Origin of the sequence: Brevundimonas alba (assembly GCF_011927945.1) — a bacterium.
In the GTDB taxonomy this organism is placed as follows: Bacteria; Pseudomonadota; Alphaproteobacteria; order Caulobacterales; family Caulobacteraceae; genus Brevundimonas; species Brevundimonas alba.
On the sequence record NZ_JAATJM010000002.1, the window covers coordinates 550,700 to 927,538 of the forward strand.

The following is a 376,839-nucleotide window of genomic DNA, read 5'->3' on the forward strand; positions in this document are numbered from 1 at the left end:
CCGGCTGGTCCGAGGAGCGCCGGCGCAACACCTTCCTGATCGCCTACACCATCGCCTTCCTGATCACGGTCGCCGCCATCTGGCTGGTGGCGGTGGCGCCGGGTTCGACGGGCGAGGGCGCGCGCGGCATGGCCAGTCAGGCCGTGCTGGTCATTCTGGCGGTCAACCTGTTGCTCATCGGCGCGCTGGCGCTCGTCGTCGGACGACGGGTGTTCTCGCTGTTCAGACGGCGCACCCATGCGGGTGCGAGGCTGCACCTGAGGTTCGTCACCCTTTTTTCGATGGTGGCGCTGGTGCCGGCCATCCTGATCGCCTTGGTGTTCGGGGTGCTCGTCAACCGTGGCGTGGACCAGTGGTTCAGCGACAACGTCAAGTCGGCCGTCGACAACGGAGCCCGGATTGGCGAGGCCTATCTGGCCGACGTCTCGGCCGAGATGGACGGAGACCTCGGGGTCATCGCCGAGCAACTGGGCGGCGTTCGCGGCCTGTTCGGAAACCAGATCCAGTTTTCGGACGCCCTGACACAGATCGCCGATCTGTTCGGCTATCCCGCCATCTATATCCTTGGACCCGACGGAGAAGTTCTGGCCAGCGGCGAGACGGCGGGAGCCCCGCCCTACGTCGCCCCGCCACGAGCGGTTCTCGAGGCCGCCGCGGAAGGCGGCGAACCGCCCCAGCAGGTCACCGAAAACCCGGACACCGTCCGCTCGCTGGCGGTGCTCCCGGCCTATGGCGACGCCTACCTCTATCTGGTTCGGCCGCTGCAACCGGGCCTGATCGCGCAGATGCGCAACGGAGAGGAATCGATCGTCGCCTATCGCGAAGCGCGTGAGAGCCGCGACCGGATTCAGGCCGCCTTCGCGCTCAGCTATATCGAGACGGCTCTGCTGGTGCTGGTCGGCGCCATCTGGCTGGGCATGTCGGCTGCCAGCGCCATTTCGGCGCCGATCGGACGGCTCGTCGAGGCGGCGGATCGCGTGGCGGGTGGCGATCTGACCGCACGCGTCGAAGACGAGGACGGTCCCGGCGAGATCAAGACCTTGACCGCGGCCTTCAACCGGATGACGGGGGATCTCGAGGCTCAGCAGGCGGCGCTCAGGGCGGCCAGCGAGGAGGCCACCGGTCGGTCGCGCTTCATCGAAACCGTGCTGTCCGGCGTGTCGGCGGGCGTGATCGGCGTCGACCGGCGCAGGCGGGTCTCGGCCATCAACGACAGCGCGGTCGAACTGCTCGGCCTGTCGGACGCCGAGATCATCGGCCGGCCGCTCGGCGAGGCGGCGCCGGAGCTCAGCGAACTCGCCGGACGCGCCGAGGCTCACATCGAGGAGGAGATCGACGTCAGCCGGGGCGGCGAGACGCGTCGCCTGCGGGTCCGGATCGAGGGCGGCGTCGGCGGCGAAATGGTGCTGACCTTCGACGACATCACCCGTCTCGTCACGGCCCAGCGCAACGCCGCCTGGCGCGATGTGGCCCGGCGCATCGCCCACGAGATCAAGAACCCGCTGACCCCGATCCAGCTCTCGGCGGAGCGTCTGCGCCGCCGCTACCGCAAACAGGTCGGCAACGACGTCGAGGTGTTCGACCGCTGCACCGAGACCATCATCCGCCAGGTCGGGGACATCGGCAGGATGGTCGATGAATTCTCGTCCTTCGCCCGCATGCCGGCGCCGCGCTTCACTGCCGAGAATCCGGCGGAACTGTTGCGCGAGGCGGTGTTCGCCCAGCGCGTGGCGGCGCCGGATATCGGCGTCGAGCTGATCGAACCCCTGCCGGCGGCCGTACTGCACGCCGACGGGCGGATGGTCGGTCAGGCGCTGACCAACATCCTGAAGAACGCCGGCGAGGCGGTTGCCGCCCGGCGGGCTATCGCCCCCAAGCCGGAGGACGGGCAGCGGCCCGGCGTCTCGGCCCGGCTTTCGGTCGAGGACGGCTTCGCCACCTTCGTCATCGAGGACGACGGCGTCGGCCTGCCGGCGAAGGACCGGGATCGCCTGACCGAGCCCTATGTGACGACCCGCGAGAAGGGCACCGGGCTGGGCCTCGCGATCGTCAAACGCATCTGCGAGGAACACGGCGGCGAGCTGAAGCTGGCCGACGCCGAACATCTGACCGGGGCCCGGGTGTGCCTGGTCTTCCCCCTGAAATCACCACAGCAAGCGGCCGCGGCCGGGGGCAAGGACGCCGCGGCGTCCAAAGCGCCCGCCGTCGCGGCGGACGGATAGCGAGGCGATATGCGATCCACGGGAGCCGATATTCTGGTCGTCGACGACGAGGCCGACATCCGCGAGCTGGTCTCAGGCCTGCTCGAGGACGAGGGCCATGCCGTTCGGGTGGCGTCCAACTCCGACGAGGCCCTGGCCGCGATCCGGGCGCGCAAGCCGTCGCTGGCGCTGCTGGACATCTGGATGCAGGGCGGGGGCCTGGACGGACTGGAGCTGCTGGACGTCATCAAGGAGCTGGATCCCGACCTGCCCGTGGTGATGATCTCAGGCCACGGCAATATCGAGACGGCGGTCACGGCGCTTCAGCGCGGCGCCTATGATTTTATCGAAAAGCCCTTCAAATCCGACCGGTTGGTCGTGGTTGTTCAACGGGCGCTGGAAACATCGTCGCTGAAGCGCGAGAACCGGCGCCTGCGGGCGCAGGTGGCGGCTCCGACCGGCTTCATTGGCCGCTCGGCGGCGGCGCAGACCCTGCGCAGCACCATCGCCAAGGTCGCGCCGGCGAACAGCCGGGTCCTGATCTCGGGTCCCCCGGGCAGCGGCAAGGAGCTGGTCGCACGTCAAATCCACGAGGCCAGCGCCCGTGCGCGCGGCGAGTTCGTGGCCATCGCGGCGGCGGGCATGACGCCCGAGCGGCTGGACCTCGAACTGTTCGGCGAGGAAGGCCAGGACGGCCGCCCGAGCAAGATCGGCGTGTTCGAACGGGCGCATAACGGCACCCTCTATCTGGACGACGTCGGCGACATGCCGCGCGAGAGCCAGAGCCGCATCCTCCGCGTGCTGGTCGAGCAGCGCTTCCGCCGGGTCGGCGGCGAACAGGACGTGCAGGTCGATGTGCGCGTGGTCACCTCGACCTCGCGCGACCTGAAGCAGGAGATCACCGAAGGACGGTTCCGCGAAGACCTGTTCCACCGGCTGAACGTGGTGCCGATCCGGGTGCCGCCGCTGTCGGAGCGGCGCGAGGACATCCAGGAACTGGTCGACTATTTCATCGAGACCCTGGCCGTATCGCAGGGCCTGCCCCGGCGGCGGCTGGGCGACGACGCCATCGCCGTGCTGCAGGTCCATCCCTGGCCCGGCAACGTCCGTCAGCTGAGGAACAACGTCGAGCGGCTGCTGATCCTCGCCACGGGGGATCCGAACGATCCCATCGGCGCCGACGCCCTGCCGCAGGAGGCGACCAGCGCCGGTTCCAGCGGCTCGCTGGGCGCCGAGCGGATCATCGCCCTGCCGCTGCGCGAAGCCCGCGAGGTGTTCGAGCGCGAATATCTGGCGGCGCAGATCATGCGCTTCGGCGGCAACATCTCGCGCACCGCGGCCTTTATCGGCATGGAGCGGTCGGCCCTGCACCGGAAGCTCAAGTCGCTGGGCGTATCGCCGGCGCGCGGCGTGATCGACGACGAAGAAGAGGGGATCGTCGAGGCATGAGCCGCGTCGCCTACGTCAACGGAACCTACCGCCCGCATGGCGAGGCCACGGTCCATGTCGAGGATCGCGGGTTCCAGTTCGCCGACGGGGTCTATGAGGTCTGGTCGGTGTTCGAGGGGCGGCTGGCGGACTTCGACGGCCACATGACGCGGCTTCACCGCAGCCTGAACGAGCTCCGCATCCCGATCCCGATGACCCGCGAGGCGCTGGAGCGGGTGCTGAAGGAGACGGTGCGCCGCAACCGCGTGCGCGAGGGGCTGGTCTACATCCAGGTGACGCGCGGCACGGCGCGGCGGGATCATCCGTTCCCGGCCGAGGGCACGCCGCCCAGCGTGATCGTGACGGCGCGCACCCTGCCGCTGTCGAAGGGCAATACGGCGGCCGCGAAGGGCGTGGCCGTCATCACCCACCCGGATATCCGCTGGGGCCGTTGCGACATCAAGACCGTCGGCCTGCTGCCCAATGTGCTGGCCAAGCAGGCGGCGAAGGAACGCGGCGCGGCCGAGGCCTGGATGGTGGACGAGATGGGTCTGATCACCGAGGGCTCCTCGACCAACGCCTGGATCGTGGACGAGGCCGGCAAGCTGCGCACGCGCGATCCGCAGTCGAACATCCTGCACGGCATCACCCGCGCGGCCGTGCTGAAGATGGCGGCCGAGGAGGGGCTGGAGATCGAGGAGCGGGCCTTTTCAGTCGACGAGGCCAAGCGGGCGCGCGAGGCCTTCTACACCTCGGCCAGCGGCTTCGTGATGCCGGCGGTGTCGATCGACGGCGCGAAGATCGGCGACGGCAGGCCGGGCCCGGTCGCGACCCGCCTGCGCGAACTGTATCTCGATCAGGCCCGACGCGACGCCATCTAGACGTTGCGGCCTCGCGGGCGGGGTGGCTAAGGTGACGGACCGGGCGCTCGATCCGGTCCCGACCGCTCCCACGGCCGGCGCAACAATCAAGAACAGGCTGAACCTGCCATGTCGCAAGACAAGTCCAAGAACCTTCAGGACACGTTCCTCAACAGCGTCCGCAAGACCAAGACGCCGCTGACCATCTTCCTCGTCAACGGCGTGAAGCTGCAGGGCATCGTGACCTGGTTCGACAACTTCTGTGTGCTGCTGCGCCGCGATGGCCAGTCGCAGCTGGTCTACAAACACGCCATCTCGACGATCATGCCCTCGGCTCCGGTGCAGCTGTACGAGCCGGACGCCGACGAGGACTGAGCCGCTTCAAAACCGGGCGCGGCTCACTATCTCTGCACGATCCGGTCGACATCGGATCGAATGGCGAGTCCGGCGGTTGATCCTCCGGACGCCCGTTCCCGAACACGAAAGCGAACTTCCCACACTTGGCCAGCCAACTGATCGACCACGCCGTCCCGCTGATCCGGGCCCTCGTCATCCACCCCGACGGCCGCAGCGAGAGCTCGCGGGCCGCCGAAGAACGTCTGGAGGAGGCGGTCGGCCTCGCCCGGGCGCTGGACCTCGACGTGCGCGGCGAGGAAATCGTGCGGGTGCGCAAGCCCACGCCCGCGACCCTGTTCGGCTCCGGCAAGGTCGATGAACTGGCCGCTCTGGTCCGCGCCGCCGAGGCCGAGGCCGTGGTGGTCGACGACGATCTGTCGCCGGTGCAGCAGCGCAATCTGGAGAAGGCCTGGGAGTGCAAGGTCATCGACCGCACCGGCCTGATCCTCGAAATCTTCGGCCGCCGGGCGCGCACCAAGGAGGGCCGGCTACAGGTCGAACTGGCGCGGCTCGACTATGAGCGCTCGCGGCTGGTCCGGACCTGGACCCACCTCGAACGCCAGCGCGGCGGCACCGGCTCGACCGGCGGCCCAGGCGAAACCCAGATCGAACTCGACCGGCGTCTGATCGCCGACCGGATCGTCAAGCTGAAGGCCGAGTTGGAGGAGGTGCGCCGCACCCGCGGCCTGCACCGCAAACAGCGCCAGAAGGTCCCGTTCCCGACGGTGGCGCTGGTCGGCTACACCAATGCCGGCAAGTCGACGCTGTTCAACCGGCTGACGGGCTCCGAGGTCTTCGCCAAGGACCTGCTGTTCGCCACGCTCGACACCACCCAGCGCACCATCCGCCTGCCGCAGGGCCGGCCGGCCATCGTGGCCGACACCGTCGGCTTCATCTCCGACCTGCCGCACGAACTGGTCGAGAGCTTCCGCGCCACCCTGGAGGAGGTCGGCGAGGCCGACCTGATCCTGCACGTTCGCGACATCGCCTCCGCCGACAGCGAGGCCCAGCGCAAGGACGTCGAGGCGGTGCTGGAGCAGATCGAGACGCCGGAGGGCAAGGTCCGCCGGGTGCTGGAGGTCTGGAACAAGATCGACCTGCTGGACGCCGAGGCGCGCGAGGCGGTGCTCGGTCAGGCCGAGCGGCTGCGGGACCAGGGCAAGGCCGTGGCGGTCTCCGCCTGGACCGGGGAGGGGATCGAGCCCCTGCGGGAGACCATCGCGGGACTGATCGACGACGACCCGGAGACGGAGCTGACGCTCGATCCGTCACAGGGCGAGGCGCTGGCCTGGCTCTACGAAAACGGGCGGGTCACCGGCCGCGAGACGGACGACGAGGGCCGGATGCATGTGGTGGTCCGGCTGCACCCCGCGGCGCTGGGTCGGTTCGAGCGGCAGTTTGGCGCGTAGTCGCGCCGTCTCCTCCCCGTCAAAGACGGGGAGGGGGACCATGCGAAGCATGGTGGAGGGGTCAGCCAGTGCGCCGCTCAAGGGCGACCGCATCAGCCAGAAGGTTCGACCGGAAGTCGGCTCTACGACGCTCTTTCGCTCGCCTTCGCCGCGTCCCACAGACCGTCCATCTCGGCCAGATCGCTCTGCTCCGGCCCCCGCCCGTCCTTCGCCAATTCCGCCTCGATAAACCCGAACCGCCGCACGAATTTCGCGTTCGCCCCACGCAGCGCATCCTCCGGCTCGACCCCCAGTTTGCGCGCAAGGTTGGCGACCACGAACAACAGGTCGCCCATCTCGTCCCGCGCCTTGTCGAGGTCCCCGGCGGCGATCTCGGCGCGGAGCTCGGCCACTTCCTCGTGCAGCTTGTCGAAAACCTCGTCGGTCGAGGGCCAGTCGAAGCCCACCCGGGCCGCCCGCTTGGTCAGCTTGGCGGCGCGGGCCAGCGCCGGAAGACCGACCGGCACGTCGTCGAGCACGCCGTGCTGCGCCTTGGACTTGCGCTCCTCCGCCTTGATGTCCTCCCAGCGCGCCTTCTGGGCGGCCCCGTCAGGCTTCGCCGCCTCGTCGCCGAAGACGTGCGGATGGCGGCGTTCCAGCTTGTCGGCGATGGCGTTGGCGACGTCGTCGAAGACGAACAGCCCCTGTTCCTCGGCCATGCGGGCGTGGAAAACGACCTGGAACAGCAGGTCGCCCAGTTCCGACCTGAGCTCGTCCATGTCGCCCCGCTCGATGGCGTCGGCGACTTCATAGGCCTCCTCCAGCGTATAGGGCGCGATGGTGGCGAAGGTCTGCTCCACGTCCCACGGACAGCCTCCGACGGGATCACGCAGCTTCGCCATGATGGCGTTGAGGCGGTCGATGGGCGTCACGCCGGTTCGGCCTCGGCAGGCACGGCGGCGGTCTCGGCGTCGCGCGCCTCCAGAGCGGCCCGGACCTCCTTCTGGCGAGCCTCGTCGATGGGGAAGCGGCGGATGATCATCGAACTGGCCATCAGCATCGCGATGGGCAGGATCACGAACAGTCCGCTGAGGGTGTTCAGCGCCATGGGCGTGTTCACCGCGCCGGTCGCCTGCTGGAACCCGACCCAGGCCAGCGGCAGAAGCACGACGGTCGACAGGGCGGTCCCCAGCTTGTTGGTGAGGGTCATCAGGGCGAACAGCATGGCCGATCGGTCCTCGCCGCTCTCCAGCCGCTCCTCGTCGCCGATGTCGGCCATCATGGCGCGGATCAGGATCTGGCCGGCGGGGAAGGGCAGGCCGACCAGCAGCATGCTGGCGACGGCCAGCGGGAACGAGCCGACCGGCGCGGCCCAGACGCCGAGATAGGCCGCCGCGTAGACCAGTCCGGCCACCGCCAGCGCCCGGTGCTTGCCCAGCCGCAGCGCCGCCCAGCTCCACAGCGGCGAGCCCACAAGACCGGCGGCGAAATAGGCGAAGATCAGGATGTTGGCCTGACCGCCGTCCATGCCCTTGACCGAGGTGAAGTAGAACAGGGCCAGGGCGCCGGTGATCCCGGGCGCGAGCCCGTACAGCAGATCGGTCAGCATCAGCCGCCGGATCGAGGCCAGTTTGAAGAAGGCGAAATAGTCCTTGAGGGTCGCGTGGCATTCCCCGACCACCCGCGGCTCCGGGACGAATTTCACCGCCGCCGCGATGGTCACAGGCAGCAGGACGATGATGAACAGGCCCATGGCGGCGACGCCTTCGGCCTCCGTCCCGCCCCTTGCGGCCACGATGACGGGCAGCAGCAGGACCAGCAGGATGCCGACGACATTGCCGAACTGCCACCAGCCATAGACGCGGCTGCGTTCGTTGTAGTTCGACGACAGCACGGCGGCCCAGGAGGTCTGGGCCAGAACGACGACCGAAAACGCGACGTAGATGCCGACCAGGCAGACGGCGAGCAGCGGCAGGCCCGCGCCCGGCGGCGGCATGAAGCAGAGCCAGGTCGCGATCATCAGCATCAGTCCGCCGCCCATGATCCACGGCTTGAAGCGGCCGATCCGGGTCCGGGTCTTGTCGATCCACATGCCGATGAAGGGATCGGCGCCGATGTCGAGGATCCGCGCGATGAAGAAGATGGCCGTGATCGAGGCGAGCGGAAGTTCGAGGCTGCGCGCGAAGAAGGTCGGCAGGTGAACGATCAGAGGCAGGCCCAGCGCCGCGAACGGCAGCGACGGCCCCGCGAAGGCGGCGAGCACCGCGTTGCTGCGGCGGGGCGCGGAAAGAGCGGGGGCGGCGTCGGTCATGCGGGCGTCCGGCGATCCGGCCGTGAGTCGACCGTGGCTTCACCATGCCGATTTTGCGGGCGGTGCGCGAGCCGCACGAGCCGCCATCCGCGCGTCAGGCGAAGGGCCTTGCCGATGACACACGGCTGGGGCCACCATCGGGCGATGTTCAGGCGCGCCGCCCTTACCCTGCTGGCCGTTCTGCCCTTGCTGCTCGCGGCGGGGGCGGGGCAGGCGCGCGCCCAGAACCGCTCCGGCGCGGCCGAGGTCTGCGACGTGGGCGCGACCGAATGGGGCGCCCCGGCGCTCGCCAACGCCATCTCCCACTATTCGCTGGAATGGACCCCCTTCGGTCCGACCGAATGGGGCTGGGAGACCTATCTGCCGCTGATCCAGAAGGAACTCGGCACCGACTGCGCGCCCGGATCGCCGGTGTTCGCCAAGGCGCTGGCCGAGTTCCAGTACGCCCATGCCCTGCCGCCGACGGGCTGGTTCGATCAGGCGACATTCCAGACCTTTCGTGGCGTCTGGCAGGAGCGGCGGCCCTTCATCATGGCTCGCGTGCGCGAGGAGCCATGCCCCGAGCCGCCGCCGCTGTACCAACTCGGCTATCTGGTCGAGTCGGAGGAGCACGCCGACCGCCTGACCCGGCTGCTGCGCCGTGACGTGCTGGAGGCCTATCGTCGGCTGGTGGCCGCGGCCCGCGCCGAAGTGCCGGAGGTGGCGGAAAATCCGGAGCTGCTGCAGATTTTCTCGGGCTTCCGCGATCCGGAGGCCGACGCCGCCCGCTGCGCCGCCCAGGGCAATTGCGACGGCCTGCGCCGCGCCGTCTGCTCGCCGCACCGCACGGGGACGGCTGTGGACCTGTACGTCGGTCAGGCGCCCGGCCTGGGCGTCGACAACACCTCGCCCGCCAGCCGGCTGCACATGACCCGGAGCGACACCTACCGCTGGCTGGTGCGCAACGCCGGACGCTTCGGCTTCGTGCCCTATGTCTATGAGCCGTGGCACTGGGAGTGGGTCAGCCCCACCGGCGGCTATGCGGCGGCCGCGGCGGCCCCGTGATCCGGCCGCTGACGCCCGGCGAGCGCGGCCTCGCGGAGGAGGCCTTCGGAGACGCCCTGCGCCTCGACGCCATCCGCTTCCTGCCCTCGCCCTGGCCGTTCGACCGCGCCTTCGTGCCGGGCCGCTGGTTCGGGCGCGAATGGATCGTCTGGCCGCGACGAACGCTGCCCTCCGACGTCGCCGATGCGCCGCTGCGGACACAGGCCGTCTTGGTCCACGAACTCACCCATGTCTGGCAGGCGCAGCAGGGTGTGAACCTGCTGACCGGCAAGCTCCGCGCCGGCGACAAGCCGGCCTCCTACGAATACCCGGTCGGCATGGACTGCGACTGGGGCGGGCTGAACATCGAGCAGCAGGCCATGGTGGTCGAACACCGCTTCCGGCTGCTGCACGGGGAGGCGGCGCCGGCCCCGGCGGACTTCTACGACCGCGTTTGTCCTCTGGGACCCAGGATCAAAACCTGACCGTCGCGACTTGACCGCCGGCCAGCGGACCCCATATCCGCTACACACGCTGTTGCTAATCGCAACCTCATCCAGCGGAGAGTCCCCGATGCCCAAGATCCTCGTCCTGTATCATTCGACCTACGGCCATATCGAAGCGATGGCCCGTGCTGTCGCCCAAGGCGTGCGGGAGGTCGAGGGCGCGACCGCCGACATCAAACGGGTTCCGGAGCTGGTGCCCGAGGAACTGGCGCGGCAGAGCGGCTACAAGCTGGATCAGGCGGCGCCGATCGCGGCCGTCGACGATCTGGCCGGCTATGACGCCATCATCGTCGGGGCAGGCACGCGCTACGGCACGGCCGCCTCCCAGATGCGAAACTTCCTCGACCAGACCGGCGGCCTGTGGGCGCGGGGCGCGCTGGTCGGCAAGGTCGGCTCGGCCTTCTCCTCGACCGCGACCCAGCACGGCGGGCAGGAGACGACCCTGATCGGCCTGATCCAGACCCTGCTGCATCACGGCATGGTCGTCGCCGGCCTGCCCTATGCCTGGGCCGGGCAGCAGCGAATGGACGAGATCACCGGCGGTTCGCCCTATGGCGCGACCACCATCACCGGCGGCGACGGCTCACGCATGCCCAGCGACAACGAACTGGAAGGCGCCCGCTGGCAGGGTCGCTACGTCGCCGAAACGGCGAAGAAGTTGTTCGGATGAACCGCCAGCCCGCCGTCTTCTTCGGCCATGGATCGCCCATGAACGCACTCGGCGGGCCGTACGCCGAAGCGTGGGGCGAACTCGGCCGCGCGCTCGGCAAGCCGAAGGGCGTGGTCATGGTCTCGGCCCACTGGGAAACCGAAGGGCTGGGTGTGACGGCGCAGCCGAAGCCTGAAACCATCCATGATTTCGGCAACTTCCCGGCGGAACTGCACGCGATGCAGTATCCTGCGCCGGGATCTCCAGATCTGGCCGCGCGGGTCTCGGCCCTGACCGGGGCGACCCCCACGCACCAGTGGGGACTGGATCATGGGACCTGGTCGGTGCTGGCGCATGTCTGGCCCGAAGCGGACGTGCCGATCGTTCAGCTGTCGCTCGACCGGCGGCTCGACGCGCACGATCATTTCGATCTGGCCCGCAAGCTGGCGGCCCTCCGCGACGAGGGTGTCGTGATCGCCGGCTCGGGCGACTTCGTGCACAATCTGCGCACCTGGAAGCGGGCGGGCGGTGAGCCCTACGCCTGGGCCAGCCAGTTCAACGAGGCGGTCAAGGCGGCGCTGGTGCGTGGCGACGACGCGGCGCTGATCGACTGGGTCGGTCTGGCCGAGGACGCGCAGATGAGCGTTCCCACCGACGAGCATTTCCTGCCGCTGCTGTACGTCGCCGCCCAGCGCCTGCCGGGTGACGACGTCAGCTTCTTCAACGACGTCATCGAGGGCGGTTCGATCTCGATGACGGGCGTCCGGATCGGCTAGACCCTCTTGCGGATCGCCGCGTCGACGCTCCACGGTCCCGGGCCGGCGGCGACGAAGTACAGGAAGACGAAGCAGTACAGGACGATGGTCTCACCCCCGTTCAGGAACGGGATCGGTCCCTGCACTCCATGCACCGCCCAATAGCCGACGGCGCAGAAGCCGGCGGCGAGGAAGGCGACGGGACGGGTGAACAGGCCAAGCAGGAAGAGCGTGCCGAGCACCAGCTCGATCGGACCTGAGAGGCCCGCCAGGCTCAGGCCGGGCGGCGGCAGGCCGTCCATTGCGGGGAAGCCCAGCACCTTGGCCGTGCCATGGCAGACGAACAGAAGGCCGGTGACGATGCGCAGAAGGCTGAGCAACTGCGGCTGGTAGGCGGAAAACCTGTCGAACATGGGTCCCTCCCTTTGTGGGAAGGCCAGTCTGAAACGGAGTCGGTTCCAGTTACAAGAATATGTCCGCCAGCGAACTCAGGCCGCCTTGTCCAGCTCCACCATCTGCTGGATGGCGACGTAGTCGGTCTTGCCCGTGCCGAGCACCGGCACTTCTCCGACCCGCATGATCTTCTTGGGCACGGCCAGTTCCGGGGCGCCGTGGCTGCGGGCCCATTCGGCCAGCCGGGACACGTCGGCGTCCTTGCGGTCCGTGACCAGAACCAGCTTCTCGCCCTTGCGGCTGTCGGGGATGGACACCACCGCGTGGCGGGCTTCGGGCCAGACCGCGCTGGCCAGCCCCTCGACCGCCGTCAGAGACACCATCTCGCCGCCGATCTTGGCGAAGCGCTTCACCCGCCCGAGAATGGACACATAGCCCTCGTCGTCGACATCGACGATGTCGCCCGTGTCATGCCAGCCATCGACCAAGGGCTCGATGGCGAGCGGATCGTCGGCGGACAGATAGCCCTCCATGACGTTCGGGCCGCGCAGATACAGGCGTCCGCCCTCGTCGATCCCGTCCACCCGGTCGAGCCGCCACTCCATGCCGGGCAGTATCTGGCCGACGGTGCCCGGCCGGTTGCGGTCGGGATGGTTCACCGCCACCACGGGCGCCGCCTCGGTGGCGCCGTAGCCCTCGAGCAGCTTCAGGCCGTGGAAGCGGGTGTTGAACAGATGGTGCGTCTCGTCCCGCACCCTCTCGGCCCCGGCTACCACGAACTCCAGCGTCGAGAAGTCGTCGGGCCCGGCGACCCGGGCGTACTGGTTCAGGAAGGTGTCGGTGGCGAACAGGATCGAGGCCTTCACCTGCGGCAGCAGTTCGACGATCTGTTTGGCGTGCAGCGGGGAGGGATACTGGAACGCCTTCATCCCCTGCAGCAGCGGCAGCAGCACGCCGCCGGTCAGGCCGAAACAGTGGAAGGTCGGCAGCGGGTTGAACATCACCCACTCGGGCTTCAGCTCGATGTGCTGGGCGACCTGGCGGCAATTGGCGACCAGGTTCCACTGGCTCAGCACCACGCCCTTGGGCGCGCCGAAGCTGCCGGATGTGAACAGCACCACGCCGGGCGCGGACGGCTCCGTCTTCGTCCGGAACCGCTTCGGCATCATGCCGGCCATCAGCCCATAGAGCTTGTCGGGCAGGCCGATCGTCTTGCGCACGTCGTCGAGCCAGACGACCTCGGCCACGCTCTCGATGTGACCGATCAGTTCCTCCAGCTTGGCCTGCTGGATGAAGCGTTTGGCGGTCAGGACCTTGCGCACGCCGGCGGCCAGAAGCGCCGCCTTCACATTGCGCTCGCCCGACGTGAAGTTGAGCATCACCGGAATGCGGCCGTGGGCGTGAAGGCCGTAGAAGGTCACCACCACGCCCATGCTGGACGGCAGCAGGACGCCCACGCGTTCCGACATTTCGGTCAGCCCGGCGATCTTGCGGCCCAGCACGAAGGCCGCGCGGATCAGGCCGGTGTAGGTGAGGGGCTTCCGGTCCTGGTCCTCCAGGATTTCCTTGTCGCCGTATTTGTCGCGGGCCGCGAGCAGGGCGTCGAAGATGGTTTCCTCAACGGCCTTGGGGTCCAGGGGTACGCGCAAAGACAGCCTCCGTGGCGCGTTGGCCGCGCCTTGTCCTGCCGGCAAACTAGAGCGCGGCGGTGACATTGAAAAGATACGTTACCTTGCGTGAGCTTCGGCGTCGCCTTGCCTTCGCCACCCGGAAGGACGACATAGCGGTTTCGCACCGCCCGGAGCCCGCGCCGCCTTGGTCACGCTGATCGACACCCTGACGAAGACCCCCGCGGAACTGCGTCACCCCGAAAAGCAGAACCGGCCCGAGTCCGTCGTGCTGAAGAAGCCCGACTGGCTGCGCGTCAAGGCGCCGGGGTCCGGCCAGTACAACGCCACCCGCGCGATCGTGAAGGAGAAGGGTCTCCACACGGTCTGCGAGGAGGCCGCCTGCCCGAACATCGGCGAGTGCTGGAGCCAGAAGCACGCCACCCTGATGATCATGGGCGACACCTGCACGCGGGCCTGCGCCTTCTGCAACGTCAAGACGGGCCTGCCCCAGCCGCTCGACCCGGAAGAGCCCGGCAAGGTCGGCCTGGCCGTGCAGCAGATGGGGCTGAACCACGTCGTCATCACCAGCGTCGACCGGGATGACGTCTCCGACGGCGGCGCCGCCCACTTCGCCGAGGTCGTCCGCCAGATCCGCCTGCAGGCGCCGGGCACCACCATCGAGATCCTGACGCCCGACTTCCTGCGCAAGGACGGCGCGGCCGAGGTGATGATCGACGCCACCCCGGACGTGTTCAACCACAACCTCGAAACCGTGCCGCGGCTGTATCTGAAGATCCGGCCGGGCGCCCGCTACTTCCACTCGCTGCGCCTGCTGCAGATGGTCAAGGAGCGCGACCCCAACCAGTTCACCAAGTCCGGCATCATGGTCGGCCTCGGCGAGACCAAGGAGGAGGTCATGCAGGTGATGGACGACATGCGGTCCGCCGGCGTCGACTTCATCACCATCGGCCAATACCTGCAGCCGACTCGCAAGCACGCAGCCATCGAGCGCTTCGTGACGCCGGAAGAGTTCAAGGCCTATGAGGCGATCGCCCGGGCCAAGGGCTTCCTGATGGTGTCCTCGTCGCCACTGACCCGCTCGTCGCACCACGCCGGCGAGGACTTCGCCCGCCTCCGGGCCGCGCGTCTGGCGCAGACCGGCCGCTGAGCCGCCCTTGGCCGTCCACCGCGTCACGAAAATCCTGCCCTACCAGCCCGACCAGCTCGCGGCGCTGGTCGCCGACGTGGGCGCCTACCCGGACTTCGTGCCCTGGGTGTCGTCCATGCGCGTCTGGGGCCTTCGCGAGGAAGCGCCGGGCGTGACGCTCGTCGACGCAGAGGCCGGGGTCGGCTTCTCCTTCCTCAAGGAGCGGTTCTCGACCTGGGTCCGGCACGATCGCAACGCACCCAAGGTCGAGGTCGGCCTGCTGCGCGGCCCCTTCCATCATCTGCGGAACCGCTGGGAGTTCTTCCCGGACCCGCAGGGCACACGGGTCGAGTTCATGATCGACTTCGCCTTCAAGTCGCGGCTGCTCGACATGATGCTTCAGGCCAATTTCGACCGGGCGGTCAGCAAGCTGATGGGGTGTTTCGAGGCCCGCGCGGCGCATCTGTACGGACCGAAAGCGTGAGCTTCGACTTCGACGCCGTCGTCGTCGGTGCCGGCGCGGTCGGCCTCGCCTGCGGGCGCGCGCTGGCGAAACGCGGCCTTTCGGTACTGGTGCTCGAGAAGGAGCCGCTCATCGGCCAGGGCGTGTCCTCGCGCAACAGCGAGGTCATCCACGGCGGCCTCTACTATCCGACCGGCTCGCTGAAGGCGCGGTTCTGCGTTCAGGGGCGCCGGCTGCTGTATGCCTTCCTCGACAGCCACAAGGTCGACTACCGCCGCTGCGGCAAACTGGTGGTCGCGACGGAGGAGGCCGAGGTCGCCCGCATCGAAACCATCTTCGAACTGGCCACCGCCAACGAGGTCGAAGGGCTGGAGCATCTGACCGGCGCCCAGGCGCGGGCGCTGGAGCCGGGACTGAACGCCCACGCCGCCATCCTGTCGCCCGAAAGCGGGGTGTTCGACAGCCACGGCTACATGCTGGCCCTGCAGGGCGAGATCGAGGACGCCGGCGGCTCGGTCGTCGTCTCCACGCCCTTCGAAGGCGCTGAGCCGCTGCCGGGCGGCGGGTTCAGCGTCACGGCGGGCGGGGAGGGCGGCGCGACCCTTACCACCCGGCTGCTGATCACCGCCCCGGGTCTCGGCGCCCAGGACGTCGCCGGTCGCATCGCCGGCTATCCGGCCGACCACATCCCGGCCGCGCATTTCGGCAAGGGCGTCTATTTCCGCCTGACCGGCAAGGCGCCGTTCGAGCGGCTTATCTATCCGCCGCCCATCCCGGGGGCGCTGGGCACCCACTATCGCAAGGACCTCGGCGGTCAGGCGGTGTTCGGCCCCGACCTCGTCTATGTCGATGGCGAGGACTATTCCGTCGACGCCGCCAAGGCAGTGGAGTTCGAGCGCTATATCCGCCGCTTCTGGCCGGACCTGCCGGACGGGGCGCTGACGCCGGACTACGCCGGCATCCGGCCCAAGCTGCACGGACCGGGCGAACCCCAGCCGGACTTCCAGCTCCGCGGCCGGGACGACCACGGCATCGACGGCCTCGTCGCCCTGTTCGGCATCGAGAGCCCCGGCCTGACCAGCTCGCTGGTCATCGGCGAGGCGGTGGCGGGGATCCTGCACCTTGACTGATATCGTCATCCGCGACGCGGCGGCGGCCGATATCCCGGCCCTCCATCGCCTGATCGAGAGCGCTTACCGCGGCGAGGCGTCCCGCGCCGGCTGGACGACGGAAGCCGACCTGCTGGACGGCCAGCGCACCGATCCCGAAGACCTCGCCGACATCCTCGCCGACCCGGCGCAGGCCCTGCTGACCGCGTGGCGGGACAACGAACTGGTGGGCTGCATCCTGATTGCCGACCGAGGCGCGGCGACCGGCTATTTCGGCATGCTGTCGGTCAGCCCGACGCTTCAGGCCGGCGGTCTGGGCCGAATGCTCGTGGAGGCCGGTCATGACGCGCTGCGCGAGCGATTCGGCGCGCTCCGGGTGCGCATCTCCGTCTTTCCGCAGCGGGAGACGCTGATGGCTTGGTACCAGAGGCTCGGCTACGGCCCGACCGGCGAGACCCTGCCGTTCCCCTACGGCAATCCACGGTTCGGTCTGCCGCTGCGGGACGACCTTCATTTCGTAGTCATGGAACGCGAACTGGCTTGACCGTGCCGTCCGCGAGCCGCACTCGCTGGGCATGGAGATCGTCACCGCCCGGCTGAAGCTCAGGACCGCCCGCGAGGGTGATATCGGCGCCATGCATGCCGTGCTGTCGGACCCTCGCGCCACCCGCTGGTGGTCGACGCCACCGCACGACAGCCTCGATCAGACGCGGGAGTGGCTCGCCGGCATGATCGCCAACGGAGCCGACAACCCCGACTTCGTCATCGAGCGCGACGGCGTCGTGATCGGCAAGGCGGGGTTCTGGCGGCTGCCCGAGGTCGGCTACATCCTGCATCCGGACCATTGGGGGCGGGGGCTGGCGGGCGAGGCGGTAGGCGCGGCGATCGATCATGTCTTCGCCACGCGCGACCTCGACGCCCTGACCGCCGACGTCGATCCGGACAACGCCGCATCGATTCGCCTGCTTGAGCGGCTCGGCTGGATCAGAACCGGGTTCGCGGAGCGCACATGGCATGTCGGCGGAGAGTGGAAGGACAGCCTGTACTATGGGCTTTCGCGGGCGGGCTGGACCGCGCGTCTGCAGACTTGAACTCCCCGGCGGGTTCAGGCATAAGCCCGCGCTCGCGTGGCGGCTCTTTCGAGGGCCGCCGCAGTTGTTTTCGCGCTTTCCACAGCGCCCGACCTTAAGAAGATTGAGACGGACATGGCCGTTCCGAAGCGCAAAGTATCGCCCTCGCGTCGCAACATGCGCCGCGCCCACGACGCCCTGGGCACGAACGCCTACACCGAGGACAAGGACACGGGCGAGCTGCGCCGCTCGCACCACATCGACCTCAAGACCGGCACCTATCGCGGCCGTCAGGTTCTGACGCCGAAGGAAGACTAGGTCTTTCGACCGGGTCCGGGCCCCAGGATCTCATTCCGGGCCCGACGAAGCATTTACGGCGCGCGAGTAGCCTCGCGCGCCGTTTTCGTGCCTTGTGTCCAGCTATCGCAACGCTGGAGACGTCCATGATCCGCCTTGTCGCCCTTTCCTCGGTCGCCGTCCTGTCGCTCGCCGCCTGCGGCGCGCCTCCGTCAGAGCCGGCCGACGCGCCGACGCCGCCGGCGACCGAAACGCCCTCCGGGCCCGCCACGCCCGCCCCCGGACCCGACCGGCTGACGGCCCAGGGCTTCGGTCCGCTGCGCATCGGCATGACACGGGCCGAGGTGGAGACCGCCCTCGGCGCCGACTCCAATCCTGAGGCGGTCGGCGGCCCGGATCCGGCGTCTTGCGACATGTTCCATCCCGCCCGCGCGCCCGACGGCCTGCTGGTCATGGTCGAGCAGGGCGTCCTCACCAGCATCTGGGTCAGCCGCAACACCGCCATCGAGACCGATCGCGGCTTGAGCATCGGCGATCCGGCCGCCGAGGTGAAACGCGTCTATGGCCCCGGGGCCGAGGTCACGCCGCACAAATACGTCGGGGCGCCCGCCGAATACGTCACCGTCTGGTCGACGACGGATCACCAGAGCGCGGCGGCGCGGGGTCTGAAGTACGAGATCGGCGAGGACGGCAAGGTCGGATCGATCGCCGGCGGCGGGCCCAGCATCGAATACGTCGAGGGCTGCGCCTAGGCGGGCTTACGTCCGCTTCTGACGGAGCGGCGGGGTAGACTGGCGTTATGACCCCGCCGCCCGTCCATCTTCGCCCCCTCCGCCAGCGGCCCGAATTGGCCGGAGTGGCCGAAGTGGCCGGTGTTTTTCGCGGCCACTCCGGCCATGAGCAGCGCCACGCCTTCCTTGCCCCCGCGGCCCTGGGCGGGCTAAACGCGGGCGACCCATCGCCCCGCACAAGAGCCGATCCATGACCGACATCGCTGACATCGCCGCCCGCCAGATCCTCGACAGCCGCGGCAATCCGACGGTTGAGGTCGACGTGATCCTGGACGACGGCAGCTTCGGCCGCGCCGCGGTGCCCTCGGGCGCCTCGACGGGCGCGCACGAAGCCGTCGAGCTGCGCGACGGCGACAAGGACCTGTGGGGCGGCAAGGGCGTCGGCAAAGCCGTTGACGCGGTCAACGGCGAGATCTTCGACGCCCTCAGCGGCATGGATGCCGAAGACCAGCGCCGCATCGACGAGGCCCTGATCGGCCTCGACGGCACGGCCAACAAGGGACGCCTGGGCGCCAACGCGATCCTCGGCGTCAGCCTGGCCTGCGCCAAGGCCAGCGCCATCTCGTCGGGACTGCCGCTGCACCGCTATCTCGGCGGCGTCTCGGCCCGCATCCTGCCCACCCCGATGATGAACATCATCAACGGCGGGGCCCATGCCGACAATCCGATCGACATCCAGGAGTTCATGATCCTGCCCACGGGCGCGGACAGCTTCTCGGAGGCCTTGCGCATGGGCGCCGAGATCTTCCACGCGCTGAAGAAGCAGCTGAAGGACGCCGGCCACAACACCAACGTCGGCGACGAGGGCGGCTTCGCCCCGAACCTGGCCTCGGCCGAGGAGGCGCTGAGCTTCATCACCCGGGCCGGTCAGGCGGCGGGCTATCTCGCGGGCGAGGACTTCCACCTCGGCCTCGACGTGGCGGCGACGGAATTCTTCAAGGACGGCAAATACGTCATGGCCGGGGAGGGCAAGACGCTCGAGGCCGACGCCATGGTCGGCTACCTCGCCGACCTGTGCGAACGCTTCCCGATCGTCTCCATCGAGGACGGCTGCGCCGAGGACGATTTCGACGGCTGGAAGCTGCTGACCGACCGTCTGGGCGACCGTATCCAGATCGTGGGCGACGACCTGTTCGTCACCAACCCGGCCCGTCTGGCCGCCGGCATCGGCGAGGGGCTGGCCAACTCGATCCTGATTAAGGTCAACCAGATCGGCACCTTGTCCGAAACTCTTGACGCGGTGGATATGGCGCATCGCGCCGGCTACACCGCCGTGATGAGCCACCGTTCTGGCGAGACCGAGGACTCGACCATCGCCGACCTCGCGGTCGCCACCAACTGCGGGCAGATCAAGACCGGCTCGCTCGCCCGTTCGGATCGCACGGCCAAATACAACCAGCTGCTCCGCATCGAGGAGATGCTGGGCGACCAGGGCGCCTACTACGGCGACGGCATGCTGCTGAAATAGGTTCAGCCGCCACGGCCAAGCTACGGTTCGTTAGGCATTTTCGGTCAGACTCTGTTGATCGTGAGTCCACGCTCAGAAGGAGCGTCCGTCAGTGCCCGAGCGGATGAAGCCGTATTTCCCGTCAGCCATGCTGCTGCTGCTGATCGCCTACCTCGGCGTTCAGGCCCTGACCGGCCAGCGCGGCCTGCTGAGCGGCGGCGAGCGCGACGCCATGCTGACCCGCCGCGAAGCCCAGCTGGCGGGCATTCTCGAACAGCGCCGCGATCTCGAAATCCGCGTCCGCTATCTGCGCACCGACAGCCTGTCGCGGGACCTGCTGGAAGAGCGGGCCCGGGCCGTGCTGGGTTTCGCAGACCCGCGCGACTATGTGGTGCGCGTCTCCGCGCCGCCTGCGGCTGAAGGCCCCACGCCGAGGGCGTGAACTTTCGTTACATCCCCGTGAGGCGGCTTTGCCTTTCGGGAACGAAGGCTGCTAAAGCCCCTTTCCGTAACGACAAGAGGCCTCGGAACCGCGGCCCAGCCGGGAGATGACGGATGGCGAAAGCCCCCGCCGCCAAAGCTGATTCCAGCAAGGCGACCAAACTGCCCAATACGCCGACGGCCTCGAAAGAGGACCTGCTGCGCTTCTACCGCGAAATGGTGCTGATCCGCCGCTTCGAGGAGCGCGCGGGCCAGCTGTACGGCATGGGTCTGATCGGCGGCTTCTGCCACCTCTACATCGGTCAGGAAGCCGTCGCCGTCGGCGTTCAGGAGAGCGTCCGTCAGGGTCACGACAAGATCATCACCGGCTACCGCGACCACGGCCACATGCTGTGCGCCGGCATGGACCCCAAAGAGGTCATGGCGGAGCTGACCGGCCGCATCGGCGGCTCGTCCAAGGGCAAGGGCGGCTCGATGCACATGTTCGACACCGCCACCGGCTTCTACGGCGGCCACGGCATCGTCGGGGCGCAGGTCGCGCTCGGCACCGGACTGGCCTTCGCGGGGCGCTACCGCGGCGATGACTCGGTCGCCTTCATCTATTTCGGCGACGGGGCGGCGAACCAGGGCCAGGTCTACGAGAGCTTCAACATGGCCCAACTGTGGAAGCTGCCGGCCATCTACATCATCGAGAACAACCAGTACGCCATGGGCACGAGCATCGAACGCTCGTCGTCCACGACCCAGCTCAGCGAGCGCGGCGCCAGTTTCGGCATCCCCGGCGAGCAGGTCGACGGCATGGACGTGCTGGCGGTCCGTGACGCCGTGGCCCGCGCCGTCAAGCGCGCCCGCGAAGGCGGCGGCCCCTTCATCCTCGAGATGAAGACCTACCGCTACCGCGGCCACTCCATGTCGGACCCCGCCAAATACCGCACCAAGGAAGAGGTCGACCAGGTCAAGACGACCCGCGATCCGATCGATCACATCAAGACCCTGCTGGCCGCCGCCAAGGCGACCGAGGACGAACTCAAGGCCATCGACAACGAGGTGAAAGCCATCGTCGCCGAGGCCGTCCAGTTCGCCCAGGAAAGCCCGGAGCCGGAGCCGTCCGAGCTCTACACCGACGTCTACGTGGAGGCCTGACTCGTGACCGACATTCTCATGCCGGCCCTGTCGCCCACGATGGAAGAGGGCACGCTGACCAAATGGCACATCAAGGCGGGCGACACCGTATCGGCCGGCCAGGTGATCGCCGAGATCGAGACCGACAAGGCCACGATGGAAGTCGAGGCCGTGGACGAGGGCGAGGTGCTTGAGATCCTCGTCGCCGAGGGCTCGGAGAACGTGAAGGTCAACACGCCGATCGCGCGTCTGGCCGGCGAGGACGGCGCGGCCGCACCGGCGCCGAAGGCCGATGCTCCCGCCGCCAGCCCCGTGGCGGACGCTCCGGCCGCCGACAAGTCGGGCGATCCCGAGAAGAAAGACGACACTCGCGCCGGCCCGAAGGTCGAGCTGCGCGATCCGGAAATCCCGGCCGACGCCAAACTGGTCAAGACGACCATCCGCGACGCCCTGCGCGACGCCATGGCCGAGGAGATGCGCCGGGACGAGGCTGTCTTCCTGATCGGCGAGGAAGTCGCCCAGTACCAAGGCGCCTACAAGGTCAGCCGCGAGCTGCTGCAGGAGTTCGGCGACAAGCGTGTCGTCGACACCCCGATCACCGAGCACGGCTTCGCCGGTCTTGGCGTCGGCGCGGCCATGGCCGGGCTGAAGCCGATCGTCGAGTTCATGACGTTCAACTTCGCCATGCAGGCCATCGACCACATCATCAACTCGGCGGCCAAGACCCTGTATATGTCTGGCGGCCAGATCCGCGCCGGCATCGTCTTCCGCGGTCCGAACGGCGCCGCAAGCCGCGTCGGCGCCCAGCACAGCCAGGACTATTCGGCCTGGTATGCGCAGGTGCCGGGCCTCAAGGTCATCGCGCCCTATGACGCCGCCGACGCCAAGGGCCTGCTGAAGTCGGCCATCCGCGACCCGAACCCCGTCGTCTTCCTCGAGCACGAGATGATGTACGGGCTGGAGTTCGACGTGCCGGAGGTCGAGGACTATCTGGTCCCTATCGGCAAGGCCAAGGTCCGCCGCGAGGGCACGGACGTCACCATCACGGCCCACAGCCGCATGGTCGGCTTCGCCCTGCAGGCCGCTGAACAGCTGGCCGGGGAGGGGATCTCCTGCGAGGTCGTCGACCTGCGCACCCTGCGTCCGCTCGACCACGAAACCATCGTCGAAAGCGTCAAGAAGACCAGCCGTCTGGTCTCGGCCGAGGAAGGCTGGGGTCCGATGGGCGTCGGCGCCGAAGTCGTGGCCCGGGTCATCGAGCACGCCTTCGACTACCTCGACGCTCCGCCGCTGCGGGTGCATCAGGAGGATGTGCCGCTCCCCTACGCCGCCAATCTCGAGGCGCTGTCGCTGCCGGGCGTCGACAAGATCGTCGCCGCGGTCAAGCAGGTGATGGCATGAGCGAGCCCGAACAGCACCAGCTGAAGACGCCGGACAGCGTCGCCGCCGATCCGGAAGCCATCGAGATCATGCGGATGTGGTGGTCGAAGCAGGAGCCGGTCATGTCGATCAAGCCGGCTTTCAACGATCCGGCCATGTTCGGCCGGATGCTCGCCTATGCCGCGACCCACATGGCCCATGGCTACAACGTGCGGCACGGCGTCGACGAGCGCATCGCCTACAACCAGATACTCGCCGGCCTCAGCGATGCGCTCAAGGCGCAGAACGTCCAGACGATCACCGAACCGACCGGGACAGGGGGCGCGCAATGACCGACATCCTGATGCCCGCCCTCTCGCCGACGATGGAAGAGGGCGTTCTGGCCAAGTGGCACGTCAAGGTTGGCGACACGGTCAAGGCGGGCGACGTCATCGCCGAGATCGAAACCGACAAGGCGACCATGGAGGTCGAGGCCGTCGACGAGGGCGAGATCACCGACATCCTCGTGGCCGAGGGCTCCGAGGGCGTGAAGGTCAACACGCCGATCGCGCGTCTGAAGGACGAGGGCGGCGCGGCCGCTCCGGCCCCCAAGGCTGAAGCGCCCAAGTCCGAGGCCGCCAAGCCCGCTCCGGCCGGGCACGAAAGCGGCCAGGCCGTCGCCACGCCCCAAGGCGTCAAGGCCGCCGAAGCGACCCTGCCGAAAACCGCGGCATCGGGCGAGCGCGTGTTCGCCTCACCGCTGGCCCGCCGTATCGCAGCCCAGAACGGCGTCGACCTCAAGGCGGTCAAGGGCACCGGTCCGCACGGCCGCATCGTCCGCCGCGACGTCGAAGGCGCGCCCAAGGGCTCCGCGGCTCCGGCTTCCGCCGGCGCATCGGCTCCCGCAACCGAAGCCCGCAAGGTCCTGTCGCTGGCGCAGATGGGCATCCCGGACGGCAGCTACGACCTCGTGCCGCTGGACGGCATGCGGAAGGCCATCGCGCGCCGCCTGACCGACAGCTTCCGCGACGTGCCGCACTTCCCGCTGACCATCGACTGCGAGATCGACGGCCTGCTGGCCTCGCGCGCCAAGGTCAACGCCATGCTGGAGAAGGACGGGATCAAGGTTTCGGTCAACGACTTCGTCATCAAGGCCAGCGCCATGGCCCTGAAGGCCGTGCCCGAGGCCAACGCCAGCTACTCGCCCGAGGGCATCGCCATGCATCACAACGCCGACGTGGCGATGGCGGTGGCGATCGACGGCGGCCTGATCACCCCGATCATCCGCAAGGCCGAGACCAAGTCGCTGTCGCAGATCGCGACCGAGTCCAAGGACCTCGCCAAACGGGCCCGTGACCGGAAGCTGAAGCCCGAGGAGTTCCAGGGCGGCACCTTCTCGGTCTCCAACCTCGGCATGTTCGGCATCAAGGCCTTCGCCTCGATCATCAACGAGCCGCAGGGCGCGATCATGAGCGTCGGGGCAGGGGAGCAGCGTCCGGTCGTGAAGAACGGCCAACTGGCTGTCGCGACCGTCATGACCGTCACCCTGACCTGCGATCACCGCGTGGTCGACGGCGCCATCGGCGCGAAATTCCTGCAGGTCTTCAAGGCGATGATCGAAGATCCTGTGACGATGCTGGCGTAGGGGCAGACCGTGGCTGAATTCGACCTCATCGTCATCGGTTCGGGCCCTGGCGGCTACGTCGCCGCCATCCGCGCCAGCCAGCTGGGCCTGAAGACGGCCATTGTCGAGCGCGAGAACCTGGGCGGCATCTGCCTGAACTGGGGCTGCATCCCCACCAAGGCGCTGCTCAAGTCCGGCGAGAAATACGAGAGCCTGTCGCACCTGAAGGATTACGGCCTGTCCGCGGACAAGGTCGGGTTCGACTTCGACGCCATCATCCAGCGTTCACGAGGCGTCGCCGCCACGATGAACAAGGGCGTCACCTTCCTGATGAAGAAGCACAAGATCGAGGTGATCGAGGGCACGGCGACGCTGGAGAAGGGCCCAAGTGGCGCCTCTGGCGCTCCCAAAACCGTCATCGCCCTGAAAGCCGGCGGGTCGCGCACGGTCGAGGCCAAGGCCGTCATGCTGGCGGTGGGCGCGCGCGCCAAGGCGATCCCCCAAATCGGGCTCGAGGCCGACGGCGACAGGATCTGGGCCTATCGCGAAGCCATGGCGCCGAAGAAGATGCCGGCCTCTATCGTGGTCATCGGCTCGGGCGCTATCGGAATTGAATTCGGAAGCTTCTACAGGGCCTTGGGCGCGGAAGTTACTGTGGTGGAAGCGGTCGACCGGATCATGCCGGTCGAGGACGAAGAGGTCTCCAAGACCGCCCAGAGGGCGTTCGAGAAGCGCGGCATGAAGTTCCGGACCGGGTGCAAGGTGACGAAGGTCTCCAGGGGCGGGAAGGGCGTGCAGGTCGCGATCGAGGCTGGCGGCAAGGCCGAGACGCTGGAAGCCGAGGTCTGCATCTCGGCGGTCGGCATCACCGCCAACACCGACGGCATCGGCCTTGAAGCGCTCGGCGTGAACATGGATCGCGGCCACATTACCATCGACGGCCACTGCCAGACCAATGTGAAGGGGCTGTACGCCATCGGCGACTGCGCCGGTGCGCCATGGCTGGCTCACAAGGCCTCGCACGAGGGCATCCACGCCGCGGAGTACATCGCCGGCTTCAAGACGCCGAACGTCAACTCGCCGATCGCCGGCTGCACCTACGCCCAGCCGCAGGTCGCCTCGGTCGGGATCACGGAGCAGGGCGCCCGCGAGGCGAAGCGCGAAGTGAAGATCGGCCGCTTCCCGTTCCGTGTGAACGGCAAGGCCGTGGCGGCCGGCGAGGTCGAGGGCTTCGTCAAGACCATCTTCGACGCGAAGACGGGGGCCCTGATCGGCGCCCACATGATCGGCGCCGAGGTCACGGAGATGATCCAGGGCTATGTCACCGCGATCGCCATGGAGGCGACGGAAGAGGACATCCACGGCATCGTCTATCCGCACCCGACCATGTCCGAGGCCATGCATGAGGCCGCGCTGGACGCCTATCAGCGGGTGCTGCACCTTTGACCGTAATGGTCCGGTACGCGGTCCGTCGGGACGAACTCTGGACCTGGTACTGGCTAGCCTGGAAGCGGACGCTGTGGCTCTACCATGTCGCGATCATCGCCATGGTCATGACGACCTTCGTGCTTATGGAGGTGGGCGGCGCGCCGGGCGTGGCAGTGGTGGCAGGCGGCTTCACCAGCGCGGCTCTGGTCGGCGCGATGATCATGTATCCGCAGCTGAGATACACGCCTCAGGAACGCACGCTAAGGTTCGACGAGGCGGGAATTTCCTATGAGCGCGGCAAGCAGTCTGGTCGCTTGTCCTGGAGCCGGATCCGCTCCGTAGCCCGGGCCGGTGATGGAATCACCGTGACCGGCCGCGGCCAGAGTGCATTCATCATTCCGGGACGAGCGTTCGAGAACACGGCTGTGCGCGATGAGGCGCTGTCGACCATCGCAGCACTTCAGCGAGGCGCGGACTAGCGCTTCTTACCGAGCTCGGCGGCAATGTCCTTGACCATGCGCCCAGCCTTGCGGTGCGCGGCGACGATCTGGTCGCGGGTCACGCCCCAGCGCTTCATCCAGTATTCGACGGCCTGACGCTCCGAGAGGTCGAGCCGGTCCTTGTCAATAAAGCCGCGCTTGTCCTTGAGGCCCGCCATAATCGCTCCTTGTCTGCGAGAGAGGGGTAGTCGCGGGAGGCACGGATGGCGAGCCCAAAAGGCCCATCCAGTTATCGCCTAAGATATATTATGCGAAATGCGATATACTATTCCGACCGGAGCTCCAGAGCCGTGTATGGCGACTGACCGCGTTCGATACGGATCAGATCGAGGACGCTGACGATCTGGCGCGACCGCCAGTGGCTCAGATAATAGGCCAGCGGACCAAAGGTGACCGCGACGCCGAACTGGATCGAGGTCTCCCAATTCTCGCGCACGAACGACAGCAGGCTGTCTCCGGCGACCTCGGCCAGAATGGCGATGATCGACACCGGGATGGTCAGGTACGCGATGATCACCGCGCGCAGCATCTGGTCCTGACGCCGCGCATTGAGGTTCGCCAAGGCGGAAACCGCGTCAAACGTGCGGTCGTCGACGCCGGCCAGAAGCTCGAAGGCCTGGCCTGTCGAACGATTACGACGGAAACCGCTGATGAAGTCGACGCCCATGTATCCCCATGCCCCGGGCGTATAGAAGCTGGACGGCAGCAGGCTCCACGTCGGAAAATAGGTCTTCAGCCGCGCCCAGAGCCCCCAGACGTCGGACTTGTCCTCTGCAGCCGCGCCGCCAGGCTCGACGTGTCCCATCGCGATCCCCCCATGGACTGCACTTCGGAATAGAACTGATCCACCAGCGCCGTCAGGGCCAGATGCGAGCCGTTCGACCGCGCCTCGTCAAGCACCAAACCCAGATCCTTGCGCATCCAGTCGACCGCAAATCCGAACTCGAACTGGCCCGCCGCCGCCGTCTTCCACCGATTGTCCATCTGCCACGACTGCGCTGCGCCCTTGGATACGGCGTCATAGACGGCGTCGGTATCAAGCCCGGCTGTCTGGGCGAAGTGAACGGCCTCGGCCAGACCTTGCACCACGCCGGCGATGGCGATCTGGTTGACCATCTTGGTGAGCTGGCCTGACCCGGCCGGGCCCATGTGCTTCACCGCCTTCGCGTAATGCATGAGGATCGGCTCGATCCGGACCAGGGCCGCAGCGTCACCGCCGGCCATGACGCTGAGCTGGCCATTCTCAGCGCCCGCCTGGCCGCCGGAAACCGGCGCGTCGATGAATGAGACGCCCTGCTGCGCCGCCAGTTCCGCCAACTCGCGGGCGACCTTGGCCGAGGTGGTGGTGTGGTCGACGATCACGGCCCCCTCCCCCAGCGCCGGCAGCGCCGCCGCGACTACTTCGCGTACGTTGTCATCGTTGCCGACGCAGAGGATGAACAGCTCCACGCCGGCGGCGGCGTCATGCACGGTCTCCGCGAACCGACCGCCCGTCGCGGCGGCCCAGGCCCGCGCCTTGTCCGGTGAGCGGTTGAAGCCGGCGACGTCATGGCCGTTCTGCACGAGGTGGCGTGCCATCGGCCCGCCCATGACGCCCAGCCCCGCGAAGCCGATCTTCATGGTCTGATCCTCACGTCTGCGGTTCGGCCGCGGTCCCGTAACGGCCGCGGTAGTAGGTCAGGGCATCGCCGGGGCGGGTTTCGAACTGCCGCACCTCGCCGACAATGGTCAGGTGATCGCCCATGACGATCCGCTCGTGCGCCGTGCAGTCCAGCCGCGTCAGGGCATTCTTGAGCCGCGGCGGCTCCGGACTGGTGCTGTCGAACTCGTCGGAGGACAGGCGGCAGACACCCCAGGCGAACCGGTCCGACATCTCGCGGTCCTCGACCGGCAGCACATGCACCGCGAACCGCTCGGCCCTGGCGAAGGCGTCGTGCCGCCAGGAAGCGCGATCAAGGCACCACAGGATCAACGGCGGGCGCAGCGAGACGGAGGTGAAGGAATTGACCGTGATCCCGAACGGGCCCTCGTCGGTGTGCGCCGTAACCACGCAAACGCCGGTCGCGAAGCCGCCGAGGGCGCGCCGGTAGGCGGTGGCGTCGAATTCGTCGGGGGAAGCCGGGGCGGTCACATCCAACGACTAGGCGAGCCCCCGGAAGCGGGCAAGGCAGGATTCTGTACCGCGACCTTCAAGGATAGGTCGCGCCTTCGCTCCGGCCGTGCCGCGTGCTCTCGTCATAGGCGTCGTTGGCCGGCTGGATCGAGGCGCCGATCTGGCGCTGCACCGCCTGCATGGAGGCGCAATCGGGCGCGGCGCGCATATAGGTGCGCATCTGCTCGGCCGCGGCGAGCGCGATCCGCACATGGTTGTGTTCGTGGCCGATCAGCGCCTTGTAGTAGCGGTCCCACTGTTCGCGCTCACGGCGGTCCAGCGCGTCGCGGGTGGTCAGTTCCGGCAGGGTGACGATCACCGTCATATCGACCTCGGCCGTCGCCGGATCGCAGCCGCCCGCCCCGCCTTTCCATTGTGTCTGGTAGCGCCAGTCGGTCCGGGCGTCGAAGGCTTCGCCCTGCGGCAGACGCGGGCGGCGGTCGTTGATCGAGTCCCGGATCGCCCGCGGGCTGCGCCCATCGACCGGATAGCCGACCAGCACCACGCCCGGGAGAGCCGCCAATTCGGGAGCCGCGGCGGCGAGAGATGGCGACGTGACCGGTGGCGGCGCCCCCTCCCCGCCCGCGGTCGCCAATGGCGCGGCCTGGGGGTCGGCGAGCATCAGTCCGGCGATCAGGAAAAGCATGGGCATCTCGGGCCTCCGGACGTGGTGAGCAAGTATCGCAAACGGGTTCTTAACGCGGACTGCCGACTGTGGCCCGAACACAAGTGCCCCGCGAGTCCCCCATGTCCATGAGCGATCGTCCGATCCTCATCAAGAAGGTCAAGAAGGTCATCGGCGGCGGCCACCATGGCGGCGCGTGGAAGGTGGCCTATGCGGACTTCGTGACGGCCATGATGGCCTTCTTCCTGCTCATGTGGCTGATCAACACGACGGACCCGGAACAGAAGCGCGGCATCGCCGAATATTTCGCCCCCGCCAGCGTCTCGGCCACCACCTCCGGCTCGGGCGGCATTCTCGGCGGCACCTCGCTGGGCGACGACGGGGCCAAGGCGTCGGGGTCCATGTCCGTCATCAGCCAGCTGGCGCCGGAGGCCCCCGCGGATGCGCCGCAGGACGTGGGCCAGAGCCAGAACCTCGCCGCCGCCAGCGAAGAGGCCCTGCGCGAGGAGATCGCCCGGCGCGAGGCCGCCGAGTTCGCGTCCGCCGCCGAATCGCTGCGGCAGGCCATGCAATCCATGCCGGAGCTGGCCGAGCTGTCGAAACAGCTGATCATCGACCAGACGCCGGAAGGCCTGCGCATCCAGCTGGTCGATCAGGAAGGCCGGTCGATGTTCGAGCAGAACTCGACCCGGCCGAACCCGCGCGCCCAGCTGCTCCTGCGGGCCATCTCGCGGGTCATCAACCGGCTGCCCAACCGCATCTCGATCACTGGCCACACCTCGGCCGCGCCGGGCTCGAACCGCGCGACCGGGCCGAACGACTGGACCCTCTCGGCCGAGCGGGCGAACGCCTCGCGGCTGGTGCTGCAGGGCGCCGGCGTCGATCCGGACCGCGTCTATCAGGTCTCCGGCAAGGCGGGTTCGGACCCCCTGTATCCGGACGATCCGACCCTGGCCGGCAACCGCCGGATCGCCATCGTGCTGCTGCGCGAGGCGCCGGTCCTGCCTACGGACACCAGCCTGTGACCGCCCGCCCGCCGCTCAGGCGTCGGGCGAAGGGGCTTGCGGCGCGGCTCTGTGCGGGGCCAAATCGGCGGATGCGGCAACGGGCGCCAAACTGTCGTCGGATTCGGGTGGGGAGCTGTCGCCCGTGACCCAGTTCGTCCCTACACGCCAGCTTCGCTTCTACATGACCTCGGTGGCCCCCTGCCCCTATCTGCCGGGCCAGACCGAGCGGAAGGTGTTCGCCAACCTGCCGTTCAGCGAGGGTGCGCACGTCAACGATGAGCTGACCCAGGCCGGCTTCCGCCGCAGCCAGAACATCGCCTACCGCCCGGCCTGCGAAGGCTGCGACGCCTGCGTCTCGGTGCGCCTGCCGGTGCCGGAGTTCCAGTTTTCACGATCCGAGCGCAAGGTTCTGAAGCGAAACGCCGATCTGACCCGCGATCTCGTTGAGGCCGAGGCGACGATGGAGCAGTTCGACCTGCTGCGCCGCTACCTCCACGGTCGCCATCCGGGCGGCGGCATGAGCACCATGGGCTGGCTCGACTACGTCGCCATGGTCGAGGATACGGCGGTGCGGACGCATCTGATCGAGTACCGGCTGCCCTCGCCCGACGGCGGGCCGGGCGATCTGGTCGGGGTGTGTCTGACGGACCTGCTCTCCGATGGCTTGTCGATGGTCTACAGCTTCTTCGATCCGGCGCTGGAGGCGCGGAGCCTCGGGCGGTTCGCCATTCTCGATCATGTCAGGCAGGCCGCTACGGTTGGGCTGCCCTTCGTCTATCTCGGCTACTGGGTCCGGGGCTCGAAGAAGATGGACTACAAGGCCGGTTTCCGGCCGCTGGAACAGCTGACCCGGCTGGGCTGGGAACGGCTGGACTAGCCGGCGGCGGGCACCGAGGTGTCCCACGTGGCCGTCGTCACGCCTGACCAAGGCCCGGGATCACGCCCGCCGCCGAACTTCACCAGGGCGTCGATGCGCTTCTGGATCGGCGGATGGCTGGCGAACAGGCCTTCCAGACCGACGCCGTCCGGCTGGTTGTCGAGGAACAGCTGCTGCAGTTCATCGGGGCCCTTCACGCCGGAGCGTCCCTCGACCTTGCGCAGGGCCGAGATCATGGCATCCGGGTTCTTGGTCAGCTCGACGGAGCCGGCGTCGGCCACGAACTCGCGGCTGCGCGACAGCATCATGCGGATGACGATGGCCAGCACGAAGCCGATGACGGCGAAGGCGATGCCGATCAGGACCAGCGGCATGGCGTTCTTGTTGTCCCGCCGCCCGCCGCCCCGCGAATAGATCAGGCCGCGGAAAACCAGTTCGGCGATGACGCTGATGATGCCGGCGAAGATGGAGGCGATCACCATCGTCCGCACGTCCTTGTTGATCACGTGCGTCAGTTCGTGCGCCATCACCGCCTCGACCTCGTCGCGGCTCAGGGTGTTCACCAGTCCGCGGGTAAGGGTGATGCTGTACTGGCCCTCGTGCAGGCCGGTGGCGAAGGCGTTCAGGCTGTCGTTGTCAATGATCCGCAGCGTCGGCGTGCGCAGGCCGCGCGAGATCGCGAGGTTTTCGAGCAGATTGTAGAGCTCCGGTTCCGTCCGGCGTTCGACCTTGCGGGCGCCGGTCAGCATGTCGACCATGGTCTGGCTGCCGAAATAGGCGATGGCGAACCAGATGCCGGCGATGATGAAGGCCATCGGGACCGTCCAGCCGAGCCAGGACGCCGCCAGAGCCATGTCTTGCCCCAGCCCCTTGCCCGAGTTGGGCAGGAAGCCGAAGCCCATCATGATCAGCTGGACCCCGTACAGGATGCCGATCAGCAGGATGGGGAAGGTCACCAGCAGGATGACCGACCGGGTATTATTGGCCCAGATGTGGGTCTGGAGCCCGACGGCGCCCATCAAACCAGTCCCTTATGCCGAGAAGTTCACCGTCGGCGGCGCCGCGTTCAGAGCGGCGCGGTCGGCCTCGCCGAGGTCGAAGAACGGCTTGTCCGAACCGAAGCCGACCATGCCGGCGAACAGGACGGTCGGGAACTGACGGCGAACGGCGTTGAACTCGCCGACGGCGCTGTTGAAGAAGCGGCGGGCGGCGGCCAGCTTGTTCTCGATGTCCGACAGCTCGGCCGAGAGCTGCTGGAAATTGGTGTTGGCCTTGAGGTCGGGATAGGCCTCGGACAGGGCGAACAGCCGGCCCAGCGCGCCGGTCAGCATGTTCTCGGCCTGGACCTTGTCATTGACCGAGGTGGCGCCGGCGGCGGCCGCGCGGGCCTGGATTACGGCGTCGAGCGTGCCGCGCTCGTGGGAGGCGTAGCCCTTCACCGTCTCGACGAGGTTGGGGATCAGGTCCTGGCGCTGCTTCAGCTGGACATCGATGTCCGCGAACGACTGGTCCGCCCGCTGGTCCAGCGCCACCAGCTTGTTGTAGCCGCCGACGACGACGAACAGCACCACGGCGACGATGACGCCGATGACGATCAGGGTGACGAGCATGTCGATCTCCAATCCCGGCCGGGCTCCGGCCACGCTTGAATATGGGGTTTGCGCGAGGCGACGGATAGTGAAATCGGCGTCACCCGGCGATCAGCGGAACTTCCTCAACCCGCGCGGGCCCTGCCGCCCGGCCCCGGCGCGTTTGCCGAGCCAGTCCTTCCAGTCGGGCCAGTTGCGCCGGCGCCCGCCGCCGTCCGCCCACTCCGGCCCGGACTCAGCGCTGAACACCGCGACGTCGGCGAGCCCGCCCTGTTTGTAGGACTGCAACTTGACGCCCTTGCCGCGGCCCATCTCGGGCAGTTCGGCGAGCGGGAAGATCAGCGCCTTGATGTTGTCGCCGACCGTCGCGACGTGGTCGCCGGTGACGCGCAGGGCCGCCAGCATCTCGCCGTTCAGCACCTGCTTGCCGCCGCGCTTCTGGGCCAGCAGTTCATCCTCGGGCGCCACGAAGCCGTAGCCCGCCTTCGAGGCCACCAGGAGCTTGCCGCCCGGCTGGTGGGCCAGCAGGTTGACGATGTCGGCCTTCTCGTCGAGGTCGATCATCAGCCGCAGCGGCTCGCCGTGGCCCCGGCCCGAGGCCAGCCTGTCCGCGCCGACAGTGAATATCCGCCCGTCCGAGGCCGCGACCAGCAGCTTGTCGGTCGTATAGGCCGGCACGAGGAAGGCGAGGCTGTCGCCCTCCTTGAACTTCAGCTCCGACGGGTCCTCGACCTTGCCCTTGGCGGCGCGGATCCAGCCGCGCTCGGACAGAATGACCGTAATCGCCTCGCGCGGGATGAAGGCCTCGATCGAGGCGATGGCGGAACTGTCGACCGCCTCGGCGATGGTGGTGCGGCGGGGCGACACCAGCGCCTTGCGGGTCGCCTCGAGGTCCTTGCCGATCTGCTTCCACTGCTTGGCGGGCGACGACGACAGCGACTGCAGCGCCGCAAGTTCGTCGGCCAGCGCTTTGTATTCGTTCTCGATCGCCATTTCCTCGATCCGCGCCAGCTGGCGCAGCCGGGTGTCGAGGATGTAGTCGGCCTGCATCTCCGTCAGGCCGAAGCGGGCGATCAGGACGGCCTTGGGCTGTTCCTCCTCGCGGACGATGCGGATGACCTCGTCGAGGTTGAGGAAGACGATCCTCAGGCCTTCCAGCAGGTGCAGCCGCTTCTCGACCCGCTCGATCCGCCATTGGGCGCGGCGGACCAGAACCTCCCGACGGTGATCGAGGAAGGCCTGCAGACAGGCCTTCAGCCCCATGACCCGCGGCGTGCCGGTGGCGTCCAGCACATTCATGTTGACCGGGAATCGGACCTCGAGGTCGGAGAGCTTGAACAGGCTCTCCATCAGCATCTCGGGCTCGATGGTGCGCGACTTGGGCTCCAGCACCAGCCGGATGTCCTCGGCCGACTCGTCGCGGACGTCGGCCAGCAAGGGGGCCTTCTTGTTCTCGATCAGGTCGGCGAGGTCGGCGATCAGCTTCGACTTCTGCACCTGATACGGCATCTCGGTGACGACGATGCGCCACACGCCGCGGCCGAGGTCCTCGGTCTCCCAGCGCGCGCGCAGGCGAACGCCGCCGCGGCCCGTCTCATAGGCGTCGAGGATCGAGGCATGGCCCTCGACCGCGACGCCGCCGGTCGGGAAGTCCGGGCCCGGGACGATCTGGGCCAGTTCCTCGGTCGTCGCCTCGGGCCGCTCGAGCAGCAGGTGACAGGCGTCGATCAGTTCGCCGACGTTGTGCGGCGGGATCGAGGTCGCCATGCCGACAGCGATGCCGGAAGAGCCGTTGGCCAAGAGGTTGGGGAAGCCCGCCGGCAGGACGACCGGCTCCTCGTCCTGATCGTCGTAGGTGGGGCGGAAGTCGACGGCGTGCTGGTCGATGCCGTCCATCAGCAGGACGGCGGCCGGCGTCAGCTTGCACTCGGTGTAGCGCATGGCCGCGGCGCTATCGCCGTCGATGTTGCCGAAATTGCCCTGTCCGTCGACCAGCGGGTACCGCTGCGAAAAGTCCTGCGCCAGACGCACCAGGGCGTCGTAGATAGAAGCGTCGCCGTGCGGGTGATAGCCGCCCATGACCTCGCCGACGACCTTGGCGCATTTCCGCGCCGCCGCCTGCGGGTTCAGCTTCATCTGGTGCATGGCGTACATGATGCGCCGGTGCACGGGCTTGAAGCCGTCGCGCACGTCCGGGAGGGCCCGGTTGGTGATGGTCGACAGCGCATAGGCGAGGTAGCGGCGCGAGAGCGCGTCGCTCATGGCCTCATCGACGATGCGGCCGCCTTCCGGCGTCGGGGTGTGAACGGTCATGCGACTTCGAATCGGAGTTCAGAAGCAGGAAGTCTAGCGGCTGGGGTCGAAGTGGCCGTCAAATTCGTCGGCCAGATCGGCCACATCGGCCAGGTCGGGCTCCTCGTCCACAGCTTCGTCGTCGCCGGACGGCGTCGCCGCCATCCGCGCCCGGATGCGGTCGGCTGGAGTGAAGGGGTCGCGGCCGACGTCGTGGCGGTCGCCGACCTGCCCCGCCAGACGGGCCACGCGCAGCCAGGCGGCGGCCTCCGCCGGGCCGCCCACAGCGGCGGTTTCCGCCGCCCTGCGGAAGGCGAAATCGCCGAGAGCGGCGGCGCTGGGCACGAACAGAAGCTCGTACATGTCCTCGCCATTGTGGTTTTCGATAAAGTTTCGCTCGGGCCCATCGCCAAGGTCGGCCCGCAGCCGGTCGCGGAGACGGTCGCAGAGCGCGGGGACGTCTTCCCGTATCCAGTTTTCGGTGAGCGCGCGGCGGCGCACTGTGCGGACGGCCAGACCATAGCGCTCGGCGACGGCGGCGGCGGATGTTCCCGCGACATAGTCCCGGCGCGCGGCCTCCCAGGTCTCGGCGGAGCGGCGGGTGTGGGGCGGAGGGATGTGGGGCTGTGTCATTCCCCCATTGTCCGGCCGTTTCCAGCTGTGCTCGGAATAAAGTTATTTCAGCAGGTCATCCGTCTGACTTCGCACGATATTTTCTCATAAGCCTGGCTTACATTTCGCGGATTGTAAGCACAGCGTCACAGCCGCCCCGCCTCGCCGAGCTTGTCGATCATCCACACCCGCGCCGACGGAATCGGTCGGTTCTGCGGGTGGAAGACGAACTGTTCGAGGAAGTGGCCGGTCAGGGTCAGGCCTGAACCGACGTCGCCTTCGCCAAGGCCGGCCTGCGCGCCCAGCATGAAGGCCGGCAGGTTCAGCAGCTTGTCGGCATAGGGCCGGCCGGCCTCGCGGCTGACCGCCCGGCCTGTGCGCGGGCTGACCCAGATCAGGTCGTCCATGGTCCCGGTGACGGCGCAGCGCGACAGGTCGAGGCCAAAGCCGAGATCCTCCAGCAGCCCCGCCTCGAAGCGCACGAAGATGGCGGGCCAGACCTCCGGCAGGGCGAAGGCGGACATCAGCGCCTCGAAGGCCAGGAAGGCGCCGGGATGCGGCTCCCGCTCGGGCAGGGCGCCCTGCGCCACTGAGGCGGCGGCGGCCAGACCGGTCAGGGCCAGCGGATCGTCGAACAGGGCGCTGGGCCCCTCCCCCACCGGCTCCAGCCGCGCCGAGCCGAGATGCTCGGAGGTGCGGGCGCGGTAGTCCGCCACCACACGCGCGCCCGGCTGCAGGAAGGGCTTCATCTTGCGCGACGCCCCGCCCGCGACATAGGCGGCGCGACGGCCATGCCCCTCGGTCAGCAGTTCAACCACCACGCCGGTGTCGCCGTGCGCCCGGGCCGAGAGCACGAAGGCGTCGTCGGTGAAATCCATGGTTCTCGTTAGCCTGCGCGCGGAGTGTTGGCCATACGTTCCGCCATCGTGCGGCGCGAACGTCCGCTCCCGCCTTGCGCCGCTTGCAACCTGCAAGGTAGCGTCGCGCAAGTTTCGCTTTTCTGCGCCGGGGGGCGTGCATGGACAAATTCACCAGCCGACGCCGCGCGACCTGGCAGTCGAAGGCGCCGCTGTGGCCCTTCCTCCTCGCGGCCCTCCTCATCGCCGCCGCCGGCGGCGTGCTGATCAGCCTCTACGCCAGCGGCGTGATCCTGGGCGACGGCACGTCCGGCGGCCGGGCGCTGGTCTGGGTCAAGACCCTGTCCAACATCGCCATCCCGGCGCTGGTGATCGGCGCGGCCGTCGGCGGCCTGCTGAACAGCGTCTTCCTGTCGCCCGCCGGGCGGCACGGCGCCCTGAAGTGGAGCGGCCTGCTGATGGCCGTCGCGGCGCTCGGTGCGGCGCCGCTGAGCGTGGCCAAGGGGATGGAGGCTGACCGGATCGGCTATGAGATGCGGCTCAAACAGGCCGTGGCCCAAGCGCGGATCGACGCGCGGAAGTCGGAGACCGACTTCTACCGCCGGCTCTATCTGCTGGCCCGGCATCAGGGCTTCGGCATCGAGACGCTGCGGTCCGCGGACGGAATCAAACACGCCCGCGAGACCATCGAGAGCAACAGGCAGTTGCTCGCAGCCGCCCGCCGCGACTACGCCGCCGGTCAGGCGAAGGCCCGCGCCGCCCTGGCCGGAGCCGTCGTCGACCGGGCGGACCGTGAAGCGGTGCTCAAGCGGTTCGATGCGGCGAAGGTCAGGCGCGACGCCCTGATGGACAAGGTCTGGGCCGCGCACGAGCGCCTCATCGTCCTCGACGATGAGGAGGTGAACCTGCTGTACGCCAATCGGGGGCATTGGCGGCCGAACGCCTGGGGCGGCGGCAGCGTCGACAATCCGCGAATGCTCGACCAGCTGCGCCGCATCGGCCGCGACCGGCAGGCCGCGCGGACCGAACACGACGAAGTCTACCGGGAGGTCGCCACGCTCGACGCCGAAACGAACGAGGACATCGACCGCGCCATCGAGATTGCGATCCGCGGCTGAAGGCCGCCTTCAGTCGCCGCGGATGGCCTGCACGACCGCGTCGGACTTCTCGTTCGGCACGGCGAAGCTGAGCACGTATTGCTCGATCTTCCAGCCGTCGTCGGTCAGGCGCAGCACGCCCGAGCCGCGCGTCTGGCCGTAGCCGGCGTTGGCCAGCTCCTCGTCGAACCATGCGATGCAACGGCACTCGATCGGCGCGACGGTGATCACCCGGGCGCTGGGCGTATAGGTCCAGCCGCGGCCGCGGGCGAAGAAGGGCTCGGCGAAGGCGCGGAACTCCGCCAGCGACCATCGCTCGGTCGCATCGGTGCCGATGAAGCGGGCGTCAGGGGTGAACAGGCCGAAGTAGGCGGTGGCGTCCGCCGCGGTGGAGGCCGCGTTCAGCTGGTCCAGCACGGCCGCTATGGCCGCCTCTTCCGGCGCAGGCGCGGGCGACTGGGTCAGGAGGATCAGGGCGGCGAGGGAGGCGATCATGACCGCACCCTATCCCGGCGCGCGCCGCCGCCAAAGAGGCGGACTTATTCGCCGGTTTCCTGCGGCGGGAAGACGCCCGGCTTCAGCACCTTGGCGACGGCCAGCAGGTTCCGCGCGGCGTTGCGGGCGAGGCGGTCGGAATAGTCGTGCGCCTTCTCGGTGTCGACGTAGTTGGGTCCCGGCCCCGGGCCGAGGTGCCAGTAGGTCCAGCTCTGGCCGGGCACGGTGAAGCCGACGTCGATCAGGGCCTGGCAGACCGAGGCGACGATATGGTGGGCGCCGTCCTCGTTGCCGGTCACCACCACGCCTGCGACCCGGTTCATGGCCACGCCGCGTCCCTCGTCGTCCGTCTCGGACAGCATGGCGTCCATCCGCTCCAGCGCCCGCATGCAGACGCTGGAATGCTGGCCCAGCCAGGTCGGGGTCGCCACGACGAGGATATCGGCAGCGAGGATCTTGTCGTGCACGGCGGGCCAGTCGTCGCCCTCCCCCTGATCGGTCTTCACTCCGGGCTTGATGTTCAGATCGACCAGCCGGACCAGTTCGGTCTGGGCCCCGCCCTTCTCCAGTTCCGCCATCAGCACCCGGGCCAGCGCCTCGGTGCTCGATGTCTCCGGCGAGGGCTTCAGGGTGCAGTTGAGGATCAGGGCTTTCATGGAGGCTCTTTCGCTGTGTCGCGGACCAAACACATCCGCGTAGCCGCCCGTTCCGCGCTTTTATTTAACCGGACGGTTGACAACGGTTTTGACTGGGAGCATTTAACCTGTCAGTTAGATACGAAGCACGCCCATGGAAACCGATCCCCTCAGCGCCAAGTTCGCGGCCCTCGCCGATCCGACCCGCCGGGCCATTCTGGCGCGGCTGTGCGAGGGCGAGGCCAGCGTCAACGACCTGGCCGAGCCGTTCGACATGAGCCTCCCGGCCGTGTCGAAGCATCTCAAGGTGCTGGAGAAGGCGGGTCTGATCAGCCGCGGACGCGAGGCCCAGTGGCGCCCCGCCCGGCTCGAACCCATGGCCCTGAAAGGCGTCGCCGACTGGCTGGAGCACTACCGCCGGTTCTGGGACGCCAGCTTCGATCGCCTCGACGCCTACCTCAAGAAGATTCAAAAAGGAGATCCCAATGGCACAGGACACTGACAACAACCCCTGCGACACCGACGGTGTCGCGCACCAGCACGCCCTCGTCCTTCGCCGCGTCCTCGACGCCACGCCGGAGCAGATCTGGAAGGCTTGGATGACGCCGGAACTGCTGCAGCAGTGGTTCGCGCCCAAGCCCTGGAGCATCTCCGACGTGCAGGTCGATCCCCGGCCCGGCGGCGTGTTCAACTTCATCATGTCGGGTCCGGACGGCGAGCGCTTCCCGAGCAACGGCGTGTTCCTGGCGGTCGAGCCGGCGAAGCGCTGGATCACGACCGACGCCTTCACCCCGAACTGGGAACCGGCGGGCCAGCCCTTCATGGTGGCCACAGTCGAGCTGACCCCGACCGCCGACGGCAAGACCGAATACGTCGCGACGGCGCGGCACTGGAACGCCGAGACGATGAAGCAGCACGAGGCCATGGGCTTCCATGAGGGCTGGGGCACCTGCGCCGACCAGCTGGCCGAACTGCTGAAGAAGCCGAACTGACCCTCCCCGGCCTCGACCGGACCCGCTGAAGAGCCCGCGCCATGAGCCTCGTCGAACCCGTCGCGACCCGTCCCACCCTGCAGATGCAGCGCCATTTCGATGCGCCGCGGGCGCTGGTGTGGCGGGCCTGGACCAACCCCGAGGTCATGGTGCTGTGGCTGGGTCCGGTCGAATGGCCGGCGGTCAGCGCCAGCCAAGACCTGCGGGTCGGCGGAGAGTGGCGCGCCTGTCTGCGCTCGCCGGACACCGGTCAGGATCTGTGGCAGGGCGGCGTCTATCGCGAGATCGTGCCGCAGGAGCGGCTGGTCTTCACCTTCAAATGGGACGAGTCGCACGAGGACGGCCCGCCGGCCGACACCCTGGTCACCGTCCAGTTCGCCGACGCGCCCGACGGCGGCACCCTGATGGATTTCACCCACGAGGGCCTGAAGTCCGAACAGAGCCTGACCGGCCACAAACACGGCTGGACCAGCACCTTCGAGCGGCTGGAAGCCTTCCTCGCCGCCGGCGGCGCGGATCAGTAAGGGCGCGTCCGGCGCCTCGCGTTCGATTTCAATCGGCTCAAGGAGCAACGACCATGAAGATCGTGACCAGCCTCAGCTTCCCCGGAAACTGCCGGGAAGCGTTCGAATTCTATGCCGGCGTGCTCGGCGGCGAGATCACCGCCGCCTATCCCTACGGCGAGGGCCCGCCGGAGATGCCGGTCCCGCCGCAGATCAAAGACTGGCTGATGCACTGCTGGCTGCAGGTCGGCGATCAGGCCCTGATGGGGTCCGACATGCACCCCGACTACACCTCCGACATGAACAAGCCGAAGGACGGCTTCGATGTCACCCTGCATTTCGACAGCGTCGACAAAGCGCGGCGGATCTACGACGCGCTGGCGGAGGGCGGGTCCGCGGGCATGCCCTTCGGCGAGACCTTCTGGTCGCCCGGCTTCGGCATGCTGAAGGACCGGTTCGGCGTCCCGTGGATGATCAACGTCATGCCGTCCGCCGACTGGAGGCCGGGCGCGTGAAGGCCTCCCCCATGGTCTGGACCGGACGGGTGCTGAGCGGGCTGTTCGTCGTCTTCATGCTCGCGGCCTCCATCGCCCCGAAATTCCTGATGGCCGACATGGTCGCCGAGCAGAACATGACCCCGCTCGGCTGGCCGTCGAAATACCTGCTGCTCATCGCGGCGATCGAGCTGGCTTGCGTCGTTCTCTACGTCATCCCGCGCACCAGCCTGCTTGGAGCGGTGCTGATGACGGGGCTGCTGGGCGGGGCCATCGCCACCAATCTACGGGTGGAGAACCCGCTGTTCAGCCACACCCTGTTCGGCGTCTACCTCGGCCTGTTCATGTGGGGCGGCCTCTGGCTGCGGGATCACTCGCTCCGAGCCGTCTTCCCGATCCGCAGGAGCTCCGCCGCTCCGGTTTCCGGATCCTGAGGTCCGTCATGCGAAAGATCAGAACCGCCACCTTCGTCTCGCTGGACGGCGTCATGCAGGCGCCCGGCGGGCCCACCGAGGATCCGCGCGGCGGCTTCCGTCACGGCGGCTGGGTCTTCCCCTTCTTCGACGAGGCGCTCGGCGGGCTGATGGACCGGGCCATGGGGGATGACTACGACCTGCTGCTGGGCCGCTGCACCTATGAGATCTTCTCCGCCTTCTGGCCCCACCAGGACGATGAGATCGGGCGCAAGTTCAACGCCGTGAACAAATATGTCGCCGCCGGCCCCGACACGCCGCTCGACTGGGCGCATAGCCATCGGTTGGAGGGCGATCTCGCGGAGGCGGTGCGCGCTCTGAAGGCGACCGAAGGCCGCGATCTGCTGATCCAGGGATCGGGCGAGGTGATCCATACCCTGCTCGCGAACGATCTGATCGACCAGCTGACCGTCCTGACCTTCCCCATCGTACTGGGGCACGGGAAGCGGCTGTTCGACGACGGGTCGCGGCCGCACGCCTGGACGCTGGTCGAAGGCCAGACCACGCCCGCCGGCGTGGTCGTCGGGACCTATCTCCGCGCCGGCGAGGTGAAGACCGGATCCTTCGCCGACGACGAACCTAGCGCGGTCGAACTGGCCCGCCGCGAGCGCTGGGCGGACAAGGCCTAGCGCGCCATCGCGGTCGGGAACGGCCGCCCCAGCGCCTCGGCCATGCCCTGCTGCGACAGCAGGAAGACCGCATCGCGCTGGTGGTAGTTGTTCGACAGCACGATCACCGTCACGTCCTCGTCCGGCTGGTGGGTGATCAGGTTGCGGAAACCCGACCAGCTGCCGGTGTGATAGATCTGGCGATCCTCGAAGGCCGGAGTCACCCGGCGGCCAAGGCTGTTGACGAACAGGCCGTAGCCCCAGTCCCGCCGCGGACGGCCGCGCTCGGGCGGCGTGTCCGCGGGCGCGTGGTCGGCGATCATCTGGGTATAGCTCTCCGGGCTCAGCAGCTTGCCGCCGTGCAGGGCCCGCTCCCAGACCAGCAGGTCGTCCAGGGTGGAATACAGGGCGCCGGCCCCGAATATGATGCTGACGTTGTGGTCCGGCTGCGGCGTCGGCCCGCCGGCGAGGTTGGCGTAGCCCATGACGACGCCGGACGCGTCGTCCTCGAAGCCCGTGTCGGCCATGCCCAACGGCGCGAAGAAGGCGTCGCGCAGATAGTCCTGCAGCGGCAGGCCGCTGGCCTTCTGGACGATGTAGCCGAGCAGATTGTAGCCGGCGTTGTCGTAGCGGACCTTCGTGCCGGGCGCGAACTGCAGGCCATACTTCGCTGAGTCCGCGGTCAATTCTTCCGGGGTCGCCGGAGTCACCCGCCGCAAGCCCCAGCCCGGCCGCGCCATCAGATCGGGAATGCCCGAGGTGTGCGAAAGCAGGTGATGCAGCCGCACCGGCGCCCAGGCGGCGGGGCACGGATCGATCCACCGGCAGACCGGATCGTCGACGGACAGCACGCCGTCGTCCTGCAGCCGCAATATGGCCGCCGCGGTGAACTGTTTGCTGACCGACGCCAGCCGGAACCGGCTGTCCAGCTCGAGCGGCTTGCCGAGGCTGCGGTCGGCGTAGCCATAGACCTGCCGGAAAAGGATCTGGTCTCCTCGGGCCACCAAGACCCCGCCGGTGAAGGCGCCGGAGCCGCCCCAGCGGTCGAGCTGTTCGGTCAGCGCCGGCAGATCCTGAACTACGACCAGCGGCGGCCGTGGCGGCGGCGGCTCGGCGGCGGCGGCTTCCGGAAGGGGCCGGACCGTAAACCAGGCCACCAGCCCGGCGACGAGGATGAACAGGGCCGCCAGGAACGCGATCGCCAGGCGGGGGTGCCCGCCGGAGTGTCTCGGAACGTGGAACACAGGCCTAGACGTCGTAATCCAGCCCGAACTGGGCGTAGAGGGCGCGGCTGTCCTGCCATTTCGGGTCGACCTTGACCGTCAGGAACAGGTGCACCGGCCGGTCGAGCAGCTCGATCAGCTCCTCGCGCGACTTCTGGCCGATCCATTTCAGGGTCTGGCCGCCCTTGCCCAGCACGATGGGCCGTTGGCTTTCGCGCTCGACATAGATGGTCTGTTCGATTCGGGCCGAGCCGTCAGCCTTGTCCTCAAACGAGGTGGTCTCGACCGCTGCCGAATAGGGCAGTTCTTCGTGGACGCGCAGATAGACCTTCTCGCGCGTGATCTCGGCGGCCAGCACGCGCATCGGCACGTCGGCGGACTGGTCTTCCGGATAGAGCCACGGCCCTTCGGGCATCGAGCGGGCGAGGCGCTGTTTCAGGTCGTCAACGCCGTCGCCGCTGAGGGCCGAGATCATGTAGACCTCGGAATAGACGCCGGTTTCGAACATCGCGTGCGACAGGGCCAGCAGGGTGTCGCGGCGCATGCCGTCGATCTTGTTCAGCGCCAGGATAACCTGTTTCCCGGCCGCCTTGAGCGCCGCGATGATGGTCTCGGTGTCCTCGGCGGAGCGGCGGTCGGCGGCCTGCCCTTCCTTGCCTTCGGCGGCGATGTGCGAGGCCGCGTCGATCAGGTGCACGACGACATCCGCATCGTCGGCGCCGCCCCAGGCCGAGGCGACCATGGCCCGGTCCAGCCGGCGGCGTGGCGTGAATATCCCCGGCGTGTCGACCAGCACGATCTGGGCGTCGCCTTCCATGGCGATGCCGCGCACGGGGAAGCGGGTGGTCTGGACCTTCTGGGTGACGATCGAGACCTTGGTCCCGGTCAGGCGATTGACCAGCGTGGACTTGCCCGCATTGGGCGCGCCGATGATGGCGGCGAAGCCGGCTCGCTGGTTTTGGGGTTCGGTCAAATCACGCCTTCACGCTGCAGCAGGCCGATGGCGGCCGCCTTCTCCGCGTCCTGACGCGAACGGCCCTGTGCGGTCAAGGGCGGATATCCGGCTACGCTGGCCTCGACAGTGAATGTGGGGGCGTGATCCGATCCCGTGCGCTCGACGATGCGATAGGCCGGAAGCGGCTTCCCCTGCCCGAGGGCCCACTCCTGAAGCGCCGATTTCGGATTGGTCAGCGACTTGCGCGGCGGGGCCGCCAGTTCGTCGGCCCAGATGCGCTCGAACACGCTTCGGGCCGCGTCCATGCCGCCGTCCAGCCACAGGGCGGCGAGGATGGCCTCCATCGCGTCGCCCAAGGCCCCCTCGCGGCGGCGGCCGCCCTGTTTGGCCTCGCCGGGCGACAGCCGCATGGCGTCGCCCACGCCGAGGGCCTCGGCCACGCGGGCGCAGGTGGTCTTGTCAACGAGGGCATGCAGGCGGGACGACATCTCGCCCTCGTCGGCCTGCGGCAGATCCCGCATCAGCCGGTCGGCGACCAGAAGTCCCAGCACCCGGTCGCCGAGGAACTCCATCCGCTGATTGTCGAGGAATGGCCGGCCGCGGGCGTCGCGGTCGGCGCCCTCCCCCACGCTGGCGTGCGTCAGGGCCTGATCCAGCAGCGACGGGTCGCGGAAGTCATGGCCGAGCTTGCGCGCCAGCGCCGCGACCGCCTCGGCCCGCCGATCGCCCATCAGTGAAGGACGTTGAAGAACCGGCTCGGACGCACCTTCGAGAACCAGCTCACCGGGTTCCACAGCGAGGCGCCGGGCGACCATGAGAACAGGATGATCTGGGCCTTGCCGATCAGGTTCTCGGCCGGGACCAGACCGACGCCGGTCGACTCGTCGAAACGGCTGTCGACCGAGTTGTCGCGGTTGTCGCCCATCATGAAATAGTGGCCTTCGGGGACCATGAACTCCGGGGTGTCGTCGGCCTGATTGCCGGGTCCGAAGTCCTGCACGGTGAAGGTCTTGCCTTCCGGCAGGGTCTCGCGCGCCTTGATGACGGGCATGCCGTACATGTTGGTCACATCCTCGCCGCTGATCACCGCGTCGGGCACCGGCTGACCGTTGATGTGCAGGACGTTGTTGATCATCTGCACGCGGTCGCCGGGCAGGCCGATCAGGCGCTTGATGTAGTCCGTCTTGTCGTCACGCGGCAGCTTGAACACCACGATGTCGCCGCGCTTCGGCGCCTGGGCGAAGATGCGGCCCTCGAACAGCGGCGGGCTGAACGGGATGGCGTGCTTCGAATAGCCGTAGCTCCACTTCGAAACGACGATGTAGTCGCCCTCGTAGAGGTTGGGCTCCATCGAGGCCGACGGAATGGTGAAGGGCTGGAACAGCAGGACCCGCAGCACGAAGGCGATCAGCAGGGCGAAGAAGATGGTCTTGATGATCTCGAAGGTTTCGTTGCCGCCGCCGGACTTGCCCTTGCGGCGTCCGCCCTTCTTGCCCCGGGCGTAGACGGGCGTGTGGTCGACGTCCTCGAACGGCGCATCGCCCGAGTCGCTCCAGACCGGCGGCCTGGTCGAGGCCGCAGCAGCCGCGCCCGCGGCGCCGGCGGCCACCGTCGCCTCGGCGGGAGTCACGTGGTGGTCGTGGACGTGATCGTCGTGACCATGGCCGGCATGCTCGGCGGCGTGGGCGTCGGCGACGGGATGGGCGTCGTGCGCATGCCCGTCGTGGCCGTGATCGTCTGCGGTGGCGTGATCGTCGTGGCCGTGGGGCTCGGCATGGACAGGCTCGTGCGCCTCATGACCGTGAGCCTCGTGGCCATGGTGGTCGTGGCCATGGTTGTCGTGGCTGGGCGCGGGCGCTGCCGGAGCGGCATCGGGATGGGCCTCGGGGCCATGGCCGGCGTCGTGGCCATGCTCGTCGTGCGGCTTGTTCTCGTCGCTCATCTGAACCCAGTCCCCCAGCCGCTGTCCGCGGTCTTTCAGCGGCAAAAGCGGTATAACGTGATTAAGCCATCGGCAAGGCTTCGATCACCACGAAGGCGAGTGCATAGGGGTGCTCGTCGCTCAGCGTCAGGTGTATCCGGGCTTCGTGACCGGGCGGTGTCAGCCGCGCCAGATGTTCGGCGGCGTGGCCGGTCAGCTTCATCGTCGGCTGGCCCGAAGGCAGGTTCGCCACCCCCATGTCGCGCCAGTAGACATCCGCCCGCATGCCGGTGCCCAGAGCCTTGGCGCAGGCCTCCTTGGCCGCGAACCGCTTGGCGTAGCTCCAGGCCGGCTCCGGCTTGCGGTCCGACCGCGCCCGTTCCAGCTCGGTGAAGCAGCGCATCTTGAACCGGTCGCCGAACCGGTCGAGCGAGTCCTGGATGCGCCGGATGTCCGACAGGTCCGCGCCGACGCCGATGATCATGCCGCCGCGTCCATGGCCGCCCGCATCCGGTGGATGGCGGCCGTCAGGCCAACGAACACGGCCTCGCCGATCAGGAAATGGCCGATGTTGAGCTCCCGCACCTCCGGGATGGCCAGCATGTCGGCGGCTGTGTCGTAGTCCAGCCCGTGCCCGGCGTGCACCTCCAGCCCCAGATCGACCGCCCGAGTCGCGGCGGCCTGAAGCCGGGCGAACTCCACCGCCCGCTGGTCGCCCGACAGGTGGCAGTAGCGGCCGGTGTGGAACTCCACGACCTGCGCGCCCACCGCATGGGCCGCCTCGACCTGCTCCGGCGCCGGCTCGATGAACAGCGACACGCGGATGCCGGCGGCGGCGAGCGCCTTCACGACGGGCGTGATGCGCGCCTCGTGGCCGGCCACGGCCAGCCCGCCCTCGGTGGTGACCTCCTCCCGCCGCTCCGGCACCAGACAGGCCGCGTGCGGCCGGTGGCGCAGGGCGATGGTCAGCATCTCGTCGGTAACCGCCATTTCGAGGTTCAGCGGCCGCCCGGCGACGGCGCACAGTTCGCTCAGCGCCTCGATATCGGTGTCGGTGATGTGCCGCCGGTCCTCGCGCAGGTGGGCGGTGATGCCGTCCGCTCCCGCCGCCAGCGCCTCGCGCGCCGCCCGCACCGGATCGGGATGAACCCCGCCCCGCGCGTTCCGGACCGTCGCCACATGATCGATGTTGACCCCCAGACGCACGGGCGAGACCATCGGCCCCTCTCCTATTTCGCCAGCCGCCGGCTGCCCGGGTCCTCGACCGGCAGGGCGGCCAGTTCGGACGGCAGGGCGTCGGCGGGATATGCGGGCACGTCCAGCGTCGCCAGCGCCACCAGCGGCACGCCGACGTCGGCCCGTCCCCCCGACCGGTCGACGATGCAGGCCGCGGCCAGGACGTCGCCGCCCGCCGCCTTGATCGCCGCGATGCATTCGCGCGAGCTCAGCCCCGTGGTGACGATGTCCTCGACCATGACCACCTTCTGGCCCGGCTCGACATGGAAGCCGCGGCGCAGTTTGAACTCGCCGCCCTCGCGCTCGACGTACATCGACGGCACGCCCAGCCAGCGCGCGGTCTCATAGCCCGGGATGATGCCCCCGACTGCCGGGGAGATGGCCACGTCGACCGGGCCCACGGTCGCGACGATCTTCTCCGCCAGCGCCTTGCAAAGCCGGGCGCAGCGCGCCGCGTCCATGAACACCAGGTTCTTCTGCAGGAACACCGGGCTGTGCAGGCCAGACGACAGCACGAAATGCCCCTCGCGCAGGGCCCCGGCGTCGCGGAATTCGTTGAGAACGTCTTCGGAGGTCATGGCTGTTGTCATAGCGGGCGCCAGCGTAGCCGCAAGACCTAGCCCCGCGCCCGCTCGACGGTATCGACCGAGGGATTGGTGCGCAGGGCCGCCATGATCGCCGTGGCGTGCTTGGCGTCCTCGACCTCCATGTCGATGTCGACGTCGAAGAAGTCCTGCTGGCGATGACTCATGACCAGGTTCAGGATATTCCCGCCGGCCTCGCCGATGATCGTCGCGACCTGTCCCAGCACGCCGGGCGCGTTCTTGATGGTGGCGCGGATGCGGGCCGAGGCGACGGCCCCCTGCTCCGCCTGCGGCGTCCATTGCAGGTCCGACCAGACGCTGTCGTCGTCGGCGAACTCCTCCAGACGCTGGCAGTCGATGGTGTGCACCGTCAGCCCCGACTCGGGCTCGAGAATGCCGACGATGCGGTCGCCCGGCACCGGCGAGCAGCAGTGGCCGAAATGAACGCTGACGCCCGGCGTCAGCCCGCCGCCGCGCACGAACAGCCGGCCCTGATCGTCGCCGATCCGCTTGCGGTCCGGTCCCGCCTTGAGCCGGCCCTTCAGCGCCGGGAACAGGATCTCGCCGATCTTCGCCGCCGACAGCCGGCCCCGACCGAGCGCCTCATACAGGTCCTCGTCATGGGCGAAGCCCAGTTGCTCCAGCGCGGGACGCAGGGTGACGTCGCCGACCGCCTTGCCGGCCCGCGTCAGGGTCTGCTCCAGCGTCGCCCGGCCCAGCTTCTGGAATTCGCCGCGCTCCGACGTCCGGATGTGGCGACGTATGGCCGAGCGGGCCCGGCCGGTCACCGTCAGCGAGCGCCAGTCGACCGGGATTTCCCGCTTGGTGCCGCGGATGATCTCGACCACGTCGCCGTTCTGCAGCTGGGTCCGCATCGGCTTGAGCTCGCCGTTGATCTTGGCCCCCACGGCCGTGTCCCCGACCTCGGTATGGACGGCGTAGGCGAAGTCCAGCGGCATGCCCCCGCGCGGCAGGGTGATGAGCGCCCCCTTGGGCGTGAACACGAACACCTGATCCAGATACATTTCGAGCTTGGCGTGCTCGACCCAGTCCTCGCCGCCCTCGCCGTGCTCGATCACCTGGACGAGGTGGCGAAGGTTCTGCAGCGGGTCGCGCCCGCCGTCCTTCTCCATGGCCTCCTTGTCGAAGCCATAGGACTGGTTCTTGTAGGCCCAGTGCGCCGCCACGCCGTCTTCGGCGACACGGTCCATGGCGTCGGTGCGGATCTGCATCTCGATGCGCAGGCCCGACGGCCCGACCACGGTGGTGTGCAGCGAGCGATAGTTGTTCGACTTGGGCGTTGAGATGAAGTCCTTGAACCGCTCCGGCACCATCGGCCAGGCGCGGTGGATCACGCCGAGCGCGCGGTAGCAGTCGTCCTCGGCCTCGACGATGACCCGGAAGCCGTAGATGTCCGACAGCGACGAGAAACCGACCGACTTGCGCTGCAGCTTGCGCCAGATCGAATAAGGGGTCTTCTGCCGGCCGAAGACACGGGCGTGGACCCCCGCCTCCTCCAGCACCCGCTCGACCTCGCGTGAAACGCCGTCGATGGCGCGGCCATGCTCCAGCTTCAGCGCCTCCAGCCGCCGCTCGATGGCGGTGCGCGCCGTCGGGTTCAGATGCTCGAAGGCCAGCTCTTCCAGCTCGGACGCGATGGAGTGGATGCCGATCGACCGGCCCAGCGGCGCGTAGACCTCCAGCGTCTCGCGGCTGATGCGTTCGCGCTTCTCCGGCTTCACATGCTTCAGCGTCCGCATGTTGTGCAGACGGTCCGCCAGCTTCACGAGCAGGACGCGCACATCCTTCGAAATGGCGAGGATGAATTTGCGCAGGTTCTCGGCCTGCCGCGTGTGCTCGGCCTGAAGCTCCAGCCGCGACAGCTTGGTCACGCCTTCCACGAGGTCGGCGATCTCCTCGCCGAATCGCTGGGCGATATCGTCGCGCGTCGCCGAGGTATCCTCGACCACGTCGTGCAGCAGGGCGGTGACGATGGTCGCCGTATCCAGCCGGTAGTCGGTCAGAATGCCGGCGACCTGGATCGGATGGGCGAAATAGGGATCGCCCGAGGCCCGCAGCTGCGAGCCGTGCATCTTCATCGCATAGACGTAGGCGCGGTTCAGCAGCGCCTCGTCGGCGGTCGGATCATAGGCGCGGACCGCCTCGACGAGTTCGAATTGCCGCAGCACCCGGGCCTTTGGCTCGGGAGTTTCGACCGGAGGACGATCGCCCTCCGGTTCATTGAGATTGGCAGCTTTCAGAGGCGGCGCGGGCGGCGAGGTCCGCGCCGGCAGGATGGTGATACCGTTGGCGGGTTCGGCCGTCAGTACCGCTCCTCCTGCCCGCCGTCGCGGTCGCTTTGCAGCGCGCGGATCAGCTCGGCTTCAGCCATGTTCATGTGCTGCGGCTCGGCCAGCAGGGCCACGACCTCGGCCTCGTCCTCGGCTTCGGTGCGCTCGTCGACGCGCTGCAGGGTGACGATGATGTTTTCCTGCAGCTCGTCCGGGCTGACGGTGTCTTCAGCCAGTTCGCGCAGGGCCACGACCGGGTTCTTGTCGTTGTCGCGGTCGATCGTCAGCGCGGCGCCGTTGGCGATGGAGCGGGCGCGGTGACCGGCCAGCAGAACCAGACCGAAACGGTTCGGCACCTTCTCGATGCAGTCTTCGACAGTGACGCGGGCCATGAATTTCCTCGAGCGCGGGGGAGAACCGCACAAAATATAGGGTTGAGCGTCATTGTGCAACGCCGCATGGGCCGGAATGAGGCGATGACGGCCTCGACAGACCGCAACAGACGCGCCGCAGTAGCGGTCAGGTGGTCTGCGCGGCTGCCGGAGCCTCCGAAACCGGCGCGGCCGGTGCGACCGGTCCCGCCGGCGGCGCGGTCATCATCAGCACCGCGATGCCGATGCCGACCACCGGTGAGATATAGGCCCAGTAGCGCGTCGGAATGAAGAACAGCGAGCCCGCCGACTTGCGGACCACGATCCGTTGCTGCGTCGCCTCGTCGATGAAGGCCCGACCCTCGCCCTTCTCGATCTGACGGGCCAGCAGGAAGGAGCCCAGCCCCGCCAGCAGGCCAGCGACGACGAAGGCCACGGCCGCGGCGATGTCGGGATCAGTCGAGACAAGCCCTCCGACAGGTATGCCGATCAGGTAACCGACCACATAAAAAACGGCGACGAGAAAGCCCCAGCCGGACCAGACGATCATCGGATATCCCCCAAGCGTCACTGTGACGCCGCAACCAGAGATACCCGCCTTCTCGCCAATGACAACCCACCGAACCTGACAGCCGAAAGGTCTGCGGCGCTACCTCTCGGGATGTGCGTCCCGGCCGACCGTCGCTGCCTCGGCCAGAACCCCCGCTGCGCTCCCGTCGAGCGGATGGCTCCATGCCGCCGCGATCTCCGCCAGCGGCCCCATGACGAACCTCCGCTGAGCCGCCCTCGGGTGCGGCAGGATCAGGCCATCCAGATCGCCGCTCATCCGGCCATACGCGATCAGGTCAAGATCGAGTGTGCGAGGCGCGTTCGGCGCACCCCGCCGCCGTCCGAATGCCTCCTCGATCCGCCCGAGCGCCGCCATCAGATCGTGCGGATCATGAGCGGTGCGCACGATCACCACGCCATTCAAGAATGGCGGATCGTCCGGATCGGGCCAAGCCGCCGAACGCCACCACGACGACCGCATGACGACGTCGATCCCCTCGGAGCGGAATCGGGCGAGGGCCGCCTCCAGCGCTTCTCGGCAATCGCGCCACGCCCCCTTGTCATTGCATCCGAGCGCGACGATGACGGCGTCGTCCAGATCAACGGGCCCGTCCATTTCGACGGAGACCGGGACGTCCATATTCTCGGAACCGATTTCCATGACGCCTTATCCGACCGAGCGCATCGCCCTGTTCATCGACGGGGCCAATCTCTATTCCGCCGCCAAGGCGCTGAACGCCGACCTCGATTTCCGCAAGCTGGTCGAGATGTACCGGGCCCAGGCGGTGCTGGTTCGGGCGTATTATTACACGGCGGTGATCGAGGGCGAAGAGTTCTCGCCGATCAAGCCTCTGGTCGACTGGCTCGACTACAACGGCTTCACCGTGGTGACCAAGCCGGTCAAGCGCTTCACCGACGCCCAGGGCCATTCGCGAACCAAGGGCAATATGGACATCGAGATCGCCGTCGACATGCTGGAACTGACGCCGCGGGTCGATAACATGGTCCTGTTCAGCGGCGACGGAGACTTCCGCCGGCTGGTGCAGGCGGTGCAGGCCAAGGGCGTCCGGGTCACGGTCGTCTCCACCATGAAGAGCCAGCCGCCCTACATCGCCGACGAGCTCAGGCGTCAGGCCGACGCCTTCGTCGAGCTGAACGATTTGCTGCCCGAGATCGGCAGGCCCCGAACGCCGGGCGCGACGCCGTCGGCGCGGGTGTTCGACCAGTGAGCCTGTTTCCGCCCGAGGCGCCCCGCGACTGCCCCCTCTGCCCCCGGCTGGTCGAATACCGGCTGGAGAACGCGCGCCAGAATCCCGGCTGGTGGAACGGCCCGGCGCCGTCGTTCGGCGATCCGAACGCGCGCCTGCTGGTCGCCGGCCTCGCGCCCGGCCGCACCGGCGCCAATCGGACCGGCCGCCCCTTCACCGGCGATCACGCAGGCTGGTTGCTGTACGAGACCCTGCAGAAGGCGGGCTTCGCGCGCGGCCGCTACGACCCGAACGGCGATGACGATCTGGAACTGGTCGATTGCATGATCACCAATGCGGTGCGCTGCGCCCCGCCGGGCAACAAGCCCCTGCCGGTCGAGGAGGCGACCTGCCGTCCCTTCCTGCAGGCCCGGCTCGCCGCCCTGCCCCGGCTCAAGGTCATCGTCACCCTCGGCGACGTATCGCGGCGGAATGTGCTGAAAACCCTCGGCAAGCCGGCCAGCGCCATGCCGGCGGGCCATGGGGCACAGGCGCAGGTCGGTCCCTATCTGCTGCTGAACAGCTACCACTGCTCCCGGCTGAACACGAACACCGGGCGGCTGACGGCGCAGATGTTCGAGGATATCTTCCGACGCGCCCGCGAGCTCATGGAGGCCTGATCGAACGGCCGCCTCCGCAAGCGTGAGTGTGGTTCCCGCGCAACGCGAATCAGTCGTCGTCGGAAGACACTCCCAAACCCAGGAACGGCGTCGCCGGGACCGCGTTCAGCCAGCGGGACTGGGAGATTGTCATGCAAAGCGTGCGGCGCGGGGCGTTCACCCCGGAAGAACGTAGGGCGGCTGTCTGGGCCCTGTTGATCGCGTCCCTGATCGCGGTCATGGCCCTGGCGATCCAGCAATGGACCCGGCCCTCGCTGGGACCGTGGGGCATGGATCAGGCGGCGGCCTCGATCCCCGGCGTGCTCGACGCCCAGCCGGTCTCGACCAGCCTCTAGCCCCGTTCCTTCATCAGCCGCGCCTTGTCGCGCTGCCAGTCGCGCTGGGCCGTGGCCTCGCGCTTGTCGTGAAGCTTCTTGCCCTTGGCGAGCGCGATCTCGAGCTTCGCCTTGCCGGCTTCGTTCAGATACAGCTTCACCGGGATGATGGTCTGTCCGTCGCGCTGAACGGCGCCGATCATCTTGTCGATCTGCTTGCGGTGCAGCAGCAGCTTCCGCGGCCGGCGCGGTTCGTGGTTGAAGCGGTTGGCCTGTTTGTAGGGCGGGATGTCGGCGTTGATCAGCACGATCTCGCGCCCCTCGACCGCCGCATAGCTCTCGGCGATGTTGGCCCGGCCGTCGCGCAGCGCCTTGATCTCGGTGCCCAGCAGCTGGATCCCGGCCTCGGTGTAGTCCTCGAGGAAATAGTCGAACTTCGCCCGGCGGTTCTCGGCGATCAGCTTGGTCTTGGGTTTCTCGGCGGCCATTCCCGCCCTCCTACACGCTCGTTCGGCCCTCGCGAAGGCGCCGATGGCCCATGCGGCCTTTTCTAAAGTCCGGCGTCGGCCATGGCCCGGTCGATGGCCGGTTTGACCCCGTCGCCCGTCGGGGCCAGCGGCAGCCGCACCTCCTCGGTGCACAGGCCCAGCCGCGCCAGGGCGTATTTCGTCGGCGAGGGCGAGTTGTCGAGGAACAGACCCTTGTGCAGGCCGATCAGCCGGTCCTGCCACTGCCGGGCCGTGGCGTAGTCTCCCGCCGCCGCCGCCTCGTGCAGAGCCACCATGGCCTCCGGCGCCACGTTGGAGGTCACCGAGATGACCCCCACGCCGCCATGGGCGTGGTAGCCGAGGTAGCTTGGGTCGTCGCCCGAAATCAGGTCGAACTGCTGGTCGAGGATATGGGCACGCATCCAGCTGACCCGGGCCAGATCGCCGGTCGCATCCTTGATGCCGACGATGTTCGGGTGCGAGGCCAACCGCGCCACCGTCTCATTGGCCAGATCCACGCCCGTCCTGCCCGGCACGTTGTAAAGCAGCACCGGCAGCTGCACCGCCTCGGCGATTGCCTCGAAATGCGCCGCCATCCCCGCCTGCGAGGGCCGGTTGTAATAGGGGGTCACCACCAGCGCCCCGTCGGCGCCCACCGTCTTGGCGAATCGCACCAGCTCGATCGACTTGTCCGTGGCCGACGACCCCGCCCCGGCGATCACCCGCGTCCGCCCGGCAGCCACCTCGACACACAGCTCGACGACCCGCTTGTGCTCGTCCAGATGCAGCGAAGCGCTCTCGCCCGTGGTCCCCATCGGCACGACGCCATGAACCCCGGCCGCGATCTGGCGTTCCAGCAGCGTCCTGAAGGCGGGTTCGTCCACCTTTCCGTCACGAAGTGGTGTGATCAGGGCGGTGATCACGCCCTTGAACAAAGGGGCGGTCATTGAAACGATGGTCCTGCGTGGGAATGGGCGATGCGCCCTGAGACGAAGCGTGGGAGCGTAGGTTGCCGGCGACGCCGCCGCAACCGTCATGGAATGGGGATCGGACACGGTATGATCGCAACCAGTCTCGCGGCCGCTCTGGCTCTTCTCGCCCCCGCGCCCGAATCGCTGGTCCCGCAGGAGACGCCATACGCCGCCGTCGCGCCGCAAGGCACGCAGGCGCGGCTGCTCAACGATCAGGACACCGCCCTCTTCCGTCAGGGTCTGGCCCAGGCCCGCGCCCGCGACGTCGTCGGGGCGCGTTCGACCGCGGCGCAGATCGGCGATCCGGCCGCCCGCAAGCTGGTCGAATGGGCGCTGCTCGACACCTCCGCCGGCCAGATGCCGTTCAGCGATCTGGCCGGCGCCCAGACCGCTTTCGCCGGCTGGCCCCGCGCCGAAGGCCGTCGCGCCGCCGCCGAGCGCGCCCTCGACCTCGCCTACGCCGGCCCGGACGCCGCGCTCGCCCTGTTCGCCCAGACGCCGCCGACCACGGTTCAGGGCGCCATCGCCCTCGCCGACGCTCTGGATCAGCGCGGTCGCCGCGACGAGGCGCAGCGGCTGATCGTCGAATGGTGGCGCACCCGCTCGTTCGACGAGCCGGTCCAGACGCGCATCCTGACCCGCTGGGGCGGCTGGCTGACCCAGGCCGACCACGAGGCGCGCCTCAACATGTTGCTCCTGGGCCCGCACGGCCCCGCGACCCGCGCCATAGCCAACATGGTCTCGCCCGAGCGCCGCGCGGTGGCGGAGGCGGCGATGGCGCTGCGCACCGCCTACAGCCCGGATGCGGTCGTCGCCGGTCTCAGCTCGTCGCAGGCCATGGACCCGGCCGTGGTGCTGGAGCGTGTGCGCATCCTGCGCTCGCAGAGCCGCCAGTCGGAAGGCTTCGCCCTCCTCCGCGCCCTTCCCGCCGCGCCGTCTCACACCGAGGGCCAGAACACCCTGTGGAGCGAGCGCCGGAACTACTTCCTCGACGCCCTGCAGGTGCGCAACTGGCAGGCCGCCTACGACGCCATGGCCGGGCACGGCTTCCCCTCGGGCGAACGCAAGGTCGACGCAGAGTTCTTCGCCGGCTGGGTCGCCCTGACCAAGCTGAACGACCCCGCCCGCGCCGCGACCCATTTCGAGACCCTGCGCCAGGCCTCCTCGACCCCGATCACCCAGGGACGCGCCCTCTACTGGCTCGGGCGCGCGGCGGAGGCGCAGGGCAACACGCCGGCGGCGGTGGAATTCTATCGCGGCGGCGCCCGCCACATCCAGACCTTCTACGGCCAGCTCGCGGCCGAGAAGGCCGGCATGAACACCCTCACCCTGCCCGGCGATCCGGATCCCACGCCCGGCGAACGGTCGGCCTTCGAGGCCAATGAGGTGGTCCGCGCCCTCCGCATCCTCGGCGAGACGGGCGAGACCAGCCTGTTCCGGGTCTTCGCCTACCAGCTGGACGACGACGTGCCCGGTGCGCCCGAGCTGGCCCAGTTGATGGACCTGTCGCGCGCCTATGGCGAAGGCTTCACCGCCATGATGGTCGGCCGCGCGGCCAGCCAGCGTGGCTTCCTGATGCCCGAGCGCCAGTACCCGATCCGCATCCCGCCGCAGGTCGCCGGCGCCGCGCCGCTCGAGTTCACCCTCGCCATCACCCGGCAGGAATCCAGCTTCGACCCGCGCGCGCGCTCCGGCGCCGACGCGCGCGGCATGATGCAGTTCATCCCGGCGACCGGCTCGTCCGTCGCGCGCCAACTGGGCATGCCGTTCTCGGCCGATCGGCTGTGGGATCCCGACTACAACATGACGCTGGGCAGCTTCCATCTCGGCGATCTGATGAACCGCTTCGGCGGCTCGATGCTGCTGACGACGGTCGCCTACAATGCGGGCCCCGCCCGTCCGCCGCAGTGGACCGCCCGGTGCGGCGACCCGCGGGGCGCCACGGTCGACCCCGTCGACTTCATCGAATGCGCACCCTTCACCGAGACCCGCAACTACATGATGCGGGTCATGGAGAATATGCAGGTCTACAAGGCGCGGCTGAACGGCGGTTCGGCGCCTCTGACCCTGTCCAGCGACCTCCGTCGCGGCGCACCGGCGGGACCGCAGCCCTATGCGCCGGGCGGCTCGGTCGTCGATCCGTCGGGCGGAGAGTGACGGCGACCGGCTGACAGCAGCGGTCCGTCCGGTCCGTCGATCCACTGTGCCGAGAGGCCGAAGACGCGCTGCAGGATCTCGGGCGTCAGGGCCTGAGGCGGCGCGGCATCCGCCGCGACCCGGCCATGCTCCATCACCAAGACCCGATGGGCGAACCTCGCGGCCAAGGGCAGGTCGTGCAGGCTGGCCAGCACCGCCTGCCCCGCGTCGGCCCGCGCTCTCAATCGCTCCAGCACCATCAACTGGGCGTCCGGATCCAGCCCGGCGATGGGCTCATCCACGAGCAACGCCTGTGCGTTCGTTGCGAAGGCCCGTGCGAGCAGCACCCGCGCGCGCTCGCCGCCGGACATCTCGGCAACGCCGCGGTCCGCGAGGTGCGCCGCTTCGATCTCGGCCAAGGCCTTGAGCGCCCTCTCATGGGCGGCCTCGACAGCAAGGAAGGGTGCGCCAAGGGCCGCGACCTCGATCGCCGGCAGGTTCCAGGCGATGCGGCGCTCCTGCGGCAGGTAGGCGACCCGTTCCGCCCTCTCACGAGGCGACAGGGTGCGGATGTCGTCCCCCTTCAGGCGGACGATCCCACCGGTGACCGGCAGCAGACCGGCGAAGGCCCGGATGAGGCTCGACTTGCCCGCGCCGTTGGGCCCGACAACAGCGACGAACTCGCCGGTCTCGACCAGCACATCCGTGGCATCGAGAACGAGCCGTCCCCCCAGCCTCGACTCGGCGTCCCACATGGTCAGAAACGGCGTCACAGCCGCCACTCCCGCGCCGCGCGCCAGGCGATCAGGGCGAACAGGGGCGCGCCGACGAGTGCGGTGAAGACGCCCAGCTTGAGCTCCTGATCGGTCGGCGTCATTCGCGCCAGCAGGTCGGCGAGCACGAGCATCAGTCCGCCCGCGAGCGCCGACGGCAGCAGAAGCCGCCCGGGATCGCCGCGTACCGCCGTCCTGACGAGATGCGGAGCCGCCAGACCGACGAAGCCGATCACGCCCGCCACAGCCACTGCGGCGCCGGTCGCCAGCGCCGCCGCCAGCAGGGCCATCAGCCGGAGCCGAGCCATGGGAAGGCCGGAGGTCCGCGCCGTCTCCTCGCCGAGGCTCAGCATCCGCAGACCGGGCGCGGCGAACGCGGAGAGCGCGGCCGACGCCAACACCGCGGGAGAGACCCAGGCGACGTCGATCCAGCTGCGGTTCTCGACCGACCCCAGCAGCCAGCCCATCACCTCGGCTGTGGCGATGGGGGACGGCGAAAGGTTGAAGATCAGGGCCGTCGCCGCGCCGGCGAAACTCGACACCGCCACCCCGAACAGGATCAGCGCCTCGGGCGACCGGACCCGCGCCGAGAACAGCACCAGCAGTCCGCCCGCGAGCCCCGCTCCAGCCAGCGCCGCCACCTCGACCGCGCCGGGCAAGGCCGCCCAGCCGAGAACAATGGCGAGAGCCGCGCCGAGCGCCGCCAGGGCCGAGACGCCCAGCACGCCGGGATCGGCCAACGGGTTCCTCAGCAAGCCCTGCATGACCGCGCCGGACAGGCCGAGCGCGGCTCCGACCATCAAGGCCGTGACCGCCCGGGGCGCGCGGACCGCCCACAGCACCTCGGCGGGCCCCGACGAAGGATCGGTGAACGCCTGCGCCAACTGGCCTGCGTCGAAGGCGCTCTCGCCAAACAGCACCGCGAGCGCCGTCGCCGCCGCAATGGCGAGCGCGAGGATGAGGATCAGCCGGCCCGCGGCGCCGCTCACCGTGTCTCTCCGAGCATCGCCGCCGCGTCCGCCGCGAACCATGCGGGACAGGTCAGACTGGCGGCGGGAAGACTGGCGGCGACATGGTTTTTCGCCGCCGCGCGCACGACCGGGTGACGTCCCGGCCCGCGCCAGTCACCGCGGATCTGATCGAAGAAGCCGAGAACGAACCGCGCGGGTGGAAACAGGGCGATGCGCTCGACGCTGACGGGGGCGAAGCCGGGTTTCGAAGCCGCGTTGGTGAAGCCCGCCGCGCGCAGGATGGCGTCCATCAGGGTGCCTCTCCCAGAGGTGAAGCCACCCGCCGTCAGATAAAGGGCGGATCGGCGCGGAACGGCTGCCGCCGGGGCCGCCTGATGCAGGCGGCGGTCCATACGAGCGAGCAGGGCCTCGCCGCGCGCGGCTCCGCCGACGGCCTCCGCCACGGACCTGACGTTTGCGCGCACGCCCTCGAACTCCGTGGCGTCGGCGATGGTGACGACCCGCGCGCCGGAGCGCTCCAGCCGCGCCAGCAGACGGGCGTCCCCGCCCCAATACCGAACGACGACATCGGGCTGGAATGCAATGGCGGCTTCGAGGGTGGGGCGGACGCGATGCCGACCCTTCGCTGCCTCGCGCATCCATGAATCGGGATCATCCGCCCGCGGAGACAGCGCGAGCTCGGCGTCCGGCGCCAAGGCCAGCGCATACTGGTCGCCGCACTGGTCAAGCGACATCACCCGGAGGGTACGGCTCTCGGTCGCGGCCGCCGGGAGGGTGGTCGTCAGTGCCAGGACAGCGCCGCATGCGACCAGCCCGCCGATAGACGCTCTCACGGCTTGAGAAGACCGGCGAACAGCCCGTCCAGAAGGGTTTCGACGAGCACGTCAGGCGCGACCCAGTCGAAATAGGGCTTGGTGATCATCAGCGACACGACGCCGTGCGCGCCCGCCCAGAGCGCCTGCGCGGTCGGCGCGGCCTCACCCCTGAGCCGCCCCGTCGCGGCGACGGCCTCGACCACCTGCTCGAACGAGCGGAACAGCTCGTGCCCGAGCTCCCGCGCCGCCGACTGGGCGCCCTCCCGCAGCTCGACCGGTCTGGTCATATAGGCAAGGCGATAGGCGTTCGGATTTGCGAAGCCGAAGGCGATATAGGCCCTCAACATTCGACGCAGCCGGACCTCCGGCTCTGCGGGTTCCGCAAGGATGGCCTGATTGGCGTCCATCAGCGCCGCGAAGGCCTGACGGCAGATCTCGTGCAGGATTTCGCCCTTCTCGGCGAAATGCATGTAGAGCGCCGTCGAGGACAGGCCGACCTCGTCGGCGATCTTGCGGATCGTGGCGCCTTCGTAGCCGTGCTCGACGAAGATACGCTCGGCCGCGGCCAGTATCTCGGCGCGACGGGCATGCCCCTCGCCCTTGGGCTTGCGTTGCGAACGCGGGTTCACGGCGGCGGTGACGGTCACGTTTGGCGAGACTCCGAACTCGTAGCCTCTGAATAGCGACAATCCCTGCCCCGCGCCAACCGCTTGCCGCCCGTGAACCGGCGCGTTAACCGTTGCCGATGGGACGGGCGGAGATCAGCGATCTGCGAGATCGCAGGCGCGACGCTGTGCGCTATGGGCCGTCATTGGCGACCAGCGCGGCCTGGCGTGGGCTGGCCGGCTTTCAGTGGCTCCTACTGGCCCTACTCCTCGGCGGTGGATTGGCCCTGCTCTGGTTTCGTCCGTCGGGGGCCGCTCCGGTCGCTGCCGCCGTCGCGGCAATCGCCTTCCTGGCGATATCCGCATGGCGCGTTCTGCTGGTGATCGTCAGCACCCGAAGCCGGGATCCCGTCCCTTCCGAGACGTCCGTTCTGCCCCGGTATTCGATCCTCGTCGCGCTGCACGACGAAACGGAGGTGATGAGCCAGCTCGTCGAGCGGCTCGCCCGGATCGACTATCCGCCCGATCGTCTTCAGGGACTGCTGGTCCTGGAGGCGCACGACCATGCGACGATTGCGGCCGCGCTCGCCGCGCCCCGGCCTGACTGGCTGGAAGTGTTCGTGGCTCCGTCGGGAACGCCGTGCACCAAGCCGCGGGCGCTGAACTGCGCCCTCTCGCACGTCACGGGCGACTTGGTGACGGTCTACGATGCCGAAGACGAGCCCCATCCGCTGCAGCTGCGCGAGGCTGCCGCCCGGTTCGCAGGTGACGCCGGAGGGCGGCTGGCCTGCCTGCAGGCGCCGCTGCGCATTCGCCGGGGCCGCAGGGGAGCGGACGCCTCGCCCTTCGTCGACCGGCAGTTCGCAGCCGAATACGCCAGCCTGTTCGAGACCATCCTGCCCGGCATGGCTCGACTCGGTCTGCCATTTCCGCTGGGCGGCACCAGCAACCACTTCCGGGTCGATGTCCTGCGCGCGGTCGGGGGCTGGGACGCCTTCAACGTCACCGAGGACGCCGACCTCGGCTTTCGCCTCTGGGCCGAGGGCTGGCGGCTCGGCGTCATCGGACTGCCGACGTGGGAGACGCCACCGGGCGGTCTGGCGGACTGGCTCCCGCAGAGGTGCCGCTGGCTCAAGGGCTATATGCAGACCTGGGGCGTGCATACGCGGCGGCCGTGGCGGCTGGGCGCGCGCGGTGCGTTCGCGCTGGTGATGACGGTCGGCGCCTGCCTCGGATCGGCGGCGCTGAACGGCCCTTCGCTCGCGTGGGTCGCGGCGGGTGTGCTGGTCGCGGTCATGGCCGGTCTGCCACCCGAGACGCCGTTGCTGGCCATGAGCGTGCTGGTTCTCGGCGCGGCGTCGGCCTGGCTGTCTTGCGCCATCGGGGCGCGGCGGGCCGGCGTACCCTATGGGCCGATCGACATGATCGGGGCGCCTGCCTACTGGGCCCTGCAAAGTCTTGCCGCCTTCCATGCCGGATGGCGGCTGGTGCACGAGCCCTTCGCCTGGGACAAGACGCGGCACCGGCGGGACGCTGCGACAGCGGAAGCGCCAGTCTACGCCGCGCTGGACGAGACGGCGCCGAACCGCCTATCAGCGGGCCATGCCGCCGCGCCTCAACCCGTCGCCTGAAACGCTCGTCACCCGCGCATGGGCGGACTACGCCCTGCTGGACAGCGGCGACGGGCGCAAGCTGGAACGATATGGGCCCTACACGGTGGTCCGGCCCGAGCCGCAGTGCTTCTGGTCGCCCCGGGATCCGGCGGCCTTCGATGCGGCCGACGCGGTCTTCGACCCGACCGACGAGGACGAGAGCGGGCGCTGGCGTTTCGCGGGCAAGCCGGTCGATACCTTCCCGCTGGCATGGCGCGACGTGCGGTTCACCAGCCGGTTCACGCCGTTCCGGCACCTGGCCTTCTTCCCCGAGCAGGCGGCGAACTGGGACTGGCTGGACGGACGCATCCGGCGGCTGCGCAAACCGAAGATTCTGAACCTGTTCGGCTACACCGGCGTGGCCAGCCTCGCCTGTGCGGCAGCGGGGGCCGAGGTGACGCACGTCGACGCCTCGAAGAAGTCCGTGGCCTGGGCGCGCGAGAATGCGGAGCTGTCGGGCATGGCGGACAAGCCGGTGCGCTGGATCGTCGAGGACGCGCGCAAATATGCGGCGCGGGAGGTCCGGCGCGGGTCGAAATACGACGGCATCATCCTCGATCCGCCGAAATATGGGCGGGGGCCGACGGGCGAGGTCTGGCGGCTGTTCGAGGACCTGCCCGGGCTGCTGAAGGACTGCGCGGCCCTGCTGTCGGACGACGCTTCGTTCCTGCTGCTCAACGCTTATGCGGCGCGGATATCGGGGCTGTCGCTGGCGCATCTGATGGCCGAGGCGACGCAGGACCGCAGCGGCGTCATCGATTGGGGCGAACTGGCGCTGGCCGAGGACGGGACGGACGGTCGGGCGATCGGGCTCAGCTTCTTCGCGCGGTGGAGCGCCTGATGGCCGACCGGCTGATCACCTCGCTGACCAATGAGACGGTCAAGGCCGTGCGGGCGCTGCACATGCGCAAGGAGCGCGAGGCGACGGGGCGCTTCCTCGCCGAGGGCCTGAAATTCATCGGCGAGGCGCTGGATCAGGGGCGGACGCCGAAACTGCTGCTGGTCGGCGAGGACGCCCGGCCGCATCCGCTGCTGGAACGGGCGCGGGCGGAGACGAAGGCTGCGGGCGGCGAGGTCGTGGCGGTGACCCACGCCATTCTCGAGAAGATCAGCCGGCGGGAGAATCCGCAGACCGTGCTGGGCGTGTTCGAGCAGGTCTATACGCCGCTGTCGGCCATCGAGCCGGGGGCGGCGCCGTGCTGGGTGGCGCTGGAACAGGCGCGGGACCCGGGCAATCTCGGGACGATCATCCGGACGGCGGACGCGGCAGGCTGCGGCGGGGTGATCCTGATCGGGGACTGCGTCGATCCCTATTCAGTCGAGGCGGTTCGGGCGACCATGGGCTCGGTGTTCGCGGTAGCCATCGCCAGGGCGACGGCGGCGGAGTTCCTGGCTTGGCGGCAGAGCTGGCCGGGCAGCGTCATCGGCACCAGGCTGGACGCCTCGGTGGACTACCGCGGAGCGGCGATCCAGCGGCCGGCCCTGATCCTGATGGGCAATGAGCAGGCGGGGCTGACGGACGCCCTCGCCGCGGCTTGCGACGTCAACGTGAAGATCCCGATGCGCGGCCGCGCCGACAGCCTGAACCTGGCCATCGCCACGGGCATCATGGTCTATGCGGTGACCGACGAGGGCTAGGGCCGGCGCGCATGACAGGGGTTTCACTTGCCGGATGGCGTGGGCCCCGCCAGCCTCGCCGTTTCCAACACGGTGGGTCATCCATGCGAACCCTGCTCGCCCTCATCCTCGTTCTGCTGACGCCCGGCGTGGTCGCCGCGCAGCAGGCGGAGCCGGGGCCGGAGGCGTACCGGGCGGACGCCCTGTCGATCGAGGCGCTGGTGAACAGCCAGTACGCATACCTTGATCGTTTCCCCGGCGGCGTGATGCCGATGAGCGCACAGATGCGGCGGGAGGCGGAGGCGGTGAGCGACCGGGCCTCGCTGCTGCGCTACGCCGAGCACGCGGTCACGGCCCTGGCCGACCATCATGCGATCACCGGCGCCTCGTTCGGCGACAGCTGGGGTCTCGTGCCCAGCTACAGCGATCTTTGGATCGAGACGGAGGCAGACCGCTGGCGGATCACGGCGGTGCGGGACAGGTCCCCTGCGGCGGAGGCCGGAGTCGCGGCGGGCGACGAGCTGGTTGCCGTGGGTGGGGTGTCGACGGCGGAGGCGGTAGCGGCCTTCTGGGCGGAGCTGGGACTGACGCCGGAGGGAGACCGGGCCGGCTACGGCGCGCGTGTGCTCGCCGCGGGGCGGAGGGACCGGCCGCGCGACCTGGCGATCCGGGGCGGCGACGGCGTCGAGCGGCGGCTGACGCTGCCCAACCTTTACGGCGGGGGCTGGGGTGACAGGCCGCCCGTGACTGTATCGGAGCAGGACGGCACGCTGGTGATCCGGATCAACGACTCGCTGGGCGACAGCGAGACCGTGGCGGCCTTCGACGCGGCGATGGCCGGGGCGAAGCCGGACCAGCTGGTCGTCATCGATCTGAGGGATACGGCCAGCGGCGGGAACACGGTGGTGGCGCGGGCGATCATGGGGTGGTTCGTCGACGAGGCCCGGCCCTACCAGATCCACAACCTGCCCTCGGAGGAGCGGGAGACGGGAGTGCCGCGCCAGTGGATCGAGCAGGTCCTGCCGCGACCGGGCAAGCGTCACAGGGGGCCTGTCATGGCCAAGGTGGGCCGCTGGACCGGCAGCATGGGCGAAGGCCTGGCCGTGGGGCTCGACGCGGTCGGCGTGCTGGTTGTGGGCGAACCCATGGCCGGGCTGCTGGGCGCGGTCTACGACCATCCGCTGGCCAACTCAGGGCTGGTGCTGAAGCTGCCGACGGAGCGGCTATACGCCGTCGACGGGACGCCGCGGGAGGCCTTCCGGCCCCGTCAGTGATCAGAAGCTGGCGCCGTCGACGCGCTGGGCGGTCCAGCTGAAGGGCTCGATGTCGGTCAGGGTGCGGACGTTGACGGCCACCATCTCCGAGCCGTCGGGAGCGACGCCGCGGGCGAAGGTCTGGACGCCGCAGGTCTCGCAGAAGCGGTGCCGTATCTTGTGGTTATTGAACAGGTATTCCGTCTGCGGCCCCTCGGCCGAGAGGCGGAAGGCGTCGGGCTGGACGAAGCCGAGGACGAAGCCCTTGCGGTAGCAGTGCGAGCAGTTGCACTCGATCAGGCCGTCGAGGCTCATGTCGACGTCATAGGCCACGGCGCCGCAGTGGCAGGAGCCCTGGTGCGTGTTCACGTCGGTCATCATGCATCCTCCAGCAGGACCACCCCGGGGGCGGATTTGAGCGCGCCGCGCAGGGCGCCGTCGAGGCGGTAGCGGCCGGGCAGTTTCAGCTCGACCTCCCGGCGGCCGTCGAGCGAGGCGACCAACGACACCTCCCCGCCCTTGCCGTTCGCCTTGGCCCGGTCGAGGCGCGCCCTGAGGGCCTCGGCGTCGGCCGCGCGGGCCGAGACGTGGATCCGCAAGCCCAAGGCGCCGTCGTCGATCAGCGCATCCAGCTTGCTGGCGTCGTCGCCGAAGAAGCGGACCTCGCCATCGGCCGACTTGGCGCGGACGCGGACCATGACCGAGGCGCCGACCTCCAGCGTCTCGCGGCATTTGCGCAGCTGTTCGGGCGGGAACAGGCATTCGAACTCGCCCGTCGGATCGGAGAAGGTGACGAAGGCGAATTTCTCGCCCGTTTTCGCGCTGGCCCGCTCCTGACGGCGGCGGACGACGCCGGCCATGAGGAAGGCCTCGTGGCCGCTCTCGGCGAGGGCTGTGGCCTCGGCGACGAAGGTGACGCGCTTGCGCTTGAGGGCGGGCGCCATGTCCTCCAGCGGGTGGCCGGACAGGTAGAAGCCGACGGCGGCCAGCTCCTGATCCAGCTTCTCGGGCCCGACCCAGGGTTCGACCGGACGCAGGCGCGGACGACCGGCGCTGACCTGATCGCCGCCGAACAGGCTGACTTGCGACGAGGCGCGCTCGGCGGCGACGCTCTGGCAATAGGCCATCAGGGTGTCGGCCTGCTCGACCAGCTGGCGGCGGTTGGTGTGGAAACTGTCGAAGGCGCCGGCGCGGGCGAGGTTTTCGAGGGCGCGCTTGTTGACGAATTTCGGATCGACCCGTTCGAGGAAGTCGAAGATGTCGGTGAAGCGGCCGCCGGTCTCGCGCACCTCGACGAGGTGTTTCATCGCCTCGAGGCCGACGTTGCGGATGGCGCCGAGGGCGTAGAGGACGGCGCCGACGCCATCGTCATACGCCACGTCAAAGTCGGCCGAGGAGCGGTTCACGTCCGGCGCCTTCACCGGCACCTCAAAACGGCGGCAATCCTGATAGAAGACAGCCAGTTTGTCGGTGTTGCTGAGATCGAGACTCATGGACGCGGCCATGAATTCGACCGGGTGGGTCGCCTTCAACCAGCCGGTCTGGAAGGAGATCAGCGCGTAGGCGGCGGCGTGCGACTTGTTGAATCCGTAGCCGGCGAATTTGGCGACCAGATCGAAGATGCCGCCGGACTGCTCCTCCGGCACGTCCTTCTCGGAGGCGCCCTTGATGAAGCGCGCCCGCTGGAAGTCCATCTCCTCCTTCTTCTTCTTGCCCATGGCGCGGCGCAGAAGGTCGGCTTCACCGAGCGAATAGCCCGCCAGGATCTGGGCGATCTTCATCACCTGCTCCTGGTAGATGATGACGCCGTAGGTCTCGGTCAGGACCTCTTTGAGCGAGGGGTGGAGGTAGTCGACTTCCTGCCGGCCGAACTTGCGGTCGATGTAGGTGTCGATCATCTCCATCGGCCCCGGCCGATAGAGGGAGATCAGGGCGGTGATCTCCTCGATCGAGCCGCAGCGCATCTTGCGCAGTGTGTCGCGCATGCCCTGCGATTCCAGCTGGAACACGCCGACGGTCTGGCCCGAGGCCATCAGTTCGTAGGTCTTCGGGTCGTCGAGCGGCAGGCCGTTCCAGTCGGGCCCGGCCCCGCGGCGCTCCAGATACTGGCGGGCGCGGTCGAGCACGGTCAGGGTCTTGAGGCCGAGGAAGTCGAACTTCACCAGACCGGCGGCCTCGACCCATTTCATGTTGAACTGGCTGGCCGGGATGGTCGAACGCGGGTCTTGATACAGGGGCGCGAGCTCGACCAGCGGGCGATCGCCGATGACGATGCCGGCGGCGTGGGTCGAGGCGTTGCGGTAGAGCCCTTCCAGCTCCAGCGCCGTCTCCAGCAGGGCGCGGACGTTGGCGTCGCTGTCGCGCGCCTCCTTGAGTCGCGGCTCGAGCTCGATGGCCTGCGCCAGCGTCACCGGATTGGCGGGGTTGGCCGGGACCATCTTGGCGAGGCGGTCGACCTGGCCGAGGGGCATTTGCAGCACCCGGCCGACGTCGCGCAGCACGGCGCGGGCCTGAAGGGTGCCGAAGGTGATGATCTGGGCGACCCGGTCCTTGCCGTAGTGCGCCTGAACGTAGTCGATCACCTCTTCCCGCCGCTCCTGGCAGAAGTCGATGTCGAAGTCGGGCATGGAGACCCGTTCGGGGTTCAGGAAGCGCTCGAACAGCAGGCCGAAACGCAGCGGATCGAGGTCGGTGATGGTCAGGGCCCAGGCGACCAGAGAGCCGGCGCCGGAACCGCGTCCCGGGCCCACTGGGATGCCGTGGTTCTTGGCCCATTTGATGAAGTCCGACACGATCAGGAAATAGCCGGGGAAGCCCATCTGCTGGATGATGCCGACCTCCCATTCGAGGCGGCTCCAGTAGTCCTGTTCGGGGGCGGCGGGCGTGACCTGTTTCAGCCGTTCCTTCAGCCCCTCGCGGGCCTGATGCATCAGTTCGTCGGGCTCGGAGCGGCCCGCGCCGGTGTCGAAGCGCGGCAGGATGGGCGCGCGGGTCGGGGCCATGAAGGCGCAGCGGCGGGCTATGTCGAGGGTGGCGTCGCAGGCCTCCGGAAGGTCGGCGAACAGCTCCCGCATGGCGGCGGCGGGCTTGAACCAGTGCTGGCCGGTGATGCGGCGGCGGTCTTCCTGACCGGTGAAGGCGCCGTCGGCGATGCACAGGAGGGCGTCGTGGCTCTTGGCCTGGGCGGCCTTCGCATAGTGGACGTCGTTGGTGGCGACGAGCGGCGCGTCGTGGGCATAGGCCCATTCGACGAGGCCCCGCTCGGCCTGCTGTTCGGAGGCGAGGCCATGGCGCTGGAGCTCGACGTAGAAGCGGTCGCCGAAGGCCTGCTGCATGGCGGCCAGGGCGCCGGCGGCCTCGGCGGGCTTGCCCTGCACCAGTAGCGGATCGACGGGTCCGTCGGGCCCGCCGGACAGCAGGATCAGGCCTTCGGAGCGCTCCACCACCATGGACCAGGGCACGCTGGGCTCGTCCATGGCGCCGGCGTCGAGGAAGGCGGACGACGACAGGGCCGACAGGTTGAGCCAGCCGGCCTCGTTCTGGACCAGCAGGACGACGGTCGGGACCTTGGCCCAGCGCTCGGCGATCTTGCCGCCGATGCTGGTCACCGGCAGGGCGCAGGCGAGCAGCGGCTGGACCCCTGCCCCCTTGGCGGCCTCGCTGAACTCCAGCGCCCCGAACAGATTGGCCCGGTCGGCCACGCCCACGGCCGGCATGCCCGCATCGGCCGCCAGCGTCGGAACCTTGCCCGCCTTGATCGCCCCCTCGAGCAGCGAATAGGCCGAGCGGACCCGGAGGTGGACGAAGCCCTGACTGTTCAGCGTATCGGTCAAACCGGGTCCTGTTCTGCGGTCGGCGCCGGGGGGAGACCTGCCGGCGGGGCGTTCGCCCGTTCTGAACCGAGTCTCACATCATGGGCGCCCGGGACACCGGAAAGCGGATCGAGCCGCGCCGCGCCGGGGGACCGTCTGTGGATAGCCGCCGCCCCTTCCGGTCCTGCCGCGAACAATAAGACCCGGGTAAAATCGGAAATTAGGGTCCGAAGGGTCCGAAGAGTCCGAAAAGACCGCTCAGTCCGTTCCGTCCGTAGAGACCGCTAAACGGCCTAGCTCTTTGATTGCGTTGGCCGGACATAACCGAATGCAGAACCCCTCAGACCGCGGAGGTCAGCAGCGCCGCCTGCCACACCACCCAGACGAAACCGCCGCACGACGCCAGCGACAGCATATCCCGAGCCCAACGCGCCATGATTTCCTCCCGGTGAAACGTGTTCCCCTAATGTTCTACGTTCTCGTTGCGTTCCAGTCAAGCCCGGCCTATCAGCTCCTCGCAACCCAACACATGATCAAGCGGCGTGTCTCACCCTTGTTGGCGACGAATGTCGTCGGCGTGACATAAGAACAGCCAAGGTCGTATGGGTGGAGGGATCGCAGATGCCACTGGTGCTCATAACGCTCCTGGAGCCGTCAGACGTTCATGAGGTAGAGCCTCTGACAGAGGGGTTCATGATCCGTGCTCGCCCCGGGAAGGCCCGACCTTTCAGCGAGATTGTCAGGCGGCTGCACGAACTGGACAACGACTGCGCCGTATTTGCTCAGGCGGACGGCAAGGGCGGCTATGAGGCCGCGCACGTCATCCCGTTCGATTGACCAAAGGCCGGTTGCGGGACTCCCGCGTTTGCGAAACTCCACGCCCGAGGTCCGTCATTGGCCGGCAGCCCAGCCTACTTCAGCGCTATGTCAGGTCGCGGACTGACCGCGGCCGCGCTTTGCTGTTTGATCAGGCGTTTCGAACATCCATCCGGGCGAACTATGGACGATCTCTACCAAGACCCGATCGACGTCGTTGTGACCGACGGGGCCGTCGTCCTGTTCGGGCCGGGCTCTCTCAGCGGAGCTTTCACCCCGGATGCAGCCGAACAGACGGCCAGGGCGTTGCTGGAGGCGGCGGAACAGGCTCGCGCCGCCCGACACTGACGCGCCATGCCGCTGTATCGTTTCGTATGCAGCCGTGACCCAAAGGGTCGCGTGCCCCCCATCATGGACCTGTCAAACGCCGGAGCCGCGCGCGACCAGGCGGTGATCTATCTCGGCGAGATTCTCAAAGACGAGGACGGCCGGTTCTGGGATGAGCCCGACCTGTGCATCACCGTTCAGGATGCAACCGGACTCACTCTGTTCATTCTCGACGTGACCGGGCGGAGCGCTCCGGTTGTTTCGGGCGCTGGCCCACTGTCCTAGGCGCCGGCGCCAACCCTCGACGCCCCTTCCTTGCGCTGAGATCCCGGCGCACCGTAATGCCAGGATTGTGCGCAGGTTATGGGAGGGGTGTGCTATCGGTGCGGATGGAAGATCACTCAATCCCGTGCGCCGTCGTCGCCTATGAAGGCAGCGTCGTCATTCGCGGGCCCGGCGCGATGTCGGGCGCCTTTACCCCTGACGCCGCCGAAACCAGCGCCCATCTGATCCTTGAGGCCGCCGCCAAGGCGCGGGCGTGGCTCGCCAGCAGGCTCTAGCGGGGCGGCCAGACTGATCGCGGCGATCGACCGCGTCATCGACAAGACTGATCCAGGTTAAGTTCAACAGGGCCGGAACGGCCTGCGGGCCAGGTCGTTTGGCCGCCATGCCGACTTTCATTTTTGAAACCGACGCGGGGACGAAGGGGCCTCGCAGCGCCTCCGTGGTGTTGCCCGACCTGCGGGCGGCGCAGATCGCGGCCGTGAAGTATCTGGGCGAGTTGCTGTCGGACGACGGGGACGAGTTCTGGAAGGAGGAGATGGTCACCATGACCGTCAGCGACAACCGGGGCCTGTGCCTGTTCCGACTGGACCTGTCCGCGGTGCGATCGTCGAGCTTCCCGAAGTCGGCGGTGGCGACCCGGGCCGGAGTCTGACGCGAGACTGTGACCCGCCGGGGCCCATGCGGTGCTAGAGTGGGTCGACGCCGCCAGTGACCGCCTTTCGGCGGCCGGCGTCGCGGGATGACGGACATGGCCAAGGGTCAAGCACGCAGCAACAAGGAAATCCGCAAACCGAAGGCGGACAAGGCCAAGCCGGCGGTGACGGTGGGTAGCTCGCCGTTCACGCAGGCTCCGGCGAAGAAGTAGCGTCTGCTCCCTTCTCCCCTTGAGGGAGAAGGTGGGCGGCGGAGCCGTCCGGATGAGGGGGATGGTTCAGCCAGGCTGGGCGGAAGCCGGTCCGGAGCCGCTTTACCCCTCATCCGGCCCTCCGGGCCACCTTCTCCCCCAAGGGGAGAAGGAAGCGTGGTCCTCCCCGTTCAGTAGGCGTGGCTTTCGGCCGGGCGTTCTTCGAGGTGGCCGTCCTTGAGGGCGAAGACGCGGTCCATGTGGCCGGCCAGCTCCATGTTGTGGGTGGCGATCAGGGCGGCGACTCCGGTGTCCTTGACGAGCCTGTGAAGGGCCTCGAACACGGTCTGGCTGGTGGCGGGGTCCAGGTTGCCGGTGGGCTCGTCGGCCAGCAGCAGGCGCGGGCGGTTGGCCAGGGCGCGGGCGACGGCGACGCGCTGCTGTTCTCCGCCCGACATCTGGGCCGGCTGGTGAGTCAGGCGCTCGCCGAGGCCCAGGGCGGTCAGCACTTCCTCGGCGCGGGCGCGGGCGTCCGCCTGACCGGCGCCGGCGATGCGCAGCGGCAGGGCGACGTTGTCGCGGGCGTCGAACTCGGCCAGCAGGTGGTGGAACTGGTAGACGAAGCCGATGCGCTGGAGCCGCAGATGGGTGCGGGCGCGCTCGGGCAGGTCGCCGACCGGCTCGCCGTCGATGAGGATTTCACCCGAGGTCGGGTGTTCCAGCAGACCGGCGGCGTGCAACAGGGACGACTTGCCGGAGCCGGAGGGGCCGATCAGGCCGACCACCTCGCCGGGCATGACGTCGAGATCGACGCCCTTGAGCACGGTCAGGCCGCCGGTGGCGGTGTCGTAGGTGCGGGTGACGTTGCGCACCGAAAGGACCGGCGTGCCGGCGATGATCCGGCCGGCGCCGCGAGGGGCCTTACTCATAGCGGAGGGCCTCCACGGGGTCCATTTTGGCGGCGCGCCACGACGGCAGCAGACTGGCCACGCACGACATGAAGACGGACCAGACGGTGACCCAGATGACGTCGGCCGGATCGACCTGGGCCGGGATGGCGTCGAGCATATAGACCTCGGCGTCGAACAGTTTCACGCCGAACAGGCCCTCGAGGAAATGCTGGATGTCGGCGATGTTCAGACAGAACAGCAGACCGAGGACCAAGCCGGTGAAGGTGCCTGCGATGCCGATGGCCGCACCGGCGATGAAGAAGATGCGCAGCATGGACGACTGGCTGGCTCCGACGGTGCGCAGGATGGCGATGTCGCGGGTCTTGTTCTTCACCAGCATGACGATGCCGGAGATGATGTTCAGGGCGGCGATGGCGACGACGAGGCCGAGGATGATGCTCATGGCCACGCGCTCGACCTTCAGGGCGCCCCAGAAGGCGGCCATGCGGTCGCGCCAGTCGTTGACGAAGGCGCCCGGGCCCGCGGCGCGCATGACGGGGGTGCGCAGCAGCTCCACCCGGTCTGGCTCGGCGACCTTGAGCTCGATGGCGTCCCAAGCGCCCTCGCGGCCGAAGAACAGCTGGGCCTGCTCCAGCGGCATGAAGATGAAGAGCTGGTCGAAATCGGTGGTGCCGGAGGTGAAGACGCCGCCGATGCGATAGGTCTTCTCCAGCCCGCCGAGATTGCCGAAGGCGCTCGTCGCCCCGGTGGGGGAATAGAGGGTCAGGGCGTCGCCGACGCGCAGGCCCATGATGTCGGCCAGCGCCTTGCCGATCAGGATGTTCTCGCCGCCGTACTGGCCCTGGCCGAAGGTGCGCTTCGCCTCGTCGGACAGGCTGGCGTAGACGTAGGTGGTGGCGGCGAGGTCTTCCGGACGGACCCCGCGCACGGCGGCCGGGTTGGTCTGGCCCCCGCCGCGGACGAGGCTGTAGCTGGTCATGACCGGCACGGCGCTGTCGACGCCGGGAATGGCGCGGATGCGCTGCAGGGCTTGGTCGCGTTCGGGGGTGTCGAGCAGCTGGCCCTGGACGAACATGTGGCCGTTGAAGGACAGCATGCGGTCGAGCAGGGTCGAGCGGAAGCCGGCCATGATGCTCATGACCGTGATCAGGGCCATGACCGCCAGGGCGATGGCGACGTAGGAGATGATGGCGATCAGGGCGATGCCGCCCTCGCGCCGCCGGGCCCGCAGATAGCGGAGGGCGAGGCCGAACTCCCAGGCGGAGAAGGGGCCGGCCGGTTTGGCCGGCTTCACGGAGGGGGCGGTCGCATCTGTCATGCGGTCAGCCTCGCCACGGCGTCGGCGAGCGGCACGGAGACCTTCTCGCCGGTGGCGCGGCGCTTGAGCTCGACCACGCCGTCGGCGAGGCCCTTGGGTCCGATGGTCAGCTGCCACGGAATGCCGATCAGATCGGCGGTGGCGAACTTGCCGCCGGGGCGCTCGTCGGTGTCGTCGTAGAGGACGTCCTTGCCGGCGACCTCGAGCTGCGCGACGGCGTCTTCGCAGGCGGCGGCGCAGGCCTCGTCATTGGCGCGCAGGTTGATGACGACCACGTCGAAGGGGGCGACGGCGTCGGGCCAGATGATGCCGCCCTCATCGTGGCTGGCCTCGATGATGGCGCCCAGCAGGCGGGAAACGCCGACGCCGTAGGAACCCATGTGGACTTCGGTGTCCTTGCCGTCCGGCCCCGCGACCTTCGCCTTCATCGGAGCGGAGTATTTGGTGCCGAAATAGAAGATGTGGCCGACCTCGATGCCGCGGGCCGACAGGCGGTCGCCCTCGGCCGTTTCGCTCTCGAAGCGGGCGGCGTCGTGCATCTCTTCGGTGGCGGCGTAGAGGGAGGTGCGCTCGTCGACGATGGCCTGCAGGTCGTCCCAGTTCACGTCGGCGCCCGGTGCGGGCATCTCGACCAGCTTGCGGTCGCAGAAGACTTCGCTCTCGCCGGTGTCGGCCAGGACGATGAACTCGTGGGACAGGTCGCCGCCGATCGGGCCGGTGTCAGCGCGCATCGGCACGGCCTTCAGACCCATGCGGGCGAAGGTGTTGAGATAGGCGACGAACATGCGGTTGTAGGCGCGGCGGGCCGAGGCCTCGTCGATGTCGAAGCTGTAGGCGTCCTTCATCAGGAACTCGCGGCCGCGCATGACGCCGAAGCGCGGGCGGCGCTCGTCGCGGAACTTCCACTGGATGTGGAAGAGGTTGAGCGGCAGGGATTTGTAGCTCTTCACGAAGCCGCGGAAGATGTCGGTGATCATCTCCTCATTGGTGGGCCCGTAGAGGAGCTCGCGCTCGTGCCGGTCCGTGATGCGCAGCATTTCGGGACCGTAGGCGTCGTAGCGGCCGGACTCGCGCCACAGGTCGGCGAGCTGGAGGGTCGGCATCAGCAGTTCAACAGCCCCTGCCCGCTCCTGCTCCTCGCGCACGATCTGCTCGATCTTCTTGAGCACCCGCAGGCCCAGCGGCAGCCAGGCGTAGATGCCGGCGGCCTCCTGCTTGATCAGGCCGGCGCGCAGCATCAGCTGGTGCGACACGATCTGGGCGTCGGAGGGCGCTTCCTTGAGCGTGGGGAGGAAATAGCGCGACAGGCGCATAGGTCAGAATCCGGCGTGGGAGGCGTGGGACACGAGCTTTAGCCGGGACGGCGGGGCGAAAGCTAGGCGGTCGGCGTCAAACGCGCGGAATGCCTCAGGGATGCGGCAGGCCGACGCCGTATCTCGCCGCCAGATACCGCGCGATGGCGTGGTCCTGCAGGAAGCGGCGGCCGGTGGCCTCGCTGGTCTGCGCGTCGGGCCAGTCGAAGGTCTCGTCCAGCACGAGGATGGGGCAGGACTGGTGGGCCTCGCCGACCAGATCGATCACCGGCGGACGCGGGCGGGGGTGGTCCAGGCGGGTGATGTCCAGCTGGTCGTGCAGGGCCGGATAGAAGGCCAGAACGCCCTCGATGAAGGCGCCCGCGGGGCAGAACCACGGGCCGCCCTGATCGTCATGCCAGTCGGGATTGAGCAGGAAGAGGCGGTCGGTCACGGCGTGCGCCCCTAGGCCGGCGGCGCGAGGTTCGGCAGGGGCATCCAGCCGATGAAGACCAGCACCATGACCACGAACCAGACGATCAGCGAGACCCAGGTGGTGGTGATGAATTTGCGCTTCAGCTGGGGATTGCCGGGGGCGCCCCACTGGGCTCCGTCGGTCGGACGCTCCTGGGCGCCCTGCGACATGCCCAGCGGCAGGATGCCGAACAGGACCGTCCACCAGCAGACGATGTAGACGGCGATCATGGTGATCGGGCCGACGGGCATGCTCATCAGTGCGCCTCGCCTTTCGGGGTTTCCATCAGTTCGACGAGGACGCCGCCCATGTCCTTCGGATGGACGAAGATGATGGGCGTGCCGTGGGCGCCGATGCGGGGCTCGCCCGTGCCGAGGATGGTCGCGCCTTTCGCCCGCAGCGCGTCGCGGGCGGCGAGGATGTCATCAACCTCGAAACAGACGTGGTGCTGGCCGCCCCTGGGGTTTTTCGCAAGGAAGCCGTGGATGGGCGAATCGTCGCCGAGCGGTTCGATCAGTTCGACCTGGCTGTTGGGAAGGTCGACGAAGCAGACGCGGACGCCCTGCGCCGGCAGGTCGAAGGGCGTGTGGGCCTTCGTGGCGCCGAGGAGGTCGCGGTACATCGCCACGCTGGCCTCGATGGAGGGGGTGGCGACGCCGACGTGGTTCAGTCTTCCGATCATGCGCAGGACTTAGCCGGTCCCGGGGCGCGGGAGAAGGCCGGCGTCAGCGCTCGACGGCGCCGAATGGTCGCGGATCCTGAGGGCCAGTCTCGAGCGTCCGGCCGTCGACGGTCCAGCGCAGCAGGCAGAGGCGAAGCCCGGTCGCCGCGGGGGGCAGCCGCGCCTGCAGGTGCAGGTCGATGCCGGACGGGACCCACGACGCCCGGGCGATGGCCGGGGCGCCGACCGGCCGGCCTTCATCATCGAGAAGCCGGACAAGGACGGTGACGTCGACCAGAACCCGGCCTGAGTGGTTGGTCACCGCGCCGGACCAGGTGCGGCCGCCGAGCGCTTCCCGCGTCACCACGCTGCGGGTGAGGCGGAGGCCGGCCGGGTCGGCGACGCCCCGCGCATGCCGTCTGTCCGGACCGCTCGCGATACGCGCCGCATTCGCCATTGCCTTGCCCTCCGCCATGAGTGAGGCTCGCACCCTGCCCGGCGCGCTCATGAGCGGCATGAGCAACTCCTGAGGTCTTGCTGAAAAATGGCGCCCGGCAGTTTTCGCTTCGAAGACTTCTCCCTCGATGTTCGCGACCGTCAGCTGAAGCGAGCCGACGCGCCTGTCGAGCTGAACGCGCGGTATCTGGACGCCCTGGCTCTGCTGGTGCGCGAGAACGGGCGGCTGGTGTCCAAGGACCGGTTTCTGGAGGAGGTCTGGCGCGGGGTGCCGGTGACGGACGAGGCGCTGACCCAGTGCGTGAAGACGCTGCGGCGGCAGCTGGGCGACGACGCAGGCCGGCCGCGGTTCATCGAGACAGTGCCCAAGCACGGCTATCGCTTCATCGCCCCCGTGGAATGGGTCGGAGATGAAGTCGCGCCGGTCGCGCAAGCCCCCGCGGTGGCGGAGGCGCCCGGCCGCTATTCGTGGGCGCAGTTCGGACTGCTGGGCGGCGCAGGCATGATCGGCGGCGGGCTGGCGGGCGTGTTCATCGGCCTGTTCTACGGCTTCGGCGCGGCGCCGGAACCGCTGCAGACGGGCGTCGGGGCGACGTCGGTGCTGATGGTGCTGGTGTGCCTGAGCGTGGTGCTGGGCCTGATCGCGGGGGCCGGGGTCGGCTTCGGCGTCGCCGCCGCCGGGTTCGCCCCGGATCGCCGCTGGCTGTGGAGCATCGCCGGGGGCGCGGCCGGAGGGCTGCTGACGGGGGCGTTCGGCAAGCTGATCGGGCTGGACGCCTTCAACCTGCTGTTCGGCCATTCGCCCGGAGCGATCACGGGGGCGGCCGAGGGGGCGCTGATCGGCGGGGCGATGGGTCTGGGAGCCTGGCTGTCGGGTCTGATCCCCGGCCGGCGGCTGGTGCCGAGCTTCGCCGCGGGCGGGCTTGCGGTGGGTCTGGCGGCGGCGGTGGTCCCGCTGGCGGGCGGACGGCTGATGGGCGGCAGCCTCGACCTGCTGGCCCGGCAGTTTCCGGAGTCGCAACTGAGCCTCGCCCAGATCGGCGCGGTGTTCGGCGAGACTGGCTTCGGACCGATCAGTCAGACGGTCACGGGCGGCTTCGAGGGCCTGATGTTCGGCGGCTGGGTGGTCGCGGCCATGATGCTGGCGCGACGGCTGGGCGGACTGTCCGCCGGCAAAACCGAAGCCTAGAGCCAGGCGCCTGTCGTCATCATCACCGCGAACAGGGCGGCGATCAGGGCGAAGCCGAGATTGACGAGGCAAAGGCCGGCGACGGGCAAGCGGATGCGGCTCGCGCGCACCACGGCGAAGACGCTCAGCGCCAGGGTCAGGCCGAGCATCAGCAGGCCCCAGATGTCGGCGTGGAAGCCCGTTTGGGGTCCCGTCTCACGCGCATGCCAGCCCGCCCAGACCGTCAGAACGATCCATGGCAAGGGCGTCAACAGAACCGGCCAGACCGCTCGCAGCTCTGGCTTGCGAACGGCGATCCAGCCGCCGAGCGCCAGAAGGATGACGGCCAGCAGGGCGAGACCGATCCACGCCTCCGTGACCTGCCCCAGGATCATGAGGGGGGCGGTCACGGCGGTGTGGAGGCGGTCCAGTCTACAGTCCCCCGCGGTTCATCGGCTCCGCTCCTAGTAGGGGAAAGGATCTGTCGGGCGGGGTTGGGTCGGCGTCGGCATCCGCGGCAGGGGCTCGTCGCTGTTCGCGGCCTGAAGCAGGAAGGCGGCCATGATCACGGCGGCCTGACGCAGGTCTTCCGCCCGCATGTGGTCGTAGCTGTCGATCGAGGTGTGGTGCAGGCGCGCGCCGTAGTCGAGCGGGTCCTGGATGAACTGGAACCCGGGAACGCCGACGGTCTGCATATAGACGTGGTCGGTGCTGCCCGAGGTTCGCATCGAGACGGTCGTGGCGCCCATGGCGTGGAAGGGTTCCAGCCACTCTTGGAAGATCGGCGCAGCGGCGACGTTGCCCTCGGCGTTGATGCCGCGAATCTTGCCGGAGCCGTTGTCGAGGTTGAAGTAGGCGACCAGATCGCCGTAGCCATCACGCGGCTGGATCGGCCAGCGCTGACGCCAGGTGCGGTTGTTCGGCAGGGCGTCCAGCTGGGCGTCGCCGAGCGCCGCGCGGGTCGCCACGTATTTGTCGACGTAGGCCAGCGAGCCCCACAGCCCCTGCTCTTCCCCGCTCCAGAGGGCGAAGCGGATGGTGCGTTTCGGACGCACGCCCATGGCCTTGAGGATGCGGGCGGCTTCCATGACCACGGCGCTGCCGGCGGCGTTGTCCACGGCGCCGTCTGACGCCGCCCAGCTGTCGAGGTGGGCGCCGGCCATGACGTATTCGCCCGACCGGTCCGTGCCCGGGATGTCGGCGAGGATGTTGTAGGCGTTGACGTCCTCCTCGTGGAACCGGACCTCGCTCATCAACTCGAGCGTCGGCTTCGCGTCCTCGGTCAGAGCGAGGCGGGCGAGGCGGCGGTAGTCCTCGGCGGCCAGTTCCATGCCGGGCGTGCGGCGCTGGTCGTCCATGCGGTAGCCCGAGCCATTGCCGTGCAGCAGCCCGCCGTCACGCGCCGACATGCGGACCCAGGCGACCGCGCCCTCTTCCTGCAGGAAGGCGTCCATCTGCCGGGCGAATTCGAGCTCTCGCAGGGGGTTGGTCGAGGGCGCGGCGTGGTTGGGCATATTGTAGGTGTCGAGGTCGCGCAGGTCCTCTTCCGTCAGGCGGCGGAACGGGGCCTCGGTCGGCTCCGAGCCGGCAGTCGGGCGGGTAACCAGAACGACCTTGCCCGAAAGCTTGCCGCGCCATTTGGCGAAGTCGGCGGCGGTCGTCATCGGGGCCACCACGACCTCGCCGCTGACAACGCCGTTGGTGCCGGGCGTCCAGGCGATGGGAATGGCGCGCAGATCGAGGGTGCGCGGCGCCGTCATGCGGGCGCTGGAGCGGACGACCGACCAGCCGCGGCCGAACTCGAACGGGTCGGCGCGGACGTTGGACAGGCCCCAGTCGCGGAAGCGCTGCGCCGTCCAGGCTTCGGCCTGGCGCATCTGGGGCGAGTTGGTCATCCGCCCGCCGATCCGGTCCGTCAGATACGCCGCGGTGTCCATCACCTCGCTGTGGTTGAAGCCCTGATCGATGATTCGGTTGATGGCGACACGGTCCACCTCCTGGGCGGAGACGGCGACAGCCGGCAAGGCGAAGGCGATGGCGGTAGCGGACAACAAGGCGGCCAGACGCATGGAAGCTCCCCTGAATCGATGAAGGCCGCGATATGACGCGAGGAATCCGGCGAGCGCAAAGGAAGAAATGTCCCGCTGAGCCTCGCGAACGCCGATTTCAGTCCCCGGCGGCGTCCATGTCCACGGCCTCGGCGACGAGGCGGCGCCAGACAGGGTCCGTGTCGTCGACCAGATCGACGTCTTCGAGCAGGGCCACGGCGCCGCCGCCGTCGGGCAGGATGAGGCCGAGCACCTCCATCTCCTCGCCGTCGGGACCGAGATGGGTCTCGGCCTGAACGGCCACGGCGGCCTGTTCGCCATCCGCCTCCCACCAGATCACGGGCTGCGGCAGTTCCATTTGGATGACGCGGGGGTCGTCGGTCTCCGCAAGGGCGAAGACGGCCCGCTTGGCCTGAACGTCATCCAGCGTCGCGACCGCGCCGGTGAAGGCCTTGAGCCGCGACCAGTCATCGACGTCGTAGCCGCCGCCGTCCTCGTCGGGCGCGTCTTCGGTCGGGGTCATGACAGGCTCCTGATCGGCAGATGATCCGCATACGAGAAAGGGGCCGGCGACCCAAGCCGCCGGCCCCTCGATTGTCTCGTCCCGCGAGGGAGAGCGGTGTTACTGACCGCCCGTCATCTGGGCGACTTCGGTGGCGAAGTCCGGACCCTCGACCTTCTCGACGCCTTCGCCGAGGGCGAGGCGGACGAAGCCGGCGAGGTGCAGACCGGGCGCGCCCAGTTCCTTGCCCGTGTCGGCGACCAGCTGTTCGATGGTCACGTCCGGGTTCATGACGAAGGGCTGCTTGGTCAGCACGACATCCTTCTGGAATTTGGCGATCTGACCCGAGACGATCTTCTCGATCATGTTGTCCGGGCGGCCCTCTTCCTTGGCCTTCTCGGTCAGGACCTGACGTTCCTTCTCGATGGCGGCCGGGTCCAGATCGTCGGTGTTCAGCGACAGCGGAGCGGTCGCCGCGACGTGCATGGCGATCTTGCGGCCCAGTTCGCGCAGGGCGGCCTTGTCGCCGCCGCCGTGCAGGGCGACGAGCACGCCGATGCGGCCGACGCCCGGCGACACCGCGTTGTGGACGTAGGAGGCGACGACGCCTTCATCGACCGACAGGCGGGCGGCGCGGCGCAGCTGCATGTTCTCGCCGACGGTGGCGATCAGCTGGGTCACTTCGTCCTGGACCGTCTTGCCGGCTTCCAGTTCGGCGCCGTGCAGCGCCTCGACCGAGGCGTGCTCGAGGCCCAGCTGGGCGAACGACTTGGCGGCGTTCTGGAACAGTTCGTTGCGGGCGACGAAGTCGGTCTCGGCGTTGAACTCGATGGCGGCGCCGACTTCACCGGCTCCGACTTCCTTCGAGGCGACGGCCACGAGGCCTTCGGCGGCGACGCGGTCGGCCTTCTTGGCGGCCTTGGACAGGCCCTTGGCGCGCAGCCAGTCGATGGCCGCGTTGATGTCGCCGTCGGTTTCCTGGAGCGCCTTCTTGCAGTCCATCATGCCGACGCCGGACTTGGCGCGCAGTTCCATCACGAGGGCGGCGGTGATCTCGGCCATGGGTAGTCTCCTAGAGTATGCGTATGCGGGAACGGCCGGGCTCCGCTGAGCCCGGCCGCATATTCAGTTCGCCGTCGAGAGGCGGAGGTCGATCAGACCTGGGCCGGCTCGGATTCGACGGCGTCGTTGGCTTCCGAAGTCGCTTCCTGGGCGGCTTCGTCGGCGACGGCCGGCTCGGACGCGGCGATCATCTCGTCGGCGACGGCTTCCGTGCCGGCCGGGGCGGCGTCTTCAGCCTTGGCCTTGGGGGCCTTGGCTTCGCGCAGCATCGGCTCGTCCGGGTTGACCGCGGCGCCGAGGTCCACGCCCGACGAAGCGGCGCCGGCCGCCAGACCGTCGAGGACGGCGTCGGCGATCAGGTCGCAGTAGGTCTGGATGGCGCGGGCGGCGTCGTCGTTGCCCGGGATCGGATAGGTGATGCCGTCCGGATCCGAGTTGGTGTCGAGGATGGCGATGATCGGGATGTTCAGCTTGCGGGCCTCAAGGATGGCGATGGCCTCCTTGTTGGTGTCGATCACGAACATGATGTCGGGGATGCCGCCCATGTCCTTGATGCCGCCGAGCGACAGCTCGAGCTTGTCCTTCTCGCGCTGCAGGTTGAGCAGCTCTTTCTTGACGCGGCCCTCGCCGCCCGACTCCAGCAGGCCTTCCAGCTCGCGCAGGCGGGCGATCGAGCCCGAGACGGTGCGCCAGTTGGTCAGGGTGCCGCCGAGCCAGCGGTTGTTCATATAGTACTGGGCGCAGCGCTGGGCGGCCTCGGCGACCGGATCGGCGGCCTGGCGCTTGGTGCCGACGAACAGGACGCGACCGCCCTTGGCGGCGACTTCGCGAACGGCGACCAGAGCCTGGTGCAGCAGCGGGATCGACTGCGACAGATCGATGATGTGGATGTTCGAGCGCGATCCGAAGATGTAGCGCTCCATTTTCGGGTTCCAGCGGTGCGTCTGGTGACCGAAGTGCGCGCCGGCTTCGAGCAGCGAACGCATGGAGAATTCAGGCAGAGCCATGAGGGGTAGTTCCTTTATCCGATAGACGTTGCGCGGGCGATTAAAGGACCAGCCGGTCCCTCGGAACGGAGCGAACAGGGATGTCTCCCCTGACCGCGCCTCGTCCGCGTGCGAAGTGCGGGCGGTCTCTAGGCGGGATGGGGGGAAAAGGCAAGCGGCGCGGCTGGCTCTCTCGCCACCGTCGCATAACAGCGCTATTGTGAAGCTCGGGAGGGACTTCACATGAGCATCCGCAACTGGGCCGTGGCCGGGGGCGTCATCGTCCTTGCCGCCGCGGCGGGGGTCGCGACCTCGCAACAACAGGCGCCGTCGCCGACGGCCGCCACACAGGTCAACCTGCCGCGGAGCCGGGTCGACAATGCGGCTCTGGCGCAGGCGCGGCAGGATCCGCTTGGGGCGCGGCTTCGCGGGGTGCTGGCCCAGAACAAGGGCTCGGGCTTCATGCAGCAGGTGAACGCCTCGGCCGTGCCGGTGCTGGCGCCGGCCGATCTGGCGCTGCTGGATACGGCCGAGTTCGACGACGGCGACCGCTTCTACATGCTGACGGTAAAGCGCGGGGAGCAGATCATCGAGATCTACGGCACGACCAAGGCCTTCCAGTCGCCGCTGGCCGCACCGGCCGCCGCCCCGGCCGCCGGCGTCGCGCCGCAGACCGCGCCGGTGAATCGCGCCGCGCCGCTCAACCGGGCGGCCGTCGCCAAGGGGCCGCGCATCGCCGCGGCCCGGATCCCGGACACGGCGGCGAGAGCCGCGGCCCAGGCCCGGACCGAGGGGCTCACCAACGTCAGGACGGAGCGCACGGAATACGGCGTCGACGTCACCTTCAGCCGGTTCGGCGCGGCCTATAACGTCAGCTTCCTGTGCGAGGGAGCTCCTAACTGCAGCGAGGCGGACGCCGTGGCGTTCGCGGCCGGGCTGCAGCTGATCGGTGGAGGCGGATCGTGAGGCGGCTCGCGCTCGCGGCCCTGCTGCTGCTGACCGCCTGCTCGCCGAGCGGATGCGGTCAGGAGCCGGGGTCGCCCCAGACGGCCGATACGAATCCGGAGGCCGAGCCCCTGCCCGGCGATCCCGATCCGACGCCCGCCGAACCGGAGACGCCGCCGGCGCCCGAGCCAGTCAGCTGGCCGCACGAGCCGGGCGGCGGCCTCTATCCCGGCTCCGGCACGGGCGCGACGGACGCCACGCTCTGGGCCGCGGGCATCCGCTTCCCGATGGAGGCGGGCCCCGCCTACGCCAACTCGCAGGTCTACGGCTATGGCGGCTTCGCGGCGCCCGGCCCGGGCAGCCAATGCGACGTGCGAAACTACTCGTATCCGTGGCGCGACAATTTCTGCGAGACGCGCTCCTGGACCAACGGCATGTGCCCCGCGGGCAAGGGCCACCAGGGACAGGACATCCGCCCCGCCACCTGCGAGAAGAAGGTCCACTGGGTGGTGGCGGCCGAGAACGGGCGGATCACGTCCATCGGCAGCTACACTGTCACCCTGCTGGGGGACTCGGGCCGCATCTACCGATATCTGCACATGGATATGGCGGGTGTGAACGCCCTGTTCCCCAACGCCGCCTCACGCAACGTCACGCGCGGCCAGCATCTGGGCAAGGTGTCAGCGGACTTCGGCGGCAACGCCACGACCACCCACCTGCATTTCGAGATCAAGGCGCCGGTGACGAGCGGCGGCGGCGCGACGGTGATGTTCGTGCCGACCTATTCCAGCCTCATCGACAGCTATGGCCGGATGCTGAACGGAGCCGCCTAGGTTCCGCGCGGCTTGGCGCGGGTGGTCGGTTCGGCCCGTGTCGGGTCCTCGGGCCATGGATGGCGCGGATAGCGGCCGCGCATCTCGGCGCGCACGGCGACCCAGCTGCCGGCCCAGAAGCCGGGCAGGTCCTTCGTCACCTGCACCGGACGTCGCGCAGGTGACAGAAGGGCCAGCGTCAGGGGCGCGCGGCCGCCGCCGACGGTCGGGTGGCTCGTGACGCCGAACAACTCCTGCACCCGGATATCGACGCGGGGACCGCCCTCGGCGGCGTAGTCGATAGCGGCGGACCCGAGGGGCGTTTCGAGCCGGGCGGGGGCGAGGTCGTCGAGCGCACGCTGGCGGTCCCATGGGATCAGGGCGCGGAGTCCCTGTTCCAGCGCGGCGTCAGGGATGGCCTCCAACGACTGGACGCTGTCGAGCAGCGGCCAGAGCCAGAGTTCGCGTTCGGCAGCGAGGCCCTCTTCCGAAACATCGGGCCAGCCGTCGTCGAGCGTGCGGAGAAAGGCGAGCCGGGCGCGGAGGGACGTGGCGCGTTCGCCCCAGCGCAGCGCCTTGAGACCGTCGCGCTCGACCTCGGCCTTGAGAGCGGCCGTGATCTGCGACCGGTCGGGCGCGCCGGCGATCTTCTCGTCGACGACGATCGCGCCGATCCGGCGGAGACGTTTCAGCACCATCCGCCCTGAGGGCTCGCGGACCAGCCGGTCTTCGGTCTCGAGCCGATTCTCGAGGGCGGTGGGATCGACGGGGGCGGCCAGCCGGATGCGGTCACGGGCGTCTCCGCCACCCAGTTCAGCCACGGCCAGCCAAGGTTCGCGGGCCAGCGGTTCGGTCGGATCGAGGAAGGCGCCGCGCCCGGAGGCCAGCAGCATCTCGCCGGGCTTGCCGCGGGCCTTGGCGACGCGCTCGGGGAAGGCTTCGGCCAGCAGGACGCCGGGGTCGGCCTCGCCGCCCTGCCCGCCCCCGGCGGCGCGCGCCCAGCGCTCGGCCAGCTTCAGGGCGTCGCGGGCGCGAGGCGAGCGGTCGCGGTCGAGCGCGGTCAGCCTCTCGCGGAGGTCAGGGTCGTTCCCGCCCAGACCCGGCTCGGAGAGCACGGCGGCGATGCGGGCGCCCAGCGCTGGGTCGCCCGCGTCGCCGGCGATGGCGACCATGTGTGCGAGGCGCGGCGGCAGGGGGATGCGGGTCAGTCGGGCGCCGTGGTCGGTCAGGCCGCCGGCGTCGTCGAGGGCGTCGAGGCGCCGGAGCACCTTGCGCGCCTCGGCGAAGGCGCCGGCGGGCGGCTGATCCAGAAGGGCAAGGCCCTCGGTTGTGCGCGCGCCCCAGCGAGCCAGATCGAGGGCGAAGGCGGTCAGGTCCGCTTCGAGGATTTCCGGGCGCTGGTGCGGGACCAGTCCGCGCGTGGCCTCCTCGTCCCACAACCGGTAGCAGACGCCCGGCTGGGTCCGGCCGGCGCGGCCACGGCGCTGCTCGGCGGACGAGCGGCTGACGCGAACCGTAGCGAGCCGGGTCAGGCCGCTGGACGGCTCGAACCGGGGCACGCGCGACAGGCCGCCGTCGATGACCACGCGCACGCCCTCGATGGTCAGGCTGGTCTCGGCGACGGAGGTGGCGAGGACAACCTTGCGGCGGCCCGGCGCGGCGGGTTCGATGGCGCGGTCCTGCACCGCCTTGTCGAGCGCGCCATAGAGCGGGACGACGTCGACGGCGGGGTCACGCAGGCGGTCGACGAGGCGCTCCACCGTCCGGTGAATCTCGCCCTGCCCCGGCAGGAAGGCGAGGATGGAGCCGGTCTCCTCGCCCAGCGCCTGCACGATCGCGCGGGCCATGGCGTCCTCGAAGCGTTCGGCGGCGTTCCGGCCGAGGTAGCGAGTTTCGACGGGGAACATCCGCCCCTCGGCCTCGATGACCGGTGCATCATGGAGGAGGCCCGAGACGCCCGCGATATCGAGCGTGGCCGACATGACCAGCAGGCGCAGATCGTCGCGGAGCAGGCCCTGGCTCTCCCGGGCGAGGGCGAGCCCGAGGTCGGCATCGAGACTACGCTCATGGAACTCGTCGAACAGGACCGCGCCGACGTCTTCCAGCGCCGGGTCGTCAAGAATCATCCGGGTGAAGACTCCCTCGGTGATCACCTCGATCCGGGTCGCAGGGCCGATGCGGCTCTGCAGACGGGTGCGGTAGCCGACCGTGTCACCGGTCCTTTCGCCAAGGGTCGCCGCCATGCGCTCGGCGGCGGCCCGGGCGGCGAGGCGGCGCGGTTCCAGAACGAGTATCTTGCCGCCGCCCAGCCACGGCTGGTCCAGCAAGGCCAAGGGGACCACGGTGGTCTTGCCCGCGCCCGGCGGGGCCGCGAGCACGACCGCATTGGTCGCGGCAAGCGCGGCTTTCAGCGGTTCGAGGACGGCGTGGATGGGCAGCATGCCCTGCGCTCTAGCCGCAACGGGCGGGTTCACGAAACCGTTGCTCCGCCTTCACCATTCGGAAACCGCGTTGCCAGCGCGGGAATGCGCCGCTAGCGTCCGCGCCAAGCCGCAGAGGGCGGCAAGAAGTCGGAGGGGAAATACATGTGGCGCGTTAAGTCACTCGACGCGATTCTGGCCACGGCCCAGAAGAAATCGCTTCACCGCTCGCTGGGACCGATCCAGCTGACGCTGCTGGGCGTCGGAGCCATCATCGGCACCGGCATTTTCGTCCTGACCGCCGCCGCCTCCCAAAAGGCCGGCCCGGGCATGATGTTCAGCTTCATCATCGCCGGCGCCGTCTGCGCCGTCGCCGCGCTCTGCTACTCGGAACTGGCTGCCATGGCCCCCGTTTCGGGCTCGGCCTACACCTATACCTATGCGGTGATGGGCGAACTGCTGGCCTGGATGGTCGGCTGGGCGCTGATCCTCGAATACGCGGTGGCGGCCTCGGCCGTGTCGGTCGGCTGGTCGGGCTATGTGCTCGGGCTGATCGAGAACGCGCTGCATTTCGACTGGCCAGACCTGCTACAGGCCGGGCCGACGTGGTCGATGAACGGCTTCATGCCGTCGCCGGACTTCTCCGCCGGGATCATCAACGTGCCGGCGATCATCGTCGCTCTGGCCGTGACCGCCCTGCTGATGATCGGCACCACGGAAAGCGCCCGCGTCAACGCCATCCTGGTGGCCATCAAGGTCGCCGCCCTGACCGCCTTCGTCGTCCTGACCCTGCCGCTGATCAAGAGCGGCAACTTCTCGCCCTTCGCGCCGAACGGCTGGTTCGGGCCTGAAGGTTCGTCGGGCATGGGCATCGTCGGCGCCGCCGCCTCGATCTTCTTCGCCTACGTCGGCTTCGACGCGGTCTCGACCGCCGCCGAGGAAACCAAGAACCCGCAACGCAACGTGCCCATCGGCCTGATCGGCTCGCTGGCCATCTGCACCGTCTTCTACCTGCTGGTCGCAGCCGGTGCGGTCGGCGCCATCGGCGCCCAGCCCGTGCTCGGCCCGGACGGCGCGGCCGTGCAGCCGGGTTCGCCGGGCTTCACCGCCGCCTGCGCCATGGCCCAGAACGCCAGCCAGCTGGTCTGCTCGAACGAGGCCCTCGCCCATGTTCTGCGCGAGATCAACTTCCCGGCCGTCGGCAACGCCCTGGGCATCGCCGCCATGCTGGCCCTGCCCTCGGTCATCCTGATGATGATCTACGGCCAGACCCGCATCTTCTTCGTCATGGCCCGCGACGGGCTGCTGCCGGAGAGCTTCGCCAAGGTCCACCCGAAGTGGAAGACGCCGTACATCGTGACCGCCTTCACCGGCATCGCGGTGGCCATCGCCGGGGCCCTGTTCCCGGTCGGCCAACTGGCGGACATCTCCAACTCCGGCACCCTGTTCGCCTTCTTCATGGTGTCGCTGGCGGTGATGATCCTGCGGGTCAAGGAGCCGGGCCGTCACCGTCCGTTCAGGACGCCGCTGGTCTGGATCATCGCGCCGATCTCGGCGGCGGGTTGCGCCTTCCTGTTCTGGAACCTGCCGCACGACGCCAAGATGGTTCTGCCCATCTGGGGCGGCATCGGCCTGGTGATCTATCTGCTCTACGGCTACCGCAAGAGCCACCTCGGCCGCGGCCGGGTCGAGGTCCACGAACAGGACGCCGACCTGCCGCCCCCGCCCGCGACGACCTGATCGTTCGGACGGATCGAAACGCAGAGGCCCGGGAGCCATCCCGGGCCTTTCGCTTTTTCGCCGGCTCCCCTAGAGGCTGTCGGCAGAACCTATGCGGATGTGGCGGAACTGGTAGACGCACTGGATTTAGGTTCCAGCGCCGCAAGGCGTGGAGGTTCGAGTCCTCTCATCCGCACCAACTTCCTTTTGGGCCTATGCTCGCGACGCGGTCGCTCGCGGCTTGAGGCCAAGGACGCTCGCGCTCGTTCGCGGGCTTTTTTATTGCGCTTGCTGTTCTTGCTTTGTTCCATTCGTGTGCTACCTTCCCGTCATGGCTGAAGCGGCGAAAGGACGGGGTGCGCGGTCGAATGCGACCGGGCGGTTCGAGCCGGAGATGGTGGAGGCCTTCGACGACGGCTGGACCGGCGACGATGTCGAGGCGGCGCCCCTGCGCACCACCCTGACGCCCGAGCATGCCCGGACGATCATCGCGCGGAACACCAGTCCGGACATCGGCTTCGACCGGTCCATCAACCCCTACAAGGGCTGCGAACATGGCTGCATCTACTGCTACGCCCGTCCGTCCCATGCCTACATGGGCCTATCCCCGGGCCTGGATTTCGAGAGCCGACTCTTCTTCAAGCCCGAGGCCGCGAGTCTGCTGGAGCAGGAACTCTGCAAGCCCCGATATGTCTGCAAGCGCATCCACATAGGCGGCAACACCGACCCCTATCAGCCCGTCGAGCGGGAGCTGAAATCGACGCGGTCGGTGCTGGAGGTGCTGCAGCGGTTCCGGCATCCGTTCAGCATCATCACCAAGTCGGTGCTGATCGGGCGCGACGCGGACATACTCGGGACGATGGGGCGCGAGGGGCTGGCCTCGGCCTTCGTCTCCATCACGACGCTGGACCGGGGGCTGGCGCGGGCGATGGAGCCGCGTGCTTCCACGCCGGCGAAACGACTGGAGGCGATCAGCCGGTTGGCCGATGCGGGGTGCCCCGTGGGCGTCGGCTTCGCCCCGGTCATTCCGGGGCTCAACGATCACGAGCTGGAGGCTGTGCTTGAGGCGGCGGCCAAGGCGGGCGCGACCACGGCCATGTATGTCACCCTGCGCCTGCCGCTGGAGATCAAGGACCTGTTCCGGGAATGGCTGGCCGACGCCAAGCCGGACCGGGCCGCGCGGGTGATGTCGCTGATCCGCCAGACACGGGGCGGCCGCGACTACGATCCGGACTGGAACCAGCGGATGAAGGGGACGGGGCCGGTCGCCGAGTTGATCGCCACGCGGTTCAAGGCGGCGGTCAAGCGATACGGCCTCGACGCGCCCCGGCACATGCTGGACGAGAGCCGGTTTCGCGTACCCGACGACATGAGGAAGCAGCTGGATCTGTTCGCCTGAACGCACCGTGCCGGAGCGGAAACCGCGCGGACCCGTTGATGTGACGCTTGCGAGGGCCATGTTCGCCCGCTCACGAACGGAAGCCCGGCCTATGGCGAAACGCCCGACCAGCGCGCGAAAGTCCCTCAATGCGGCAAACCTGCAGGCCCTCGGGCCGGAGCGGCTGGCTGACCTGCTAGTGGAGGTGGCGGGCGACGACGCGATCTGGAAACGCCGACTGAAAATGGAGCTGGCGGCGGAGGCCGGCGCGGCCGACCTGGCGTTCGAGATCGACAAGCGGCTGACGCTGCTGGCGACAAGCCGGACGCGGGTGTCGTGGCGCAAGCGGCCGGAGACGATCCGCGATCTGCAGGCCCTGCGGCTGATGATCGTCGAGCGGCTGGCGCCACTGGAGGCGCGGCTGGCCCTGGACAGGTTGATCGCCTGGTTCGACCTCTATCCCGGCCTGTCCATGAGGGTGAAGGACCCGAAGGACGAACTGGGTCAGATGTTCGATGCCGCGACGGCCGATCTGGGCGCCGTATCCGCGTCGGCAACAGCGGATGTCGCAGGGCCGGTCCTTGCCGAGGCCGTGCTGACACGGCTGTCGGACTGGGGACGCTGGATGGGCCGGGCGACGTCAGGGCTGGACAAGGCTCTCGCCCGCAGTCTGTTGACCGAGCTGACGCAGGGACGGCCGGCGCCGACCGGCAGGCTGGCGCTGGTGGTGCGGAAGCTGGCGGATCGAACGGATGACGTCGACCAGTGGGCCGCCACCATTCCGGACGCGGACCGCGCGAAGCCGGAGGTCGGCGCGGAGATGGCCCGCCGTCTGGCCGCGGCGGGTCGCGTCGGTGAGGCGCGGGCTGCGCTGGACGCCGCCCGCGTTCAAGCGCCGCCGTCACGCTGGGGCCGTTCCGCCGCCCCCGCCCCGCCTGCGGACGGGTGGCTGAAGGCGGAGATCGCCGTGCTCGAGGCCGAGGGCCGCCCGGACGAGGCCACCGCCGCGCGCTGGGCCCTGTTCGACCGCTCTCTGGACGCCGGTCAGCTGCGCACCCTGATCGCCGCCCTTCCCGATTTCGAGGACGTGGTCGCCATCGAGCGCGCCCACACGATCGCCGCGTCGTGGTCCGACGCCGACAAGGGGCTGGCCTTCCTGATGAGCTGGCCCGCTCACCGGGAGGCGGCGGAGATGATCGTGAAACGGGCCGGCGCCCTGCGAGGGACCGCCGAGGACATTCCCCTCTGGGCCGGGCGACTGGCAGGGCGCTATCCCGTCGCGGCGATGCTGTTGCTGCGCGTGAGGATCAGGACGCTGGTGCAGCTCGGGGCCGCGGACGAGGCGGCCGGGCTGGTCGCCGAGGCGGCCGCCCTCGCTGAACAGGCCGACCTGCCGGCCGATGTGCCGGATCATGCGGCATTCGCGGCCGCTCTGGAGATCGAGAGCCGGAGGTCGCGGTGGGGGCGGCGGTGACCGCCTAGCGCCGGAAGACGCCCACGAGCTCGACGTGGGCCGACCACAGAAACTGGTCCACGGGCGTGACCCGCTCGAGCCGGAAGCCGGCGTCGATCAGGACGCGAGCGTCGCGGGCGAACGTCACCGGGTTGCAGGAGACGTAGACGACGGTGTGGGCCTTGGTCCCGCCGAGCTGGGCGCATTGCTCGCGTGCGCCGGCGCGGGGCGGGTCGAGGACGATGGCGTCACAGCCGCGCAGGTCGTAGGGCGCCAGCGGGCGGCGAAACAGGTCGCGGGCCTCGGCCGTGATCGGCTTCAGCCCCTTGCCCGTGCCCAGTCCACCCTTGAGCGCGGCGATGCCGGCGGCAGAGGAATCGGCGGCGAGCACCGGGGCGACGGCAGCCAGAGGGAAGGTGAAGGTCCCGGCGCCGCAGAACAGGTCGGCGATCTTCTTCGCCCCGCGCACGGCCTCTACAGCGCGGGAGACCATGGCGGCCTCGGCCTCGGGCACGGCCTGCAGGAAGCCGCCGGGCGGCAGGGGCACGGTGGCGGGGCCGAAGGCCACCAGCGGCTGGCGCGACATGACCAGGGTGTCGCCGGCGAGGCTGAGTCGGGCCAGATCGGCGGCGGCGGCGGCCTCGATGGCGCGCATCTGCGCGTCGCGCGACAGGCCGCCGCTGCGCCGCTCGACGCCGGTGACGTCGACATCCAGCCCGGTCAGGGTCGAGGTCACGTGAAGGGTCGGGGCCGATTTGGGATGTTCGAGGAAGGGTTCGGCCACCCGTGTCAGCGCGGGAATGGCGGCGACCAGCCGGGGGTCCGCGACGGGGCAGACACGGACCTCGACCAGCCGCCAGCTCTTGCGGGCCTTGAAGCCGAGGACGGCTCGTCCGTCGAGTCCGCGGCGGGCGTGCAGGGCGAGGCGGCGGCGGGTGCCCGGCGGCACGGCGACGGTCGGCTCTACGACGGTCTCGACGCCTTCGCGGGCGAGCGCGAGGGCCACCTGCTCGCGCTTCCATTCCAGATAGGGGGCGGCGGCCCAGTGCTGCAGCGAACAGCCGCCGCAGTCGCCGTAGTGGGGCGAGACGGGCGGTACGCGGTCGGCGCTGGGGGTCAGGATCTCGACGCTCTCGGCGCGGGCGTCGACCACCTCGGCCCGGATGGTTTCGCCGGGCAGGGTCAGGGGGGCGAATACGGGCCCGGCAGCGGATTCGGCGATCCCGTCGCCCTGCCCGCCTACGCGCGTGATGGTCAGCGTGTCCGTCATCGGGCGCTTCTAGAGGTTCGGCGGCCCGGGCGAAACCTGAACGAAGATGAACGGCCCGCTCAAAGGCCGTTCAGCTTCCCGGCCTTAAGGATGAATGCAACAGACCGGGACGCCGTTCGTTCGGGGTCCATCTCTGCAACCAACCCAGGACTGAACCGATGTTCGCCCGCCTGTCCGCTTCCGCCGCCGTAGCCGCCGCCGCCGGCATGCTGCTGGCCCCCGCCACGGCCTCCGCCCAGACCTATACCTATCAGGGACCGCAGAACTACGGCTCCTACGGTCAATCCTACGACCGCTACGGTTACGACGACCGCTATCGTGACGACCGTTATCAGGACGACCGCTACGGCTACGACTACTGCCGCGATAATCGGAACGACCGGGCTGCCGGCGGAGCCGTGATCGGCGGAGCCGTCGGCGCTGTCGCCGGTTCCCAGCTGGCGGCCCGCGGCCGCCGCACCGAAGGCAGTGTGCTGGGCGGCGTGCTCGGCGCGGTCGTCGGGGCCGGCGTGGGCAGCAGCTCGGGCAACGACTGCGACCGCTACTACGGCCAGTCGGAATACCGCTACGAAGACGACCGTTATGGCTCGCAGCCGTACGACCGTTACGACGACCGCTACCGCGACGACGACCGGTACGATGATCGCTATGACGACCGGTACCGCTACGGCCAGTCGTACCAGTACGACCGCAGCTACAGCAGCGGCTACCAGTCGGGCTACAGCTCGGACCGGTACGGCTGCCGCACCATCGAGAGCCGCAGCTACACGCGCGACGGCCGTCTGGTCACCCGTTACGAGCAGTCCTGCCCGGACCGCTACTAGAGATCGCGTCGCCGGTTATTTTTCAGCCCCCCTGTCGATCGGCGATGTGACGGAGACCCCCGGTGGAGAAATCCACCGGGGGTTTTTCCTTTTTACGAAGAGGGGGCGCTGGCGCTCGCGACGCGGTCGCTCGCTGCTTGAGCGCGGCGGCTAGGGTCGCTGCGCCCAGAGCAGGAATTCGATGTTGCCGTCGCCGCCGGTGATGGGGCTCTCCGATGTCGCCTTCACGGTCCAGCCCTGTTCGGAGAGCCAGTCGGAAACCGAGACGACCGCGGCCTGGTGGGCGGCGGAGTCCTTGACGACCCCCTTCTTGCCGACCGCGCCGGGGCCGGTCCCCTCGAACTGGGGCTTCACGAGAGTGACCAGGTCGGCGCCGGGCGCCGCGAGCGACAGGGCGGCGGGCAGCACCTTGGCGAGGCCGATAAAGCTGGCGTCGCAGACGATGAGTTGCGGCGGCTCCGGGATCAGGGCCGGCGTCAGGTCGCGGGCGTCGGTCTGTTCGAGATTGACCACGCGCGGGTCGGCGGCGACGCGGGCGTGCATCTGCGCCGAGCCCACGTCGACGGCGTAGACCCGGGCCGCCCCGCGGTCGAGGCAGACCTCGGTGAAGCCGCCGGTCGAGGCGCCCACGTCCAGCACGGTGCGGCCCTCCACCGCCACGGACCACAGCGTCAGGGCGTGCGCCAGCTTGAGTGCGCCGCGACCGACCCAGCGGTGGGCGTCGGCATAGGTCAGGACGGCGTCCTCGCCGACCGCCTGTGACGCGGCTTTGGCGGGCGCGCCGTCGACGGTGACTCCGCCGGCCTCGATCGCCGCCTTGGCCCGGGCGCGGCTTTCGGCGAGACCGCGCGCGACCAGAAGCTGGTCGAGGCGGGTCGGCTTCACCCCACCGCGTCCAGACGGGTCAGGGCGGCCTGCAGTTTGGCCTTGCCGGCCTCGGCCTCGGCGAGCTTTTCGCGCTGCTCGTCGACGACTTCGGGCGCCGCGCGGGCGACGAAGTTCGGGTTGCCGAGCTTCTTGTTGACGTGGCCGATGTCGCTGTCGAAGGCGGCGATCTCCTTCTCCAGCCGGGCGCGCTCGGCGGGTATATCAATGATCCCGGCCAAGGGAATCACTACTGTCGCGCCGCCGGCGAGGCTCACGACGGCTTCCGCCGGCCGTTCGGTCACCACGCCAATCTCATCAATCCGAGCCAGCAGACCGAATGCTTCCGCATTCGACAGGAACCGGTTCCGAACATCTTCAGTCGGGTTCAGAAGAGCGATCTTGAGCTTAGTTCCGGCGGGTATCCCGATCTCGTTTCGGGTTGATCGCAACTCGGAAACCGCGGCTTGCAACCACGACATTTCGAGGTCCGCCTTCTGATCCATGAAGGCGTCCGGCAGATCGGGCCAGGCGGCGGCGATCAGCATGCCCTCGGCGCGGGGCGCCCCCTCCCCGGCCAGCTGGTCCCACAACTCCTCGGTGATGAAGGGCATCACCGGGTGCATGAGCTTCAGCGTCTCGTCGATGGTCCAGGCGGTCATGGCGCGGGTTTCGGCCCTGGCCGCCTCGTCGGCGCCGGTGAAGACCGGCTTGGCCAGCTCCAGATACCAGTCGCAGAAGACGTTCCAGACGAAGCGGTAGAGGGCGGAGGCGGCGTCGTCGAAGCGGCCCCCCTCGATGGCGGCGGACACTTGCCGCTCGGCCTTTGTCAGCTCGCCACGGATCCAGCGGTTGATGGTCTGCTGTACGGCGGCGGGGTCGAAGCCCTCGACGCGGCGCGCCTCGTTCATCTGCGAGAAGCGCGCGGCGTTCCACAGCTTGGTGCCGAAGTTGCGATACCCTTCAATGCGTTGGCGAGACAACTTGATGTCCCGCGTGCCCGACAGGATGGCCATGGTGAAGCGCAGGGGGTCGGCGCCGAGCTCGTCGATGATGGTCAGGGGATCGATGACGTTCCCCTTCGACTTGCTCATCTTCTGGCCCTTCTCGTCGCGGACGAGGCCGTTGATGATGACCCGCTTGAAGGGGACCTCGTCCATGAAGTGCAGGCCCATCATCATCATCCGGGCGACCCAGAAGAAGATGATGTCGGCCGCGGTGACGAGATCGGAGGTCGGGTAGAAGCGTTCCAGGTCCTCGGTCTTCTCGGGCCAGCCCATGGTCGAGAAGGGCCACAGGGCGGATGAGAACCAGGTGTCGAGCACGTCCTCGTCCTGATGCAGGACGACCTCCGAATCGTAGTCGGACATCGCCTGTTCGCGGGCGTCCTCCTCCGACTCGGCGACGTAGATTTCGCCGTTCGGGCCGTACCAGGCCGGGATGCGGTGACCCCACCAGAGCTGGCGCGAGATGCACCACGGCTCGATGTTGCGCAGCCACTCGAAGTAGATTTTCTCGTAGCTCTTCGGCTCGAAGGTCGTGTCCCCCTGCTCTACCGCCTTGAGAGCCGGCTGGGCCAGGGTGTGGGCGTCGACGTACCACTGGTCCGTCAGCCACGGCTCGATGACGACGCCGGAGCGGTCGCCGTGCGGGATGACGTGGCGGGTCTTCTCGATCTCCTTGAGCCAGCCCTCCTCCTCCGCGCGGGCGACGATGGCCTTGCGCGCGGCGAAGCGGTCCATGCCTTCATAGTCGGCCGGCACGTCGGGCGTGCCGGCGGCGGTGATGCGGCCGTAGGCGTCCATCACGTTCAGCGCCGCCAGACCGGCGCGCTTGCCGACCTGGAAGTCGTTGAAGTCGTGCGCGGGGGTGATCTTCACCGCGCCCGAGCCCTTGGTCGGATCGGCGTAATCGTCGGCGACGATGGGAATGCGGCGGCCGGTGATCGGCAGAATCACGGACTTGCCGACCAGACCGGCATAGCGCGGATCGGTCGGGTGCACGGCGACGCCGGTGTCGCCCAGCATGGTCTCCGGGCGGGTGGTGGCGACGACGATGAAGTCGCGGGTCTCGTATTCCGTCGGCTGGCCGTCGCCGTCCCATGCGACCGGGTGCTCATAGGTCACGCCGTCGGCGAGCGGATAGGCGAAATGCCAGTAGAAGCCGTCCATCTCGCGCTGCTCGACCTCGAGGTCGGAGATAGCGGTCTGGAAATGCGGATCCCAGTTCACGAGGCGCTTGTCGCGGTAGATCAGCCCGTCCCGGTGCAGCTGGACGAAGACCTTGCGGACGGCGGCGTTCAGACCATCGTCGAGGGTGAACCGCTCGCGGCTCCAGTCGCAGGAGGCGCCCAGCCGGCGCAGCTGCTGGACGATGGTCCCGCCGCTCTCGGCCTTCCATTCCCAGACCTTGTCGACGAAGGCCTCGCGGCCCATTTCGCGCCGGCTCATGTTGCCGGCGGCGGCGAGCTGACGCTCCACCACCATCTGGGTGGCGATGCCGGCGTGGTCGGTGCCGGGGAGCCACAGCACCGCCTTGCCGCGCATCCGGTGATAGCGGGCGAGGATGTCCTGCAGGGTGTTGTTCAGCGCGTGGCCGATGTGCAGCGAGCCTGTCACGTTCGGCGGCGGGATGACGATCGAATAGGCCTCGGCGGCGCCGTCGGTGCGGGGCGCGAAGACGCCGCTCTCCTCCCATTTCGCATAGAGGCGCGGTTCGGCGGCTTTCGGGTCGAAGGTCTTGTCGAGCATGGGAAGGACTTCAGGCAAAAAGAGAAGGGCGGCCCCGACTGGAGCCGCCCCGGAATGATCTAGCCTTGATCAGGTCGCAGGTGAAGCTAGCCGGCGGAGCGGGCGATGCGTTCGACTTCCTTGCGTACCTGGGCCTCGACGATGCCCGGCAGGTTGGCGTCCAGCCACTCCTTCAGCATCGGCCGCAGCAGCGAGCGGGCCAGTTCGTCGAGCGTCGGGCCGGTCGGGATCGAAGGTTCCATGGGTTCGGACTTCTTCAGGGTGGAGGCCAGGCCGGCGAAGGCGGAGGCGGAGGCGGCGGCCGCCGTATCCCCCACGAGGGCGTCGTAGCTCGGGGTCGAGCCGTGGCTGGTCGTGTCCGACGGATGCTCGGGCTCGGGCGCGAAGACCGATTCGCTGACCGCCTCGACCGGGAAGGGATCGGGCTCGCTGGCGGGCGAGACCTCCAGGTCGCCGATGCTCTCGGTGACAGGCGCTTCGTAGGTGTCGGTGAGTTCCAGCACGTCCTCTTCCGAGGCGGCGGGCTCCTGAACCGAGACGGTTTCATCCATCAGGGCCGGCGAGACGGCGGGCTCTTCCGGCTGGGCAGGCTCTTCCTGAGCGGGCGCGGCGGCGGCCGAAGCCGTTTCGGCGGGCGCGTCGTCTTCGGAGATGATCCGGCGGATCGACGCCAGGATTTCCTCCATCGTCGGTTCCTGGGCGGTCTGGTCGGTCATGTCGAAACCCCGAGGCGCGCGGCGAACGCAAGGTCAGATTGGATGAACGGCGTGGCTCCCCTGGACCCACCCCGCCCGATGTCGTCGCATCTCAGCCCGCTGGAATCAACGGGCGTTTTTCGCGCCACAGGTTAACGGGCCGGGCGCGAGTCGCCTGAGGGGCGATCAGTTCCGCGGTGCGGTCTGGACGATTTCCGACTTCAGCTGCTGGTCGATCGGGGCGTCGACGGCGTCGTTGGCCGGCACGATCGGCGGGGCGAGGATGCGGTCGATGGTTTCGACGATGCCGTCCCACGGCAGGGCGCCGCGGTTGCGCACGCGCTGGTAGTTGTCGACCGGATTGTAGAGGGTCAGCGTCGGATCGAGGTCCGCGCCTTCCAGACGTCCCATGGCGGCCAGCAGATTGGCCTGGGCGACGTATTCGTTGCGGCGGGCGGCGGCGAGGGTGACCTCGGCGCTGCGCAGCTCCAGTTCCTGGTTCAGCACGTCCAGCGTGGTGCGCAGGCCGACCTGGGCCTCCTGACGCACGCCCTCGGCGGCGACGGTGGCGGCGCGGACGGCTTCGGCGCCGGCCTCGAGGCTGGCGCGGGCCGAGATGGCCTGGGCGAAGGCCGAGCTGACGGACTGGAGGGTGTTTCGGCGCTCGCCCTCGACATTGATCTGGGCGACGTTGGCGCGCTCCAGCGCCTGGGCCACACGGGAGCCGTTCAGGCCGCCGGTGAACAGGGGGATGGAGAGGGTGGCGCCCGCGGTCAGGCGGGTCGAATCAGCGATGTCGCCGATGCGGTCGAAGTCCTGGTTGGAGCCGCCGTAGGAGGCGCTGAGCCGGGCGGAGGGCAGGTATTCGGCCTTGGCGGCGGCGACATTGGCCTCGGCCGCGCGCAGGCTGTAGGCGGCCGAGCGGACGCCCGGGTTGTCCTGCAGGGCCACGTCGAGAGCGTTGTCGAAGTCGGTCGGCACGCCCGGCAGGACCGGCATCGGGGCCAGATCGCCCGGAGACTGGCCGACGACGGCGGCGTAGGAGGCGCGCGACACCGACAGCTGGGCCTGGGCGTTGGCGAGGTCGGCCTCGGACTGGGCCAGACGGGCCTCGGACTGGGCGACGTCGGTGCGGGTGATCTCGCCGACCTCGAAGCGGGCCGAGGCCTCCTCGAGCTGGCGCTGAAGCACGCCGAGGTTGGCCTGACGGATGCCCAGAACCTCGGTGTCGCGGATCACGTCAGCATAGGCCTGGATGACCGCGGCCAGCACCGACTGCTCGATGTCGCGCAGGTTCTCGCGGCCGGCGAGGATGTCGGCCTCGGCGGCGGTGATGCCGTGACCGATGCGGCCGCCGCTCCAGATCGTCTGCGACAGGCCGATGCTGGCCGAGGCGCTGTCGCTGTAGGGGTCGGCGAACGGGACATTGTTCTGGTCGCCGAAATCCTGCGAGAGGTTACCGCTGACGGTGATGTCCAGTTGCGGGCGCAGGCCGGCGCGGGCTTGGACGATCGACTCGTCGAGCGCGCGCTGGTTGGCGCGCTGGGCCAGCAGCGAGGGATTGGTCTGATAGGCCAGGGCGATCGCTTCCTGCAGCGTTTCGGCCCAGGCGGGCGCGCTCAGGCCGGTGACGACGGCGATCAGGGCGACCGAGGCGAGCGCGCGCGAACGTTTCAGCATGTGTGTTCCTGCATGGCGCGGAGAAAGCGCGCCCCTTTGTATCCCATAGGCCTGATGCGGGACGGTTTCGCCCCGCGCCAGTTAAGATTTTTTCACGCGTGCGGCCAAAAAGCCGCCGCCGCCAACCCTAGAGCGCGAACGACGGTTCCGGGGCGAGTTCCGAAAGCACCGGCGGGGCGGCGTCGAACAGTTCCCGGCGCGACAGGCCGGACGATCCCTTGACGTACAGCACGGCCTTGCCCGCGGGCCCCGCGCGCTCGACCACCGCCAGACGCCCGCCGATCTTCAGGGCGGCCAGCCAGGCCTCGGGCCGCACCGGAACGGCGGCCTCTGAGACGATGACGTCATAGCCTTCGCCCGACGGTTGCCCGAAGGGCGCGACCACGGCCTGGACGCCCGCTTCGGCGAGCGCCGGAGCCACGACCTCGAACACGGCGGCGTCGGCTTCCTGGGCGGTGACCTTGAGGCGCATTTCGGCCAACACGGCGGCGGCGTATGGGGCGGCGATGGCCAGAGCGGTCTCGCCGGTGCGCAGGTCCAGCGCCATCAGCAGTTTGGACAGGTCGCGGGCCAGCATCAGCCGGCGGCCGGCGGCGATCTCGGGCTCGATCTCGGCATACGCGGAGAAGGCGCGTTCGGCGGGCAGGAAGCGCTCGCGGGGCACGGCCAGCAGGGCGGCCTGCAGGGCCCGGTCCGTGACGTCGTTCACCCGGACCTGACTGTCCACCATGACCTTGCGCGCGGCGGTGAAATCCATCTGTCGTACGTCCAGAAAAAGCAAAGCGCGGTAACCCGCCGGAAATCTCGCGCGCTTATAGGTCTGTGCGTTGCGGGGGACAATCCGATCTGATAGCGAACGCCCCTCGCGATGGCGAGGCTGTTACCGGGAGCGTTTCCGGGGGGCGGCCCAGGGCCTGATGGCGGAGTGGTGACGCAGAGGACTGCAAATCCTTGCACCCGGGTTCGATTCCCGGTCAGGCCTCCATCGCGATTTCAGACAGACAAAGGCCGGTCAGACCGGCGCGGTCATCCAGCCGATGACGGTGGCCGCGCTGACGGACGCGGCGACGATCGTGATGGCCACGGCGACGCGCGCGTTGCGGCTCACGAAAAACAGAATGCTGTCGAACATAATCAACTCCCCCCGGACACAGACAGAGCGCCACAGATTTCGGCGTTCATCAAGGTATACGAAGGGTTAATCGCGGATCAGTGAACGCTTTACGCCTGCCGCGTGAAATGATGCAGGGCGATGGCCCCCGCGGTAGCCACATTGAGGGAATCGAAGCCGCCGGACATCGGGATGCCGATCGTCTCGCACCGTTCCAGCAGGTGAGTCGGCAAGCCGGGCCCCTCGGCGCCCAGCACGATGGCCGTCCGCCCTCCCCTCGGCGCGATGTGCAGCGGGTTCGGCGACGACGGCGTCATCGCCAGAACCCGGAAGCCCGCCGCCTTCAGTTCGTCGATGGCATCGCCCGGGTTCAGGCCGGTCGCCATGGGCGTCCGCAGCACGGCCCCGACCGAGACGCGGATAGCCTTGCGGTAGAAGGGATCGCAGCAGTGGTCGTCCAGCAGCACCGCCCCCGCTCCGAAGGCCGCGGCGGAGCGGAAGATCCCGCCCATGTTGTCGTGATTGCCGATGCCGCAGGCGAGCACCACGACGGCGTCGTCCGCCAGTCCCGCCAGCACCTCGGCCAGCGGACGGGCGGCGGGCTTCTCGCCCAACGCGAGGATGCCCCGGTGCAGATGGAAGCCGGCGATGCCGTCGAGCACGGGCTGGGACGCCGCATAGACCGGCGTGTCCGGCGGCAGGGCGGCCAGCGCCTCCGCCAGCGCGGACAGTCGTTTCTCCGCGATCAGGGCGGCCACCGGTCTGCACAGCGAGGCCGCCGAGGCCAGCACGCGCAGCACCACCTCGCCCTCGGCCACGAACAGGCCCTGCCGTCCGGTCAGGTCGCGTTCGCGGATGTCGCGGAAGGCCGCGACGCGGGGGTCCAGCGGATCGTCGATGGGGATTGCGGCCAATCGGATATTTCCCGTTGCGTGAGCCTGACTCGCGCTGCTATAGCGCCCGCCTTCCCGAGAGGAAGTGTTCCGCGGTAGCTCAGTGGTAGAGCAGCCGACTGTTAATCGGCTGGTCGTAGGTTCGAATCCTACCCGCGGAGCCACTCTCTCGCCTCCCCCGACATCGTGACAGGCCCGAAGCCGCCATCGGCGCCGTCGGCATGGGCGCAAGAAAAAAGCCCGACGCGAGCGCCGGGCTGAAGTAGTTCGGTGATGGTGGGTGTCCTCGAAAGAAGGAAGACGCCCCCTCGATCCGCTGAATTGGTTAACAAGCGCTAAACCATGTCAGGCGCCCGCGAGATCGGGCAGCCAGGTCGACTGGCGACCGCCTCCGGGGGCGGTCCAGCGGATCATCCAGCCGGCCCCCGACCGTTCGACCGACAGGTTCTGGGAGGGCGACGCGGGCTCTCCCGGCCAGACGAATTCGCGGTCGCCGACCTGGATCGAATCCGGCCCGGCGTGCGGCGCCAGCATGACCGACCAGCGCCCTTCCGCATCCGGCGTCACCGGGACCGTCTCGCCGCCGCCCCGGACCTGAATCTGCGTTGCGCCCGGTGCGGTCCGGCCCGAGGCGACACGCATTCGGCCGTCGCTATCGATGGCTCCGAGCGCCGGCGCGGCGTCGAGCCGGCGAGTCGCCCCGCCCGGTCGGAGCACGGCGATCGGTCCCTGCCCCGCCGCCAGGATCAGCAGGCGATCCGGCGAGGGCGCGGTGTCCTGCCCCACCTGGGTCTCGGGACGCAGCAGCAGATGCTGGGCCGGCGCCGGCACGCGCAGTTCGAACCGGCCCTGCGAATCGGCGGTGGCGGCGAAGGCGGCGCCATCGTCTCCGCGCAGCACCACCCGCGCTTCGGGCTGGGCCGCGCCGGAGACCACGAGCGCCGATCCGTTGCGCTGCACCCGCTGGATGACCGGCGGCTGGGCCCAGTCCCCGCCGGTCTCCGCCGCCGCCTTGTCCGGCCGGGGCGGCGTCGGGGAGCAGGCCATCGCGCCGCCGGCGAGCACGGCCGCGGCCATGGACAATATCGCCCGTTTCATCCTGCCTCTCCGACCGTTAGGAGTGTCGCCCCAGATAGCGCGGCGGGACGCCGGCTGTCTTTCACTGTCTTCAAGAGGCTCCATGTCGCCGCCCGTCACCATCCAGCCGTTCGACGGCAAGTCCGTCTGCCTGTTCTGCGGTTCCGCCGAAAGCGTTCGTCCCGAGTATCTGGCGGCGGCCACGGCGTTCGGCGAGCAGACGGCGCGTCAGGGCTGGCGGCTGGTCTATGGCGGCGGCGGCGTCGGCCTGATGGGCGCCTCGGCCCGCGCGGCGCACGGGGCCGGCGGACGGGTGCTGGGAATCATGCCCGGCTTCCTGCGCAGCCGCGAACGGCTGTTCGACGACGTCGAGACGGTGGTCGTTCCCTCGATGCACGAGCGTAAGACGCTGATGTACGACCAGTCTGACGCCTTCGTCGTCGCGCCGGGCGGCGTCGGCACGCTGGAAGAGGCTATCGAGGTGCTGTCGTGGAAGCGGCTCGACCTGCACGCCAAGCCGGTGATCTTCCTGAATCTGAACGGTTTCTGGGACGCCCTGCTGGCGGTCATGGACCACAGCATCGAGGAAGGCATGACGCCGCCGTCGTTCCGGCAGGCGTGGGTGGTTTGCGACAGCGTCGAGGCGGCCATCGAGGCCGTCCGGGCGGCGGACGATGTGCCCCACTTGCAACATGATCAGCGATAAGTAATCGTTGGTCAGTCAAGTTCGTCTCTTTTGAAAACGCGGCTTGACAGTTGCGTATCAAAACGGACATTGGCGATCACCGGGCGGAAACACGCCCCGCCAACATCGGAGACCTCCCCATGCGTGCTCTGCTTATCGCCGCGACCCTGTTCGCCGCCGCCCCCGCCTTCGCCCAGGCCCCGGTTTCGAGCGCCGTTCTCGCCGACGCCGCCAAGGCTCCGGCCTCGCGCACCATCATCGACGGCGCCACGTGGCGCTGCGAGGGTTCGGCCTGCACCGCCACCGGCGGCGCCAGCCAGACCGCGGCCCGCGCCTGCCGCCGCGTCGTCGCCCGCTTCGGCGCCGTGACCGCCTTCACCTACAAGGGCGTCGACCTGACGGCCGAACAGATCGCCGCCTGCAACGCCTGATCGGCGCAGCGGCTATCGACCAAGCAAAAGGGCCGCTCCCTGCCGGGGGCGGCCCTTTCTGCATCCCGGGGTGACGATCAGGCGGTTTCGCCACCGAGGCGCTTCTCGATCCGCTCGCGGCCGATCAGCGGCACCAGCGTCGCCATGTCGGGGCCATGCTCCTGACCGGTCAGGATGTGGCGCAGCGGCATGAACAGCGCCTTGCCCTTGGCCCCGGTCCGCGCCTTGACCGCCGCGGTCCAGACCGACCAGGCGTCGGCTTCAAGGGTCGCCGGCAGGACATCGAGCGCCGCCGCGGCGAAGGCCGGATCGTCGACCACCGGCGTAACCGGACCGCTGATGATCCGTTCCAGATCAACCACATCCGAGAACTTCTGAAGGTTGGGACGCAGGGCGTTCCAGACAGGTTCGCCGAGATCGCAGTTCAGCGCCGCCAGCCTCGGCTGCGCCGTGGCGTAGTCCATGACATGCAGAGCCTGGGCGTTGAGCCGGTCCAGATCGGCGGTGTCGTAGCGCGCCGGCGAACGGCCCATCTTCGAGAAGCTGAAGCTCTGGCCGAGGGCGTCGATGGAGGTCCCGACCTCGAGCGGATCGGAGGTGCCGATACGGCCCAGATGGCTGGTGATGGCGATCGGCTCATAGCCCTGCTCGCGCATTTCCGAGATCGACAGCGAGCCGAGCCGCTTGGACAGGGCCTGACCGTCTGCGCCGACCAGCAGCGGCATATGGGCGAACGAGGGCACAGGCCCGCCCAGCGCCTCGAAGATCTCGATCTGGGCGCCGGTGTTGGTGACGTGGTCCTCACCCCGGATCACGTGGGTGATGCCCATGTCGATGTCGTCGACCACCGACGGCAGGGTGTAGAGGAACAGGCCGTCCTCGCGGATGAGCACCGGGTCGGACATCGAGGCGGTGTCGACCTCGGCGTGGCCGCGCGACAGGTCTTCCCAAGCCACACGTTTGCCGTCCAGCTTGAAGCGCCAGTGCGGGCGGCGGCCCTCGGCCTCGTAGGCGGCCTTCTGATCGTCCGTCAGCTCGAGCGCGGCACGGTCGTAGATCGGCGGCAGGCCGCGCGAAAGCTGCACCTTGCGGCGGCGGTCCAGTTCATCGGCGGTTTCATAGGCGGGATACAGCCGGCCCGAAGCCTTCAGCCGGGCGGCGGCCTCTTCATAGCGGTCGAACCGCTTCGACTGGTTGTGGCGCTCATCCCAGACCAGGCCGAGCCAGCTCAGGTCGTCCTCGATGCCCTGTTCGAACTCGGGCGTGGAGCGGGCCAGATCGGTGTCGTCGATGCGCAGGACGAACGCGCCGCCCTGGCCTTTGGCGAACATCCAGTTCACCAGCGCCGTGCGCACATTGCCTACGTGCAGCTTACCCGTCGGCGACGGGGCGAAACGAACCTTGACGGACATCAGACGACCTTGAAACGCGAGGCGCGTAGGTCGCCCCCGTAGCCGCTCAAGTCAAGGCGTGGCGGTCGTCAGTCGTCGCGGTGGACGCGTTCGCGGCGCTCGTGCCGTTCCTGGGCCTCGACCGAGAGGGTTGCGGTGGGGCGGGCCTCCAGGCGGCCAAGGCTGATCGGCTCTCCGGTTTCCTCGCAATAGCCGTAGGACCCGTCCTCGATCCGGCGCAGGGCCTCGTCGATCTTCGAGATCAGCTTCCGTTGACGATCCCGGGTCCGCAACTCCAGCGCGCGGTCCGATTCCGATGACGCCCGGTCGACGAGATCCGGATGGTTCTCCGTCTCAGCCTTGAGATTGGTCACCGTGCCCTTGGACTCACGAAGGATTTCGTCCTTCCAGGCCAAGAGCTTGCCCTTGAAATAGGCCAGCTGCCGTTCATTCATGAACGGCTCGTCGTCGGACGGCCTGTACGCGGCCGGCTCGATCACAGACGCTAATGCGTTCATCGCACTCACGCTTTCAACAGCGCCCCCCTGTGGCGCAGTGCTGCGTATAGGGATGGCGAAGAGTCGCGGCAACAACGCTCGCGCGAGCGTGACCGGCGTTTGATCGGGAGAATGCCGGAGCGTGACATTTCTTCATCACCCGGCGCTCGGCGAGCACGCTTTTGCGAAAGATTTCGCCGACTTATGCTGCAGTGCGGCGAAGATCGGCCTTGGCCAGCTCCACCGCGGCTCGCAGGTCGATCTGGGCGAGAAGGCCATTCAGGGCGGGATCGGCGTCGATGGGCCGCTCTTCGCGCAGACCTCGGCCGAGGCGCTCCAGGGCGCCCTCACCCGCTTCGCCCCCCAGCAGGGCCAGTTTCAGCTCGTCCAGCCGATCCAGCAGGCCGCTGCCCCGGCGGATGGCGCGGCGACGGCGTTCCGTGGCGTCCTCGACGCCCTGCAGGGCCATCAGGGCGGACACGCCCGCGACGCCGCCGACGGAGGCGGCCGAGGCCGTCGCGCCCGCGGGGGCTCCCGCGCTGGATGACGGCACGGAAAAGCCGCCGGCCGCCTTCGCGGGACGGGCGCCCTGCGACGAGGACGGGCCTGAGGGGCCGGTGACCTTCATGGAATGCGACTCCAGGACATAGCGGACCATCGGGGGCCGCCAGTCACTGTTTGGTTAACGGCCCGGCAGTTTCTGCCGGATCGACAGGGAGACCAACTGCAACCTGCCCTGTTTTTGCTCACGTTTCTGGTTGGCACGAGGCTGGCATCGTGGCGAGCACAACAGTTCGCGGACACCGTACCGATGCAGAAACTGCTCGCTTCCCTGCTCACCGCCGCCGCCATCGCGGGATTCGCGGGTTCGGCCTCCGCCCAGTCGCGGATCAAGGACATCGCCGCCGTGGAGGGCGTCCGCACCAACCAACTGGTCGGCTACGGACTGGTGGTCGGGCTGAACGGGACCGGCGACAGCCTGCGCAACTGCCCCTTCACCCGCCAGTCGCTGGAAGGCATGACCGAGCGGCTGGGCGTCAACATCCGCGGCTCCAACGCCAACTCCAAGAACATGGCGGCGATCATGGTGACGGCTGAACTGCCGCCGTTCGCCACGCCGGGCTCGCGCATCGACGTGAGCGTCTCGTCGATGTGCGACGCCAAGAGCCTGCTGGGCGGGACCCTGCTGGTCACCAGCCTGCAGGGCGCCGACGGCGAGGTCTATGCCGTGGCGCAGGGCTCGATCCAGACCGGAGCCGTCTCGGCCTCGGGCGGCTCCGGCTCGTCGGTGACGCGCGGCGTCCCGACCGCGGGCCGGATCGCCTCCGGCGCGACGGTCGAGCGCGAAACCGGCTTCCAGCTGGCCAATATGAACGAGGTGCGGCTGACGCTGCGCAATCCGGACTTCACCACCGCCCAGCGCGTCGCCGCCGCCATCAACCAGGTCTATCCGAACGCCGCCCTGGCCGAGAACGGCACCGTCATCGCCCTGCGCGCGCCGGGCCAGATGGGCATGGCGGGCTTCATCAGCCGGGTCGAGAACCTGCCGGTGCAGGTCGATGCCCCGGCCAAGGTGATCATCGACGAGGTCAACGGCGTCATCGTCATGGGCGACGCGGTGCGGGTCTCCACCGTCGCCATCGCCCAGGGCAATCTGACGGTCTCCGTGCAGGAAACGCCGCTGGTTAGCCAGCCCGAGCCCTTCAGCCGCGGCGAGACGGCGGTCGTGCCCCAGTCGGACGTCTCGGTCGAGGAAGAGCTGGGCCGGCAGATGCGGATCGTCGGCGGCGGGGCCTCTCTGTCCGACCTCGTCAACGGCCTCAACGCCCTCGGCGTCAGCCCCCGCGACATGATCAGCATACTGCAGGCCATCAAGGCCGCCGGCGCGCTGCAGGCCGAAATCGAGGTGATGTGAGCATGAGCGACCTGTCCGTCTCCCCTTCCCTGCTCCAGCCGGCCCCGGCGCCGCCCGCCCCCACCGCGCGGATGCGCGAGACCGCCGAGGCGTTCGAGGCCTCCTTCCTGTCGCAGATGCTGAAGCCGATGTTCGAGGGCCTCTCGACCGACGGTCCCTTCGGCGGCGGAGAGGGCGAAAGCACCTGGCGCAGCTTCATGGTCGAGGCCATGGCCAAACAGACGGTCAGGGCCGGCGGCATCGGCCTGGCCGATCAGGTCGTCGCCCAGATGCTGAAGATGCAGGAGCAGGGACAATGACCGGATCCGCCGAACTGAACGCCACCGCCCGGGTGCGGCAGCTGATCGATCTGACGGAGCGGCTGACCGCCAGCCTCGGCGCCGAGGCCAAGGCGTTCGAGGCGCACCGGCCGCAGGACGCCGCCGCCACCCTCGCCGGAACGCAGGACCTCGCCAATGCCTACCGCCGCGAGTCGGCGCAGGTGAAGGCCAATCCCAGCGTGCTGGCCGCCGCTCCGGCGAGCGAGCGCACAGCCCTGATCCGGGTGACCGAAGCCTTCGAGGCGGTGCTGAGCCGGCACTCGCGGGCCATCGAGGCGGCGCGGATAATCTCCGAAGGACTGGTCAAGACCATCGCCGCCGAGGTCGCGGCCCAGCGCGGCAGCCCCTCGGCCTACGGCGCTAGCGGCCGGGCCAATACGGCGGATGGGCGGGCGGTCGCGTTCAATCGCACCGCCTGAGTTCGATCGTCCGCTCGACGCCGACCGCGCGCAGGAAGTCCGGGTCGTGACTGACCACGACCACCGCGCCGTCATAGGCCTGCAACGCCGCCTCGACCGCCGCGATCGAGTCGAGGTCGAGGTGATTGGTCGGCTCGTCGAGAATCAGCAGCTGCGGCGGCCGGGCGCCGTTCATCACACAGGCCAGAGCCGCCCGCAGTCGCTCGCCGCCGGATAGGGTGCCCACCACCCGCTGCGCCGCCGTGTTGCGGAACAGGAAGCGAGCCAGCGCTGCATGGGCGTCGTTGGGGGTCGTGTCGGGGTTCAGACGGCGCCAGGCCTCGATCAGGGTCTCGTCCGGCCGCAGCAGCGCCGCCTCCTGATCCAGCAGGGCCGCGGCGACCGGCCGCTCGAGCGAGCCGCTTGTTGGCTGCAGTTCGCCCGTCATAAGCCGCAGCAGCGTCGTCTTGCCTGCGCCGTTGGCGCCGGTGATCGACACCCGCTCCGGACCGGTCAGACGCAGGGAGATCGGGCCCACAATGCGCCGCCCGTCAGGCGCGTCCCAAGCCGCGGCATCGAGCGCCAGCACAGTCTTGCCCGCGGGGAGCCCGGTGGATGGCATGGGGATGGCCATGGCGCGCACCCGCTCGACCCGCTCACGCGCCTCGTTCAGTTCGGCCTCCGCCTCGGCTGCCTGGCGCTGGGCCAGCAGGTTCTCCCGGGCGCCGGAGTTCTCGGCCCGCTCGGCCATGGCGCCGAGCAGGATCTTCGGCTCGGACTTCTTCGCGGCGAAGGCCCGGCCAGCCTTGTCGCGCCGGGCCTTCTTCTCGACGGCCCGCTGGCCTTCGCGAGAGATCCGGGCGGCGTTGCGCTCGGCGACTTCGAGATCGCGTTCCGCCGCCGCGCGCTCGGCCGCCTTCCGCCGCTCATAGAGGTCGTAGTTCCCGCCGTGGACAGCGGCGCCGAGGCCGGACAGTTCGACGATCCGGTCCATCCGGCGCAGCAGCTCGCGATCATGGCTGACCACGACCGCGCCGCCCTTCCAGCGGCCCACCAGGTCAGCGATGGCGGCGCGGCCGGCGGCGTCGAGGTGGTTGGTGGGCTCGTCGAGAACCAGCAGGTCCGGCTGCCGCAGCAGCAGGCCGGCGAGGCGCACGCGCGTCTGCTCGCCGCCACTGAGCGTCCGCGCGGGCCGGTCGGGATCGAGACCCCCGAGGCCGACGTCGGACAAGGCCGCTGCGATCCGCGTCTCCAGCGTCCAATCGGCGGCGGCGAGATCATCGGAATCACCTTCCCCGGCCAGCACGCGCCCGACGACTGCCATGGCCCGCGCCACGCCGAGCAGCTCGAGCACGGTCTCGCCGGGCCGTATTTCCCGCCTCTGTTCCAGCCAGCCGATGCCGCCCGTTCGCGAGACCGCGCCTTCCGCAGGAAGGGTTTCGCCCGTGACGAGGCGCAGCAGCGTGGTCTTGCCGACGCCGTTGCGGCCGACAAGACCCGTGCGCTCACGCCCGAAGGCGAGGCTCAGCCCGGAGAATAGGGTGTGGCCGTCAGGCGTCCGGGCCGCGACGCGATCGAGCGTCACGAATGCGGATGGGGACGGGCTTGGGACGAGGTTGATTGAGGGCATGGACCAACGCGAGCAGCGAAGCGGAAAGGGCGAAACCAATTCCCAGTGCGCTGATCATGTTCGTCGGGCCTCCAGTGAACTCACTCGAAAGGGAAGGATGGGTGCGAAGCTCCGGGTTCGCAAGTAATTTCGGGGACAGGAACGGCTGACGAAGCCGTTACCGGCTGGTCTGGTTCGGCGTCGCACCCTAGATGGCGGCCATGAGCGAAGCTCCCGACCATCAGGACGCCGCCGCCCGTCGCTCGGCCATGGTCGAGCAGATGCAGGCGGAAACGGGCATCGACGAAGCGATGATCGCCCGGCTCGTCGACGGCTTCTACGAGCGGGTTCGCGCCGACCCGGTGATCGGGCCGGTGTTCAACGACCGTATCACGGCCTGGGAGCCGCACCTGCAGCAGATGCGGCTGTTCTGGTCGTCTGTGGCGCTGATGAGCGGGGCTTACCATGGCCGCCCAATGCCGAAACACCTGCCCCTGCCCGTCGACGCGCGGCATTTCGACCGCTGGTTGGAGCTGTTCGAGGCCACGGCCCGGGAGCGGTGCCCGCCCCTCGCCGCGGAGCACTTCATCGAACGAGCGCAGCGGATCGCCGAGAGTCTGGAGCTCGGCATCGCAGGCGCCAACGGCGTGCTGCTGGCCAAGGGCGAGCGCTATGTGCGGCCCACGGAGGCGTGGAGCCCGGGCGAATAGCGGGGCGTGGCCATGACCGCGCCGTCGTGGCACGGTCGAAGTGGAGGATCCGTCATGCGCCATCTCGCTCTCATCGCCGCCGTCGCCTCGCTCGCCTCGGCCTGCGCCCATGCCCCGACCGCCTCTGTGGCCGCGCCGGACTTTTCTCCGATCGTCAGCGAGTCCGCCCCGGCTCACGCACGCCTCTATGCGGACTGCTTCAGGCAGGCAGCGGACACGGGCAGTTACCGCCGGGCCTCCGACGGCGGCGGCGACGAACTTCTGCTCTTCACCTGCACAGGCACCCCGGCGAAGGCCTTCTATGACGCGCTTGGACCGTGGAGCGCGGAGATCGGCTCGGCCTTCGAGCAAGGCGGTCGGACATACCGGTCGACGGCGCAAGTCGTGGCCAACATGTTCGGCGTCGATTCCTGCTCGGCGCTTGATGGCGCTGATCATCGCTGCATCATCACCTTCAACGCCGGCGATTTCCTGGACGAGTAGCTGCGCGGTCCGCCTCGATGCCAGAATCTGGCAGCAGTCTGGTGCGGCGGACCGTTTGTTCCTACATTGTTCTTGCTGAATCCCGCGAACCAATCCCCATATAGCGCTGTCGCGCCGGAGCTTGCCCGGCCGCTCCGCGTTCCCGGACTCCCAAGCCTCCAGGCCTCATGACCGAAAAGCACAACTTCATCCGCGTGCGCGGCGCGCGCGAACACAATCTCAAGGGCGTCGACCTCGACATCCCGCGCGAGCAGCTGGTCGTGATGACCGGACTGTCCGGCTCGGGCAAGTCGTCGCTGGCGTTCGACACCATCTATGCCGAGGGCCAGCGCCGCTACGTCGAGAGCCTGAGCGCCTACGCCCGGCAGTTCCTCGAGCTGATGGGCAAGCCGGACGTGGATCTGATCGAAGGCCTGTCGCCGGCCATCTCCATCGAGCAGAAGACGACCTCGAAAAACCCGCGCTCCACCGTCGGCACGGTGACGGAAATCCACGACTATATGCGCCTGCTGTGGGCGCGTGTGGGGGTGCCCTATTCGCCCGCAACGGGCCTGCCGATCGAGAGCCAGACCATATCCATGATGGTCGACAAGCTGAGCGCCCTGCCGGACGGCGAGCGCCTGCTTCTGCTCGCGCCGGTCGTGCGCGGGAGGAAGGGCGAATACCGCAAGGAAATCGCCGAATGGCAGCGCGCCGGCTTCCAGCGGCTGAAGATCGACGGCCAGTTCTACGCCATCGAGGACGCGCCGACGCTCGACAAGAAGTTCAAGCACGACATCGACATCGTGGTGGACCGGATCGTCACCAAGGCGGGGCTGGAGAGCCGCTATGCCGACAGCCTGCAGACCGCGCTGGGGCTGGCCGACGGCATCGCCGTGGCCGAATGGGCCAATGCGCCGGAGGGCGAGCAGCCGCGCCGCATCACCTTCTCCGAGAAATTCGCCTGTCCGGTTTCGGGCTTCACGATCAGCGAGATCGAGCCGCGGCTGTTCTCGTTCAACAATCCGTTCGGCGCCTGTCCGGTGTGCGATGGTCTGGGGGTCAAGCTGGCGTTCGACGCCGATCTGGTGATCCCGGACCGCGACAAGACCCTGCACAAGGGTGCTGTGGCGCCGTGGTCGCGCGGGCCGTCGCCGCTCTACACCCAGACGCTGCAGTCGCTGAGCCAGCACTACGGCTTCTCCATGGACAAGCCGTGGCGCGAGCTGCCGGAGCAGGCGCAACGCGCGATCCTGCACGGCACCGGGACCGAGAAGATCAAGTTCCGCTACGACGACAACGCCCGCACCTATGAGGTGTCGAAGGCGTTCGAGGGCGTGTTGCCGAACCTCGAGCGGCGCTGGCGTGAGACCGACAGTGCATGGGTCCGGGAGGAGTTGGGCCGGTTCCAGTCCGAGACCCCTTGCGAGGCCTGCGGCGGCAAACGGCTGAAGCCCGAGGCGCTGGCGGTGAAGATCGCCGGCACGGACATCGCCGAGGTGTCGTGGCTGTCTATCAAGGGCGCCCACGAGTGGTTCACCGCGCTGAACGACAAGCTGACCGACAAGCAGATGGAGATCGGTCGCCGCATCCTGAAGGAGATCACCGACCGGCTGCGCTTCCTGAACAATGTCGGGCTCGACTATCTGAGCCTGTCGCGTTCGTCGGGAACCCTCTCGGGCGGCGAGAGCCAGCGCATCCGGCTGGCGTCGCAGATCGGTTCAGGCCTGACCGGCGTGCTCTACGTGCTGGACGAGCCGTCGATCGGCCTGCACCAGCGCGACAACTCACGCCTGCTGGAGAGCCTGCGCGGGCTGCGCGACCTCGGCAACTCGGTGCTGGTCGTCGAGCATGACGAAGAGGCCATCCTCACGGCCGACTATGTCATCGACATGGGACCGGCCGCCGGCATTCACGGCGGCGAAGTCTGCGCCCAGGGCACGCCCGCCGACGTCATGGCCAATCCGAAGTCGCTCACCGGCAAATATCTGACCGGCGAGCGCGAGATCGATCTGCCGCCCGAGGGCCGGCGCCCTGTCGACCGCAAGAAGATGCTCAAGATCAGCGGCGCGACCGGCAACAATCTGAAGAACGTCACCGGTGAAATCCCCGGCGGGTTGTTCACCTGCGTCACCGGTGTGTCCGGCGGCGGCAAGTCGACCTTCACCATCGAGACTCTCTACAAGGCCGCCGCCCGCCGGCTGCACAATGCCTCGGACGCCCCCGCCCCCTTCGACCGGATCGAGGGGCTGGAGATGTTCGACAAGGTCATCGACATCGACCAGTCGCCCATCGGCCGCACGCCGCGCTCGAACCCGGCCACCTACACCGGCGCCTTCGGCCCCATCCGCGACTGGTATGCCGGCCTGCCGGAGTCGAAGGCCCGCGGCTACGGACCCGGCCGGTTTAGCTTCAACGTCAAGGGCGGGCGCTGCGAGGCCTGTCAGGGCGACGGCCTGATCAAGATCGAGATGCATTTCCTGCCCGACGTCTACGTCACCTGCGACGTCTGCAAGGGCAGGCGCTACAACCGCGAGACGCTGGAAATCGTCTTCAAGGGCAAGAGCATATCCGACGTTCTGGACATGACGGTCGAGGAGGCCGGCAGCTTCTTCAAGGCCGTGCCGTCGATCCGCGACAAGATGCTGACCCTCAACCGGGTCGGCCTGGGCTACGTCAAGGTCGGCCAGTCCGCGACGACTCTCTCTGGCGGCGAGGCCCAGCGGGTCAAACTGTCCAAGGAGTTGTCGAAGCGGGCCACCGGCAAGACCCTCTACATCCTCGACGAGCCGACCACCGGCCTGCATTTCGAGGACACCCGCAAGCTGCTGGAGGTGCTGCAGGAGCTGGTCGAGAACGGCAACACCATCGTGGTGATCGAGCACAATCTCGACGTCATCAAGGTGGCCGACTGGCTGCTGGACTTCGGACCCGAGGGCGGCGACGGCGGCGGCGAGATCGTCGCGATAGGCACCCCCGAACAGGTCGCGGCCAATCCGAAGAGCTGGACCGGCAAATACCTCAAGGAGGTGCTGGACCGGCACGAGACACGCCGCAAGGCGCGGGTTTCGGCGCTGGCGGGCTCGGTCGAGGCCAAGCCCGCGCGCGTGAAGAAGCGGGCCTAGGCGGCGGGCGCTTCCGCGGCGTCCGCGACGACGCCGAAGTCCCGGCTGCGGCCCTTCACGATCAGGACCGCGACGCCGATCAGCAGCACCACGGTCGTGACCGCACTGCCTTCGGGGCCGAAGGCGGCGCCGGTCACCCACCACGGCACGGTGGTCTGGGTGCCGAGGTCGACGATCAGCGGCGTGGCGTCGACGACGTGGCCGGAGACCTCCAGCCCGAAGCCGAGGCCGAGGAGCCAGTTCCAGGCGGCGTGCCAGCCGCACACGCCCCACAACGAGCCTTCACGCGCGGCGTAGAGGCCGATGAAGACGCCGAAGAGGACGACGTTCAGCACGCCGGTCAGCAGTTCCGGCGACGGAGCGATATTGGCGGCATGCAGAAGGCCGAACAGGGCCGAGCTGAGGCCGACGCCCCAGGCGAGGCCGTGACGCGACGCGATCACCTGCATCAGCCAGCCGCGGGTCAGGATCTCCTCGGTTGAGCCCTGGATGACGAACCCGACCATCAGGACGAGGATCGGCAGCAAGGCCGCCCCGACATCGGCCGACGAGAAGGCGCCGCCGGCGTCGATCCGGTAGCCGCCTAGAGCCCAGATGATCCCGACGACGGCGAGCAGGAACGCCAGCCCGATCGCATAGCCCCGCAGGAAGCGCTTCGGGCCGGACCCGTTGAAGCCGATCGTCGCGATGCCCCGCCGCTCGAACAGCGTGACCCAAAGGACAACCACGACCGCCGTGATGGCGAAGCTCGCCAGCATGAAGGCCGTACCCTGCCAGCCGTTCTCGGCGCCTTCGGGCGTCAGGAAGCCGAGCATGACCCCCGGTATGGAGCCGAGGATCTGGCCGGCGATGATGAAGACCACCGCCAGCACGAGCGCGGCGGCGGTCCAGGTGCGGCGATGCCGCGGATGACGAGGTGCGTAGAGTTCGATTCCGGCCATGACTGCTTCGTTGTTGTGCGGTGCGCGCGGTGAAGGTGACGTGGGTTTTCGGTGATCAATCGCCCGCGGGAGCGCCCGTGATGTCCCGGTAGGCGGCGGCGAACGGCGCATAGATCACGCCGACGGTCAGGGCGTAGATCACCGCCTCGACCAAGGCGCTGACGATCACCCACGGGTTGCTGATGTCGAGCGCGGCGGCCATGGCCTCAGGATCGCTGTTCGCGCCTACGGACCATGCTTCATGTCCAACCATCATGCCCAGCGGCATGGTGATGATCCACGACAGCACGCTGATGACCAGCACCATGACGCCGGCGATCACGGCCATCCCCAGCAGCGACCAGAAATGCCCGCGCGTGACCTTGAACGAGTCGAAGAAGGCGAAGCGGTTCTCGGCCACGGTGATCGGAACGGCGAGGCTGAGACGGACAGCGAGCCAGATCATGAAGCCGATACCGGCCAGGACGCCGAGTACGACCAGAAGCCACATCCAGCTTGCCGACGTGGCCGCCGCGACAACCAGAAGGATCGCGACAAGCATCCAGATGCACATCCAGACGCCGACCATCAGGATCGCCAGAACAAGGGTCACGACGAAGACGCGGACTTCGTCCATGCCCAGCCGAAGGTATCCAAAGCCCCCGGCCCGCGGATTCAGCACCGCCCGGGCGACCGCGGCCATCAGCATGGCGCCGATGGCGAGCGACACCGGCAGCAGCCAGGCGAAGTTCAGCATCAGTTCACCAAGGCCTTGGAAGGCCGCCATCACCTGGGCCTGGGAGGCCGGCGTGGAGGCCGAGTCGAGCGCCTCCATGCGCTCGCTCCAAGCTGTCATGGGGCCGATCGCATGGGACATGGCGAACAGGCTGGCGAGGCTCAGCACCGCATACAGCAAGGCCCAAGCGACCAGCGCCAGCGGTTTGCGTCTGACGAGCCGGAAGCCTTCAAACGCGGCGTCACTACCCGAAAAGGCCATTCTTCCCTCCTGTGAGGATGCTGTGGGCGCCGGCCTCAGGCGGCGGTTTCGGTCGCTGGCGCAGGCTTCGGCGCGATCACGTCGCGGTAGAAGGCCGCGAACGGCGTGCTGATGACCGTGAACTGTATGGCGCTAAACCCGGCGATGAAGACGATGTAGGCGATCACCAGCGGCAGGATCGCGCTCCAGTGCGTCTGGGGCGACTGCTCCATCGAAGCGAGGGCGTCCGGCTGGAACGCACTGACACCCACCATCGCCACGAACATCATCAGCACGACCATGGCCATGTAGACGATGAACCAGCGCACCATCGTCGCCGCGCCGAGATCGAGCAGAGTCCAGAAGCGGCCCTTGGTCGCCGCCCACGACCGGCCGAGGGCGAAGCGTCCCTCGGCTACCGTAATCGGAGCGACAAGCGACAGACGGACGGCAAGCCACACCCACAGGATAAGCGCCCCGAAAATAAGCGGATAGATGAGCGCGATCGCCGCGGTCGGCATCGCGCCGCCCGTGCCTGCGTTCGCCATCGCGGCTCCGCCGAAGATGAGGGCCATGACCATGACGAAGGCGAAAATGATCGCCAAGGCGCCGATGGTCAGGACGAGATAGGCTCCAAACAGACGGAGCTCGGCTCCACCGAGTCGCATGTAGAAGAAGCCCGGCTTGTCGGGCGTCAGCACGGCGCGGCAGGTGGCCGCCACCACGACCGCTGCGGCGATCATGCTGAGCGGAATCCCGACCGCATAGACCATCATCAACGATCCGAAGGCGGCCATCGCGGAGGCGGGGTCGTTCTCGACCATCGATGCGCCCTGCATCATCGAGAAGATGGCTGTGCCGCAGAGCAGGACGATGAGCACCAGCATGACCAGATAGGCCAGGCCCCACATCAGGACCGCCAATGGCGCGCGCCGCATGACGCGGAATCCCTCGAACGCAGCGTCCGTGATCGAAAATGGCATCCGCCCCTCCCCCTGTTCCCCGCGGGCATCCTATGGGCCGTTTCAGCGACTCGCCACCGGAATCCCAATTTAAGACCTGGCGCGCCGGACCGGGCAGGCTAGAACCCCGGCCCATGACCACCTCCCCCTCTCCCGTCCATGTCATCGGCGGCGGCCTCGCCGGTTCGGAAGCCGCCTGGCAGATCGCCAGCGCCGGCGTGCCCGTGATCCTGCACGAGATGCGCGGCGTCCCCGGCGTGAAGACCGACGCCCATCACACCGACGGACTGGCCGAACTGGTCTGTTCGAACTCGTTCCGCTCGGACGACTGGGAATATAACGCCGTCGGCCTGCTGCACGCCGAGATGCGGGCGCTGGACTCGGTGATCATGAGCTGCGGCGACGCCAATCAGGTGCCCGCCGGCGGGGCATTGGCGGTGGACAGGGAAGGCTTCTCGCAGGCGGTGACGGCGAAGCTCGAGGCGCATCCGCTCGTCGCCATCGTGCGCGAGGAGATCGCCGGCCTGCCCCCTGAGGACTGGGACAACGTCATCGTCGCTACGGGCCCCCTGACCTCCCCCGCCCTCGCCGAGGCCATCCTGAAAACCACGGGCGAGGAAAGCCTGTCCTTCTTCGACGCCATCGCCCCCATCGTCCACGCCGACTCGATCGACTTCGACATCGCCTGGCGGCAATCGCGCTACGACAAGGAAGGTCCCGGCGGAGACGCGGCGGCCTACGTCAACTGTCCCATGAACCGCGAGCAGTACGACGCCTTCATCGACGCCCTGCTGTCCGGTCCGAAGGCCGAGTTCAAGGACTGGGAGCACGTCCCGTACTTCGACGGCTGCCTGCCTATCGAGGTGATGGCCGAGCGGGGCCGCGAAACCCTCCGTCATGGCCCGATGAAGCCGGTCGGCCTGACCAATCCGCGCGACCCCACGGTCAAGGCGCACGCCATCGTCCAGCTGCGTCAGGACAATGCGCTGGGCACCCTGTTCAACATGGTCGGCTTCCAGACCAAGCTGAAGCACGGCGCGCAGGCGGAGGTATTCCGCATGATCCCCGGCCTGCAGGACGCCCAGTTCGCCCGGCTGGGCGGGCTGCACCGCAACACCTTCCTCAACTCGCCCAAGCTGCTGGACCGCCAGCTGCGTCTGAAGTCCATGCCGCGCCTGCGCTTCGCGGGTCAGGTCACAGGCGTCGAGGGCTATGTCGAAAGCGCCGCCATGGGCCTGCTGACCGGCCGCCTCGCCGCCGCCCAGGCGCAGGGCCGCGAGCTCTCGCCCCCGCCGCCTGAGACGGCCATGGGCGCCCTAGTCGAGCACATCACCGGCGGCCATCTGGAAGGCTCCAAGTTCCAGCCGATGAACATCAACTACGGCCTTCTGCCGCCGCTGGAGGCGCCGAAGGTTGATCCCGAGGGCAAACGGATCAATCCCAAGGACCGCGGCCGGGCCAAGAAGCGACTGATGAGCGAACGGGCCATCGCGGCGTTGAAGGCGTGGCGGGACGCCTGACGACATGGACAGGCGGCGGTTGGTACGACTGGCGGCGCTGGCTCTTGCAGCCGTCGTGGCATGTATCGCCCTCGCCCTCGCGTGGGGTCTGCACACCGCCTGGTCCGCCCCTGTCCAGCGCGACGCGACCGTCGCCTTGCCGGACTGGCCCACCGATGCAGCGCGGCTGAGGGTCGCCCTGATCAGCGACATCCACATCGGAGGGACCAGCATGAGCGCGGGGCGCCTGAGACGCATCGTGAATCAGGTCAACGCGGCCGATCCTGACCTTATTCTGCTGGCGGGGGACTTCGTGAACGGCCATGGCGGCGGGCTCCCGCAGGCGGCGACCGACCTGACCGCGCCGCTGTCCGGAGCCCGCGCTCGCTACGGCGTCTTCGCTGTGCTGGGCAACCACGATTACTGGACCGATCCAGCCGGCGTTCGCGCCGCTTTGGAGCGCGCCGGGATCGTCGTCCTCGACAACCGCGCGGTCCAGGCCGGCCCCGTGGCCTTGGTCGGCGTTTCCGACGCTTTCTCGGATCATGACCGGCTCGACCTCGCTCTCCGGTCCGCGGCCGGCCTGACTGGCCCACGGGTCGTGCTCACCCATTCGCCCGACATGGTCCACGACCTGCCGCCGGAGGCCCGCCTCCTGCTGGCCGGCCATACTCACTGCGGGCAGGTCGTGCTCCCTCTCGTAGGCTCACTGGCCGAGCGCTCGCCACGCGAGGGCATGAGGCACATTTACGATCCGCACTACCGCTGCGGCGTGATCCGCACCCCGGAGCGCACCGTCGTCGTCACCGCCGGGATCGGCGCAGGCTCCGTCCCGGTCCGTATCGGCGCCCGGCCCGACTGGTGGCTGGTGACGCTCGGGCCAGTGGTCCCGTGACGAGCGGCCAGATGCTTTCCCTCCCTGACATCGTCCGCGCCCGCATCCGTCAGAAGATCACCGACGTCTTCAACGACGCCGAACGAGGCGAACGGCCGGTGCTGCGGCGGGCGGACGCCCTGTTTCCGCCGGAGTCGGTGGCGTGGAAGGTCAATGGCGACGTGACCACGATGATGATCGGCGGCGTCTCGGGCCTGCTGCTGCAGATGCTGCATCCGGCGGTGCTGGCCGGCGTATGGGACCATTCCGACTTCCGCGCCGACATGCACGGACGTCTCAGGCGGACGGCGAAGTTCATCGCGGTGACGACCTATGATCACGCCGACGCAGCCCGCGAAGCCATCGACCGCGTCAACCGCATCCATGCGAAGCTGAAGGGCGTCCTGCCCGACGGGACGTCCTACCGCGTCAGCGATCCCGAACTGCTGGCCTGGGTGCACGTCACCGAGACGATCAGCTTCCTCGACGCCTGGATCCGTTACGCGGAGCCGCGCATGTCGCTGGCGGAACAGGACGCATACTTTGCCGAGACCGCCCGCATCGGCGCGGCGCTGCATGCCGATCCCCTGCCCCGCACGCGGTTGGAGGCAGAGGCGCTGATCCAGTCGTACCGGCCGAAGCTCCGCGCCGACGCCCGCACGCATGAGGTCGCCGCCCTGGTGATGCGCCAGACGATCGGCTCGCCCGCGATCGATCTGGCCGCCGGGGTGATCATGCAGGCCGGAATGGACCTGCTTCCCGGGTGGGCCCGCGCCATGCATGCGCCGTCAGCCGCCCTGCCCCGCCCGCTGCTTCGCGGCGGGGCCCTGACGACCGCCCGCGTCCTGCGCTGGGCCTTCAGGGGTTCGCCGAACCGCGCCGTGCACCCGAAGGACGTGACGGACTTCTAGCCGCCCCGGCCGCCGTGCTTCGCGTACTCCAGCCGGGCGATGGTGCGGTTGTGGACCTCGTCCGGGCCGTCTGCGATGCGCAGGGTGCGGACCATGGCGTACATCTCGGCCAGCGGTGTGTCGGACGAGACGCCCGCACCGCCGAACGCCTGGATGGCGTCGTCGATGATCTTCAGCGCCATGCGAGGCGCGGCGACCTTGATCTGGGCGATCTCGGACTTGGCGTTCTTGGCGCCGCCGTTGTCCATCATCCAGGCCGCTTTCAGCACCAACAGGCGGCACATCTCGATCTGGGTCCGGGCCTCGCCGATCCGCTGCTCCCATACCGAATGTTCGGCCAGCTGCTTGCGGAAGGCGGTGCGGCTCAGCAACCGGGCGGTCATCAGCTCCAGCGCCCGCTCGGCTGCGCCAATGACGCGCATGCAGTGGTGGATGCGGCCCGGTCCGAGACGGCCTTGGGCGATCTCGAAGCCCCGCCCCTCGCCGGCGATCAGGTTCTCGACCGGAACGCGGACGTTCTCCAGCACCACCTCGGCGTGGCCGATGGGCTTTTCGTCATAGCCGAACACGGTCAGCATCCGCTCGACCCGGAAGCCGGGCGTGTCGGTCGGGACGAGAATCTGGGACTGCTGGGCATGCGTCGCAGCGTCCGGGTCGGTCTTGCCCATGACAATGCTGATCGCGACGTTCGGGTGGCCCATGTTCGTCGACCACCACTTGCGCCCGTTGATGACGTAATGGTCGCCATCCCGCTCGATCCGCGTCTGGATGTTGGTGGCGTCCGACGAAGCGACCTCCGGCTCCGTCATCAGGAAGGCCGAACGGATCTCCCCCGCCATGAGCGGCTTGAGCCAGCGCGCCTGCTGCTCCGCGTTCCCGTACATATGGAGCACTTCCATATTGCCGGTGTCGGGGGCGCTGCAGTTGAACACCTCGGCCGACCACAGGGCGCGGCCTATCTGTTCGGCCAGCGGGGCGTATTCAAGGTTGGTGAGGCCCGCGCCGTGCTCGCCCGGCAGGAACATGTTCCACAGCCCCGCCTCGCGCGCCTGCGCCTTCATCTCCTCCATCACCGGAGGCTGGCGCGTATGGTCCTCGCGGACTTGGGCCCAGTATTCGGCCGAGCGCGGCAGGACCTTATCGTCCATGAAGCGGCGCACCCGCTCCTGCCAATGCAGGGCCCTGTCGCTGTGGCGGAAATCCATGGTCGTGCTCCGATGCGAAAACGGCGCGGCCCCGTCGGAGCCGCGCCGCTGAAAGTCAGTTCGTCGCCACGCGCCTCAACGCTTCAGCAGCGGGGCCAGCTTCTGGGCGATCATCATGTCGCCGGCGATCTTCAGCTTGCCCTGCATGAAGGCCATCATCGGATCGAGCTGGCCGTTCGACAGGGCCATAAAGTCGTCCCAGGACATGGTGACCGTCGCGTCGGCGGGCTTGTCGTCGTTGGTCACCGTGTTCGGAACCGAGGCGCCGTCGATGAAGATCTTGCCGGCATCGCCGAGGTCGAGCTTGACCGTCTTGCCGAGACCGGAGTTGTCGCCCACGGCGCCGCGGATGTGTTCGGTGACTTGAGCCAGATCGGCCATGGTGCGTCTCCTGAAGAGGTTGAGGCACCGACCTAGACCCGGCGAAGGCGCGTGCCAAGATCACGTCAGGTCAAGTTGTCGACGACGTCGACGGCGACGCTCCCGGAAGAAGACTACCGGGGATCGGCGTAGCGGTCGCGGTCGTCCAGGTCGTCGGGCCTGTCGTAGGGCCCGGCATCCCGCCAGCGCCGGTCGTCGCGTCGCCGCTCGCGGTCCTGATCCCGCCGCCACTCCCACTCGCGACGGCGCGCCTCGCGCTCTTCCCAAGCCTGACGGTCCATCGCCTCGAGGCGGGCGCGGCGGGCGGCCCGCTCGGCCTGATAATCCCGTCTCGGCGCATCGAAGCCGAACCACCGGCCTTCATCCCGGCGCGGACGTGTCTCCGGTTCGGGCTCGGGCGGGCGGGATGTCGTCACTTCCGGAGCCGGACGTGACCATTCCGGCGGCGGCGCCCGATACGAGACCTCCTCCTCGCGGTACTCTCCGGACCTCCATGCCACGTCGGTCATCGCCGGGGACGAAGGGGGCACCCCGTTGAAGCCGGTGACCAGTTCGCCGACGTCGAGCTTCGATCCCGGGACGATCTCCGGCTCCACCGGATGGACCACCTCGATCTTCAGCCGCTCGCCGTCGGTCAGTGGATGGGGCCCCGGCAGATCGATCGCGCGAAGGCCCAGAAGGCCAAAGGCCGCGACCGCAACGCCGGTCAGTGCCACGAGATGTCCGCCACGCACGCGAGAGCGAACCTGGCGGAGGCCGTTTGAAAATCGCGTGAGGCCGGGATGCGGGGACATGATTGCGCCGGAGTGCAGTGACCCCGGTGCAATCCCTCAACGACCATACGGTTCACGAACGCGGGTCGGCCAGATGGCCTTCGTCCTGCAGCCAGAACAAGTCCTCGACCCGCGCCCCCAAAGCTCGGGCGAGCGACAGGGCCAGAATGGTGGACGGGATGAAGACCCCGTTCTCCACCGTATTGATGGTCTTGCGCGACACGCCCGCCTTTTCGGCCAGGTCGGCCTGGGTCAGGCCCGCCGCAGTCCGTGCCTCCTTGAGGCGGGACGCCAGACGCGGATCACCCATCCTGACCCGCCTCCCGATCGAGCCATGCGAAGCGCACGCCGGCCGTCACGCCCGCGGCGGCGAGGGCGAACATCAGGGCGACAGCGCCGGACTCGGGCCGGGCCAGGGCGAATCCGAGCGCGACCGTGGTTCCGACCATCAGAACGAGGAAGGCCATCGTCATCGCGCGGGCCCGGATGACGATGGTCAGTTCGTCCTCGAGGAACTGCCGATTGTGCCGTGACTGGCTGTCCCAGCCCATGGCGATGGCCGCGGTGAGCCAGGCGTAGAGAACGGGCAGAAGCACGGCGAGGTAGTCGCGGAAGGTCTGGTCGCCAGAGACGATCCGGTTGACCGGCTCGACCGCCAGGGCGGCGAACAGAAGCGCCACCGCCGGGAACAGGAACAGCTGCCGCGCGCGCTGGCCCTGCAACCGGTCCCTGCGGGTCTGCGACGCTTCGAGCATCCAGCGAGTGTCGCCGGGTCGCGCACCCCAGGCGACGAGGGCGCCCCCCAGCACGAAAGCGGCGCCCAGCCCGACCGCGAAGCCCGCGCCAGTTCCGGCCTCCCCGCTCTGATCCGCAAAGGCGCCACCCGTCGCCACGGCCGCGAGGCCAATCACGACGAGGGCCAATCCACCGTAGAATTTCCGGGACCGCGCCCGCTTCGCCTTGATCAGTTCCTGCTCGTCCACGTCGACTTCTCCCCGGTGGAATGTCACCTTGAGGTTACTTGTCACCCATGGGTTACACGAGTCAAGAGCCGTTCGACGAGGAGGGACCGGGAGGCGTTGCGGCGCCGCTCGGCCATCCGGTCCTCGTCGTCCTAGAAGGCCGCGCGCAGGGTGACCTGGTACAGGACGCCCGAACGCTCGCTCTCCAGTTCGTACTCGTCGACATCGCCATTGGCGCGGTTGTCGAGGATCTCCTCGATCGAGTCCCCGTCGTATTTGAAGAAGGTCTCGCGCTTCTCCTTGTCGAGCAGGTTCTGGGCCGACAGGCGGATGACGACGCGGTCGCCGAACCGCTTCTCGACGAAGGCCTCCAGATCCTGGTCGTATTCGACCTTCACCAGCTCATCGAGGCCGGACTCATAGCCCTCGTCGCGGCCGTAGAGGCTGGCGCCGAAGCTCGCGCCCCAGGCCGGCAGGTTCTGGATGAAGCCGACGTTCCAGACGTTCTGCGGCTGGTTGCGGAACTGCCGCTCGACGCCGGTGAACGGATCGACCACCTCGCTGTCCAGCCAGGTGTAGTTGAAGAAGACTCCCGTCTCCGGGAGGCCGACGACGTCGAGCGGCGCGGACAGATCGACCTCGATCCCCCAGGTCGTGCCGTCGCCGATGTTGCGCGGTTCGATCAGGTTGTAGGCGTCGTCGCCCGGATCGACCGGGCCGCCATCCTCGTCGACTTCCGTGCCCGTGTCCGTCAGCTCGATCAGGTTCTCGATCTCGCGGTAGAACAGGTTGACGCCGAAGATGCCGCGCGTGCCGAGGCGTCGCTCATATCCAACGTCGAAGCCGTTGGCGAACTCGCTCTCGAGCAGCGGATTGCCGCGCAGGGCGTCCTCGTCCGCCGGCTCCTCGCTGGCGATATAGGGGGCGAGGAAGCTGTATTCCGGACGCCGCTGGGTGCGGGCCCAGGAGGCGCGGAACTGGTCCTGCGCCGTCGGCGACCAGGTCAGGTGCAGCGACGGGAACAGCTCGTCGGCCTCAGACGAGACGACGCCGAGATCGCTGGACACGTCCCGATCCATCATTTCGTAACGCAGGCCGGCGTCGATGGTCAGGGCGTCCGTCGGCTCCCAAGTCAGGCGCGCGAACGGCTCCAGCCGGGTCTCCTCGATGGTGTAGATCGCGCCCGGCGCGGGATCGGGATCGTCGATCGCGCCATTGTCGATGTCGAACTCGACCTCGGCGGCATCCCGCTCCTTGCTCAGATAATCGGCGCCGAGCTTCAGGCGCAGCGCGTCGGGGCCGAAGGTGTAAGCCACGCCGAACTCGTACTCGTCGTCGCTGATGTCGGTCTCGACATATTCGTCCAGTTCCAGCGGATCACCCGCGTCGGCGGCGTCCGCACGGCTTGAACTGTCCTCGCGGAAGGCCGACCAGCCCCCCTTGAAGTCCAGTTCGCCCGGGCCGACGTCGAACTCGCCGTCGACGCCCAGCGCATAGCTCTGCTGGCTGATGCGCTCGGCCTGAACCTCGGTCTCCTCCAGTTCGTCGAACACGCCCGCGCCGTTGTCGACGAAGGTCAGCGAGGTCTCGTCCTCGTCGCGGTTGGTGTCCACGGCCAGGCCGTTGAAGCGCAGGCGGCCCCTGTCGAAGCGGACAGTGTATTCGGCGTTGGCGGACAGGTCCTCGCCGTCGCGCGTGTCGTCCTGCAGTTCGATGTTGTCGAGCACGCCACCGTTCGCCGGATCGTCGTCATAGCGCTCCGAGCGCTTTTCCTTCGGATTGCGTCGGCCCTGATAGTTCAGGGCGGCCCAGAGCGAGGTGTTCGCCGTATTCCCGGCCCACGTGACCGAGCCGGACGGCCGGACCTCGCCGTCGCCGTTCACCAGCACGCCGGCGCGGACCGAGCCGCCCTCGAGCTGCGCGCCTTCCTTGAGCACGACATTGATGGCGCCGCCGATGCCGTCCGAGGGCTGATCCGCCCGCGGGCTGCGGATGATCTCGATCCGCTCGACCAGTTCGGCGGGGATGCGGTCGACGAGGAAGGCGCCGTCGTCTTCCCCGCCCGGCGCGCGGCGGCCGTTGATCAGGATGTTGGTGTAGCCCGGCGGCAGGCCGCGCATCGACACGCCGTCGAACTCCAGCACGTCCGAGGTGAAGGTCACGCCCGGCACCCGCTTCAGCATTTCGCCGACCGAGACGGGCTCGAACGGCTGGAAATATTCGAGGTCGTAGGACAGGATCGGGTTCTCTGCCGTCGTCCGGTTGCGGAATACGATTTCGCCGTTGACGATCACGTCCTCGACCGCCGTGGCGCCGGCGGCTGGCGCGGCGTCCTGGGCGCAGACGCCCCCGGCGAGAGCGAGCGGCGCCAGAGCGGCGCCCAGAAGCAGGTTGAGTTTCATCGCGAGCATCCCCGTGGCCCGGTCGGCCGCCCCGGCCGCCGGTTCTGAGGCTCAGCTAGGCTGCGCCGACGACGCCTCTGCGATGGTTTGACGAACGGCCGTTGGCGTTTTTCAAACCGTCCGGTGACGCTTGCTCAGGGGACGGACCAAGGGTCATTGAACCGACGCCGTATCGTCATCCAGCCTTGCGTTGACCCTCCATGAACCGCGTGGTCTGGCCGGTGCAGATCAAGCTGAACGGGGGCTCCCATGATCATCCGCACGCTGACGGTCCTGACCGCCTCGGCCGCCCTGCTCGCGGCCTGCGCGATGCACGAAGTCGACTACCAGGGCGAAGGCGAAGGGTTCGTCGGCGAGGGCGTGGCCGTGCAGGCCCGGCTGGAAACCCCCTCGGTCGGCACCGCCGGACAGGACGCGGCTGACGATCCGGCCGTCTGGGCCTCGGCGACGCCGGTCACCATCGGCGGCGTCCGGACCCGCGGCTTCGTCGCCGGGACGGACAAGAAGGCCGGCCTCTATATCTACGGAATCGACGGCGCGGTGCTGCAGTTCCTGCCGGAGGGCCTGCTCAACAATGTCGACGTGACCGAGGGGCTGTCGGCAGGCGGCCGGCCGCAGGTGGTGTTGGGCGCCAGCGACCGCACCCCCGGCAAGACGGGCGTGGCCCTCTATCTGTTCGATCCCGCCGGGACCGCGGGCGTTCAGCCGTGGGGCGTGATCACATCGGACGTCGTCGAGCCCTACGGCTTCTGCTTCGCCCGGCGCGGCACCGAGGTGCACGCCATCCTCGTCGGCCACGAGGGCGAGGTCCGGCAGTTCATCCTGACAGTCGACACCATCGGCAAACCGGCCGCCCGCGAGGTGCGCCGCTTCGACATCGGCACGATCTCGGAAGGCTGCGCCGCCGACGAGGCGACCGGCGCCCTCTATATTGCCGAGGAGAATGTCGGCCTATGGCGCTACGGCCTCGATCCCGCGGCCGGCGCGACGCGGACCCTGGTCCAGCCCGTCGCGCCCGGCGTGCTGGTCGCGGACGCCGAAGGCCTCACCATCATCGAGGACGGCGCCGCCCGCTATCTGATCGGCTCCAGCCAGGGCGACTCGACCTTCCCGGTTTGGCGCATCGACGGCGCCCGGCCTGAGTACAAGGGCCGCTTCGTCGTCGGCGAGGGCGCGGTCGACCGCGTCACCGGCACAGACGGCCTCGACGCTCTCGGCGGGCCGGTCGGCGACGCCTTCCCCGAAGGCGTGGTCGTGGTTCAGGACGACATCAACGACGCCGGGACCCAGAATTTCAAATACATCGACTGGCGCGACATCCGCGCGGCGCTCGGCCTGTAAGGCGGCGCGGCGGCTTCGGGGGCGGAAGGTTCTGGCGGAGACGGAGGGATTCGAACCCTCGGTACCCCTTACAGGGTACGACGATTTAGCAAACCGTTGCCTTCAGCCACTCGGCCACGTCTCCGGCAGGCGGCGTGGATAGCGGAGCGCGCGGACGGGCGCAACGGGTCTTGGGCGCCGCACTGATCAGGCCACCGTTAACACGACAGTGAGGGGCCCTGTGCAAGGTGTGCGCGAACCCGTCCGTGCGAGCCGATATTGACCGACGCCGCGAGCCGCCTTTCGTTCGACGCCGAACCGGCCGCCGCCGGCAGCCTCGACGTGTCCGGCCTGCAGGCCCTCGCCGGATCCCTGTCCATCGACCGCGCGGAGCCTGCAGCCGACGGCGCCGCCCGCCGAGGCCCCTTCCGCCCGGAAGTCTGGCTCAATGCGCGGCAGAGACACGCGTCCCGACTGGCGGCCCACTATTTCCGGACCTTCGACGTGCTGGCGGTGATGGCGGTGACCCTGTTGTGCGCCTGGGCCTCGACGCCTGGGCCGCTGCTGCACGCGGACGTCTCGCGGCTGGCGCCGTTCGCCCTGGGCGCCCTGACGGTGCTGACCCTGATGCGTTCGCTGGGCCGGTACCGGTTCTCGCGCGGCCAGAAGACGTCACTGCACCTCGCCTCGGTGGCCGGTATCGTCGCCACGGGCGCGGTCGTCGCCATGGCCAGCGGCGCCCTGCTGCTGGGCACTCAGGCACAGTGGTCGGCCTGGCTCGTTTGGGCCGGACTGACGATGATCAGCCTCCATGCCCTGCACATGGGCTGGAGCGACATGGTCGGACGCTGGCGGGCCTCGGGCGCCCTGACGCCCAACATCGTGCTGGTCGGCGCCACCCGCCGGGCCGAGAGCCTGATCCGCGAGGCGTTGAAGCGCCGCGACCTCAATGTGCTGGGCATCTTCGACGACCGGCTGGCGCGGTCGCCGCGGGCCATCGAGGGGGTGCCGGTGCTGGGCACTGCGGACGACCTGCTGACCCACAAGATGACCCCCTACGTCGACCGCGTCGTGCTGGCCATCGACCCCAAGGCGGAGGCCCGGGTGCGCGAGCTGAACGCCCGCCTGCGGACCCTGCCCAATGAGGTGACGCTGCTGGTCGAGCCGAACGGCGAGGCCGAGACGCGGTCGGCGCTGGACCGGCTGGCCGCGGCGCCGCTCGCGGATGTCTCCGGGCCGGTCGACCACGACCGCCGCGCCTTCAACAAGCGGATGCAGGACATGGTGATCGGCCTGATCGCCTTGGTGCTGCTGGCCCCCGTGATGGCGCTGATCGCCGTGGCGATCCGCCTCGACAGCCCTGGCCCGATCTTCTTCCGCCAGCGCCGCCACGGCTTCAATCACGAGGAAATCGTGGTGTGGAAATTCCGGTCGATGAAGCAGGAGGCCGCCGACGCCACGGCCAGCCGTCAGGTCACTCACGACGACGACCGGGTCACCCGCATCGGCAAATTCATCCGCAAGACCAGCCTCGACGAACTGCCGCAGCTGCTGAACGTCATCACCGGCGAGATGTCGCTGGTCGGCCCCCGGCCCCACGCCATCGGCATGAAGACGGGCCATGTCGAGAGCGCCCGGCTGGTCGCCGAATACGCCCACCGTCACCGGATCAAGCCGGGCATGACCGGCTGGGCCGCCGTCAACGGTTCGCGCGGCCCGCTGCACACGGCCCAGGACGTCCGCGCCCGCGTGCGGCTGGACATCGAATATGTGGAGCGCCAGTCGTTGTGGCTGGACCTCTGGATCATGGCCGTGACCGTGCCGGTGCTGCTCGGCGACCGTTCGGCGGTCCGCTGATGTTCTGGAGGGGCGTCTGGGGCTATCTGCCCGCCAACATCGTGCAGGGCGTGGTTGGCTTCCTGTCGATCATCCTGTTCACCCGCCTGCTCAGCCCCGACGATTTCGGCCGCTACGCCCTCGCCTTCTCGGTGATGACCCTGGCCCATGTGGCGGTGTTCAGCTGGCTGGAAGCCGCCATGGCGCGCTTCTGGGCGGCGCAGGAGCCCGGCGCGGCGACGCAGGGCCATTTCGCCTCCCTGTACCGCACCGCCTTCGTCCTCAGCGCCGCCTTCATCGTCGTCGCTGCCCTGGCCGTCTGGTTCTGGCCCGCCGATCCGCTGTTCAAGGTGGCGCTCGCCGCCGGTCTGGCCGGCGCGCCCGCCCGTTGCCTCGTCAAGCTGGGACAGGAGCGGTTCCGCGCCGCCGGCGAGGTCGGCAAGGCGGCGGGCCTGGACATGGCCGTGGCCGTCGGCGGGCTGCTCATCGGCGTGGGCTTCGCGCTCAACGGATGGGGTGGAGCCGCGCCGCTGCTGGGCCTCGGCCTCGCACCGCTGGCCGCCCTGCCCTTCGTCCTGCCGGGCGAACTGAGGCAGGCGCGCGGCGGCGGATTCGAACCCGACCGGGTGCGGGGATACGCCGTCTACGGCTATCCGATCGCAGCGTCGCTGGCCCTGACAGTCGTGCTGTCCTCGACGGACCGGTTCCTGCTGGCGACCTTCATGGATGAGGCGGCCGTGGGCGCCTATCACGCCGGCTATTCGATCGCGAACCGGACGCTGGACGTGCTCTTCCTGTGGCTCGGATCGGCCGGCCAGCCCGCTCTGGTCATGGCTCTGGAGCGAGGCGGCGTTGACCGTCTGAAAACCGCTGCCCGCGAGCAGCTGTCGACCTTCCTGCTCATCGGACTGCCCGCGGCGGCGGGCGTGGCGCTGGTGGCGCGGCCGTTGGCGGAGGTTCTGATCGGCGAGGATCTGCGGATCGCGGCGGCAGGCGTAACGCCGTGGATCGCCCTGTCGGCGCTGCTGTATGGCCTGACCGCCTACTATTTCGGACAGGCCTTTACCCTCGGCAAGAAGACGAAGCTGTTGCTGGTGGCCATGGCCGTGCCCGCCGCCATGAACGTGGTGCTGAACCTGATCCTCGTGCCCCGCTTTGGCCTGATGGGCGCGGCCTGGGCCACGGCCGCCAGCTTCGCGCTCGGCCTCTTGGCGACGCAGGTCCTCGGCCGCCGCGTCATGCCCCTGCCGATCCCGTGGGACAGTTTGATCCGCTGCGCCGTCGCCACGGGTGTGATGGCGCTGATCGTGGCGCGGTTGCCGGTCATCGGCGGCATTGCCGAGCTGACGCTCGATGCTACGGTCGGGGGTCTGGTCTACGCCGCCGCCGCCCTGACGCTGAACGCCGCCGGGGTGCGCGACGTGGCCGTGCGGCTTCTGACGCAGGCGCGCGAGCGGAGGGCCGCCGCATGACCGCGCGTGCGAAGATCACGGATAACGCCGCCTGGAAAGGCGCGAGGCCGGCCCTGTCGGTGCTGACGCCTTTCCTGCGTGACGACCCGTCCGAGCTGCTGGCCCTGCTCGATGAGGAGGCCGGCTCGGTTGACGGCGCGGTCGAGGTGATCGTGCTCGACGACGGTACGAATGACCCCGCACTGACGGCGCGGCTGACGGCGCAGATCAAGGCCATGTCCCTGCCGGCGCGCCTGATCACCCTGCCAGCGAACGAGGGGCGCTCGATCGGCCGCAACCGGCTGGCCGCGGCGGCCCGGGGCGGCAGCCTTTTGTTCCTCGACAGCGACATGCGGCCGGATCACCGCCGCTTCCTTCGGGACTGGTCCGAACTGGTGGCGCGCGAGGATCCGGCGGTGGCGTTCGGCGGCTTCTCGCTGCTGCAGGCTCCCACCCACGCCCGCTTCGCCGTCCACCGCGCCATGGCCGCCAAATCGGAGTGCGTGCCCTACACCGAGCGGGCGCGGCAGCCCGAGAAATACGTCTACACCTCCAATCTGCTGGTCCGCCGCGACGTGTTCGAGGCCGAGGCCTTCGATTCCGGCTTCACCGGCTGGGGCTGGGAGGATGTGGAGTGGGCCATGCGGGTGTCGCGCCGGTTCCGCGTCGTCCACCTCGACAACGCCGCGACCCACATGGGGCTCGATACGGTCGCCTCGCTGGCCGGCAAATACGAGCAGTCGGCGCCGAACTTCGCTCGCATGGCCAGCCGGCACCCCGAGATCGTCGCCGCCTATCCCAGCTACAAGGCCGCGAAACTGCTGAAGCGCCTGCCCGGCCTGCCGTGGCTGCGGGGACAGATGCGGCGGACGGCCGAGCGCGACTGGCTGCCGGTCGCAGCGCGCGCTTTCTCGCTGCGCCTCTATCGCGCCGCCCTCTACGCCGAGGCCGTCTGATGGCCGACGTCTCGATCATCGTCCCGACCCTGCGCCGGCCCGAAAGTCTGGAGCGGGCGCTGCGCTCTCTGTTCGCCCAGACGGGCGTCGCCGAGCGGGTCTCGGAGATCGTCGTCGTCGACAACGATCCGGCCGGATCGGCGGCGCAGGGCGTCGACGCCCTACGCCCGCTGTCCCCGTGGCCGCTGGTCTATGTGCACGCGCCCCGGCCGGGCGTAGCCACGGCGCGCAACGCGGGGCTCGCCGCGACAACAGCCCCGTTGATCGCCTTCCTGGATGACGACGAGGCGGCCTCGACCGGCTGGCTGACCGCGCTTCTGCAAGCCCGGGAACTGACGGCCGCGGATGCGGTGTTCGGCCCGATCACCGGCCGTGCGCCGGAGGCCCGGCTTTGGCTCAAGCCCTACCTGGAGCGGTTCTTCGGCCGCGAGGGACCCGAGGCGACAGGCGTGATCGACGAGCCTTACGGCTGCGGCAATTCCCTGATGCTGCGCGCGACGGCCCTGCCCGGCTCCGCCCCGTTCAACGTCGCCTCGGATCAGGCGGGTGGCGAGGACGACGCCCTGTTCGCCGCCTTGCAGGCGCGCGGCGGGCGCTTCGGCTGGGCGGCGGACGCCTGGGTCGAGGAATTCGCCCCGGCGCACCGGGCGACACTGCGGTATGCCCTCGCCCGGGCCTTCGCCTACGGGCAGGGTCCAAGCCAGACGGCAGCGGCCGCGCGGGACTGGCCCGCCGTCCTGCGCTGGATGATCATCGGCGCCGGCCAGACCGTCGTCTGGGGCTCGCTTGCGACGGCGCTCACCCTGATCGGAAGTTCGAAACGCGCCGAACTGTATGACCGCACGGCGCGCGGCGTCGGCAAGCTGTTCTGGATGAAGGGCTTCGAGCCCCACTTCTACGGCGCCCGCGAACTGGCCCGGCTCGAGGCGGCCAAGGGCTGACTATCCCTCGCGGACGAGCATCCTGCACACTCGCCGGAGGGTGAAAGATGCGCAACAGCTCGCAGGCATATATTCCTATCTTCGCCTTGACGCTGGTTAGTCTCGCCCCCATTTCGAGTTTAGGTCTTTGACATGTGAAACAGCGAAAGCGGAGCGGGAATTCCGTCGAGAACTTCCGCAAATTTGGCACGATCCGCGCCACGCCGTACCAACTCTGCCCCACAAGGCTCGGCTGTTGTTGACCTTTTCAGTTTGGCACTGTTGGCACGCCGAATTCGAAAACAGTGCCAAGTCCCGGCGCCGTCAGGCTTATCCTAGCCCGTCAGCCGCTTCAGGAAGGCCGGCGGCTTGTATGTCGACCGGTTGACCACCACGCCGGCGATCTTGCCGCCCGCTGCCTCGATCTCGTCGCGGAGAATGAGCGGATCGCCCGCCGACGTGCTTTCCGCCGCCACCACCAGCACGGTCGCATCGACAAACGGCGCCAAGGTGATGGCGATGGAGTTGCGGTCGGCCGCCGGGCTGTCGATGACCACGGTGTCGGCGTGTTTGCGCAGGGCGTCCCAGTAGCGTGGATCGGCGATGGCCTCGGCCCGTTGGCCGGACCGCAGATGCTCGGCCGCGAACCGGGTCACCCACAGCCGCCCGCCGAGACAGGGTCGGGCCGTCATCAGCCGGGCCGGATGCACAGGCTTGCCGTTGCGATCCATGATCCGTGGCGTCACTGCGAAGAAGATCGAGCCGTCGGGAGTGGCCATCGCCGCCTTGCCCAGGGTCCCGAAACGGTCGGGCTCGGCGGCGATCGCCTCGGACTGTCCCTGCTGCGCCAGATCGGCGTCAATCAGCCAGACCGGCCGTCGCGCACGGACGGCGGCGAGACGGGCGTATTCCCGGGCCACGGTCGAGACCCCCTCGCCGGAATTGGCCGCCGCGATCTGGATCACGCGTCCGCGGTGGCCCGGCGCCGGACCCAGCGCGGCCCAGAGAGCCGCCATTTCGGATGTCAGGTCGACCATCGAATCGCTACGCGCCCGGCTACAGGTCCCTACGCTACCATGACGGGCGTGGCGGCGCGCATCATCGCGCCTTCATCGGAGCGACGGCGAGCACCGGCATCTCCAGCGTCCGGCCCGTCGAGGCGGGTGTGACATAGCCCCGGCGCGTGAAAACCCTCAGCAGCCCTATGCACAGGGCGGTGAAGCCGGCGAACAGGAAGACCAGCGCCAGCAACGGCGCCTTCAGGCTGGAGCCCTTGGTCGGGGCCTCGGCGCGCTCGATGACGGTGACATTGTCGGCGCCGGCGGCGACGAGAGCGCTGTCGGCCTGGGCCGCCGTCTCCCGCTGCTGGAACTCGCGGATGTAGTTGGTCAGAACCTCGCGATTGCCGAACAGATTGGCGTTGGTCGATTCCAGCCGCGTCAGCTCGGCCAGCCGGTCGCGGGTCTGCCCCAGCTGCCGCTCGGCGACGGCAAGCCGCGCCGCGAGCCCGTCCCGGTCGGCGGCAGCGTTGATCCGGGCGGTCTCGATCTCTGTGAAGATGATGCTCGGTCCCGTGCGGACCTCCTTGGCCCCGACGGTGGTGCCGGTGGAGACATAGGCTTGAAGGTCAGCGATCTGCTGCTCGATGTCCTTCACCGGCTGGGCGTCGGGGGTGTAGCGCGACAGGAGGGCTTCGCGCTGGGTCCGAAGCTGCAGGATCTGGTCCTGTGCCGATACATTCAGGTCCTGTTGCAGCACCACCTCCGCAGGCTGCTGGGCCAACTGGGCCTCCAGAGTACTGAGCCGCTGGCTTGCCTGGTTCAGCTGCGCCCTCAGGGACAGCACCTCGGTGAAGGTCGTCTGATAGACCGCCGCCTGCGCCGCCTTGGCGGTGGCGAAGTCGCCGATGTCATTGGTTGCGATGAAGGTGTTGTAGGCCGCGTCGGCGTCGGCGAGCTGGTCTTCGAACACCTCCCGCTGGGCCGCGATGGCGGGCGTGGTGCGGTCGCGGAAGACGGTGCGCCGCTGGACCAGATACTGGTCGACAATGGCGTTCAGGATCTGCGCCGCCTTCACCGGATCGTCGGCGGCGTAGGAGACGGAGATGATGGCGCTGCCCGCCGTCGTCCCGACCCCGAGGCTGCTGTCGAGCACCTTCAGGGCGGCGGCCTCTTTCGCGGCGGTCGTGCCGCTGGCGTTGGGGCCGAGGATCGTATCGGCGCCCAAGGCCTTCACCGCCCGCCGCTTGACCTCGAGGCTGCCGAGGATCTGCGCCTCCGACTGCGCGACGGCGTCGGCCTCAAGAGGCTGCCCGCGCTCGCTGGTCCCGACGCGGGGCTGATAGACATACTCCTGCCCTGCCCCCGCATAGACGCTGGCGGTCGCGGTATAGGACTTCTTCAGGGTCAGGACCGCCGCCGTGCCGAGCGCGAACACGACCAGGAAGATCACCACCATCAGCAGCAGTTCGCGAAACAGCAGGCCAACGACGTCGAAGAAGCCGTAGCGCGGGCGGACTGTCGTGTAAGCCGTCGTGCGCATGCGGGCGGACTGATTCCATCTACTGGACTGAACGTGACCAGCCTTGGGCCAGCGGCGTTAACCCATGGTTACCCATAAGGCGCGACCTTCCTCTTCGAACGCTGCTTCCGGGAATCAATCCGCCATGTCCATTGACCGCCGCCTGCTGCTTCTGGGCCTCGCCGGCGCGAGCGGCGCGCTGGTCACGGGCTGCGGCGGCGGCGGCGACTACGGCGCGCGCATGCCCCGGCCGATGGATGCCGGCGGCGACCGGGTGCAGAGCGTCGGACGCACCTCCTTCCCCGAGATCGGCTTCGCGGACTGGACCGAGATGGAGCCGGAGTACGTCCTCTATCCCGGCGATGAGATCGAGATCGCCACGCCGACGGCGGTCGAACTGACCCGCACACAGAAGATCGGGCCTGATGGTCGCGTCTCCCTCCCGCTGGTCGGTCAGATCATGGCGGCGGACCGTACAATCGCCGAGGTCGAGGCGGATGCGGCGGCGGCCTTCGCCAGCCAGCTACGCCGCCCGTTGGTCGAGATCACACTCAAGGCCGCGGGACCGATCCGCGTCTGGGTCGGCGGCGAGGTGCGCACGCCCGGCATGATCGAGATGACGGGCGATCTGGACGCCTATCAGGCCGTGATCCAGGCCGGGGACTTCCTGCCTACGGCGCGGGCGCAGGAGGTGGCGCTGATCCGGCGCGGCCCCGGCGGAGTCCGCATGATGCGGGCGGTTGACCTGCGGCCCCGTCGCGGCGAGGTGGTCGCCCTGAGGCGCGGCGACATCATCTTCGTGCCGAGGTCGAACCTGGGCGAGGTCGCGAATTTCGTGTCGCTGTTCCGCAACGCCCTTCCGATCGGCTTCAGCTACGCCATCGGCGGGCAGTACCAGAGCTTCTAGGCGGCGAGCTTGACCACGCCGGCGTCGATCCAGCGGCGAGCCGCCTTCTGGGCCTCGCAGATCTCGTCCTGCTCCATCTCGGCGCTCATCTCGCGGCGATAGACCCGCGCTTCCACCGAGCCCTTCATGGCGGCGAGGTTGAAGATCATGTGGGCCGAGACGCGATCCATCGGGCATCCGCCCTGGCCGCTCGAATACATCATGCCCAGCCGGAACAGGTCATCGCCGTTCATGTCGGCGGTCGGCAGGGGCAGACCCTGCTCCTCGTTGGCCGTGGGCGCCATTTCTTGCGCGATCATCACCGTATCTCCCGAACCGGAGCCTTTCTGGCCCCGCCCTCTGACACGAATGAAATACCCGCGGTTTGAAGTTAAAGTTAACAGCAGCGGCCTGCAGGGGGCCTTTCCAGCAAACGGGGTACGAATACTGCTGCATGTAAAGACCTCTGAAATCTCTTCGAAATCTCTGGTTCACCTCCTCTAACGAAGCGTCACCGGGACGCTTACGAAGCGTTACCGCCCCGCCGTAGCCGGCGGGCGCTTCGAAGGGCCGAACCTGACAGAGGCGTTCAGACGCAGTTCATGACCGCGGCGAGACTTTGGCATGATTAACGGGTCGGTTCCGCTTTCCGTCCCGCCTTATGGATGGAGACGAACATGAACCGCTTGACCAGGGCCGCGATCATCGGCCTGACGCTGGCGACGACGGCGGCGCCGCTGGCCGCCGAAGCCCAGAGCCGCCGTGACCGGCAGGAACGCCGGGACGACCGGCGCGACTACCGCCAGGACCGTCGCGAGGATCGCCGCGAAAACCGCCAGGAGCGCCGGGACGACCGTCGTGACTGGCGCCAGGGCGACTACGACAACCGCCGCGATTACCGTCAGGACCGGCGGGAAGACCGCCGCGACTTCCGCGAAGAGCGCCGGGACGACCGCCGCGACTATCGTCAGGACCGCCGTTGGGACCGGAGCAACCGCGACTGGTGGCGCGGCCGTGACGACTTCCGCGACTATCGTGGAGCCCGCAACGGCTACTGGTACGCGCCCAGCTACGGCTACTACCGTGTGGAGCCGCGCTACTACGGCTACCGCTGGCAGCGGGGGAGCTACCTGCCCTCGTCGTATCGCAACTACTACGTCCGCGATCCCTATGTGTACGGCCTCGGCGCCGCGCCGCGCGGCTACCGCTACGTCCACGCCGGCAACGACATCGTTCTGATCGCTATCGCCACCGGTCTGATCGCGAGTGTCCTGAGCGACGTGTTCTAGGCCGAAGCCGCAGACCTGCGAACGCGCCCCGCCGACCTTGGCCCGCGGGGCGTTTTCGTGTCCGAAGTTTAACCTCGCGCGCCGGTTTGTTCAGTCACGGTTCATCGACCAAGCGCGACCATTCAACCAAGCCGCCTGACAGGGGCGTGCAGGAACAAACGAGAATGAAACGCTCATTGATGGTCGCCGCTTCGATAGCGGCTTTCGTCGTCCCCGCGGCCGCGCCCCTAACGGCTCTGGCCCAGGATCAGGAGGCGCCTCGCAGGGACCGCAGCGAGGTTCGCGAACAGCGTCGGGAGGCGCGTGCGGAGCGTCGGTCAGAGACACCTCCGACCACGCCGTCGCCGCCTCCGGCGCCACGCCCGCAGGAGCCGGACCGGCCGAACCGCCCGGATCGGCCTGACCGTCCCGACCGCCCCGACCGGCCGGATAGACCCGACCGCCCGAATACCGGCGGCGGCGACAATCGTCCGGACCGGCCCGACCGTCCGGATCGTCCCGACAGACCTGATCGCCCGGATCGCCCCGATCGGCCGAACACGGGTGGAGGCGACAATCGCCCCAACCGTCCGGATCGTCCTGACAGGCCCGATCGCCCGGATCGCCCGGACCGTCCCGATCGCCCCGATCAGAACGGCGGCGGCCAGAACCGGCCGGACCGCCCCGACCGGCCCAATCGTCCTGACCGGCCTGACCGCCCTGACCGGCCGAATGGTGGCCAGAACCGTCCCGACCGTCCGGGTGGATGGCAGGATCGCCGGGATGACCGCCAGGACCGGCGGGACGACCGCCGTGACCGTCGCGACGACCGGCGCGAGTACCGCGAGTTCCGGCAGCGCTTCAACGGCGACAGCTGGCGTCAGAACTGGCAGCGGCGCCACGGCCGCGACTGGTGGCGAAACGACCGGCGCTGGCGTGGGTACAACGGCGTGCGCATCGGCTTCTATTTCGCGCCGAGCTACGGCTACTACAGCGTGCCCCGGGACTACTGGGGTCAGCGCTGGCGCGTGGGCGAGTACCTGCCGTCGATCTTCTGGCGTTACAGCCTGGATGACTGGCGGACCTACGGCCTCGGCTATCCGCCGGAAGGCACGCGGTGGGTGCTGGTCGACAACCACATCTACCTGATCGACGAATACGACGGCTACATCATCGACGTCATCTACGACGCCTGGAGCTGGTAAGCCGTCAGGACACGGAGGAAACGCCGTCCGGCCGCAGGGTCGGGCGGCGTTTTCCTTTTTCGAAGCAAGGTTGCAGGGCCCGGCGCGGCGCGTCAGAACCGGTGCATGAGCGACGCGGCCATAACCGACACGACCCGGGGCGAGGAGGTTCCGTCATCGCGCGCGCCGCAGCTTGAGCTGTCGGAGGCGCTGCTGGCCTCCCCTGGCCGCTTTTTCAATCGCGAGATCTCCTGGCTGAGGTTCAACGGCCGGGTGCTCGAGGAGGCCGCCAATCCGGGACATCCGCTGCTGGAGCGGCTGAGATTCCTGTCGATCTCGGCCAATAACCTCGACGAGTTCTTCATGACCCGCGTCGCCGGCCTGAAAGGTCAGCTGCGCGAGCGGGTCCGGGTGCTCTCGGCCGACGGCCTGACGCCCGCAGAGCAGCTGGAGAAGGTCAGCGTCGCGGCCGGGCGACTGATGGACGAGCAGCAGCGGCGGTGGCGCAAGCTGCGCAAGGAATTGACAGCGGCCGGCATCGAGGTGGTCGATCCGGCGAAGATCACCCGCACGGAACGCGAGCGGCTGGAGCCCGAGTTCCTCAGCCAGTTGTTCGCCATCCTGACGCCGATGGCCATCGATCCGGCCCACCCCTTCCCCTTCCTGCCCAACCTGGGCTTCTCGCTGGCGCTGAAGCTGCGGCGGCGTTCGGACAACCGCACTCTCTATGCGCTGGTGCCGGTGCCGACCCAGGTGAAGCGGTTCTGGCCCCTGGCCACCGACGGCCGGTCGACGCCGGGCCGGAAGCGCTACATCGCGCTGGAGAGCCTGCTGATGCTCTTCATGGACCACCTGTTCCCCGGCTGCGACGTGCTGGAGCGGGGCGTCTTCCGGCTGATCCGGGACTCGGACATCGAGATCGAGGAAGAGGCGGAAGACCTCGTCATGGAGTTCGAGGAGGCGTTGAAGCAGCGCCGGCTCGGATCGGTTGTGCGCATCAAGATCGAGGCGTCCATGCCGGACGACCTGCGCACCTTCATCACCAACGAGCTGGACGCCGCGCCGCAGGACATCGTCCTCGTGGACGGCATGCTGGGGCTGGCGCAGGTCTCGGACATCATTCCCAGCGGCCATCCCGATCTGAAATTCTCCGGCTATGAGCCCCGCTATCCCGAGCGGGTGCGCGACAACGGCGGCGACATTTTCGCGGCCGTCCGCGAGAAGGACATGTTGATCCACCATCCGTTCGAGAGCTTCGACGTGGTGGTGCAGTTTCTGCGGCAGGCCGCGCGCGACCCGCACGTCATCGCCATCAAGCAGACGCTGTACCGGACCTCGCGCGACAGTCCGATCGTCGCCGCCCTGATCGAGGCGGCGGAAAACGGGAAGAACGTCACCGCCCTGGTCGAGATCAAGGCACGGTTCGACGAGGAGGCCAACCTCAAATGGGCGCGGGCCATGGAGCGAGCGGGGGTCCACGTCGTCTTCGGATTCGTCGAGTACAAGACCCACGCCAAGCTCAGCGTCGTCGTGAGACGCGAGGGCGAGGGACTGCGGACCTATTGCCACTTCGGCACCGGCAACTATCACCCGGTGACGGCGCGGGTTTACACGGATCTGAGCCTGTTCACCTGCGACCCCGTGCTGAGCCGCGACGCATCGCGGGTGTTCAACTACATCACCGGCTACGCCACGCCGGACGAGCTGGAAGCGCTGGTCGTCTCGCCGCTGAACATGAAGACGACCCTCATCGACCTGATCGGTCACGAAATGGCGGCGGCGGCCAAGGGCAAGCCGGCCGCGATCTGGGCCAAGCTGAACTCGCTGGTCGATCCGGGCGTGATCGACGCCCTGTACCGGGCCAGCCAGTGGGGGGTACGTATCGAGCTGGTGGTGCGCGGCATCTGCTGCCTGCGTCCCGGAGTGCCCGGGCTGTCGGAAAACATCCGGGTCAAGTCGATCGTCGGCCGCTTCCTCGAGCACAGCCGGGTCGTCGCCTTCGCCAATGGCCGCGACCTGCCGCACGACAAGGCCAAGCTGTTCATTTCCTCCGCCGACTGGATGACCCGCAATCTCGACCGGCGGGTGGAGCTGATGACGCCGGTGCTCAACGCCACGGTCCACGATCAGGTGCTGGACCAGATCATGGTCGCGAATCTGAAGGACGACGCCCAGAGCTGGGTGCTCGACGCCGAGGGCGACTATCACCGCGTGGCGCCCGTCGATCCCGAACGGCCGTTCTCGGCGCACAAATATTTCATGACCAACCCGAGCCTGTCGGGCCGTGGCCGCAAGGTGAAGACCCTGCCCGGGCATCTGAGCTACGAGCCCTCCCGGAAGAAGCGTTGATGCCGGAGCCACTGGTTTCCGTCCTCGGCGCGCCCCGCGAGTTCGCCGCCATCGACATCGGCTCCAACTCGGTGCGTCTGGTCCTGTACCGGCTGGAGGGCCGGGCCGTCTGGACGGTGTTCAACGAGAAGGTGCTGGCCGGATTGGGGCGCGATCTCGCCACCACCGGCCGCCTGTCCGAGGACGGAGCGGCTCTGGCGCTGACGGCGCTGAAGCGGTTCGCTGCGGTTCTGGATGGGGTGAAGCCGGCCCGGACGTTCGTCGCTGCTACGGCCGCCATTCGCGAGGCGGACGACGGTCAGGCCTTCTGCGAACGGGTGGCGGCGGAGACCGGCCTGATCATTCGCGTCCTGTCGGGCGAAGAGGAAGCCCGCTACGCCGCGCTCGGGGTCATCGCCGGCATGCCGACGGCCCGGGGGGTCGCGGCCGATCTGGGCGGCGCCAGCCTCGAACTGGTCCGGATCGGGGAAGGCGGCGTTGAGCGGGGCATCACCCTGCCGCTCGGCCCCTTCTCGCTGGCCAGTGACGGGGCGTTCGACGCGGGCAAGCTGCGTGAGACGATCGCCAAACGGCTCAAGCCCGCCGCCGACTTCAGCACCGACACCCTGTACGCGGTGGGCGGGGCCTGGCGGACGCTGGCGCAGGTTCATATGGGCGTGGCCCGCTACCCGCTGCAGATCGTGCATCAGTATGTAATGAGCGCCGCGGACGCGAAGGACATCGCCCGGCTGATCGCCCGGTCGTCCAAGGCGTCTCTGGAGAGCTGGAAGGGCCTGTCGAAGAAACGGGCGGAAACCCTGCCCCACGCGGCGCTGGTGCTGGAAGGTCTGATCGAGCGGCTGGGGCTTGAGCGGATCGTACTGTCGGCTTGGGGCGTACGCGAGGGGCTTCTTTACGAGGCGCTGGACGAGGAGACGGTGGCCGCGGATCCGCTGCTGGCGGGCTGCACCGCCCTCGGGGCCCGCCAAGGGATCTCGCCGGGCCTGCCGGGAGCGTTGTTCGGCTGGATTCAGCCGATCTCCACCGCCCTGCCCTCCTCGTTCGGGGCGGAGCGGGATCTGACGCTGGCGGACGCCGCCTGCCGCCTGGCCGACCTCGGGGCGCGGCTGCATCCGGACCACAGGATCGAACTGGCCTTCGACCAGGTGCTGCGCGCCCCGATCCCGGGTCAGACCCATGCCGAGCGGGCCTGGCTGGCCACCGCCGTCAACGCCCGCTACGGCGGCGCCGCGGCGACGCCGGAGCCGGATACGGTCGCTAGGCTGCTGACCGAGGAGCAGCGCACCGCCGCCCGGGCGCTGGGTCTCGCCATCCGTCTCGCCTGCGACCTGTCGGGCCGATCGCCGCAGCTTCTGGTCAACGCCCACGTCGCGGTGAAGGACGGCGCGCTCGTGCTGTCGGCTTCGGACGGCTACGCAGACGTGCTGCTGGGCGAGCAGACGCGGCGGCGCGGCAAGGCGCTGGCCGAGGCGATGGGGCTGAAGCTGGACCTGCGAAGCGGCGGCTGAGGCGAGTTTAGTCGCCCATCCACCAGGTCATGCGCACGCCCTCGACCGTCTGATCGCCCACTCGCAGCCTGCCGGTCATGACGACGCCATCTCCGCCGAGATTGCGCTTCGCCGTGGCGAGAGCGCCCGGGTCCAGCCGGCCCTCGAAGGTGACCCGGCCCAGTTCCGCCGATTGGCCCGAGAAGGCGACGGCGGTGTCGCTGACGGCATAGGAGGTGGGCAGAACACGGGCGGTGACGCTGCGGGTCTCGCCGAGTTCGGTCTCGACCATCGGGCTGGTCGCGTCGTCGAACTGCAGCATGACCGGCGCGAACGTCGCGCTGCGGCTTCCGCCTTCCCAGCTCTGGAAGTCCGTCGACTGGCCGACGAAGAGGTGGTTCAGCCGCCACTTGCCGACGGCAACGTCGCCGACCGGCATGTAGTAGCCGGACATGTCGGACGTCATGGCATGGGCGAAGCCGGGCGCGGGCGTCGCCGGCGCTTCCGTACCTCCAGTCGCCGATGGGCCAGGCTCAGCCGGCTTGTCGCAGGATGCGAGGGCCAGGGCGGCGAAGACGGCGGCGACGGTCAGGTGTCTGATATGCATGGAGCCCTCCGGAAACCGGAGCCGATCACGCGCCGCCGCCGCTGTCGAGCCCTAGCGGTCGAGCGCCCGGTCCAGAGCCCGGAACGAGACGATGGAGAGTTCGGTGGCGCTGATGAACACCGACGGCGTGATCCGCTCGAAGTCGTCCGACGGGCGGTGATAGTCGGGATGGTAGTTCACCCCCAGATACAGGAACGGAATCTGGGCGTGATAGAAGGCCGCGTGATCGGAGGCGTCGACCCAGTTGTCTTCGCCCGTGTCCTGCGGCGTGTCCTTGCCGAAGGCCAGGGCGACGGAGCCGTTGGCCGGGATCAGCTCGAGGATGGGGCGCAGGTTGGGGTTCTGGTAGGTGCCCGTGACCCACAGCTTGCCGTCGGTCTCGGCGCGGGCCGTCATGTCGAAATTCAGGTTCATCGAGATCGAGGTGAGCGGCACCGGCGGCGCCTCGACGAAATGCTTGGCGCCGAGCAGTCCGCGCTCCTCGCCATCGACAGCGACGATAAAGACGCTGTGCTCGGGCGCCTGACGCTTCAGATCAGCCGCCAGCGCCAGCATGGTCGCCACCCCGGACGCGTTGTCGTCGGCGCCGTTGAATACCTGACCGTCGTTGGTCCCCACATGGTCGTAGTGGGCGGTCACGACGATGTATTTGTCGGTCACGCGGGTTCCCGGAATGACGCCGATGATGTTCACGCCGTTGAAGGTCTTGGGCCCTTCCCGGGTGCGGCCCTGCATCTCCCAAGGCTGTTCGCGGCCCATCGGCGGCGCGACGACGCCGAGTGATTCAAGCCGGCCGATGATGTAGGCGCGGGCCATGGCGCCGCCGGGCGAGCCGGTGTCGCGGCCCTGCATGTCGTCGGCGGCGAGGATGCGGACATCCTCCAGCAGCTGGGCATGCATGACCGAGGGCTCGGGCGCGGCCGGGGGGGCCGGCGGGCCGTCGGAGGCGCAGGCGGCCAGAAGCAGGGCTGCGGCGGCCGACGACAGGGCCAGATGACGGAACGGGACCATGGATTCTCCTCTTCGACGGGGAGGCTAGCAGGCCCGGCCGCGTGCGTCAGATTAAGGTGTCGTCATGTGACCGCTTGATCAGGCCGCCACGTCGCCGGATAACGATGCAACATCGTCGGAGGTCCCATGTCCCTGCTTCGCCGCTCCTTTTCGGCTCTCGCGCTGGTCGTCACCCTCGCCGCGCCGGCCGGCTCCGCGCTCGCGCAGGACGCCCCGGCCGCCGCGCGCCCCTCGATGCTGGAGCGGGCGGTGAACACGGTCCACGTCACGAGCTGGAGCGTCTACGGACCGCATGAGACCCATGAGATCCTCGAGGCCACGGTGCAGGGCGGCCATGCCTTGCGGGTGAACGTATCCACGCCCGGGGCCAATCCATGGGACACGGGGGCGGGGTCGCTGACGACGAAGCCCGTCAAGGCCGGAGACGTCATGCTGCTGGCGGTCTGGCTGCGGACCGAGCGGGCGCCGGAGGGCTCCGGCGGCGGGCGGGCGATCGTGCGGCTGCAGGGGTCGGCCGAGCCCTATCCGGAGATCGGCAGCGCGGCGGTCACCCCCGGCGGCGAGTGGAAGCTGTATTTCGCCAATGGCGTGGCGGCCCGCGACTTCGCCCCGGGCGAGATGGGAGCTACGGTTCAGCTGGCGGGCGCGAGCCAGACGATTGATCTGGGCCCGGTCTTCATCCTCGACATGGGCCCGGATTACGACCGTTCGACCCTTCCGGCGAACTGAGCGTTTGCCGGGAAGTCCCGCTCGGGGCAGACCCGTCACATGGCCGCGCGAATCCCGATGACCGAGACCCCCGTTTCCGAGCTGGACGCCATTGGAGCGGAGGCGGAGCTGGCCCGGCTGAGCGCCGAGCTGGCGCATCACGACGCCCTGTATCACGGCCATGACGCGCCGGAGATTTCGGACGCGGCGTATGACGCGCTGAAGCGGCGGGCGCTGGAGATCGAGAGCCGGTTCCCGGAGCTGACGATGGCGACCTCGCCGTCGCAGGTCGTCGGGGCGGCGGTGTCGAGCCAGTTCGCGCCGGTGCGGCACGGCGTGCCGATGCTCTCGCTGGACAATGCGTTCGACGGCGGCGAGGTGGCCGATTTCGAGGCGCGTATCCGGCGGTTCCTGAAGCTGCCGGAGGGTGAACACGTCGCCTTTGTCGCCGAGCCCAAGATCGACGGCCTGTCCGCCAGCCTGCGCTACGAGAATGGCGTTCTGGTGCGCGGGGCGACGCGGGGCGACGGCCGGACGGGCGAGGACGTGACGGCCAATCTGCGCACCATCGCGGACATCCCGGAGCGGCTGTCCGGCTCCGGCTGGCCGGAGCTGATTGAGGTGCGGGGCGAGGTTTACGCGCCGAACGACGCGTTCGACGCCTTCAATGCGGCGGCCGAGGTGGCGGGGTCCCGGACCTACGCCAATCCCCGGAATTTCGCCGCCGGGTCGCTGCGGCAGAAGGACGCGGGGATCACGGCGCAGCGCCCGCTGCGATTCTTCGCCTATGCCTGGGGCGAGGTCTCGGCGCCGTTCGCGGCGACCCAGTGGGAGGCGCTGCAGGCGCTGCGGGGCTGGGGCTTCGAGGTCAACTCCCGATCACAGCGGGTCGAGGACGCGGCGGGATTGATCGCCCTCTATGACGGACTGCAGACCGACCGGGCGACGCTCGGCTATGACATCGACGGGGTGGTCTACAAGGTCGACCGACTGGACTGGCAGGACCGGCTGGGCTTCGTCGCGCGGACGCCGCGCTGGGCCATCGCGCACAAGTTTCCGGCGCAGCAGGCGCAGACGGTGCTGGAGGGCATCGACATCCAGGTCGGTCGGACGGGGTCGCATACGCCGGTGGCGCGGCTGCATCCGGTGACGGTCGGGGGCGTGGTTGTGCGCAATGCGACGCTGCACAACGCCGACGAGATCGAGCGGCTGGACGTGCGGATCGGCGACACGGTGACCCTGCAGCGCGCCGGCGACGTGATCCCGCAGATCCTCGGCGTGGTCGACGCGGAGCGAGCCGGGCGTGGCGAGCCGTACGCGTTCCCGCACGTCTGCATCTGCCCGCTCAGGACGGCGCTGGTGAAGGAGACGACGGCGTCGGGGGTCGAGTCGGTGGTGCGGCGCTGCACAGGCGAGCTGGCCTGCCCGTTCCAGCGGATCGAGCATCTGAAGCATTTCGTCAGCCGGCGCGCCTTCGACATCGAGGGGCTGGGCGAGAAGCAGTTGATCGCCTTCCACGAGCGGGGCTGGATCAGCCAGCCGGCGGACATATTCCGGCTGGCGCGGGACGAGGCGAAGCTGGACGCCCTGAGCGCCGAGGAGGGCTATGGCGAGACCAGCGTGCGCAATCTGGTGGCGGGGATCGACGCGCGGCGGATGATCGCGCTGGACCGGTTCATCTACGGGCTCGGCGTGCGGGACATCGGCGAGCAGACCTCGATCGTGCTGGCGCGGGCGTTCGAGAGCTGGCCTGCGTTCGAGGCGGCGTGCCTGGCCGCGGCGGACGGCTTGCCGAGCGAGGATTGGGTGCGTCTGAACGAGGCGCATGCGGTGTCGCCCCGGGTCGTGGTGGCGCTGGCGGAGGCGTCTCCGCCGGAGCGCGATCCGTGGCCCGAGGCGCCGCTGGACCAGAAAATCGCCCTCGCCTTCCCCGGCCTCGCGGCTCCGGCGCGGCGCGGGCTGGCGACGCTGGCGGACGACTGGGCCGGGCTGGTGCGGCTGGCCGAGGTGGCGCGGAGCGAGGGGCCGTCCGAGGGACTGGGGCAGATCGCGGGGGTATCGGGTGTCGGACCGGTGGCTGCGCGGGCGCTGGCGCTGTTCTTCCGGGAGACGCACAACCGGGCGATGGTCGATGCGCTGGTGGCCGAGCTGGACCGGATCGAGGACGCGGAAAAGCCGAAGTCGGATACCGCCGTGGCCGGCAAGACCGTTGTCTTCACCGGCGCGCTGGAGCGGTTCACGCGGGACGAGGCCAAGGCGCGGGCGGAGAGCCTCGGCGCCAAGGTGTCGGGCTCGGTTTCGAAGAAGACCGATTACCTCGTGGCGGGCCCAGGAGCGGGGTCCAAGATGGCCGATGCCCTCAAGCACGGGGTGACGGTGCTGACCGAGGACGAGTGGCTGGCCCTGATCGGATGATCGAGATCACCACGCGAACCCGACCATGCCTCCGGAACACCCCGATTCATTGTGGTCGAACTTCCAAACGTCGCTGAAGCCGCCACGTCTGCTGTTTGCTTTTCAAAGACCGTCATGAAGGCGACCGTGTCGAGACCGCTGACATGGGGTCGGTCGGCGGCCGGTCAAGATATCCATCGGAATATATTCCTACACCGATGCCGACGAGCCGAAGCCCTGCTCCATCGGAGAAGAACCAGATCGGGCTAGCGGTTTAGCGCCGCCCTCGCCGCCTCGGCGTAGCGGTGGCCGGAGGCGGCGCCGCGGGGGAAGACGGCGTCGATGCGGGCGAGGTCTTCCGGCGTCAGGGTCAGGTCGGCGGCGGCGGCGTTTTCTTCCAGGGTGCGGATGCGGCGCGTGCCGGGGATGGGGACGAGGTGGTCGCCCTGGGCCAGCACCCAGGCGAGGGCCAGCTGGGCGGCGGTGACGCCCTTGTCGGCGGCGATCTCCGTCACGGCCGTGACCAGGTCGAGGTTCTTCTGGAAATTCTCGCCCATGAAGCGCGGGTTCGAGCGGCGGAAATCGTCGGGGGCGAGGTCGTCGACCGACTTGATCTCACCGGACAGGAAGCCGCGGCCGAGCGGGCTGTAGGGCACGAAGCCGATGCCGAGTTCGTCGCAGACGGCGAGGAGTTCGTCCTCCGGGTCGCGGCTCCACAGCGAATATTCGGTCTGCAGGGCCGTGATGGGATGGGTCGCGTGGCCGCGGCGCAGGGTGTCGGGCGCGGCTTCGGACAGGCCGAGGAAGCGGACCTTGCCCTCGGTCACCAGCTCGGACATGGCGCCGACCGTCTCCTCGATCGGCGTGTTCGGGTCGACGCGGTGGAGGTAGTAGAGGTCGACGTGGTCGACGTTGAGCCGTTTGAGGCTGCCCTCGATGGCGCGGCGCACGTTGGCGGGCGAGCCGTCGACGGCGAGGGCCGTGCGGTCGGCGTTGTAGCCGATGCCGAATTTCGTGGCGATGAAGGCCTTGTCGCGGCGGTCCGCCAGCGCCTTGCCGACCTGAATCTCGTTGGTGTGCGGGCCGTACATCTCGGCGGTGTCGAAGAAGTTCACGCCGAGGTCGAGGGCGCGGTGGATCACGGCCGTCGCCTGCGCCTCGTCGGAGGCCTGTCCGTAGAAGGCGGCCATGCCCATGCAGCCGAGGCCGATGGCGGAGACTTCGGGACCGGCCTTGCCGAGACGACGGGTTTTCATGGAAGCGCTCCTGCGATGTGCAGCGCCTCAGGTCGGGGCGGCGCCGCCGTTTCGCAAGGCCCCGTCAGAGCGGCGCGGCCGCCGCCTTCAGCCACTCCAGCACCTCGCCGTCCAGCAGCGGGCCGACCTTGGCGAGAGTCTCGGCGTGATAGGCGTCGACGTAGGCGCGCTCGGCGTCGGTCAGCAGGCTGACGTCGATCAGGCGGCGGTCCAGCGGGGCGAAGGTGAGCTGTTCGAAGCCGTGCATGGGCCGCTCGCCGCCGGGGATGGGCGCGGGCGGGGTGACGACCTGCAGGGTCTCGATGCGGATGCCCCAGTGACCCTCGCGATAGTAGCCGGGCTCGTTGGACAGGATCATGCCGGTCATCAGCGGCTGGCTGTTGACCATTTTGGCGATGCGCTGCGGGCCCTCGTGGACGCCGAGATAGCTGCCGACGCCGTGACCGGTGCCGTGATCGTAGTCGAGGCCGGCCATCCACATCGGCAGGCGCGCCAGGGCGTCGAGCTGGTGGCCGGTCGTGCCTTCAGGGAAGCGCACCACGGCCATGGCGATATGGCCCTTGAGGACGAGGGTGAACATGCGGCGCTGGTCGGCGGTCGGTTCGCCGACGGCCATGGTGCGGGTGACGTCGGTGGTGCCGTCGAGATACTGGCCGCCGCCGTCGACGAGCAGGAGGCTGCCCTTTTCGATGCGGCGGATCTTGTCGCCGACGGGCTTGTAGTGCGGCAGGGCGCCGTTCGGGCCGGCCCCGGCGATGGTGTCGAAGCTGAGATCCTTGAGCGCGCCGGTGGCCTCGCGGAAACCCTCGAGCGCCTCGGCGATCTCGCGCTCGGTCGGCAGGGTCTGCTGGGCGACGGTGTCGACCCAGTGGAGGAAGCGGGTCAGGGCGGCGCCGTCGCGGATGTGGGCCTGACGCGTGCCCTCGATCTCGACCGGGTTCTTGCAGGCGCGCGGCAGGGTGCAGGAGTCCATGGCGCGAACGACGGTCGCGCCGGCGGCGTCGAGGCGGTCGAAATACCAGGCGGAGGACTGGCCGGGATCGATCACGACCGACTGGCCATACAGGGCGTCGAGCGCGGCCGGCAGGGCCTCGGGCGCTTCCAGCGACACGGCGTCGCCGAGCCAGCCGGGCAGTTCGTTGGTGACCTTGCGCGGGTCGATGAACAGACGCGCCGTCCCGTCGGCCTTCACGATGGCCTGCGACAGCGGCAGGGGCGTGCGGATGACGTCGCCGCCGCGGATGTTGAACAGCCAGGCGATCGAGGCGGGGGCGGTCAGGACGGCGGCGTCGGCGCCGGCCTTCGCGATGGCCTCGCCGATGCGGGCGCGTTTCGAGGCGCTGCTCTCGCCGGCGTAGCGGTCGTCATGGGGGACGACGGGGGCGGACGGCTGCTCAGGCCGTTCTTCGCCCCAGGCGAGATCGAGCGGATTGGGTTCGACCGGCTTGAGCTCGGCGCCGGCCTTCGACGCGGCGCGCCTGAGGGCGGCGAGCGAGTCGGGGCTATGCAGGCGCGGGTCGTAGCCGATGACGGCGCCCTTGGGGGCGGTTTCGAGCCAGGCGGCGACACCGTTGTTCTCGAGCGAGCGGATCTCGAACTGGGCCGGATCGACCTGCGCCTTGACCTGCACCGTGTAGCGGCCGTCGGCGAAGACCGCGGCGCGGTCCTTGAGCACCACCCCCGCCCCGGCCGAGCCGGTGAAGCCGCTGAGCCAGGCCAGGCGGTCGTTGGCGGCGGGCAGGTATTCGTTCTGGTGCTCGTCCTCATGCGGGACCAGCAGGCCGTCGAGACCCTGTTCGGCCATGCGGGCGCGGACCCGCGGCAGGTGTTTGGCCCCGAAGGAGGGATCGGTGGTTTCGTCGAAGGACTGGCGCATGGGGGTAGATAGCCTCGGCGGCGGCAGTTGGGAAAGGGCGGCGGTTCGGCTTGCCGGGCGCAGGGCGGCGGGCATGGGTGATCGCCGCTTGCGGACAAGCGGTTGGGGAGGCGTGCGGAGCGCCGGGCCTGCGCCCGGAGTTCGTTTTGGTTTTACCGTTTCGACGCAGTCAGACGCTCCGCGCGGAGATTGTTCGGAAGCTTGCGTCGGGTGGCGGTGTTATCGCCTTACCGCAGCGCCTCCGGCGGGCGGGTCGTGCTTGCGACACGAGCCCCGGACCGGACGAGTATCCCCCTCGCCCCTCAACCCGCTTCTCCACATCCCGCCGCCAAAGGACGCAAGGCCTCTGCGCCTCCCGGTGCGACGGGACGGGAGCATTATGCGCCGGCGGACTTATGCGGATGGAAGATTGGGTTGAGAAAAGGCGAAGTCGCTGAAAACGCGGAGGTTCGTCCGCGCTATCCGACTATAGAAACGCGGATTGTAAGCACAGCGTCATGGGATTTCGTCTCCTCCCTGTCGCGCAGCGATGGGGAGGGGGACCGCGAAGCGGTGGAGGGGTGAGGTGCAGCGCACAACCGTTGTGTCTTCGGACCCCTCCACCACCCTGCGGGTGGTCCCCCTCCCCATTCGCGAAGAGCGAACGGGGAGGAGACGGAGGCGCGATCAGTTCTGCGGGGTCGTGGGGCTGACGACGGCGGTGCCAGTGGACGGCGCGGGGGCCGGGGCCTGGACGACGACCGGGACGCGACGTTCGACGATGACCGGTTCGGCGGCTCGGGCCTGGGCGGCGCGGGCCTCGGCGGTGGCGGCGGCGGCGTTGGCGCGGGCGATCTCGACGCTGGCCTGGGCGCCGGCGACCTGACCGGCGACAAGGGCCTGATCGGCCTGGGCCTGGGCTTCGGCGGCGTCCAGCTGGGCGTCGAGCAGGGCCGGGTCGGTCTCGGGCGAAGAACCGCGGGCGAACAGGATCCACAGCACCGCGACGAGGACGACGCCGCCGAGGATGCCGGCGATCCACCAGCCGGTGTTGGACTCGCGCACGACGACCGTTTCGACGGTCTCGGTATAGGCCGGCTCGACGGTGCGAACCTGAACGGTTTCGGTATTCGGATCGTACTGGTTCACGGGCAGTCCTCCATTGGACTGCCGCAACGGCTCCGGTTGGCGTCCGTTCCGCCGTTAACCCACTCGGCGCAGAACGAGTGCGCTCCATGCATCACGCCGGATCCGCCGTTCGAGCACGAAACCGCGCGACAGATAGGCGGCGGTGACCCGGCGTTCCTGGGTGCGCAGCAGGCCGGACAGGATGGCCACGCCGCCGAGTCTGAGCGCCTCCTTGATGTCCTGCGACAGGCTTACCAGCGGCGGGGCGAGGATGTTGGCGAAGACGAGGTCGTAGGGCCCCTGCCCCCGCACCTTGCGGTCATTCAGGCCAAAGGCGTGGACGAAGCGCGCGTTGGCGAGGTTCAGCTTCGCATTTTCGTTGGCGATGCGGACCGAGGGCTCGTCGATGTCGGTGCCGACCGAGACCTTCGATCCGGTCTTCGCCGCCGCGATGGCGAGGATGCCGGTGCCGCAGCCGACGTCGAGCACGCGTTCGAACCTTTCGCGTTTCAGCAGCTCGTCATAGGCGAGCAGGCATCCGACTGTGGTGCCGTGGTGGCCCGTGCCGAAGGCGGCGCCGGCGTCGATCTTCAGGTTGACCGTATTCTTAGGCACCACGCCCTGATCGTGGGCGCCGTAGATGAAGAAGCGGCCGGCGCGCACGGGCGGCAGGCCGGACAGCGACATGGCCAGCCAGTCGGCGTCGGCCAGCTTTTCGACGATGACGGTCAGGCCGTCGTGGGCCTTGAGCCGGGTCTCGATGCCGAGCGCGTCGGCCTCGTCATTGGGGAAGGCGTCGATGCGCCAGATGCCGCGATCCTCGTCTTCCTCGAGGATGGAATAGGTGGCGCCCTCCAGCAGAGGGTCGGAGTCGAGGGAGGCGGCGGCGGCTTCGGCCAGCGCTCGCGGGCCCCTCGCGATTATTTGAACTGCGGACTCGGACATTTCTCAAACACCGCTATCATTGCGAATCGAGACACGCGCTGGCGTGCTCTCCTGCGCCAGCATCAACCAACTGAACCGAGGGGTCGGGGAAACCATGGCTAAAGCACCGTCCAAGTCGAGTACCGCCAAACCGAAGGCGGCCGCCGCCGCTTCCAAGCCGAAACCGGCCGCAAAGTCGAGCGCCGCGAAACCGGCCGCCGCCAAGGCTCCCGCCAAGGCCGCCGCGCCGAAGCCGGTCGCCGCCGCCAAGGCTGCTCCGAACGCGGCTGCCAAGCCCGCTGCCAAGCCCGCCGCCAAGCCGGCCGTGAAGGCCGCGGCTCCGGCCAAGGCCGCTGCGCCCAAGCCCGCCGCTGCGAAGAAGCCGGCCGCCGCCGCCAAGAAGCCCGCCGCCAAGGCCGCTGCGCCCAAGGCCGCGGCTCCGACGGCTGCTCCGGCCGCCAAGCCCGTCGCCGCTGCCGCCGCTCCGGCTGCGGCCCCGGCGCCCAAGCCTGCCGCTGCTCCGGCTCCGGCCGCCCCGGCGTCCGCCGCCAAGCCGGCCGAGAAGAAGGGTTTCCTGACCGGCCTGCTGGACACCATCTTCGGCAAGCGTTGATCGCGCCGGTCGGGCGCACAGCCTGAAACGACGAAGCGCCGGAGGATCGCTCCTCCGGCGCTTTTTCGTGCGTGCCTGCTAGCGGCGGATCAGCTTTCCGGCAGGTCTTCCGCCAGGATGGCCATCTCGAACATGAAGCTGCCGGCCTCGTCCTCGTCCTCGAAGACGACGCCGATGAATTCGTCGCCGACGTAGACCTCGGCCGAGTCGCTGGGCTTGCCGCGCGGCTTCAGGATGATCCCGCCCGTGTTGAAGGTGCGCTTCAGGTGCGTCTCGACGCGCTTCATGTCGGCGGTGTTCATGGTCGGCCTCAGGTCTGTCTCGGAGCGGCGGACCCTAGAGAAAGGCCCGGCGAAGGGAAACCCTCCAGCGTCAGATCACGAAGTCATAGACGATGTCTGCGAGGGTGTGATCCATGGTCCGGGCCGGAGCGGCCTCGGTCGGGCAGTTGACCAGCCGGGCCGGAACGCCGGCGACGGTGCAGCCGGCGGGCACGGGTTTGAGGACCACCGAACCCGAGGCGACCTTGGCGTAGTCGCCGACGGTGATGTTGCCCAGCACCTTGGCCCCGGCGCCCAGAAGGACGCCCTTGCCGATCTTGGGATGACGGTCGCCGCGCTGGGCGCCTGTGCCGCCGAGGGTGACGGCGTGCAGCATGGAGACGTCGTCGCCGACCACCGCCGTCTCACCGATGACGATGCCGGTGCCATGGTCGAGGAACAGGCCCGAGCCGAGCCGGGCGGCGGGATGGATGTCGACCTGGAACAGTTCGGACATGCGGCTCTGGAAGTGGAAGGCCAGAGAGGTGCGACCCTGGTTCCAGAGCCAGTGGGAGACGCGGTGGCCCTGCAGCGCCTGGAAGCCCTTGAAGTAGAGGAAGGGCTGCAGCAGCGTCTTGATGGCCGGGTCACGCTCGGCGACGGCGCGCAGGTCGGCCTCCGCGGCGGATACGATGGCGGGATCGGACTCGAAGGCGTCGCGGCAGATCTCGCGCACCGACATGGGGCCGAGCTCGGCGTCACCCAGTTTGCGCGCGATCTGGAAGCCGAGGGCGGCGGCCAGGTTGCTGTGCGACAGGATCACCGCATTCATCTGCGAGGCCAGATGCGGCTCGGCGCGGGCGGTGTCTTCGGCGGCGGCGCGCAGCTGGTCCCAAGTGTCCGGACGCGCGGCGACGACTTCGAGCTGGGGCATCCGGGTCTCCTTCGGCGACATCATACGCTCGCCAGCATGGCCTTCGCCAGTTCCGGCGGAAGCTCGCCCTCGCGGGCCATATGGTAGGCGCGCAGGGTGGTGGCCACGGTGAACATGTCACGGATCGCGCCGCGGCCGATCTCGCGCAGCAGATCGCCGAAGGGGACGCGGGCGACGCGGATGACCTCGGTGGGGTCGGGATCGATGGGCGCGGGCTGGAAGTCCCAGGCGATCCACGACAGGGCGCGCTCGTCGGTGATGGAGTTGGCCATCTCGACCTTGAGCGCCTCGCGCCAGCAGGCGGCGCGCAGGCCGGCCTCCTCGGCCAGTTCGCGTCTGGCGCCCTCCAGCGGATCCTCGTCGAACGGGGCGCCGCCCTCGGGCATCTCCCACGACCAGTTCATCAGGGCGAAGCGCTGCTGGCCGACGAGGGTGACCGTGCCGTCATCGTGGATGGGCAGGACGCCGACGGAGATGTTCCTCGGCCGCATGACGACATAGTCGGCCTCGAGGCCGGTCGGGGCGGTCGCGGGATGGCGGGTCAGGCGCATCCACGGGTTCTCGAAGATGATGCTCTCGCCATCGCTGCGCCACGGCGGCGGGCGGTCGGTTCCGTCGTCCCAGGCGGGGGTCGGGCGGTCGGCGTCGAAGGCGTCGCGTGAATCGGTCATGGGCGGCATATGGCGCCGGGAGGCCGGGACGACTAGCTAGGCAGGATGACCGACTCCGATCTGGGCCGCGCCCTCCCCCTCCCTACGCCTTCCAGCGAACTGCAGACCCGGCTGGCGGAGCGACGCTCGGCGCCGGCGCAGGCGTTGGGCGGACCGGGGCCGTCGCGAGCGGAGATCGAGCGCATTCTGCTGCTGGGCGCGCGGACGCCGGATCACGGCAAGCTGTTCCCATGGCGGTTCGTGGTCATGGGGCCGGAGAGCCGGGCGAAGCTGGCGGAGAGCTTGCGGCCGCTGGCGGAGCGTCAGCCCGACGCGGGCAAGGCCGGCAAGGTGCTGTCGAAGCTGACGGCGGCGCCGGTGACGGTTCTGGTGGTGTCCGCGCAGGTCGAGAGCCAGAAGGTCCCGGTGTGGGAGCAGCAGCTGTCGGCCGGGGCGGTGTGCATGAATCTGGAGCACGCCGCGAACGCGCTCGGCTATTCGACGAGCTGGATCACGGACTGGTACAGCTATGACCCGCAAGCGCTTGAATTGCTGGGTGTTGAGCCGGACGAGCAGGTGGCGGGCTTTGTGCATATCGGCACGCTGGCGGAGGCTCCACTGGAGCGGCCGCGGCCGGACCTGACGCAGAAGGTGGTCTGGCGGGACTAGGCGAAGGCCGACTGGATCGAGAAGGCGGTGGCGACGGCGAACGCCAGCGTCACGACGACGAGGGCCGCGATCATCAGGTCTTCGGTGCGGTCGCGGGCGGGGCGCATCCCCGGAACCTTGGGGGGATTCGGCTTTACGGGCGATTACCGCTCCATGCCCGCGAGATAGCGGCGGGCCAGCAGGGGTTTGCCGAGCCAGTAGCAGAGCTCTGCGGGGCGTTCGATGTCCCAGACCGCGAGGTCGGCGGCCTTGCCGGGTTCGATCGTGCCGGTTTCGGCGGAGAGACCGAGGGCGCTGGCGGCAACACGGGTGGCGCCGGCGAGCGCCTCCTCCGGCGTCAGGCGGAACTGGACGCAAGCGAGGTTGAGAGCCGCCGTCATGGAGGCGACCGGCGAGGTGCCGGGGTTGCAGTCGGTGGCCACGGCCATGGCCACGCCGTGACCACGCAGCAGGTCGACAGGCGGCACTTGGGTCTCGCGCAGCATCAGGAAGGCGCCGGGGAGCAGTACGGCGACGACGCCGGCCTCCGCCATGGCGCGGACGCCCGCCTCGCCGGTGTGTTCGACGTGGTCGGCGGACAGGGCGCTGTATTTCGCCGCGAGGGCAGCGCCGCCCCCGTCGGAGAGTTGGTCGGCGTGGAGCTTGACCGGCAGGCCGAGAGACCGGGCCTTTTCGAACAGGCGGCCGACCTCGTCGGTGGTGAAGGCTATGGGTTCGCAATAGGCGTCGACGGCGTCGACGAGGCCTTCGGCGTGGGCGGCCGGGAGGATTTCATCCACAGCCTTGTCCACATAGGCGGCGCGGTCGGCACGATGCTCGGGTGGGACAGCGTGGAGGCCGAGGTAGCTGGTGCGGACGCGGACGCCGGCCTCGCGGCCGATGCGGCGGGCGACGCGGAGCATCTTGAGCTCGCTGTCATGGTCGAGGCCGTAGCCTGACTTGATCTCGACGGTGGTGACGCCGGTGGCGACGAGGCCGGCGAGACGGGTCAGGGCGGAGGCGTAGAGGTCGTCCCCGGAGGCGGCGCGGGTGGCCGCCACGGAGGAGACGATGCCGCCGCCGGCGCGGGCGATCTCCTCGTAGGTGGCGCCGCCCAGCCGCTGTTCGAACTCGCCGGAGCGGTCGCCGCCGAAGACGAGATGGGTGTGGCAGTCGATCAGGCCGGGCGTGACCCAGCGGCCGTCGAGCCGGTCGGTTTGCGCGGCATCGTGCTGCGGCAGGTCGGTGCGCGGGCCAGCCCAGACGATGCGGCCGCCGGCGATCAGGACCGCCCCGTCGTCGATGGCGCCGTAGACTTGGCCGCCCTCCCTCATGGTGGCGAGGCGGCAGTCGGTGATCAGCAGATCGGCGCGGATCATCGCGCCTCGAACCCGGCGAGGAGTTCGCAGAACCAGCGGCCGGCGGTCAGGGAGCCGAGGTCGCCGATCTCGAGGGACGGGTCGTATTCGGTCAGGTCGACGGCCTTCACCTTCGGATGGGCGGCGATGACGCGGGCGGCTTCGAAGAAGTCGTGGACGGAGACGCCGCCGGGGCGGGCGCCGGGCGAGGCGGGCCACTGGCTGCGGTCGATGACGTCGATGTCGAAGTCGACGTAGATGACCTCCGCGACCGCGGACAGTCGGGCGAGCTCTTCGGCGACGACGGCGGCCATGCCGTTGTCGCGGCACTCGCGGGCGGTGCGGACGGAGATGCCGGCGGCCTTCGCCTTGTCGTGGGCCCGGCGGGTGTTGGCGAAGGGGGCGAGGCCGATCTGGCTGATGCAGCGGCCGTCGAGGCCGTCCTCGAGCAGGGCCTGCACCGGATTGCCGTTGGTCAGGCCCTGATCGGTGTCGCGCAGGTCGAAATGGGCATCGAGGGTGAGCAGGCCGACGCGGTTCAGGCCGAGGGCGTGGACGCCGGGCCGGGTGATGGCGTTGTTGCCGCCGATCAGGACGGTCAGGGCGCGGCCGGACTGGGCAGCCACGGCGACGCGGACGGGTTCGAAGGCGTCGGCGGGGGTGACGGCCTTGAGCGGGACATCGCCGGCGTCGTGGATGCGGGTCGAAAGCTCGGCGCCGGTCTCGACATCATAGGTGGAGAAGCGCGGCAGGACAGCGCGGAAGGCCCTGGGGCCGAGATCACAGCGGCCGGGCGTCAGGGAGCGCTCGTTGAGGCCCGCGCCGATCAGGGCGACGGGGGCGTCCGGGTGCGGGCCGACGAGGTCGGCGACGGAGCGCCAGCCGAGGGCGTCTGAGTCTGTCATCCGCTCACATAACGCGTTCCAGCCTTGCTGGTCGAGAAAGGGGTGAAGGCGCTAGAAGGCCTCATGACGACTCAACAGACCTCGAACAGCCGTGTCGTGCGGGCGCCGCGCGGACCGGAGATGACGGCGAAGACCTGGGCTGCCGAGGCGGCGCTGCGGATGCTGATGAACAATCTGGATCCGGAGGTGGCGGAGCGGCCGGAGGACCTGGTGGTCTATGGCGGGATCGGCAAGGCGGCGCGGGACTGGGCGTCGTTCGACCGGATCGTTGACGAGCTGCGCAATCTCGAGGCCGACCAGACGCTGCTGGTGCAGTCGGGCAAGCCGGTGGGGGTGTTCCGGACGCATGAGGACGCGCCGCGGGTGCTGATCGCCAACTCCAATCTGGTGCCGAAATGGGCGACCTGGGAGCATTTCAACGAACTCGATCGCAAGGGTCTGATGATGTACGGCCAGATGACGGCCGGGTCATGGATCTACATCGGCACCCAGGGCATCGTTCAGGGCACCTACGAGACCTTCATGGAGGCCGGGCGCCAGCACTATGGCGGCGACTGGTCGGGCCGATGGATCCTGACGGGCGGGCTCGGCGGCATGGGCGGAGCGCAGCCGCTGGCGGCGACCATGGCCGGGGCGTCCTGCCTCGCGGTGGAGTGCCAGCGCAGCCGGATCGAGATGCGGCTGAAGACCCGCTACCTCGATGTCATGGCCGAGACGCTGGACGAGGCGCTGGCCATCATCGAACAGGCCAAGGCGGACAAAAAGCCGATATCCGTCGGGTTGTTGGGCAATGCGGCGGATGTTTTGCCTGAACTGGTGAAGCGCGGCGTGCGGCCCGATCTGGTGACGGACCAGACCAGCGCCCACGATCTGGTCAACGGATATCTGCCGCAGGGCTGGACCGTGGCGGAGTGGGAAGACCGGCGGGTCTCGGACCCGGAGGCGGTCAAGAAGGCGGCGCGCAAGTCCTGCGCCGTCCACGTGCAGGCCATGCTCGATTTCGAGGCGATGGGCATTCCGGTTACCGACTATGGCAACAACATCCGCCAGGTGGCCTTCGACGAGGGGGTGACGAACGCCTTCGACTTCCCCGGCTTCGTGCCGGCCTATATCCGCCCGCTGTTCTGCCGGGGCGTGGGCCCGTTTCGCTGGGCGTCGCTGACGGGCGATCCGGAGGATATCCGCAAGACCGACGCGGCCATGAAGACCCTGTTCCCCGACAACGCCGGCCTGCATCGCTGGCTGGACATGGCGGGAGAACGGATTGCGTTTCAGGGACTTCCGGCACGTATCTGCTGGATTGGATTGGGTGATCGCCACCGCGCGGGGCTGATGTTCAACGAGATGGTGGCGTCGGGCGAGCTGTCGGGACCGATCGTGATCGGCCGTGACCATCTGGACAGCGGTTCGGTGGCGAGCCCCAACCGCGAGACCGAGGCGATGATGGACGGCTCGGACGCGGTATCGGACTGGCCGCTGCTGAACGCTCTGCTGAATACGGCTTCGGGGGCGAGCTGGGTGTCGCTGCACCACGGCGGCGGAGTCGGCATGGGCTATTCGCAGCATTCGGGCGTGGTCATCGTGGCGGACGGGACGCCGGAAGCGGCGAAGCGGCTGGAGCGGGTGCTGTGGAACGACCCGGCGACGGGAGTCATGCGCCACGCGGACGCCGGGTATGAGATCGCCAGGGCGGCCGCGCGTGAGCATGGGTTGAACTTGCCGGGCCTGGGGGGCTGAAAATGAAGATCACCATCGGCCAATCCCCCCTCACCCTCGCCCAACTGCGGGCGGTCCTCGAAGACCCCTGCACGGTCGAGCTCGCGCCCGACGCGTGGGCCAATGTCGAGCGCGGCGCGGCGGTTGTCGCCGCCATCGTGGCCGAGGGCCGCACGGTCTATGGGGTGAACACCGGGTTCGGCCTGCTGGCCAACACCTCGATCGCCACGGACGATCTGGAGACGCTGCAGAAGAATCTGGTGCTGAGTCACGCCTGCGGGGTCGGGCCGCTGCTGGACGATGCGGTGGTGCGGCTGCTGATGGTGCTGAAGATCGCCTCGCTGTCGAAGGGAGCCTCGGGCATCCGCCGGGGGACGCTCGAGGCCCTGATCGCCATGGTCAACGGCGGGGTGCTGCCGTGCATACCGTCCAAGGGGTCGGTCGGGGCCTCGGGCGATCTGGCTCCGCTGGCGCACATGAGCTGCGTGCTGATCGGGGTTGGCGAGGCGCGGGTGAACGGCGAGACGATGCCGGCCGAGGCGGCGCTGGCGACCGTCGGCCTGAAGCCGATCGTTCTGGGGCCGAAGGAAGGGCTGGCGCTGCTGAACGGCACCCAGTGCTCGACCGCGCTGGCGCTCGCCGGGCTGTTCGCGGCCGAGGCGGCGTTCGCGGGGGGCGTGGCGGCGGGAGCCCTGTCCGTGGACGCACTGAAAGGATCGGATGCGCCGTTCGACGCGCGCATTCACGCCCTGCGTGGTCAGCCGGGACAGATCGATGTCGCGGCGCGACTGCGGGCGCTGATGGCGAGCTCGGCGATCCGTGAGAGCCATCGCGAGGGCTGTCACAAGGTGCAGGACCCCTACTCCCTGCGCTGCCAGCCGCAGGTGATGGGGGCGGTGCTGGACGTGCTGCGGAACGCCGCCGCGACGCTGGAGCGCGAGGCCAATGCGGTGACCGACAATCCGCTGGTGTTTATCGACGAGGGCGACGTGATCTCGGGCGGTAACTTCCACGCCGAACCCGTTGCTTTCGCGGCAGATCAGATCGCCGTGGCCCTCTGCGAGATCGGCAATATCTCGGAGCGGCGGACGTCGATCCTGGTCGATCCGAAGATGAGCGATCTGCCGGCGTTTCTGGTGCGCGAGAGCGGGCTGAACTCCGGCTTCATGATTGCCCAGGTGACGGCGGCGGCTCTGGTGGCGGAAAACCGGATGGTGGCCCATCCGTGCAGCGTCGACACCGTGCCGACCAGCGCCAACCAGGAAGACCATGTGTCGATGGCGACGCACGGCGCGCGGCGGCTGCTGGACATGGCCGAGAACACGGCGACGGTGGTGGCTATCGAGCTGCTGGCGGCGGCGCAGGGGCTTGAATTCCATCGACCCCTGACCTCGTCCCCGGCGCTGGAACAGGTGTTCGCCATCGTGCGCGAGGCGGCGGCGGCCTATGGCTCCGACCACTATTTCGCGCCGGACATCGCGCGAGCCACGGACGGGGTGCGCGCGGGGCGGTACCGCGGGTTCGCGGGGGATTTGCTGCCGTCCGCCTAAGCCTGCAGCGGGGCCTTGCGCAGGGCGGTCAGGTTGGCGGAGCCGGTGCAGAAGCAGACGGTGCGCAGCTGGCGGATCAAGACTTGGAAATGCTCGACCACGGCCTCGGTCGAGACGGTGGCCGCGGCGAGGACGCCGGCGGCCTGACCGACCATGTCGGCGCCGAGCCGGATGGCTTTCGCGGCGTCGACGCCGTCGCTGACGCCGCCCGAGCCGATGATCAGGGACTTCGGACAGGCGGCGCGGACCTCGGCGATGGCGCGGGCTGTGGGGATGCCCCAGTCGGCGAAGGCGGCGGCGTGGGCCTTGTCGGCGATCCCGGTCGCCCGCTCGCCCTCGACCGTGGCCCAGTTGGAGCCGCCCGCCCCCGCCACGTCGATCCCGGCCACGCCCATTTCGACCAGACGCTTCGCGGTCGCCGCGGAGATCCCGGCGCCGGTCTCCTTGACCAAGACGGGAGCGTCGAGCGCCTTGACCAGCGCCTGAAGCGCCGCGCCGACGCCCCACCAGTCGCGGTCGCCCTCGGGCTGGCAGGCCTCCTGCAGCGGGTTGAGGTGAACGATCAGGGCGTCGGCGGCGATCATGTCGAGCACCCGCCGGGCCTCGTCGATGCCGAAGCCGCGGGTCAGCTGGGCCGCGCCGATATTGGCGAGGATCGGGGTGTCGGGCGCCTTGAGCCGGAGGGCCATGTCGAGGCCGAGCGTCGGCGCGTCCGCCTCCAGCGCCGCGCGCTGGGAGCCGACGGCCAGGGCGATGGCGAGATGCTGGGCGGCCTCGGCCAGACGGGCGTTGATGGCCTCGGCGCGGCTGGGCCCGCCGGTCATCGAGCTGATCAGCAGGGGCGCCTTGAGGCGACGGCCGAGGAAGTCGGCGCCGAGGTCGATCTTGCCGTGGTCGAGGTCCGGCAGGGCCTCGTGCACGAAGCGGACGCCGGCGAAGCCGCTGTCGAGGGCGTGCCGCGCCTTGCCGGCGAGGATGACGTCGAGGTGCTGGTCCTTGCGGGCGGTGATGTCGGTCAAACGCTTACTCCGCCGGCGCGGTTGGATCAGGGCTGCTGTTTCTCGACGGTCAGGGCGTAGACGCCGGTCTGACCCTGCTGATAGGCGCCGGCGCGGATTTCGAACGTGCCGTCCTCGGGCGCGGTCCACTCCAGTTTGGCGTGGGTGTCTGTCAGGCCGTCATCGTCCGAGCCGAGGATTTCGAACTTGCCGTCCTCCTCCTGACCGACGGCGACGAAGCTGTCGACGTCGTTCGAGACCATGGTGATCAGCAGTTTTTCGTCTTCGTGCAGGGTGATGCGGTAGGCGTCGTAATGGGCGTTGCTGTCGGTGGTGGCGTCATTGTCGGTCAGGGCGCCCCAGGCGGTGGAGCCGATCAGGATGCTGCCGGGCTGGGGCTGGGGGCCGCGGTCGACGAGCTCGAGCGCGTACAGGCCCTTGGCGTCGGCCCCGAGCGGCAGGGCGCGCAGGACGTAGTCGCCGTCGGCCGGCAGGGTGAAATACAGGCGCGAGTCCGTCCCCTCCATCAGGCCGTCGTCGTCCGAGGCAAGGGCGGTGAACTCGCCCTCGGCCTTGCCGATCTGCAGGAAGGTGTCGAAGTCCCCCGAGCGCATGATGGCCTGGATGCGCTGGCCCTCGATGCCCGAGAAGGTGAAGGCGTCGTAGCCGCGGTCGTCGCCGTCGCGGGGATCGGTTTCGCCGATCTCGCCCTCCAGCTTCGTGCCGAAGGCGATGGCGTCGGGCGCGCGGTCGGCCTCGACCGCGGTGATCGAGAGCTCGTAGTCGCCGGTGGCGGTCGAGAAGGCGCGGGCCTCGACGACATAGGAGCCGGTGCGCGGCAGGGTGAAGGTCAGGCGGGAGTTGGTGCCCTCCGGGCCGCCGTCGTCGTCTTCGCCGAGGCTGACGCGGTTGTCGTCGAAAAGTTCGACCACGGTGTCGAAGTCGTCGGACGTCATGTCGATGCGGACGCGCTGGCCCTCTCGGCCCTCGAAGCGCCAGGCGTCGGCGGGGATGTCGCTCTCGTTCTTGCCGTCGCTTTCAGCGAGCTGGCCGGTGACCGTAGCGCCGATGGCGATCGGCTGGGCCGGCAGCGGGGCCGGGCCTTCGCGCAGGGACAGGCTGTAGCGGCCCTCGGCGGCGGCGGTCAGGGGGGTGACGCGGATCAGATACTCGCCGTCGTCCGGCGCGGTGAAGACGAGCCGCGAGTTCAGGCCGTCGTCGGGACCGTCGTCGTTCTGGGCCAGTTCGGCGAAGGCGCCGCTTTCCATCCGGCCGATGCGGACGATCGGGTCGAAGGCCTCGCTGTCGAGGGCGACGGCGAAGCGCTCGCCGGCGCGGGCGCGGAAGGCGAAGGCGTCATAGGGCAGGCCGTCGTCGGCTTCCGGATCGCGGGCGGTCAGCTCGCCATTGACCGTTTGGCCGAGGCGGATGCCGGACGGGCGCGGCGCCCGGGGCGCGGGCGGGCGTTCGGTCAGGCTGAGGGTGTAGGCGCCGCCCTCCAGGCCCGACAGGGTCCGGGCGCGCAGGATGTAGGTCCCGGCTTCGGTGACAGTGAAGCGCAGGCGGGAATCGGTGCCGTCGCCCAGGCCGTCGTCGTCGGTGCCGATCACAGTGTCCATGTCGTCCTGGCGCCGGACCTCGAGCACGGTATCGAACGCTCCGGAGCGCATGGTGGCTTCGAGCCGCTGACCCGCGCGGGCGCTGACGAGGTATTCGTCGAAGCGATAGGCGTCGTCCTCGGCGGCGGCGTCGCCTTCGCCGAGCGATCCCTCCACCGACGCGCCGATGCGCAGGGGCTCCGCCGACTGGGCCAGCACGGGGCCGGCGGCCAGGACGAGGGCCAGACTGCTGGCGGCGGCGAGAATGGTCTGACGGCGCATGCGGTCCCCCTGATTGCGGCTCGATCATAGACGCCGAACCGCGCCGTCTGTAAATCGCGGTCACCGCACGATTCCTGACGACCGGAGCCGAATTCATGACGGCCGATCCCGCCCGCGCGACCCTGATCGACGGCAAGGCCTTTGCGGCCGGCCTGGTGGAGCGGGTCGCCGCCGCCTCGGCGCGGCTGGAAAGCGCTCATGGCGTCAAGCCGGGGCTCGCCGTGGTGATCGTCGGCGAGGACCCGGCCAGCCAGATCTATGTTCGCAACAAGGGCGAGACCACGCAGCGGGCGGGGATGCGGTCGGACACCCACCGGCTGCCGGCGGAGACCCCGCAGGACGAACTGCTGGCGCTGATCGCAGCGCTGAACGGGGATGCGGGCATCCACGGGATTCTGGTCCAGCTGCCCCTGCCCGGCCATATCGATTCGGCCGCCGTTCTTGGGGCGATCGATCCGGACAAGGATGTGGACGGGTTCCATGTGGTCAACGCCGGACGGCTGGCCGTGGGTCTGCCGGGTCTCGTACCGTGCACGCCGCTGGGCTGTCTGATGCTGCTGAAGAGCGAGCTCGGCGACCTGTCGGGGCTGAACGCCGTGATCGTCGGGCGCTCCAACATCGTCGGCAAGCCGATGGCGCAACTGCTGCTGGGCGAGAGCTGCACGGTAACCATCGCGCATTCGCGGACGCGGGACCTGCCGGCACTGTGCCGGACGGCGGATATTCTGGTCGCGGCCGTGGGCCGGGCGGAGATGATCCGCGCGGACTGGATCCGGCCCGGCGCGACGGTCATCGATGTCGGCATCAATCGTGTGCCCTCGCGCGATCCGATGAAGGCGGCGCAGGGCAAGACGCGGGTCGTGGGCGACGTCGCCTTCGACGAGGCGGCGGCGGTCGCGGGGCGGATCACGCCCGTGCCCGGCGGCGTGGGACCGATGACCATCGCCTGCCTGCTGGCCAACACCTATACGGCGGCGTGCCGGGCCGCGGGCGTCGCGCCCGAGCCGCTGGACGCTTGAACGGCGAACCCTAACCCCCGATAGTCGTTTGCACGGGTCTGCAGCCTGTCAGGAGACGACGAATGATATCCATGAACTCCCGGACGGCGGCCATCGCGGCCGTGGTCATCCTGGCCCCGGCGGTCACCGGCTGCGGCATCAACTCCATCCCCACCAAGGAAGAAGCCGCCAAGGCGCGCTGGGCCGACGTGCAGTCGCAGTATCAGCGGCGCTCTGACCTGATCCCGAATCTGGTCGCGACGGTGCAGGGCGCGGCGATCGCCGAACGCACCACCCTGACGCAGGTCATTCAGGCCCGGGCGGCGGCTACGGGCGTCACGGTGTCCCCCGAGACCCTGACAGACCCGGCGGCGTTCCAGCGCTATCAGGCGGCGCAAAGCCAGCTGACCGGCGCGCTGTCGCGGCTGATGCTGGTGGTCGAGCGCTATCCCGAGATCCGGTCGAACCAGAATTTCATCGCCCTGCAATCGCAGCTGGAAGGCACCGAGAACCGCATTTCGGTGGCGCGGCGCGACTACAATGAGGCGGTTCGCGACTACAACACCTCGCTGCGGACCTTCCCGACGGTGATCTGGGCCAAGACGATCCACGGAGGGTCGGAGCCGATGCAGCTGTTCACCGCGACCGAGGCGGCCCAGACGGCGCCGACGGTCAACTTCGACGCCCTGAACCCCGCCCAGCCCGGCGGAGCGGCGGCGCCCGTCGCGCCCGGTTCGGCCCCGCCCGCACAGTGAGTTCAGCCCCTTTTCGCTGGTTCGGCCGTTTGGCGGCGCTGCTGATCGCGCTGTTGGCCGGACTGTGGCTGGCGTCGGCGCCGGCCGCGACGGCCCAGACGAACGCACCGACATTTCCGGCCCTGACCGGGCGCGTCGTCGATCAGGCGCAGTTGCTGACGCCCGAGAAGGAGGCGGCGCTGACGGCGAAGCTGGAGGCGCTGGAGCGTGACACCTCGCGGCAGCTGGTCGTGGTCACGGTCCCGGGTCTGCAGGACCGGGAGATCGAGGAATACGGCTACCAGCTGGGCCGCGCCTGGGGCATCGGACAGGCGGAGCAGGACGACGGCGTCATCCTTCTGGTCGCACCGGCCGAGCGGAAGGTGCGTATCGAAGTCGGCTACGGGCTGGAAGGCGTCCTGACCGACGCCCTCTCGGCGCTGATCATCCAGAACGACATCCTGCCCTCGTTCCGCGAAGGCTATTACGAGCGCGGCATCGAGCAGGGCGTCGCGGCCATCGACACGCAGCTGCGTCTCGATCCGGAGGCGGCGCAGGCGCGGGCGGCCGCGGCGGCGCGCCCGGCGGCCAAACTGCCGGTCGGGCCGATGATCATGATCGCGGTGATCTTCTTCCTGATGTTCAGCGGCATGATCGGCGGCCTGGCGCGGGGCGGACGGCGACGTCGCGGCTCGGGTGTGGCGCCCATCCTGATCTGGGCGGCGTCGGAGGCGATGCGCAACAACGGGCGCGGGCGCGGCGGCGGCTTTGGCGGCGGCGGGTTCGGTGGTGGAGGCGGCTTCGGCGGCGGCGGCGGCAGCTTTGGCGGCGGGGGCGCATCGGGCGGATGGTGATGAAACTCACACCCGAGGCGCACGAGCGGATCGCAGCGGCCATCGCGGCGGCCGAGGCGCGCACGTCCGGTGAAATCTTCTGCGTTCTGGCCCGCCGGGTGTCGTCCTATCGCGACGTGTCGCTGGGCTGGGCTGCGGCGGCGGCGCTGATCCTGCCGCTGGGCCTGATCCCGCTTGGGTTCGAGCCGGGCTGGATTCCGGGCATGGCCGACAGCTGGGAAGCGGCCCATGTGGCGTCTCGCGACGTCTCCATCGGTCAGGCCCTCGGTGCCTATGCCGTGGTTCAGGCGGTGGTGTTCCTGGCGGTCTATCTGCTCTGCCGCGTGCCGGTCGTCACCCGGTGGATCACGCCCCGCGCCATCCGCAGGGCCCGGGTCCGGGACGCCGCTGTGCAGCAGTTTCTGGCGCACGGACTGCATGTCACGGAGGCGCGGACGGGCGTGCTGATCTTCGCCGCCCTGTCGGATCATCAGGTCGAGGTCGTCGCCGACGAGGGCATTCACGGCAAGGTCGACCAGGCGGTCTGGGGCGATGCGGCCGAGGCGCTGTCGCGCGGGCTGAAGCGCGGCGACGCCGCCGGCGGGTTCGATGCCGCCATCGGCCTGTGCGGCGAGGTGCTTGCCACGCACTTCCCGCCCCGGCCTGTGAACCCCAACGAGGTGCCGGACCGGCTGGTGGTGATCTGAAGCGTCGCCGGAACGCGCCCCCATGGGGTCGCATTCATAACGGAAATGGCCTAGCCCGACCTGCCAGAGCGTCTCGGCCCCTTTCCAGGACTTCATGCCCCGCCTGCTGACCTACAATGTGCACCGCTGCGTCGGCGTCGATCGCCGGCTGGATGTCGGGCGGGTCGCGGCGGTGATCGCCGAGCACGAGCCGGACATCGTCTGCCTGCAGGAGCTCGACGTCGGGCGCATTCGCACCGGTCTGGTGGATCAGGCCAGCGCTATCGCTCAACGGCTGTCGATGACCTTCCATTTCCACGCGGCGATGAAGGTCGAGGCCGAACAGTATGGCGACGCCATTCTGACGACGCGGCCGGAGCGGCTGGTGAAGTCGGGGGCGCTGCCCACCATCCGGGGCGTACCGGGACTGGAGCCGCGCGGGGCCCTGTGGGCGGCCATCGAGTTCGAGGGCGCAACCCTGAACGTGATCAACACCCATCTGGGGCTGGTGCCACGCGAGCAGCGCCTGCAGGCCGCAGCCCTGCTGGGCGAGGGCTGGCTGGCGCACCCGGACTGTGTCGGGCCGACGCTGCTGACGGGCGACTTCAACGCTACCTCGATCACGCGCCCCTATCAGGCGCTTGCGTCGCGGCTGTCGGACTGCCAGCGCGCCTTGGGACTACGGCCCTCGGTCAAGACCTTCCCGTCCAGCTTCCCGGCGATCCGCATCGACCACTGCTTCACCAGCCCGGAGATCTTGGTCACCGGGGTGTCGGCGCCCTTCTCTCCCCTCGCCCGGATGGCGTCGGATCACCTGCCCCTGATCGTGGACTTCGAGTTCAGGCGCTGAATTTCGGCAGCTTGCGCTGTGACCGGGTGCGCCGTTTCCACGGGCGGAAGGCGTCGTGCGGAGACACGGGGTCGCCCAGCTGGAATTCGGCGATGAACCGCTCTGTGGCCGAAGGCGGCTCCGCACCCAGGGCTTGCATGCGGCCTGTGTCGAACCTCTGGATCGCCTCGCCGACCGAACCGACCAAGGCCTCAGCCGCGGCGAACTCGTCGGCGCTTTCGCCGATCCAGTGACCGATGGTGCGATGGCGGAAGCGCTTGATGGCCGCGCGCCCTTCGTCCGTCGGCGGCGCGGCGGCAATGTCGCATTCGGTATCGAAGCCGAACGAGCGGTTGTTCAGATTGGTCGAGCCGATGCGGATGATCTCGTCGTCGTAGATCGAGACCTTGGCGTGGACGATGATCCGCTCGCCGCCCTTCGTATGCGGGGCGAAGGCGAAGAAGCGGTTGTTGACGTCTGCCTGCTCCAGCCGGAACAGGACCTCGGATCGGGCGGTGTCCATGGTGATCTGGTCGAACCAGCTGGGACTGGCGCCGGTGGAGACCAGCACGACCTCGGGCGAGTCCGCCTGCGACAGCCGTTCGGCCAGGGCCGCGGCGATCTTGGGCGAGGTGAAATACTGGTTCTCGAGATAGATCAGCCGGCGGGCGCGGCGGATGGCGTCGAGGTGCAGGTGCTCGTTCTCGCGGACCTCGGCCCGCGCGCCGTGGGACGGCTCAGTGCGGGCGATAGCGACGGGGGTGTCGAACAGGTCCGGCTCGACGCCGTCAGGCCAGGGATCGTCCACGGCCTCGTCGGCGACGGTCCGTTCGGAGGTGGCGCGGTACCAGCGCTCGCGGGCCAGATCGCCGAGGGCGCGGGCGGCGGGGCCGTCCATGACGCACATCACCTCGTGCCGCGGCGACGGGATCAGACCCGAGGGCTGGCAGCGGCGCGGATCGTCGTCGAGGTGTTCGGCGGAGTCCCAGCGGTCCGTGCTGATGTCACCGCCGCCGCAGAAGGCGATGGCGTCGTCGATGATGACGGCCTTCTGGTGATGGCAGGCGCCCAGAGGCCCCGGCCGATCCAGCCGGAACTCCACGAACCGCTTGCGAAACCAGCCCTGCGCCCGGTGCGGGAAAAAGCCCTGTGAGGCGGCGATGACCAGCGGCGACTTCCAGATCAGCAGGCGGACATCCAGATCGGGCCGCGCCTTGACCATCATGCGCAGCTGATGGCCGATCTGGGCATGGTGGTCGTTCGGCAAGGTCTCGGGATCGAGGCGCGTGCGCGGGTCGAACTGCCAGCCGAGGACGACGACCGACCGTTTCGCCTTGGCCAGGGCCGAACGGAGGGCCTCGAAATAGGCGGCGTTCTCCATAAGCACGGCGAAACGGCCGGCGGTTTCGACCCGCCAGCAGTTCTGTCCCGGCGCAAACCAGGGGTCGTCTTGTTCGTTCGCCGAGAGGCTCATGCAGGCAGCCTGACCGATTCGCGTGACGGCGGCATGCGCCCGAAGCTTTACAGGACGCATCCGGCCCCGTTCCGTTCCATGCCATCTCACCCGCCGCGGATTGCTGGAACGGCGTTTTGGGCGCATAAGGCAGTGGTAGTCTTGTGGGGGAGAGATCGGCGATGCAGGCGCTGATCCAGATGATCATCGGTTTCATCGCCATGCTGGCCGCCGCGGCTCTGTCGCAGTTCGGCCTGCAGCTCGACGCCCCGCAGAAGCCGCAGCGCGAAGTTCACCGCGTGCGCGATTGCGGTGACCAGCCGGCCGGCGCCCTCATCGCCGCCGCCGAGCGGCGTCAGGACTGCTAGGCTTCCCCGGATTTGTCGGCGCTCGCCTTTGCGCGCCGCGATTGAGCCGCTAGGGTTCCGCCGGGTCGCGCGCCCCGGCTGCGCGACGTCGCATCCTGACGAGATCGCCGCCTTATGAAGTCGCCCCGCAATCGGCCGCCGCTGAATCTGACCGACCCCGAACCGGAGGCGGCGCTCGCCGAATTCGAGGCCGTTCCCGAGATGCCGCCGGAGCCGGCGGAACTGGCTCCGTCTCACGAGGCGGTGACCGAGCGGCCGATGTCGGAGCGCCGCCGCCGGCGTCTGGCCGAAGAGCGTCGTCAGGCCGAGCAGCGGGCCGCAGAGGCCTCGGCACGCACGGAGGCTGCGCAGGCACCGATGGCGATGCCGGAAATGGCGCAGTCGGCGGAGGCGCCGCCCGTGGCCTATGAGCCGCCGCCCGCCCCTGCCCCGCTGCGACGACAGGCCGAACCGGTCCCGTCCGGGCGGCACGCCTATCTGCTGGCGGGCGTGTCTGCGGCGCTGTGGATTGGCGGCGTGGCGGCTTGGCTGGCCTATGAAGTCGGGTCGGGCGCGGCGGAGCTGGAGCCGCTGCGACTGGCCGTCTATGCCCTGATCGCCCTCGCGCCCGCGGGTCTGGCGATCATGCTGGCCCATGCGGTGCGGCAGGGCGCGGGTCTCGCGGCCGAGACGCGGCGCGCGCGGAGTCTGTCCGAGGCGCTGATCGCGCCGACGGCGCTGGCGGCGCAGCAGACCGGCGAGGTGCTGCATTCGCTGCGCAACGACATCGATCAGGCCTCTCTGGCCGCCGAGCGGGCGCGGCACGACATGACCCTGCTGCGCGAGGCGCTGGCGCAGGAGACCACCCGGCTGAACGAGGCCGCCGAGACGGCCGGACGCACCGCCCGGCGGCTGGCGGAACAGCTGGGTCAGGAACGAGACCAGATGCAGACGCTGGGCGTCCAGCTCGACAGCCAGGCCACGGGCGTGATCGACGCCGTCGAACGGCAGTCGCGGATGGTGGTGGATGCGTCCGATCTGGCGCAGACGCAGCTGCGCGAGGCCGAGGCGGCGCTGGCCGCCCGCGCCGCCGATCTGGCCGCCGCCGCCGGCGAGGCGCAGGACGCCGCGCGCGTGGCCGCCGACGATCTGGCGCGGCAGACGCTGCGGCTGGAGAACGCCGGCTCCGGCGTGGCGGAGCAGATCCAGTCGGTCGAGGAAGGTCTGGGACAGCAGCGCGCGGCGCTGGTGACCGCCGCCTACGCCCTGCGCACCGATCAGGAGGATTTCTCGGCCCAGGTCGAGAGCCAGCGGGCGCAGCTGACGGAGCAACTGTCCGCGACCCGCGCCGTCACGGACGAGCTCGGACAGACTTCGGTGCGAACGACGGAAAGCATCAAGGATCTGGTCGAGGCGGCGACGGACCAGTTCCGGGCGCTGGTCGAGATGTCCCAGCGCGAGGCGGACGGCTTCGACAACGCCACCAAGCTGGCGCTGGACAAGTTCGAGGCGCTGGCGGCCGAGGCGCGGGACGCTCTGGTCGAGGAGACCCGGCGGGCGCTGGCGGCGCTGCAGGCCACGGCCGAGGACTCTCGTCTGGCCGCCGAGGACGCCGCAGCGCAGGCGCAGGTGCGCGCCGACCGGCTGGGCGAGGCCCTGTTCGATGCCGCGCAGAAGGCCGATCAGGCCGCGGACGCCCGGGTGGACAGCGCCCGCAGGATCGTCGCCGAGACCAGCGGACTGGTCGACGAGGCCGGGCAGCATGCGCTGGAACGGCTGGAGGCCACGGTCGAACGGATGAACACCGCCCTCGCCCATGTCGAAGAGGCCATGGGCGAACTGGACGAACGCGCCGCAAGGCTGCCGGAAGAGGCGCAGAAGCGGGTCGAGGCCGTGCGGGCGACGGTCGAGGAAGGGCTGGCGGCCCTGTCCGCCGCCTCGCAGAAGGCCGCCGCCGACACGGAGGCGCTGGACGCCGGCTTCCAGGAGCGGGTGCGGCGCAACTACGATATGCTGACGGAGGCTGTCCGGCCGATGGGCGTGGTGTCCGGCGACAGCCCGACCACGCGCCGCCGCGAGGCCGCGCCGCTGGCGCCGGCTGCGGAGACGGAGACGCAACGGGCGCGACCCGAGCGGACAGAGGAGCCGCGGGGCTTTGGCCTGCGCGGGCGGCTCAAGCTGGAGCCGATGGCCGGGGCCGTGCCGCCGAACCAGCCGGAGAAGGACCGGCTGGGCTGGAGCGACCTGGTGGACGAGGGGAACGTCGGCGAGCCGCCGCTGGATCTGGACACGCCGGTCATGCCGGTCGTCGACGGAGACGCGCTGGGCGAACGGATCACCGCCGCCATTCGCCGGATGGGGGTCGACCCCAACGCCCTGCTGCCCCGCTCGCGGGTCGAGGAGGCGGCGCAGGCGGTGGCCGGGGGCGATCCCGACCGGGCCCGCCAGATCGTGCGGCGGGTCGCGCCGGCGGCGGTGCGCAGCGTCTCGCGCCGGGTCTTGACCGACGCCGACCTGCGCGCCGACGCCGAGGCCTATGTGCGCAGCTTCTCCCGGGACCTGTCGGGGCGGGCGGCGGCGGGCGACGGGCCGGGCGTGCTGGGGCGGCTGACCTCGGACGGCGGGCGGGCCTTCATGCTGCTGGACGCGGCGATCGGCGACCTGTCCTGACGGCTCAGACCGGCCGGGCGTTCAGTCTGCGGCGGAGCGGTGTGGCGGCGAGCAGTCCCGCGACCGCCATCGCCGCCATGGCCCAGTAGCCGCCCGCGCCGAAGCGGTCGTAGAGCGAGCCTGACGCGGCGGTGGCCAGTCCGATCAGGAGGCCAGCGGACAGGACGGAGCTGAGGGTCTGTGCGGCCGTGTGATTGTCCGGGGGTGAGAGCCGTTCGACGATCTGAACCCCGGCGAGGAAGGTGGCGGCGAAGGTCAGGCCATGCAGTGCCTGCAGGGGCCAGAGCAGCCACAGCGGCGGGGCGAAGGCCATGGCGCTCCAGCGCAGGACGGCGGCTCCCGAACCGACCATCAGCAGGCTCCACGGGCCGATGCCGACGCGGCGTCGCCACGGCTCGAACAGCCACATCAGGCCGATCTCGACGATCACGCCGAAAGCCCAGAGCCAGCCGGTCACGGCCTCGCTTATCCCCTGACTTTTCCACAGGATGGCCGAGAAGGCGTACTGGAAGGCGTGGGCGGCCTGGACGGCGCCGATGGCGAAGATGGCGAGCATGAAGACAGGGTCGGCCACGAGGCGGCCCAGGCCCCGGAAGCGTTCGAGCCCCGCGACGGGCGCACCCTCGGCGACAGGCTCGGGTGGAAGGACGAAGGCGGCGATGGCTGCAAGCCCGAGCGAGGCGGCGCACAGCCAGACGATCACCGCGTCAGAGGGCCAGTGCAGCAGCAGGGCTCCCATGCCGATATTGGCGACCACGAAGGCCGCGGAGCCCGCGCCGCGCGGCAGGGAGAAGCTGAAGCCGAGGCGGCCGGCCAGTCTGAGGGTCATGACGTCTGTCAGGGGCACCAGCACGCCCATGGCGGTGGCGCCGATGAACCAGCCGATGGCGCGCACCGCATAGAGGTCCGACAGCCCCGCCAGCCCGTAGCCCGCGGCCATCGTCAGCCCCATCAGGGCAATGGGCGTCCGGCGGAGGCGGAAGCCGTCCGCCCAGACCGCCAGCAGGGGCCCGGTGATCACCCGGGCCAGCATCGGCGCGGCCAGCAGGGTTCCGATCTGGGCTCCGCTCAACCCCTGCGAGCGCATCCACAGCCCTGCAAACGGAAGAGACACGCCAGTGGCGCCGAAGAGCAACACATACTGCAAAGCCATGCGTCGGGCGGCGGTCATCCGGGGCGAATAGCAGACGCGCGGGATTCTGTCGGCTAGCGTCCGCATCATGACAGTCGATCGCAGTCTTGTGGTGTTCGCGGCGCTGAACGGCGCCATGGCCGTGACGCTGGGGGCTTTCGCCGCCCACGGCGCAGGTCCGCAGATCAAGCAACTGCTGACCACGGGCGCCCATTACCAGCTGGCGCACGCCATCGTCGCCCTGATCTGCGCCGTCTGGCCGGCGAGGAACCGCCTGATCGTCATCGCCGGCTGGCTGGCGGCGGCGGGCGGCCTGATCTTCGCTCTGGCGCTGTCGGCCATCGCCCTGCTGAGCCTGCCCGCCATGGGGGCTGTCGCCCCGGTGGGCGGCCTGATGATGATCGTGGCTTGGCTTTTGATCGCCATTGCCGCATTGCGGACACAAGCCGCCAACGCCTGACAGCCACGAAACGAGACCGAGTACACGTATGGCCTTTCCCGTGCCCGAAACGCCGCGTCGCGACCTCTTCCCCGAGATCGAACCGTACGCCACAGGCTTCATGCCCACCGACGGCGTGCACGAGATCTATTACGAGGAATGCGGCAACCCGCAGGGGCTGCCGGTCGTCGTGCTGCACGGCGGTCCGGGCGGCGCAGTCAATCCGGGCATGCGGCGCTATTTCGATCCGTCGAAATTCAGGATCGTCCTGTTCGACCAGCGCGGCTGCGGCAAGAGCCGGCCGAACGCCTCGCTGGAAGACAATACCACCTGGACGCTGATCGAGGACATCGAGCGGCTGCGCGAGCTGCTCGGCATCGAAAAGTGGGTGGTGTTCGGCGGCAGCTGGGGTTCGACCCTGTCGATGGCCTATGCGATCACCCATCCCGAGAGGGCGGCGGCGCTGGTGCTGCGCGGCATCTTCCTGCTGACCAAGCCTGAGCTCCACTGGTTCTATCAGGACGGAGCCTCGAACCTGTTCCCGGACGCTTGGGAGCGGTTCGTCGCGCCGATCCCGGAGAACGAGCGACACGACCTGATGGGCGCCTACTACAAGCGGCTGATCGGCGACGATCAGGCCGAGCGGGAACGCTGCGCCGTGGCATGGTCCAGCTGGGAGGGCGAAACTGTCAGCGTCGAAGGCCCGGACGCGCGGCCTGACAAATTCGCCGAACCGGATTTCGCGGTCGCCTTCGCCCGGATCGAGAACTGGTATTTCACCAACGGCGGCTTCTTCCCCGAGGAAGGCTGGCTGCTGAAGAACATCGGCCGCATCCGGCACATCCCCTGCTGGATCGCGCAGGGCCGGTTCGACGTGGTGACGCCGATGTCAGGCGCATGGGCGCTGCACCGGGCCTGGCCGGAGGCGAAGCTGGATGTCGTCCCCGACGCCGGCCACGCCTCGACCGAGCCGGGCATCATCGACAGCCTGGTCCGGGCGACGGATTGGGCGGCTTCACTTTAGGTCATTTCGGATTGGTCTTCTCGACCATCTCGGACAGCTGGAAGCCGATACGGCGCGCGGGACGTTCCTCGGGCTTGGTCCGGACATCGAGGAAGACGTTGATCTGGGCGTAGTGCTGGATCAGGCGGACCGGTTTGCCGTCGGCATTCTTGCCCAGAAACATGATGAAGTCCGGGCCCCAAAAGCCGACGTCGTCGATCGACATGGTTCCGTCTCCGGGCAGGCCGACGATGCGGGCGCCGACCTCCTCGTCGTGGTTGAGACCCTTCTCGAAATCCTCGATCAGCTTCGAGAGGCGGACGAAGGCCCATTCGGCCGGGTTTTCACGCATCCGCACGCCATCAGTCAGGGCCGCGGTCTGCTCGGCTGTGGCGGCCGGAAGGACCGGCTCGGGACAGGGCGCGTCACCACAGTCGGAGACGAACAGGGGCGTGGCGGCGGCGGAATCGGCTTTGGCTTTGGTCATGACCCGAGCCTAACGCGCGAACCCGCCGATCAGAACAGGCCGTGGCCCTTGGGCAGTTCGGCGTAGCGGTGGACGCGCGTGGCCAGCACCATGCCGAAGCCGATCATCACCGTCAGCATGACCGTGCCGCCATAGGACAACAGCGGCATCGGCACGCCCACGACCGGCGCCAAACCCATGACCATGGCCCCATTGATCAGGACGTAGAGGGCGAAGGTCGCCGTCATGCCCGCGGCGCCGAGGCGGCCGAAATGGCTGTGCGACAGCGAGGCGATGCGCAGGGCGATCAGGATGATGGCGATGTAGCAGGCCAGAACGGTGAAGGAGCCGACGAAGCCGAACTCCTCCGACACGGCCGCGAAGATGAAGTCGGTGTGCTTCTCGGGCAGAAATTCGAGCTGGCTCTGGCTGCCGAGCCCGTAGCCCTTGCCCAGCAGGCCGCCGGAGCCAAGCGCGATCTTGGACTGCATGATGTGGTAGCCGGTGCCGGACGGATCGGCCTCCGGATTGAGGAAGGTCAGGATCCGGTTGCGCTGGTAGTCGTGCATCCCGAACATGATGTAGGGCGGGACGGTGACGGCGCCGAGCACGCCGCAGGCGCCGATGATCTTCCAGCTCAGGCCCGCCATGAACATGATGGCCGCTCCCGTCAGACCGATCAGCATGGCCGAGCCGAGGTCGGGCTGGTGCGCGACCAGCAGGAAGGGCACGCCGATCATCAGGGCGGGAACAATCAGCTTCCAGTGGAAGCTGGCCTCGCGGGCGGTGGAGCCGTGGTACCAGCGCGCCAGAGCCAGGACGAGGCCGATCTTCATGATCTCGGACGGCTGGATCTTCGTGACGCCGAGGTCCAGCCAGCGCGTTGCGCCCATCGCCGTGTAGCCGAACAGCTCGACGCAAACGAGCAGGAACAGCGCCAGCCCATAGAGCGGCCAGGCCACCCGGAACCACCATTTCAGGTGGATCAACGACAAGCAAAGCATGGCGATCAGCAGGACGCCGAAGCGGATCAGGTGGTTGGCCGCCCAGGGCGTCCAGCTGCCCTTGGCCACCGAATAGAGCATCAGGCCGCCGACCCCGGCGACGACGCACAGCAGGGCCGTGAAGCGCCAGTCGATCTGGGTCAGCTTTACCGTGAGGCGCTCGCGCTCGCCGGGCCGGGTCAGGGCGGAAGCGGTCATCGGCGCGGCTCCGACAGATAGGGGCGCGGGCCTGTGGAGGCCGTAGGCGCGGAAGGCGCGGCGGGCCGGGCCGCCGGAGCGGGAGCAAGGCCGTCGGGGTCGTCCGGGGCCGCGCCGAAGCTGTCTTCGGTGACGTCCGGGCCCTCGGGAGCGGGCGGAAGCGGACGCTGGATGCGCTCCAGCATTTCCGGATCCTTGAGCAGGGTGGTGCGCATGATCTCGCGGGCGCGCGGAGCTGCCGCGGTGGCGCCGCCCTTGCCGCCGTGTTCGATGATGACGGCGACGGCGTAGCGCGGCTCATCCACCGGGGCGAAGGCGACGAACAGATTGTGGTCCTTCAGCGCCCAGACGTTGCTCTTGCGCGAGCCGGTTCCATAGCTGCGGACCTGCGCCGTACCGGTCTTGCCGGCCATCTGGATGTCGCCGAGGCCTAGCTGGCTCTGGCGATAGGCGCCGCCGCTGACGTCGTTGGCCACGGCCACCATGCCCTGACGGACGATCTCGAGATGCTCGCGGGAGAACGGCAGGTCGGGCACATCGGCGCCGCTGGGCTGGTTCACTCCGCCGACAGATTTGACCAGCCGGGGCACGATCGCCTTGCGGGCGTTGGCGAAGCGGGAGGTCATCACCGCCAACTGAAGGGCGGTGACGTTGACGTCGCCCTGCCCGATCGCGACCGACAGGGTTTCGCCGGGGAACCACACCCGCGACTCCGGATTCGGATTGCGCTTGTTGTAGTTGGCCTTCCATGCCCGGCTGGGAATGGTGCCGGCCTTCTGGTTGCTGACCCCGATGTCGTAGGTCTGCATGAAGCCGATCTTCTTCGCGACGTCCTGAATCTTGTCGACGCCGGCGCGGTTGCACATGTGGTAGAAGTACACGTCGCACGAGTTCTTGATCGCGTCGTGCATCGTCTGCGGCCCGTGGCCGCCGTGATCCCAGCAGCGGAAGACCCGGTTGCCGAAGCGGTAGCCGCCGGTGCAGACCACCCGCTCGGTCGGATTGACGCCCGCCTCCAGCAGCGCCAGCGCGGTCGTCAGCTTGAAGGTCGAGCCCGGGTGGAAGACACCGTTGATGGTCTTGTCCAGCAGCGGCTTGCGCTCGTAGTCGGCCAGGGCTCGATAGACGGTGGACGGCACCCCGCCGACGAACAGGTTCGGATCGAACGATGGCGCGGACATCATGCACAGGATGTCGCCGTTGCGGACGTCCATGACGACGCAGCCGCCGGACTCTTCGCCATAGACCTCGAGCGCGCGGTTCTGCACGTCCGCGTCGAGGGTCAGCACGATGTCCTTGCCGGGCACGGCCGGCCGGGAGCCGCCAATGTCCTCGGCGACCACCCTGCCCCGCGCGTCGACCTCGACCCGGTTGCCGCCGGCCTCGCCGCGCAGGTCGGCGTCGAAGGCCTTCTCCACACCCTGACGGCCGATGCGGAAGCCCGGGTTGTAGAGGATTTCGGGGACCTTCTCGCCGCGCTCCTCGATCGCCTTGATGTCCCGGTCATTGGGTTTGGCGACGTAGCCGATGACGTGGGCGAAGGCGCCGCCGAACGGATAGAAGCGCGCCTCGTTCATGTCGGCCATCACGCCGGGCAGCTCGTTGGCGTAGAGATTGACCTTGGCGAACTCCTCCCAGGTCAGGTCGCTCTTGACCGGCACGGGGCTGAAGCGCGGCGCGGCGTTGACGTCGCGGATGATCGAGCGGCGGCGCTCCAGCGTATCCGGCAGGAGGCGGCCCAGCAGGTCGAGCGTCTGGTCCAGATCCTTGGTCTCGTCGCGGACGACGAGCACGCGGAAGCTGGGCCGGTTCCCGGCGATGACGACGCCGTTCCGGTCCTTGATCTCGCCGCGCGGCGGGGGCACGAGGCGGAAGTTGAACTGGTTGTTCGACGCCATGGTGGCATATTCGCCGGCCTGGAAGACCTGCAGCTGGGCCAGACGGCCGGTCAGGGCGACGCCGGCAAGGGTCGTCAGACCGCCCAGCACGAAGGTCCGCCGCAGGAAAGAGCCTTGCCGCTCGTTGGCGTCGGCGAAGAAGATGGAGGGCTCCGAGCTCATCCTCCTTCGCTCCCGGCGGGAGCTTCGGAGGACCGCATCCTCGAACCGGGCAGAACCCGTCCTGCGTAGCCTTGGCGGAGCAGGATCATCGGAACCTCACATCGCCGTCCTCGAACCGCTCAATGAGCCGGTGCGCGAACGGGAACAGCAGCAGGGTCGGGACGATCTGGAGCAGCAGCGGGATCAGGCTGGCCGGTGTCGGCGTGATCGCCGCCATGACCAGATAGGCCAGGACGAAGGCGAGCAGGCAGCAGGCGGCGTACCAGACGAACAGCACCGCGGTGTCCTGACCGGCGAGGAAGCTGCGCGAGGCCAGGACGACGCTGTAGATGACCAGAAATGTCAGGCCCCAGAGGCCGAGCGGCCCATAGGTCAGGATGTCGAGCAGCAGGCCGAGGACGGCCAGCACGACAGGCGCGAGGATCGAGGGGCGGATCAGCGGCCAGGCGAAGGCCAGCACCATCGGGATCACGGGCTCCGGCAGATGCAGGCCCAGAAGCTCGACCGGCGTCTGCAGGACGATGGCGGCCGCGACGGTGATCAGCGCCGGATAGACGATCCACTGCATCGGCCCGACGACGCGGACCGCGACGGGGCGTCTCATTCCGCGTCTCCCGGCGCGGGGGCCGCGGGTTGCGCCGGCGGCTGGGCCGCGGGCCGCGCGGCCGCGGGGGCAGGCGTTGCCGGGCGCGGTGCGGGCGGCGGTGACGCGGCCTCGCGGCGGGCGGCGGAATCGGAGATGGCGGCGGCCTGGGCGGGCGTCGCCTCGGCCACCGTGCCCAGGGCGGCCAGCGGCGGCGCATTGAGGGCGTCAGGGCTGATCAGCTGGCCGAAGTCCTCGAACAGCATGATGCGGACGTAGTCGATGGCGCCACGGTCGCTGAACAGCTTGACCCGCCATGAGCCGTCGATGCCCTTGGCGGCCACCCCGATCGGCACGCCACGCGGGAAGCCGCCGCCGTCGCCGGAGGACAGGATGCGGTCGCCCGCCTGCACCGATCCGGCCCCGCGCACGAACTCCAGCCGGGGATTGCCCGAGCCGTCGCCGGTCAGCAGGGCGCGGGCATCGGTGCGGTCGACCAGCACCGGGGTGCGGCTGGCGACGTCGGTCAGCAGCAGCATCCGGCTGATGTTCGGAGACGTGCCGACGATGCGGCCCACGAGGCCGTGCTCATTGATGACCGGATTACCGACCTTGATGCCCCGCGACGCGCCGACGTCCAGCAGGCGGGCGTTGGAGAAGGGGCCGCGGGTGTCGGAGATTGACCGGGCCGTGCGCATCTCGACCGGCGGCTCGGGCCGGATGCCGAGCATGGCCTCGTAGCGGGCGTTGACGTTCTTCAGGGCGATCGCCTGGTCGCGCCACGGCTGCAGTTCGGCCAGCTCGGTACGGAGCCGGCGGTTCTCGGACACGGCGAAGAAATAGCCGCCGACGTAATCCGTCATGTGACCGAACCACCGCACGGGCGCGGCGAAGACGCCGCCGACCGGACCGGAGACGCTTTCGACGCCGGCGCGGACGGGCTGGTAGGGGGAGTTCTGGGCCCGGGCGTCGCTGATCAGCAGGAGCACGCAGCCGATGGCGGCGATCACGACCGTGACCGCCGCGGTCCAGACCAGCGGCACCTTGATGTTTTCGAACGGTCCGTCGCGAAACGCCACGGCGCGCCTTCCTCAGAAAAAGGGAATCAGCGGGACGCCCCCCGCCGATGTGCCGAGCCTATCGCAAAATCCACGCCGTTTGGAAACCGCCGCAACGCCCGCAATGACAGGGATTTGAGGCGGAGGTTCGACCCGTACCCTAGAGGGCGGAGTCGAGGACGCCCTTCATCCACCGCGGGTGCTCGAGCACGCGGCCGCAGCCGATGGCCACGCACGACAGCGGATCGTCGGCGACCGAGACCGGCAGGCCGGTGTGGTCGCGGATCTCGGCGTCCAGACCGCGCAGCAGCGCGCCGCCGCCGGTCAGCATGATGCCCTTGTCGGCGATATCGGCCGCCAGTTCCGGCGGAGTGGCTTCCAGCGCGACCTTCACGGCCTCGACGATCTGGGTGACCGGCTCGGCCAGGGCTTCGGCGGCCTGACGCTCGGAGATGCGGACTTCGCGGGGCACGCCCTGCATCAGGTCGCGGCCCTTGACGTCGATCGACAGGCCTTCGCCGTCGGCCGGGATACGGGCCGTGCCGATGTCCTTCTTGATCCGCTCGGCGGTGGTTTCGCCGATCAGAAGGTTATGGTTGCGGCGCATGTACGAGATGATCGCCTCGTCCATCTTGTCGCCGCCGACGCGGACCGAGCGCGAATAGACGATGCCCGACAGGGACAGGACAGCCACCTCGGTGGTGCCGCCGCCGATGTCGACGACCATGGAGCCGGTCGGCTCGTGGATCGGCAGTCCGGCGCCGATCGCGGCGGCCATCGGCTCGTCGATCAGGCCCACGCGGCGGGCCGAGGCGTTGAGGCAGGAGTCGTTGATGGCGCGGCGCTCAACGGCGGTGGCGCCCGACGGCACGCACACGATCACCTTGGGGTTCACGAAGCCCTTGCGGTTATGAACCTTGCGGATGAAGTGCTTGATCATCTCTTCGGCGACTTCGAAGTCGGCGATGACCCCGTCGCGCATGGGACGGATGGCTTCCATGTGACCCGGGGTGCGGCCGAGCATCTGCTTGGCCTCTATGCCCACGGCGTGAACGATCTTGCGGCCGCCGACGTTGCGCAGCGCCACGACGGACGGCTCGTTCAGCACGATGCCCTTGCCCTTCATGTAGATCAGGGTGTTGGCGGTGCCGAGGTCGATGGCGATGTCGTTGGAGATCGCGCCGAAAATGCTGTTGAACATGGAGCCGGGATACCGTTCGTTCGGGCCTGGAATAGGGCGTTGGCAGTCTCGATCCGCTTCGGCGACGCCCCGGCCGCGCGCATCCCCATCCGCGCCGCCTCCTGATCGTTATCGCCTGACCGACCGAAGGCCCGTTTGCCCTTGTGCGGGGGGGATTACAAGCCCCATGCCGCCTATCCGACGCGCCCGGCGCGGCTGCGCCCACCTTGGCCGTTCACGTTCGCGTCAGCCAAGCTTCAGTCCGGCAACCCGGCCGCACGCTCGCGCCGTTTGACCAGTTCGCGGACGCCCAGCATCAGCCCCAGCCAGACCACCGCGACCCCCGCCAGAATCAGCGAGGTCCACACCCCGTCGCCGCTGACCGCCGACACCACCGCGCCGCCGAAAAAGGCCACCAGGGCTGTCTTGGGCAGGACCCCAAGCGCGCAGCCCAGCAGATAGGCGGTGAAGGAGGCGCGGGTGGCCCCAAAGGCCATGTTGACGACGATGAAGGGCGCCGAGGGCACGTTCCGGATCATGAAGCTGGCGTAGAAGGCGTTCTTGCCGACGAACCCCTTCAGCCGAGTCAGGGTCCGGCCGCCGAAGCGGTCGAGGAGCCGGGCCGTCGGTCCCCGGCCCAGCCAATAGGTCACCCCCGCGGAGACCACAGTGGCCGCCCAGCTGTAGAGAAAGCCGAACCAAGGCCCGAAGGCGACGACGCAGGCGGCGATCAGGATGAACTGCGGCGCGCCGATGAAGGCGGCGACGATGAACAGCACCACGGTCGCCGCGAACGCCCACGGACTGCCGGCGTAGCCCTGCAGCCAGGCCTCGAGCTTCTCCTCGGCGGCGAGGCCGAACTGGCTCTTGCCGACCATCAGCAGGGCGACGGTGGCGCCCAGCAGCAGCGCCGTCGCCAACGCGGCCCGCCAGCGGCGGCCTTCCATGTTGAGGACGAAATCGAGAAGGCGGCGCATGGTTCTCGCGTTAGCATCCTGAACGGGCGTCGGCGAGCCGGTGAGAGCGCTCCCCTGCCACCCCCTCATCCAGCAAGCGTCGCCGCGCGTATGCAGCCAAAACCAACCGGAGACGACCATGACCCAGGCCATCGCCTTCGCGACCGTGCTCATCATCTTCAGCGTGATCGACACCCTGTGGCTGGGTTCGATGGGCGACCGGGTCTATCGGCCGCTGATCGGAGAAGTGCTGGCCGACAAGTTCCGGCTGGTCCCGGCGATCGCCTTCTACAGCCTGTACGCACTCGGCCTGACCCTGTTCGCGGTGCTGCCGGGCCTGAAGACCGGAGACTGGAAGACGGCGCTGGTCTGGGGCGCCCTGTTCGGCCTGTTCGCCTACGGGACCTACGATCTGACCAACTATGCGACGCTGAAGACGTGGGGCCTGAAGATCACCCTGCTGGACATGGGTTGGGGCGTGGTGGTCAGCGGCGTGTCGTCGGCCGCAGCCTGTGCGGTGGCCTTGCGGCTGTTCAAGGCTTTGGGGCTGGCAGCCTAAGCTTTCGGCGGGCGCGGAAAGAAGACGCTCGTGCGTTCGGCGTAGCGCGCGAAAGCCTCCGGCCGGCTGCGGCGCATATGCTCCTCGAGCGGCGGAATGCCCGAAACCCGGGTCAGCAGCCAGTAGATGTAGGCCGGCCCGACGAGCGACAGCCAGCCCCAGGGATGCTCGCCGGAAAGATCGATCGCCAATACCGGCCAGGCACACCAGCCCAGCCATTCGAAGAAATAGTTGGGGTGCCGAGACCACGACCAGAGGCCGCGGTCCATGACCTGATCGTGTGTGGTGGCTGGGTCGGCGCGGAAGGCGGCGAGTTGGCGATCCGCAATCCCGGCCCCGATGACCGCCGCCACCAGCACAGCCGCGCCGAGGGCGTCATGCAGGCCAAGCGCTCCTTCGCGATTATGCGCCGCCAGCAGGACAGGCAGGACCAGCACAGCCGCTGCGCCGGCCTGAAGCTGGAGGAAGCCGAACAGCCGGAGCTGGAAGGCGTCGCCCCAGTCGGAGCGCAGCCGGGCGTAGCGGGCGTCCTCTGGACCCGACAGGGACCGTCCGGCGATATGGGAGCCGAGGCGCACGCCCCAGAGGGCGATCAGCCCCGCCGCGAGCCATTGCCGCGCGTCGGGCGCTCCACTGACCGGGTACAGGGCCGCCCCCGCGCCGGCCGCGCACAGGCCGAAAGACCAAAAGACGTCGGCCCAACCACCCTGCCCCGTCGCCCGCTGCACCGCCCAGGCCGCCGCCATGACAGCGCACAGGAATAGCGCTGCAAGCGCCCAGGGCGCCAGCAGCGGGATCACAGCCGAACGAACGGCTGCAGCAGGCGGCCGATCCAGCCGTCGAGCCTGATCTGGCCGTCGAGGGCGACGACACAGAGGCAGGGCTCGGCAGAGACCGTCCGCGGCCGGTGGTGCACCTCGCCGTCGGCCTCCTCGAAGTCGCCGGGGCCGAAGACGCCTTCGTCGGTTTCGTAGGCGCCGGACAGGACGCAGGTCAGTTCGACGCCGGCATGGGTGTGGACCGGCGTGGTGCGGCCCGGGCCGATGCTCAGCAGGATGACGCGGCAGTCGCCGTGGCGGGGCGCCAGCACGTCGCGGACCCGCATGTCGGGGCCGATCCGGCGCCACGGGCCGAGCGCATAGCGGCGCAGCGGCTCGGGCAGCCCGGTCATGTCATTGGCCGGTTCGGGCGGAGCGAGATCCTCCGGCGATGTCGACAGCCGCGCGAGCGTCCGCGCCAGCAGGTCATCGGCCACCGGCGCGGGGTCGATCGTCTCCAGCACCTCGCCGCCGACGGACTGGAGGCCGTTGACCCAACTGGCCGCACGGGGCCGCATGGCCAGATGGGCCGCCACCACGACGGATTCGGGCAGGTTCAGCGTGCCGGCCGCGTAGGCCAGAAGACGTTCTTCGGACGGTTGGCGAAGGGCGGTCATGAGTGTTCCCCGACAGGCTGATCGAGCAGAGACCTGAGCTTGATCATCGCGTTTCGTATCCTCGACTTTACGGTTCCCAAGGGGAGCGCCAGCGACTGCGCCACCTCGGCGTGGGTGAGATCCTGGAAGAAGGCCAGCTGGATCACTTCGATCTGGTCCGGCTTGAGGTTCCGGAGGGCGGACCGCACGCGGGTCTCGTCCTCCCGGGTCTGGAAGAGATCGTCCGGACGTTCCGGTTCGATCTCGCCCAGGTTCAGTTCCGGCGCCGGCAGGACGCGGCCATCGCGGCGCATCACATCGATCCGGCGGTTCCGGGCGATGGTGAAGATCCAGGTCGCAGCCCGCGCCCGCGCCGGATCGAACAGTTCCGCCTTGCGCCACACCGTCAGCATGGCGTCCTGGGCAAAGTCATCGGCGGCAGCCGGGGGCGCTCCCGACCGCATCAAATAGGCCTTCAGCCGCGGCGCGAAATGGTCGAACAAGGCCGCGAACGCCTCGCGGTCACGGGTCCGCGCGACCGCCTGAATCAGACGATCGTGGTCCGTTTCACCGTTCATGGCGCCCGCCCAGGCAGAGCCAGCCGCATCCGAAGCCGTTCCGTGCATTGTCCATCATACGCGCCTCACCGACTGCTGGATCACACTCATCCAATGTCGGGCTTACGACGTATCAGCTTCGCCGCCCATTGGGGGCCTGAGCGGAGTTCGTATGATCGTCACATCCTCGTCGACCGGCGGCGCCCCGGCTGAGCCCCGTATGCGGATCGCGGTCATCGGATCGGGGATTTCAGGGCTCTCCTGCGCCTGGCTGCTGAACCAGCGGCACGACGTGGTGCTGTACGAGCGAGCTGACCGACTGGGCGGGCACACCCATACGGTCACGGCCAACACCGCCTCCGGCCCGACGGCAGTAGATACGGGCTTCATCGTCTTCAACGAGGCGACCTACCCCAATCTGATCGCCCTGTTCGACCATCTGGGCGTGGCGAGCCGCGCGACGGACATGTCCTTCTCGGTGTCGCTGGAGGAAGGCCGGTTCGAATATGCGGCGCCGGCCCTGTTCGCCCAGCGCCGCAACGTACTCCGACCCCGGTTCTGGTCGATGCTGTCCGAGGTCTGGCGTTTCTATCGAGAGGCGCCGGCGGCGTTGGCCTCGCTCGACGACCCGAACATGTCGCTCGGCGACTTCCTGCAGCGCGGGCGTTTCAGCGCGGCCTTCCGCGACGATCACCTGCTGCCGATGGCGGCGGCGATCTGGTCGTCGCCGGCCGAGGCGTTGCTGGAATATCCCGCCGCGGCCTTCCTGCGCTTCTGCGACAACCACGGCCTGCTGCAGCTGATGGGCCGACCGCTATGGCGCAGCGTCATCGGTGGCAGCCGCACCTATGTTGACCGGATCGCGATGGAGCTAGACGGCGTTCGCCTCGGGCGCGACGTGGTGGATGTCCGGCGGACCGGGGACGGCGTCATCGTCGGCGAGCGCAACGGTCGACGCGAGCGGTTCGATCACGTCGTGCTGGCGACCCACGCAGATCAGGCGCTGGCGCTGCTGGATGCGCCGACGGAGGCGGAGCGGCGGACGCTGGGCGCCTTCCGTTACAGCCGCAATCTGGCGGTGCTGCACACCGATCCGGCACTGATGCCGAAGCGCCGTCGGGCCTGGGCCAGCTGGAACTATATCGGCGCGCGTGACGGGCTGTGCGTCAGCTACTGGATGAACCAGCTTCAGGGCCTGCCGGGACAGGATCTGTTCGTGACCCTGAACCCGCCCCGGCCGCCGAAGGCCGAGGCCCTGCTGCGCAGCGAACTGTATGAGCATCCGATCTTCGACGCGGCGGCGCTGCGGGCGCAGGCGTCGCTGTGGGATCTGCAGGGCGAAGGCGGGGTGTGGTTCTGCGGGGCGCATTTCGGCGCCGGCTTCCACGAGGACGGGCTGCAGTCGGGGCTGGCGGTGGCCGAGCAGCTGGGCGGGGTGCGCCGGCCGTGGACTGTCGCCGACGAGAGCGGGCGGATACAGATCGGCGTCCGCCCGGCGCGGCGCATGGAGACGGCTGCGTGACCCAGGCTTCGGCCCTCTATGCTGGCGGAGTGGTGCACCAGCGGCTGACGCCCCGGCGGCATCGGCTGGAGAAGCGTATCTTCTGGCTGCTGCTGGACCTGTCCGAAGTGGATGGGTTGGCGCGGCGCCTGGGGCTGTTCTCGCGCAATCGGTGGAACCTGTTCGCCTTCTTCGACAAGGACCATGGCGACGGGTCAGGACGGCCGCTGCGAGCCCAGGTCGAGACGCGGCTGGCGGCGATCGGGGTCGACCTTGGCGGGGGCGCCATCCGGCTGCTTACGATGCCGCGGGTGTTCGGCTTCGTCTTCAACCCGATCAGCGTCTACTACTGCCAGGCCGCCGACGGGCGGCTGGCGGCGATTAGTTACGAGGTCACCAGCACCTTCGGTGAACGGCGCTGGTACGATCTGGCGGTGACGGCGACGGATGACGTCTTCCGCCAGACCTGCGCCAAGTCGCTGTACGTCTCGCCCTTCCTCGGCATGGAGATGCAGTACCGGTTCCGCGGACGCGCGCCGGCCGACAGGGTAGCCCTGACCGTTGGCTGCGCCGACGCCAGGGGTACAGTGTTGACAGCCAGCCTGTGGGGCGAGCGGCGGCCGCTGACTGATGGGGCGCTCGCGAAGACCGCCGTGACTTTTCCGCTGATGACGCTGAAGGTCTTGGCTGCCATCCATTGGGAGGCGCTGCTGTTGTGGCTGAAGGGGGTTCCGGTGACGCTGGCACAAAAGCCGAAAGCCGTTCTGGCCGGGGACGCGCGGTGACCGCCGTAGTCCCGCTTGCGCCGGGACGACCGGTCGCGGCCTTCGGCGCCGGGCTGTTCATGCGTCTGCTGTCGTCCAGCTGGACCCACGGCCGGCTGACCGTGACCCTGCCCGACGGTTCGGAGCATCATCTGGAAGGGCGCGAGCCCGGACGCTCGGCGGTCATGGTCATCAGCGACTGGCGATCGGTGCGCCGCGCCATCGTCGGCGGCGATATCGGTTTCGCCGAGGGCTATATGGCCGGCGAGTGGGACAGCCCGCACCTCGCCACCCTGCTGGAGGCGTTCGCAGACAATTATGATCGGCTGAGCCGGCTGGTCGACGGCAATCCGGTGCTGAACGCCGTGAACCGCGTCGCGCACGGGCTGAACCGCAACAGCCGGCGCGGCTCGCAGCGGAACATCCACGCCCACTACGATCTGGGCAATGCCTTCTACGGCGCGTGGCTCGATCCCTCGATGACCTATTCCGCGGCGCGGTTCAGCACGGCGGAACAGTCGCTGGAACAGGCCCAGAAGGCGAAATACGCCCGCCTCGCCTCCATCATGGACCTGCGCCGCGACCAGACAGTGCTGGAGATCGGCTGTGGCTGGGGCGGGTTTGCGGAATACGCGGCGCGCGAGGTCGGGGCCCAGGTGACGGCCATCACCATCTCGCGCGAGCAGCACGACTTCGCGCGGCGCCGCATGCATGAGGCGGGGCTGTCCGAGCGCGCCGACATCCAGCTGATCGACTATCGCGACGTGCAGGGGCGGTTCGACCGCGTGGCCTCCATCGAGATGTTCGAGGCGGTGGGCGAGCAGTACTGGCCCGACTATTTCGCGACCCTGCGTCGGGTTCTGGTCCCGGGCGGCCGCGCCGGACTGCAGATCATCACCATCCGCGACGACCTGTTCGAGGGCTATCGCCGTCGACCCGACTTCATCCAGAAATACGTCTTCCCCGGCGGCATGCTGCCGTCGGAGCCGCGACTGCAACCGGTGATCGCCGGAGCCGGGCTGGACTGGGACATCACCGAGCGGTTCGGCGGCGACTACGCCGCGACCCTGGACCAGTGGGGACGGCGGTTCGAGGCAGCCTGGGCCGGGATCGCCGCGGGCGGCCGGTTCGACGTTCGCTTCCGGCGGCTCTGGCTGTTCTATCTGGCCTATTGCGAGGCCGGGTTCCGGTCGGGACGGACCGACGTGATCCAGATTGGACTGTCGGCGGCCGGGGACGGCGGCTGAAATCCGCCTTGCCGACGGCGGACGCCGCCGCCTAGTGTCGCCTCCATGACTTTCGGACGGCCGGAGCAGCGAGTTTGAGCCTGACCACAGCCCTTCTTGTTGCGGCGGTGATCGCGGCGCCGGTCGTGGGCCAGACTCCGCCGATCTTCAATCCGGGCGCGCCGGGTCAGGGCTCGCGGGTGGTCAGCGCCGCCGAGGCGGTCGAGCTGAGCCGGACCGGCTACGTCGACGCCGACGTCCGCTTCATGCAGCACATGATCGTGCACCACACCCAGGCGGTGGAGATGGTGGCCCTGCTGGAGAGCCGGGGCGCCTCCCCTCTCGTGCGCCGGCTTGGCGAGCGGATCGGACAGAGCCAGGCCGCAGAAATGGCGCTGATGCAGGAATGGCTGGGCAGCCGGGCGTTGCCAACGGCGGCCGCCGACCCTCACGCGGGGCATGCAGGCCATATGGCGATGGGAGCGGATGCGCCTCTGATGCCGGGCATGCTGACGCCGGCGCAGATGACGGCTCTGGCCGCCGCGAGCGGTCCGGAGTTCGACCGGCTGTTTCTGCAGGGCATGATCCAGCACCATCAGGGCGCGCTGGACATGGTCGACGCTCTGCTGGACGATCCCCAGGCGGGGGAAGACCCGACCATCTCCGACTTCGCCACATCCGTGAACGCGGATCAGTCCGCCGAAATCCTGCGCATGCAGTCCATTCTGTCCGAGCTTTGAACCGATCCATCCGAGGGGCGACCATGAACATTCGCAGTCTTCTGTTGAGCTCCGCCGCGGCGGCCACCGTCCTGTTCGGGGCCGTGGCGGCGCAGGCGCAATCGCCGGCCGTGGGCCCCGACGCCCGCTCCGCCCTCTCCGCCGGCCTGCGGGACGCCGGACAGGCCGCCTCAGGCCTGACGCTGGAGTATTCGGTCGCGCCGGCGCCGGGCTTCTTCGATCCGGACTCGCTGTGGGGCCCGCCGACCGCTGAGGAAGCTGCGGCGATGCGCGCCCGGGCGGCCGCGGTCGAGGCCGGGACGGCGCAGCCCCTGCCCGCTCCGAAATACAGCCCGCTGGCCTTGGCCAACAGCGACATGGCGATGTCGGGCGGTCGGCTGTTCGTCGGGAATTTCAACGGCTTCAACGCCTATGATGTGACGCAGGGCGAGCCGGAGCTGGTGCTGTCGGTGGTCTGCCCGGGCGGTCAGGGCGACCTGTCGATCCACGGCAATCTGCTGTTCATGTCGGTTGAGCAGAACCGCGGCCGGCTGGACTGCAGCGCCCGGGGCGCAGAGGGCGACGTCAACGCCGAACGCTTCCGCGGCATCCGCATCTTCGACATCAGCGACCTGAGCGCGCCGCGCCAGATCGCCGCCGTCCAGACCTGCCGTGGGTCGCACACCCACACCCAGGTGCCCAGCCCGACCGATCCGAACGTGCTCTACATTTACAACTCGGGCACCTCGAGCGTGCGCAAGAGCGGCGAACTCTCGATCTGCAGCGACGGCGAGCCCGGGCAGAACGCCGAGACGGCGCTTTATTCGATCGACGTCATCAAGGTGCCGCTGAACGCGCCGGAGCAGGCGGCGATCGTCAGTCGGCCCCGCATCTTCGCCGACCGCGAGACGGGAGAGATCGCCGGGCTCTGGAAAGGCGGCCGCTACGGCGTCGCCGGTCAGGAGTCGGGCCCGACCAACCAGTGCCACGACATCACCGTCTATCCGGAGATGGGTCTGGCGGCGGGCGCCTGCAGCGGCAACGGCATCCTGCTCGACATCTCGGACCCGGAACATCCGTCGCGGGTCTCGGAACTGTTCGACCCCGACATGGCCTACTGGCACTCGGCGACCTTCAACGCCGCCGGCGACAAGATCCTGTTCACGGATGAATGGGGCGGCGGCGTCGGTGCGCGCTGCCGGGCCCAGGATCCGGCGACCTGGGGCGCGGACCTGATCGCCACGATCGAGGATGGCCGTCTGGTCGGGAAGAATTTCTTCAAACTGCCGTCGGTCCAGACAGCGGCTGAAAACTGCGTCGCCCACAATGGCTCTCTGATCCCGGTCCCCGGCCGCGATCTGATGGTCCAGGCCTGGTATCAGGGCGGCATTTCGATCGTGGACTTCACCGATCCGGCCAAGCCGTTCGAGGTCGCCTATTTCGACCGCGGCCCCGTGGACGCGAACCGGATGTATGTGGCGGGCCACTGGTCGGCCTACTGGTTCAACGGCCGCATCTACGCCAGCGAGATCGCCCGCGGCCTCGACGTGCTGCGTCTCCAGCCGGGCGACAACCTGTCGGCGGCGGAAATCGCCGCCGCCGAGCGGATCATGGCCGAGACGATCAACCCGCAGACCCAGACCCGACCGGTGTGGGAGGACAGCCCCGACGTGGCGCAGGCCTACCTGGACCAGCTGGCGCGGTCCAACGGCATCGAGGCCGGTCTGGCCGGGCGCGTCCGTACCGCGGTCGAGCAGTGGCGCGGCGGAAGGGTCGACAAGGCTGGCGCGGGCGAGCTGTCCCGCGCGCTGGCGGTCATTCCCGAAAACGCGGCCAAGGCCGACGGCGCGCGGCTGAAGGCGCTGTCCGAACTGTTCGGGCGGCTCGGACAGCGGGGCTGACGGCGATGCGGCTCCCCGTCCTCGCCGCCGTACTGGCTCTGGGCTGCGCCGCTCCGGCGGTCGCCCAGACGCCTGCCGCCCCTGCACCGGCTGAGACACCGGCCGCGCAGCCTGCCGACGTCGCCTCGCCCGAGGCGATCGTCGCGGCGCTGTACGACGTGATCTCGGGAGACGCCGGGGTCGAGCGGGACTGGGACCGGTTCCGCTCGCTGTTCCATCCGACAGCGCGGCTGATGCCCTCCGGCGTCAATCCGCAGGGCGTGGGCGTGGCCCGTTCGATCACGCCGGACGACTACATCGCCCGCAGCGGCCCGATCCTCATGCGCGACGGCTTTCACGAGCGCGAGATCGCCCGGCGAACCGAGCGGTTCGGCCACATGATGCATGTCTGGACGACCTACGAGAGCCTGCACACGCTGTCGGACGCCGCTCCGTTCGCGCGCGGGATCAACAGCGTCCAGCTGTTCAACGATGGCACCCGCTGGTGGATTCTCAGCGTCTACTGGCTGGGCGAAACGCCGGCCACGCCGATTCCGCCGGAGTATTTGCCCGCCGCCGGGTGATCGGCGGACGGTGACGGGCTCGGCATTTGATCGGCCTTTCGCAACTGCGTAAGGAATGGGCTCCGTTCCGGGAGTCGCCATGTCCACCCTGCAGTCCGCCGCCCTCGCCCGCGTAAAACCTTCGGCGACGCTGGCGGTCACCGCCCGGGCGCGCGAGCTGAAGCGTGAGGGACGCGACGTCATCGGCCTCGGCGCCGGCGAGCCGGACTTCGACACGCCGGAGAACATCAAGGAAGCCGCCATCGCGGCGATCCGGCGCGGCGAGACCAAATACACCGATGTCGATGGCATCCCCGAGCTGAAGGCGGCCGTGGCGGCCAAGTTCAAGCGCGAGAATGGCCTGTCCTACGAGACCAGCCAGATCCACGTGGCGCCGGGCGGCAAGACCGTGATCTACAACGCTCTCGTGGCGACGCTGTCGCCCGGCGACCAGGTGATCGTCCCGGCGCCCTACTGGGTGTCCTACCCCGACATGGTCCTTCTGGCCGGCGGCGAGCCGGTGACCGTGGTCGGGCACGAGGCGGACGGCTTCAAGCTGAAGCCGGCCGCGCTGGAGGCCGCGATCACGCCGCGCGCCAAATGGCTGATCCTGAACTCTCCCTCCAACCCGACCGGCGCCGCCTATACGGGCGACGAACTGGAGGCGCTGGCGGCGGTGTTGCGGCGCCACCCGCAGGTCTGGGTGCTGACCGACGACATGTACGAGCACCTGATCTACGGCGACTTCGACTACCGCACGATCGCCGAGGTCGCGCCCGACCTGTTCGAGCGGACGCTGACGGTGAACGGCGTCTCCAAGGCCTATGCCATGACGGGCTGGCGGATCGGCTATGGCGGCGGTCCGAAGCCCCTGATCGACCTGATGCGCAAGGTGGCGGGCCAGACCACCACCAACCCCTCGGCGATCAGCCAGTGGGCGGCGGTCGAGGCGCTGAACGGGCCGCAGGACTTCATCGCCGAGCGGGCGAAGCATTTCGAGGCGCGCCGCGATCTGGTCGTGTCGATGCTGAACCAGGCGACGGGCATTCGCTGCTCCACGCCGGAGGGCGCCTTCTACGTCTATCCGTCCATCGAGGGTCTGATCGGCAAGCGGACCGAGGGCGGCGCGGTCATCGACGGAGACGATGCGTTCGCCGCGGAACTGCTGGACGCGGAAGGCGTGGCCGTGGTGCAGGGCTCCGCCTTCGGCCTCAGCCCCTATTTCCGCATCAGCTATGCGACCTCGGAAAACGTGCTGGAAGAAGCCTGCCGCCGCATTCAGCGGTTCTGCGCCTCCCTGCGCTAGGACGCCCGGCTGACCGCAAAGTCGGCCAGTTGCTCCAGCGCGGTGCGCCATTCGCTGGCGGGCAGCGGCTTGAGCGCATCCTGGGCGGCGGCGGCGTAGTCCCAGGCGGTGTCCAGCGTGGCGCCGATCGCACCCGTGCCGACGATCAGCTCGCGGGCGCGGCGGAAGTCGTCGTCGGTGCGCTCGCCCTTGTTGATGGTGCGCTCCCAGAAGGCATCCTCGCGGCCGCGCGTGCGGGCGGCGGCGACCAGGAGGGGCATAGTCACCTTGCCCTCGTGGAAGTCGTCTCCCGCGTTCTTGCCGAGCACTTCCGACGAGCCGCCGTAGTCGAGTGCGTCATCGGCCAGCTGGAAGGCCAGACCGAGGTTCAGGCCGTAGGCGCGCAGGGCCTGCACGGCAGTCTCATCGGCAAGGGCCCCCACCGCGCCCGCCTCGGCGGCGGCGGCGAACAGTTCGGCGGTCTTGGCCGAGATGATGCGCAGATAGGTGTCCTGATCGAGGTTCAGGTCGTGAGCCCGCGTCAGCTGCAGGACCTCGCCCTCGGAGATGACGCTGGAGGCGGTGGCGAGAATGCCCAGTGCCCGCATCTGGCCCGTCTCGACCATCAGTTCGAAGGCGCGGGCGAACAGGAAGTCGCCGACCAGCACGCTGGAGGGCGCGCCCCAGATCAGGTGGGCGGCGGTCTTGCCCCGGCGCAGGTTCGAACCATCGACGACGTCGTCGTGCAGCAGGGTGGCGGTGTGAATGAACTCGACCGCTGCGGCCAGTTTGCGCGAGGAGTCAATGTCGTCGGACGCGCCGGACGCCCGCGCGGCGGCCACGGTCAGCAGCGGGCGCAGGCGTTTGCCCCCCGCCGAGACGAGATGCTCGGCCAGCAGCGGAATCACCGGCACCTGCGACTGCATCCGCTCGACGATCAGGGCGTCGACAGCGGCCATGTCGTCCTTCGCCAGCCGCACCAGCGGCTCAACGTCTCCCTTGGGGCGGGAATCGGCGACGGTGACAGCGTCCAAAGGAGAACTCACGGGCGGGGCGCGGGGGGAGGATCACGCCTGAAAATCCAGCCGCCGCTTGCAGGGCGGCGACGCGGCGCACAATGGTGACCGGGCCATGAAGGGTCAAGCCGCGTGACCGTCGCACCGTTCCCTCCGCAGGACGGAGACATCGTCGAGAACGCCCTGTTGGGCGGCCGCGTCCGGCTGCGCCAACCGGCGAAGGGCTATCGCGCAGGCATGGATGCGGCGCTGCTGGCGGCCGCGGTGGGCGCGAAGGCGGGCGAGCGGGTCATCGAGGCGGGCTGCGGCGCGGGCGCCGTGCTGATGCAGGCCGCGGCGCGGATGCCGGGCCTGACGCTGGCAGGCGTCGAGCGCGATCCGGTCATGGCGGCGCTGGCGCGGGAGAATGCGGCGCTGAACGGGACTGAGGCGACGATTCTGGAGGGCGACGTGGCGGCCGGTTTCCGGACGCTGGGGCTGGAGCCGTTCGACCGAGCGATCAGCAATCCGCCGTTTTTCGACGATCCCGGGGCGCTGCGGGCGCCCTCCCCGGGCAAGCACGGCGCCTGGATGGCGGAGGATGGGCTCGCGGCGTGGACGCGCTTCCTGCTCAAGGCGGTGCGCGAGGGCGGACGGATCGTAGTGATTCACCGCGCGGACAGGCTGGCGGACCTGCTGGCGCTATTGGGCGAGACGGCCGGATCGTTCGCCATCAGACCCGTGCATCCCTATGCCGATGAGCCCGCCAAACGGGTGCTGGTGCAGGCGATCAAGACTGGCAAGGCTCCGTTGCGGCTGCTGCCGCCGTTGGTGCTTCACGACCGGTCGGGCGGGAAACACACGGCCGAGGCGGAGGCCATTCTGCGCGGCGAGGCGGCGCTGGACTGGTGACGACTTGCCTGGGCTGACGACGCGCGCTTGAGTGCCGACTGAACGAGGGCGGCACGATGCGGATCATCATCTTTCTTCTGGCTCTCATCCTCGCGGCTCCGGCGGCGGCCCAGGACGCCGTGCTGCTGCGGCCGGCGCGGGTGTTCGACGGCGCCGAGGCGCGGCCGCATGAGGGCTGGTCCGTGCTGGTCCGCGGCAAGACCATCGAGGCGGTCGGGCCGAACTTGACCGCGCCCGAGGGGGCGACCGTCGTCGACCTGCCCGGACTGACGCTGATGCCCGGCATGATCGAGGGCCATTCGCACCTGTTCCTGCACCCCTACAACGAGGCCAGCTGGGACGACCAGGTGCTGCACGAGCCGCTGGCCCTGCGCACGGCGCGAGCGACCGTGGCGGCGCGTGACACTCTGATGGCCGGATTCACCACCGTGCGCGACCTCGGCACCGAGGGGGCGGGCTACGCCGACCTGGGGCTCAAGCAGGCGATCGAGCAGGGCATTGTGCCGGGCCCGCGCATCCTGACCTCCACCCGAGCCATCGTGGCGACGGGCGCGTACGGACCCAAGGGATTCGAACCGGGCGTGCCGGTGCCGTTGGGCGCCGAGCAAGCCGATGGCCCGGACCTGCTGCGCGTCGTGCGCAGCCAGATCGGCGCGGGCGCGGACGTGATCAAACTCTACGCCGACTACCGCTGGGGCCCCGGGGAGCCGAGCCGGCCCACCTTCACCCAGCAGGAAATTGCGGATGCTGTCGCCGCCGCCCACGCCGCCGGGCGCGAGGTCGCGGTGCACGCGGGTACCGAGGAAGGCATGCGACGCGCCATCCTAGCCGGCGTGGACACGATCGAGCACGGCGACGCCGGAACGCCGGAGATCTTCCGCCTGATGCGCGACCGCGGCGTGGCCTTCTGTCCTACCCTGGCCGCGACGGACGCGATCACCCGCTACCGCGGCTGGAATGGTCAGGAGCCGGCGCCCGCGGGCGTTCTGGCCAAGCGCCGGATGTTCACCGAGGCGCTGGAGGCCGGGGTGACCATGTGCATGGGCGGCGACGTCGGCGTCTATTCGCACGGCGAGAACGCTCGCGAGATGGAACTGATGGTCGCCGGGGGCATGCCGGTCGCGGATGTCCTGCGCGCGGCGACCTCCGGAAACGCCCGCATCTTCGGCATCGACGACCGGCTCGGCGCGGTGCGGGCAGGGCTGCTGGCCGACCTCGTGGCGGTCGAGGGCGATCCGACACGGGACATCGCGGCCGTGCGGGCTGTCCGGCTGGTGATGAAGGACGGCGTCATCGTGCGGGACGACGCCGCATCCGCGCGCTAGACAGCCGCCATGTCCCTGCGCCCCCTGTTCGTCACCCAGGTCTACGAAGCCTCGCTCGCCGCTGGCCCAGGCTTCGCCGACTTCAACGCCGCCCTCGCTGACGCCTGCCGGATGCTGGCCGCCGAGGACCAGGCCGGCCGGATGTGGTGCCGCGAGCATGGCTATCGCGGCTACACCTCCTACGGCTCGTTGACCGACCTGCCGCACCGCCTGCCCGAGTTCGCCGAGCTGAAGCGGCATCTGGACCGGCACGCCGTCGCCTACGCCAGGGCGCTGAACTTCGATCTGGCGCGCAAACCGCGGCTGGACAGCCTGTGGGTCAATATCCTCAAGCCCGGCGGCGGCCATTCGGGCCATATCCACCCTCACGCCTTCCTGAGCGGCACCGTCTATGTCGAGGTGCCGGATGGCGCATCGGCCCTGAAGCTGGAAGATCCGCGCCTGCCGATGATGATGGCCCGGCCGGCGGTGCACGCCGACGCGCCAGAGGCCGAGAAACCGTTCGTCTATCTCGCCCCGCAGGCCGGCACGGTGCTGATGTGGGAAAGCTGGCTGCGCCACGAGGTGCCGCCGAACGCCGCGAAGAGGGAGCGCATATCGGTCAGTTTCAACTACGCCTGACCGCCGGCGTTAAGAATGCCGGTTAACCGGGCGCCAACGCTGATCGGCGAAGATCGCGCCGCCTGACTTGGGCCTTTCGCCCTGACTGATGCCGACATGTTCCTGCCCCGCGCCACCGGCGTGATCCTGCTCCTCTACAGCGGCTTCCACATGACCCTCGGGTTGTGGGTGCCCCAGTTCCCGTGGCTGCTGACGGGTGTGCTGCTGATCGTCGGAGCGATCGCCCTGCTGGCCTGCCGCCCGTGGTCGAGGATCGTGGTCTATGCCGCCGCGGTGGCCGCCGCCGCCGTGGGCCTGATCGGTCAGGTGTCCGCGGCGGGCACGGCGAACGCCGACGTTTCGCTGGCGGTGGTCATCTGGACTCTATGGACGTCGCTGTGGCTGGCCGTGGCCTATGTCGGCGCCCGCTATCTTCCGGACCCGGATTTCACGCCGAGCGACGCCTGACCGGTGGATCTGGTCAGAAGCTGGCCGGGACGGAGAACGGCCGGTCGCTGTCCAGCACAAACATCACCCACTGATCGAGATCGGTCTCGCCACAGCTGGTGAGCTGCATGACCGCGCCGGGTTGGTGGCCGTTCATCGATTGGCCCGCGGAAACCTCTGCGTCGCCATGCGTGGTGCGCTGGCAAAGCTGACCGCTGCGGACATAGAAGGCTTCCGATCCGGGATGGGCGTGCACAGGCGTGCGAGCGCCCGGCGGACCTCCGGCGCGATTCAGGCGCAGCGTCCAGGCCGCCGCCTCGGGGACCGGCGCCGGTCCAATCTCCGCCTCCAGTCGCCAGCCCGGCGTTCGCGCGCCCTGCGGCCCGAGGGTGAACAGCCACGCACGCCCGTCAGCCTCCGCCGACAGGGAAAAGTCGCCGGCGGCGGTTCCCGCGACGGGACCGGGCGCGCTCTCCACCCGCCAATAGAGGGGACCGTCGGGCAGGCGGGCGACGGCCCGTTCAGCCACGTTGACAACCCGGAACTCGCCGGCTGTGGGGGCGGTCTGCGCCGCGGCCTCGAGACTGCCCGTCAGAATGCAGAGGCTGGCGAAAGCGGCGGTTCGCGGGCGTGACCATTTCATCGGCGCGTCTCCGTCGGGCGGGCGTCCAGTTTAGCACAGATGGCGACCTCCGCGCCGCGCCATCAAACCGCCCTGCCCGGCCGCTATAGATTGCCCTGACGGCGCGCGGTCGCTACACCCCGCGCCAACCTCCCCCGCACTTCAGACGACAGGCGCGACGCACCTCATGGCGCAGCAATATATTTTCCAGATGCAGGGTCTGACCAAGACCTTTCCCGGCGGCAAGAAGATCTTCGAGAACATCTGGCTGAGCTTCTACAACGACGCCAAGATCGGCGTGGTCGGCGTCAACGGCTCGGGTAAATCGACCCTGCTGAAGATCATGGCGGGGCTCGACAACGAGTTCACCGGCGAGGCCAAGGCCGCCGACGGCGTCAAGCGCGGTTATCTGGAGCAGGAGCCGCAACTCGACCCCGCCCTGAACGTGCGCGAGAACGTCGAGGCCTGGTGCGAGGAGAAGCAGTGGGTCTCCCGCTTCAACGCCATCGCCATGGAAATGGCCGAGGAATACACCGACGAACTGATGGCCGAGATGACGGCCCTGCAGGAAAAGATCGACGCCGGCGACGTCTGGGACATCGACAGCCGCATCGAAATGGCCATGGACGCCCTGCGTTGTCCGCCCGACGACTGGGAGGTCACCAACCTGTCGGGCGGTGAGAAGCGCCGCGTGGCCCTGGCCCGGCTGCTGCTGTCCAAGCCCGACATGCTGCTGCTCGACGAACCGACCAACCACCTCGACGCCGAGTCGGTGGCCTGGCTGCAGCACCACCTCGAGAACTTCCCCGGCTGCGTCATCCTGGTGACCCACGACCGTTACTTCCTCGACCTCGTGACCAAGTGGACGCTGGAGCTGGACCGCGGCAAGGGCCACCCGCACGAGGGCAACTACTCCTCGTGGCTGGAGGCCAAGCAGAAGCGCGTCGTGCAGGAGCAGTCGGAATCCGAAGCCCGCCAGCGCGCCCTCACCCGCGAACTGGAATGGGTGCGCTCGGGCGCCAAGGCCCGTCAGGCCAAGTCCAAGGCCCGTCTGGCCGCCTATGAGCGGATGGTGGACGAGCAGGAGAGCATGCGCGGCGCCCAGACCCACGCCGTCATCCAGATCCCGCCCGGCCCGCGCCTCGGCAATGTCGTGCTGGAGGTCGAGAACCTTGAGAAATCCTACGGCGACAAGCTGCTGTTCAACGGCCTGTCGTTCAAGCTGCCGCCCAACGGCATCGTCGGCGTCATCGGTCCGAACGGCGCCGGCAAGTCGACCCTGTTCCGCATGATCACGGGTCAGGAAGAGCCCGACGGCGGCACCATCCGCGTCGGCGAGACGGTCAAACTGGCCTATGTCGACCAGAGCCGCGACGACCTGAAACCGGACGAGACCATCTGGCAGGCCATCTCGGGCGGCACCGACATCATGATGGTCGGCAAGCGCGAGATTAACACCCGCGCCTATGTCGGCAGCTTCAACTTCAAGGGCGGCGACCAGCAGAAGAAGGTCGGCCAGCTGTCCGGCGGTGAGCGCAACCGCGTGCACCTGGCCAAGACGCTGGCGACCGGCGGCAACCTGATCCTGCTCGACGAACCGACCAACGACCTGGACATCGAGACGCTGCAGAACCTCGAGGAGGCGCTGGAAGGCTTCGCCGGCTGCGCCGTGGTCATCTCCCACGACCGCTGGTTCCTCGACCGTCTGGCCACCCACATCCTCGCCTTCGAGGGCGACAGCCACGTCGAATGGTTCGAAGGCAACTTCGAGGCCTATGAGGAAGACAAGAAGCGCCGCCTCGGCGTCGAGAGCCTGATCCCGCACCGGATCAAGTTCCAGAAATTCGGGCGGTAGATACAACCACGACCGTTTCTGACGGGTGTAAGGGGTAGATTGGCGACATTCCGCACAGGAGCGTCGCCGTGCCCCGCAAACCCAGGATCCGTGCGCCCTACCGGATGGTCAGCGCCCCGACATGGGAGCTGGCCCGCGCCGACTATCTGGGCGGCATGACCGCGCAGAAGGTGGCCGACCGGCACGGCATCGGCCTGCACAACCTGCGGCAGACCATCGCCCGCAACGGCTGGAGCAAGCGGGCGCTGGCCGATGCGCGGGCGATGGCGGGCCCCGGCGGGCCGCCGATAACCCTCCCCGCCGCCCCGGCGGCGGCGGACGCCCCATCCTTCGAAGGCGACCTGCTGCAAACGGTGCTGGCCCGCGCCCGCGCGGCGCTGATGGCCGGCCGCGGCGCAGAGGCGTCGTCCCTGCTCAAGGCCACGCGCGAATACGTGCTGGTGCAGCAGGACGTGGCCGACGCCCGCGCCGCCAACGCCGACGGCCTCGCGCGGTGGGACACGGCCCAGCCCGCCCGGGCCGGCGCCCTGACCGAGACCGTGACCATCCAGACCCTGCACGCGCGCTGGAGCAAGCTGAGCGAGGCGGAACTGGCGATGCGGGCGGACCCGACGGGGGAAGCAGGGCTGAAGGACTGGGTGGAGGGGCGAGCGGCGGAGACAGAGCGCGGGCGGCGGCGGTGAAGGCGCTGGCTAGCAGGCGAGCCCAGCGGCCCCACCGTCACACGCCGGACAACGGCGCTGCCAGATGTCGGAACCGTTGGCTCCATACTCGTGGGCGCAGGCGCCGCAACGCAGCACGTAGACTCGCTGGTTATGGTCATTGCCCGGCTGACGGTCGCCCGCAGAACAGTCTGGCCCCGGCGGTTCACATAGCCTGTCTCGGTCGTGCCGTGCTTCACCATCGCCTCCGCCCCTCTGCTACCGCCCTGCGGCCGCCCGTTCCTGATTCAGCGCGAACAGCCGCTCCAGCACCGCGTCGTCCGACAGATCGGCGGGCCAGCCATAGGCGGCGGCGACCGCCTCATCCAGCCGCTTGTGGGCCATGTCCAGCCACGCCGGGCGCTGGTTGTAGAGGTTGGTCAGGGTGCGGGTCTTCAACGTCTTCGCCGCCTCCTCACTGACCGGCAGCACCCGGTCGGGATAGCCGGCCACGACCTCGGGCTCGATCCGCACCAGATCGGCCGGGTTCAGCCACGCCTCGCGCAGCTCGTTCAAGGCCTTGGCCGCCTCGGCGATGGCGACCGCGCGCGGGTCGGTGGCGTAGTCGGCGGCCGGGATGTTCGGGGTCAGCCCCTCGGGGAAGGGGAAGGTCTCGAAGGTGGTCGAGGGGGTGTAGCGAGGGTCGTTGCCAACACCGAGCCAGGTCCCCATCCGCAGCGACCAGAGCTCATGGAAGCGGGAGTGGAGGATGCCGAAGGTGGTGTCATCGTCGCGGGTAACCGCGATAGTTGCTGAGTCTGGGCAGACATGAGAGTTGCTCCAAACGAACGAGCGGTACGTCGCCACTCGTGGTGTTTGGATGTAGCGGCTTCGCGCCCCTAAGGCGCGCCAAAAGCCTTGGCGGCTTTCCACATGGCGCCACCAATTCAGGCGGTAGGCCTCCCGGTTGTTTCGGTCCCTTTCCGGCTTCACAAACAACAAGACGTGCCGAAATGGTGCTTCATAGAGCGATGCCTCCGCCTCGGTCATGGTCCAGCCGAAGTCGATGATCCACTTGTCGGAGGGGCGTCGCGTCACATCCATGCCGTTACGCCATGGCTTCAGAACGTCACTGTTTGGGTGCCCGTTCGGATTGAGCGGCAGGCGAAGCCAATCCCGGGCCTGTTCGCCGGACACGTCGAATGACCCGCCCTTGGTGTCGCCCATGAAAGCGACGGCGGCGTTCTCCTTCAATCGCGCGGCCTTGGTGAGATCGGCGTCACTGGACGTCAGATCGGCGTTGATTGCGTCAGCCGACCGCCCATCCAGCCGCCGTTCCAGAAAGCCCTCGCCAAAGCCGAGCATCGATACGCGCACTGCCGCGCCATCCAGAATCCACGGCTCGTCGGCCCACGCTTCCCAAATCGCATCGGCGTCGGCGATGGGCTCCAGCACCTTGCGGCTCGCCCCGCCGCGCACGGAGTTGGTCGTGACCAGACCAACGCGCCGCGCCGAGTTGGCGGACGGCAGAGTAGTGTTGGGTGCGGGCTCAGGATTTGAACCCGCGACCTCACGCCAAGCCTTCTCGATCCAGTAGGTGACGAAGTCCGCTTCCGCCGGCACCCGTCCGCGATACGTCGCAAACAGCCGTTCTACGTAGTCGTCGCCCAGACCCTCGCGCATCCGCTTGCCGCCCAAGAACGGCGGATTGCCGATGATCACATCAACCTCCGGCCACGCCGCCTCGGTCCCGTCCGGATTCAGCAGGGCGTCGCGGTTCTCGATCTGCTCCAGCTTCGACAGGATCGGCTCGGCATAGGCCGAATAGCCGTTCTTGCGCATCCACTGCAGGTCGCCGATCCACAGCGTCACCCGGGCCAGTTCGGCGGCGTAGGCCTCGATCTCGATGCCGCGCACGCAGTCCAGGCCGACGCGGGGTGCCGGGGGCGGCACGCCCGCCGCCCGCTCGGCGTCAATGATGGCCCGCAGCTCAAGGTCCTTCAGCGCGTGCAGCGCCACATAGAGGAAATTCCCCGACCCGCAGGCCGGGTCCAGCACCCGATAGGCCGCCAGCCGCGCCAGAAACGCCTCCAGCCGGTCCTTCGCCGCACCGAAGGCCGCGTCGCGCTTGCGCGCGATGGCGGTCAGCTTCTTACGGCGCGCCGCCTCCCCGGCCCGCGCCGCCGCCGGGTCGGCCTTCATCGCCTCGCCCGCCGCGTCCATGACGGCCCTGCGCTCGGCATCGGCGGCCTTCATCGCCGCGCCATGCGCCTTGATCCCGGCCAGCGCCGTTTCCCATTCCGCCGTCAGCGGCCAGACGATGACAGGATCGACGATCTTGAGGATTTTCTCCCGGTCGGTGTAGTGCGCGCCCAACGCGGCGCGCTGGCGCGTCGCCTTCAGCGCCTCCTCGAACAGGGTGCCGAACACCGCCGGGTCAATCTCCGACCAGTCATGCTCGTCCGAGGTGTCGCCGATCAGCTTCAGGTCGATGGGCTCCAGCGGCAGCGCCGGAGCTTCGTCGAACAGGCCGCCGTTGAACCAGTGGATCGCATCGACGCCGAAGAAACCGCCGGTGCTCATGGTGACGAACAGCTGGTCCAGCTGCATCGCCGCCTGATCGGGCCGCCGCTCCGTATTGCGGATCAGCCGGGTGAACAGCTTCTTCGGCAACAGCTGCGCGTCCTCGGCGAACATGCAGAAGACCAGCCGGTTGAGAAAATGCGCCACATCGCGCGGCGCATGGCCCCGGTCCTGCAACCGCCGCCCCAGTTCGCCGAACCGGGCCGCCACCTTGGCGGTCAGCTCCTGCGGGCTCACTGAAGGCTTCAGCCGGTCCGAGCCCTCGAACACCTGCCGCAGCAGGTCCAGCTTCGCCGGTTCGCGCAGGTCCTCCAGCGACAGTTCGATCACCCGGCTGACGGTGTTGGTCCAGTTGGTATGAATCACGATCCGGGCCATGTCCGACACGACCAGATAGGGCGGGCTCTCCAGGTTGGAGGCGTAGATGGTCAGCTGACGATAGGCCGCGTTCAGGTCCTTGTGCGGTCCCTTGTATTCCCAGCCGAAACAGCCGCGCCGCCAGACGTCGGCCCAGCCGTCGCCGCCGCCGGCCTTGGTCGCGCCGCGCTCGAAACAGTAGCGCTCGCCGTGCGGATCATCCTCGGCCGGCGTGGGCTGTCCCAGCAGCCGGCACAGGTCGAGGAAATGCTCCTGCGACCCCTGACGCTCGCGCAGGGTCGCATCGCTCCACTTGCTGATGAATTCCGCCGCTGTCACGCCGCCCCCGATTCTCCGATTCCACCTTCGCCCGGATTGACCCGTCATGCCACGCAATGTGCAGCTGACGCACATTTCACCATTCTTCGAATCTGCGTTATGTTCCCCTTACGTTCACCAACGGAGCCTGCCATGGCTAAGAACACGGGTAACGACTTCCGCCGCGGCGCCGTAACGGGCCGCACGCAGTTCCAGCAGCCCAACGGCGACTGGCAGAAGCGCGACGAGCGCTCCGGCCAGTTCATGGAACGCAAGTCCAGCGAAGGTCCATTCAAGGGCGTCGCCAAGGAGCCGGACCGGCGCGACGGCAAGGACTAACGCCCCTTAACCCCTCACCCTCCCAACCGCTGCGCGGTCGGGCCCCTCCCTCTCCCGCCGGGAGAGGGTTGATCCGGCGCTAGTGCTTCACCCGCACATACGTCCCCGGCGCCGCGGCGCCCGCCTTCAGTTTCCCGGCCCCGACCTTGCGGGCCTTGACCTTGTCGTCGCCGGCGGCGGCGTCGAGCCAGCCTTGCCATTCGGGCCACCAGGAGCCGGGCTTCTGTTCGGCGCCGGCGAGCCAGGCGTCGGCATCGGCGGGGGCCTCGTCGTTGGTCCAGTAGCCGTGCTTGTTGGCGGCGGGCGGGTTGATCATGCCGGCGTTGTGGCCGGAGCCGCCGAGCAGGAACCGGGTCGGGCCGCCGAAGAAGTGGCGGCCGGCGTAGGTGTTCTTCCAGGCGGCGACGTGGTCGTCCCTGAGGGCGACGATCATGACGGGGGTCTTGATGGCCGAGAGGTCGAGGGCCACGCCGTCGATGGCGATGCCGTTCGGCTCCTTGAGCCGGTTGTCCTTGAGCACCTGACGGCCGTATTCCTTGAGCATACGGGCCGGGATGCGCGAGCCGTCGTCGAACCACCACAGCAGGTCGGAGGCGCGGACCTCGTCGCCCAGCAGGTAGTGGTTGACCACCGAGGACCAGATCAGGTCGTTGGCGCGGACCGTGGAGAACAGTTTGGCGAGGTCGTGCGCCTCGACATAGCCGCGCTCGTCCAGATAGCGGTCGAAGGCCTTGAGGTCGTTCTCGCCGGTGAACACCGACCATTCGCCCATGTCGCCGAAGTCCACGAGGGTGGCGATCAGGGTCGCCGAGGCGATGCGTTCGGCGCGACCGGTCGCGGCCAGATACGCCATGGTCATGGCCGAGAGGGTGCCGCCGAGGCAGTAGGAGACCAGATCGACGTCGGGCTCGCCCGTGGCGGACTCGACGGCGTCGAGGGCGGCGACGACGCCGCGCTTCACATAGTCGGTCATGCCGGTGTCGGCGTGGCTCTCGTCCGGGTTGGCCCAGGAGATGACGAAGACGGTGTGGCCCTGCTCGACCAGCCAGCCGAGGTAGCTGGCCTTGGGCGTCAGGTCGAAGAGGTAGTATTTGTTGACCAGCGGCGGGATGAACAGCAGCGGGCGGCGATAGACCTTGTCGGTCGCGGGCGCGTACTGGATCAGTTCGAACAGCTCATTGCTGAACACCACGGCGCCGGGGGTGGCGGCGACGTTGACGCCCAGTTCGAAGTCGTTGGGGGCGCGGCGGGTGACGAGCCCCTGCCCTTTCGCCACATCTTCCAGCAGGTTCGACAGGCCGGTCATCAGGCTGAGGCCGCCGCTCTCGATGGTGCGGCGGGCGACCTGCGGATTGGTGTGCGGGAAGTTGGTCGGGGCCAGGGCGTTGATCAGCTGGCGGCTGGCGAAGTCGACCTGGGCGCGGGTGGCGTCATCGACCGGCGCCGCGGCGACGAAGTCCTGCAGCTGGCGGGCGGCGAGCAGATAGGACTGTTTCAGGTAGTCGTAGACGGGCTCCTCGGTCCAGGCGGGGTCGCTGAAGCGGCGGTCGCCCTTCGCCGGGGCGGCGACGGGGGCCGGTTCCGAACCGGCGATGACGCGCTCGCCCATGGTGCGCCACAGGGCGGTCCAGTCGCTCCAGCCCTTCGCCTGCGCCTCGAGCACGGCGGCGGGGTTGGTCATGACGGCGACGTTGAAGTCGAACATGGCGCGGGCGATCGTGGTCGGATCGTAGGGCAGCGCCTGCGGGGTCACGGCCTGCATCCAGGTGGTGCGCATCGCCGCGGCGGCGTTGACCATCAGGGCGGTGAGGCTCTCGGCTGCGACCTCGGGATCGGGGATGGCGGGGATCGGCGCGGCGGTCGAGGCGGGCATGGGGCGGTCTTCCGCTTAGAGCGAGACGAGAACGTCGACGGCGGCGCAATCCTGCGGCGCCACGAACAGCAACGCGAGGGCTCGGTCGGGGTTCTGGGCGGTCCACTCCGGGCAGGGCGCGGGCGCGGCCTCGATCAGACGGGCGACCGGGGCGATGGTGCGGGCGGCGGGCGAAAAGGCGGCGGCGTCGAAGGCCATGACGGTGTTCCAACGGCTGAGCTTGGGATGACGTCGTTATCGCACGGCTAATATGTTATGACGATGCTGGCTTCTGCTAAATCATTGTGCGTTTTTGCACAGGAGCGCTCACGTGTCCGACTTCAACTGGAATGACCTGCGCGCCTTTCTCGCCGTGGCGAGGACCGGCCGGCTGACGGCGGCGTCGGCACGGGTGGGCGCGGATCACACCACGGTGTCGCGGCGCATCGCGGCGCTGGAGGCGGCGATTGGCGCGCGGCTGTTCGACCGTAGCCCGGCCGGATACGCCCTGACCGCCCACGGCGAGCGGCTGATGCCGACCGCCGAGAAGATCGAGAGCCTGACGCTGCTGGCGGCCAGCGAGGTGGGCGAGGCGGATCAGGCCCTGACCGGCGCGGTGCGGATCGGGGCCCCGGAGGGGTTCGGCAGCTATTTCATCGCCCCGCTGCTGGCGAGCTTCGCGGACCGGCATCCCGGGCTCGAGATCCAGCTGGTCGCCATCCCCGGCATCGTCAGCCTGTCAAAGCGAGAGGCCGACATCGCGGTGACGCTGAGCCCGCCGCGGGAGGGTCGACTGGTCGCGCGCAAGCTGACCGACTACGGCCTCAGCCTGTACGCCTCCCCGTCGTATCTGGACGCGCGGCCGCCGATACGCACCCGCGCCGACATGGCCGGTCACCGCTTCGTCGGCTACATCGGCGACCTGCTGTACGCCCCCGAGCTGGACTATATGCAGGCGCCGGACGTGGATATTCACGTGGGTCTGCAGAGCTCGAACCTGATCGCCCAGCTGCAGGCCACGCTGGCCGGCGCGGGCCTGTGCGTCCTGCCCGACTTCATCGGGGCGCGGGAGCCGGGACTGAGGCGCGTTTTGCCGGACGCGGTGCATCTGGACCGCAGCCTCTGGCTGGTCGTCCACGCCGATCTTCGCTCGCTGGCGCGGATCAAGGCGGTGACGGCGATGATCACCGGGGCGGTCAGGACCGACCGCCGGCTGCTCACCGGTGGCGGAACCGACCCGGCCGCAACGCTCGACTCAACCGGGGCCTGAGCCCGCAGGCGCGCCAAGCTCCGGTAATCCGGGCGGACGGCTCGACCTTCGTCACCTCCATCGAGGTGCTGCGCTACGCCAACAACACCACCACCACCCTGACCTACGGCGCTCCGGCCCCGCTGGAGTCGGCGGCCAAGGCGGCGAACGGCCCGCAGGTGATCCCGACGGTGTTCGTCGACGACGGCTTCGTCCTGCCGGCCATTGTCGACGACCAGCCCCTCGTCCTGCCGGGCGCCGAGGCGTTCAAATTCGCCGACGATCCGCTGGTCCTGCCCGGAGCCGAAGACCCCGGGCCACTGTTCGTCGGGCTTGAGGCGCGGCTGGAGAGCCATCTGCCATTCGTCGGCGACTGGATGATCGCGTTGGATCCGGACGGGCGACTGGCCGGCCTGCCGGCCTATCGCGAGAACGGCTGGTTCTGACGGGCGCCGCTTGGCGCAGGCGGCCGGGGCTGGTCTAATCCCGCGATGACCGACCGCCCCGCCCTGCTCATCATGCAGCGCCACCTCGCGCCGCTGACTGCGTTTCTCGAAAGCGTGTGGGACGTCTACCGGTTCTGGGAAGGCCCGCCGCTGGAGGCGGCCCACGACATCCGGGCCCTCGTGGTCGCCGGGGAGTTTCCGCTCGACAAGGCGCTGATCGAGAGTCTGCCCAACCTGCAGCTGATCGCCTGTTTCACCTCGGGCTATGACCGGATCGACGTCGACTGGTGCCGGGCGCGGGGCCTGCCCGTCACCCACGCGCCGGGTGTGAACCACGAGGACGTCGCTGATCACGCCCTGGGCCTGATCCTCGCTGCGCGCCGTCAGATCGCGGCCGGCGATCGCACCCTGCGGAGCGGCGGCTGGACGCCCGACTCGAAGATGATCACCCCCTCCCTGAACGGCCAGCGGCTCGGCATCGTCGGCCTGGGATCCATCGGTGAGGCGGTGGCCCGCCGTGGCGAAGCCCTGCGCATGACGGTAAAATGGTGGGGCCCGAGGGACAAGCCGGCGGCCTGGCCGCGCGCCGGCAGCCTGCTGGATCTCGCGCGGGACAGCGACATCCTCGTGGTCGCCTGCAAGGCCGACGACAGCAATATCGGCCTGATTTCGCGCGAGGTGATCGAGGCGCTGGGGCCGTCCGGCCTGCTGGTCAACGTCGCCCGCGGACAGCTCATTGACGAGACCGCGCTGATTGCGGCGCTCAAGGATGGCCGGCTGGGTCAGGCGGCGCTGGACGTGTTCGAGGACGAGCCGACCGACGCCGCCCGCTGGGCCGATGTGCCCAATACGGTGCTGACGCCACACACCGGCGGCGCCACCACGGAGGCGGTGCAGGGCATGCTGGGGCTGCTGGTGCAGAACCTGCAGGCCGCGTTCGCGGGCGAGCCGCTGAAGACGCCGGTTCCGCACAGCTGATCAGGTCCGGACACTGGCGCGGCCGCCGGGTCGTGGCATAGTCGGGCTCGCCCTGTCGCCGCGAGTCACCTCTTGTCCGAAACCCTGTCCCCCGCCCCGTCGTCAGAGCTTTCGCCGGACGCGAGCCCGCCCCTGACGCTCGAGTGCTTCCCGACCCGACCCTCGCCGCCGCAGCTGGTCCCCGGCCGGCCTGACCGCGACTGGATGGACGCCTTCACGGCTCGTCACCCCTACCGCTGCCTGCCCCTGAGCATGGCCAATACGACGGGCTGGGAGCTGCTGTGCCCGTTCGGGTTCGAGGCGGAATGGGACGGGGGGCTCGGGGCCGAGGCCATCACCTTCACGCCGGACGCCGACGCCACCCTGTTCGATCATTTCGCGGCGTCGCACTTCACCCACGGCGTGATCACCTTCCACACCGGCTGGCTGTTCCGCACCCCGCCCGGCTGGGCGCTGCGCGCCTCGGGCAGTCCGAACCGGTTCAAGCACGGGCTGTCGCCGCTGGAAGGCCTGGTCGAGACCGACTGGCTCCCCTACCCCTTCACCATGAACTGGGCCTTCACCGCGCCCGGCAAGGTTCGGTTCGAGAAGGACGAGCCGTTCTGCTTCATCCAGCCGGTCGAGCACCGCCGCATCGAGGCCTTCGAGCCGGTGCGGGTGTCGATGGACGACGACGCCGATCTGGCGCGCCAGTACGAAACGTGGCGCGAGACCCGGACCCTGTTCAACAACAGCATGGCCGACGGCGACCCGGAGGCGATCAAACAGGCGTGGCAGCGCTATTATTTCCGCGGCGAATACCCGGATCAGGCCGAGGCCCGGCCCGAGGGGCACGTCAACAAGCGGCGTCTGGCCGCCCTGCCCGACGCGCCGCCGCCGCCCCCCGCCCCGCACTTCCCGACGGTCGATTTCAAGGGCTGGTCCGCGGTCAACGCGGCCAATCTGAAGACGCCCGCGAAGGACTGACCGGCCTCAGCCGCCGGGCATGTCCGGCATCGGCTCCGGCTCGGCGGAGGGCATCGGCATGGACGGCGCGGCCGGAGGCGTCGGGGGACGCGGGAGCTCGTCGCCGGACAGCGTGCCGTCGTGGTTGGCGTCCATACGGGTGAACATCCGCTGCATGCCGGCGGTCAACTCGTCTTTCGAGATGCGGCCGTCGTTGCTGGCGTCGGATTGCGAGATGGCCGTGCGCAGGCGGCCGCCGCCCATGCTTCCGGCGGGTCCCCGGCTCAGCACCGCCAGTTCGTCACCGGTGATGGCGGCGTCCTGATTGGCGTCGAGGCGTCCGAACAGCCGGTCCGCGAAGGTCGGTACGTCAGCGAGGGTGCGCGGACCGCCCATGCCGCCGCCGGGCTGTGGAGCGCCCTGCGGCGCAGTCTGGGCCCGAGCCTGGGCCATCGCCGGAGAGGACAGGATCAGCAGGGCGCCGAGCGCACCCGCCAAGGCTTGGGTCTGAAGAGTCATCGAACGGTTCCGCGTTACTGCGACCCCGCCAGATTGTGCCTGAACCCGCCTCCGCGCCAGCGGTTTCCGCTTGCATAAGCATATAAGGATATCCTTATATTATCTCATGTCACTCACCGCCGACCAGACCGTCGAGGCCCTGCGCGCCGTGGGCGAGCCGACCCGGCTCCGCGTCCTGTCGCTTCTGGCCGGCGAGGAACTGTCGGTGATGGAGCTGTCGCGCATCCTCGACCAGAGCCAGCCGCGGGTGTCGCGCCACCTCAAGCTGATGACCGACGCGGGCCTGATCGAGCGCTTCCCGGACGGCGCCCGGGTCTTCTATCGCCTGACCTCGGACGCGCCCGCCCGCCGCCTGATCGACACCGTCCTGGACGTCCTCGACGATGCCGCCGGCGAGGTCGACGACCGCCGGCTGGAGGAAGTCCGCCGGGACCGTGAGGTCGCCGCCGGCGCCTATTTTGAGCGCATCGCGCCGCAGTGGGACCGCATCCGCTCGCTCTATGTCTGCGAAACCGCCGTCGAGGCGGCTATCCTCCGGGCGGCCGGCGAAGGGCCGTTCGAGCGCGTCGTGGATCTCGGCACCGGCTCGGGACGGATGCTGACCCTGCTCGGCAAGAAGGCGAAGATGTCGCTCGGCCTCGACCTCAGCCAGAACATGCTCAACATCGCCCGCGCCAACGTCACCCGGGCCGGGCTGGACAAGGTCGAGCTGCGCCACGGCGACATCTTCGCCACCCGCCTGCCGCAGCAGAGCGCCGATCTGGTGCTGGTGCACCAGGTGCTGCACTACCTCGCCGATCCGTCGACGGCCGTAGCCGAGGCCGCGCGTCTGGTCATGCCGGGCGGCAGGCTGCTGATCGTCGACTTCGCCCCGCATGCGCTGGAACACCTGCGCGAGGAGCATCAGCACCGCCGCCTCGGCTTCTCCGACGATGAGATGAAGCGCTGGCTCGGCGAGGCGGGCCTGACCTCGTCCGCGCCGATCGCCCTGCCCCCGGACACCGACGGCCTGACAGTCGTCATCTGGACCGCCGAACGATCGGCCGAGGCCAAGGCCGCGGTCGCATGAGCGCCGCCGCCCTCAGCCTCGCCGAAGCCCGCGCCCTGCTGCTGTCGCCGCTGGGTCCGGTCGCCCGCGCGGGGCAGGATTCCTCGCGGCCGCGCGTGTCGTTCGAATTCTTCCCGCCCAAGTCGGACGAGGCCGAGGCGGCCCTGTGGAAGGCGGTCACCCGGCTGGCCCCGCTGCAGCCCGACTTCGTCTCCGTCACCTACGGCGCCGGCGGCTCGACGCGGGAGCGCACGCACCGGACGGTCCAGCGCATCCTCGACGAGACCGATCTGACGCCCGCGGCCCACCTGACCTGCGTCGAGGCCAGCCGGGACGAGGTCGACGCGGTGATCGACGGCTACCGCGCCTCGGGCGTGCGCCATATCGTGGCCCTGCGCGGCGATCCGCCGGGCGGCAGCGGCATCGGCGGGGCCTATGTTCCGCGCATGGACGGCTACGCCAACGCCACCGAACTGACCGCCGCGGTGGCCGGCCGGGGCGGCTTCGAGATCAGCGTCGGCTGCTATCCCGAGGGTCATCCCGAGAGCCCCTCGCTGGCGCATGACATCGATGTGCTGAAGGCCAAGGTCGACGCCGGGGCGACGCGCACGATCAGCCAGTTCTTCTTCGACATCGACGCCTTCCTCCGCTTCCGCGACCGCGTGCGGGCGGCGGGCGTCACCATTCCGATCATCCCCGGCGTGATGCCGGTGACCAACTTCACCGGACTGAAGCGGATGTCGGCGGGCTGCGGCGCCTCGGTGCCGGACTGGCTGGCCGCGCATTTCGAGGGGCTGGACGCCGATCCGGAGACCCGCAAGCTGATCGCCGCCTCCGTCGCCGCCGAAACCTGCGCCCGGCTGCAGGAGGAAGGGTTCGCCGACTTCCACTTCTACACCCTCAACCGCGCCGACCTCGTCTACGCCATCTGCCGGGTGCTGGGCGTGCGCGAGCAGCGGGCCCACGCGTGAGCCGCATGACGACCCGACAGGACCGCATCGCCGCCCTCCACGCCGCCGCGCGCGAGCGCATCCTGGTGCTGGACGGCAGCTGGGGCGTGATGATCCAGCGGCGCGAGCTGTCCGAGGCCGAGTTTCGCGGCGGCCGTTTCGCCGATCATCCGGTGCAGCTGAAGGGCGACAACGACATCCTGTGCCTGACACGGCCCGATGTCGTCTCGGACCTGCACGACCAGTATTTCGCCGCCGGCGCGGACATCACCGAGACCAACACCTTCTCGGCCACGACGATCGCCCAGGAAGACTACCGTCTGTCGCCGGACGACGTGTTCGACCTGAACCGCGAAGGCGCCCGGCTGGCCCGGGCGGCGGCGGACGCCTGGACAGCCAAGGAGCCCGGCAAGCCGCGCTTCGTCGCCGGCGCGATCGGGCCGACCAACCGCATGCTGTCGATGTCATCGGATGTGAACGACCCCGGCGCGCGCACGGTCACGTTCGACGAGGTCTACGACGCCTACAGCCATCAGGTGCGGGCCCTTAACGAGGGTGGGGTCGACCTCTATCTGATCGAAACCATCACCGACACGCTGAACTGCAAGGCGGCGATCAAGGCCATCCTCGACCTCGCCGACGAGGGCGTGGAGCCCCTCCCCATCTGGATTTCCGGCACCATCGTCGACCGCTCCGGTCGCACCCTGTCGGGCCAGACCGCCGAGGCCTTCTGGCACAGCGTGCGGCATGCCAAACCCTTTGCCGTCGGCTTCAACTGCGCCCTCGGCGGCGAACTGATGCGGCCGTTCATCGCCGAGTTGTCGCGCGTGGCCGACACCCTTGTGGCCGCCTATCCCAATGCCGGCCTGCCCAACGCCATGGGCGACTACGACGAGCAGCCGCACGAGACGGCGCATTTCATCGAGGAGTGGGCCCGGTCCGGGCTGGTCAACATCGTCGGCGGCTGTTGCGGCACGACGCCGGAACACATCCGGCACGTGGCCGACGAGGTCGCGGGCGTGAGTCCGAGGGCCATCCCGGAGCGGCCCGTCGCCATGCGCCTGTCCGGGCTGGAACCGTTCGAACTGACCGCCTGATGCGCCCCACCTTCATCAACGTCGGCGAGCGGACCAACGTCACCGGCTCTGCCAAATTCCGCAAGCTGGTGGTCGAGGGCGACTACGCCGGGGCGCTGGCCGTGGCGCGGCAGCAGGTCGAGGCGGGAGCCTCGGTCATCGACGTCAACATGGACGAGGGCCTGCTGGACGGCGTCGCCGCGATGCGCACCTTCCTCAACCTGATCGCGGCCGAGCCGGACATCGCCCGCGTGCCGGTGATGATCGACAGCTCCAAATGGGAGGTGATCGAGGCCGGTCTGAAGTGCGTCCAGGGCAAGCCGATCGTCAACTCAATCTCGCTCAAGGCCGGCGAGGCGGAGTTCCGCGAGCAGGCGGTGAAATGCCTGCGCTATGGCGCCGCCGTGGTGGTCATGGCCTTCGACGAACAGGGCCAGGCCGACACGGCCGCCCGCAAGATCGAGATCTGCACCCGGGCGTATCGCCTGCTGGTCGAGGACATCGGCTTCCCGCCCGAGGACATCATCTTCGACCCCAACATCTTCGCCGTGGCGACGGGGATCGAAGAACACGACAACTACGCCGTGGACTTCATCGAGGCCGCGCGGGCGATCAAGGCCACCCTGCCTTGGGCTCGGGTCTCGGGCGGCGTGTCGAATGTCAGCTTCAGCTTCCGCGGCAACGAGCCGGTGCGCCGCGCCATCCACTCGGTATTCCTCTACCACGCCATCCAGGCCGGCATGGACATGGGCATCGTCAATGCCGGCGACCTGCCGGTCTATGACGACATCGACCCGGTGCTGCGCGAGGCGGTCGAGGACGTGATCCTGAACCGGCCGCCGCGGACCAATGTCTCCAACACCGAACGGCTCGTCGACTTGGCTCCGACCTACAAGGGCGACAAGGGCGCTGCGCGGGTCGTCGATCTGAAATGGCGCGAGGCCCCGGTCGGCAAGCGCATCGAACACGCCTTGGTGCACGGCATCACCGACTGGATCGAGGCGGACACCGAGGAGGCGCGCTCGCAGGCCGAGCGGCCGCTGCACGTCATCGAAGGCCCGCTGATGGACGGAATGAACGTCGTCGGCGACCTGTTCGGCTCCGGCCGGATGTTTCTGCCGCAGGTGGTCAAGTCGGCGCGGGTGATGAAGCAGGCGGTGGCGTATCTCGAGCCCTTCATGGAGGCCGAGAAGTCGGGTCAGCCCCGTCAGCAGGCGGGCAAGATCCTGATGGCGACGGTCAAGGGCGACGTCCACGACATCGGCAAGAACATCGTCGGCGTCGTCCTCCAGTGCAACAACTACGAGGTCATTGACCTGGGTGTCATGGTCCCGGCGGACCGCATCCTCGACGCGGCGGTCGAGCACGGTGTGGACATTGTCGGCCTGTCCGGCCTGATCACGCCCTCGCTGGACGAGATGGTGTTCGTCGCCGGCGAGATGGAGCGGCGCGGTTTCGACATTCCGCTGCTGATCGGCGGGGCGACGACCAGCCGGACGCACACGGCGGTGAAGGTGGAGCCGGCCTATCGCCGGGGCTCGACCACCTATGTCGTCGACGCGTCGCGGGCCGTGGGCGTGGTCGCCGGCCTGCTCTCGCCGACGGAGAAGGGACGCAACGAAGCCGCCACCCGGGATGAATACATCCGCATCCGGGAGCAGTTCGCGCGAGGCCAGACGACAAAGGCCCGGGCGCCGCTGCCGTCCGCGCGGGCGAACCGGTTCCGGCCGCAGGCGACCACGCCCCTACCCCCTCGCCCGTCCTTCATCGGCGTGCGCGCCTTCGACTCCTGGGACCTCGGCGATCTGGCGCGCTACATCGACTGGACGCCCTTCTTCGCCAGCTGGGAGCTGATCGGCCGCTATCCGCTGATCCTCGACGACGAGATTGTCGGCGAGGCCGCTCGCGACCTGTTCCGCGACGCCCAGGCCATGCTGCAGCGGATCGTCGACGAGAAATGGTTCACGGCGCGGGGCGTGGTCGGCTTCTGGCCCGCCAATGCGCGTGGCGACGACATCGTCGTCTGGGCCGACGAAGGCCGCAGGACCGAGCTGGCCCGCTTCCACGGCCTGCGCCAGCAGATCGCCAAGACCAACGGCAAGCCGAACCTGTGCCTGTCCGACTTCGTGGCGGAGGACGGCGACGACTGGATCGGCGCCTTCGCGGTCACGGCCGGGCATGGCGAGCTGGAGCGGGCGGCGGCGTTCAAGGCGGCGGGCGACGACTATTCCGCCATCATGGCCACGGCCTTGGCTGACCGGTTGGCGGAGGCCTTCGCCGAGGCTCTGCACCGGAAGGTGCGCACCGAACTGTGGGGCCATGCGCCCGACGAGCAGACCTCGGTCGAGGACCTGATCGCCGAGAATTATCAGGGCATCCGGCCGGCGCCCGGCTATCCGGCCCAACCCGACCATACGGAAAAGGCGACGCTGTTCCGTCTGTTGCAGGCGGAAGCGAATGCGGGAATGCAGCTGACCGAGAGCTTCGCAATGAGCCCGCCGGCCTCGGTGTCGGGTCTGTATTTCGGCCACGCCGACAGCCACTATTTCGGTGTGGGCAAGATCGACCGCGATCAGGTGGAGGACTACGCCCGTCGCAAGGGCTGGGATCTGGCCACCGCCGAACGCTGGCTCGGGCCGATCCTCAACTACGATCCGGCGGCGAACGCCCGCAGCGACGCGGCCTGATCCTCCACGGCGATCAGTAACTTCCCCCTGCCGTCATCCTCGGGCTTGACCGAGGATCAGATCGTCCGGTGTGCAGTAGTGAGGCTTGCGGTTGCTCTGCCGGGGCCGTCTTCGAAACACAGCCTCGCCCGACCTCTGATCCCCGGATCAAGCCCGAGGATGACGGCTGAAGGGAAACGGGATGGCGGAGGTCGCCAACCGCGTCTCCGTCGTCTCCAAATTCCCCGACCGCCGGGTCTGAATTCTCCGCCGACGGGTCGTCGAAGTCCCCTACTCCAGCCCCACCTCTTGCGGGGTCGCGGGCGGAGTCGTGATGTTGCCGCGCAGGCGGCGGGCGGCGTGTTCGCAGCGGCCGGGGAGACCGAAGAATAGGCCGAAGGCCTGGCTGCGGACGGCCTCGTCCTGGCCGGCCAGCGACGCCCATTTGCCGGTCGCCTCGGCGGCGGCGGCCTGGGCGGCGGTGCGGCTGGCGGCGGACTGCCGCGGGGCCGCCGCGTCGAGGGCCGAGCGGAAATCAGCGGCTTCGAGTTTGCCCAGCCGGATGATGTCCTGATCCAGCGGATCGGCGTCGGTCAGGGTCTCGCCCAGCGCCACGTGGCCGTTCACCAGCGCCTCGCACCAGGCGACCAGCGGATAGTCCTGCTCAGGCGCGCCACGCGGCAGCGGATTGGCGTAGGCGACGGCCTCGCGGAAGCGCAGGGCCTCGACGGTCTCCCCCGTGGCGGGCGCGGCGGTGGCGACCGGTCCGTCCTGGGCCGCGGTGACCATGGGGCCGTCCTGTGCGGGAACGGGCGCGGTCTGGGTCATCAGGGCGGCGGCGAAGGCGAGGCTGGCGATCATGGAGGCTCCGGAAGAGGTGGCGAGGTCGGATGCAGCAACGCTTCAGACGCCGCAATGGTTTTTCCGTGGCGGGCGAATTTCGCGGCCCGCAAAGAAAAAGGGCGGCGAACCCGAAGGTCCGCCGCCCGGTAGTCTGTCTCTCGAACCGCTTACTAGAAGCGGTAGGCCACGCTGAAGCGAACCTGACGCGGAGCCTGATAGGCGGTCACCGCGGCGAAGTTCGGATCCGGCGAGCCGTTGGCGAGATCGCCGAACTCGTTGAAATCTTGCTGAGATTTCATGTCGAACACGTTGAAGATGTCGGCACGGAGCACCAGGCTGTCGCCCGGGATCTCGAACACTTCACCCAGATCGTAGGCGAAGGTCAGGTCCAGGTTCTTCAGCCAGTCGCTTTCGAACACCGAGCCGCGCGGCGTGGCGACGCCCTGGCAGAACCAGGAAGCCGGGCCGTAGAGCGACGCGAAGACGTCCGTCGGGTGGATGCCCTGGCAGCCGAACTTACGCGGCGACTGGATGATCAGGTTGGCCCCGATGTTCAGCGCCGGGGTCGCCTGCCAGTTGCCGAACACCTTGAAGGTGTGGGCGCGGTGGTTGGGCAGGAAGCCGTAGGCGTTGTCCAGCAGACCCGGTTGGTCGAAGTCCTGCGACAGGCCGGGGTCGGTCTGACCGTTGTCGGACTTCAGGGCGCCTTCGTAGTTGCCCTTGTTTTCCGACCAGACGTAGCTGAAGCGCGCGCCCCACACGCCGTCGAACGGCTTGTCGAGCGAGAACTCCACCGCCTTGTAGGTGCGGTCCGGGGTCGGGTAGCCGAGGTCGGCGGCCGAGAGGGTGACCTCACGGTCCGTGAACGTACGGCCCAGGCCGCCCGGGCCGGCGTCGGCGTTGGTCAGGTCAGCGCCCGAGAGGGTGATGACCATGTCTTCGCCGGGGTTGGTCAGGACGTACTGGTGGAAGCCGTACCAGACGTTGTAGCAGATCGCGGCGGACAGATCGGCCGAGTTATCGCAGTAGTCGAGAACGGCGGCGTCGATCGCGACGTCGTCGATCGCGGTGCCGATTTCGCGATAGGTGCCCTTCACGCCGAGCGTCCAGTCGCCGAACACGCGCTGCTCATAGCCGAGGATGAACTCGTCCACGAACATCGGGTCCAGTTCGGCGTCGACCTGGGTCGAGATCGGCTTGACGCCGCCGTCGGCCAGGGTGCTGGTGCCGGCCAGCGTGCCGAGGATCGGCTCGTCGGTCGCGTCGATGATGCCGTTCTGGTCGGCGTCGATGGCCAGGTTGCCGTTGTTGACGTTCAGGTTCCAGGTATCCGAGATGAAGAACTCGGCGCCCGCCAGACGCGTGTTGGTGTTGGTCGCAACCGGCAGGAAGTAGCGGCCCCAGAAGCCGAACAGCTTGGCTTCACCGTCGCCGAAGACGTCGTAGGTCGCGCCGAGACGCGGAGCCCACTGGTTCTGCAGGTCGACGAAGGCCTCGCCCACGATGTTCTCGTTCTCGAAGCCTTCGTTCCGGATGCCGAGGTTCAGCGTCAGGCGGTCGGTGACTTCCCACGAGTCTTGCAGGTAGTAGGCGTTCTGGGTCGAGGACCAGCCGCCGTCGTTGTCGTAGGCGCGGATGCGCACACGACGCGGAGCGCCGATCAGGTCGGGACGGCCGACAGCGCCGGCGGTCGCGGCGGTGAACAGCGTCTGGTAGCGGTACCAGAGGCCGCCCGTGACTTCACCCGTGCAGGCGATGCCGTTGGCGAAGCCGCCCGGACGGCAGTAGCTGTAGCCGGCGCCCGAGTAGTCCAGGGTCTGGACGGATTCCAGCTTCTCCTGGTCGAGGCCGAAGCGGAAGTGGTGCGAGCCGAAGAAGTCGGCGTAGACGTCCACGTCCGCACGGAGCACGGTGCGCTCGTCTTCGTTCGTCGACGGCTGGCCGACGCCCCAGATACCGCGACGCGGGAAGCCGGGCAGTTCGTCGGTGATCAGCGCGCCGGCGTCGCCGGGCGAGGTGTTGTATTCGTTGTACTCGTTGACGCCGTAGGCCAGCGAGGTGGTCAGCCAGTCGGTCCACACGCCGGTGTAGCGCGCGATCCAGTTGGAGCCGCCGAACTTGAAGGTCGACGGCGTGAAGTCGCCGATCTGCTCGCCGTTGGCGTTGACGAAGATGTTCTCGGTTTGCTGCTCCTGCTCATCGGAGAAGTAGGTGAACTCGAGGCGGTGATCGTCGGTGATCAGGAAGTCGACCTTGGCGCCGTAGAACGGATCGTCCGAGGTGACGCGCGTGCCGTTCGAGCCCGGGCCGAAGGCCGGGTCGACCGTGGTGACGCCGATGTTCGTGGCTTCACGATCGCGGAAGTTATACAGACCGAAGAGGAACAGACGGTCCTGGATGATCGGACCACCGAAGTCGATGATCACGTCCGACGTTTCGTTTTCGTCGAAGTTGTTCTGGGCCAGGTAGGTGTTCGGCGAGTCTTCACGCAGGCTGTCCGGCGACCAGTAGGCCGTGATGCCGAATTCCCACTCGTTGCCGCCCGACTTGGTCGTGCCGTTCAGCACGCCGCCGGTGCCGCGACCGAATTCCGACGAGTAGCCGCCGGTCTTGGTTTCGAGCGTCTGGTAGAATTCGAACGGAACGGTCGACGAACCGGTGAAGTCCCGGAATTTCGTGATGTTCAGGCCGTTGATGAAGTAGGTGTTTTCACCAGCCGACGAGCCGCCGATGGTCGGGATGGAGCCGAAGGCGCCGTCCGAGGCGGTCACGCCCGGGGCCAGCAGGGCCACGGCGCTGGCGTCGCGCGCGATCGGGATGTTGCGCGACAGTTCTTCGACGTTGACCGTCAGGCCGGTCGTGGTGGCGTCGAATTCCGAAACGGCGCGACGAACGCCGACGACGACAACTTCGTCGATCTGCGTGGAGTTGTCGTCCGAGGCGCCCAGCGTCAGGGTCAGCTGGGCGGTGCCGCCCGAGCCGACGGCGACGGTGTCGGTCAGCGAGTTGTAGCCGCCGGCGTTGACGACGACTTCATACGTGCCCTGCGGCAGCGCGACGGCGCGGAAGCCGCCCGAGGCGTCAGTGGTGAAGGTGCGCGAGAAGCCCTGGCTGACCGAGGTCAGGGTGACATTGGCGCCCGCAACCGGGGTGCCGGCCTGGTTGGCCACGGTGCCGGAGACGGCGCCCTGGGTCAGGTTCTGCGCGACGGCGACCGAAGGCGTCATCAGGGTGAGGGCCGGAGCCGCCACCAGCGCCATAAGCGCCGTTCCGCCGATCATGGTCGAATGCAGCAACCGCTGCTTGATGGTTTGGGTCTTCAAAGGTGGTCCTCCTGAGACCGCCGGGCGCTTCCAGGAGGAGGCGAGCTTCGACGGCAACCAAACTCCGCGCACCCCAATGCACGCAGATTGCCTTGACCTTAGACTTGGCAATGCCCCGGCGCAGCATAATTACGGTCCCGTAATCCAATCGTGGCCGCTCTGTCGCAATCCCGCCACACACTACCTCAAACCACTGAAATCGAGCCGCAAATGTCTGACCCGATTGCGTTCCTCCGCCCCCTGTCGCCACAGGTCTCGGTCACCGGCCAGGTCTCGCCGACAGATATGGCCGGGCTCCACGCCGCCGGATTCACGTGGCTGGTGAATCACCGTCCTGATGGTGAAGAGCCCGGCCAGCCGGATGCGGCCGAGATCGCCCGCGCTGCCGAGGCCGCGGGGCTGCAGGCCGTGCATGCGCCCGCCCGTGGTCTGCCGGACGCAGGCGTCGTCGCCGCCACGCGCGATGTCCTGGACGCCATGGGGCCTGATGACCGGGCCGTGTTCTTCTGCCGGTCGGGCATGCGCTCGGCGGCGGCGTGGGCCATGGCCCGGCGGCAGATGGGGATCGAGGCCGATGAACTCAGGGATGCCGCCGCGGTCGCCGGCTACGACCTTGGCGGAGTTCCGCTATAAAGCGGTCAGCGGAAAACACCGACCCGGACCGCATAGGGCGCCGGATCGGGCGTACATGAAGCGACGGCCAGTTGCGCCGCCATGAGACAGAGGAAGGCCGCCGCGATGGGCTGGAGCCGTTTTGAGACAGCCAGGGCGATGGAAACGGCCATTTCAGGCACTCCGCGGATGATTTCCATGGCTTCGAGGCAAGGGCCACGCCGCCCCGGACCGTCCGCGCCATGATCCCGTTCGTCCGAGAACTGGATGTCGCCTACGGGCGGGTCGACCGGGTCTCGCCGCTGATCCGCCGGGTCATTGCAGAGAACCCCGGCCCGTTCACCTTCACGGGCACGGGAACCTACATCGTGGGGGGCGAGGCCGTCGGCGCGGGCGTGGCGGTGATCGATCCAGGCCCGCCGGACGAGGCCCATCTGAGGGCGCTGCTGGCCGCCGTGGCCGGCCAAAGGGTCACCCACGTGCTGGTCACCCACACCCACCGCGACCACTCGCCCCTCGCCCGCCCGTTCGCGGAGGCCGTTGGCGCGCCCGTGCTGGCGGCGCGCCCCCCGGTTCAGGTGGTCCACGCGTCAGGAGCGCTGGACGAGGACGAGGACGACGCCTTCTCGCCCGATGTGATCCTGGCCGGCGGCGAGGTTCTGGACGGGGATGGATGGACCATCGAGGCCATGGCGACGCCCGGTCACGCTTCGAACCACATGGCCTTCGTCCTGCGCGAGGAGAACGCCCTGTTCAGCGGGGATCACGTCATGGGCTGGTCGACCACGGTCGTCGCGCCGCCCGATGGGGACATGACCGCCTATTTGGCCAGCCTGGACGCGGTGATCGGGCGCCGCTTCTCGACCCTTTGGCCGACGCATGGCGCACCCGTCACCGAGCCGCAGCCGTTCCTCAAGGCCTACCGCGCGCACCGGTTGGAGCGGGAGGCGCAGATCCTCGCGCAGTTGGAGGGCGGGCCCTGTCGCATCCGGGAGATGGTTCCGGCGCTCTACGCCGCCGTCGACCCGCGCCTGTGGCCTGCCGCCGGACTGTCAGTCTGGGCGCACCTGATCGCGCTGGAACGCGCGGCCAAGGTCAGCGCACGGCCCAGGCCGGGCATCGACGCCGTCTGGCGCTTGGCCGGAAGCCTGGCCTGAAGCCTAGCCGACGCCGCGCAGGGCGGCGCTGATCCGCGTGGCCAGTTCGCAGGCCTCGCCGCCGTGCGGGCGACCGTCGCGAGCGGCGACCCGGACATCGGTGCGGCCGGGACGGATGCGGATGACGGCGTCATGCACCGTGCCGAACCAGAACCCCGTGTGCGTGCCCGCGGCGCGGCCGACGCTGACGCCGCCCTGCACGCTGAAACCCGCCTCCTGCAGGGCCCAGACCGCCGACTCGGGGGCCATCTGGGTCATGGCGGGGACCGCTCCGGGGCAGGCCTCGACGCCCCCTGTCGCGCCCCCATCGGAGCCCCGGCGACGGGACTCCAGCACACCGAAACCGGGGATTTCGGCCAGGTCGGTGCTGATGTCGTCAGGCGGTCCCGCCCCGAGCCGGGTCATATGCCAGCCGAGTCCGCCGAGGGTCATAGCGGAGACGGCGAGCGCCAGCGCCGCCAGCCAGAGCGATGCGCGACGCCGAAACGCGGAGACAAGCAGCGCCACGGCGGCCAGCACGCCCATGGTCCCAAGAACCACGCCGATCCGCGCCGTCAGCACGTCGTGGCCGGTTTCGTAACTCCACAGGCCCGTCCGCGTGCCGAGGGCGGCGACGAGGATGAATATCGGGGCGAGGAAGGCTATCGCCGCCAGACGGAGGCCGCCTCCCCCGCTCCTGCGCCCGGATCTCGCCATCGCCTCAGCCTCCCGTCGGCAGGCGGTAGTCCTTCATCCGCTCGCGGACCAGCTTCTTGTCGATCTTGCCGGTCGCGCCGAGCGGGATGTCGTCGACGAAGACCACGTCGTCCGGCATCCACCATTTGGCGATCTTGCCCTGCAGGAAGTCGAGATGTTCCTGCTTGTTCTCGGACTGCCCGGGCTTCAGCTTGATCACCAGCACGGGGCGCTCGTCCCACTTGGGATGCGCCGCCCCGATGACGGCGGCGAGTTCTACCTTCGGGTGGCCGACCGCGATGTTCTCGATCTCGATCGAGCTGATCCACTCGCCGCCGGACTTGATCACGTCCTTGGCGCGGTCGGTGATCTGCATGAAGCCCTGCTCGTCGATCGTGGCCACGTCGCCAGTATCGAAGAAGCCGTCGACATCGAGGATTTCCCCGCCCTCGCCCTTGAAATAGGCGCCGGCGATGGTGGGCCCCTTGATCATCAGGCGTCCGTAGGTGTGCCCGTCGTGCGGCATCTCCTGTCCCGCGTAGTTTTTCAGCTTCAGCTCGACGCCGAGCGGCGGCGTGCCCTGCTTGACCCGCCACTTCATCTGCTCGTCGTAGGGCAACGCCTTCAACTCGGGCGGCAGGTTGGACAGGGTGCCTATCGGCGAGGTTTCCGTCATGCCCCAGCCCTGCAGGACCTCGATGTCGAACTCTTCCTGGAAGGCCCGGATCAGGCTTTCCGGCACCGCCGAACCGCCGATCAGCACGCGCTTCACCGTCGGAATCTTGAGGTTGTTCTCGCGCAGGTGCGTCAGCAGTCCCTGCCAGACCGTCGGCACGGCGGCCGAGAAGGTCACGCCTTCGCTCTCGATCAGTTCGTAGATGGCCGCGCCGTCCATGCGCGCGCCGGGCATGACCAGCTTGGACCCCGCCGCGGGCCCCCCGAAGGCAATGCCCCAGGCGTTGGCGTGGAACATCGGCACCACCGGCAGGATGACTTCGCTCGGCGTCGCGCCCAGCACCGTCGACTGCAGACCCAGCAGCGTATGGATGAAGTTGGAGCGGTGTGAATACAGCACGCCCTTGGGATTGCCCGTCGTTCCCGAGGTGTAGCAGAGGCCGCATGCGGTCAGTTCGTCGAACCCGCCCCAGACGACATCCTCCGACGCCGATCCAAGCAGCGCCTCATAGCAATCCGCGCCCGGCAGCTTCGTGGCCGGCATATGCAGTTCGTCGGTCAGGACCACGACCCGCTCGACCGAGGGGCAATGCGGCAGCACAGCCTCGAGCAGCGGAATGAAGGTCAGGTCGACGAAGATGATCTTATCTTCGGCGTGGTTGATGATGTAGGCGAGTTGCTCGGGGAACAGGCGCGGATTCAGGGTGTGGCAGACCGCGCCGATGCCCATGATGCCGTACCAGGCCTCGATATGCCGGCCGCTGTTCCAGGCAAGGGTCGCGACCCTGTCGCCGACCTTGACGTCCCAGCCTTTCAGCACGCTGGACACCCGTTTGGCCCGGGCGTGGATCTCGGCATAGGTGATGCGGACGATCGGTCCCTCGACCGACCGGGTCACGACCTCGCGGTGGCCGTGCCAGTTCCGGGCGTGGTCGATGATCTTGTCGACCGTCAGCGGCCAGTCCTGCATCAATCCGAGCATCGTATCCCTCACTTGCGCCTGCTGCTCGAGGCGCTTGGCGGTCACGCTATCGGCTCGATCCGCAACAGGCAACGTGACGCAAGGTCATCCTCGCCCTCCCCGGCGCTGGCGCATTCGGCCGGGCAGACCTAGAAGGCGTGCATGCCCATTCTCGTCGCCATCACCGGAGGCTCCGGCTCCGGCAAGAGCACACTCGCAGAGGCGCTGGTCGCCGCCCTGCCGGACGGCGCGGCCGTCCTGGTGCGCGAGGATTCCTATTACCGCGACGCCGCCAGCCTGCCGGGCTTCGACGCCGCCACCTTCGACTTCGACAATGTGGCGGCGCGCGACCACGAACTGATGATCCGCGACCTCGCCGAACTGAAGGGCGGACAGGATATCACCGCGCCGATCTATTCCTTCATCCATCACGGGCGCGAGCCGGGCGGCGAGCCGGTCAGGGCCGCCGACGTGGTGATCGTCGAAGGAACGCACGTTCTGTGCACGCCGGGTCTGGTCGATCTGTTCGACATCCGCGTCTATGTCGACACCCCGGCGGACATACGCTTCATCCGCCGCCTGCTACGCGATCAGGCCGAGCGGGGCCGCACGGCGGACTCCGTCATCCACCAGTACCTGGCCACCGTCCGTCCGGGTCACGAGCGCCTGACCGAGCCCTCCCGGGTCAACGCCGACTTCATCGTCGCCGACGCCACCGCCGCCGTGCGCCTTGAGGACCCCCAGGCCGTCGTCCGTCTTGCCGCGCCGGTGCTCGCCCACCCGTTGCTCGCAAGTCTCTTCACGCGCCAATCGGAGAACATCGATCCGCGACCCTCTTGACCGGTTCGCGGCTCCGTCGTCTGCTCCTCGTTCAGGCAGGCGATACAGATGCACGGCACGCTTCAAATCTCTGACGACATGGCGGCCGCGAAGCGTCGGCTGATCGTCCAGCATGCGCGCCAGCATTTCGTCAGCGGCGGCTATGCGGCGACCAAGATCGAGCCGATCGCCCGTGAGGCGGGCGTGTCGACCGCCACCCTCTACGCGCTGTTCGGTGGCAAGGCGGAGCTGTTCACCGCCGTCATCGACGACGCCGCCGAGGATTTCTCCCGCCAGATGGCGGAGGTCCGGGCAATCGACGGCGACGCCCGGACGACCCTGACCAGTTTCGCGGCCGCCTACGCCGAGTTCATGGGCGACGACTTCGTGCGGTCGGTGTTCAGGCTGGTCATGGCGGAACGGCCACGGTTCGAGGCCGTTGCCCTGCGCTTCTTCGAGAAGGGTCGGACGGAGTTCGGAGGCACACTGATCGGGCTGCTGGTCCGTCTGTCGCAATCCGGCGCGCTGAAGCCCATTGATCAGCCCTCGTGGGCGGCAGGTCAGCTGATGGGGATGATCGAACACCCCGTGTTCCTCGTGCCGCTGGTTACGGGGGACGAGGTGCGTATGCGGCGCTCGCTGAAGGAAGTGGTCACCGAGGCCGTCGACACCTTCATGGCCCGCTACGGGGCCTGAGCGGCGTCAGGGCCAGAGGCGCGTCTTCGTCCAGCCGGTATCCGTCCTGTCGAAGCGCAGCCGGTCGTGCAGCCGGAATGGCCGGTCGCGCCAGAATTCGACGCTCTCCGGTACGACGCGCCAGCCGGTCCAGCGCTCCGGACGCGGCACGTCTCCATCACCGAACCGGGCGGTCTCTCGCGCGACGGCCTCTTCCAGCGTTTCCCGGCTGTCCAGCGGGCGCGATTGGTCCGACGCCCAGGCCCCGATCCGGCTTTCGCGGGCGCGGCTGGCGAAATAGGCGTCGGCCTCGGCCTTGCTGACCGGCTCCACCGCGCCCCGCACCCGCACCTGCCGCCGCAGGGATTTCCAGTGAAACAGCAGGGCCGCAGACGGATGCGCCGCCAGCGCCTCGCCCTTGGCGCTCTCGCGGTTCGAATAGAAGGTGAAGCCGCGGGCGTCGACGTCCTTGAGCAGCACCATCCGCGCATCGGGCACACCAGCCGCGTCGACGGTCGCCAGTGCCATGGCGTTGGCGTCGTTCGGCTCCGTCCTCTTGGCGTCCGTCAGCCATTCGACGAACAGTCCGACAGGCTCGGCGCGGTCGAAGATGGTCTCGTCGCCGTTGGCGGCGAGCGCCGCCGCATACTGCTCGGCATACTCTTCGCGGGTCGGGCTGGGCGGGATCACGGGCGCGGTCATGATGTGCAGATAGACCGTCCGGGCGCGGCTGGGGAGAGGCGTCACGGTTAAGCCGGTCTTCACCACGTTGAGGGCTTAGTCCGCGGATGCGCATCCGCTCGCAATCCGAGGTCGCCTCGCTCGCCGAGGCTCGTGCCCTGCTCGGGCTGAACGGTCCCGTGGCGGAGCCCGGGCTGACGGCGGCCTTCCGCGCGGCGGTCAAGGCGGCGCACCCCTCGGCGCCCGGCGGCGACGCGGACCGGTTCCGCAAGGTGATCGCCGCCTGGCGGCTGATCCAGAGCCCGGACTCGCGGCCGCTGGCGCTCGCCGCCCCGGGAGTGCGAGCCCCGTCCCCGCCCGTGGTCGTCATCGGTCCGCTGGACGCCCTGAACGGCGGCCAGGTCGCGGTCCGGTTCGCCGGGCGCACCCTCAACATCCGCCTGCCCAAGGGTATGCGCAGCGGCGAGCATCTGCGCCTGCGCGGCGCCGGCGGCGACGGAGCGGACGTCTATCTGCCGGTCCTGATCCGGGGCGCGGACGGGCTGAAGGTGCTCGGCGACGACCTGTTCATGGACGCTCCGGTCGCCACGCGCCTGCTGCAGGACGGGGGCCGGCTCGAGATCAACACCCATGCGGGCGCCCGATCGGCCTGGATCGTCGCCGGCCAGACGCCGCTGCGCCTCCGCCTGAAAGGGCTGGGCCTACCGGCGCGCGGCGGCCGTCCGCAAGGCCACCTGTTCGTCACCCTGCAGCCCTCCGACGACGTCCCTTCGGCCGCGGAGGACCTGCTGGTCCGCTTCACGCGCGTCTGGACGCCGGACCGGCTGGCGGCCTAAGCCGTTAGCCGACATGTCGCACAACACCTTCGGCCACCTGTTTCGCGTGACGACCTGGGGCGAGAGCCACGGCCCGGCCATCGGCTGCGTCGTGGACGGCTGCCCGCCGCTGGTCCCGCTCACTGAGGCCGACCTCCAGCCGTGGCTGGACCGGCGCAAGCCCGGCGGCAGCCGCTTCGTCACCCAGCGGCAGGAGAGCGACACCGCCCGCATCCTGTCCGGCGTGTTCGAGGACGGGAACGGCCCGGTCACGACCGGCGCGCCTATCGCCATCCAGATCGAGAACGAGGACGCCCGCTCGAAGGACTACGGCGAGATCGCCCGCGCCTTCCGGCCCGGCCACGCTGACTTCACCTATCAGGCCAAATACGGCGTCCGCGACCACCGCGGCGGCGGCCGGTCCTCTGCCCGCGAGACCGCCGTGCGGGTCGCCGCCGGCGCCGTAGCCCGCAAGGTGCTGGGCGAAGGGGTCCGCATCCGCGCCGGCGTCGTCCAGCTGGGCCCTCACCGGATCGCGCCGGGGGCCGTCGATCTTGACGCGGTATACGACAACGCCCTGTTCGCCGCCTCGGCCGAGGTCGTGCCCGCGTGGGAGGACTACCTCGATGGCGTTCGCAAGGCCGGTTCCTCCATCGGCGCCGTGGTGGCGCTGGAAGTCACCGGCGTTCCCGCCGGCTGGGGCGCGCCGGTCTATGGCAAGCTGGACGCAGATCTGGCCGCCGCCCTGATGTCGATCAATGCGGTCAAGGGCGTCGAGATCGGCGCCGGCTTCGCCTCGGCCGAACTGTCCGGAGAGGACAACGCCGACCAGATGCGCATCGGGGACGACGGCCTGCCGGTGTTCCTGTCGAACCACGCCGGCGGCGTCCTTGGCGGTATCTCGACCGGTCAGCCCCTGACCGCCCGCGTGGCCTTCAAGCCCACCTCTTCGATCCTGACGCCGCGCCAGACCATCACCCGCGACGGCGCCGAGACTGACCTGCGCACCAAGGGGCGCCACGACCCCTGCGTCGCCCTGCGCGGCGTGCCGGTGGTCGAGGCCATGGCCGCCTGCGTTCTGGCCGACGCCATGCTGAGGCACCGGGCGCAGGTGGGATGAGCCGCCCGCCGCGCCGGCCACGTCTGGGTTGGAAGGCGCTGCTGTTCTGGCTCGTTGATCACAAGGCGATACTGGGGCTGCCGATCGCCGTAGCCGGCATTGTGGCCGTCTGGATCGTTCTCGACCCGCACTATCCCCCCAAGCTGGTCGTGGGACGTATCACCGACCTTGGCCGCGCACCCGGGCCGCGGGCCATTGTGAACGCAGCGACCGTCGATGTAGGAGGCCGGTCCATCTTCGTCGGACTCCCCGTCCGTTATGGCTGCGAGGTGGGCGACGATCTGCGATTGCAGCAGTTGGGCGTCAGATGGGGATATTCCTACAGAATCGACGACACGCACCCGCCCTGCGAGTGACCTCTTTCCGCCACTGATACTGTTACCTATATAGCGGCCAGCGAGGTTCATAACCCTCGGATTCCCGGGAGCATCCCCATGATCGACGTGCGACCCTTCAACAGCCTCGGTGGCGCTGACCACGGCTGGCTGAACGCCAAACACCATTTCTCCTTCGCCAACTACTACGACCCGAGCCGCATGAGCTGGGGCCGGCTTCGCGTCTGGAATGACGACGAGATCGCGGCGAAATCCGGCTTCCCGCCCCACCCCCACTCGGACATGGAGATCATCACCTATGTCCGCACCGGCGCGATCACCCACGAGGACTCGATGGGGAACAAGGGCCGCACGGGAGCGGGCGACGTGCAGGTGATGAGCGCCGGCACCGGCGTGCGTCACGCCGAGTTCAACCTCGAGGACGAGACCACCACCCTGTTCCAGATCTGGATCGAGACGGACAAGCCGGGCGCCGCGCCGGGCTGGGGCGCCAAGGCCTTCCCCAAGGCTGACCGCACGGGCCGTTTCTCGGTGCTGGCCTCGGGCGACGCGGCTGACGACGCCCTGACCATCAACGCCGATGCCAAGGTGCTGGGCGCCACGCTGAACGCGGGTGAGTCCATCACCTACAGCCTGGCCGAAGGCCGCCGCGCCTATCTGGTGCCCGCGGTCGGCGCGGTCGAGGTCAATGGTGTAGCGCTCAACGCCCGCGACGGCGCGGCCATCAAGGACGAGGCCGAGATCACCATCACGGCGAAGGCCGATGCCGAACTGGTAATGGTCGACAGCCTCTAGATCGCCCTAGGGCAGGTTGAACACCACATGGACCCAGCCCACGGTCTGTGCGTGTTCGAGGGCCTCGAACAGCGGGACGGCCAGGAAGAAGCCCAGGCCGTCCCGTAGCGTCGTCAGGAAGAAGACGGGCCGGACCTCGAGGGTCTCGCGGTCCTGCCATTTCGAGAAGTCCGGGAGGAACCGGGGCGTCCGCGCGCAATAGGCGCGATAGACTTCGCCGAAGGTCACCGACAACCAACCCTCCTCCTGACGCACTGTCAGATAGAAGACAGCCACCGAGATCACGACGAACAGGGTGGCGATCACCACGCTGCCCGTCTGCGCGCCCATGCCGAACGAGCCGATGAAGCTGAAGACGTAGAGCGGATTCCGGCTGATCGAATACGGACCTTGATCCACAATCTCCGCCTTCTTGCGGCCGCCGATGTAGAGCGAACACCAGGCACGGCCGACGACGCAGATGGCGATCATGGCCAGACCGAGCGCCTCGAGCCCTTCATGCAGGGCGGCGACGCCGCCGAAGCTCTGGGTCAGGGCCGCCAGCCCGATCACCAGCAGAAGCGCCACCCCGAGGGCGGCCTTCCGGATCAGCTGGACGCGGCGGAGGTGGTGGGGATCTGCGGTGTGCATGGCCGAGGCATAAAGCGTCTGCCGCGCCAGAAAAAGCGAAGTTTGTCCGCAGACGAAAACGCCGCCCCGGTTTCCCGGAGCGGCGTTGCCGTTAGTGCGTCGCCGGGACCGTGCCCGGGTCGAGGATCGGCGGGGCGGCGGGCAGAGGCTCGGTCGCCTCGTCCCATTCCACCGGCGTCAGCGAGCCGGTCAGGGCCCACTTCAGGGCCTCGTCCGCGGTCTTGATCGGGACGATCTCCAGCGCACCCTTCACATTGTCGGGCACGTCGGCGAGGTCCTTCTCGTTCTCTTCCGGGATCAGCACCGTCTTGATGCCCGAGCGGAGCGCCGCAAGCAGCTTCTCCTTCAGGCCGCCGATGGCGGTGACCCGGCCGCGCAGGGTGATCTCGCCGGTCATGGCGATGTCCTTGCGGATCGGGATGCCGGTCAGAACCGAGACCATGGCGACCGTCATGGCCACGCCCGCCGAGGGACCGTCCTTGGGCGTCGCGCCGTCCGGCACGTGCACGTGGATGTCGGTCTTCTCGAACACCGGCGGCTTGACGCCGAAGGCCAGCGAACGCGCCCGGACATAGGAGGCGGCGGCGGAGATCGATTCCTTCATCACCTCCTTGAGGTTGCCGGTCACGGTCATGCGGCCGCGGCCCGGCATCTTGATCGCCTCGATGGTCAGGATGTCGCCGCCGAACTCGGTCCAGGCCAGTCCGGTGACGATGCCGACCTGATCTTCCTCGTCCGTCTCGCCGTAGCGGTATTTCTTGACGCCCGCGTAGTCGGCCAGCTTGGCCGCGTCGACGGTGATGGACAGCGACTTCTCGCGGGCCATCTCACGAACCGCCTTGCGGGCCAGACCGCCCAGCGCCCGCTCCAGCGACCGCACGCCGGCTTCCCGGGTGTAGTAGCGGATCAGGTTCCGGATGGTGTCGTCGGGCACCACGAACTCGGCCGGCTTCAGGCCATTGTCCGTCGTCACCTTGGGCAGGACGTGGCGCTTGGCGATCTCGACCTTCTCGTCCTCGGTGTAGCCCGACACCCGGATGATCTCCATCCGGTCCATCAGCGGCTGCGGCATGTTCAGGCTGTTGGCCGTGGTCACGAACATGACGTTGGACAGGTCGTAGTCGACCTCGAGGTAATGGTCGCCGAACGCATTGTTCTGGGCCGGATCCAGCACCTCGAGCAGGGCCGAGGACGGATCGCCCCGCCAGTCGGCGCCCAGCTTGTCGATCTCGTCCAGCAGGACGAAGGCGTTGGTCGTCTTGGCCTTCTTCATCGACTGGATGATCTTGCCCGGCATGGAGCCGATGTAGGTCCGGCGGTGACCGCGGATCTCGGCTTCGTCCCGCACGCCGCCCAGCGACATGCGGACGTATTCGCGCCCGGTCGCCTTGGCGATCGACTTGGCCAGCGAGGTCTTGCCGACGCCCGGAGGGCCGACGAGGCACAGGATCGGGCCCTTCAGGCTGTTGGTGCGCGCCTGGACAGCCAGATACTCGATGATCCGTTCCTTGACCTTCTCGAGACCGTAGTGGTCCTCCTCGAGGATGGCCTCGGCCTTGTTCAGGTCGATGGGCTTGGTCTTGGCCTTGCCCCACGGGATCGACAGCAGCCAGTCGAGATAGTTCCGGACCACCGTCGACTCGGCCGACATCGGGCTCATGTTGCGCAGCTTCTTGACCTCGGCCTCGGCCTTGGTGCGGGCTTCCTTGGACAGGCGCGTCTTACGGATGCGCTTCTCCAACTCCATGATCTCGTCGCGCGAGTCGTCGGTCTCGCCCAGCTCGCGCTGGATCGCCTTCATCTGCTCGTTGAGATAATATTCCCGCTGGGTCTTCTCCATCTGGCGCTTCACGCGCGAGCGGATCTTCTTCTCGACCTGCAGGACGCTGATCTCGCCTTCCATCAGGCCGTAGACCTTCTCCAGCCGCGACGGCACGGAGACGGTTTCCAGCAGGCCCTGCTTGTCGGCGATCTTGACCGATAGGTGGGCGGCGACCGAGTCCGCCAGCTTGGACGGGTCGGTGATCTGCGGGATGGAGCTGAGGGCCTCGGGCGGCACCTTCTTGTTCAGCTTCACATAGTTTTCGAACTGCTCGATCACGGCGCGCAGCAGGGCTTCCGACTGCGACGGGTCGCCCGGATCGTCGGCGATTTCGACCGCCTCGGCTTCGAAATACTCGGTCCGATCGGTGAAGCGGGTCAGGCGCGCGCGGCTTTTGCCCTCGACCAGCACCTTGACGGTGCCGTCGGGCAGTTTCAGCAGCTGGAGGACGGTTGCGAGCACGCCGATCGGATAGATGGCGTCCGACTGCGGATCGTCGTCGACGCTGTTCTTCTGGGTGGCGAGCAGGATCTGCTTCTCGCCCTTCATGATCTCATCGAGCGCCTTGACGGACTTCTCGCGGCCCACGAACAGCGGCACGACCATGTGCGGAAAGACGACGATGTCTCTCAGCGGCAGGACGGGCAGTGTTTTGGTCTCTGACATGATGCGTAGTTCCCGGGGCCTTCGTTGATCTCAGACCCGCCGGGCCGGCGTTCGAGGCAACCTGCCCCGCCGTATCGACTCGGCCCGCCGTTTCGGCGGCCTTCGTATGAGTATGTGGTTCGGATGGCGGCGCGTTCAAGCGTCGCGGCACGCCGCCGGGGGTTTCCATCCACAAGCGCCCAAGCTGCACGGACGGATCGACACAGCCGCCGCCACCGCACGGAACGTGCCGCTGACGGTCGTGAAGGCCAGAAACTCGCCCGAGCACACCTGTGGCCCGTCAGCATCAGGCGAGGCGTCACGCAACCCTCGTCCAGCTTGGCCGTTCAGCGGAGGCAATCGGAGGAGCCCGAAATGAGAACCCTGATCATCTGCGCCGCCGCGGCCATCGCCGTGGCCGGGTGCCAGCGTCCCGCCGAAGAACCGGCCGACACCTCGATGGCCGACGGCGCCACCGAAGCCATGCCCGCCGAATCCGGGACGGGAACGACGGCCGACATGGCCGCCCCGTCTTCAACCTCCGGATCGGGAAGCGCAGCCTCCCGCTCGGGCGGCTCAGCCATGGCCGCCGATGGAGCCGGCGCCGAAACGTCCGCGGACGCGGCTGCCATGAACGAACCGGCCGCCGGGACCTCTCCGATCAGCCCGTCGACCCGCGACGGCGCCAAGGAGAAAGCCGAGTCGACCAACCTGCACCCGGCCGGCTGAGCCGGTTTCGGACATGAAAAAGGGCGGGCCCTTCGCAGGACCCGCCCTTGTTCATTGCATCCGGGAGATCAGGCGGCGCTGTCCGGCGCGGCCTTCTTGCCCTTGGTTTCCGAGTAGATCAGCAGCGGCTGGGCCTTGCCCTCGATCACCTCGGCGTTGACGACGACTTCCTCGACGCCTTCGAAGGTCGGCAGTTCGAACATCGTCTCCAGCAGGATGCCTTCGAGGATCGAACGCAGGCCGCGAGCGCCGGTCTTACGGGTGATGGCCTTCTTGGCCACCGCCGTCAGGGCGTCGTCGGTGAACGTCAGATCGACGTTCTCCATCTCGAACAGGCGCTTGTACTGCTTGACCAGGGCGTTCTTCGGCTCGGTCAGGATCTTGACCAGAGCTTCCTCGTCGAGGTCCTCCAGCGTGGCCAGAACCGGCAGACGGCCGATGAACTCGGGGATCAGGCCGAAGCGCATCAGATCGTCCGGTTCGACACCCTTGAGGATGTCGCCCGTGCGGCGCTCGTCGATCTCCTTGACCTTGGCGCCGAAGCCGATCGAGGCCCCGTCCCCGCGCGCTGCGATCACCTTCTCGAGGCCGGCGAAGGCGCCGCCGACGATGAACAGGATGTTGGCGGTGTCGACCTGCAGGAACTCCTGCTGCGGATGCTTGCGGCCGCCCTGCGGAGGCACGGAGGCGACGGTGCCTTCCATGATTTTCAGCAGGGCCTGCTGCACGCCCTCGCCCGAGACGTCGCGGGTGATCGAGGGGTTGTCCGACTTGCGCGAAATCTTGTCGATCTCGTCGATGTAGACGATGCCGCGCTGGGCCCGCTCGACGTTGTAGTCCGAGGCCTGCAGCAGCTTGAGGATGATGTTCTCGACGTCTTCACCCACGTAACCGGCTTCGGTCAGGGTCGTGGCGTCGGCCATGGTGAAGGGCACGTCGATGATGCGCGCCAGGGTCTGCGCCAGCAGCGTCTTGCCCGAGCCGGTCGGCCCGATCAGCATGATGTTCGACTTGGCCAGTTCGACGTCGTTGTTCTTCGTCGCGTGATTCAGGCGCTTGTAGTGGTTGTGAACGGCGACGCTCAGCACCTTCTTGGCGTGCGACTGCCCGATCACATAGTCGTCCAGGACCTCGCGAATCTCCTTCGGCGACGGCACGCCGTCCTTGGCCTTGGAGAACGAGATTTTGTGCTCTTCACGGATGATATCCATGCAGAGCTCGACGCATTCATCGCAGATGAACACGGTCGGCCCGGCGATGAGCTTGCGCACCTCATGCTGGCTCTTTCCGCAGAAAGAGCAGTAGAGCGTGCTTTTGGCGTCTGTGCCGGCGGCTTTGGTCATCGACCCTTCTCACTCCCGCGATGGACCTCGATATGAGGCCGAACGCGCTTCCCCTGCGTTTGATTCCCGAACAATGGGCGCAAAGGTCTTCAAAAAATGACAATCACCCATCACAGCGCCCGCCACAACCCCGCGAAAGCGGAGCAGGCAGCGGAAGCGGACGGTTCACTGTTGAGGATGATCGCGGCGAATGTCTGACATGGGAAGCGACGCTCCGTTTCGCCAGCCGCTCCGCAAGGATCAGGCCATCGTGGCCTTCGACTTCGACGGCACTCTGACGATTCGCGACAGTTTCACGGAATTTCTTCGCTGGCGGGCCGGTCCGGGCGGCTGGGCGCTGGGCCTCGTGAAACTGGCCCCGGCCGTGGCCGGCTATGCCCGCGACAGGGACCGCGGGCGGATCAAGGCCGCCTCCGTGCGCGAGTTCCTGCGCGGCGTCGACCGCGCGAGGCTCGAGGCCGACGCCGAACGCTTCGCTGATCGGATTTGGGACAGGTTTATGCGGCCGGACGCCCTCGCCTGCTGGAATGCCTGGGGCGAGCGCGGCGCGCACCGGGTCATCGTCACCGCCAGTCCCGAAACCACCGTCGCGCCCTTCGCCCGCCGCCTCGGCGCCGAGGCCCTGCTGGGCACCCCCTTGTTGTTCGACGCGGATGACCGGGTGACCGGCGCCTTCGCCGGGCCGAACTGCCGGGGCGAGGAGAAGGTCCGCCGGCTGAAGGCGGCCTATGGCGAGGCCATGCAGCTGACGGCGGCCTATGGCGACACGTCCGGCGATACGGAAATGCTCTCCATCGCCGCCGAGCCCGGCTTCCGGGTCTTCACCGCCCGGCCCGGCGCGTCGCCGCGCTGACCTCCGGCGTCACTCCGCCGCAGTCGCTTCCGTACGGCGGATCTCATCCGCCAGCCGGTCACCCTGCGCTCCCACACCGGCGCGGCGGGTCGGATCGTAGTCGTATAGCGACGTCAGGTAGGACCGATCCCACGTCGTCAGGCCCGGCACTGACGGGTCCTCGAACAGGTTCAGGATGGTGTCGTAGGCCGCTGTCTCGCCCTCGGGATCGATCTGGGCGTAGGCCACCATCAGCAGATAGTCGCAGAGCTGCTCCGTCGTGACTGTCCCCAGCTTTTCGACGTCGACCAGCACCATGACCTTCTGCAGATCGTCCCGCACCCGTGAGGCCTGCTGCGACTTGCTGTAGACGTTGATGATCGGGGCCGCCCGACCGGGCATCCGGACTGCCGGCTGGATCTCCTGCGTAACGATGTCGTAGTCGATCGGCACGCTGAGGTGCCACCACCGCACCGCCGCGTCGCTCGTCGTGAAATCGTCCAGTACGTGCCGCCCCGCCGCGCCGCCCGAATACCTCGGCCGGAACACCTCGGGACTGCGCTCCACCCATGCCCGCGCCACGGCGGGCGCGTCGACCGCGCCGATAATGAAGACGTTGGGCTCGCAGTCGAGTTCCCCCGCCGGCAGTCCCAGCTCGTCGGCCCGGGCGACAAGCTGGTCGGCGATCTGCCGGGCCGCGTCGCCCTGGAAATTCACCACGCCGAAGCAGGCGGGCTCCGACCAGCGCGCCAGCCCCCGTTGCCTCACGGGCTGAGCGACCTCGTCGACGAAGGTCGATGCACGCTCCTCGAGCGTCTCGCCCGATACGATGACGTCCTCGACCGTCGTGGTCGGCGGATCCTGAGGCGGCACGCCGGCCGGCGGCGTCTGCGCCCATGCGGATCCGGCGCCGGCCAGGGTCAGCGCCACGGTCAGTCCCAGCCGTCGGATCATTCGCCGCCCTCCGGTTTCCCGAACGGCATCCTACCGGTTGTGCAGGAAGAGTCACGGCGCGAGGGAACGCCGGTCTCTTCGCTCCGGCCGCGATCAGTGTCCGTGGGCGTCCACGTCGAAGGCGACCGCCTTGCCGCGCGAGGTCGGGTCCCAGCCCGCCTCGATCACGGCCGCCACCGCATTGCGCACATGGTCGGTGTTCACGAACTGCTTCTCGGTGTCAGGCCGGCCGTTGGGACGCAGCGGCGGCGGAAACTGCACCACCGCCTCGCGCTTGAAGTCCTGCAGCCGCAGGGTCACGGCCACGCCTTCCCACTGCCCGCCCGTTGTCGGCCGCGGCTGGCGCCGGAGCTCCCAATGATAGATGTCGCCGTCGACCTCGACGGTCCCGCTGGTGTTACGCGTCTGCATGGCGGCCTGATAGCACAAAAGAAAAAGGCGCACCGTTCGGGTGCGCCTCTTCCGTGGTCATTGTTCAACGGGTCAGGAACCCGGCGTCTTGACGCCGTCCTCGTCGGCCTGTTCGCGGCGGTCGTAGACGTGGTCGACGATGCCCCAGGCCTTGGATTCCTCGGCGCTCATGAAGTGGTCGCGGTCGAGGGTCTTCTCGACCTCTTCAAGGGTCCGGCCGGTGTGGTGGACATAGATCTCGTTCAGGCGGCGCTTGGTGTAGCGGATGTCCTCGGCGTGGCGCTCGATGTCCGAGGCCTGGCCGCGGAAACCGCCGGACGGCTGGTGCACCATGATGCGGGCGTTCGGCAGGGCCACGCGCTGACCGGCGGCGCCGGCGGCGAGGATCAGCGAACCGGCCGAGGCGGCCATGCCCATGCACACCGTCGAAACCGGCGAGCGGATGTATTGCATGGTGTCGTAGATCGCGAGCGCCGAGGTCACCTGACCGCCGGGGCTGTTGATATACATGCTGATTTCCTTCTTCGGGTTCTCCGACTCGAGGAACAGCAGCTGGGCGCAGATCAGCGACGCCATGCCGTCCTCGAAAGGCCCCGTCAGGAAGATGATCCGCTCGCGCAGCAGGCGCGAGAAGATGTCGAAGGCCCGCTCGCCCCGGCTGGACTGCTCCACCACCATGGGGACGAGGTTCATGTTCATCAGTTCGATCGGATCGCGCATTCAGGCCTTCTCGGGATGCTGTGGCCGCGACTCACCGGTCGCGCGCCTGTCGACAGGATATCGCGTTGCAAGCCGCAGGATGCAAGGCGCGGGCCGTTGTCGCGTGCGGCGGCGTGTTCAGTCCGCTTCCGGCTGGGGCTCGGCCGGCGCCGTCCGGCCGGCGGCCTGCCTGTCCCGGACCATGTCGGCCGCCACGACCGAGGTCTGTCCGGCGGGGTTGCGGCGCAGGGCCGGCGAATCCTGCACCTGATAGAGCGAGGTCAGGTAGGAGCGATCCCACTCCGTCAGCCCGTCAACGGCCCCCGGCGCCTCGAACAGGTTCAGGATGGTGTCATAGCCGGTCGTCTCCCCCTCGGGATCGGCCTGAACCAGGGCGACGAAGGCCAGATAGTCCGCCAGCTGGGCCAGGTTCACATCGCCGATCTCGTCGATATCGACGATGATCATCGACTTCTTGAGGTCGTCGCGAATCTGCGTGCTCAGCCGCGAGGCCGCGAAAATGCTGATCATGGGCGCGCCGGAATCACCCGGCAGCCGGATGGCGCGCTGGCCGGTGTCGGCGTTCACGGGCAGGCTGATCTGCCACCAGCGTACCGGCCGGTCCCCGGTGCGGAACGCCTCCAGCGCCGCGTCCCCGCGATCGAGGCCGCCGACGCCGAGGCGGAAGGCGCGCCGGCTCTCGTCGACCATGGCGTCGGCAAGCGCGGCGCCGTCGCTGGCGAAGATGACGAAGACATTGGCTCGGCATCCCGGCTCGCCGATCTCGAGGCCGAGCTCCAGTCCAACTTGTGAGATGCGGTCCGCGATCGCCTGACCCAGCGCCGGCCGGACATTGACGACGCCCACGCACAGCTCGTCATGCCACCGCGCCAATCCACGCCGTTTGACCGGCGCCCCGACCTCGCCGACGAACTCGCGCACCATGGCCTCCAGCGCGCGCGGTTCGACGATCACGTCCTCGATCGCGACAGCGGGTTCCTGATCGGCGCCGGGCGGGGTCTGTCCGGCCTGCATGGGATCCTGCAGCATCATCGCGGCGGCCAACAAGGCGATGATCGACATGCCGCACCTCCAAGACGGCCCCTCAGCCGCCGGTTACGGACGTATCACGCGATACGGGAAGCCGGAAGGCGCGGGCCCCGGCGCCGCCGGAGCCCCTCGGACGATCAGATGTCGTCGTCTTCCTTGAGCAGGTCTTCCTTGGTGATCTTGCTGTCGGTCACCTTGGCCTGATCGAAGATCAGGTCGCAGACCTTCTCCTCATAGATCGGCGCGCGCATCTGGGCGGCGGCGTTCGGGTTCTGGCGGTAGAAGTCCAGCACCTGACGCTCCTGGCCCGGATAGTTGCGGGCCTCGGTCATGATGGCGTTGTTCAGCTCCTGATCGGTGACCTGCACATTGTTGGCGCGGCCGATCTCGGCGAGCACCAGACCCAGGCGCACGCGGCGCTCGGCGATCTTGCGGTACTCTTCCTTGAGCTTCTTCTCGGACTTCTTGGCGTCCTCTTCCGGCAGGCGGCCGGCTTCCTTGTCGGCCTGCACCTGACCCCAGATGCCGTCGAACTCGGCGTCGACCATCTTGGGCGGCAGATCGAAGCTGTGAGCCTTGTCCAGCTCGTCCAGCAGGGCGCGCTTCAGCTTGAACCGGGCGGCGCCCTTGTACTGCTGGTTCAGGTTGTCGCGCAGCAGCTCCTTGAGCTTGTCCAGCGAGTCCAGACCGATGCGCTTGGCGAAGTCCTCGTCGACCTTGGCGGGAGCCTCGGCCTTGATGGCCTTGACGGTGACGTCGAACGTCACGGCCTTGCCGGCCAGATGGGCCGCTTGATAGTCCTCGGGGAAGGTCACGTTCAGAACCTTCTCCTCGCCGACCTTGGCGCCCTTCAGCTGCTCTTCGAAGCCCGGGATGAATCGGTTCGAACCGATCACCAGCTGGGCGTCCTCGGCCGCGCCGCCCTCGAACGGCTCGCCGTCCAGCTTGCCCAGGAAGTCGATCGTGACCTCGTCGCCCTCGGCGGCCTTCACGGTCTTGCCGGTCTTGTCCTCATAGGTCTTGGCCTGACCGGCCAGTTCGTTCAGCGCCTCTTCGAGGTCGGCGTCGGTCGCCTCATAGGTCGGGCGCTTCAGCTTCAGCGTCTTGATGTCGACCGGGGTAAAGTCCGGCATCACTTCCAGCGACATCTCGTAGGCGAGGTCCTCGCCGCCCGTCAGGACCTTGTCCATGTCCGAAGTCAGCTTCATCTCGGCCGGGGCGGCGGGGCGCACCTTGGCCTCGTCCAAGGCCTTCTGGCTCGAGGTGTTCAGCGCCTCGTTGACGATTTCGCCCATCAGGTCGCGGCCGAAGGTCTTCTTGACGTGCGACGTCGGCACCTTGCCCGGACGGAAGCCCTTCAGCTTCATCTGCGGCGCGACTTCCTTGAGCTTCGCGTCCAGCTTCTGGTTCAGCTCGGCGGCCGGAATGGTCACCGCGATCACGCGGCTGAGGCCTTCGTTGGACTTTTCGACGACTTGCATGGTCGGGATTCTGACGCTCTGGGGCGGCGCCCCGGGAGTGGGCGCGGCGCGATGTGGGTAAAGCAATAAGGGCCGCCCTTTCGAGGCGGCGCCTTTGAAGCCCGCCCTTATGTCGATGACCGCCCGAAAGGTCAACGTGAGAGGCGCCACGGCTCCGGTTTCACCCGTGGGCGAAGCCCGCTATCTGATCGCCATGGATCAGTCCCCTCCCCCGATCGGCGTCGCCATCTTTCCGGTGACGCCGCTGCAGCAGAACTGCACCCTCGTCTGGTGCCGCAAGACGCTGAAGGCGGCGATCATCGATCCCGGCGCCTCGGTCGACGGCCTGCTCGGAGCCGTGGCCCAACAGGGGCTGACGCTGGACGCCATCTGGATCACCCACGGCCATCTCGATCACGCCGGCGGCGCGGCCGAGATGCAGGAAAAGACCGGACTGGACATCATCGGACCGCACCCGGACGATCAGTTCTGGATCGACGGCATTCCGCAGCAGGGCCAAGTGTACGGCCTGCCGGACGCGCGCAGCTTCACCCCGACCCGCTGGCTGGCCGATGGCGACGTGCTCACGCTCGGCGAGACGACATGGGAAGTCTTCCACTGTCCCGGCCACACGCCCGGCCACGTGATCTTCTTCAACCGCGAGGCGCGCTTCGCCCAGGTCGGCGACGTACTGTTCCAGGGCTCGATCGGCCGCACCGACTTCCCGCGCAGCGACCATGCGTCCCTGCTGAACGCCATCACGACCAAGCTGTGGCCGCTTGGGGACGATATCACCTTCGTGCCCGGGCACGGCCCCACGTCCACGTTCGGAGCGGAGCGGCGAACCAATCCCTTCGTCTCGGACGAGGCGATGCGGCGGGCCCCGATCGCGCGGCCCGCCAGCGGCCCCTCCTGACGATGGGCTAGCGGGCGATCAGCATCCCGATGACCACGCCGAGCCCCAGCGCGTAGAGCGTCGCCTTGACCGGCTCCTGCTCCACGGCCTGACGCATCCGCTCGGCGCGCGTCCGGCCCCAGTCCCGGGCCGCCATGGCGTCTTCGCGCACGGCGTCGTGGATGGGTCGGGGACCGAAGGCTGCGGCCTCGCCTTCCGCCAGTATGGCGTCCGCTTCCTGCTGCAGCCGGGCCGAAGTCTCGTCCATGTCGTCGTCGATGTCCTCGGGAGAGGTCGGGCCGGTGTAGGTGGTGTCCGTCATGGCTGGCTCCTGAAGGGGTCGGGGAGGAGGCTGTTCAATCCCCGCGCACCAACCGGGTTCCGGCGAGAGCGCCCGCCGTCGCGATCGTGATTGAACAGGCCCTCCCGCCCGGCGTTCACAGGACCGGAAGGACGCCGTCATGACCTATATCGAACCCACCACGCCCGGAACGCCGCAGCCGGACATCCAGCCCCCGGACATGCCGCAACCCGACATCGACCCGGGCTCCATGCCCGACGAAATCCCGCAACTCGATCCCGGCGGCGGTGATCAGGGCGACTCGCGGCCGTACGGCGGAAGCGGCGCCTGAAGATGCGAAACCCTCTGATTCGCTCGCGTTTCTGTGAGGTGGGGGTCGGAACCGGACGGCGGCGCGTGGGTTCAGTCTGCAACCTCGACCGTCGGCGTGAAAGGACATTGCAATGGCTTTAGGTCAGCCCACCCGAGCCTCTGGCGTTTCCAAACGGGGCTTCGCTTCCATGGACCCCGAACGGCAGCGGGAGATCGCGCGCAAGGGCGGCGCCAGCGTGCCCAGCGAGAAGCGCAGCTTCTCGCAAGACCGCAGCTTGGCCGCACAGGCCGGCCGCAAGGGCGGCGAGGCCTCGCACGGGTCGCGCAACAAGGACGACCGCTCCGCCGGCTGAGCGAAGCGACGTTCGCAACCACATTGGGCGGCGTCTGCGGACGCCGCCTTTTGCGTGTCAGGCCTCCAGCAGCGCCAGCGCCACCGACGGCTCCGGCCCCGTCTCGAACGCAGCGACGGTCCACCCCGAAGCCGCCGCCAATCCGCGTACCGACGCTTCGGTGAATTTGCGCGAGTTCTCGGTATGGATGGTTTCGCCCTTCCGGAACGAGATCGTCCGCCCATCGATCTCCACCTCCATATCGCGCGTGGCCTCCAGATGCATTTCCATCCGTGAGTCAGCGGCGTTCCACACCGCGCGATGGACGAAGCTGTCGACGTCAAAGCCCGCCTTGAGTTCACGGTTGGCCCGAACCAGCAGATTGCGGTTGAAGGCCGCAGTCACACCGGCCGCATCGTCATAGGCGGCGACCAGCACCTCCGGCGACTTCACCAGATCGACGCCGAGAATGAACAGGGCGCCCTCGCCCAGCTGCAGCCGGGCCGCCCTCAGGAAGGCCTCGGCCTCGCGGTGCTCCAGATTGCCGAGCGTGGAGCCGGGGAAGAAGCCGATCCGCCGCCCTCCGCCGATCTCCTCCGGCAGGGCCGCCAGATGCTGGAAGTCCCCGACCAGCGGCGCGACCTTCAGTGCCGGATAGCTTTCGGCGATCCGCGCGGCCGCGGCGTTCAGGGCGTCGGCGCTGATATCGATGGGGACGTAGGCCGCAAGGTCCGGAGCGGCGTCGAGCACGATCCGGGTCTTCTCGCTAGCTCCGGAGCCGAACTCGACCAAAGCGGCGCCGGCTCCGAAGCGGGCCGCCCACGCCGGCGCGATCCGGCGCAGCAGCGCCGCCTCCTGCCGCGTCGGATAGTATTCCGGCAGCCGGGTGATCTCCTCGAACAGGCGAGAGCCTTCAGCGTCGTAGAACCATTTCGGCGAGGCGGTCTTCGGCGACTTGCCCAGCCCGGCGACCAGATCGCGGCGGAAGCGGGCGGTCTCGCCGTCGGTGCAGGCGCGCGCCGGCGCCGGGGGCAGATCCTCGGCCAGTCTCAGTCCCATGAACGCCCACCTTTGATGCGGATAGAAGAAGTTCCGGTAGCTGACCCGCCCATGGCCCTCCGGCGTCGCCCAGGACGACCCGCGCAGCACCATCTGATTGGCCATGAACTTGCCGTTGTATTCAGACGCGGTTCCATCGGTCGGTCTGAAGCCCCGATATGGGGCGTAACTGCTCGACGTCCACTGCCAGACCTCGCCAAAAGCGTTGGAGAAGACCTCGGGGCGGCTGCGCGCCGCGTGCTCCCACTCCGCCTCGGTCGGCAGACGGCGGCCTGACCAGCGAGCATAGGCGTCGGCCTCGTAGAAGCTGACGTGCCGCACCGGAGCCGCCGCATCGACCGGCCGCCGTCCTGCCAGCGTCATCACGGTCCAGCCGCCGTCGCCGCCGCGCCAGTACAGCGGCGCCGTCCAGCCTTCCGCCTTCACCGTGGCCCAGCCGTCGGACAGCCACAGCTCCGGCCGGTCATAGCCGCCGTCCTCGATGAACCGAAGCCAGTCGCCGTTGCTGACCAGATCGTGATCCAGACCATAGGGCTCCAGCCACTGCTGGTGCGCCGGGCCCTCGTTGTCGAAGGCGAAGCCCGCGCCTTCGTGCCCGATCCGGACCAGCCCGCCCTCGAACCGGGTCATGCCCCCGAGCGGCTGTCCGGCTGGCGACCGCCGCGGCTCCTCGTCATAGGCCGCAGGGTCGAGCGGCGACTTCGCCATCAGGTTCAGCAGGTCCATCAGGAACAGTTCCTGATGCTGCTGGTCGTGATGCAGGCCGAGGGTGAACAGATAGGCCTGCCGCGCATCCGGCTTCACCCGCTCAAGCCACGCCTCCATCCGGGCATCGATCTCGCGCCGGTAGGCCAGCACCTCGTCCAGCAACGGCCGGGTCATCAGCCCTCGCTCGGGCCGCTCCACCCGCTGCCCCAAGGCTTCGTAGTAGCTGTTGAACAGGGTCTGGAACCGCGGATCGACCGGCCGGTAGCCCGGCTCCTCGCCCAAGATCATCGCCTCGAAGAACCAGCTGGTGTGCGCCAGATGCCATTTGCCGGGGCTGCAGTCGGGCATCGACTGCGCCGCCAGGTCTTCTGCACTGAGCCCCTTGGCCAGCGCAGGCATGGCCGAACGGACCCGCCGGAACTCATCGAGCCGGCTGTCCCGCGTCGCCGAGGCCGGGCTGAATGCGCTCATGAGGACCCCTCCCTCCCGGCCAGAAAAACCGGTTCGGAACAACGGCTGCTGGTCCCGTTTTGTTCCATGCACAACGCGGGCTGTCCAGCGGAACGGTCCAGCCGAGCAGGCGTTCTGATCGCACGTCCCTGATTTACGGTGACATTCCGCTTTATTGAGAGCTTGTCAGCATGTCGCTGCCCAGTGCGCCTTTGGAGAGCCAGGAGACCGGCTCAGACGCCCCCGGCGGCATCGTCGATCGCACCGACTGGCGCGAGGCGGTAACGGCCCGTATCCCGTCGCTCCGGGCCTTCGCCTGGTCGCTGTCCCGCAACGGTGCGGACGCCGACGATCTGGTTCAGGAGACCCTGACCAAGGCCTGGACCTACCGCGAGCGGTTCGAGCCGGGCACCAACCTCCGCGCCTGGCTCTTCACCATCCTGCGGAACTCCTGGTACTCCTCCGTCGCCAAGCGCAGCCGCGAAGTGGCCGACGAGGACGGGCACCACGCCGCCCGCCTGACCGCCGAGGGCAATCAGGAATGGACGGTGGAGCTCAGCGCCCTCAAGACGGCGCTCGACGACCTGCCGCCCGAGCACCGCGAGGCCATCGTCATGGTCGGCGCCGCCGGCCTGTCCTACGAGGAAGCCGCCGAAATCGCTGGCTGCGCCCTCGGGACGATCAAAAGCCGGGTCAACCGCGCCCGCAACCGTCTGGCCGAAGCCATGGACATGCCGCGCGGCGAAGCCTGACGGTCAGTGCCGCTCGTCGGCGCTTTCCTGCCCGTCGATCAGCCGCTCGACATGGTCCGCGATCGGCGCGGGAATCCCTTCGGACTCCACCGTCTCGAAAGCGTCGCGCAAAGCCTTGTCCACCGGCGGCATATCCTGATCTCTCGGCGACTTCGACATACGCTGCCCAATCCTCTGCGGCGCACCGAAGCTGATACGGAAAAGTCGGCTTCCCGACTTTTGGTTGCGTATCAGACCCGCGAAATTGCGTCCAGAAGCTCGTCGACCGCTTCCACCGTCGTCGCCCAGGAACAGACGAAGCGGACCGAGCCGTCGTCGAACCGGTAGCAGGCCCAGCCCATGTCGTTCAGGCGCTGGTGCGCCGCCGGCGGCATGCGCACGAACACGGCGTTTGCCTCCACCGGGTGAGCCAGGATGAAGCTCGAACCCGCCAGGATTCCGTCCGCCAGCCGCTGCGCCATCAGATTGGCGTGGGCCGCCCCGTCTTCCCAGGCGCCGCTCTCCAGCAGGCCCAGGAACGGCGCCGCCAGATATCGGGCCTTGGATGCCGTCTGCCCCGCCTGCTTCAGCCGGTTGTCGATCCGCCGGGCCAGCGACTTGTCGAACATGACGATGGCCTCGGTGCAGTTCGCCCCCGCCTTGGCCCCGCCGAACACCAGCACATCGACGCCCAACCGCGCGATATTGGTCAGGTCGAACCCCGCCGCCGCCGCATTGGCCAGCCGCGCCCCGTCCATGTGCACGCCGCAGCCCTTCAGCTTCACCGGCTCGATCAGGTGGCGCAGCTCCTCCTCGGTGTAGACGGTCCCGTATTCGGTCGACTGGGTCAGGCTCAGCGCCGCCGGAGGCTGGCGATGGCCCACCTCGGGCTCCTCCAGCGCCGCGTTCAGCGTCACCAGGTCGATCTTGCCCGAAAACCCGGGCAGGCCGATCAGGCCCACGCCCGAGCCGAAGAAGCCCGGCGCGCCCGTCTCGTCCGTGCAAACATGCGCCGCATGGTGCGCCAGCACCGCCTCGTGCGGCCAGGCCAGCATCGACAGGGCGATGGCGTTCGCCGCCGTGCCCGAGAAGACGAACCGGATTTCCGCGTCCGCATCGAGCCGCCGGCGGATCTGGTCGGCGGCCCGGGCTGTGATCTCGTCGGAGCCATAGGCGCGGGCGAAGCCGTCGTTGGCCTCGATCAGCGCCTGCAGCGCCGCCGGGGCCATCCCCGCCGTATTGTCCGAACCGAAGTCGTAACGCACGACCTACCCCTCGCTGCTGTCGACATGGGCGTCGCCGGGCGACGGATCGCTGGAGGTCCGACCGTCCTCGTCGGTCTCCTTCAGCACCCGCACCACCGGCAGCACGTCCTCCGCGTCGCCATAGGGCACCGCGACCTGATGCGGGAAGGGAATTTCGACGCCGGCGGCGTCCAGCGCCTCCTTGGCGGCCTGAAGCACGTCGGCCCGCGTCTGCCAGTAGTCCTCGGATTTGGTCCACGCCTGCAGCGTCATCTCAACCGAGCTGTCCAGCAGGGCTGTCACACCTGCCCACGGAGCCGGGTCCGGCAGAATCTTGCCGTGCGCCGATGCCGCGCCGACCAGCGCCTGACGCGCCGTGTTCAGATTGTCGCCGTAGCCCACCCCGATCTTCAGCTCCATCCGCCGGGTCTTCTGGCCCGACAGGTTCATGATGGTGTCGCCGAACACCTTCGAGTTGGGCACCACAATCTTCACGTTGTTGGCGTCGGACATCTGGGTCATGAACAGGTCCAGCCGCTGCACCTTGCCGACCCGCCCGCCGACGTCGATCAGGTCGCCCACGCGATAGGGCCGCAGGATCAGCAGCATCACCCCCGCCGCCACATTCGACAGCGTGCCCTGCAGGGCCAGTCCGACCGCCAATGAGGCGGCGCCCAGAACGGCGATGATCGAGGTGGTCTGCACGCCCAGCCGCTGCAGCACGGCGATGAAGCCGATGATCAGCACCAGCACCCGCACCACCTGCACGGCGAAGCTGAGCACCGTCGGGTCGTGGCGGAAGCCGCGCACCTTCGACAGCGCCCGGCGGGTCAGCCGCGAGGCCCAGCGCGAGGCGAACACCGTCACCACGAGGATCAGCAGGGCGACGGCCAGGTTGATGGCGAAGTCGCCGGCCATGTCCGTCAACTTGGTGATCATGGCCGCGTCGACGGCGGCGGCCTTCTGTCCGGCGGCGACGACATTGGTGAGAGGCAGGGGCAGGCTCGACATGCGGCGGGTCTAACGCGCGCGCCGCGGATTGGAACCCCGGCGGAGCCGTAAATGTCTTCGGGCGTTCATCGCTGGATTGTCTTCGCCACCCAAGGGGCAAAGGCTCGGGGCACTGTCACGCGGGGGGACTATGAAGAAATCGGCTCTGGCTGTCGGCGTGGATGTGCCGTGGGTGACCAGCTGGACGGAAGAGACCGTCATCGGCGTCCGGCCCTGCGCCACTGTCGCCGGCCGTCCCGCCCTCGTGCAGACGGACGCGGCGGGTTTCGGTCGGCCCCAGTATTCGCAGAACCACCTCGTTCGTCAGCGCCAGACGGTTCTTCGCATGCTCTGCCCCATGTGCGGTCAGCCGACCCAAGCAGGCGACCGCTGGACCCAGGTGGCGCGCCAGACGCCGGCCGGACTGCTGCGCCGGGCGGGCAAGGCGGTGGGCCTGTCGCGTGACATCGAGGATCGGCGTGTCGTGATCGACGCCGGCTCCATCGCCCCGCTGCACAAGGCCTGCGTGGACCGCTCCCTCCGCTATTGCCCCCACCTCAAGGCCGATCCGAACGTCAACGTGATGCCCTTCCCCGCCCAATGGACCGTCCTGCCCCTCCTCATCGAGGCGGCTCCGATGCTTGAGACGGGTGAACTGGCAGGCGCCGCCGTTCTGGTGGTCACCTTCCTCCAGCTTGTGGGGATCACCGGCCGGACGGACCGCGACTGGCGGTTCCGCAAAGCGCCGCGAGAGCCTCAGCCTGCCAGCTGAGCGACCCGCCCGCCGCCGCTCTCCAGCGCGTCGAGCAGATCCATCACATCGTCCAGCGTGTTCGCCTCGCGCGCCGGCTTGTCCCAGCGGATGCGGCTGACGCGCGGAAACCGCATCGCCACTCCGGATTTGTGGCGCGTCGACCGATTCAGCCCTTCGAAGGCGATCTCCAGCACCAGGCCGAAATCGCGCTCCGCCCGCACCGAGCGCACCGGTCCGAAGCGCTCGACCGTGTGGTCCCGCACGAACTTGTCGAGCTGTTTCAGCTCTTCGTCGGTGAAGCCGAAATAGGCCTTGCCCACCGGCGTCAGCGCCCCCTCCTCGGTCCAGACGCCGAAGGTGTAGTCCGAATAGAAGCTGGACCGCTTCCCGTGCCCGCGCTGGGCGTACATCAACACCGCGTCGATGACGTGCGGATCGCGCTTCCACTTGAACCACGGCCCCTTCGGACGGCCGGCGACATAGGGGCTGTCCCAGCGCTTGAGCATAAGCCCCTCGGCTGCCGCCCCGACCGGCGGGTCGGCGCGCAGGACCGCCAGTTCCTCCCAGTTCGCATGGGGCACGACCGGTGAGAGATGCAGCCGCGCCCCTCCCCCGCCCGATACCAACGCCTCCAGCCGGACCCTGCGATCGCGCAGCGGCAGCGGCCGCAGGTCCTCGCCGCCCTCGGCCAGCAGATCATAGGCGACGATGGCGGCGGGGAAGGCGTCCATCATCTTCGCATCCACGGTCTTGCGGTTCAGCCGCTGCTGCAGGTCTCCGAACGGAGCCACCCCGCCGTCCCGCCACACCACCAGTTCGCCGTCGACGGCGCCCTCAAACGCCAACCCCGTCATCACGTCCGGAAAGGCGCCCGATATCTCGTCTCCCGTCCGGGAATAGAGTTTGGCCGTCCCGCCCTCCAGCACCGCCTGCACACGGATCCCGTCCCATTTCCATTCAGCGGCGTAGTCATCGGGGTCCAGCTTCGCGAAATCCACCGCCTCGTCGATCGCGACCGCCAGCATGACGGGTCGAAACCGCCCGGGCGCGTCGCCGCTGGGCTTGTCCGCCCGCCCCTCAAGCCAGGCGAACAGGTCGGCGTAGGGGGGCGACAGGGCGTGCCAGATTTCCTCGATGTCGGACGCCTCGACCGGCTCCAGCGCCCGGGTCGTCTCCCCGCCCTCGGGATCGGGCGGCTCGCTGACGGCGTCCGGACGCATCATAGCCGCCGCGGTCTTGGCGAGCCGGGCGGACAGGCCAACGCGCAACGCGCCGGTCATCAGTTTCAGAAGCGCCCACCGTCCCTTGGGTTCCAGCGCATCCAGCCAGCCTTCCAGCAGGCCTGCCACCTCGCCGCGCGAGGCGGTGCGCAGGGCCTCGACCACCTCTCCCAGTTCCGGCTCGCGGTTGGCCCGATAGTTTGGGTCGCGCGGCCAGATCAGCGCCACCGTCTCGGCCATATCGCCGACGTAGTCATGCGACCAGCCGAACAGGACCGGGTCGACCCGCGCCTCCACCGCCTTGCGGATCATCGCCGGCTTGGCCGCGTCGAACGTCAGATCGCCGGTCAACGACGCCAGCGCCCAGCCGCGGTCCGGGTCCGGCGTGGTCCGCAGATAATCGCGCAGCAGCACCAGCTTCGCGTTGCGCGAGGCCGTCAGCGACAGGCGGTCCAGCAGTTCGGCGAAGGCGCGCATTCCGTCTTCAAACGCGAAAACGCCCCGGAAGTCTCCTTCCGGGGCGCAGTCGCTGTCTCTGATCGGCCTCAAGCAGCGCGAAGCGCGTTAGGCCTACTCAGATGCCTTAGTTAAACAGGCCCGCGATGACGGCGGTGATCAGGCCGGTGGCGACGGCGGTGAGGACCACGTCATTGCCGCTGCGGACGTAGTGGTAGCCGCGGGGCGGCTGACGCAGGCCGTAACGGCCGTAGTCGCTCACGACGTACTGGTTCGAGCGGTAGTAGGACGGCATGCGCTGGCCGTAGCTCCACTGACGGACCGCATAGCCGCGGGGCGCTTGGTAGCGGCCGGCGTTGTAGCGGCGTTGCGCCTGCTGCCATTGGGCGTAGGCCCGTTGGTTCTGACGCGCATCGCGGCGGTCTTCGCGTTGGTCCTGACGCCATTCGCGGCGATCATTGCGGTCGTCGCGACGATCGTCACGACGGTCTTGGCGCTGTTCGTAGTTGCCGCGCGACTGAGCTTCGGCGGCGGAAGCCACGCCAAGCGAGGTCATCGCGAGGGTGGCGGCAAGGGCGGCGGTGAGAGCCTTCTTCATGGGGTGTCTCCGGGTGCGGCCGAACGATTTCGACTTGCCCGCACTCTGGACTCCGCCCCTTGAGCCGCATCTGAACGGGCCTGCTCACCTGTCGTTCAGATCACCGTCGCGTTTCGAACGCGATTGCCGTCTCGCTATCAGGCCGCCTGGGCCTGCTCGACGCCGATCATGGCTCGCAGGGCGGCCCGGCCTCCGCCGACGCGGTTCATGACCTGGGCCAGGGCGGCGAAGTCGATCGGCTTGTTCAGATAGGCGTCGGCGCCCGCGTCCAGGCCCGCTTCGTGATCCTCGGTCCGCGCCGAGGCCGACAGGACGACGATCGGCGTCTCGGCATTGGCGCCGTCGCCGGCCCGGATGCCCCGCGTGGCGGTCAGGCCGTCCATCACCGGCATGTTCACGTCCATGACGATCAGGTCGAACTTCTGGCCCTCGGCCATCTCAAGGGCGATCTGCCCGTTCTCGGCGGTCGAAGAGCTATGCCCCGCCGAACTCATCCAGGCCTCGAGGATCATGCGGTTGACCGGGTGGTCCTCGACGACCAGCACGCTGAGGGCGCGGCCGTCCTCGATCTCGGCGGCGATGGGCGCGGCGGCTTCCTCGCGCGACCATTCCACGACGTCGGCCTCGACGCTGAAGGTGAAGGTCGATCCCTCCCCGACCGTCGATTGCACCGTGATGTCGCCGCCCATGATGTTGGCCATGCGCCGCGAAATCGTCAGGCCGAGGCCCGTGCCGCCGAAACGGCGCGTCGACGAGGCGTCGACCTGGGTGAAGGGCTGGAACAGCCGCGCCAGATCCTCGGGCGAAATCCCCGCGCCGGAATCCCGGACCGCGAAGTCGAAGCGAACCCGATCGTCAGCCAGCCGCTCGGAGCGGACCGTATAGGTGACGTCGCCCGCGTCGGTGAACTTCACCGCATTGGACAGCAGGTTGTGGATCACCTGGCAGACGCGCAGCGGATCGCCGCGCACAACCGCGGGCGCATCGCCCTCGAAATGAGCCGAGAAGGTCAGGCCCTTGGCTTCCGCCTGGGCCTGGAAGGGTCCGGTGACCCGCTTGTGCAAATCCTCGACCGAGACGTCGACCATTTCGAAGGTCATCTTGCCGGCCTCGATCTTGGTCATGTCGAGGATGTCGTTCAGCAGGCTCAGGAGATTGTCGCCCGAGTTGCGGATGATCGACAGATATTCGCGCTGCGTCGGCTCCAGCCGGGTCGCGCCCAGTAGCTGGGCCGCGCCGAGGACGCCGTTCATCGGCGTGCGCAGCTCGTGAGAAATAACGCCAAGGAAGCTCGACTTGGCCTCGCTGGCCGCATTGGCGCGGTCGCGGGCGGACTCCAGTTCCTCGATCAGATGGGCCTGATGCTCCTGGAAGGCGCGGATCCGTTCCTCCCGCAGCATGGTCATCAGCACCAGCACGATCAGACCGGCGGCCGTGAACGGCACCGTGCCGACGAAGGCCCAGAACAGGTCCGTGCCCCACAGAGACATGGCGATCGCCGCCGCGGCGACGCTGTACGGCGACGAAATGACCACCGCCTGCTTCGGCGAGCTGCGCAGCTGGGCGAACACCAGCACATAGCCGGACACCAGCAGGGTCATGGCCAGAGGCTGTCCGAACGGATGCCCCGAGAACCACGCCATCAGCGGCGCGGTGGCCCATGCGGCGGTGGTGGCGGTGGCTACCGCCGGGAAGATCAGGCCCCAGCCCGCGCCCACGCGCTCGCTGATGCGCTTCTCGACCGCCCCCCGCAGCGCCCCGGCCGCGATCGTGCCGCAGAACCACAGGATCGCAGGCATCGGCCCGACGACCGCGAGCAGGCCCACGGCCCAGCTCGAAATGATCATATAGCGGAGGTACTGGGTCTGCAGGATCGCGCGCAGGGCCTGGGCCGCTTCGCCGGAACCCGGTTCGCCGGTAACCGGCTTCGTGATTCCGTCGGATTCGACCATTGCGCGCCCCGGCTCCCAAACAATCCCGGGCGAACGCTATGGGCAAGTCTCTAAGACGAGGTGAACGCTGACGCTGTCCGGTGACAGCGTTCGCGGAGCGCCGCGGTCAGGCCTGCGAGGCTTCCGCAGGCGTCAGGGCCCGGATCGACAGGGCGTGCACCGGTCCCGCCAGTTCCTCGCGCAGCAGGGCGTTGACTGCTCGCTGACGTTGCACCCGCCCCTGCCCTTCGAAGGCCGCAGACACCACGGTCACGTTGAAGTGGCTCTCGCCCCCGGCCCGTCCGTCGACCCCGCCTTCGTGGTGGTGCCCGGCGTGCCGGCCGCTGTCGTCCTCTATCTCCAGAGCCGCCGGCGACAGTCCCGCCGTCAGTTTTTCGCGAATAATCGTCGCGATCGGGCCTTCCGGCATGCGCTTGTCCTTGTTGGTGACCAATTCGACCCTACACTTCGTGCGATGTCATCCGCCTTTCAATACAAGCCGCGCTTCAAGGATATGCGGATCAAGCCGCCCAAGCCCGAGGAGGAGGCGGCGGAAGCCGACGTCCTGCACCTCAAGCCGGGCGAGAAGCCGTGCCAGTGGCCCGAGTGCCGCGCCGCCGCCACGGCCCGCGCGCCCAAGTCCCGCGAGCGGCTGAACGACTTCTACGACTTCTGTCAGCGCCACGCGGGCGAGTACAACAAGGGCTGGAATTTCTACGCCGGCATGTCGGAGGGCGAGGTCCGCGCGGCGCAGGAAGACGAGGCCATGACCGGCGGTCGTCCGACCTGGGAGATGAAGGCCGGCAAATTCACCCGCGAGGCCGCCGCCTTCGCCTCCAAGCTCGGCACGTCGAACACCACCGGCGCCGGCAGCTGGCGCGACAGCTTCGGCCTGTTCGGCCGCCGTATGAAGGAGCAGGCCGGTCCCGGCGGCGAGGACGACCTGCGCATCGGCAAGCTGGAGCGCGCCGCCCTCGCCGACCTCGGCCTCGACGCCCGTACCGACAAGAAGGCCATCAAGGTGCGCTATCACGAGCTGCTGAAACGCTTCCACCCCGATCTGAACAAGGGCGACCGCGGCGCCGAGGCCAAGCTGCAGAACGTCATCAAGGCCTACAAGACGCTGAAGAAGGCCGGTCTGGCCTAGCGCCACCGCGCTTAATGCCTAGCTATGGCCTCCCCTAGCAGGAGACCCGCCATGGAAGTCCTCTACCGCGCCCACGCCACCGCCTCGGGCGGCGGCCGTGACGAAGGCCGTTCCGCCACCGACGACGGCAAGATCGACGTCCGCCTGTCCGTCCCGACCGAGATGGGCGGCAAGGGCGGCGACGGGACCAACCCGGAACAGCTTTTCGCCACCGGCTACGCCGCCTGCTACCTCGGCGCCCTGCGGCTGGTCTCCGGCAAGGCCGGAACCCCGGTCGGCCCCGATACGAAAGTCTCCGCCGGCATCGGCTTCGGCAAGAACACCCGCGGCGAAGGCTTCAATCTGGACGTCGAGCTGACCGTCACCGATCACGGCCTCGACCAGTCCGTCATCGACGACCTGATCCAGAAGGCCCATCAGGTCTGCCCCTACTCCAACGCGACCCGCGGCAACGTCGACGTCAAGCTGACCGCGGCCTAGTCCAGCGTGGTCCGGTAGCGCAGCATCGCCAGCGTCCCGACCACCAGCACGAACAGCGCCAGGGCGAACAGGCTGGGGCCGGCGTTCTCCAGCCCGACGCCCTTCAGCAGCGATCCCCGCACGACCCGCAGCAGATGGGTCACGGGGACCGTCACGCCGATCGCCTGCGCCCACTCCGGCATGCCCCGGAACGGGAACATGAAGCCCGACAGCAGGATCGACGGCAGCATGTAGAAGAAGCTCATCTGCATGGCCTGCAGCTGCGTCTTGGCGACGGTCGAGATCAGGAAACCCAGCGCCAGCGAGCCGATGATGAACAGCATCAGCCCGAGGATCAGCGCCAGCCACCCCCCGCTCATCGGCACGTCGAACAGCACCCGCGCCATCACCAGAATGACCGCCGCCTGCAGCATGCCGACCAGCACATAGGGCGCCAGCTTGCCGACCATCACCTCCAGCGGCCGCACCGGCGTCGACAGCAGGCTCTCCATCGTGCCCCGCTCGCGCTCGCGCGCCATCCCCTGCGACGTCATCATCACCAGCGTCATCGACAGGATCACGCCCAGCAGCCCCGGCACGATGTTGTAGGCTGTGATGGCTTCGGGGTTGTAGCGCCGGTGCACGACCACCTCGAAGGGCGCGCTCCCCGGCCGCCGCGCCGCCAGCGGTCCGGTCAGGTCCCGCGTCAGCGCCTGCGTGGGCAGGCTGGCCAAGGCCGCCACCGCGCCCGAGGTCGCCGACGGATCGGTGGCGTCTGCCTCGACCAGCACCTGCGCCGCATCGCCCCGCACCACCCGCTCGGTGAAGTCCGCCGGGATGATCACCGCGAACTGCACCTCGCCGCGCTCCAACGCCCGGTCCAGCTCGTGTTGGCTCCGCGCCTGCACGCTTATGTCGAAATAGCCCGAGTTGTTCATCGCCGTCAGGATCGAGCGCGAGAACGCCCCGTTGTCCTGCACCAGCACCGCCGTCGGCAGGTGCCGCGGGTCGTCGTTGATCGCATAGCCGAACAGCAGCAGCTGAACGATCGGCAGCAGCAGGATCATCGCATAGGTCAGCCGGTCGCGCGTCAGCTGCACGAACTCCTTGGACATCACCGCCCAGGTGCGGGTCAGGGACAGCATCAGGCCGCCTTCGCCTTTTCCGCGTCGATGTCGTGGATCAGCTGGATGAACACATCCTCCAGCGTCGGCCGCGTCTCGGTCCAGTTCAGGTGCGGCTGGCGATACGGCGCGATCGCCGCTTCCAGCCCTGCCCGATCACGGCCCGACACATGCAGCACGGTCCCGAAGGCCGCCGCCATCTCCACCCCCGGCCGGTCGCGCAGCTCGCGGCCCAGCCGGTCGGCGCCCGGCCCCTCGGCATGGAAGGTCACCAGCCCCGAACTGTCGATCACCTCGTCGGCCGTGCCGCGCGCCAGCGTCCGGCCGCCCATCACATAGGCGATCTCGTGACAGCGCTCGGCCTCGTCCATGTAATGGGTCGACACCAGCACCGTCATGCCCTCGGCCGCCAGGGCGTGGATCTCGTCCCAGAACGTCCGCCGCGCCTCCGGGTCCACCCCCGCGGTCGGCTCGTCCAGCAGCAGCAGGTCCGGCCCGTGCAGCGTCGCCGCCGCCAGCGCCAGCCGCTGCTTCCAGCCGCCCGACAGATTGCCCGCCAGCTGCGCCCGCCGCTCGGTCAGCCTCAGCCGGTCCAGCGCCGCCTGCACCCGCTCGCGCCGCCGGTCGAGCTCGTGCACCCGCGCCGTGAAGGTCAGGTTCTGCTCGATCGACAGGTCTTCGTAGAGCGAGAATTTCTGCGTCATATAGCCGACGCGGCGTTTGATCGCCTGCGACTGCTTCATCACGTCATAGCCCAGCACCGTGCCCTCGCCGCTGTCTGGCGTCAGCAGGCCGCACAGCATCCGCAGCGTCGTCGTCTTGCCCGCGCCGTTGGGCCCGAGGAAGCCGCAGATGCGCCCCCGCTCAACCCTGATCCCGAAATCCTTCACCGCACGCAGGGCGCCGAACGACTTGTTCAGTCCGCGCACGTCGATGACCTTCTCAGAGCCCTCCCCCTCGAGGGGGGAGGGTTGGGAGGGGGTGGAGGCAGGATGCTTCCGGGAGAGCGCTGATGGGCTCGCAGCATCACTCGACGCCGCCTCCCGCGCCATATCCGGCAACGGACTGCCACCACCCCTACCCCCAACCCCTTCCCCCTCGAGGGGAAGGGGAGTCGATTTGCGGCTGCCGCTCATGGGTTTGGTCCGATCGCCATCACATCCACCGGCAGGCCGGGGTTCAGCGTCGCGGCGTTCGCCGGCAGGGCCTCGACGCGATAGACCAGCCGGTCGCGGCTGCCCTTGCTGTACAGGATCGGCGGCGTGAACTCCGGCCGCGGGCTTACCCATGTGATCCGCGCGCTGCCCGGCGAGGCGCAGCCGTCGCAGTCGAACCGCACCGACCGCCCGGGCCGGTATCGACCCATCTCCGCCTCGGGCACGAAGAAGACCAGCTTGACCTCGTTATCCGGCAGCAGTGCCATGACCGGCGTATTGGCCGGGGCCCATTCGCCGGGCCGATAGAACACTTCCTCGACCCGCGCCGCCGCCGGGGCCGCGGGCGCCAGCTGACCCAGACGCGCCTGCGCCTCGCTCAGTCCGCCCGCCGCCTGCCGCGCCTGCTGCTCGGCCTGGGCCACCGCGTCCTGACGCGCGCCCAGCGTCGCCACCTCGCGCCGCCGCCGCACCGCCGCCGTCTGGGCCCGGGCCGCGTCGCGCGCCGCCCGCACCTGATCCAGCCGCGCCGGCGCATAGATGCCGCGCCGCACCAGCGGCTCGATGCGCGCATACTCCGCATCTGCCTCGCGCTGGTTCGCCTGCGCCGCCAGAAGTTCGGCGTCGAACACCGACAGCTCCTCGGCCCGCTGGCCCTTTCTCAGGTCCTCCGCCCGCGCCTCGGCCGCGCCGACCGCCGCCGCCGCGCTGTCCGCCTGCGCCCGCTGCACCTGCGGATCGATCAGGAAGGTCCGCCCGCCCGCCGCCACCCGTCCGCCCTCGCGGACATACAGCGCCGACACCGAGCCCGAGACCGGCGCGGCAAGATAGACCCGCTCGCCCTCGATATAACCGGTCAGGGTCCGCGCCTCGTCGCCGCGCAGGAAGAAGAACCATCCCGCCGCCGCGACCACGGCGACGGCCGCGACGGCCGCCACGGGCCTCGGGCTCAGTTTCGGGCGCGTCATGGCCTCATCCCCTTCAGGACCGTATCGAGGTGCTGTTCCGCCAGCGCTGGCACGTCGAGCGGCTTCGCGCCGATCGGTTCGAACGTCTCCCGCCACACCATCGACAGGACCATCGGGCCCATCAGGCCGAAGGCGTACAGGCGCGGATCGCCGGGCCGGATCTCGCCGCGCGCCTGCGCCGCCGCGATCAGGCCGCTCAGCAGGGTGATCCCCGGCTCGACCACCGTCTCGTGCCAGATGGTCGCCAGTTCGGGGTGGTTGCGGCTTTCGGCGATGACCAGCTTGACCACGCCCGTGATGCGCCGGTCGGTGACCACCTTGCGGGCCAGCATGCCGACGCCCATCCGCACCGCCTGCTCGAACGGCACGGGGGACGACGCCAGCGCCTTCACATTCTCCAGGTTCGGGGAAACGGCATCCGTGACCACGGCCCGGAACAGGTCCGCCTTGGTTTCGAAATACAGATACAGCGCGCCCTTCGACACGCCGGCGCGCTTCGCCACCTCCTCCAGCCGCGCAGCCTGGAAGCCGCGCTCGGCGAACACCTCCAGCGCTGCGGACAGGATTTCGGCCGGTCGGTCGGCGGGTCTGCGCCGGAATTTCGGTTCGCCGGGAGGCAACATGACGGTTCTTTCTAACTGACCAGTCAGTTATTACTCGCATCAAGCGCGGCTGTAAAGCGCCGTTATGCGACACTCTCCAAAGGCGGCGCTGGACCCCGCCCGCGCGGCTTTATAAGGGAAGCGGATGACCTCCCCCGCCGACAACATTCTCGGGGCTACCCCCGACGCTCTGCTGACCATGGAGCCGCACCGCCGCGCCACCGTGCGCGAGGTGTTCGGCATCGACTCGGACATGACTGTGCCGCTGTTCGACGAGCGCGACGCGCATGTGCCCGAGGTCGACGACGCCTACCGCTTCGATCCGCAGACGACCCTGGCCATCTGCGCCGGCTTCAGCTTCGACCGCCGCGTCATGGTCCAGGGCTATCACGGCACCGGCAAGTCGACCCACATCGAGCAAGTCGCCGCCCGCCTCAACTGGCCCATGGTCCGCGTCAACCTCGACGCCCACGTCAGCCGCATCGATCTGGTCGGCAAGGACGCCATCGTCCTCAAGGACGGCAAACAGGTCACCGAATTCCGCGAGGGGATGCTGCCCTGGGCCATCCAGCGCCCGATCGCGCTGGTCTTCGACGAATACGACGCCGGCCGCCCCGACGTGATGTTCGTCATCCAGCGCGTGCTCGAGGCCCAGGGTCGCCTGACCCTGCTCGACCAGAACCGCGTCATCCGCCCGAACAAATTCTTCCGCCTGTTCGCCACCACCAACACCATCGGCCTCGGCGACACCTCGGGCCTCTATCACGGCACCCAGCAGATCAATCAGGGCCAGATGGACCGCTGGAACATCGTCACCACGCTCAACTACCTCGACCACGACGTCGAGGCCGAGATCGTCGCCGCCAAGGTGCCCGAGTGGTCCGACGCCGAGAGCAAGCGCCGCATCGCCGCCATGGTCCGCGTCGCCGACATGACCCGCAACGCCTTCATGAACGGCGACATCTCGACGGTCATGTCGCCCCGGACGGTCATCACCTGGGCCCAGAACGCGATCATCTTCGCGGGCGATGTCGGCCTGGCCTTCCGACTGACGTTCCTGAACAAGTGCGACGAACTGGAGCGCCCGACCATCGCGGAGTTCTACCAGCGAGCGTTCGGTGAGGATCTCCCGGAGGCGTCGACGCGGGTGAAGGTGGGGTAACCCCCTCCCTTCTCCCCTTGCGGGAGAAGGTGGCCGAGCGAAGCGAGGTCGGATGAGGGGTCGCACCGGTCATGCCGGTCCACCGTCGTCACTGACTTGCACCGCCGGTGAGACCCCTTTTCTGTCAGCCTTCGGCTGCCACCTTCTCCCGCAAGGGGACAAGGATCAGCCGTTGCCATTCCGCCAGGCCCCGTCCGCCATCTCCCGCGCGGTATCCCGCACGTCCTCCGGCCACCCCTCCACCGCCGCGTCGAACGCGGTCCAGTCGCCGGCGAACAGCATCCGCGTCGCCTCCTCGTAGTTCGTCAAATCGCCGGCCACGGCGGTCATGAAGCGGTAGGCCTTCTCCTTCGCCCGACGCGCCCGGTCCGGACCTTCTCCGGCTCGCATCGCGCCCTCGACCAGTTTGCGCAGCGCCACCGAGGCGCCGCCCGGCTGGGCCGTCAGCCAGTCCCAGTGACGCGGTAGCAGGGTGACCTCGCGCGGCGTGACGCCCAGTTTCGGCCGCCCCGGCCCGCGCTTCTCCTCGGCCTCAATCAGCGCCGGCCCGAGCCGCGCAAGGGCTTCGAAGATGTCTCCCCGCAGGTCGAGGTCCACAGCCCGGCCGTCGACCAGATCGAACACCAGCACCGCCTCTCCCGCCGCGGCGGCGGCGTGGATGGCCGGCAGGGCCTTGGCCAGGGTGGCGCGGGCGATGCGTTCGGCGCCGACGAAGGCGACGACGGGCAGGTCGGAGGGAACGGACATCAAGAACTCCAGGCAGCGGCACGACCGCGTTTGACGTAGGGCGCCGCTACACTCCTTCCGCAGGTCGAGAAGGACCGGGACGTGAGGAGATCGGGCGGACAGAACAGACTCTACGGACGCTTCGGACCGTGTTTTTTGGTTTTACCCGGGTAAAACTCCGCGGTCAATATTACCCGGGTATAATTATCCGCGCCGCCTCGCCGCAGCCCCGGAACCGCCGCCCCGGCCATGCGCTAAGCCCGCAATCCTCCCCTCCCCCATCAAAGGAGCTTCCCCATGACCGACCAACGCATCGACGGCGCCGCCACCCAGCTGGAAGGCCAGAGTCAGAACGGCGCCGGCCGCCTCACCGGCGACAGCAAGCTGCAGCTCGACGGCCGCCTCAACGAGGTGAAGGGCAAGGCGCTCGACGCCTATGGCCGCGTCATTGACGGGCTCGACGGCCTCGTCGCCAAGGCTCCGGTCGAGTATCAGAACAAGGCGCGTCAGGGCCTCGACTTTGCCCGCCGCAAGCCGCTGCTGACCACCGGCATCGTCGCCGGCCTGGCCGTCCTGCTCGGCAGCATGGGCCGCCGCCGCTAGTCAGCCGTTGTCGGCCGCCTGTGCGAACAGGCGGCCGATCTCCGCATCGACCGCCCCCGGCCCGTCCAGCTCGACCACCGCCGTCAGCCGCTCGGACCAGCTCTCCCGCCGCAACGCTTGGGCCAGCCTCGGCGAGGCGCCCGGATCCAGCTTGAGCCCCAGCAGCGCCTTGCCGCCCTTGAGCGGCCGGACCGCCGCGAACTGCACCGCCCGGCTGAAGGAGGTGTAGCCCTTCCGCTGGCCGGAGATGACGCCCTCCACCCCGGCCGCCGACCGCTCCAGCGCTTCCAGGATCGCCAGCGACCGCGGCTCGGCCCACAGCGCCGCCCGCAGCCCCTCGGCGTCATCCCAGCCCATGGCGTCCGCCGGCCGCGCCGCGCTGATGATGTGGGCCGCGTGGTTGGCCCCGATCCCGTGCGTCGCCTTCAGCCACGCCGCCTGCGCCTTCGGCCGCGCCTCGGGGCACCCCTTCAGGATGTCGACCCAGACCGCCACCGGCCGCCCGGTCTGCTTCTCGAAGTTGGCCTCGACGGTGGCGAACCATTTCCGCTGCCGCTCCGTCAGCCCCGCGCCGCTCTTCATCCCCGCCTCCTCCGCTGCGCCGAGACCTTGCCCCCGCCTGGCGCAAAGAAAAAGGCCCCGGCGTTTCCACCGGGGCCCTCTCCATTCTCGTCCTGCGTACGCGACTAGTCGACGACCTGATCGGCGGCGCGGGCCGCCTTGACCTGGGCGCCGGTGGCGGCCGCGATGTCGAAGACGATCTTGCCGTCCTTCAGCTCGACCTTCACATGCCCGCCGCGGGTCAGACGCCCGAACAGGATGTCGTCGGCCAGCGGCTTCTTGATGTGTTCCTGGATGACCCGGGCCAGAGGCCGCGCGCCATACAGTTCGTCGAAGCCGTTCTTGGCCAGCCAGTCGTTGGCCTCGTCGGTCAGCTCGATGGTGATGTTCCGGTCCGCCAGCTGGGCTTCCAGCTGGAGGATGAACTTGGTCACCACCGACCGGATCGTATCGGCATCCAGCGCCTTGAACGCCACGATGGCGTCGAGGCGGTTGCGGAACTCCGGCGCGAACAGCCGCTGGATGGCCTTCTCGTCCTCGCCCTCGACCTTGCCCCGGCCGAAGCCGATGGCCGCTCGCGCGTTGTCGGCGGCGCCCGCGTTGGTGGTCATGATCAGGACCACGTTGCGGAAGTCGACCTTCTTGCCGATGGCGTCGGTCAGCTGCCCGTTGTCCATCACCTGAAGCAGGATGTTGTAGACGTCCGGGTGGGCCTTCTCGATCTCGTCCAGCAGGACCACCGCGTGCGGATGCTGGTCGACGGCGTCGGTCAGCAGCCCGCCCTGGTCGTGTCCGACGTAGCCCGGAGGCGCGCCGATCAGCCGGCTGACGGTGTGCCGCTCCATGTATTCCGACATGTCGAAGCGCAGCATCTCGATGCCGAGGGTCGACGCCAGTTGCTTCGCCACCTCCGTCTTGCCGACGCCGGTCGGACCCGAGAACAGGAAGGCGCCGATCGGCTTCTGCGGATCGCGCAGACCGGCCCGCGCCAGCTTCATCGCCGCCGAGACCTGCTCGATCGCCGACGACTGGCCGAACACGACCCGGTTCAGGTCGCGCTCCAGTTCGCGCAGCCCTTCGGTGTCGGACTTCGAGACCGACTTCGGCGGGATGCGGGCCATGCGGGCGATGACGGCCTCGACCTCCTTCTGGCCGATGACCTTCTTCCGCTTCGCCTCGGGCAGCAGCATCTGCGACGCCCCCGCCTCGTCGATCACGTCGATGGCTTTATCGGGCAGTTTGCGGTCCGTCATGTAGCGGGCCGACAGCTCGACCGCCGTACGGATCGCCGCGTCCGTGTAGCGCAGCTTGTGATGGCCTTCGTAGGAGGTCTTCAGCCCCTTCAGAATGCGGATCGTGTCGTCGACCGTGGGTTCGTTGACATCGATCTTCTGGAAGCGGCGAGCCAGCGCCCGGTCTTTCTCGAAATGCTGGCGGTACTCCTTGTAGGTCGTCGAGCCCATGCAGCGAAGGCTGCCCGAGGCCAGCGCCGGCTTCAGCAGGTTCGAGGCGTCCATGGCCCCGCCCGACGTCGCGCCCGCGCCGATCACCGTATGGATCTCGTCGATGAACAGGATGGCGTTGTCGTGCGTCTCCAGTTCCTTGACGACCTGCTTCAGACGCTCCTCGAAGTCGCCGCGATAGCGGGTGCCGGCCAGCAGCGCCCCCATGTCGAGGCTGTAGATGGTCGCGCCTTCCAGCACGTCCGGCACTTCGTGGTTGACGATCTTGCGGGCCAGCCCTTCCGCGATCGCCGTCTTGCCGACGCCCGGATCGCCGACCAGCAGCGGGTTGTTCTTGGTGCGGCGGCACAGGATCTGGATGGCGCGGTCGACCTCGGCCTGACGGCCGATCAGCGGGTCGATCTTGCCGTTGCGCGACTTCTCGTTGAGATCGACGCAATAGGCCTCGAGAGCCTCGCCGCCCGTCTTGGCGGCCGCCGCGTCCTCGGCGTCCTCAGGGCTCGCGCCCGAACGTGCCGGACGCGTCTCTCCACCCGCCTTCTTGGCGATGCCGTGGGCGATGAAGTTGACCGCGTCGTAGCGGGTCATGTCCTGCTCCTGCAGGAAGTAGGCGGCGTGGCTCTCGCGCTCGCTGAAGATGGCGACCAGCACATTGGCGCCGGTGACCTCCTCGCGGCCGGAGCTCTGGACGTGGATCACGGCGCGCTGGATCACGCGCTGGAAGCCCGCCGTCGGCTTGGCGTCCTCGCCGTCCGAGGTGGCGAGCGCCGCCAGATCGGTGTCGACGTACAGGGTCAGCGCCGTCTTCAGGCTGGCCAGATCGACGTTGCAGGCGGTCATGACATTGGCTGCGTCCGGGTCGTCGACCAGGGCGAGCAACAGGTGTTCAAGAGTGGCGTACTCGTGCCGGCGCTCGTTCGCATAGTGGACGGCGCGGTGCAGGGTCTCTTCGAGAGGACGCGAAAATGAGGGCATTGGAAGGTTCCTCTCAGTCCTTTTCCATCGTGCATTGCAGCGGGTGCTGGTGACGGCGCGCCGTCTCGACCACCTGGGCGACCTTGGTTTCGGCCACTTCGTAGGTGAAGACGCCGCAGACCCCGACGCCATGCTGGTGCACATGCAGCATGATGCGGGTCGCGTCCTCGCGGCTCTTCTGGAAGAACCGCTCCAGCACGTAGACGACGAATTCCATCGGCGTGTAGTCGTCGTTCAGGATCAGCACCCGATACAGCGAGGGCTTCTGAAGCTTCGGCTTGGTTTCGGTGACGGTGGCGGCCCCGAGGCCTCCATCCTGATCACCGGCCTTACGTGACGGCGGCATTCGTTGTCCGTGATTTGGGGAGTCGATGGACAGATAGGGAATGATGGCCTGATTTGAAGCGGCGTCCAGTCACAGCTTGCGTGAGAAATTTCTCAGCAAGGCTCGCGGACGACCGCGGGAATCAAAAAGGGCCCCCGGATCGCTCCGGGGGCCCTTCGAACGCTTACTGTCGGTTCAGGCTTAGCGGGCGGCCTGGAACTTTTCGACCGAGGCGGTGACGCGCTCGTTGATCGGCTTGAAGCTGTCCTTGACCGAAGCGGTGATCACTTCCGTCATGCGGGTGACTTCCGCCAGATAGGTTTCGGCGGCCGACTTGGCCCAGTTGGTCTGCAGCTCGAGGGCTTCCTGGACCGAACGGGCCTGGGCCAGCGACTGGGCGGCGGCGACGCCGTCTTCCCAGGACTTCTTGCTGTAGGCGACGGTCTGGGCCGACAGGGTCTCGACGCCCTTCTGGGCGGCGGTGGCCGAGGCGACGACGGCTTCGAGGTTCTTCTTGCCTTCGACGTTCAGCTCGGCGAGGCCGGCGACCGACTTGTCGGCGGCTTCACGGAACGCCTGGGCGCCGGCGGCCTGGATCTTCTCGGCCTGGGCCTGGGCGGTCTGGGCCGAAGCCTTGACCTGGGCGGTCGCGGTTTCGACGGTCTTCTTCACGGTTTCGGCGCTGTCGGCCATGGTATTGCTCCTGAACCTGTCGCGGCTTGGCCGCTTGTGAGTTGTTCCGCGGACGAGAAATCCCACCGCGACGAAGGCTCATATGGTGCAAGTGCGAAGGAAGGTCAAGGACATTTTGTGCACTGCACAATAACAAGGCACATCAGCTCCTCTCAGGCGAGCAGGCTTCACAAATCCGTTGACGGCTTGTTTACCCTCACGAAACCCCGATGACGCATGTTAGCCTTTCGTCAGCGTCGCGTGGTGGGGCCGCCGTCGCGCTTATGAATGTATGAGGCCTGCGCTTGCCGATCTTCTCCCTGATCCGCCGCGGATTGCTGTCGCTGATGCTCGTGGTCTCGCTGGCCGTGGTCCCGACCACGGCTCCGGTGGTGGCCCAGTCTTCGGAAAACACGCGCTACGCCGCCATCGTCGTCGATGCAGAAACCGGCGAGGTGCTGTTCGCTCGTCATGCCGACGCGCAGCGCTTCCCTGCGTCGGTCACCAAGATCATGACCCTCTATCTGACGTTCGAGGCCTTGGCCGAGGGCGAGGTCAAGCTGGACGACGTGATCACCGTCTCCTCCCTCGCCGCCAGCCAGCCGCCGTCGAAGCTGGGGCTCGCCGCCGGACAGACCATCACCCTCGATGACGCCATGAAGGCGACGGCGGTGCGCAGCGCCAACGACATGGCCATGGCCATCGCCGAGCATGTCGGAGGCTCGCAGGACGCCTTCGCGGTCCGCGCGACGCGCAAGGCCCGCGAACTCGGGATGACCCGCACCAACTACGTCAATCCGAACGGCCTGCCGGACGATCGCCAGATCACCACCGCCCGCGACCTCGCCGTGCTCTCCCGCGCCGTGATGCGCGACTATCCGCAGTACTACCGCTATTTCGGGCTGCACGACTGGACCTATCAGGGCCGGCTGTACCGCAACACCAATGGCCTGCTGCTCGGCGGCAACGGCTACGACGGCATGAAGACCGGCTATATCCGGGCGTCGGGCTACAATCTGGTCGCTTCGGCGGTGCGTGACGGGCGTCGCCTGATCACCGTCGTTCTCGGCGGCCAGAAGGTGGCCAGCCGTAACGCCCACGTCGCCCAACTGATGGACACCGGCTTCGAGGTCGAGCGCCTGCGCCGCGCCGGCCAGCCCATCCAGATCGCCCAGACCTTCTTCGAGCAGCGCGGCTTCGGCATCGGCTCGGACAATTCGGCCCCTGTCCAGTACGCCTCCGCCGCCGACGAAGCCGAGGAGGACGGCGACAGCGGTTCGACCGCCGTCAGTTACGCCTCGCTTCCGGCGACCCCGCCCCAGCCGGAGCGGACGGTCCCTGCCCCGTCGGAAAGCCGCACCGTGGCCTCGCTGATGCGCGGCGGCGCACCATCGGACGTCACCGCATCCCTGAACGGCGGCGGAGGCAGCCCCGCCCGCCCCACGCCGCCCCCCCCTCGCCCGCGAGAGCCGGCCCGCGCGCCCGCCGGCCGCTGGGCCGTCCAGGTCGGCGCCTTCCGTGACGAAACGGTCGCCCGCGACTGGCTGACCGAGGTCAATCGCCGCTTCCGCAGTCAGTTCACCGCCGCCGAACGCACCGTCCAGAACGCCGAGGGCTGGTACCGCTCACGCTTCACCGGCATGAGCGAACAGGCGGCCCAAGCGGCCTGCGCCACCCTGGCCGAGCGCCGCGTCACCTGCATGGTCATCCGGCCCCAGTAGGCGGCCTCTTGGCGGACGTGGTGCAACCGGCCTAGACTCCCGCAGCGGTTCGGGGGAGCGGCGTGAGCGCATTCGAATACACCTCGGTCATGTCGTCGATCATCGTCGGCCTGGCCCTCGTCGACATCCTGATCAGTCTCAACCGGCTGATCCGCGCCGGCGGCGGCGTCCGCTGGCACTGGGCCGCGCCCGCCACCGCCCTGCTGATCTTCCTGACCGTCATCCAGATCTGGTGGAGCATCTATCGTCCGCAGGCCGCGCCGATGACCATCGGCCAGTTCCTGCCGTTCGTCGTCGAACTGGTGCTGCTGTTCCTGCTCGCCGCGGCCGCCCTGCCCGACGACGTACCGCCCGGCGGTCTCGACCTGAAGCTCTACTACCAGAACAACAGCCCCTATCTGTGGTCGCTGTTCGCCGCCGCCCTCGGCTGGATGCTGTTCGTCGAAATCCTCGGCAGCGCGCTGATGGGCCAACCCGTTCTGGCCGTCATCGAAGGCCACCTTGTCGACCTTCTCGTCGTGGGTCTGTTTGTGGCGCTTGTCTTCGTCCGGCGCCTGTGGGTCCATGCCATCGCCCTCGCCTTCTTCTACGTAGGACCCCTCGGCTGGCTGTCCCGCAGTCTGGGCTAGACCGCCCGGCCCTTTTCCCCTATACGCGCCGCCTTTCCAGGGCTTCGGTCCTGACGCGGAGTTCCAAAGGGTTCGGGAAGTCATCCCGGCCGCCGCTTCAGGATCCATCGTGGCGAGGACTTACCCGGTCCCCCCGCGCCGACGCCCACCAAGGGAGACCACCGCATGGCTCTTTACGAGCACACGGTCATGTCGCGCCAGGATATCAGCGCGCAACAGGCCGAAGCGCTGAACGACACCATCAAGGGCTTGATCGAACAAGGCGGCGGTTCCGTCGCCAAGATCGAGTACTGGGGTCTGCGCAACCTGACCTACCGGGTCAAGAAGAACCGCAAGGCGCACTATTCGCTGCTCGCCGTCGACGCCCCCCCGGCCGCCATGGCCGAGGTCGAGCGTCAGCTGTCGATCAACGAAGACGTCCTTCGCTGGCTGACCGTCCGCGTCGAGGAACTCGATCTGGAACTGTCGCCCCTGCTGGCCCGCCGCGAACGCGAGCGTGAGCGCGAGCGTGAACGTACGCCCCGCGACGACGCCGCCGTCGACGCCGAATAAGGAACCGGAACATGACCGACACCACCGCCCCGTCGCCGGGCGCGCCGGCCGGCTCCGGCCCGGCCCGCCGTCCCTTCTATCGCCGCCGCAAGGTGTGCCCGTTCTCCGGCGCCAACGCTCCGAAGATCGACTACAAGGACGTCAAGCTCCTGCAGCGCTACATCTCCGAGCGCGGCAAGATCGTTCCTTCGCGCATCACGGCCGTCTCCCAGAAGAAGCAGCGTGAACTGGCCAAAGCCATCAAGCGCGCCCGCTATCTGGCCCTCCTGCCCTATGTGGTGAAGTAAGATGAAGGTCGTTCTGCTTGAACGCGTCGAGAATCTCGGCGCCATCGGCGACGTCGTGTCCGTCAAGGACGGCTTCGCCCGCAACTTCCTTCTGCCGCGCGACAAGGCCCGTCGGGCCACGTCGGCGAACCTGAAGGCGTTCGAACTCGACCGGGCCGCCATCGAGGCGCGCAACGAGAAGAACAAGTCCGAAGCGCAGAAGGTCGCCGACAAGATCGACGGCCAGACCTACGTCATGATCCGGCAAGCCGGTGAAACGGGTCAGCTGTACGGATCGGTCGCCGGCCGCGACGTCGCCGAAGCCGTCCAGGCTGAAGGCGGCAAGATCGAGCGCTCGCAGGTCGTGCTCAACACCGCGATCAAGACCCTCGGCGTCCACGAAGTGCAGGTTCGCCTGCACGCCGAGGTCAGCGCCACGGTCAAGATCAACATCGCCCGTTCGCTCGACGAAGCCGAGCGTCAGGCGAAGGGCGAGGACGTGATCAAGTCCGCCTACGACCAGGACCGCGCGGAAGCGTTGGAAGCGGCGCAGGACATGATCGCCGGCGGCGCCGGCCAGCAGGAAGGCCTCGGCTCCGAAGCCTGAGTCCGGCCAACCGGCTAAAGACGATGAAGGGCGCTGCCGGCGACGGCAGCGCCCTTTTCGCATCCGCCGCTCCCTTGTTCCGCCGCAAATGGCCTGACAAGCTGGGCCATCGGAGGGATTGATCATGCGTGCAGTATTCGTCGCGGCTCTGGCCGCCTGCCTCATAGCCGGCGCAGCGGCCGCACAGGCCGCCATGACGCTCGACACCTTTGTGACCCGGGCGAACCGCATCCCCCTGAACCCCACGGCGCTGCTCCGGCCCGACGCGCACCGCCTGAAGGGCGAGGCCGAACGGGCGTTCCGCACCGTCGGCGCCGAGATCGAGACCGCGCGCGCCGCCGGCCGCACGCCGCCGGCCTGCCCGCCTGAGCGGATCAACCTCAACGTCCGGCAGATGCTCGACTACCTCAACGGCATCCCGCAGGCCCGGAGGCAGCGCATGACGGTGACCGACGGCATCCGCTCCTGGATGGCGTCACGTTATCCGTGCTCGACCTGACTATCACTGATCCGTCACGGCTTTTCCGGCCATCCACAGGGGTGTCCCCGTTCATCTGACGGGCGCCCGACTTTTCCGTCCGATATTGACGTGTCGTGCGGCTATGGCTTCGTCGATGAACGCCCTGGCCCCCGTCCCCTTCCCCTCATCGATGGACCCCTCGTCCATCGCCTCCCTGCCGCACAACCTTGAGGCGGAGCAGGCGCTGCTGGGCAGTCTGATGTTCGACAATGCGGTGTTCGAGCGCCTCTCGGACCGTCTCCGCGGCAGTCATTTCTACGAACCCTTCCACCAGCGGCTCTACGACGCGATCGAGGACCATATCCGGCAAGGCCTGCTGGCCGAGCCAACCATTCTGATGGAGCGGTTCAAACAGGACCCCGCCTTCCAGGAATTCGGCGGCCTGCGCTACCTCGCCGACCTGGTCGACCGCGCTCCGCCGGCGGCCAACGCTCCGGACTACGCCCGCGTCGTCTACGATCTGGCCCTGCGCCGCGATCTGATCCGCATCGGCGGCGAGATCATCAAGGAAGCGCCCCAGCCCGAAACCGCGGCGATCGACCAGATCGAGAGCGCGGAACAGCAGCTCTACAACCTCGCCGAAACCGGCAAGCCGTCATCCGGCTTCGTCAGCTTCTCGACCGCCCTGTCCGGCGCCGTGCAGATGGCGGCCGAGGCGTATCAGCGCGACGGCAAGCTGGCGGGTCTGGCCACCAATCTCGACGACCTCGACCAGAAGCTGGGGGGACTGCACCCGTCGGACCTGCTGATTCTCGCCGGCCGTCCGTCGATGGGCAAGACGGCCCTGGCCACCAACATCGCCTTCAACGTCGCCCGCAGCTACCGCTGGGAGCCGACGCCGGAGGGCCGCAAGACCGTCACCGGCGGCGTGGTCGCCTTCTACTCGCTCGAAATGTCGGCCGAGCAGCTGGCCATGCGTATCCTTGCTGACGCCTCGGGCGTCTCATCCGACAAGCTGCGGAAAGGCGAGATCGACGCCGCCGACTTCGGGCGCATTCGCGACGCGGCCGTCGAGATCGGCGAGAGCCCGCTGTTCATCGACGCCACCGGCGGCCTGTCGATGTCCAAGCTCGCGGCCCGGGCCCGCCGCCTGAAGCGGATGGAACACGGCCTCGACCTGATCGTCGTCGACTACCTCCAACTCATCACGACAGGCGAGTCCAACAGCCAGAAGAACCGGGTGCAGGAGGTGTCCGAGATCACCGGCGGCCTCAAGGCGCTGGCCAAGGAACTCAGTGTGCCGATCATCGCCCTGTCGCAGCTGTCGCGTCAGGTCGAGCAGCGCGAGGACAAGCGGCCCCAGCTCTCCGACCTGCGGGAATCCGGCTCGATCGAGCAGGACGCCGACTGCGTCATGTTCGTCTACCGCGAGAGCTACTATCTGGGACGGGCTGAGCCGCGCGAGGGCACCGAGGAGCACCTCAAGTGGCAGGAGGATATGGACCGCCTCAAGCACCAGGCCGAGGTCGTCATCGGCAAGCAGCGTCACGGCCCCATCGGCATCGTAAAACTGTCGTTCGACGCGGATACGACGCGGTTCGGCAATCTCGCCCACGACGGCCACTATCCCCAGTCCTACGACTGACTTTCATACAGCGTATGATTGACTCGGGAGCCCGTTAAGGCAGATTGGCCAAGGGCTTACCGTTCCCGCCGGGACGGACTTGGGGGACTTCCATGCGTAAAATTGCAATCTGCGCGCTCGCCGCGCTGTCCATGGCCGCGTGCGCGTCCGTTCCGCCGGTGCCGAACGCACGGCCGTTGAATGCGCAGAACATCGACGCCATCGGCTCGACTTCGGTCGTGGTGGCCGAAAACAACACCGGCGTGATGAAGAGCTGGTTCCGGCAGGACTCGTCCGCCGCCGCGGCCTCGCAAGGCCTGCTCGGCGTGCTGGTCGGCGCCGCCATCGACGGCATCATGAACTACGCCCCTTCGCGCCGCGCGCGTGGCGTCGCCAACGAACTGGCCGAGGTCATGCCGGCCGACGCCCTGAACGATTCGCTGGTCCAGCACTTCAGCCGCCAGATCGCCACCGGTGCGCCGGGCGGCGTGTCCGTCTCCGACGTCCGCACGGTCCAGAAGCTGACCTCGCCGGGTGTCACCGACGATGCGCTTGAAGTTATGACCTCCTACCTGCTGTCCGAAGACGCCACCACGCTGCAGGTCTCGGTGACCCTGACCTACCAGAACACCGGCCTCCCCTATGCCACGCCCTACACCTTCGAAGGCGCGCCGCCGAAGACGGAGCTCACCGGCCCTCTCTACCGCAACACCTTCACCTACAGCTCGCAGCAGCTGCCGGTGCCGGTCCTGACGCCCGAACTGCGCGAGCGGCTGATCGCCTCCATCCAGGAGAACGCCCGCGACGACACCGGCGCCATGCCGGCGGAAGGCACCGACGCCTTCAAGTCGATGAACAAGGAGCTGGAAGAGGCCCGCGACGACAAGCTGACCAAGGCCGAGATCGCCATCTTCCTCGCCCGTGAATGGACAAAGAACAACGGCGCCCTGCTGCGCGCCGAGATCAACAACGCCCACGCCTTCATCGCCAAATATGCGGTGCTGGACATGAACCGCACCGCCATCCCCAGCCTGACCGGCGTCGATGAGCTGGTCGAAACCCTGCCGGACGGCCGCACGGTCCGTCGCGTCGGCCCGGGCGTCATGGCCGGCTCCTACGTCTCCCTGCCGGGCAACGTCAGCGACTTCGTCACCTACGGCAACGCCGCGGCCATCGCCGAGGTCAACGAAACCCGCACTCGCAATATCCAGGAGCAGGCGCGCGCCGCCCGCGCCGCGCAATGAGCGCAGCACGGCTTGCGGTCGCCGCTCTCGGCCTGACGCTCCTTTCGGGGTGCGTCAGCGATCCGGGCTACGCCCCGATGGACGCGGCGGCGCATCGCTACTTCGGCTACGTCGACCAATCCAATGGCGAGGGCGGTTACACCATCCGCGTGGTGCTGCCCGAAGGCGTCGAGAACCCCCGGTCGGCCTTTGCCCACTGGGAGCGGCGGGCGGCGGAGCTTTGCGGCCCGGCGGGTTACCGCAAGCAGCTGCATACGGCCCGGCGCAATATGCTGATGATGCCCGGCTACACGCCGTCGGGTTACAGCTACGAAGTCATGGGCGACGCATGGTGCAATGACCCGGCCCGCGCCTCGACCGCACCCGCCGGCCCGGCCTCGCCCGCTGTCACCGCCGAATAGGCGCCGCTAGCGCAGTTCCACCCGGCGCGCGCCGGGAGGAACCACCAGCTCAGACCCGTTCCAGCTCGCCGCCCGCCCGTCGATGCGCACCCGCGCCGGCGGCGTCTCGCCTTGCGGCCACTGCAGCACGAAGCCGCCCGGCGGGCTCGCCTCGTCTCCCAGCGTCAGCAGATATTCGTTGCCGTCCTGGCGCAGGTTGTAGGTCAGAGGTCCATAGGCGGTGCGAACGTTCGTCACCCCCACGCCTTCGCCTTCCAGCCAGTCCAGCGGAACGCCGGCCGCGAGCACGAGGCCATGATCGCGGTCACGCTCATAGACCAGCAGATCCATGGCAGAGCGGATGTAGTCGGAACTGATCCAGGCATGGGGCATGTCGCCGATGAAGCGCGGCTCGCGCTTGTCGCGGCCGACCACCTCGGCCCAGCCGTTCCACGCCCGCGGCCGGATGTCGGCGAAATAGAAGTCCAGAGCCCTCAGCGCCTGGTCCCGCCGACCCAGCCGCACCAGCGCCCCGACGTTGCGCAGCTCGTAGGGCGTATAGTCCCGCCACGCCTGCCGGTTCTCCTGGCGGGCAGTGAAGTTCTCCCACCATTTGTCGAACGTGCCCTTCAGCAGGTCCTGTGGCAGTTCGTCGACCAGTCCGGCCGGCGACAGACCGATGCTGGTCGAGGTGGCGTCGAAGTCACCCCGGTCCGCCGCGCCCGCGATCCAGTCGATCCCGTGCACCCGCGCCGTCGCCTCGATCGAAGCCATGATGTCCGTCTTGAACTCGGCCTCCGCCGCCCGGAACCGCGCGGCCGCCGCCTCGTCGCCCAGCGTCTCGGCGACGAACACCGCATCGCGGTAGCCGAGCAGACCCCAGAAATCGTCCCAATAGCTGTAGGCGATCTTGTCCGAATAGCCTTCGTGACTGATCGTCGGCGGCAGCAGGCCGAACAGGTGGCGCTTGTCTTCCGCCTCGAACTCCGCCGTCCGGGTGGAGGCCCGCAGCTCGTCCATGTAGCGGATCGCGCCCTGCACCTGCGGCCATACCTCGCGCAGCAGCGCCGCGTCTCCGGTGTAGCGGTAGGTCTCGGCGGCGAGGAAGATGAACTCGCCGTGGCTGTCGTTCTCCGGCACCGGATCGGCGCCCCGGCTGTCGGCGCAGCACGGCACCTTTCCGTTCTCGAACACCAGCGGCGCGAACCAGCGCAGATAATCCGCCGACAGGTCCGCATGCCCCAGCCGGTTAAGCCCCTCGGCCATCATGGCCCCGTCGCGGATCCAGCTGCGGTTATAGCTGCGGGTCCCGGGCTGCAGGATCGGCCCCTGCCGCGACATCAGCATGTGCGCGAGCGAGGTCCGCATCACGTCCTCGATCCGCTGCTGGCTCTCCGGCAGGGTCAGGTCGAAGCGTTCCAGCTTCTCGCGCCAGGACAGGGCCACGGCGGACTGCACCTCGTCCAGCATGGTCTCGACGAAGCCGGGCCCATCCGGTAGCGGCGTGAGCGGACCGTTCATCGAGCTCACCCAACCGACCTGCCGCGTCTGTCCCGGCTGCAGTTCGATCTCGTAGATCAGTGCGCCCGCTGCCAGCCCATCGTCGGAGGCGACGAGACGATCGCCGGGATCGCGACGGCGGCTGGAATCGGCCAGCAGACTCTGCGGATCGGCGCCGGCCGCGAAGGTGGAGGCGGCCACCGCATCGACCGGCATCAGGGAGCGGATGCGGATCGCGTCGTTCAGCACCAGTTCCTCGCCGGTCCAGTCGACCTGCGATAACGGCCCGACCCCACCGGGCGTCGTCAGGAACTGCACCGGCCCGTTCACCTGAAACGGCCGGGCCATCAGCCCCAGCGTGATCACTCGGCGCTCACCCGTCAGATTGGTCAGATAATAGCGGCCGAACAGCCGCGGATTGTCGGGAGCCCCGTCCGCGAAACTCTCGACCTTCAGGCTCCACCCGTCGCCCGTCCAGGTCACCTCCGGCATCGGCAGATCGTCACCGAGCAAGCCTTGCGTGATATTCACATCCGCCCAGGTCACCACCCGCCCGTTGTCCACCATGAACGGCTCGATCGACGGGCCGCCCCGGCGCAGTTCGATCGCGCCGTCCTCGCCCATCAGGCCGCTCTCGCCGCCGCCGTCGACGCCGACCAGTGTCCAGTACGGCTGCTCGCCATGGAAGCCGCGCGGGTACAGTCCCCGCCGGCTCTCGTCCGCGACCGCCAGCATGAAGCTGGTCGGCGTCTCGCCGAACGACAGGGGCTCGATCTCGAGCGCATTCAGCGCGTAGGCGTTCGCCGCCGCCTGTCCCAGCCGCTGACCCGCGCCCGCCTGCCCGACCACGCCGCTCTCATCGCGTGGGGCGATCAGGTCCAGCCGCAGCCACCGCGCCGAGGCCTCCGGCGTCCGCAACCAGTCGACGCCCCCGTTGCAGCCGGTCACCGACGTCAGTTCGCGCCACTCCCGCCCATCCGACGACCCCATCAGCCGGTAGTCCGCCGCCGCCATCCGCTCGGCCCAGCGCAGCGTCACCCCGCCGAACTCCCGCTCATAGCCGAGGTCCAGCGTCAGGCTCTGCGCCCCGCCGGCTTCTGTGCGCCACGCCGTCGCCGGATCGTCGTCCACCGCCCGCGCCGCCACGTTCAGCCCGTCCTCGCTGGTCGCACTCGCCAACGGCCGCGGCGGCACCGACGGCTCCGGCGGCAGTTCACGCAGCTCGAGCTGATCGATCTCGATCCAGCCCCGCCCGCCCTCGCCCGCCGTGACCACAAACTCGATCCGCTCGGCGCCGCGGAAGGTGCGGTCGGGGTTCGGCCCCCAGGCCCACGCGATCTGACGCTTCTTGATCGTGTAGCGGGTCCATTCCGCATTGGCCCTGAAGCCGCGGATCTGCCTCCAGTGGACGTTGTCGCCCGAGGCGTCGACGAACTTTATCTCCAGCGTATTGGGGGCCATCTCGCCCCGCAGCCAGAAGCTGATCTCGTAGTTGTCGGGCACGTCCAGATCGATGGCCCGAGCCGCGAAGGCGTAGCCCGACCGGCCATTGAAGTCGTAGGCGAGCCGCATCGCCTTGCCGTCACGCCCGGCCACCGAACTGATCTCCGACGACACATCGGTCGACGCGTCTGCCGACCACGGCGTCAGCATCTCGAACGGATCGATGACATGGGCGGTCTGCGCCTGCGCGGGCGCGGCCCAGATCAGCGCCAGTCCGACCAGCAACGCGACACAAACCAGCATGCGAACCCTAACCCTTCACACTGCCCGCCAGCATGCCGCGGATGTAGTAGCGCTGCAGGGCCAGGAAGAGGATCAGCACCGGGGCGACCGTGATCACGGCCCCGGCCATCATCATCTCGACGTCCTGCACATGCTCCCGCGACAACGCCGCCAGCGCCACCGGCAGGGTATAGTTCGACTGATCCGTCAGGATGATCAGCGGCCACAGGAAGTCGTTCCAGCTGCCGAGGAAGACGAACAGCGCCAGCGTCACGATGATCGGCTGCAGCGTCGGCAGCACCACGCGGCGGAAGATCTGACCCTCGCTGGCCCCGTCGATCCGCGCCGCCTCCAGCATCTCGTCGGGGATCGAGAGCGAATACTGCCGCACCAGGAACAGACCGAAGATCGACGCCAGCCACGGCACCAGCGCCCCGGCGTAGGTGTTCACCAGACCCATCCCCTTCAGCATCAGGAACAGCGGCAGGGTGCCGATCTGGGCCGGCACCACCAGCGCACCGACCAGCAGCTGGAACACCCGCTCCCGTCCCTTGAACCTGAGCTTGGCGAAGGCGTAGCCCGCCGGCACGGTGAACAGCAGCGCCAGCCCGGTCGCCAGCGTCGCCAGGGCGAAGCTGTTCCACAGATACCGCCCCATTCCCTGCGTCACGAACAGGTCGCGGTAGTGCTCCAGCGTCCAGGTCCTAGGCAGCAGCGGCGGCGGGAAGGTCGCGGCTTCGCCTGTCGACATGAAGCTGACCGACACCATCCACGCCAGCGGGAACAGCACCAGCAGCGCGATGAAGGCCACGCCCGCGTTCAGCAGCAGGCTACGGATGCGGCGACCGCTCATTCGTAGGCCCCCATCCGCTTCGCCACCGCCAGCTGGACCAGCGTCACCGCCAGAATGCAGATGAACAGCACGAAGGCCACCGCGCTGGCGGAACCGAGATTCCACCATTTGAAGCCCTCTTCGTACATGAAGTAGAGCACCGTCACGGTCGACTGCGCCGGTCCGCCCTGGGTCATCACATAGGGCTCGGCGAACAGCTGGAAGAAGCCGGCGACCGAGATGATCGAAACCAGCAGCAGGGTCGGCGCGATGGCCGGCAGGGTGACGTTGGTGAACCGCTTCCACGCCCCCGCCCCGTCGATCCGCGCCGCCTCATAGAGGTCGTCCGGCACGGTTTGAAGAACCGCGAGGAAGATCAGCATGTTGTAGCCGAAGATCTTCCACACCACGAACATCAGGATGGCCGGAATGGAGTTCTCCGGCTGGCCCAGCCAGTCCACCGGCGGCAGGCCGACGCTGGCGATGGCCCAGTTGATGACGCCGTAGCGGGTGTGCAGCAGGTAGTTCCACAGCACCGCCGTGGCGACCAGAGTGGTCACATAGGGGGCGAAGAACATCACCCGCCACAGCGGCCGCCACTTCACCACCCGCGCGTTCAGGATCACCGCCGCCGCCAGCGACGCCGCGATCGACAGCGGCACCCCCAGCACGGCGAACAGGCCCGTATTCTTCATAGCCCCCCAGAACAGCGGATTGGCGAACAGCCGCTCGTAGTTTTGCAGGCCGACGAAGCGGACGTTGTGCAGGTCTGCCAGCGCATAGATGTCGAAGTCCGTGAGGCTCAGCAGCAGGGCCGCGAACACGGGAATGGCGAAGAAGACGCCGATGGCGATCAGCGCCGGCGCGACGAAGCCCCACGCCGCCCGCTCGCGCGACAGCGCCGTGCCCGGTCGCCGGCGCGGCGGGGCGGCGGCCTCGGCCTCGACCTTGGCCATATTCAGCCGGACGTCGGTCATGCCCTGCCCCGCTCCATCATCCAGCGCCGCTTCTCCAGCAGCCGGTCGGCGCGACGGTCGATCTCGGCGCCCGCGGCCTCGGGCGTGTACTCGCCGCGGACCATCCGCTCGGCCACGATCTGCATCTCGGTGACGATCCGTTCCCACTCCGGCACCTTGGGTACGGCCTTGGCGCGCGACAGCTGGCCCTTGAAGGCGGCGATATAGGGATCGTCGGCGACCGACGGGGTTGCCCAGGCGCTCTCCCGCGCGGGAAGGTCCCCGGTGATGACATTGAACCGCGCCTGCACCGCCGGATCGGACAGGAACCGCACCAGCTTCCACGCCGCCTCCTGACGCGGCGACGAGCGATAGACCACCAGCGATGACCCGCCCGGCGCCGAGGCTCCCGGCCCTGTCGGGCCCGGTACGCCCGAAGTCATCCAGCGAGTCTCCGGCTTCAGCCGGTTCTTGAACTCGCCGATGGTCCATGGACCGGAGAAGTAGAAGCTGAACCAGCCGCGCTCGAACTCGGTCCAGACGTTGGATATCTGCGCGGCCGAGGCCACGGGCGCGAGGCCCTCGTCGAACAGGCTCTTGTAGAAGGCCAGTGCCGCGACGAACGACGCGCTGGAGAAATTTCCGCGCGTGTCCTCATCCTTCAGCAGCGGCTCCTCGCCCTGAAGGCCGAAGGTCAGCAACTGCTCGAACTCGTTCAGCGGCAGCAGGACAGCGAACTTGTCGGCCCCCGCCCGCCGCTTGACCGCGTGCATAGCCTCTTTCCACCCGACCCAGGTCTGCGGCACCGCGCCGTGGCCCGCCTGCTCCAGCAGATCGCTGCGGTAGAACAGCAACCGCGTATCGACATACCAGGGCGTGGCCACCGGGCGTCCGTCGATGCGGTTCGTCTCCAGCACGGCCGGGAACTGGTCCGTCAGCAGGTCGCCTGCGACTGACGGCAGCGGCGAGATCGCGCCGATGGCCGCCATCTCCGACACCCAGGTATTGCCGACCTGGCTGAGGTCCGGCAGCGAGTCGCCCGCATAGGCCGTCAGCAGCTTCTGGTGCGCCGCCGTCCACGGCAGGGCCTGGACATCCACCTTGATCCCGGGGTTCAGCCGTTCGAACTCGGGCAGGATCTGCGGGACGTTCGTCGCCTCATTGCCCATGGCCCAGAAGCTCAGCCGGGTGATCCCGTCGTCACGCCTTCCGCAACCCGCCAGACCAGACGCCGCCGCCCCGGCCATGAGGCCGAGCGCCGTCCGACGATCCGGCCGCGCTTGCGTCATGCCCGGTCCAGCCAGCCGCCGGTGAAGCCGGCCCGCTTGAGCCCCCGCACGAGGTTGGCCTCCCGTCGCATCCGCCGCCAGACGGCGTCGGAGCGGGCGTTCTCGATCTGGATCACGATCGGCCCCTGATCGATGCCGAGGTAGTCGCCGTCGACCCAGCCCACGCCCGGCACGATCCGGCCATGCTGCAGGCGGCCCTGACGCTCGGTCAGGGTCGGGTTGAACGAATCCATGAAGCCGAACTCGGTGTAGATGCCGGCTCCGTAGCGCGCCTTCATCGCCTTCAGGCAGGCCGTCACCTCGGCCGGAGCGAAGGGGAAGGAAGCCATGGCCGCCGTGGGCGCGATGGTTCCGTCGTCGCGCTCGCCCGGCCCACGGGCGGAATAGCTGAAGAACTCACGCTCGCGCCCGGCGATCGTCTGTTTGAAGTCGCCCGGGCCGTCGCAGGCGGTCAGGCCCCAGACGTCGGCGGAATAGCCGGCCCAACCCATCGGGTTGTCGACGGCGTATTTCCGCTGCGCCTGAACGGCCCGCTCGCTGTTGATGCGGTAGTCGAACATCTCGCCCGTCTGGCGGATTTTCGCCCGCGTCCAAGGGTCGTGAATGCCGCCGAAGTCGACATACATGTGGCTGTACTGGTGACCGAACAGCGGCGCGAACGCGAGGTGCGCCGGGCCCCATCGGTCGGTCCAGCTCTGGTCATAGACGCTGCACCACTCATCCCAGACCGCGGCCGGGACCGGATGCGTCGGGCTGCCGATGGCCAGCAGCAGGACCAGCATGCCCTCGTTGTAGATGTGCCAGTCAGAGGGGATGAAACCGGTCTCGGGATGCCAGCCCATCGAGATGCGGTTGGGCCGCACCACGGCCCAATCCCACTCCACCCGTTCGTAGACCGCCTGCGCCAGCCGCCGGATCTCGGCCTCGTCGGCATGGTCGCCGTCGAACCACTGCGCCGCGAACAGCATGCCGCCCAGCAGCAGCGTGGTATCGACGGTCGACAGTTCGGTGCGCCCGAACCGGTGGCCCGTCTTCATGTCGAGGAAGTGGTAGAAGAAGCCCTTGTAGCCTGTGACCCCGGTCGCCTGCGGCCCCTGCGGCGCGTCATGGAAAAAGCGGATGGTGTTCAGCGTGCGCTGACGGGCCTCCTCCCGGCTCATCCAGCCCCGCTCGACCCCGATGGGCCAGCAGGTCAGGGCGAAACCCACCGCCGCGACAGAGCAGAACGACTCCGTCGGCCAACGGTCCGGGGTGAGGCCAGTCTCGCGCGGCGTCACATGCACGAACCAGTCGAAGGTCCGCTTCTGCAGTTCGTCGATTTCCGGATCGATCCGTGGCGGGGATGTCCCCATGTCGCCGATGGCCTGCTGGATCGCGCAACCGGACAGGCCCAACACGGCCGACGCCGCGACCGTGGAGCCCATCAGAAACCGGCGTCGATCCATGGGCTCCATCCTCATACTCAAAGACTGGTTCGTCAAAGAAATCGGCCGCCCCCCGCGCATGGCGGGAGGCGGCCGTCAGTTTCAGCCGATCAGAAGCTGTAGCGCAGACCGACCTGCAGGCTGCGCGTGGGCAGGAACTGGGCCCGCGGATCGCCGTAGTCGGCGGAGCACAGGCACTGCTCGAAGCCCGAGTAGTTCTTGAAGTTGAAGACGTTGATGGCGTCGACGATCAGTTCCAGATTCTGGCCCGGGATGAACTCGAAGGACTTCGTCAGGCGCAGGTCCAGCTGACGGTAGGCCCAGGCGTTCGGGATGATGAAGCTGTACTTCTCGGGACGGCCGCCGTTCCAGCAGATGTCCGGGTTCGACGGATCCGGCCGCGGCGCGGACGGGCAGACGAACTGGGTGAACGGCAGGCCGGAGCCCAGCGTCAGGATGCCCGACAGGCGGAAGTCCATCGGCAGGCCGACAATACCGGAGGCCACGATGCGGTGACGCTCGTCCTGGTTGGTCGGGTAGAAGTACGACTGGCCGGGGGTGTTGTAGTCGAAGTCGAACCCGCCGATGCCGCCGTCGCGGCTGCCGTTCCGTTCAGCGTCCGAGAGGGTGTAGCTGAAGGACATGCCCCAGCGGTCTTCCGCGTTGTAGGGCTTGTCGACAGTCAGATACATCGCCTTGAACGTCTGCTCCGCGTCGTGGTTGGAGAAGAAGATCAGGTTGCGGAACTCGGGGAAGCCGACCGAAGTCGGCGTCGGGCCGCCGAAGCGGTTGCCGGTCTCCGAACCCGCGTTGGCGATGTACCAGGCGAACAGGTTCTCGGTCTTGCCGTAGGCGAAGGTCAGCGCCGTCTGGAAGTCGCCGAACTTCTGGCGGACACCCAGGTTGTACTGATCCGTGCGCGGCGGCTCGGCGTCGTTCTTGACCAGGAAGACCTCACCCGCACCCGGCGCCGCCGCCAGCAGCGGGTCCAGCCCGGCCGGCGTCAGATAGATCGGGTTCCAGGCGACGGTATTGACCCCGCCCCGCATGCCGCCGGCCTGCGAGAAGAAGATCTCCTTGTTGAACTGGGTCGGCTTGAAGCGCTCGTCGAAGGCGAAGTTGAAGCCGATCCGGTCGTAGTAGCGGCCGGCGCCGCCGAAGATCACCGTCCGCTCGTCGCCGAACACGTCGTAGCTGAAGCCGATCCGGGGCTGGAAGGCGCCGGTGAAGGCGTCGCGGCCGTCGGTCACATAGTCAGCCGGGTCGAAGTACGACGGGAAGTCGTAGCCCGGCAGGTTCTGGATGGCCGTCAGCATGTCGCGGATGTTCTGCGGCGTCTCGTAGTCGTTGTTGACCGCGTTGTCCTCGTAGTCCCAGCGGATGCCGAGGTTCAGTTCCAGCTGATCCGTGATCTGCCAGTCGTCCTGCAGGTACAGGCCGATGACGTTGTTCGTCACGTCCGCGGGGGCCACCAGTGCGCCAAGCTCGACCCGCACCGGAATGTCGATGCTGCCGTTGATCTCCGGACGGGCGTCGACGTCGAAGATGAACTGCGGGTTCCGGCCGAAGCGCTTGTCCACGTAATAGTTCTGGTTCGAATATTTCACGCCCAGCTTGACGGTGTGCATGCCGTTCCAGTCGATGTCGTGGAACGTCAGGTCATCCTTGAACGTCCAGTTGGTCTGGCGGATGTCCTGGTTGTTGCTCTGCCCGCCGGTGTTGAACACCGTGTCCTCGCGGTTGAACACATTGTACTGGAAGCCCGGAGCCGGGTTGTCGTCGCGGAAGATCACATACGACCGGCCGTAGTCGCTGAAGTTCAGCGCCGTCGGGTTGTAGGTGTACTCGTAGAAGTCGAGTTGCGCTTCGTTGAGGAAGTTGTCGGCCTGGAACTGGTGACGGGCCACGACCGAGATCGTCTCGACGTTCACCGCATTGGCGCGCGAATAGGCGTTGATGCCGCCGAAATCGCGGATGTCCTGCTCGGTGCGGTAGGTGGCGCTGATGTCCAGCCGCTGGCGGTCGTCGATCGACCACGACAGCTTGCCGAAGAACAGATCTTCCTCGAACGGAGCGTCGAAGGTGCCGGTGTCGGCGCCGAACAGCGGCGCATACGCCGCGCGGTTCAGAACAACCGTGTTGCGGCGAGTCTCGTCCTTGCGCTCATAGGCGCCGAAGAAGTGCAGCCGGTCCTCGATGATCGGACCGCCCAGCGAGGCGCCGTACTGCAGGCGCTCGACGCCCACTTCGCGGCCGAAGGCGTCTTCCTGGGTCCAGCCGGCGTCCTGATAGGTGACGAAGGCGTCTCCGGAGAAGTCGTTGGTGCCCGAACGCGTCACCGAGGTGATGATCGAGGACGAGGCCTGCTCGTACTCGGCCTTGAAGTTCTGGGATATGACCCGGAACTCCTGGATGGCGACCTGCGGGAACGGGTTGCCGCGGCTGTCGTCCTGACCGCCCACGCCGCCGTCGATGATCGTCGACTTCTGGTTCTGGCCGTCGATGAAGACGTTGATGGCCGAAGCGCCCTGACCGCCGGCGGAAATGGTCCGCTCGGTCTCGCCTTCCGTCACGCGCACGCCCGGAGCCAGGGCGGCGAAGTTCAGGAAGTTGCGGCTGATCTGCGGCAGGTTGTTGATCTGGGTCTGGCTGACGTTGGTCGCCACTTCCGAGGTACGGACCTCGAAGATGCGGCGGCCGGTGACGATGACGTCGCCGACATCCGTCGCCCCATCCGCCACGACGGTCGAGCCGGCGCCGACATCGAGGTCGAGCGTCGCCACCTGACCCAGCGAAACGGTCACGGTGTCCTCGACGGACTGACCGTCCGCGGTGCTCACCGAGATCTGGTAGGTGCCCGGACGGAGGCCCGGAATGACATAGCCGCCGTCCGCGCCGATGCGGCCGCGGCTGACGTAGCCGGTGGAGACTTCGGTCGCGGTGACCGTGCCGGCGGTTTCGACGGCCTGGCCTTCATAGACGGTGCCGCGGAGGGTCGAGCTGGCGACCTGTGCGGATGCGCCGCCGGCCGCGGCCAGCGAAATCGCGACGGCGAGGGCCGATGCGGCCCCCAGATACACTTTGGACTTGCGGGTCATTGCGGGTTCTCCCCCTTCAGAGATGATGTGCCGGCGGCTTCGCGGGCGCGTTCGCCGGAGTTGGTTCGGGCCTGTGTCGCCGGGTTGCTTGACGGGCGTACGACCAGTTCGGGCCGGACGACCTCGCAGGCGGTGTCGGCGACGGCTTCGCCCGCTGCGTTGATCAGGCGGACGAGGCGCTCGAGCGCGCTCCGTCCGGTTTCTGCGATGTTGATTCTGAGCGTGGTAAGGCCGGGCCGCATCAGGCCCGCGATCGGCACGTCATCGAAGCCGACCAGAGCCACGTCGTCAGGCACGGACAGGCCTGCGTCCTGCAGCGCCAGCATGGCGCCCACCGCCATCATGTCGTTGCCGGCGAAGATGGCGTCGGGACGGTTCCGGCCGGCGACCAACTCAGCGCCCGCCCTGTGGCCTGAGGCCTGGGTAAAGGCGCCCTCGACCACCGTGGTCGGCAGGTCGGCGTCGGCCATGGCCTGCAGATAGCCGGCGAGCCGGGTCTCGGCCTCAAGGTTTCCGGTCGGACCCGAGATGTGCGCGATGCGCCGCCGTCCGGTGGCGATCAGATGCTCGACCGCCTGAACCGCCCCGCCGTGGTTGTCGACGACGATAGACGGACGGCCCGCGTCGGCGCCGCCGTTCATCAGCAGGATCGGCAGGCGACCAGCGAGGCTGGACGCCAGATTGGCCGCGTCGAGATGGGGCGACAGCACGATCAGGCCGTCCACCCGCCCGCGCATCGAGCGGATCGCGGCCGACGCCTCTTCCGCGTCGTCGTGCGAACTGGAAACGATCAGGTGATAGCCGAACGCCCGCGCCGCCACGTCCATGCCGCGGATCAGCTCGGAGAAGAACTCGCCGTACAGGTCCGGCAGGATGACGCCGATCGTCTGCGTCTTGCTGGTCGACAGGCTGCGCGCGCCGGAGTGGGGCACGTACTGCAGCGCCTCGACAGCCTCCAGCACCTTCTTGCGGGTCGAATCGGTGACCGGGCCGGCCCCCGTCAGCACGCGGGACACCGACGCCACGGACACATCCGCCCGTTCAGCCACGTCACGGATCGTGGCGGCCTTCATGCCGCCCGTTCCGCACGGGTTTTCGGGGTCGCCCAAGGCGCCAAAGTCTCACTCCCTGACAGGCCTGCAGTCCCGGCCCGCTTTCCGCGGGTCCGTCCGACAATTCCGTGTAACCGATTACATGACACACTAGCCATCGGCCCCGCAAGTGCCCTAGTTTGGACACATCGAGGTTGTGCTCACGGCGCTACACGCATAGGCGTTACCGCCCTCCCCGAGCCCTCTGTCAGTCAAATCGCGTCTCACGAGCCTTACACATGACCACGGAAACCGCCGGCAAGTATCTGTTTCCCGAAGGCTTCCTGTGGGGCGCGGCGACCGCCGCCTATCAGATCGAAGGCTCGTCAATGGCCGACGGAGCCGGCGCCTCGATCTGGGATCGGTTCAGCCACACCCCGGGCAATATGAAGGACGGCGACACGGGCGATGTGGCCTGCGACCACTACAAACGGTGGCGTGAGGACATCCAGTTGATGAAACGGCTGAACCTCCAGGCCTACCGATTCTCGGTGAGCTGGAGCCGGGTGATGCCGGAGGGCCGCGGGGCCATCAATCCGAAGGGCATCGACTTCTACGACCGGCTCGTAGACGGCCTGCTCGAACAGGGCATCGAGCCGCTCTGCACCCTCTATCACTGGGACCTGCCCGCGGCGCTCGACGATCGCGGCGGCTGGCTCAATCCCGACATCGCCGACTGGTTCGCCGACTATGGCCAGGTCCTGTTCGAGAAGTTCAAGGGCCGGGTGAAGACCTGGGGCACGATCAACGAGCCGTGGGTCATCGTCGACGGCGGCTATCTGCACGGCGCCCTCGCCCCCGGCCACCGCTCGGCCTTCGAGGCCATGATCGCCGGCCACAATGTGCTGCGCGCGCACGGCGCCGCGGTGAAGCGTTTCCGTCAGGTGGGCGAAGGCAAGATCGGCATCGTCCTCAACATCGAGCCGAAATACCCCGCCTCGGACAAGCCCGAGGACGAGGCCGCCCGCCGCCGCGCCGAGGCCCAGATGAACCGCTGGTTCCTCGACCCGCTGATGGGCCGCGGCTATCCGGAAGAACTGAAGGACGTCTATGGCGAGGCCTACCGCGAGTTCCCGCAGGAAGACTTCGACCTGATCGCCCAGCCGACCGACTGGATGGGGCTCAACTGGTACACCCGCGCCGTCCCCGAGAACGCGCCCGACGCCTGGCCGACCCGCTCGCGGCCGGTCAAACAGGTCCAGCACGCCCACACCGAGACCGGCTGGGAGGTCAATCCCCCCGCCCTGACCGACACCCTCGTCTGGCTGCACGAACAGACCGGCGGCAAGCTGCCGCTGATGGTCACCGAGAACGGCTCGGCCTGGTACGATCCGCCCCACGCCATCGACGGGCGCATTCACGACCCGATGCGCGTCGAATACCTGAAGAACCACCTCAAGGCCCTGCACGACGCCATCGGCAAGGGCGTTGACGTGCGCGGCTATATGGCCTGGTCGCTGCTCGACAATCTCGAATGGTCGCTGGGCTATTCCAAGCGGTTCGGCATCACCCACGTGAACTTCCAGACGCAGGAGCGGACCATCAAGGACTCCGGCCTGCTCTACGCCGAGGTCATCAAGACCCACGGCGGGGTACTGTAGGCGTCAGCGGATCCGGTCGTAGTAGGCCTCGATCAGGTCCAGCCGTTCGCTGAACGGGACCGGCTTCGCCACCGGCCCATCGTTGGTGAACTCGAGCAGCGTGTCCGGCGCGCGACCGAACTCCGGCCACGCCGGGCGCGCGCCGCCGTTCGGATCGCCCTTCGCGGCGAACGTCGTCCAGTAACCCGCCATGGCGTCGGCCGCCCGCTGGTCCATCTCCGCCGTCGGCCACGGCGAGGCGGTCAGGGTGTCGAAGACATACTGCCGCTCCGACGCATGGGTCGCACCGGCATGCGGCTCGGGCATCGCCGCCGAAACCACGTCGAACCGGTACAGCCAGGTCGGATGCCCGTTGCGGGCGTGCAGCCGCGCCAGATGGCGCGCCGGTTCGTTGAAGACGAGATCGCTCAGCACATTCGCGTCATAGCCCTCCTGCCCGCCGTAAGCCGTCACGAACGCTGTCCGCTCCGCCTCCGTCATCGCGTCATCGATGGCGCCGTAACGGCTGATCTCGGACGGCTTCATCCACCAGAACTCGGCGCTGTTGGTGCCGATGATCAGCGGCACGGACGCTTCTCGGCCCGCGGCGAAGGCGGCCTCCACGTCCTCGCTGACGTACGTTCCGTCGGCGACCAGCAGATCGCCGCCGTAAAAGCTGGGCGCGGGAGTGAGAAAACTCCGCCTCCCCAAGTTCCGGAGTTGATCCGCGGTCGCGGAAGGCAGCCCTATCGAGGCGGCGAACGCCTCTCCCCTCACGTGCATCGAAGACCCTCCGTCCCGCCGCGGCCGGTCCAGAGGCGTACCCTCGTCACGGCCGAGCCCCGACTGCACCGCAGCCCGGTGGAACAGTCCGCGCGCTTCCGGTGAAATCATCAGCCGCGTCACCAGCGCACCGCCCGCCGACTCCCCGAAAACGGTGACGTTGTCTGGATCGCCGCCGAAGGACGCAGCGTTCTCCCGCACCCAGGCCAAGGCCACGATCACGTCCATCAGCCCATAGTTTGCCGCCGGCTCGCCCGGCGCCCGCTCGGCCGCCAGCGCCGGATGGTCGAAGAAGCCCAGCCGCCCGAGCCGGTAGTTGATCGTCACCACCACGACGCCGCGCTTCGCGAGGTTTGTGCCGTCGTACAGCGCCGCCGTGCCGGACCCGTTGTTCAACCCGCCGCCATGGATCCAGAACATCACCGGCAGCGGCGCAGTCTGGTCCTTTGGGCGATCCACCGGCGCCCAGACGTTCAGTGTCAGGCAGTCCTCGCTCCGCGGCTGCGCCCCGACCCCGTTGTCGCCGTTGGCCGGCGGCTGGATGCAGATTGCCCCGAACTGCCCCGCATCCCGCTCGCCGTCCCAGCCGTCAGCCGGCCTCGGCGCTCGCCAGCGGAGATCGCCGACCGGCGGCTGCGCATAGGGCACGCCCTTGAAGCTGCGCACCCCGTCCGCCTCGCGCCCGACCAGCACGCCCTGCCCGACCGTCGCGCGGGGCATTGGATCATCCGGACCAGTCGGTGAGATCATCAGAAGGGCCGCCGCCAGAAGGGAAACCATGGACATGGCGGCAGACTAGCGGCGCCTCCGCCGCTTCCCCAAATTGCAAAACGCGCAGGACGCGCGCGGATCATGAAACCTATGCGCGCTCATGGCGTTAGTGCGCCGGGCACGGCGGGGACACGTTTGATAGAGTTGGCGAAATCGGGCGGCCTGGCGGTCGATCTGGCGAGCGCGTTCGACGCCTCGCCCAATCCCTATGTGCTGCTCACGCCCGACCTGCGGATCGCCGGCGTAAATCAGGCCTATCTGGACGTCACCCACACCACGCGGGAAGGCCTCATAGGCCAGCCCCTGTTTTCGGCCTTCGATTCCGGGCCGGGCGACGAGGCCCCCGAGAACGTGCGTCAGGTGCGGGAATCCCTCGAGCGGGCCCGGGACACCCGGCAGCGGGATCATCTGGCCTTGGTCCGGTTCTCCATCCCCGTCCGCCTTCAGGATGGCCGCGAAGTATTCGAGGACCGCTACTGGAGCGCCACCCACACGCCCGTGCTTGACGAGCGTGGCGGAGTCGTTTTTCTGCTCCAGCACACCACTGACATCACCGAATTGCAGCGGCTCAGGCAACAGAGTCGCCGGACCGGTGCGGTCACCGCTCTGGACTCGATCCTTGGCGGAGCCGTTCTGGTCCGCGCCGAACAGGTGCAGGAGGCCAATCGCCGCCTCGAGACCGAGCGCAACCGGTTGCTTGAGATGTTCATGCAGGCGCCGGGCTTCGTCTGCGTGCTGACCGGGCCAGACCACGTCTTCCAGATGCACAATCCCGCCTATGCCCAGTTGATCGGGCACCGCGACATTACCGGCAAGCCGGTCAGGGAGGCCCTGCCGGAGATCGTGAATCAGGGCTACGCGGAGTTCTTGGACTCTGTCTACGCCACGGGAGAGCCCCACGAGGGCCGCGCCAGTCAACTCCAGCTGCAGCGCACGCCGGGCGCGCCTCTCGAAACCCTCTATCTGAACTTCGTCTATCAGCCGATCCGCGACAGCGCCGGCGCCATTGCCGGCATCTTCGTCCAAGGCCATGACGTCACCGAGTCCGTCCGCGCCGCCGAGCGTCAGAAGCTGATGATCGACGAGCTGAACCACCGTGTGAAGAACACCCTCGCCACCGTTCAGTCGATCGCCATGCAGACCGCCCGATCGCACGCCGACCCCCGCACCTTCGCCGAGGGTTTCCAGGCCCGCCTGCTGGCCCTGTCCCACACCCACGACCTGCTCACCCGCAGCCACTGGGAGGGCGCCGGCCTCGGCTCGATCCTCGAGCATGAGACCGAGGCGCACGGGGCGCACCGGGTCTCGGTGGCCGGGCCCCCGGTGCCCCTGCCCCCCGCCGCGGCCCTTTCGTTCGGCATGATCTTCCACGAGCTGGCCACCAATGCCGCCAAATACGGGGCCCTGTCGGTCCCCGGCGGCCGCATCATGGTCGACTGGGCCCTCGCCAATCAGGCGAACCCCCGCCTCGAACTGACCTGGCGCGAAATCGACGGTCCGGGGGTGATCCAGCCCGAACGCAAGGGCTTCGGCAGCCGGCTGATCGAACGCAATGTGCGCCACGATCTGGCGGGCGACGTCAAACTCGACTACGCAGCCGACGGTTTCGTCGCGACATTCTCAATTCCGCTGGACAGGGAGCAGGCCACATGAGCCAGGGTTTTGCAGGTCGCCGCGTGCTGATCGTCGAGGACGAATCGCTGGTCGCCATGCTTCTGGAGACCATTCTCGAGGACATGGACTGTGTGCCGGTGGGCCCCGCCTCCACGGTCGACGAAGGCCTGCGCATGGCGCAGGACGAAGAGCCGATCGACGCCGCCCTGCTGGACGTCAACGTCGCCGGCAAACAGGTCTTCCCCGTCGCCCAGGCGCTCAAGGACCGCGGCGTCCCCTTCGTCTTCTCGACCGGCTACGGCGAAGGCGGCCTGCCCGACGAATGGCGCGGCCAGCCGACCCTGCAGAAGCCGTTCACAGAGGCCGCCGTCCGCGACGCCCTGATAAAGGCCATGGGTCTGGCGGACGTCTAGGCCCGGCGTCCGAGACCCTTGAGCACCGCCCGCGCCGCGTTGTGACCCGGCGCGCCGGTGACCCCGCCGCCCGGATGCGCGCCTGATCCGCACAGATAGAGACCCGGGACGGGCATCCGGTGATCGGCGTGCCCCAGCACCGGTCGGGCGCTGAACAGCTGGTCCAGCGTCAGCCGTCCGTGGAAGATATCGCCGCCCACCAGGCCGAACCGCCGCTCCAGATCGCGCGGCCCCAGCGCCAGCCGCCCCACCACCGATGCCTTGAACCCCGGCGCGTGGGCGTCGACCGTGTCGATCATCAGGTCCGCCACCGTATCGCGGTGCTCATCCCCCAGCGTGGGATCGACGTGCTGGCAGAACAGGCTGGCCACATGCTGTCCGGCCGGCGCGAGACTGTCATCCAGCGTCGAGGGGATCAGCATCTCCACGATCGGCTTCGACGACCAGCCGTTCAGCCGCGCCTCGGCATGCGCACGGTCCATGTAGTCCAGCGTCGGGGCGATGATGATGCCCGCCGTCAGGTGATCCCCCTGCCCCGGCAAGGCGGTGAAGTTCGGCAACTCCGACAGCGCCACATTCATCCGGAAGGTGCCGGACCCAGACTGATAGTTCCCTATCCGCTCCCGGAAATCGGCCGGCACGACCGCGTCGTCCACCAAGGTCTCGAACAGCAGCCGCGGATGCAGGTTCGACACCACGGCCCGGGCCCGCACCGTGTCTCCGCCGGCGGTGACCGCTCCGACCGCCCGCCCTTTCTCCGTCAGCACCTCGGCCACGGCCGTATCCAGCCGCACCTCGACGCCCAACTCGGCGCACGCATTGGCCATGGCCTGGGTGATCGCCCCCATGCCGCCCAGCGCATGACCCCACACGCCCTTGCGTCCGTTCACTTCGCCGAACACATGGTGCAGCAGCACATAGGCCGAGCCGGGCGTGTACGGGCTGGCGTAGTTCCCCACGACGCTGTCGAAGCCGAACAGCGCCTTGATCGGATCGCTCTCGAACCAGCCGTCCAGCCAGTCGCCCGCCGATTTGGCGAACAGGTCCAGCAGGTCGCGCCGTCCCTGCACGTCCAGCCCCGCCGCCTGCCGCCCCAGCCCGCCGGCCTTCAGCAGCTCCGGCAGCATGGCCATCCAGCCGCCCTCCACCACATTCGGCGGCGCCTTCAGGATCCAGTCGCGCAGCACCCCCGCCACGACCTCCAGCCGCCGCTCGTACTCCGGCAGCCGCTCCGCATCCTTCGCCGAGAACTTCGCCACCTCCCCCTGCGTCCGCCCCTCCCCCGCGAGCAAATAGCGGCCGTCGTCGAACGGCAGGAAGTTCGAGACCTTGCGCTCGACCACCGTCAGGCCGTGCCGCGCCAGCTCCATGTCCGCGATGACCTTCGGGTTCAGCAGGCTGACCGTGTAGCTGGCCGTCGAGTTGCGGAAGCCGGGATGGAATTCCTCCGTCACAGCCGCCCCGCCGACCACGTGCCGCCGCTCCAGCACCGTCACCTTCAGCCCGGCCCGCGCCAGATAAAAGGCGCACACCAGCCCGTTATGGCCCCCGCCCAGAATGACGACCTCGGTGTTCGTGATTGTCATGCGGCCTCCCCCTGCGAGCGGTCTATCACGCGCCCGGCTCAGCGAAAGGCTCCGGCTCCGGCCGATGCACGATCGACACCAGCACGATCGAGATGATCATCAGCAGGAACCAGCTTCCCAGCTTATCGACCCCGACCATCTCCCATCCGTCCGCCTGTCCCGGATAGGCCCAGGCCCGGCCGAAGGTCGCCAGATTCTCGGCCAGCCAGATGAACAGGGCCACGAGGAAGAAGCCCAGCAGCAGCGGCATCCGCCGCCGCACCCGGTCCGCCGTGAAATAGAACCAGCCCCGCCCGAACAGCACCGCCGTCGCCGCGAACAACGCCAGCCTCACATCCACCAGCCAGTGATGAGCGAAGAAGTTGACGTAGATCGCCGCCGCCAGCGCCCAGGTCGCCCACAGCGGCGGCCAGCGCCTCACCCGGATGTGAAATATCCGCTGCACCCGCGCGATGTAGCTGCCCACCGCCGCGTACATGAAGCCCGAGAACAGCGGCACCATGCCGATCCGCAGCACGCTGTCCTCGGGATAGAGCCACGATCCGTGCGCCGTCTTGAACAGCTCCATCACCGTCCCCGCTATGTGGAACAGGAAGATGACCCGGGCCTCCTCCCAGCTCTCCAGCTTAAGCGCCAACATGGCGGCCTGGATCGCGAGCGCGCCGACCACCAGAAAGTCGTAGCGCGACATCGGCGCCTGATCCGGCCAGAGCAGGTGCGTCCCAACGATCAGCACGAGCATCGCCCCGCCGAACAGGCAGGCCCAACCCTGCTTCAGCCCGAACCAGAGGAACTCATAGGCCCAGCGGCGGACGCGCGAGCGGTCGGCCCAAGCCTCCGCCTCCGCCATCAGACGGCGGCCCCAAGCTTCCAGCGGCAGGCGGATCGAGTCGCTCACAGGCCCAGCCTAGGACAGCCATCCGCCCGCGCCTCGTGGAATATCGGTGCAGATCGAACGCGGAACCGATCAGCCTGCCCTCGTTTGTAGGCGCAGACCGCAGGAGCCGCCCATGCCTGAATCCACCTCCGACCGCCCCAGCGACACCGAAGCCGCGCACCAGCCGCCCGCCCGGCCCATGGCCGGCGACGGCCGCGAGCACCTCGACCAGAATTTCGCCAGCCACGTCGAGGGCGCCGAGCGGCGCGACCCCGGCCGCGGGCCGACCCACCAAGCGGATTCCGACACGACCGCCGGCGGCGCCGTCGCCGACGCCCTGCCTGACGACGCTGTCGCGGAAAGCGGCGAGGACGTCGCCATCAACGCCTCGGACGCATCCCGGTGACCCGCCCGCAGGACGAGTCCGAAGGCGAGGCCGACGAGATCGCCGACGCCGGCGCCTTCGTTCAACAGGTCTCGCCCCGCGCGGGCGGAGAGGCCGCGGCCAACCGCGAAACCGACAGCGGCGGCGGCTACAATGAGCAGCAGGACGCTCGCCTCCTGCACGGACAGGCCGCGACGGCCGCTGACGCCGGAACCGTCGCACCCGACCAGACCCGCGCCCAGGACGAGGTCGGCTCCGCCAACAGCTCATCCAGCCACTAGGTTGAAGCACGGGCGCGGCCGTTGCGCCGCCCCTCGTCAGGTCCCGCTGCCTCAGCCCCGTCCGCGATAGGTGGGCACGCCCTGATCCGGCAGCCACAGGCCTTCCGGCGGGGCGCCCGTCTGCCAGAACACATCGATCGGAATCCCGCCCCGCGGGTACCAGTAGCCGCCGATCCGCAGCCATTTCGGCTCAAGCAGTTCCGCCAGCTTCCTGCCGATGGCGACGGTGCAGTCCTCGTGGAAGGCCCCGTGGTTGCGGAAGCTGGTCAGGTACAGCTTCAGGCTCTTGCTCTCGACCAGCCACTCGCCCGGCGCATAGTCGATGACGATGTGGGCGAAGTCCGGCTGACCCGTCACCGGGCACAGGCTGGTGAACTCGGGCGCCGTGAACCGGGTCAGATAGAGGGTGTCCGCATGCGGGTTCGGCACCCGCTCCAGCACGGCGGTTTCCGGGCTCGTCGGGGCGGTGGTCATCTGGCCGAGCTGGTTCAGGCCGGAGGTGTCGGTGGTCATGGCGGGGAGGTTTCGGCTTGCGGGCGCGGTAAGCGCAGGGGCATGAAGGTCGTAGGCGAGGACATATGACCATGCGGACCGCATTTCAAAGCCTGCGAACGCTCATCGCTCCTGCCGCGATCCTTCTTGGCCTCACGGCTTGCGCCACGGACACGGATCGTCCCGGCTCATCCGCCGGGATCGCGACCCTCGATTGTCAGATTTTGGGCGATGGAAGCCTCACCGACTGCCGTATCGTCAGCGAGACGCCGCGCGGGTCGGGCTTTGGCCAGATCGCCCTCGAAAGCACGCCACACGCGCGCATGTCGATGCCCCTGAATGGCAGGGCGGGTAGCCGGGTAAGGTTCACCGTCCGGTTCGACGACCCGAACTCCCCCGGTCAGCCGGATTTGCCTTCCCCGGCGGCGCCCGGCTATCCGTAGCCAAAGACAACTCTGGGGGACGTCATGGCCATTCCGGCATCGCTGCAAAACGGACTGAAGCTGCCGGTCATCGCCGCGCCGATGTTCCTCGTCTCCGGCCCCGATCTGGTCGTCGAGTGCTGCAACGCCGGGGTCATTGGCACCTTCCCGTCCCTGAACCAGCGCACCACCGAGGGCTATCGGGAGTGGCTGCACGAGATCAAGGGACGGCTGAACCCCGACGCCGCCGCCTTCGGGGTCAACCACATCGTCCATCCGACCAATCCGCGCCTGATGGCCGACATGATGGTTTCGGTCGAGGAGAAGGTGCCGCTGATCATCACCTCGCTGGGCGCGGTCCGCGACGTGGTCGACGCGGTTCACGGCTACGGCGGCGTGGTCTTCCACGACATCGCCAACGTGCGTCACGCCCGCAAGGCGGCGCAAGCGGGTGTCGACGGCCTGATCCTCGTCGCCAACGGCGCAGGCGGCCACGCCGGCGTGGTCAACCCCTTCGCCCTGGTCGAGGAGGTTCGCGGCTTCTTCGATGGGACCATCATCCTGTCGGGCTGCCTGTCGACCGGTCGGGACGTCGCCGCCGGCACCATGATGGGCGCCGACTTCGCCTATATGGGCACCCGGTTCATCTCGACGACGGAGTCGCAGGCCCAGCCCGAATACAAGCAGATGATCGTCGAGGCCGGCGCCTCGGACATCACCTATACGCCCGCCGTCTCGGGCATCCCGGCCAACTTCCTGACCCCCTCGCTGGTCGCCAACGGCATCGACCCGAAGACCCTGCCCGAGCACAAGCTGGACATGGCCGATGAAGCCAAGGCCTGGAAGACCGTCTGGTCAGCCGGTCAGGGCGCCGGCGCGGTCCACGACGTCCTGCCCGCTGGGGCCCTGGTTCGTCGGTTGCAGGACGAATATTCGCAGGCCTGTGACAAATTCTACAAGAACCGTCACTAGACCGGCCTCGTTCAAACGAGGCGAATCGATGATCCGTGCGCTGACGACCACCGCCGCCATGGCCGCCCTGCTGGCCTGCGCCGCGCCTGCCGCCGCTCAGGACGGGAGCATGGGCTCCTGGTCCTTCGCCGTCGGCGCCGCCACCGACAACCGCTCCAAGGACGTCTCCAAGTCGGACGGCGAACCCTTCGTCTGGGGTGAAGCCGAATGGGAAAGCCCTTCGGGCTTCTTCTACGCCGGTCCATCGTTCGAGACGATCAAGGCCTCGACCGGCTCCGACCTCGAGGTCGCGCTGGCGGCGGGCATCCGCCCCGAGTTCGCCGGCTTCGACTTCGATCTCAAGGCCGAACACAAGTGGCACGTGGGCGCCAATCAGGGTGCGGACGACGACGCCTGGGAGTTCACGGGCGACATGAAACGCTCCATCGGTCCCGCCAAGGCCCGCCTGCGCCTGCAGTATTCGCCCGACGGCACCGGCTCGACGGAGGCCTGGAGCTGGGCCGAGGCCCAGGTCGGATGGGACTTCAACGAAAAGCTGTCCGCCTCCGCCGCCGTCGGCCGCCGCGAGCAGGACAACAGCGTCGACTACACCGGCTACAACATCGGCCTCAACTACGCCCTCACCCGCAATCTCGAGGGCGAGCTGCGCTGGTACGGTACGGACGCGGACGTTCCGGGCGAGCAATACGCCGATACTCTGGTCGCCGGGCTCAGCTTCTCGTTCTGAGGCTCGCAATCCGCGCTCGTCATGCCTACCTAGGGGTATGACTCACAGACCGACCACGCTCGAACGCGCCTATGAACTCGCCCGCGAGGGCCGGTGCCGCACCGTCAGCGATATCAAACAGGCCCTCTCCGCCGAGGGTTTCGACCGCATCCAGGACTCCCTCTACGGCCCCACGCTCAGCGCCGCCCTGCGCAAGCTGTGCCAGGAGAACTACGTCGCGCCCGCCGAGGACGAAACGGCCGGCTGAAGGCTCTGCCTTGCTTTCGACGCGGGGACAGTCCACAACCCCGGTCGTCGATCTCTTTCTGCGAAACGCCATCCCTCTGCTTTCGCACTGAGGTCTAGCCGCTCCTTTTAGACCCGACAGGCCTCCAGGGGCTCTTCCCTGAGGCCAACGCCAAACGGAGGTCTAAACATGGCTACCGGCACTGTGAAATGGTTCAACGGCACCAAGGGCTACGGCTTCATCCAGCCTGACGACGGCGGCAAGGACGTTTTCGTCCACATCTCGGCCGTCGAGCAAGCCGGCCTGCGCGGCCTGGATGAAAACCAGAAGGTTTCCTACGAAATCGAGCGCGACAAGCGTTCGGGCAAGGAATCCGCTGGTCAGCTGAAGACCGAGGGCTGAGTTCAGGCGCCGGTCTCCGGCGCATGACTTTTCCGGCGGCGGCGGATGCGAAAGCGTCCGCCGCCGTTTTGCTGTCCGGGCGCGCCCGTACGCACGAGGCGCCATTCCGGATGTCGGGTGTGGCCAGTGGCCGCGGCGGTGATCCACCGGAGCCGCCCGCTCGTCTCTCTCACCGAGCCGCACAGACGGCCGCTCAGGAGAGATACAGATGATGCTTACCCCCTCGCGCACCGTTCTCATCGTCGGCGTCGCCGCCGGCGCCATCTTCGCCGCGGCCTGCTCGCCGGCCGAAACCGCCCCCGCGCCGGCCGCGGCCGAGCCCGCCGCCCCTACGACGCAGGAGACCGTCATGGTCGGCGGCGCGGCCATGTATCCGAACAAGACCATCGTTGGGAACGCCGTGAACTCGGCCGATCACACGACCCTGGTCGCCGCCGTGACCGCCGCCGGCCTCGTCGAGACCCTGTCGGGCCCCGGCCCGTTCACCGTCTTCGCCCCCACCAACGCCGCGTTCGCCAAACTGCCGGCGGGCACCGTCGAAACCCTGACCCAGCCGGCCAACAAGGCCACCCTGACCAAGATCCTGACCTATCACGTCGTCCCCGGACGCATCGCGGCCGCAGATCTCATCCAACAGATCCAGGCCGGCGGCGGCAGCGCCCGTCTGACCACCGTCGAGGGCGGCGTCCTGACCGCCTCCCTGCGCGGGAACGCCGTCATCCTGACCGACGAAAAGGGCGGCGAAGCCACCGTCACCCAGGCCGACGTCTTCCAGTCCAACGGCGTCATCCACGTCACCGATACGGTCTCCATGCCCAACTAGTGGAGACCTGCCCCGGGCCGACCTTCCTTCCCTCCACGGCCCGGGGCGTTTTCGCCTTACCCTTGCTATTCGTGCGGAAAGCGCCCACCTGAGGCCCGTCGATCTCTCTGCGAAACGCTGCTGTCCCTTTGCATCGCGCACCGAGGTCCAACGCCGATCCCATTCAGACCCGACAGGCCGACCCGGAACCTCTTCCGGCGGCCAACGCCTAACGGAGGTCTCAAAATGGCTACCGGCACTGTGAAATGGTACAACTCCACCAAGGGCTATGGCTTCATCGCCCCCGATGACGGCGGCAAGGACGTGTTCGTCCACGCTTCGGCCGTCGAGGTCTCGGACCTGGGTTCGCTCAACGAAAACCAGAAGGTCTCGTACGAGATCGAGCGCGACTCGCGCTCGGGCAAGGAATCCGCCGGCCGCCTGAAGGCCGCCGAATAGTTTCCGACTGACGGAAGGGCCGGCCGCCGATCACGGCGCCGGCCCGACCACCGTATCCCTGTTCTGGAGATCGCCATGACCCCGCTTGCCGACATGATCCCCGCCATGAGCGACCCCGACCTGAAGGCCCTGCGCGCTAACGCCGCCCGCCTGTCGGAGTCCGGCTCCGCGGTCCAGATGAACACCGCCGCCGAAATCCTTCCCCTCATCGACGCCGAAACCGCCCGCCGCGCCGCCGCTCCGACCGCCACGGTCAAGAAGGCCCGCGCCCCGGCGAAGAAGAAAGTCGTCCCGGCGACCGGTCACCAGACCGCCCTGCCCGACAAGGCCGCCTAGACAGTCAGCGCCTGATCCAGGTCTGCGATCAGGTCCTCGACCTCTTCCACACCGACCGACAGCCGGATCAGGTTCTCGGTGACTCCCCCCGCCTCGCGCACCTCCTTCGGCACGCTCGCGTGGGTCATGATCGACGGGTGGTTGACCAGGCTCTCCACGCCGCCGAGCGACTCCGCCAGGGTAAAGACCTGCACCCGCTCCAGCACCTGCTTGGTGCGCGACAGGTCGCCGTCGATGATCGCCGTGACCATGCCGCCGAAGCGGCCGTTCATCTGCTTCGCCGCCAGATCGTGCTGCGGGTGGCTGATCAGCCCCGGGTAGATCACCTTCGCGATCCCCTTGCGTGCCTCCAGCCAGCGCGCCACCGCCAGCGCGTTCTCGTTGTGCGCCTTCATGCGCAGGCCCAGCGTCTTGAGCCCGCGGTTGGCGAGGAAGGCGTCGAACGGCCCCATCACCCCGCCGATGGAGTTCTGGAGAAACTTGATCTCCTTCGCCAGTTCGGCGTCGCCGGTCACCAGCGCCCCGCCGATGATGTCCGAATGGCCGTTCAGGTATTTGGTCGCCGAGTGCATGACGATGTCCGCGCCTAGCTTCAGCGGCTGCTGGCTCCACGGCGTGGCGAAGGTGTTGTCCACCACCAGCTTCAGCCCGTGCGCCTTCGCGATCTTCGACAGGCCGGCGATGTCCGCCAGCTTCATCAGCGGATTGGTCGGCGTCTCGGCCCAGATCATCCGCGTCTTCGGCGTGATCGCCGCCTCGACCGCCGCCAGATCGCTCAGATCGACATAGGCGAAGTCCAGACCCATCGAGCGCCGCCGCACCCGCTCGAACAGCCGCCATGACCCGCCGTACAGGTCGTCGCCGGTGACGATGTGCGACCCGGCGTCCAGCAGCTCCAGCGCCGTAGCCGTCGCCGCCATGCCGCTGGCGAAGCCGAAGCCGTGCGTGCCGCCCTCCAGATCGGCCAGACAGGCCTCGAACGCCTCCCGTGTCGGGTTCTTGCCCCGCGCGTATTCATAGCCCTTGTTCACGCCCGGGCTTTCCTGGGCGTAAGTCGAGGTGGCGTAGATCGGCGTCATCACCGCGCCCGTCGTCGGGTCGGGCCTCTGGCCGGCGTGGATGGCGCGGGTGGAGAAACCTTGGCTGTTCTTCAGCGAACTCATGCGGTGTCCTGATCGGGGCGGCCGATGTTGCCGCCGTAAAACGCCGCCGACAGCTGGAAGATCTCCAGCCATTTCGGCGCTGTGAACAGATGGTCGGAGTCCTGCAGAACTTCCACCCTCACATTGATTTCGTGTTCCCTCAGGAAGTCGACCCAGGCCGCCGTATTGCGCGGCAGCACATGGGTGTCGCCGTCGGCCCGGATCACCAGCACCGGAATGCGCCGCCTCGGCACGCGCGGCGTATAGACGTCCGTCCCGCCCGCCAGCCCGATCGCCGCCGCTGCCCGGCTGTTGCCCAGCGCCCCGTCCACCGCGACGTAAGACCCCAGCGAATAGCCGAACATCGCCGTCCGCCGCCGGTCCACGCCGCGCTCGATGAACCAGTCGATGGCGTGCTCGCCGACGTCCCGCCACGCCTCCATCATCCGCTCCGGCCGGATGCCGTCGTCGGGGAAGGCGTCGGTATAGAGCGGCGTCAGCACCTCATAGCCGTCGCCCGCGAACCGCATGGCCAGCTGGTGCCACGGTCCGCGGTTGGTGATCCGCCCGCCCGAGCCGTGCATCATCACGATGGCCGCCCGCCGTCCCTCGCCCACTGGCCGGTAGTGGATGGACCGGATGGTCTTGTCGTGGCTCTGGAAGGTCATGCCTTCGTAACTCGGTTCGGGCGCCGCCTCCTGCCCCCAAGCCTGTCCCGCCAGACCCGCCGCGGCCGCCGCCGCCAGAAGGCTACGCCGGTCCATTGTCCGCCTCCGCCCTTCCCTCGAGGAAGGTCCGCGTCCGGGCGAACACGTCGCACCAGGTCCGCAGATCATACTGGTGGCCAATGAAATCCAGTGGCTGGACATCCACCGCCGCCCCCGCCTCGCGCAGCGTTTCCGCCAGCCGCCGGGTCGAGCGCACCGGCACGGCCTCGTCGCGTTCGGCGTGCAGCAGCAGGACCGACACGTCGCGACCCGCCACGCTTTCGGTCACCTCGCCGCCGCCCGCAGCCAGCACCGCCGAGCGGATCGGGCTGTTAGGATCGGTGACCGCATCCGCCGCGACGAAGGCGCCTCTCGAATAGCCCCACAGCGCCACCTCGGCCGGCTTCACCCCCGGCTCGGCCGCCAGCGCCGCCGCAGCGTCCAGCGCCACCTGCCGCCACAGCCGCCGCGTCACCGTCGGCCGTCCCTGATCGGGCGAGGCCGCGTCGAAATAGGCCGGCAGCATCACCAGATAGCCGCGCGACGCCAGCTGGATGGCGTGGGCGTCGAACAGGATCGAGTTCATCTCGAACCCCGTGCCGCCGTGCAGCAGCACGATGGCCGCCCCGTTCACCTCTCCGCGCGGCGTATAGAGGTACGCCCGGATGTCCCGACCCCGGCTCTCGAACGAGATCAGCTCCCGCGTGGCCCGCACCGGCACATCGTCGGTGCAGCCCGAAATCCCCACCTGCGGCGGGCTTGGCGGCGTCTGGGCCGCGCCCGACGAAGCCCCGGAAAGCAGCACGGCCGCGCCGGCCACCGCCACCGTAAAGAACGCCCCCCGCCTCATCTCACGCCCCTTCCCCGATCACGGTCCGGTCCAGAAAGGCCCGCGTCCGCCCGAAAATGTCGCACCAGGTCGGACCGTCGAAGCCGTGCCCCTCCCAGTCCAGCGCCTGAACCTCCACCATGGCGCCCCGGTGTTGCAAGTCGTCGCCCCAGCGGCGGGTGGACGCCGGAGAGATCACCGGGTCGCGCCGGGCGTGGATCAGCAGCAGCGGAACCGCCCGCCGGTCCCGTCCCGCCTCGCCCGCGTCCAGCCCGCCCGCAACCGACACGGCGGCCGCGACCCCGTCCGCCTCCATCGCCGTCTCGCCCGACAGAAAGCCGCCCAGCGAATAGCCCCACAGCGCCACCCGTCCGGCCTCCATGCCCGGCTGCTCCGCCAGCCATGCCGCGCCGTCACTCGCCGCCCGACGCCAGACCCTCATGTCACGGGCGGTGCGCCGCGCCTTGCCCGGCTCGGCGTCGTAATAGTTCGGGACCAGCACATGATAGCCGCGCGAGGCCAGCTGGATCGCGTGGGGATCGAAGGTCGCCGCATCGGACCCCAGCCCCCGGGCCCCGTGCAGCAGCACCACACCGGCTCCATTGGCGCGCACCGGCCGATAGATCAGCCCGCGCACCGTCGCCGCGCCGCTGGTGTAGCTGACCTGCTCCCGGCTCGCCGCCTGGGCCACATCGTCCGCGCAGGCGGCCTGCGCCGCGGTCGCCGCCGGCCACATCAGCCCCATCGCGACCGCCAGCAGCCACCGCATCATCGTCACCCCTGCCGGTTCAGACTCAGGTGGTTGATCAGGTCGCTGCGGGTGATCAGGCCCACGAAGGCGTCCCCGTCCAGCACGATGGCCACCCGGTCCCGGTCGAACAGCGGGATCAGGGCGTCCAGCGGCTCGCCGACCTGCACCGTGTCCAGATCGCGTGTCATCACCGAGCCGACCGGCTTGCCGAACCGCTCCTGCCGCGTGATCTCGTCGGTATTCATCACATGGACGATGTCGCTCTCGTCGACGATCCCCACCAAGCGGCCTTGGTCGATGACCGGCAGCTGCGACACGTCGGCGCCCTTCATCCGCTTGAAGGCCGTGTCCAGTGTGTCGTCCGGCCCGATCACCACCACGTCGCCGTTCTCGTATTTGCGCGTGATCAGGTCCGACAGGTCGCCGTGCAGCTCGCGCTCGCCCAGCCCCTGATCCGCCAGCCAGGCGTCGTTGTAGACCTTGGACAGGTATTTGGCCCCGGTGTCGCAGACGAAGGTCACCACCCGCTTAGGCTCGGTCTGCTCGCGGCACCAGCGCAGGGCGGCCCCGATCAGCGTCCCCGACGACGACCCCGCCAGCACGCCCTCTTTAAGCAGCAGCTCGCGCACCGTGGCGATCGCCTCCGCGTCCGGGATCGAATAGGCCTTGTCGATCAGGGTGATGTCCGCCGTATCCGGCACGAAATTCTGCCCGATGCCCTCGACGGTGTAGCTGCCCTCCGGCCCCGGCACGCCCTCGTTGACGATGCCCGCCAGCGTCGAGCCGACCGGATCGGCGAGGATGACCTTGGCGTCAGAACCGACGCTCTTCAGATAGCGCGCGATGCCGGTGATGGTCCCGCCCGAGCCGATCCCGGCCACGAAGGCGTCGACGTCGCCGTCCATCTGCTCCCAGATTTCCGGCCCGGTCGTCTTGAAGTGGGCAGCGGAGTTGGCGTCGTTGGCGAACTGGTTGACGTAGAACCCGCCCGGGATCTGCTGCGCCAGCCGCTCGGCCATGTCGGTGTAATATTCCGGATGCCCATGCGGCACGTCCGAACGCGTCAGGCGAACATCCGCGCCCATCGCCCTCAAATGCTGGATTTTTTCCTTGGACATCTTGTCCGGGATGACCAGAAGCACCTTATATCCCTTGGCCTGACCCACCAGCGTCAGCGCCAGACCCGTGTTGCCGGCCGTCGCTTCGACGATGGTTCCGCCGGGCTTCAGAAACCCCTCCGCCTCGGCCGCCGCGATCATCGACAGGGCGATCCGGTCCTTGATCGACCCGCCTGGGTTCTGGCTCTCCAGCTTCAGGAAGAGGCGGCACGGGCCCGTATCGATCTTCGTCACCTCCACCATCGGCGTCTTGCCGATCAGGTCCAGCAACGAACCGGTGGGACCGGTCAGGACCGGGGTGGGGGCGAGCGACATTCAACAACTCCAGGGAACTTCGAGCCCGGAAGCTAGGCTCCGCCCTCCCTGACGACAAGCCGCGCAAGATTTCGCCTTCGAACCGGCGAGAAGCGCGTTATCAAGGATTCAAATGACAAAATCTCCCCGCCGGCCCCCTGCCGGCCTGCCCGACAAAGATACCCTCCTCGCCTTCCTGCGCGACGCCGGATCGGCCGAGAAGACCGACATCGCCCGCCACTTCGGCCTCAAGGGCGGCGACCGCCGCGCCCTGCGTGAAATGATCCGCGAGCTCGAGGCCGAGGGCAAACTCGGCAAGCGCGGCCGCAAGGCCTTCTCCGAAGCCGGCGCCCTGCCCCCCGTCGGCGTGGCCGATGTGGTCGAGCGCGATGTCGACGGCGACTTCCATGTCCGCCTCGTCGAGGCCTCCCCCGACGCGCCAAGCGCCGTCCTCGTCCCGGACAACACTGGCAAGACCGGCGCGGCCCCGGGCCTCGGCGCCCGGGTCCTGGCCAAATTCACTCGCGGCGAAAACGGCTGGGAAGCCCGCCTGATCAAGGTACTCGACACGGACACCAACCGCGTCCTCGGCGTCATCCGCAAGTCGAACAAGGAGGTCCGGGTCGAACCCGTCGACCGCCGCTCGAAGGATGTCCTTCTGGTCCCTCACGCCCAGGCAGAGGGTCTGCGCGACGGCGATCTCGTGCTGGCCGCCATCGAAAAGGGCGAGCAGCGCTACGGTCCCAAACGCGGCAAGATCCTCGAGACCATCGGCCGCGAGGACGATCCCCGCGCCGCCTCCCTGATCGCCATCGCCGCCCACAACGTTCCGATGGGCTTCTCGGACAAGGTCCAGCAGGAAGCCCAGGATCAGGAGCTCCCGTCGCTCAAGGGCCGCGAAGACCTGCGCGACCTGCCGCTGATCACCATCGACCCCGCCGACGCCCGCGACCATGACGACGCCGTCTTCGCCCAGCGCGACGAGGACCCGAAGAACGACGGCGGCTGGATCGTCTGGGTCGCCATCGCCGACGTCGCCGCCTACGTCCGCCCAGGCACGGCCTTGGACCGCGAGGCGCGCGAGAAGGGCAACTCGACCTACTTCCCCGACCGCGTCGAACCGATGCTGCCGGAAGTGCTCTCCAACGGCCTGTGCAGCCTCAAGCACGGCGAGAATCGCGCCTGCCTCGCCGTCCGCATGGTCTTCGACAAGGACGGGCGGAAGACGGGCCACAAGTTCGTCCGGGGCCTGATGCGATCCCACGCCAGCCTCAGCTACGAACAGGCCCAGGCCGCCATCGACGGACCAGAGGGTGGCGGCGGTACCGACGACGTCACCGGCCCCATCATGGAGGCCATCCTCTATCCGCTATGGAACGCCTACCGGACCATGCTCAAGGGCCGCACGAAACGCAGCCCGCTGGCCATCGAAAGCCCCGAGCGCAAGGTTCTGATGGATCCCGGCGGCGGCATCGGCTCGATCGTCCCGCGCAAGTCGCTGGAGGCGCACCGCCTGATCGAGGAGATGATGATCCAGGCCAACGTCTGCGCCGCCGAGACGCTGGAGCAGAAGCGGGTGCCCCTGCTCTACCGCGTTCACGACGCCCCCAGTCAGGAGAAGCTGTTCAACCTCGGCGACTTCCTTCAGACGATCGGCAAGCCGTGGAACAAGGGCGAACCGGCCACCACCAAGCGGTTCAACAAGCTGCTGGACGAGACCCGCGACGGCGAACACGCAGAGGTCGTCAACGAGGTCGTCCTGCGCACCCAGATGCAGGCCATCTACAGCCCCGAGAACGTCGGCCACTTCGGCCTCAACCTCGACCGCTATGCTCACTTCACCTCGCCGATCCGCCGCTACTCCGACCTGATCGTCCACCGCGGCCTGATCCGCGGCCTCGGCCTCGGCAAGGACGGTCTCACCGACCGCGAGATCGCCGAACTGCCCGCCATCGCCGAACAGGTCACCATGACCGAGCGCCGCTCCATGGCCGCCGAGCGCGCCGCCATGGACCGCTACATGGCGTCCTTCCTGTCGGAGCGGGTCGGCGCGACCTTCCCCGGCCGCATCACCGGCGTGACCCGCTTCGGCCTCTTCATCCGGCTGGAGGAAACCGGCGCCGACGGCCTCGTGCCCGTCTCCACCCTCGGCGGCGAGTATTTCCACCACGACGACCGGACACACGCCCTCGTCGGTGAACGCAGCGGCCAGCGGTGGACCCTCGGCCGCAACGTCGAGGTCAAGCTGGTCGAGGCCACGCCAGTGACCGGCGGTCTCGTCTTCGAGATGCTGTCCGACCCCGCCCCTCGCGATCCCAACGCCCCCTCGCCTCGCCTCGGCGAGCGCACCCGCGGCCGCGGCGGCGACAGCTTCCCCAAACGCGGCGGCAACCGCCCCGGCGGTCCCAAGCCCCCCCGCGGCGGCAAACCCTCCGGCGGCCTCAAGGGAGTCCGCAAGGGCAAGCGGCGGTAGCCGGATGAGCGCGGTGGACCCGTCACAGTCATCCCCGCTGGACCGGCTCAACAAGGTCGAGCGGGAGTTGCTGATCCTGCTGGGCCGCGGACACACCGCCAAATCCATCGCCACGCTCAGGGGTCTGTCGGTCGCGGCCGTCAACGAGCGTTTCCGCAACGCCCGCCGCAAGACCGGCCTCGCCAGCAGCCGCGAGATCGCCCGGCTACTGACGGCACAAGAAAATCGTCACGATTTTATCGATCTGGCTCCCGAGCCGTCGTTCGTTCCAGACCTCTGTCGTCAAGACGCGCAGCCCTCACATCGCGCGTCGTCCCTCAGACGATGGAGACTTCCGATGATCGCCGCAGGCCTGATCGCCGTCGCCCTGTTCGCACAGCAGACCGTCACTCCACCCGCCGCATCCCCAGTCGGCCGGGGTCAGTCGCTCGTAACCGACCTTCTCTCGCACCAGCAGCAGGCGCCTGACATGGCTGCTCTCCACGCGGAGGCCGCCGGGTCGCCCGATCCCGCATGGTCCCCGACGACCGAGGCCCTGCTTTCCCGACGGTACGAGGCGGTGCTGACCCCTGCTGACGGTGTGGAGAACTTGGGGGTGACCTGCGGCGCGACCCTCTGCGAGGTTTCCGGCTCCACCCACCTCGATGTGGCAGGCGACCGGGTGGCCAGCCTGATGAACCGCCTCCAGGATGTGAGAGATGGCGAGCCGACGCCGGGCCTGGAGTCTCCCATGAGCAGTTTTGGCTCCAGCCCCGCGCGTCCAGGCGAGTTCGTCTTCGTCATCTACTGGCGGCGGGTCTGAGCCTCGACCGTCACCGCACCGGATCAGGGCTCGGTCTGTGTCGCCGACGATGAAGGTTCGGTGCTAATCCTCTACGGTGCCCGCCCCGACTGAACCATTCGATTCCGAGAAGGACCTGTCCGACGCCCCCCGCACGGGAGGCCGGCAACGGCCAAAGGACGCCGCCACCCTGATCCTCACCCGCGCCGGCCGATTTGGCCGGGAGGTCCTGATGGGCCGCAGGGCCAAGGGCCATGTCTTCATGGCCGCCAAATGGGTCTTTCCCGGCGGGCGCGTCGAGCGCAGCGACGCCGGCGTCGCCTCCGCCTCCGAACTGCAGCCCCCGGAGGCCGCACGTCTCGCCCGCGAGGTCTCGCCCCGCCGCGCCCGCGCCCTCGCCCTCGCCGCCGTGCGCGAGACCTTCGAGGAGACCGGCCTCCTGCTCGCCGAACCGGCCCCGCCCGCCTCCGTCGCGGGCCCGTGGCGCGAGTTCCGCGCCGCCGGCGCCCTGCCCGACCTCGCCGCCCTGTCCTATGTCGCGCGGGCCATCACCCCGCCGGGCCGCACCCGCCGCTTCGACGCCCGCTTCTTCATGGCCGACGCCGCCGCCCTGCTGCACCCAGAGCCGACCGCCGGGTCCGGCGAACTGGACGAGATCGCCTGGATCCCCCTCGCCGAGGCGGAAGCCCTCGACCTCCCCGCCATCACCCGCTTCGTCATCGGCGAGGTCCGCGCCCGCCTCGAAACCCCCGACCGGCCCCTCCCCTTCGTGCGCATGGTCCGGGGCAAGCATGTGGTCGAGCATCAGGACTGACGATCCCTGACCCCGCTGCACGCTGCAGTTGCCTGACTTCCGCGACTGCGCTTCTCTGGCCATCGGAGGATGCCCATGCGCCAGCTCATCACCCTGATCGCCGCCGCCTGCCTGCTCGCCGCGCCCGCCGCCGCCCAGACCGCGCCGGACCGGATCGAGGTTGTCGATCGGCCGGAGGTGTTGTTCTACAGCATCGAGGACGGTGGTCAGGGCCGCTTCCGGAGCGGCGACAAGGAGGACTGGACTTTCCCGGTCAGCCATGAGGACTATGCGGTCATCCGCGACCTGCTGGAGCCCTATCGGGCCGAAGGCCGCGCCTGCGACGATCCCACCGCCCGGAACCTGTACCGCGATGGCTACATGCTGTGGCGTGATCGCACCGGCGAGGTGCGGCGCCCGAACGACAGCTTCTGCTACACGCCGGCCTTCACCGCCAGCGGCCGCAACATGAACCTGGCCTACCGCCAGATGAATGACTGGGCGCGCGCCCGCTGGACTCCTCCGCCGGGCCTTCCGGCCCCGACCACCATGACCCTCGTCTGGCGCTCATGGGGCAACCGCCTCGTGGAATGGACCCTGCCGCGCGGCGGAGAGGGCCGCTACATCAACCGGGACGCGCAGCCTGTGACCTTCCCGGTGTCCGAAGAGCAGTTCGACCGCTTCCGCGCCCTGTTCGCCCCCTACGAAGGCTCGCGCTTCGAGTGCCGCCGCGTCATCACCGACGGCGCCTATGGCAGTCTGATCTGGTCCCAGCCCGGGCACGCGGACCAGTCCCTGAACTTCGACGCCGGCTGCGTCAGCGGCGACGCCGCCGACGTCTTCCAGCGCCTCGAACAGGCCGAGGCCATGCTCGCGACCTTCCGCGACGGCGGCTGACATGCCGGACACCCCCATCACTCTGCGCCTGACCATCGCGGACCCCGTTCCCGGCGTCCGCTACAGCCTGCAGCAGGACGACGCGCCGCACGAGCCGGTCACCGCCGCCGATGGCCCGATCTCGTTCGACGTCCCCGTCCGCCTCTCCGACGACAACCGCGTCCTCGGCCCCTTCGTCCGGCGCGAGGGCCCGCAGCGCCGCTTCGTCTATATCCGCATCGGAACGTCCGCCGGCGACTGCGGCAGCGTCTGGACCCGCCGCGCCAAGATCGACATCCACGACATCCCGCCCGCCCTGCTCGACGAGGCCCGAGCGGGCAGGACGCTGGAAGTCGTCCTGCCCGGCCGCGGCAAGGACGGTTCGCCCGCCTGCGCCACCGTGCAGCCTATGGCCGCCTGGCGCGCCATCTAAGGGCGTCTGCCGCTTTGACCCGGTCCCCGCCCCCCGGTATGCCGAGGGCATGAAACTCGAGGCCCCGTTCATCAAGCTGCCGTTCCGGTTCGACGCCGCCCGGTTGCAGGAAGAGATCGCGGCCCTGCCGGCCGACGCCTGGGTGCGTCACCCCAACAACCTCGACGGCAACAGCGCCCTGCGCCTGATCACCGTCGGCGGCGGCGAGAATGACGATGTCGCCGGCGCCATGGCCCCGACGCCGCACCTGCTGGCCTCACCCTATCTGCAGCAGGTGCTCGCCCATTTCGGCGTGGTCTGGAGCCGATCGCGCCTGATGAAGCTGGGACCCGGCGCGACCGTGCCGATGCACACGGACATCAATTACCACTGGTTCCACCGCGTCCGCCTGCACATCCCCATCGTCACCACGCCGGACGTGAAATTCTTCTGCGACGACCAGGTGGTGCACATGGCGCAGGGCGAGTCGTGGATCTTCGACAACTGGCGCGTCCACAAGGTCGAGAACCACTCCGACATCGAGCGCGTCCACCTCGTCGCCGACACCACCGGCAACAGCCGCTTCTGGGACATGGCCCATGCCGCCGCGACCGGCGACATCGCGCCCCAGACCGTGCCGTACCAGCCCGGCGCCCGCGTCGGCATCGCCACCGAGCAGCACAACGTCTACCGCGTCATGCCGCCGTCGGAGGTCGACGACCTGCTGCGCGACCTGGTCGAGGAGACGGTCTCCCTCAAGCCCGGCGACGCCGGCGGTGAGGAAATGGGCCGCTACCAGCGCGTCGTCTACGGCTTCCGTCAGGACTGGCGCCAGCTGTGGTCCCTGTTCGCCGACAGCGACCGCGGCGTCCCCCATTACCGCAAGCGGCTCGAACTGCTGCTGCAGCAGGTCCAGGCCCTCGGCGACGACCTGCGCGTCCGCTCCAACCAGATGCCGGTCCTGCGCGTGATCGGCCAGCGCATCGGCACCTACGCCGTGAACCCGGACGTCCCCGGCATGGGCGCGTCGGCCCCGGCTGCAACTGCAGCCTCAGCCTCAGCCTCAGCCGCTCAAGCCCCCGCCGCGCGCCCCGTCGTCCGCACCCCCGACTACGACCGCCCGGTCATCATCGTCGCCGCGCCCCGCTCCGGCAGCACCGCCCTGTTCGAGACCCTCGCCGTCACGCCCCAGCTGCACAATCCTGGCGGCGAGGCCCACTGGCTGGTCGAGGGCTTCCGCATGTTTCTGCCCGGCTCTCCCGGCGTCGATTCAAACCGCCTGACCGCCGACCGGCTGACGCCCGAGATCGCCCTCGCCATGAAGTCGCGCCTCGCCGGCAAGCTGGTCGACGCCGCCGGCCAGCCCGCCGACGCCGCCTCGGTCCGCCTGCTGGAAAAGACGCCCAAGAACGCCCTGCGCATCCCCTTCTTCGACGCCCTCTTCCCCGACGCCCGGTTCGTCTTCCTGTGGCGCGAGCCCGAGGAGAACATCTCCAGCATCATCGACGCCTGGCGCGCCGGCGGCTGGGTCACCTATCCGAACCTGCCTGGCTGGGACGGTCCGTGGTCCCTGCTGCTCCCGCCCGGCTGGCCGTCGCTCAAGGGCAGGCCCCTGCCCGAGGTCGCGGCCTATCAGTGGGCCACCACGAACCAGACCATCATGGACGATCTGGAACAGCTTCCGGCCGACCGCCGCCACGTCGTCCGCTACAGCGACTTCCTCGCCGATCCCGCCGCCGTCATCCGCGGCGTCTGCGATTTCGCGGGCCTGGAGTTCGACGCCGCCCTCAGCGAACGCACCGGCGGGGACCTGCCCCCCTCGCGCCACACCCTGACCCCGCCCGAGGCCGGCAAGTGGAAGAAGAACGCCGCCGAGATCGAGCCCCTGATCCCCGGTCTCGCCCCCCTGCTCGCCCGTCTTCGCGCCTTCTCCTGAGCGGTTGACTTCCGGGCGCGCCTGAGTATGTTCCGCGCCTCTCATTTCAGCGGCTTTCGCCGTCGCAAAGGTAATTCCCGATGGCCAAGCCGGCTTCCATCAAGATCCGCCTGAACTCGACCGCCGACACCGGCTTCTTCTACGTCACCAAGAAGAACGCCCGGACCATGACCGAGAAGATGGTCGTCAAGAAATACGACCCGGTCGTGCGCAAGCACGTCGAGTTCAAGGAAGGCAAGATCAAGTAAGGCTTACGCCTGCTGGATTTAGACGACGCCCGGTCGCAAGGCCGGGCGTTTTTCTTTGCCCAGACCGTTGCCTGCACCGTTCGCCGGAGCCAGCTGCCGTTCCGCCTCCTCCAGCGCCTCGCTCAGGCTGGCCAGCAGGGCGCGCCCCGCGCTCAGCGTATAGGCCGCATTGACCAGGGAGCCGCTGATCACGACCTCGCCGTCGCACGCGGTCACCCGCGGAGCTTCGTCGAAGGCGTCGAGGGGGGAGTGGGACTGGGTCATGAACCCTTGATACGGCTCCGCCCCTGAACCGGATGACGGGCTTCCCTTCAGCCCTCGTTCACAAGTCTTGACGCCTTCGCCGGGCCGCCTCAGGCAGCCCGCGCGATGACCTGGTTGCGGCCGTGCGCCTTGGCCTCATAGACGCCCTCGTCGCCCCGCTTCAGCAGGGCTTCCGGCGTATCCCCGGCCACGCTGGCCGCCACGCCGATCGAGACGGTGATGGTCAGCCCTTCCGAGCCGCCCATGATCGGGAACGGCTGGGCCTCTATGTCGCGGCGGATGCGGTCGGCCACCCGCGCGGCGTCTTCCAGCGCCGCTCCGGGCATCACCACCACGAACTCCTCGCCGCCCAGACGGCACGGCAGGTCGATGGCGCGCACATTGGTCGCCAGCCGCACCGCGAACTCGCGCAGCACCTCGTCACCGGCGTCGTGGCCGAAGCTGTCATTCACCGATTTGAAGTGGTCGATGTCCATGACCAGCACCGCGACCGGGTCTCCGCCCTGCGCCGCCCGGCCCACCATCGCCTGAAGCTGCCCGGCCATATAGCGGCGGTTGTGCAGCCCGGTCAGGGCGTCCGTGACCGCCATCTCGAGGCTGTAATCCAGCTTCTCCTTGAGGAAGTCTGCATAGCGCTTGCGTTTGATCTGGGTCCGCGCCCGCGCCATCAGCTCTTCGGGATCGACCGGCCGCGGCAGGATGTCGTTGACGCCCAGCTCCAGCGCCTTCAGCAGGCGCGGCCGGTCCGCCGGATCGACCACGGCGAGAATCGGCGTCCGCCGCGAGGCCTCGCTCGACCGAACCTGGGCCACGAACCGCAGCCCGTCGAAGCCGCTGCTCGACACATTGATGATCATCAGATCGACCGGCCCGCGCGCCGCGATCAGCGCCGCCGCCGGGTCCGTCTCCACAACGGGCCGGTGCTCGCCGGCCAGATGGGTCATCATCTTGCCGCTCTGCAGCTCGTTGTCGTCGACGATCAGAACCCGGCCGCCCGAGCCGCGCAGCCGCCCGGCGCCGTCCGAATCGACCCCCATGCGGCGGCCGCTCTCCTCGCGCTCGCGCAGTTCGTCCATGACGGCCTTCAGCCGCACCAGCGACTTCACGCGGGCGAACAGGATCACGTCGTCGATCGGCTTGGTGACGAAGTCGTCGGCCCCGACGCCCAGTCCCTTGATCTTGTCCTCGCGCCCGTCCAGCGCGGTGACCAGCACCACCGGAATATGCCGCGTCACCGGATCGGCCTTCAGCCGCCGGCAGGTCTCGAACCCGTCCATCCCCGGCATCATGACGTCCAGCAGGATGATGTCCGGCCGCTCCTCGGCCGCGATCTCCAGCGCCGTCGCGCCGTCCATCGCCGTCAGCACCTCATAGTATTCGAGGGTCAGTTTGGCCTCGAGCAGGCGGACGTTCGGTTCGACATCGTCGACGACAAGGATGCGGGCGGTCATGGAACTAGCGCCTCCACCGGCCCCAGATGCTTCCGCACCACCTCGAGGAAATGCATTACGGAGATGGGCTTGGAGATATAGGCCTCGCAGCCCCCCTGCCGGATCCGCTCCTCATCGCCCTTCATGGCGAAGGCGGTCACGGCGATGACCGGAATGTGGCTCAGCTCCTCGTCGTCCTTGAGCCATTTGGTGACTTCCAGACCGCTGATCTCGGGCAGCTGGATGTCCATCAGGATCAGGTCGGGCCGGTGCTGACGCGCCAGGGCAAGCGCCTGCAGACCCTCGCGGGTCTGAAGGGTGCGATACCCCTGCGAGTCGAGCAGATCATGAAATAGCTTCATGTTCAGCTCGTTATCCTCGACGATGAGGACCGTCTTCGACATCATCACCCGGCCTGTTTCGCTTCCTGGGAAGCGCGGTTGCGCGGAGGCTTGTTCGCCTTCTTCGGGTGCACCTTGGCCCACGGTCTCTTAAGTTGACGTGAAGCGGCCACAAGCGCCCTCCACTGCTTTCGTCATCCTCCGGCAAGCCGCGTCTTCGCGGCGCAGACCGGGGGACCCAGCGGCGCGCGCCAGCGCGAACCTGTCGGGAGAACCGCTACCGACACAGCCTGCCTGAACAGATCGCCTTCGGCGCCGCTGGGTCCCCCGGCCTCCCTCTGCTCGCCGGAGGATGACGAAAGCAGTGGGGTAATCCCCGCGGATGCGGGATAATGTCGAGCATCGACATGCCTCCGATGAAATCCATCTGCCGCGACTGCCTCCACACCGCCGACAGCCGCCTCGAGCGCTGCCCGGCCTGCGACTCGCGCCGGATCGTCTTCCACGAAGAACTCGACCGCCTGACCATCGCCCATCTCGACTGCGACGCCTTCTACGCCTCGGTGGAAAAGCGCGACCGGCCCGAGCTGCGCGACCTTCCGGTCATCGTCGGCGGCGGCAAGCGCGGCGTGGTCTCGACCTGCTGCTACGTGGCCCGCCTCTACGGCGTCCACTCCGCCATGCCGATGTTCAAGGCGCTCAAGGCCTGCCCCGACGCCGTCGTCATCAAGCCCGACTTCCGCAAATACGTCGCCGCCAGCGAAGCCATCTTCGGCGCTGTCCGTGAACTCACCCCTCTGGTCCAGACCCTTTCGCTGGACGAAGCGTGGATCGACTTGGCCGGCACCGAACGCCTCAACGGCGGCCCACCTGCCTTCCAGCTGATCCGGCTGCAGAAGCGGATCGAGGACGAGACCGGCCTGACCGTCTCCATCGGCCTCGCGACCAACCGCTTCCTCGCCAAGGTCGCTTCCGAGCTGGACAAGCCGCGCGGCTTGTCGGTCATCGGCTCGGAGGCGCAGGCCCTTCTGGCGCCCAAGCCTGTGGGCATCCTGCCCGGCGTCGGCCCCGTGTTCCGCAAGACCCTGCAGAGCGACGGCTTCGCCACCGTCGGCGATCTCGCCGCCGCCGACCTGCGCGACCTGGTCCGACGCTATGGCGAGACCGGCCTGCGCCTGCACGACCTCGCCCACGGCCGCGACGCCCGCGCCGTCAAGCCAGAGCACGACCGCAAGGGCATGAGCGCCGAGACCACCTTCAACGAGGACCTGACCTCCGGCGCCGACCTCGAGGCCGAACTCTGGCCCTTGTGCGAGAAGCTGGCCTCCAAGGCTCGCCGCGACGGCGTCGCCAGCCGCGTCATCGTGCTGAAACTGCGCCGCACGGACTTCAAGATCGTCACCCGCCGGGTCAGCCTGCCCGAGCCCGTCCAGACCGCCCGTGCCCTGTTCGCCGCCGCCCGCGACCTCCTCGCCCCCGAACTCGGCCGCCCCTACCGCCTCATCGGCATCGGTATGGGCGACGTCCAGGACGCCGTCGAAACCCCAACCGCCCTGTTCGACTCCCCGGAAGCCCGGACCCTCAAGACCGAAACCGCCATCGACCGCCTCCGCGCCAAATTCGGCGCCGGGGCGGTGGTCGCTGGACGGGCGCTGAAACCATAGCTTCCTTCTCCCCTTGCGGGAGAAGGTGCCCCGGAGGGGCGGATGAGGGGTGAGACACCCATCTCTCCGGCCAGCCGCCGATCGTTGCGCATTGGAGAAGTGGACACAGCCCCCTCATCCGGGCCTCCGGCCCACCTTCTCCCTCAAGGGGAGAAGGTAGCCTGTGACGCTGTGCTTACAATCCGCGTTTCTATAGTCGGACAGCGCCTGGAAACCCCTGCAGCTTCAAACACATCCCCTTTTCTCAACCCGATCTTCTGCGCACGCTATCCCGCGACCGTATAATGCTTCCGTTCGCTTCCACCCGCCGGTCTTTGACAATCGAATCCCGAATCCAACAAGGCCCCCGCCAGCGCAAAGACGGACTCATCGGACGACTCATCGGACTCTGTGAACGCATCGGACGCTTCGGACGCTTCGCACTCTTCGGACGCAGTTTTTCAGTCCGCACCGTCCGGACCGCGTGACCGCATCGACGACGCGCCTCCCGCGCGCTAAACCGCGCCAAACCCCATCAGGAGCCTCCCATGACCGTCGCCGCCCGCCTCGCCGAACTCGGCATCGCCCTGCCGGAACCCGCCAAGGCCGTGGCCAACTACGTCCCCTACGTCCAGACCGGTAACCTGCTCCACATCTCGGGCCAGCTCTCGAACGACGCCTCGGGCGGTCTCAAGGGCACCGTCGGCGCCGACGTCTCCCAGGAGGACGCGGTCAAGGGCGCCCGCATGTGCGGCGTCAACCTGCTGGCCCAGATCTCGGCGGCCCTCGACGGCGACCTCGAGCGCGTCGTCCGCGTCGTCAAACTGGGCGGCTTCGTTCAGGCCGCCGGCGACTTCGAGGCCATCCCCGCCGTCATCAACGGCTGCTCCGACCTGATGGTCGAGGTCTTCGGGGACAAGGGCCGCCACGCCCGCTCCGCCGTCGGCGTCTACAAACTCCCCCTCGGCTTCGCCGTCGAAGTCGACGCCATCGTCGAGGTGCGGTGACCTTCACCATCCGCGTAAACGACTGGGTCGCCGACATCGGCCGGGAGGCGTGGGACGCCTGCGCCTCCCCCTCCGGCGACCCGTTCGTCTCCTTCGACTTCCTCGATGCCTGCGAGGCGTCCGGCAGCGCCGTCCCGCGCGAAGGCTGGGCCGGCCGCCACCTGTCGCTGGTCGACGACACCGGCCGCGTGCTCGGCGTCATGCCCCTCTGGCTCAAGGGCCACAGCCAGGGCGAATACGTCTTCGACCACAGCTGGGCCGACGCCTACGAGCGCGCCGGCGGCCGCTATTATCCCAAACTGCTGGGCGCCGTGCCCTTCACCCCGGTGACCGGCCCCCGCTTCCTCGCCCACCCGGACGCCGACGCCGCCACTGTCCGCGAGGCCCTGCTGCAGGGAGCCCTGGCCCTGACCGAGCGGCTCGGCGTCTCTTCCCTACACGTCACCTTTCCCACCCCGGACGACTGGTCCGCCATGGGCGAGGCCGGATTGCTGCAGCGGCAGGACATGCAGTACGTCTGGCGCAACGGCGGCTACCAGACCTTCGACGACTTCCTCGCCGCCCTCTCGTCCAACCGCCGCAAGACCATCCGCCGCGAACGCCGCGAGGCCCAGGCCGGGCTCGACATCCGCGTCCTGACCGGCGCGGACATCACCGGGGCGCACTGGGACGCCTTCTTCGCCTTCTACATGGACACCGGCTCGCGCAAGTGGGGCCGCCCCTATCTGACCCGGGACTTCTTCAGCCGCATCGGCGCGACCATGGCCGACCGCATCGCCCTGATCATGGCCTTCCGCGACGACACGCCGGTCGCCGGCGCCCTCAACCTGATCGGCCGCGATGCCCTCTACGGCCGCCAGTGGGGCGCGCTGGAGGAGGTCCCCTTCCTCCATTTCGAGCTCTGCTACTACCGCGCCATCGACTTCGCCATCGAGCGAGGCCTGTCCCGCGTCGAGGCGGGCGCCCAGGGCGAGCACAAGATCGCCCGCGGCTACCTGCCCAGCCCGGTCTACTCCGCCCACTGGATCGCCGACCCGGCCCTGCGCCGCCCCGTCGCCGACTATCTGGCGCGCGAACGCCCCGCCGTCGACGCCGAGATCGAGGTCATGGCCGCCGAGCTCTCGCCCTTCCGGAAAGACGTCTGATGGGTCAGTCAGCGCGCCGCTTGTCGCCGACGAACCAGCCGGCGATCCAGCTGACCACGCCGGTGACGATGGCCGCGCCGATGCCCGCCGCCAGCCCGTCGACCACGAACCCGCCCAGCAGGGCCGCGACCAGTCCGATCACCGCCGCGTTCACCACCAGCAGGAACAGGCCGAAGGTGATGATCGTCAGCGGGAAGGTCAGCACCGTCAGGATCGGCCGCACGATGGCGTTGGCCACGCCCAGCAGCACCGCCGCCAGCAACAGGGACGGCGTGTCGCTGAAGCCGACCCCCGGCACCACGGCCGCGGCCAGCCACAGGGCCAGGCAGGTGACGAGAAACTGGACGATGAAACGCAGCATGGCCGACTCCCTTTGGACCTTGACCATAACACCCGACCGCCGCCGGGGCTCCCCTCCCCGTTCGGCCGTTGTTACCCTCAGATGACCGTCGCCCGGAGCCTCCCGTGACCCTGCAAGCGCCCTATGATCCCGACAACATCTTCGCCCGCATCCTCCGCGGCGAGATCCCCTCGGTGAAGGTGTGGGAGGACGATCACGTCCTCGCCTTCATGGACGTCTTCCCCCAGTCCGAGGGTCACGTCCTGATAATCTCGAAGACCTCCACCGCCCGCACCCTGCTGGAGATCGAGCCCAAGGCGCTCGGCCGCCTGATCGGCGCCACCCAGCGCACCGCCCGCGCCGTGGTCAAGGCGCTGGAGCCTGAGGGTTTCCAGATCATGCAGCTGAACGGCGAGGCCGGCGGCCAGACCGTCTTCCACCTGCATTTCCACGTCATCCCGCGCTGGTCTGACCGCGCCATGAAGGGTCACGGCCACGCGCCGATGGCCGATCCCGACACCCTCCGCGCCCTCGCAGACCGGATCGCCGCCGCCCTCGATTGACCCCGGCGCGCCGCGCCAGCATAAGGGCCGCCGTCACGACGGACGCCGGTTTAGCTCAGCTGGTAGAGCAGCGGTTTTGTAAACCGAAGGTCGCGGGTTCGATTCCTGCAACCGGCACCGGTCCGTCAGCCCTTGCGGGCTCCACAGCCGCGGCAGACGAAGGTGCCCTTTCGGCTCCGGCTCGTGTCCCACTGATGCCGGCAGAACAGGCCCCGGATCACCGCTCCCAGGGTGCGGCCCCGGCTCGACGGCCGGGCGACGGTGTGGCCGGCGCTCAGCATCGCGGCGCCGTCCGGGCGTCATGCAGGCGCGCGAAATGCCCCGCGGCGTCAGAACCGAACAGCACCGGCTCGGCGGAATGCGCATCCTCGATGACCGCGAGAATGCCGTCGATCGCCTCTTCCCGGGTCGGCCGGCTGCCTTCGGCCAGACGATCGATCAGGGCCAGCAGCATCTCCCGCCGCTCCAGCGCCTGCGCCTTCAGCACCTTGGTGCTCGGCCGTATCAACGCGGGTGCACGCGCCGGCAAGGGCTGCGGCTGCGGTTCGGGGAAATCGATGAACACGCCGCCCGCCGGCGTGAAGTCAGGCAGGGCGTCCAGGGCTAGCGGCAACGCCGCCAGTTCCGCCATCTCTCCGACTGCAGCGGGCGCCGTCTCGTCGCCCGAAACGTCGAGCGGACCAGCCGCCTGCGTCTTCCCGCATCGACGGCAACGGTCTGAGCGATGGCGCTCGGACCAGTAAAAGTCATGCCTGCAGAGCAGAGGCTTCAGTGGCGACAGCATATTCATTCCCCCGGACGCGGGACGAATCGCCGATTTTCTAACGTTTTGTCAACCATGGTTCACCCAACGGGCGAACGGTTCGGTTAACCTCCGCCGAGCGCCACGGCCGCTCGGTAGGTCACGAACGCCGCCAGATAGGCCAGGCCGAACATGTAGGCGACCATCACCCACATCCATTTCCACGAGTTCAGCTCGCGCTTCACCACCCCGAGCGTCGCCACGCACTGCGGCGCGAAGATGTACCATGCCAGGAAGGCCAGACCCGTGGCCAGCGACCACTGCGCCGCCAGCGTCACGCCCAGCAGGCTGGTCGCGCTCTCCGGATCGGCGATGGCGTAAACAGTGCCCAAGGCAGCGACGGCGACTTCCCGCGCCGCCATCCCCGGGATCAGGGCGATCACCATCTGCCAGTTGAAACCAATCGGCGCGAAGACCGGCTCAAGCGCGTGGCCGAGCCTGCCGGCGAAGCTGTAGTCGATAGCCGGCCCCGTCGCGCCCTCCGGCGGATAGGGGAAGGTCGACAGCACCCAGATCAGCACCATCAGCGGCAGGATGATCCGCCCCGCCCGCTCGAGGAAGATCCGCGCCCTGAGCCACAGGTTGAACCCCACGCTGCGCAGATCCGGCGTCTTGTAGGCCGGCAGTTCCATCATGAACGGCTCGACCGCTCCTCGCCAGAACACGCGGCGGATGACGAACGACACCACCAGCGCGCTCAGGATGCCCGCCGCATACAGACCGAACATCACCAGCCCCTGCATGTTGGCGAAGCCCCACACGGTCCGGTTCGGAATGAAGGCGGCGATGATCAGCGTGTAGACCGGGATGCGCGCCGAACACGTCATCAGCGGCGCGACCATGACCGTGGTCAGGCGGTCGCGCTTGGAGTCGATCACCCGCGCCGCCATGACACCGGGAATCGCGCAGGCGAAGCTCGACAGCAGCGGAATGAAGGCGCGCCCGTGCAGCCCCGCCCCGCCCATGATCCGGTCCATCAGGAAGGCGGCCCGGGCCATATAGCCGAAGTCCTCCAGCAGGATGATGAACAGGAACAGGATCAGGATCTGCGGCAGGAAGACCAGCACGCTGCCCACGCCCGAGATCAGTCCGTCGACGATCAGGCTTTGCCAGATTCCATCCGGCATCACGGTCGCCACCCATGCGCCCAGTCCGGCGAGCAGTCCCTCGATGCCGTCCATCAGCGGCGTCGCCCAGGTGAAGACCGCCTGGAACATGACGAACAGCAGCGCCATCAGGATGACGAGCCCGCCGACCGGATGCAGCAGCACGGAATCGATGCGGCCCGTCAGGGTGTCGGGCCGCTCGGGCGGCTGGACACAGGCCTTCATGATCCGCTCGGCCTCGCGCGCCGCCCCACGCAGCGCCGCCGCGTCGGGCGCCGTCCACGCCATCTCCGCGCCCGGAGACCAGGCGCCCGCCGCCGCCTCGACAGCAGCGACCAGATCGTCGACGCCACGCCGTCGCGTCGCCACCGTGGTCACGATCGGCAGGCCCAGTTCCGCCGACAACCGCTCCAGATCGATCCGCAGCCCCTGACGCTGGGCGATGTCGTACATGTTCAGCGCCAGCACCATCGGCCGTCCGACGGCCTTGAGCTCCAGCACCAGCCGCAGCACCAGCCGAAGGTTGGTCGCGTCGGCCACGCAGACGATGACATCCGGCGGCGTCTCTCCGGCCAGTCGACCCAGAACAGCGTCCCGGGTGACTTCCTCGTCGGGGCTGCGGGCGCGCAGGGAATAGGTGCCCGGCAGGTCCAGCACGGACATCGTCCGTCCTTCTCCGCCGCGGATGAAGCCTTCCTTCCGCTCGACGGTCACGCCGGCGTAGTTGGCCACCTTCTGGTGCGCGCCGGTCAGGGCGTTGAACAACGCCGTCTTGCCGCTGTTGGGATTTCCCACGAGCGCGACCCGCGCGCTCCGTACGGCCATGTCCATCAGGCGGGAACCCGGGCGGCTTCGACCGCCGCCGCCGCGCCAGACGCCGCCGGCTCCACGCGGACCGTCAGACCCGCCGCCTCGTGCCGGCGCAGGGCCACGCGCATGTCGTCCACCTTCATCGCGATAGGGTCGCGGCCCAGCAGACCTTCGTGCAGCAGTTCGACCCGCGCACCCTCGACGAAGCCCAGTTCCAGCAACCGCCGCTCCAGCTCCAGCGCATGCTCGTCGTGATGGCAGTGACCGCCGACCTGAACGATGACGCCGCGATCCCCGCGGCGGGCCTGGCTGAGACGGATGGTGTCGGACATGACGCTCACGCAGCGGCGCGAGGGCCGCGCCTTTCTGACACTGATTATCAGGTGCGATAGCCGTCCGTCCACCCTGCCGAAGCGTCGCAGGCCGTTGCTCGAGGCCCGGCTTGCGCTATCAGTGGCCGCTTGAGGAGGCCTCCCATGCACCGTTCCGCTCTGATCGCCCTCGCCGGCGTCTGCCTCGTGTCCTGCAGCCAGGGCGACAACGCCGCCGCGCCATCGGCGTCCGCCCGCCCTGCCCCGACGGAGGCGGAAAAGGCGGCCCTGCTCGCCGCCCTGCCCGCACCGTATAATCAGGCCGATCTCGACAACGGCCGCCGGGTCTTCGCCCGCTGCCGCTCCTGCCACACGATCAACGAGGGCGGCTCGAACATGACCGGGCCGAACCTGTACGGCGTCTTCGGGCGTCAGGCCGGCGGCCACCCGAACTACAACTACTCAACCGCCGTCAAACAGGCCGGTTTCGCCTGGGACGCTGAACGGCTGGACCACTGGCTGGAGAACCCGCGGACGTTCCTGAAAGGCACCAAGATGAGCTTCCCCGGCATCCCCGACGCCGCGGACCGCCGCGACGTCATCGCCTTCCTCAAGGTCGAGACGGGATACGCGCCGCCTCCTGCTACCTGACCTATTCGGCGGCGGCGGGGAGGGCGTCGTTGGCCCGCACCTCCTGGGCCTCCCATTCCTCGATTTTGCGCGCGGTGTATTCGGGCGACTTGGTGAAGCGGGCCAGGGCCCCATAGATCACCGGCACGACGAACAGCGTCAGCAGGGTCGAGAACATCGCCCCGGCGAAGATGACCACGCCGATCGTCTGACGGCTGCCCGCCCCCGCCCCCTGCCACAGCACCAGCGGCAAGGCGCCGAAGGCGGTGGCGATCGAGGTCATGATGATGGGGCGCAGACGTAGGGTCGAGGACTCAATGATGGCCTCGGAGATACTCCGCCCCTGATCGCGAAGCTGGTTGGCGAATTCCACGATCAGAATGCCGTTCTTGGCCGCCACGCCGATCAGAATGATCAGCCCGATCTGGCTGTAGATGTTCAGGCTCGAGCCCGCCATGACCAGACCGAACAGCCCGCCGGCCGCGGCCAGCGGCACGGTCAGCATGATCACCGCCGGGGTGATCCAGCTCTCGAACTGGGCCGCCAGCACGAGGAAGACCAGCAGCAGCGCCAGTCCGAACGCCGCGCCGACCGCGCCGCCGGCCTCCTGCTGATCCCGCGCCGCGCCGCCCCACTGAGTCGTCACCGCGCCTTGCGGCTGTTCGGTGGCGACCTGGTTCAGGAAGGTCACGGCGTCGGCGAGGGTGGTGCCCGGGTTCAGATCCGCCTGCAGGGAAATGGAGCGCTGCCGGTCCAGTCGGCGACGGTCCGGCGTATCGCCGGAGGTCTCGGTGGTCACCACCGCCGAGAGGGGAACCAGCTGGCCGCCGCCCGTGGAGACGTACAGGGACTCCAGATCGCTGACGTTGCGGCGATTGGCCCGCTCGGTCTGCAGGATCACGTCGTATTCCTGACCCCCGCGGATGTAGGTGGTGGCGCGGCGCGAACCGAACATGGTCTCCAGCGCACGGCCAACCTGCTGCGACGAGACCCCAAGCGCGGCGGCCTTCTCCGGATCGACATCGACCAGCAGGCGCGGCGCATTGGGCTCATAGTTCAGGCGGGGTCGCGAGAACCCCGGATACTCCTGAGCCCGCGCCAGCACCGGCTGCAGCCACTGATAGATGTCCTCGTACTCCGAGCCGGTGACGATCATCTCGACCGAGTTGGAGTTGCCGCCGCCGCGCTGGAAGGCGCCGGGGACACTGGCGTTGACCTGGGCGTCGGTCTGGCCGCGCAGCTTGCCGTTCAGTTCCTGGGCGATCGCATCGGCCGGACGGTCGCGCTTGGACCAGTCGGACAGGATAAGGCTGCCGCTGCCTGAGTTGAAACTGCCGCCGCCGAAACCCGGCGCGGAGATCAGATAGCTCTCGGCTTCGCCGTTCTCCTTGTAGTCGGCGAGGATGGGCTCCAGCCCGAGCATGATCTTGCGGGTGTAGTCGAAGCCCGCACCCTCGGGACCCTGAATCCGGATCTGCACCCGCCCCCGGTCCTCGGGCGGCACAAGCTCATTGGGCAGCTTCAGGAACATGCCGACGGCGCCGACAGCGACCACCAGAATCAGCACACCGACCCCGATGACGGCGATACGTCGGCCAAGCAGCGCTTCGAGCGAGTTCTTGTACGAGTTGCGCAGCTTCTCCATGGACCAGTCGACCCGCTTGGCCACCCATCCCGAACCGGAAGCCGGCTTCAGGATTTTCGACGCCAGCATCGGCGACAGGCTGAGGGCGAGGAAGGCGGAGAAGGCCACGGCGGCGGCGATGGCGGCGGCCAGTTCGACGAACAGACGTCCCACATAGCCCGGCAGGAACAGCAGCGGCGCGAATACCGACAACAGCACCACGGTGGTGGCGACGACGGCGAAGAACACCTGACGCGCGCCCCGCTCGGCCGCAACCAGCGGCGGTTCACCGTGATCCAGGCGGCGCTGGATATTTTCGGTCACCACGATGGCGTCATCAACGACCAGCCCGATCGACAGAACCAGCGCGAGCAGGGTCAGCAGGTTCAGCGAGAAGCCCAGCGGGGCCAGCACGATAAACGTCGAGAGCAGGCAGATCGGCGCCACGATCGACGGGATGAACGCGGCCCGCAGGCTGCCGAGGAAGACGAAGTTGACCAGCGCCACCAGCACCATGGAGATGCCGATGGTGATCCAGACCTCCTCGATGGCGTGGGAGGTGAAGACCGAGTTGTCCGATCCCACCGTCAGGGTGGCGCCCGGCGGCAGGCTGGGCCGGATCTCCTCGAGCATCTCTTTGACACCCTCGGAGATGGCGAGGTCGTTCGACTGGGCCTGACGGGTCACGGCCAGACCGATCTGGTCGACGCCGTTACCGCGGAACAGACGGCGGTCCTCGGCCGGCGCTTCTTCGACCCGCGCGATATCGCCCAGGCGTGTGACGTAGGCGGCGTTGCCTTGCAGTGCGCCGCTCGCCCCGCTGGGCAGGGCAGTAGCCGAATTGACGTTCTGGGCCGTGCCCGTGCTCTGCGCGCCGGTAGCGGTAGAGCTGGAGCCACGAGTGCCGATCGGCAACTGGCGGAAATCCTCGGGGCGCGCATAGGTCCGGGCGACGCGGACTGTGTAGTCCTTCTGGCCGGACTCCAGCGAGCCAGCGGGGAGTTCGACGTTCTGCGCGGTCAGAGCCGTTTCGACGTCGGTGACAGTGATGCCGCGCGCGGCCATGGCGGCGGGGTCCAGCCAGACGCGCATGGCGTAGCGCTGCTCGCCGAAGATCTGCACCTGCGCCACGCCGGGCACGGTGGCCAGCCGGTCGATCAGGTACCGGTCGGCATAGTCCGTCAGCTCCAGCCGGCTCATGCCATTGGCCCGGAGGAACAGGATCATGATCGGCTGACTGTCTGTGTCGGCCTTGGCGACCTCGGGCGGGTCGGCCTGGTCCGGCAGGCGCCCGACGACCCTGGAGACGCGGTCGCGAACGTCGTTGGCCGCGTCATCGATGTTGCGGTCCAGCGAGAACTCGATCGACACGCTCGAACGCCCATCGCGGCTGGTCGAGTTGATCCGCTCGACGCCCTGGATGCCGGCGATCTGCTGTTCGATCGGCTCGGTGATCCGGCTCTCGATCACCTCGGCCGAAGCGCCGGCGTAACTGGTGTTGACCGAGACGATGGGCGGATCGACGTCCGGTAGCTCGCGGACCGGCAGGAAGAAGAAGGCCGCCGCCCCGATGACGCACAGCACGATGGCCGCCACCGCGGCGAACACCGGGCGGCGCACGGCGACGTCGGACAGCATCATTTCGCGGCGCTCCGGGCGGCAGCGGGCGCTCCGCCGCGGGCTCCGCCTCCGGCGCCGGCGACGCGCACGGGTGCATTCGGCTGGATGCGGTTCAGGCCAGACCCGACCACCCGGTCACCGGCGTTCAGCCCCGAGACGATCTCGACGAAGCCGCCTTCTACGGCGCCGGTTTCAACCTCGACCCGCTGCGCCGTGGACCCACGCTCGCCGCGCGCGATGCGGTAGACGAAGGCTCCATCGCCCTCGTACTGCACCGCCGCTTCGGGCACCGCCGGGGCGATGCGCACACCCTGCTGAACGGCGACCCGCACCAGCATCCCGGGGCGGATGCGCCCGCCGGGATTGGGGATTTCAGCCCGCGCCGTGGCCGAGCGGGTCTGCTCGTTCACCCGCGTATCGATCAGGGCGATGCGCCCGCCGAAGCTCTGTTCGCCGAAGGCGTCGGCCGTGGCGGTAATCGATGTCCCCTGGCGCAGCACGCCGAGGTAGCGTTCCGGCACCGGGAAATCGACCCGGACCACGTCGATGTCGTCCAGGGTGGTGATGACCGCGCCGGGATTGATCAGGGTCCCGGCGGTGACCGAGCTGAGCCCCAGCACGCCGGCGAAGGGCGCGCGGATCACCCGGTCGCCGCGTCGCGCCTGCGCCGCCGTCAGCGAGGCGCGGGCGGTTTGCAGTTCGGCCAGATACTGCTCGGCGGTGGCGCGCGGGGCGACGCCCCGGTCCGCCAGTTCCTTGTAGCGGTCATACTGCCGCTGGGCCTGATCGACGCGGGCGCGGGCCTCGATGATGCCGGCGTCCTCCTCCCGGGCCTGAAGCTCGACAAGCGGCGTGCCCGCCGCGACTCGTTGGCCGTCGGTGAACAGCACCCGCGTGATCAGTTCGCTGGTCGACGAGGTGATGTTGACGGAGCGGCGGCCCCTGGCCACGCCCAGAACGCGGATCTGGTCGCTGAACTGCCGCGGCGTGGCGACTGCCTCCGACACAGTCTGGCCGCGCCCGCCTCCGGGACCGCCACGTCCGCCCGGACCCGCGCCCTTTTCATCGCCCGCGAAGGCGATCCGCAGGATCACGGCCACGACCATCAGGCCGAGCAGAACGGCGGCGGCGGCGAGGAAGAAGTGGCGTTTGATCACGCGGCGCAGACTCCGGGCGAGGGACGAGCCGACTTAGCGGCTCCCGCCGTCGACGCAACCAAAGTCTGTGCAACGCCCGGCATTTTGAAATCCGTCGCCCTGGACGCTCGAAACTTGCCGCGTCAGAATCGCCGCCAGAGCCCGACGATCGGGCCGCTGGCCTCCGGCGTTTCCCGCCCTGCGACAGTCTGCCGCCAGCCGGCCTGCAGGCTCCAGTCGCCGAGGTCCCGGACCACCGACGTTTCAAGTGAGAGCCATTGTGGTCCGCCGTCATCCGCCTGCCCCCCATAGGCCTGCGTCAGCAGCGTCCAGTTTTCGCTCATCCGGATGCCGGCGGTCAGGTCGATGCGCACCTCATCAGGCAGATCCTGCCGAACGCGACGCGCCGCCTGGACCTCGAAGAACGAGCCCGCAGGCAGCGGACCCAGCTTCTTTTCAAGCGAATGACCAACCGACGCGCGGACCTCCCAATCGCGGTCGCCCTGCCCCGGCGGCGCATAGCCCGCGTTTCGTCCCGCGCCGCCGTCGGCATAGCCCGCGTACAGGCTGACTACGGTCTGGTCGCTTCTCCACGCCTGCCAGGTGACCCCGACCTCGAGCGGTCCGCGGCCCTCGAAGTCGACGAATGCGTCCTCGCCGGACTGCCAGTCACCCTTGAACTGAACCGTCAGCCGGTCGGTAAGGCCATATTCGGCGAACACGCCGAGCGAGGTGTCCCGACGTTCCGCCGGCAAGGCGAGCAGAACGCCGTCAGGATCGAAGCCACGGTCGGCGGTCATCTGCTCGAATTTGAAGATCGCCTGCCCCTTGCCCTTGGGCTGGGTCCAGGCGCCGGCCGCGGCCGGCGCTCCGTGGGCCGCGAAGAGCAGTGCGATCAGCAGCCCCCCGGCGGCCTTCACACGTCGTAGCCTGGCGATCTTCGATCAAGCATTCGAAGCGCCCCCGGCCAGGCGAGGGACGAGATGAAGCCGATGCCCTTGCCCTGCTCGCGCGTCTCCGCCTGGGCGGCGTCGGGCGCCATCAGCACGTGCTCGCGTCCGACCGAAAGGGCCGCCACCTGCTGGGCGCAGGCCCGCTCGAGGAAGAACATGCCGATCCACGCCTGCGCAGCGGTCTGGCCGACGGCCAGGGTGCCGTGGTTGCGCAGCAGCATCAGGGGTTTGTCGCCGAGGTCGGCCACCAGCCGCCCGCGCTCGTCGTGGTTCAGCGCCAGTCCCTCGTAGCCGTGGTAGGCGACCTGGTGCTGCAGCAGGCAGGCATTCTGTCCCAGCGGCAGCAGTCCCTCCTGCTGGGCCGCCACGCCGACGCCGGCGACCGTATGCAGGTGAATGACGAAATGCGCATCCTCCCGCGCCGCATGGATGGCGGAATGGATGGTGAAGCCCGCCGGGTTGATGAAGCTGGTCGTGTCCTGAACGATGTTCCCGTCCAGATCGACCTTCACCAGGCAGGACGCCGTCATCTCCTCGAAATACCAGCCGTACGGATTGATCAGGAAATGATGCTCGGGTCCCGGCACGCGCGCGGAGATGTGGGTGAAGATCATGTCGTCCCACCCATGCAGCGCCACCAGCCGGTAAAGCGCCGCCAGTTCGACACGAGCGTTCCACTCGGCCTCCGAGACACGGGACTTCAGCGAGGCGGTCGTTCCATCGGCCATGATCCGGGTCCCGTTCGTTATGCGCGGCGGCACGCTCGCGCCGGGTGGGGCCGTCGTCAAGATTCAGTTTCCGTTAACCCTGCCTTAGCGGCCTGCGGCTAGGCTTTGATGAGCCGAATCGTCGGCGCGCCGGAGACGCCCTTGACCGTCGCTCAGTTCCGCTCCCCTCCCATGGCCTCGCCGCCGGCGTATCCAGACCTACTGGCCCTGGCGCGCAACCCCAGCGCGGACTCGCGGGAGCGGCTGCTGCTCGGTGTCGTGGCGCTGTGCGATGCGCGGCCGCCAACGGGCGAGCTGTCGCCCGTGCTGGGCGAGATATTCCTGACGCTGGCCCGTCAGGCCGAGCGCGACGTTCGCAAGATCCTGTCCGAACGTCTGGCCACCGCCGACTGGGCGCCGCCCGCCCTGATCAATGTTCTCGCACTCGACGAAATCGAGATCGCCCGGCCGGTTCTCGCAGCCAGCCCGATCCTGCAGGACGATGATCTGATGCGGGTGCTGGTCGAAGCGACGCTGGAACACCAGATCGAGATCGCCCGCCGGCCGCAACTCGGCGGACGTGTCGCCGACGCCATCATCGAGCGCGGCGAACCGGCCACCCTGACCGCCCTCGCCTTTAACCGCACGGCCGAAATCAGCCTCGACGGCATCCGCCGGCTGGTGGAGCAGTCGCGGCGGGTCGCCGCCCTGCGCGGCCCCCTGACCCGCCACCCGCGTCTCACTGCGCAACTCGCCGAACAGATGTACGAATGGGTCGGGGTCGCCCTGCGCCAGTCGATCTGCGCCCGTTTCGACGTCGATGAGCGCAAGCTCGCCCCGGCCATTACACAGGCGGTCTACGACGCCCGCTCCCAGACCATGGTGCCCGTTTCGACCAGCGACCCCGATCGTGACGAGATGGAGCGGCGGCTCGTCGCCAAGCTCCAGGCGGCCGGGCAGTTGCGCGCCGGCTACCTTGTTCGGGCGGTGCGCGAGCGCCGCCTCGGGCTGTTCGTCCACGCCCTGGCCACCTTGGGCGGCTTCACCGTGTCGGAAGTCCGCGAAGCGCTCGCCTCGAAGAGTCCCGAGGCCTTGTTCTACGCCTGCGCCTCGGTCGGCGTGGATCGCGCGGTGTATCCCGCCTTGCTGGCTGAGATCCGCATTCTGAACGACGGGTTCCCGGGCGATGTGGGTGATCGGGTGTGGCTGCGGGGGGCGATTTCTCCCGCCTCGGCAGCGCGGTCGTTCCGCGCGTTGGTCAGGACCGAAGCCCGGGCGGTTTGACTTCGCCCGTCGGCTCGGCTTGCGTAGGCCCGTGACCCAGTCCGATCTCCGCATCGCCTTCGCCGCCTCGGACCGTCCCGAGGCCATGGCGGCGCGCGAGCGGCTGGTGGAGCTCTACGGGTCGGCTGAGCCCGCATCCGCGGACGTGATCGTCGCTCTCGGCGGTGACGGGTTCATGCTGGAGACCCTCCACGCCAACCTGCAGCGGCGCACGCCCGTCTTCGGTATGAACCGCGGCTCCGTCGGCTTCCTGATGAACGACTACGTCGAGGAGGGCCTGCCCGAGCGGCTCGCCACCGCAGGTCGGGCGGTCATCCACCCGCTGCAGATGGACGCGTGGTCCGAGGGCGGATCGGTGCACTCCGGGCTCGCCATCAACGAGGTGTCCCTGCTGCGGCAGACGCGGCAGAGCGCCAAACTTCGGATCACGGTCGACGACCGGGTTCGGCTGGAAGAGCTCTCCTGTGACGGCTGCTTGGTCGCCACGGCCGCCGGCTCCACCGCCTACAACCTGTCAGCCCATGGCCCGATCATCCCGCTGGACGCCCGGGTACTCGCCCTGACGCCGATCAGCGCCTTCCGGCCCCGGCGCTGGCGGGGCGCCCTGCTGCCCCACACCGCGAAGGTCTGTTTCGAAGTGCTCGAGTCCGACAAGCGTCCGGTGAGCGCCACGGCAGACAGCTTCGAAGTCCGTCGCGTCAACCGCGTGGAGGTGCGCGAACGCCGCGACATCGCCCTCACCATGTTGTTCGACGCGGGCCGCTCGTTCGAGGAGCGCGTGCTGGCGGAACAGTTCGCCTCCTGAGAGCCGTGCACCGGTTCTTAAGGCTGTCCCCTCACCATGTGCCGGTTTCTTCGTCAGGAGCTCGCCGTGAGCAATTCCGCCCAGGTCATCCGCCCGCCCAATACGCTGCGTCTCAAGGTGGGCGGAACGTTCGGCGGCATTGATGCGGCCGCCATCGCCAAGGCCGAGGAGGCGCTCAAGGCGATGTCGTCGCAGTTCGGCCAATGGCTCCAGGACGAGATCGTCAAGCTGGACAAGGCCCAGACCGACATTCGCGCGCAAGGCTACAACGCCCAGACCGCCGAGGCCCTCTACTTCCGCGCCCATGACCTGAAGGGTCTCGGCGCCACCTACCAGTATCCGCTGGTCACCCGCCTGGCCGGTTCGCTGTGCAAGATGATGGATGATCCGTCCAAGCGCATGGCCGCTCCGCGGGTCCTGATCGACGCCCACATCGACGCCATCAAGGCCGTGGTGCGCGACCAGATCCAGACCGATGACCATCCGACGGGCCGCGCCCTGGCCGAAAGCCTCGAAGCCGGCGTCGCCGACCACCTGGGCTGAAGACGGTCACCAGATCAGCAAAACGCCCGCCGGCCGGCGGGCGTTTTCAATTGGATCAGGCCGCTGCGCCGATGGCGGCGCGCACGGGCGCCGGCTCCTGGTCCAGACGCTCCATCAGATAGGCCAGGTCTTCCCGCGGCGCGTTCGGCCGTTGCGTGAGGAAGCGCTGCAGCATCTGCTGGCGGAAGTCATCGCCGGCCGTATCCACACCCTCCGCCTGCAGCGTGCGCCATGTGTCGACGCCGGCCCGGAAGGCCTGGAACAGACGCGGCGGCAAGCCGGCGCGATCGTAGATCGCCTTCAGTCCCAGCGGTCCCGCGTCATGGATCATCAGCCAGGCGCGCGGGTGCGGCGTACCCGCCAGTTCCGCCAGCCCGTATTCGAACAGCCCCATCTGTCCCCGCGCCAGCGCCCGCAACAGCAGAGATCCGGTCAGGGCGCGGCGGGCGTTGAGCCCGGAAACGAAGGTGGCGAGGTCTGCCTGGTTCGACGCCTGGTCGACCAGGTCGACGGTCGCCCGCTCCCGCACGAAGGCCGCCAAACGGATGGCCGTCTCGGGGGCCACGGCATGGCGGGTGACCAGATGCTCGCGGACGGCCTCCGAGGCCAGCTCGACCAGCCGCTCCGTCACCGACAGCGGCAGGACCTGACGATAGGCGATGGCGGCCACGACTTCGGGCGAGGCGCCGAAACGGTCGACGCAGCGGTCGAGAGCGGCCTCGGCGACATCGGCGTTGTCGTTCGCCGCGAGCGTCCGCACCGCCTGCTCGCAGCCGAGCTCGGCCACGGCGGTGGCCACGTCACGACCAACCACCGGCCGACCGGCGACGGCGACCTGCCGCAGGGCCGATCCGGCCTGCACGATCTCGATCAGGTCCTCGTCGCTGAAGGCCGGCGAAAAATTGATCAGCGGCAGGGCCACGCTGTCCACGTCAGCGGCCAGTTTGCGAGCCACGTCGCGAGGAATCAGGTCCGAGGATTTCAGCGTCACCGCCATGGCGCGCCGCACCAACTCGGCCGCGTCCTGGGCCAGCATACGCAGGATCTTCTGGGCCGCATCCCGGTCGATCCCCGTCAGCTCGGCCTTGTCCATGCTTCGGCACAGCTTGTGCGCGGCGGCGGCCCGTTCGTCGTCGTCCGTCGCCTTGATCAGACGGCGGATGTCGGTCTCGGTAAGGCGGGCGCGATAGGCGGTCATGGTCGGGCGCTCTGGTCAGGCTTTGCCGGTCAGCATTGACCCGTCATCCCTAACGGGCCGTTTACCATCGCCGGATTCGCGGTCAGACGCTCGAACTGCCTTCCGGCGAGAAGGCGCCTCCAAACCCGCCGCCCTTCCCGTTGCCGTCCTGTCCCAGCAGGAGGGCCAGCAGACTCTGGTCCTGCTTCAGTCGGTCGAGGCGGGCGGCGAGCATCTGGTCGCGTTCCGAAAGCTCAGGCGCGGCAGGCAGGGAACCCGCGGAAGCCGCCGGCGCCCCCTCGCCCGCAGTGCGCTGCAAATTGGCGTGCACTTCCGCGACCGTGGCAGGGCGGCCGTCGCGGAAGAAGATGGAGCGATTGGCCGACGCGGCTTCCGGGAAGATCGACGCGGCGCTCGTACCCGGCCTCCGGTCCATGGCGTCCATCAACTGGGCCGCGCCTGCGGGGCCTAGGAAGTGGGCGGCGTAGAGGTCGCCCGCGCCCGGCTCACGCCCCGTCCGGCCCCTGAGGTAGGCGGCGTTGGACGCGGTAAGCTCCGCCGCCATGGTCGAGGCGGCCTGGGCGTCGAAGCGAAGGTCCAGCACAACGTTCCGCGCCGAACCGTCGACGCGCCACCGGCCGTCGGAGCCGCGATGGATCAAGTCGGCATACTGGCCGTAGCCATGTTTGGCGCCGTGCGTCTTGACCGTGCCGAGCCAGGTCTGTTCGATGAACTGGAACAGGCCGGCGGCGGACGAGGTGCGAGCCCTCGCCGAAGGGTTCATGGCGCTTTCGCGCCGCGCCGTCTTGATCAGAAACTCCGCATCCACGCCGGTCGCGTTCGACGCGCGCCTGATCGCCGCCTCGACCCCGCCAGAGGATGGAATCGCTCCGATGTTCATGTCTCAAGGCTGCGGCTTCGTGGTTAATCAAATCCTAACAGCCTGAACGCTGTCCACAGAGCCTTAACCATTGCCGTACCGCCGGTCGCTCGTGTCGGATTCATGGCGAAGCTCGCCCAAAACTTGCCCCAACGGAAGCGCTCAACTTTGCCTTGGGAACGCTGCGGGGGCGGCGAATGACAGGGATGACGGCCATGATGATAAGAACCGCAGGCGGCCCCGGACTGGTGAGCCCCTTCGACTACAACGAACGCAAGACCCCCCGATTCACGAGGACGACCTGGATCGCCGTGGGGATCGTCGCGGCCGGCCACATCGGGCTGGGCGTGGCGCTCTACTATCAACGGTTCGAACTCGCGCCTCCGATCGTGACCGAGCCGCCTGTGGTCGACATCGAGATGGTGCCCTTGCCCAAGCCCAAGCCGCCTGAACCGGTGACGGCGACTGAGCAGCCGGCCCCGCCGAACACCCGGACCAACCCGCTGCCCGCCCAGCCGACGGCGACCGAAGTCGTCGAGGTGGTCCAAGGCGACAAGGTCGCCGAGGGTTCGACCATCACGATCAGGGAAACCTCGCCCGAGCCGGTCAAGGACGCCACGCCGACCGTCGTCAAGCCACAGCCTCCGGCGGTCATCACCAATCCTTCCTGGGTGCGGCAGCCGTCGGGCGAGCAACTGATGCGCGCCTATCCGGACCGGGCGCTACGGGCCGACGTCGGCGGCCTGGCGACGCTGAACTGCCTCGTGCAGCCCAACGGAAGGGTGTCCGACTGCAACCTCGCAGGCGAGACGCCGGGCGGCTACGGCTTCGGCAGGGCTGCGCAGGGGCTGACGCGCTACTTCCAGATCTCGCCCCGCACCGTGAACGGCGCGGCCGAGGGGTCGCGGGTCAACATCGCGATCCGCTTCAACCCGCCGCCGGCGGACTGATCAGGCGAATCTAAGCGGGTCGAGGGCGGCGGCGTCCGCTTCGGGCGCCCTGCCCTCGATGGCGTCGGCCACCACCGTGGCCACGAGCGGTCCGAGCAGCCAGCCGTTGCGTCGAGGCGCCAACGCGAGATGCAGGCCGGGCGCTCCAGCTGCGCCTGCCAGCGGCAGGCCGTCCGCCACCGCGCCCCGGATGCCGACGCGCGTCTGGCCGACTTCGCCGGCAACGCCCAGCAGGGAGAGCCCGGCCTCGGTTCTCGCGGCGGCTTCGGCCGCGTCAGGTTCCAGATCGCGGCGGCCCGGCTCCATCGTCGCTCCAACGACGGCGCCCCCCGGTGCGGGGGCGACATAGAGGCCCGGCGCGCGGACCACGCGAGCGGGCGGCGCGATCTGGACCTGGGTCAGCTGCCCCCGGATGGGTTCGATCGATCCCACCAGCGCGGCGGTCGCTTCGGGCAGGCCCGGAACGGCCGCGGCGGCGCCGGTGCCCAGCACCACCGTCGAGGCGAACCACATGCGGCCGTCCCCGGCCTCCACCCGCCAGCGGCGGGCGTCTCCCGTCAGCCGGACCACCCGCGCCTTGGCGACCGTTATGCCCGCCGTTCGCGAGAGCACCGCCATGGCGGGAGCGGGCTCGATCCGCCAGTCGTCACGGGTGGTCAGGCCGCCGCGGCTTGCGCGGGCTTCGAAACCAAGCGCGCGCAGGCGGTCGACGGCCGCCGCGGCGTCAGGGCCACGCCACTCTGCGCCCTCACGGTGCAGGGTTAGGCCATGAGCGTCAGCGAAAGCCGACCAGCGGTCGCGGGCGCGCTTCAGAAGGGCGGCGCGCTCCGGGCTGGCGTCCTCGAGCAGCGATTCCAGCGCCGGGGCCAGCATGCCGGCGGCGACAGCGGAGGCGTTGGAGCCGCCGGGATCCACGACGATCACCGCATGCCCCCGGCTCGCCAGCTCGGCGGCGGTGCACAGGCCGAGCACGCCGGCGCCGATGACGATCACATCCGGGGAAGAGGTCACGGGCGATCAGATCGACTGCCCGCTCCTCTTTTGCAAGGCGCTATCGCTCGCCGCGCGGCGGCTCGCTGCTTGAGCGGCCTTACTCGGCGGCGATGGCGGCGGCGCGGTTCTCGTCGATGCGGGCGGTCAGGGCGGCGTGCTGGTCCCAGAGGGCGTCAGGCAGGCGGTCGCCGAACATCCGGTAGAAGTCCGGGATCAGCGCGGCCTCCTCGGCCCAGACGTCGACGTCGACGTCCAGCAGGGTCGCCAGATCGGCCTCGGACAGGGCGAGACCGGACAGGTCCAGCGCCTCGCGGGTCGGCACGCGGCCGACCGGCGTGTCCACCGCCTCGGCCTCGCCGTCGAGGCGTTCGGCGATCCACTTGAGGACGCGGGCGTTGTCGCCGAAGCCGGGCCAGACGAACTTGCCGTCCTCGTTCTTGCGGAACCAGTTGACGAAGTAGAGGCGGGGCAGGTTCGCGGCGGCCGTGCGGGCCTTCATCGACAGCCAGTGGGCGAAGTAATCGCCCATGTTGTAGCCGCAGAAGGGCAGCATGGCGAAGGGATCGCGGCGCAGCTCGCCGATGGCGTTCTCGGCCGCGGCGGTGCCTTCCGAGGCGACCGAGGAGCCCATGAAGACGCCGTGGTCCCAGTCGAAGGCTTCGGTGACCAGCGGCACGGCGGAGGCCCGGCGGCCGCCGAACAGGATGGCGTCGATCGGCACGCCCTTCGGGTCTTCCCACTCGGGCGCGATGGCCGGGCACTGGCCGGCGGGGGCGGCGAAGCGGGCGTTGGGGTGGGCGGCGGGCTGGCCCGACGACGGGTCGTGCGGCTGGCCCTTCCAGTTGGTGAGGCCTCCGGGGGCCTCCTTCGTCAGTCCTTCCCACCAGACATCGCCGTCGGCGGTCAGGGCGGTGTTGGTGAAGACGGTGTTGCGGGCGAGGGTCTCCAGGGCGTTGCCGTTGGTGTTGCGGCTGGTGCCCGGGGCGACACCAAAGAACCCGGCTTCCGGGTTCACGGCATACAGGCGGCCATCGTCGCCGATGCGCATCCAGGCGATGTCGTCACCGATGGTCTCGGCCTTCCAGCCCGGCAGCGTCGGCTGGAGCATGGCCAGGTTGGTCTTGCCGCAGGCCGAGGGGAAGGCGGCGGCGACGTATTTGGCGCGGCCCTTCGGATCGGTCAGCTTGAGGATCAGCATATGCTCGGCCAGCCAGCCCTCGTCGCGGGCCATGATCGAGGCGATGCGAAGGGCGTAGCATTTCTTGCCGAGCAGGGCGTTGCCGCCGTAGCCGGAGCCGTAGGACCAGATCTCGCGCGTCTCGGGGAAGTGGACGATCCACTTCTCCTCGTTGCAAGGCCACGGCACGTCGGCCTGACCCTCGGCGAGGGGGGCGCCGAGGGTGTGAACGGCGGGGACGAAGACGCCGTCAGAGCCCAGCACGTCCAGCGCCGCCTTGCCCATGCGGGTCATGATGCCCATCGACACGGCGACGTAGCCGCTGTCGGTGATCTCGACGCCGAGGGCCGAGATCTTGGAGCCGAGCGGGCCCATGGAGAAGGGCACGACGTACATGGTGCGGCCGGCCATGCAGCCGTCGAACAGGCCGTTCAGGCGGGTGCGCATCTCGACGGGGTCGGCCCAGTTGTTGGTCGGGCCGGCGTCGATCTCGTTGCCGGAGCAGATGAAGGTGCGGCTCTCGACGCGGGCGACGTCCTTGGGGTCCGAGGCGGCGTAGTAGCAGCCGGGGCGCTTGCTCTGGTCCAGCTCGCGCAGGGTGCCCTTGCCGATCAGGTCAGCGACGATGGCGGCCTTCTCGGCCTCGGAGCCGTCGCACCAGTGGACGCGGGCGGGCTTGGTCAGGGCGGCGATCTGCTCGACCCAGGCGACGAGCCGGGCGTGATCGGTGGGGGCCGGGTGGAGGCCGGGAATGGCGGATGCGGTCACGCGAACTCTCCTGAACGTCTGCCCGGCGATCTGACGCCGCCGTGGCGCTCCCTTGCGTGACAGATCACGCAATGTTTCAGCCGAGATGGCATCGAAGCGGACGCGAGGTCAACCGCTGCAAGTTTCAACCTCCCGCGAGGGGGCCGCGCGGCTCCGGCTGCATAATTCCGGTCGCGGCGGAGGGCGGCGCGGGGTATCGGAGCCGCCATGCAGACGATGGACGCCATCACCGCGACTCCCGCAGGCGCCCTCGCCTCGCCCGCCGTGGCGCGGAACACCGGGCCGATTCTGGACCTCCTGCGGGTCCACCTGCCCGCCCATGGCGAGGTGCTGGAGATCGCCGCGGGATCGGGCGAGCACGCCACGGCCTTCTCGGCCGCCCTGCCCGGCCTGACCTGGACGCCCAGCGATCCGTCGGCGGAGGCGCGGGCCAGCATCGCGGCCTGGGCCGGGGCGGCGGACCTGTCCAACCTGCGGCCGCCGCTGGCGGTGGACGTGCTGGACGAGGCGGGCTGGCCGGACCAGCCCTTCGCCGCCGTGGTCTGCATCAACATGATCCACATCAGCCCGTGGGCGGCGACCGAGGGGCTGATGCGGCTCGCACGGCGGGTGCTGCCGGTCGGCGGGCTGCTGGTCACCTATGGGCCGTATCGGGAGGCCGGGGTGCCGCTGGCGCCGTCCAATGCGGCCTTCGACGAGAGCCTGAAGAGCCGGAACCCGGACTGGGGACTGCGCGACAGGGAGGCCGTGGCGGAGGCGGCGAAGGCCGAGGGGCTGGCGCTGACGCTGCGGGTGGAGATGCCGGCCAACAATCTGATGCTGCTCTTCCGGCGGGTGCGATGAGTCTTTCCCGGACCTACGACGGCGCGGAGCCGGTGCGGCTGAACAAATTCATGGGCCAGTCGGGCATCTGCTCGCGGCGGGAGGCGGACGCGCTGATCGCCGAGGGGCTGGTCTCGATCGACGGCGAGGTGGTCACCGACGCGGGGCGCAAGCTGCAGCCGGGGCAGACGCTGACGCTCAACGAGCGGGCGACGGCGACGTTGGCCGAGGGCATCACCATCGTGATCCACAAGCCGATGGGCTACGTCTCGGGCCAGCCGGAGCCGAACAAGCTGCCCGCGGTCCGGCTTGTCACCGACAACAATCGGTTCGGCGAGGGCGTGACGCCGGCGGACGAGGTCTCCCTGCCCCCGATCGGGCGGCTGGACGAGGATTCGCGCGGCCTGCTGCTTCTGTCCTCGGACGGGGTGGTGGCCAAGGCGGTGATCGGGCCGGAGTCGGACCTCGACAAGGAATATCTGGTCCGGGTGACGGGCGACATCACCGAGAAGAAGCTGAAGATCCTGCGCCACGGCCTGATGCTGGACGGGCGGCAGCTGCGGCCGGCGTACGTCAGCCGGATGGAGTCGCACCGGCTGAAATTCATCCTGCGCGAGGGGCGCAACCGGCAGATCCGGCGGATGTGCGAGATGGTCGATCTGGAGGTCATCGACCTGATCCGGGTGCGGATCGGGCCGCTGAAGCTGGACAATCTGCCCGAGGGCAAATGGCGGATGCTGACGGCGGAGGAGCGGGCGGCGCTGATCCGCGGCGGGGTTTTACCCGGGTAAAACAGGAAAAATTGGGTCCAAACAGTCCATAGAGTCCGGTTTGGTCCGGAAACGCCTTGGGAAACAACGCGATAGGCGGACCTGATGCGGTCGGGGCGCAAGGCCGGAGAGTCCGTTCCGGTCGGGCGGGATATTCGATTTTCAAAGACCGGACGCCGCGACGGATGGCGAAACAGAAGCAGTGTACGGCCGCCCCCTCCTGCGGCGCGTTCGTGACGCTGACTTTCTGGCAAGCTGCTGAAAAGGTTCGCCTTCGTCTTCAAAAGTATGGAGACAGTGGGCGGATTGTCAGCACAGCGGCGTCGGCGGCGCTCAGCCGCGCGGAGGTTCCAGATCGCGCATGTCGGCGTCGGCGTGGCCGCCGAAGCGGGGATCGAGCCGTCTGGCCCAGCTGAGCGGCCAGGCCTCGGTGACCGGCCCGTCGCCCCGCGCGTCCCACTCGAGATAGACCACCCAGGCCTCGCCCTCGACCGGCAGCGGCAGGACCCGCGGGCATTCGGTCCGCTCCTCGTGCCACAGCCGCAGCCGACCGCCCTGCGGATGGCCTTCGACCACCCGGTCGACGCGGAAGTCGGCGGTGAACGCGCGGTTGGGCCGCTCGGGCGCCTGCGTTTCGACGGCGACGACCGTGGCCACGGCGACGGTGACATAGTCCCGCGCCATCCGCTCGCCGGGGCCGTCGATCGGACGCATGCAGGCCTGGGCGGCGGGCGCGGCGAACGCGAACACGGCGGCGGCGATGAGGGCGGAACGGATCATGGCGGGCTCTCTCCTGATCGGAGGAGAGCACGGCGGCGGCGGGGCCGCAGCCCTCAAGGCGGGATCGTCAGGTGACGTCAGAGGGCGGCGGTCAGGCCACCCCGGTCTCGCCCTGATGCACGAGGTTGGCCAGAAGGGCGGCGAGGGCGAGGCCGTCGCCGGAGGTCAGCAGGTCGGTGACGCGGGGCGAGGCGGCGGCGAGATCGGCGCGGGCCATGGTCCAGCCGGGGACCAGCCGGCCGGAGACCGGGGCGCGGACGAGGATGGTCAGGTCGGTGTGGCGCGGGTCGGCGGCCAGCTTGGCCAGCAGGTCGTCGAGCGAGGCGGTCGGGCCCTCGAGCAGCTGGACATAGGTGCGGCCGCTGAAGCCCAGGGCGCCGGTGATCCGGCCGCGGGCATTGTTCCACAGGGAGTCGCGCAGGATGTCGTCCATGGCCGTCTCGGGGTCGGGCCAGAGGGCTCGGCTGCGATAGACCAGACGCTCCATGCGCGGGGTGATCTCCGGGGTGGGCCGATGTGGGCAGGCGGATGCTAACGCGGCGGAGCTATGCCGGTTTCAGGGATGGCCGACAATACGGTGGCCGACATAGCGGGAGAGATCAGGCGATGGCGTCGAGCGGCACGCCCATCCGCGCCGCCGTCAGCTCGCGGGCCTTTTGCCGCGCCGGACGGGCGAAGGCGCGGGCGTAGAAGGCCTTCACCCTGGGGTAGCCGTCCATCAGGTCGGTCTCGCGGATTTCGCGCAGGACGTCGGCCAGGGTGAGGTCGGCGATGGTGAAGTCGTCGCCGGTGATCCACTCATGCCCCTCCAGCTGGCGCTCCAGCCCGGCCAGCCACCGGTGGGCGAGACCGACGAGGAACTCGCGCGCCGCCGGGTCCTTGCCCATGAAGCCCGCGTCGACCATGGCGATCATCGACAGGGTGGGCTGGACGGTGGCGGTGGCGGCGAAACACCACTGGATGACCTTGAGCCGCCCGGCTTCGTCGGCGGGCATGAGGCGGCCGGATGTCTCGGCCAGATGGATCAGGATGGCGCAGGATTCGGCGATGACGAGACGCCCGTCGGGGCCGTCGTCCTCGAGCACCGGGATCTGGTTGAACGGGCTGATGGCCGAGAATGCGGGGCTGTCGGCCTCGCCGGCGAGATAGTCGAGAGGGCGGACCTCGTACGGCAGGCCCATCTCCTCGAGCGCCCACTGGATGCGGATGTCCTTGGTCTCGCCGATCCCGCCGGGGAACATGTTGGCGAAGGCGTGGAGGGTGATCATCAGATGAGCCTATTCCTTCTCCCCTTGAGGGAGAAGGTGGCCCGGAGGGCCGGATGAGGGGTGAGACACGGACGCTAACGCATTCGCTCCGCGTGTTTCCGAACCGCCTCCAGCACCACCGCAGGATTTCCCAGCACCGCCTCGTTATCGAACCGCAGAACGGTGAAGCCGGCCTTGGCGGTGAGCCATGCGTCACGGGCGGCATCGCTATCGGTGCGCAGGACATGCACCCCGCCGTCCAGTTCGATGATGAGCTTGAGAGCCGGGCAGCAGAAGTCGGCGACGTAGGGGCCGACGGGCGTCTGGCGTCGGCATTTGAACTGACCGAGTCGGCGGTCGCGCAGGAGTTTCCACATCGCCGCCTCGGCCATCGTCGGTTCGCGGCGAGAGCGACGGGCGGCGGTCCGGGTGCGCTCGGTCGGCTTGAGCATGCGCCAAGCGTAGCAGGACGCGGAGCGGTGTCAGCCCTTTGCCTACCGTTGCGGGTAGCCGGCATCCTTCTCCCCTTGAGGGAGAAGGTGGCCCGGAGGGCCGGATGAGGGGTGAAACACTTTAGTTCCGTGAATTATCCCGACATCGGCGGTCGGCGGCTTGTCGGACGGGCCGGAGTCTCACCCCTCATCCGCCCCCTCCGGGGGCACCTTCTCCCTCAAGGGGAGAAGGAAGCGCCCGACCTTCTTCTCCAGCAGCGCCACCAGCTCGGGCTGCATGAAGGCGTACTCGTCCGGGATGTCGAGGCAGATGACGCGGGCGGACTTCAGGTGGGCCTTGAAGCGGCGCTGGAGCTTGGCGCGGTGGGCGCGCTCCATGACGAAGATGAGGTCGGCCCAGTCGAGGTGGTCGGGCGTGACCGGCTCCTCCGCATCGGGCGCCAGGCCGGCCGAGGCGGTCTCGACGCCGGGGTGGTGGGCGAAGACGCGCTCGGCCGTCGGGGAGCGGAGGCGGTTGCGGGCGCAGAGGAAGAGGAGGTTGGTCAGGGGTGTCCCTACAGCGGAATATTATCGTGCTTCTTCCACGGGTTCTCCTGCACCTTGTTCTTCAGCGTCCGTAGCGCCTTGATCAGCCTTCTCCGCGTCCCGTGCGGCATGATCACGTCGTCGATATAGCCCAGCCCTGCGGCCACGAACGGGTTGGCGAACCTCGCCTTGTACTCGGCCTCGCGGGCCGCCAGCGCATCCGGGTCGCCGGCTTCCTTGCGGAAGATGATCTCGACGGCGCCCTTGGCCCCCATGACGGCGATCTCGGCGCTGGGCCAGGCGTAGTTGACGTCGCCACGGAGGTGTTTGGAGCTCATGACGTCATAGGCGCCGCCGTAGGCCTTGCGGGTGATGACGGTCAGTTTGGGGACGGTGGCCTCGGCGTAGGCGAACAGCAGCTTGGCGCCGTGCTTGATCAGGCCGCCGTACTCCTGACGGGTGCCGGGCATGAAGCCGGGGACGTCGACGAAGGTGACCAGGGGGATGTCGAAGGCGTCGCAGAAGCGGACGAAGCGGGCGGCCTTGCGGCTGGAGTCGATGTCGAGGACGCCGGCGAGGACCTGGGGCTGGTTGGCGACGACGCCGACGGTCTGGCCGTCGAGGCGGCCGAAGCCGGTGACGATGTTCTTCGCGAAGTCCGGGCCGATCTCGAAGAACTCGGCCTCGTCGACCGTCTTCAGGATCAGTTCCTTGATGTCATACGGCTGGTTCGGATTGGCGGGGACGAGGGTGTCGAGGCTGGCCTCGTCGCGCTCCGGGTCGTCGTAGCTGTCGCGGACCGGGGGCTTTTCGCGGTTCGACAGGGGCAGGAAGCCGATCAGGCGGCGGACCTCGCTGAGGGCCTCCAGATCGTTCTCGAAGGCGCCGTCGGCGACGCCGGACTTGCCGGCATGGACGCGGGCGCCGCCGAGGTCCTCGTGGCTGACGACCTCGTTGGTGACCGTCTTCACCACGTCGGGGCCGGTGACGTACATGTAGGAAGTGTCCTTCACCATGAAGATGAAGTCGGTGATGGCGGGGGAATAGACGTCGCCGCCGGCGCAGGGGCCCATGATGACGCTGATCTGGGGGATGACGCCCGAGGCAAGCGTGTTCTGGAGGAAGATGTCGGCATAGCCGGCGAGGGATTCGACCCCCTCCTGGATGCGGGCTCCGCCGGCGTCGAACAAGCCGATGATGGGCGCGCCATTGGTCAGGGCCATCTTCTGGATCTTGACGATCTTGGCCGCGTGGGCGCCCGAGAGGGAGCCGCCGAAGACGGTGAAATCCTTGGAGAAGACATAGACCAGACGGCCGCCGATCGTGCCGCGGCCGGTGACCACGCCGTCGCCGGGGACGCGCTGCCTGTCCATGCCGAAGTCGTGGGAGCGGTGCTCCACGAACATGTCGGTTTCCTCGAATGAGCCCTCGTCCAGCAGGACTTCGATGCGCTCGCGGGCGGTCAGCTTGCCCTTGGCGTGCTGGCTGGCGATGCGCGTCTCGCCGCCGCCGAGGCGGGCCGCGGCGCGGCGCTGTTCGAGCTGGTCGAGGATGTCTTGCATGGTCGGGTCGCCTTCCGTGTGTCCCGCACGGGATTAGAAGCGGAACCGCCGGGCGGCAAGCGGAACGCCCGCTGTTCGGGCGAAGGTCCTGTTCAGGACGTCGGCGTGGGCCGGTAGACGTAGTCGCGCATGGGGCCGCAGCCGCCGGTGCGACCGTCCGGCGAATGGATGCAGATCATCAGCGGCGGCAGGTGCCGGACGGCGTCGGGCGCGTCGCAATCCACCTGCAGGTCGGCGGTGGCGCGATCGACACAGAGGGTCTCCGTGTCGCCGGAGGCCCAGACGAACCGCCACTGCAGGGCGCCGAACTCGGACTGGACCAGGGCGATGCAGGTGTTGGCCCCGCCGCCGTCGAGACAGTCGGCGGGGACCGGTATGGGGTTGGCCAGCGCCTCCTCCGGCGTGGGCCAGACGGCGTCCGCCCAGCCGACGGGATCGGCGGAGGCGGCGGAGGCGGCCAAGGACGCCGCGACGAGCGTGGCGGCGGCGGACGGACGGGGTTTCATCAGGGGCCTCCGCGCGGCGAGAGGGCGACTAGAGGCCCCTCCCCGCGCGGATGCAATGCCGGCTCACCCGACGAAACCTGACGCCGGACCGGGCGAGGCTGCGAGGCCGGCCAGCCGGGTCAGTTCGGCGACATGGGCGGCGAAGGCGCGGCGGCCGGCGGGGGCAAGGCTGATCCAGGTGCGCTGGCGGCCGTCGTGGGACTGTTTGCGCAGCTTGACGTAGCCCGCGTCCTCCAGCTGCTTCAGGTGTTTGGACAGAACGGAGTCGGACACGGCGATGGCGTCGCGGATCATGGCGAACTCGGCCTCTTCCACCGCCGAGAGGATGCCGCAGATCTGCAGCCGGCCGGGGGCGTGGATGACGGGATCGAAGGCGGCGGCGCTCATTCGCCGGTTCCCGTCTCGCGGCGGTAGACCCTGAGCCACAGGCGCGATCCGACCAGGGCGAAGACGAAGGCCACTAGGCTCAGAGCGGCGATGCCCAGCAGGTGGATGTGGAGCGGCGGCTCGCGATAGTTGAGCACGATGGCCGCCAGCATCAGCGGCAGCATGGCCAGACCCAGGCCGATGGCCACCCAGCGGGCGCGGCGGGGCGTCATGCCATTGACCGCCACCCCGAGCCGCTCGGTTTCGCGCCGGTACAGCAGGGCCAGGGCCAGCAGGCCGCCGGCGACGCCCAAGCTGTTGATCGGCATGTCCAGCGCCTGCGAACCGATCATGGCTGCGAAGATGGCCGAATAGGTCAGGTCGTAGCGCCACGAGCCGCGGGCGACACGGCGCTCGGCGGCCTTGCGGGACTGGCGGATCGCCTCGAGGGCTTCGGCGGGGGTCGGGTTCTCGGTCATGGCGGCGGGCCTCACTTTCCAATGTGGAAAATGTAGCGCGACTTTCCGTGATGGCAAGTGAAAACTTTCCGATGTGGAAAGTTAGCTTTCGAGGGCGCGGAACCACATGTCGAGGAGCACCGCTTCCGCCCGGCGGGCGGCGGTGCGTTCGGCGGCCTCCGCGTCGACGCCCCACTGGCGTTCCTGGAAGGCCTCGTCGAGGCGGGACAGTTCGAACGCCGCCTCGCCGCCGACGGCGCCGCGCTGGAGGGCGAGGGCGAGGACGGCGGAGCCCAGCAGGGGCGTGGCCATGGCGAGGCCGCTGAGGGCGAAGTCGTCGAGGCGCAGGGCCAGCTCGCGGACGCGGGCGACGGCGGCGGGGTCCTGGGCCCGATGGATGATGCCCTCGACCGGCTCGAGCACCACGCCGAGATCGAGCGCGGCCCAGTCGCGCCACGGCGTCCATTCGCGGGCCTGTTCCACGGCGAGGGAGGTGGGCGTCTCGGCGAGGTAGCAGAGCAGGTCCGTGCCGGCGAAGGCGGCGATCTCGTCGGCGACGGCCTCGCGGACCTGGCTGACGCGGTCGATGGCGGTGGAGGCCAGACGGGTGGCGGGCATGGTCCCGGGCTCGATGAACTCGCCTTGGGCGGCCCATTCGTCGGCGACCAGCCGGGCGAGCGATTCCGTCGGCAAAGTCAGTTTCGCGCCGGCGGGGGTCTTCGGCGTGCGGCCGTCGAGGGTGACGCTCCAGCCCCCCTCCCCTTTGGCCACGTCGACGGCGGTCCAGAAGCGTTTGAGCCGCTCTTCGGACTCGCGGAAGCCCTTGCGGGCGGCGACGTTGGGATCGAGGGGCGGGATGTGCATCGGAGGTCTCAGGCGGCGCGGGTCATGTCGGCGAAACCGTCGAGGACCACCGTCAGTTCGGAGAAGGTTCGCGCCACGTGCCGGGCGCCGGCGGCCACCTGTTCCTCGACCGTATGGAAGCCCCAGGCGACGCCGAGCGGCAGGACGCCGGCGTTGATCGCCATCGCGATGTCGTGGCTGGTGTCGCCGATCATGACGGTGCGCGACGGGTCGCTGTCGCAGGCGGCCATGGCGGCGTGGAGCATGGCCGGATCGGGCTTGCCGGGACCATCCTCGGCGCAGTGGGACGAGAGGAACAGGTCGGCCCAGCCCTCGCGGGCGAGGTTGCGGGCCACGCCGCGGCGGTTCTGGCCGGTGGCGAGGGCCAGCCGCCAGCCATCGCGGTGCAGGCGGCGCAGGGTGGTCATGGCCTCGGGATAGAGCGGCTCCTCGTGGCCCTCGGCATACATGCGGTTGAAACTGGCGCGGAAGCCGGCGACGAAACGGGAGAGGGTCGACGCGTCCAGGCCGGGCTCCAGCACCGCCATGGCGTGCTCCAGCGACAGGCCGACGATCTGGCGCACCCGGTCGTAGTCCGGCTCGGGCAGACCGATCTCGCGCGCGGCCTCGCAGGCGGCGCGGTGGATGGAGGCGCGGCTGTCCACGAGGGTGCCGTCGATGTCGAAGACTGCGAGGGGGCGGGTCATCGCTGGCGGCGGACCCCCTCGAACGGGTCGCTCTCATTCCCTTCCGCCTCTTCGAAGCCGAAGTGGGCGAAGCCGGCCTTCATTTCGGGGCTGAGCGGCGCCTCGACGACCAGCATGCCGCCGCGCGGGTGTTCCAGTTCGATGCGGCGGGCGTGGAGCTGGAGCTTCAGATGGCCCGACAGCTCGCGCGATTTGTCGTCGCCGTATTTTGGGTCGCCGAGGATCGGATGGCCGATGCCCGCCATATGGGCGCGCAGTTGGTGCGTCCGGCCGGTGAAGGGGCGCAGGGCCATCCAGGCGGCGCGGTGGGCGGCGCGGCTGATGGTGGCGAAGGCGGTCTCGGCCGGCTCGGCGCGCGGGTCCTTGCGGTCGGCGGGGCGCATCATCTCGAAGTCGTTGATGCCGGTCTTCTTCAGCGGCATGTCGATCTGGCCGGCCGAAGGCTTGGGATTGCCGATGACAATGGCCCAGTAGGTCTTCTTCGCCTGACGGCGGGCGAAGGCGCCGGCCAGCCGTTTGGCCGCCTCGGGCCCCTTGCCGAGCAGGAGGACGCCGGAGGTGTCGCGGTCGAGGCGGTGGACCAGACGGGGGCGGTCCATCCCCTCCCCCCAGGCCGACAGCAGGCGGTCGACGTGGCGGCTGGTCTTGGTGCCGCCCTGGACGGCGAGGCCGTGCGGCTTGTTGATGGCGATGACCATGTCGTCCTCGTAGAGCACGAGGGACTTGGCGAACTTTATGTCTTGCGGGCTCAGGGTGTGGGCGTCGCCGGCCTGCCGCGAGGTGTCGTCGGGGATCGGCGGCACGCGCACCGCGGCGCCGGCGGTCAGGCGGCCCTCGGGCTTGATGCGGGCTCCGTCCACGCGGATCTGGCCGCTGCGGGCCATCTTCTGCACCTGGATGTTGGACAGGTGCGGCCAGCGCCGGCGGAACCAGCGGTCCAGCCGGATGCCGTCCTCGGCCTCGGCGACGTAGATGGTGAGGACCTCCCGCTTGGGCGCAGGCTCGGCGTCCTGAATGGGCTCATCAGTCAAAGGGCGGCTCCGAAGGCGCGGCGGGCGACCATCAGGCCGACAAACAGGACGGCGATCGACAGGACCACCGAGGCGGCGACATAGCCCCCGGCCATGGCGAATTGGCGGCGCTCGATCATCAGCGCCGTCTCCAGCGAGAAGGCGCTGAAGGTGGTGAAGCCGCCGAGCACGCCGACGGCGGCGAACAGTCGGATGGATTCGGTGTTCAGGCCGCCCCGGAAGGCGAGCCAACCGGTCAGAAGGCCCATCAGCAGGCCGCCGAGGACGTTCACCGCGAGGGTGCCCCAAGGCCAGGTCGCGGCCGGGAGCAGGCGCGCGGACCACGCGCCGACGCCGTAGCGGGCGACGGCCCCGAGGGCCCCACCGGCCGCGACGATCAGGAGACGTGTCATGATGCGGGGCTTATACACATCGCAGCCTTGGGTGTGAGGCCGGAGCGAGAAACGAAGATGCTGTTTCAGGAGCCTCCCCCGCCGCATCCGGTCGTTAGCGAGATTCTGGCCAGCCGGATCCCGGTGCCGTCGCCCATCATCGCCTTCGATGACGTTCTGATCCTTGACCGTGGCGATAACTCCCGGGTCGTTCCATCAGGACTCTATTGGGTAGTGATCGCCGTGCGCGGACAGCTGCCAGATGGCGAGCGACGGTACTTCTACAAGACTGTTTTCGTGGGCCCGGGCGAACCCGTTCCTCCGGTCTCGGGGCTCTGTCGCATCGAGGCGCATCAAACTGAATGGACCGGCGGAATGATCTCCGGCGAGAACGACCTGCATCGCATCGGGCACGGTCCGTCGTCCTTCGAGCCCGTGCCGATGTGGTCGATCGACCGATTTGACTGCTCGATTTCATCGGACAGCCCTGTCCTCCCCCCTAAAGGCGCGAGTGTTTGGGAACGAGGCGGCGGTAACCTGGAAGACCAAGATGACTGACCTGATCCTCGCCATCACCCACCACATCTTCGTCTTCGGCCTTGTCGCCATGATGATGGCGACGCGGGTGCTGCTGCAGGGGCCGCAGGTCGATCCGCTTCGGCTGGCGCGGCTGGATGCGGGCGCGGGCGCGACGGCGGCGCTGGTGCTGGCGGTGGGGGTCTGTCGGGTGATCTGGGGCGGCAAGGGCTGGGCCTTCTACGAGGCCAATCCGTTCTTCTGGGGCAAGGTGGCCTGTTTCGCGGTGCTCGGCGTCCTGACCATTCCGGGCACAATCGCCTTCCTAAAGTGGGGCAAGGCCCGCAGCGTCAACGCGGCCTTCCAGCCCGCGGCGTCCGAAGTGGCAAGCCTGCGCCGGCTGACAGGGCTGCAGGCGCTGGCGCTGATCCCGCTGCTGGCCTTCGCGGCGGCCATGGCGCGGTATCCGTTCTGACTGAAACTTCACTTGCCCGGGCGTTCGGTTAACAGCGATACCTTGTCCGAACGGCGCAGCTTCGCGTCGTGAGAGAACGGCGTCGGGCCGGCGGAGCGATCTGCTAGACTGGGCGACCGATCAGAAGGACCGCCGTAAGCGTCATGTCGCACGACGACCACAGCCACTCCCACGACCCGCATGGCGGGCACGGCGGACCGCACGACGGCGGGCACGGCGGACAGGGCTATGACGCGCGGACCGCGGGCCTGTTCTCGACCGCCGCCAATCCGCCGCCGGCGGGCGCCGCCGACCACGCCGAGCGCGCCATTCCCGCCTCCGGCCCGCCGCGCGGCCTTGGTCCCTCGCGGTCGGACGAAGGCATCACCCGGCCGATCGGCGACAGCGACTATTTCTCGACCGATCCGGCGGTGGTGGCCAATATCTCGGCCCACATCGACGAGTATTTCAACCAGCCGCTCGACATCTTCCCCTTCTGGGAGACGGAGGGGAAACCCGACCGCTTCCACGTGCTGTTCGCGCGCCAGATCGAGGAGCGGTTCCCGGCCGAGCAGGACATCCGCAGCCGCATCCACGCCTATGGGCGGGGGGTGTTCAGGGCGCTGCTGGTCCATATCGGCGTCAAGCGGCTGAGCCAGGCGGCGGCGCTGGTCGGGCTGACGCTCATGGCGACTCTCGGGCCGAACCTGTTCGCGCAATGGACCGGAACGCCGGCCATGGGTCTGGCGCTGGCCGGCGGCGGCATGCTGGCGGTGCTGGGCGCCTTCTGGGCCCTGAACGCCATCCTGTTCATCCAGTACCGGTTCCGGCTGGAGAATGACTCCTATGAGCTGTCGCGCGAGATCGTGCAGCGGACGCGGGAGATCCAGAACCTGTTCACCAACGCCCGGGCCCTTTCGGACCAGGCCGAGACCCAGTTCCAGCAGGACGGCAAGGGATGGGGCCAGCGCGCCATGTTCCTGACCCGGCTGACCATGTGGCTGGGCGCGCGGATGGAGTACCTCGAGAAGCACGTCCAGATGGAGCTGTGGCGGGTGCGCCGCGAGCGGTACTGGATGCGGTGGGTCGGACGGATCATCACCCCCGCGGTGCTGCTGGTCTGGCTGGCGATCTTCGCGCTGGAGCCCGTCCCGGGCAGCCAGGAGACGGCGTTCCGCGCCCTGCAGGGCGGGGCGGTGCTGATCGGCCTGATCGTCAGCTGGCTGTCCTATTTCCGCTGGCAGACGCCGGTGACGACCATCCAGGACAAGCTCGGCGTCGACGGCTGGGTCCGCTACGCCTCGCTGGACGTCGACAACGCCGTCGGCGAGCAGGTGCGGCGCGACAAGGAGCGGCTGGTCGAATACCGGGCCCTGACGCGCGGCGGTCGCTGAGGCCAAGGCGCCGAGCGTGAGGGCGGCGGGCCCTCAGGGGGCGGTGCGCCAGCCCAGGCTGTCTCGCACGCTGGCTGCGTTATAGGCGTTCGGCCGGTCCGGCGTCTGGCCGTTGCCCATCACCACCTCGAACGAGGTCGAGGTCGGCGACGGGCCGCTGAAGTTCAGGCCCACGCCGACGCCGACGCCCGAACTGCGGTAGCCGCCATAGCGGCCGCGGTAGTTGCTGGAGCCGGCGCCGATGGAGACGCTGGGGCGGACGCCGCCGGCGCTGTCGAGCCGGCCGTCGGTCCAGCGCTGGGTAACCTCGAACCAGTCGTAGCCTTGCGAAAGGGTCAGTTCGGCCGCGCGCAGCAGGGCGAGATCGGCCACCGGACCGGGCGCGCCGACGCCGTTGTAGGTGACGCGGAAGCGGTTGGACTCGATCCGCTGTTCGACATAGCCCTGCCCGTTCGGGGAGGACTGCGGGCCGTAGGGGGCGAGGCTGGCGCAGGCCGAGAGGGCGAGGCCGGCGGCGGCGATCAGGGGAAGGGTCAGGCGCTTCATGTCGGGGCTCCGGGCGGACTGCTGAAATAGCGCCGGGGGAGAGCCGTGGTTCCGGCACATGCTCATTCCTCCCCCTCTGGGGGAGGGGGACCATGCGCAGCATGGTGGAGGGGGTCAGCCGCGCGGAGCCGTATGCCCTCAAGGACACCATCCATGTTCTGGAAAACTGACATGGCGGCGATACGCAGAACCTGAATGCCCTGCCCGTTCAGCCAGTTCGTGCGTCGTTCGTCGTGCGCTTGTCGGTCTGGATCGTCGTGGACCCGTCCATCGACCTCGACCGCGAGCCGGACGGCAACGCAGTAGAAGTCGAGGATGTACGGGCCGACAGGATGCTGGCGCCGGAATCTCAGACCTGCGAGGCGCTGGCCGCGGAGGCGGGCCCAGAGCAGCGCCTCCGGCAGGCTCGGACGACGGCGAAGCTCCCGGGCGCGTGCAATGGTGAGCTTCGGCGCCTCCATGGGACGACTATAGAAGCAGAAGCTTGGCTGTCAGCCCCCACCACCGCCCTATGGGCGGTCCCCCTCCCCCAAAGGGGGAGGAACTACAGCTGTGCCGCCAACCGGAGCGCGTCGAAATCGGCCGGGAGAGGCGCCTCGACCGTGCGGTCGCCGCCTTCGGGGTGGGGGAAGGTCAGTCTGGCGGCGTGGAGCATGAGCCGGGGGGCGGCGCGGCCGGCGAAGGTCAGGGCGCCGCCGTAGCGGGGGTCGCCGACGAGCGGGCGTCCGATGTGGGCCATGTGGACGCGCAGCTGGTGCATCCGGCCGGTCAGGGGCTCGAGCTCGACCAGGGCCCCGTCCTCGGATGCCGAAAGCGTGCGGTAGCGGCTTTGCGAGCCCTGGGCGCCGGGGGCGTCGAAGGCGCAGACGCGCATATAGCTTTCGCGGCCGATCTCCTGACGCAGCAGCGGCGCGTCGATCCTGCCGGCGCGGGGCTCGGGCGCGGCGGAGACGAGGGCGAGATAGGTCTTTTTGAACCGGCGCATCTGCAGCGCCTTGCCGAGGAAGCCGGCGGCGGGCTTGGTCCTGGCGGCGAGGATGACGCCGGAGGTGTCGCGGTCCAGCCGGTGGACCAGCTCCGGCCGCTTGCCGTTGGAGCGCATGAAGGCCCACAGCAGGTCGTCGAGCGTATGCGCCTTGATCCGCCCGCCCTGGCTGGACAAGCCGGCGGGCTTGTTGAGCACCAGAACGTGCGGGTCCTCGTGGAGCACCCACGAGCGGACGGCGGCGATCTCGTCTTCGGACAGGGAAACGGGGGAGCGGTCGGTCACCGCGCGTGCTTACGCGAACAGCCCGCCCCCGTCAGCCCATCAAGGCGTCAGCGCAGGACGCCCTTCTTCGACATGGTCATGGCGTACCAGATGAAGACGGCGCCGAGGACGCCGTGGACGATCTGGATCGGCCACCAGGGCCCCATGACCTCCATCCCGTTCGACAGGGCGAAGGCGTAGACGGCGCCCGCGGCCCAGCCGAGGAAGGAGGCGGCGAAGGCATGGACAGCCCATTTGCGCCGGAGCAGCAGCAGGATCGCGCCCAGAAGGCCGCCCCAGACCCCGACCGCCCAGGCCGCATCGACCCAGGCCGGCATGCCGTGGAACCACGCCAGCTGGGTCTCGGTCAGGTCCATATTGGCCAGCCAGGCGTCGCCCTTCAGCTGGGTCATGGTGTAGTCGAAGCAGCCGAAGCCGTTCATCAGCGCCGCGACAGCGCCGACCAGCCACAGATGCCAGGGCGTGCGGGCGCGGCCGATGCCGGCAGGGGTCAACGCAGAACGCCCTTCTTGGCCATGGTCCAGGCGTACCAGGCGAGGAAGGCGGCGATGAGCGCGATCACGTACGGCATGTATTTCATCATCGCCATCGCGGCCGGCAGTTCGGGCATCGGCGCCATGAACTGGCCGTAGACGAGGCTGACGACGGCGCCGAACAGCGACAGGACGAAGGCCCAGACGGCGTAACGGCTACGCATCAGCAGCAGGATCGAGCCGGCGATCGCGCCCCAGACTCCGAGGGTCCACGGCACATACATCCAGGACGGCATGGCGTTGAAGTAGTCGATCATGCCCTGATCCATGCCCGAGGCGCGGAAATAGGCCTCGCCCTGCGTGGTGGTCATGATGAAGTCGTAGCCGCCGAACGCATTCCACAGCAGCGAGATCACGCCCACGGCCCAGAGGTGCCACGGCGTGCGGGTGGTCATCGAAGTGTCGGTCATTGTCCCCTCCCAAGGATTCCGGACGGGAGGATGAGCCGAAAACATCGTTACGGCAACGGTTACCCTGTCGGCTCGTCGCCCGTCTGCATCCGGGCGCGCAGGGCGGCCCAGCGGTCGAGCCGCTCCTTGACCTTGGCCTCGTGGCCCTCGCCCTTGGGCGCATAGAAGGTGCGGCGCTCCATCTCGTCGGGGAAGAAGTCGGCGCCGGAGAAGCCTTCGGGCGTGTCGGGGTCGTACTGGTAGCCCTTGCCGTAGCCGAGCTGTTTCATAAGCTTCGTCGGGGCGTTGCGAATGTGGGCGGGCGGCATGAAGGAGCCGGTCTCGGCGGCCGCACGTTTGGCCGCCTTGAACGCCTCGTAGACGCCAACGGACTTGGGCGCGGTGGCGAGGTGGACCACCGCCTGCGCCAGGGCGAGCTCGCCCTCGGGGGAGCCGAGGAAGTCGTAGGTGTCCTTGGCGGCGTTGGCGACGAGGAGCGACAGCGGGTCGGCCTCGCCGATGTCCTCGACCGCCATGCGCACGATGCGGCGGGCCAGATAGAGCGGATCCTCGCCGCCGTTCAGCATCCGCGCCAGCCAGTAGAGGGCCGCGTCGGGGTCGGAACCTCGAACCGATTTATGCAGCGCGGATATGAGGTTGTAGTGTTCTTCTCTGCTCTTGTCGTAAGCGGGCGCGCGCTTTTGCAGGATGCCGGCGAGGGCCTGGACGTCGAGGGGCGCGGGGTCCTGAAGGTCGAACAGGACCTCGGACATGGTCAGCAGATATCGGCCGTCGCCGTCGGCAAGGGCGAGCAGGGCCTGACGCGCCTCGGGCGTCAGCGGCAGGGTCTTGCCCTCCTGCGCCTCGGCCCGGATCAACAGTTGATCGAGCGCCGCGTCGTCCAGCCGTTTCAGAACATAGACCTGACTGCGGGACAGCAGGGCCCCGTTCAGCTCGAACGACGGGTTCTCGGTCGTGGCGCCCACGAGGGTGACGATCCCCTCCTCCACGAACGGCAGGAAGCCGTCCTGTTGGGCGCGGTTGAAACGGTGGATCTCATCGACGAAGAGCAGGGTCGACTGGCCCGCTGCGCGGCGCATGCGGGCCGCCTCGAAGGCCTTCTTCAGGTCGGCGACGCCGGAGAAGACGGCCGATATCTGCTGGAACTGATAGCCGGCGGCCTGGGCCAGCAGGCGGGCGATGGTGGTCTTGCCGGTGCCGGGCGGTCCCCACAGGATCATGGAGCCCAGCCGCCCGGCCTCGACCATGCGCCGGATCGGCCCGCCCTCGCCGAGCAGATGATCCTGCCCCACCACCTCGTCGAGGGTGCGGGGACGCAGGCGGTCGGCCAGGGGCGCGTCGGGGGGATGGATGCCGGAGGCTTCGAACAGGTCGGTCATGCAGGCACAGAGATAGGCGTTACCGCCGGTGTTTTCACGCGTTAGTGTGGCCTGCCAAGGAGATCCCGATGAACGAACCGGTGAACGCCCCCAAGCCCCTGACGGGGGTAACGCCCTATCTGAGCATTCCGTCGCGGGGCGGTCAGGCGGCGGCGGAGTTCTACGCCCGGGCGTTCGGCGCGGTGGAGGTGCGGCGGCAGGTGGCCGATGACGGCGAGCGGCTGATCCACGCCCACCTGCACATCAACGGCGGCAGCATCATGCTGTCCGACGAGTTCCCCGAGTATGGCGGCGAGCAGGACGTGGCCCCGAAGGGCGTGACCGTCCACCTGCAGGTCGACGACGCCGACGAGTGGTGGAACCGCGCCCTTCTGGCCGGCGCCGTGCCTGTCTTTCCGCTGGCCGACCAGTTCTGGGGCGACCGCTACGGGCAGCTGAAGGATCCGTTCGGCCACTGCTGGTCGATCGGCGGCCCGATCAAGGCCGGCTAGTAGCGGACCACGCCGGAGATGGCGCGGCCGCCGCGGTTGATGACCACCTCGGAACCCCGTCGAACCCCGCTGGCCTGCTGCACAGTGGTGATGGCGCGGCCGTCGACCGAGGTGATGATGTCGCCGGGCCGGAAGCCGTTGGCCGAGGCGTAGCTGCGGCCCGTGACGCCGCCGACGATAACGCCCGAGGCGAAGGGATCGCCGCCGAGATTGTCCGCCAGGGCCGGGTTCAGGGCCAGCACCTGCGCCCCGGACAGGGATCCGGTGCGGATGACCACGGCCTTGTCGATGTCGGCATTGCCCGGAAGCCGCTCGATCCGGGCGTTGAGCGTCTCGGTCCGGCCGTCGCGAAGCACGCTGAGCGCCACGGTCTCGTTCGGATCGTGCAGGCCGACGCGGAAGTTCAGTCCGCCCTGATCGTTCACCTCGGCGCCGTCGACCGCGGTGATCACATCGCCCTCGCGCAGGCCCGCCCGTTCGCCGGGACCGCCGGGCCAGGTCTGGGTGACCAGCAGGCCTTGGGGCCGGTCGAGGCCGAGGCTGCGGGCGATGTCGGCCGAGACGGTCTCGCCCTTCACCCCCAGCCATGACCGGACCACCGCCGTGGCGCCGCCGACGGCGGTCTCGACCACCCGGCGCACCTGGGCCGCGGGGATGGCGAAGCCGACGCCGGACGAGGTGCCGGAGCGCGAGAAGATCGCCGAGTTGATGCCGATCAGGTCGCCGTCCATGTCGACCAGAGCCCCGCCGGAGTTGCCGGGATTGATGGCGGCGTCAGTCTGGATGAAGGAGCCGCTGTCCGAGATGTTGGTCTCGGTCCGATTGAGGGCCGAGATGATGCCGTTGGTGACCGTCTGGCCGACGCCGAACGGATTACCGATGGCCAGCACCAGATCGCCGACTTGCTGTTCCTCGCGGTCGTCGATGTTCAGGGTCGGCAGGCGTTCGTTCACGCCCTCGAGCTGGAGCACGGCGACGTCGGAGCGTGCGTCGGCCAGCACCACCCGCGCCGGGAATTCGCGCCGGTCGCTGAGGGTGACGCGGATTTCGCTCATGCCCTCGATGACGTGGTTGTTGGTGACCACCACCCCCGTCGGCCGGACGATGACGCCCGAGCCGATCGAGCCCACGGCCTGACTGGCCGGGCCGCCGAACATCTGGAAGAACGGGTCCGTCGCCCGCTCGCCCCGCGCGGAGATGTTGACCACCGCCGGAGCGGCCTCGCGCACGACTGGCGCGAAGCTGGCCTTCATGGTGGCGGCATCGCCGGGAACGACCCGATTGCTCTCCGCAAAGGGGCCGTCCTGGGCCCGGGTGTCGCTGGATTGGCCGCAGGCGGCGAGGCCGAGGGCGAGGGCGATCGCGAGGGTGCTGGTCTTCATCATCATCCGAAGGGGAAGAGAGGTCCGATTGGCCCGATTTCGCTCCGTAATGTGGACGCGATCATGGCGAGCGCAACGTCAAACCGCGGCGGTCTCTTCGCGTTCCGCCCGACGCCCGACGCGCCAGCCGATCAGCGCCGCCAGCAGCAGGACGGCGGCGGCGATGAAGAAGGCCAGCCCCGGATGCGGCACCGGCGCACCCTGCCCCGCCGAGATTGAATAGATCCAGCCGAAGAAGAGCGGCGACAGCACGCCGGCGATGGAGGCGACGCTCATGTTGGCGCCCTGCAGCTGACCCTGCTCGTCCTCGCCGACGTGCCGGGTCATCAGCGACTGAAGGGTCGGCATGGCCAGGCCCCACAGGGCATTGGGCAGCATGGCGAGAATGAACATCAGTCCGCTGGGGGCCCAGCCCATGGCGGCGATGCCGACCGTGCCGCCGAACAGGCCGAAAACCATGGTCGCGCGGTCGCCGAAGCGTTTGACGACCGGGCCGACCAGCAGCCCCTGCACGCCCATGTCGAGCACGCCGACCATGGCCAGCAGCAGGCCCACCTCGCGCGGGCCCCAGCCGTAGCGGGCCGCGGCGTAGAGCACGAACACCGCCGAGAAGACGTGGTGGGCGAAGTAGAGCAGGAAGTTCACGACCGCGAGGCCGCTCAGCTCCGTGTGCCGCTTGAGCAGGATCAGCGCCCCGACGGGGTTGGCTCGCGCCCAGCTGAACCGCATCCGCTTCTCCGGCGGCAGGCTCTCGGGCAGGATGAACATCCCGTAGAGGAAGGCCACGCCCGACAGGCCGGCGGCGAACCAGAAGGGAACGCGCGGCCCGAACTCGCCGAGGAAGCCGCCCAGCACGGGTCCCAGCACGAAGCCGCCCGAGAAGGCCGCCCCGATCAGCCCATAGGCCCGGGCGCGTTTCTCCGGCTCCGTGATGTCGGCCATATAGGCGTAGATGGTGGTGAAGCTGGACGAGGTGATCCCGGCGATGATCCGCCCCAGCGCCAGCCACCACAGGTCGGGCGCCAGCGCCATCAGCACATAGTCCGCGGCCAGTCCGGCGCAGCTGATGAGGATGACGGGCCGACGGCCGTACTGGTCCGACAGGGAGCCGATGATGGGCGAGCAGACGAACTGCATCGCCGCCCACAGGGCCACGAAGACGCCGTTGATGATCCCCGCCTGCGCGTTGGAGCCGACGAAATCCTCGATCAGCCCCGGCAGCACCGGGATGATGATGCCCATGGCCACGATATCGAGCACCGCCGTCACGAAGATGAAGGCGAGCGCGGCGCGGCCGTGGCGGAGGGCGGACAGGGCGGACATGGGAGCCAAGTTCTAGCGGAGCCGTGAGACGGCGTCTCGCCGGCCGCCGCGACGTTGCAAAAGCTTAATCGCCCCGCGGCTTGCGTCGGAAGGCGACACACGGTCAACCTGCGGCCATGACCGCTGTTATCGAAACGCGTGGGCTGACCAAGACCTACGGAACCGTTCGCGCCCTCGACGGGCTGGACCTGTCGATCCCGCGAGGCGGGGTCTATGGCGTGCTGGGCCCGAACGGGGCCGGCAAGTCGACCCTGTTCCGTATCCTGCTGGGCCTGATCCGGCCAACGGACGGGAGCGCCAGCGTCATGGGCGGCGCCGTCGGCGACGTGGCCGCCATGCGCCGTATGGGCTCGATGATCGAGACGCCGCGCTTTCCGCCCTATCTGACCGCGCGGCAGGTGCTGCGCTGGCTGGCGCTGGAGCACGGCATCGCCGGCGAAGTCGACATTCCCTACTGGCTGGACCGCGTCGGCCTAACCGAGGCGGCGGACCGCAAGGTGCGCGGCTTCTCGGTCGGCATGATGCAGCGGCTGGGCGTCGCGGGCGCCCTGCTGAGCAAGCCGGAGCTGATCATCCTCGACGAGCCGACAAGCGGCATGGATCCCCCCGGCATCCAGGAGATGCGGGCCCTGATCCGCAGCCTGGCCAACGACGACGGCATGACCGTCATCCTCGCCAGCCACCAGTTGCTGGAGGTCCAGCGCGTCTGCGACCGCGTCGCCATCCTGAACAAGGGCAAGCTGGTGCGCGAAGGCGCCGTCAGCGAGCTGACGTCCGTGGGCGAGCGGCTGCGGCTGTCTGTGTCGCCTCCGGGCAAGGCGCTAGAACTGCTGGGCGCGCGCGGGGCCGCCGACGGCGACGCCGTACTGGCCGATGTGAAGCGCTCCGAGGGGCCGGACGTTATCCGCGCCCTCGTCGGCGCGGGCATCGACATCCACGAGGCCCGCTGGGTCGGCACCGACCTCGAGGCCATCTTCTTCACCGAGACGGGCGCCGTGCAGGCGCCGGAGACGATCCATGCTGGTTGACGCCATCCGCGCGGAAGGCTTCCGCCTGTCGAAGAACCGCACGGCCCTGTTCTGGAGCGTGGTTTTCGTGCCGATCATCACCCTGGTGATCGGGACCATCACCCAGTTCGTCATGAAGGCCAACGAGGCCAAGCTGCTGGCCGACAGCGACGCCCCTCCCGGCCTGAAGATGATGATGCAGCGGGGCGGCGAGCTCGATCTGGCCCAAGGGCTGGTCGAGGCGGCGGGAAATCTCGCCGGTCCGATGGTGCTGCTGTTCGTTCTGATCGGCGCCGCGACCCTGTACGCCGGCGACTATCGCTGGGAAACCTGGCGTCTGATCAGCGCGCGCAACAGCCGCTCGAACCTGCTGCTGGGCAAGCTGGCGGTGGTGGCGCAGCTGGCGCTGGCGGCGATGCTGTTCATGCTGGTGGCGGCGGTGATCGAGAACTTCATCCGCGCTTCGATCTTCGACCGGACCATCGTATTCGGCGCGACCGGCGAGGCCTTCGGCCAGTTCGCGGGCCTGTTCGCCCTGTCGTGGCTGCGCATCCTGCAGTTCACCATGATGGGCATGCTGGCGGCTGCCGTGACCCGGTCCCTGCTGGCGGCGCTGTTCGTGCCGCTGGTGCTCGGCGTGGCGCAGTTCTTCACGCCACAGATGCTGGGACCGATGGGATTCACGCCGGATGCCTGGCTGTCGATCCTCGTCAATCCGGGCGCGGCCATGGACGTGATCAAGGCCGCCGTCTCTGGTGGCGAGGCCGCGGCCGGACTCGCCGATGGCGAGGTTCTGAAGGCTTGGGTCAGCCTCGGCCTGTGGACCCTGCTGCCGCTGGCCGGCGCCCTGGCGTGGTTCAAGCGGCAGGACCTGTCGAAGGAGTAGCGAGCGGGCGGCTCCCGCTAGCGGAGCCGCTTCTCCATCCAGACGTCGGCCCTGACATAGGGGCTGGGCCGCGGCGGCAGGTCGAGGAAGCCGAAGCTGCGATACAGCGCCCCCGCGGGCTTCAGAGTACTGCTGGTCTCCAGATACAGCCGCGGGGCTCCAGCGGCGCGGGCGGCGGCCTCGCAGGCCTCGAGCAGACGACGGCCGAGACCCAGACCGCGCGCGGCCGGCGAAACGGTCATCTTGGCGACCTCATAGCCGCCGTCGTCCATGGCCATCAGGGCGCAGCAGCCGATGGCCTGCCCTTCTCTCTCGGCGATAAAGATGCGGCCGCCGGGGTCGAGGATCACGCCCTGCGGGTCATCGATGACCTTGCGGTCCTTGGCCTCCACAGCGAACCCGCCCTCGGCCAGCCAGGCCTCGTTGAGACGCGCCCATGCGGCGGCGTGTTCGGGACGGAAGGGGACGATCTGCACTTCGCTCATGAGCGCCCTTCTGCCCCGGCCGCGGACAAAGAAAAAGGGCGGCCGGATCGCTCCAGCCGCCCCTCCCAAGCCCCAACGAGCGAAGCTTACGCCTCGTCGTCGCCCTCGATGGCGTAGACCGGACCCGAGTCCAGGCCCTTGGCGTCGACGTCGCGGTCGACGAACTCGATGACGGCCATCGGGGCGTTGTCGCCGTGGCGATAGCCGGCCTTCATGATGCGGATGTAGCCGCCGTTACGGTCGGCGTAGCGCGGGCCAATCGTTTCGAACAGCTTGCCTACCTGCGGCACGTCGCGGACGTGGCTGATGGCCTGACGACGCGCGTGCAGGTCGCCCTTCTTGGCGAGCGTGACCAGCTTCTCGACGAAGGGACGCAGTTCCTTCGCCTTGGGGAGCGTGGTCGTGATCTGCTCGTGCTTGATCAGCGAAGCAGCCATGTTGGCGAACATCGCGGTCCGGTGGCTGGCCGTACGGCCGAGCTTGCGATAGGCGGCGCCGTGGCGCATCGGGGTCTCTCCTACTCACCCTGGTTTCCACGAAAGCGGACCTGGGGTTCTCTCATTCTAACCGCTCCGCGACCGGGTGGCCTTGGGCGGAGGGTTGAAACTAGATCTGGTCGTCGAACTTCTTGGCCAGGTCTTCGATGTTTTCCGGCGGCCAGTTCGGCACATCCATGCCGAGGCTGAGGCCCATGGTCGCCAGCACTTCCTTGATCTCGTTCAGCGACTTGCGGCCGAAGTTCGGGGTGCGAAGCATCTCGCCCTCGGTCTTCTGGATCAGGTCGCCGATGTAGACGATGTTGTCGTTCTTCAGGCAGTTGGCCGAACGGACCGACAGCTCCAGTTCGTCGACCTTCTTGAGCAGGGCCGGGTTGAACGGCAGGTCGGGCTTGCCGTCCGCCTGTTCGACCGCCTTCTTCGGCTCGTCGAAGGTGATGAAGATCTGGAGCTGGTCCTGCAGGATGCGCGAGGCGTAGGCCACCGCGTCAACCGGCGAGACGGCGCCGTTGGTTTCGACTTCCAGAACCAGCTTGTCGTAGTCCAGCGACTGGCCCTGACGGGTCGGCTCGACGCGATAGGCGACGCGCTTGACCGGCGAATACAGGGCGTCGACGGCGATCAGGCCGATCGGGGCGTCTTCCGGACGGTTGAACTCCGACGCGACATAGCCCTTGCCGTTCTGGACGGTCAGTTCCATGCGCACCGAGGCGCCGTCGTCCAGCGTGCAGATCACGTGATCCGGGTTCAGAACCTCGATGTCCGAGGGGACGTCGATCTGGCCGGCCGTCACCGGGCCGGGGCCCGTGGCGCGCAGGGTCATGCGCTTCGGACCTTCGGCATGCATGCGAAGGGCGAGTTGCTTGATGTTCAGCACGATGTCGACGACGTCTTCCCGCACGCCTTCCAGCGACGAGAATTCGTGGACGACGCCGTCGATCTGGATGGCCGTCACCGCCGCGCCTTGCAGCGACGACAGCAGAACGCGGCGCAGGGCGTTGCCGAGCGTCACGCCGAAGCCGCGTTCCAGGGGCTCGGCGACCAGGCGCGCCTTGCGCAGCGGGTCGGAGCCGGCCTCGATCTGCGGCTTCTCGGGACGGATCAGCTCTTGCCAGTTACGTTCGATCATGGGTGTCCCTCGGGTACGGAGTTCGCCGGTCCTGTTCCTCTGGTGAAAGAGGGGCCTCGTCAGGCTCGCCAGGACCGGCGGAGATATAGGTCGGTGGCGTAGGCTTAGACGCGGCGGCGCTTGGGCGGACGGCAACCGTTGTGCGGCATCGGCGTGACGTCGCGGATGGTGGTGATGGTCATGCCGGCGGCCTGCAGCGCGCGCAGGGCCGACTCACGGCCGGAGCCGGGACCCGAAACGTTGACTTCCAGCGTCTTCACGCCGTGTTCGCCGGCCTTCTTGGCAGCGTCTTCGGCAGCCATCTGGGCGGCGTAGGGGGTCGATTTGCGCGAACCCTTGAAGCCCATGTGACCGGCCGACGACCAGGAGATGGCGTTCCCCTGCGCGTCGGTGATGGTCACCATCGTGTTGTTGAAGCTGGCGTTCACGTGGGCGACGCCCGACGTGATGTTCTTGCGTTCGCGGCGCTTAACGCGACCCGGTTCCTTGGCCATCGGTCAGGTCTTTCTCTTACTTCTTCTTGCCGGCGATCGGCTTGGCCGGACCCTTGCGGGTGCGGGCGTTGGTGTGCGTGCGCTGACCGCGGACCGGCAGGCCCTTGCGGTGACGCAGGCCGCGGTAGCAGGCCAGGTCCATCAGACGCTTGATGTTCATCGACGTCTCGCGGCGCAGGTCGCCCTCGACGGTGTGATCCTTGTCGATGGTCTCGCGGATCTGCAGCACTTCGGCGTCGGTCAGTTGATTGACGCGACGCGCCGGCTCGATGCCGACCTTCGAGGTGATGTCCTTGGCGGCGGCCGGGCCGATGCCGTGGATATACTGCAGCGCGATTTCGACGCGCTTGTTGGTCGGGATGTTGACGCCAGCGATACGGGCCACGAAGCTCTCCAGATACGCGTGTGCGGACGCAACAAACGCTCCGGTCAACAGACCAGGAGCGTCGACGCCCTTCGCGGAAGCGCGCCTTATACAGGGGATTCCCGCCTCGTCAACGGCTGGCGGCGATCGAAACGCCGCTTCAGCCATGCCTACGGGGCGTTCCGGCCGAACCGGATGGTGATCACGGCCCGCAGATCGAAGTCGGGGCGTCCGTCGACCGTGGCGGGACGGAAGCGATATTCGGCGACGGCCGCCCTCAGGCCCGCCTCGCCGAACCCCTGCCCTGCCGGATTCTCGCTCACCACCCGGCACTGGTCGACCGTGGTGTCCTCCCGGATCCGGCAGTTGACCACCACGGTGCCGTTGACGCGCCGGCGCAGGGCCTCGGGCGGATGATAGCGGCGCAGCGCCTGCAGCGCCGGCTCGCGGATGTTTCGCGGGCCGGTGCGGCTCCCGCGCCCCGGGCCGTCTCCCGAGCCGATGCCCGTGCCGCTGCCGGTCCCCTCCCCGCCCAGCCCCATGCCCGGCGTGGGAGAGGCCGTGGAGGCCACACCGACGGCGAGTTCGGGCTCGGGGGCCTGTTCGCGGGGCGCCGGAAACTCGGGCGGGACGGGCTCGCGGGGCGGCGGTGGAACATGGACGCGGGACGGAGCGGCGGGCGCGCCGCCGCCGGGGTCTTCGGAGGGCTCCTCGGGCGGCGGAGGCGGCGGGACGGGGCGGAACAGTTGCACCTCGAACAGGGGCGCGGGTCCCAGCGGCGGCGGCGTGGGGTGCGTTCGCGCCATCAGCAGGAAGACCCCGCCGTGGGCGAGCAGCACGACGGCGAATGCGCCGGCCTTGCGCGCCCTGTCAGGCGTGAGGAACGATCGGATATCCACGCGTCGCATATGCCACATACGGCATGAACGCGCCTGGGCCGGAACGGGTCAGCTCCCGTTCAGCGAAACTGTTCAGCTGTCGAGGGCCGCGTCGATGTCCGCGGCGACCGCCTCGATCGAGCCCATGCCGTCAACCTCGGTCAGGAGGTCCTTGTCGCCATAGTAGGGCAGCAGGGGCGCGGTGTTGCGGTTGTAGGCCTCGAGACGGACCTTGAAGCTGTCGGGATTGTCGTCCGGACGGCCCTGTTCGGCATAGCGTTTGGACACGCGCTCCAGAAGGGCGACGTCGTCGACCCTGAGGCGGACGACGCGATCGATCTTCTTGCCCAGCTTGCTCAGCATGGCGTCGAGCGCCTCGGCCTGGGCGATGGTCCGGGGGAAGCCGTCGAAAATGGCGCCGCCGGCGTCCTCGGCCTCCTTCAGGCGGGCTTCGATCAGGGCGATGACGATCTCGTCCGAGACGAGGTCGCCGCGCGACATGATCGCTTGGCATTCGAGACCCAGCTGCGAGCCGGATGCGATCGCCTCGCGCAGCATGTCGCCCGTCGACAGCTGCACCATGCCGCGCGTCTCGACGAGACGCTTGGCCTGGGTGCCCTTGCCGGCCGCGGGCGGCCCGAACAGGATGAGGTTCATCGCCGCCCCTCCCCGGGCCGATCTAGCGCCGGGCGGGGGCGGTGACGCCCTTGCCGCGGGTCTGGCCACGCCCGCGCAGCTTGGCCTTCTTGATCAGGCCTTCGTACTGGTGCGCCAGCAGCTGGGACTGGATCTGCGCCACCGTGTCCATGGTCACCGACACGACGATCAGGATGGAGGTGCCGCCGAACAGCAGACCATTGCCGACCTGCGCGCCGATGAACTCGGGCACCAGGCAGACGGCGGTGATGTAGATCGCGCCGATGGTCGTCAGACGCGTCAGCACATAGTCCAGATACTCGGCTGTGCGCTTGCCCGGACGGATGCCCGGCAGGAAGCCGCCGTATTTGCGCAGGTTCTCGGCCGTGTCCTCGGGGTTGAAGGTGATCGAAGTGTAGAAGAAGCAGAAGAAGATGATCAGCGCGCCGTAGAACAGCATGAAGACCGGCCGGCCGTGCTGCATCTCGGCAGTGACGAGCGGCAGCCAGTCCAGCCAGCTCGGCAGGTTGGCCTGGGCGGTCAGCTGGGCCACCGTCGTCGGCAGCATCAGCAGCGACGAGGCGAAGATCGGCGGGATGACGCCGGCGGTGTTGACCTTCAGCGGCAGGAACGAGCGCTCGCCCCCGGCCATCCGGTTGCCTTCCTGGCGCTTGGGATACTGGATCAGCAGCCGGCGCTGGGCGCGCTCCATGAAGACGATGAACACGACCACAGCGATCACCAGGGCGCAGATCATCAGCAGCACGAACGGCTGAATGGCGCCCTGCTGGGCGAGACCGAACATGCGGGCGATGGTGCCCGGCAGAACGGCGACGATGCCGGCGAAGATGATCAGGGAGATGCCGTTGCCGACGCCGCGCGCCGTCACCTGCTCACCCAGCCACATAAGGAACATGGTGCCGCCCGTCAGGGTGGTCACGGTCGAGACGATGAAGAACAGGCCCGGCTGGTCGATCAGACCCGGCTGGGCGTTAAGGCCGATGGCGATGCCCGTAGACTGGAACAGGGCCAGCACCACGGTCAGGTAGCGGGTGTACTGGTTCAGCTGCTTGCGGCCGCTCTCGCCGCCTTCCTTGCGCAGCTTCTCCCACGGCGGATACACGGCGCCCATCAGCTGGACGATGATCGAGGCCGAGATGTAGGGCATGACGTTCAGCGCGAACACGGCCATGCGCTGGACCGCGCCGCCCGAGAACATGTTGAACATGTCGAGGATGCCGCGCTGGCCGTCCGGATCCTGGAAGAACTGCAGGAAGGCCTCGGAGTTGATCCCCGGGATCGGCACATAGGTGCCCACGCGGTAGACCAGCAGGGCCAGCAGAGTGAACAGCAGACGCTTGTGCAGCTCGGTCGCCTTGGCGAACGAGCCCATGTTCATGTTTGCTGCAAGTTGTTCGGCGGCCGAAGCCATGTGTCGTCACCCCGACTGATCAGAACGCGGCGCATCGGACAGGAATCCGGCGCCTGCGTCCAGATAGGCGAAGGGCGCCCTCTTAGCGAGAGCGCCCCTCAAGCTTTATTTTTTGGCGGCGGTCCGGGTCGTGCGGGCCGAGACCTTGTTGGCGTCGCCGCGCGGCGCCTTGGGGGCCGGAGCCTTGCCCTTGGCGGCGTTGCGCTTCTCGACGCGCGCGGCGGCCTTGGCTTCCGCCTCGATGCGTTGCTGGACAACCGAACCGCCGGCGGCTTCGATGGCCTTCAGCGCGCCCGAGGTAGCCGACCAGACGACCAAGTTCAGCTTGCCCTTGATCTCGCCGGTGCCCAGCAGGCGGACGCCGTCCTTGACGCGGCGGATCACGCCGGCGGCGACCAGCGCCTCGCCGTTGATCTCCGACTTGATGTCCAGCTTGCCGCCGTCGATGGCGTCCTGCAGGCGCCACAGGTTCACTTCGGCCAGCTTCAGCGCGTTCGGATTGTTGAAGCCGCGCTTGGGCATCCGCATGTACAGCGGCATCTGGCCGCCTTCGAAGCCGCCGATGGCGACGCCCGAACGCGACTTCTGACCCTTGACGCCGCGGCCGGCGGTCTTGCCCTTGCCCGAGCCCGGGCCACGGCCGACGCGCATGCGCTTCTTGTGGGCGCCTTCGTTGTCGCGGATTTCGTTCAGTTTCATGTGCCTGATCCTTTCGGGTGCTAGCGCCCGCTCGGAGAGCGGACTCGGCTCTGGAAAAATTGAAGGGCCGCTTCTAGGCGGCCCGTCGGGTATTCGCAAGAAGCGGAACGCCCTCCCCCGGTTCGGGAGAGGGCGATGCAGCTTACTTTTCGACCACTTCGATCATGTGGGCGACCTTGGCGATCATGCCGCGGACGGAGGGGGTGTCCTCCAGGGTCGATTCACGACCCATGCGGTTGAGGCCCAGGCCCGCCAGGGTGGCGCGCTGGTCCGACTTGCGGCGGATCGGCGAACCGGTCTGGCGGATGGTGACGGTGGCTTTGGATTCAGTCTTGGCCATCTATCAGCCCTCCACAGCTTCGGGCGCCGAGGCGCCGTCATTGCGGCGGCCCATCAGGTCGGCGACCTTCTTGCCACGCTTCGAGGCCACCATGCGGGGCGACGACTGGACCTTCAGAGCTTCGAAGGTGGCGCGGATCATGTTGTAGGGGTTCGAGGAACCGGTCGACTTGCCGACGACGTCCTGGACGCCGAGGGTTTCGAGCACGGCGCGCATCGGACCGCCCGCGATGACGCCGGTCCCGGGAGGGGCGGCGCGCATCATGATCTTGCCGGCGCCCCAACGGCCCGAGCCGTCGTGGTGCAGGGTGCGGTTCTCGCGCAGCGGAACCTTGATCATGGTCTTCTTGGCTTCTTCGGTCGCCTTGCGGATGGCTTCCGGCACTTCGCGCGCCTTGCCGTGACCGAAGCCGACCCGGCCCTTGCCGTCGCCGACGACCATCAGGGCCGCGAACGAGAACCGGCGGCCGCCTTTGACGGTCGCAGCGACGCGGTTGATGTGCACCAGCTTCTCGACGATGTCCGAATCCGGACCGTCGACGGCGGGAGCGTTGCGGTTGTCACGACGGTTGCGATCGTTGCCGCCGCCGCCGCGTTGGGGTTGTTGCGCCATCTGTCGCGTCCCTTAGAAGTTCAGGCCGGCTTCACGCGCGGCTTCCGCCAGCGCCTTCACCCGTCCGTGATAGATGTAGCCGCCCCGGTCGAAGACGACGTCCTTGACGCCCTTTTCGATGGCGCGCTCGGCGATCAGCTTGCCGATCAGAGCGGCAGCCGCGGTGTCCGAACCCTTGGTCTTCTTGCCCTTCTCGCCTTCCAGCGAGGAGGCCGAAGCCACCGTGACGCCCTGGGCGTCGTCGATGATCTGGGCCGAGATGTTCTTGTCCGAGCGGTGGACGGACAGGCGCAGGCGACCATTGGCCACGGCCTTCAGGCGGCGGCGGGTGCGCTCCGAGCGGCGCTTGGCGTTCTGTTTGAGCGTGGTGGCCATGATTACTTCTTCTTGCCTTCCTTACGCCGGACCTTCTCGCCCGAGTAGCGGACGCCCTTGCCCTTGTAGGGCTCCGGCGGACGCAGCTTGCGGATCACGGCGGCGATCTGACCGACGGCCTGCTTGTCAGCACCCGAGATCTTGATCTCGGTTTGCTTCGGCACCGCGAAGGTGACGCCGGCGGGCGGTTCGATGTCGACGTCGTGCGAGAAGCCGAGCTGCAGCGACAGGGCGTTGCCCTTCATCGCGGCGCGATAGCCGACGCCGACCAGGTCCAGGCTCTTTTCAAAGCCGGTGGTGACGCCGACGACCATGTTGTCGACCAGGGTGCGCGACAGGCCCCACATGGCGCGGCCACGCTGGGTGTCGGTGCGCAGGCCGAGGTTGATGCCCTCGTCGTTCTGCGACACTTCGATTTCTTCGGCGACGGTCCAGGAGCGTTCGCCCTTGGGACCCTTCACCGACACGGTCTGGCCGTCGAGCGTGACAGTCACGCCCTTCGGAACAGCAATGGTGCGTTTGCCGATACGGGACATCTTAGTAGACCCTGCAGAGGACTTCGCCGCCCACCTTGGCTTCGCGAGCCGCGGTGTCGGACATGACGCCCTTGGACGTGGAGAGGATCGAGATGCCGAGGCCGTTCTTGATCGGCTTCAGGTCGGAAATCGCGGAGTAGACGCGGCGGCCCGGCTTGGACACGCGAGCGATCTCGGCGATGACCGGCTGGCCGTCGAAGTATTTCAGCTCGATCTCGAACTGCGGGAATTCGCCGGGGTTCTGAACCAGCGAATAGCCGCGGATGTAGCCTTCGTCCTGCAGCACGTCGAGGACGCGCTGACGCAGGCGGGAGGCCGGGGTGAGCACCTTGGAACGCTTGCGCATGGCGGCGTTCCGGATGCGGGCGATCATGTCGCTCAGGGGATCGTTGATCATCATATCTGTCGCTCCCCTTACCAGCTGGACTTCGTCAGGCCCGGGATCTGTCCCAGGTTGCCGAGTTCACGCAGGGCGATCCGGCTCATCTTGAGCTTGCGGTAATAGGCGCGCGGACGGCCCGTCACCTCGCAGCGGTTGCGAATCCGGTTGGCGGCCGAGTTACGCGGCAGCTCCGCCAGCTTCAGGCGCGCTTCGAAGCGCTCCTCAAGCGGCAGGGATTCGTTGTTGGCGGTCGCCTTCAGGGCGGCCCGCTTGTCGGCGTATTTCGCGACGAGGGCTTTCACCATCTCGTTGCGGTTCACGGCGCTCTTCTTAGCCATTGTGCTCTATCCCTTCCCGCTCAGTTCACGAACGGGAACTTGAACTCGGTGAGGAGAGCCTTGGCTTCCTCATCGGTCTTGGCCGTGGTGCAGACGATGATGTCCATGCCCCACATCTGGTCGATCTGGTCGTAGTTGATCTCCGGGAACACGATGTGCTCCTTCAGACCGGTGGCGTAGTTGCCGCGACCGTCGAAGCTGGTGCCCTTGAGGCCACGGAAGTCCTTCACCCGCGGCAGCGCGATGGTGATCAGACGGTCCAGGAACTCGTACATCTGGTCGCCGCGCAGGGTGACCTTGCCGCCGACGACCATGCCTTCGCGCAGCTTGAAGCCGGCGATGGAGTTGCGGGCCTTGGTCGGCATGGCCTTCTGACCGGCGATGGCGGTCAGATCCTTGAGGGCCGCGGTGGCCTTCTTGGAGTCGGCCACGGCTTCACCGATGCCCATGTTGAGGACGATCTTGTCCAGCTTGGGCAGCTGCATCGGGTTGGTGTAGCCGAATTTCTCGGTCAGCACGCCCCGGATGCGGTCGTTGTACTCGGCCTTCAGGCGCGGGGTGTATTTGGTATCGGCCATCAGATGACGTCTCCCGTCGTCTTGGCGAAGCGAACCTTCTTGTCGCCTTCCACGCGGAAGCCGACGCGGGTCGCCTTGCCGTTGGCGTCGGCGATCGCGACGTTCGACAGGTGAAGCGACGCTTCCTTGTTCTTGATGCCGCCCTGCGGATCAGCCTGGGTCGGGCGCGTGTGGCGCTGAACCATGTTGATGCCTTGCACGACGACGCGGTTTTCGGTCGGCAGGACCTTGGTCACCTTGCCGGTGCGGCCCTTGTCCTTGCCGGTCAGGACGACGACGTTGTCGCCCGATTTGATCTTGGCGGCCATGACTACAGGACCTCCGGAGCCAGCGAGATGATCTTCATGTGGTTCTTGGCGCGCAGTTCACGGGGAACCGGGCCGAAGATCCGCGTGCCGACGGGCTCGTTCTGCTTGTTGACGATGACGGCGGCCGACTTGTCGAAACGGATGACAGAGCCGTCCTTGCGCATGATGTCCTTGGCGGTGCGCACGACGATGGCGCGAACGACGTCGCCCTTCTTCACGCGGCCGCGGGGAATGGCTTCCTTGACGGAAGCGACGATCGTGTCGCCCACCGAGGCGTAGCGGCGCTTGGAGCCGCCCAACACCTTGATGCACATGACCCGGCGAGCACCCGAATTATCGGCTACCTCCAGGTTAGTTTGCATCTGGATCATGGGATCCGATCCTTCTGGTTACGAGGCCGAGGCGGTGGAAAGAACTTCCCAACGCTTCAGCTTGGACTTCGGGGCGCACTCGACGATGCGGGCCAGGTCACCGACCTTGAGGGCGTTCGCTTCGTCGTGAGCGTGATACTTCTTGGACAGACGGACGGTCTTTTTGAGGACGGGGTGCAGCAGAGTGCGCTCCACCTTCACAACGACGGTCTTGTCGCCCTTGTCGGAGACGACCACGCCTTCGAGAATACGTTTCGGCATCGGTGTCTCCTTAACCCGCCGCGCGGTTCGCACGCAGAAGCGTGGAGATGCGGGCGATGTCCTTGCGCACTTCCGAGACCCGGTGGGTCTTTTCCATCTGGCCGGTAGCGGCCTGGAAGCGCAGGTTGAACTGTTCCTTCTTGAGCTTCAGCAGCTCGTCGGACAGCTGGTCGGGCGTCTGGGCCCGCAGATCGGCGATCTTGGTCATGCGCCAACGTGCTCCACATGGGCGACGCCGGCGTCGAGGCGGGTAACCACCTTGGTGCGAACCGGCAGCTTGGCGGCGCCGAGGCGCAGCGCTTCGCGAGCGATGTCGTCCGGCACGCCGTCGATTTCGAACAGGATGCGGCCCGGGTGGCAACGCGCGGCCCAATGGTCCACGGCGCCCTTGCCCTTGCCCATCCGGACTTCGGCCGGCTTGCCCGTGACGGGCAGGTCGGGGAAGACGCGGATCCAGACGCGGCCCTGACGCTTCATCTGGCGGGTGATCGCGCGGCGGGCCGCCTCGATCTGACGCGCGGTGATGCGTTCCGGCTCGACCGTCTTCAGGCCGTAGGACCCGAAGTTCAGCGAGAAGCCGCCCTTGGCGGAGCCATGGATCCGGCCCTTGAAGGCCTTGCGGTACTTGGTCTTTTTCGGTTGCAGCATGACCTAGTTCTCACGTCCCCGGTCACGGCGCGGGCCGCGGTCGCCGCGGGGTCCACGTTCACGACCTTCGTTGGAAGACGGGCCGGCAGCTTCCTGGGCCCAGCGCTTGTCCTGCGCCATCGGGTCGTGCTCGAGCACCTCGCCCTTGAAGACCCACACCTTCACACCGATGATGCCGTAGGTCGTCTTGGCCTCGATGAAGCCGTAGTCGATGTCGGCGCGCAGGGTGTGCAGCGGCACGCGGCCTTCGCGGTACCATTCCATCCGCGCGATTTCCGCGCCGCCGAGGCGGCCCGAAACGTTGATGCGGACGCCCTTGGCGCCGAGGCGCATGGCGGACTGCATCGCGCGCTTCATGGCGCGGCGGAAGGCGATACGGCGTTCCAGCTGCTGCGCGATGTTCTCGGCGATCAGCTGGGCGTCGGTCTCGGGCTTGCGGACCTCGACGATGTTCAGGTGAACCTCGCCCTCGGTCTGGGCCGAGATGTCCTTGCGCAGCTTCTCGATGTCAGCGCCCTTCTTGCCGATCACGACACCCGGACGGGCGGCGTAGATCGTCACGCGGCACTTCTTGTGCGGGCGCTCGATGATGATGCGCGACACGCCGGCGGCGTTGAGGCGTTCCTTCAGCCACGTGCGCAGCTTCAGGTCCTGGTGCAGCAGCTTGGCGTAGTCGGCGCCGCCGGCGAACCAGCGGCTGTCCCACGTACGGTTGACGCCAAGGCGCAGACCGATCGGATTTACTTTCTGACCCATCAGGCGGCCTCACCGGCTTCGCGGACCACGATGGTGATCTCCGCGAAAGGTTTCAGGATGCGCGACGAGCGGCCACGAGCGCGGCTCGCGAAACGCTTCATCACCAGGTTCTTGCCCACGAAGGCCTCGGCGACGACGAGATTGTCGATGTCGAGGTTGTGGTTGTTCTCGGCGTTCGAGACGGCCGAATACAGGACCTTGCGGACGTCGGTGGCGATGCGCTTGCGGCTGAATTCCAGCTCGTTCAGCGCCTTCTGCACCGGCAGGCCACGGATCGACTGGGCGACCAGGTTCAGCTTCTGAGGGCTGATCCGGACATTCACCAGCTTGGCGCGGGCTTCGGTCGGGGCGACCCGACGGGAGTTCTTGGTCTGGGCCATGGACTACTTCCTCTTGGCCTTCTTGTCCGCCGCGTGGCCCGGGAAGTTCCGGGTCGGGGCGAACTCGCCGAGCTTCATGCCGACCATTTCTTCGGAGACCGACACCGGCACGTGCTTCTGGCCGTTGTGGACGCCGAACGTCAGGCCGACGAACTGCGGCAGGATGGTGGAGCGGCGCGACCAGGTCTTGATCACGTCCTTGCGGCCCGACGTCGAGACGGCGTCGGCCTTCTTGAGCAGATACCCGTCGACGAACGGGCCTTTCCAGGAGGAGCGGGCCATCTTTAGCGAGCCTTCTTAACGTGGCGGGTACGGATGATGAACTTGTCCGTAGCCTTGTTCTTGCGGGTGCGGGTGCCCTTGGTGTCCTTGCCCCACGGCGTGACCGGGGTACGACCGCCAGAGGTCCGGCCTTCACCACCACCGTGCGGGTGGTCGATCGGGTTCATGGCGACGCCGCGAACGTGCGGACGCCAGCCCATGTGACGGACGCGGCCCGCCTTGCCGAGGTTCTGGTTCATGTGGTCGGGGTTCGAAACCGCGCCCACCGTGGCCATGCAGCCGTCCAGAACCATGCGCAGCTCGCCCGAGCCGAGACGGATCTGGGCGTAGCCCTGATCGCGGCCGACCAGCTGGGCGTAGGCGCCGGCCGAACGGGCCAGCTGGGCGCCCTTGCCCGGCTTCATCTCGATGTTGTGGATGATCGTACCCACGGGCATCGAGCGCAGCGGCATGGCGTTGCCCGGCTTCACGTCGACCTTTTCGCCGGCCACGACCGTGTCGCCCGCCTTCAGGCGTTGCGGCGCGATGATGTAGGCCTTTTCGCCGTCCTCATAGGTGATGAGGGCGATGAAGGCGGTCCGGTTCGGATCGTACTCGAGGCGTTCGACCGTCGCGGTCGCGAACTTGCGACGCTTGAAGTCGATCTTGCGGTACAGCGTCTTGGCGCCGCCGCCGCGGAAGCGGACGGCGATACGACCACCAGCGCCCCGGCCGCCCGACTTGGTCAGGCCTTCGGTCAGCGACTTCTCCGGACGGCCCTTGTGGAGCTCGGAGCGGTCGATCAGCACCAAGGCGCGGCGGCCCGGCGACGTCGGATTGTAAGTCTTCAAGGCCATCTGATCAGAGCCCCGTGGTGACGTCGATCGACTGGCCTTCAGCCAGCGTCACGATCGCTTTTTTGATGTCGACCCGACGGCCCATGATGCCGCGGAAACGCTTGGTCTTGCCCTTCTGGACGAGGGTGTTGACCTTCAGGACGTTGACCTTGAACAGGCTTTCGACCGCAGCGGCGATCTCGTCCTTGGTCGAGGTACCCGAAACGCGGAAGACGACCTTGTTCTGCTCCGACAGGATCGTGGCCTTCTCGGTGATCACCGGAGCCAGGATGGTGTCGTAGTGTTTGGCGGTGGGTTGAGCGCCGGCCATTACGCGGCTCCCTTCACGGCTTGCGACCGGGCCACTTCGCTACGCGAGGGCTTGTAGTCGGCATAGGTGGCTTCGATGGCCTCGAGGGCCGCCTTGGTCAGCACCAGCTTGTCCGCGCGCAGGATGTCGTAAACGTTCAGGCCGGCGTTCGGCAGGACGTTCACCATCGGGATGTTGCGGGCGGCCAGGCTGAAGTTGGTGTCGACTTCCGGTCCGGCGATGATCAGCGTGCGGGTCCAGCCCAGCTTGCCAAGGGTTTCGCGCAGACCGGCGGTCTTGGCGTCCTTCAGCGAGATGCTGTCGACGACGACCAGATCACCGGCGACGACCTTGGAGGACAGCGCATGGCGCAGGGCCAGGGCGCGGACCTTCTTCGGCAGCGAGAAACCGTGGTCGCGGACGATCGGGCCGAAGGCGCGCGAACCACCGACGAACTGCGGAGCGCGACGCGAACCGTGACGGGCGCCGCCGGTTCCCTTCTGCTTGTACATCTTCTTGCCGGTGCGAGAGTTCTCGTTCCGGGTCTGGACCTTGTGGGTGCCGGCGCGGCGCTTGGCCAGCTGCCAGTTGACGTAGCGGGCCAGGATGTCGCCGCGGATGTCGGTGATGCCGAAAACGGCGTCCGACAGTTCGACGTCGCCCGAGGCCTTGCCGTCGAGTTTGATGACCGAGAGTTTCATTACGCTTCACCGCCTTCGGTGGTCTCGACGGCCGGGGCTTCCTCAGCCGGCGTTTCCGCCGGTTCAGCAGCCGACGCGGCGGTCTTCGACGACTTCACGCCGCCCGGGAAGGGAGCATCAGCCGGACGGGCCTTCTTCACGGCGTCGCGGATCTTGACCCACGTGCCTTCGTGACCGGGGACAGCGCCCTTGATCATGATCAGGCCGCGGTCGGCGTCGACGCGGAAGACGGTCAGGTTCTGGGTGGTGACGACTTCCTGGCCGAGGTGGCCGGCCATCTTCTTGCCCGGGAACGTGCGGCCCGGGTCCTGACGGTTACCCGTGGAGCCGTGCGAACGGTGCGAGACCGAGACGCCGTGCGTGGCGCGCAGACCGCCGAAGTTCCAGCGCTTCATGGCGCCGGCGAAGCCCTTGCCGATGGTCTCGGCCTGGACGTCGACCTTCTGGCCGGCGACGAAGTGGTCGGCCGAGAACTCGGAGCCCACGTCCATCATGGCGTCCGCATCGATGCGGAACTCGGTGACATAGGCCTTCGGCTCCACTTCCAGCTTCGCGAAAGCTTCGCGTTGAGCCTTGTTGGTGTTCTTGGCCTTCTTGGTGCCAGCGCCCAGCTGGAGAGCGACGTAGCCGTCACGCTCCTGGGTACGTTGGCCGACGACTTGGCAGCCGTCGAGCTGAAGCACAGTGACCGGAACGTGCGCGCCGTCATCGGCGAACACGCGGGTCATGCCCAGCTTCTTGGCGATCACGCCCGTGCGCATCGGATCCCGCCTCTTTCTTCTTTAAATCTTGATCTCGACGTCCACGCCGGCGGACAGGTCGAGCTTCATGAGCGCGTCCACGGTCTGCGGGGTGGGGTCGACGATGTCGAGGACACGCTTGTGCGTGCGGATTTCAAACTGCTCGCGCGACTTCTTGTCGACGTGCGGCGAGCGGTTCACGGTGAACTTTTCGATCAGGGTCGGCAGCGGGATCGGACCACGAACGGTCGCGCCCGTGCGCTTGGCAGTGTTGACGATCTCGCGCGTCGAAAAGTCGAGGACGCGGTGATCGAAGGCCTTGAGCCTGATGCGGATGCTTTGATCCATATCGGTAGCTATTCCCAAGCAGGCGAACCTGCGTCCCTGTGAACCATTTCAAAGACCGGAGTCTTCAGGCGCGAAGCCTTCAGAGTACGCACGTCCGCAAAAACGATCGGCCCACGCAGTCTCCCGCGAAGGCCGTTGAAGTCCTGGGTCACTGCAAAGAACAGGGTCTCAGGTCGTTCCTGCGAACCGCGTCTGCACCACAAACTCAAGCGAGGTGCACAGCCGGTCCAACAAGAGTGGGGGCTTATGCAGATCGATTCCGCTTCCGTCAAGCGGTGAAAGCGCCTCGCTGGGCCCGACGCGCTCACTCATAACACATGCGCCGGCGCCGGACGGCGAAGCGGGCGAGTTCATGACCGGACGGAGAGGAAGGGCCGCAATCCACCCTCCGGTTTGTCACCATCCAGCCACATTGCGTTGCCGCCACGCCACAAAGGTCGCGCACCAGTGGTTTGTGACGGGTTTGTAATGGCTACGCTGGCCTGAGCCCTGATAGCCGGAGCTTCCGCCGCGGCGAATCCGGTCGCGGCAAGCAAGGAAAACAAAAATGAAGTCTCTCCTCCTCGTCACCGCCGCCCTGTCCGCCTTCGCCGCGGCTCCCGCCCTGGCCCAGGAAGGCCCCGTCGGCTCGATCGGCATCAACTACGGCAACACCGAAGTCGACTTCGGCGGCATCGGCGGCGACGCCGACAGCTGGGCCGTCGACGGCGTGGTCGCCATGCCGGCCTTCGGCGACTGGACCGTCACCCTCGCGGCTGACGCCAGCGAATACGAAGACGCTGACGACACCATGATCGCCGGCACCGCCCACCTGACCACCCTGGTCGGTTCGGACCTGCGCATCGGCGGCTTCGTCGGCGCCGCCGACGTGGCCGACGAAACCGCCCTGACCGGCGGCTTCGAAGTGCAGAAGTACCTGTCCAAGGCGACCCTGACGGGTGTCGTGGCCTACACCACCGCCGACGACGTCGATCTGGACGCCTGGACAGTGAGCGGCGACGCCGCCTTCTACGTCACGGAAGCCCTGCGCCTGAACGCCGGCGTGTCGTACCTGACCATCGACGACGCTGACGTTGACGGCCTGACCTACGGCGTCGGCGCCGAGTACGAAATCGCCCGTTCGCCGTTCTCGGTGACCGCCGGCTTCGCGCACACCGACCTCGAGGACATCGACATCGACTCGTGGACCATCGGCCTGCGCTACAGCTTCGGTGGCGGCCTGCAGGCGCGTGACCGCGCCGGCGCCGGCCTGGGCGCCAACAACGGCGTGCTGGGCCTGCTCGGCTCGATCTGATCGACCGAACCGACTGACTGACTGACGACAGAGCCCCGGCGGAGACATCCGCCGGGGCTTTTCCTCCGATTCCCCTGATCCTCCTTCCAAGGACCTGACCATGAAGTCTCTCTTCCTCGCCACCGCCGCCCTCGCCGCCTTCGCCGCGGCCCCGGCCCTGGCCCAGACCGCCCCGACCGGCTCCATCGGCCTCGCCTGGACCAACACCGACGCCGACTTCGGCGGCCTGACCGCTGAAGAAGACGGCGGCCTGATCGACGGCAATGTCGCGGGCCCGATCTTCGGCGACTGGACCGTCACCATGGGCGCCTCGCTCGCCTGGGCCGACGGGGCCTTCGACGAGGACCGTCCGCTCTCGGGCCAGGTCCACCTGACCCGCAAGGTCGGCGGCCTGCGCGCCGGCGGCTTCGTGGCCGCCTCGGACGCCGGCGGCGAAACCCTGACCAGCGTCGGCGGTGAAGTTCAGAGCTACATGGGCGCGGTGACCCTGACGGGCGGCGTGGCCTTCTCGACCATGGAAAGCGCCGACGCCATCTCGGCCACGGCCGACGTGGCCTTCTACCCCATGGCCAACCTGCGCCTGAACGCCGGCCTCGGCGGCGGCCAGATCGAGTTCACCGGCTCGAACGCCGAGTTCTACTCGGGCGGCGTAGGCGCGGAATACCAGTTCGCCGGCACCCCGGTGAGCCTGTACACCGCCTATGATCACACCACGGTCGACGACGCCGACCTGGACATCGACAGCGTGTCCTTCGGTCTGCGCTTCAGCTTCGGCTCCGACGGCCTCCAGGCCCGCGAGCAGAGCGGCGCGGACCTGACCCGCACCGTCGGCGGCCTGGCCGGAGTGCTGTCGGGTCTCTGATCCACGGCCCCGACCGAAACGACAGAGCCCCGGCGGAGCGATCCGCCGGGGCTTTTCGTTGGCCGGACCCCCAGATGCGAAGAAGGCCCGGGCGGTTCCACGCACCCGGGCCTTCCATTCGCAGCGGCGCCAGGGATCAGCGGCCGATGCGGATGTCTCCCGCGCCCATGACGCTGCGGCTGACGGCCCCGGTGGCTTCGGCGATGCGGACATCGCCCGCGCCGGCGATGGAGACGCTGACATCCCCGGCGGTTCCGCCGAAGTCGACGTCGCCCGCGCCCGCGATAGAGATATCGACATTCGGGCTGCGACCCCGACGAATGGTCACGTCGCCCGCTCCGGCGATCGAGATATCCGTTTCGCCGTTGACCTCGGCGATCGTCGCGCCGCCGGAGCCGGCCATGCTGACCTCGAGACGACCGGTCGCCCCGGCCGTGATGTCGCCGGCTCCGGCGACATCAGCCTCGAGCGACCGCGAGGTGCCGACGATGATGTCTCCCGATCCGGCGAGGGAGGCGCTGACGGCGCCATCGGTGTTGGCGACCGCCCAGTCGCCGCAGCCGGCGTTGCCCAGCTCCACCGAGGTCGCGCCCCGCCCAATGGAGCCGAACACGGCCCCGCCGGCGTCGATGTTCACGTTACGCGGCGAGCGGATGACGATCAGTGGCGCGTCCTCCAGATTGACCCGGCCGATGTCGCGCACCTCGACCGAAGCGCCCTGCCCCGGCCGGGTGTTGTCCGGGCCGGAGCGGCAGTCGCGGATGTTGTCGCCCATGCGGACGCCGCCGACGCGACGGCCGAGGCCGCCGTCGATGCGCACATTGGGTCCGCTGCGTTCGAGCCGCAGGGCCGGCAGACGCGACGCGCCCTGCTGGATCTCGACGCCGATGTCGGCGCGGTCCTCGACGATGACAACGACCCGGGCGACGGCGTGCTCGATCTCGACCTCGGGCTCCTTGGCCACGGCGGAGCCGGCGGCGGCGATGGTGATCGCGGCGGCGGCGGCAGACAGCAGAATGGCTTTCATGGCGGTGTTCCCTCTCCGGAATGTGAGGAGAAGGTGCGACCGGCCCGCCGCCGAGTCACTTTAAATCGAGGTCATGACCTCGTTGTAAGGAACACCGGTCCCTGACCGGTCAGGCGGTAAGCGGCCTTGCGCCGTCGGCGGCCGCGGCGTCCGGCTCGAAATCGCGCTCGAACCCGGCAATCCGGCTCTTCATCGCTCCCGCCCGCTTCAGCGCCAGCGAGGCGGCCCAGCGCGCCGCCAGCTCCGGTGTCGACATCGCGTCGGTGAAGCGCGGCCTCGCCCCCGCCCGGCGCAGCACGGCGTTGGTGAACAGCGCCCCGTTGCGGAACCGCGACGGCCAGGTCTGGAAATCCATCGACAGGGAGACGCAGAACCGGTCCAGGTTCTCCACCCGGTGCGGCGCATACAGCGGCCAGGTCAGGGCCTGCCCCGGCTCAAGGTCCATCACCTGGGCGTCGGCCTCGAAGGCGAGGTCATAGGGCAGCTCTTCCGTGGTCTGGCGCGCCACCACCTGCTCCATGTCGATCTCGGCCAGATGGGCCTCGTCGCCCGGATAGACATAGATCCGCTTGCGGCCGCGCATGTGGAACAGCACCACGCCCGCCGCGTCGAAATGATAGGGCACCCGCGCCTTGGGCGACGACAGGATCAGCTGGCCCGCGTTGCGCACCGCCCGCATGCCGGCATAGGCGCCCTGCACCTTGCCGAACTCGGCCATGGCCGCGGCCCACAGTTCGGGCCAGCCGGTCTCGACCTCGCGCAGATTGACCCACAGCCGCCCCTGCTGAATCGCCGCCAGCAGTTCCGCCCCGTTCAGCCGCCCCCGCGCTCCGGTGCGCAGCGACACCTGACCGGCGTCGTCGTAGTCGTACAGGTTGATGTCGAACAGCCCGGCCGGATAGCGGTCGAGGATGTCAGCCAGCGCCTCGTCCGTGGCGAAGCCCTGGTCGACCAGACCATGCGGATGGATGCGGGCCTCGGTGATCGGTCCGGCGTAGCGGGTGCGGGCTGCGGTCATGCTGTGTCTCAGGCCGGAACGGTTCGGGTCGAAGGTCTGCGGGCCTTTGCAAGCGCCGCGCCCGCCGCCTGGGCCGCGCCGCGCAGGCGGTTGCCCGGCGTGGTCTCGCAGGCCTCGATGGCCGCCCAGCGCCGCCGCACGCTGGCCCTCAGCCGCTCGCCGCGCCCGCCGCCGGCGAGGTTCAGGGCCCCGACCGCCGCCTGGCTGACCGCCGCGCCCAGTCCGGGCCGCAGCACCAGCGCCTCGCGCACCGTGCGGGAGCCGTTGCAGAAATATTTCTTGTAGTGCTCGCCCTCGAACCCGAAGTCGAAGGTGCGGTAGCCCAGCTCCGCCGCCAGCCGCATCGTGTCCATGCTCAGCAGGATGCCGGGCGAACACCGCGCCAGCGACGGCTCATAGCCCGGGAACCAGAAATGGTACTGATCGCCGGCGTGCAGCGAATATTCCAGCGCCGTCAGCCGGTCGCCGGCCCACAGCCCCGCCATCGAGGCCCCGAAGCCGTCGCGGTCCTCCTTCAGCAGGGCGTGCAGCAGGTCCGCGGTCCAGCCGCAGGCGAAGATGTCGTGCCGTCCCGTCCGTTTGTACTGGTCGCGCTTCAGCCCGATCAGCCAGTCCAGCAGCGCCGGATCGCGCAGGCCCCGCTCGACGCGCAGCGTGCCCAGTTCGGACTCCATGCTGCGCCGGGCGCGCTCCTTGTCCTTGAAGAATTTGCCTTGGCTGGAGCGGCGCTCCGAATACCAGCCGTCATAGCCGTCGGGACCCAGCTGGACCTGCACCGTGCGCCGGGGCTCGCCCAGATCGCGTCCGTCCGCCCCGGTCGCCCCGACCCAGGCGGTGACGTTCAGCCGGGTGGCGCCCAGCGTACGGGCGACCTCCTCCAGAGACGGCGCCTCGCCGGGCCGGGCGATAACGCCATGATAGTCGTTCATCGGCGCCGCCAGCGGCTGCATGGCGCCGCCGCGCTTCTGGTGGGGGAAGAAGCCCACGGTCCGCCCGCCGTGCGAGAAGACCGCCACGGCCGCGTCCGGGCTGATCCGCGCCGCCACCTGGGTGAATTCCGGCCGGAAATAGGGGCTGTCCAGCGCCGGGTCGGCCGCCAGCATGGCCCGCCACTCGGCCCATTCGGCCTCGCCAAGGGCGTCCACTCCGACGATGTCGACCTTCAATCCGGTCATGCGGCGTCCCTGCGCGCGCGCCCGGTCGGCGCGCTGTTCGCCTCATGCTTAACCGGCCGCCTCTTTCAGCGGGGTAAGCCGGCATGGTGAACGAAACCTGCCCGACGTGGGGGCGTTGGCTCTGCCGTAGAGGAGTTGGACATGCCCCAGGACCCGTCGCCGGATCTCGACACCGACCGCCAGCCCGGCCGCCAGAACGAATACGAGGAGGAACGCCGCCCGCCCCGCGACGGCGAGCCGCCCCGCCCGGCGCAGGAGCCGCCCGGCTCGGAGGGCAGCAGCAATTCCGGGGACACCGCAGTCGATCCCGCCACCGGAGAGCCCAACCCGTCCGCGGGGAGGTGAAGGGGATCAGGGGAACGGCAGGCCGCGCGAGGGATTGATCCCGGACCGTCCACCGACCGGAATCCCATGTCCTTTCGCCTGATCCTCCTCGCCTCCTCCGCCGCCGTCCTCGCCCTCGCCGCCTGCGGAGCCCCCGAGCCCGCTGAAAGCCCGCAGGCCCCCGCCGCCAACGCGCCGCGCCCCCTGCTGACCGCAGCCCAGATCGAGGCCGGCGTGCCGCAGGCCGCCGCCACGCCCCCGGCCCCCTTGTCCGACGCGACAGGAACACAGCCGCCCGCCTACGCCCCCGATCCGGGCCTCGTCCGGCTGCAGATCCTGCTCGACCGCTCGCCCTTCTCGCCTGGCGTGATCGACGGCCTCGCCGGCGAGAACACCCGTCAGGCCATCGCCGCCTGGCGCAAGGCTAACAACCTCGGAGAGGGCGACTCCGCCGACGCCGCCCTGCTGCAGCGCCTCGCCGCGACCGACGCGAGCCCGGTGATGACAATCTACACCCTGACTGCGGCCGACCTCGCCGGCCCCTTCAGCCCGCCGCCGGGCGAGGATCTCGCCGCCCAGGCCGCCGCCGGGACCCACTACAGCTCCGCGCGCGAGCGGCTCGCCGAGCGATTCCACGTGACCGAGGCCCTGCTGCAGGGCCTCAACCCCGGCGTCGACTTCCGCCGCGCCGGCCAGACCCTCGTCGTCCCCGCGATCGCCGACCGGCCGCTGGGCGAAGTCGCCCGCATCGTCGTGGACAAGACCGAGCGTTCCGCCCGCGCCTTCGACGCCTCGGGCCGCCTGCTGGCCTTCTACCCCGCCACCATCGGCTCGACCGAACGCCCGGCCCCGTCCGGAAACCTGCGCGTCCTCGGCGTCGCGCCGGAGCCCGACTACACCTACGACCCGGCGAAGCTCAGCTATGGTCCGGGCGACCGCAAATTCGTGATCCCCGCCGGGCCGAACAACCCGGTGGGCTCGGTCTGGATCGACCTGTCGCGCGACAGCTACGGCATCCACGGCACGCCGGACCCTTCGAAGATCGCCAAGACCGCCTCCCACGGCTGCGTCCGCCTGACCAACTGGGACGCCGAACAACTCGCCGCCTCGGTCAAGCCGGGCGTGGAAGTGCGGTTTATCTAGGAGGCGAGTCCAAGGCCGGCGTACCACTCCGCATAGGGTGTGTTTCTGGCCATGCGCCGGTTCTGGTCCGGCGAGCCGTCGGTCCACCAGACAGGGCCACGCTCGCCGAGGGCGACCTTGGCGGCATCGACGGCGGCGCCGGCCCGGGCCAGAGCCGCCCGGTCCCCGGTCCGGCGCGCACGACCGACCTCGCTGCGCGCCGCCATCAGATCTTTCACGAGCGCCTCGCGCCGGTCGGGCGGCAGAGCCGGATTGGTCGCACGCCACAGCCGCCCGCGGACCACGAAATATCGGCCGTCGGGCGTGTCGGGATAGGGCCTGTCCATCCGACCCAAACGAAAACGGCCCCCGGATCGCTCCGGGGGCCGCTCTGTCTTGTTGGCCTATGCTCGCCTCGCGGAGGCTCGCGGCTTGAGGCCGACTACTCCGTGATCTTGGAGACCACGCCGGCGCCGACGGTGCGGCCGCCTTCGCGGATGGCGAAGCGGAGCTTCTCTTCCATCGCGATCGGGGTGATCAG

Annotated in this window: 403 protein-coding genes, 5 tRNA genes and 1 pseudogene (1 of these 409 running past the window's edge); 186 read left to right on the forward strand and 223 right to left on the reverse strand. The window is 68.6% G+C overall.

All coding sequences use genetic code 11. The features are described from left to right. The 5 genes from GGQ87_RS13210 to hflX form a co-directional block, all read left to right on the forward strand. A protein-coding gene (locus tag GGQ87_RS13210; RefSeq protein WP_168048499.1) for a sensor histidine kinase NtrY-like crosses the window boundary here: on the forward strand, nt 1–2,222 show its 3' portion. Its footprint begins 70 nt before the window's first position; only the last 2,222 of its 2,292 coding nucleotides appear in the window; its start codon lies off the left edge, out of view; its stop codon occupies nt 2,220–2,222. Between the two features lie 9 nt (nt 2,223–2,231). Continuing rightward, on the forward strand, nt 2,232–3,650 hold the full coding sequence (gene ntrX, locus GGQ87_RS13215) for a nitrogen assimilation response regulator NtrX (RefSeq protein WP_168048501.1): 1,419 nt from the start codon (nt 2,232–2,234) through the stop codon (nt 3,648–3,650). Further along, on the forward strand, nt 3,647–4,510 hold the full coding sequence (locus GGQ87_RS13220; protein WP_168048503.1) for a D-amino-acid transaminase: 864 nt from the start codon (nt 3,647–3,649) through the stop codon (nt 4,508–4,510). The genes ntrX and GGQ87_RS13220 overlap by 4 nt, the downstream gene beginning before the upstream one ends. 108 nt (nt 4,511–4,618) lie before the next feature. After that, a complete protein-coding gene (gene hfq / locus GGQ87_RS13225; RefSeq protein ID WP_168048505.1) occupies nt 4,619–4,864 on the forward strand; it encodes an RNA chaperone Hfq in 246 nt (81 codons plus the stop codon). A gap of 125 nt (nt 4,865–4,989) precedes the next feature. Continuing rightward, nucleotides 4,990–6,294: a GTPase HflX gene (gene hflX, locus GGQ87_RS13230; protein ID WP_168048507.1), complete on the forward strand. Its 1,305-nt coding sequence runs from the start codon at nt 4,990–4,992 to the stop codon at nt 6,292–6,294. Nucleotides 6,295–6,416: 122 nt separating this feature from the next. On the opposite strand, the gene mazG is transcribed toward hflX, so the two are convergent. Both mazG and GGQ87_RS13240 read right to left on the reverse strand, forming a co-directional pair. After that, nucleotides 6,417–7,175 carry a nucleoside triphosphate pyrophosphohydrolase gene (mazG, locus tag GGQ87_RS13235; protein ID WP_209282615.1) on the reverse strand — a complete coding sequence of 253 codons (759 nt, stop codon included), beginning with the start codon at nt 7,173–7,175 and terminating at the stop codon, nt 6,417–6,419. Nucleotides 7,176–7,201: 26 nt separating this feature from the next. Continuing rightward, complete coding sequence (locus tag GGQ87_RS13240) at nt 7,202–8,584, reverse strand: MFS transporter (RefSeq protein ID WP_168048511.1); 1,383 nt, start codon at nt 8,582–8,584, stop codon at nt 7,202–7,204. 114 nt (nt 8,585–8,698) lie between these two features. Here GGQ87_RS13240 and GGQ87_RS13245 point away from each other — a divergent pair, with 114 nt between their 5' ends. The 4 genes from GGQ87_RS13245 to ygiD all read left to right on the forward strand — a co-directional run bounded on the left by GGQ87_RS13245 (nt 8,699) and on the right by ygiD (nt 11,538). After that, the gene (locus GGQ87_RS13245) at nt 8,699–9,628 is read left to right on the forward strand and encodes a D-alanyl-D-alanine carboxypeptidase family protein (protein ID WP_245161680.1); all 930 of its coding nucleotides are present in this window, start codon (nt 8,699–8,701) and stop codon (nt 9,626–9,628) included. Further along, nucleotides 9,625–10,092 (forward strand): hypothetical protein, encoded by a 468-nt coding sequence (locus GGQ87_RS13250; RefSeq protein WP_168048513.1) that lies wholly within the window; start codon nt 9,625–9,627, stop codon nt 10,090–10,092. The genes GGQ87_RS13245 and GGQ87_RS13250 overlap by 4 nt, the downstream gene beginning before the upstream one ends. An 88-nt stretch (nt 10,093–10,180) precedes the next feature. Further along, nucleotides 10,181–10,783, forward strand: a complete 603-nt coding sequence (gene wrbA, locus GGQ87_RS13255; RefSeq protein ID WP_168048515.1) for an NAD(P)H:quinone oxidoreductase — start codon at nt 10,181–10,183, stop codon at nt 10,781–10,783. After that, a complete protein-coding gene (gene ygiD, locus GGQ87_RS13260; RefSeq protein WP_168048517.1) occupies nt 10,780–11,538 on the forward strand; it encodes a 4,5-DOPA-extradiol-dioxygenase in 759 nt (252 codons plus the stop codon). Before wrbA ends, ygiD begins: the two co-directional genes overlap by 4 nt. Here ygiD and GGQ87_RS13265 read toward each other — a convergent pair. Further along, the gene (locus GGQ87_RS13265; protein ID WP_168048519.1) at nt 11,535–11,930 is read right to left on the reverse strand and encodes a DoxX family protein; all 396 of its coding nucleotides are present in this window, start codon (nt 11,928–11,930) and stop codon (nt 11,535–11,537) included. The genes ygiD and GGQ87_RS13265 overlap by 4 nt on opposite strands. Nucleotides 11,931–12,005: 75 nt before the next feature. After that, complete coding sequence (locus GGQ87_RS13270; protein ID WP_245161602.1) at nt 12,006–13,559, reverse strand: AMP-binding protein; 1,554 nt, start codon at nt 13,557–13,559, stop codon at nt 12,006–12,008. A gap of 166 nt (nt 13,560–13,725) precedes the next feature. On the opposite strand from GGQ87_RS13270, the gene lipA reads away from it, so the two are divergent. The 15 genes from lipA (at nt 13,726) to GGQ87_RS13345 (ending at nt 26,297) form a co-directional block, all read left to right on the forward strand. After that, on the forward strand, nt 13,726–14,688 hold the full coding sequence (lipA, locus tag GGQ87_RS13275) for a lipoyl synthase (RefSeq protein WP_168048523.1): 963 nt from the start codon (nt 13,726–13,728) through the stop codon (nt 14,686–14,688). A 7-nt stretch (nt 14,689–14,695) separates the two neighbouring features. Beyond that, nucleotides 14,696–15,151, forward strand: coding sequence for a type II toxin-antitoxin system RatA family toxin (locus tag GGQ87_RS15485; RefSeq protein WP_168048525.1), 456 nt, complete (start codon nt 14,696–14,698; stop codon nt 15,149–15,151). Continuing rightward, complete coding sequence (locus GGQ87_RS13285; protein WP_168048527.1) at nt 15,148–16,260, forward strand: FAD-dependent oxidoreductase; 1,113 nt, start codon at nt 15,148–15,150, stop codon at nt 16,258–16,260. Before GGQ87_RS15485 ends, GGQ87_RS13285 begins: the two co-directional genes overlap by 4 nt. After that, the gene (locus tag GGQ87_RS13290; RefSeq protein ID WP_168048529.1) at nt 16,253–16,783 is read left to right on the forward strand and encodes a GNAT family N-acetyltransferase; all 531 of its coding nucleotides are present in this window, start codon (nt 16,253–16,255) and stop codon (nt 16,781–16,783) included. The genes GGQ87_RS13285 and GGQ87_RS13290 overlap by 8 nt, the downstream gene beginning before the upstream one ends. Nucleotides 16,784–16,814: 31 nt before the next feature. Beyond that, nucleotides 16,815–17,330, forward strand: coding sequence for a GNAT family N-acetyltransferase (locus tag GGQ87_RS13295; RefSeq protein WP_168048531.1), 516 nt, complete (start codon nt 16,815–16,817; stop codon nt 17,328–17,330). A 114-nt stretch (nt 17,331–17,444) separates the two neighbouring features. Continuing rightward, entirely contained in the window at nt 17,445–17,627 is a 183-nt protein-coding gene (gene rpmF, locus GGQ87_RS13300) for a 50S ribosomal protein L32 (RefSeq protein WP_168048533.1), read from the forward strand. Nucleotides 17,628–17,752: 125 nt separating this feature from the next. Beyond that, nucleotides 17,753–18,358 carry a DUF3558 domain-containing protein gene (locus GGQ87_RS13305; protein ID WP_168048535.1) on the forward strand — a complete coding sequence of 202 codons (606 nt, stop codon included), beginning with the start codon at nt 17,753–17,755 and terminating at the stop codon, nt 18,356–18,358. A gap of 229 nt (nt 18,359–18,587) precedes the next feature. Continuing rightward, entirely contained in the window at nt 18,588–19,865 is a 1,278-nt protein-coding gene (eno, locus tag GGQ87_RS13310; RefSeq protein WP_168048537.1) for a phosphopyruvate hydratase, read from the forward strand. A 103-nt stretch (nt 19,866–19,968) separates the two neighbouring features. Beyond that, nucleotides 19,969–20,286 (forward strand): FtsB family cell division protein, encoded by a 318-nt coding sequence (locus GGQ87_RS13315; protein ID WP_168049276.1) that lies wholly within the window; start codon nt 19,969–19,971, stop codon nt 20,284–20,286. A gap of 113 nt (nt 20,287–20,399) precedes the next feature. Further along, nucleotides 20,400–21,428: a pyruvate dehydrogenase (acetyl-transferring) E1 component subunit alpha gene (pdhA, locus tag GGQ87_RS13320; protein WP_168048539.1), complete on the forward strand. Its 1,029-nt coding sequence runs from the start codon at nt 20,400–20,402 to the stop codon at nt 21,426–21,428. Nucleotides 21,429–21,431: 3 nt separating this feature from the next. After that, nucleotides 21,432–22,808 carry a pyruvate dehydrogenase complex E1 component subunit beta gene (locus GGQ87_RS13325; RefSeq protein ID WP_168048541.1) on the forward strand — a complete coding sequence of 459 codons (1,377 nt, stop codon included), beginning with the start codon at nt 21,432–21,434 and terminating at the stop codon, nt 22,806–22,808. Next, a complete protein-coding gene (locus tag GGQ87_RS13330; RefSeq protein WP_168048543.1) occupies nt 22,805–23,119 on the forward strand; it encodes a DUF5076 domain-containing protein in 315 nt (104 codons plus the stop codon). Before GGQ87_RS13325 ends, GGQ87_RS13330 begins: the two co-directional genes overlap by 4 nt. Beyond that, nucleotides 23,116–24,411 carry a pyruvate dehydrogenase complex dihydrolipoamide acetyltransferase gene (locus tag GGQ87_RS13335; RefSeq protein ID WP_168048545.1) on the forward strand — a complete coding sequence of 432 codons (1,296 nt, stop codon included), beginning with the start codon at nt 23,116–23,118 and terminating at the stop codon, nt 24,409–24,411. Before GGQ87_RS13330 ends, GGQ87_RS13335 begins: the two co-directional genes overlap by 4 nt. 9 nt (nt 24,412–24,420) lie before the next feature. Then, entirely contained in the window at nt 24,421–25,836 is a 1,416-nt protein-coding gene (gene lpdA / locus GGQ87_RS13340; RefSeq protein WP_168048547.1) for a dihydrolipoyl dehydrogenase, read from the forward strand. A 5-nt stretch (nt 25,837–25,841) separates the two neighbouring features. Next, complete coding sequence (locus tag GGQ87_RS13345) at nt 25,842–26,297, forward strand: YcxB family protein (protein WP_168048549.1); 456 nt, start codon at nt 25,842–25,844, stop codon at nt 26,295–26,297. On the opposite strand, the gene GGQ87_RS13350 is transcribed toward GGQ87_RS13345, so the two are convergent. From GGQ87_RS13350 to GGQ87_RS13370, 5 genes are all read right to left on the reverse strand, one after another. Continuing rightward, a complete protein-coding gene (locus GGQ87_RS13350; RefSeq protein ID WP_168048551.1) occupies nt 26,294–26,476 on the reverse strand; it encodes a DUF3606 domain-containing protein in 183 nt (60 codons plus the stop codon). The genes GGQ87_RS13345 and GGQ87_RS13350 overlap by 4 nt on opposite strands. A 107-nt stretch (nt 26,477–26,583) precedes the next feature. Beyond that, a complete protein-coding gene (locus GGQ87_RS13355; protein WP_168048553.1) occupies nt 26,584–27,123 on the reverse strand; it encodes a hypothetical protein in 540 nt (179 codons plus the stop codon). Continuing rightward, nucleotides 27,051–27,938 (reverse strand): NAD(P)-dependent oxidoreductase, encoded by an 888-nt coding sequence (locus GGQ87_RS13360; protein ID WP_168048555.1) that lies wholly within the window; start codon nt 27,936–27,938, stop codon nt 27,051–27,053. Before GGQ87_RS13360 ends, GGQ87_RS13355 begins: the two co-directional genes overlap by 73 nt. Nucleotides 27,939–27,948: 10 nt before the next feature. After that, nucleotides 27,949–28,449, reverse strand: a complete 501-nt coding sequence (locus GGQ87_RS13365) for a flavin reductase family protein (protein WP_342448367.1) — start codon at nt 28,447–28,449, stop codon at nt 27,949–27,951. A 58-nt stretch (nt 28,450–28,507) separates the two neighbouring features. Further along, nucleotides 28,508–29,122 carry a DUF922 domain-containing protein gene (locus GGQ87_RS13370; RefSeq protein WP_168048559.1) on the reverse strand — a complete coding sequence of 205 codons (615 nt, stop codon included), beginning with the start codon at nt 29,120–29,122 and terminating at the stop codon, nt 28,508–28,510. A gap of 95 nt (nt 29,123–29,217) precedes the next feature. Here GGQ87_RS13370 and GGQ87_RS13375 point away from each other — a divergent pair, with 95 nt between their 5' ends. Beyond that, nucleotides 29,218–30,120 carry a flagellar motor protein MotB gene (locus GGQ87_RS13375; protein ID WP_168048561.1) on the forward strand — a complete coding sequence of 301 codons (903 nt, stop codon included), beginning with the start codon at nt 29,218–29,220 and terminating at the stop codon, nt 30,118–30,120. Between the two features lie 124 nt (nt 30,121–30,244). Further along, nucleotides 30,245–31,019 (forward strand): annotated as a pseudogene (locus tag GGQ87_RS13380) (arginyltransferase); the annotation flags it as partial. Here the strand turns inward: GGQ87_RS13380 and GGQ87_RS13385 are convergent. The 5 genes from GGQ87_RS13385 to recO form a co-directional block, all read right to left on the reverse strand. Further along, the gene (locus GGQ87_RS13385; protein WP_168048565.1) at nt 30,976–31,998 is read right to left on the reverse strand and encodes a M48 family metallopeptidase; all 1,023 of its coding nucleotides are present in this window, start codon (nt 31,996–31,998) and stop codon (nt 30,976–30,978) included. The pseudogene GGQ87_RS13380 and the gene GGQ87_RS13385 overlap by 44 nt on opposite strands. A gap of 12 nt (nt 31,999–32,010) precedes the next feature. Then, entirely contained in the window at nt 32,011–32,589 is a 579-nt protein-coding gene (locus GGQ87_RS13390; RefSeq protein ID WP_168048567.1) for a LemA family protein, read from the reverse strand. A 90-nt stretch (nt 32,590–32,679) separates the two neighbouring features. Next, entirely contained in the window at nt 32,680–34,881 is a 2,202-nt protein-coding gene (gene parC, locus GGQ87_RS13395; RefSeq protein ID WP_168048569.1) for a DNA topoisomerase IV subunit A, read from the reverse strand. Nucleotides 34,882–34,914: 33 nt separating this feature from the next. After that, nucleotides 34,915–35,493 carry a hypothetical protein gene (locus tag GGQ87_RS13400; protein ID WP_168048571.1) on the reverse strand — a complete coding sequence of 193 codons (579 nt, stop codon included), beginning with the start codon at nt 35,491–35,493 and terminating at the stop codon, nt 34,915–34,917. A gap of 125 nt (nt 35,494–35,618) precedes the next feature. Continuing rightward, nucleotides 35,619–36,350 (reverse strand): DNA repair protein RecO, encoded by a 732-nt coding sequence (gene recO / locus GGQ87_RS13405; protein WP_168048573.1) that lies wholly within the window; start codon nt 36,348–36,350, stop codon nt 35,619–35,621. A gap of 140 nt (nt 36,351–36,490) precedes the next feature. Here recO and GGQ87_RS13410 point away from each other — a divergent pair, with 140 nt between their 5' ends. Beyond that, a complete protein-coding gene (locus GGQ87_RS13410; RefSeq protein WP_168048574.1) occupies nt 36,491–37,447 on the forward strand; it encodes a sugar porter family MFS transporter in 957 nt (318 codons plus the stop codon). Nucleotides 37,448–37,456: 9 nt separating this feature from the next. On the opposite strand, the gene GGQ87_RS13415 is transcribed toward GGQ87_RS13410, so the two are convergent. Further along, complete coding sequence (locus tag GGQ87_RS13415) at nt 37,457–37,921, reverse strand: nuclear transport factor 2 family protein (RefSeq protein ID WP_168048576.1); 465 nt, start codon at nt 37,919–37,921, stop codon at nt 37,457–37,459. Between the two features lie 44 nt (nt 37,922–37,965). Beyond that, entirely contained in the window at nt 37,966–38,577 is a 612-nt protein-coding gene (locus tag GGQ87_RS13420; protein WP_168048578.1) for a flavodoxin family protein, read from the reverse strand. Nucleotides 38,578–38,710: 133 nt separating this feature from the next. On the opposite strand from GGQ87_RS13420, the gene GGQ87_RS13425 reads away from it, so the two are divergent. The 6 genes from GGQ87_RS13425 to GGQ87_RS13450 are packed head-to-tail and all read left to right on the forward strand — an operon-like array spanning nt 38,711 to nt 41,647. Continuing rightward, entirely contained in the window at nt 38,711–39,058 is a 348-nt protein-coding gene (locus GGQ87_RS13425) for an ArsR/SmtB family transcription factor (protein ID WP_168048580.1), read from the forward strand. Next, nucleotides 39,042–39,548, forward strand: coding sequence for an SRPBCC family protein (locus GGQ87_RS13430; RefSeq protein ID WP_168048581.1), 507 nt, complete (start codon nt 39,042–39,044; stop codon nt 39,546–39,548). Before GGQ87_RS13425 ends, GGQ87_RS13430 begins: the two co-directional genes overlap by 17 nt. Before the next feature lie 41 nt (nt 39,549–39,589). Continuing rightward, nucleotides 39,590–40,072 (forward strand): SRPBCC family protein, encoded by a 483-nt coding sequence (locus tag GGQ87_RS13435; protein ID WP_168048583.1) that lies wholly within the window; start codon nt 39,590–39,592, stop codon nt 40,070–40,072. Nucleotides 40,073–40,125: 53 nt separating this feature from the next. Then, nucleotides 40,126–40,566 (forward strand): VOC family protein, encoded by a 441-nt coding sequence (locus GGQ87_RS13440; protein ID WP_168048584.1) that lies wholly within the window; start codon nt 40,126–40,128, stop codon nt 40,564–40,566. Further along, the gene (locus GGQ87_RS13445) at nt 40,563–40,979 is read left to right on the forward strand and encodes a DoxX family protein (RefSeq protein WP_342448368.1); all 417 of its coding nucleotides are present in this window, start codon (nt 40,563–40,565) and stop codon (nt 40,977–40,979) included. The genes GGQ87_RS13440 and GGQ87_RS13445 overlap by 4 nt, the downstream gene beginning before the upstream one ends. A gap of 8 nt (nt 40,980–40,987) precedes the next feature. Then, on the forward strand, nt 40,988–41,647 hold the full coding sequence (locus GGQ87_RS13450; protein ID WP_168048586.1) for a dihydrofolate reductase family protein: 660 nt from the start codon (nt 40,988–40,990) through the stop codon (nt 41,645–41,647). Here GGQ87_RS13450 and GGQ87_RS13455 read toward each other — a convergent pair. From GGQ87_RS13455 to folK, 11 genes are all read right to left on the reverse strand, one after another. Further along, nucleotides 41,644–42,870, reverse strand: a complete 1,227-nt coding sequence (locus GGQ87_RS13455) for a serine hydrolase (protein ID WP_168048588.1) — start codon at nt 42,868–42,870, stop codon at nt 41,644–41,646. The genes GGQ87_RS13450 and GGQ87_RS13455 overlap by 4 nt on opposite strands. 4 nt (nt 42,871–42,874) lie before the next feature. Then, the gene (era, locus tag GGQ87_RS13460) at nt 42,875–43,822 is read right to left on the reverse strand and encodes a GTPase Era (RefSeq protein WP_168048590.1); all 948 of its coding nucleotides are present in this window, start codon (nt 43,820–43,822) and stop codon (nt 42,875–42,877) included. Then, a complete protein-coding gene (gene rnc / locus GGQ87_RS13465; RefSeq protein ID WP_168048591.1) occupies nt 43,819–44,535 on the reverse strand; it encodes a ribonuclease III in 717 nt (238 codons plus the stop codon). The genes era and rnc overlap by 4 nt, the downstream gene beginning before the upstream one ends. After that, nucleotides 44,535–45,413 carry a signal peptidase I gene (gene lepB / locus GGQ87_RS15490; protein WP_342448390.1) on the reverse strand — a complete coding sequence of 293 codons (879 nt, stop codon included), beginning with the start codon at nt 45,411–45,413 and terminating at the stop codon, nt 44,535–44,537. Before lepB ends, rnc begins: the two co-directional genes overlap by 1 nt. A 394-nt stretch (nt 45,414–45,807) precedes the next feature. Then, nucleotides 45,808–46,209 carry a holo-ACP synthase gene (gene acpS / locus GGQ87_RS13475; RefSeq protein WP_168048595.1) on the reverse strand — a complete coding sequence of 134 codons (402 nt, stop codon included), beginning with the start codon at nt 46,207–46,209 and terminating at the stop codon, nt 45,808–45,810. Continuing rightward, complete coding sequence (locus tag GGQ87_RS13480; protein WP_168048597.1) at nt 46,206–46,943, reverse strand: pyridoxine 5'-phosphate synthase; 738 nt, start codon at nt 46,941–46,943, stop codon at nt 46,206–46,208. Before GGQ87_RS13480 ends, acpS begins: the two co-directional genes overlap by 4 nt. Before the next feature lie 11 nt (nt 46,944–46,954). Then, nucleotides 46,955–47,539, reverse strand: a complete 585-nt coding sequence (pyrE, locus tag GGQ87_RS13485; RefSeq protein ID WP_168048599.1) for an orotate phosphoribosyltransferase — start codon at nt 47,537–47,539, stop codon at nt 46,955–46,957. Nucleotides 47,540–47,577: 38 nt separating this feature from the next. Beyond that, on the reverse strand, nt 47,578–49,644 hold the full coding sequence (locus GGQ87_RS13490; RefSeq protein WP_245161683.1) for a RelA/SpoT family protein: 2,067 nt from the start codon (nt 49,642–49,644) through the stop codon (nt 47,578–47,580). 224 nt (nt 49,645–49,868) lie between these two features. Then, nucleotides 49,869–50,228, reverse strand: coding sequence for a DNA-directed RNA polymerase subunit omega (gene rpoZ / locus GGQ87_RS13495; RefSeq protein WP_168048603.1), 360 nt, complete (start codon nt 50,226–50,228; stop codon nt 49,869–49,871). 127 nt (nt 50,229–50,355) lie between these two features. Further along, on the reverse strand, nt 50,356–50,757 hold the full coding sequence (locus tag GGQ87_RS13500) for a hypothetical protein (protein ID WP_168048605.1): 402 nt from the start codon (nt 50,755–50,757) through the stop codon (nt 50,356–50,358). Between the two features lie 99 nt (nt 50,758–50,856). Next, a complete protein-coding gene (folK, locus tag GGQ87_RS13505) occupies nt 50,857–51,417 on the reverse strand; it encodes a 2-amino-4-hydroxy-6-hydroxymethyldihydropteridine diphosphokinase (protein WP_245161604.1) in 561 nt (186 codons plus the stop codon). On the opposite strand from folK, the gene GGQ87_RS13510 reads away from it, so the two are divergent. The 3 genes from GGQ87_RS13510 to GGQ87_RS13520 all read left to right on the forward strand — a co-directional run bounded on the left by GGQ87_RS13510 (nt 51,416) and on the right by GGQ87_RS13520 (nt 52,958). Then, nucleotides 51,416–51,985: a LabA-like NYN domain-containing protein gene (locus GGQ87_RS13510; RefSeq protein WP_168048607.1), complete on the forward strand. Its 570-nt coding sequence runs from the start codon at nt 51,416–51,418 to the stop codon at nt 51,983–51,985. The two genes, folK and GGQ87_RS13510, sit on opposite strands and share 2 nt — an antisense overlap. After that, on the forward strand, nt 51,982–52,623 hold the full coding sequence (locus GGQ87_RS13515) for a uracil-DNA glycosylase family protein (protein WP_168048609.1): 642 nt from the start codon (nt 51,982–51,984) through the stop codon (nt 52,621–52,623). Before GGQ87_RS13510 ends, GGQ87_RS13515 begins: the two co-directional genes overlap by 4 nt. 194 nt (nt 52,624–52,817) lie before the next feature. Then, the gene (locus tag GGQ87_RS13520) at nt 52,818–52,958 is read left to right on the forward strand and encodes a hypothetical protein (protein ID WP_168048611.1); all 141 of its coding nucleotides are present in this window, start codon (nt 52,818–52,820) and stop codon (nt 52,956–52,958) included. Here GGQ87_RS13520 and smpB read toward each other — a convergent pair. Both smpB and dapA read right to left on the reverse strand, forming a co-directional pair. Then, nucleotides 52,955–53,425, reverse strand: coding sequence for an SsrA-binding protein SmpB (smpB, locus tag GGQ87_RS13525; RefSeq protein ID WP_168048613.1), 471 nt, complete (start codon nt 53,423–53,425; stop codon nt 52,955–52,957). The two genes, GGQ87_RS13520 and smpB, sit on opposite strands and share 4 nt — an antisense overlap. Before the next feature lie 62 nt (nt 53,426–53,487). Next, a complete protein-coding gene (dapA, locus tag GGQ87_RS13530; RefSeq protein WP_168048615.1) occupies nt 53,488–54,372 on the reverse strand; it encodes a 4-hydroxy-tetrahydrodipicolinate synthase in 885 nt (294 codons plus the stop codon). 111 nt (nt 54,373–54,483) lie between these two features. Here dapA and GGQ87_RS13535 point away from each other — a divergent pair, with 111 nt between their 5' ends. Continuing rightward, a complete protein-coding gene (locus tag GGQ87_RS13535; RefSeq protein ID WP_245161606.1) occupies nt 54,484–56,553 on the forward strand; it encodes a lytic transglycosylase domain-containing protein in 2,070 nt (689 codons plus the stop codon). Here GGQ87_RS13535 and GGQ87_RS13540 read toward each other — a convergent pair. The 4 genes from GGQ87_RS13540 to GGQ87_RS13555 all read right to left on the reverse strand — a co-directional run bounded on the left by GGQ87_RS13540 (nt 56,508) and on the right by GGQ87_RS13555 (nt 59,738). After that, the gene (locus GGQ87_RS13540) at nt 56,508–57,305 is read right to left on the reverse strand and encodes an ABC transporter ATP-binding protein (protein WP_342448369.1); all 798 of its coding nucleotides are present in this window, start codon (nt 57,303–57,305) and stop codon (nt 56,508–56,510) included. The two genes, GGQ87_RS13535 and GGQ87_RS13540, sit on opposite strands and share 46 nt — an antisense overlap. Then, nucleotides 57,302–58,336, reverse strand: a complete 1,035-nt coding sequence (locus GGQ87_RS13545) for a FecCD family ABC transporter permease (RefSeq protein ID WP_168048620.1) — start codon at nt 58,334–58,336, stop codon at nt 57,302–57,304. Before GGQ87_RS13545 ends, GGQ87_RS13540 begins: the two co-directional genes overlap by 4 nt. Next, nucleotides 58,291–59,010: an ABC transporter substrate-binding protein gene (locus tag GGQ87_RS13550; RefSeq protein WP_168048622.1), complete on the reverse strand. Its 720-nt coding sequence runs from the start codon at nt 59,008–59,010 to the stop codon at nt 58,291–58,293. Before GGQ87_RS13550 ends, GGQ87_RS13545 begins: the two co-directional genes overlap by 46 nt. 95 nt (nt 59,011–59,105) lie before the next feature. Then, nucleotides 59,106–59,738: a WHG domain-containing protein gene (locus GGQ87_RS13555; protein WP_168048624.1), complete on the reverse strand. Its 633-nt coding sequence runs from the start codon at nt 59,736–59,738 to the stop codon at nt 59,106–59,108. Nucleotides 59,739–59,902: 164 nt separating this feature from the next. Between GGQ87_RS13555 and GGQ87_RS13560 the strand changes: the two genes are divergently transcribed. The 4 genes from GGQ87_RS13560 (at nt 59,903) to GGQ87_RS13575 (ending at nt 64,239) form a co-directional block, all read left to right on the forward strand. After that, a complete protein-coding gene (locus tag GGQ87_RS13560; protein WP_245161607.1) occupies nt 59,903–61,327 on the forward strand; it encodes a glycosyltransferase family 2 protein in 1,425 nt (474 codons plus the stop codon). Continuing rightward, nucleotides 61,299–62,189 carry a class I SAM-dependent methyltransferase gene (locus GGQ87_RS13565; RefSeq protein WP_168048628.1) on the forward strand — a complete coding sequence of 297 codons (891 nt, stop codon included), beginning with the start codon at nt 61,299–61,301 and terminating at the stop codon, nt 62,187–62,189. The genes GGQ87_RS13560 and GGQ87_RS13565 overlap by 29 nt, the downstream gene beginning before the upstream one ends. Next, complete coding sequence (locus GGQ87_RS13570; RefSeq protein WP_168048630.1) at nt 62,189–62,986, forward strand: TrmH family RNA methyltransferase; 798 nt, start codon at nt 62,189–62,191, stop codon at nt 62,984–62,986. Before GGQ87_RS13565 ends, GGQ87_RS13570 begins: the two co-directional genes overlap by 1 nt. Nucleotides 62,987–63,069: 83 nt before the next feature. Next, nucleotides 63,070–64,239, forward strand: a complete 1,170-nt coding sequence (locus GGQ87_RS13575; RefSeq protein ID WP_168048632.1) for a S41 family peptidase — start codon at nt 63,070–63,072, stop codon at nt 64,237–64,239. Here GGQ87_RS13575 and GGQ87_RS13580 read toward each other — a convergent pair whose 3' ends face one another. Both GGQ87_RS13580 and dnaE read right to left on the reverse strand, forming a co-directional pair. Further along, nucleotides 64,240–64,596 carry a GFA family protein gene (locus tag GGQ87_RS13580; protein ID WP_168048634.1) on the reverse strand — a complete coding sequence of 119 codons (357 nt, stop codon included), beginning with the start codon at nt 64,594–64,596 and terminating at the stop codon, nt 64,240–64,242. Next, on the reverse strand, nt 64,596–68,051 hold the full coding sequence (dnaE, locus tag GGQ87_RS13585; protein WP_168048636.1) for a DNA polymerase III subunit alpha: 3,456 nt from the start codon (nt 68,049–68,051) through the stop codon (nt 64,596–64,598). Before dnaE ends, GGQ87_RS13580 begins: the two co-directional genes overlap by 1 nt. Nucleotides 68,052–68,723: 672 nt before the next feature. Between dnaE and GGQ87_RS13590 the strand changes: the two genes are divergently transcribed. The 6 genes from GGQ87_RS13590 (at nt 68,724) to GGQ87_RS15495 (ending at nt 70,323) form a co-directional block, all read left to right on the forward strand. Next, a complete protein-coding gene (locus GGQ87_RS13590) occupies nt 68,724–68,867 on the forward strand; it encodes a hypothetical protein (RefSeq protein WP_168048638.1) in 144 nt (47 codons plus the stop codon). A 162-nt stretch (nt 68,868–69,029) separates the two neighbouring features. Beyond that, nucleotides 69,030–69,194 (forward strand): hypothetical protein, encoded by a 165-nt coding sequence (locus tag GGQ87_RS13595; protein ID WP_168048640.1) that lies wholly within the window; start codon nt 69,030–69,032, stop codon nt 69,192–69,194. Between the two features lie 6 nt (nt 69,195–69,200). After that, a complete protein-coding gene (locus tag GGQ87_RS13600) occupies nt 69,201–69,458 on the forward strand; it encodes a DUF6894 family protein (protein ID WP_168048642.1) in 258 nt (85 codons plus the stop codon). A gap of 104 nt (nt 69,459–69,562) precedes the next feature. After that, a complete protein-coding gene (locus tag GGQ87_RS13605) occupies nt 69,563–69,733 on the forward strand; it encodes a hypothetical protein (RefSeq protein ID WP_168048644.1) in 171 nt (56 codons plus the stop codon). 107 nt (nt 69,734–69,840) lie between these two features. Further along, the gene (locus GGQ87_RS13610; RefSeq protein ID WP_168048646.1) at nt 69,841–70,110 is read left to right on the forward strand and encodes a DUF6894 family protein; all 270 of its coding nucleotides are present in this window, start codon (nt 69,841–69,843) and stop codon (nt 70,108–70,110) included. A gap of 96 nt (nt 70,111–70,206) precedes the next feature. Continuing rightward, nucleotides 70,207–70,323 carry a hypothetical protein gene (locus GGQ87_RS15495; protein ID WP_245161608.1) on the forward strand — a complete coding sequence of 39 codons (117 nt, stop codon included), beginning with the start codon at nt 70,207–70,209 and terminating at the stop codon, nt 70,321–70,323. A 170-nt stretch (nt 70,324–70,493) separates the two neighbouring features. Here GGQ87_RS15495 and GGQ87_RS13615 read toward each other — a convergent pair whose 3' ends face one another. From GGQ87_RS13615 to GGQ87_RS13645, 7 genes are all read right to left on the reverse strand, one after another. Continuing rightward, on the reverse strand, nt 70,494–71,231 hold the full coding sequence (locus tag GGQ87_RS13615) for an ABC transporter ATP-binding protein (protein ID WP_168048648.1): 738 nt from the start codon (nt 71,229–71,231) through the stop codon (nt 70,494–70,496). Next, complete coding sequence (locus GGQ87_RS13620; protein WP_168048650.1) at nt 71,224–72,531, reverse strand: lipoprotein-releasing ABC transporter permease subunit; 1,308 nt, start codon at nt 72,529–72,531, stop codon at nt 71,224–71,226. Before GGQ87_RS13620 ends, GGQ87_RS13615 begins: the two co-directional genes overlap by 8 nt. Next, nucleotides 72,528–73,844: a proline--tRNA ligase gene (gene proS / locus GGQ87_RS13625; protein ID WP_168048651.1), complete on the reverse strand. Its 1,317-nt coding sequence runs from the start codon at nt 73,842–73,844 to the stop codon at nt 72,528–72,530. Before proS ends, GGQ87_RS13620 begins: the two co-directional genes overlap by 4 nt. Nucleotides 73,845–73,938: 94 nt before the next feature. Next, nucleotides 73,939–74,277, reverse strand: coding sequence for a DUF3088 family protein (locus GGQ87_RS13630; RefSeq protein ID WP_168048653.1), 339 nt, complete (start codon nt 74,275–74,277; stop codon nt 73,939–73,941). A gap of 11 nt (nt 74,278–74,288) precedes the next feature. Next, the gene (locus tag GGQ87_RS13635) at nt 74,289–74,555 is read right to left on the reverse strand and encodes a DUF1467 family protein (protein ID WP_245161609.1); all 267 of its coding nucleotides are present in this window, start codon (nt 74,553–74,555) and stop codon (nt 74,289–74,291) included. Further along, entirely contained in the window at nt 74,555–74,980 is a 426-nt protein-coding gene (gene mce, locus GGQ87_RS13640; RefSeq protein ID WP_168048655.1) for a methylmalonyl-CoA epimerase, read from the reverse strand. The genes GGQ87_RS13635 and mce overlap by 1 nt, the downstream gene beginning before the upstream one ends. A gap of 43 nt (nt 74,981–75,023) precedes the next feature. Beyond that, nucleotides 75,024–75,476, reverse strand: coding sequence for a hypothetical protein (locus GGQ87_RS13645; RefSeq protein WP_168048657.1), 453 nt, complete (start codon nt 75,474–75,476; stop codon nt 75,024–75,026). Between the two features lie 27 nt (nt 75,477–75,503). On the opposite strand from GGQ87_RS13645, the gene GGQ87_RS13650 reads away from it, so the two are divergent. Next, nucleotides 75,504–76,604: a winged helix-turn-helix domain-containing protein gene (locus GGQ87_RS13650; RefSeq protein WP_168048659.1), complete on the forward strand. Its 1,101-nt coding sequence runs from the start codon at nt 75,504–75,506 to the stop codon at nt 76,602–76,604. On the opposite strand, the gene GGQ87_RS13655 is transcribed toward GGQ87_RS13650, so the two are convergent. The 5 genes from GGQ87_RS13655 to rpsB all read right to left on the reverse strand — a co-directional run bounded on the left by GGQ87_RS13655 (nt 76,601) and on the right by rpsB (nt 81,202). Next, nucleotides 76,601–76,993 carry a hypothetical protein gene (locus tag GGQ87_RS13655; protein WP_168048661.1) on the reverse strand — a complete coding sequence of 131 codons (393 nt, stop codon included), beginning with the start codon at nt 76,991–76,993 and terminating at the stop codon, nt 76,601–76,603. The genes GGQ87_RS13650 and GGQ87_RS13655 overlap by 4 nt on opposite strands. 54 nt (nt 76,994–77,047) lie before the next feature. Beyond that, nucleotides 77,048–78,652: a M20/M25/M40 family metallo-hydrolase gene (locus GGQ87_RS13660; RefSeq protein ID WP_168048663.1), complete on the reverse strand. Its 1,605-nt coding sequence runs from the start codon at nt 78,650–78,652 to the stop codon at nt 77,048–77,050. Between the two features lie 97 nt (nt 78,653–78,749). Then, a complete protein-coding gene (locus tag GGQ87_RS13665) occupies nt 78,750–79,154 on the reverse strand; it encodes a hypothetical protein (protein ID WP_168048665.1) in 405 nt (134 codons plus the stop codon). Between the two features lie 99 nt (nt 79,155–79,253). Next, a complete protein-coding gene (gene tsf, locus GGQ87_RS13670) occupies nt 79,254–80,195 on the reverse strand; it encodes a translation elongation factor Ts (RefSeq protein WP_168048667.1) in 942 nt (313 codons plus the stop codon). 92 nt (nt 80,196–80,287) lie between these two features. Further along, a complete protein-coding gene (rpsB, locus tag GGQ87_RS13675; RefSeq protein WP_168048669.1) occupies nt 80,288–81,202 on the reverse strand; it encodes a 30S ribosomal protein S2 in 915 nt (304 codons plus the stop codon). A 222-nt stretch (nt 81,203–81,424) separates the two neighbouring features. Between rpsB and GGQ87_RS13680 the strand changes: the two genes are divergently transcribed. Next, the gene (locus GGQ87_RS13680; RefSeq protein ID WP_168047508.1) at nt 81,425–82,147 is read left to right on the forward strand and encodes a hypothetical protein; all 723 of its coding nucleotides are present in this window, start codon (nt 81,425–81,427) and stop codon (nt 82,145–82,147) included. Next, nucleotides 82,144–82,959 carry a M23 family metallopeptidase gene (locus GGQ87_RS13685; protein WP_342448371.1) on the forward strand — a complete coding sequence of 272 codons (816 nt, stop codon included), beginning with the start codon at nt 82,144–82,146 and terminating at the stop codon, nt 82,957–82,959. Before GGQ87_RS13680 ends, GGQ87_RS13685 begins: the two co-directional genes overlap by 4 nt. Here the strand turns inward: GGQ87_RS13685 and hrpB are convergent. Continuing rightward, nucleotides 82,956–85,379 carry an ATP-dependent helicase HrpB gene (gene hrpB / locus GGQ87_RS13690; protein WP_168048671.1) on the reverse strand — a complete coding sequence of 808 codons (2,424 nt, stop codon included), beginning with the start codon at nt 85,377–85,379 and terminating at the stop codon, nt 82,956–82,958. The two genes, GGQ87_RS13685 and hrpB, sit on opposite strands and share 4 nt — an antisense overlap. Nucleotides 85,380–85,523: 144 nt before the next feature. On the opposite strand from hrpB, the gene GGQ87_RS13695 reads away from it, so the two are divergent. The 4 genes from GGQ87_RS13695 to GGQ87_RS13710 all read left to right on the forward strand — a co-directional run bounded on the left by GGQ87_RS13695 (nt 85,524) and on the right by GGQ87_RS13710 (nt 89,929). Beyond that, entirely contained in the window at nt 85,524–87,098 is a 1,575-nt protein-coding gene (locus GGQ87_RS13695) for an amino acid permease (RefSeq protein WP_168048673.1), read from the forward strand. A gap of 93 nt (nt 87,099–87,191) precedes the next feature. After that, nucleotides 87,192–87,276 (forward strand) — tRNA-Leu (locus GGQ87_RS13700). 132 nt (nt 87,277–87,408) lie between these two features. After that, a complete protein-coding gene (locus tag GGQ87_RS13705; protein WP_168049288.1) occupies nt 87,409–88,476 on the forward strand; it encodes a PA0069 family radical SAM protein in 1,068 nt (355 codons plus the stop codon). Nucleotides 88,477–88,567: 91 nt separating this feature from the next. Then, nucleotides 88,568–89,929, forward strand: a complete 1,362-nt coding sequence (locus GGQ87_RS13710; RefSeq protein WP_168048675.1) for a DUF6880 family protein — start codon at nt 88,568–88,570, stop codon at nt 89,927–89,929. Between the two features lie 4 nt (nt 89,930–89,933). Here the strand turns inward: GGQ87_RS13710 and GGQ87_RS13715 are convergent, their stop codons facing one another. After that, nucleotides 89,934–91,178, reverse strand: coding sequence for a class I SAM-dependent RNA methyltransferase (locus GGQ87_RS13715; RefSeq protein WP_168048677.1), 1,245 nt, complete (start codon nt 91,176–91,178; stop codon nt 89,934–89,936). 158 nt (nt 91,179–91,336) lie between these two features. On the opposite strand from GGQ87_RS13715, the gene GGQ87_RS13720 reads away from it, so the two are divergent. Further along, nucleotides 91,337–92,002, forward strand: coding sequence for a glycine zipper 2TM domain-containing protein (locus tag GGQ87_RS13720; RefSeq protein WP_168048679.1), 666 nt, complete (start codon nt 91,337–91,339; stop codon nt 92,000–92,002). A 150-nt stretch (nt 92,003–92,152) separates the two neighbouring features. On the opposite strand, the gene GGQ87_RS13725 is transcribed toward GGQ87_RS13720, so the two are convergent. From GGQ87_RS13725 to GGQ87_RS13745, 5 genes are all read right to left on the reverse strand, one after another. Beyond that, a complete protein-coding gene (locus tag GGQ87_RS13725; RefSeq protein WP_168048681.1) occupies nt 92,153–92,887 on the reverse strand; it encodes a TlyA family rRNA (cytidine-2'-O)-methyltransferase in 735 nt (244 codons plus the stop codon). Beyond that, on the reverse strand, nt 92,884–95,616 hold the full coding sequence (locus tag GGQ87_RS13730; RefSeq protein WP_168048683.1) for a valine--tRNA ligase: 2,733 nt from the start codon (nt 95,614–95,616) through the stop codon (nt 92,884–92,886). Before GGQ87_RS13730 ends, GGQ87_RS13725 begins: the two co-directional genes overlap by 4 nt. 86 nt (nt 95,617–95,702) lie before the next feature. Continuing rightward, the gene (locus tag GGQ87_RS13735) at nt 95,703–96,332 is read right to left on the reverse strand and encodes a DUF2497 domain-containing protein (RefSeq protein WP_168048685.1); all 630 of its coding nucleotides are present in this window, start codon (nt 96,330–96,332) and stop codon (nt 95,703–95,705) included. A gap of 165 nt (nt 96,333–96,497) precedes the next feature. Further along, entirely contained in the window at nt 96,498–97,991 is a 1,494-nt protein-coding gene (locus tag GGQ87_RS13740) for a TolC family outer membrane protein (RefSeq protein ID WP_168048687.1), read from the reverse strand. Between the two features lie 127 nt (nt 97,992–98,118). Beyond that, a complete protein-coding gene (locus tag GGQ87_RS13745; protein ID WP_168048689.1) occupies nt 98,119–98,748 on the reverse strand; it encodes a protein-L-isoaspartate O-methyltransferase family protein in 630 nt (209 codons plus the stop codon). Nucleotides 98,749–98,902: 154 nt separating this feature from the next. Between GGQ87_RS13745 and GGQ87_RS13750 the strand changes: the two genes are divergently transcribed. Next, nucleotides 98,903–98,976: transfer RNA gene (locus tag GGQ87_RS13750), tRNA-Cys, on the forward strand. 236 nt (nt 98,977–99,212) lie between these two features. Here GGQ87_RS13750 and GGQ87_RS13755 read toward each other — a convergent pair. Beyond that, nucleotides 99,213–100,016, reverse strand: coding sequence for a TrmH family RNA methyltransferase (locus GGQ87_RS13755; RefSeq protein ID WP_168048691.1), 804 nt, complete (start codon nt 100,014–100,016; stop codon nt 99,213–99,215). Nucleotides 100,017–100,084: 68 nt separating this feature from the next. Between GGQ87_RS13755 and GGQ87_RS13760 the strand changes: the two genes are divergently transcribed. Next, nucleotides 100,085–100,159, forward strand: a tRNA-Asn gene (locus GGQ87_RS13760). Nucleotides 100,160–100,340: 181 nt separating this feature from the next. Here GGQ87_RS13760 and GGQ87_RS13765 read toward each other — a convergent pair. Beyond that, nucleotides 100,341–101,093, reverse strand: coding sequence for a hypothetical protein (locus tag GGQ87_RS13765; protein ID WP_168048693.1), 753 nt, complete (start codon nt 101,091–101,093; stop codon nt 100,341–100,343). 82 nt (nt 101,094–101,175) lie between these two features. Here GGQ87_RS13765 and GGQ87_RS13770 point away from each other — a divergent pair, with 82 nt between their 5' ends. Further along, on the forward strand, nt 101,176–101,778 hold the full coding sequence (locus GGQ87_RS13770) for an LOG family protein (RefSeq protein ID WP_168048695.1): 603 nt from the start codon (nt 101,176–101,178) through the stop codon (nt 101,776–101,778). A gap of 119 nt (nt 101,779–101,897) precedes the next feature. Next, complete coding sequence (locus GGQ87_RS13775) at nt 101,898–102,188, forward strand: DUF8200 family protein (protein ID WP_168048697.1); 291 nt, start codon at nt 101,898–101,900, stop codon at nt 102,186–102,188. A 77-nt stretch (nt 102,189–102,265) separates the two neighbouring features. On the opposite strand, the gene gltX is transcribed toward GGQ87_RS13775, so the two are convergent. The 3 genes from gltX to GGQ87_RS13790 form a co-directional block, all read right to left on the reverse strand. Next, nucleotides 102,266–103,600, reverse strand: a complete 1,335-nt coding sequence (gene gltX / locus GGQ87_RS13780; protein ID WP_168048699.1) for a glutamate--tRNA ligase — start codon at nt 103,598–103,600, stop codon at nt 102,266–102,268. A gap of 68 nt (nt 103,601–103,668) precedes the next feature. Then, nucleotides 103,669–104,097, reverse strand: a complete 429-nt coding sequence (dksA, locus tag GGQ87_RS13785; protein WP_168048701.1) for an RNA polymerase-binding protein DksA — start codon at nt 104,095–104,097, stop codon at nt 103,669–103,671. Nucleotides 104,098–104,278: 181 nt separating this feature from the next. Next, nucleotides 104,279–104,734: a flagellar assembly protein FliX gene (locus GGQ87_RS13790; protein ID WP_245161610.1), complete on the reverse strand. Its 456-nt coding sequence runs from the start codon at nt 104,732–104,734 to the stop codon at nt 104,279–104,281. A gap of 153 nt (nt 104,735–104,887) precedes the next feature. Between GGQ87_RS13790 and GGQ87_RS13795 the strand changes: the two genes are divergently transcribed. From GGQ87_RS13795 to GGQ87_RS13805, 3 genes are read left to right on the forward strand one after another with little or no spacing between them, the layout of a single operon-like run. Beyond that, the gene (locus tag GGQ87_RS13795) at nt 104,888–105,991 is read left to right on the forward strand and encodes a flagellar basal body P-ring protein FlgI (RefSeq protein ID WP_168048703.1); all 1,104 of its coding nucleotides are present in this window, start codon (nt 104,888–104,890) and stop codon (nt 105,989–105,991) included. Between the two features lie 2 nt (nt 105,992–105,993). After that, on the forward strand, nt 105,994–106,290 hold the full coding sequence (locus GGQ87_RS13800) for a rod-binding protein (protein WP_168048705.1): 297 nt from the start codon (nt 105,994–105,996) through the stop codon (nt 106,288–106,290). Next, nucleotides 106,287–106,730, forward strand: coding sequence for a flagellar basal-body protein FlbY (locus GGQ87_RS13805; RefSeq protein WP_168048707.1), 444 nt, complete (start codon nt 106,287–106,289; stop codon nt 106,728–106,730). Before GGQ87_RS13800 ends, GGQ87_RS13805 begins: the two co-directional genes overlap by 4 nt. On the opposite strand, the gene GGQ87_RS13810 is transcribed toward GGQ87_RS13805, so the two are convergent. Beyond that, the gene (locus GGQ87_RS13810; RefSeq protein ID WP_168048709.1) at nt 106,714–108,339 is read right to left on the reverse strand and encodes an ABC-F family ATP-binding cassette domain-containing protein; all 1,626 of its coding nucleotides are present in this window, start codon (nt 108,337–108,339) and stop codon (nt 106,714–106,716) included. The genes GGQ87_RS13805 and GGQ87_RS13810 overlap by 17 nt on opposite strands. Nucleotides 108,340–108,539: 200 nt before the next feature. On the opposite strand from GGQ87_RS13810, the gene GGQ87_RS13815 reads away from it, so the two are divergent. From GGQ87_RS13815 to uvrA, 3 genes are all read left to right on the forward strand, one after another. Beyond that, the gene (locus GGQ87_RS13815) at nt 108,540–109,028 is read left to right on the forward strand and encodes a group III truncated hemoglobin (RefSeq protein WP_168048711.1); all 489 of its coding nucleotides are present in this window, start codon (nt 108,540–108,542) and stop codon (nt 109,026–109,028) included. 54 nt (nt 109,029–109,082) lie between these two features. Then, complete coding sequence (locus tag GGQ87_RS13820) at nt 109,083–109,511, forward strand: putative periplasmic lipoprotein (protein WP_168048713.1); 429 nt, start codon at nt 109,083–109,085, stop codon at nt 109,509–109,511. 167 nt (nt 109,512–109,678) lie between these two features. Continuing rightward, the gene (uvrA, locus tag GGQ87_RS13825; RefSeq protein ID WP_168048715.1) at nt 109,679–112,615 is read left to right on the forward strand and encodes an excinuclease ABC subunit UvrA; all 2,937 of its coding nucleotides are present in this window, start codon (nt 109,679–109,681) and stop codon (nt 112,613–112,615) included. Here uvrA and GGQ87_RS13830 read toward each other — a convergent pair. From GGQ87_RS13830 to GGQ87_RS13840, 3 genes are read right to left on the reverse strand one after another with little or no spacing between them, the layout of a single operon-like run. Next, the gene (locus GGQ87_RS13830; RefSeq protein WP_168048717.1) at nt 112,612–113,556 is read right to left on the reverse strand and encodes a CPBP family intramembrane glutamic endopeptidase; all 945 of its coding nucleotides are present in this window, start codon (nt 113,554–113,556) and stop codon (nt 112,612–112,614) included. The genes uvrA and GGQ87_RS13830 overlap by 4 nt on opposite strands. A gap of 55 nt (nt 113,557–113,611) precedes the next feature. Beyond that, nucleotides 113,612–114,532: a DUF7847 domain-containing protein gene (locus GGQ87_RS13835; RefSeq protein WP_168048719.1), complete on the reverse strand. Its 921-nt coding sequence runs from the start codon at nt 114,530–114,532 to the stop codon at nt 113,612–113,614. Between the two features lie 35 nt (nt 114,533–114,567). Then, nucleotides 114,568–115,494, reverse strand: a complete 927-nt coding sequence (locus GGQ87_RS13840; RefSeq protein WP_168048721.1) for a hypothetical protein — start codon at nt 115,492–115,494, stop codon at nt 114,568–114,570. A 113-nt stretch (nt 115,495–115,607) separates the two neighbouring features. On the opposite strand from GGQ87_RS13840, the gene trmFO reads away from it, so the two are divergent. Genes trmFO through GGQ87_RS13855 form a run of 3 tightly spaced genes read left to right on the forward strand, consistent with a single transcriptional unit; the run spans nt 115,608 to nt 118,757 of the window. Continuing rightward, the gene (gene trmFO / locus GGQ87_RS13845; protein ID WP_168048723.1) at nt 115,608–116,993 is read left to right on the forward strand and encodes a methylenetetrahydrofolate--tRNA-(uracil(54)-C(5))-methyltransferase (FADH(2)-oxidizing) TrmFO; all 1,386 of its coding nucleotides are present in this window, start codon (nt 115,608–115,610) and stop codon (nt 116,991–116,993) included. Nucleotides 116,994–116,997: 4 nt separating this feature from the next. After that, nucleotides 116,998–117,867, forward strand: a complete 870-nt coding sequence (locus GGQ87_RS13850; protein ID WP_168048725.1) for a metallophosphoesterase — start codon at nt 116,998–117,000, stop codon at nt 117,865–117,867. A gap of 11 nt (nt 117,868–117,878) precedes the next feature. Next, nucleotides 117,879–118,757 carry an oxygenase MpaB family protein gene (locus tag GGQ87_RS13855; protein WP_168048727.1) on the forward strand — a complete coding sequence of 293 codons (879 nt, stop codon included), beginning with the start codon at nt 117,879–117,881 and terminating at the stop codon, nt 118,755–118,757. Here GGQ87_RS13855 and GGQ87_RS13860 read toward each other — a convergent pair. The 6 genes from GGQ87_RS13860 to GGQ87_RS13885 form a co-directional block, all read right to left on the reverse strand. After that, nucleotides 118,754–119,962 carry an acyl-CoA dehydrogenase family protein gene (locus GGQ87_RS13860; RefSeq protein ID WP_168048729.1) on the reverse strand — a complete coding sequence of 403 codons (1,209 nt, stop codon included), beginning with the start codon at nt 119,960–119,962 and terminating at the stop codon, nt 118,754–118,756. The two genes, GGQ87_RS13855 and GGQ87_RS13860, sit on opposite strands and share 4 nt — an antisense overlap. A 75-nt stretch (nt 119,963–120,037) precedes the next feature. Further along, nucleotides 120,038–120,343, reverse strand: coding sequence for an SCP2 sterol-binding domain-containing protein (locus GGQ87_RS13865; protein WP_168048731.1), 306 nt, complete (start codon nt 120,341–120,343; stop codon nt 120,038–120,040). 113 nt (nt 120,344–120,456) lie between these two features. Next, a complete protein-coding gene (locus tag GGQ87_RS13870) occupies nt 120,457–121,059 on the reverse strand; it encodes a hypothetical protein (protein WP_168048733.1) in 603 nt (200 codons plus the stop codon). A gap of 130 nt (nt 121,060–121,189) precedes the next feature. Then, nucleotides 121,190–121,426, reverse strand: coding sequence for a helix-turn-helix transcriptional regulator (locus GGQ87_RS13875; RefSeq protein ID WP_168048735.1), 237 nt, complete (start codon nt 121,424–121,426; stop codon nt 121,190–121,192). Then, nucleotides 121,419–122,099 carry a hypothetical protein gene (locus tag GGQ87_RS13880; protein WP_168048737.1) on the reverse strand — a complete coding sequence of 227 codons (681 nt, stop codon included), beginning with the start codon at nt 122,097–122,099 and terminating at the stop codon, nt 121,419–121,421. Before GGQ87_RS13880 ends, GGQ87_RS13875 begins: the two co-directional genes overlap by 8 nt. 131 nt (nt 122,100–122,230) lie before the next feature. Continuing rightward, entirely contained in the window at nt 122,231–124,480 is a 2,250-nt protein-coding gene (locus GGQ87_RS13885) for a TonB-dependent receptor plug domain-containing protein (RefSeq protein WP_168048739.1), read from the reverse strand. A gap of 249 nt (nt 124,481–124,729) precedes the next feature. Here GGQ87_RS13885 and GGQ87_RS13890 point away from each other — a divergent pair, with 249 nt between their 5' ends. After that, nucleotides 124,730–125,821, forward strand: a complete 1,092-nt coding sequence (locus tag GGQ87_RS13890) for a phytase (RefSeq protein WP_168048741.1) — start codon at nt 124,730–124,732, stop codon at nt 125,819–125,821. 32 nt (nt 125,822–125,853) lie between these two features. Here GGQ87_RS13890 and GGQ87_RS13895 read toward each other — a convergent pair. After that, nucleotides 125,854–125,945: transfer RNA gene (locus GGQ87_RS13895), tRNA-Ser, on the reverse strand. A 134-nt stretch (nt 125,946–126,079) separates the two neighbouring features. On the opposite strand from GGQ87_RS13895, the gene GGQ87_RS13900 reads away from it, so the two are divergent. Genes GGQ87_RS13900 through GGQ87_RS13915 form a run of 4 tightly spaced genes read left to right on the forward strand, consistent with a single transcriptional unit; the run spans nt 126,080 to nt 130,984 of the window. Beyond that, complete coding sequence (locus GGQ87_RS13900) at nt 126,080–127,657, forward strand: exopolysaccharide biosynthesis polyprenyl glycosylphosphotransferase (protein ID WP_209282567.1); 1,578 nt, start codon at nt 126,080–126,082, stop codon at nt 127,655–127,657. After that, on the forward strand, nt 127,657–129,108 hold the full coding sequence (locus GGQ87_RS13905) for an oligosaccharide flippase family protein (RefSeq protein ID WP_168048743.1): 1,452 nt from the start codon (nt 127,657–127,659) through the stop codon (nt 129,106–129,108). Before GGQ87_RS13900 ends, GGQ87_RS13905 begins: the two co-directional genes overlap by 1 nt. Beyond that, nucleotides 129,105–130,043, forward strand: coding sequence for a glycosyltransferase family 2 protein (locus tag GGQ87_RS13910; RefSeq protein ID WP_168048745.1), 939 nt, complete (start codon nt 129,105–129,107; stop codon nt 130,041–130,043). Before GGQ87_RS13905 ends, GGQ87_RS13910 begins: the two co-directional genes overlap by 4 nt. After that, complete coding sequence (locus GGQ87_RS13915) at nt 130,043–130,984, forward strand: glycosyltransferase family 2 protein (RefSeq protein ID WP_168048746.1); 942 nt, start codon at nt 130,043–130,045, stop codon at nt 130,982–130,984. Before GGQ87_RS13910 ends, GGQ87_RS13915 begins: the two co-directional genes overlap by 1 nt. Nucleotides 130,985–131,298: 314 nt before the next feature. Here the strand turns inward: GGQ87_RS13915 and GGQ87_RS13920 are convergent, their stop codons facing one another. Together GGQ87_RS13920 and GGQ87_RS13925 are read right to left on the reverse strand one after the other, a co-directional pair. Further along, nucleotides 131,299–132,000 (reverse strand): CpsD/CapB family tyrosine-protein kinase, encoded by a 702-nt coding sequence (locus tag GGQ87_RS13920; protein ID WP_168048748.1) that lies wholly within the window; start codon nt 131,998–132,000, stop codon nt 131,299–131,301. A gap of 61 nt (nt 132,001–132,061) precedes the next feature. Further along, entirely contained in the window at nt 132,062–133,504 is a 1,443-nt protein-coding gene (locus tag GGQ87_RS13925) for a GumC family protein (protein WP_168048750.1), read from the reverse strand. Between the two features lie 124 nt (nt 133,505–133,628). Between GGQ87_RS13925 and GGQ87_RS13930 the strand changes: the two genes are divergently transcribed. Beyond that, complete coding sequence (locus GGQ87_RS13930; RefSeq protein WP_168048752.1) at nt 133,629–134,390, forward strand: polysaccharide biosynthesis/export family protein; 762 nt, start codon at nt 133,629–133,631, stop codon at nt 134,388–134,390. On the opposite strand, the gene GGQ87_RS13935 is transcribed toward GGQ87_RS13930, so the two are convergent. Next, nucleotides 134,387–134,689 (reverse strand): sel1 repeat family protein, encoded by a 303-nt coding sequence (locus GGQ87_RS13935; protein ID WP_245161612.1) that lies wholly within the window; start codon nt 134,687–134,689, stop codon nt 134,387–134,389. The genes GGQ87_RS13930 and GGQ87_RS13935 overlap by 4 nt on opposite strands. Nucleotides 134,690–135,046: 357 nt before the next feature. Between GGQ87_RS13935 and GGQ87_RS13940 the strand changes: the two genes are divergently transcribed. After that, on the forward strand, nt 135,047–135,658 hold the full coding sequence (locus GGQ87_RS13940; protein ID WP_168048754.1) for an RcnB family protein: 612 nt from the start codon (nt 135,047–135,049) through the stop codon (nt 135,656–135,658). A 317-nt stretch (nt 135,659–135,975) separates the two neighbouring features. Here GGQ87_RS13940 and GGQ87_RS15500 read toward each other — a convergent pair whose 3' ends face one another. After that, the gene (locus GGQ87_RS15500; RefSeq protein WP_245161613.1) at nt 135,976–136,539 is read right to left on the reverse strand and encodes a hypothetical protein; all 564 of its coding nucleotides are present in this window, start codon (nt 136,537–136,539) and stop codon (nt 135,976–135,978) included. A gap of 48 nt (nt 136,540–136,587) precedes the next feature. Here GGQ87_RS15500 and GGQ87_RS15655 point away from each other — a divergent pair, with 48 nt between their 5' ends. From GGQ87_RS15655 to GGQ87_RS13960, 3 genes are all read left to right on the forward strand, one after another. Next, the gene (locus GGQ87_RS15655; protein ID WP_168048756.1) at nt 136,588–136,842 is read left to right on the forward strand and encodes an RcnB family protein; all 255 of its coding nucleotides are present in this window, start codon (nt 136,588–136,590) and stop codon (nt 136,840–136,842) included. Between the two features lie 105 nt (nt 136,843–136,947). Then, on the forward strand, nt 136,948–139,170 hold the full coding sequence (locus GGQ87_RS13955) for an RNA degradosome polyphosphate kinase (RefSeq protein ID WP_168048758.1): 2,223 nt from the start codon (nt 136,948–136,950) through the stop codon (nt 139,168–139,170). Further along, entirely contained in the window at nt 139,170–140,678 is a 1,509-nt protein-coding gene (locus tag GGQ87_RS13960; RefSeq protein WP_168048760.1) for a Ppx/GppA phosphatase family protein, read from the forward strand. Before GGQ87_RS13955 ends, GGQ87_RS13960 begins: the two co-directional genes overlap by 1 nt. Before the next feature lie 7 nt (nt 140,679–140,685). Here GGQ87_RS13960 and GGQ87_RS13965 read toward each other — a convergent pair whose 3' ends face one another. Together GGQ87_RS13965 and GGQ87_RS13970 are read right to left on the reverse strand one after the other, a co-directional pair. Beyond that, nucleotides 140,686–141,264 carry a hypothetical protein gene (locus GGQ87_RS13965; RefSeq protein WP_209282568.1) on the reverse strand — a complete coding sequence of 193 codons (579 nt, stop codon included), beginning with the start codon at nt 141,262–141,264 and terminating at the stop codon, nt 140,686–140,688. A 51-nt stretch (nt 141,265–141,315) separates the two neighbouring features. Next, nucleotides 141,316–142,275 carry a M28 family peptidase gene (locus GGQ87_RS13970; RefSeq protein WP_168048762.1) on the reverse strand — a complete coding sequence of 320 codons (960 nt, stop codon included), beginning with the start codon at nt 142,273–142,275 and terminating at the stop codon, nt 141,316–141,318. Between the two features lie 126 nt (nt 142,276–142,401). On the opposite strand from GGQ87_RS13970, the gene GGQ87_RS13975 reads away from it, so the two are divergent. Both GGQ87_RS13975 and ligA read left to right on the forward strand, forming a co-directional pair. Then, nucleotides 142,402–143,004 carry a hypothetical protein gene (locus GGQ87_RS13975; RefSeq protein ID WP_168048764.1) on the forward strand — a complete coding sequence of 201 codons (603 nt, stop codon included), beginning with the start codon at nt 142,402–142,404 and terminating at the stop codon, nt 143,002–143,004. Between the two features lie 57 nt (nt 143,005–143,061). Then, the gene (gene ligA / locus GGQ87_RS13980; RefSeq protein WP_168049300.1) at nt 143,062–145,398 is read left to right on the forward strand and encodes an NAD-dependent DNA ligase LigA; all 2,337 of its coding nucleotides are present in this window, start codon (nt 143,062–143,064) and stop codon (nt 145,396–145,398) included. A 245-nt stretch (nt 145,399–145,643) separates the two neighbouring features. Here ligA and GGQ87_RS13985 read toward each other — a convergent pair whose 3' ends face one another. The 4 genes from GGQ87_RS13985 to GGQ87_RS14000 all read right to left on the reverse strand — a co-directional run bounded on the left by GGQ87_RS13985 (nt 145,644) and on the right by GGQ87_RS14000 (nt 150,561). Then, entirely contained in the window at nt 145,644–146,633 is a 990-nt protein-coding gene (locus GGQ87_RS13985) for an aldo/keto reductase (RefSeq protein WP_168048766.1), read from the reverse strand. A 64-nt stretch (nt 146,634–146,697) separates the two neighbouring features. Continuing rightward, the gene (locus tag GGQ87_RS13990) at nt 146,698–148,509 is read right to left on the reverse strand and encodes an aminopeptidase P family protein (protein WP_168048768.1); all 1,812 of its coding nucleotides are present in this window, start codon (nt 148,507–148,509) and stop codon (nt 146,698–146,700) included. Nucleotides 148,510–149,175: 666 nt separating this feature from the next. Then, the gene (locus tag GGQ87_RS13995; RefSeq protein ID WP_168048770.1) at nt 149,176–149,637 is read right to left on the reverse strand and encodes a hypothetical protein; all 462 of its coding nucleotides are present in this window, start codon (nt 149,635–149,637) and stop codon (nt 149,176–149,178) included. 54 nt (nt 149,638–149,691) lie between these two features. Further along, nucleotides 149,692–150,561 (reverse strand): 50S ribosomal protein L11 methyltransferase, encoded by an 870-nt coding sequence (locus tag GGQ87_RS14000; RefSeq protein ID WP_168048772.1) that lies wholly within the window; start codon nt 150,559–150,561, stop codon nt 149,692–149,694. A 94-nt stretch (nt 150,562–150,655) separates the two neighbouring features. On the opposite strand from GGQ87_RS14000, the gene GGQ87_RS14005 reads away from it, so the two are divergent. Next, nucleotides 150,656–151,153, forward strand: a complete 498-nt coding sequence (locus GGQ87_RS14005) for a hypothetical protein (protein ID WP_209282569.1) — start codon at nt 150,656–150,658, stop codon at nt 151,151–151,153. 89 nt (nt 151,154–151,242) lie between these two features. Here GGQ87_RS14005 and GGQ87_RS14010 read toward each other — a convergent pair whose 3' ends face one another. The 3 genes from GGQ87_RS14010 to GGQ87_RS14020 form a co-directional block, all read right to left on the reverse strand. After that, nucleotides 151,243–151,455, reverse strand: a complete 213-nt coding sequence (locus GGQ87_RS14010; protein WP_168048774.1) for a DUF3126 family protein — start codon at nt 151,453–151,455, stop codon at nt 151,243–151,245. A 70-nt stretch (nt 151,456–151,525) separates the two neighbouring features. Next, nucleotides 151,526–152,347: a serine O-acetyltransferase gene (gene cysE, locus GGQ87_RS14015; protein ID WP_168048776.1), complete on the reverse strand. Its 822-nt coding sequence runs from the start codon at nt 152,345–152,347 to the stop codon at nt 151,526–151,528. A 20-nt stretch (nt 152,348–152,367) separates the two neighbouring features. Continuing rightward, on the reverse strand, nt 152,368–153,018 hold the full coding sequence (locus GGQ87_RS14020; RefSeq protein WP_168048778.1) for an NUDIX domain-containing protein: 651 nt from the start codon (nt 153,016–153,018) through the stop codon (nt 152,368–152,370). A 45-nt stretch (nt 153,019–153,063) separates the two neighbouring features. Between GGQ87_RS14020 and GGQ87_RS14025 the strand changes: the two genes are divergently transcribed. Next, complete coding sequence (locus GGQ87_RS14025) at nt 153,064–153,666, forward strand: nitroreductase family protein (RefSeq protein ID WP_168048780.1); 603 nt, start codon at nt 153,064–153,066, stop codon at nt 153,664–153,666. 143 nt (nt 153,667–153,809) lie between these two features. Here the strand turns inward: GGQ87_RS14025 and hutI are convergent, their stop codons facing one another. Together hutI and GGQ87_RS14035 are read right to left on the reverse strand one after the other, a co-directional pair. Further along, a complete protein-coding gene (hutI, locus tag GGQ87_RS14030) occupies nt 153,810–155,021 on the reverse strand; it encodes an imidazolonepropionase (protein ID WP_342448391.1) in 1,212 nt (403 codons plus the stop codon). After that, nucleotides 155,021–155,908, reverse strand: coding sequence for an agmatinase family protein (locus GGQ87_RS14035; RefSeq protein ID WP_168048784.1), 888 nt, complete (start codon nt 155,906–155,908; stop codon nt 155,021–155,023). The genes hutI and GGQ87_RS14035 overlap by 1 nt, the downstream gene beginning before the upstream one ends. A 63-nt stretch (nt 155,909–155,971) precedes the next feature. On the opposite strand from GGQ87_RS14035, the gene hutU reads away from it, so the two are divergent. Continuing rightward, a complete protein-coding gene (hutU, locus tag GGQ87_RS14040; protein ID WP_168048786.1) occupies nt 155,972–157,645 on the forward strand; it encodes a urocanate hydratase in 1,674 nt (557 codons plus the stop codon). A gap of 2 nt (nt 157,646–157,647) precedes the next feature. After that, complete coding sequence (hutH, locus tag GGQ87_RS14045) at nt 157,648–159,174, forward strand: histidine ammonia-lyase (RefSeq protein ID WP_168048788.1); 1,527 nt, start codon at nt 157,648–157,650, stop codon at nt 159,172–159,174. Here the strand turns inward: hutH and fni are convergent. Together fni and GGQ87_RS14055 are read right to left on the reverse strand one after the other, a co-directional pair. After that, complete coding sequence (gene fni / locus GGQ87_RS14050) at nt 159,171–160,193, reverse strand: type 2 isopentenyl-diphosphate Delta-isomerase (RefSeq protein WP_168048790.1); 1,023 nt, start codon at nt 160,191–160,193, stop codon at nt 159,171–159,173. The genes hutH and fni overlap by 4 nt on opposite strands. Before the next feature lie 26 nt (nt 160,194–160,219). Continuing rightward, complete coding sequence (locus GGQ87_RS14055) at nt 160,220–162,052, reverse strand: PPC domain-containing protein (protein WP_168048792.1); 1,833 nt, start codon at nt 162,050–162,052, stop codon at nt 160,220–160,222. A gap of 95 nt (nt 162,053–162,147) precedes the next feature. Between GGQ87_RS14055 and GGQ87_RS14060 the strand changes: the two genes are divergently transcribed. The 5 genes from GGQ87_RS14060 to GGQ87_RS14080 all read left to right on the forward strand — a co-directional run bounded on the left by GGQ87_RS14060 (nt 162,148) and on the right by GGQ87_RS14080 (nt 166,153). After that, nucleotides 162,148–163,071 (forward strand): bifunctional methylenetetrahydrofolate dehydrogenase/methenyltetrahydrofolate cyclohydrolase, encoded by a 924-nt coding sequence (locus GGQ87_RS14060; protein WP_168048794.1) that lies wholly within the window; start codon nt 162,148–162,150, stop codon nt 163,069–163,071. 62 nt (nt 163,072–163,133) lie between these two features. Further along, a complete protein-coding gene (locus tag GGQ87_RS14065) occupies nt 163,134–163,805 on the forward strand; it encodes a LemA family protein (RefSeq protein WP_168048796.1) in 672 nt (223 codons plus the stop codon). 29 nt (nt 163,806–163,834) lie between these two features. Beyond that, nucleotides 163,835–164,638 carry a TPM domain-containing protein gene (locus tag GGQ87_RS14070; RefSeq protein WP_168048798.1) on the forward strand — a complete coding sequence of 268 codons (804 nt, stop codon included), beginning with the start codon at nt 163,835–163,837 and terminating at the stop codon, nt 164,636–164,638. After that, nucleotides 164,638–165,324: a TPM domain-containing protein gene (locus tag GGQ87_RS14075; RefSeq protein WP_245161615.1), complete on the forward strand. Its 687-nt coding sequence runs from the start codon at nt 164,638–164,640 to the stop codon at nt 165,322–165,324. The genes GGQ87_RS14070 and GGQ87_RS14075 overlap by 1 nt, the downstream gene beginning before the upstream one ends. 94 nt (nt 165,325–165,418) lie before the next feature. Beyond that, a complete protein-coding gene (locus tag GGQ87_RS14080) occupies nt 165,419–166,153 on the forward strand; it encodes an endonuclease/exonuclease/phosphatase family protein (RefSeq protein ID WP_168048802.1) in 735 nt (244 codons plus the stop codon). Here the strand turns inward: GGQ87_RS14080 and GGQ87_RS14085 are convergent. Beyond that, complete coding sequence (locus GGQ87_RS14085) at nt 166,143–167,606, reverse strand: phospholipase D-like domain-containing protein (protein WP_245161616.1); 1,464 nt, start codon at nt 167,604–167,606, stop codon at nt 166,143–166,145. The two genes, GGQ87_RS14080 and GGQ87_RS14085, sit on opposite strands and share 11 nt — an antisense overlap. Before the next feature lie 161 nt (nt 167,607–167,767). Between GGQ87_RS14085 and GGQ87_RS14090 the strand changes: the two genes are divergently transcribed. Next, nucleotides 167,768–167,953, forward strand: a complete 186-nt coding sequence (locus GGQ87_RS14090; RefSeq protein WP_168048804.1) for a hypothetical protein — start codon at nt 167,768–167,770, stop codon at nt 167,951–167,953. 114 nt (nt 167,954–168,067) lie between these two features. Next, nucleotides 168,068–170,602 (forward strand): tipN, encoded by a 2,535-nt coding sequence (locus tag GGQ87_RS14095; RefSeq protein ID WP_168048806.1) that lies wholly within the window; start codon nt 168,068–168,070, stop codon nt 170,600–170,602. 4 nt (nt 170,603–170,606) lie between these two features. Here the strand turns inward: GGQ87_RS14095 and GGQ87_RS14100 are convergent, their stop codons facing one another. Next, nucleotides 170,607–171,755, reverse strand: a complete 1,149-nt coding sequence (locus tag GGQ87_RS14100; protein ID WP_342448374.1) for an MFS transporter — start codon at nt 171,753–171,755, stop codon at nt 170,607–170,609. 67 nt (nt 171,756–171,822) lie between these two features. Here GGQ87_RS14100 and GGQ87_RS14105 point away from each other — a divergent pair, with 67 nt between their 5' ends. Next, a complete protein-coding gene (locus tag GGQ87_RS14105; protein ID WP_168048810.1) occupies nt 171,823–172,194 on the forward strand; it encodes a DUF423 domain-containing protein in 372 nt (123 codons plus the stop codon). Nucleotides 172,195–172,222: 28 nt separating this feature from the next. Next, nucleotides 172,223–173,197, forward strand: coding sequence for a prolyl aminopeptidase (gene pip / locus GGQ87_RS14110; protein WP_168048812.1), 975 nt, complete (start codon nt 172,223–172,225; stop codon nt 173,195–173,197). A gap of 1 nt (nt 173,198) precedes the next feature. Here the strand turns inward: pip and GGQ87_RS14115 are convergent, their stop codons facing one another. The 7 genes from GGQ87_RS14115 to GGQ87_RS14145 all read right to left on the reverse strand — a co-directional run bounded on the left by GGQ87_RS14115 (nt 173,199) and on the right by GGQ87_RS14145 (nt 180,702). Next, nucleotides 173,199–173,663 carry a DUF6173 family protein gene (locus tag GGQ87_RS14115; protein WP_245161618.1) on the reverse strand — a complete coding sequence of 155 codons (465 nt, stop codon included), beginning with the start codon at nt 173,661–173,663 and terminating at the stop codon, nt 173,199–173,201. Nucleotides 173,664–173,692: 29 nt separating this feature from the next. Next, nucleotides 173,693–174,844, reverse strand: a complete 1,152-nt coding sequence (gene rodA / locus GGQ87_RS14120; RefSeq protein WP_168048814.1) for a rod shape-determining protein RodA — start codon at nt 174,842–174,844, stop codon at nt 173,693–173,695. Then, nucleotides 174,841–176,904, reverse strand: coding sequence for a penicillin-binding protein 2 (mrdA, locus tag GGQ87_RS14125; protein WP_168048816.1), 2,064 nt, complete (start codon nt 176,902–176,904; stop codon nt 174,841–174,843). The genes rodA and mrdA overlap by 4 nt, the downstream gene beginning before the upstream one ends. Before the next feature lie 85 nt (nt 176,905–176,989). After that, nucleotides 176,990–177,508, reverse strand: a complete 519-nt coding sequence (locus GGQ87_RS14130; RefSeq protein WP_168048818.1) for a hypothetical protein — start codon at nt 177,506–177,508, stop codon at nt 176,990–176,992. After that, a complete protein-coding gene (gene mreC / locus GGQ87_RS14135; RefSeq protein ID WP_168048820.1) occupies nt 177,505–178,566 on the reverse strand; it encodes a rod shape-determining protein MreC in 1,062 nt (353 codons plus the stop codon). The genes GGQ87_RS14130 and mreC overlap by 4 nt, the downstream gene beginning before the upstream one ends. Nucleotides 178,567–178,705: 139 nt before the next feature. Further along, nucleotides 178,706–179,746 (reverse strand): rod shape-determining protein, encoded by a 1,041-nt coding sequence (locus GGQ87_RS14140; RefSeq protein WP_168048822.1) that lies wholly within the window; start codon nt 179,744–179,746, stop codon nt 178,706–178,708. A 236-nt stretch (nt 179,747–179,982) separates the two neighbouring features. Beyond that, the gene (locus GGQ87_RS14145) at nt 179,983–180,702 is read right to left on the reverse strand and encodes a TVP38/TMEM64 family protein (protein ID WP_168048824.1); all 720 of its coding nucleotides are present in this window, start codon (nt 180,700–180,702) and stop codon (nt 179,983–179,985) included. A 118-nt stretch (nt 180,703–180,820) separates the two neighbouring features. On the opposite strand from GGQ87_RS14145, the gene GGQ87_RS14150 reads away from it, so the two are divergent. Beyond that, nucleotides 180,821–181,240: a DUF2177 family protein gene (locus GGQ87_RS14150; protein ID WP_168048826.1), complete on the forward strand. Its 420-nt coding sequence runs from the start codon at nt 180,821–180,823 to the stop codon at nt 181,238–181,240. On the opposite strand, the gene GGQ87_RS14155 is transcribed toward GGQ87_RS14150, so the two are convergent. From GGQ87_RS14155 to GGQ87_RS14165, 3 genes are read right to left on the reverse strand one after another with little or no spacing between them, the layout of a single operon-like run. Further along, the gene (locus GGQ87_RS14155; protein ID WP_168048828.1) at nt 181,237–181,986 is read right to left on the reverse strand and encodes a DUF1295 domain-containing protein; all 750 of its coding nucleotides are present in this window, start codon (nt 181,984–181,986) and stop codon (nt 181,237–181,239) included. The two genes, GGQ87_RS14150 and GGQ87_RS14155, sit on opposite strands and share 4 nt — an antisense overlap. 50 nt (nt 181,987–182,036) lie before the next feature. Further along, nucleotides 182,037–182,675 (reverse strand): cadmium/peroxide/UV radiation responsive anti-sigma factor ChrR, encoded by a 639-nt coding sequence (gene chrR / locus GGQ87_RS14160; RefSeq protein ID WP_168048830.1) that lies wholly within the window; start codon nt 182,673–182,675, stop codon nt 182,037–182,039. After that, nucleotides 182,672–183,232, reverse strand: a complete 561-nt coding sequence (locus GGQ87_RS14165) for a sigma-70 family RNA polymerase sigma factor (protein ID WP_168048832.1) — start codon at nt 183,230–183,232, stop codon at nt 182,672–182,674. Before GGQ87_RS14165 ends, chrR begins: the two co-directional genes overlap by 4 nt. A gap of 151 nt (nt 183,233–183,383) precedes the next feature. Here GGQ87_RS14165 and GGQ87_RS14170 point away from each other — a divergent pair, with 151 nt between their 5' ends. From GGQ87_RS14170 to GGQ87_RS14200, 7 genes are all read left to right on the forward strand, one after another. Continuing rightward, nucleotides 183,384–184,733 (forward strand): NAD(P)/FAD-dependent oxidoreductase, encoded by a 1,350-nt coding sequence (locus tag GGQ87_RS14170; RefSeq protein ID WP_168048834.1) that lies wholly within the window; start codon nt 183,384–183,386, stop codon nt 184,731–184,733. Further along, on the forward strand, nt 184,730–185,497 hold the full coding sequence (locus GGQ87_RS14175; RefSeq protein WP_168048836.1) for a DUF1365 family protein: 768 nt from the start codon (nt 184,730–184,732) through the stop codon (nt 185,495–185,497). Before GGQ87_RS14170 ends, GGQ87_RS14175 begins: the two co-directional genes overlap by 4 nt. Further along, nucleotides 185,494–186,723 carry a class I SAM-dependent methyltransferase gene (locus GGQ87_RS14180; protein WP_425339284.1) on the forward strand — a complete coding sequence of 410 codons (1,230 nt, stop codon included), beginning with the start codon at nt 185,494–185,496 and terminating at the stop codon, nt 186,721–186,723. The genes GGQ87_RS14175 and GGQ87_RS14180 overlap by 4 nt, the downstream gene beginning before the upstream one ends. Before the next feature lie 74 nt (nt 186,724–186,797). Then, nucleotides 186,798–187,442: a DUF305 domain-containing protein gene (locus GGQ87_RS14185; RefSeq protein WP_168048838.1), complete on the forward strand. Its 645-nt coding sequence runs from the start codon at nt 186,798–186,800 to the stop codon at nt 187,440–187,442. A gap of 23 nt (nt 187,443–187,465) precedes the next feature. Continuing rightward, nucleotides 187,466–189,322: an LVIVD repeat-containing protein gene (locus GGQ87_RS14190; protein WP_168048840.1), complete on the forward strand. Its 1,857-nt coding sequence runs from the start codon at nt 187,466–187,468 to the stop codon at nt 189,320–189,322. A gap of 5 nt (nt 189,323–189,327) precedes the next feature. After that, nucleotides 189,328–189,885, forward strand: a complete 558-nt coding sequence (locus tag GGQ87_RS14195) for a hypothetical protein (protein WP_168048842.1) — start codon at nt 189,328–189,330, stop codon at nt 189,883–189,885. Nucleotides 189,886–189,964: 79 nt separating this feature from the next. Beyond that, entirely contained in the window at nt 189,965–191,170 is a 1,206-nt protein-coding gene (locus tag GGQ87_RS14200) for a pyridoxal phosphate-dependent aminotransferase (protein ID WP_168048844.1), read from the forward strand. On the opposite strand, the gene GGQ87_RS14205 is transcribed toward GGQ87_RS14200, so the two are convergent. Further along, entirely contained in the window at nt 191,167–192,183 is a 1,017-nt protein-coding gene (locus GGQ87_RS14205; RefSeq protein ID WP_425339285.1) for a polyprenyl synthetase family protein, read from the reverse strand. The two genes, GGQ87_RS14200 and GGQ87_RS14205, sit on opposite strands and share 4 nt — an antisense overlap. A 114-nt stretch (nt 192,184–192,297) precedes the next feature. On the opposite strand from GGQ87_RS14205, the gene GGQ87_RS14210 reads away from it, so the two are divergent. From GGQ87_RS14210 to GGQ87_RS14225, 4 genes are all read left to right on the forward strand, one after another. Beyond that, nucleotides 192,298–193,056 carry a tRNA1(Val) (adenine(37)-N6)-methyltransferase gene (locus GGQ87_RS14210; RefSeq protein ID WP_342448375.1) on the forward strand — a complete coding sequence of 253 codons (759 nt, stop codon included), beginning with the start codon at nt 192,298–192,300 and terminating at the stop codon, nt 193,054–193,056. Between the two features lie 56 nt (nt 193,057–193,112). Then, nucleotides 193,113–194,381 carry a metal-dependent hydrolase family protein gene (locus GGQ87_RS14215; RefSeq protein WP_168048846.1) on the forward strand — a complete coding sequence of 423 codons (1,269 nt, stop codon included), beginning with the start codon at nt 193,113–193,115 and terminating at the stop codon, nt 194,379–194,381. Nucleotides 194,382–194,390: 9 nt separating this feature from the next. Continuing rightward, complete coding sequence (locus tag GGQ87_RS14220) at nt 194,391–195,002, forward strand: TIGR02466 family protein (RefSeq protein ID WP_168048848.1); 612 nt, start codon at nt 194,391–194,393, stop codon at nt 195,000–195,002. A gap of 96 nt (nt 195,003–195,098) precedes the next feature. Beyond that, the gene (locus tag GGQ87_RS14225) at nt 195,099–195,449 is read left to right on the forward strand and encodes a hypothetical protein (protein ID WP_168048850.1); all 351 of its coding nucleotides are present in this window, start codon (nt 195,099–195,101) and stop codon (nt 195,447–195,449) included. Nucleotides 195,450–195,462: 13 nt separating this feature from the next. Here GGQ87_RS14225 and GGQ87_RS14230 read toward each other — a convergent pair whose 3' ends face one another. Then, the gene (locus GGQ87_RS14230) at nt 195,463–196,071 is read right to left on the reverse strand and encodes a cupin domain-containing protein (protein ID WP_168048852.1); all 609 of its coding nucleotides are present in this window, start codon (nt 196,069–196,071) and stop codon (nt 195,463–195,465) included. 166 nt (nt 196,072–196,237) lie between these two features. Here GGQ87_RS14230 and ettA point away from each other — a divergent pair, with 166 nt between their 5' ends. Both ettA and GGQ87_RS14240 read left to right on the forward strand, forming a co-directional pair. Next, a complete protein-coding gene (gene ettA / locus GGQ87_RS14235; protein WP_168048854.1) occupies nt 196,238–197,905 on the forward strand; it encodes an energy-dependent translational throttle protein EttA in 1,668 nt (555 codons plus the stop codon). A 68-nt stretch (nt 197,906–197,973) separates the two neighbouring features. Further along, complete coding sequence (locus GGQ87_RS14240; protein ID WP_168048856.1) at nt 197,974–198,588, forward strand: hypothetical protein; 615 nt, start codon at nt 197,974–197,976, stop codon at nt 198,586–198,588. A gap of 237 nt (nt 198,589–198,825) precedes the next feature. Here GGQ87_RS14240 and GGQ87_RS14245 read toward each other — a convergent pair whose 3' ends face one another. After that, nucleotides 198,826–201,825 carry a DNA methyltransferase gene (locus GGQ87_RS14245; RefSeq protein ID WP_168048858.1) on the reverse strand — a complete coding sequence of 1,000 codons (3,000 nt, stop codon included), beginning with the start codon at nt 201,823–201,825 and terminating at the stop codon, nt 198,826–198,828. A gap of 132 nt (nt 201,826–201,957) precedes the next feature. On the opposite strand from GGQ87_RS14245, the gene GGQ87_RS14250 reads away from it, so the two are divergent. After that, a complete protein-coding gene (locus tag GGQ87_RS14250; RefSeq protein ID WP_168048860.1) occupies nt 201,958–202,143 on the forward strand; it encodes a hypothetical protein in 186 nt (61 codons plus the stop codon). 79 nt (nt 202,144–202,222) lie between these two features. Here the strand turns inward: GGQ87_RS14250 and GGQ87_RS14255 are convergent, their stop codons facing one another. Then, nucleotides 202,223–204,016 carry a PHA/PHB synthase family protein gene (locus GGQ87_RS14255; RefSeq protein WP_168048862.1) on the reverse strand — a complete coding sequence of 598 codons (1,794 nt, stop codon included), beginning with the start codon at nt 204,014–204,016 and terminating at the stop codon, nt 202,223–202,225. A 15-nt stretch (nt 204,017–204,031) separates the two neighbouring features. Continuing rightward, nucleotides 204,032–204,214, reverse strand: coding sequence for a hypothetical protein (locus GGQ87_RS14260; RefSeq protein WP_168048864.1), 183 nt, complete (start codon nt 204,212–204,214; stop codon nt 204,032–204,034). Between the two features lie 112 nt (nt 204,215–204,326). Between GGQ87_RS14260 and GGQ87_RS14265 the strand changes: the two genes are divergently transcribed. The 4 genes from GGQ87_RS14265 (at nt 204,327) to GGQ87_RS14280 (ending at nt 207,634) form a co-directional block, all read left to right on the forward strand. Beyond that, nucleotides 204,327–205,265: a LysR substrate-binding domain-containing protein gene (locus GGQ87_RS14265; protein WP_168048866.1), complete on the forward strand. Its 939-nt coding sequence runs from the start codon at nt 204,327–204,329 to the stop codon at nt 205,263–205,265. Nucleotides 205,266–205,330: 65 nt separating this feature from the next. After that, nucleotides 205,331–205,690 carry a hypothetical protein gene (locus tag GGQ87_RS14270; RefSeq protein WP_168048868.1) on the forward strand — a complete coding sequence of 120 codons (360 nt, stop codon included), beginning with the start codon at nt 205,331–205,333 and terminating at the stop codon, nt 205,688–205,690. Between the two features lie 45 nt (nt 205,691–205,735). After that, on the forward strand, nt 205,736–206,668 hold the full coding sequence (locus GGQ87_RS14275) for a 2-hydroxyacid dehydrogenase (RefSeq protein WP_168048870.1): 933 nt from the start codon (nt 205,736–205,738) through the stop codon (nt 206,666–206,668). Between the two features lie 132 nt (nt 206,669–206,800). Further along, nucleotides 206,801–207,634, forward strand: a complete 834-nt coding sequence (locus tag GGQ87_RS14280; protein ID WP_168049310.1) for a DUF6065 family protein — start codon at nt 206,801–206,803, stop codon at nt 207,632–207,634. 6 nt (nt 207,635–207,640) lie between these two features. On the opposite strand, the gene GGQ87_RS14285 is transcribed toward GGQ87_RS14280, so the two are convergent. Further along, a complete protein-coding gene (locus GGQ87_RS14285; protein ID WP_168048872.1) occupies nt 207,641–208,132 on the reverse strand; it encodes an EF-hand domain-containing protein in 492 nt (163 codons plus the stop codon). Between the two features lie 106 nt (nt 208,133–208,238). On the opposite strand from GGQ87_RS14285, the gene GGQ87_RS14290 reads away from it, so the two are divergent. Genes GGQ87_RS14290 through metH form a run of 4 tightly spaced genes read left to right on the forward strand, consistent with a single transcriptional unit; the run spans nt 208,239 to nt 213,893 of the window. Further along, nucleotides 208,239–209,201, forward strand: coding sequence for an ArsR/SmtB family transcription factor (locus tag GGQ87_RS14290; protein ID WP_168048873.1), 963 nt, complete (start codon nt 208,239–208,241; stop codon nt 209,199–209,201). Beyond that, nucleotides 209,198–210,151 carry a methylenetetrahydrofolate reductase [NAD(P)H] gene (gene metF / locus GGQ87_RS14295; RefSeq protein WP_168048874.1) on the forward strand — a complete coding sequence of 318 codons (954 nt, stop codon included), beginning with the start codon at nt 209,198–209,200 and terminating at the stop codon, nt 210,149–210,151. Before GGQ87_RS14290 ends, metF begins: the two co-directional genes overlap by 4 nt. A gap of 5 nt (nt 210,152–210,156) precedes the next feature. Further along, nucleotides 210,157–211,227 carry a homocysteine S-methyltransferase family protein gene (locus tag GGQ87_RS14300; RefSeq protein ID WP_168048875.1) on the forward strand — a complete coding sequence of 357 codons (1,071 nt, stop codon included), beginning with the start codon at nt 210,157–210,159 and terminating at the stop codon, nt 211,225–211,227. After that, complete coding sequence (gene metH, locus GGQ87_RS14305; RefSeq protein ID WP_168048877.1) at nt 211,227–213,893, forward strand: methionine synthase; 2,667 nt, start codon at nt 211,227–211,229, stop codon at nt 213,891–213,893. Before GGQ87_RS14300 ends, metH begins: the two co-directional genes overlap by 1 nt. Before the next feature lie 270 nt (nt 213,894–214,163). Here metH and GGQ87_RS14310 read toward each other — a convergent pair whose 3' ends face one another. Both GGQ87_RS14310 and GGQ87_RS14315 read right to left on the reverse strand, forming a co-directional pair. Continuing rightward, nucleotides 214,164–214,733 (reverse strand): hypothetical protein, encoded by a 570-nt coding sequence (locus GGQ87_RS14310; protein WP_168048878.1) that lies wholly within the window; start codon nt 214,731–214,733, stop codon nt 214,164–214,166. Nucleotides 214,734–214,885: 152 nt separating this feature from the next. Continuing rightward, nucleotides 214,886–218,038 carry a TonB-dependent receptor gene (locus GGQ87_RS14315; protein WP_168048879.1) on the reverse strand — a complete coding sequence of 1,051 codons (3,153 nt, stop codon included), beginning with the start codon at nt 218,036–218,038 and terminating at the stop codon, nt 214,886–214,888. Between the two features lie 210 nt (nt 218,039–218,248). Here GGQ87_RS14315 and GGQ87_RS14320 point away from each other — a divergent pair, with 210 nt between their 5' ends. Then, nucleotides 218,249–218,671 carry a protein tyrosine phosphatase family protein gene (locus tag GGQ87_RS14320; RefSeq protein WP_168048881.1) on the forward strand — a complete coding sequence of 141 codons (423 nt, stop codon included), beginning with the start codon at nt 218,249–218,251 and terminating at the stop codon, nt 218,669–218,671. A gap of 5 nt (nt 218,672–218,676) precedes the next feature. On the opposite strand, the gene GGQ87_RS14325 is transcribed toward GGQ87_RS14320, so the two are convergent. Beyond that, nucleotides 218,677–218,850, reverse strand: coding sequence for a hypothetical protein (locus GGQ87_RS14325; RefSeq protein ID WP_168047510.1), 174 nt, complete (start codon nt 218,848–218,850; stop codon nt 218,677–218,679). Nucleotides 218,851–218,892: 42 nt separating this feature from the next. On the opposite strand from GGQ87_RS14325, the gene GGQ87_RS14330 reads away from it, so the two are divergent. Next, entirely contained in the window at nt 218,893–219,807 is a 915-nt protein-coding gene (locus tag GGQ87_RS14330; RefSeq protein ID WP_168048882.1) for an MBL fold metallo-hydrolase, read from the forward strand. Nucleotides 219,808–219,810: 3 nt separating this feature from the next. Here the strand turns inward: GGQ87_RS14330 and GGQ87_RS14335 are convergent, their stop codons facing one another. Together GGQ87_RS14335 and GGQ87_RS14340 are read right to left on the reverse strand one after the other, a co-directional pair. Continuing rightward, on the reverse strand, nt 219,811–220,503 hold the full coding sequence (locus tag GGQ87_RS14335; protein WP_168048884.1) for a DUF1499 domain-containing protein: 693 nt from the start codon (nt 220,501–220,503) through the stop codon (nt 219,811–219,813). Nucleotides 220,504–220,507: 4 nt separating this feature from the next. Then, nucleotides 220,508–222,139: a long-chain-fatty-acid--CoA ligase gene (locus tag GGQ87_RS14340; protein ID WP_168049312.1), complete on the reverse strand. Its 1,632-nt coding sequence runs from the start codon at nt 222,137–222,139 to the stop codon at nt 220,508–220,510. Between the two features lie 141 nt (nt 222,140–222,280). Here GGQ87_RS14340 and udk point away from each other — a divergent pair, with 141 nt between their 5' ends. After that, nucleotides 222,281–222,958 (forward strand): uridine kinase, encoded by a 678-nt coding sequence (udk, locus tag GGQ87_RS14345; RefSeq protein WP_168048885.1) that lies wholly within the window; start codon nt 222,281–222,283, stop codon nt 222,956–222,958. 48 nt (nt 222,959–223,006) lie between these two features. Continuing rightward, the gene (locus GGQ87_RS14350; protein ID WP_168048887.1) at nt 223,007–223,633 is read left to right on the forward strand and encodes a TetR/AcrR family transcriptional regulator; all 627 of its coding nucleotides are present in this window, start codon (nt 223,007–223,009) and stop codon (nt 223,631–223,633) included. 6 nt (nt 223,634–223,639) lie between these two features. Here the strand turns inward: GGQ87_RS14350 and pdxH are convergent, their stop codons facing one another. Beyond that, nucleotides 223,640–224,314, reverse strand: coding sequence for a pyridoxamine 5'-phosphate oxidase (gene pdxH, locus GGQ87_RS14355; protein ID WP_168049314.1), 675 nt, complete (start codon nt 224,312–224,314; stop codon nt 223,640–223,642). A gap of 86 nt (nt 224,315–224,400) precedes the next feature. Between pdxH and GGQ87_RS14360 the strand changes: the two genes are divergently transcribed. The 4 genes from GGQ87_RS14360 (at nt 224,401) to GGQ87_RS14375 (ending at nt 227,358) form a co-directional block, all read left to right on the forward strand. After that, entirely contained in the window at nt 224,401–225,129 is a 729-nt protein-coding gene (locus GGQ87_RS14360; protein WP_168048888.1) for a DnaJ C-terminal domain-containing protein, read from the forward strand. A gap of 13 nt (nt 225,130–225,142) precedes the next feature. After that, nucleotides 225,143–226,228: a chorismate synthase gene (aroC, locus tag GGQ87_RS14365; RefSeq protein ID WP_168048889.1), complete on the forward strand. Its 1,086-nt coding sequence runs from the start codon at nt 225,143–225,145 to the stop codon at nt 226,226–226,228. After that, nucleotides 226,225–226,584, forward strand: a complete 360-nt coding sequence (locus GGQ87_RS14370) for a hypothetical protein (RefSeq protein ID WP_168048891.1) — start codon at nt 226,225–226,227, stop codon at nt 226,582–226,584. Before aroC ends, GGQ87_RS14370 begins: the two co-directional genes overlap by 4 nt. 78 nt (nt 226,585–226,662) lie before the next feature. After that, entirely contained in the window at nt 226,663–227,358 is a 696-nt protein-coding gene (locus GGQ87_RS14375) for a pirin family protein (RefSeq protein WP_168048892.1), read from the forward strand. A 6-nt stretch (nt 227,359–227,364) separates the two neighbouring features. Here the strand turns inward: GGQ87_RS14375 and GGQ87_RS14380 are convergent, their stop codons facing one another. Next, nucleotides 227,365–227,988: a methyltransferase family protein gene (locus tag GGQ87_RS14380; RefSeq protein WP_168048894.1), complete on the reverse strand. Its 624-nt coding sequence runs from the start codon at nt 227,986–227,988 to the stop codon at nt 227,365–227,367. Nucleotides 227,989–228,079: 91 nt separating this feature from the next. After that, nucleotides 228,080–230,476: an endopeptidase La gene (lon, locus tag GGQ87_RS14385; RefSeq protein WP_168048895.1), complete on the reverse strand. Its 2,397-nt coding sequence runs from the start codon at nt 230,474–230,476 to the stop codon at nt 228,080–228,082. 354 nt (nt 230,477–230,830) lie between these two features. Here lon and GGQ87_RS14390 point away from each other — a divergent pair, with 354 nt between their 5' ends. Next, nucleotides 230,831–231,184, forward strand: a complete 354-nt coding sequence (locus tag GGQ87_RS14390) for a hypothetical protein (RefSeq protein ID WP_168048897.1) — start codon at nt 230,831–230,833, stop codon at nt 231,182–231,184. 68 nt (nt 231,185–231,252) lie between these two features. Here GGQ87_RS14390 and clpX read toward each other — a convergent pair whose 3' ends face one another. Beyond that, nucleotides 231,253–232,527, reverse strand: coding sequence for an ATP-dependent Clp protease ATP-binding subunit ClpX (gene clpX, locus GGQ87_RS14395; protein ID WP_168048898.1), 1,275 nt, complete (start codon nt 232,525–232,527; stop codon nt 231,253–231,255). 190 nt (nt 232,528–232,717) lie between these two features. Here clpX and GGQ87_RS14400 point away from each other — a divergent pair, with 190 nt between their 5' ends. Beyond that, nucleotides 232,718–233,380, forward strand: coding sequence for an HAD-IB family hydrolase (locus GGQ87_RS14400; RefSeq protein WP_168048900.1), 663 nt, complete (start codon nt 232,718–232,720; stop codon nt 233,378–233,380). Nucleotides 233,381–233,389: 9 nt separating this feature from the next. Here the strand turns inward: GGQ87_RS14400 and GGQ87_RS14405 are convergent, their stop codons facing one another. The 5 genes from GGQ87_RS14405 to tig form a co-directional block, all read right to left on the reverse strand. Beyond that, nucleotides 233,390–234,313, reverse strand: coding sequence for a hypothetical protein (locus tag GGQ87_RS14405; RefSeq protein ID WP_168048901.1), 924 nt, complete (start codon nt 234,311–234,313; stop codon nt 233,390–233,392). Between the two features lie 93 nt (nt 234,314–234,406). Next, complete coding sequence (locus GGQ87_RS14410) at nt 234,407–234,724, reverse strand: hypothetical protein (RefSeq protein ID WP_168048903.1); 318 nt, start codon at nt 234,722–234,724, stop codon at nt 234,407–234,409. A gap of 72 nt (nt 234,725–234,796) precedes the next feature. Further along, on the reverse strand, nt 234,797–235,444 hold the full coding sequence (locus tag GGQ87_RS14415) for an ATP-dependent Clp protease proteolytic subunit (protein ID WP_168048904.1): 648 nt from the start codon (nt 235,442–235,444) through the stop codon (nt 234,797–234,799). 117 nt (nt 235,445–235,561) lie between these two features. Next, nucleotides 235,562–236,506, reverse strand: a complete 945-nt coding sequence (locus tag GGQ87_RS14420; protein WP_168048906.1) for a hypothetical protein — start codon at nt 236,504–236,506, stop codon at nt 235,562–235,564. 104 nt (nt 236,507–236,610) lie between these two features. Further along, the gene (gene tig / locus GGQ87_RS14425) at nt 236,611–237,954 is read right to left on the reverse strand and encodes a trigger factor (RefSeq protein ID WP_168048908.1); all 1,344 of its coding nucleotides are present in this window, start codon (nt 237,952–237,954) and stop codon (nt 236,611–236,613) included. Between the two features lie 193 nt (nt 237,955–238,147). Between tig and GGQ87_RS14430 the strand changes: the two genes are divergently transcribed. Then, nucleotides 238,148–238,849, forward strand: coding sequence for an MBL fold metallo-hydrolase (locus GGQ87_RS14430; protein WP_209282630.1), 702 nt, complete (start codon nt 238,148–238,150; stop codon nt 238,847–238,849). A gap of 7 nt (nt 238,850–238,856) precedes the next feature. On the opposite strand, the gene GGQ87_RS14435 is transcribed toward GGQ87_RS14430, so the two are convergent. Continuing rightward, nucleotides 238,857–239,150 carry a hypothetical protein gene (locus tag GGQ87_RS14435; protein ID WP_168048912.1) on the reverse strand — a complete coding sequence of 98 codons (294 nt, stop codon included), beginning with the start codon at nt 239,148–239,150 and terminating at the stop codon, nt 238,857–238,859. A 139-nt stretch (nt 239,151–239,289) separates the two neighbouring features. On the opposite strand from GGQ87_RS14435, the gene GGQ87_RS14440 reads away from it, so the two are divergent. Together GGQ87_RS14440 and GGQ87_RS14445 are read left to right on the forward strand one after the other, a co-directional pair. Then, complete coding sequence (locus GGQ87_RS14440; protein WP_168048914.1) at nt 239,290–239,460, forward strand: hypothetical protein; 171 nt, start codon at nt 239,290–239,292, stop codon at nt 239,458–239,460. 112 nt (nt 239,461–239,572) lie between these two features. Further along, the gene (locus tag GGQ87_RS14445) at nt 239,573–239,794 is read left to right on the forward strand and encodes a con-10 family general stress protein (RefSeq protein ID WP_168048915.1); all 222 of its coding nucleotides are present in this window, start codon (nt 239,573–239,575) and stop codon (nt 239,792–239,794) included. A 57-nt stretch (nt 239,795–239,851) separates the two neighbouring features. On the opposite strand, the gene egtB is transcribed toward GGQ87_RS14445, so the two are convergent. After that, nucleotides 239,852–242,011: an ergothioneine biosynthesis protein EgtB gene (gene egtB / locus GGQ87_RS14450; RefSeq protein ID WP_168048917.1), complete on the reverse strand. Its 2,160-nt coding sequence runs from the start codon at nt 242,009–242,011 to the stop codon at nt 239,852–239,854. Between the two features lie 170 nt (nt 242,012–242,181). On the opposite strand from egtB, the gene GGQ87_RS14455 reads away from it, so the two are divergent. Further along, complete coding sequence (locus GGQ87_RS14455; RefSeq protein ID WP_168048919.1) at nt 242,182–242,742, forward strand: sigma-70 family RNA polymerase sigma factor; 561 nt, start codon at nt 242,182–242,184, stop codon at nt 242,740–242,742. 3 nt (nt 242,743–242,745) lie between these two features. On the opposite strand, the gene GGQ87_RS15590 is transcribed toward GGQ87_RS14455, so the two are convergent. From GGQ87_RS15590 to GGQ87_RS14465, 3 genes are all read right to left on the reverse strand, one after another. Then, the gene (locus GGQ87_RS15590) at nt 242,746–242,874 is read right to left on the reverse strand and encodes a hypothetical protein (RefSeq protein ID WP_280644156.1); all 129 of its coding nucleotides are present in this window, start codon (nt 242,872–242,874) and stop codon (nt 242,746–242,748) included. 98 nt (nt 242,875–242,972) lie between these two features. Beyond that, complete coding sequence (locus GGQ87_RS14460) at nt 242,973–243,986, reverse strand: beta-eliminating lyase-related protein (protein WP_168048921.1); 1,014 nt, start codon at nt 243,984–243,986, stop codon at nt 242,973–242,975. Between the two features lie 3 nt (nt 243,987–243,989). Next, nucleotides 243,990–244,976, reverse strand: a complete 987-nt coding sequence (locus GGQ87_RS14465; RefSeq protein ID WP_168048923.1) for a mechanosensitive ion channel family protein — start codon at nt 244,974–244,976, stop codon at nt 243,990–243,992. 130 nt (nt 244,977–245,106) lie between these two features. Between GGQ87_RS14465 and GGQ87_RS14470 the strand changes: the two genes are divergently transcribed. Then, the gene (locus GGQ87_RS14470) at nt 245,107–245,727 is read left to right on the forward strand and encodes a hypothetical protein (RefSeq protein ID WP_168048925.1); all 621 of its coding nucleotides are present in this window, start codon (nt 245,107–245,109) and stop codon (nt 245,725–245,727) included. On the opposite strand, the gene GGQ87_RS14475 is transcribed toward GGQ87_RS14470, so the two are convergent. From GGQ87_RS14475 to GGQ87_RS14490, 4 genes are all read right to left on the reverse strand, one after another. Beyond that, on the reverse strand, nt 245,712–247,406 hold the full coding sequence (locus tag GGQ87_RS14475) for a cisplatin damage response ATP-dependent DNA ligase (RefSeq protein ID WP_168048927.1): 1,695 nt from the start codon (nt 247,404–247,406) through the stop codon (nt 245,712–245,714). The genes GGQ87_RS14470 and GGQ87_RS14475 overlap by 16 nt on opposite strands. 106 nt (nt 247,407–247,512) lie before the next feature. Beyond that, the gene (locus GGQ87_RS14480; protein ID WP_168048929.1) at nt 247,513–247,983 is read right to left on the reverse strand and encodes an RcnB family protein; all 471 of its coding nucleotides are present in this window, start codon (nt 247,981–247,983) and stop codon (nt 247,513–247,515) included. A 137-nt stretch (nt 247,984–248,120) separates the two neighbouring features. Continuing rightward, entirely contained in the window at nt 248,121–249,935 is a 1,815-nt protein-coding gene (locus tag GGQ87_RS14485; RefSeq protein WP_168048931.1) for an ATP-binding protein, read from the reverse strand. Between the two features lie 106 nt (nt 249,936–250,041). After that, nucleotides 250,042–250,344, reverse strand: coding sequence for a BolA family protein (locus GGQ87_RS14490; protein ID WP_168048933.1), 303 nt, complete (start codon nt 250,342–250,344; stop codon nt 250,042–250,044). A 45-nt stretch (nt 250,345–250,389) separates the two neighbouring features. Between GGQ87_RS14490 and GGQ87_RS14495 the strand changes: the two genes are divergently transcribed. Next, complete coding sequence (locus tag GGQ87_RS14495; protein WP_168048935.1) at nt 250,390–251,061, forward strand: J domain-containing protein; 672 nt, start codon at nt 250,390–250,392, stop codon at nt 251,059–251,061. Nucleotides 251,062–251,112: 51 nt separating this feature from the next. Then, the gene (locus GGQ87_RS14500) at nt 251,113–251,541 is read left to right on the forward strand and encodes an organic hydroperoxide resistance protein (protein WP_168048937.1); all 429 of its coding nucleotides are present in this window, start codon (nt 251,113–251,115) and stop codon (nt 251,539–251,541) included. Here the strand turns inward: GGQ87_RS14500 and GGQ87_RS14505 are convergent. The 4 genes from GGQ87_RS14505 to GGQ87_RS14520 all read right to left on the reverse strand — a co-directional run bounded on the left by GGQ87_RS14505 (nt 251,538) and on the right by GGQ87_RS14520 (nt 255,389). Continuing rightward, nucleotides 251,538–252,665 (reverse strand): ABC transporter permease, encoded by a 1,128-nt coding sequence (locus tag GGQ87_RS14505; RefSeq protein WP_168048939.1) that lies wholly within the window; start codon nt 252,663–252,665, stop codon nt 251,538–251,540. The genes GGQ87_RS14500 and GGQ87_RS14505 overlap by 4 nt on opposite strands. Next, nucleotides 252,665–253,573, reverse strand: a complete 909-nt coding sequence (locus GGQ87_RS14510) for an ABC transporter ATP-binding protein (protein WP_342448377.1) — start codon at nt 253,571–253,573, stop codon at nt 252,665–252,667. The genes GGQ87_RS14505 and GGQ87_RS14510 overlap by 1 nt, the downstream gene beginning before the upstream one ends. Nucleotides 253,574–253,776: 203 nt before the next feature. Continuing rightward, entirely contained in the window at nt 253,777–254,766 is a 990-nt protein-coding gene (locus tag GGQ87_RS14515) for an HlyD family secretion protein (RefSeq protein ID WP_168048941.1), read from the reverse strand. Further along, on the reverse strand, nt 254,763–255,389 hold the full coding sequence (locus tag GGQ87_RS14520; protein WP_245161622.1) for a TetR/AcrR family transcriptional regulator: 627 nt from the start codon (nt 255,387–255,389) through the stop codon (nt 254,763–254,765). Before GGQ87_RS14520 ends, GGQ87_RS14515 begins: the two co-directional genes overlap by 4 nt. A 124-nt stretch (nt 255,390–255,513) precedes the next feature. Between GGQ87_RS14520 and cobS the strand changes: the two genes are divergently transcribed. Next, entirely contained in the window at nt 255,514–256,530 is a 1,017-nt protein-coding gene (cobS, locus tag GGQ87_RS14525) for a cobaltochelatase subunit CobS (RefSeq protein WP_168048943.1), read from the forward strand. A gap of 165 nt (nt 256,531–256,695) precedes the next feature. On the opposite strand, the gene GGQ87_RS14530 is transcribed toward cobS, so the two are convergent. Beyond that, nucleotides 256,696–257,277, reverse strand: a complete 582-nt coding sequence (locus tag GGQ87_RS14530; protein ID WP_168048945.1) for a DUF2239 family protein — start codon at nt 257,275–257,277, stop codon at nt 256,696–256,698. A 276-nt stretch (nt 257,278–257,553) separates the two neighbouring features. Between GGQ87_RS14530 and GGQ87_RS14535 the strand changes: the two genes are divergently transcribed. Beyond that, entirely contained in the window at nt 257,554–257,859 is a 306-nt protein-coding gene (locus GGQ87_RS14535; protein WP_168048947.1) for a CsbD family protein, read from the forward strand. Here the strand turns inward: GGQ87_RS14535 and GGQ87_RS14540 are convergent, their stop codons facing one another. The 4 genes from GGQ87_RS14540 to GGQ87_RS14555 form a co-directional block, all read right to left on the reverse strand. After that, complete coding sequence (locus GGQ87_RS14540) at nt 257,860–258,441, reverse strand: DUF4287 domain-containing protein (protein WP_168048949.1); 582 nt, start codon at nt 258,439–258,441, stop codon at nt 257,860–257,862. A gap of 104 nt (nt 258,442–258,545) precedes the next feature. Beyond that, nucleotides 258,546–260,858 (reverse strand): ATP-dependent Clp protease ATP-binding subunit ClpA, encoded by a 2,313-nt coding sequence (clpA, locus tag GGQ87_RS14545; RefSeq protein ID WP_168048951.1) that lies wholly within the window; start codon nt 260,856–260,858, stop codon nt 258,546–258,548. A 13-nt stretch (nt 260,859–260,871) separates the two neighbouring features. Beyond that, complete coding sequence (gene clpS / locus GGQ87_RS14550) at nt 260,872–261,204, reverse strand: ATP-dependent Clp protease adapter ClpS (protein WP_168048953.1); 333 nt, start codon at nt 261,202–261,204, stop codon at nt 260,872–260,874. Nucleotides 261,205–261,384: 180 nt separating this feature from the next. Further along, nucleotides 261,385–261,876 carry a phasin family protein gene (locus GGQ87_RS14555; protein ID WP_168048955.1) on the reverse strand — a complete coding sequence of 164 codons (492 nt, stop codon included), beginning with the start codon at nt 261,874–261,876 and terminating at the stop codon, nt 261,385–261,387. Between the two features lie 284 nt (nt 261,877–262,160). On the opposite strand from GGQ87_RS14555, the gene GGQ87_RS14560 reads away from it, so the two are divergent. The 9 genes from GGQ87_RS14560 (at nt 262,161) to GGQ87_RS14600 (ending at nt 269,359) form a co-directional block, all read left to right on the forward strand. Next, a complete protein-coding gene (locus tag GGQ87_RS14560) occupies nt 262,161–263,576 on the forward strand; it encodes a D-alanyl-D-alanine carboxypeptidase (protein WP_245161624.1) in 1,416 nt (471 codons plus the stop codon). A gap of 62 nt (nt 263,577–263,638) precedes the next feature. After that, a complete protein-coding gene (locus tag GGQ87_RS14565; protein ID WP_168048957.1) occupies nt 263,639–264,205 on the forward strand; it encodes a hypothetical protein in 567 nt (188 codons plus the stop codon). A 165-nt stretch (nt 264,206–264,370) separates the two neighbouring features. Further along, the gene (gene rpsF / locus GGQ87_RS14570) at nt 264,371–264,757 is read left to right on the forward strand and encodes a 30S ribosomal protein S6 (protein WP_168048959.1); all 387 of its coding nucleotides are present in this window, start codon (nt 264,371–264,373) and stop codon (nt 264,755–264,757) included. Nucleotides 264,758–264,768: 11 nt separating this feature from the next. Further along, nucleotides 264,769–265,044, forward strand: a complete 276-nt coding sequence (gene rpsR / locus GGQ87_RS14575) for a 30S ribosomal protein S18 (protein ID WP_168048961.1) — start codon at nt 264,769–264,771, stop codon at nt 265,042–265,044. Between the two features lies 1 nt (nt 265,045). Continuing rightward, nucleotides 265,046–265,630 (forward strand): 50S ribosomal protein L9, encoded by a 585-nt coding sequence (rplI, locus tag GGQ87_RS14580; RefSeq protein WP_168048963.1) that lies wholly within the window; start codon nt 265,046–265,048, stop codon nt 265,628–265,630. Nucleotides 265,631–265,754: 124 nt separating this feature from the next. Beyond that, nucleotides 265,755–266,129, forward strand: coding sequence for a hypothetical protein (locus GGQ87_RS14585; protein ID WP_168048965.1), 375 nt, complete (start codon nt 265,755–265,757; stop codon nt 266,127–266,129). Nucleotides 266,130–266,244: 115 nt separating this feature from the next. Beyond that, nucleotides 266,245–267,735 (forward strand): replicative DNA helicase, encoded by a 1,491-nt coding sequence (locus GGQ87_RS14590; protein ID WP_168048967.1) that lies wholly within the window; start codon nt 266,245–266,247, stop codon nt 267,733–267,735. A 92-nt stretch (nt 267,736–267,827) separates the two neighbouring features. After that, the gene (locus GGQ87_RS14595) at nt 267,828–268,958 is read left to right on the forward strand and encodes a hypothetical protein (protein WP_168048969.1); all 1,131 of its coding nucleotides are present in this window, start codon (nt 267,828–267,830) and stop codon (nt 268,956–268,958) included. Continuing rightward, complete coding sequence (locus GGQ87_RS14600; protein ID WP_168048971.1) at nt 268,955–269,359, forward strand: hypothetical protein; 405 nt, start codon at nt 268,955–268,957, stop codon at nt 269,357–269,359. Before GGQ87_RS14595 ends, GGQ87_RS14600 begins: the two co-directional genes overlap by 4 nt. Nucleotides 269,360–269,365: 6 nt before the next feature. On the opposite strand, the gene GGQ87_RS14605 is transcribed toward GGQ87_RS14600, so the two are convergent. The 7 genes from GGQ87_RS14605 to GGQ87_RS14635 form a co-directional block, all read right to left on the reverse strand. Next, entirely contained in the window at nt 269,366–272,584 is a 3,219-nt protein-coding gene (locus GGQ87_RS14605) for a discoidin domain-containing protein (protein WP_168048973.1), read from the reverse strand. Nucleotides 272,585–272,591: 7 nt separating this feature from the next. Continuing rightward, nucleotides 272,592–273,416, reverse strand: a complete 825-nt coding sequence (locus tag GGQ87_RS14610; protein ID WP_168048974.1) for a carbohydrate ABC transporter permease — start codon at nt 273,414–273,416, stop codon at nt 272,592–272,594. Next, entirely contained in the window at nt 273,413–274,372 is a 960-nt protein-coding gene (locus tag GGQ87_RS14615; protein WP_245161626.1) for a carbohydrate ABC transporter permease, read from the reverse strand. The genes GGQ87_RS14610 and GGQ87_RS14615 overlap by 4 nt, the downstream gene beginning before the upstream one ends. Next, nucleotides 274,369–275,640, reverse strand: coding sequence for an extracellular solute-binding protein (locus GGQ87_RS14620; RefSeq protein ID WP_209282571.1), 1,272 nt, complete (start codon nt 275,638–275,640; stop codon nt 274,369–274,371). Before GGQ87_RS14620 ends, GGQ87_RS14615 begins: the two co-directional genes overlap by 4 nt. After that, nucleotides 275,637–277,085, reverse strand: a complete 1,449-nt coding sequence (locus GGQ87_RS14625; protein WP_168048976.1) for a glucoamylase family protein — start codon at nt 277,083–277,085, stop codon at nt 275,637–275,639. The genes GGQ87_RS14620 and GGQ87_RS14625 overlap by 4 nt, the downstream gene beginning before the upstream one ends. Before the next feature lie 89 nt (nt 277,086–277,174). Then, on the reverse strand, nt 277,175–280,162 hold the full coding sequence (locus tag GGQ87_RS14630) for a TonB-dependent receptor (protein ID WP_168048978.1): 2,988 nt from the start codon (nt 280,160–280,162) through the stop codon (nt 277,175–277,177). Beyond that, the gene (locus GGQ87_RS14635; protein WP_168048980.1) at nt 280,159–281,235 is read right to left on the reverse strand and encodes a LacI family DNA-binding transcriptional regulator; all 1,077 of its coding nucleotides are present in this window, start codon (nt 281,233–281,235) and stop codon (nt 280,159–280,161) included. The genes GGQ87_RS14630 and GGQ87_RS14635 overlap by 4 nt, the downstream gene beginning before the upstream one ends. Nucleotides 281,236–281,492: 257 nt before the next feature. Between GGQ87_RS14635 and GGQ87_RS14640 the strand changes: the two genes are divergently transcribed. Beyond that, nucleotides 281,493–282,854, forward strand: coding sequence for a GH1 family beta-glucosidase (locus tag GGQ87_RS14640; RefSeq protein ID WP_168048982.1), 1,362 nt, complete (start codon nt 281,493–281,495; stop codon nt 282,852–282,854). A gap of 3 nt (nt 282,855–282,857) precedes the next feature. Here the strand turns inward: GGQ87_RS14640 and GGQ87_RS14645 are convergent, their stop codons facing one another. Next, nucleotides 282,858–284,336, reverse strand: a complete 1,479-nt coding sequence (locus GGQ87_RS14645; protein ID WP_245161628.1) for a carboxylesterase/lipase family protein — start codon at nt 284,334–284,336, stop codon at nt 282,858–282,860. A gap of 195 nt (nt 284,337–284,531) precedes the next feature. On the opposite strand from GGQ87_RS14645, the gene GGQ87_RS14650 reads away from it, so the two are divergent. Together GGQ87_RS14650 and GGQ87_RS14655 are read left to right on the forward strand one after the other, a co-directional pair. Next, nucleotides 284,532–286,040: a sensor histidine kinase gene (locus tag GGQ87_RS14650; protein ID WP_245161630.1), complete on the forward strand. Its 1,509-nt coding sequence runs from the start codon at nt 284,532–284,534 to the stop codon at nt 286,038–286,040. Continuing rightward, complete coding sequence (locus GGQ87_RS14655; protein ID WP_168048986.1) at nt 286,037–286,414, forward strand: response regulator; 378 nt, start codon at nt 286,037–286,039, stop codon at nt 286,412–286,414. The genes GGQ87_RS14650 and GGQ87_RS14655 overlap by 4 nt, the downstream gene beginning before the upstream one ends. On the opposite strand, the gene GGQ87_RS14660 is transcribed toward GGQ87_RS14655, so the two are convergent. Together GGQ87_RS14660 and GGQ87_RS14665 are read right to left on the reverse strand one after the other, a co-directional pair. After that, complete coding sequence (locus GGQ87_RS14660; protein ID WP_168048988.1) at nt 286,411–288,000, reverse strand: phytoene desaturase family protein; 1,590 nt, start codon at nt 287,998–288,000, stop codon at nt 286,411–286,413. The genes GGQ87_RS14655 and GGQ87_RS14660 overlap by 4 nt on opposite strands. Before the next feature lie 25 nt (nt 288,001–288,025). Next, nucleotides 288,026–288,850 carry a DUF817 domain-containing protein gene (locus tag GGQ87_RS14665; RefSeq protein WP_168049328.1) on the reverse strand — a complete coding sequence of 275 codons (825 nt, stop codon included), beginning with the start codon at nt 288,848–288,850 and terminating at the stop codon, nt 288,026–288,028. A 160-nt stretch (nt 288,851–289,010) separates the two neighbouring features. Here GGQ87_RS14665 and GGQ87_RS14670 point away from each other — a divergent pair, with 160 nt between their 5' ends. Next, a complete protein-coding gene (locus GGQ87_RS14670; RefSeq protein WP_168048990.1) occupies nt 289,011–289,283 on the forward strand; it encodes a hypothetical protein in 273 nt (90 codons plus the stop codon). Next, entirely contained in the window at nt 289,280–289,543 is a 264-nt protein-coding gene (locus GGQ87_RS14675; protein ID WP_168048992.1) for a hypothetical protein, read from the forward strand. Before GGQ87_RS14670 ends, GGQ87_RS14675 begins: the two co-directional genes overlap by 4 nt. A gap of 51 nt (nt 289,544–289,594) precedes the next feature. Here the strand turns inward: GGQ87_RS14675 and queF are convergent, their stop codons facing one another. Then, nucleotides 289,595–290,056 carry a preQ(1) synthase gene (gene queF, locus GGQ87_RS14680; protein ID WP_168048994.1) on the reverse strand — a complete coding sequence of 154 codons (462 nt, stop codon included), beginning with the start codon at nt 290,054–290,056 and terminating at the stop codon, nt 289,595–289,597. Between the two features lie 65 nt (nt 290,057–290,121). On the opposite strand from queF, the gene GGQ87_RS14685 reads away from it, so the two are divergent. The 8 genes from GGQ87_RS14685 to GGQ87_RS15595 all read left to right on the forward strand — a co-directional run bounded on the left by GGQ87_RS14685 (nt 290,122) and on the right by GGQ87_RS15595 (nt 294,381). Then, nucleotides 290,122–290,478: an energy transducer TonB gene (locus tag GGQ87_RS14685; RefSeq protein WP_168048996.1), complete on the forward strand. Its 357-nt coding sequence runs from the start codon at nt 290,122–290,124 to the stop codon at nt 290,476–290,478. A gap of 24 nt (nt 290,479–290,502) precedes the next feature. After that, nucleotides 290,503–291,429 (forward strand): NAD(P)H-dependent flavin oxidoreductase, encoded by a 927-nt coding sequence (locus GGQ87_RS14690; RefSeq protein WP_168048998.1) that lies wholly within the window; start codon nt 290,503–290,505, stop codon nt 291,427–291,429. A gap of 28 nt (nt 291,430–291,457) precedes the next feature. Then, nucleotides 291,458–292,156 (forward strand): TorF family putative porin, encoded by a 699-nt coding sequence (locus GGQ87_RS14695; protein ID WP_168048999.1) that lies wholly within the window; start codon nt 291,458–291,460, stop codon nt 292,154–292,156. Nucleotides 292,157–292,193: 37 nt separating this feature from the next. After that, nucleotides 292,194–292,403, forward strand: a complete 210-nt coding sequence (locus tag GGQ87_RS14700) for a hypothetical protein (RefSeq protein ID WP_168049001.1) — start codon at nt 292,194–292,196, stop codon at nt 292,401–292,403. Nucleotides 292,404–292,571: 168 nt separating this feature from the next. After that, complete coding sequence (locus tag GGQ87_RS14705) at nt 292,572–292,784, forward strand: cold-shock protein (protein ID WP_168049003.1); 213 nt, start codon at nt 292,572–292,574, stop codon at nt 292,782–292,784. Nucleotides 292,785–292,992: 208 nt separating this feature from the next. Continuing rightward, nucleotides 292,993–293,607, forward strand: a complete 615-nt coding sequence (locus GGQ87_RS14710; RefSeq protein WP_168049005.1) for a fasciclin domain-containing protein — start codon at nt 292,993–292,995, stop codon at nt 293,605–293,607. A gap of 225 nt (nt 293,608–293,832) precedes the next feature. Continuing rightward, nucleotides 293,833–294,045 (forward strand): cold-shock protein, encoded by a 213-nt coding sequence (locus GGQ87_RS14715; protein ID WP_168049007.1) that lies wholly within the window; start codon nt 293,833–293,835, stop codon nt 294,043–294,045. Nucleotides 294,046–294,120: 75 nt separating this feature from the next. Next, a complete protein-coding gene (locus GGQ87_RS15595; RefSeq protein ID WP_168049009.1) occupies nt 294,121–294,381 on the forward strand; it encodes a hypothetical protein in 261 nt (86 codons plus the stop codon). Here GGQ87_RS15595 and GGQ87_RS14725 read toward each other — a convergent pair. From GGQ87_RS14725 to GGQ87_RS14745, 5 genes are read right to left on the reverse strand one after another with little or no spacing between them, the layout of a single operon-like run. Then, nucleotides 294,378–295,544 (reverse strand): cystathionine gamma-synthase, encoded by a 1,167-nt coding sequence (locus tag GGQ87_RS14725; RefSeq protein WP_168049011.1) that lies wholly within the window; start codon nt 295,542–295,544, stop codon nt 294,378–294,380. The two genes, GGQ87_RS15595 and GGQ87_RS14725, sit on opposite strands and share 4 nt — an antisense overlap. Then, nucleotides 295,541–296,287, reverse strand: coding sequence for a dienelactone hydrolase family protein (locus GGQ87_RS14730; protein WP_168049013.1), 747 nt, complete (start codon nt 296,285–296,287; stop codon nt 295,541–295,543). The genes GGQ87_RS14725 and GGQ87_RS14730 overlap by 4 nt, the downstream gene beginning before the upstream one ends. Beyond that, a complete protein-coding gene (locus GGQ87_RS14735; RefSeq protein ID WP_168049015.1) occupies nt 296,274–297,080 on the reverse strand; it encodes an alpha/beta hydrolase family protein in 807 nt (268 codons plus the stop codon). The genes GGQ87_RS14730 and GGQ87_RS14735 overlap by 14 nt, the downstream gene beginning before the upstream one ends. A gap of 1 nt (nt 297,081) precedes the next feature. Next, nucleotides 297,082–297,828 (reverse strand): dienelactone hydrolase family protein, encoded by a 747-nt coding sequence (locus GGQ87_RS14740; RefSeq protein ID WP_168049017.1) that lies wholly within the window; start codon nt 297,826–297,828, stop codon nt 297,082–297,084. Between the two features lie 5 nt (nt 297,829–297,833). Then, on the reverse strand, nt 297,834–299,243 hold the full coding sequence (locus GGQ87_RS14745) for a pyridoxal-phosphate dependent enzyme (RefSeq protein ID WP_168049019.1): 1,410 nt from the start codon (nt 299,241–299,243) through the stop codon (nt 297,834–297,836). Between the two features lie 112 nt (nt 299,244–299,355). On the opposite strand from GGQ87_RS14745, the gene rnr reads away from it, so the two are divergent. The 7 genes from rnr to rpmG all read left to right on the forward strand — a co-directional run bounded on the left by rnr (nt 299,356) and on the right by rpmG (nt 306,741). Further along, the gene (rnr, locus tag GGQ87_RS14750; protein ID WP_168049021.1) at nt 299,356–301,695 is read left to right on the forward strand and encodes a ribonuclease R; all 2,340 of its coding nucleotides are present in this window, start codon (nt 299,356–299,358) and stop codon (nt 301,693–301,695) included. A 4-nt stretch (nt 301,696–301,699) separates the two neighbouring features. Further along, the gene (locus tag GGQ87_RS14755) at nt 301,700–302,497 is read left to right on the forward strand and encodes a helix-turn-helix transcriptional regulator (protein WP_168049023.1); all 798 of its coding nucleotides are present in this window, start codon (nt 301,700–301,702) and stop codon (nt 302,495–302,497) included. 211 nt (nt 302,498–302,708) lie between these two features. Continuing rightward, the gene (locus tag GGQ87_RS14760) at nt 302,709–303,290 is read left to right on the forward strand and encodes an NUDIX hydrolase (RefSeq protein ID WP_425339286.1); all 582 of its coding nucleotides are present in this window, start codon (nt 302,709–302,711) and stop codon (nt 303,288–303,290) included. 75 nt (nt 303,291–303,365) lie between these two features. Further along, complete coding sequence (locus tag GGQ87_RS14765; RefSeq protein ID WP_168049027.1) at nt 303,366–304,166, forward strand: hypothetical protein; 801 nt, start codon at nt 303,366–303,368, stop codon at nt 304,164–304,166. Between the two features lies 1 nt (nt 304,167). Next, entirely contained in the window at nt 304,168–304,578 is a 411-nt protein-coding gene (locus tag GGQ87_RS14770) for a DUF5990 family protein (RefSeq protein ID WP_168049029.1), read from the forward strand. Nucleotides 304,579–304,627: 49 nt separating this feature from the next. After that, nucleotides 304,628–306,493 carry a sulfotransferase gene (locus GGQ87_RS14775; protein WP_168049031.1) on the forward strand — a complete coding sequence of 622 codons (1,866 nt, stop codon included), beginning with the start codon at nt 304,628–304,630 and terminating at the stop codon, nt 306,491–306,493. A gap of 80 nt (nt 306,494–306,573) precedes the next feature. Then, a complete protein-coding gene (gene rpmG / locus GGQ87_RS14780; RefSeq protein ID WP_003164451.1) occupies nt 306,574–306,741 on the forward strand; it encodes a 50S ribosomal protein L33 in 168 nt (55 codons plus the stop codon). An 18-nt stretch (nt 306,742–306,759) separates the two neighbouring features. On the opposite strand, the gene GGQ87_RS14785 is transcribed toward rpmG, so the two are convergent. The 3 genes from GGQ87_RS14785 to GGQ87_RS14795 all read right to left on the reverse strand — a co-directional run bounded on the left by GGQ87_RS14785 (nt 306,760) and on the right by GGQ87_RS14795 (nt 308,839). Continuing rightward, nucleotides 306,760–307,005, reverse strand: a complete 246-nt coding sequence (locus GGQ87_RS14785; protein ID WP_168049033.1) for a hypothetical protein — start codon at nt 307,003–307,005, stop codon at nt 306,760–306,762. An 89-nt stretch (nt 307,006–307,094) separates the two neighbouring features. Continuing rightward, nucleotides 307,095–308,456 (reverse strand): PleD family two-component system response regulator, encoded by a 1,362-nt coding sequence (locus GGQ87_RS14790; RefSeq protein ID WP_168049035.1) that lies wholly within the window; start codon nt 308,454–308,456, stop codon nt 307,095–307,097. Continuing rightward, entirely contained in the window at nt 308,453–308,839 is a 387-nt protein-coding gene (locus GGQ87_RS14795) for a response regulator (protein ID WP_209282572.1), read from the reverse strand. Before GGQ87_RS14795 ends, GGQ87_RS14790 begins: the two co-directional genes overlap by 4 nt. Before the next feature lie 353 nt (nt 308,840–309,192). Here GGQ87_RS14795 and GGQ87_RS14800 point away from each other — a divergent pair, with 353 nt between their 5' ends. The 3 genes from GGQ87_RS14800 to GGQ87_RS14810 all read left to right on the forward strand — a co-directional run bounded on the left by GGQ87_RS14800 (nt 309,193) and on the right by GGQ87_RS14810 (nt 312,571). Continuing rightward, nucleotides 309,193–310,440: a DNA polymerase IV gene (locus GGQ87_RS14800; protein WP_168049330.1), complete on the forward strand. Its 1,248-nt coding sequence runs from the start codon at nt 309,193–309,195 to the stop codon at nt 310,438–310,440. Between the two features lie 527 nt (nt 310,441–310,967). Continuing rightward, a complete protein-coding gene (locus tag GGQ87_RS14805; RefSeq protein ID WP_168049039.1) occupies nt 310,968–311,426 on the forward strand; it encodes a RidA family protein in 459 nt (152 codons plus the stop codon). Beyond that, nucleotides 311,423–312,571, forward strand: coding sequence for a GNAT family N-acetyltransferase (locus GGQ87_RS14810; protein WP_168049041.1), 1,149 nt, complete (start codon nt 311,423–311,425; stop codon nt 312,569–312,571). The genes GGQ87_RS14805 and GGQ87_RS14810 overlap by 4 nt, the downstream gene beginning before the upstream one ends. Before the next feature lie 4 nt (nt 312,572–312,575). On the opposite strand, the gene GGQ87_RS14815 is transcribed toward GGQ87_RS14810, so the two are convergent. Then, nucleotides 312,576–312,932 carry a phage holin family protein gene (locus tag GGQ87_RS14815; RefSeq protein WP_168049043.1) on the reverse strand — a complete coding sequence of 119 codons (357 nt, stop codon included), beginning with the start codon at nt 312,930–312,932 and terminating at the stop codon, nt 312,576–312,578. 104 nt (nt 312,933–313,036) lie between these two features. Here GGQ87_RS14815 and GGQ87_RS14820 point away from each other — a divergent pair, with 104 nt between their 5' ends. Further along, the gene (locus GGQ87_RS14820; RefSeq protein ID WP_168049045.1) at nt 313,037–313,474 is read left to right on the forward strand and encodes an HIT domain-containing protein; all 438 of its coding nucleotides are present in this window, start codon (nt 313,037–313,039) and stop codon (nt 313,472–313,474) included. Nucleotides 313,475–313,518: 44 nt separating this feature from the next. Continuing rightward, nucleotides 313,519–313,591: transfer RNA gene (locus tag GGQ87_RS14825), tRNA-Thr, on the forward strand. A gap of 157 nt (nt 313,592–313,748) precedes the next feature. Here GGQ87_RS14825 and GGQ87_RS14830 read toward each other — a convergent pair. The 3 genes from GGQ87_RS14830 to GGQ87_RS14840 form a co-directional block, all read right to left on the reverse strand. Next, nucleotides 313,749–314,105 (reverse strand): hypothetical protein, encoded by a 357-nt coding sequence (locus tag GGQ87_RS14830; RefSeq protein ID WP_168049047.1) that lies wholly within the window; start codon nt 314,103–314,105, stop codon nt 313,749–313,751. A gap of 236 nt (nt 314,106–314,341) precedes the next feature. Continuing rightward, nucleotides 314,342–316,213 carry a ferrous iron transporter B gene (feoB, locus tag GGQ87_RS14835; RefSeq protein ID WP_168049049.1) on the reverse strand — a complete coding sequence of 624 codons (1,872 nt, stop codon included), beginning with the start codon at nt 316,211–316,213 and terminating at the stop codon, nt 314,342–314,344. Then, nucleotides 316,213–316,524, reverse strand: coding sequence for a FeoA family protein (locus GGQ87_RS14840; RefSeq protein ID WP_168049051.1), 312 nt, complete (start codon nt 316,522–316,524; stop codon nt 316,213–316,215). The genes feoB and GGQ87_RS14840 overlap by 1 nt, the downstream gene beginning before the upstream one ends. Nucleotides 316,525–316,668: 144 nt before the next feature. On the opposite strand from GGQ87_RS14840, the gene GGQ87_RS14845 reads away from it, so the two are divergent. Then, the gene (locus GGQ87_RS14845; RefSeq protein WP_168049053.1) at nt 316,669–317,154 is read left to right on the forward strand and encodes a c-type cytochrome; all 486 of its coding nucleotides are present in this window, start codon (nt 316,669–316,671) and stop codon (nt 317,152–317,154) included. Between the two features lies 1 nt (nt 317,155). On the opposite strand, the gene GGQ87_RS14850 is transcribed toward GGQ87_RS14845, so the two are convergent. From GGQ87_RS14850 to GGQ87_RS14865, 4 genes are all read right to left on the reverse strand, one after another. Continuing rightward, entirely contained in the window at nt 317,156–320,395 is a 3,240-nt protein-coding gene (locus tag GGQ87_RS14850; protein ID WP_209282636.1) for an efflux RND transporter permease subunit, read from the reverse strand. Then, a complete protein-coding gene (locus GGQ87_RS14855) occupies nt 320,395–321,534 on the reverse strand; it encodes an efflux RND transporter periplasmic adaptor subunit (protein WP_168049057.1) in 1,140 nt (379 codons plus the stop codon). Before GGQ87_RS14855 ends, GGQ87_RS14850 begins: the two co-directional genes overlap by 1 nt. 122 nt (nt 321,535–321,656) lie before the next feature. Further along, complete coding sequence (locus tag GGQ87_RS14860) at nt 321,657–322,433, reverse strand: hypothetical protein (RefSeq protein WP_342448378.1); 777 nt, start codon at nt 322,431–322,433, stop codon at nt 321,657–321,659. Continuing rightward, the gene (locus GGQ87_RS14865) at nt 322,430–323,194 is read right to left on the reverse strand and encodes a class II aldolase/adducin family protein (protein ID WP_168049059.1); all 765 of its coding nucleotides are present in this window, start codon (nt 323,192–323,194) and stop codon (nt 322,430–322,432) included. The genes GGQ87_RS14860 and GGQ87_RS14865 overlap by 4 nt, the downstream gene beginning before the upstream one ends. A 141-nt stretch (nt 323,195–323,335) precedes the next feature. Here GGQ87_RS14865 and GGQ87_RS14870 point away from each other — a divergent pair, with 141 nt between their 5' ends. Genes GGQ87_RS14870 through GGQ87_RS14880 form a run of 3 tightly spaced genes read left to right on the forward strand, consistent with a single transcriptional unit; the run spans nt 323,336 to nt 325,805 of the window. Continuing rightward, on the forward strand, nt 323,336–324,457 hold the full coding sequence (locus GGQ87_RS14870) for a DUF2336 domain-containing protein (RefSeq protein WP_245161632.1): 1,122 nt from the start codon (nt 323,336–323,338) through the stop codon (nt 324,455–324,457). 31 nt (nt 324,458–324,488) lie between these two features. Beyond that, a complete protein-coding gene (locus GGQ87_RS14875) occupies nt 324,489–325,262 on the forward strand; it encodes an NAD kinase (RefSeq protein ID WP_342448379.1) in 774 nt (257 codons plus the stop codon). A gap of 36 nt (nt 325,263–325,298) precedes the next feature. After that, the gene (locus tag GGQ87_RS14880) at nt 325,299–325,805 is read left to right on the forward strand and encodes an Hpt domain-containing protein (protein WP_168049063.1); all 507 of its coding nucleotides are present in this window, start codon (nt 325,299–325,301) and stop codon (nt 325,803–325,805) included. A 55-nt stretch (nt 325,806–325,860) separates the two neighbouring features. Here the strand turns inward: GGQ87_RS14880 and spbR are convergent, their stop codons facing one another. Both spbR and GGQ87_RS14890 read right to left on the reverse strand, forming a co-directional pair. Continuing rightward, a complete protein-coding gene (gene spbR, locus GGQ87_RS14885; RefSeq protein ID WP_168049065.1) occupies nt 325,861–327,003 on the reverse strand; it encodes a SpbR family protein in 1,143 nt (380 codons plus the stop codon). Between the two features lie 82 nt (nt 327,004–327,085). Beyond that, nucleotides 327,086–327,883 (reverse strand): transglycosylase SLT domain-containing protein, encoded by a 798-nt coding sequence (locus GGQ87_RS14890; RefSeq protein ID WP_168049067.1) that lies wholly within the window; start codon nt 327,881–327,883, stop codon nt 327,086–327,088. A gap of 194 nt (nt 327,884–328,077) precedes the next feature. On the opposite strand from GGQ87_RS14890, the gene GGQ87_RS14895 reads away from it, so the two are divergent. Continuing rightward, on the forward strand, nt 328,078–328,812 hold the full coding sequence (locus GGQ87_RS14895; protein WP_168049069.1) for an energy transducer TonB family protein: 735 nt from the start codon (nt 328,078–328,080) through the stop codon (nt 328,810–328,812). Here the strand turns inward: GGQ87_RS14895 and GGQ87_RS14900 are convergent, their stop codons facing one another. Together GGQ87_RS14900 and GGQ87_RS14905 are read right to left on the reverse strand one after the other, a co-directional pair. Then, entirely contained in the window at nt 328,813–329,823 is a 1,011-nt protein-coding gene (locus tag GGQ87_RS14900) for an NAD(P)/FAD-dependent oxidoreductase (RefSeq protein WP_342448381.1), read from the reverse strand. Between the two features lie 79 nt (nt 329,824–329,902). Continuing rightward, nucleotides 329,903–331,750, reverse strand: a complete 1,848-nt coding sequence (locus GGQ87_RS14905) for a phosphoenolpyruvate carboxykinase (GTP) (RefSeq protein WP_342448382.1) — start codon at nt 331,748–331,750, stop codon at nt 329,903–329,905. A gap of 207 nt (nt 331,751–331,957) precedes the next feature. Here GGQ87_RS14905 and GGQ87_RS14910 point away from each other — a divergent pair, with 207 nt between their 5' ends. Continuing rightward, the gene (locus tag GGQ87_RS14910; RefSeq protein ID WP_168049071.1) at nt 331,958–332,593 is read left to right on the forward strand and encodes a DUF938 domain-containing protein; all 636 of its coding nucleotides are present in this window, start codon (nt 331,958–331,960) and stop codon (nt 332,591–332,593) included. Further along, the gene (locus tag GGQ87_RS14915) at nt 332,590–333,363 is read left to right on the forward strand and encodes a pseudouridine synthase (RefSeq protein WP_168049073.1); all 774 of its coding nucleotides are present in this window, start codon (nt 332,590–332,592) and stop codon (nt 333,361–333,363) included. Before GGQ87_RS14910 ends, GGQ87_RS14915 begins: the two co-directional genes overlap by 4 nt. Before the next feature lie 312 nt (nt 333,364–333,675). Here GGQ87_RS14915 and GGQ87_RS14920 read toward each other — a convergent pair whose 3' ends face one another. The 13 genes from GGQ87_RS14920 to crcB form a co-directional block, all read right to left on the reverse strand. Beyond that, complete coding sequence (locus tag GGQ87_RS14920) at nt 333,676–334,122, reverse strand: hypothetical protein (RefSeq protein ID WP_168049075.1); 447 nt, start codon at nt 334,120–334,122, stop codon at nt 333,676–333,678. A gap of 91 nt (nt 334,123–334,213) precedes the next feature. After that, nucleotides 334,214–334,609, reverse strand: coding sequence for a BLUF domain-containing protein (locus GGQ87_RS14925; RefSeq protein ID WP_168049077.1), 396 nt, complete (start codon nt 334,607–334,609; stop codon nt 334,214–334,216). 112 nt (nt 334,610–334,721) lie between these two features. Beyond that, complete coding sequence (locus GGQ87_RS14930; RefSeq protein ID WP_168049079.1) at nt 334,722–335,390, reverse strand: glutathione S-transferase family protein; 669 nt, start codon at nt 335,388–335,390, stop codon at nt 334,722–334,724. Between the two features lie 74 nt (nt 335,391–335,464). Continuing rightward, the gene (locus GGQ87_RS14935; protein WP_168049081.1) at nt 335,465–335,821 is read right to left on the reverse strand and encodes an endonuclease domain-containing protein; all 357 of its coding nucleotides are present in this window, start codon (nt 335,819–335,821) and stop codon (nt 335,465–335,467) included. A gap of 180 nt (nt 335,822–336,001) precedes the next feature. After that, nucleotides 336,002–336,199 (reverse strand): hypothetical protein, encoded by a 198-nt coding sequence (locus tag GGQ87_RS15295; protein WP_209282574.1) that lies wholly within the window; start codon nt 336,197–336,199, stop codon nt 336,002–336,004. A 176-nt stretch (nt 336,200–336,375) separates the two neighbouring features. Then, nucleotides 336,376–337,908, reverse strand: a complete 1,533-nt coding sequence (locus GGQ87_RS14945) for an acyl-CoA carboxylase subunit beta (protein ID WP_168049083.1) — start codon at nt 337,906–337,908, stop codon at nt 336,376–336,378. A 92-nt stretch (nt 337,909–338,000) separates the two neighbouring features. Continuing rightward, nucleotides 338,001–338,414 carry a hypothetical protein gene (locus GGQ87_RS14950; protein ID WP_168049085.1) on the reverse strand — a complete coding sequence of 138 codons (414 nt, stop codon included), beginning with the start codon at nt 338,412–338,414 and terminating at the stop codon, nt 338,001–338,003. Nucleotides 338,415–338,477: 63 nt separating this feature from the next. Further along, nucleotides 338,478–338,801 carry a winged helix-turn-helix domain-containing protein gene (locus tag GGQ87_RS14955; protein WP_168049087.1) on the reverse strand — a complete coding sequence of 108 codons (324 nt, stop codon included), beginning with the start codon at nt 338,799–338,801 and terminating at the stop codon, nt 338,478–338,480. Then, nucleotides 338,798–339,259 (reverse strand): hypothetical protein, encoded by a 462-nt coding sequence (locus GGQ87_RS14960; protein WP_168049089.1) that lies wholly within the window; start codon nt 339,257–339,259, stop codon nt 338,798–338,800. The genes GGQ87_RS14955 and GGQ87_RS14960 overlap by 4 nt, the downstream gene beginning before the upstream one ends. Nucleotides 339,260–339,340: 81 nt before the next feature. Further along, on the reverse strand, nt 339,341–340,102 hold the full coding sequence (locus tag GGQ87_RS14965; protein ID WP_168049091.1) for an ATP12 family chaperone protein: 762 nt from the start codon (nt 340,100–340,102) through the stop codon (nt 339,341–339,343). A gap of 8 nt (nt 340,103–340,110) precedes the next feature. Further along, nucleotides 340,111–340,788, reverse strand: coding sequence for an HAD-IA family hydrolase (locus GGQ87_RS14970; protein WP_168049093.1), 678 nt, complete (start codon nt 340,786–340,788; stop codon nt 340,111–340,113). Next, on the reverse strand, nt 340,785–341,819 hold the full coding sequence (locus tag GGQ87_RS14975) for an RluA family pseudouridine synthase (protein WP_168049095.1): 1,035 nt from the start codon (nt 341,817–341,819) through the stop codon (nt 340,785–340,787). The genes GGQ87_RS14970 and GGQ87_RS14975 overlap by 4 nt, the downstream gene beginning before the upstream one ends. Beyond that, nucleotides 341,816–342,211 carry a fluoride efflux transporter CrcB gene (gene crcB / locus GGQ87_RS14980; RefSeq protein WP_168049097.1) on the reverse strand — a complete coding sequence of 132 codons (396 nt, stop codon included), beginning with the start codon at nt 342,209–342,211 and terminating at the stop codon, nt 341,816–341,818. Before crcB ends, GGQ87_RS14975 begins: the two co-directional genes overlap by 4 nt. A 57-nt stretch (nt 342,212–342,268) precedes the next feature. On the opposite strand from crcB, the gene GGQ87_RS14985 reads away from it, so the two are divergent. From GGQ87_RS14985 to GGQ87_RS15000, 3 genes are all read left to right on the forward strand, one after another. Next, the gene (locus tag GGQ87_RS14985) at nt 342,269–342,748 is read left to right on the forward strand and encodes a hypothetical protein (protein WP_168049099.1); all 480 of its coding nucleotides are present in this window, start codon (nt 342,269–342,271) and stop codon (nt 342,746–342,748) included. Beyond that, nucleotides 342,741–343,181 carry a DUF2214 family protein gene (locus tag GGQ87_RS14990; protein ID WP_168049101.1) on the forward strand — a complete coding sequence of 147 codons (441 nt, stop codon included), beginning with the start codon at nt 342,741–342,743 and terminating at the stop codon, nt 343,179–343,181. Before GGQ87_RS14985 ends, GGQ87_RS14990 begins: the two co-directional genes overlap by 8 nt. Nucleotides 343,182–343,324: 143 nt before the next feature. Further along, entirely contained in the window at nt 343,325–344,554 is a 1,230-nt protein-coding gene (locus GGQ87_RS15000; protein WP_209282575.1) for a hypothetical protein, read from the forward strand. 33 nt (nt 344,555–344,587) lie between these two features. On the opposite strand, the gene GGQ87_RS15005 is transcribed toward GGQ87_RS15000, so the two are convergent. From GGQ87_RS15005 to GGQ87_RS15030, 6 genes are all read right to left on the reverse strand, one after another. Then, entirely contained in the window at nt 344,588–345,100 is a 513-nt protein-coding gene (locus tag GGQ87_RS15005; protein WP_168049103.1) for a CC0125/CC1285 family lipoprotein, read from the reverse strand. 62 nt (nt 345,101–345,162) lie between these two features. Then, nucleotides 345,163–345,561 (reverse strand): endonuclease domain-containing protein, encoded by a 399-nt coding sequence (locus GGQ87_RS15010; RefSeq protein WP_168049105.1) that lies wholly within the window; start codon nt 345,559–345,561, stop codon nt 345,163–345,165. An 83-nt stretch (nt 345,562–345,644) separates the two neighbouring features. After that, nucleotides 345,645–346,370, reverse strand: coding sequence for a pseudouridine synthase (locus GGQ87_RS15015; RefSeq protein WP_168049107.1), 726 nt, complete (start codon nt 346,368–346,370; stop codon nt 345,645–345,647). A 47-nt stretch (nt 346,371–346,417) separates the two neighbouring features. Next, a complete protein-coding gene (locus tag GGQ87_RS15020) occupies nt 346,418–346,864 on the reverse strand; it encodes a hypothetical protein (RefSeq protein ID WP_168049109.1) in 447 nt (148 codons plus the stop codon). Then, nucleotides 346,861–347,313, reverse strand: coding sequence for a hypothetical protein (locus GGQ87_RS15025; protein ID WP_168049111.1), 453 nt, complete (start codon nt 347,311–347,313; stop codon nt 346,861–346,863). Before GGQ87_RS15025 ends, GGQ87_RS15020 begins: the two co-directional genes overlap by 4 nt. A 59-nt stretch (nt 347,314–347,372) precedes the next feature. Continuing rightward, nucleotides 347,373–348,692 (reverse strand): replication-associated recombination protein A, encoded by a 1,320-nt coding sequence (locus GGQ87_RS15030; protein ID WP_168049113.1) that lies wholly within the window; start codon nt 348,690–348,692, stop codon nt 347,373–347,375. Between the two features lie 68 nt (nt 348,693–348,760). On the opposite strand from GGQ87_RS15030, the gene GGQ87_RS15035 reads away from it, so the two are divergent. Then, nucleotides 348,761–349,183 (forward strand): VOC family protein, encoded by a 423-nt coding sequence (locus GGQ87_RS15035; RefSeq protein ID WP_168049115.1) that lies wholly within the window; start codon nt 348,761–348,763, stop codon nt 349,181–349,183. Here GGQ87_RS15035 and GGQ87_RS15040 read toward each other — a convergent pair. Both GGQ87_RS15040 and GGQ87_RS15045 read right to left on the reverse strand, forming a co-directional pair. Then, nucleotides 349,180–350,565 (reverse strand): trypsin-like peptidase domain-containing protein, encoded by a 1,386-nt coding sequence (locus GGQ87_RS15040; RefSeq protein WP_168049117.1) that lies wholly within the window; start codon nt 350,563–350,565, stop codon nt 349,180–349,182. The two genes, GGQ87_RS15035 and GGQ87_RS15040, sit on opposite strands and share 4 nt — an antisense overlap. Nucleotides 350,566–350,643: 78 nt before the next feature. Further along, nucleotides 350,644–351,888, reverse strand: coding sequence for a TCR/Tet family MFS transporter (locus GGQ87_RS15045; RefSeq protein ID WP_168049119.1), 1,245 nt, complete (start codon nt 351,886–351,888; stop codon nt 350,644–350,646). Between the two features lie 116 nt (nt 351,889–352,004). Here GGQ87_RS15045 and GGQ87_RS15050 point away from each other — a divergent pair, with 116 nt between their 5' ends. Next, nucleotides 352,005–352,916, forward strand: coding sequence for an ABC transporter ATP-binding protein (locus tag GGQ87_RS15050; RefSeq protein WP_168049121.1), 912 nt, complete (start codon nt 352,005–352,007; stop codon nt 352,914–352,916). Continuing rightward, nucleotides 352,906–353,781: an ABC transporter permease subunit gene (locus GGQ87_RS15055; RefSeq protein ID WP_168049123.1), complete on the forward strand. Its 876-nt coding sequence runs from the start codon at nt 352,906–352,908 to the stop codon at nt 353,779–353,781. Before GGQ87_RS15050 ends, GGQ87_RS15055 begins: the two co-directional genes overlap by 11 nt. A gap of 17 nt (nt 353,782–353,798) precedes the next feature. Here the strand turns inward: GGQ87_RS15055 and GGQ87_RS15060 are convergent, their stop codons facing one another. The 29 genes from GGQ87_RS15060 to rpsJ form a co-directional block, all read right to left on the reverse strand. Continuing rightward, the gene (locus tag GGQ87_RS15060) at nt 353,799–354,266 is read right to left on the reverse strand and encodes a GNAT family N-acetyltransferase (RefSeq protein WP_168049125.1); all 468 of its coding nucleotides are present in this window, start codon (nt 354,264–354,266) and stop codon (nt 353,799–353,801) included. 86 nt (nt 354,267–354,352) lie between these two features. Continuing rightward, a complete protein-coding gene (rplQ, locus tag GGQ87_RS15065) occupies nt 354,353–354,772 on the reverse strand; it encodes a 50S ribosomal protein L17 (protein ID WP_168049127.1) in 420 nt (139 codons plus the stop codon). Nucleotides 354,773–354,872: 100 nt separating this feature from the next. Next, complete coding sequence (locus tag GGQ87_RS15070; RefSeq protein WP_168049129.1) at nt 354,873–355,892, reverse strand: DNA-directed RNA polymerase subunit alpha; 1,020 nt, start codon at nt 355,890–355,892, stop codon at nt 354,873–354,875. Nucleotides 355,893–355,996: 104 nt separating this feature from the next. Beyond that, on the reverse strand, nt 355,997–356,386 hold the full coding sequence (rpsK, locus tag GGQ87_RS15075; RefSeq protein ID WP_021697953.1) for a 30S ribosomal protein S11: 390 nt from the start codon (nt 356,384–356,386) through the stop codon (nt 355,997–355,999). Nucleotides 356,387–356,402: 16 nt separating this feature from the next. Further along, on the reverse strand, nt 356,403–356,771 hold the full coding sequence (gene rpsM, locus GGQ87_RS15080; protein WP_056450326.1) for a 30S ribosomal protein S13: 369 nt from the start codon (nt 356,769–356,771) through the stop codon (nt 356,403–356,405). A gap of 149 nt (nt 356,772–356,920) precedes the next feature. Then, entirely contained in the window at nt 356,921–357,649 is a 729-nt protein-coding gene (locus GGQ87_RS15660) for an energy transducer TonB (RefSeq protein WP_209282576.1), read from the reverse strand. A gap of 72 nt (nt 357,650–357,721) precedes the next feature. Further along, complete coding sequence (locus tag GGQ87_RS15090) at nt 357,722–358,285, reverse strand: adenylate kinase (RefSeq protein ID WP_168049133.1); 564 nt, start codon at nt 358,283–358,285, stop codon at nt 357,722–357,724. Between the two features lie 22 nt (nt 358,286–358,307). Further along, nucleotides 358,308–359,696 (reverse strand): preprotein translocase subunit SecY, encoded by a 1,389-nt coding sequence (gene secY, locus GGQ87_RS15095; RefSeq protein ID WP_168049135.1) that lies wholly within the window; start codon nt 359,694–359,696, stop codon nt 358,308–358,310. A gap of 105 nt (nt 359,697–359,801) precedes the next feature. Continuing rightward, nucleotides 359,802–360,395 (reverse strand): 50S ribosomal protein L15, encoded by a 594-nt coding sequence (rplO, locus tag GGQ87_RS15100; RefSeq protein WP_168049137.1) that lies wholly within the window; start codon nt 360,393–360,395, stop codon nt 359,802–359,804. Between the two features lie 142 nt (nt 360,396–360,537). Continuing rightward, entirely contained in the window at nt 360,538–360,735 is a 198-nt protein-coding gene (gene rpmD / locus GGQ87_RS15105) for a 50S ribosomal protein L30 (RefSeq protein WP_168049138.1), read from the reverse strand. 3 nt (nt 360,736–360,738) lie between these two features. Beyond that, nucleotides 360,739–361,347, reverse strand: coding sequence for a 30S ribosomal protein S5 (rpsE, locus tag GGQ87_RS15110; RefSeq protein ID WP_168049140.1), 609 nt, complete (start codon nt 361,345–361,347; stop codon nt 360,739–360,741). 12 nt (nt 361,348–361,359) lie between these two features. Then, a complete protein-coding gene (gene rplR / locus GGQ87_RS15115) occupies nt 361,360–361,722 on the reverse strand; it encodes a 50S ribosomal protein L18 (RefSeq protein WP_168049142.1) in 363 nt (120 codons plus the stop codon). Nucleotides 361,723–361,724: 2 nt separating this feature from the next. Next, a complete protein-coding gene (gene rplF, locus GGQ87_RS15120; protein ID WP_168049144.1) occupies nt 361,725–362,258 on the reverse strand; it encodes a 50S ribosomal protein L6 in 534 nt (177 codons plus the stop codon). 1 nt (nt 362,259) lies between these two features. Then, a complete protein-coding gene (gene rpsH, locus GGQ87_RS15125) occupies nt 362,260–362,658 on the reverse strand; it encodes a 30S ribosomal protein S8 (RefSeq protein WP_168049145.1) in 399 nt (132 codons plus the stop codon). Nucleotides 362,659–362,672: 14 nt separating this feature from the next. After that, nucleotides 362,673–362,978 carry a 30S ribosomal protein S14 gene (gene rpsN, locus GGQ87_RS15130; RefSeq protein WP_168049147.1) on the reverse strand — a complete coding sequence of 102 codons (306 nt, stop codon included), beginning with the start codon at nt 362,976–362,978 and terminating at the stop codon, nt 362,673–362,675. Between the two features lie 20 nt (nt 362,979–362,998). Further along, nucleotides 362,999–363,556: a 50S ribosomal protein L5 gene (rplE, locus tag GGQ87_RS15135; RefSeq protein WP_168049148.1), complete on the reverse strand. Its 558-nt coding sequence runs from the start codon at nt 363,554–363,556 to the stop codon at nt 362,999–363,001. Then, nucleotides 363,556–363,864: a 50S ribosomal protein L24 gene (gene rplX, locus GGQ87_RS15140; protein ID WP_168049150.1), complete on the reverse strand. Its 309-nt coding sequence runs from the start codon at nt 363,862–363,864 to the stop codon at nt 363,556–363,558. The genes rplE and rplX overlap by 1 nt, the downstream gene beginning before the upstream one ends. A 2-nt stretch (nt 363,865–363,866) precedes the next feature. After that, the gene (gene rplN / locus GGQ87_RS15145; RefSeq protein ID WP_055832151.1) at nt 363,867–364,235 is read right to left on the reverse strand and encodes a 50S ribosomal protein L14; all 369 of its coding nucleotides are present in this window, start codon (nt 364,233–364,235) and stop codon (nt 363,867–363,869) included. 18 nt (nt 364,236–364,253) lie between these two features. Beyond that, a complete protein-coding gene (gene rpsQ, locus GGQ87_RS15150; RefSeq protein ID WP_168049152.1) occupies nt 364,254–364,496 on the reverse strand; it encodes a 30S ribosomal protein S17 in 243 nt (80 codons plus the stop codon). A gap of 10 nt (nt 364,497–364,506) precedes the next feature. After that, nucleotides 364,507–364,704 (reverse strand): 50S ribosomal protein L29, encoded by a 198-nt coding sequence (gene rpmC, locus GGQ87_RS15155; protein ID WP_055832148.1) that lies wholly within the window; start codon nt 364,702–364,704, stop codon nt 364,507–364,509. Then, a complete protein-coding gene (gene rplP, locus GGQ87_RS15160; protein WP_168049154.1) occupies nt 364,701–365,144 on the reverse strand; it encodes a 50S ribosomal protein L16 in 444 nt (147 codons plus the stop codon). The genes rpmC and rplP overlap by 4 nt, the downstream gene beginning before the upstream one ends. Nucleotides 365,145–365,147: 3 nt before the next feature. Continuing rightward, nucleotides 365,148–365,900, reverse strand: coding sequence for a 30S ribosomal protein S3 (gene rpsC, locus GGQ87_RS15165; protein ID WP_056450356.1), 753 nt, complete (start codon nt 365,898–365,900; stop codon nt 365,148–365,150). Then, nucleotides 365,900–366,280, reverse strand: coding sequence for a 50S ribosomal protein L22 (gene rplV, locus GGQ87_RS15170; RefSeq protein WP_055832140.1), 381 nt, complete (start codon nt 366,278–366,280; stop codon nt 365,900–365,902). The genes rpsC and rplV overlap by 1 nt, the downstream gene beginning before the upstream one ends. 3 nt (nt 366,281–366,283) lie before the next feature. After that, the gene (gene rpsS, locus GGQ87_RS15175) at nt 366,284–366,562 is read right to left on the reverse strand and encodes a 30S ribosomal protein S19 (RefSeq protein ID WP_168049156.1); all 279 of its coding nucleotides are present in this window, start codon (nt 366,560–366,562) and stop codon (nt 366,284–366,286) included. Nucleotides 366,563–366,564: 2 nt separating this feature from the next. Continuing rightward, nucleotides 366,565–367,398 (reverse strand): 50S ribosomal protein L2, encoded by an 834-nt coding sequence (gene rplB, locus GGQ87_RS15180; RefSeq protein ID WP_168049158.1) that lies wholly within the window; start codon nt 367,396–367,398, stop codon nt 366,565–366,567. A 4-nt stretch (nt 367,399–367,402) separates the two neighbouring features. Next, complete coding sequence (locus tag GGQ87_RS15185) at nt 367,403–367,708, reverse strand: 50S ribosomal protein L23 (protein WP_168049160.1); 306 nt, start codon at nt 367,706–367,708, stop codon at nt 367,403–367,405. Then, a complete protein-coding gene (gene rplD, locus GGQ87_RS15190) occupies nt 367,708–368,388 on the reverse strand; it encodes a 50S ribosomal protein L4 (protein WP_168049162.1) in 681 nt (226 codons plus the stop codon). Before rplD ends, GGQ87_RS15185 begins: the two co-directional genes overlap by 1 nt. After that, nucleotides 368,388–369,149, reverse strand: a complete 762-nt coding sequence (rplC, locus tag GGQ87_RS15195) for a 50S ribosomal protein L3 (protein WP_168049164.1) — start codon at nt 369,147–369,149, stop codon at nt 368,388–368,390. Before rplC ends, rplD begins: the two co-directional genes overlap by 1 nt. Before the next feature lie 21 nt (nt 369,150–369,170). Then, a complete protein-coding gene (rpsJ, locus tag GGQ87_RS15200; RefSeq protein WP_003164367.1) occupies nt 369,171–369,476 on the reverse strand; it encodes a 30S ribosomal protein S10 in 306 nt (101 codons plus the stop codon). 547 nt (nt 369,477–370,023) lie between these two features. On the opposite strand from rpsJ, the gene GGQ87_RS15205 reads away from it, so the two are divergent. Together GGQ87_RS15205 and GGQ87_RS15210 are read left to right on the forward strand one after the other, a co-directional pair. Continuing rightward, nucleotides 370,024–370,770 carry a porin gene (locus GGQ87_RS15205; protein ID WP_168049166.1) on the forward strand — a complete coding sequence of 249 codons (747 nt, stop codon included), beginning with the start codon at nt 370,024–370,026 and terminating at the stop codon, nt 370,768–370,770. 100 nt (nt 370,771–370,870) lie between these two features. Beyond that, entirely contained in the window at nt 370,871–371,632 is a 762-nt protein-coding gene (locus GGQ87_RS15210) for a hypothetical protein (protein ID WP_168049168.1), read from the forward strand. 136 nt (nt 371,633–371,768) lie between these two features. Here the strand turns inward: GGQ87_RS15210 and GGQ87_RS15215 are convergent, their stop codons facing one another. The 3 genes from GGQ87_RS15215 to GGQ87_RS15225 form a co-directional block, all read right to left on the reverse strand. After that, the gene (locus GGQ87_RS15215; protein ID WP_168049170.1) at nt 371,769–372,659 is read right to left on the reverse strand and encodes a GIN domain-containing protein; all 891 of its coding nucleotides are present in this window, start codon (nt 372,657–372,659) and stop codon (nt 371,769–371,771) included. 109 nt (nt 372,660–372,768) lie between these two features. Beyond that, nucleotides 372,769–373,677: a cupin-like domain-containing protein gene (locus tag GGQ87_RS15220; protein WP_168049172.1), complete on the reverse strand. Its 909-nt coding sequence runs from the start codon at nt 373,675–373,677 to the stop codon at nt 372,769–372,771. An 8-nt stretch (nt 373,678–373,685) separates the two neighbouring features. Beyond that, complete coding sequence (locus GGQ87_RS15225) at nt 373,686–374,852, reverse strand: GNAT family N-acetyltransferase (protein WP_168049174.1); 1,167 nt, start codon at nt 374,850–374,852, stop codon at nt 373,686–373,688. 141 nt (nt 374,853–374,993) lie between these two features. Between GGQ87_RS15225 and GGQ87_RS15230 the strand changes: the two genes are divergently transcribed. Together GGQ87_RS15230 and GGQ87_RS15235 are read left to right on the forward strand one after the other, a co-directional pair. Next, nucleotides 374,994–375,197 (forward strand): hypothetical protein, encoded by a 204-nt coding sequence (locus GGQ87_RS15230; protein WP_168049176.1) that lies wholly within the window; start codon nt 374,994–374,996, stop codon nt 375,195–375,197. A 66-nt stretch (nt 375,198–375,263) separates the two neighbouring features. Continuing rightward, nucleotides 375,264–376,319: a L,D-transpeptidase family protein gene (locus GGQ87_RS15235; protein ID WP_168049178.1), complete on the forward strand. Its 1,056-nt coding sequence runs from the start codon at nt 375,264–375,266 to the stop codon at nt 376,317–376,319. Here the strand turns inward: GGQ87_RS15235 and GGQ87_RS15240 are convergent. Then, nucleotides 376,316–376,645, reverse strand: coding sequence for a hypothetical protein (locus tag GGQ87_RS15240; protein ID WP_168049180.1), 330 nt, complete (start codon nt 376,643–376,645; stop codon nt 376,316–376,318). The two genes, GGQ87_RS15235 and GGQ87_RS15240, sit on opposite strands and share 4 nt — an antisense overlap. A 95-nt stretch (nt 376,646–376,740) precedes the next feature. Then, nucleotides 376,741–376,839 (reverse strand): EF-Tu C-terminal domain-related protein (locus GGQ87_RS15245; protein ID WP_168047512.1); only part of this gene is annotated, 99 nt, incomplete at its 5' end.

What these genes read in the sequence shown, in the direction of transcription:
- ntrX (WP_168048501.1), top strand. Translation starts at nt 2,232, where the DNA reads ATGCGATCCACGGGAGCCGATATTCTGGTCGTCGACGACGAGGCCGAC.
- GGQ87_RS13220 (WP_168048503.1), top strand. Translation starts at nt 3,647, where the DNA reads ATGAGCCGCGTCGCCTACGTCAACGGAACCTACCGCCCGCATGGCGAG.
- hfq (WP_168048505.1), top strand. Translation starts at nt 4,619, where the DNA reads ATGTCGCAAGACAAGTCCAAGAACCTTCAGGACACGTTCCTCAACAGC.
- mazG (WP_209282615.1), bottom strand. Translation starts at nt 7,175, where the DNA reads ATGGCGAAGCTGCGTGATCCCGTCGGAGGCTGTCCGTGGGACGTGGAG.
- GGQ87_RS13240 (WP_168048511.1), bottom strand. Translation starts at nt 8,584, where the DNA reads ATGACCGACGCCGCCCCCGCTCTTTCCGCGCCCCGCCGCAGCAACGCG.
- GGQ87_RS13245 (WP_245161680.1), top strand. Translation starts at nt 8,699, where the DNA reads ATGACACACGGCTGGGGCCACCATCGGGCGATGTTCAGGCGCGCCGCC.
- wrbA (WP_168048515.1), top strand. Translation starts at nt 10,181, where the DNA reads ATGCCCAAGATCCTCGTCCTGTATCATTCGACCTACGGCCATATCGAA.
- ygiD (WP_168048517.1), top strand. Translation starts at nt 10,780, where the DNA reads ATGAACCGCCAGCCCGCCGTCTTCTTCGGCCATGGATCGCCCATGAAC.
- GGQ87_RS13265 (WP_168048519.1), bottom strand. Translation starts at nt 11,930, where the DNA reads ATGTTCGACAGGTTTTCCGCCTACCAGCCGCAGTTGCTCAGCCTTCTG.
- GGQ87_RS13295 (WP_168048531.1), top strand. Translation starts at nt 16,815, where the DNA reads ATGGAGATCGTCACCGCCCGGCTGAAGCTCAGGACCGCCCGCGAGGGT.
- rpmF (WP_168048533.1), top strand. Translation starts at nt 17,445, where the DNA reads ATGGCCGTTCCGAAGCGCAAAGTATCGCCCTCGCGTCGCAACATGCGC.
- GGQ87_RS13305 (WP_168048535.1), top strand. Translation starts at nt 17,753, where the DNA reads ATGATCCGCCTTGTCGCCCTTTCCTCGGTCGCCGTCCTGTCGCTCGCC.
- eno (WP_168048537.1), top strand. Translation starts at nt 18,588, where the DNA reads ATGACCGACATCGCTGACATCGCCGCCCGCCAGATCCTCGACAGCCGC.
- GGQ87_RS13315 (WP_168049276.1), top strand. Translation starts at nt 19,969, where the DNA reads ATGAAGCCGTATTTCCCGTCAGCCATGCTGCTGCTGCTGATCGCCTAC.
- pdhA (WP_168048539.1), top strand. Translation starts at nt 20,400, where the DNA reads ATGGCGAAAGCCCCCGCCGCCAAAGCTGATTCCAGCAAGGCGACCAAA.
- GGQ87_RS13330 (WP_168048543.1), top strand. Translation starts at nt 22,805, where the DNA reads ATGAGCGAGCCCGAACAGCACCAGCTGAAGACGCCGGACAGCGTCGCC.
- GGQ87_RS13335 (WP_168048545.1), top strand. Translation starts at nt 23,116, where the DNA reads ATGACCGACATCCTGATGCCCGCCCTCTCGCCGACGATGGAAGAGGGC.
- GGQ87_RS13345 (WP_168048549.1), top strand. Translation starts at nt 25,842, where the DNA reads ATGGTCCGGTACGCGGTCCGTCGGGACGAACTCTGGACCTGGTACTGG.
- GGQ87_RS13350 (WP_168048551.1), bottom strand. Translation starts at nt 26,476, where the DNA reads ATGGCGGGCCTCAAGGACAAGCGCGGCTTTATTGACAAGGACCGGCTC.
- GGQ87_RS13355 (WP_168048553.1), bottom strand. Translation starts at nt 27,123, where the DNA reads ATGGGACACGTCGAGCCTGGCGGCGCGGCTGCAGAGGACAAGTCCGAC.
- GGQ87_RS13360 (WP_168048555.1), bottom strand. Translation starts at nt 27,938, where the DNA reads ATGAAGATCGGCTTCGCGGGGCTGGGCGTCATGGGCGGGCCGATGGCA.
- GGQ87_RS13370 (WP_168048559.1), bottom strand. Translation starts at nt 29,122, where the DNA reads ATGCCCATGCTTTTCCTGATCGCCGGACTGATGCTCGCCGACCCCCAG.
- GGQ87_RS13375 (WP_168048561.1), top strand. Translation starts at nt 29,218, where the DNA reads ATGTCCATGAGCGATCGTCCGATCCTCATCAAGAAGGTCAAGAAGGTC.
- GGQ87_RS13385 (WP_168048565.1), bottom strand. Translation starts at nt 31,998, where the DNA reads ATGGGCGCCGTCGGGCTCCAGACCCACATCTGGGCCAATAATACCCGG.
- GGQ87_RS13390 (WP_168048567.1), bottom strand. Translation starts at nt 32,589, where the DNA reads ATGCTCGTCACCCTGATCGTCATCGGCGTCATCGTCGCCGTGGTGCTG.
- parC (WP_168048569.1), bottom strand. Translation starts at nt 34,881, where the DNA reads ATGACCGTTCACACCCCGACGCCGGAAGGCGGCCGCATCGTCGATGAG.
- GGQ87_RS13400 (WP_168048571.1), bottom strand. Translation starts at nt 35,493, where the DNA reads ATGACACAGCCCCACATCCCTCCGCCCCACACCCGCCGCTCCGCCGAG.
- recO (WP_168048573.1), bottom strand. Translation starts at nt 36,350, where the DNA reads ATGGATTTCACCGACGACGCCTTCGTGCTCTCGGCCCGGGCGCACGGC.
- GGQ87_RS13410 (WP_168048574.1), top strand. Translation starts at nt 36,491, where the DNA reads ATGGACAAATTCACCAGCCGACGCCGCGCGACCTGGCAGTCGAAGGCG.
- GGQ87_RS13415 (WP_168048576.1), bottom strand. Translation starts at nt 37,921, where the DNA reads ATGATCGCCTCCCTCGCCGCCCTGATCCTCCTGACCCAGTCGCCCGCG.
- GGQ87_RS13420 (WP_168048578.1), bottom strand. Translation starts at nt 38,577, where the DNA reads ATGAAAGCCCTGATCCTCAACTGCACCCTGAAGCCCTCGCCGGAGACA.
- GGQ87_RS13425 (WP_168048580.1), top strand. Translation starts at nt 38,711, where the DNA reads ATGGAAACCGATCCCCTCAGCGCCAAGTTCGCGGCCCTCGCCGATCCG.
- GGQ87_RS13430 (WP_168048581.1), top strand. Translation starts at nt 39,042, where the DNA reads ATGGCACAGGACACTGACAACAACCCCTGCGACACCGACGGTGTCGCG.
- GGQ87_RS13435 (WP_168048583.1), top strand. Translation starts at nt 39,590, where the DNA reads ATGAGCCTCGTCGAACCCGTCGCGACCCGTCCCACCCTGCAGATGCAG.
- GGQ87_RS13440 (WP_168048584.1), top strand. Translation starts at nt 40,126, where the DNA reads ATGAAGATCGTGACCAGCCTCAGCTTCCCCGGAAACTGCCGGGAAGCG.
- GGQ87_RS13450 (WP_168048586.1), top strand. Translation starts at nt 40,988, where the DNA reads ATGCGAAAGATCAGAACCGCCACCTTCGTCTCGCTGGACGGCGTCATG.
- rnc (WP_168048591.1), bottom strand. Translation starts at nt 44,535, where the DNA reads ATGGGCGATCGGCGGGCCGAGGCGGTCGCGGCGCTGGCGCGCAAGCTC.
- acpS (WP_168048595.1), bottom strand. Translation starts at nt 46,209, where the DNA reads ATGATCATCGGCGTCGGCGCGGACCTGTCGGACATCCGGCGCATCCAG.
- GGQ87_RS13480 (WP_168048597.1), bottom strand. Translation starts at nt 46,943, where the DNA reads ATGGTCTCGCCCGTGCGTCTGGGGGTCAACATCGATCATGTGGCGACG.
- pyrE (WP_168048599.1), bottom strand. Translation starts at nt 47,539, where the DNA reads ATGACCTCCGAAGACGTTCTCAACGAATTCCGCGACGCCGGGGCCCTG.
- GGQ87_RS13490 (WP_245161683.1), bottom strand. Translation starts at nt 49,644, where the DNA reads ATGAAGATGCACGGCTCGCAGCTGCGGGCCTCGGGCGATCCCTATTTC.
- rpoZ (WP_168048603.1), bottom strand. Translation starts at nt 50,228, where the DNA reads ATGGCCCGCGTCACTGTCGAAGACTGCATCGAGAAGGTGCCGAACCGT.
- GGQ87_RS13500 (WP_168048605.1), bottom strand. Translation starts at nt 50,757, where the DNA reads ATGATCGTCTGGTCCGGCTGGGGCTTTCTCGTCGCCGTTTTTTATGTG.
- GGQ87_RS13510 (WP_168048607.1), top strand. Translation starts at nt 51,416, where the DNA reads ATGACGCCTTATCCGACCGAGCGCATCGCCCTGTTCATCGACGGGGCC.
- folK (WP_245161604.1), bottom strand. Translation starts at nt 51,417, where the DNA reads ATGGAAATCGGTTCCGAGAATATGGACGTCCCGGTCTCCGTCGAAATG.
- smpB (WP_168048613.1), bottom strand. Translation starts at nt 53,425, where the DNA reads ATGGCCGCCGAGAAACCCAAGACCAAGCTGATCGCCGAGAACCGCCGG.
- dapA (WP_168048615.1), bottom strand. Translation starts at nt 54,372, where the DNA reads ATGACCGCCCCTTTGTTCAAGGGCGTGATCACCGCCCTGATCACACCA.
- GGQ87_RS13535 (WP_245161606.1), top strand. Translation starts at nt 54,484, where the DNA reads ATGATCGCAACCAGTCTCGCGGCCGCTCTGGCTCTTCTCGCCCCCGCG.
- GGQ87_RS13545 (WP_168048620.1), bottom strand. Translation starts at nt 58,336, where the DNA reads ATGGTTCGCGGCGGACGCGGCGGCGATGCTCGGAGAGACACGGTGAGC.
- GGQ87_RS13550 (WP_168048622.1), bottom strand. Translation starts at nt 59,010, where the DNA reads ATGTCGCTTGACCAGTGCGGCGACCAGTATGCGCTGGCCTTGGCGCCG.
- GGQ87_RS13565 (WP_168048628.1), top strand. Translation starts at nt 61,299, where the DNA reads ATGCCGCCGCGCCTCAACCCGTCGCCTGAAACGCTCGTCACCCGCGCA.
- GGQ87_RS13570 (WP_168048630.1), top strand. Translation starts at nt 62,189, where the DNA reads ATGGCCGACCGGCTGATCACCTCGCTGACCAATGAGACGGTCAAGGCC.
- GGQ87_RS13575 (WP_168048632.1), top strand. Translation starts at nt 63,070, where the DNA reads ATGCGAACCCTGCTCGCCCTCATCCTCGTTCTGCTGACGCCCGGCGTG.
- GGQ87_RS13580 (WP_168048634.1), bottom strand. Translation starts at nt 64,596, where the DNA reads ATGACCGACGTGAACACGCACCAGGGCTCCTGCCACTGCGGCGCCGTG.
- GGQ87_RS13590 (WP_168048638.1), top strand. Translation starts at nt 68,724, where the DNA reads ATGATCCGTGCTCGCCCCGGGAAGGCCCGACCTTTCAGCGAGATTGTC.
- GGQ87_RS13595 (WP_168048640.1), top strand. Translation starts at nt 69,030, where the DNA reads ATGGACGATCTCTACCAAGACCCGATCGACGTCGTTGTGACCGACGGG.
- GGQ87_RS13600 (WP_168048642.1), top strand. Translation starts at nt 69,201, where the DNA reads ATGCCGCTGTATCGTTTCGTATGCAGCCGTGACCCAAAGGGTCGCGTG.
- GGQ87_RS13605 (WP_168048644.1), top strand. Translation starts at nt 69,563, where the DNA reads ATGGAAGATCACTCAATCCCGTGCGCCGTCGTCGCCTATGAAGGCAGC.
- GGQ87_RS13610 (WP_168048646.1), top strand. Translation starts at nt 69,841, where the DNA reads ATGCCGACTTTCATTTTTGAAACCGACGCGGGGACGAAGGGGCCTCGC.
- GGQ87_RS15495 (WP_245161608.1), top strand. Translation starts at nt 70,207, where the DNA reads ATGGCCAAGGGTCAAGCACGCAGCAACAAGGAAATCCGCAAACCGAAG.
- GGQ87_RS13615 (WP_168048648.1), bottom strand. Translation starts at nt 71,231, where the DNA reads ATGAGTAAGGCCCCTCGCGGCGCCGGCCGGATCATCGCCGGCACGCCG.
- GGQ87_RS13620 (WP_168048650.1), bottom strand. Translation starts at nt 72,531, where the DNA reads ATGACAGATGCGACCGCCCCCTCCGTGAAGCCGGCCAAACCGGCCGGC.
- proS (WP_168048651.1), bottom strand. Translation starts at nt 73,844, where the DNA reads ATGCGCCTGTCGCGCTATTTCCTCCCCACGCTCAAGGAAGCGCCCTCC.
- GGQ87_RS13635 (WP_245161609.1), bottom strand. Translation starts at nt 74,555, where the DNA reads ATGAGCATGCCCGTCGGCCCGATCACCATGATCGCCGTCTACATCGTC.
- mce (WP_168048655.1), bottom strand. Translation starts at nt 74,980, where the DNA reads ATGATCGGAAGACTGAACCACGTCGGCGTCGCCACCCCCTCCATCGAG.
- GGQ87_RS13645 (WP_168048657.1), bottom strand. Translation starts at nt 75,476, where the DNA reads ATGCCGCTCATGAGCGCGCCGGGCAGGGTGCGAGCCTCACTCATGGCG.
- GGQ87_RS13650 (WP_168048659.1), top strand. Translation starts at nt 75,504, where the DNA reads ATGGCGCCCGGCAGTTTTCGCTTCGAAGACTTCTCCCTCGATGTTCGC.
- GGQ87_RS13660 (WP_168048663.1), bottom strand. Translation starts at nt 78,652, where the DNA reads ATGCGTCTGGCCGCCTTGTTGTCCGCTACCGCCATCGCCTTCGCCTTG.
- GGQ87_RS13665 (WP_168048665.1), bottom strand. Translation starts at nt 79,154, where the DNA reads ATGACCCCGACCGAAGACGCGCCCGACGAGGACGGCGGCGGCTACGAC.
- tsf (WP_168048667.1), bottom strand. Translation starts at nt 80,195, where the DNA reads ATGGCCGAGATCACCGCCGCCCTCGTGATGGAACTGCGCGCCAAGTCC.
- rpsB (WP_168048669.1), bottom strand. Translation starts at nt 81,202, where the DNA reads ATGGCTCTGCCTGAATTCTCCATGCGTTCGCTGCTCGAAGCCGGCGCG.
- GGQ87_RS13680 (WP_168047508.1), top strand. Translation starts at nt 81,425, where the DNA reads ATGAGCATCCGCAACTGGGCCGTGGCCGGGGGCGTCATCGTCCTTGCC.
- hrpB (WP_168048671.1), bottom strand. Translation starts at nt 85,379, where the DNA reads ATGCTGCCCATCCACGCCGTCCTCGAACCGCTGAAAGCCGCGCTTGCC.
- GGQ87_RS13695 (WP_168048673.1), top strand. Translation starts at nt 85,524, where the DNA reads ATGTGGCGCGTTAAGTCACTCGACGCGATTCTGGCCACGGCCCAGAAG.
- GGQ87_RS13705 (WP_168049288.1), top strand. Translation starts at nt 87,409, where the DNA reads ATGGCTGAAGCGGCGAAAGGACGGGGTGCGCGGTCGAATGCGACCGGG.
- GGQ87_RS13710 (WP_168048675.1), top strand. Translation starts at nt 88,568, where the DNA reads ATGGCGAAACGCCCGACCAGCGCGCGAAAGTCCCTCAATGCGGCAAAC.
- GGQ87_RS13715 (WP_168048677.1), bottom strand. Translation starts at nt 91,178, where the DNA reads ATGACGGACACGCTGACCATCACGCGCGTAGGCGGGCAGGGCGACGGG.
- GGQ87_RS13720 (WP_168048679.1), top strand. Translation starts at nt 91,337, where the DNA reads ATGTTCGCCCGCCTGTCCGCTTCCGCCGCCGTAGCCGCCGCCGCCGGC.
- GGQ87_RS13730 (WP_168048683.1), bottom strand. Translation starts at nt 95,616, where the DNA reads ATGCTCGACAAGACCTTCGACCCGAAAGCCGCCGAACCGCGCCTCTAT.
- GGQ87_RS13735 (WP_168048685.1), bottom strand. Translation starts at nt 96,332, where the DNA reads ATGACCGACCAGACCGCCCAGGAACCGACGATGGAGGAAATCCTGGCG.
- GGQ87_RS13740 (WP_168048687.1), bottom strand. Translation starts at nt 97,991, where the DNA reads ATGCTGAAACGTTCGCGCGCGCTCGCCTCGGTCGCCCTGATCGCCGTC.
- GGQ87_RS13745 (WP_168048689.1), bottom strand. Translation starts at nt 98,748, where the DNA reads ATGGATTTCACCGCCGCGCGCAAGGTCATGGTGGACAGTCAGGTCCGG.
- GGQ87_RS13765 (WP_168048693.1), bottom strand. Translation starts at nt 101,093, where the DNA reads ATGAAACGGGCGATATTGTCCATGGCCGCGGCCGTGCTCGCCGGCGGC.
- GGQ87_RS13770 (WP_168048695.1), top strand. Translation starts at nt 101,176, where the DNA reads ATGTCGCCGCCCGTCACCATCCAGCCGTTCGACGGCAAGTCCGTCTGC.
- GGQ87_RS13775 (WP_168048697.1), top strand. Translation starts at nt 101,898, where the DNA reads ATGCGTGCTCTGCTTATCGCCGCGACCCTGTTCGCCGCCGCCCCCGCC.
- gltX (WP_168048699.1), bottom strand. Translation starts at nt 103,600, where the DNA reads ATGTCCGTCAAGGTTCGTTTCGCCCCGTCGCCGACGGGTAAGCTGCAC.
- dksA (WP_168048701.1), bottom strand. Translation starts at nt 104,097, where the DNA reads ATGAACGCATTAGCGTCTGTGATCGAGCCGGCCGCGTACAGGCCGTCC.
- GGQ87_RS13790 (WP_245161610.1), bottom strand. Translation starts at nt 104,734, where the DNA reads ATGGTCCGCTATGTCCTGGAGTCGCATTCCATGAAGGTCACCGGCCCC.
- GGQ87_RS13795 (WP_168048703.1), top strand. Translation starts at nt 104,888, where the DNA reads ATGCAGAAACTGCTCGCTTCCCTGCTCACCGCCGCCGCCATCGCGGGA.
- GGQ87_RS13800 (WP_168048705.1), top strand. Translation starts at nt 105,994, where the DNA reads ATGAGCGACCTGTCCGTCTCCCCTTCCCTGCTCCAGCCGGCCCCGGCG.
- GGQ87_RS13805 (WP_168048707.1), top strand. Translation starts at nt 106,287, where the DNA reads ATGACCGGATCCGCCGAACTGAACGCCACCGCCCGGGTGCGGCAGCTG.
- GGQ87_RS13810 (WP_168048709.1), bottom strand. Translation starts at nt 108,339, where the DNA reads ATGCCCTCAATCAACCTCGTCCCAAGCCCGTCCCCATCCGCATTCGTG.
- GGQ87_RS13815 (WP_168048711.1), top strand. Translation starts at nt 108,540, where the DNA reads ATGAGCGAAGCTCCCGACCATCAGGACGCCGCCGCCCGTCGCTCGGCC.
- GGQ87_RS13820 (WP_168048713.1), top strand. Translation starts at nt 109,083, where the DNA reads ATGCGCCATCTCGCTCTCATCGCCGCCGTCGCCTCGCTCGCCTCGGCC.
- uvrA (WP_168048715.1), top strand. Translation starts at nt 109,679, where the DNA reads ATGACCGAAAAGCACAACTTCATCCGCGTGCGCGGCGCGCGCGAACAC.
- GGQ87_RS13830 (WP_168048717.1), bottom strand. Translation starts at nt 113,556, where the DNA reads ATGGCCGGAATCGAACTCTACGCACCTCGTCATCCGCGGCATCGCCGC.
- GGQ87_RS13835 (WP_168048719.1), bottom strand. Translation starts at nt 114,532, where the DNA reads ATGGCCTTTTCGGGTAGTGACGCCGCGTTTGAAGGCTTCCGGCTCGTC.
- GGQ87_RS13840 (WP_168048721.1), bottom strand. Translation starts at nt 115,494, where the DNA reads ATGCCATTTTCGATCACGGACGCTGCGTTCGAGGGATTCCGCGTCATG.
- trmFO (WP_168048723.1), top strand. Translation starts at nt 115,608, where the DNA reads ATGACCACCTCCCCCTCTCCCGTCCATGTCATCGGCGGCGGCCTCGCC.
- GGQ87_RS13850 (WP_168048725.1), top strand. Translation starts at nt 116,998, where the DNA reads ATGGACAGGCGGCGGTTGGTACGACTGGCGGCGCTGGCTCTTGCAGCC.
- GGQ87_RS13855 (WP_168048727.1), top strand. Translation starts at nt 117,879, where the DNA reads ATGCTTTCCCTCCCTGACATCGTCCGCGCCCGCATCCGTCAGAAGATC.
- GGQ87_RS13860 (WP_168048729.1), bottom strand. Translation starts at nt 119,962, where the DNA reads ATGGATTTCCGCCACAGCGACAGGGCCCTGCATTGGCAGGAGCGGGTG.
- GGQ87_RS13865 (WP_168048731.1), bottom strand. Translation starts at nt 120,343, where the DNA reads ATGGCCGATCTGGCTCAAGTCACCGAACACATCCGCGGCGCCGTGGGC.
- GGQ87_RS13875 (WP_168048735.1), bottom strand. Translation starts at nt 121,426, where the DNA reads ATGGGTGATCCGCGTCTGGCGTCCCGCCTCAAGGAGGCACGGACTGCG.
- GGQ87_RS13885 (WP_168048739.1), bottom strand. Translation starts at nt 124,480, where the DNA reads ATGAAACTCAACCTGCTTCTGGGCGCCGCTCTGGCGCCGCTCGCTCTC.
- GGQ87_RS13890 (WP_168048741.1), top strand. Translation starts at nt 124,730, where the DNA reads ATGATCATCCGCACGCTGACGGTCCTGACCGCCTCGGCCGCCCTGCTC.
- GGQ87_RS13905 (WP_168048743.1), top strand. Translation starts at nt 127,657, where the DNA reads ATGTTCTGGAGGGGCGTCTGGGGCTATCTGCCCGCCAACATCGTGCAG.
- GGQ87_RS13910 (WP_168048745.1), top strand. Translation starts at nt 129,105, where the DNA reads ATGACCGCGCGTGCGAAGATCACGGATAACGCCGCCTGGAAAGGCGCG.
- GGQ87_RS13915 (WP_168048746.1), top strand. Translation starts at nt 130,043, where the DNA reads ATGGCCGACGTCTCGATCATCGTCCCGACCCTGCGCCGGCCCGAAAGT.
- GGQ87_RS13920 (WP_168048748.1), bottom strand. Translation starts at nt 132,000, where the DNA reads ATGGTCGACCTGACATCCGAAATGGCGGCTCTCTGGGCCGCGCTGGGT.
- GGQ87_RS13925 (WP_168048750.1), bottom strand. Translation starts at nt 133,504, where the DNA reads ATGCGCACGACGGCTTACACGACAGTCCGCCCGCGCTACGGCTTCTTC.
- GGQ87_RS13930 (WP_168048752.1), top strand. Translation starts at nt 133,629, where the DNA reads ATGTCCATTGACCGCCGCCTGCTGCTTCTGGGCCTCGCCGGCGCGAGC.
- GGQ87_RS13935 (WP_245161612.1), bottom strand. Translation starts at nt 134,689, where the DNA reads ATGATCGCGCAAGAAATGGCGCCCACGGCCAACGAGGAGCAGGGTCTG.
- GGQ87_RS13940 (WP_168048754.1), top strand. Translation starts at nt 135,047, where the DNA reads ATGAACCGCTTGACCAGGGCCGCGATCATCGGCCTGACGCTGGCGACG.
- GGQ87_RS13955 (WP_168048758.1), top strand. Translation starts at nt 136,948, where the DNA reads ATGAGCGACGCGGCCATAACCGACACGACCCGGGGCGAGGAGGTTCCG.
- GGQ87_RS13960 (WP_168048760.1), top strand. Translation starts at nt 139,170, where the DNA reads ATGCCGGAGCCACTGGTTTCCGTCCTCGGCGCGCCCCGCGAGTTCGCC.
- GGQ87_RS13965 (WP_209282568.1), bottom strand. Translation starts at nt 141,264, where the DNA reads ATGCATATCAGACACCTGACCGTCGCCGCCGTCTTCGCCGCCCTGGCC.
- GGQ87_RS13970 (WP_168048762.1), bottom strand. Translation starts at nt 142,275, where the DNA reads ATGGTCCCGTTCCGTCATCTGGCCCTGTCGTCGGCCGCCGCAGCCCTG.
- GGQ87_RS13975 (WP_168048764.1), top strand. Translation starts at nt 142,402, where the DNA reads ATGTCCCTGCTTCGCCGCTCCTTTTCGGCTCTCGCGCTGGTCGTCACC.
- ligA (WP_168049300.1), top strand. Translation starts at nt 143,062, where the DNA reads ATGACCGAGACCCCCGTTTCCGAGCTGGACGCCATTGGAGCGGAGGCG.
- GGQ87_RS13985 (WP_168048766.1), bottom strand. Translation starts at nt 146,633, where the DNA reads ATGAAAACCCGTCGTCTCGGCAAGGCCGGTCCCGAAGTCTCCGCCATC.
- GGQ87_RS13990 (WP_168048768.1), bottom strand. Translation starts at nt 148,509, where the DNA reads ATGCGCCAGTCCTTCGACGAAACCACCGATCCCTCCTTCGGGGCCAAA.
- GGQ87_RS14000 (WP_168048772.1), bottom strand. Translation starts at nt 150,561, where the DNA reads ATGTCCGAGTCCGCAGTTCAAATAATCGCGAGGGGCCCGCGAGCGCTG.
- GGQ87_RS14005 (WP_209282569.1), top strand. Translation starts at nt 150,656, where the DNA reads ATGGCTAAAGCACCGTCCAAGTCGAGTACCGCCAAACCGAAGGCGGCC.
- GGQ87_RS14010 (WP_168048774.1), bottom strand. Translation starts at nt 151,455, where the DNA reads ATGAACACCGCCGACATGAAGCGCGTCGAGACGCACCTGAAGCGCACC.
- cysE (WP_168048776.1), bottom strand. Translation starts at nt 152,347, where the DNA reads ATGCCCCAGCTCGAAGTCGTCGCCGCGCGTCCGGACACTTGGGACCAG.
- GGQ87_RS14020 (WP_168048778.1), bottom strand. Translation starts at nt 153,018, where the DNA reads ATGACCGATTCACGCGACGCCTTCGACGCCGACCGCCCGACCCCCGCC.
- GGQ87_RS14025 (WP_168048780.1), top strand. Translation starts at nt 153,064, where the DNA reads ATGACCGACTCCGATCTGGGCCGCGCCCTCCCCCTCCCTACGCCTTCC.
- GGQ87_RS14035 (WP_168048784.1), bottom strand. Translation starts at nt 155,908, where the DNA reads ATGACAGACTCAGACGCCCTCGGCTGGCGCTCCGTCGCCGACCTCGTC.
- hutU (WP_168048786.1), top strand. Translation starts at nt 155,972, where the DNA reads ATGACGACTCAACAGACCTCGAACAGCCGTGTCGTGCGGGCGCCGCGC.
- hutH (WP_168048788.1), top strand. Translation starts at nt 157,648, where the DNA reads ATGAAGATCACCATCGGCCAATCCCCCCTCACCCTCGCCCAACTGCGG.
- GGQ87_RS14055 (WP_168048792.1), bottom strand. Translation starts at nt 162,052, where the DNA reads ATGCGCCGTCAGACCATTCTCGCCGCCGCCAGCAGTCTGGCCCTCGTC.
- GGQ87_RS14060 (WP_168048794.1), top strand. Translation starts at nt 162,148, where the DNA reads ATGACGGCCGATCCCGCCCGCGCGACCCTGATCGACGGCAAGGCCTTT.
- GGQ87_RS14065 (WP_168048796.1), top strand. Translation starts at nt 163,134, where the DNA reads ATGATATCCATGAACTCCCGGACGGCGGCCATCGCGGCCGTGGTCATC.
- GGQ87_RS14075 (WP_245161615.1), top strand. Translation starts at nt 164,638, where the DNA reads ATGAAACTCACACCCGAGGCGCACGAGCGGATCGCAGCGGCCATCGCG.
- GGQ87_RS14080 (WP_168048802.1), top strand. Translation starts at nt 165,419, where the DNA reads ATGCCCCGCCTGCTGACCTACAATGTGCACCGCTGCGTCGGCGTCGAT.
- GGQ87_RS14085 (WP_245161616.1), bottom strand. Translation starts at nt 167,606, where the DNA reads ATGAGCCTCTCGGCGAACGAACAAGACGACCCCTGGTTTGCGCCGGGA.
- GGQ87_RS14090 (WP_168048804.1), top strand. Translation starts at nt 167,768, where the DNA reads ATGCAGGCGCTGATCCAGATGATCATCGGTTTCATCGCCATGCTGGCC.
- GGQ87_RS14095 (WP_168048806.1), top strand. Translation starts at nt 168,068, where the DNA reads ATGAAGTCGCCCCGCAATCGGCCGCCGCTGAATCTGACCGACCCCGAA.
- GGQ87_RS14100 (WP_342448374.1), bottom strand. Translation starts at nt 171,755, where the DNA reads ATGGCTTTGCAGTATGTGTTGCTCTTCGGCGCCACTGGCGTGTCTCTT.
- GGQ87_RS14105 (WP_168048810.1), top strand. Translation starts at nt 171,823, where the DNA reads ATGACAGTCGATCGCAGTCTTGTGGTGTTCGCGGCGCTGAACGGCGCC.
- pip (WP_168048812.1), top strand. Translation starts at nt 172,223, where the DNA reads ATGGCCTTTCCCGTGCCCGAAACGCCGCGTCGCGACCTCTTCCCCGAG.
- GGQ87_RS14115 (WP_245161618.1), bottom strand. Translation starts at nt 173,663, where the DNA reads ATGACCAAAGCCAAAGCCGATTCCGCCGCCGCCACGCCCCTGTTCGTC.
- rodA (WP_168048814.1), bottom strand. Translation starts at nt 174,844, where the DNA reads ATGACCGCTTCCGCCCTGACCCGGCCCGGCGAGCGCGAGCGCCTCACG.
- mrdA (WP_168048816.1), bottom strand. Translation starts at nt 176,904, where the DNA reads ATGAGCTCGGAGCCCTCCATCTTCTTCGCCGACGCCAACGAGCGGCAA.
- GGQ87_RS14130 (WP_168048818.1), bottom strand. Translation starts at nt 177,508, where the DNA reads ATGAGACGCCCCGTCGCGGTCCGCGTCGTCGGGCCGATGCAGTGGATC.
- GGQ87_RS14140 (WP_168048822.1), bottom strand. Translation starts at nt 179,746, where the DNA reads ATGTTCAACAGCATTTTCGGCGCGATCTCCAACGACATCGCCATCGAC.
- GGQ87_RS14145 (WP_168048824.1), bottom strand. Translation starts at nt 180,702, where the DNA reads ATGCGCCGCCTTCTCGATTTCGTCCTCAACATGGAAGGCCGCCGCTGG.
- GGQ87_RS14150 (WP_168048826.1), top strand. Translation starts at nt 180,821, where the DNA reads ATGACCCAGGCCATCGCCTTCGCGACCGTGCTCATCATCTTCAGCGTG.
- GGQ87_RS14155 (WP_168048828.1), bottom strand. Translation starts at nt 181,986, where the DNA reads ATGGCGGCGGCCTGGGCGGTGCAGCGGGCGACGGGGCAGGGTGGTTGG.
- chrR (WP_168048830.1), bottom strand. Translation starts at nt 182,675, where the DNA reads ATGACCGCCCTTCGCCAACCGTCCGAAGAACGTCTTCTGGCCTACGCG.
- GGQ87_RS14165 (WP_168048832.1), bottom strand. Translation starts at nt 183,232, where the DNA reads ATGAACGGTGAAACGGACCACGATCGTCTGATTCAGGCGGTCGCGCGG.
- GGQ87_RS14170 (WP_168048834.1), top strand. Translation starts at nt 183,384, where the DNA reads ATGATCGTCACATCCTCGTCGACCGGCGGCGCCCCGGCTGAGCCCCGT.
- GGQ87_RS14190 (WP_168048840.1), top strand. Translation starts at nt 187,466, where the DNA reads ATGAACATTCGCAGTCTTCTGTTGAGCTCCGCCGCGGCGGCCACCGTC.
- GGQ87_RS14195 (WP_168048842.1), top strand. Translation starts at nt 189,328, where the DNA reads ATGCGGCTCCCCGTCCTCGCCGCCGTACTGGCTCTGGGCTGCGCCGCT.
- GGQ87_RS14200 (WP_168048844.1), top strand. Translation starts at nt 189,965, where the DNA reads ATGTCCACCCTGCAGTCCGCCGCCCTCGCCCGCGTAAAACCTTCGGCG.
- GGQ87_RS14215 (WP_168048846.1), top strand. Translation starts at nt 193,113, where the DNA reads ATGCGGATCATCATCTTTCTTCTGGCTCTCATCCTCGCGGCTCCGGCG.
- GGQ87_RS14220 (WP_168048848.1), top strand. Translation starts at nt 194,391, where the DNA reads ATGTCCCTGCGCCCCCTGTTCGTCACCCAGGTCTACGAAGCCTCGCTC.
- GGQ87_RS14225 (WP_168048850.1), top strand. Translation starts at nt 195,099, where the DNA reads ATGTTCCTGCCCCGCGCCACCGGCGTGATCCTGCTCCTCTACAGCGGC.
- GGQ87_RS14230 (WP_168048852.1), bottom strand. Translation starts at nt 196,071, where the DNA reads ATGAAATGGTCACGCCCGCGAACCGCCGCTTTCGCCAGCCTCTGCATT.
- ettA (WP_168048854.1), top strand. Translation starts at nt 196,238, where the DNA reads ATGGCGCAGCAATATATTTTCCAGATGCAGGGTCTGACCAAGACCTTT.
- GGQ87_RS14250 (WP_168048860.1), top strand. Translation starts at nt 201,958, where the DNA reads ATGGCTAAGAACACGGGTAACGACTTCCGCCGCGGCGCCGTAACGGGC.
- GGQ87_RS14255 (WP_168048862.1), bottom strand. Translation starts at nt 204,016, where the DNA reads ATGCCCGCCTCGACCGCCGCGCCGATCCCCGCCATCCCCGATCCCGAG.
- GGQ87_RS14260 (WP_168048864.1), bottom strand. Translation starts at nt 204,214, where the DNA reads ATGGCCTTCGACGCCGCCGCCTTTTCGCCCGCCGCCCGCACCATCGCC.
- GGQ87_RS14275 (WP_168048870.1), top strand. Translation starts at nt 205,736, where the DNA reads ATGACCGACCGCCCCGCCCTGCTCATCATGCAGCGCCACCTCGCGCCG.
- GGQ87_RS14285 (WP_168048872.1), bottom strand. Translation starts at nt 208,132, where the DNA reads ATGACTCTTCAGACCCAAGCCTTGGCGGGTGCGCTCGGCGCCCTGCTG.
- GGQ87_RS14290 (WP_168048873.1), top strand. Translation starts at nt 208,239, where the DNA reads ATGTCACTCACCGCCGACCAGACCGTCGAGGCCCTGCGCGCCGTGGGC.
- metF (WP_168048874.1), top strand. Translation starts at nt 209,198, where the DNA reads ATGAGCGCCGCCGCCCTCAGCCTCGCCGAAGCCCGCGCCCTGCTGCTG.
- GGQ87_RS14300 (WP_168048875.1), top strand. Translation starts at nt 210,157, where the DNA reads ATGACGACCCGACAGGACCGCATCGCCGCCCTCCACGCCGCCGCGCGC.
- metH (WP_168048877.1), top strand. Translation starts at nt 211,227, where the DNA reads ATGCGCCCCACCTTCATCAACGTCGGCGAGCGGACCAACGTCACCGGC.
- GGQ87_RS14310 (WP_168048878.1), bottom strand. Translation starts at nt 214,733, where the DNA reads ATGATCGCCAGCCTCGCCTTCGCCGCCGCCCTGATGACCCAGACCGCG.
- GGQ87_RS14320 (WP_168048881.1), top strand. Translation starts at nt 218,249, where the DNA reads ATGTCTGACCCGATTGCGTTCCTCCGCCCCCTGTCGCCACAGGTCTCG.
- GGQ87_RS14325 (WP_168047510.1), bottom strand. Translation starts at nt 218,850, where the DNA reads ATGGAAATCATCCGCGGAGTGCCTGAAATGGCCGTTTCCATCGCCCTG.
- GGQ87_RS14330 (WP_168048882.1), top strand. Translation starts at nt 218,893, where the DNA reads ATGATCCCGTTCGTCCGAGAACTGGATGTCGCCTACGGGCGGGTCGAC.
- GGQ87_RS14335 (WP_168048884.1), bottom strand. Translation starts at nt 220,503, where the DNA reads ATGGCGAGATCCGGGCGCAGGAGCGGGGGAGGCGGCCTCCGTCTGGCG.
- GGQ87_RS14340 (WP_168049312.1), bottom strand. Translation starts at nt 222,139, where the DNA reads ATGCTCGGATTGATGCAGGACTGGCCGCTGACGGTCGACAAGATCATC.
- udk (WP_168048885.1), top strand. Translation starts at nt 222,281, where the DNA reads ATGCCCATTCTCGTCGCCATCACCGGAGGCTCCGGCTCCGGCAAGAGC.
- GGQ87_RS14350 (WP_168048887.1), top strand. Translation starts at nt 223,007, where the DNA reads ATGCACGGCACGCTTCAAATCTCTGACGACATGGCGGCCGCGAAGCGT.
- pdxH (WP_168049314.1), bottom strand. Translation starts at nt 224,314, where the DNA reads ATGACCGCGCCCGTGATCCCGCCCAGCCCGACCCGCGAAGAGTATGCC.
- GGQ87_RS14360 (WP_168048888.1), top strand. Translation starts at nt 224,401, where the DNA reads ATGCGCATCCGCTCGCAATCCGAGGTCGCCTCGCTCGCCGAGGCTCGT.
- aroC (WP_168048889.1), top strand. Translation starts at nt 225,143, where the DNA reads ATGTCGCACAACACCTTCGGCCACCTGTTTCGCGTGACGACCTGGGGC.
- GGQ87_RS14370 (WP_168048891.1), top strand. Translation starts at nt 226,225, where the DNA reads ATGAGCCGCCCGCCGCGCCGGCCACGTCTGGGTTGGAAGGCGCTGCTG.
- GGQ87_RS14375 (WP_168048892.1), top strand. Translation starts at nt 226,663, where the DNA reads ATGATCGACGTGCGACCCTTCAACAGCCTCGGTGGCGCTGACCACGGC.
- GGQ87_RS14380 (WP_168048894.1), bottom strand. Translation starts at nt 227,988, where the DNA reads ATGCACACCGCAGATCCCCACCACCTCCGCCGCGTCCAGCTGATCCGG.
- lon (WP_168048895.1), bottom strand. Translation starts at nt 230,476, where the DNA reads ATGTCAGAGACCAAAACACTGCCCGTCCTGCCGCTGAGAGACATCGTC.
- GGQ87_RS14390 (WP_168048897.1), top strand. Translation starts at nt 230,831, where the DNA reads ATGAGAACCCTGATCATCTGCGCCGCCGCGGCCATCGCCGTGGCCGGG.
- clpX (WP_168048898.1), bottom strand. Translation starts at nt 232,527, where the DNA reads ATGACCAAAGCCGCCGGCACAGACGCCAAAAGCACGCTCTACTGCTCT.
- GGQ87_RS14400 (WP_168048900.1), top strand. Translation starts at nt 232,718, where the DNA reads ATGTCTGACATGGGAAGCGACGCTCCGTTTCGCCAGCCGCTCCGCAAG.
- GGQ87_RS14405 (WP_168048901.1), bottom strand. Translation starts at nt 234,313, where the DNA reads ATGATCCGACGGCTGGGACTGACCGTGGCGCTGACCCTGGCCGGCGCC.
- GGQ87_RS14410 (WP_168048903.1), bottom strand. Translation starts at nt 234,724, where the DNA reads ATGCAGACGCGTAACACCAGCGGGACCGTCGAGGTCGACGGCGACATC.
- GGQ87_RS14415 (WP_168048904.1), bottom strand. Translation starts at nt 235,444, where the DNA reads ATGCGCGATCCGATCGAACTGATGAACATGAACCTCGTCCCCATGGTG.
- GGQ87_RS14420 (WP_168048906.1), bottom strand. Translation starts at nt 236,506, where the DNA reads ATGTCGATCATCGCCTTGTTGGCCGCCGCGATGATGCTGCAGGATCCC.
- tig (WP_168048908.1), bottom strand. Translation starts at nt 237,954, where the DNA reads ATGCAAGTCGTCGAAAAGTCCAACGAAGGCCTCAGCCGCGTGATCGCG.
- GGQ87_RS14430 (WP_209282630.1), top strand. Translation starts at nt 238,148, where the DNA reads ATGGATCAGTCCCCTCCCCCGATCGGCGTCGCCATCTTTCCGGTGACG.
- GGQ87_RS14435 (WP_168048912.1), bottom strand. Translation starts at nt 239,150, where the DNA reads ATGACGGACACCACCTACACCGGCCCGACCTCTCCCGAGGACATCGAC.
- GGQ87_RS14440 (WP_168048914.1), top strand. Translation starts at nt 239,290, where the DNA reads ATGACCTATATCGAACCCACCACGCCCGGAACGCCGCAGCCGGACATC.
- GGQ87_RS14445 (WP_168048915.1), top strand. Translation starts at nt 239,573, where the DNA reads ATGGCTTTAGGTCAGCCCACCCGAGCCTCTGGCGTTTCCAAACGGGGC.
- egtB (WP_168048917.1), bottom strand. Translation starts at nt 242,011, where the DNA reads ATGAGCGCATTCAGCCCGGCCTCGGCGACGCGGGACAGCCGGCTCGAT.
- GGQ87_RS14455 (WP_168048919.1), top strand. Translation starts at nt 242,182, where the DNA reads ATGTCGCTGCCCAGTGCGCCTTTGGAGAGCCAGGAGACCGGCTCAGAC.
- GGQ87_RS15590 (WP_280644156.1), bottom strand. Translation starts at nt 242,874, where the DNA reads ATGCCGCCGGTGGACAAGGCTTTGCGCGACGCTTTCGAGACGGTGGAG.
- GGQ87_RS14465 (WP_168048923.1), bottom strand. Translation starts at nt 244,976, where the DNA reads ATGTCGAGCCTGCCCCTGCCTCTCACCAATGTCGTCGCCGCCGGACAG.
- GGQ87_RS14470 (WP_168048925.1), top strand. Translation starts at nt 245,107, where the DNA reads ATGAAGAAATCGGCTCTGGCTGTCGGCGTGGATGTGCCGTGGGTGACC.
- GGQ87_RS14475 (WP_168048927.1), bottom strand. Translation starts at nt 247,406, where the DNA reads ATGCGCGCCTTCGCCGAACTGCTGGACCGCCTGTCGCTGACGGCCTCG.
- GGQ87_RS14480 (WP_168048929.1), bottom strand. Translation starts at nt 247,983, where the DNA reads ATGAAGAAGGCTCTCACCGCCGCCCTTGCCGCCACCCTCGCGATGACC.
- GGQ87_RS14485 (WP_168048931.1), bottom strand. Translation starts at nt 249,935, where the DNA reads ATGGTCGAATCCGACGGAATCACGAAGCCGGTTACCGGCGAACCGGGT.
- GGQ87_RS14490 (WP_168048933.1), bottom strand. Translation starts at nt 250,344, where the DNA reads ATGCCGGAAGGCCCGATCGCGACGATTATTCGCGAAAAACTGACGGCG.
- GGQ87_RS14495 (WP_168048935.1), top strand. Translation starts at nt 250,390, where the DNA reads ATGTCATCCGCCTTTCAATACAAGCCGCGCTTCAAGGATATGCGGATC.
- GGQ87_RS14500 (WP_168048937.1), top strand. Translation starts at nt 251,113, where the DNA reads ATGGAAGTCCTCTACCGCGCCCACGCCACCGCCTCGGGCGGCGGCCGT.
- GGQ87_RS14505 (WP_168048939.1), bottom strand. Translation starts at nt 252,665, where the DNA reads ATGCTGTCCCTGACCCGCACCTGGGCGGTGATGTCCAAGGAGTTCGTG.
- GGQ87_RS14515 (WP_168048941.1), bottom strand. Translation starts at nt 254,766, where the DNA reads ATGACGCGCCCGAAACTGAGCCCGAGGCCCGTGGCGGCCGTCGCGGCC.
- GGQ87_RS14520 (WP_245161622.1), bottom strand. Translation starts at nt 255,389, where the DNA reads ATGTTGCCTCCCGGCGAACCGAAATTCCGGCGCAGACCCGCCGACCGA.
- cobS (WP_168048943.1), top strand. Translation starts at nt 255,514, where the DNA reads ATGACCTCCCCCGCCGACAACATTCTCGGGGCTACCCCCGACGCTCTG.
- GGQ87_RS14530 (WP_168048945.1), bottom strand. Translation starts at nt 257,277, where the DNA reads ATGTCCGTTCCCTCCGACCTGCCCGTCGTCGCCTTCGTCGGCGCCGAA.
- GGQ87_RS14535 (WP_168048947.1), top strand. Translation starts at nt 257,554, where the DNA reads ATGACCGACCAACGCATCGACGGCGCCGCCACCCAGCTGGAAGGCCAG.
- GGQ87_RS14540 (WP_168048949.1), bottom strand. Translation starts at nt 258,441, where the DNA reads ATGAAGAGCGGCGCGGGGCTGACGGAGCGGCAGCGGAAATGGTTCGCC.
- clpA (WP_168048951.1), bottom strand. Translation starts at nt 260,858, where the DNA reads ATGCCCTCATTTTCGCGTCCTCTCGAAGAGACCCTGCACCGCGCCGTC.
- clpS (WP_168048953.1), bottom strand. Translation starts at nt 261,204, where the DNA reads ATGCCGCCGTCACGTAAGGCCGGTGATCAGGATGGAGGCCTCGGGGCC.
- GGQ87_RS14555 (WP_168048955.1), bottom strand. Translation starts at nt 261,876, where the DNA reads ATGGCCGACAGCGCCGAAACCGTGAAGAAGACCGTCGAAACCGCGACC.
- rpsF (WP_168048959.1), top strand. Translation starts at nt 264,371, where the DNA reads ATGGCTCTTTACGAGCACACGGTCATGTCGCGCCAGGATATCAGCGCG.
- rpsR (WP_168048961.1), top strand. Translation starts at nt 264,769, where the DNA reads ATGACCGACACCACCGCCCCGTCGCCGGGCGCGCCGGCCGGCTCCGGC.
- rplI (WP_168048963.1), top strand. Translation starts at nt 265,046, where the DNA reads ATGAAGGTCGTTCTGCTTGAACGCGTCGAGAATCTCGGCGCCATCGGC.
- GGQ87_RS14585 (WP_168048965.1), top strand. Translation starts at nt 265,755, where the DNA reads ATGCGTGCAGTATTCGTCGCGGCTCTGGCCGCCTGCCTCATAGCCGGC.
- GGQ87_RS14590 (WP_168048967.1), top strand. Translation starts at nt 266,245, where the DNA reads ATGAACGCCCTGGCCCCCGTCCCCTTCCCCTCATCGATGGACCCCTCG.
- GGQ87_RS14595 (WP_168048969.1), top strand. Translation starts at nt 267,828, where the DNA reads ATGCGTAAAATTGCAATCTGCGCGCTCGCCGCGCTGTCCATGGCCGCG.
- GGQ87_RS14600 (WP_168048971.1), top strand. Translation starts at nt 268,955, where the DNA reads ATGAGCGCAGCACGGCTTGCGGTCGCCGCTCTCGGCCTGACGCTCCTT.
- GGQ87_RS14605 (WP_168048973.1), bottom strand. Translation starts at nt 272,584, where the DNA reads ATGCTGGTTTGTGTCGCGTTGCTGGTCGGACTGGCGCTGATCTGGGCC.
- GGQ87_RS14610 (WP_168048974.1), bottom strand. Translation starts at nt 273,416, where the DNA reads ATGAGCGGTCGCCGCATCCGTAGCCTGCTGCTGAACGCGGGCGTGGCC.
- GGQ87_RS14615 (WP_245161626.1), bottom strand. Translation starts at nt 274,372, where the DNA reads ATGACCGACGTCCGGCTGAATATGGCCAAGGTCGAGGCCGAGGCCGCC.
- GGQ87_RS14620 (WP_209282571.1), bottom strand. Translation starts at nt 275,640, where the DNA reads ATGACGCAAGCGCGGCCGGATCGTCGGACGGCGCTCGGCCTCATGGCC.
- GGQ87_RS14625 (WP_168048976.1), bottom strand. Translation starts at nt 277,085, where the DNA reads ATGGATCGACGCCGGTTTCTGATGGGCTCCACGGTCGCGGCGTCGGCC.
- GGQ87_RS14630 (WP_168048978.1), bottom strand. Translation starts at nt 280,162, where the DNA reads ATGACCCGCAAGTCCAAAGTGTATCTGGGGGCCGCATCGGCCCTCGCC.
- GGQ87_RS14635 (WP_168048980.1), bottom strand. Translation starts at nt 281,235, where the DNA reads ATGAAGGCCGCCACGATCCGTGACGTGGCTGAACGGGCGGATGTGTCC.
- GGQ87_RS14640 (WP_168048982.1), top strand. Translation starts at nt 281,493, where the DNA reads ATGACCACGGAAACCGCCGGCAAGTATCTGTTTCCCGAAGGCTTCCTG.
- GGQ87_RS14645 (WP_245161628.1), bottom strand. Translation starts at nt 284,336, where the DNA reads ATGCCCCGCGCGACGGTCGGGCAGGGCGTGCTGGTCGGGCGCGAGGCG.
- GGQ87_RS14655 (WP_168048986.1), top strand. Translation starts at nt 286,037, where the DNA reads ATGAGCCAGGGTTTTGCAGGTCGCCGCGTGCTGATCGTCGAGGACGAA.
- GGQ87_RS14660 (WP_168048988.1), bottom strand. Translation starts at nt 288,000, where the DNA reads ATGACAATCACGAACACCGAGGTCGTCATTCTGGGCGGGGGCCATAAC.
- GGQ87_RS14665 (WP_168049328.1), bottom strand. Translation starts at nt 288,850, where the DNA reads ATGGCGGAGGCGGAGGCTTGGGCCGACCGCTCGCGCGTCCGCCGCTGG.
- GGQ87_RS14670 (WP_168048990.1), top strand. Translation starts at nt 289,011, where the DNA reads ATGCCTGAATCCACCTCCGACCGCCCCAGCGACACCGAAGCCGCGCAC.
- queF (WP_168048994.1), bottom strand. Translation starts at nt 290,056, where the DNA reads ATGACCACCGACACCTCCGGCCTGAACCAGCTCGGCCAGATGACCACC.
- GGQ87_RS14685 (WP_168048996.1), top strand. Translation starts at nt 290,122, where the DNA reads ATGACCATGCGGACCGCATTTCAAAGCCTGCGAACGCTCATCGCTCCT.
- GGQ87_RS14690 (WP_168048998.1), top strand. Translation starts at nt 290,503, where the DNA reads ATGGCCATTCCGGCATCGCTGCAAAACGGACTGAAGCTGCCGGTCATC.
- GGQ87_RS14695 (WP_168048999.1), top strand. Translation starts at nt 291,458, where the DNA reads ATGATCCGTGCGCTGACGACCACCGCCGCCATGGCCGCCCTGCTGGCC.
- GGQ87_RS14700 (WP_168049001.1), top strand. Translation starts at nt 292,194, where the DNA reads ATGACTCACAGACCGACCACGCTCGAACGCGCCTATGAACTCGCCCGC.
- GGQ87_RS14705 (WP_168049003.1), top strand. Translation starts at nt 292,572, where the DNA reads ATGGCTACCGGCACTGTGAAATGGTTCAACGGCACCAAGGGCTACGGC.
- GGQ87_RS14710 (WP_168049005.1), top strand. Translation starts at nt 292,993, where the DNA reads ATGATGCTTACCCCCTCGCGCACCGTTCTCATCGTCGGCGTCGCCGCC.
- GGQ87_RS14715 (WP_168049007.1), top strand. Translation starts at nt 293,833, where the DNA reads ATGGCTACCGGCACTGTGAAATGGTACAACTCCACCAAGGGCTATGGC.
- GGQ87_RS15595 (WP_168049009.1), top strand. Translation starts at nt 294,121, where the DNA reads ATGACCCCGCTTGCCGACATGATCCCCGCCATGAGCGACCCCGACCTG.
- GGQ87_RS14725 (WP_168049011.1), bottom strand. Translation starts at nt 295,544, where the DNA reads ATGAGTTCGCTGAAGAACAGCCAAGGTTTCTCCACCCGCGCCATCCAC.
- GGQ87_RS14730 (WP_168049013.1), bottom strand. Translation starts at nt 296,287, where the DNA reads ATGGACCGGCGTAGCCTTCTGGCGGCGGCGGCCGCGGCGGGTCTGGCG.
- GGQ87_RS14735 (WP_168049015.1), bottom strand. Translation starts at nt 297,080, where the DNA reads ATGAGGCGGGGGGCGTTCTTTACGGTGGCGGTGGCCGGCGCGGCCGTG.
- GGQ87_RS14740 (WP_168049017.1), bottom strand. Translation starts at nt 297,828, where the DNA reads ATGCGGTGGCTGCTGGCGGTCGCGATGGGGCTGATGTGGCCGGCGGCG.
- GGQ87_RS14745 (WP_168049019.1), bottom strand. Translation starts at nt 299,243, where the DNA reads ATGTCGCTCGCCCCCACCCCGGTCCTGACCGGTCCCACCGGTTCGTTG.
- rnr (WP_168049021.1), top strand. Translation starts at nt 299,356, where the DNA reads ATGACAAAATCTCCCCGCCGGCCCCCTGCCGGCCTGCCCGACAAAGAT.
- GGQ87_RS14755 (WP_168049023.1), top strand. Translation starts at nt 301,700, where the DNA reads ATGAGCGCGGTGGACCCGTCACAGTCATCCCCGCTGGACCGGCTCAAC.
- GGQ87_RS14760 (WP_425339286.1), top strand. Translation starts at nt 302,709, where the DNA reads ATGGGCCGCAGGGCCAAGGGCCATGTCTTCATGGCCGCCAAATGGGTC.
- GGQ87_RS14765 (WP_168049027.1), top strand. Translation starts at nt 303,366, where the DNA reads ATGCGCCAGCTCATCACCCTGATCGCCGCCGCCTGCCTGCTCGCCGCG.
- GGQ87_RS14770 (WP_168049029.1), top strand. Translation starts at nt 304,168, where the DNA reads ATGCCGGACACCCCCATCACTCTGCGCCTGACCATCGCGGACCCCGTT.
- GGQ87_RS14775 (WP_168049031.1), top strand. Translation starts at nt 304,628, where the DNA reads ATGAAACTCGAGGCCCCGTTCATCAAGCTGCCGTTCCGGTTCGACGCC.
- rpmG (WP_003164451.1), top strand. Translation starts at nt 306,574, where the DNA reads ATGGCCAAGCCGGCTTCCATCAAGATCCGCCTGAACTCGACCGCCGAC.
- GGQ87_RS14785 (WP_168049033.1), bottom strand. Translation starts at nt 307,005, where the DNA reads ATGACCCAGTCCCACTCCCCCCTCGACGCCTTCGACGAAGCTCCGCGG.
- GGQ87_RS14790 (WP_168049035.1), bottom strand. Translation starts at nt 308,456, where the DNA reads ATGACCGCCCGCATCCTTGTCGTCGACGATGTCGAACCGAACGTCCGC.
- GGQ87_RS14795 (WP_209282572.1), bottom strand. Translation starts at nt 308,839, where the DNA reads ATGTCGAAGACGGTCCTCATCGTCGAGGATAACGAGCTGAACATGAAG.
- GGQ87_RS14800 (WP_168049330.1), top strand. Translation starts at nt 309,193, where the DNA reads ATGAAATCCATCTGCCGCGACTGCCTCCACACCGCCGACAGCCGCCTC.
- GGQ87_RS14805 (WP_168049039.1), top strand. Translation starts at nt 310,968, where the DNA reads ATGACCGTCGCCGCCCGCCTCGCCGAACTCGGCATCGCCCTGCCGGAA.
- GGQ87_RS14815 (WP_168049043.1), bottom strand. Translation starts at nt 312,932, where the DNA reads ATGCTGCGTTTCATCGTCCAGTTTCTCGTCACCTGCCTGGCCCTGTGG.
- GGQ87_RS14830 (WP_168049047.1), bottom strand. Translation starts at nt 314,105, where the DNA reads ATGGCGGAACTGGCGGCGTTGCCGCTAGCCCTGGACGCCCTGCCTGAC.
- feoB (WP_168049049.1), bottom strand. Translation starts at nt 316,213, where the DNA reads ATGGACATGGCCGTACGGAGCGCGCGGGTCGCGCTCGTGGGAAATCCC.
- GGQ87_RS14840 (WP_168049051.1), bottom strand. Translation starts at nt 316,524, where the DNA reads ATGTCCGACACCATCCGTCTCAGCCAGGCCCGCCGCGGGGATCGCGGC.
- GGQ87_RS14845 (WP_168049053.1), top strand. Translation starts at nt 316,669, where the DNA reads ATGCACCGTTCCGCTCTGATCGCCCTCGCCGGCGTCTGCCTCGTGTCC.
- GGQ87_RS14850 (WP_209282636.1), bottom strand. Translation starts at nt 320,395, where the DNA reads ATGCTGTCCGACGTCGCCGTGCGCCGCCCGGTGTTCGCCGCGGTGGCG.
- GGQ87_RS14865 (WP_168049059.1), bottom strand. Translation starts at nt 323,194, where the DNA reads ATGGCCGATGGAACGACCGCCTCGCTGAAGTCCCGTGTCTCGGAGGCC.
- GGQ87_RS14880 (WP_168049063.1), top strand. Translation starts at nt 325,299, where the DNA reads ATGTGCCGGTTTCTTCGTCAGGAGCTCGCCGTGAGCAATTCCGCCCAG.
- spbR (WP_168049065.1), bottom strand. Translation starts at nt 327,003, where the DNA reads ATGACCGCCTATCGCGCCCGCCTTACCGAGACCGACATCCGCCGTCTG.
- GGQ87_RS14890 (WP_168049067.1), bottom strand. Translation starts at nt 327,883, where the DNA reads ATGAACATCGGAGCGATTCCATCCTCTGGCGGGGTCGAGGCGGCGATC.
- GGQ87_RS14895 (WP_168049069.1), top strand. Translation starts at nt 328,078, where the DNA reads ATGATGATAAGAACCGCAGGCGGCCCCGGACTGGTGAGCCCCTTCGAC.
- GGQ87_RS14910 (WP_168049071.1), top strand. Translation starts at nt 331,958, where the DNA reads ATGCAGACGATGGACGCCATCACCGCGACTCCCGCAGGCGCCCTCGCC.
- GGQ87_RS14915 (WP_168049073.1), top strand. Translation starts at nt 332,590, where the DNA reads ATGAGTCTTTCCCGGACCTACGACGGCGCGGAGCCGGTGCGGCTGAAC.
- GGQ87_RS14920 (WP_168049075.1), bottom strand. Translation starts at nt 334,122, where the DNA reads ATGATCCGTTCCGCCCTCATCGCCGCCGCCGTGTTCGCGTTCGCCGCG.
- GGQ87_RS14925 (WP_168049077.1), bottom strand. Translation starts at nt 334,609, where the DNA reads ATGGAGCGTCTGGTCTATCGCAGCCGAGCCCTCTGGCCCGACCCCGAG.
- GGQ87_RS14930 (WP_168049079.1), bottom strand. Translation starts at nt 335,390, where the DNA reads ATGATCACCCTCCACGCCTTCGCCAACATGTTCCCCGGCGGGATCGGC.
- GGQ87_RS14935 (WP_168049081.1), bottom strand. Translation starts at nt 335,821, where the DNA reads ATGCTCAAGCCGACCGAGCGCACCCGGACCGCCGCCCGTCGCTCTCGC.
- GGQ87_RS15295 (WP_209282574.1), bottom strand. Translation starts at nt 336,199, where the DNA reads ATGGAGCGCGCCCACCGCGCCAAGCTCCAGCGCCGCTTCAAGGCCCAC.
- GGQ87_RS14945 (WP_168049083.1), bottom strand. Translation starts at nt 337,908, where the DNA reads ATGCAAGACATCCTCGACCAGCTCGAACAGCGCCGCGCCGCGGCCCGC.
- GGQ87_RS14950 (WP_168049085.1), bottom strand. Translation starts at nt 338,414, where the DNA reads ATGAAACCCCGTCCGTCCGCCGCCGCCACGCTCGTCGCGGCGTCCTTG.
- GGQ87_RS14955 (WP_168049087.1), bottom strand. Translation starts at nt 338,801, where the DNA reads ATGAGCGCCGCCGCCTTCGATCCCGTCATCCACGCCCCCGGCCGGCTG.
- GGQ87_RS14960 (WP_168049089.1), bottom strand. Translation starts at nt 339,259, where the DNA reads ATGACCGAGAACCCGACCCCCGCCGAAGCCCTCGAGGCGATCCGCCAG.
- GGQ87_RS14965 (WP_168049091.1), bottom strand. Translation starts at nt 340,102, where the DNA reads ATGCACATCCCGCCCCTCGATCCCAACGTCGCCGCCCGCAAGGGCTTC.
- GGQ87_RS14970 (WP_168049093.1), bottom strand. Translation starts at nt 340,788, where the DNA reads ATGACCCGCCCCCTCGCAGTCTTCGACATCGACGGCACCCTCGTGGAC.
- crcB (WP_168049097.1), bottom strand. Translation starts at nt 342,211, where the DNA reads ATGACACGTCTCCTGATCGTCGCGGCCGGTGGGGCCCTCGGGGCCGTC.
- GGQ87_RS14985 (WP_168049099.1), top strand. Translation starts at nt 342,269, where the DNA reads ATGCTGTTTCAGGAGCCTCCCCCGCCGCATCCGGTCGTTAGCGAGATT.
- GGQ87_RS14990 (WP_168049101.1), top strand. Translation starts at nt 342,741, where the DNA reads ATGACTGACCTGATCCTCGCCATCACCCACCACATCTTCGTCTTCGGC.
- GGQ87_RS15000 (WP_209282575.1), top strand. Translation starts at nt 343,325, where the DNA reads ATGTCGCACGACGACCACAGCCACTCCCACGACCCGCATGGCGGGCAC.
- GGQ87_RS15005 (WP_168049103.1), bottom strand. Translation starts at nt 345,100, where the DNA reads ATGAAGCGCCTGACCCTTCCCCTGATCGCCGCCGCCGGCCTCGCCCTC.
- GGQ87_RS15010 (WP_168049105.1), bottom strand. Translation starts at nt 345,561, where the DNA reads ATGGAGGCGCCGAAGCTCACCATTGCACGCGCCCGGGAGCTTCGCCGT.
- GGQ87_RS15025 (WP_168049111.1), bottom strand. Translation starts at nt 347,313, where the DNA reads ATGACCGACACTTCGATGACCACCCGCACGCCGTGGCACCTCTGGGCC.
- GGQ87_RS15030 (WP_168049113.1), bottom strand. Translation starts at nt 348,692, where the DNA reads ATGACCGACCTGTTCGAAGCCTCCGGCATCCATCCCCCCGACGCGCCC.
- GGQ87_RS15035 (WP_168049115.1), top strand. Translation starts at nt 348,761, where the DNA reads ATGAACGAACCGGTGAACGCCCCCAAGCCCCTGACGGGGGTAACGCCC.
- GGQ87_RS15040 (WP_168049117.1), bottom strand. Translation starts at nt 350,565, where the DNA reads ATGAAGACCAGCACCCTCGCGATCGCCCTCGCCCTCGGCCTCGCCGCC.
- GGQ87_RS15045 (WP_168049119.1), bottom strand. Translation starts at nt 351,888, where the DNA reads ATGTCCGCCCTGTCCGCCCTCCGCCACGGCCGCGCCGCGCTCGCCTTC.
- GGQ87_RS15050 (WP_168049121.1), top strand. Translation starts at nt 352,005, where the DNA reads ATGACCGCTGTTATCGAAACGCGTGGGCTGACCAAGACCTACGGAACC.
- GGQ87_RS15055 (WP_168049123.1), top strand. Translation starts at nt 352,906, where the DNA reads ATGCTGGTTGACGCCATCCGCGCGGAAGGCTTCCGCCTGTCGAAGAAC.
- GGQ87_RS15060 (WP_168049125.1), bottom strand. Translation starts at nt 354,266, where the DNA reads ATGAGCGAAGTGCAGATCGTCCCCTTCCGTCCCGAACACGCCGCCGCA.
- rplQ (WP_168049127.1), bottom strand. Translation starts at nt 354,772, where the DNA reads ATGCGCCACGGCGCCGCCTATCGCAAGCTCGGCCGTACGGCCAGCCAC.
- GGQ87_RS15070 (WP_168049129.1), bottom strand. Translation starts at nt 355,892, where the DNA reads ATGATCGAACGTAACTGGCAAGAGCTGATCCGTCCCGAGAAGCCGCAG.
- rpsK (WP_021697953.1), bottom strand. Translation starts at nt 356,386, where the DNA reads ATGGCCAAGGAACCGGGTCGCGTTAAGCGCCGCGAACGCAAGAACATC.
- GGQ87_RS15090 (WP_168049133.1), bottom strand. Translation starts at nt 358,285, where the DNA reads ATGAACCTCATCCTGTTCGGGCCGCCCGCGGCCGGCAAGGGCACCCAG.
- secY (WP_168049135.1), bottom strand. Translation starts at nt 359,696, where the DNA reads ATGGCTTCGGCCGCCGAACAACTTGCAGCAAACATGAACATGGGCTCG.
- rplO (WP_168049137.1), bottom strand. Translation starts at nt 360,395, where the DNA reads ATGAAACTGAACGAAATCCGCGACAACGAAGGCGCCCACAAGAAGCGC.
- rpmD (WP_168049138.1), bottom strand. Translation starts at nt 360,735, where the DNA reads ATGGCCAAGACTGAATCCAAAGCCACCGTCACCATCCGCCAGACCGGT.
- rpsE (WP_168049140.1), bottom strand. Translation starts at nt 361,347, where the DNA reads ATGGCGCAACAACCCCAACGCGGCGGCGGCGGCAACGATCGCAACCGT.
- rplR (WP_168049142.1), bottom strand. Translation starts at nt 361,722, where the DNA reads ATGGCCACCACGCTCAAACAGAACGCCAAGCGCCGCTCGGAGCGCACC.
- rplF (WP_168049144.1), bottom strand. Translation starts at nt 362,258, where the DNA reads ATGTCCCGTATCGGCAAACGCACCATTGCTGTTCCGAAGGGCGTGACT.
- rpsH (WP_168049145.1), bottom strand. Translation starts at nt 362,658, where the DNA reads ATGATGATCAACGATCCCCTGAGCGACATGATCGCCCGCATCCGGAAC.
- rpsN (WP_168049147.1), bottom strand. Translation starts at nt 362,978, where the DNA reads ATGGCTAAGAAGAGCGCCGTGAACCGCAACGAGATGGTGAAAGCCCTC.
- rplE (WP_168049148.1), bottom strand. Translation starts at nt 363,556, where the DNA reads ATGGCCGATACCAAATACACCCCGCGCCTGAAGGCCGAGTACAACGAC.
- rplX (WP_168049150.1), bottom strand. Translation starts at nt 363,864, where the DNA reads ATGGCCGCCAAGATCAAATCGGGCGACAACGTCGTCGTCCTGACCGGC.
- rplN (WP_055832151.1), bottom strand. Translation starts at nt 364,235, where the DNA reads ATGATCCAGATGCAAACTAACCTGGAGGTAGCCGATAATTCGGGTGCT.
- rpsQ (WP_168049152.1), bottom strand. Translation starts at nt 364,496, where the DNA reads ATGCCGAAACGTATTCTCGAAGGCGTGGTCGTCTCCGACAAGGGCGAC.
- rpmC (WP_055832148.1), bottom strand. Translation starts at nt 364,704, where the DNA reads ATGACCAAGATCGCCGATCTGCGGGCCCAGACGCCCGACCAGCTGTCC.
- rplP (WP_168049154.1), bottom strand. Translation starts at nt 365,144, where the DNA reads ATGCTGCAACCGAAAAAGACCAAGTACCGCAAGGCCTTCAAGGGCCGG.
- rpsC (WP_056450356.1), bottom strand. Translation starts at nt 365,900, where the DNA reads ATGGGTCAGAAAGTAAATCCGATCGGTCTGCGCCTTGGCGTCAACCGT.
- rplV (WP_055832140.1), bottom strand. Translation starts at nt 366,280, where the DNA reads ATGGCCCAGACCAAGAACTCCCGTCGGGTCGCCCCGACCGAAGCCCGC.
- rpsS (WP_168049156.1), bottom strand. Translation starts at nt 366,562, where the DNA reads ATGGCCCGCTCCTCCTGGAAAGGCCCGTTCGTCGACGGGTATCTGCTC.
- rplB (WP_168049158.1), bottom strand. Translation starts at nt 367,398, where the DNA reads ATGGCCTTGAAGACTTACAATCCGACGTCGCCGGGCCGCCGCGCCTTG.
- GGQ87_RS15185 (WP_168049160.1), bottom strand. Translation starts at nt 367,708, where the DNA reads ATGGCCGGCGCTCAACCCACCGCCAAACACTACGACACCATCCTGGCT.
- rplD (WP_168049162.1), bottom strand. Translation starts at nt 368,388, where the DNA reads ATGAAACTCTCGGTCATCAAACTCGACGGCAAGGCCTCGGGCGACGTC.
- rplC (WP_168049164.1), bottom strand. Translation starts at nt 369,149, where the DNA reads ATGCGCACGGGCGTGATCGCCAAGAAGCTGGGCATGACCCGCGTGTTC.
- rpsJ (WP_003164367.1), bottom strand. Translation starts at nt 369,476, where the DNA reads ATGGATCAAAGCATCCGCATCAGGCTCAAGGCCTTCGATCACCGCGTC.
- GGQ87_RS15205 (WP_168049166.1), top strand. Translation starts at nt 370,024, where the DNA reads ATGAAGTCTCTCCTCCTCGTCACCGCCGCCCTGTCCGCCTTCGCCGCG.
- GGQ87_RS15210 (WP_168049168.1), top strand. Translation starts at nt 370,871, where the DNA reads ATGAAGTCTCTCTTCCTCGCCACCGCCGCCCTCGCCGCCTTCGCCGCG.
- GGQ87_RS15215 (WP_168049170.1), bottom strand. Translation starts at nt 372,659, where the DNA reads ATGAAAGCCATTCTGCTGTCTGCCGCCGCCGCCGCGATCACCATCGCC.
- GGQ87_RS15220 (WP_168049172.1), bottom strand. Translation starts at nt 373,677, where the DNA reads ATGACCGCAGCCCGCACCCGCTACGCCGGACCGATCACCGAGGCCCGC.
- GGQ87_RS15225 (WP_168049174.1), bottom strand. Translation starts at nt 374,852, where the DNA reads ATGACCGGATTGAAGGTCGACATCGTCGGAGTGGACGCCCTTGGCGAG.
- GGQ87_RS15230 (WP_168049176.1), top strand. Translation starts at nt 374,994, where the DNA reads ATGCCCCAGGACCCGTCGCCGGATCTCGACACCGACCGCCAGCCCGGC.
- GGQ87_RS15235 (WP_168049178.1), top strand. Translation starts at nt 375,264, where the DNA reads ATGTCCTTTCGCCTGATCCTCCTCGCCTCCTCCGCCGCCGTCCTCGCC.
- GGQ87_RS15240 (WP_168049180.1), bottom strand. Translation starts at nt 376,645, where the DNA reads ATGGACAGGCCCTATCCCGACACGCCCGACGGCCGATATTTCGTGGTC.